We start from the raw sequence: 461373 nt of genomic DNA, 5'->3' as shown, positions 1-461373 counted from the left end.
GAAGGTCCGCGCCTACCTGGACGCGCTGCCCGCGGAGTTCCCCCCGGCCGACCTGGACCGCTCGGCCGCGGCGATGATGACCACCGACACCCGGCCCAAGACCGCCTCGGCGACGGTGGGCGGGGCGACGCTGACCGGCATCGCCAAGGGCGTGGGCATGATCGAGCCGAACATGGCGACCATGCTGGCCTGGTTCTTCACCGACGCCGAGCTGGATCAGCCGGTGCTGGACGAGGTGTTCCGCCGGGTGGTGGACCGCACGTTCAACGCGCTGAGCATCGACACCGACACCTCCACCAGCGACTCGGCGGCGGTATTCGCCAACGGCCTGGCCGGGCCGGTGGACGCGGCGGAGTTCGAGGCGGCGCTGCATGAGGTGGCCCTGAAACTGGTGCGGATGATCGCCTCCGACGGCGAGGGCGCCAGCAAGCTGATCGAGGTGCGCGTGACCGGCGCGCGCGACGACGCCCAGGCCAAGCGGGTGGCCAAGGCAGTGGTGAACTCCCCGCTGGTGAAGACCGCCGTGCACGGCGCGGACCCCAACTGGGGCCGCGTGACGATGGCGGTCGGCAAGTGCGAGGAGGAGACCGACATCCTCCCCGACAACGTGCGGATCTCCTTCGGCGACGTGGAGACCTACCCGGCGGAGGCCACGGACGAGGTGCTGGAGCGCGCCGCCCAGCACATGAAGGGCGACGAGGTGGTGATCGGCGTCGGCCTGGGCATCGCCGACGGCGCCTTCACGGTCTACGGCTGCGACCTGACTGAGGGGTACATCCGGATCAACGCCGACTACACGACCTGAGCCGCCGGTCCGGGCCCGGAGGGGTTTCGGACAGCCAGGTCGGTCGGTCACGGTCCGCGGCTCCGTGCACAGCGGAGGCGGTGCGATCGTGGAAGTGGAGCGGTAGAGGCGGCACGGCAGAGGCGGCACCACCCTTGTCCACAAGGGGTGGTGCCGCCTTCTCGTTTCCCTGCTGGATATCCGAACGGCAAATCTCTAGTAGGAAAGTTGAACTGTCCGACTGTTGGAGTCATTCTGGAACCGTGACCTCCGGTGCGGGAAGCCCGGGAGCACGATCGCCCTGCCCTGGGAAGGGAAGCTCCGGGGCAGGCCCACCAGCCGGAAGGACCCCACCCATGAGCGAGACGAAGGCGAGACGTCGACGTGCGGTGATGCGTCGCAAGAACCAGGTGACCCTGCCCCGTGAGATCGCCGAGGCCCTGCACATCCGTGAGGGCGACGAGGTCGAGTTCGCCATCGCGGAGAACGGTCAGGTCACGCTCAGGGGCATGACCTCGGTGCCCGCCGACCAGACGTGGTTCTGGGACCGCGACTGGCAACAGGGTGAGCGCGAGGCCAGTGAGCAGATCGCCGCGGGCCTGACCGAGGAGTTCGAGGACGCGGAGGCGATGTTCGACGCTCTGGAAGACGAGGAGCGCTGAGGACACTGGCCACGTTCGCCACCACCCCCCGGTTCCGGGCCGACTTCAGGAAACTGACGCGGCAACAGGCGGAGCGTTTCCGGAAGGTGGTCACCACCGAGTTCGCACCCGACGTACAGAAAGGCGAGTTCCGCCCCGGTCTGCGGGTCAAGGGCGTTCAGGGCGCCCCCGGGGTCTACGAGATGACCTGGGCACCCGACGGGCGCGCCACATGGGAGTACGGCGACGAGCGCTTCCCCGGCAAGCCGCACGTGGTCTGGCGCCGGGTGGGCGCACACGCCGTCTTCAACCCCGGTCCGCCCTGACACCGGAGGCCGACGACACAGGCATCCTTGTCATCCCGTACTCCCGCTCCCACGGCGGTGTAGGACCGGAACCTCAGGCGGAGGCGGCACCACCCTTGTCCACAGGGGGTGGTGCCGCCTCGTCTTTCGCGGTTTCCTGGATACAGGGGGCCCACGGCCTCCGGCAGCATGGGCGCGCCCGCGCACCCCACCCGTGCGGCATCGGCGTTCCCGTGATCCGGCCTGACGTCTCCGCGAGCCCACCCCGGCGTGCCCGGGGTCCGAGTCCGCCCCGGCATGGCCGAAGGCCGCAGAGCCAACGGCGTGCCCGCGCACCCGTACGACACCGCCTGCCGGGGTTCGGGACCGACACCGGCACGGCCGCGATCCGGACCGGGTCCGCCCACGCCCGCGTCACGGGTCAGTGCACGCTGAGCCCGCCGTCGGCGGCCAGCATCTGCCCGGTGACGAAGGCGGAGGCGTCCGAGGCGAGGAAGACCGCCAGACCGGCGAAGTCGCGGGGGAGGCCGTTGCGGCCGACCATGGTGCGGGCTGCGAGTTCCTCCTCGCGGCCGGGCACCGCGACCGTGTGCATCGTCATCGGTGTGACCACGAAGCCGGGAATGATGGTGTTGGCGGTGACGCCGTGCGGCGACCACGCCTCGGCCTGGGAGCGTGAGAGCCCGCCGATTCCGGCCTTGCTGACGCCGTACACCCCCGAGTCGCCGAACGCGCTCCACGACTGCTGGGAACCGATGTTGAGGATCCGGCCGCAGCCCCGCTGGGCCATCCGCGGCCCGCACGCCTGGCCCAGCAGGTAAGGCGCGGCGAGGTTGACCGCCAGCGTCTCGGTCCAGACCTCCTCCGTCGTCTCCCCGAGCGGAGGCCGGTGGTTGACCCCCGCCGCGTTCACCAGGATGTCCGCCCCCGTCACCGGCTCGCTCGCGCAGAACTCCCCGAGCGCGTCGCGGTCGGCCAGGTCGATCGGGGTGGTGCCGACCTCGACCCCCTGGGCGGCGAACTCCTCGGCGGTCCGGGCCAGGCGTCCGGCGTCGCGGGCCACCAGGTGGACGCTCGCCCCGGCGCGTCCGAGGGCCTCGGCGATGCCGCGGCCGATGCCCGAGTTCCCTCCCGTCACGAGGGCACGGCGGCCGGTGAGCCCGAACAGCTCGTCCAGGTAGGCCCGGTGCGGGCCGGTGCGGTCGGTCAAGAGACGCCCCCTGTCGGGTCGCATGGATAGCGGTGCGGCGGAAACCGCCGCACCGCAGAGTCTGCCGCCCGGGAACGCGCAGGTCGAAGGCGGCACCGCGGGCCTGGTCCGGCCCGGTGCCCCGGCGGGCCGGGACGGGCCCTCACTCCCGGCTAGACGTGGACGGCCGGGCCGTCGGTCATCCTGCCCGAGCGCATGAACAGCGACAGCACCGCGGCGACCAGCATGACCGCCGCCGCGATGGTGAAGGCGAGCTGCAGGCCCTCCATGAAGGCCAGGTTGCTGGCCCCGGTCACGGCAGCAACGACCTCCGGGGACGCCCCCTCGGGCAGCACCGCGCCGCCCTGGGCCACGACGCTCTGCATGCCCGCCAGCTCCCCGGCGGCGGGTTCGGCCAGCCCCGCGGCGGCGAAGTGGCCGGGCAGGGTGGCGACGATGGCCGCGGACATGACCGCGCCCAGGACCGCCGTGCCCAGCGAGCCGCCCAGCTGCATGGCGGCCTGCTGTACCGCCGAGGCGACACCGGCGTACCGCACGGGGGCGTTGCCGATGATCGCCGCGGTGGCGCCGGTCATGATCAGGCTCAGGCCCATGCCGAGCAGGACGAACGCGGCCGAGGTGTAGAGCACGCCCGTGTCGACCTTCAGCAGCGACAGCATGAACATGCCCGCCGACGCCAGCAGCAGGCCCGCCGTCGTGGGCGGCCGGGCGCCGACCCGGTCCAGGATCCGGCCCGCGATCGGCGAGGTGACCGCCATCAGCGCGGTCATGGAGATGAGCTGGAGGCCGGTCTGGGCGGGGCTCATGCCCCGCACGCCCTGGAGGTAGAAGGTGATGAAGAACAGCGACCCCATCAGGCTCAGCGCCATCGCGACCGTCAGGACGGCACCGATGGAGACCGAGGGGTTGGCGAACAGGCCGAGCGGGAGCAGGGGCTGCTCCGCACGGCGTTCCCACACCAGGAAGGCCGCGGTGAAGACCGCCGTGACGGCCAGCGAGCCCAGTGTGACGGGGTGGCCCCAGCCCACGCTGGGCGCCTCCACCAGGGCCCACACCAGGGCGAAGATGGCGATGCTCAGCAGCACGATGCCGGGCACGTCCATCCGGCTTCCGGCGTCGGTCGGCTTGTTGGCGGCCAGCAGCCACAGGCCGAGTCCGAGGGCGACCGCGCCCACGGGGACGTTGATGTAGAAGACGGCCTCCCAGCCGAGGGAGCCGACCAGGACGCCGCCCAGGATGGGGCCGCCCGCCGTGGCGGCGCCGATGAGGCTGCCGAAGACGCCGAAGGCCCGGCCGAGCTTGCTGGGCGGGAAGCTGGCGCGCAGCAGGCCCATCGCCGAGGGCAGGAGCAGCGCCCCGAAAATCCCTTGCAGCACCCGGAAGGCGACGAGCATGATGACACCGGCCGACAGCGCGATCGCCACCGAGCTGAGCACGAAGCCGACCGCGCCCACGAGGTAGGTGTTGCGGTAGCCGAAGCGGTCGCCGATCTTGCCCGCCGTGATCAGGAAGACCGCCAGCCCGAGCAGGTAGCCGTGGGTCACCCACTGGAGTTCGGCCAGCGAGGCGCCCAGGCTCGTGCCGATCGCGGGGTTGGCGACGGCCACGATGGTGCCGTCCAGCGCCACCATCATCACGCCGAAGGCGATGGCGACCAGGGTCGCCCAGGGGCTCTCCGTCCAGCGCTGCTTCCGCTCCGTCTCCGGAGCCGCCTTCGGGACGGTCTGTGCGGTCATGGTTCCCCCTGCGTGCCGGTGTCGTCGTCCGCATGATTATGTCGGCCGCTGACTCTTTGCAGCAAGTGCTTTTTGTCAGTCGCTGACGTAATCTGTTTCACACGGTATCCTCGTTCGTCAGACCTCGGTCGACAGGGCCGGGACCAGCGGGCAGAGCCAACATGCGGAGGCACGTCCATGAGCACGACGAGTGCCGAACCGGGGGAGCAGCTCGGGCTGCGCGAGCGCAAGAAGGCCCGGATGCGCGAGTCCCTGATGGAGTCGGCACTGCGCCTGTTCCACGAGAACGGTTACCAGGGGACGACGACAGAGGAGATCGCCTCCTGCGTCGGGGTCTCCCAGCGCACGTTCTTCCGCTACTTCGGCTCCAAGGAGGACGTGGTCCTGGAGGCGGTCGAGGACCTCGACGAGCAGTTGTTCGCCGCTCTGCTGGCCCGTCCCGCCGAGGAGTCGCCGTTCGCCGCGCTGCGCAACGCGATGCTCGACCACTGGGCCTACCTCGAACGCGAGATGCTCCACCTCCGGGGCAGCGCCATGGGACTGGTGTCCGAGAGCCCCGAGCTGATCGAGGTCAACATGCGCTACTGCCACCGCAGGCAGGAGCGGTTGGCCCGGGCGCTGGGCGAGCGCACCGGCGTCGATCCGGTCACCGACCCGCGCCCGGGGGTCCTGGCCTCGGTGTTCCTGTCCGTGCTCAACAGCGGCCACCAGGCGTGGTGCGTGTCCGGCTCCAGCGATGTGGAGGACCTGGTCCAGGCCTTCCTCGACCGGTTCGACCTGGTGCCCGAGGTGGTCGGCGGCCACTGGGAGAGCCCCCGGGGCTGAGCGGCTGAGCGGCTGAACGGCTACGCAGCCTCGCGGGCCCTTCCCCTCGGTTCACCTGAGGAACCTCAGTCAGACAGGGCGCACCAGACGCGCACCAGGTCCCGGAGTTCGTCGAACTCACCTGACGGGGAACTGGTCGTGCGGCAGCCCGCTGCCGTGGCGGGAGCTGCGGGCGTGACGGAAGACGGTGCGGCCAGCAGGTCACCGACCGGAACCCGTGGCAGCGGAGGCATGTAGGGACGGACCCGTGAGCCCGCCGTGCGGTCGGGGTTCAGGGTGTGGCGCCGCTTCTCGGGTGCGGGCCTCGGTGCGGAAGCAGGTCGCGGCACGGACGCGGGCCTCGGCGCGAAGGCAGGCCGCGATTCAGGGGCGGGTCGTGGTCGCGGTGCGGGAACGGGCGGAAGCTCGGGGCGCGGCGGTGCGCTCTCGATGGCCCCGACCGGACGTCGCGTGCCGAGCAGGTGTCCCAGCATCCACGCGAGCGCGGCGGCGCACAGCGTCCACATCTGTTCGGCCCATGAGCGGTGACGCCTGCGGTGCCTACCGATAGGGTCTTCCACGGTCTCCTCCTGGTGTTGTCAGGTGGTGATCACGCCCCGGCCCGGTGCTCGTAACACCGGTTCGGGGCACCTTGCTTTCTGCTGCGTTCGCGCGGGTGTCATCGGCCCCGACAGGGCTGCGCTTCCCGCTCCGGCGGCAGTGTTCTCTCAGGCCGCGACGGCGTCGTCGGGCTCGGGGACGGGTGCGTAGGGGTCGACGTGCGCCCACACCGCCAGGGGCATGCCGGGCTCTCCGCTCCAGCCCCACTCCATGGACAGGCGGTCCACGAGGTGCAGGCCGCGTCCGCCGACGCGAAGGTCGTCGTCCTGAGGGGACAGACAGGGGAGGCGCGCGGGCTGGCCGGGGCGCGGCCCGTCGTCGGTGACCGCCAGGTGGATGACGTGGTCCGGCAGGTGCCGCATCTGGATCTTCACCCGCCCGCCGGGGGCACCGGAGGCGGTGTGCGTCCAGGCGTTGGTGACCAGTTCGCTGACCACGAGCACTAGGGGAAAAGCCAGATGCGCCTGCACCCGGGCGCCCCGCTGGCACCAACTGCGTATCTGGGCCACCTGGTTCACCTCAGGCCCGAAGAACGCCGTGCGCACCCCGGTACCGCCCCTCCCCCGGCGCGGCAGGTCGCACCTGCCGCCCTCCGCCGCCCGCCTCGGTCGCGGTACGCCAAAGCTGTTCATCGCAAACCCCCTCGCATCAAGGGGAGCCCAGCTAGGCTTTCCTCTGACAATGAGTAGGCAGACAGTCACATCACAGCGCAATACTGTTCAGGGAAATTTGCGCAGAACATAGTTGCTGGAAGTTGGCTCTCCAGGGAGAGACGCGCCAAACTGGACGCATCCCTGCTCCTGGAGGTCATCAGTGGAGCAGAGCCCAGCAGGCGTCACCCGGCGCACCATCACCCGCGTCATGAAGCGCGCCCGTATCCGGGCGGGGATCAAGAGCGGAACCGCAGCTCGCCACGCCGACATCAGCCCGGGCACGCTGACCAAGTACGAGAAGGCGGAGAATCCCTGGCCCGTGCCGATCGTGTACGTGCTCAGCGAGTTCTACGGGCTGTCGCAGGAGGACCGGGACAAACTCGTCGACCTGGCCAGGCAGAAGGAACTCGGCTGGTGGCACAGGCACCGGGACATTCCCGAGTGGTTCGAGTCCTACGTCGGCCTGGAGTCCGAAGCGCACACAGTGCTGAACTATGAGGACGGCACGATCCCCGGCCTGCTCCAGACAGCCGACTACGCCCGCGCCGTGATCTCGGCAGACGTCGATGCTGGTTCAGATGAACAGATCGAAGCCCACGTCACTGTGCGCCTGCAACGTCAGAAGCGCCTGAGCGAGGACGAACCCCTCCGGTTCAACGCGGTGATGAACGAGAGCGCCCTCCACCGGACGGTCGGCGGCGCGGAGATCATGCGCGAACAGCTCTCCGTCCTGTTGGAACGCGCCGAACTGCCCAATGTGGATGTACGTATTTTGTCCTTCGACGCTGGCGCTCATCCTGCCAACGAGGGCAGCTTCGCCATCATGCAGTTCCCTGACCTTCTGGCCAATGTCAGCTTCGATGATGTTGTCCTTTTCGAGTACCGGGCAGGAGCTGTCTATCTGGAGAAGGAGCATGAGATTGAGCCCTTTTCACGTATTTTCCACCAGCTCCAGACGCAAGCTCTGTCCCCAGAAGAATCAGTGAAGCGCATTCAGCGCATCAGCAGCGAACGATACGAAGGATGAGGAACACAGTGGCTTTTAACAAGGCTGAGCGCACAGCCTGGCACAAGTCCAGTTACTCCGGCGGCAGTGGCGGCAATTGTGTCGAGGTCGCTGAGGGACAGAGCGTGCAGATGCGCGACACCCAGAACCGCGAACACGGCCACCTCGCCTTCACCACCCCCGAGTGGACCAACCTCCTCAACATCCTCAAAGCCCCCAACCGGTAAGCGCCCAAGCCCAGCCCAACCCAGCCCCACGACCGCGACCCGCGGCGGAGTCGGACTACACCGCCATGGGATGATCCCGTCCACCATGCGCACGGATCGGTTGTGGAGGTTGGCGATGTTCGCGTTACCCCTGGATACGGACGGCGCGGAGCTGCGCCCGCTCGAACCACGGCACGCCGAGGAGTTCCTGGCCAACATCGACCGGGGGCGCGAGTTCATCGGACGCTACATCGCGCTCCCGGACGTCATCGTGGACCTTGAGTCGAGCCGGACCTACCTGCGCTCGTACGCGGAGAAGGCCGCCACCGGCACCGGAGCCATCTACGGCATCTGGTCGGGTGAACGGCTGCTCGGCGGGGTCCTCTTCCGCACGATGGACCTCAAGCACGGCACCGCCGAGGCGGGCTGCTGGCTGGAACCGTCGGCCGCCGGGCGCGGGCTGGTGACCAGGGCCGCCCGACAGATCATCGACTGGGCCGTCGAGAAGCGGGGCGTCCACCGCGTGGAGTGGCACGCCTCCTCCGCGAACGGGGCCAGCATCGCCGTCGCCCGGCGGCTCGGCATGACGCGGGACGGTGTGCTGCGGCAGAGCTACGTCTACCGGGGCGAGCGCCACGACATGGAGGTCTGGTCGGTGCTCGCCCCGGAGTGGCGCGCACGGCGCCGGTCCCCCTGACGTCCGTGCCCGGGCACTCCGGCGGCGCAGCGGCCCCTTCCGGTGGGACGATGGGCACACGTACCGCCGACGGTTCCGCCTCGGCCGACCCCGCGAACCAGGAAGAGCGCACCACCATGCCCGAGAAGTTTCTGCCCAGCACCACGACCGAGCAGGAAGCGCGCGACCTGTTCACCCGGCTCGACACCGACCAGGACGGCTCCATCGACATCCACGAGTGGCTGGCGTACGCCGAGCGGGACCTGGGACTCGACCGCATGAGCGCGCTGCACGCCTTCGCCCTCGACGTGGACACCGACCACGACCTGCTCATCAGCCAGGACGAGTTCGTCCGGATCGGCACGCGGGGGGCCTGAGGGGCCCGACGCCCCGTGCCGCCCCCGCCATGGGAGGCCCGGCGGGTCGTCCATTCGGAGGAGGCGCGCACGGAGCGGCCGACATTAGCGTGCGGAGGGTTCGCACCGTTCGACCACGGACGGTGGACCCGTACAGAACCGTGTGATGGGAGAACCCCCGTGCCCCTTGCCCGAAGAGCCGCGCTGGCCGCGACCTCCGGACTGCTGCTCACCGCCGTGGCCACCCCCGTATCGGCAGCGCCCGGACCGGAACCGGAGTGGAGGCCGTGCTCCGACGTCGCCCGGGGGTGGGACGAGAGCGACGACCGCACCCTGTGCGCCACCGTTCCGGTGCCCCTGGACCACGGGGACCCCGACGGGCGCACGATCGACATAGCGGTGACCCGTGTGCCCGCCGCCGGGGAGAACGCCTATCCCATCCTGTTCAACCCCGGCGGCCCGGGGCATCCGGGCGTGACCATGCCCGGGCGCATCCTCGGCAGCGAGGCCGCGGACCTGGCGCTGAACCACGACCTCGTGGGATTCGATCCGCGCGGCGTGGGCTACAGCGAAGCCGTGGACTGCGGCCTGGAGGCGACCGCTCCCGACCCCGGTCTGAGCGAGGAGGAGAGCGCACGGCACGTCGCCGAGGAACAGAGCCGGATCAACCGCGAATGCCACGCCCGGGACCCCGAGTTCGTGGACTCGCTGACCGCGGAGAACGTGGCCCGGGACATGGAGCTGATCCGCGAGGCGCTGGGAGCGGAGACGATCGGCTTCTACGGGGTGTCCTGGGGAACCCTGCTCGGCGCCGCCTACCGGTCGATGTACGACGACCGGGTCGAGGCCATGCTCCTGGACTCGGTGATGTCGCCCGAGGCCAGTGTCACCGTGTTGGACGAGGGGCAGGCCATGGCCGCCCAGGCCGGGTTCCACCGCTTCGCCGACTGGCTGGCCGAGCACGACGACCACTACGGGCTCGGCACGGACGCCGACCGCATCCGGGAGGAGGTGTACGGGCTGCGGGAGGAGCTGACTGAAGAGCCCCGCACCGGCCCCGACGGGGCGGTCGTCGACGGCGAAGCCGTGACCGCGCTGCTGGCCACCCCCGAACGCGAGTGGCCCGCCAACGCCCGCTCCCTCGTCACGCTCCTCGACGGGGGCGTGCCCGAGACGGGGGCCGCCCACGGGCCGGTCTCCGGCGCCGGTTGGGACTCCGAACCCGTCTTCGACTCCTTCGCGCAGGTGTCGCTGCTCTGCAACGACTCCGACAGCCCGCGCGACTTCGACCAGGTGTGGCAGAACCGGTTGGAGCGGGCCGAACGGTACCCCGTCATGGGCACCATGGGCTTCTACGAGCACTCCTGTGTCGGGTGGCCCGAGGAGGGTGCGGCTCCCGACCTGAACCGCGGGGACAGCCCGCTGCAACTGGTGGGCCACGTCAACGAGATGATCACCCCGCACGACTGGGCGCTGGACATGAGGCGGGTCGTCGGCGGAGAGGTCATGAGCGTGGAGGACGACGGGCACGGAACCCTCTCCGGCCTGGACTGCGCCGCGGCGGCCGTCGACTTCTTCGACACCGGGCGGACCACCACGCGGACGTGTCCGGGACCGCCCGCGCCGACCCCCGAGGGCTGAGGACGGCTTCGCCCACGGCCGTGCGCCCTCCCCGTGTCCCGGATGCGAGGAGGGGAGGGCGCACGGCCCGCCCTGACGGGCGTCAGCGGTCGGCGGCCTCCGGGTGGGCGGCGGCCCTGACCGCCTCGCGCGCCTGCTCGGCGCTGGAGGCGGCGACCGCCAGGTCGGCCAGTCTGCGGCATTCGCTGTGGGTGTGCAGGGCCAGCGCGTGGCGCACGGCGGGCAGGGCGGGCGCGGACATCGACAGGCTGGTCGCGCCCAGCCCCACCAGTACCAGGGCCAGCAGCGGGTCGGCGGCGGCCTCGCCGCACACGCCCACCGGGCGTCCCGAGCGCTCCCCCGCGCCGCCGACGGTGCCCACCAGCTGGAGCAGCGCGGGCTGCCAGGGGTCGAGCAGGTCGGGCAGCGCGCCGAGGGTACGGTCGGTGGCCATGGTGTACTGCGCCAGGTCGTTGGTGCCGATCGAGACGAAGTCCACCCGGGACAGCAGCCGGTCGGCGAGCAGCGCCGCGCCGGGCACCTCGATCATCACGCCGACCTGGTCGAGCCCGGCCTCGCGGGCGAGGGAGACGAACTCCTCCGCCTCGTCGGGCGTGGACACCATCGGCGCCATGACCCGGACCTTGGCGGAGGTCTCCCGGGTGGCGGAGGCGATGGCCGTGAGCTGGTCGGTGATCAGGTGGGGGTGCACCCGCGAGGTGCGGAAACCCCGTACACCGAGCGCGGGGTTGTCCTCGTGGCCGGTCGCCGCGAAGGCCAGGGGCTTGTCCGAACCGGCGTCCAGGGTCCGCACCGTGACCGTGCGCCCGGCGAACGCCTCGAACAGGGCCGTGTAGGAGGCGGTCTGCTCCTCGACGGTGGGCGGGTCGGAGCGCTCCAGGAAGAGGAACTCGGTGCGCAGCAGCCCCACGCCCTCGCTGTCGTGGGCACCGGCCTTCTGCGGGTCGCCCTCGCCGACGTTGAGCAGCAGCGAGACCGGGACGTCGTCGGCGGTCCGGCCCGGACCGGTGGCCCTGGCCAGCAGCGCGCGCCGCCGCTCGATGCGCTCGCGCATCCGCTCGGCGAGCTCCTCGTCGGGTTCGACCTCGACCGTTCCGGCGTCGCCGTCCACCGCCACCGGCGTCGCGTCGCGCAGTTCGGCGGCCCCCGTGCAGCCGACCACGGCCGGGATGCCGAGCGACCGGGCCAGGATGACCGTGTGGCTGGTGGGTCCGCCGTAACGCGTGACGATGGCGAGCACGCGCTCGACGTCGAGCTGGACGGTGTCGGCGGGCGCGAGGTCGTCGGCGACCAGCACGTGCGCGACACCGGGGTCGGGCAGCCCGGGCATCGGCAGCCCCAGCAGCACGGCGGTGGCGCGGTCCCGGATGTCGGCGAGGTCGGCGGCGCGTTCGGCGAGGTAGCCGCCCGCCGCCTGGAGCAGCTCCTGGTAGGCCCCGCAGGCCGCGTGGACGGCCCAGGCCGCGGGGTCACCGGCCTCGGTGCGCTCGGCGGCGCGGCGCGCGAGCTCTGGGTCGCGGGCCATGAGCGCCTGGGCGCTCAGCACGGCCGCCGCGTCGCCCTGGAGGTCGGCGGCCCGGCCTTCGAGCAGGACGGCCACCTGTTCCAGGGCCTGTCGCGCCCGCGCGGCCTCCTCCCCCGCGTCCACGACGGTGGGCCGCTGGTCGGGCAGGGACGGCGGTGGGGCCATGCGCGCCACCGGGCCGACTGCGGCCCCCGGGCTGGCGGGGATACCCGTCAGCCGGGTGTCACCGGCTGCGGCGGGGAGGGGTTCGGTCTTCGCCATGGTCGCTCCGTACGTCGGGAAGGGCCGGGATGGTGTGGACGGGGCCCGTCAGGGCCGGTGCCCCGCCGGAGCGCCCTCTCCCCGGGCGCGGGGAGCGCGGGCGCCGCCGTGCCGACGGTGCGCGGACCGCTGGTCGCGGGTCGCGGCGGGAGGTCGGCTGCGCGGGGCGGTGCGGGTGACGGGCGGTTCGCGTGTCCGGCAGAAGTCTTGTGTGTCCAGGAAACCGCAGGGAGGCGGGCGGCGGTAGCCCCTGTGGACAACCCGGGAGGACGGGGGCGCGACCGCGCCCGCACGTCGCGGGAAGCCGCCGGCCCCGGGCGGGCGGTACCGTCGCCGCACCGGGGCGGCGACGGTACCGCCTTCGCGCACGCGTGCTGCGGCCGGGCGCTACGGCTGGATGGTCACCTTGATCGCGGTGCCCGAGGCCACCGTCTCGATGGCCTTGTGCACGTCGGACAGGGACATCCGCTCGGTGATCAGGTCGGCCACCGGCACGGCGCCGGAGGAGATCAGCTCCAGGGCGCGGCGGTTGTGCTCGGGGCTGGAGCCGTTGGCGCCGAAGATCGAGATCTCCCGGTAGTGCACGGCGTTGGAGTCCAGCTGGATGATCGGCGCGTCCTTGGGCAGGCCGCCGAAGAAGCTGATCCGGCCGCTGCGCGAGACCATGCGCAGCGCGTCCTCCTGGGCGCGCCCGGAGGCGGCGGCGGTGATGACGACGTCGGCGCCCCGGCCGTCGGTAAGGCGGAGCACCTCCTCCACGGCGTCGGTCTCGCCGCCGCAGACCGAGGCGTCGGGCTGGACGATGTCGGCGGACATGTCCAGGCGGCCCCGGTTGATGTCAACCAGGTAGACCTTCGCGGCGCCGCGCGCGCGGGCCAGCCGGACGTGCAGGCAGCCGATCGGACCGGCGCCCATGACCACGACCGTGTCGCCCTCGCCGACACCGGCGATCTCCTGGCCGTTGAGCACGCACGCCAGCGGCTCGGCGACGGAGGCCTCGGCCAGGTCGATGTTGTCGGGGACGCGGTTGACCCCGTCCACGGCCAGGACGGACTCGGGGATGATCATGTACTCGGCGAAGCCGCCGTCGTAGTGGTAACCCATGGACTCCTGGCGCGAGCACACGGTGAACCGGCCGTCGGAGCACTCCACGCAGGTGCCGCAGGGGATGGCGGCGATGACCTGGACGCGGTCGCCCTCGGCCCAGCCGGTGACGCCCTCGCCCACCTCGACGATCCGTCCGGCGATCTCGTGGCCGATCACGCGGGGCGGACGGATGTGGTGGTGGCCGTGCCGGGAGATCTTCACGTCCGTGCCGCACGTGGAGCAGTTGACGACGGCGATCTTGAGCTGTCCGGGTCCGGCGGTCGGCTCGGGGGCCTGCTCCAGTCGGATGTCACCGGGGGCGTAGAAGCGGGCGACGAGCATGTTCGGGCCTTTCTGCTGGGCCCGCCGGCCCTGGGTCAGGGGACCGGCGGGTGGTTCGGTTGGGCTCAGCCGTCCTGTAGGGGGCCGAGCAGTTCGAGGACGTCGGACGTGGTGCCGGCGGAGCGCAGGCGCGCCGCCTTCTCCGGGTCGGTGAGGATCCCCGCCAGCGAGGACAGCACACCCAGGTGCTCGTCCCCGGAGGCGGCGATGCCGATGGCCACGTGGACGGTGGGACCGCCCCAGTCGACCCCGCCGGGGAACTGGACCACGGCCAGCGCGGTGCGCTTGACCAGCGCCCGTGAGGCGTCCGTGCCGTGCGGGATGGCCACGCCCTCACCGACGAAGGTGGGGATGGAGGCCTCCCGCTCGTGCATGGCGGGCACGTAGCCGGGTTCGACGGCGCCCAGTTCCACGAGCAGGGCGCCGCACTGGTCGATGGCGTCGGCCCGGTCGGCGGCCTCGCGGCCCAGTCGGACGGCGTCCTCGGTCAGCGCCAGATCACTCGGCAAGGGTGCTCCCGTTCTTCACAGCCTGCTCCAGGCGGGTGAACGCCGGGTCTCCCAGGAACATCTGGAAGCTGATCACGACGGTGCCGGGCACGCGGGTCCGGGCCCGGTCGACCAGTCCGGTGTGGCACAGGACCACGTCGGCGCCCTCGGGGATGCGGTCCACCGGGGAGTGCTCGACGGACACGCCGTACGGGGACAGGGTCTTGCTCAGCTGCGAGGTGAGCAGGACGCTGCTGCCCATGCCCGCGTCGCAGGCGACGACGACCTTCTTGATGTCGGAGCCCTCGATAGTGCTCATCAGCTGTTCTCCTGGTTCTGAGCGGCTTCCTGCTGGGCCTTCTCCTCGCGCTCGGCCTTGCGCTCGGACCGGCCGAAGCCGAGCAGGAGCGAGGCGATGACGAAGGAGACGATGGTGGCGGCGACGACCCCGGCGAGGACCTGCAGGTGGCCTCCCTGCGGGGTGACAGCCATGATCGCGATGATGCTGCCGGGGGAGGCGGCGGAGACGAGGCCGGCGTCCATGATCATGAAGGTCGCGACACCGGACATGCCGCCGCCGATGGCGGCGAGGATCAGCTTGGGCTGGGCGAGGATGTACGGGAAGTAGATCTCGTGGATCCCGCCGAAGAAGTGGATGACGGCGGCGCCGGGCGCGGTGGCGCGGCTGACCTTGGAGCCGAAGAACATCAGGGCGAGCAGGATGCCCAGGCCCGGTCCGGGGTTCGACTCGATGAGGAACTCGATGGCCTTGCCGTCGGCGACCGCGCGGGCCGTGCCCAGCGGGGTGAAGACGCCGTGGTTGATGGCGTTGTTGAGGAACAGCACCTTGGCGGGCTCGACGATGACCGAGACCAGCGGCAGCAGGCTCAGGTCGATGAGGAACTGCACGCCCTTGCCGAGGCCGGTGGCGATGCCCTCGACGATCGGGCCGACCGCGTAGACGCCCACGGCCGCCAGGATCGCGGCGAGGATGCCGGCGCTGAAGTTGTTGACCAGCATCTCGAAGCCGGCCTTGATGCGCGGCTGGACGACCCGGTCGAACTGCTTCATGAGGTAGGCCGCGAACGGACCCATGAACATCGCGCCGAGGAACATGGGGATGTCCGCGGAGACGATTACGCCCATGGTCGCGGCAGCGCCGACGACGCCGCCTCGCCTGTCGTGCACCAGCGCGCCGCCGGTGTAGGCGATCAGCAGCGGCAGCAGGTACTTGATCATCGGGTCGACGAGCCCGGCCATCTGCTCGTTGGGCCACCACCCGTCCGGAATGAACAGGGCGGTGATCAGGCCCCAGGCGATGAACGCGCCGATGTTGGGCATCACCATGCTCGACAGGAACCCTCCGAAGCGCTGTACTCCGGAGCGCACCGCGGTGAGTCTGTCCGTGCTCTGCTGTGTGGTCATGGGGGACCTCCTGGGAGGTGCGACGGGCGGGAATCCCGCCGATGAGGTGGGGAGGGGAAATGGGTGTCGATGTTGATGTGGATGGGAGCGGGGCGATCCGGGGCGGGGCGGTTCCGGACGGTGGAACCGCCCCGCTCGGTGTCCCGCCGTCGTCAGACCACCTGGACTCGGGGTCCGGCGGCCTCCAGTTCGTCGGCGAGACCGCTGGCGAGACCGGTGTCGGTGATGACCAGATCGAGGTCCTCGACCGCGGCGAAACGGGCGAAGTGGTCGTTGCCGACCTTGGTGTGGTCGGCGAGCAGAACGCAGCGGCGGGCCGAGGCGATCATGGTCCGCTTGACCTCCGCCTCCGCGGGATCGGGTGTGGTGAGCCCGCGTTCGGTGGAGATCCCGTTCGCCGCCATGAAGGCGACGTCGACGTAGGACTCGGCGAGGGAGCGCAGCGCCCAGGCGTCGACGGTGGCCTGGGTGCGGGTGCGCAGGCGCCCGCCGAGCAGCATGAGGTTGATGTGTGTACGTGGGGCGAGCGTGAGGGCGATGGACAAGGAGTTGGTGACGACGGTGAGTTCGCGGTCGGCGGGCAGCTGCTCGGCGAGGCGTCCGGTGGTGGACCCGGCGTCGAGCAGGATCGCGCCCTCCTCGGGGAGCTCGGCGAGAGCCGCCTTGGCGATTCGCTCCTTCTCCTGCGTCATGACGGAGTCGCGCACGTTGAGGGCGGGCTCGAAGCCCAGCCGCTCGACGGGGATCGCGCCACCGTGGACCCTGCGCAGGACCCCGTGGCGTTCGAGCGCCGTGAGGTCGCGTCGGATGGTCTCGTACGTGACGTCGAACTCCGCGGCGAGCCCTGTCACGTCGACCCGGCCGTCCCGCCGGGCGCGTTCGAGGATCGCCTTCTGGCGCTCTTCCGCGTACATGTTGGATCACCTGTGTTTCGGTGTGGTTTTCTGTGAGTTTAATGGTGTTGCCTGGGACACACAAGAGGTACCTTGAACCAATATCCCAGCAACACTGCTCGCAGCGAAGCCCCTACGGTCCGCCCGGACCCACCAGGAGTGTTTCATCACGCCCCGGCCGCGTCCGCACACCGGGGCACCCGTGACGCGAGTCCCCGGACCCCGTGACCGACAGTGGCCAAAACCGGAAACAAGGGCACAACAGCATTGACACACGCAAGCAAACACACATAATCAAAGGTAGTCCCACATCCGGACCGGGCCGGGCGCAGCCACCTCGAAAAGAGCACCCATGATCCTGACCCTCACCCCCAACCCGAGCGTGGACCACACCCTGGAGGTCAGTCACCTGACCCGCGGTGAGGTCCTGCGCGTGGGCTCCACCCGCGCGCAGGCGGGCGGCAAGGGCGTCAACGTCTCCCGCGCGCTGCGCCGTGCGGGCGTGCCCACACGTGCGGTACTGCCCGTGGGCGGCGGCGGAGGCGCCGAACTGACCACCCTGCTCGGGGACCTGCCCTGCGTCGCCGTCCCCATCCAGGGCGAGACGCGGGGCAACATCGCCGTCACCGAGGACGACGGCACCACCACGAAGCTCAACGCACCCGGGCCCGTGCTCTCCCCCGAGGAGACCGACGCCCTGCTCTCCGCCCTGGAGAGCGAACTGGACCGGGGCCCCGCGTGGATGGTGGCCAGCGGCAGCCTCCCCTCCGGCTCCCCCGACGACCTGTACGTGCGCGTCGCCGAACTGGCCGCCTCCTACGGGGTCCCGCTGGCACTGGACACCTCCGGCAAGCCGCTGGAGGCCGCGGCCCGCGCGGGGTCGGTGTCCCTGCTCAAGCCCAACCACGAGGAGCTGGCCGAGCTGATCGGCCGGGAACTGACCACCGTGGGCGCGGTCACCGAGGCCGCCCGCGAGGTCCTGGGGTGGGGCAACGGCTCCGCCCTGGTGACACTGGGGGGCCACGGTGCGATACTCGTGGATCCCGAGCACACGTGGTGGGCGCGCGGGCCCCGGGTCCGCACGCGCAGCACGGTGGGCGCGGGCGACTGCGCCCTGGCCGGGTTCCTGGGCGCGGACGGCTCCCCCGAGGACCGGCTGCGGCACGCCGTGGCGTGGGGGACGGCCGCCGTCTCCCTGCCTGGAACCACCGTCCCCTCCCCCGACGACGTGGCCGCCGACGCGATCACCGCGGTGGCCGACCCCGACCCGCAGCTGCCGGTCGACACGCTCTGACCCGGGCCTCCCCGCCCACCCGACGACCTCCCGACGACTTCTCCGAGGACTTCCATGCCCCAGCGCACCGTGGCCATCGCCTCCCAGCTCGGCCTGCACGCCCGCCCCGCCAGCCTGTTCGTCCAGGCCGTCAACGGCACCGGCCTGCCCGTCAAGATCGCCCGTGAGGGCCAGGACCCCGTGGACGCCCGCAGCGTGCTCGCCGTGATGGCGCTGGGCGTCAAGCACGGCGAGACGGTCACCCTGTCCTGCGAGGAGCAGGAGAACGCGGACAAGGTCCTGGACGAGCTGGTCGAGATGCTGTCCCGGGAACTGGACGCCTGACGGACGCCTGACCCGCGGGCTCCGCGCGGCCCCGCCCGGACACGGGCCGTCCCCCTCGGGGCGGCCCCTCCGGGGCGCGGGGCCGGCCGACCCCGGCCCCCGGTGTCGGGCGGGGCTACCTTGCCGCCATGGACACCTCACGCGACGACACCGTCATCGGCCCCTCGGGGATCTGCGGGCGGGGGCAGCACGACTGGAAGCACGATCCCCCCGGGGCGAAGCGGCAGGTCTGCACCCGGTGCCGCTCAATGTCCACGACGAACCACTGCGACTGCGCCGACTGCGCGCCCGGCGGCACGCGGGCCTGAGCCCTACGGAACCCGGGCGGCGCGCGGCCCCGCCCGCCCCGCCGGGACAGGGCCCAGACCCCTCGTGTCACACCGGCTACGGTTCCGGTCGGCCCGTCAGGACTCCCCCCGCTGAACACGGTGGACCTTGTGCTGGGCGGCCTGCGCGCGCGGGCGCACCACCAGCAGGTCGATGTTCACGTGCGGGGGCCGCGTGACCGCCCACACGATGGTGTCGGCGACGTCCTCGGCGCTCAGCGGATCGGGCACACCGGCGTAGACGGCGTCGGCGGCCCCGGAGTCCCCGCGCATGCGGTTGAGGGCGAACTCCTCGGTCCTGACCATGCCCGGCGCGATCTCCAGCACGCGCACCGGTTCGCCGCACAGCTCCAGGCGCAGCGTGGCGGCCAGGCTGTGCGCTCCGTGCTTGGCGGCCACGTACCCGCCGCCGCCCTCGTAGGCCGTGTGGCCCGCCGTGGAGGAGACCACCAGCACGGTGCCGTCCCCGCTGGCGATCAGCTTGGGCAGCAGGGCCTGGGTCATGTTGAGCACGCCGATGACGTTGACCTCGTACATGGCGCGCCAGTCGGCGGGGTCGCCCTCGGCCACGGTCTCCGTGCCGATCGCGCCGCCCGCGTTGTTGACCAGGACCTCGCACGAGGCCAGGGAGTCGGCGAAGGCGTCGGCGGCGGCCCTGTCGGTGACGTCGAGGACGTGGGCGCGGGCGCTGCGGCCCTCCCCGGCCAGTTCCTTCGCCAGCGCTTCGATGCGGTCGGCGCGGCGGGCCACCAGGACCACGTCGTAGCCCTGCTCGGCGAGGCCGCGCGCGGTGGCGGCCCCGATCCCGCTGCTGGCCCCGGTGACGACGGCGGTCGCTGACATGGTGGTTCCTCCCGGAAGTCGCTGTCGCGCCGAGCGTATCCGGTGGCTACGCCCGGCCCGCCGGGAGGAGGCGGCGGTCCGGTCGGCCGGGTTCGGTCGGCGGCCGCGGAGCCCCGCCCCGGGGGGTGTCGCCGTCCGCGCGAGGACCCGCACGGACGGGGCCCGGCGCGGGCCGCCGTCCGCCGCGCCGTCCGCCACGCGAGAGCCGGTCGACCGGGTATTACGCGTTCCGTGCTTCCATGAGGGGTGCTCACCGACCCGACGCGTGTCGGGGGCGGCACGCGCCAGGCGGGCGAGGACGAGGGGGACGGACCGGTTGCGGGGTATCGATATCCGGGAGTTGGAGTGCTTCCTCGTCCTGGCCGAGGAACCGCACCCCGGGCACGCCGCGGTGCGGCTGGGCGTCCCCGTGGAGACCGTGGACCGGCTGCTGCGCGCCCTGGAGGAGCGGATCGGCGCCCCTCTCCTGGACCGCGCGGGCCCGCGCCCGTGCCTCACCCCGTTCGGCGAGGAGTTCCTCGACGCCCTGCGGCCCGCCTACCAGAACCTCGCGGCGGTGGTGGACGGCGCGCGCGACCGCGCCCACGGCGGCCCGTCCACGGTCCGCCTCGGGTTCCGGGGCAAGGTGCACGGCCCGGTGGCCGAGGCGGTGCGCGCCTTCGAGGAGCGCGAGCCCGGCACGCGGGTGCGGATCGTGGAGACGGCGCACTCGGACCCGTTCGGTCCGCTGCGCGAGGGCGAGGTCGACGCCGCCGTCGTCCTGCTGCCGGTGCGCGAACTCGACCTGGTCGTGGGCGCGGTCTTCTCCCCGCAGCCGCAGCGGCTCGCGCTGCCCGCCGACCACCCCCTCGCCGCGCGTGCGGGCGTGGGGGTGGAGGACATGGCCCGGATCTCGCTCATCCCGGTCCGGCGGACCCCCGACCACTGGCTGCGCGTCCACGCCCCCACCGTCACACCCTTGGGCAGGACCATCCGCCACGAGACCGGAGTGGACACCCTGCGGGAGGGGTTCTCCCAGGTCGCGGCCGGGAGGGGGGCCATGCTGCTGAGCGGCGACGTCGCCGACCACGCCGACCGGGACGGGCTCGTCCTCGTCCCGGTCAGCGGTCTGCCGGAGTCGTCCCTCGGCCTGGTGTGGCCGCGCGGGGACCGGCATCCGAGCGTGCCGGTCCTGGCCACCGCCCTCGCCGAAGCCCTGGGCTGAGGAGCGGGCCGCGTTCGTCGCGGGTGCAACCGCACGGGGCGCCCGTGGGCGCGGCCCCGCCCCTCACTCCTGCCGGTGGTGGGCGCGGTGCTTCTTCTTGGGCACGTCGCGCATGTCCACGTAGGGCTCCTCGTCCACCGGCTGGCCGCCGGAGACGGCGCGACCGCGTTCGATCTCGGCGTTGAACTCCTCGCCGAGCAGGATCGCGATGTTGGTGATCCACAGCCACACCAGGAAGACGACCACCGTCGCCATGGTCCCGTAGGTCCTGCCGTAGGACGCGAAGTTGGCCACGTAGAAGGCGAAGGCGGCCGAGGCCAGCAGCCAGATCAGGACCGCCAGCACGCTGCCCGGGCTGACCCAGCGGAACCCGCGCCTGGCGTTGGGCGAGGCCCAGTACAGGAGCGCGATCATGAACACCACGATGAGCAGCAGCACCGGCCACTTCGCGATGTTCCACACCGTCACCACGGTCGAGCCCAGGCCCAGCAGCTGCCCGACCCAGGCCGCGGCGCTGCCGGTGAGGGCGACGCCGACCACCGTCAGGGACAGCAGGACGACCATGAGCAGGGTGACGCCGACGCGGATCGGCAGCGTCTTCCAGATGGGGCGCCCCTCGGGCACGTCGTAGACGACGTTGGAGGCGCGCATGAAGGCCGCGATGTAGCCGGAGGCCGACCACAGGGCGATCGCCAGGCTGACCAGGCCGAACACTCCCGCGGCCGTCTGGTTGCCCTGGAGGTTCCCGATGGCCGTCGTCACCAGCCGCGCGGCGTCGGCGGGCATGGTGGCGGAGATGTCGTCGGTCAGGGTCTGCGTCGCGGACGGCCCGGCGAGGCCGAGCAGCGACACCAGCACGAGCAGCGCCGGGAAGAGCGACAGGATCGCGTAGTAGGTGAGCCCGGCGGCGAGGTCGGCCAGCGCGTCCTCCTTGAACTCGCCGACGGTCCGGCGCAGCGACGCCCACCACGACGACGCCGACATGTCGGTCGGTTTCTCGGCCTCCTCCGGGGAGGGACGTCCGTCGTAGGCGTCCGAGGAGTCGCGTCCCACCATCTTCCCGTTCCTTCCCTCACCGGTCCCGGGCCTGACCCCGGACGAGGCGGGTCGAAGGGCCTCTTCGGACCCTCGCCCGGCACGCGTCGGCGCCTTTTCCGGTCGCCCGCCCACGGTCGTCCGGCCCGGAGGCGTTCTCCCGGGCCGGGGCGGGGCTCAGGAACCGCGCATCTCGTCCTTGGCGGCCCCGGCCTCGGTGCGGGCCTCGCCCGCCGGGGAGCGCGCCCGGTCCCCCGCGGTGGAGGCGACCTCGCCCGCCGCCCCTCGGGCGGTGTCGGTCAGGCGGCCGCCCGTACCCCCGGGCCCGTCTCCTTCCTCGTGTGAGTGCATCGCCAAGCCTCCTCGGAGTCGGCCCGTTGCTCGGTTGGCACCGCGACTACCCCGCCTCCATCCGGTCATGCACACCGGAACGCCGCACTTCAGACGGGCCGTCGGCCCTGGTCGCGCGGGTGCGGGCGGTCATCGCGGAACGCCTGGTGCCTCGCGCGGAGGCCGCGTCACACGGGGTCCGGGAAAAGCCGTGGCCGCCCCGGAAGGCGCGTGCTAGCTTGGGCGGAATTTCCGGCCGGAACGGCGAATGCCACCGCCGTCACGGGGCTCGCCGGTCCGTTGTCCTCCTCGACCAGGAAAACGCCCATGTCCGTGGAGAGAACCACCGAATCGTCATTGTTCCTGCGCTACACCTCGTTCGCGCTCCTCGGCTCTTCGGCCGATTTCCTTTTCGGCGCGGTTTTCGTCACGATCCTCCTGGGGCGCGGGGCGGACCCGTGGCTGCTGGGGCGGATGCTCGGTTCGACGAACCTGGTGGCCCTGCTGGTGGAGGCGCCCAGCGGCGCGCTCGGCGACCGCTACGGCCACCGCAGGCTGCTGGCGGTGGGGCTCGCCGTGTGGGGCGCGGGTTTCGTGCTGATGGGATACGCGGACGGGCTCGCGCTGACACTCGCGTCCATGTACCTGTGGGCGGTCGGCTTCCACCTCCAGTCGGGGACGCTGGTCGCGCTCGTGGTGAACCGGATCGGCGACCGGGACCGTCCCGCGCGGATCGCGCGGACGGTGCGCTTCGTCCAGGTGGCGGGCAACAGCGGCGCGGTGCTGGGCGCGGCCTCGGTGATGGTGGCGGGGACCTGGCTGCCCGCGGACTCCCTGGTGCTGGTGAGCGGCGCGGTGCTGGTGGCGCTGGCGTTGCTGGCCCCGGTGTGCTTCCCCCGCTCCCCCGGCCAGTCGGGACGTCCGCTCACCGCGATCGTCCGGGAGTCGGCCGTACTGGTGGCGAGCAGGCGCTTCGTGCCGCTGGTGGCCCTGTCGGCGGCGTCGGTGTCCGGGCTGGCCGCCCTCGTGCTCGCCTGGCAGCCGATGCTCGCGGCCGAGCACGGCGCGGACGTGCGGCTCAACGGCCTGGTGCTGCTGATGATGATGGCCGCCATGGCGGCGGGGTCGGCGTGTTCGCGGTTCGTGGGGCGCGACCGGCCCCACGTGTGGGGCCCCGTCTTCGCGGCTTCCGCCGGTCTGCCCCTGGTGCTGGCGGCGCACGGGGTCCTGCCGCTGGTGGCGGGGCTGATGGCGGCGGAGTTCCTGTTGGGGCTGGCCGTGGTGCTGTCGCACGTGTGGCAGCAGACGATGTTCTCCGACGCCAACCGCAACACCATGGCCGCGATGTTCGGGATGGTGGACAACACGGTGAGGATGCTGACCGTGCTGGCGTTCGGGTGGCTGTGGGAGCTGTTCGGACTGGAGTGGACGGTGACGGCGGTGGTCGGGTTCGGGGTGGCCGCGGCTCTGGCGACCGTCGCGCTGTACCGGCGGTTCCCGGAGTCGGCGCGGTCCGTCGGGGGCGCGGACGAGGGCGAGGGCAGGAGTGAGGGTGAGGGCTCCCCGGACGAACCGGAACTGGACGGGACGGGCGGATAGCGGACCGACGGGACGGGCAGCGGACGGAAAGCACGGATATCGGAGGCACCGTTCGCGGGCCTTTCCCGGCGGAACGGAAACAGGAGAACCCAACCCCCCTTTCCTCAGCCGTGGATAATCATCGTGCCCCGCGTCACAGAAATCTCCGCACGAACCGCCGTATCGCGTTTCGGGGCGGGTGCGGTCGAACTCCGGAAAACGCGCGCGGGTAGCATCTCCCGGATACGGGAGGCGCGGCCCGGGCGACGGCGCGCTCGCGGGTGCCGCGGGGCGGCCGGGCCCCGCCCGGAGCCGCCGGGGACGGGGACGCCGCCGCGCCTTAGCCGGACCGGCCGAGGACGAGGAGAGGAACCATGAGCCTGGCAGGGCTTCTGCGGGAGCGCCCGATCGTACAGGCGCCCATGGCGGGCGGGGCCGCCACGCCCGCGCTGGTGGCGGCCGTGGCGGGAGCGGGCGGAACGGGTTTCCTCGCCGCCGGGTACCTGGCCCCCGAGGTCCTCGCCGAACAGCTCGGGGCGGTGCGCGACGCCGGGGTCGGCGCGTTCGGGGTGAACGTGTTCGTGCCGGGCCCGCCCTCCGACCCGGACGTCGCGGCGTCCTACCGGTCCGACCTGGAGTCCGAGGCCGAGCGGTACGGGACGCCGGTCGGCGCCCCGGTGCACGACGACGACGCGTGGGCGGCCAAGATCGACCTGCTGGCGGAGGCGGCCGTGCCGGTGGTGAGCTTCACCTTCGGCTGCCCGGAGGCCGCCGTGCTGGAGCGGCTGCGCGCGGCGGGCAGTGCCACGGTGGTCACCGTGACCACGGCCGGGGAGGCGCGCGAGGCCGTGGCGCGCGGGGCCGACGGGGTGTGCGCGCAGGGCACGGAGGCCGGAGGCCACCGCGGCTCGTTCGACCCGGTCGGGGACGGCGGCCTGCCGCTGCGGGAGCTGCTGGCGGACGTGGTCGGCGCGGTGGAGGTGCCGGTGATCGCCGCCGGGGGGATCATGACCGGGGCCGACGTGGCCGGGGCCCTGGACGCCGGTGCCGCGGGCGTGCAGCTGGGCACGGCGTTCCTGCGCTGTCCCGAGAGCGGGGCCGACCCGCTCCACAAGGCCGCGCTGGCCGATCCCGCGTACACCGGGACGGCCGTGACGTGGGCCTTCACCGGGCGTCCGGCGCGGGGCCTGGCCAACAGGTTCATCGCCGAGCACCCGCGCAAGCCCTCCGCCTACCCCGAGATCCACCACATGACGAAACCGCTGCGCGCGGCCGCCGCCCGGACCGGGGACCCCGGCGGGATGGCGCTGTGGGCGGGCGAGGGGTTCCGGGCGGCCGGCGACGATCCGGCGGCGCTGGTCGTGGAGCGGCTGCGCCGCGAGGCAGCGGAGGCGGGCAGGAAGGTCTGAGGGCCGCCGGGAAGGACCCGGATATCGAGCCGGAACGCGGAGCGGCCCCGGGCGTGGTGCCCGGGGCCGCGGAATGGGCCGGTGCGCGGCGCCGCTCAGGCTGGCGCGTAGGTGAGGCAGTCGGCCTGCTGGCGCACGTACCCGACGGAGATGGCCGGGGCCTGGCACTCCAGCTGGACGTTGTGTTCGCAGTTCGACATCTTGCAGGCGCCGACCTGGCCCGTGGCGACGGGGTCGCCGCCCCGGGCGCTGTCACCGAAGAAGGTGTCGCACTGAGCGTGGGAGGAGTTCCCCACGGTGATGGCCAGTGCGTGGCAGGAGTGGTCGGTGTTGTAGGCGCAGGCGTCCACCTGGCACGAGTTCACCACGGGCATGTCCATCGCGTTTCCCCCCAGAGCATCGACGGCGCGTTCGAGGCTGCCAGACGGGACGTCCGGCTTCCAGGACACCGCCTCGTGTCACCGCTAGCAGGACGGAGTGTTGACGAAGGCTTGGCGAGGAGGCGACCCGGAGCGCGGTGCGGAGACGGCTCGGAGCGCGCTGGAGAAGAGCCCCGGAGCGCGGTTCCGCCGTGCCGGACCGGAGTTGTCCACAGGCGGAAGGAGGTGGCGGCGGCGTCGACCCTCCGCGCCCTAATCTGGAAACAGGGGGGTTCCCGGGCCCGTCTGTCCCGTGCTGCCCGCGCCGCGCTCCGTCAGCGCTCCCGGCCAGCGGAGACGGCGGGGGCGCGCTCGCGGCGGACGCGCACCGACTCCGGCCACTCCTCGGGCGGCGGGGGTTCGCCGTGCGCGGGGACCGGGGCGACGGAGCAGGAGGCCCGCCGGTCCCCGCGCGTCCGGTAGGTCAGGTGCCACACGTCAGTGCCGGGGATCCGCTCCGTGCGGTCGGCGTCGTAGGAGGAGGCGTCGGCGGCCTTGTCGGCCGCGTGCAGGAGGTCCCCGAGATCGTCGCCGCGGCGCCACAGGAAGGTGACCGCGCGGGGGCGGGCGACGCCGCCCGTCCGTCCGCTTCCGCCCGGCGGAGGCGGACGGACGGTGTCCGCCACGGGCACCGCCCGGTACCGTGCGGCGGATGCAGCCGATGCCGTGCGGCGGGCTCGGCCTGTGCCATGAAGCAGACCCGACCGGTTGCGGACAGCACGGATCCAACCGGGCGGCTGTCCGCTTCTGACCAGGTGCTTCGTGTCAGCCGCCGTTCGGCTCCACGCCACCTACCAGTTGGTAACAATTGGGTCCGTGTGTCCCTCCGGCCCTGGAGACTGTGACAGCGGACACCCTAGGGTTCCGCCATGGGTGTAATGCGTAAGCGTGTCCTTGTTCGCGTACTTCTGGGCTTCCTCGCCGCGGTCGTGGTGCTGGCCCTGGTCGGCGCGCTCTTGGGGATATGGACCGTCCGGAGGTCGTTCCCGGAGACCTCCGGAGAACTCCCGCTCCCGGGGCTGGAGTCCTCCGTCACCGTGCTGCGCGACGAGCACGGCGTCCCCCACGTCTACGCGGACAACACCCACGACCTGTTCATGGCGCAGGGCTTCACGCACGCCCAGGACCGCTTCTGGGAGATGGACTTCCGCCGCCACGTCACGGCCGGGCGCACCGCGGAGCTGTTCGGCCCCGACCAGGTGGACACCGACGTCTACCTGCGCACCATGGGCTGGCGGCACGTGGCCGAGCAGGAGTACGAGCTGCTCGCCCCCGAGACGCGGGCCCACCTCGACTCCTACGCGGCCGGGGTCAACGCCTGGCTGGCCGGGAACGACGGCACCGGGGCCAGCCTTGAGTACGGGCTGCTCTCCGTGCTCAACGGCGGCCACGAGATCGAGGAGTGGACGCCGGTCGACAGCCTCGCCTGGCTCAAGGCCATGGCCTGGGACCTGGGCGGCAACATGGCGCAGGAGACCGGGCGCGCCCAGCTGCTCGACGCCGGGCTGACCCGCGAGCAGATCGAGGAGCTGTACCCGGCCTACCCCCACGAGGAGCACCTGCCCATCACCGACACCGACGAGCACCTGCGGGAAGGGCCCGACGAGGACGACGCGGGCGACCTGCGTGAGGGTGACACCGGTGACGAGCGGCGCGCGCCCGAACTGCCCGGAGAGGCCGTCTCCGCGCTGACCGGGGTGGCCGAGGCCTCCGCCTCGCTCCCGCAGATGCTCGCTCCGCGCGACGCCTCCGGAGTCGGCTCCAACTCCTGGGTGGTCGGCGGGGAGCACACCGAGAGCGGCCTGCCCCTCCTGGCCAACGACCCCCACCTGGGCGCGTCGATGCCCTCCACCTGGTACCAGATCGGACTGCACTGCACCGAGCTGACCGAGGCGTGCCCCTACGACGTCAGCGGTTTCAGCTTCTCCGGTCTGCCCGGTGTGATCATCGGGCAGAACGAGTCGATCGCGTGGGGGTTCACCAACCTCGACCCCGACGTCATGGACCTGTACGTGGAGCGGATCGAGGGCGAGGACTACGTGGTCGACGGTGAGCCCCGGCCACTGGAGACGCGTGAGGAGACCGTCCGGGTCGCGGGCGGCGAGGACGTGGACATCGTCGTGCGCTCCACCCACCACGGGCCGCTGCTGTCCGACGCCGCCGCAGGCGCGCACCTGGCCGAGCTGGCCGAGGACCCGGAGCTGGAGGGCGCGGACGGCGGCGAGTACGCCGTCGCCCTGCGCTGGACCGCCCTGCAGCCGGGCACGACCGCGGACGCCATCTTCAGCATGAACCGGGCCCGCGGCTGGGACGACTTCCGCGAGGCCGCCAGCCAGTTCGACGTCCCCTCGCAGAACCTCGTCTACGCCGACAACGAGGGCAACATCGGCTACCAGGCCCCCGGGCTGGTGCCGGTGCGCGGCGAGGGCGACGGCCGCTACCCGGCGCCCGGCTGGGACTCCGACTACGACTGGCAGGAGTACGTCCCCTTCGAGGAGCTGCCGAGCGTGTACAACCCCGAGTCGGGCGTCATCGTCACCGCGAACCAGTCGGTCGTGGACGAGGACTACGACCACCACCTGACCGGGGACTGGAACTACGGCTACCGCAGCCAGCGGATCAACGACCTGCTGGAGGAGGCGATCGGGCAGGGGCCGGTCACGGCCGAGGACATGTCGCGGATCCAGAACGACTCGATGGATCTCAGCGCCGTGCGGATCGTCCCCCACCTGCTGGAGGCCGACGTGGACGGGACGGCCGCCCGGGCGCAGGAGCTGCTGCGCGACTGGGACCACCGCAACGAGACCGACTCCGCGGCGGCCGCGTTCTACAACGCGACCTGGCGCCACCTGCTGCCCCTGCTCTTCGACGAACTGGGCGAGCAGGACATGAACGGCGACTCGCGCGGGATGTACGTGGTGGGGCAGCTGTTGGAGGACCCGGAGTCGCCGTGGTGGCAGGGCACCGAGGCCAGCGGGCGCGAGGAGGTGCTGGCCGCGGCGATGGACGCCGCCGCGCGGGAACTGACCGAGCTGCTGGGCGAGGACCCCGCCGACTGGCGCTGGGGCGACCTGCACACCCTGACCGCGACCCACGAGTCGTTCGGAACGTCGGGCATCGGTCCGGTCGAGTGGCTGTTCAACCGCGGCCCAGTGGAGAGCGCGGGCGGCTCCAGCATCGTCAACGCTACCGGCTGGAACCCGGCCGAGGGGTACGGGATCAAGACCGTGCCGTCCATGCGGATGGTGGTGGACCTGGCCGACCGCGACGCGTCGACGTGGATCCACCTGACCGGCAACTCCGGCCACGCCTTCCACCCCAACTACGACGACCAGCTGGAGCCGTGGAGCCGGGGTGAGACCCTGCCGTTCGCGGTCACCGAGGAGGCCGTGCGCGCGGCCGCCACGGACGAGCTGGTCCTGAATCCCTAGGGACGATCGACCGGAACCGGCGCGGGTGTGGACCACGGGTTTCCACCCGCGCCGGTCCCGTACTCACAGTGCTCGTCGGCGGGTACCGGGTCCGGGCTGGACGCACGCCCTGCCGGTGTGACGCGGGCGGGCGAAAGGGGCGGCACGGACGGTGCCAGCGGGACGGTGCCAGCGGTACTGTCGCGCACCGCGGGACGGGTGTGCCGTTCCGGTCCGAGGCCGGATGGTGCCGTCGCGCACCGCGGGACGGGTGTGCCGTTCCGGACCGGGCCCGGCGAGTCCCGTTCCGTCGCGACCCGGTCCGCCCCCCCGGTGCGCCGCCGGTCAGACCGGGTCGGAGGAGCGCAGCGGGAAGGCCACCCCGGTCATCTCCTCCGACAGCGCCCACAGGCGCTTGGCGGCGCGGCCGTCCCAGGCGGCCTCGCTCCGGCTGGACAGGGCGGGGGCGCCGCGCGTGCCTCCCATGGCCTTGGGCCCGGCGAAGGCCGCGCCGGGCACGTCCTGGGTGGCGGCGAAGATCGTGGGGAGGGCGCCGTTGGCGGCGCTCTGGGCGAAGACCTTGTTGCCGAGCATGAGGGCCGCCCTGGAGACCGGGTTGACCCCGTGGCTCTGGAGGTTGGTGGCCGCGTAGCCGGGGTGGGCGGCGGTGGAGAGCACCGGGGAGCCCACCGCCTCCAGGCGGCGCTGGAGCTCCAGCGTGAACAGCAGGTTGGCGAGCTTGGACTGGTTGTAGGCCCGGTAGGGCGTGTAGCCGTGGTCCAGGTTGACGTCGTCGAAGTCGATGCCCCGGGCCATGCGGTGCATTCCGGAGGAGAGGGTGACCACCCGTCCCGTGACGTGTTCCAGGAGCAGGTTGGTCAGGGCGAAGTGGCCGAGGTGGTTGACGCCGAACTGCGTCTCGAACCCGTCCTCGGTCACGCCCTTGGCGACCGCCATGACGCCCGCGTTGTTGATGAGCAGGTGGAGGTCTCCGCTCCAGGCCTCGGCGAAGGCGCGCACGGACGCCAGGTCCGCCAGGTCCAGGTGGCGCACCTCGGTGTCTCCCCGCACTCCGGCGGCCTCGGCGCGCCCCTTGGCCACGTCGCGCACGGCCATCACGACGCGCGCGCCCGCCCGGGCCAGGATGCGCGTGGTCTCGATGCCCAGGCCGCTGTTGGCTCCGGTGACGACCGCCGTACGGCCGCTCAGGTCGGGGATGCTGACCGCTGTGGTGTCCATTGCGCCACGGTAGGCGAGCGCACCCGGGCTGTCCATGGCGGTCACGGAGACCGCGTCCCCGGGATGTCCGCAGTGATCACAGCGGTCACGGAGACCACAGCGATCACCCCAGCCCCGGGCTGCCCCCGGTGCCCCCGGGCCGTCCCCGGTGCCCCGACACCCCCGGACCGTCCCCGGTGCCCGGACGCAACCGGGCCGTCCACGGCGGCCGCGAGAGCCTCCGGGGCGTCCGTCTATCCTGGTTTCCATGGTTGACCGCCCCTACCACCACGGAGACCTGCGCGCCGTCCTGCTCGCCAACGCCGAGCTTGCCCTGGCCGAACGTGGGCAGGCCGCGCTGTCCCTGCGCGAGATCGCCCGCGCGGCGGGGGTCAGCCACGCGGCGCCGGGCCGCCACTTCCGGGACAAGCAGGCGCTGCTGGACGCGCTCGCGCTCAGCGGTTTCGAGCGCCTGACCGAGCGCCTGGAGGCGGCGGCTCCCGAGGAGGGCGACGCGCGGACCCGTGTCCTCGCCCTGGCCAGGGCCTACGTGGGGTTCGCGGTGGAGCACGCCGCGCTGCTCGACCTCATGTACGCGCGCAAGCACGACCCCGACGTCTCCGAGCAGCTGTACGCCGCCGTGGGGCGGCTGCTCGAACGGGTGATGCGCCCCATCCTCGACGCCCAGGCCGCCGGGGAGATCGCGGGCGGCACCCCGGAGGCCGTCACGATGACCGTGTCCGCCGCGATGCACGGCCTGGTCGCGCTCACGGCCACGTCCTCCCCCGAGGAGGTCGACGCCAAGCTCGCGGAGATGGTCGGGGTGCTCTTCGAGGGCCTGGGGCCGCGCACCACAGGCTGAGCCCGCCCCTCACCACCGGTCGAGCCCGGGCCTCCCCACCGGCTGAGCCCCGGCCCCCGCCCCGCCGAGGGCGCGCGGAACACCGCCTCACGGGCTGGGCCCGACCCTCGCCAGCCCGAGCCCGCCGCTCCCCGCGTGGGACACCGCCTCACCGCCGCTCCCCCACCGGGGGAGACACGGGACACCGTCCCTCCCCCGGCCCTTCCGTCCTCCCCCGGCTCGACCGGCGAAGGCGCACCCCCTTCCCCGGCCCCGGACCGGCGCTCAGCGGCGGTTGATGCGCCGGTACTGCGCCAGCGCGACCGGGGCGAAGACCGCGATGATCGCCACCGAGCTGAGCACGGCGTACAGGGCGGCGTTGTCCGCGGGCCAGCCCGCGGGCGGGGCCAGGCCCTCCGGTGCGGGGTTGTCGAACAGCCCGCGCACGGCGGTGGCCACGGCGGTCACCGGGTTCCACTCGGCCACGGTCCTCAGGGGCGCGGGCATGGCGGCGATCGAGACGAACGCGCCCGAGACGAAGGTGACCGGGAAGAGCCAGATCAGCCCCAGGCTCTGGGCCACCTCGACGCTGCGCGCGGTCAGGCCGATCACCGCACCGATCCACGACACCGCGAAGGCGAACAGGAACAGCAGCAGGAACCCCGCCACCGCGTCCGCCAGCCCCCCGTTGATCCGCCAGCCGATCGCCAGGCCGCACGCGACGATGACCGCGACCGACAGCGCGCTGACGGCCAGGTCGGAGGTGGTGCGGCCGAGGATGACGGCCATGCGCGACATGGGCAGCGACCGGTAGCGGTCGATCAGGCCCTTCTGGAGGTCGTTGGCCAGCCCGATCGCGGTGAGCGAGGCGCTGAAGGTCAGGGTCTGCACGAAGATTCCCGCGACGAGGAACTCGCGGTAGGAGTCGCCGCCCAGGCTCCCGCCGAACACGTAGGCGAGCAGCAGCACGAAGATGACCGGTTGCACGATCGCGGTCACCAGGGACCCCGGCGTGCGCCGGACGTTGAGCAGGTTGCGCCAGGCGACGACGCCTCCGTCGCGGACGGTGCTCACGAGAGGGCCTCCTCGGGTCGGGGGGCACCGGCTCCGCGGTCCCCGCCGCCGTCCCCGCCGCCCCCGCCGCTATCCCCGTCCGGGGCTCCCCCGGCGCGGCGTCCGGTCAGTTCGAGGAAGACGTCGTCCAGGGTGGGGCGGCGCAGGGACACGTCGAGCACGCCGACGCCGCGGGCGTCGAGTTCGGCCAGCACGTCGCTGAGGGTCTTGTGGCCGTTGGCCACGGCCACCGAGGCCCGCCGCGCCTGCGGGTCGACGGTGGGTTCGCCCGAGCCCGCGGCGGCCAGCACCCCGCGCGCCTCGGGCAGGTCGGCGCCGTGTTCCAGGACCAGGTCCAGGCGCTCGCCCCCGACCTGGGTCTTGAGCTCGTCCGCGGTGCCCCGGGCGATGACGCCGCCCTGGTCGATGACCACGATGCTGTCGGCGAGCTGGTCGGCCTCCTCCAGGTACTGGGTGGTGAGCAGGACGCTGGTGCCCCGCCCGACCAGTTCCGAGACCACAGCCCAGGTGTCCATGCGCCCGCGCGGGTCGAGCCCGGTCGTGGGCTCGTCGAGCACGACCACCGGCGGGTCGGCCACCAGGGCCCCGGCGAGGTCGAGCCTGCGGCGCATCCCGCCGGAGTACTGGCCCGCGCGGCGGTCGGCGACGTCGTCCAGGCGGAAGCGGCGCAGCAGGGCGTCGGCCCGGCGGTGCGACTCCGCGCGGCCCATGCCGTAGAGCATGGCCACCATGAACAGGTTCTCGTGGCCGGTGAGCTTCTCGTCCACGGCGGCGTACTGGCCGGACAGGCCGATGGAGGCGCGCACCCGGCCCGGGTCGCGCACGGCGTCGTGCCCGGCCACCCGGATGGTGCCGGAGTCGGGCCGGGTCAGAGTGGTGATGGCCCTGACCGTCGTGGTCTTCCCGGCTCCGTTGGGCCCGAGCAGGCCCAGCACGTGGCCGCGCGGCACATCCAGGTCGATGCCGCGGAGCGCCTGGTGCGCCCCGAAGGCCTTCGTCAGTCCCCGGACCTCGATCATGGGGCCCTGCGGCGGCCGATGGCTGCCCATGTCACTCCCTCGTGGTGGGCGGGCCCGCCCCGCGGTTCGGGGACGGGTGCCCGCGTCGATCGGTGTCAGCCCCGGTCCAGGTCGCGTACGCGGCGGGGTCTCATGTCGGTCCAGTTCTCCTCGATGAACTCCAGGCAGGCCTGGCGCTCGTCGGGTCCGTGCAGGACCGCCCAGCCCGCGGGTACCGCGAGGAACTCCGGCCACAGCGAGTGCTGGCCCTCGTCGTTGACGAGCACGAGGAAGCGGCCGTCCTGGGCGTCGAAGGGGTTGGTCATCGGTGCCTCTCTCAGATGGTGGAAGGTGTGGGCCGGTCGGCGCCGGGCAGCCGGAGCGCCCGGTCCAGGCGCTCCCTGAGCGCGGGGCCGATCTCGGCGAGGGCCTCGTCGCGGTTCATGAGGGAGTGCGCGGCGTCGACGGGCCGGTCGTCGATCCCCCCGGTGACGTACGGCGCCCACGACCGCGCCTCGGGCGAGTCGGGGCCGCGCCCCCGGGTGGCGGTGAAGAACAGCACGTCGCCGTCGTGGAGTCCGGGTTCCGCCGCGCGCAGCAGGGCCGCGTGGTGCAGGAAGTCCCCGGCCAGGCGCTTGACGGTGTCCTCGTCCAGGGCGCCCATCGGGTTGTGCTCGCGGCGCAGGACCTCCAGGACGCCCGCCGCGTCCAGCCCGTCCGCCTCACCGGGCTCGGGCGCGTAGCCCAGGGCGTGGAGGTAGGCGGTGAACATCGCCGCGTCGTCGGCGAAGTCGGCGTTGCGCTCCTGTCCGACGGGGAAGGCGTCCATGATCGCCAGGACGGCGACCCGCTCCCCCTGCTCCCGGAGCCGGGAGGAGATCGCGTGGGCGATGTTGCCGCCGAAGGACCACCCGAGCAGGTGGTAGGGGCCGTGCGGCTGGACGGCGCGGATGTGCGCGATGTAGTCGTCGGCCAGCTCGCTGACGGTGGCCGCCCCGGCGGGGTGGTCGGTCTCGACGGCGGGCGACTGGAGCCCGTAGACCGGCTGGTCGGGGTCCAGTCGGCGCAGCAGGCCCGCGTACCCCCAGGCCAGTCCGCCCGCGGGGTGGACGCAGAACAGCGGCGGGCGCGATCCGCCGGGCCGCAGGGCCAGCAGGCGGGCGAGGCTGTCGCGGGGCGAGCCGTCCTCGGTGGCGGCCAGCAGCAGGGACACCGTGGGGAACCGGAACAGCATCGGCACGGTGACCTCGACGCCCAGCGCGGTGCTGAGGCGGTCCACGAGCCCGGGCGCGAGCATGGAGTGCCCGCCCAGCTCGAAGAAGTTGTCGTGGACGCCGACGGTCGGGCGGCCCAGCGCCTCGGCGAACAGGGCGCACGCCTCGGCCTCGTGGGGTCCGCGCGGCACGCCCCGCACCTCGTCGACGCCGAAGTCGGGTTCGGGCAGCGCGGCGCGGTCGAGCTTGCCGTTGGGCGTCAGGGGCAGCGCGGTCATCGGCACGAAGGCGGTGGGGACCATGTAGTCGGGCAGGGACGCGGCGGCGTGCCCGCGCAGCAGTTCCACGGGCGGCGCCGTGCCGTCGCGGCCCACGACGTAGGCGACCAGTTGGCGCCCGGTCGCGGGGTCCTCGCGCACGACGACCGCGCACTCGGCGACGTCGGGGTGCTCTCCCATGACCTGGGCGACCTCCCCGGGTTCGATCCGGAAGCCGCGGATCTTGACCTGGTCGTCGACGCGGCCGAGGAACTCCAGTGCTCCTGCGGCGCCCCAGCGCGCGAGGTCGCCGGTGCGGTACATGCGGTCGCCTCCCCCGGAGAAGGGGTCGGCGATGAAGCGCGCCCCGGTCAGGGCGGGCTGGCTGCGGTAGCCGCGGGCCACGCCGGTGCCGGAGATGTACAGTTCGCCGACGGCCCCGGCCGGGACGGGCTGGAGCCCGCCGTCGAGGACGTAGACCCGGCTGTTGGCCACCGGGCGGCCGATCACCGGGCCGGGCTGCTCGCCGACGGCGGCGATGACGCTGTCCACGGTGCACTCGGTGGGACCGTAGAAGTTGTAGGAGCGCACCGAGGGCCGCGATCCCAGTTCGCGCCACAGGTCGGCGTCGACGGCCTCGCCGCCCAGCGCCACCACCCCGGGGCCGCCGTCGCCGTCGAACAGTCCCTCGGCCATGAGCTGGCGGACGTAGGTGGGCGTGGTCTCGATGGAGTCGATGCCCTCCCCGCGCAGGTGGGCGACCATCGTCCTGGGGTCCTTGCGCAGTTCGTCGTCGACGATGTGGAGTTCGTGCCCGTCGACGAGCCACAGGACGGGGTCCCAGGAGGCGTCGAAGGCCACCCCGGCCGTGTGCGCCACCCTCAGCCTGCCGCCGCGCTGGCGCGCCGCGGGGGCGAAGAGGTCCTCCCGGTGCTGGGCGTAGAGGTTGACCAGCGAGCGGTGTTCGACCTCCACGCCCTTGGGGCGTCCGGTGGAGCCGGAGGTGTAGATGACGTAGGCGACGTCGGAGCCGTCGACCGGGCGGACCGGCCGGGTGCGGCGCTCGCCGACCAGCGGGACCCGGGGCAGCGGCCCGTCGAGCACCAGGGCCGGGTGGCCCTCGGGCACGCGGTCGAGCAGGTCGGAGACGGTGACCACCAGGGTGGGCCGCGCGTCGTCGAGCATGTGCGCGACGCGGGCGTCGGGGTAGCCGGTGTCGATCGGCAGGTAGGCCGCGCCGCTCTTGAGGACGCCGAGCAGGACGGTGACGGTGCGCGCGGACCGGGGCAGCAGTACGGCGACGGTGTCCCCGGCGCCGATGCCCTGCCCGCGCAGGGCCAGGGCCAGCAGGTCGGCCCACTGGCGCAGCGCTCCGAAGCTCACCCGTTCGCCGCCGTGGACGAGCGCGGTGTCGCCGGGTGAGGCGGCGGCCCGGTCGTCGAAGAGGTCGACCAGGGTGGTGGCGGGGAGGGCGCGGCGGCAGCCGCTGCCGCCGCCGAGCAGGCTCTCGCGCTCGGCGGGGGTGAGCACCTCCAGCCGGCCGAGCACGGTCGAGGGGTCCTGGGTGGCCTTCTCCAGGAGCAGGACCAGGCGTTCGACCAGGCTCCGCGCGGTGGCGGGGTCGAACATGGCGGCGCTGTACTCCAGGGTGCCCTCGATGCCGTCGGGCGCGCCGAGGTGGTCGGTGCGCTCGCCCAGCGTGAACAGCAGGTCGAACTTGGCCTCGCCGCCGCCCACGCCCGGCTGCGGCTCGACGCGCAGGCCGGGCAGTTCGACGGTGGCGTCCTGGGTGTTCTGCAGGGCCAGCATGGTCTGGAAGAGGGGGTGGCGGCCCAGGGCGCGCTCGGGGCGCAGGCGTTCCACGACCCTCTCGAAGGGCACCTCCTGGTGGGCGTAGGCGGCCAGGCCGTCGTCGCGCACCCGCCGGAGCAGTTCGTCGAAGGTCGGGTTGCCCGAGGTGTCGGTGCGCAGCACCAGGGTGTTGACGAAGAATCCGACCAGGTCGTCCAGCGCGTCGTCGGTGCGCCCGGCCACCGGGCTGCCGATGACGACGTCCTCGCCCGCGCCCAGCCGGGTGTAGAGCGCCGCCAGTCCGGCGTGCAGCACCATGAACAGGCTGGCCGAGGAGGAGCGGGCCAGCGCGAGCAGCCTGCGGTGCAGGGTCCGGTCGATGCGGACGGGCACCGAGCCCGAGGGCTGGCGCGAGGACAGCGGCCGGGGCCGGTCCGAGGGCAGCCGCAGCTCGCCCGGGGCGTCGGCCAGGCGGTCGGTCCAGTAGTCGAGCTGGCGGCTGACCAGGCTGTCGGGGTCCTCCTCCGAGCCCAGCAGCGCCTCCTGCCACAGGGTGAAGTCGGCGTACTGGACGGGCAGCGGGTTCCAGCGCGGCGGGACGCCCTCGGTGCGGGCCGCGTAGGCGGTGGACAGGTCGCGTGCCAGGGGGACGGTCGACCACGCGTCGCCCGCGATGTGGTGCACGACCACCAGGAGCAGGTGGTCGTTGGCGCCCCGGGACAGCAGGTGCGCGCGCAGCGGGCGGTCCCGCCGCAGGTCGAAGCCCTGGGAGGCCAGGGCGTCGAGGCGCTCGCGCAGGTCCTCCTCCCCGTCCACGGGGACCACGTCCAGCCGCGTCGGGGCCCCCTCGGGGTCCAGGACCAGCTGGTGGGGGACGCCGTCGTCGTCGGGGAAGACGGTGCGCAGGCTCTCGTGGCGCCGGGTGAGGTCGGCGAGCGCGCCGCGCAGCGCGGCGGTGTCGACGTCGCCGGTGAGCCGCAGCGCCATGGTGATGTTGTAGTCGGCGGCGTCGGGGTCCATGCGGTTGAGGAACCACAGCCTGCGCTGGGCGTGCGAGAGCGGGACGCGGACCGGGCGCACGGCGGGGCGCAGCGGCGCCTGCGCGCGGCGGCCCGAGTCCAGGAAGGTGGCCAGCCTGGCCACGGTGGGCGCCTGGAACAGGGCCCGGATCTGGAGTTCCACGCCCAGGACGGAGCGGATGCGCGCCACCAGGCGGGTGGCGAGCAGGGAGTGGCCGCCCAGGGCGAAGAAGTCGTCGTCGATGTCCACCTCGGGCACCCCGAGGGTCTCGGCGAACAGCGAGCACAGGGTGCTCTCGTCGCCGGTGCGCGGGCGGCGGCCCCGGACCGTGGCGGGGCCGGGGTCGGGCAGCGCGCGCCGGTCGAGCTTGCCGTGCGGGGTGAGCGGCAGCGCGGGCAGCTCCGTCACGGTGGCGGGCACCATGTGCTCGGGCAGGCGCGCCGACAGGTGGGCGCGCAGCTCACCGGGGTCGAGGCGGCGGCCCTCGCGGGGCACGGCGTAGGCGAGCAGGCGGGCGTGCTCGGTCCCGGCCCCGGCAGCGACCACGGCGGCCTGTGCGACGTCGGGGTGGGCGGCCAGGACGCCCTCGGTCTCGCCCGGTTCGATCCGGAAGCCCCGGATCTTGACCTGGTCGTCGGCGCGGCCGACGTAGCGCAGCGCCCCGTCGGCGCGGCGGGTGACCAGGTCGCCGGTGCGGTACATGCGCGCTCCGGCGGCGCCCTCGGGGTCGGCCGTGAAGCGCTCGGCCGTGAGCGCGGCCCTGCCCCGGTACCCCTGCGCCAGTCCGGCGCCGTACAGGTACAGCTCGCCGACGACGCCGGGCGGCACGGGCCGCAGGCGCGCGTCGAGCACGCGCGCGCCGGTGTTGGCCACCGGGCGGCCGATGACGGGGTCGGCCTCGGTGGCGGAGCTGGCCATGACGCTGTCGACGGTGCACTCGGTGGGGCCGTAGAGGTTGAGGGCGGTCACGCCCTCGGTGGCGCGCAGCTCCCGCCACAGCGCCGGGGGCACCGCCTCGCCGCCCAGGGCGACGATCCGGGGGCCGCCGCCGTCGGCGAGCAGGCCCGCGTCCATGAGCTGGCGGGCGTGGCTGGGCGTGACCTCGACCGCCTCGATCCCGTCGGCGCGCAGGCGCCGGGCCAGGAGCGCGGAGTCGCGGCGCACGTCCTCGCCGACCACGTGCAGTTCGTGTCCGGCGACCATCCACAGGATCGGGTCCCAGGAGGCGTCGAAGGCCACCCCGGCCGTGTGGGCCACCCGGAGCGGGCGCCCGTCGGCGCGCTCGGCCGGTGCGAACACGCGCTCGGCGTGGGAGTGGAACAGGTTGGCCAGCGCCCGGTGTCCCACGGCGACGCCCTTGGGCAGGCCGGTGGAGCCGGAGGTGTAGATGAGGTAGGCGGTGTCGTCGGGGCGCGGGGGGCGCGGTCGGACCCCGCTGGGCGCGCACAGGGACGGGTCGTCCACGGCCACCCGGGGCAGGTCCCCGGGCAGCGCGACCGGCTCCTGCCGGGTGGTGACCACGCAGGAGGGGCGGGCGTCGGCCAGCAGGGCGGCCACGCGCTCGGGCGGGTAGGAGGTGTCCACGGGCAGGTAGACCGCGCCGCTGGAGAGGACGCCGAGCAGGGCGGCGACCGTGTGCGCGGACCGGGGCAGCGCGACGGCGACGACGTCGCCGGGGCCGGTCCCCCGTCCGGCGAGGACCCCGGCGATGCGCCGGGCCCGGGCGTCGAGTTCGGCGAAGCGGACCCGCTCGTCCCCGGAGACGACCGCGGTCGCCTCCGGTGCGGTGCGGACCCGCTCCTGGAACAGGTCGACGAGGGTGTGGCCGGGGACGGTCCCGCGGGCGCGCTCGTCCTCGGCCCGTTCCACGGCCCGCTCGTCGGCGGTGCGCAGGTCGGGGGCGCTGACGGGGGCGCCGGGGTCGGCGACCAGGGCGGTCAGGAGCCGCACGTAGCGGTCCGCGACCAGTTCCGCCGTGGCGGGGTCGAACAGGTCGGCGCTGTACTCCAGGGTGCCGCCGATCCCGGCGTCGGCCGTCTCGCCCAGGCTGAGCGAGAGGTCGAACTTGGCGCCGCCCGGTGCGGCGCCCGGCTCGGTCCGCACGGTGCAGCCGGGCAGGTCGAGGACGGCCTCGGGGGTGTTCTGGAGGGTGAGCATGGTCTGGAACAGCGGGTGGCGGCCCGTGGCGCGCGCGGGGTTGACCTCCTCGACCACGCGCTCGAAGGGCACGTCCTGGTGGGCGAAGGCGGCCAGGTCGGCGGCGCGCACGCGGTCCACCAGGTCGGTGAAGGTCGGGTCGCCGGAGGTGTCGGCGCGCAGGGCCAGGGTGTTGACGAAGAACCCGACGAGTTCGTCCAGCGCCCCGTCGCCGCGTCCGGCCACGGGGGTGCCCACGACCACGTCCTCCCCCGCGCCGAGCCGGGTGAGCAGCGCGGCGAGTCCGGCGTGCAGGACCATGAAGGGGCTGGCGCCGCGGGCGCGGGCGAGGTCGGCCAGGGCGCGGTGCAGCCCCGGTCCGATCTCCAGCGGGACGGAACCGGCGCCGCGCTCGGGCTCGGCGGGCCGCGGCCGGTCGAAGGGCAGGCGGGCCTCCTCGGGGGCGTCCGCCAGGGCGTCGCGCCAGTAGGCGAGCTGCCGGGCGCCGGTGGAGCCGGGGTCGGACTCGTCGCCGAGCAGTTCGTGCTGCCAGAGCGTGTAGTCGGCGTAGTGCACCGGCAGGGGCGTGAACCGGGGCGTTTCCCCCGCGTGCCGGGCGGCGTAGGCCTCGGCCAGGTCGCGGCCCAGCGGCGCGAGCGACCAGCCGTCGCCCGCGATGTGGTGCACGACCATCAGGAGCACCGCGTCGCCGGAGTCGAGCGTGAACAGGCGGACCCGCAGCGGTGTGTCCAGGGTGAGGTCGAAGCCGCGGGCGGACTCGTTGGCCAGCAGCCGCGGCAGGGACTCCTCGGTGCAGCGGACCGTGGTGAGGTCGGTGCGCGCCTCGTCCGGGGCCAGCACCTGCTGGAGGGGTCCGTCCCCGTCGTCGGGGAAGAGCGTGCGCAGGGTCTCGTGGCGGGCCACGACGTCGCGCACCGCGGACAGGAGCGCGTCCGGGTCGAGGTCGCCGCCCACGCGCAGGGCGACGGGGATGTTGTAGGAGCCCGCGGCCGGGTCCATCCGGTTGACGAACCACAGCCGCCGCTGGGCGGGCGACAGCGGCAGCCGCTCGGGGCGGGGGCGCGGCCGCAGGGCCGGGGCCGCCCCGTCGCCCTCGCGCAGGACGGCGGCCAGGCCGGCGGGGGTCGGGTGCTCGAACAGGTCACGGATGGACAGCGCGCCTGCCTCCAGCTCGGTGCGCACGCGCGCGGCCAGCCGGGAGGCGGTCAGCGAGTGGCCGCCCAGGGCGAAGAAGTCGTCGTCGGCGCCGACCTCGTCCACGCCCAGGACCTCGGCGAACAGCGCGCACAGGACGCGTTCGCGCTCGGTGGCGGGCGGGCGGGAGGCGGTGGCCGCCTGCTCGGGGGCGGGCAGCGCCGCGCGGTCCAGCTTGCCGCTGGGGGTCAGCGGGAGGGTGTCCACGCGCACGAGCGCGGACGGGACCTGGTGGGCGGGCAGCCGCTCGGCGGCGTACTCGCGCACCGGGCCGGTGTCCAGACCGGGTTCGCCCACGACGTAGCCCACCAGCCGCGCCCGGTCGCCCTCGGACACGGCCACGACGGCCGCCCGCGCGACCGCGTGGTGGCTCTCCAGGACCGCGGCCACCTCGCCGGGTTCGATCCGGAAGCCGCGGATCTTGACCTGGTCGTCGCCGCGGCCGACGAACTCCAGTGCGCCGTCGGGTGCGCGCCGCACGAGGTCGCCGGTGCGGTACATGCGGCCGCCGTCGGCAGCGAACGGGTCGGCGACGAACCGCTCGGCGGTGAGTTCGGGGCGGTTGAGGTAGCCGCGCGCCAGGTTGGCGCCCGCGAGGTAGAGCTCGCCCACGGCGCCGTCCGGGGCGGGTGCGAGCCCGCCGTCGAGGACGTAGCCGCGGCCGTTGGCCACCAGCGCGCCCAGGTCGGGGCCGGTGGCGCCGGTGACGGTCGCGGTCATGCTGTCGACCGTGGTCTCGGTGGGCCCGTAGAGGTTGAGGGCCAGGACGGGGGCGTCGGCCAGTGTCCGCCACAGTCCGGTGTCGACGGCCTCGCCGCCCAGGGCCAGGACCGAGGGGCCGCCGTCGAGCAGCCCCTCGGCCAGCAGCGCCCGGGCGAAGGAGGGCGTGGTCTCCACGGCGTCGATCCGCTCCCGGCGCAGGTGCGCGACCAGCGCCTCGGGGTCGCGGCGGACCTCGTCGGCCACCAGGTGCACCTGGTGGCCGTCGAGCATCCACAGGACGGGGTCCCAGGAGGCGTCGAAGGACAGGCCCGCGGTGTGGGCGGCGCGGGCCGGGCGGCCCAGGCGCCGGCGGGTGGGCCCGAACAGGTGCTCGCGGTGGTGCAGGAGCAGGTTGAGCAGGGACCGGTGCTCGACGGCCACGCCCTTGGGGCGGCCGGTGGAGCCGGAGGTGTAGATGACGTAGGCGAGGTCGTCGGGGCCGGGCGGCGCGACGCCGTCCGCGGCGGGCGGACCTGCGGGCTGCCCGTCGATCTCGGCGCGGGTGGCGGGGTCGTCCAGCAGCACGGTGCCCTTGCCCGAGGCGGTCTCGGGGGCGGTGGAGCCGACGGCGACGGTCAGGGCGGGGTCGGCGTCGGCGGCCATGGCAGCCAGGCGTGCGGCCGGGTAGGAGGGGTCCAGGGGCAGGTAGGCAGCGCCCGACTTGAGCACGGCGAGCAGCGCGACCGGCAGGTCGGTCGTGCGCGGCAGCCGCACGGCCACCAGGGTGCCGCGTCCGGCGCCCCGGTCGGCCAGGTGGCGGGCGAGGCGGTCGCTGCGCGCGTCGAGGTCGGCGAAGGTCAGGCGGCCGTCCGGGGCGGTCACCGCGGCGTCGCCGGGCGCCTTGCGCACGCGGTCGCCGAACTCGGTGAGGACCGTGTGCGGGGGCAGGTCGCGGACCTCCCCGGTTCCGGCGGCGAGCAGGGCGGCGCGCTCGCCGTTCTCCAGCAGGTCGACGCGGCCCACGGCCGTGGCGGGGTCCTCGCCGAGGGCGTTGAGCATCCGCAGGAAGCGCCGCTGGTGCTCCTCCAGCCGGGCCGGGGTGTAGAGGTCGGCGCTGCCGTCGAAGTCCACGCGGATGTCGCGTTCGGCCGTGATGCCGTGGACGACGATGGACAGGTCCTCGACCGGGCCGATGGCCAGGTTGTGCGCCGTCGCGGGCAGTCCGGCGAAGGTGAGTTCGCGCCCGACCGGCATGATGTTGACCGAGGGGCCGGTCAGCCGCCCCTCGCCGGGGGCGATGCGGCGCATCTCCTCGTAGCGGGTCCGCTGGTGGCGCAGCACCTGGCGGGCCTCCCGGGCCACGTCGCGGGTCAGGGACTCCAGGGACTGCTCCGGGCGCACCCGTACGCGCAGGGGCACGATGTTGGACAGCATCGAGGGGACCGAACGGGCCAGCGCGTTGCGGCGCGCGGTCACCGGCAGGCCCAGGACGACCTCGTCGGCGCCGGTGGCGCGGTGCACGTAGGCGGCCGTGGCGGCGAGCACGGCGGAGTGCAGGCCGGTGCCCGCGGACCGCGCGGCGGCCACCGCCCCGGCGGCGTCGGCGCGGCGGATGTGGACGGTGGAGCGGTGCAGGGCGCGGGGCATGCGCTCGGGCGCGGCGGCCAGTCCCGCGGGCTCGACGTCCTCGGCCAGCCGCCCGGCCCAGAACTCCCGGTCGGCGCGGGCGGTCTCGGAGTCGCCGTACTCCGCCTCGGCGTCGAGCAGGTCGTGGAGCGAGCCGAACGGGGAGGGTCCCGGGTCGCGGCCCTCGGTCATGGCGTCGTAGTGCTCGGTGATGCGGCCGAGGACCAGCATCGCGCCGTAGCCGTCCAGCAGCAGGTGGTGGACGCGCTGGTAGCAGTAGTTGCGGTCGTCGGAGAGCCGGAACAGCACCTCGGCGAAGAGCTCGCCCCGCGCCATGTGGGGCCTGTCCAGGTCCTCGCGCATCCACGCGAGCGCGACGGCGTCGGGGTCGTCCTCGCCGCGCAGGTCCACCACTTGCAGGCGCCAGTCCTCGGGGTACTCGACCCGCTGCCAGGGGCCCTCCTCGTCCTCACCGAAGGCCAGGTGCAGGGCCTCGGCCTCCAGGACAGCGCCGCGCACGGCGTCCGCGAAGCGGTCGGTGTCCAGCTCCCCGCGCAGTTCGACGTACTCGGCGATGTTGTACAGCGGGTTGTCCGGGTCGAGCTGCTGCGCGTACCACAGCCCCTTCTGGGCGGCGGTCAGGGGGAGTCTGGCGGACGGCTGATGATGCGGCATCGACTACCTTCCGTTCGCGCCGCGAGGGCGGCTTCTGTGCGTGGCACTCACGGGTGCGGGCGTCCGGTCCGCTCTCGGCCCGGTTGCGGCTGTGAACCGGCGGAAGCGGGTCCGGACGCGACCGTGTGCGGGGTGTTGCGTGACGCGGCCGGGTGTGGGGTCCGGCGCGCGAAGCAGCGGGACGGCTACGGAGTGGCACCGGTTTCGGGCGCTGTGCCGCCCGGGATTCCGGCCCGTTGACGTCCTGTGTGCCGGTCACACGTTCTGGGTGTCATTCGTGGCTCATGCGAGGTTTGGACGGGATGACCTGAATCACACCGAGTGGGCTCACACTCTGCGGGTGTGTCCAGGGGCGCCGACCGCGGTGCCGCCCGTGCCGCGGGCGCGGTGCGGTCGGCGCGCTGTGGGCGCGGGTGCGGTCGGTGCCCGTGTGCGCGGATGCGAGTCCGCACGGGTGGGCGGCCGCGTCCCGGAGGGGCGCCGCGAGTGCGGAGCCGCGCTGGTGCGTTTTCGCTGGTGGGAGACCGCACGTACGCGCCCCGAGCGGCCACGGGGACCGCGGGCACCGTCCGTCCCGCGGCCCGGCCGCGGGCTAGTTGTTGATCTGGTAGTTGCCGATGAACAGGGTGATCAGGCTGGTGTCTCCGAGCAGCGAACCGAGGAGGCCCCCGGAGCCGTCGGCAGCGGCGGCGGGGGCGGCCGAGCCCAGGAAGAGGGCGGCTCCGGCGAGGGAGGCGACGGCCAGGGCTGCGGTCCGGCGGGCGAGGGAGAACATGACGGGTTCCTTCCGTTCGGTCGGTGCGTCTACCGATGGCGGGTGCCTCTGGTGATCCGTAGCGGGGGGTGTGTCCGGATTGGTGCAAAAGTTGTCAAAAACCAAGAACCCTCCTGAACTTCGCTTACGCCGCGAAATCATGCGTGCTCCTCCTGGGACCCGAGAGGCGCAGCGGCACCGAACCGGACCGCTGTCCCGCACGTCCCACGGGCGAGGTACCCCCGGGGCGCAAGGCCCCCGAGACAGAAGAAGGCCCCCGATGGAGTTCTCCGGTGACTTCGAGACCCACCTGACCCTGGACGCGACCGCCCCCGGGCGCGTCGCGGAGGCGTCGGAGTGGGCGCGCGAGCACGGGCTCAAGTTCACCCACATCGAGCTGGACCGTGGCGAGTCCCCGTCACAGCCGATGGTCACCTACCACTCCGACGGGAGCACCCTGGCGCGGGAGCTGGCCGTGGCGGAGCGTTGGGCGGCCCTGCTGTCAGGGGCCGGGTTCGCGGTCACCCGCACCAAGCTGGAGGTGTCCCGCCGGGCCGCCGGGGTCCCCTGGGACCGGGAGGAGGCCGAGCTGACGCCGGAGTCGTGCTACTTCGAGACGCACGTCAAACTCCTGCTCCCGGCGTCGGCCGATCTGGCGGCGCTGTCCGCGATCGTGGAACCCCACCGCGCCCGGCTGTCGCGCAACGCGCGCAGGGTCCGCGACGACGGCTTCCAGGAGCGGTTCGTCACCCAGCGGTGCTCACGCGTGGGCCACAGGGAGGCCGCCCGGTTCGAACACGCGCTGTTGAAGGCCCTGGAGAGGGCCGGGGTGACCTTCGAGGACAAGGCGGGGTGGCAGCCCAGGGTCCTGTCGGTGGAGCGGGAGTTCGTCGTCCACGACACCGCCCTGTCCGTGGACGCGGGGTGGCTGGACGCCGCCCCGGTCGAGGACGCCGACGACGTGCCGCCGGGCGAGTACGCGCCGGACAGCTACCGGCAGCGCCCGCCCGGCACCTACGTGCCCAACACCGACGGCCCCGAGGCGAGCCAGGGGAAGGTGTTCGACCCCGCGCTCAAGCACCTGGACGCCGCCTATCGGGCGGGAGAGCCGGTGTTCGCCGACACCGGCCTGGGCTTTCGCTGGTGGGAGGCCAACCGGCGGGCGATGGAGCTGGCCCTGCGCGCGATCGCGGGCACGCCGTGGCGGGACGGCCTGGTGCTGCGCGGCAGCATGCTCATGCCGGTGTGGGCGGGCGACGCCGCCCGGCGCCCCCGGGACCTGGACTTCGTGGTGGTCCCGGCCGAGACCGCCGCGTTCGGCGACCCGGCCGACCGCATGTTCGCGGACGTGGTCGGGGCCGTCACCGGGGCGTCCGCGCAGGGGATCTCCTTCGACGCCGAGGGCGTGCGGCTGGAGAGCATCTGGACCTACGAGCGGGCGCCGGGCCGCCGCGTGGTCGTCCCGTGGCGGGCCGGGGGCCTGCCCCCGGGCACCGTGCAGATCGACGTGGTGTTCAACGAGTCGCTGCCCGAGCCGCCGGTGGCGGTGTCGGTGGCGGGGGCGGACGTGCTGGCGGCCGGGGCGGAGCTGTCCCTGGCCTGGAAGGTGCTGTGGCTGTACACGGACACCTACCCGCAGGGCAAGGACCTCTACGACGCGGTCCTGCTGGCCGAGAGCGCGCGGCCCTCGCGCGAACTGCTGGTGAGTGTGCTGCGCCCCGAGCTGGGAGAGCGGGCCGAGACCGTGGACGAGCGCTTCCTGCGGGAGGAGGTCAGCCTCGACTCCGACGAGTGGGACGACTTCGTCAGCGACTGCCCGTGGGTGGAGGGCGGCGCGGGAGAGTGGGTGGACCGCTTCGAGGCGGCGATGGCCCCCGCGTTCCGGGGGGAGTGAGCGGACCCGTCCCTCCGCGCGGCGGGAAGGTTCGGCGCGGCTCCGGAGACACCGGTCGACGGGCGTGCTGGCAGGGGTGCTGACTTGAGGGCTGACTAGCCTGTGGCCATGCGGGAGATCCGGAGAGAACCGCGCGGGTGGGCACGTCCGGCCTTCGAGGCCGTGCTGTGGGCCCTTCTGGGCGCGCTGATCGTGATCGAGCTCTCCGGGGTCCGCGACCGGCCGCCGGTCCTCGAAACGTGCCTCCTGCTGGCCGCCCTGGCCGTCGCGGCGGCCCTGTCCCGTCCCCTGCCGTTCGTCTCGCTGGGCGTCATGCTCAGCGGGGCGGTCCTGCAGACGTCCGCCTCGGGGTTCCTGGTGGTGGAGACCACCGTGATCGCGCCCTGGCTGGCCGTGGCTGTGCTGGCGCTGCTCACCGGCCTGCGCTCGGAACGGGTGCGCCCGGTGGTGGCGATGGTGGTCGCGGCGTGCTCGTTCACCCTCGTCCTGCACCTGTCGGCGGGGCTGGTGTCCGGCACGGGCGTCCGCGCGTTCCTGTCCGACTCCGTGGACTGGCTGGGCGCCGTCCTCGTCATCGCGCTGAGCACGCTCGCCCCGTGGCTGTTCGGCCGCTACCAGCGCCTGCGCCGCAGGGTGTGGCGGGGCGGCTGGGAGATCGCCGAGCGCATGGAGCGGACCCGCGCGGCCGAGGCCGACCGGGCCCGCCTGCGGGAGCGCGCCCGGATCGCGACCCGGATGCACGACTCCCTCGGCCACGACCTCGCGCTGATCGCGGTGCGCGCGGCGGCCCTGGAGATGACCGCGCCGGAGGGCTCCGAGCAGGGACGGGCAGCCGGTGAGCTGCGCACGGCGGCGCACGAGGCCAACCTGCGGCTGCGGGAGGTCATCGGGGTGCTGCGCGAGGACGACGACGGTGACGGCGGTGGCGACGGCCGCGGCGAAGCCGCTTCCGGACCGGGCGTCGCCGGGCCGAGTCCGGGCGGGTTCGACGCGGGCCCGCTGACCACAGGCGAGCCGAACGCGGGCGAGTCGGTGGCGGCCCTGGTGCAGCGCGCCTCGGACGCCGGTATGCGGGTCCGGCTGCTGCGGGAGGGCCCCGACCCGGACCCGTCCGCACCGGGCGGGGGCGCCGTGCACCGGGTGGTCCAGGAGGCGCTGACCAACGCGGCCAAGTACGCGCCGGGGGCGGAGGTGACCGTGCGGGTGGTCCGCGAGGACGACCGGACCCGGGTGTCGGTCAGCGACACAGGACCGCCGGAGGCCGTGCGGACGGTGCTGCCCGCGCGGAGTGGGGACGGGTCCGGCCTGGCCGGGCTGCGCTCCCTGGTGGAGGGGCTCGGCGGGAGCTTCGCCGCGGGCCGGGAGGAGGGCGCGGGATTCGCCGTACGGGCGACCGTGCCCGACCCCGGCGCCGGGGGCGGGGCGGAGGAGCCCGGGGAATCGGAGACGCGTCGCGCCCACGGCGAGGCCCGCGCCCGCGCGCGGCGCCGGCTGGTGGCCGCCGTGGCCGTTCCGGCAGCGCTGGGCCTGGGGCTGGTGGCGGTCGGCTTAGGCCTGCTGTCCTGGGTGGGTACCAACACCGTCCTGCCCGCGGAGCGGTACGAGCGGTTGTCCGTGGGGGACGACCGGGAGCGGGTGGAGGGGGTGCTCCCCCGGTTCTCCTATCCCGAGGGTTCGGTGTCGGCCCGGGCCTCCGAACCGTCCGCGCCGCCCGGCGCCCGGTGCCTCTTCTACCTGTCCCGGTACGAGAACGGGCTGCCGCCGGTGTACCGGCTGTGCTTCGAGGGCGGTGTCCTGGTCGCCAAGGACGAGATCCAGCGGACCGACTGACCTGGCGGCGCACTGGCCGGACGGCGCAGTAGGGTGTCGGCGTGAACGCGACAGACGGCGCCGGGGCGCTTCGCGTCGTCCTCGCGGACGACGAGGCCATGATGCGCGCCGGACTGCGCGCGATCCTGTCGGCGGCGCCGGGGATCGAGGTGGTGGGCGAGGCCGGGGACGGCGACGCCGCCGTGGCACTGGTCGCCGAGCACCGTCCCGACATCGCGCTGCTGGACGTGCAGATGCCCGGCACGGACGGCCTGGCCGCGACGGAGGCCATCGCCCGGGAGCACCCGGAGACGGCGGTCGTCATCCTCACCACGTTCTCCGAGGACGCCTACATCGCGCGGGCCCTGTCCGGGGGCGCCAGCGGGTTCGTGCTCAAGAGCGGGAACCCCCGGCAGCTGGTGGAGGGGCTGCGCGCGGTCGCGGAGGGCGGGGCGTACCTGTCGCCGGAGGTGGCGCGCCGGGTGATCGACGAACTGGACTCCTCCGGGGGGCGGCTGTCCCGCGCGTCGGCGGCGCGGGAGCGGGTCGGGCGGCTCACCGAACGCGAACGCGGGGTGCTGGCGCTGGTCGGCCAGGGGTGCTCCAACGACGAGATCGCGCGCCGCCTGGCCATCGCCCCGGGCACGGTCAAAGTGCACGTGGGGTCGATCCTCACCAGGCTCGACGTGCGCAACCGGGTGCAGGCCGCCGTGGTGGCCTACGAGGCCGGACTGGTCTGAGCCGGACCGGCCTGAGGCCGCGGTCCAGTCCCGGTCCGGTCCCGGCGCGCTGGGCGAGGGGCCCACCGGTGGAAGCCGTCCGCGGGCGCCGACCGGCCCGGGGATGCGGGTTCATGGACGCGGGTCCACAGGTTTTCCACAGGCGGGGATCGGGGCTGGCGGCGGGAGTAGCCGCTGCGGTTCGATGGAATCGGGGGGTCCCCAGGGCCCTCTCCGTCGGCGTGCCCTCACCCCGTTCCCCACGCCCCGACCCGCCGCTCCCACCGCCCGCCCTACCCCTTTGTGCCTACCCGCCCGCTGCCGTCCAGGCGATGCGCGCCGGGCGTCCCGGCCCCGAGCATGGCTGGCATGAACACCACCAACTCCGTCCGCGCCAGGCGCGCGACCGCCTACGGGTCGGCCGCCCTCGTCCTCGCCGCGGCGTTCTCGATCCCCACCGCCCTCAACGCGGCCACCGACTCCGGGAGCGTGGTCCTCACCGCGCCCGAACCCACCGGCCCGCACGCCGTCGGCCGGACCGAACTGCACCTGGTCGACCCCGACCGCGGCCACCCCTGGGTGGAGGAGGCCACCGAACGGGACGTCATGGTCAGCGTCTGGTACCCGGCCGGAGAAGGCACCGGCGCGGACGGGGAGGGCGGCGCCTCCGCCGGGGCCGGCACGGGCACCGGCGAACCCGCGCCCTACGTCACGCCCTCCGTCTCCGGGGTGCTCAAGAGCGAACTGGAGCAGGGAGGACTCCACCGCGACAGCGTCGACTTCGACGCCTTCCGGGTCAACGCCCTCCAGGACGTCCCGGCCGCCGACACCGGCCCGTTCCCCGTCATCCTCTACTCCCCGGGGCTGGAGCAGTCCCGGTTCCTCAACGCCCTGCACCTGGAGGAACTCGCCTCCCACGGGTACGTGGTGGCCGCCGTGGACCACCCCTACGAGACTCTCGCCGTGGACATGCCCGACGGCCGGGTACTGCGCACGAGCGCCCCCTCCTTCAGCACCGGGGCCCTCAAGGAGGCCGTCGCGGTCCGGCGCGCGGACACCCGCCTGGTCCTGGACGGGCTGACCGCGCTCGCGGAGGGCGACAGCCCCGACGCGGGCGGCCAGGAGCCCCCCGAGGGCCTGGGCGGGGCGCTGGACCTGGACGCGGTGGGCATGTTCGGCCACTCCGCCGGAGGGCTCACCACCGCCGAGGTGATGCTGGAGGACGACCGCGTCGACGCGGGGCTGGACCTGGACGGCACCATCGGCTACCACGTCGGCGACGAGGTGTGGTCGGAGGCCAACCTGCGGGGCGCCGACCGCCCCTTCGCGCTCCTGACCGCGGGGAGGGCCGGGGCCGGGCTCGAACCGCACCACAGCGGATACAGCGCCGGGTTCCGGACCTTCGTGGACGCCTCCTCGGTGGACGTCCTGGAGCTGTACATGGCCGAGGGCGAGCACTTCAGCTACACCGACCACCAGTGGGTTCTGCCCGGCGTCGACGAGGCCCTCCAGCCCGGCAACCGCGCCTGGCCCGACCTGGTGGAGGGGGCGATCGGCACCGTCGACCCCGAGGAGTCCGTCCGGGCGCAGCGCGCCTACGTCACGGCCTTCTTCGACGCCCACCTGCGCGGTGGGCGGGACCCGATCCTGGACGGCCCGTCGCCGGACCTGCCCGCGATGGAGTTCGTCGGCGAGGACTAGTCCCCGGGCGGGCGCCGGGAGGGCTCGGGCCAGGCGCCCGCACCCGGCACCGCGGAGGCCCGGAACGCGCCTTGCGCGTCCCGGGCCTCCGGCCACCGGTAGGGCCCCGTCAGGCTCCTCCGGTCCTTTACACGTCACGCACGCGCAGCTCGGTGTGGGCCACGATCTGCGCGGCCAGGGCCCAGCCCACGACCGCGGCGATGTTCACCGGCCCATCGTGCGGGGCCGTGTAGAAGCCCACGTCACCGCCCGCGTAGAACTCGATTCCGGCCGTTCCCGGCATCAGCGCCGCGAAGTCGCTGATCATCTGCACCTGGGAGAGCTGCATGACCATCGGCAACCCCATGAGCAGCAGGAACCCCACGATGAACGTGCCCGGCATGCTCCGCGTCGCCGTGCCGATCCCGACGAACAGCACCGCGAACAGCGCCATGCACACGCCCGCGCTCAGCGACGTCGCCAGGGTCCCGGCGACGTCGGCGGAGGCGTACCGGCCGACGAACACGCTCAGCACCGCGACCGCCGTCACCGTGGCGAGCACGCCCGCCGCGAAGGCGAGTGCGGAGGACACCAGCGTGCGCGCGACCAGCACGGTCCCCCGGGCGGGCCGCCACAGCAGGGTGCTGGTGACGCTGCGGTTGCCGAACTCCCCGGTCGCGGTCAGCGCGGCCATCACCAGCACGGCGATCTGCACCAGGTAGAAGTGCCCCTGCGAGGTGAGCCGCATGAACGCGGCGCCGTCCGCCTCGTCCGGGTTCTCCATGATCCGGGTCCACTCGGTGTAGCCCATGATCGCGGCGAACACGGCCATGCCCGCCAGCGCGGCGCCGAACGCCCACCACGTGGAGCGCAGGGACGACTGCCGGATCCACTCGGCGGCGACCTCCCGGAACAGGTCCGTCCGGGGGCGGCCCCCGGAGCGGTCGGCCCCCGCCACGGCCGCCTCCACCGTTCCCGCTGCTCGCCGCGGTCCCTCGTCGCTCGCGGGGGTTCCGGACCCCTCCTTCACACCCGTCGCACCCGTCGCACCCGTCGCACCGAACACCCTCGACTCACCCGTCATGCTCTCCTCACCCCTGTCGTCCCGCCCGCTTCGGTTTCCGCCCCGGGCCCTCTCCCCTTCCTCCCACCACCGGTTCACCGGGACCTCCCGCGTCCCAGGCGGCGCAGTGGCCCGGCCGGTCCCGCGGTACTCCCGGGAGACACCGGGTCCCCGGCGGCGGGTCCCGTGTCCCCCGGCGCGTTCCCCGAAGCGTTCTGGCCGGAGGCGGGCCCGGAGCGGACGCCGTACTCGACGGAGTCCCCGGTCAGTTCCAGGTAGGCCTCCTCCAGCGAGGCCTCCTCCAGCCGGAGCCCGTGGACCCGTGCGCCCACGGCGTGCGCGTGGTCGCCGACCTCCGCCACGCCGAGCCCGAACACCCTCAGACCGCTGCTCCGGCCGTCGCCCCGGTCCCAGCCGTCACCCCGGTTCCGGCTGCCGTCTCGGCCCCGTCCATCACCGGCACCCCGTGCTGATCGCTCGGCACCGGAGTCACCGCTGTCCCGGACATCTCCTACGCTTCCGGGTTCCCCGCCGACACGGACACCTCTCGCGCTTCCGGGTTCCCCACCGTCCCGGACACCCCCGCCGTCACGGGCGTCACCGGCTTCCCTGACTCCCCGAACACCCCTGTCGTCCCGGGCGTCCTCCGCCGCCTCGGTCCGCACCGACGGCCCAAGCCGCTCCAGCCCCTCCCGCAGCCTCGCGGCGTCCGGGCTGCGCACCAGCACGTGCGTGCGCGACCAGGCCGCGATGACCTCGGAGATCGGCGCGTCCGCGATCAGCCGCCCCCGGCCCACCACGACCAGGTGGTCGGCGACCATCTCCATCTCGCTCATCAGGTGGCTGGAGACGAACACGGTGCGCCCCTCGTCGGCGAGTCGCCGCGTCAGGTCGCGCATCCACCGCACGCCGTCCAGGTCGAGCCCGTTCACCGGTTCGTCGAACAGCAGCACCCCCGGGTCCCCCAGCAGCGCGTCCGCGACGCCCAACCGCTGGCGCATGCCCAGGGAGTACCCGTGCACCCGCTGGCGGGCGACGCCGGTCAGGCCGACCTCCTCCAGCACCTCGTCCACCCGGCTCCTCGGAATCCCGCCGCCCGCCGCCTTCGCGGTCAGGTGGGCGCGGGCGCTGCGTCCGGGGTGGGCGGCGTCCGGCGACAGCAGGGCGCCGACCTGCCGCGTCGGCCGGTCCAGCCGCGCGTACTCCCGGCCGTTGACCAGGGCCTGCCCCGACGTGGGCCGGGCCAGGCCCAGCATCATCCGCATGGTCGTGGACTTGCCCGCGCCGTTGGGCCCCAGGAAGCCCGTCACCCGCCCGGGTTCGACGGTGAAGGTGAGGCCGTCCACCGCCGTCCTGCCCCCGTAGCGTTTGGTCAGTTCGCGCACCGTGAGCACGGTTTCCCCTCTCTTCCGCTCTCGTGGTGCACCACGCTAGGAAGAGTGGCCCCCGCCCCGCATCTGTGGTTCGTCGGGGACCGGATACGCACTTGTGCCTACCCGGCGCCCGCGCGGGGCCGTTTCGCCGGACCGGCGTTTCGGGTAGGTCCCGTGGGTGACGGCCAACCGGTCGAACGGGGGGAGAGGTCATGCGGGCGTCCATCGGCGACTACGTGCGTACGCACGGGGTCGTGAGCACCGAGGGTCAGCACGTCGGGGAGATCGTGGAGGTACGCGGCGCCGACGACGGGCCGCCGTACGTGGTGCGGTTCCCGGACGGGGAGGAGCGGCTCGTCTATCCGGGGCCGGAGACGGTGGTGGAGCCCCGGCACCCGGTGGACTGAGCGGTGCCGGAGGGGGCCGCCGGGACAGCCGGGACACCCGGTCCCCGGGGGCGGGTCCGGCGGCGGCCCGTGACACGTCGGGCACACGGGACGGCGGCGGGCGTGGCGCCCGCCGCCGTGGTGTCCGGGGCCCGCCCGCGGGTCAGGCCGACAGCCGGTCCAGGAAGCCGCCCAGGTTGGCCGAGGCGCGGGCGATCTGCTCGTCCACGGTGAGGGACTCCTCGAAGCGCCCTCCCTGCTCCGGCTCCTTCTTCCCGCGGATGTACAGCGAGCAGGCGAAGTCGGTGCACATGTACAGGCCCACCGTGCTGCCGTCCTTGCCGGCGCGCTTCGCCTTGGGCGCGGCCAGCAGTGCCACGCCCCGCCCGGGGTGCGTGGTCAGGCACACCGAGCACATGCTCCGGCGCAGCCCGGCGCGGACGTTGGACAGGCGGAAGGCCACGCCGACGAGCCGGTCGCCGCGCTCGGTGACCAGGTAGGCGCGTTCGTGCGCGGTGTGGTCGCGCCAGCCGAGGAAGTCCAGGTCCTCCCACGGGCGCCGGTCCAGGTCGCGCGGCAGCGAGAGCCGCTGCGCCTCCCCCTTCGAGCAGTTCACGAACGACGTCCGGATGTCCCGCTCAGTCAAAGCTCTCATGGGAGGGACGCTAACGCCGCAGGTCGGGCCCGGGCAACGTTTTTACGGCGCGGCGTACCGTCCCCGTGCTGGCCGGAACCCCCGCACCGCCGCATGTCCGCCCCGGCTCAGGGGCGTCTGATGAGGTAGAGCGCGAAGGGCTCTCCGCCGTGGCGGATCTCGCGCGCGTAGCCGAACCCGAGCCGTTCCATGACCGCGCGGGAACGGAGGTTGTGCACCTCGGTGAAGGAGACCACCTCGTCCGCGCCGAGGTCGTGGAAGGCGAACTCCAGCCCCGCGCGGCCGATCTCGCTGGCGTAGCCGAGCCCCCAGAAGCACTCGCGGATCGCCCAGCCGACCTCCAGGCACCACAGGGAGTCCACCACGGCGCGGGACAGGCCGCCGCGCCCCACCAGCTCGCCGGTCCACCGGTCGTGCGCGATCCACTTGTGGACGCCGTCGGTCTCCCAGGCGCGTTCCATGTGCAGGGCGCTCTCCCAGGCCTCCCCCCGCGTCCACCTGCCGCCGTACCAGCGGGCGACGCCGGGATCCCGGTGCAGCCGCCACAGCTCGCGGGCGTGCTCGGGGCCGATGGGGTCCAGGCGCAGCCTCCGCGTGAGGCGGACACCGGACGTGCCCCGAGGTCCGGCCGGGTCGGCCGGGGTCCGCGGTGCGTCGCCGCGGCGGTGTCCGCGGTCGGGGCCGGTCACGGGCGCTCCCGCCGGGTGCGGGCGGCGGCGGGGTTGCGGCCGCCGGGCGGGTGGAGGAGGGCCCCGTGCGCACCGCGCGCTTTCCCGGCCGCGCCGCGTGCTTCCCGGTGCACGTCGCGGGTGCCGTCCGCCGCACCGCGCACGTCCCCGTGCGCCCTCTCCGCTGCCACGTGGGAAAGTCTAGGTTCCGACCCTCCCGTACGGCCGTCACCGCCGTGTACTGGGACTTTCCCGTTATCCGCGGGCACTCGGCGCGTGATGTCCCTTCCTCGCGCCGACCGGGAGTCAGTCCCGCTGGAAGAGGCGGGCCGTGTACAGGACCGCGCCGGAGGCCAGCCCGGCCAGGGCCAGCGAGGCCGCGAACGAGGCGGCTTCGAGTACGAAGCCGGAGAACTCGACCGTCTCGGCCAGGAAGCGGCGCGTGGCCTGGCGCGAGAGGACGAACACGGCCACGAAGGCGGTGAAGGAGACGACCGAGGAGACCTTCACCGGAGTGTTCCGGCGCATTGGAGAGGAGGCATGCGGGCCATCCTAGGGTGGGCCGTCCCCGGTCACTCCCCGGGCCCGGGGGACGGCCCCGAGGCGGCCCGCTCCCCCTCCTCACGTCCGCCCATCTGGAGGAGCGCCGTGCCGACGGCCACCAGCAGCAGACCGCCCGCCCTCGGCCAGGTGAGCGCCTCCCCGAGCAGGACGACGCCTAGGGTCGCCACGGCGGCCACGCCCAGCGCCGTCCACAGGCCGTAGGCGACCCCGACGGGCATCCCGTGCCGCAGCGCGAGGGAGAAGAGGTAGTAGGCCGCTACCACGCTGACGACCGCCAGCGCCGTGGGGACGGGGGCGGTGAAGCCGTCCGAGGCGCGGGTCGCGAACGCCCCGAGTACCTCGGTCCCGATGGTCGCGACCAGGAAGAACCAGGCCATGGCGTACCCCTCCGCATCACGGGACCCCTGCGCCCCGAATTTATATGAACGATCGTTCAACTTATACCCCACGGATTAGAGCTGGAGCAATGATGCCTTGACCAGAAATAGTTGAACTATCGTTCGTTTTGTGTGAGGCTCTGCTCCGACGCGAAACATCTGGGAGCAAGCATGCTGATCGCCTACGCCCTCCTCGCCGGGACCGTGGCCCTGGAGGTGGTCGGAGCCCTCGCCACGCGCTACTCCGACGGGTTCACCCGGCTGCTGCCGACGGCGCTGACGGTCGCCTCGGTCCTGGGCGCCTACTACCTGTTCTCGCTGGCGCTCCTCGAAGGGCTCCAACTCGGGGTCGCCTACGCCGTCTGGGCCGCCGCGGGAGTCGTCGCCGTCACGCTGGCCGGCTCCCTCCTCCTCGGCGACCGGCTGACGCGCGCCCAGTCCGCAGGCATCGGTCTCGCGACCCTCGGGGTGGTGTTGTTGCAGTTCGGGGCGGTCTGAGGGCCGTCGCCCGCCCGCGCGCCGGGAGCGCGCGCTGCTAGACTCCAGCGAGCCGAGCAGCACGCGGCCCTGGAGGCGCAGATGACGCGAACGACCGGCGCGCGAGTCGACGGACGCCGCGCCCGGGGCGAACGCAAGCGGGAGGCGATCATCGCCGCGGCCCTGCGCGTCATCGAACGCGACGGGGTCTCCGGGGCAACCCACCGCACGGTCGCCGGGGAGGCCGGGGTGCCCGCGAGTTCGGTGGCCTACTACTTCGCCACCCTGGACGACCTGCTCGTGGCCGCCCTGACCGTGGCCTCGGACTCCTACATCGCACAGCTGCGCCGGGTCATGGACGCCGACGGCGACGACCTCGCGACCCTGGCCCAGCTCATCGCCGAGGCCGCCGGGCCCGACCGCCGCCGCGCCTTGGCCGAACGGGAGCTGACACTGCTCGCCGCACGCCGCCCCGCACTGCGCCCGATGGCCCTGCGCTGGCGGCAGACCCTCACCGAGATCGCCCGGCGCCACACCGACGACCCGGTCGCGGTGGAGGCCTTCCCCTCGGTTTCGGACGGGTTGTGCGCACGCGTGCTGCTGGGAGGGGACACCCCCACCGTGGGCGAGATCGAGGCCGTCCTGCGCCACACCCTGCGCATGCGGCGCTGACCGCCCACCTCGAACACCACGCGCGCCCGGCTCCCCGCTCCCGCCTCGGACACCACACGCGCCCGGGGCCGCCCGCCCGCATCAGGCACCGCGCCTCGGCGCCGACCGGGCACCCCGCTTCCAGGCCGTGTCGCGCCCTGGCACGCACGGGGCACAGGCAGCAGACTGGGCCCCGTCCGGGACCCTCCGGGCACGCGTCGAGGAGGACACATGGAACTCGGTCTGCACGTCGCCGACTTCACCTGGGACGGCGGAACCCCCGCCATCGGCCCCACACTCGCCGACACCGCCCGCGCCGCCGAGGCCGCGGGCGTCTCACGGCTCACGGTGATGGACCACTTCTGGCAGATGGGCGGGGACATCGGCCCGCAGGAGAACGCCATGCTGGAGGCGTACACCGCTCTGGGCTTCCTGGCCGCGCACACCGAGCGGGTCCTCCTGCACACCCTGGTCACGGGGGCCGTGTACCGCGAACCGGGTGTGCTGGCCAAGCAGATCAGCACCCTGGACACGCTGTCCGGCGGGCGCGCCGGGCTGGGCATCGGAGCCGCCTGGTACGCCGACGAGGCGCACGGCCTGGGTATCCCGTTCCCGTCCACGGCGGAGCGGTTCGAGCGCCTGGAGGAGACGGTCCAGATCTGCCTCCAGATGTGGGGCGGGGACGAGGGCCCCTACCGGGGCAGGCACCACACGCTGGAGCGCACCCTCAACTCGCCGCAGAACATCTCCACACCGCACCCGTACCTGATGATCGGCGGCGGCGGGGAGCGCAAGACGCTGCGCATGGTCGCCCAGTACGCGGACGCGTGCAACATCTTCGGCGGCCCGGACGCGGCGCACAAGCTCGACGTGCTCCGGCGGCACTGCGAGGACCTGGGGCGCGACTACGACCGGATCGAGAGGACCACGACCTTCTCCGTCACCCCCGACACCACGCGGGACGCGCTGGTCCGTCAGCTGCTGGAGCTGGCCGAGACCGGGTTCTCGGTCGCCTACGTGTACGGCCAGGGGTTCTCCGACCCCCGCCGCGTGGTCGAGCTGTTCAGCTCCGTCCTGCCGGAGGTCGCGGAGGCCTGAACCGGGCGGTTCCGGCGCCCGTGCCGCGAATCCGCGTGCCACGCGCCGGGCCCCGAAGGCCGCGACGCGCACCCCCGCGGGCGGTCCGGCCCGCCGCCCGGACGGGCCGGACCGCCTTTCAGGCAGAGTTCAGAGCGTGTCGATCAGCTCGCGGCACGCCCGCTCGCACCGTCGGCACGCCTCGGCGCACACCCGGCAGTGGTCGTGCATGGAGGCGTGCCGCTCGCACTCCTCGGCGCACGTCTTGCAGGCCTGCGCGCAGGCCTCCAGGACCGCGCGGGTCAGGTTGGCGTCGTAACCGGTGTGACGCGAGAGCACCCGGCCGGTGGTCTCGCACTGGTCGGCGCAGTCGAGGTCGGTGCGGACGCACTTGACGAGGTCGGCGACCCCGTCCTCGCTCAGACAGGCGTCCGCGCAGGCGGTACAGGCCTGGGCGCACTCGAAGCACGCCTCGATGCAGGCCCGCAGCCTCTCGCGGTCCGCCCCGCCCAGGTCCTTGGGATAGGTCTCCAGCATCCGGCTCGCCACGCTCATGGCGTTCCCCCTCGGCGTCGTGCGGCGCCGGGGGCGGGTGCCCCCGGCCCTGGTCCGCACTCCCTTAACCGGCGGGTGGCGGGACAAACCCGGGGGAGGGCCGGTGGGGGCGCCGGGTGGCCCCGGCGCCCGCCGCGGGTCGGGCCGGGTCAGTGACCGCCGTGGTCCCCCTCGGCGTCCTGCCCGGAACCGTCGTCCCCGGAGCCGCCGCCTCGGCCGAGCATCGACTCCATCTCCTCGATCTCGGCCTCCTGGGCGTCGACGACCTCCCGGGCCAGTTCACCGGCCTCGGGGGCGACGCCGTTCTCCAGCTGGTCCTCGGCCATCTGGACCGCGCCCCGGTGGTGGGCGATCATCAGCTCCAGGAACAGCGTGTCGAAGGCCTCCCCCTCGGCGCGCTCCAGCTCCGCCATCTGCTCCTCGGTCATCATCCCGGACATGCCGTGGTGCTCCCCGTCGCCCTCGGGCTCGACCCCCCAGGCGTCCAGCATCCCCCGGAGCTGTTCGATCTCGGGCCCCTGGGCAGCCTCGATCTCGGCCGCGAGGGCCGCGACCTCCTCCCCCGCCCGGTCCTCGGCGAGCCGGGACATCTCCACGGCCTGCTCGTGGTGGGGGATCATCATCCGGGCGAACATGACGTCTGCGTCGTTGAACTCGGCCGCCGACTGCTCCGCCGTCGGCTGCTCGGCGGACCCGGGCGCGGGGTCGGGGGCCTCCCCGCCGCCGCAGGAGGCGAGGAACAGGGCGGCGGCCAGTGCCGCCGGAGCCGCCGGGAACGCGCGGGTACGGAACTGCGTGGTCATCGTCGGTCCTTCTTCATGGCTTCTTCGCGCATGGCGCGGCGCGCCGCGGCGAGGTGAACAGGGCTCGGGACCGGGTGTCGGGGCGCGTGGGGCCGCCGCACCACCCGGGAAGGGCATCTACACCCTCAGCACCTGCAACTTCGCCAGACACGGGGGTTCGGGCGGCGCGACGCGCACCGCCCGCCGGAGCAGCGAGGACGGCGGCCTCGGCAGCGGTCCCGGCCAGGGGAGGAAGACCGCGGCGGCCAGCCCGACGAGGGCGGCCACCAGGGCGGCCACCGCCAGGCACATCGTCGTCGGGTCGGTGACGGGGGAGGCGGCGTGGGCGTCCGGGTCGGAGTACCCGCCCGCGGCGTCATGCGTGTTCGGGACGGGGTACCCGCCCGCGGCGGCGTCCGCCTCCGGAACAAAAACGGCGTGCGCACCGGCCGCGGACACAGCGTGGGCCGCAGGGGCGGCCTGCGCCTCCGGAACGGGGTCGGCGTGCGCGACGACCGAGGCGGTGGAGACGGGAGAGGTGTGCTCCGTGTGCGTGGACGCGTGCCCCAGGGTGTGCATTCCCGCCACACCGAGCAGCACGGACACCAGGAGCAGCATCCGCACCCAGGCTGGGCCGGGATGCGCGGAGCGCCCGCGCGCGGCCCTGCCCACGGCTCCCACCGTGGGTGCCGCGCCACGCGGAAGGAGCGACGGGACACGGGCGTAGGTGATCGTCACCAGCGCCTCCTCCCCTCGCCCTCCGCCGCGCACGGCGGGTTCCGTCCGGTGCCCGGAATCCCGTCCGGACCGTCTCCACCAGGGTAGGACCGCCCTTCAAAGGCCCCCGACCGCCCCCGGCCTACCTCCTACCCCTATCGGGTAAAGGCGACCGCGGCCGCCCCCGCGCGGAGCACGGGGACGGCCGCGGTCCCGGCGGGCACCGGTCAGCGGGCGCCGCTCAGGTGGTGGCCTCCTCCATCCGCGCCCGCGCCGCCGCCTCGACGTTCTTCTTGATGTGCTCCATCTCGGTCGGGACGTTCTGGTTGTACTTGACGGTCATCTGCTCGTCGTCGAAGGGCGCGTCGGGCCTCATGGCGAACTGGTAGCTCCAGGTCAGACGCACCCCCTCCGGCACCTGCTCGTAGTTCCAGTGGATCCGCACGTACTCGAAGCCCTCGGTCTGGACGCGGTGGGACCACGCCTCCCCCGCCTCGCGGTCCACGGTGCGCTCGGACACCCAGCTCCACACGCGCCCCTGCTTGTCGGGGTTCTTGGTGACGCGGAAGCGCGTGGTGTCGCCGTCCTGCTCCAGGACCTCCACCGAGGAGTGCCAGGTGAAGATCTGGGGCCAGGAGGCGACGTCGTTGGTCAGGTCCCAGACGAAGTCGTAGGGCGCGTCGATGACGACGCTGTGCTCGATGCTTCCGGGCACGGGATCACATTCCTTTCGCGGGGGCGGCGACGCCCCCGTTGACGAGGGCGGCCAGCGAGTCCGGGGAGGGCGCCGCCTCGGCGTCCGCCCCGAGCTTGCGGCCGACACGGCGCTCGATCTCGGCGACGATGCCCATGACGCCCAGGGAGTCGATCCCCAGTTCGTCGAAGGTGCTCGTGGAGGCGGTGGCGGCGTCGGTCCGGACACCGGCGCAGGCGGACATGAGTTCCACCAGCTCCTCCATCTCGATGTGTCTGTCGGACATGGGTCTCCTCAGGGATCTCGTATGTCGGTTCGGGTCCCGGCGCGCGTGCCGCGTCACATGTCGGTCCGCGTGCCGGGTGCGGGTCTGTTCGTCGGCCCGGATCGGGTCAGGCCGGATCGGGGCGGGTCAGGACGACGGCGGAATTGCCGCCGCCCAGGCCGCGCGACAGGACCAGTGCGGTGCGCAGGCGCGCGGCGCGCGGCACCCGCACGACCAGGTCCAGGCCGCTGGGCGCGTCGGGGACGTTGGGCGTTGGCGGCACGACCTGGTGTTCCAGGCTCAGGACCGCGGCGGCCACGTCCAGTGCGCCCGCCCCGGCGTAGGCGCGTCCGAAGCCGGTCTTGGGCGCGGTGACGGCCACCCCGCCGGGGAACAGCTCGCGCAGCACGGCGGCCTCGTCGGCGTCGGCCTTGGGCGTGCCCACCGCGTCGGCGAAGACCACGTCCACGTCCTCGGGGGCGACGGCGGCCCGGCGCATCGCCTCCCGCGCCGCGTGCAGGAGTCCGGCTCCGCCCGGGTCGAACGATCCGACCCCGCCGAAGGTGCTCGCGTGCCCCGCGACCTCGGCCCGGATCCTGGCGCCGCGCGCCCGCGCGGCGGCCCCGTCCTCCACCACGGCGACGGCCGCGCCCTCGGCCGGGACGTGTCCGGCCGCCCCCTCGGTGAAGGGGAGGTAGGCCGTGCGGGGGTCGTCTCCTCGGCTGAGGACCTCGGCCCCGGCGTGGCAGGCCAGCGCGAACGGGGAGCCGATCGGGGCCTCGCTGCCGCCCACCAGCATCGCGGAGGTCCCGCGCCGCAGGGCCCGTTCGCTCTGGCCCAGGGCGTCGAGCATGCCCGGCTCGTCGGTGACCAGCACCCCGCACATGCCCTTGAGGCCGTTGCTGATGGAGATCTGTCCGGTGCTCGCCGCGTAGAACCAGGCGATGGACTGGTAGGGGCCGACGTGGTCGGGCCCCTTGCTCCACAGGGCCTCGATCTCGCGCTGGCCGAACTCGACGCCGCCCGTGCAGCTGCAGATCAGCACGCCGACCGCGTAGGGGTCGGCGGCGGGGTCCAGCCCCGAGTCGCGCAGGGCCTCGCCGGCCGCGACCATCGCGAACCAGCTGAAGGCGTCGGTCTGGACGACGTAGCGGCCGTCGAGGTGGTCGTAAGGGTCGAAGCCGGGGATCTTCCCGCCCACGCGCACGTGGAAGCCGTCGGTGTCGAAGTCGGGGATCGGCGCGAGGAGCGAGCGGCCCTCCCGGACCGCCTGCCAGTACTCCGGCACGCCCACCCCGGCGGGCGAGACCGTGCCGAGTCCGGTGATGACCGTGCTCATACGCGCACCTCGCTGCCCCGGTCCAGGACGACCGCGGACTGGAAACCGCCGAAGCCGCTGCCCACGGAGAGCACGACGTCGGTGCGCCGCTCGCGGGCGGTCACCGGAACGTAGTCCAGGTCGCACTCGGGGTCGGGCGTGCTCAGGTTGGCCGTCGGCGGCACGACGCCGGTGTCCATGGCCAGCACGCAGGCGGCCAGTTCGATGGAGCCGATCGCGCCCAGCGAGTGCCCCACCATCGACTTGATGGAGGACATGGTCACCCGCCGCGCGTGCTCGCCCAGGGAGCGCTTGACGGCGTCGGTCTCGTGTCGGTCGTTCTGCACGGTGCCCGATCCGTGGGCGTTGACGTAGTCCACGTCGGTGACGGGAAGCCGCGCCTGGTCCAGGGCGGTGGTGATGGCCCTCGCCATCTCCTGCCCCTCGCGGCGCAGGCCGGTCATGTGGAAGGCGTTGCCGTGGTTGGCGAAGCCCGCCACACGGCAGCGGATCCGCGCGCCCCGGCGGCGGGCGATGGAGGCCTCCTCCAGGATGAGGACGGCCGCGCCCTCGCCCATGACGAAGCCGTTGCGCTCGCGGTCGAAGGGCCGGGAGGCCCGGCCGGGGTCGTCGTTGCTGTCCGAGGTCGCCCTGATGGCGTCGAAGCAGGCCATGGCGATGGGAGAGATCGGCGACTCGGCCGCTCCCGCGACGACCACGTCGGCGAGGTCGTCCTCGATGGCCTGGGCGGCGTAGCCGACGGCGTCCAGGCCGGACGTGCAGCCGGTGGAGACCGTGCGCACCGGTCCGCGCGCGCCGACCAGTTCGGCGATCTCGCCGGACAGGGCGCTGGGCGTCACCGCCCGGTACAGGTGGGGTGAGGCGGCCTCGGGGTCGACGACCCAGTCGGCGCCGCCCCGGCTCATCTCGACGTAGTCCCTCTCCAGGCGGGTGGTGCCGCCGACCGCCGTCCCCATGCTCACGCCCACGCGCCAGGGCGAGACCTCGGACAGGGGCGGGGCGCTGTCGGCCAGCGCCTCGGCGGTGGCGACGGCGGCGAACTGCACGTACCTGTCCATGCGTTCGGCCTGGTGCTCGTCCAGTCCGTGCGCGGCGGGGTCGAAGTCGACCTCGGCGGCGATCCTGGAGCGGAAGTCGGACGCGTCGAACAGGGTGACGTGGCGGGTGGCCGTGCGTCCCGCGGTGAGCATCTCCCAGAACGCGGCCGCGCCGATCGCTCCGGGTGCCACCACGCCGATGCCGGTGACGACTGCCTCGCGTCTCACTGAGCCTCCCCGGGAAGGTCGCGGGCCCGGCTCGGGTCCGGGGCGGGGGCCGCTCGCGCGCCCACTGCGGGGTTGTGACAGGGCAGGGTCATGCGGTGTTTCCTCCACATGGTCTGAGGGATGTAGAGAACGCGGCTTTCCTTTTCACGTTCGGTAGCGTGTGTATCACGCTGGGCCAACACCCCCGGCGATGAACGCGCTCCCAGGCGCCACCTGGCCAGCCAGGTTCCGTCTCCCGGGCCCGCCCCGGCCCGGGCGCACTCCGCCGGGTCCCGCGGGGGACGCCCCCGCTCGCGCGGGCCGACCCGCCCCGGGCGGTTCAGGCCGCCTCGGTCTCGACCACGGCGTCGGGGCACTCCGCGGCGAGGGCGACGAGCGCCTCGTGCTCGGCCGGGTCCACCGTCAGGGCCCAGCGGACCTTGACCGTGGTCCACTCGGTGGCGTAGCGGCAGTGCGCCTCCGCCGAGGCGGGCAGCCACTGCGCCGGGTCCTTGTCGGCCTTGGAACGGTTCTGCGCCGCGGTGACCGCCACCAGCGCGACCGGTTCGCCCATGTCGTTGGCGTAGTCGCGGCGGCGGTCGGTGGTCCACTCCGAGGCGCCCGAGTCCCAGGCCTCGGCCAGGGGCACCATGTGGTCGATGTCCAGGGCGCGGGCCTCGGTGTGCGCGCGCCCGTCGTAGTAGGACTCCCACTGCCCGCCGCTCAGGCGGCAGCGCTCACCGACCTCGGGCATGACGACGGCCTCCTCGATCAGCACCTCGGCGCGGGTGTTGCAGCCGTCTCGGTCGGCGTCGGACCAGTGCGGGAACAGGGAGCGGTCGTACCCCTGCCGGTTCTCGTCGGTGACGTGCAGACCGGCGACGGCGACGGCGAGCGGGACCGCCTCGGCGGCGTGCGCGGCGGCGGGCGCCAGTGCGGTGGCGGGCGCCAGCACGGCGGCGGACAGGACGGCGGCGGTGATGCCCACTGTGGCGCGCACGCGAGCCCCCTTCGGATTCGACTACGTATCGCATCTGATCGTTTCCGGAGAGTGAGAACGCATAACCCCCGGGCGGCCCGTCCCGCCGCGGACCGCGGAGCGCACCGGGGCGTTACGGGAGAGTCCGGCACATCGGCGCACCGGAATCGGTTCTGCCGTCCACGGCCTTCTGGTCAGGCACTATCGGCCGAACCCGAGCCGGGGCCCGCCACCGCGCGCCCCCGCCCGCCACCGCGCGCCCCCGCCCGCGACCGGCGGCGGGACGGCCCGGCCCGCCGGAGAGGACCGCCGCCCCGCAGGAGGCGACCACCGCGCACGCCCGGGCCGGTTCCGGACAAAGGGGCCGCGTTGCGCACACATCCGCCTCCGGCCGTTCCGACGGAACCGACTTTGCCCTAATATGAAAACCATTATCGTTTTTGCTGACCCAGCGGGAGGAGAAACAGGTGCGGCACGTGTCCCTCCCGCCCGGCGGTACGCGCCCGGCGCCCGACGGCGCGGCAACCGGCGGCACGGCCTCCGAGAGCGCGGCGCCGGGGGGGACCGGCCCGGCCGGGGTCAGATGGCTGGCCACTCGGGCGGGCACGGCCACCGCCGCGGTCGTCCTCGGCGTCTTCCTCGCGGTCTCCGCGGTGCTGGCCATCGGCCTGGGATCGGCGGTGGTCCCGCCGACCGAGACGGTGCGCTACCTGTGGGCGGCCCTGAGCGGGGGCGTGATCCAGGCCGACGAGGTGGTCCGCTACCAGATCATCTGGCAGATCCGCACCCCCCGGGTCCTGCTCGCCGCCGTCGTCGGCGCCGGTCTGGGGGTCGTGGGCGTGGCCGTCCAGGCCATGGTCCGCAACGCCCTCGCCGACCCCTACATCCTGGGCGTCTCCTCCGGCGCCTCCGTCGGCGCGGTGCTGGTCAGCGTGCTGGGCGCGCTGGGCGCGCTCGGCATCCACGCGGTCTCCGCCGGGGCCTTCCTGGGCGCGCTGGGCGCGACGCTGCTCGTCCACCTCGTCGCCCGCTCCCCCACGGGGGTCACCCCCCTGCGCCTGGTGCTCACCGGGGTGGCGCTCTCCTTCGGCTTCCAGGCCGTGATGAGCGTGATCGTCTACCTGGCGCCGAGCAGCGAGGCCACCGCCACCGTGCTCTTCTGGACCATGGGGAGCTTCGGCGCGGCCACCTGGAGCTCCCTGCCCGTGGTGGCCGTCGTGGTGGTGCTGGGAATCCTCGTGCTGCGCGGCCTCGCGCGCCCGCTCGACGTGCTGGCCCTGGGCGACGAGACCTCGGCGAGCCTGGGCGTGGACGCGGCACGGCAGCGCAAGGTCCTGTTCGCGGTGACCGCGGTCATGACCGGGGCCATGGTCGCCGTCAGCGGCGCGATCGGCTTCGTCGGCCTGGTCATCCCGCACATCGTGCGGATCGCGGTGGGCGCCGACCACCGGCGCGTGCTCACCGTCGCCCCGCTGCTGGGCGCGGTCCTCATGGTCTGGGTGGACCTGTTCTCCCGCGTGGTGGCGGCCCCGCGCGAACTCCCCCTGGGCGTCATCACCGCCCTGATCGGCGTACCGGTCTTCCTCGGCCTCATGCGCCGCCGCGGCTACCTGTTCGGAGGACGATGATGGACCTGCGCCTGGACGGGCTGTCCGTCGAACTCGGCGGCGCCAAGATCGTGCAGGACCTCTCCCTGGACGTGCCCGAAGGTCAGGTCGTGGGGCTGGTGGGCCCCAACGGCTCGGGCAAGTCCACCGCCCTGCGCTGCGTCTACCGGGCGCTGCGCCCCAGCGGCGGAACGGTGTGGGTCGGGGACGAGGACCTGTCCGCACTGAGCCTGCGCCAGAACGCGCAGCGCGTGGCCGCCCTGACCCAGGAGAGCGGCACCGACCTCGACTTCACCGTGGAGGAGGTCGTCGCCCTGGGGCGGGCCCCGCACCTGCGCGGCAACCAGCCGCTGGACGCGCGCGAGCGCGAGCTGTGCCGCCGGGCCATGGAGCGCCTGGAGGTGGACCACCTGGCCCACCGGGGCGTCATGGAGCTGTCCGGGGGCGAGCGCCAGCGGGTGCTGGTGGCCCGCGCCCTGGTCCAGGAGCCCAGCGTGCTGGTCCTGGACGAGCCCACCAACCACCTGGACATCCGCCACCAGATCGCGCTGCTGTCCCTGCTGCGGGACTCGGGGCTGACCGTCCTGGTGGTCCTGCACGACCTCAACCTGGCCGCGGCGGCCTGCGACCGGATCGGCGTGCTCCAGGAGGGCCGTCTGGTGGCCGCGGGCGCTCCCGGCCGGGTCCTGACCCCCGCCCTGCTCCTGGAGGTCTTCGGTATCGAGGCCTCCGTCGTCCCCCATCCCCTGACCGGGGACCCCCAGCTGCTGTACCGGCTGCTCCCCGCCGTCGAGAAAGGCCTCCAGTGACACACCGGACACCCCCCGGGACCCGCGCGTCCCACCGCTCGCTGCTCCCCCTGACCGCCGTGGCCGTCCTGGTCGCCGGGTGCGGAGCCCGGGTCGAGGAAGGGCAGGAGGCCTCGGCCGCGGGCACGGTCACCGTGCGGCGCTGCGGCGAGGAGGTGGAGTACACCACCCCGCAGCGGGCCGTGGCCTACGAGGCCGGGAGCGCGGACAAGCTGTTCGCCCTCGGTCTCACCGACCACGTGCACGGGTACGTGATGCCCCCCGCCAACCCGCCGGTGGAGGAGTCGCCCTGGGCCGAGGAGTACGCACAGGTGGAGTTCCTCAGCGACGACCTGCTCAACCGGGAGCTCGTCGTGGACGCCGGGGCCGACCTCGTCGTCGCCGGGTGGAACTCCGGGTTCAGCGAGGAGCGGGGCATCACCCCCGAGATCCTGGACGGGCTCGGCGTCCAGAGCTTCATGCACACCGAGTCCTGCTTCAACTACCCGGGACACCCCGAGGAGGCCGCCCCCTTCGAGGGCCTGTACACCGACCTGGAGCGGCTGGGGAAGATCTTCGGGGTCGAGGACCGCGCCGAGGAGCTCGTCACCGACTACCGGGCGCGGGTGACCGCCGTGGAGGAGCAGGCCCCCGCCGGCGACCCGGTCCCCGTGTTCCTCTACGACTCGGGCACCGACCAGCCCTTCACCGCGGGCAGCCAGGTCCCGCCCGACGACATCATCAGCCACGCGGGCGGGGAGAACATCTTCGCCGGCCTCGACGAGCGCTGGACCCAGGTCGGCTGGGAGGCGGTGGTGGAGGCCGAGCCGGAGGTCGTCATCATCCTCGACTACGGCGACCAGCCCGCGCAGGAGAAGATCGACTTCCTCAGCTCCTTCCCCGCGATGTCAGAGGTCCCGGCGGTGGTCGAGGAGAACTTCTTCGTCCTGGACTACAACGAGGGCATCTCCGGTCCGCGCAACATCGACGGCCTGGAGAAGTTCGCCGAGTACCTGCGCGAGCTGGAACAGGGCTGATGCGTGCCCGCCCGCGCCGCTCCCCCTGTCCCGGAACGGCGCGGGCGGGCACGGTTCGGTCAGCGCGCGTCGAGGCGGGCCCGGGCCCGGCCGGAGTCCCCGGGCGCGGCGGGTCCGTCCGCGCTCTCGATCCGGCGCGCCGCATCACCGGCGGCGGCCGGGAGGCCGCGCGGGGTGAACGCCGCCTCCCGGGCGCGGGCGGGGGTGACCACCCCGCGGAGCGCGGGGTCGGTGAGCAGGACCACCGGGGCGATCCGGTTCGGCTCCAGCGGGTACCACCCGGGCAGGGCCCCCTCGATGGCGGCCCAGGCCTCGTCGGCGGCGCCTCTGGCGGCCAGCTCGCGGGCCATGTCGAGGGCGCGCTCGAAGGCGGGCGGCTCCGGCAGCCGGCGGGAGGCCAGCCACTCCCGCCGTTCGGCCTCGCCGGAGGGGACGGTGAGGCCGGGTACGGCCCCGGCCAGGGCGCGTTCGGCGTAGGCCGCGCCGCCGGGGGTGTCCAGACCGGCGCTGTGCAGGTAGAGCGGCACCGCCTCGGCCTCGATGCGCCCGGTGCCGACCTCGGCGACCACGTGGGGGCGGTGCAGCAGGCCGCGCAGCCTGTGGTGCGTCCCCCGCGCGTCGAGGAAGGCCGCGAGGACGACTTCGAGGTAGGCGGCGGCGCCCGACCCCTTCTCCTTGGCCCTGCGCAGGGCGCTGAGCGCCTCCTCCACCCGGCCCTCCAGCGCGGCGCGGCGGCCCCGGGCCAGGAGTTCGAGCGCTCCCTCCGGGCGCACCGGGCGCCCCTGCGCACCGAGCAGTTCCTCGAACGAGGCGCGTTCGGCGGCCACGAGGTCGGCGAAGGAGCGGTGGCGCTCGCCCGGGCCGGGGTGCCAGCTCGCCCAGGCGTAGGCGGCCCACTCGCCGTCGGGGGAGGCGTCGCCCGCGTCCAGCACCCAGTCCTGGGCGCCTCCCGGGGCCGAGACCAGCAGCAGCGGTCCGGTGGGCCCGCCCTCCCCCGTCGCGGGGGCGGCGTCCACACCGCACCCGTCCTCCAGGTCGGCCGCCCAGCCGACGGTGGCGGTGGAGCGCAGGCCGTGGACGAACGTGCTCGCGGGCCCCCAGCCGTCGGAGGCCTCCAGGAAGGCGCGGTAGCCGGGCGGGAGCCTCCTGCCGAGCCGCTCCTCCAGCTCCGCGATCCGCTCCTCGGGGGCGCCGTCGCGGCCCAGCCAGGAGGCGGCGCGCTGCTCCGCGGTGGTCCCGGGGAGTTCGTCCCCGGTCAGGACCCGCAGCACGTCCGCGCTGTACCCGGTCAGGTAGTCCCGCCACTGCTCGGCGGTGGCCGGGACGCGGGCCGACAGGTCGCGCACGGTCCCCCCGTACGGGGAGGGCGCGCCGCCCGCCGTGTAGCGGTGTCCGTCGAACGCCTCGTAGGTGCGGCCCTCGGAGAAGAAGCGCACCCGGTTGAGCTGGATCTCGGAGCCGCCGCAGTTGCCGGTGATCTCCAGCCGCAGGTGCCGGTAGGGGGTGTCCGCCGCCGGGTCGGTGACGTGGAAGTCGCGGGCGTGGTGGCGGCCGGGGAAGAACTCGTCGGAGCGGGTGTCGAGCACGACCCAGGTCCGGCCGTCCGCCGAGCCCTTGAGCGTCCAGTTCCGGGGGTCGCGGTCGGCGAAGTCGTTGGCCGAGACCAGGGCGTAGTGCCGGACGCTGACGGGCTCGGCCATGGTGAACTCCAGCCAGTCGGCGTCGCGCCAGCTCAGCCACTTGGAGGAGGTGTCGTCGAGGAGGTTGGCGGCGACCTCGCCCGCCCGCGTGTGCTCGTTGCCCGCCCGCACCTCGCGCACCCCGCCGGTGGCCTCCTGCCCGCTCCCGGCCTCCGCCAGGTCGATGGTGCGCAGGGCGACCGCACCGCCGCCGCCCTCGCGGTCGGCCCAGGTGATCCGCGCGGCCGGGGAGCCGCCGTCCTCGATGAGCAGCCGCAGTTCCTCCTCCCCGTCCGCGCCCTCGACGGCGAACCTGTGGACGGGGCGGTCGGTGAGCCGTTCCACCAGCCGTCCCCGCCAGGCGTGGGACGCGCCGTCCGCGGTGGTCCGCGTGCCGGTGAACGTGGTCATGCCGGGGTCGAACCCGGCCACCGCCTCCGCTCCGTCGAGGTCGCGCCAGCCGAGCTGGGCCAGCGGCACGGCTGCGCCTGGTTCGAAACCGACCACCAGCCGGTGGTCGGACGACCACTCCCCCGTCTCGGCCCGCTGCCGCTCGGTGCGGAAGACCCGGACGGTCGGGTGCTCGTGCATGGAAAGCTCCTGCGGTGAGGGGGTTCGGGGAGGGCGGCCGGGGGCGCCGCCCGCGGATCCGCGAAGAGGCTACGCGTGCGGCCCGACATTTCGGATGTCACTCGGACGCCTCCCGGACACCGCCTCCAGCCGTGCGGCCCTCCCCGTCCGCCGCGGTCCCGCGCCCATGGCGGGGTCCGACCGCCCGGACCCGCTACGAGCACAGGATCGCCGCAGGTCGAAACCCTCGCGTCACACCGGCCGTGCCACACCGGCGGCGCTTCCGGCCGGGCCGGATCCGGCACCTACTGGCGAACGCCCTCAGCGCTCCTCGGTGTCCTGGACCTCGGCGGTGCCCGGCCCGTGGTCGGGGAGCGCGGAGCCCGAGGTCGCCTCCCGGTGCAGCCGCAGGAACTCCAGGTGCCGCTCGTACTCGTCGAGGATGTTGCCGATGAGCTGCTCCTTGGTGTAGCCCATCACGTCGTAGCCCTGGCTGCCCTCGGTGAGGTAGACCTCGAAGCGCACGTAGGTGTCGTGCTCGGCGAGCGAGCGCATGGCGAACGCGGGGGTGGGCACCTCCATCGGCCACACCCGGTAGCTGAACTCCTCCTCCTCGCCCATCGGCGCCCGCAGCTCCAGGTAGGCGATGCCGACGGCCTCGTCCACCCCCTCGGTCACCGACGCCTCCGCGCCCTGTTCACGCAGCTCCTCGGCGACCTCCCGGAACGCCGGGCGGCACACGTCGCGGACGAACCGCTCGGCCGCCCGCCTGCCGGGGAAGCCCACCGCCCGCCTGACCCGCTGGCGCCAGTTACGTTCTGGCCCCCGCCGGTCGGCCGCGGTCCGGTCCGACAGCGACGAGGACAGGGTGGTCCGGAAGGCGTCCTTGCGGAACTTCTCGACCCGCAGCGCCTTGAACAGGCCCCACATGATCACGAACATCACGAACGAGAACGGCAGGCCCATGATGATGGTCGCGCTGGTCAGCGTGTCCACCCCGCCGACCAGGAGCATGGCGAGGGTGAGCAGGCCGGTCGCCGCCGACCAGAAGACGCGCAGCCACGGGGCGGCGTCGGTGAGCGGCGTCGGCAGGTGGGAGCTGAGGTTGCCCATCACCAGCGCGCCGGAGTCGGCGGAGGTGACGTAGAAGAGCAGTCCGACCACCGTGGCCAGCCCGGCGCTGAACAGGACGCCCGGGTACTGCGCGAGCAGCGTGTAGAAGCCCTGTTCGGGCTGGTTCATGGCGGCCTCGCCGAACGCGGCGCCGCCCTCGCGCACCACGCTCAGCGCGCTGTTGCCGAAGAAGGACAGGAAGGTCAGCGTGAACAGGAGCGGGACCACCAGCGTCGCCGCCACGAACTGCCGGATGGTGCGGCCGCGCGAGATCCGGGCCAGGAACATCCCCACGAACGGGGCCCAGGCGATCCACCAGGCCCAGAAGAACAGCGTCCAGGCGTTGAGCCAGTCGGTCGGCGGGTCGTAGGCGAAGGTGTTCAGCGTCATGGAGGGGAAGCGGCTGAGGTAGTCGCCGATGTTGAGGACCAGGGCGTTGAGCAGGTAGAGGGGGTCCTCGAAGACCAGCACGTACAGCATCAGGACGACGGCGAGCACGACGTTGATCTCGGACAGCCGCCGGATGCCCCGGTCCACGCCCGCCACCGCCGACATCGTGGCCACGAGCACGGCGACGATGATCAGGCCCAGCTGGGCCGCGACGCCCTCGGGGACGCCGAAGAGGAAGTTGAGCCCGTAGTTGAGCTGCACGACGCCGATGCCGAGCGACACGGAGATGCCGAAGATCGTGCCGATGACGGCCGCCAGGTCGACCGCGTCGCCGACCGGGCCGTGGATGCGCCTGCCGATCAGCGGGTACAGGGCCGAGCGGATGGCCAGGGGCAGGTGGTAGCGGAAGGAGAAGTAGCCCAGGGCCATGCCCATCAGCGCGTACATCGCCCAGCCGGTCACGCCGTAGTGGAAGAGCGTCCACACCACGGCCTGGCGGGCCGCCTCGATGGTCTGCGCGTCGCCCTCGGGCGGCGCCAGGTAGTGGCTGACCGGCCCGGAGACGGAGAAGAAGAGCAGGTCGATGCCGATGCCCGCCGCGAACAGCATGGCCGCCCACGCGAACACCCCGTAGTCCGGCTTGGAGTGCTGGGGGCCGAGCTTGACCCCGCCGTAGCGGGAGAGGGCGATGACCACCACGAACCCGAGGTAGAGGGTGGTGGCGAGGAAGTAGTACCAGCCGAACACCTCGGAGATCCACGTCACGACGGCGCCGATGGTGTTCCCGGCGTGCGCGGGCGCGGCGATCGCCCAGATCGAGAGCGCGACGATCAGCACGGACGAGCCGTAGAACACGACCGGTTTGAGGCGGCTCGGGCCGTGCTCCGCCTCCTCGGGGGTCTCCGGTCCGGTTTCCGGTTCCGGCTCGGTTCCCGGTTCCGGTCCGGTGCCCGGTTCCGGTTCGCGGTCCGGACGGTGCTGCCCTCCGTCGGTGGCCACCGTTTCACCTCTCGCTCGTGCGGTACCGGAAGCGGCTCCCGGGGGACGGCGCCGACGGGAGACGGATCACCGGGTTACCGGCTTCGGATGATCCACCGCGCCATCTTCACGGATCGCCCGCCTGGGGTCGGGAACCCCATGAACGGCGGCGTGGCGCTGCGGTGTGCCCGGGCGCCGCTGCGTGCGGACGGCCGACCGGGGGCGCCAGTGGCGGCCGGGGCGCAGGCCGGGGGCGGTGGGCGGGCCCGGGACCCGGGCCGAACGCGGTTCCGAAAACCGTGGGTGGACTCGGTTCCGGGAAGGGAAAAGGAAGAAGAGGGAAGGAAACAGTGGCCTCCAGGTGAGGTCTAATGCCGCCTCCCGCCGCGCCGGGATTGGTCCACCTACGGCCGGAGCGGACCACACGCGCGGCGGGGCCGGGTCCTTCCAGCTCCCGTCCGCACGTGTCCGGTGACCCCTCCCGTACCGCCCGGCGAACGGCCCCGACCGGTCCTGCGGCCGGTCCGGTCGGCCCGCGTGCCCCGCCCCGGCCCGGGGACACGACTCCTCGCCACGGCCCGCTTACCGGCCTCCCCGAGCGGGAAACCCCTGTTCCAGAGGGACTCCGGGCGCCGCGTCCTCAGGGACTCGACGCCCGCGGCCCTCCCCCCGCAGTCGCGAGCGCTCACCTTCGCCCCGGGCAGGTACCGGCCCGGGCCTCCCCCGACGGATTCCCGCTACCGTCCCGGCCCTGCGCGCCGGGACGCGATCCATGACGAAGGACCCGCACATGCTGAACCGCAAGTACGACACCCCCCGCCCCCGCAACCGGCACCGGCTCCGCACCGCGGCGGCGCTGGCCGCCGCCACCACCCTCTTCTTCGGCCTCATGCCCGCGGGCACGGCCAGCGCCCACGGCTACATCTCCAACCCGATGAGCCGCCAGGCCCAGTGCGCCGCGGGCATCGTCCAGTGCGGCGGCATCCAGTGGGAGCCGCAGAGCGTCGAGGGCCCCAAGGGGCTCATGCAGTGCAACGGCGGCGTCGGCCGCTTCGCCGAGCTGAACGACGACAGCCGGGGCTGGCGGGTGACCGACGTCGGCCGCGTCCAGACGTTCGAGTGGACCATCACGGCCGCGCACTCGACCTCCACCTGGGAGTACTTCATCGGCAACCACCGGGTGGCCGTGTTCAACGACCACGGCGCCCGTCCGCCGTGGTCGTTCAGCCACACCGTGGACCTGTCGGGGTACAGCGGACGGCACACGCTGCTGGCCAGGTGGAACGTCGCCGACACCGGTAACGCCTTCTACGCCTGCGTGGACGTCAACATCCGCGCTTAGTGGTCCGACGGCCGGTGGGCCCGCTCGGCCCGGCGGAGGCGGCGCGAACGCCGTGCGATCCGTCGGGCCCGGGCGGGCCGCGTTCCTCGGTCCCGGCGGGCGGCCCAGAACCGGTGGTGGCCCCCGTCCCGGGCCCGATGGCGGGCTCTGCACCCCCGGACCGGCGTCCGGGCCGTGTCTCAGTTGGCGGACCGGTCCCGGACGGACAGCTCCTCGGCCAGTTCCATACAGCGCTGCCGGGCCGGGGAGAAGTCGTAGGGCATCTTGCCGAAGGCTTCGAACGCGCTCATGGAACCCGGTTCCCGCTTGCAGGAACCGGGATCGGCCCCGTCATCGGCGGGAGCGGGGTGCAGAGCGTCCCAGGCGTCGAAGAGGGCGTCGTCCTCCTCCCCCGGGCCCGACTCCTCGATGGCAGCGTGCAGGGCGCTTTCGAAGGCGTGCCGTTCGGCGGCCACCCGGGCCACCCGTGGATCGTCGACGGCGACGCTGTCGTCGAGTGCCTCCTCGGCGTCATTGAGGCGGTCGGACTCCTCCCGCAGAGCGGGATGCGTGGCCAGGGCGATGAAGCGGCCGGCCCGGACGGCCGCGCCGAGCGGGCCGAAGACCCGCTCGGTGACCAGCAGGTCGTCCAGGTCCGCCTGGCGCAGGGAACCCCCGGGCAGGTTCTTGAAACGGTCGGTGACGAAGTCGGAGAGCAGGCCCATCCGGCTGCCCTCGGTGCGCATCCTCCGCACGGCGGTCCGCTGCCGCCGCAGTTCCTCCTCCTGCTCGGCGAGGCTCTCCTCCAACCGCTCCAGGACGCCCGCGATACCGTCCGCACCGTCGGCGTCGGCACCGGCGGTAGCCGTGCCGGTGGTGAAGGAGTCGCGGATGTCGTCCAGGGCGACCCCGGCGTCGGCCATCCTGCGGATCCACAGCAGGCGGATCATGTCCCCGTACCCGTAGCGGCGGCGGCCGTCGGCGCCGCGCTCGGGCTCGGGGAGCAGGCCGATCTCGTGGTAGTGGCGGATCGCCCGTGGCGTGCTGCCGACGAAGGCCGCCGCGTCACCGATCTTGACCCGGCGGGGCGGCGTGAAGGACGAGTGCATGATCAGGGTGGCTTTCCTCAGGGGACCGGGACGTGGGTCCACCAGACCACATGCCGCTACGGAAGGTGCAACCCCGCGCACCCCGCCCCGCGCCGACGCCGGGAAACGCGCCCGGATACGGAGCGCACGACACCTGGGGACGTACCCGGTCCCGGGCCCCGTGACCGTTCGCGGTCACCGCGCTAGGACCCGAGCCGCGCCCTGATGCCCGCCAGGATCAGGTCCAGCGTCTGGTCGAAGTAGGTGTTCTCCACGGCCAGGGCGTCCGCCTCCGAGAACGCGGCGGCGACGGCCTCCTCGTGCTCCTGCTCGCGGTCGGACTTCGTCGCGCGCATGGCGACGGCGGAGGTGGCCGCGCCGAGGATCTGGTTCGACACCGCCCGGATGGCGACCGCCTGCGCCTCCCCGTCCCCGCCGTACTCCCCCAGCGCCTCGATGATGCGCCTCGACAGGGCGACGGCGTTCGGGCCGATCAGCGGTCGGGAGCCCGCGAACTCGGCGGCCCAGGTGTGCGCGGTCAGGGCCGCGTAGAACCGCAGGGCGGTCTCCTTGAGCGCCTCGTCCCAGCGGGCGTCCGGGGACGGCCGCACGGAGGCGGCCCCGGCCAGGATCTCGTCCACGGCCAGGTCCACCAGGTCCTCCCGGCGTTCCACGTACCAGTACAGGCTGGTGGCGTGCACCCCGAGTTCGGCGGCGACCTTGCGCATGGTCAGCGCGGACGCCCCCTCGCGGTCGAGCAGGTCGATCGTCGCGGAGACGATGCGTTCGCGGCTGAGGGCGGGCTGGGACCGGCGTCGGCGCTGCGGGCGGTGGAAGACGCTGTCGAACCGCTGGTCGGATCCTGGAGTTGCCATGTCCGACAGCATACTGGGAATCATACGTTGTAGGTTTCTATCCAACAGTGTATGTTTCTCGGCATGGCTACCGACCACTCCCTCACGAGCCCCCAGACCTGCGCCCCCTCCGAGTCCCACGCCGAGACCCCCGACCAGTCCCGCACGACGGTCACCGACCCCCGCGGCCTCACCGCCTTCCTCGTGATCGCCTTCGCCTTCTCCTGGACCGCCTGGTGGCTCGGCACCCGTCTGCTCGGCGGCGCCGACCCGATGCCCGCCGTGATCGTCGGCAGCTTCGGGCCCATGGTGGCCGCGGCCGTCGTCACCGCGGCCACGCAGGGCCGCAAGGGCGTGGGCGCGCTCTTCCGGCGGCACTCGCTCCGGCGCAGGGGCGGCGTCATGCCCTACGTCATCACCGTGCTGATGGTCCTGGCCCTCGCGGGCTCCGCGGCGCTCCAGGTGTACCTGGGCCAGTCGACCCTGGACGAGGCCCAACTGTGGGCGGCACTGCCGACCCTGCCCGTCCAGTTCCTGGTCATCGCGCTGGTCGGCGGCGGCAACGAGGAGCTGGGCTGGCGCGGGTTCGCGCTGCCCCGCCTCCAGGGCGTGCTCTCCCCGCTGGCCGCGAACGTCCTGCTCGGCGCGGTCTGGGCGATGTGGCACGCTCCCCTGTTCGCCATGCCCGGCACGCTCCAGGCGCAGATGTACTTCCCCGCCTACGCCCTGCTCTGCGTCGGGTTCACGGTGGTCCTCGGCCACGTCTTCAACTCGGCCCGCGGCGGCGTGCTCGCCGCGATCATCACCCACGCCGCGATCAACGTCGTCTCGGGCGTCAAGGCCGTGGCCGTGGGCGACCCGGCGAGCGCGCCCGAGGTCGCCATGGTCGCCCTGCTCGCGGTGCTCCTCGCGGTCTGCACCCGCGGCCGCCTGGGACTGCGCCGTTGCGACAGCGCCCGGGGTTAGCGCCGACGGGAGTCCCAGCACACCTCAGGAACCCGGACGAACGCCGCCCGGGGCCGCCGAGAACACGGATCACGTGGTCGGCGGCCCCGGGCGGGCTCGGCGTTCGGGCCGTCGGCGGCCGGGCGGGGCCGTCAGCGCGCGGCGAGCGCCCGGCCGGCCTCTTCGGCGCTGGCCAGGGCCCGGTCGTGCTCCTGCTGGGCGAGGTCCTTGAGGGCCTCCATGCCCGGCGTGGTCGCGGCCAGGGTGAGTTCGCGCTTGATGAGGGTCAGGTCGGCCTGCCAGATGTCGCCGACGACGCGCTCCAGGTAGGGGGTGGAGTGGTCCCAGCCCTCGCGGGGGGTGCCGGGACCGTAGCCGCCGCCCAGGGTGGTGGCCAGCACGGTGGGGGTGCCCTTCAGCAGCGGGTTGGCGGGGCCCGCGCCCGCGATGACCAGGTCGGCCCAGGCCTTGAAGTGCTGGGAGACGCCGAAGTTGTACAGCGGCACGGCCAGGACCACCGCGTCGGCCTCCTGGAGTTCGGCGGCCAGTTCGGCCGCCAGGGCCAGGGCCCGGACCTGTTCGGGGGTGCGGTCGGCCTCGTCCGCGCCGGAGCCGATGGTGGCCAGGGCCCAGGCGTCGGCGGGCAGCGGGTCGGCGCCCAGGTGGCGGCGGTTGACGGCGCCCTGCGGGTGGGCGGCGGTCCATTCGGCCTCGACCCGGTCTGCGATCTCGGCGCTGCTGGAGACGGTCGGCAGGATGCTGGCGTCCAGACGGAACAGGTTCATCGGGCTCTTCCCCCAAGGGTGTTCGGGTTCGCGGTATGCGGAGCACGGCCACACGGCCGGACGGTCCAGCTGTCCGGGTGACCCTCGCACCACTATAAACGGACTTTACCCCGCTTAGTGTTCCCGGGGTAGGTTGTCCGTGTGACTTCGCCCCTGGTGCCCTTCGGGAAGGAGCGCGGCGAACGCGCGGACGCCGCGCGCAACCGCGAGCGCCTGCTGGAAACAGCCCGCGCGATGATCGCCGAACACGGAACACGGCAGGTGACCATGGACGGCCTCGCCGAACGCGCGGGGCTGGGCAAGGGCACCGTCTTCCGCCGCTTCGGCAGCCGCGCGGGCATCTTCGTGGCCCTGCTCGAAGACGCCGAGCGCCGCTTCCAGGAACAGGTGCTGTCCGGACCGCCGCCGCTGGGGCCGGGCGCCGACCCGGCCGAGCGCCTGATCGCCTACGGGTGCGCCCGCATCCCCTTCCTGCTGGAACACCACGCGATCGCCCGGGCCGCCGTGGACCGCTCCCTGCCGGTACCGGCGGGCGCGGCCGGTATGACCCAGCCCCACATCCGCATGCTCCTGGGCCTGGCCGGTCTGCCCGCGGACCGGCGCTACGGCCTCTCCGTACAGCTGACCGCCGCCTTGGAGGGCCCCCTGGTGCTGTACATGTCGACGGACGAGGTCGCAGCCCCTCCCGAGCCGGACGCCCCCAACCCCCTGATCGACGGCTGGCGGTTCCTCGTCGAACGCCTCCTCGGGGACTGACCGGCCGCTCCTCACCTCACGGTCGGGACCCGCCCGGGCCGTGCGTCCGGCTGGACCCGGGCGGACCGCGCGTCCGGGCGGGTTCGGAAGGGCCCGGGAGTCAGGGCCGGTCCCGTCCGACGCGTACGCAGGAACACCACGAGCGCGATCACGACGGCGGTGACGGCGGGCACGAGCATGATGGGCGACCCGGTGCCCGCCGACCGGTCCAGGACGGAGGCGCCGAGGTCGACCTGCAAGACGATGCAGATGAGGAAGGTGAGCGTGTTGAGCAACCCGTGGATGACGATCGCGATCTCGATCCCGCCGGTGCGCCAGGTGATGACGGCCAGGCTGAGGGAGAGCAGGAAGTACCAGATGTTGATCCACGGGTCACCCGCGCCGTGGATGGTCGTGAACAGCAGACTGGAGACGACGACGGCGAGGACCAGTCCCACCCGCGGGCCACGGCTCCAGCTCCCGGCGACCTGGAAGGCCAGCCCGCGCAGGCCGTACTCCTCACCGGCCGCCTGGAGGGGGACAAGCAGCAGGGTGAGGACGAACATGGCGACCAGGTCGGCGAGGGGCCAGTCCTTCTGAACGGGGGGCGTCCAGACGTTCATGACGGTGACGGCGATCAGCCAGAAGGGGCCGATGAACAGCAGAGCCCGGCCGAGCACTCCGAATCGCAAACGCGAGAGCACCGAGTGCAGGGAGGCCCCCCTGACTCCGTAGAGCCACCGCTGGATGAGCATGCTCAACGGGATGAGCATGGCGAGTCCGAGCATGCCCGAGGCGTGGTACACCGGCGTGTAGTCGGTGCCGCCCGCCGCCGGGTTGGTCCTGCCCATCTGCCCGTCCACGAACGCGGAGGCCTCGGCGAAGGCGTAGCTGATGGCGAACAGCCCCACGAGCAGGAGCCCGATCGCGAGGACGCCGCGCAGGACGCGGCGCTTGTCCCCGGCGAGCACCCGGTGGTACTCCACCCCCGGCGGGACGGGACGCGGGCCCCGACGGCGCGAACGGTGCCCGGACGGACCGGCTGACGGGTCCGCGTCCGGAGCGGGAAGGAAGGCGCCGGTCGGCGGATGGGCCGACCAGGCGGGGTGACGGTCGTCGTTGGAGTTCATGCTCCGAACCTAGGCCGGAGCAGAGCCGTGACGGAGTGCCACCGGTCACGGGTTTTCCGCGCACTCCGCACGGGACGGGCATGACGGATGTCATGCGCCGACGGAGTCCGGCGGCACGGGCGGGTGACCAGTTCCGGGTAGAGGGCGGCGATATCGGGGTGTGTGCGCCCAGCCCCGCTGGGTGTGCCGGACTCGGCGCTGATCAGACCTGCCGAGGCCCACTGGACGTAGTACTCGGCCATGAGGCCGCTCGGGAGTCCGCGGGATCGGTGAAGTACTCCCCGACACGCGCTGGAAGCGGTTCCTGTTCCCGCTGCCGATGCCGGGCCCTGCTCCGGCCGGTCAGCGGTGGTCGCGGCTCATCAGCGCGACGACTTCCCCCGCGGCCCGGCGTAGCGGCCTCCTGCGCAGCCACATCAGGTGCACCGGCATCGCCAACCCGTTCTTGAGGTTGACGAACTCCAGCACCCTCACCTTTCCGGCCGCGACCGCGCCCCGCACCTCCCCCAAGGGGAGGTTGGCCCATCCCGCGCCGCGCTCCACGAGCCCCAGCGCGGCCTCCACCGAGTCCACGTGCCACCGGGCGTCGGAGACCAGGAGCCGACGATCGGCGACCGCGTCTTCGGGACCGGCGACCACGATCTGGCGGCTGGCGCCGAGGTCCTCCAGGCGCCGCAGGTCGGCGGGCAGGCCGGGGGTGTCCGCGGTGGCCGAGACCACCGCCACGAAGACCTCGTCGGTCACGTTGGTGAAGACCTCCTCCCGGTCGACGTCCGGGGCCGCGGCCAGCAGCGCCAGGTCGGCCCGCTCCCGGTGCAGCATCTCCCGGACCCCGTCCTGGGGCGCCCGGAGCAGGTTCACGCGCAGCAGGGGGTAGCGGCCGCCGACCCGGGCCAGGGCGTCCAGCAGGTCCCGGTCCGGCACTCCGGCGGCCACGGCGACGGTGAGCGTGCTCTCCAGGTCCCGCGACAGCTCCACGGCGTGGACCTGCAGCAGCCGCAGCCTGCTGGCGACGGACCGCGCGTGGGGCACCAGTGCCAGGGCCCGCGGGGTGGGCACCGCCTCGCGGCGCGACCGGTCGAACAGGGGGTAGCCGAGTTCGGCCTCGATGTTGGCGACGCCCATGCTCACGGCGGAGGGCACCCGGCGCAGCGCGCGGGCCGCGCCGGAGAAGGAGCCGTGGTCGACCACGGCCAGGAACAGCTCGATGCCGTCACTGGAGAGAGCCATACAATTGTCAGCTTTTCTGAAGGGACCTGACTTTTCTGTTCAGTAGCCCTGAATATAACGTCTTCCCCCGTTGACCGACGGAACGGGAGTGTGTGTGCTGTGCAAGGTGTGAAGCGCAAGCTGGTCTACGTGGGCGGATACGAGATTCTGGGGCTCGTGGTGGGCACCGCGGTGATGACGCTGTTGACGGGCGAGTCACCGGCCACCACCGGGCCCCTGGCGCTCATGATCACCTGCGTGGCGACGGTGTGGAACCTGGTCTTCAACTACCTGTTCGAGGCGTGGGAGCGGCGCCAGCGCGACCGCACGCGCACCGTGCGCCGGCGCGTCCTGCACGCGGTGGGCTTCCAGCTGACCCTGGTGTGCTTCCTGATCCCGCTCATCGCGTGGTGGCTGGAGATCACGCTGTTGCAGGCGTTCGTGCTGGACCTGGTGTTCATCGTCTACATCCCGTTCTACACCTTCGCCTACAACTGGGCGTTCGACAGGATCTTCGGCGTTCCCAGCTCGGCGGTGAACGAGGTCGGGCAGGAGGAGCCGGTCGGTTCCGGGCGTTCCGTCTGAGGCGCGCGCCGTCGAACGCGCGCCCTCGGGACCCGTACCGGTGGCCTCCGCCCGGCGGGCCGCCCGGGCCGGTGCGGCCCCCGACCGCGCGGCGCGGTTCGGCGTTTGAGCGACCGGACCGGAGCGGGCGGCTCCTCGGCAGGGCGAGCTGCCGCCCGCACGCTCGACGTCTCCGGCCGCGGCCGTTCGACGTCACGGCCCGACCGCGGACCGCAGAACGCGGCCTAGCCGACCGGCCCCGCGGAACCGGACGCGCCGCCGGTCACGCCGACACCGGTGACCGCGCGGCCGCTGCGCAGGAAGGAGTCGGCCACGGCCGCCGGCTCGTCGAGGTATCCGGCGACCATCGCGCCGTCGCGGAGCAGCATCAGGTCGTCGGCGACGTCGCCCGCCTCCCTGTGGCCCAGCGGCGCGGCGAGCCGTTCGAAGGCCCCCCTGCACCAGCGGCGGTGCGCGTCGACCGTCCGCCGCACGGGGCTGTCCGGGTCGGGGTACTCGGCGGCGGCGTTGATGAACGGGCAGCCGCGGAACCCGGGCGCGCAGGCCATGATCCCGACCTGTTCCGCGATGAGCCCCAACGTCGCGCCCACGTCGCCTTCGCCGCGTGCGATGGCCGCGTCGATCCCCTCGCGTTCGAGCGCGGCGCGGCGTTCGAGGTAGGCGACGATGAGGTCGTCCTTGCTCTTGAAGTGGCGGTAGAAGGTCACCTTCGTCGTGGCGGCGCCGTCGATGACCTTGTCGACGCTCACCGCGCGCAGGCCGTGCGCGTAGAACAGCTCGGTCGCCGCCTCCAGCAGGCGTTCACGCATGGGATTGGCCATGGGCGGAATCATATGAGCTCCTCCGCGGGCTTGTGGACCGGCGCCCCTGCGCCTACACTCGCCACTAAGTAGAGTTACTAGTCATTCTACCTAGGGAGCCGTTCCCGTATCCGACCGCGCGCCCCGCCCGGGACCAGCCGCTCCATGGCCGGACTCCGCGACCGCGCACGGTGGGGACACGAGCGACGCACCCGGACCGGACACCGGCCCCGGACCAGCGGGCCCACTCAGCGAAAGAGCACCCCATGACCACCGCCACCAGCGCCAGCACCGACAGCACCGACAGGATCGGCGTCGCCCGCGGACTGCGGAACCTGTACTACGTCCGCTTCGGGTTCGCCGTCGTCTGGGCGGCACTGCTCGCCCTGACCGCCTCCTCGCTCACGCCCGTCAGCATCGCCCTGCTGGTGCTCTACCCGCTATTCGACCTCGCCGCCGCCGTGGTCGACTTCCGCAGGTCCGCAGCGGCGCGGCCGACCGCGGGACTGTACGCCAACATGGCGCTGAGCCTGCTCACCGCCGTCGGCCTGGGCGTCGCCGTCACCTCCGGCTCCTCGGCCGTGCTGGCCGTGTGGGGCGTGTGGGCGATCACCGCCGGGGCCGTGCAGCTCATCGTCGCCCTCATCCGCTACAGGCTCGGCGGCCAGTGGGCGATGATCCTCAGCGGCGTCATCTCCACGTTCGCCGGAGCGGCGTTCCTCATGCAGAGCGGCGCCCCGGACGCCCCGCTGACCGGCCTCGCCGGTTACGCCACCCTGGGCGGGATCTTCTTCCTGATCTCCGCGATCCGCCTGCACCGCGTCGCCAAGAAGGCCGTCTGACATGACGGCCGCCGCCTCCGGAGCAGTCAGCACCGCTGCGGGGCCGGTCGGGGGAAGGAATCCGCCGACCGGCCCCGCCCGGGAGGACCGGACGGTTCAACGCGAGGGCCCGTAGGCGAGGCGGCGCAGCGCCACCTCGGCGGGCCCGCGCACGCCCCGGCGGCGCATGAGGTCGGCGAGCAGCACCGTGGCCAGCCACACGGCCACCGCGACGCCCGCGCCGACGGCGGGCGACGTCATGTGCAGGTCGAGCGTGTAGGAGGAGAACAGCACGGCCCAGGCCACGGACTGGGCCAGGTAGAAGGTCATGGAGCGCTGTCCGAGCGCGGCCAGGGCGTCGGTCACCGGCCCCTGCCGGCCCGTGAGGCGGACCGCGACCAGGGCGATGAGCGCGGCGTAGCCCAGCGCGCCCGCGTAGCCGCTCACCTGGTGCAGCGCGGTGGCGGCGACGACCTCCCCGGTGGTCGCGCCGGTCCACACCTCCGCCTTGTCCAGGGCCATGGGGAGGCCGCCCAGCGCCGCCAGGGGGATGCCCGCGAACGCGGTCGCGCGCAGCAGCCGCAGGTGCTCGTGGGGCCGCTCCAGGATCCGGTGCCGGGCCGCCAGGACACCGATCAGGAACGGGACGAGCGTGCTGGCGAACATCACCACGGCCAGGACCGAGAACAGGGTCACCCGGAAGAGGAGTTCGTCCGCGAACCCGTCGGGCATCAGCGGCATGCCCTGTCCCGTCACGGTGTCCTCGGCGGCGATCAGGGCGTGCACGGCCGCGGCCACGGGCAGCCAGGCCGCAGCCAGGACCACCAGGGTCCGGTCGCGCAACCTCAGGACGCCCACCAGGGCCAGCGTCACCAGGCCGTAGACGGCCAGGATGTCCGCGGGGAAGAGCAGCACCGTGTGCGCCAGTCCGAAGGCGACCATCCACAGGCCGCGTCGGCGCAGCAGGCCGCGGGTCCGGGGCCAGCCCTGCCCCTGTTCGCCTCGGCGGCGGTGGATCCGGGCCAGGCCGTACCCGAACAGGGCCGCGAACATGGGGTAGCTGCGCAGGTCGACGAACATGACCGTGGCGGCGGTGGTGAGCTGGTCGGCGGGGTTGGGAGCGCCCTGCGGGCCGCCGATGAACACGGTGAACAGGTGCGTGTGGGCGAGCGCGATGAACAGCAGCATGACGCCGCGGGCCAGGTCCGGGGCCAGGGAGCGGCGGTCGAGCGGGAGCGGGTGGTCGGGGGCCGGAGCCGTGCGGGGCTCTGGGGTGGACGTGTGGGACATGGTGGCCTCCGAAAGGGCCGTGGGCTCCGATGGACGGCGTACGCACCGAGGCGCCCACCGGGGCGCACACCGGAGCGACGCGCTGCGCGTACAACGTATACACAGCACACTCCTTGCCGCAAACCCTTGAAGGTGGGACTTCGAGGCCAACAGCACTAGTGCACATGCCTAGTGCGCCAGGAATCGAAAGGAGTTCCCCCGGGCCGCCTCAGCGCCTTCGACGAGGCAGCCCGAGCCCCACCGTGCACTAGTACACTCGGGAACAGCGTGACAGGAGCGGAAGGGGTCCGTGGTGTCCACGACCGGAAAAAGGGAACTGCCGCCCTACGCGCGGGTCGTCACCGACATCCGCGCGCGCATCGGCTCCGGCGAGCTGCGACCGGGCGAACGGGTGCCCTCCACCCGGGAGATCATGCGCGAGTGGGGGGTGGCCATGGCCACCGCCACCAAGGCGCTGGCGGCCCTGCGCCAGGAGGGCCTGGTCGAGGCGGTGCGCGGAGTGGGCACCCTCGTGCGCGGCGCACCCGCCTCCGCACCGGAGCCGCAGAAGCCCCAGCGGCAGCGGGAACACCCGCGTCCGGCGCGGTCGGAAGACCCGGGAAGCCATCGTCCGGCCGCCGAGACCGGCAGCCTCGCCCGGGAAGCCATCGTCCGGGCCGCGATCACCATCGCCGACGCCGAGGGGATCGACGGCCTGTCCATGCGCAGGGTCGCCACCCAACTGGGAGTGAGCACCATGGCCCTGTACCGCCACGTCGCGAACAAGGACGCCCTGGTGACGGCGATGATCGACCAGGTCTACACCGAGCACGCCCTGCCCGATCCGCCGCCCGCCGACTGGCGCGAGGCACTCGAACTGGCGCTGCTGGCGGAGTGGGGCGTCTACCGGGCGCACCCCTGGACCGTCCAGCTGACCCCGCTCGCCGGAGCGGTCCAGTCGCCCGGGCTGGTGCAGAACGCCGAGTGGATGATGCGGGTGATCACCAGCCAGGGGCGCTCACCGGACGAGGCCATGGCGATCCTCACCTTCGTGTCCGCCTACACCTCCGGCATGGCCCTCCAGGGCACGCGCGCGGTGGTGGAGGGGTACGAGGCCGGGATGGACGCCGAGCACTGGTGGAGGTCCAGGGGCGAGGAGTTCCTGCGGATCGCCGAGCAGGGCAGGTTCCCCCTGACGTTCAGCGTCTCGGGGCCGACCGACGTGAACGCGATCTTCGGCCTCGGCATGAAACACCTGCTGGACGGGCTCACGCCGCTGATCGAATCGGGAGGCCGACCCCCGGACGGGGGGCTTGCGGGCCCGACGGGCACAACCCGGTGAGCCCGCGAAGCGGTCCCGACGGGCGTCCCGCGAGCGCCACGGGGTACACCTGAAAACGGGGGGATTCCTACCTGTGCGACACCGTGGACGACCGCTTCCGCCCGGCACGCGGCGGCAACCCGGCCGACGAGGGGAACCGGAGGCGTTCCGAGGCGGCGGCATCACTACAATCACCACCGGTTCCACAACGCGATCGGCGGCCCTCCCGCCTTCCGCGGCACCAACCTCTCAGATCAGCAGACGCACAGCAGCGCCATGACGTCGGTGACGCGGCCGCTGCGCAGCCGTACCCCACCGGCGCCCAGGTCGGCTTTGAGGAGCTACCGAAGATGTCCCAGGGTCTGGTGCGGTACGCACCCTCGGTGAACGACGCGAGGGTGCGCGGGGCGGTCTACCCCCGGCGTTCCCTGGTGGTGGTCACCGGGGTTCCCGGGGCCGGGAAGAGCACCCTGCTGCGGCGGCTGTTCGGTCTGCGCGGGGACGAGGACCGGACCGTGGTCGCCGCCGACGGTGTGCGGGTGATCGACTCGCTCCAGTCGCGCTACCGGCTCGGGGCGCTGCTCGGCCGCGTCCCCTACCCGCTGTGGCGCTGGGTGGTGCACGTACTGCACCTGGCCCGGGTGGCCGTGGCGCTGAGCGGCGGCCCCGTGGTGGTGCACGAGTGCGGCACCCGGCGCTCGGTCCGCGTACTGCTCGCCCTGCTCTGCCGACTGCGCCGGTACGAGGTCCACGTTCTGATGATCGACGCCACCCCGCAGGAGGCCCGGAGCGGGCAGGCCGCCCGGGGACGGCGGGTGACCGCGCGCAGCCACCGGACGCACTCGCGGCGCTGGCGGCGGCTGCTCGCGGCCACCCGGCGCGGGCCGGAGGCGTTCGCGCCGGGCGCGCGCAGCCTGCTCGCACTCGACCGGCGCCGGGCTCGGGAGCTGGCCTGGATACGCTTCGGTTCCGGCCCGGACGCCCTCGGCGCCCTGCGCACCGCGGAGGAACCACCACCCGCCCGGATCGAACGCGTGATGTCCGGTACCCCGTGACCCCGGCCGGTCTGCGCCGCCGACCGGCCCGCCCCCGGGCAGCGGTCCGCTGCCCGGGAGCGGTCCCGAACCCGCTGCGACTCGGGGGACCCTACCGCCGCGTCCTCAGGACGGGACGACGGCCCACTCCGGCATCGGCGGGAGCGGAGCGATGCGGTAGCGCGGGGGCTCGGTGCCGTGCAGGTGGCGCACCAGGTAGTCCCAGGTCCGCCGCGTGACGTAGTGGTAGCGGCCGATGAGGCTGTGGTCGACGCCGGGCACGAGGAGCATGTCGACGTCGGCGTCGGCGTCGATGAGCGCGTCGACCAGGCGCAGGCTCTGGTAGTGCAGCACGTTGTCGTCGAGCTCGCCGTCGATCAGCAGGAGCTTGCCGCGCAGGTTGTCGGCCAGGTGCGTGTTGACCATGGCCCGGCGGTTCTCCGTGCTCGGCTCGCCGCAGAACTGTTCGGTCCAGAACGGCAGGTAGACCGAGAAGTCGTGGGCTCCGGTCCGCGCGACGCCCACGGTGTAGAACTCCGGATGGGTGAGCAGGGCACGGGCCGTGGCGAAACCGCCCCCCGAATCGCCGGTCATGGCCACTCGGCCGGTGTCCAACCAGGGGTGGCGGCGCCCCAGCTCGCGGATGGCGGCGACGTGGTCGGCCAGCGCCGCCGACATGCCCAGGTCCCCCGTGTAGGAGTGGTCCAGGAACGCCTTGCCGCGCAGCGGGGTGCCCCGGCCGTCGATCGCGACCACGGCGAACCCGAGCGCGGCCAGCGCCTCGGGCTCGCCGGTGAACAGGTTCCCGAACGCCGGCGACGCCCGGTGCGTGTTGGGTCCGGGGTAGCAGTGGTCGACGACGGGGTAGCGCCCGGCCGGGTCGAAGCCGTGCGGGCGCCACAGCACGCCGTGGATCGGAGTGCGCCCGTCGGCGGCGAGGACGCGGAACCGCTCGGGCGGGCTCCAGCCCGCCGCTCGGAGCGGAGCGGTGTCCGGGGCTTCGAGTTCGACCAGGGTCAGCCCGTCGCCGTCGAGCACCCGTGCCCGCGGCGGCGTGGCCACGTCCGAGGCCCGGTCGAGGAGGTAGCCGCCCTGCGCAGGGCTGACCGCGTCGTGGTCGAGGTCGTCGTCGGTGAGCCGCTCGAACCCGCTGCCGTCGAGGCCCACGCGGCAGATCTGTCGCACGTAGGGGTCGTCGGCGTGGAGTCCGCAGGCGACGAACCACACCTGGCGGCGGTCCTCGTCGACCCACAGCACCCGGTGGACAAGCCACGGTCCCTCGGTGACCCGCTCGACCCGGCCGCCGTCGGCGGAGTAGAGGTAGAGGTGGCCCCAACCGTCGCGCTGGGACCACCACAGGATCTCCCCGGAGTCCAGCACACGTGTCACCGGAGGGAGGTGGAGGTAGGGCGAGGGGTCGACCCGGGTGCGGTCGGTCTCGGTGACCAGCGTCGTCCGCGCCCCGGTGAGCGGGTCGAGACGGCGCAGTTCCAGGGTGCGCCCGTCCCTCGACTGGTGCAGGACGTGGATCGCGCTGCCCCGCTGCCCCGTCCACCACCGTCGCGTCAGGTTGTGGACCGAGAGGACCTCCGGGGCGCCCTGTTCGCCGACGACCTGCCGGGTACCGACGTCGAGCACGCGCCACGACACCGTCGCCTGGGCCTCGTCGTCGGGCATGGGGTAGCGGATGCGGTGTGCCACCGGCCGCCCGCCCCCGGGCGGGGACGACTCAACCAGCACCTGTTCGGGCAGCCCCCTCTGGTCGATCCGGTGGGTGAGCAGCCGGGTGGAGTCCGGCGACCACTCGGCCACGAGCGGCGCGTCCAAGCCCTGCAGGGGCAGCGACACCTTCGTGGCGGCGTCGGGCAGGCCGCCGTAGTCCCAGTCCGGTTCCGCGTCCTCGGTGAGCGCGAACTCCTGCCCGCCGTCGCGGCTGCGCACCCACACGTCGCCCCCGCGGCGGAACGCCACCCACGCCCCGTCCGGTGAGGCGACCTCGCCCGGCCCCGCGGGGTGGTCGTTCTCGATCCGGGTACAGGACGAGGCGCGGTCCGACCACTCCCACCGGGTGTCGAACGCCGAGAAGCGGATCGCGTCGGCGCCGCCGCCCGGGGGCTCGAAGTCGAGGGACGCCAGCGGCAGGGCATCGGCCTCGACCGCGTGTCCGGAGCCCTGTGACAGCGCCGCCGCCAGACGTTCGTGGTCGAACGCGTCGCGTCTGGTGGCCGCCGCCGGATCGACCACGATGTGCCGTGTCCCCGAGCGGTACCAGAACCGGGTGCCGTCGCTCGACCACTGCGGTGCGACGGCGGCCTGCGGTATGAGGCGGGCTCTGTGCGGCGCGAGCATCTGCTCGGCGCGGGCGTAGTCGGCGGCGTCGAGGCGTGTTCGTTCAGCCGGATCGTTCACGGGGAGGCCTTCCGCTCGTGGTGCTTGGCGCCGCCCACTCAACAGTGTGACGTCGCGTCGGACTCAAGGGACGGGTGCCCGACACCTTGTCGAGGCCCGCTTCTCCCGGAGCCGCTGCGAGGGGCTAGGTGACCCGGGAGTAGCTTCGTAGGCGGTCCGAGGTCACTGACGCCGTCACCGACCCCGCGTTAACGCGCACCAGCCCACCGAGGACGAGTACGAACCGGACCGCCCCTCCTGGACACCGGTCGTCGGCCCGAGCGGGGGTTCCTAGGGGCGGACCGAGTACACCGGTAAAGGACGACGGAGGTCCTCCGGCGCGGTCCGAGGTCGTCCGCCAAGCCTCGGGAGTCGTCCGACATGGCCGGTGACCACCCGGCGGAGGTCGCCGACACGGCGGGACGAGGCATCGACCGGGTCCGCGAGGAGGACCGGCGCTCATGGTCCTTCCTGGCCCGCACCGGTCTGGAGCTTCACTCGCCGCCCCCACACAACCAACGAAAGACTCGGCAGGAAAGAAATGTGGACCGTTCTCCTCCATGTCAATCCGACCACCGTGGCGGTTTCGGTCTTTCTCATCGCGATCTGTTCGTTCCTCATCTCCCTCTCCCTCGCCCGGGGGAAAGGAGAGGCGCGCTCGAAGGTGCGCGCCCTGACCGCAGTGGCGACCTGCTTGTATCTGTTCGTCCTCGCGGCGCCGATCCTGCACTGGACCCAGATAAACACTGCCGACCGCAGCGTCGAATGGAATCCCCTTTCTTCTTTTCATGAGATTCAACAGAAGTCCATTCCGGAGGAGACGTATGCTTCGATCCTGAGCAACGGACAAAGCGCCTTCTACAGTCCGCATGAGCTCACAGAAGAAGAAAGACAAGCAGAACTGCGATTCCAGCCTCACGATTTTTTCCTTCACGAGGAAAGCGACGGAACTATCACCGTGACAGACCAAGCAGGCGGAGAGGTCTCGGGAGTGGATGAAACCCTTGTCCTCCGGGAGATGGCGGACGGCATCGCCACCACTGGCCAGCCCCTGGAATATGCAGGGCTGATCGTCGAGGAAAAGGTCATGAACCTTCTCCTCTTCATTCCCATCGGGGTTCTGGCCTTCCACGCTTTCACGTCCTGGGCGGCTCGGGCGTTCTTCGGCCCCGGGCTTTCCGTGACCATCGAGTGCGCCCAGTGGGCCTTGGCCGCGGGAAGAAGCGCCGACGTCGCGGACGTCCTGGTCAACACCACGGGTGCTTTTGTCGGCGTGCTGCTTGCCACTCTCACAATGGCTGCGGCACGGAAGTGGGCAGGAGCCGGGCCACGCACGCTCACCAGCAGATAGGACAGTGTCGGTACCCTCGCGTCCGGCGCGGGCCGTCCGGGACCAGCCGATGAGATGGTGTCGATCGCGGCGTCCGGGCAGCCGAAGGCCGGGACGGTAGGTGCACCGTATTCGGTCGGCTCCACCGCCAGCCCCCGGTAGACCCTGCCCGTGGTCCGCTCGAAGCCCCCGAGCTCCGAGTCTTCGCCAACGGGACCATGCAGTCAACGTCCAGGCCGCACGCTTCAATGCGGAAACGCTGGACTGTTTCTCCTTTTCCGGATTGTCTTGTCCATCCCCCGCCTTCGGACCTTCAGGCAGGGCACCATAGGGTTTCAGAGCGTGGCAGACCATCATGTCCCCAGCGGAAAGGATCCGCGTGTCCGACGACCAGAGTTCTGCGCCCCTCGCATCAAAGAGAGCGCTGCTCCTCATCAGTGCCGTCGGCCTGACCGCACTCACGGCAGGTAGCGCATTCGGTGTCATCGTTGCTTCCGACTATGCCGTTTTCTCTTCCGTCGAGGAGCGGGGATGACCCAGCAGCCCGTGTAGGCGTCCATCGAATATCCGGCCGTGTGCCAGGGTTGCGGCGGACGACTGGAGTGCCAGGGCGTCCAGGTCCTGGTGGGCGGATCCCTGCGGTGGGACGTCGAATGCGCGTGCCGGGCCTGTGGTTCCTCGTTCACGGCCTGCGGCGGTGCTCTCCCCGACGAACTGCGGGATCGGATTCTCGACGAGCACGGCCCGGTGAAGCTTCTCGTGGACCCGTCAGCTGGAAACGTCGCGATCATGCGTGTGCTGCGGGCCGAGTTCGGCATCGGCCTCACCGATGCCAGAGCCGTGCTCGACCGGGTACTGGCCGGTGACTACTCGGGAACCCTTCCGGAGGTGGAGCTCCTGGTCCGGAGGCTACGTGCGGCGGGGGTCGAGGCCGCGTCCGCCCGGTGTTAGGGACGTCGCGTGCGCGGAGTCCGGAGCGGGCCGGGTGACGGTCAACAGGTGTCCGGTGGGGAACCGGCGCACGGCGTCGGTGTATGACTCCGCCGCCGGTTCCACGCACCCTGTGGACGATCCCCCGGACACGACGAACGGCCCCTTCGCTTCCGGCCCGGACGCCCGCGGTCCCCTACGCACTGCGGAAGAACCACCACCCGCCCAGATCGAACGCGTGATGTCCGGTACCCCGTGACCCCGGCCGGTCGGCTTCGCCTCCGCGTGCCCGGAGCCCGGAGAGGGCCGAATGGCGGTCAACAGGTGTCCGGTGGGGAACCGGCGCACGGCGTCGGTATACGACTCCGCCACCGGTTCCGCGCACCCTGTGGACGATCCCCTGGACACGACGAACGGTGCCGGAACGCGCCAGGGCCGACCTGAGACCGAGCCAGCTCACGCCCCGCCCGGAACCTCCCAACGGGACCACCGCGGCCAGCTCGCCCTTCCGCGCACGCTCGGGGATGGACACCACGCGGTATCCGGCCTGCCCGAACCACTTGCCGCACGCGAAGTGCTCCCCCTCCCACCGCGACCGCGTCCCGAGCGCCTCGGCCAGGCGCACGACCTGGTCCTGCTGGTGACCGTCGCATCCCTCGGGGAAGTAGGTGATCTCCACGCGGGTCATCTCCCCCACCGGCAACTGCGGGTGGGCTTCCAGGTAGGCCACCAGCGCCCGCAGGTCGGTCAGCAACATCTGACGCTCCCGCTGGCCCGCCACCGGCACCACGGGCTCCTTCGTCCGACGGCAGCGGCCCTGGCCATGACCCGCCTTCGCGGAGCACCAGCGCTCGCCGCCCCGGCACCAGCCGTTGTCCTCGTCCCACGCCCACATGGGTACGCCCCTTCCTCGGATGAAGTCCCCTTCACCCTCCAAAGAAGCCACCCGCACCCACCGGGTTGGACACCCGAGCGGTGAGAACCTCTCGCCCCCAGCCCTCCCCCGCCCCGGTGAAGAAGTAGCAAGACGCTATAAGTCGGGGCGTCAGAACGAACACCCTGCACCCACTCTGACCTGCCCTGTCAGTGCCTTCCACCCTGTTCGCACGCTTAGACGAACACCCTGGCGAACAGGCTCGACCAAGAAAGCAGGCGAATTCCGTACCGCCATTTGACCTCCGCATGGCGGTACTCACAACACCTGAAGGTCGCTCCGGCGACTGGACAGCGGTCCATCCCCGCGTGCGCGGGGCTCACGCCACAGGTCGGTGTACAGGATGAAGTGATGCAGGTCCATCCCCGCGTGCGCGGGGCTCACACCGCCTGCGTTCCCTGCTGCCCGCGGGCCACCCGGTCCATCCCCGCGTGCGCGGGGCTCACAACGTGTTCCCCTCGTCCGCCTCGTCCTGGAGCGGTCCATCCCCGCGTGCGCGGGGCTCACATATTTTCGTAGGACCCTTGTGCTACGGAGTTCGGTCCATCCCCGCGTGCGCGGGGCTCACGTCGAGGCCGACGTTGTAGCCGTAGTAGGAGCCGGTCCATCCCCGCGTGCGCGGGGCTCACACGTACAGGCGGGACGGGCACGATCCGACGTGCGGTCCATCCCCGCGTGCGCGGGGCTCACTCCGCCACCAGCGAGTCCGTCTACGTGTGCGCCGGTCCATCCCCGCGTGCGCGGGGCTCACCACCGGGGGCACCTCCGGGAATGGCGCGGACCCCGGTCCATCCCCGCGTGCGCGGGGCTCACCAGGCCGGAGGCGGCGCCGGGGTCCCATCCGTCGGTCCATCCCCGCGTGCGCGGGGCTCACGGGCTCTTACCGCCCCGCCGCCGGATCTCCTCCGGTCCATCCCCGCGTGCGCGGGGCTCACCGGGGACTGCGGGAACTCCACGATCGGGAGCCCGGTCCATCCCCGCGTGCGCGGGGCTCACCACCAGGTCCCCGTCGGTGCGGGCCTGGAGGGCGGTCCATCCCCGCGTGCGCGGGGCTCACGCCTACGAGATCGACACCGGCCGCCTGGTGTACGGTCCATCCCCGCGTGCGCGGGGCTCACCAAAGGAAGGGCGCCGGATCAGATCCGGCGCCCGGTCCATCCCCGCGTGCGCGGGGCTCACGTAACGCCGACGATGAGCGCGGTCTTCGCGATCGGTCCATCCCCGCGTGCGCGGGGCTCACACCCACGCCTGGTTGATCCGGCAGAGGCCAGGCGGTCCATCCCCGCGTGCGCGGGGCTCACCTGGTCTGGCACACCATCGTCAGTGAAGACTGCGGTCCATCCCCGCGTGCGCGGGGCTCACGAGCTGTCCGGCGTGGGGGCCGCCGACGATCTCGGTCCATCCCCGCGTGCGCGGGGCTCACGCGCGCATGGCCGGGTCGGTGATGGCGGTGACCGGTCCATCCCCGCGTGCGCGGGGCTCACTGGGTGTATGGGGACCCCGGCAGCGGCAAGTCCGGTCCATCCCCGCGTGCGCGGGGCTCACCGCGACCGGCTGGCGTCCGGCCTGCGCCGTCCGGGTCCATCCCCGCGTGCGCGGGGCTCACCCCAGGACGCGGACGCCGGTCGGCGCCCTCAGCGGTCCATCCCCGCGTGCGCGGGGCTCACCCCAGGACGCGGACGCCGGTCGGCGCCCTCAGCGGTCCATCCCCGCGTGCGCGGGGCTCACTCATGCACCCTCCTCGGGCCCGTGAGCGGCGACGGTCCATCCCCGCGTGCGCGGGGCTCACCGACACCAGGACGCCCCAACTATTAAGGAATCCGGTCCATCCCCGCGTGCGCGGGGCTCACGAACACGGAGGCGTAGTCGTACATGTCCCCTCCGGTCCATCCCCGCGTGCGCGGGGCTCACTGGTACTCGCGGGCAGCTGGGGCGTCGGTGTGCGGTCCATCCCCGCGTGCGCGGGGCTCACGGGGGTGGTGGGGGTTTCAGCGGTGACGGTCAGGGTCCATCCCCGCGTGCGCGGGGCTCACTTGACGACGCGCCCGTCGAGGCGGTCCGCGGCCGGTCCATCCCCGCGTGCGCGGGGCTCACGCCACCACGTCGGTGCTGATGGTCTTCTTCGTCGGTCCATCCCCGCGTGCGCGGGGCTCACGACCACTCCATCGCCCGCCGGCCTTTCGTCGCCGGTCCATCCCCGCGTGCGCGGGGCTCACGGCAGCGCTCCGACCGCGCCGCCGCGCGCGAACGGTCCATCCCCGCGTGCGCGGGGCTCACGCTTAACGACCTGCGAAAACGCAGGCCGTTATCTCCTCGCAATCTATGCGGAGAGCTTGTTTAAAACCTCTCCGACGCCCGTTCCGCGTCCATACTCACACAGTCGGCGCCCAGCTCCACCAGCATCCCAGCCAACGCAACCTCAACGGCCGAGTAGCTCCTGAAAGAGCTTGCTCGTGGTGACACTGGGGCGAGCACGCATGGCCTTGAGCCGCTCGCTGAGCTCCTGGTAGGCACGCTCGACCGCGTCCAACCGTCCCAAAGCCGCCTGGGTCCGCATGACCTCCTGGTAGACGGCCTCGTTCAGGCCGTCGGACTCCCTCGCCCGCTCCAGCCAGACCAGCCCCTGCTCCGGCCCCTCACTGGCCTTGGCCAGGCTGACGAAGCAGTCGGCAGCGGCCCGACGGTAGGCCTGGCGCTTCTCCTCGATCCAGGGCAACTCCACCTCGGACAGCAGCTCGTGCGTGTACTCCGCCGCCGCGATCCGCAGATATGCCAGACGCTGGTCTGCGTCCCGGGTCGCGCTCGCGGCCTTGAGCGCGGCGTCGAAGCACCACACGTCCACGTCAACGGCTTCGCGGAGAATCCGGTACCGGCCCGAGGTGACCTCCAGGATCTCGGCCTCGCCGTCCCCCAGCGCCTCGCGGATCACGCGGCGCGCGTCGCTGGACGCGGTGTTGCGAAGGCCTCGGGCCTTGCTCTCAGAGGAGTGGGAGAACAGGGCATCGGTGAGCGCCTCGGTGCCCATCCCGTCCGGGTGGAGCGCTAGGAGGGCGAGCATACGGCGTGTGGCACCGCGCATGCGCGCCCCGATATCGGCGTCGTCCAGCACGATCCTGGGTTGAGGTCCGAAGAGGCGCAGCCGCAGCCGCGGCTTCACCGGTTCCTCCCCTTCCTCCCCCTCCTCGGAAAGTTCGGGTTCCTCCACGGCCGGGGAGCAGGAAGCGTCCTCCTCTTCTCCCTCAGTCTCCTCAGCTACCGGCAGCCCTTCTGTGTCAGTGCCGAGACACACCGAGAAAGCAGCCGCGTCCATGTGCAACAGGTGAAGGCCGTCGTACACGGTGGTCCCGGCCCCGTCCGCGTCGGTGACCTCCACCGTGTCGAGGGCGTCGCAGCGGACCGTGGGCGAGGGCCATCCCTCCCCCAGAACCAGGACCACGGTGCCGCTGTCGGTCGAACCCCTGGTCACCATGTCCAGCCGACCACTGGCCCACCCCTCCTCGGAGGGCTCCACCACGAGCAGCGTCCACGAGGGAGCGTCAGCGGCTTCCTCCTCGTCCTCCAGGCGCACGGCGCTGATGTAGGCCAGTTCGGTCTCGGTGATCGCCGACGCGGTGTCCGGACACACCACCAGACCGGGGACGTCCGCGTCTTCCGGCGCTCCCGCCCGCGCAAGGACGTCCTGGGTGGTGATGACCGTGGTGTGCTCGTCCGCCAGGGCGCGGCCGATGACGGAGGCGCACACTTCCGCCCCGTGGGTTCCGGTCACGCTGAGCCCGTCGCGTGCGCTGACAGCCAGGTCGTCGGCGACCCTCAGATATCCCCCTGCCGAGACCAGTTCCGTACCGGCGCTCCGGAGGACCTCGACGCCGGAAACCTCCTCGGGCTCAGGCTCAGGTTCGGCCGACTCCCCGCCCGCCAGCGGATCGGCCTCACCCCGACGTACCCCACGGCGTCGAGGTGCGGTGAGCCGTCCGCCGACCGCTCCGACGACCGCGCCCGCCGCGGCTCCGACGAGCATGCTCGTACCGGAGAACCCCGCGTCCTCCCCTTCGCCGGATGTGAGCGCGCTGTCAGCCAGGTCGTCCGCCGCTTCGCTCTCGCGGCCCCTGCTCTCGGAGTCCCTACTCTCGTGCTCGCTGCTTTCGCGACCCCTCTCCTGTTCCTGTTCCGGGGGCGGGCTCGGCTCCCGTTCGCTCTGTTCCGCCGGGCTGTCAGCAGCCGCGCGGGGCTGGGTGGTCAGCGTGTACGCGATTTCCGCGCGCCGGTCCGCGGCCTGGCCCAGATCGGGATGGTTGCGCGGCTGCTCGGAACCCGCGCCTTCGGTCGTGATGGTCCACCCCTCCCCCAGCCGTTCGGCCAGGAAGGCGGCGACGGACTCGGCCCGGCGTTCGGACAGCGCGCGGTTGTACGCGTCGGGGCCGTTCGTGTCGGTGTGCCCGGTGACGGTGACCGGTTTCCCCGGGTCTCCGAAGAGCTGGAGGAGTTCGACGGTGGGCAGCAGTTCCTCCGTCATGGTGGTTGTGAGCTGGGCGGAGTCGGTCCCGAAGCCCGCCAGCGTCCGGGTGCGTCCCAGCGTGTGCGCCGGTTCCTCGCCGCGCGCGTCCTGTTCGCCGGTTGTCAGCGCGCTGTCAGCGGGTGCTACCGAGGCGACGGCGGGCGCGGACACGGCGACGGAGGTTCCCGCGACCCCGGTCGCCGCCAGGCGCAGCAGTCCGATGCTGGGCATCTGCCCGCGCAGGAGGGCCGCCGTGTCCAGGAGCACCAGCCCGGCGAAGGTGCCCCACAGCGTCCAGAGCAGCACGAGTGTCAGTGCCTGGAGGACCACGGTGGGCGGCGTCGCGCTGATCAGTGTCAGCCACAGGTGGTCCCAGGACATCCCGTCGAGCTGCGTGGGCCACTGCCAGCGCTGGAGCAGGACGGGCGGTGCGATCAGCAGAGTGAGTGTGATCGCGCAGGCCAGAGCCTTGCGAACCGGGTAGTGCATGTCGTCCCCTCTTCCAGCGTTGTCCCTCGGCGTCTCAGGGGGTCGGGGTGTGCGCGGTCGCGGTGGCGCGGGAGGCGATCTCGACCTCTCCGAGCACCGCGAGCACGGTCGGGCGGTAGGTGGTCGTGACGGTGACCGTGACTTCGTCGGCGCTGACAACCACGTCCACGGCCGCGGCCGCGTTCGTGCCAGCCTGCGCGTTCGCCCCCGCACCCGCGCTCGCGAGCCGGGCGTGGTCCCGGGCCGCGCCGCGCGCCTCGTCGCGGTCGAGGGCGAGGGTGCCGGTGCGCAGCAGGTCAGCGTCCAGGTGCTGGGCTCCGGCCCGGGCGGCCTCGTGGGCGAGGGTGGTGGTCCGGGTCTTGGCGCGAAGCATCTGGGCGCCGTCGTGGACCAGGCCGAGGCAGGCCAGGAGGGTCGCGGCGATGGCGACAACGAACGCGCTCGGGCTGCCTCCGCCCATCAGGGCTCCTGCTCTCGGTGGACGTCCAGGACGGAGACGGCGGTCCCGGTGACGGTGCGCCGTTCGCTGACCTCCAGGATCCGCAGGTCGTCGCGGTGCACGGTGCACTCGACCTCGGCCCGCATCGCGCGCAGGTTCCCTTCGGTGGTCGGTCGCAACCGCACGGCGGGTTCCTGGCAGGCGCGTCCCCAGCCGCCCACGCTCGCGGCGACGGCCTGCTCAGCGGCGTTTCGGGCCTCGTTTCGGTCGGTGTGCAGGGAGGCGGAGCGGGCGGCGGCGTGGGCGAGGGCGTCGGCTGCCAGTGCCGCGGTGTAGTTGCGGCCGGTCAGGGCGAGCAGAAGGAGGAAGGCCAGTACGACGGGGACGATGAGGACCAGTTCGACCGACGCACTCCCCCGGTCCCGTTCCCGCTTCAGGTCTCGATCCCGGCCCGGCTGCCGCCCCGAATCCCGGTCCCGAACCCGCTCACGAGGCGCTGTCACCGGGCCGCTCCGTCGACGTGCTCCGTGGGTCCGGACAGGGTCGTGCTGACGGACGGGTTCCAGCCGGGGACCAGGCTGATCGCGGTGCCGTCCACGCTGGTGCTGGTGGTGGCGTCGCCCCGTTCCACCCGGACTTGGACGTCCCGCAGGATGGTGCCGCCCATGTCCTCGGCCATGGCGTGTCCCCGTGCTCGTCCCTCTCCGGCGCTGCTGCCGAAGGCCCGTGCCGCGGCGAGCGCCTCGGTGGCCACGGCCTGGGCGCGGTGGTGGGCGTGCGTCCAGAGGCCGTACTGCAGGATGCCCAGCAGCATCAGGAACATCAGCGGGATGACGAACAGGGTGTCCGCGCCGCCTCTGTCGTCCCGGCCTCCACGGGCACCCCTGGGGTTCCAGAACTCCCGATGGTCCCGACTACCCCAGACAGCCCGGTGCTTCCAGGCGTCCGAGCGGCCCCGACCGCCCCTGCCGTCCCGCCTCGGCCGGTTCCTCACGGTGTGACGCCCAGGTCGACGGACTGGGCGCTCTCGATGATCCTCGGGGTGAGGATGCCGCCGACCGCCGTGGCGATGCCGATGGCGACGACGAGCATGAGCACGTACTCGGTGGTGGTCGAACCCCGGTCCGCTGCGCGACCGTGGCGGCGCGTGCCGAGGACGAGTGCGGGGAGGGCGCGGCGCAGGGCCTGGCGCATGTGGTTGCCCCTTTTCTGGGTGGCCGGTGCCTGCGGGCCGGTGTCTGTGTGCCGGTGGTGGCCGCTGGCAGGTGGCTGGCGTTCGGTGGTCGGTGACTGGACGCCCGCTGAAAGCGGACGACGGACGGCGGACGGCGGACGGCGAATGGTGGACAGCGAACGGCTGGCGCGTCTCGGATATCGGGCCTTTGCTCAGAACCCGCTGGTCACGTGCGTGACGGCGGGGTATCCCATGAGCAGCAGGAAGCCGAGCACCAGCAGCATGACCGGCAGGGTCATCCGTTCGGTGGCCTCGTGTGCCTGCGCTTCCAGAGCGGCGAGGCGGTGGGTGCGCAGGGCGGCGGCCTTGGCGCAGACCGAGGCGCGCACCCGGGCGCCGTCGGTTCCGGCGATGCGGATGGAGGAGGCGAGTTCGTCCAGTTCGCGTACGCCGGTCCGCTCTGCGAGATCGGAGAGGGCGTCCCAGGGTGGTCGGGTGCGCAGGTTGGCCTCGTGCAGGCAGCGCCGGATCAGGTCGAAGGCCGGCCCGTTCCCGCGCCGGGTGGCGGAAGTGAGAGCTCCGGTGACCCCCGATCCTCCGGCCAAGGCGACTCCGACGAGGTCGGCGATGACCGAGGTGACCGCGCCCAGCCGGGCGCGGCTCCGGGCCGCCCTGTGGCGGAGCACGAGTCCGGGCGCGACCAGACTCAACCCCAGGCAGGACGTGCCGAGCCCCAGTGCGGCGGTGAGCGGCATCGGTGACGCGGGCGGCACGGCGGTGGCCAGCAGGGACAGGAACAGGGTGGCTCCGGCGAACGCGGACACGGTCGTCTCGGCTCCGTGGCGGTCGGTGTCGATGCCGCACACGGCCAGGTCGCGCCGGGTTCGGGGGCCGGGCCAGCCGAACCGGGCCAGCACTCCCCCTCCGGCCCGCGCTGCGTTCGCGGCGGCACCCACGATCCCGGTGGCCCCTGTTCCCTTCCTCTGCCCCGCCCGCCCCCACGCGCGTTCCCCTTCCCTCCGCTGAACCCCTTCCTGTTCCAGGTCCGGCGGCGGAAGGAGGTCGGCCAGATCGGGGCGACTCAGCACCCGCGCCGTCCACCACAGTCCGGCTCCCACCGCGGCCCCGCCCAGGGCCGCCGCGAACACGCTCATACGCGTTCCTCCTGATCGTGGACGGACAGCACGCGTTCGGTGCGCGGCGGGGCGGACAGGCGGGTCAGCCACCACAGCGCTGTCGCCCACACGGTTCCGACTAGTGCGAGCACGAGTTGGCCGGTGGTCGAGCCGAGCGGGGCGAAGTAGGGGCCGTTGAGGGCGGCCATGCCGATGACCATGGCGAGGGAGGCGGCGGTGATGATGCGGACGGAGGTGCGGGTGCGTGCCCGGGAGGTGGAGGTGCGCACGAGCATGGACGCGCGGTCGCGCGCCGCTTCGGCCAGGCTGCCCAGGAGGGTGCCCAGGTCGGCGGCGTGCCGGTGGGCGGCCATGGACAGCGCGGCGGCCACCAGGTCGGCGGTCTCGTTGTCGACGCGGTGGGCGAAGGCGGTGAGGGCGTCCTCCAGGTCGTTGCCCGCGGTCAGGTCCGCGGCCAGGCCCTGCACGTCGCCGCGCACGGCCTCGGGTGCGATGGCACAGGAGGTCCAGATGGCCTGGCGGAGCCCGGAGGAGGCGGTGATGAGGTCGCGCAGCTGTTCGGTCCAGCCCGCGACGGCCTCGATGCGGGCGATCTCGGCGGCGGTGGCCCGGTCGGGTCCCAGGACGGCGGGCAGCCACAAGGCGGCAGCGGCGGCCAGGGCCGCGGCAACGGGCCAGCCGGTGACGCCCCAGGCGAGCATGCCCGAGCCGAGGGCGGCGACCGCCCGGAACACAGTGTCGCGGCGCACGCTGACCCGCGAGCGCAGGAACCCGGGGGCGGCGGTGAGCGCGGGCCAGAGCAGCACCAGGCCCAGGCCGACCGCGGCGCCGCCCAGGCTGGCGGCCAGGACGGTGGTCACCGCGCGTCCTCGAACAGGCTGGCCGGGTCGAAGCCGACGCGGGCGAGCTTGCGGGTGTACTGCGGGCTCAGCGGGGTGGTGAACCCGCCGTGTTCGCGGGCGTAGACCTCGTTGGTGACCACCCGGGGCCCGTCGACGCCGACGATCTCGCGGATGCTGCTGACACGGCCGCCGCCGTGCTCGTCGGTGTCGATGTGCACGGCCAAGTGGACGGCGGAGGAGATGAGGACGCCGCTCTCCTCCAGGGTCAGGCGTTCGCTGGCCTGGTTGGCGTAGGTGGCGAGCTTGGTGAGGATCTGCGCCGAGGAGGAGGCGTGCACGGTGGCCATGCAACCGTCGGTGCCCATGGTCATGGCGTGCAGGAGCGCGACAGTCTCCTGCCCGCGGGTCTCGCCGACGATGACCCGGTCCGGGGACATGCGCAGCGCGTGGCGGACCAGGTCGGCCAGGGTGATCTCCCCGGCGCCCTCGGTGTTGGGCGGCCTGCCCTGGAGGGCGAGGCAGTTGAGGTCCTCGTCGGCGTCCAGCCTGAGCTCGAAGGCGTCCTCGACGGTGATGACGCGTTCGACGGGCGGGATGTGGCGGGCCAGGGCGCGCAGCAGTGTGGTCTTTCCCGAGCCGGTGGCGCCGCCGATGACGAGGTTGAGCCGGGCGCGCACGGCCGCGGTGAGCAGGGAGCGCACGGGGCGGGTGAGCATGCCCGAGGCGGTGAGGTCGGACAGGGTGAGTTCGCGTTCGGGGTGGCGGCGGATGGTGACGGCCGGGCGCCGGGAGACGCCCATGACGGCGGACAGGCGCGCGCCGCCGGTGAGTTCCATGCTCAGCAGGGGCGCGGAGGCGTCGAAGCGCCGTTCTCCGCCGGGGGCCTGTCCGGCCAGGCGCCGGACGAGGGCGACGAGTTCCTCGTCGGTGGAGGTGACGGGCGCGCGTTCCTCGCGGCGGCCGTCGCCGAGGTCGACCCAGACGCGGGTGCCGTTGATGTGGATGTCGCGCACGCCGGGTTCGCCGAGCAGGAGTTCGAGGGGACCGAGTCCGCAGACCTGGGCCAGGGCCCGGGCGCGGACCCACTCCTCCTCGGGGCCGGTCAGGGCGCGGGCGGCTCCGGTGAGGGCGCGGCAGGCGTACTCCTCCAGCAGGGCGGCGAGCAGCGCGTCCGCGCGTTCGCGCCGGGCGCGGTGGCCGTCGCGCGCCGGGGCGTCGGCTTCCTGGCGGACCAGGGTGTCGGTGACGCGGTCGGCCAGCCGGGCGGCGGTCTCGGCCAGGTGCGGTGCGACGCGGTGGCCGCTCGGGGCGGCCACGCGGGAGGTGTCGGAGACGCTCACGCGGCGAACGCCTCCTCGAAGCGGCGCAGGGTCGCGGCGGCGTCCACCAGGTCGTCGACCCGGTCGGCCAGGCCGCGGGCTGCGGCCAGGAGCGGCATCCACTCGACGCCGTCGGGGTTGTGGCGGGTGTGCGACCAGGCGGCCACGCGTTCGCGCAGACTCCGCGGGCGGGAGTCCTCTCCGCGCAGGAAAGCCGCGCCGGTCGGGTCGTGCGGCAGTTGGGCCCACACCCGGCAGCCGGTCTGGGCGGTGATCTCACCGGCGGAGAAGCGGGAGCCGTGCACCGCCAGGCCGACCGCGGCGCCTTTGCCGGCCAGGGACTCCAGGACGTCACGGCAGCGCGAGACGCGGTGGATCTGCGCGGCGTCGTCTCCCGCGACGGTCAGCACCACGGCGTCGGACAGGGTGAGCAGATGCGCGCCCGCGCTCCCCGGGGCCACCCGGCCCAGGTCCAGAACGGTCAGCCCGCCCCGCAGGACGCGGGCGCGGTGGGCGAGCGCGGTCACCACGGCGGAGGCCTCGTGCGCCGTGGTCGGCGCAGCCAGGGCCCGCAGCCCTCCGGGGAGTTCGACGGCGTGCGCCAGCAGGGCGCGCCGGGATCCCTGCTCACCGTCCGGGTCGGAGGCGGCCCGGACCGATGCCGCGAGCGAGACCAGCCCGGGTCGGCCGACGAGCCGGTGCCACACGGCCAGGTCACCGCCGCTGGCGTCGGCCTCCACCAGTACCGGAACGGTGAGCGGGCCCGTGGGCCACACCGCCGCCAAGGCGGTCGCCAGGGTTGTGACCCCCGGAGCTCCCGAGAACGAACACACCGCGATGATCATGGTCTCCCCCTTGCGTCTTGCTCTGTCGTCCTACGGCTCGGCCATGAGCACCAGGCGCGTGCCCGGCTCGTCCACGGCCCGGGCCACCCCGGCCGCGTCCTCGTCCACCACCAGCAGCTCCACGACCCGCGCGTCCGCGGGTGCCTCCTCGTCCCCCGACGAGTGCAGGCGGGCGTGGAAGGGGTCGCCCTCCTCGGCGATCACCAGCAGCAGCGCGCCCTTGCCCGCGGACTCCGGCAGCATCCCCGGCCTGGTCTCCACCGCGACCACCGCCTGTCCCGGCGCGGGCCAGGAGGAGGTGTCGGCGATCATCGGGCCGGTGAGCACGGTTCCGGCCGGAATCGGTGCCGCAGCCCGGCCGCGCAGGGCCTCGGGAACCGTGACCAGGTCCAGCTCCTCCACACCGAACGCGGACACGACCCGGAGGTCGGCGATGTCGAGACCGTCACCGGCCTCCACGTCGTTGACGGCGACCAGGACCGTCGCGGGCTCCTCCTCGCGGGTAGCGGCCCAGGCGGCGACGACGCCGCCCAGGACCATGGCGGCGATCCCGGCGAAGGGCCGCTTCCAGCCACGGCGTCGGACGGCGGACAGCCGGGATTTCCCGGTCTTCCGGTCGCCTGAGTGGGGTTTGGTCAACGTCGTCACGCCCTGTGCTCCCGTCCCTGGTGCGTCGAGGTCCCTGCCGTGCTCAGCCGTCGGTGACCAGCGCGTGGACCTCGCGCACGCGGACGCTGTCGGAGGCGCTGGTCGTCAACGGGTCGAGGGTGCCTCCGCCGCCCGCGCTGGTGGTCCACTCCACCGTCCAGGACACCGTGGCGTTGACCGGGAAGCGGCTGTCGGGCTGGTTACGGGATGTGCGGGTGTAGGCGTGGCCGCAGTCGGGCGAGGGCTTCTGGGAGTCGTGGCGCGCGGGGTCGAACACGGTCCCGGGTCCGTCGCAGTAGAGCACCGTTCCGTCGCCCATGTCCCAGCGGAGCTGCTGCGGCACGGCGGTCACGGTGACCGAGCCCGCGGAGACGGAGGCGGTAGCGCTGACCGGTTCCCAGTCGGCGCCGTCCACCCACAGCCATACCGGGAAGTGCACGACCGTGTCCTCGGCAGGCGAGGAGGCCAGGGCGGGCGCGGGCAGACTCATGGAGGCCCGCGCCTGCTCAGCGGCCTCGCGCGGGTTGACGGTTTCCCCGCCGCCGAGGCCGGACCTGGTCGAGGCGACGCAGGTCCAGCCCGGTTCCGCCTGGTCCATCTCCACGCACGGGTCCTCGGCGGAGAGCACGGCGGTTGCGCCGCTGTCGGGTCGAGGTGCACCGCCTGAGGAGCCACCACTGTGCTGCCCGGATCCGGCGAAGGCGGAGCAACTACTTCCGTGGCAGGCGACGTCACCTTCGAAGTCCGGCCCCTTCGGGAGGGGGTCGGTCGGCGCCATGCCCACGAACAAGGGGAGCAGAGCACTGAGAACCAGAGCGTTGGCCGAGGTCAGCATGTCTCGGCCTCCCAGATCTGCATCTCGACGACCCACCAGTCGAAGACGTCGCGGTTCACACGGGCGTCCACCCGCACGTTGTCCGTACGGGGTGCTTCCTCTCCGACGACCTTCCAGTCCCCGGCGCCCTTGCAGTCCCTTAGGACGATGCTGGTCGGTTCTCCCTCGGGTTCGGCAGAGACCACCTCGGGGGCGAGAACCGGTTCGCCCTCCATGCCGTAACCGGCTTCTGCGACTCCCCGGACGCCCCGCTGCGCCAGTTCGAGCGCCTGGTCGACGGCGTACTTCTCCAGGTCCGGATGGTTCGGGTCCTTTTCTGCGGAGGCGAGAACGATCGCGTCCCAGAACCGCAGGTAGGTGTCGACGGCCTCTTCTTCCGGTGACTTCTCCGGAGCTTCCGTTCCAGACGGAATGGCTGAGGATTGAACGACCGGTTCGGCTGCCTCGTCCGCTTCCGCGGTACACCCTGTCAGGAGCAGCACGCCTGACAGGGACAACAGGAATCCACGCACCACAGAGGGCTCCCTGGAGTAATTTTCTTGTCACTCTCCGTGACAGAGATGAAGTTAGCCCCTCATCTGGCCTGCGCACAAGTGGTTACGGACGAACCTTCGGAGAAAAACTGTCGGTAAGCTCACGCCTCTTCGATGTCCAACTCGTCTACCTGCGGAAACACTCTCCAGTCGGCCAGCATCACCAGTAATACGGCTTCCATACATGACGGTGGGCGGCGCCCGTGACAGACGCCGCCCACTGCGACTCAGGTTCAGAGCCTGGTCAGCTGTTCATCACGAACCCCGGAAGCCCGAGGGGGCGTTCGCCGGGTGACACCGGAAAGGTCGCCCAGACTCCGAGGCCCAGACGGGCGCTGCCAGGTCCCACCGGGTAGTGACCCCATGCCTGGGCGAGGGAGTCGACGAGCATCAGGCCGCGCTGCCCATCGGCCCACGACCACTCGTCCTCCGACCGGTCGTGCGGGATTCGGGGAAGGCCGGTGCCGCCTCCTTCGTCCACCACGGCCAGCCACAGCGTGCGTTCGTCCAGGAGGGCGAGGGCCCGCAGGAACTCCCGGCCCTCGGGTGCGTACTTGACGGCGTTGGCGGCCAGTTCCGCCGCACACAGCAGCACGGTGTCCACCAGGTCGGGATCGAACCCCGCCAGATCGGCGCGCAGGTCGGCGCGGACCTGACGGGCCCGGGCCAGGTCCGAGCGGTAGGCGCGGTGCTCCCACCAGGTCGATGCCCGCCGGGGCGGGGACGGCATCGGTTCCGGAGCCGGGGCAGGAGTGAGGGTCGTCGTCATGGTGCTCACCCGACCCTGTCGAGGTAGACGCGGATGACGGCGGCCAGGTCCGCGAAGTCGTCGGGCTGCTCCTTCACGGGTTCGGCCAGCAGGTCACCGACCGGGACTCGTGGCAGCGGCGGCATGTAGGGGCGGACCAGCGTGCCAGCGGAATCGAGCGTGGAGGGAGCAGCCTCGTTTCCGGAACGAGGTCGGGGTGCCTGTGTGTGGCGGTCGCTCTGCCCATGCGGGAAGGTCTGGGTCGTCCTCGTGCGCCGCACCTGGTCGCCGGGGAGGCCTGTCAGCTCCTGAACAGGGCGTCGCTCAGCGGGTACGAGCGCGGGCGGCAGTTCTCGACGGTGGGGCGACGGCGTGATCGCGGTCCGCTCCGGCCCGGGGCGTCGGTGGCTCTGGGGGACGAACACGTAGGCCAGGGCGATGGCCAACACGGCGGCGGTCAGCGACCACACGCGCCCGGCCAGACTCTGGCGAGGCCTGCGGTGCCTGCCGATAGGGTGTTCCACGGTCTTCCTCCTGGTTAGGTCAGGTGGTTGATCGCGCCCCGGTCCGGTGGTCCTACGCACCGGTCGGGGCACCTCGTTTTCTGTTGTGTGCGCGGGTGTCATTGGCCCCGGGTGGGGTTGCGCTTCCCGCTCACGGTCGAAGGGATCGAAGTTCGCGCTCGGTGGCGCGGATGGCCGCGTCCAGCAGCTGCGGTGTGGCCGCGCTCAGCGGCGGAACACGATGCGGGCCGAGGTGGAAGGCGAAGAAGCGGCGCGAAGCCGGTCCCCAAAGCACCCACCAGCGTTCGTGGAGTTGTTCCAGCAGGCGGGCGGCCTCGTACTGGGTGGCGTCCTGGCTTCGGTCCCACGCCATGCCGGGCTACTCAGGCCGCGACGGCTTCGTCGGGGTCAGGGACGGGCGCGTAGGGGTCGATGTGCGCCCACACCGTCAGGGGCGTACCGGGCTCACCGTTCCAGCCCCACTCCACGGACAAACAATCCACGAGACGAAGACCCCGTCCGCACGCCGCCAGAGCGTCGACCTCCGATGACAGGCGCGGCAGGCAGACGGTGTGCCCCGGGCGCGGTCCGTCGTCGGTGACCGCGATACGGACGAGTCGGCCGGGCAGCGACTCCATCTCCACCCGAATGTGCCCGCACGCCTGGCCTGACGCCGAGTGAGTCAGCGCGTTGGTCGCCAGCTCGCTGGCCACCAACTCGATGCGCAGAGCGCGAAGCGGGTCCACGGATACGCCGTTACGACACCAAGCGCGCATCTGCCGCACCTGTGAGGGCAACGGGCCGAAGATCGCCACTCTCACGCCTCGGTTGCCGCTGGACACCCGTCGGGGTAGACCGCTTCCTCCCATAGCTGGGCTGCTGTCCTCGTCTTGCGTCCTCCGCTGCCGCGGTATGTCAAAGCTGCTCATCGTGACCTTCCAAGAGAAGGGATGGACTGGCGCCCGGCGCGGAAGGTACTGATCTCGCTCCGGCGTGAACCTGCATGCCGGGCGGCGTCTTACACACCTGGTTTCCCCAGGCGACGTCCATCACCGGCGGCGAGCTTCCGCCCGGCACCCATCACTGAGGGCGATCAACCAAACGCTCACTGATCTCATAATGCATTCCCGGAACTTTCCTGGCAAGTGCCCGGAAGGATCTGGGCATATCTGAGGGGGCCCAAGACTTATGGTGAGTGGGCGTGCCCACCGGTCATCGGAGCCGCGAGAACGGGATGAGAGGAACGACGTGGAAGCTCAGCGCAGCCCGGCTGCAGCGCGCCGCAAGCTCGGCGCCCACCTGCGCAAACTGCGTTCGGACGGGAAGCTGACCGGCGCTCGCGTCGCCTCGGACATCGGATGCGCGCCTTCTACGATCAGCAAGTTCGAGGGCGGAAGCCTCGTCCCTGACGCCGAACAGCTCGACAAGCTCCTGGACCTGTTCAGGGTGGAAGAGAGCGGTGAGAGGGAGTCACTACACCGACTCTTGGACGACGCTTCCGAAGCCGGTTGGTGGGAGGCCTACGACGAGGTCCTACCTCCCCGGTTCGACACCTATATCGGTCTTGAGCTCGACGCTGTGTCCGTGCACGCCTACGAGACCACGCTCGTCCATGGCCTGCTGGAGACCCGGGCGTACGCCAGCGCGGTTCTTCATGGAGCTACCTTCGGCAAGCCTCCGGAGGACATCGACCTCCTGGTCGACGTCCGGATGCGCCGCAAGGAGCTCTTCGACCGCGAACCGCCTCTACGCCTGTCGGTAGTGATGGAGGAAGCGGCCCTCATGAGGCCGATCGGTGGCACCGAGGTGATGCACGAGCAGATCCAGCACCTGATCGAGGAACAGGCGAAGCCCCACATCAGCATCCAGGTGCTCCCCTTCTCGCTGGGGGCACACGTCGGCTTGAACGGGAACGTCGCCCTCCTGGAGTTCCAGGACCAGCCCCCGGTCGCCCACGCGGAGGGCAGCACGGGCAACAGCTTCCTGCTCAAACCACGCGAAGTACGCCGCTGTAAGCTCCTGCTGAAGCGACTGGAAGAGATCGCGCTGAGTCCCGAAGACACCAGGGACTACCTCGCCAAAACCCTCAAGGAGCTGAAGTGAGTCGCCCCTCCCAGGAAGACCAGGTTCTGCCTACGGCATGGGTGAAGTCGAGTCTCAGCACCAACCCTCAAGGGTGTGTCCAGGTCAGGGTCCCGTATGTGGGCGCGATCGAGGTCGGTGACACCAAGAACCCCGCCGGGCCCACGCTCACCGTTCCTCACGCCGACTGGGAGTACTTCCTCGACCAGGTCGTGAGTGGCAGGACCGTCTTCAGACGCCTGCACGCCACGTTCCTCCCCGACGGCGGCTTCGCCCTCACCGACACCGCCATCCCCAATTCCCCCGCCCTGACCTACACCAAGGCGGAATGGGACGCCTTCCACGCGGGCGCCCTGGCCGGTGAACTGAGGGGCGAGCACCCACGCGGCGTCCTTGTCTCCGCGTAGACAACCCTGCCTTGGCCAACGGGGCGAATACGTGCTTCAGCCCTGTGGCGCCAAGGCTTCACGCTAGGCTCTGGGCCGTGACTGACACCTCGATCCGCACCAGGTTCGCTCCCTCCCCGACCGGCATGTTCCACGTGGGCAACGCCCGGTCCCTGCTGCTGAACTGGGTGGTCGCACGACAATCCGGCGGCACCATGGTGCTGCGGATCGAGGACACCGACGCCGCCCGCTCCCGTCCCGAATGGACCGAGGGCATCCTGGCCGCCATGGCCTGGCTGGGCGTGGACGCCACCCAGTACGAGGGCCCCTACTCCCAGACCGATTACGCCGACCAGCACACCGAAGCCGCCCAGCGCCTGCGCAAAGAAGGGCTGGCCTACTACTGCGACTGCACCCGCGAACAGGTCCAGGCCCGGCGCGACAACCCCAACCTGGGCTACGACGGGTTCTGCCGCGACCGCGGCCTGGAGGCTGGACCCGGGCGTGCTCTACGCTTCCGGATTCCCGAGGGCGGGCCCACGGTTGTGGAGGACCAGATCCGGGGGCGGGTGGAGTTCCCGCACGAGGCCCTGGAGGACTTCGTCATCGCCCGCGCCGACGGCACCGCCCTATTCGTGCTGGCCAACGTGGTCGACGACGTCGAGATGGGCATCACCCACGTCATCCGCGGTGAGGAGCACCTGTCCAACACTCCCAAGCAGCAGCTTTTGTGGGAGGCGCTCGGGCACACGCCGCCGGTGTGGGCGCACGCCCCGGTGCTGGTCAACGAGAAGCGCCAGAAGCTGTCCAAGCGCCGCGACAAGGTCGCCATGGAGTCCTACCAGGCCGAGGGCTTCCTCCCTGAGGCCATGGTCAACTACCTGATGCTGCTGGGGTGGGCGCCGGGTGAGGACCGCGAGATCATGCCGATCGAGGAGATGATTCCGCTCTTCGCGCTGTCGGATGTGAACTCCTCGCCCGCCTTCTTCGATGAGAAGAAGCTGCGCGCCTTCAACGGCGACTACATCCGCGCCCTGGACGTGGACGAGTTCGTCAAGCGCTGCGCCCCATACCTGGAGGGTGAGGACGTGCCGTGGCGGCGTGAGGACTTCGACCCGGGCGTCTTCGCCACGATCGCCCCGTTGGCGCAGAGCCGGGTGGCGGTGCTCAGCGAGATCGTGCCGAACGTGGACTTCCTGTTCCTGGACATGCCCGTCTTCGATGAAAAGAGCTGGGCCAAGGCCATGAAGCCCGGGATCGGCGCGGAGATGCTCACCGCCTCGATCACCGCCTTCTCCGATGAGTCCCTGACTTGGGACGCCGAGTCCTTGAAGGGAGCCCTTGAGCAGGCCAGGGCCGCTCAAGGGCTCAAGCTCGGCAAGGCTCAGGCGCCGGTGCGGGTCGCGGTCACCGGCCGCACGGTTGGCCTGCCGCTGTTCGAGTCGCTGGAACTGCTGGGCCGCGAGCGCACGCTGGAGCGACTGCGCGCGGCGCTGGAGCGGCTCAACGCCTGACGGGCCGAAGCCAGCCGCAGGGGCGCCAGATGCGGAGGGAAGACCTCCAGGAGTTTTGACGCCCGGGGCCAACTCCGCACACGCCGGTACCCCAACGCCGGTTCACCTCCGCGTGCGCGGAGCTCGGTGCGAGTCCCTTCCCTATCGGGGAAACCGTGCGGGTGGGCGCGTGCGCCCACCCGCACGAAGCTCACTTGCCGGGGTCAGCAGGCCAGTTCAGACCGTGGTCCTCCTCGCTCTGGTCCCACAGAGCCAGCAGACGGGTGTGGCGGGTGCGAATCACCCCGTTCGCAGACGGGAAGGCGGGGTGGGCCAGGAACCGAGGGCCGGGCCCGCCGCGGTGGTCGCGGTTCCAGCGACGGACGTGGTCGGCCATGGTGGCGGCCATGTCGGCGGCGTCGGGACCGTGCCCGCAGACCACGAACTCGTATGTGGCGGAGGCATCGGGTACCGCGGGGAGCAGCAGGTAGGCCAGTGAGGACCCGTCCCACATCGCCGGAAGCAGGGCCCGGTTCATAGGTCGGTAGCGGAAATCGTCGGCGGCACCGGTCAGGGTGGCGAAGTTCGGCAGCCCGGTGGCCATCCACATCTGCAGGGTTCCGAAGGGTTCCATGCCAGCGATACGGACCCCGGTGAACTGTTCGTGCGCGGGGAGGGCGAACACTTCGGGCAGGGCTTCGGGTGCAGGCACAGGGACGGCGTCAGTGGTCAGCTCGACCGTGTCGGTGACCGGCACAGTGGTGAGAGCGGGAACTCCCAGACCCTGCATCGGCACGAACCCCGCGTGGTTGCCGGTTTCGCCCAGCAGCAGCGCGCCGTGGCGGGTGAAGGCGTAGACGCGCTGGAAGCCCCGCACCCCCAGGGGGAGCACGAGGCGTCCGCCGTCGACGAGCTGCTCGGTCCAGGCCGGGGGTAGGTCGGTGGCGGCGGCCGTGACGATGATCCGGTCGTAGGGTGCGCCGCTGGGGTGGCCGTGTTCGGCGTCGCCGACGACCAGCTCCACGCGGTCGGCGTATCCGGCCTGGGTCAGGTGGGTGCGGGCGCGGTCGATGACCGCGGGGTCGATATCGATGGAGGTCACCGATCCGGCGGGTCCGACGACCTCAGCGGCCAGTGCGGCGTTGTAGCCGCCCGATCCGACCTCCAGCACCCGCATGCCGGGGCGGAGTCGGGCGCGTTCCAGCATCAGGGTCTGCACCCAGGTCGCTGAGACCGAGCTGGTGGCGGTGCCGTCGTCGGTGAAGCGGGTGCGCAGTACCGTCTCCGGGTCGTAGACCTCCTCCAGAGGAAACTCCGGAGCGAAGGCGTGGCGGGGCACGGTGCGCACCGCTCTGGTGACTGGTTCGGAGTGCAGGGCGTTGATGGCTCGCAGGCGAATGATCATGCGTTCGCGCAGCTCATCAACGCGGTCGGTGTCCGAAGCGGAGGCAGAGGTGTCGGAGGTCGTCACGCTGGCAGGCTAACCAGCCGTGCTCCCGCGCGTGGGGGTTTCCGATGAACCTGCGTGTGCGGCGTCCACCGGCTCTCTCACCGGCCTGTCTCCCAGCTGTGGCCGAATTGACCCGCAACCGCAGGACACCAGATGGTCACCGCCACGGAGAGCGGTGGTCACCGGCTCCAGGTCCAGACAAGACACCCAGTTACCCCCTCTGCACGGAACAACCCAACCGCGTGGCCATCGGCATGAAGTTTCCGCCCGCCCAGGTCCCCGAGTTCTCCCCAAACGTTCGGGAGTCCGGTTAGGTTGGGCTTCGGCAGTCGCCGTAGACCACACCATTTCTGAGGAGAGCGATCGTGGCCCAACGCCCGTCCCCCGTGCGGGGTATGCGCGATGTCCTGCCCGATGCCGCAGAGCGGCGTCAACGGCTGGAGGCCACCATCCATCATGAGTTCTCCCGGTTCGGGTACCGGCCGATCCAGACCCCCGCGCTGGAGGACCTGCGTTTCCTGGAGTCCGGGCAGGGCGGCGACAACGAGAAGCTGATCTTCAAGACCCTGCGCCGGGGCATCTCTCTGAACGAAGCCACCGACGTGGCGTCCCTTGCGGACGCTGGTCTGCGGTTCGACCTGACGGTGCCGCTGGCGCGCTTCTACGCCACCAATGCCCCCGAGCTGCCCTCTCCGTTCCGCGCGGTGCAGATCGGACCGGTGTGGCGCGCTGAGCGCCCCCAACGGGGCAGGTATCGGCAGTTCACCCAGTGCGACATCGACATCCTCGGTGAGGCCTCGCTCCTGGCGGAGATCGAACTGCTCAGCGCGGGTAGCCGCGCTCTGGCCGCGGTGGGGCTGGAGGAGTTCACGATCCGGCTCAACCACCGCCGTCTGCTCACCGGGCTGTTGACCGCGTGCGGGTTCGCGGACGAGACTCACGCGCACACGCTGATCGTGGTGGACAAGCTCGACAAGATCGGCGTGGAGGGGATCGAGCGCGAACTCGCCGAAGCGGGACACTCCCAGTCCGCGATCACCACCCTGGCGAAGGTTCTCGCCCAGGCCGAGGCAGCGACCACACCCGATCAGCTCGCCCAGGTGCTGCCCTCGGGGATGGACGGGGAACCGTTGGAGGAGCTACGTACGATCGCTTCCGCCGTGGTTCTGCCTGAGACAGCGCCCAAGGCGCGGCTGGTGATGGACCTGTCCCTGGTCCGTGGGATGGGCTACTACACCGGGCCGATCTTCGAGGTGGCCGCGCCCGGTCTAGGCTCCTCCATCGCCGGTGGCGGCCGATACGACGAAATGATCGGGCGGATCGGCGGCCAGCCGACCCCCGCCTGCGGGTTCAGTATCGGCTTCGAGCGCCTGGCCGAGGTCCTTACCCCTGCCTCCGAGCAGAGGGAGCAGCGTGTGGCGCTGCTCTGGCGCTCTGACCAGGGCCTGACACAGATCGCCGAACACGCCGACCGGCTACGGGCTCAGGGATATGTGGTGGAAACCGTACACGTCGCTGGCAAGGGCAAGGGCGTGTACAAACGGTTGGCCACCGCCGGATTCGATCTGGTGGCCCAGGCATTGGACGAGGCCGCGCCCCGTCCGCTGTCCCCGTGAGCCCATCCCGGCCCCGGTGGGGCGACCTTCCCGCAGCCGCACGCGAGAAGGTCGCCCGAGCCCTCGGCGAGGAGATCGTCAGCGAGCGCTCCCAGAGCGGGGGATACACCCCGGCCGTGGCGTCTCTGCTGACGACCGCCAGCGACCGTTCCCTGTTCTGTAAGGCGATGCCGGAGGACCACCCTCTGTGCGCGACCCTGACTGCGGAGGCTGCCGTGGCCGCGTCGGCTCCTACGGACTCGGCCCTACCAAACGCACCGACCAATTAGAGACCCAGGTCCAGGACCTGGAGTTCGAGCCTCCCGCCGGGGTAATCCACGGCGACCCGTCCCTGGGCAACCTCATATCCGGTCCTGGCGGCCCTCCCGCCTCCCGTGTATCTAACCTCTCAGGTCAGTACACGTCGACCAGGATCGAGGGTCCATCCCCGCCTGCGCAGGGCTCACTGGCCATGACCACCCAAGGCGACGTGCGCCGCCGGTCCATCCCCACGTGCGCGGGGCTCACTGGCCGACACCGCCCACCGGCTGACCGAGCGCCGGTCCATCCCGCGTGCGCGGGACTCACGCCGCCGCGTTCCAGCTCGTGGGCTCCAGCGCCGGTCCATCCCCGCGTGCGCGGGGCTCACAAGGGCCGTGCGGTCATGGGGACCGCTGACGACTTCGCGCTCCCCACCCCCGAGCACGCACAGTACGTGGAGCGATTCAACCCGGCGGCGATCCTCGCAGACGTGGAAGCGAAAAGGACCGTGCTCGATGAGTACGAGTCCGCTGTCCGGTTCTACGCCGAGAGCAACGGGCCGATGACGCCCGACGTAGAAAACCGCGGGCTGGGGACGGCCATCACCCTGCTCGCCAACGCGTACCGGCGCAGACCCAGGTGGAAGAATGAATGGGAGGCGTGAAGCGCATGTGGCACAGGATCGTCAACGGCGTGTGGAAGCGGACCGGAATGCGGTCATGGCACCGGAAGATGCGCAGCCTAGCCAAGGCCCCGCAAGGAGGAGCGATACGTCCCTCATGCGAGGACTTCGAGCGCGGCAGCGTAGTCATCCCACGCAACCGCAACGAGAAGCGACAGGGCGCCCGACCCGCACGGGCGCCCCGCCAGGCTCAAGCCCCCGGCATCCCCAACGCCTTGAACACCTTCTTGCCCGCCTCCGGCGTCAACTTCCACACGTCTCTGCCGTCAACGACACGGCGTTCGGCAATCACGAACGGAGTCCCCTCCTCAGAGACCAGAGTGTCGACCGCGCGCTTGATCTCTGCGTGCGCTTCTGTTCGGTCGATGAAGCCCGGATGCCACTTGCTCACCTGCTCGGCCAGTGGATAAGGGAAGTCGACATCCTTATCGAGATCCCAGACGAGGACCTCGTGTTCATAGAGCTCCATGCCACCCCTTGATCGGGCGCCTTTCTGGCGCCATGTGAGGGCATCTTCCCGCGCCTCGTGTCCGCTGCGGGTAAGGCAGTCAGCGGTGACCGGAAGTGGCCACTACCCGCCCGCGCCCCTGCTTTGCGACTACCAGACCCTCACTCTCCAAGATCTGGAGTGCCGCCCGCACCGTAGACCTAGACGCCCCTTCCGAGCCTGCTAAGGCGTTCTCAGGCGACAGTGTGGAGCCGGGCGGGTAGGACGATGCCCTCAGCGATGCATGCACGGACCCTATCGGCGATCTCAACGCGCAGAGGCCCGGTGCGCACCGGGCCCGCGCCGACCACACGGCCCCGCACCCGATCCACCCGCACCACGCCGACGTCCTCGGACCGCGAGCGCGCGGCGGATGGTCGTGCGGGACACGTCGAACTCACGGCGGGGGCTCACTTCTTGCCCGGTCCACCCCCGCGTGCGCGGGGCTCACGTCCGGTGTGGCTCCGGCTCGCGCCACCGTATCGGTCCACCCCCGCGTGCGCGGGGCTCGCTCCAGCGAATCGACGGCGAGTTCCGCCGTCAGCGGTCCACCCCTGCGTGCGCGGGGCTCGCGTGTTCGGCGACCCGGCCGCGACCCTGGCCAACGGTCCATCCCCGCGTGCACGGGGCTCACATCCCGGCAGGCTGGAGAACCTCCGCTTCGAGCGGTCCATCCCCGCGTGCGCGGGGCTCACTTAACGACCTGCAACAACGCGGGGCGTTATCTCCACGAGACCTACGAGCCAGGCCAGAAATGACCAACCTCGACCATCCCGCGAAAAGCACCGCCCCAACGCTAACTTCACCTCACAGCATGCTCTCATGACCGCTGGAGCCCACCAGAACAACCGCCGATCCCCTATCTCGCCGAGGACTCAACCCACATCGACATCTGCCTTAGGAGCAAAGAACGCCACCTCCGCAGCCATCGGCACCCGTACGCCCTCCACGCCCACGCGTTGGCAGACCAGTTCGCGTAGGTGGCTTGCATCGCGACCTGGTGGAGACAGCAGAAGGCAGAGGCGATGGCGTTGACCCCCACGTGAGAGGTCAAGCGTCGGGCGGTTATGAGGGTGTGGGCGGCCCGCAGAAAAGACCGGAGTCGACCTGACGATGAGAACGTAGGTGCCTTCTCATGCGGACCTGCATTAGGCAAGCTCACCGTTGAGCCACTGGTGCTTATGGCTGGGGAGGAGCGCAGTGCTGTGCCGGTCGAGCCAACAGCTCAAGTCCTACGCTGCTCGCACTCCCGGATCGCGAGAGCCACCGCACTCAACCGGAGGCTCCACGTGGTAACCAAGGTCCTCGACTGGCGCGGATGAGGCCCAGCGCGTCCCATCACACGGCAGGGCGGATGCGGCGACCGCATCCGCCCTGTTCGCGCTACAGCCGCTGGGGCGCCTCGATACCGAGGAGGTCCAGGCCCCGTTCCAGCACGGCCGCGGTATGCGCGGCCAACACGAGCCGGGACTTACGGACCTGCCCCTCGGATTTGAGCACCGGACAGTTCTCGTAGAACGAACTGAACTGCGTGGCCAGCTCGAACAGGTACGTGGCCAACCGGTGCGGCTGGAGGTGGTTCAGGGCCGCCTGCACCGCGCCGGGGAAGCGCGACAGCGCCAACACCAGGTCGCGCTCGGCCTGCTCGGTCAGGACCACCGCAGCACCCAACGCGGGCACCTGATCGGCACGGCGCATGATGGAGCGGATGCGCGCCAGCGCGTACTGGAGGTAGACGGCGGTGTTGCCGTCCATGGCCAGCATCCGGTCCCAGTCGAACTGGTAGTCCTTGACCCGGTCGGTGGACAGGTCTGCGTACTTGATGGCGCCGATCCCCACCGCGCGGGCGATCTCGCCGCGCTCCGCCTCGGTCAGGTCGGTGCGGTCGGCGACGATAGCGGCGGCCCGCTCCACGCCCTCGTTCAGCAGGTCGGTGAGTTTGAGAGAGGCGCCGGCGCGGGTGCGCAGGATCCGGCCGTCCTCACCCAGGACGCTGCCGAACCCCACGTGGGTGGTGGCGGTCTCCGCGCTGATCCACTCGGCCTTGCGTGCGGCGGCGAAGATGAGCGCGAAGTGCTGGGCCTGCGGAGAGCCGACCACGTAGATGAGGTGGTCGCCCTTGAGGTCCTGGGCGCGGTAGCGGATGGTGGCCAGGTCGGTGGCGTCGTAGCCGAACCCGCCGTCGCGTTTGCGCACGATCAGCGGCAACGGGTTGCCCTCGCGGCCGGTGAAGCCGTCGAGGAACACGCACAGGGCGCCTTCGCTGACTTGGGCCAGACCCCGGCGGGTGAGTTCGTCGGCGACGTCGTTGAGCCAGGGCTGGTAGGAGCTCTCGCCCTTGTAGTCGTCGGGGGTGAGCTTGACGCCGAGCAGGTCGTAGACGGCTTCGATGTGGTGCTTGGACTCGGTGAGCAGCCGCTCCCACAGGGCCAGGGTGTCGGGGTCACCGGCCTGGAGGGCGACCACGCGGGCGCGGGCCCGGTCGGCGAACCCCTCGACGTTGTCGAACTTCTCCCGCGCCTGCTTGTAGAAGACGTTGAGGTCGCTGATGCTGAAGTGCTGCTCGTCCAGGCCCTCGTCGACCAGGTGCTCCACGAGCATGCCGAACGGCGTTCCCCAGTCCCCGAGGTGGTTCTGGCGGATCACCTCGTGTCCGGCGAACTCCATGAAGCGGACCAGCGCGTCACCGATGATGGTGGAGCGCAGGTGGCCGACGTGCATTTCCTTGGCCATGTTCGGCGAGGAGTAGTCGATGATGACGCGTCGCGGGGCTCCGGGCTGGTAACCGAGCCGGGGATCGGCGGCCAGAGCCGCGGCGCGCTCTTGCAGCCAGGTGTCGGAGAGGGTGATGTTGATGAACCCGGGTCCGGCGACCTCCACACTCTGGGCCATGTCGCCCAGGTCGAGGTGGGCGACGATCTCGTCGGCGACCTCGCGGGAGCGTCGTCGCAGGGTCTTGGCCAGCGCCATCGCGGCGTTGACCTGGTAGTCCACACCCTCGCGCTGGGAGGGTCGGACCACCGCCTGCTCGACCGTGCAGGCCACGTTGAACGCGGCGCTGACGGCAGCGACGACACGCTGCCCGAGATCGTCTCCGATGTCCCCTGTCACAACATTCCTTACCTTTCGTCGCTGGTCATCCCTGGTCTGAGTTCCGGGGATGGTTTGAGTCTGTCACGGTGACCGCCCTGTTGACCGGAGGTTTTTACCGGACCGACGTGGATGGCCTATCCGTGGCCGAGACCCACTTCGGCACCCTGGTGGAGACCGGCCTCCAGCGCGTGGACGAACTGTTCCGCCGGGCACAAGTCCTACCCGTCCGCCACGCTGTCGTGGCTACCGTGGTCAAGTAAGAGGAGTACATGAAGAGGGTCCGCGGCAACGGCGGTTCCCGATCCAGCCTGCGATCGGAGGGCATCATCATCCTGGGCCACTACAGAACGCACTGTCAGATTGCCACCGTCCTCTCATCGCCCGAGCCCGGCCCCGGGGGGTTCGTCTCCGCGCGGGTCGTGCGCGCTGGCAGCGCCCCGCAGGACAAGCCCCGGGCCTTCATCGACGGGGCCTGGTGGCGCCCGGCGGAGGAGGGCGGCCCGGTCGAATACGCGCCCCTGCTGCCCGAGGTATGACCGGGAAAGCAGCGGGTGGGTGGGAAGCCCCTGAAGGGTCGTGGGCTTCCTCCCCCGGCAACCGGCGGAGCATGCGCGCCAACCGCAGCCGCGACACCAAGCCCGAGCTCGCCATCCGGCGCCTGGTGCACGCCGCCGGGCTGCGCTACCGGGTCGCGGCCAAACCCCTGCCGAGGATGAGGCGCACAGCCGACCTGCTCTTCCGCCCCGCCAAGGTGGCGGTGTTCGTGGACGGGTGCTTCTGGCACGGCTGCCCCGACCACTTCGTCGCCCCGAAGACCAACCCCGGCTACTGGGAGGACAAGATCGCGGACAACAAGGGCCGCGACCGCGACACCGACGCAAGGCTGGAGGAGGCCGGGTGGCTGGTGCTGCGCTTCTGGGAGCATCAGGACCCGGCCGAGTGCGCCGGGGCCGTGGTCTCGGCCGTCTCAGCCCGTAAGGGTCAGCTGTAGCGGCCCGGTGTGCTCGTTTAGCCTTTCGAACTGCTCGGCAGGCGCTGCCGCGCCCGCGTCGGCGTCCCGCAGAGCGGCGATGACGGACTCCCCCACCGCTTGGCCACCGGCGGCGGGAAGGCGCGCCTTGGTCGATACGGTCTCGGCGCCGCCAGGCGTAGGAGGCCTCGGCAGGAGATATCCGGATCGCGTGCCACGTCCGCGACGCTGCGTCCGGCTCGGACCGAGTCCGGGATCTTGCGGCGGAACTCGGCCGGGTACCCACTACGTCCCGCAATGCCCTCCTTCAAGTGTCACGTGGTCCCAGGGCCCAGAAATCCGACTCCGAAAAACGCAGGGCACACCGGAGCCCCTATCGCACCCGGAACGAGACAGGTCAGCGGGATAGCGCTAGTAAGAGCCGGGGATACGCTGCGATCACTGGGAACAGCCGAAACAGCGGGCACCACCACCCACTGCCCTCACCTCGATCGGCATCCCGTTCTCCGCGGTGTTCACGCTGGCAACCGTGATGTCGATGACTCCGGAACAGCGCTCGACGGATCCATGAGCAGACCTCGTCCATGAGGCTCGGCCCTGCCGAGGGAACACAACCATGACGGTGGATTCCCAGGAATCGTCTACAACCGCCACTTTGCGTGACAGGCCTCCAGAAATCGGGCCGGAGCCAGCGCTGACGAACAGAACCAGGGACAATGAGGATGGTTCCATCTGCGCAAGGGTCGCGATTGTCCATATCCGACGGATAGCATCCGAGCCTTGGCAGACCAGTCGTATCGGCACAGACAGGAGGCTTTAATGCAGGTCCAAGAGGTAGTGCCAGAGCCCGCCGGTCTGGTCGCGTCTCTGGCCGCATTCGGATACACCGTCGAAGCCTCTATCGCGGACCTCGTCGACAACTCGGTCTCTGCTGGTGCGACACAGGTCGACGTAGATCTGACCTGGGAGGGGGTTGACTCGTGGGTCGCGGTCAGCGACAACGGCAAAGGAATGTCCGAGAGCGAGCTGGTCACCGCTATGACCGTCGCTGCCCGCTGGGGCGCGGAGCGCGACAAAGCTGATCTGGGTCGCTTCGGTATGGGACTCAAATCCGCGTCCTTCGCCCACGCCCGCCTACTCACAGTCGCGAGCCGGAGAGCCGGAGAAGATTGGCACGTCCGGACCTGGGACCTCGATCTCATCAGCGAGAAGGGCAGGTGGCTCCTGCTCGAAGGAGTCACGGCGGAAGCCGAAGGACCCCTCAGGCAGGTGCTCGAGGTGATCGATGGCCCGGGCACCGTGGTGCTGTGGCAGCGCTTGTCTGCCTATCAGGGGGTTCCTGAGCAGGACCCGAGGGTGAAACATCAGTTCCTCCTGGAGTCGGGGAATGTGACGAGACATCTGGGTCTCACCTTCCACCGCTTCCTCGACGGGCCGCGGGCGGTCCGCTTGAGGGTCAACAGTGCCCCTGTGCAGCCCTGGGACCCATTCCTCCAGAACCATCTGGCGACCGTGAGAATGCCGACCGAAGAGCTGCTCCTCGGCGAGCACCTGGTGAAGGCCACTCCTTTCGTCTTGCCTGCTCCTCACCGGCTGACGAATGAGGAGCGTGAGGCGGCCGGTCGAGACCGGGGTTGGTTGAAGCTGCAGGGCCTGTACATCTACCGCAGAGACCGGTTGATCGCGGCTGGCGGCTGGTACAGGCTGCGCAAGCGGGAAGAAAAGTTCAATCAGGCGCGGATCGCAGTGGAAGTCCCGGCAGAGACGGACGAGCACTGGAAAGTCGACGTCAAGAAGTCCACGGCCTGGCCTCCCGTGTCTCTGCGGCGTCCCCTGAAGGGCATCGCGGACCGCGCATGCAAGGAGGCGGCTACCAGCATGCGCACCCGGGGGCGGGTCGCGGCGATGCGGCACGACTCCCGGCTCGAGTTCGCATGGAAACTCGATAAGCGAGGCGACGGCACCATCACCTGCAGGATCAACCGCAAGCACAGCGTGATCCAGGCCCTCCTGAGCGAGGCCGAAGAACTCCAGGCCACCCAGATCGGTGCCCTCCTGCGACTGCTGGAAGAAGCGTTGCCTATCGCAGGCCTGCGCGTGCTCCACGAGACCGACGCCGCAGACGACCCCGAGCCGTTCGACGGCGGATCTCCCGACAGCGATATGGAGCAGGTCGCGCGAAACATGGTGGACGTGCTCGTCCGCAAGGGCATCAGCGAGCGGGAAGCCCTCGTGATGATCAGTCGCATGGCTCCGTTCGACGAGCTCAAGGGCTTCTGGGATCAAGACCACGACGAAGACAGGGGACGCGCATGAGTGACGAGACGGATATCTCGGCAGAGGACACCGACGAAGCCATCAAGATGGTCTTGAGCGCGCTCGACAAGCACGACCATCCGACGGTGGAGCAGATCGCGACGGCCGTGGACGCGGTGCTCACCGTGCAGGGCATGCTGGGCAACAACGTCGACAGCGATGTCGTCCGCCGACAGGTGGAGTCGATCGTCACCGTCACTCAGGAGGAGACCGGCGGCCTCGTCGACGACGACCCGACCTCCCATGTGAAGTGGCTCGACGAGCTCCGGGCCGACCCCGGCAAGGAGTGGCCGTTCTGGGACCGTTACGCCGAGTACATGAAGAAGCACCAGAAGCTTCCGCTCCAAGTCGTGCAGGTCTTGGACGACACCACTGCCAAGGTCTTGGGCGAGCTCGAGAGCCCCGACCGCGAAGGCGAGTGGCAGCGCCGAGGACTGGTGATCGGAGACGTCCAGTCCGGCAAGACCGGACAGTTCATCGGGCTCGCTGCGAAGGCCGCCGACGCCGGATACAAGCTCATCGTGATCCTCGCGGGTGTCCTGGACGATCTTCGGGCTCAGACGCAGACCCGCGTCGACAAGGGACTACTCGGGTACGACACCAGCCGCCAGCAGCAGGTTCGGGGTCGGCACAAGATCGGCGTCGGGAGGATGCGCGGTTTCAAACACCCCGACATCAACTCCCTGACCACACAGAAACTGAAGGGTGACTTCAACAAGAACTTCGCTCAGCAGCTCGGCTTCAAGATCGGCGGCACTCCGGTAGTGCTCGTCATCAAAAAGCACCAGTCGATCATCAACCACGTCACCGAATGGATGAGCAGCATGCACGGTGAGGAGGTCGGAGACGGCAAGAGCAAGGTTCGCGACGTCCCCCTTCTCCTGATCGACGACGAGGCGGACAACGCCAGCATCAACACCAACAAGGCCGGTGACGGCCCCACCTCGATCAACAAGTCCATCCGTGCGCTGCTGAACGCTTTCGAGAAGGCCTCGTACGTCGGGTACACGGCGACTCCCTACGCCAACATCTTCATCGACCCCGACGTCGACGACCCTGAACACGGCAAGGACCTCTTCCCGGAGAGCTTCGCCCTGACGCTGCACCCCCCATCGAACTACTTCGGTCCCGAGCGCCTCTTCGGCCTGGTCGGAGACGACGGGGACGACGAGATGGAGCCGCTGCCCCTGACTCGCGACATCAACGATGCCGCTGCGTGGGTGCCCGACGGCCACAAGGCATCGCTCGTGATCGGGAAGACGATGCCCGAGAGCCTGAAAAAGGCCGTTGACGCTTTCGTCCTGGGTTGTGCCGCCCGTCGAGCACGGGGGAAGAAGGACGACATCAAGTCGATGCTCGTCCATGTCACGCGCTTCAAGAAGGTGCAGGAGCAGGTGGCAGAGCAGGTCTTGGGCTATCTGCTCGAGACCCAACAAGATCTCGCCGCCAGGTTCGGCACCAACGCTCAGCGCCGCCTCGACCGGTTGCAGGAGCTCTGGGAGAAGGACTTCGAGACGACGACGAAGCACTTCCCCGCCGAAGACGCCAAGCGCCTCAAGTGGAAGCAGGTGAAGGAGCACCTGCCCGAAGCGGTCGACAGGATCGAGGTGCGCAAGGTCAACGGTGACGCGAAGGACGCCCTCGAGTACGAGCAGCGCAAAGGGACCGGTTGGTCCGTCATCGCAGTCGGCGGGCAGAAGCTCTCCCGGGGCCTCACGCTGGAAGGGCTCACGGTCTCGTACTACCTCAGACTCTCGAGCACCTATGACACGCTGCTGCAGATGGGGCGCTGGTTCGGATACCGCCCCGGTTACGAGGACCTGTGCCGCCTCTACACCACCAAGACACTGGTGAGCCGGTACCGGTGGATCACGCAGGCTACCGCCGAGCTCCGCCGGGACATCGACGAGATGGGAGTGCTCGGAGAGTCTCCCAAGAGCTACGGGATGAAGGTCATGGACGGTCCCCTCGGTCTCGCGATCACCGCACCGAACAAACGGCGGGAAGGCACCTCTGTCCGGTTGTCATTCTCCGAGGAGCTTGCCGAGACCACGGTCTTCGACCTGTCCGGCGAAGTTCCGGAACGAAACAGGAAGACCCTGACAGGATTCGCCCAGCACTTGGACTCCCTGTACATGCGTGATCGCATTGCCGAGAGGAAGGGTGAAGGAATGGTCTGGCGCAATGTCTCGGCCGAGGACGTCGCCGCGATGTTCTTCGACAGGTACGAGACATCTCCCGAGGCCCACCGGGTCAAGCCCGAACTGATCGCCAGGTACATCCGGCAGTGCGCCGAGAAGGACGAGCTGGGGAACTGGACCGTCCGGGTGGTAAACAAACAGGCTAGAGACAAGAACAGGATCGACTCCCACCAGTACAAGATCAAGGTAGGCGAAGACGAGCTCTGGGTCACACACCGCATAGAACTCGAGCGGTCCACTCCTGACCGCAAGGTCATCAAGCGTGTGCTGAGCCCCGTGCACGAGTCCTACGACATGACCGAGGAGCAGAAGGAAGCAGGGCGAAGCGCGGGAAAGAAGACCTCCGGGGTCCCCACCGGGAAGCCCCTGCGCAAGCAGCGGAATCCGCAGCAGGCTCTCCTGCTCATCTATCCGATCGACTACCCCTTGGAGAAACCCGGCCCCGACTCCAACGAGAGCGGGCGCATGGAGCAGGAGCCGGGCGACAACCCGGAGACGAACCCCTACCTCGTCGGGTTCGCCGTGGCATTCCCGGCATCTGCCGGTGCGGTCGGCGTCAACTACACGGTCAACAACAAGTGGTTCGAGGAGCCGGTCGACGATGCGGAGGACGAGGCGTGACCATCACCGAAGCATTGTGGCGGGAACTCGATCAGGAGGACGGAACGGGCGGTGCAGGAGGGTGGCTCGTGCGTCGCCTGTACCCCGACAGCGAGCAGAACATCTGGATCGGCGTCTCGCGTCTCGATGGTCGGCGCCGGCTCACGATCAGGGCTCCCCGCCCGGCCTTCCTCAAGGTGGCCAAGCGCCTGCGCACCCTTGACGATGTCGTCGGCATCGAGCTGGACGTGATCTCGGCATCGACCCTGCACGTGGTCCTGAACAGTCTGGACCTCTCTGAACCTTTCACCGCGTTGGCGTCAGACCTGGCTCAGCGCGCCTCCAGGAGCACTACTGCGAAGGTCGTGGACGACGTACTCGACCAGTACGCCCTCTGGCGCAGGATGCTGAAGGAGGTGGGCCGGAGCGGCTTGGGCGGAGAGGCGCGACGCGGCCTCTTCGGTGAGCTCTACACGCTGCGCCACCACTTGATCCCTGCAGTAGGGGCAGCGGACGCTGTAGAAGCCTGGACCGGCCCGGACGGCACGAACCAGGACTTCCAGCTCCCCGGGTGCGCTGTCGAGGCGAAGTGCACGTCCAACCGCAACCCGGCCGTCCTCACGATCAGCGACGAGAAGCAGCTCGACCGTGCTGGTGCTGGCCGCCTCTTCCTGAGCTCCGTAGTCGTCGACGAACGTCGAGGAGGGGTGGGGACGAGCCTGAGAGCGATAGTGGAGGAGGTGCGCAACCAGCTTCCCGTCGTGCTCCGGGCCGACTTCGAACAGCGTCTGGCGAAGACCGGTTACCTGGGCATTCACGCTGAAAAGTACGATGAGCCGCGCTACACGGTGACCGGTTCCGACGTGTGGGAGGTCAGCGACGGGTTTCCGTGTCTGACAGTCGAGAATATCCCCGCCGGGATCAGCGGGTGCACCTACAGGATCGACACCCGGGTCTTGGCAGAGTATGCGTGCGACGCGGACGAGTTCCGCAGCGCACTGAGGAGCGGCAGTGAGCAGTAAAGAAGATCTCGAGGACTACGCCGCACAACTGACCGGCGAGGTTTTCGAGACTGCTTCTGACAAAAACGAGTCGCAGCGCGACGTCTTCGCACAGCGGATCCTCGACTTGTTGCACGAGGGCGGGTTCGTCAACAACCCCGAGGTCGAGTACCTCGAGAAACCCGGGATCTTGCTGCACGGGTACGGATACACCGATGACGGTCTCGTCCTGGAGCTGTACACGAGTGCGTTCTCATACGACCGCCCCCGCCTGAACAAGGGGCTTCTCGACAGGTACTTCCGGCGTGCGACCGCCTTCCTGAAGAAGGCGGAGAAGATCAAGGCTGCCAGCGATCCCAAGACGGGGATCTACCGCATGTGCGAGGTGGTGATCGCCGCGCTGGAGAGCCCGGCCTTGACACGCATCAGGGTCTTCTTCATGACCTCGAGCAGCAGTGGGACCTCCTCGATGCCGGAGCCGGTCGACTTCAACGGCGTCCCGGTCGAATACCACCTGTACGACCTGCCGCGCATCTACAAGATGGAGAAGGCCGGAATCGCCAGCGAGCAGATAGAGGTCAAGCTCGACCCGCCCCTGCCATGCCTGCCCGCGCAGGCCAACGACGACGACCACTCGGTCTACCTGGCTGTCATCCCCGGTCGAGTGCTCGCCGAGCTGTACGACGAGTACCGCGCCCGCCTCTTGCAGCTGAACGTGCGGGCCTTCCTGCAGGCACGCGGCAAGGTGAACAAGGGGATCCGCGACACTGCGATCGAGCACCCGGCCTGGTTCCTGGCCTACAACAACGGCATCACCGCCACCGCCTCGGACGCGGACTTCGAACGCGACGAGTCGGGTCGCGGGATAGCCATCACGAGCCTGACCGACCTGCAGATCGTCAACGGCGGGCAGACGACCGCGACCCTCCACCACGTCTTCAGCAGAGACAAGAACACGTTGGAAGGGGTGGACGTGCAGATGAAGCTGACTCTGGTACCCCCTGACAAGCGCGACGAGGTGGTGCGCAAGATCTCCGAGTACTCCAACACGCAGAACCGCGTCTCCCAGGTGGACTTCTCCTCCAATGACAAGTTCCACGTCAAGTTCGAGGCCGTCTCCCGGAACGTGTGGGCTCCGCCTGCGCGCAACTCCCTCCTGGACACCCGATGGTTCTACGTGCGGACCAGGGGAGCCTATGAGGTCGAACTCAACAAGAACACGACGACCGCGACCAGGCGGAAGTTCAGGGCTGAGAACCCTCCTGCCCAGAAGTTCGACAAGACGGAGCTGGCCAAGTACGTCAACTGCTGGTCGGGCAAGCCCTACAAGGTCGCTCTGGGCGCCCAGAAGAACTTCGTGGACTTCCAGGGACACGTGACCGAGTACCCGCCGCTGATCGATGCCACCTACGTGCAGCGGACGATCGCCCTGAAGATGCTGTTCACCGCCGTCGACTCGGTCGCTCGAGCGCAGGGCGCGGGCTCCAACAAGTCTGCGGTGACCGCGTACACCATGGCGATGCTCTGCCATGCAACCGGCCACCGAATCGACCTCGACCGCATCTGGCGCGAACAGGCGGACTACGGGGAGAAGGAACCCAGGGTCACTCCTGCCCTGCTGGAGGCCATCCGGAGTCTGTGCGCCCCTGTCATGACGGTCATCCTCAACGGAGGCGGTCACCCGATCGAGTGGGCCAAGAAACCCGAGTGCTGGACCGAAGTACAAGCGATCGATTGGAAGGTCCCGACCGCCCTCGAGGACGAACTGCGCCCCACCATGCTCAAGCTCGAGCGAAGCGAGGCGGAGGCCAGCGAAGACCTGAACCAGCGTTTCGAAGAGGTCGCCGCCGATGACTGGCAGTCCGCCTACGAATGGGGCCAGGAAACCGACCGCCTCGAACCCGCCGAGCTCGCGGCGCTGGACACCGTGGTGAACCTGCTGGAGCGTGGCGAGCCCGTCTCGGATACGCGTGCGTTGCGTGCTCTGGAAGCCTACGACAAGGCTCTGCAAGCGGGGTTCGATCCCGACCCGGAGTAAGGGCACATATGGGCGGGGCGAGGGGTTTTCCGACACCAAGTGGCGTCGGAAAACCCCTCGCCCCTCCCGCTCAGCCCTCAGGGGAGAGCTCGGAGAAAAGGTCCAGTCCCTCCTGATGGCGTGCGGTGCGAGCAGCCCATGCACGCTTCGACCCCGCGGACTTGCTCTTCACCTGTTCGGCCCGCAGATCCTCGATCCTTTGGACCTCGGCAGGGTCCTTCGCGGTGACGCAGAACTTCTGCAGAGGGCAGTTGTCACAGTCCACCTGGTTGGTTTCGCACAGCTGTTGCCCGATGCGGTGCACTGCCGCCACGCGCAAGGAAGCGTTGTCATCGGCCCCGATCAGGCGCGACAGATCCACGCGTCCCTCTGTGCCCTTGTTGAACACGTGGGACTGCGTCCCGGCCACACGAGCCGCGACCCGCTGGGAGGGGGCAGAACTGAGCAGGAGGTCGGGTCCGTTGCGCAGGATCGTGTACATCTTGACCTCGGTCGGCTTCAGCGAGATGCCGACGGCGACCCGCTGGATCTCCTCCGGAGTATCCTTCTCCTCCCGGGAGGCCGCCCACAGAGCTGTTCGAGCCACACCCCTGCGGAGCCGCTCGAGCTTCTTCCGGGCCGACGCGGTGGGAGCCAGAACCAGCAGCTCTTCGAGGGATTCGTTCGAGAGGGCGCTGACGCCGTCCAACACGGCCATCATCGAAACCAGCTGCCCGTGGGTCAGCTTACTGCCGGCCAGTATCGACATCACGGCCGCCTGGACCGGTCCCATCTTCTCACCGGGGAAGTAGAACCACATGTCCCCCTCCCGCTGCTGACGGGCCCAGGCGTTCAGTCCTTCCCTGAGACGCCCGGCCTCCGTGGTCGCACCGTCGATGGGTTGGCAGTTGTCCAAGGGAAGCAGCGCCGTGGCCGCAGCCTTTCCCAGGAGGGGGGGGACGGCGTTACCGATCTGCCGGAAGGCGTCCGACCGGGTGCCTGCGAAACGGAACGAGTCGGGGAAGGACTGCACCCGAGCGGCCTCACGCACAGTGAGGGTGCGGTGCTCGGTCGGGTGAATGTACCAGTACCCGTCCTTGGCCAAGTGCGCGGTGATGGTGCGCGAGAGGTCATCACCGCGCAGCCGATGATATTTGTCCTTGAACTTCGAAGTGTCGTACCGGAGCGCGACGGTGCCGTCCAGATCCGCGTAGGTCAGGTCCGTGGTCAGTTTTTCGAAGACGTAGAAGTCGTCCTCTCGAACGCGCCGTGAGTAGTGGTCGTGCACGAAATCCCTGTCGGCCTCGGGAACGTCCTGACGCATCAACTTCACGAAGCCGGAAGCGTCGTCTCCCTGGTCCTTGTAGGGCATGACGGTCATGCCGACGTCTCCGCGCGGAGCCGTGACCCATGTGAAAGGCCGTCGCTTCGCGGCGTACTGCACGGGCAGGTGCTCCCTGTCCCGGTGCAGCTCGAAAGGCGGGGCGTTCTTGGGGCGGTCGGTGCGGTCCTCCCAGCCGGGCAGGGGGACGACAGTGATTGTGGGCAGGTCCCCGATCGCCTCATTGAGGGTCACCCGCGGCTGCTTCTCGGGCCAGGGGAACGCCTCGACGTCCCGGCGGGCAAGGAGGATCAGACGCTTACGCTGTTGGGGCACGCCGTGCTGCCAGGCGGGCACGATCCGGGTCTCGACCGCATAGCCCCGACGTTCGAGCCTCTCCTCGATAATGCGAATCACAGCGAAGTCGTCATGCAGCCCCATGTCGGGGACGTTCTCCATCAGGACGGCACGAGGGTTGAGTTGCTCGACGATGTCGAGGTAAGCCTGCCACAGCTCCTTGCGCGCGTCCTCCGGGTTGCGCCCGTGCCTACGCACCAAGTCGCGGATCTTGTTGCGTCCGGCGAGGGAGAACGGCTGGCAGGGCGGACCTCCTGCGACTAAGTCGATCTCGGCCTGACCGAGCAGCGCCACGAGCTCGTCACGGACCTCGGGGTCGCCCAGGTCCCGCATGAGACTCAGGCCGGAAAAGTTGTGCGCGTGCGTCTCGACGGCCCGGTCGTCGAAGTCGATGCCAGCGGCGATGGTCCAGCCGGCTTCCTTGATGCCGTAGCTCAGGCCGCCGGCACCGGTGAACAGGTCCACGGCGAGCAGCTTGCCCGCAGCAACCTTCGCTGCCGCCCACCCCTGAAAATCGTCCTCGGTCGCGACGTGGTCGTGATGCGGCTCGAGGTGCACGTACTCCGACCGCTTGAGCGGTACGCCGTACCCAGATGACTTCCTGACCACGTGCTCCTCCGTATGGCTGGGGCTGATACCGCTCCAGGGCCCGCCCAACCACCGACACGATGAGCGCCTGGCGGAGCGGGGACTGGACCAGGTATGGAATCGGACCGCAGCCCTGACCAGGGCTACAGAGCGCTGTGACCAGGCACGACCGCGCAACGTCTTTCCGAAGGTCAAATAATACCGAGTCACGCAACAGAGCAGGTCACAGCGCCTCGTTTTGCTCTTCGACCAGGAACAACTTGTTGACCACCTCCTCAGATTCTGCCACTACCGGGTCTCACCGAGCCCCCGGGGAGGAGGCCCCCAGACCGGTGGGCGGCGCGCATCTCCACGGGTTACCCGGGGACTCTCTATCTGTGCCGTGAACTGCGGTTCTCGGATGTTTCGGGCGTAGCAGGCGGCCCTGCACTCCACCGGTGGGACGTGGTCGATCTCACCGTGGAGCCACGTGTCATTGCACCAAGCCGCCCAATCGGCAGCGGCGATCTCGACCCTGTCCAATGTTTTCCACAGGCAGCGCGGCTTGATCAGCTGCCTCGTGCCGGGTGTGTTGTGTCCTGCGTTTTTCGGAGTCGGTTTTCCGGATCCCGGGTGTTGTGTCCCGCTCTCGGTGGAGTCGGGTTGTCGGACTCGGGGGACACCTGATCGGTCCTACGGATTTGGTCCGTGGCTTGCAAGACGGGGCGATTGCTCGGTGATTGCTCCGGTACTGGGGGCAGGGTGGCCTCCGATGGCGCCGGGTAGTCCTGTGTGGTGTCGGCGCTGTGGGGCGCCAGGGGCGCATATCTCCGCGGCCGGAGTGGGCTTTTAGAGCTCATCTTATTTCGTAAGTCTGCGGAAACAGATGAGGATGCAGGCAATGTCAGTGAAGGCTAGAAAGTGGTCGGCCGGTAACGGCGGTGTAGGCAGCGGCATCCGGCCAGCCACGCCATCGTGCGCTCAACCCTCCAGCAGTGTCGCCCTAACCGTTGCGAGGGCTCCACTCCCTTGTGGGCCAGACGGTGCACGATCCCCCGCTGGCGCAGGTGGGCGCAATCGTACCCCTTACCGCCGTGCAGCTTGGCCGGGCGAGGTCTTCGTGGTCCACGGCGAGACCGGAGCAGGGGAATCCATTGCAGCAGCGGTTGCAAGGCCTAGCTGTCGTCGGTGCTGGCCCCCGAGACCGCTACGGACAAGCACAGACCCGCCCAATCGGTGATCAGATGGGTCTTCGACCCTTTCTTGCCCCGATCGTCAGGATCCGGACCCGTCAGGTCCCCCCTTTGAGGGCTCGCATGTTCACCGAATCGATCGCGCACCGCGACCAGTCCAGCTCACCGGGGGAATCGAGTTCGTCCAAGACCAAGCGGTGGAGCTTGGCCCAGAACCGGGTGCGAGTTCGCTCGGCAAAGCTGCGGTGCGGGGTGGCACCAGGGACCGAACGTCGGTGGGAGTTGGGCCCGAGTGCAAACGAAAGTGGCCACGAAGATGATCGCGGCCAACACTTGGCGGTCGCCGTGACTGCGTCGCCCGCCGTCCTGTGGGCAGGTGGGCGCCTCGGGCACCACCCGGTGAAACAGTTCCCACCGCTCGTTCGGCACCAGCCGCTCCACCATCGGCACAGAAGCAGGCTACCGAAAACCCGAATGAGATGATCTCCTAATCCGCAGGTTCAGGTATTGACCCTCTGGGACTGACTAGCGGATGACGGGACTCGTCCCGACACACAGCAGTGCCTCGATCACGGCCGGCACGAAATAGCACCAGGTGACGGGCCAGATGAGTTCGGACCTTGATGTCGTTAGAGACATTGTTAACATGAAAGATCACATAAAGCCACATACGGACAAAAGCGTCGAAATAGGCACACAAGGCCCAATTCAGGGACTTGGATGGATGTGGCAGGCGAAGCCTTCGCCTAACATGTCTAACACCCTACCGAGGGAGGGAACACTGTGAACCAGCAGAGCAACAGCCACTCCAAGCCCTCAAGCCAGCGCTCGAACCGACAACCCTGCTGGCTGTGACCGTCATCGTCCACGACAAAGACACCAACCGCGCCCTTCTCATGCAACGCAGCGAGGACACCAAGTCCGCCCAAGGCTTGCGAGAAATCCTGACCGACGAAAGCGAACCAGGCGTCCGTATCACCGAGACCACAGCCCCACGTTAAGAGGAAATCGGCCTGACCGAAAAACCCGCAGTCCTCAGATCCACCCATATCACCCACGGGGCTTGGGGTGTCGAGATCCCAGCCGGTCCCATCAGGGCGACCTTCGTGGCCTACAACTATGCCTCTAATTTGAAGAACCGCGAACCCCACAAGCGCTCTTATGTCTGCTGGGTCGACGCCAAAAACACTCGGAAGCCTCCGTCTTTAAATATTCAGATTATTGCTTCATCGTCCAAACCATGGGATAGACGTGAAGACTCAGGGTTGGACAATGTCGCGACGCCTGTTAGTTCCCTATCGCCTTGAGTCCCCCCACACTGCTAGAAGAACGATAAAAATCTACATCGATCATTTAAACCTGACCAGGTTCGCAGTAGTCAGCAAAGACATCGAAGAGAACCATAGAAAAGTTTTATAACTCATGGATATTGAACTCGAAGCTAATCAGAAGAAGGCACTTAGAAGGGCTGTCCGCAACGGAGATTATCATCTGCTGCTGGGCGCCGGCGCAAGTCGTGATGCTGTTTCTGCAAGCGGCTCCACACTGCCAACAGGGCCCGAATTGGCGACACTAATGGCCAGCAAATTTGATGTGCCGATCGAGGAAGGCGATTTGCTATGGCGAATCTACGCTCGTGCAGTCGAAGATGCAGGAGAGGAAGAGGTCTATGATTGGCTTAGAAGTATCTTCTGGGAGGTCACGCCTCCAACCTGGATGGATGTTTATGCCAGGACTCCATGGTCGACGGTTTGGACCCTCAATATTGATGACGTGTTCGAGCGTGCGTATGCGCGCGTGCAATCCGATGAGTCGCGCTCACTAATTACAGTCAACTGGGACGACGAGTTCCGCCAGAGCCGACACCTTTCCGTGGTTCATTTGCATGGATGTGTCGACCGTGACACGATGAGGCGCCGCCTGGTTTTCTCCTTGAGTGAATACTCGGGCAGTTCGATGTCCAGTGCAGCATGGCCGTTAAATTTTCGCGATACTTATGGAATTCTTCCTTTTGTCATCATCGGTGCAAGACTGCGTGACGAGCCAGACATCGAAGCAGTGATCGCCAATCGGACGCCGTCCCATGAAGCGCCAAGCTTTTACGTCAGTCCGAATATATCGCAAGCCGTTGAGAGAGACCTCCGCAAGTGGAATCTCATTCCGGTTCGCATGACTGCTGAAGAGTTTTCCGATGCCTGGCCAGAGCTTACCAGCATGAACCTGAGAGAAGCTCCGAGTAGTTACGAAGAGGTGACATTTCGGGTTGGACGTCAGTTTAGGGAATTAAAGCTTGACGCACCCAATAACCCTCCTCGGGATCACGATTTCATTGGGGGTGACGAACCTCAATGGGCCGACATCAAGAATGGGTTGAATGCAGAACTCGATTGGATTAGGAAAGCCTCGGATGACTGTAAACAGATCGGCCAAAGCATCAGAAAAAACACGGCCATGGTATATGTGGGGAAGCGCTTGACTGGCCGCACAACTGGGCTTTTCGCCATTGGTAAGGCACTGAGATCTCTCTCGTGGCGCACCTACCTTTACGTTGGAGATGAGCGGCCAGATATCGATGCCATTCTTCAATTTGCGGCCAGTGGAAAGTCAATTGCACTTCTTTTTGACTCCGTCGCTGAAATTGCCGACGACGTCGCATCTTTGCTGAGTCTGGCGCGGAGCGCGGATCTCCAGGTTATCTGTATTGCTGTAGACCAGGCGGATCGCACCGCGAATGTGCTCGGACGAATCGATGAAGTTTATCTGTCCCGCAATCGCGTAACTACCATTAATAACCGCCTTACGAGAACCGATGCCGCACGGCTAGTGGACAAGCTTAAATCAATTGGGCGGCTAGGGATCCTTGAGTCCGAAAAGAAGGATTCCCGCCGCCTGGCGCATTTTCGCGGGCGCGAGCTTTTCGATTCGATGGCCGAGCTCGAGAACGCTCCAGCATTTGGCCGGCGGGTGAGTGAACTAGTTGACGCTATCACTGATCCGGACCACGTTACCGTACTTTTGCTTGCTGCCCTCGCGTCGCGGTTCGATCGCAGGTTCCACGCTTCAGACGCATCTCGAATGGTGGGTATGGAGAGCGACTTTCTGGTTCGGCTAATCCGCGATAGTCATCCACTTTCTTGGGTACTGAAGACAGATGGTATTTGGATTAATCCGAGACAGCGTTGGATGGCGCTCGAAGCCTGCGTTGCGCGGCTTGGTAGTCGAGAGGCGCTTGTAACCATAGGAAGAGCAATGCAGCGTGTCGCTCCGCGTCTAGGCAGGACTAGCCATCGGGAGCGGAATGCAACAGCGCTGCTCGTGGGTTCTTTCATGTCATACAAGAACATTTCGAGTGTATTTCCGAATGAAGATCTCGATCAGTGGTACGAAACGCTGTCTCCCACATTTGGCGATTGGAGCGCACGCTATTGGGAGCAGCGGGCGATCCTGAACCGAAATATAGGCAGATCGAAACCAGATGTGCTGGCGAAGGCGGAATCGTTCGTGCTGCGTGCAGTAAGCATTGTTCGAGACTCCTACAGCCTAACAACACTCGGAACAGTTCTCCTAACCAAAGCTGCTTACGGTTCTGCGGGAGATGTGGAGCAGTATTATGACCGTGCGATCGACGCTTTTGAAGGTGCTGGTGAGGAAAACCCAAATAATTTGGTTACCTGGGACGCATTCCTGCGTTATGCTCTCCGAGTTCTCGCTCCGGATGGAACTTCTCTCAGGCCCCTAGACGACGATTTGTTGGAGCGACTTCAGGACGACTGGCTCAGAATTCACGCGCAAATCGTGGTCGCGGCCGGCGCCAGTGAAGAAGTGAAGACAGAGTTGGCAAACCTGAAGCGCCGCTTCCAAAGAATCACGGGGCGCTAAACGGCATGACCTCTCGCGCGAAGGTTTTTTACGAGGATAATCATCCTAGAGAAAGGATAAAATCAAATCGCATATTATAGGATACAGGAATTTTAGATATTCAGGGAGATGGTACTTCTATAGTATGAAAGATGAGATGCGCAATGAGGATAATTCGGAACCCTTTTATGCTGCATAAACGAAACTGATGAGCCATTGCCCTCGAAGGATCGGTGCTGAATGAATACCCAACAGCTGATCATTACGATCGTCTTGATCGGCGCTGGCGTTTTGCTGCAGATTTGGTCCTCGGATCCGGACCGCGCTGGTCGGCAGTATGCCCTGCAGTTGCCATCGATATTTCTCTATTCCCTCGGTGGAGCTCTCCTTTTGTTCTCCTTATTCCCAGAGTCCTTGTCCGAGGGGCGTGCACTTGGTTTTACACTTGGGGGTGCGACAGGTTTCGTTGCTTTTTTCATGATGGCTTCTTTCGGTTGGCTTTCCCGGACCAACCAACGTGATGAAATACTGGCCTCGCTGAGTACAGCACGCAAGGAGCTTGCTGCCGCCAAACGGCAATTGACTGCAAAGCAGGCAATGGATCGCTCTCCTAGCCCCTTGCAGCAGTGCGCCCGATTTCTAGCGCAGATTCGCGGCGATACCAAGCATCACATTGGTTTTGTTACGGGAAATCTGGCAAATGTCAAGGACATTGACGTATGGGTGAACACAGAGAATACCCGCATGGAGATGTCGCGTATCACCGAGCCAACGATCTCGGGTACCGTTCGGTATCTCGGTGGGCGGCGAGATGCAGCAGGAAATCTGATAGAGGACTTAATTGCTGCCGAACTCACTGAGCGGATGGCTGGTATGTCAGGCATCATGGCAGGTCAAGTGGTGACGACCGTATCAGGTGAGTTGCTTGAGAGCCACGGAGTCAGGCGCATTGTACATGTGGCCGCCGTCGAGGGAGAGCCTGGTAGTGGCTACCGCCAAGTCCGCGATGTGGGTCGCTGCGTGCGAAACGTGCTTGCGGAGTTGGATCGCCTCAACAGAGAAGGCGAGGATCTTCAATCCGTAGTGCTTCCGCTCTTCGGTACGGGAGCTAGCAACGGTGACCTCCGGGGGACGGTAGAGACAATGGTGAGTGCGATCGTCGATTACCTTCGTTCGCACCCCTCCTCGCATGTTTCTAAGGTCTTTCTGCTGGCTTATACCGATGCCCACGAGGCGCTGTGCCGTCTTGTGCTTGACCTTGAACCGCAATTGGAAAGCAAGCATCTGTAAATAAGAGTTGGTGGTGTCAATTCGTTGAAGCGACACCCTCGTCTTGGTCCTGGCCCTCGAGCAGGAGCTGCTGCATCTTCTCCTGCGGGGTGTAGAACCCCAGACAAGCCCGCGGCCGGTTGTTGAGCTCCTCAGCGATCGCTGTCAGGTACGGCTGGTGCTGAACGATCTCGGTGCCCTTGGGCAGGTACTCCCGGATCAGCCGGTTGGTGTTCTCGTTCGTGGGCCGCCGCCAGGTGCTGTGCGCATCAGCGAAGAACACCGGCAGGTCGGTGGCCACCGTCAAAGCAGCGTGACGGCCCATCTCCGTCCCCTGATCCCACGTCAGCGACTTGCGCACCAACGCGTCCAGCCCGCTGACGTGCTCGATGAGCACATCCGCGACATATTCGGCCTTCCTGCCCCCGGGCAGAGCCAGGATCACAGCGAACCGGGTCTGACGGTCCACCAGCGTGACGGCGGCCGTCTTACCGTCCTTGCCGAGTACGAGATCGCCTTCCCAGTGTCCGGGGACCCGGCGCCCCAGAGCTTCCTCGGGGCGCTCACGGATCGAGCGCATACCCACGATCCGCCCGCCCGACAGGCCGTTCTTCCTTCGTGGGCGGCGAGCGGTGCGCTGGGAGGGCAGCATGACGCCCAAGCGGGCCAGCTCGCCCTTGGGCAGGGCGTAGATCCAGGTGTATAGCGCTTCGTGGCTGATGCGGGCGCCGCCGGTGGGGATCGAGCCTTCCATGGGCTCCACGCTGGCATCGTCGGCTTCCAGCTTCAACCGGCCCGCTACCTGGCGCGGTGTGCGTCCCCGTCCCAGGTCGGCCAGGACCCGCTGGCGGATCACGGGGTCGGTGTCCATCACGCGTTGTTGAGGGCGGGCCCGACGGTCGCGGGCACGTTGGTGGGCGGTGGTGGCCCGGTAGCCGCGTTTGGAGGTGTTACGGGCCAGCTCGCGGCTGATGACCGACTGGTCCCGGCCGATCAGGCGGGCGATGGCGCGTACACCTTCCCCGCGTGTGTGGGCGAGCGCGATCTCCTCGCGTTCAGCAAGGGTGAGCATCCGTCGTGTTCCCATGAGCAACCCCTGTGACCTGCGGTGTTGCTACGACGATATGACACCACCCTCAGTAGCGCGCTCGGCTACGAGCAGCAGGCTACTAGCCTGAAGCTCGCTCTATGGTCGAACGGTGCCCACACTCTTGGGGAACGCCCATTTCAGGCCGGGCGAACGGCAGCCATGAAGCGAACCGAGTAGTACGGCCCCTCCACCGGCTCCACCTGGATGGTCGTGCCAGTACGAGGAGCGTTGACCATCTGGCCGTCGCCGACGTACATCGTCACGTGCGAGGGCGCGGGCCCGCTCCCGGTGTCGTAGAAGAGCAGGTCCCCCGGTACCAGAGCGTCCAGCGAAACCCGGGTCCCGATGTTCACCTGATCGGTGGTCACCCGCGGGATCGACACCCCAGCGGCTCTCCAGGCCATCATGGTCAGCCCCGAGCAGTCGAAACCGTCAGGCCCCACACCTCCCCACACATACGGCTTGCCGACCTGCCCGAGCGCCCACTCCGCGGCCGCCCTCCCCCGCTCGCTCCCCTCCCCCGGAACCGTGTGCCCGCTGTCGGAGGCGGAGGCGGCGGCTGCCGCGACGATCTCCTCGTACTCGGCGATGTGCTCCATGACTCTCTCGACGTAGTCGTCCCAGGCGTTGTAGCGGAACAGCGCCGCGCGGAGCTGCTCCGGGTCGGTGAAGTCGACCGTGTCCTCGGCGTGGCTGGTGCACAGCTCCACGGCGGTGGCCAGGGCGGCGTCGTAGACGTTGTGCGGGTCCGCCCGGCCATCGCCGTTGCCGTCCACACCGAACTCCGCCCACCAGGCGGGCAGGAGCTGGGTGACGCCGACCGCCGCGTCGAACTTGGTGTCGCCGTCCCAACGTCCACCGTCGGTGTCGGGGTGCGGGGTCCAGTTGTCGCCCGCACCGGTTCCGTCCAGGCGGGGGCCGATGACGGGCGGGTCGGTGTCTCCGTTCTCGACGATGTCGTGCCCGGCCGCGTGGTGGGACTCCTCGTGGCCGATCCCCGCCAGGATCGGCCAGCTCATGCCCGTGCAGCCCGGGTGCAGGTGGGCGAGGCGTTCGGCGGCCCCGCGGTAGGCGTCCAGGAGGATGTCGGAGACCCCCGGTACCCGGAGCGTCCGGGCGTCGGCCTCGCGTTCGCGTTCCTCTCCGCCGATGGCCACGGCCCCGATCAGGGGTACCAGCAGGAGTAAGCCGACGGCCGCCCCGAGGGCCGCTTTGAGCATCGCGCCACCACCGCCGGTTCAGGCGGGTTCGGCGAGCGCGACGAGCGGGCGGACCGCGCAGGTCGCGTCGCCCGCTCGGCGCCAGACGGGGCGGGTGGGGCCGAAGCGGTCGAGCTGTTCCAGGGCGGTGACGTGGACCGGCACCTCCTCCCCGCCCGCACCGAGGGCGTGGCACAGCGAGGTGAGGCGCCCGGACGAGGTGGCCACGAACAGGACCGGGGAGCGCAGGCCGGTCTCCTCGGCCAGGTCGCGGTAGCGGCTGACCTTGGCCGCGACGCGCAGGAGCGGTTCGCTGCCGGTGTCGAACTCCACGAAGGCGTCCAGGGTGGTGCCGTCCTGTTGCCAGCGCAGGTAGCCGTCGGGGCGCACGTGGTGTCCCCAGGTCTCGCGGCACCGGGCCTCGGACCACCAGCGCTGGAGGGTCGCCCCCCGGGTGAGGCGCGCGCCGGCCGCGAAGCACACGTAGGTCTGGGCCAGGCCGGTCACGTGGCCGAGCTGGCGGGAGAGCGCCAGGTTGCGATGGAACTCGGGTCGGTAGCCGATGCCGTCCACGGTGGTGTGCCAGCGGTCGGCGAGCACGCGGGCGCCCTCCCTGCCGAGGGTCCAGTGGTAGGGGACACGGGCGTGGGTGTGCGGCGGCAGGAAGCGGTCGGTGAACCCGTCCGCGGCCAGCTTGAGCAGGCGGCGCTGCACGGCGCGGGGGCTGGTGCCGCGGAAGAACAGCGCGCCGACGTGCGGGGTGGTCAGGACGCGGTGGGCGTGCAGGGCCTGGAGGATGTGGTCGTCGCGGTCGGTCAGGTCGGTGGTGCCCATCAGCGTGTTTCCCCTCGCTGTCGCGGATCGGTCCCCTCGGTACGGGTCGGGGTGGGGCTGAAGCGGCGGGCGGCCCGGCGGACCTGGCGGGCGCGGCCCCGGACCGGGTCGGGCAGCGCCAGCGTGCGCATGGTGGCGGCGGGCAGTTCGGCGGCGCCGTGGAGGGTGCGCACCACGGCCTGGTAGGGGCCCAGGTGGGACAGGTCGTAGGCGTTCAGGTGCGGGAGCGTGTGGCGTTCGAGCTTGGCTGCGTCGTCCGGGGAGGCGTTGAAGAACACCTTCGTGCGGCAGTTCGCCGCGACGGCGGCGCGGGTCTGGGTGGGCAGCTGTCCCAGTTCCTGGTGGGCGATGACCAGCCCGGCCCGGTAGCCGCGGGCCTCGGCGAGCATGTCGGCCAGCGAGCCCGGCAGGCGCAGGAAGTTCGCGGCCTCGTCGAGGTAGACGGTGGTGTCCGGGCGTTCGCGTTCGGGGACGTCGGCGCGGGCGGTGACGGCGTTCCAGGCGGCGGCCAGGGCGATGGTGCCGACGAGGGAGGCGGTGTCCTCGCCCAGGCGTCCCTTGGGCAGGCGCATGAGGACCAGGCCGCCGTGGTCGAGCAGGGCGGGCAGGTCCAGGGTGGAGGCGCCCGAGGCCAGGACGGCCGCCGCCCAGGGGCGCAGCAGGATCGTGCGCAGCTTGTTCAGGACCGGGTCGGTGGCGGCGGCGCGCATCTGCGGGCTCTGGCGTTCGTACCAGCGCCAGAACTCGCCGAGCGCTCCCGTGGCCCGGGCGGAGAGCAGTAGCCGGGCGCGCCAGGCGTCGTCGCCCAGCAGGCGCGGGATGTGTCCGAGGGTCAGGCCGGGGTCCTGGGCGCGGGCGAGGGTGAGCGTGCCGGCACGCAGGATGTCCTCGGTGCGCGGCCCCCAGGAGTCGGCGTAGACCCGGCGGAAGATGCCGGTGACGGTGTCGGCGGCGTGCTCGGGGGTGCCGAGCTGGAGGATGTTGAGCCGGGGCGGCGGCGCGGGGTCGGCCGGGTCGAACACGACCGTGCGCCCGACCGCGCGCTTGGGCAGGCGGTCCAGGACGTCCAGGACCAGGTCGCCGCGCGGTTCGATGACCAGGGCGCTGCGTCCGGCCTCGGCGTCCTGGCAGATCATGCTGGCGAGCAGGGTGGACTTTCCCGATCCGGTCTTGCCCATGACGTGGGTGTGTTGGCGGGCCTCCTCGATCCCGTGGGCGACGGGTCGGCGCGGTCCGGCGTCGGCCTCGCCCAGAACGCGGACGCGGCCCGCGCGGGGCAGGTCGGGGCTGGGCGCGACGCGGCGGGCGCTGGCGCGGGTGAGGCCGGGGACGGCGGCGTCGGTGGGCAGGTGGGCGATCGCGGCGAGTTCGTCGGTGGTGAGCAGGTAGCCGCGGGCGAGGTGGCGGCGGCCCGTCCACAGAACAGGGAAGGGCATCCATCGGCGGCTGAGCGCGTTGAGCCCGGAGGTGTAGGCGGCCAGGGTGGCGGCGATGGCGCGGGTGCGGGCGCGCAGGCGTCGGCGGGCCTGCTCTCCGGCGTGCCCGGTGGTGGTCAGGCAGCTGATCTGACAGGCCAGGCGGGGTGCGGCGGACTTGTTGAGGATGGCGCGGACGTCGTCGGTGACGCCCGGGTAGGCGGGTGTGCGCACGGTCGCCCCCGACAGGGGCGAGGCGTGCAGGCCGCGCAGGCGGGCGGCGGCGGAGCGGGCGCGGGCGGCCCTGGTGGCGGTGGCGGGGCGGGCGCACACGCGCAGGACCGCGTGCTGGCCGGGCGCGAGGTCGGTGAGCTCCCCGAAGAGGCCGCGCAACGGGTCGTCGGCGAACTTGGCGCGCAGCGGGTAGTGATCGCCGCGCGCCATGGCGATCCAGTGGCCGAAGACGTGTTCTCCGCGCGGAACGGAGGCGGTGGCGGGCCGCAGGCTGGTGGTGGCGCCGGGCCAGGCGGCGGTCACGGCACGCTCCAGCGCGCGGGCGTTGACGGTGCCCGGAATCCAGAGCTGGACGCGCACCCCCGCTGCGGAGGCGACGTACTCCCAGGCCAGGTGCGGCGGCAGGAACCGGTGGGTCCAGCGCGGGCGCAGCAGGCCCAGGGTGTGGGACCAGAACGCGCGGGCGTGGTCGACGGTGGCCTCGGGCGGCGCGTGCACCTCCAGGACCTTCGCGCCGCGCGATAGATAAGCGGTGCGGGCCAGGCGCCAGGCCAGCACCCAGGCCGCCCACACGCACAGGGCGGCCGCGGCCGCCGCTGCGGCGGCGGCCAAGAACGCGGGGTCGACGGTGATCATCCGCGGTCCTCCCTCTCCATCCGGGCGAGTTCGGCGGGGTCGGTGGTGATCAGCCGGTGTTCCTCGGGTGAGGCCAGGGCGCGGAACACCGCCCGATGGTGCCCGGAGGTGAGCAGCGCGCTGCCGCGTTCGGCGGTGGCGACGATCTGCCGTTCGCCGTGGGAGAGGTGGAAGGACTCGCACACGGCGTCGAGGTTCTGCGAGGCCTGGTGGAGCAGGATCTGGGTGGCGGCGTTGGCGGCCACCGCGCGTCCGAGGTCGGTGGCGAGCAGGTCGGCCACGTCCTGGGTGACGAGGGTGAGCCCGGCCCAGTGGCGGCGGGCGTTCTTGGCGAGGTTGAACAGGTATTTGGCGCCGACGGGGTCGCGCAGCAGCGACCAGCCCTCGTCGATGGTGATCAGTCGCGGTCGGCGGTGGGCGGAGTCGCGGACCTGGGACCACAGGGCGTCCAGAACCAGCAGGAGGCCGGTGGTGCGCAGTTCGTCGGGCAGGTGGCGCAGCGAGACGACCGTGAGGTGGCCGGTGAGTACGGCGGTGCTGGGGCCGTCGAACAGTCCCCGGTGGGAGCCGTCGGTGAAGGGCGCCAGCTTGTCGGCCAGCAGGTGCGCGACCCGGGCGCGGTCGCTCCCGTGGTCGGCGCCGTCTCCGGTGCCGCGCAGGACGGCGACGAGGTCGGCCAGGATCGGCGGCGTGCGGTTCCAGGTGACGGGGTCGCGCGTGATGCCGCGCTCGGCGTAGGCGGCCAGCACCGCCCGGTCCAGGGCGGCGCTCTCGGCCGCGTCCAGGGCTCCGACCATGACCGAGACCAGAGTGTGCAGGAACAGGACCCTGGTGGTGAAGGCCTCCTCACCGGTCCCGGCCAGGTCGAAGGGGTTGAGGCGCCCGTCCGGCCGCCCCAGCCGCACATGCCGGCCGCCCACCGCGTCGGCCATGGCCGCGTACTCGTCGGTGGGGTCGATGACGCTGGCCCGGACCCCCGCGTACAGGGCGCGCAGGAGTTCGAGCTTGGCGAGGTAGGACTTGCCGCTGCCGCTGCGGGCCAGGATGACCGCGTTGCCGTTGTCCAGGTCGCCGTTGAACCGGTCCCAGGCGACCAGCCCGCCGGAGTGGACGTTCTCGCCGTAGACGACCGCGGTCTCCCCCAGCTCGGCGGCCAGGTCGGGCGAGGACAGCGGCATGAGCGCGGCGACCGCGTCGGTGTCCATGGTCCGCGCCGCGCCCACCGGGTCGGTGCCCAGCGGCAGGGTGGCGATCCACCCGGCCAGGGGCCGGTAGGTGGCCGGGGCCAGGTCGACCAGGATCGAACCGGCCAGCGCGGACAGGCGGCCCACCTCGGCGTCCAGCTCCTCCGGGGTGGCGGCGTGCACCGTCAGGTAGACCGCGAGCCGGAACAGCCGCGCCTCCCCGCCCGCCACGCGTTCGGCCAGCAGGGCGGCGTCCTGCGCCACGGCCGCCCGCTGGGGGTCCTCCAGCCCGCCCCGGGCGGCGTCGGTCCGCCAGGCCGATTCCAGGCGGGCCCGGCGCCGGCGCAACCGGTGCGCGGCGACCTGTCCGGGGACCGGGACGACGTGGACGGCGATGTCGACGTGGCCGGGGTAGGTGAGCAGCGGGTCGGCCCATCCGGCGTGGACGTCGTGCGGGTAACCGGTGACGATCATGGTCTGGGCCAGGCGCCCGTCCAGGTCCAGGCGGCGCGGGTACAGGTGGACGGCGGGTCCGCCCGGGGTTCGTCGGCCGTGCACGGTCATCGCTCCTCCTGCGTGGTGGTCAGCGAGCGGGTTCCCGAGTCCGGGTTCAGGGAGGAGCGCAGCACGCGCTCGGCGGCGGGGCCGTCGCACAGGCGGGCGCGCACGCCGAGGGCTGCGAGCTGGGAGACCGCGTCCTCCGCCCGCCACAGCAGTCCTTCGCCCACCTCGCGGACGGGGCCGTCGGCGGTCAGGACCAGCAGCACCCGGTGGTGGACGAGCTGATGGCGGCGCTGGAGGTCGTCGAGGAAGGTCCCGTGCGCCAGGGCCGCGCGCCTGAGCCTGGGATGCGGGAGCGTCCGGGCCCGCTCTCGGGTACTGCGTACGTGCGCGTCCAGGTCCGTCCGGCGGCGCTGGACGACGAACTGGGCGGGCTCGGCCAGGGAGTCCAGGAAGGCGGCGAAACCGGCCAGGATCTGGTCCTGCTCCTGCCCGGAGGCCAGGTGGAAGGGCACGGTGGAGCAGGTCAGGACCACCGCGCACCGCTGCCCCAGGTCGACGGTGCCGTCGTCGTGCACCGCCGCGGCGGGCAGGTTCAGCGGTGCCAGACGCGGTCCCCGGGCGGTCCTGGGCGCCCACCGGGGCAGGCGGACCCGCGGCGTCGCGGGCGCGCGGTGCTTGGCGTGCAGCAGCCAGAGCACGGACAGCGCGGCGAGGCGGTCCAGGCCGATCCCGTCGCGACGGCCGAGCGCGAGCACCCAGGACAGGGCGAGCACCGCCGCGCTGACACCGATCGAGGCCCACAGCGGCAGGAAGCCCGCCAGCGGCGAGAACAGCGCCCAGGTGGTGAGCGCGGCGGGCGTGAGCAGGAGCAGTTGGCGGGCGGTGAGGTTCCACAGAACGGGTTCGGGCCGGTCGATGTCGGCCGGGATGCGGGCGTGCCAGACGGAGTCCTCGTGGTCCACGGTCGGTTTCCCCTTCTGCTGTGGTGGTCAGGTGCGCCACGGGTTCCAGCGCCATCGCCAGCGCGGCCCGCCCCGGTGGGCCCCGGCTCCGCGACCGCGCGGCGGCCACCGCCGGGGTTCGGGACGTGCGTGTGCGCGCTCGTGCGGGGCGCTGCCGCCTGCCCGGGGCGGTGCCGGACGCGGGTGGTGGCGCGGTGTGTCCGCGTGCGGCGCCGTCCGCGGCGGGGCGTGGCCGACGGGACGGGTGTGGTCGGTCCACGGCGGGCTCGTCCCGGAGCCGGGCGCGGGTGCGCGGTGCGGGTGATGCGGTGGGTTCAGGCCGCGCGGTCCGGGCCGTGGCGGCGTGCGGTTCCGCGACCGGCCCTGGTCGGCCCCCTCGGTCCACGGCGCCTTCACTCCCGTTCGCGGCACCGGCCTTCCGTCCGGGCGGTGGATCGGCGGACGCGGTCCCGAGGTCCGGGGCCCGGGCCCTGCGGGCGGTGTGCGTCCCGGACCGCCCTGCTCCCCCGCGCCCGAAGGCGCGGACGGCGAGACGGCGGGGCCGTGCCGGGCGGGCGGCGTCGAGGCGTTCGGGGTGCCGAACCTCCAGTTCCGCACGCGGCGCGGCATAGCGGCGGTCTGGTGGACGGCCCCGGCCCGGCGGACGGTCCTGGCGTTGTGGGCCGTCCGCAGCAGCGAACCCAGACGCCCCCGCACCGCCCCGGTCGCCGCCGTGCCCGCCGCCGCGGTACCGCCGGTCGCGAACGCCGCGGTGGTGAGCACGGCCGCCCAGGTCAGGGACTTGGCCGCGGACACCACCGGCGACCTGCCCCGGTGCCCCGACAGCACGGCCTTGTAGGTCCAGAACGGGATGCGGATCTGGACGTAGACCAGGACCAGGAGTAGGAACAGGTCGAAGAGGTTCGCGTCCCCGCTCAGGATCTGCGCGGCCCCGAACAGCACCTGGGTGTCCCCCTCGAAGAACACCCGCATCAGCGCCACGAAGGCCAGCGCCTGGGCGATCGGGACCACGCACACGGCCGTCATCGCCCGCCACCACAGTTCGGCGATCCGGTTGGTCTGCGGCAGCGCGTGGAACATCAGCATCAGCGGCGCGCCCACCGTCAGCAGGATCACGATGACGATCCGGACGATCTCGACCAGGGACCACACCACCAGCAGCACCACGAGCACCAGCAGGAGCAGCACGACGAACGCCGTCGCCTCCAGCAGGAAGGGCCCCACCCGCTCGGTCAGGGCCCGCGCCGCCCTCTCCGCGCTGACCCCGTCGGCGGCGAACGCCCGGGCGAACTCCGTCGACCAGTCCGACATCAGCCGCACCACGACCAGTGACAGGTTCGAGGCGACGAACCCCACCACCAGGCGGGGCAGGACCTCCCGCGCCCCGTACTGGGCCTGGAGGCTGTGGTGGGCCATGATGACCAGCCCCGCCGCCAGGATCAGCAGCGCGTAGGCCGTGTTGACCGCCGCCGACACCCCTTCCCACACACCGGTCACCCCGGGCGTGGGTTCGGGGGTGTGGAACGCCTTGTCCGCCATCCACCCGAAGAGCGGGTTGACCACGTCCGAGACCAGGCCGTGGAACCACGAGGTGATGTGGCAGGAGACCTCCAGGACCCCGCAGTCGAAGACCTCGGCGGGGTCCTGCTCGCCCTCCTCCGGTTCGGCCGGGGACATCAGACGCCCTGCTCGTACTTGACGACGTAGTCCAGGGCCAGCAGCAGCACCTCGCCCACCAGGGCGACGAGGTAGCCGATGCAGGCCCCGTAGATGCCGCGTTTGGCCTTGTCGATCTCCCCGGGCTCGCCGCCCGCGACCATCCAGCGCACCCCGGAGACCGCGATGAAGAGCGTGGCCAGGGAGACGGCGAGCAGCTGCACCAGCCGGGTGATCCTCCTGACCACCTCCACCGCGTGCACCGCGTACAGGTAGGGGCCCTCGCCCTGGGCGGCGTGCAGCCCAGGCAGGACCAGTTCCGTCGGCGAGGCGGACAGCAGGAGCGGACCCGCCCCGGCCAGAACACACCACGACATGCTCATCCCGCACCTTCCGAGAGCGCTCCCCCACGACGCGTGCGCGGGGAAGGAAACGAGTCGATTGGATACGTGGCGGCCCGCCCGTGACGCGGGCGGAGCCGCCGCAACGCTCAGACCACGACGGGTCAGGCCCACGAGTCGTGCCACGGGTCAGGCCGCGGCTCAGGCCAATAGGTCAGGCCACGAGCAGCAGGTCATCCCGGTCGGCGAGCTGGCGGGCGCGGATCGCCTCGGCCAGGCGCTCCTCGGCGCGGGCGCGGCGCTTGGCCAGGCGCCAGTACGGCACGCCCCGCTCCCGGGCGACCGTGGCCAGGGAGACGCCCTCCAAGCGGGTGCGGCCGATGATCTCGGCCTCGTCCGGGGTGATCACGTCGTGGCGGGCGGCCCGGCAGAGGACCATGTCCGGCGTTCCGGTGGGGACGACGGCGGTGACGGGCGGCTCGGCCATGAGGAGCGGCTGGCGCAGCGCGGCGGTCCGGGCCCGAAGGCCCGCCCGCTGGGCGCGGCAGCGCAGGGCCCAGTGCAGGCGGTGCCAGGCGGTGTCGGCCTCCCGGACGGCGTGGACGAAGCCCGCGAGGAGCTCCTCCTCCACCTCCTCGACGGTGCGCGGGTCCAGGCCCCGGCACAGGCCGCGGGCGCAGGTGCGCAGCGCGGGCATGGCGAAGCCGATCGCGGCGACCATCCACTCCTCGCGGTCCTGTGCACGCACGACCAGGCTCCGCCAGACGTCGTCGCGCGAGCGGCGGTCGGTGGTGCGGTTCAGGAGTGCGGCGCGCAGCTCGACCAGGGTGGTGGGAGGGGTTTCGGTGGCCGGAACGAGCTGCGCCGCGAGGCCGGCGACATCGAGGTCGAGGAGCTGGAACTCCCTCTCGGCGCGGTTGAGCGGTTCGGTCGTCATGGGTCTGTTCCCTTCGCGGGCCGTGTCAGTGATGACGCGGACCACGAAAGGGAGCCGGGCTGACGGCGGGCGCACGGAGGGCTCACGGTCGGCGAGCGGAATGCGGGCGGGGTGCTGGCAGGGAGCTGACACGAGGCGCCCGGACGCGGGAGGTGGGGCGGGCGGACTCTTCTCAGCGGCTGTCCGCTGACAGCACCGAAAACAGGCCCTGAACAGGGATGACAGCGCTGGCGGGAGTGCTGTCAGCGGGAGCGGTAGGCGCTGTCAGCGTCCGCCTTGGCCGAACCTTGACCGATTTTCTGAGAGCGGCGCATGAGCGATGCGCTGACACGAATGGCCCACGCCCTGGCTGGTTTCGTGTAGTCCGCTCTCCTGGGCCCCGGACCGGCTCGCCTCCGCGTGCGTGGAACTCAGGACGACGTCGCCTTGCTCGGGATCCACCGCTCCTCCCGGCCGGAAGGCGATGCCCGACTCCCGGACCGCAGCGGCGTGGAACCGGCAGTTCTGCTCTCGCGTCCTATTCCTTCACGAGAACTGAAGAAGGACGGTGCCTTCCCTATGCCCCACACGCACAGCGACCTCGTACTCAAGACCGATAAGGGCAAGTCCTGGGGCTTGATCTGCCTTGTGGTGGTGTCCGCCGTGACAGGGACCGTTTCTATGGCGGTGCAATCCGCAGCCGGACTGGCGTGGGGCATGGGCATCCTGTTCGCCATAATGCTTCTGGTCATGGTCGTTCAGCTGTTCATGGCCAGGACCACCGTGACGGCGCACGAGCTCGTCTGGCGGGGGCTGTTCTGGCACCGGCGGGTACCACGCGCGCACATCGTGCGCGTGGTCAGAGTGACCATCAAAGAGCCCAGAATGAGAGCGATCGACAGCCTGTACGTGCTCGACCGGTACGGCAGGACACTGATCCGGTGGGGTGATGCCACCACCACGACCGAGGACGTGGACCGCCTCGTGGATGCGCTCGGTCTGCCCTGCGAGCGCCTGGTAGAGCCCCGCACCTACGCTCAGCTGGCCCAGACCCACGCCCACATGATGTCGTGGATCGAGCGCAACCAGAAGTTGATGGTGTTCATCATCATCGTTGCCCTGGTCTTGCTCGGTGTGGTCTTCTTCCTGTTCATGACCGTGCTGGACATGCTGGGTTTCGTTTAGGGCCGTAGGAACCAGGACTTGTCGGCCTCGGACGCGAAGCCCTCGGGGATATCGAGGATTCGGCGACCCCGCTCGGTGCGTGTGTTTCCAGAAGTGGTTTCGGGGGCTGTTCTCAGCAAGGGGTTGTTTTTCCGGAAGTCACCCCGAAGTCAGCTTCTGGCAATGCCTGTTTCCAGAAGTGAGACATCCAGCCACAGGGCGGGCGGGTCCTGAGCGCGGGTCCTCGCCCCCGAACCCCCACCGGTCAGCCGCTGAAAAGCCGGTCCAGGCGGGCGTCGAGGACCGCCATGGCCCGGTCCCTGGTGATGTGTCCGAGGAGGACCTGCACCCTCAGTCCGTCAGCCAGCGCGAAGACCTCGGTGGCCACCCACTGCGGGTCGGCCCCCTCGGCGACCGTCCCCTCGTCGATCCCCTGGCCCACCGCCTGCTCCAAAAGCTCCTGGAGGTCCGTGTAGCCACGGAGCAGGAACGCTGCCAGGGACGGCTCGACCACGGCCCGCGCCGTGAAGGCGACGTTGACGCGCTGCGCCTGCACGGGGCGGGGGCCCTCTTCGAGCAGGCCACCCAGAACCGTGCGGACGATGGCTCGCGGAGAGGGCGGCTCCGGCGCTTGTTCCAGGCGTTCGAGCGTCTTGGCGACCTCGCGTTTGGCCACGTGTTCCAGCGCGAACAGCAGCATCTCGTCCTTGGTCCGGAAGTAGTGCTGCACCCGGCCCATCGAGATCCCGGCCTCGGCCGCCACGTCGCGCAGGCTGACGGCCTCCAGTCCCCGCGCTGAGACCAGCGAACAGACCGCGTCCGCGATCTGGGCGCGTCGCTGCTGGTGGTCCACCTGTTTGGGCATCGCTTCCCCCGTCTTCCCTCTGAAGCATCGCATTGCACCACACTCCTCGCACCATGGTTACAATGCACTTGCATTGAAAAGAGAGGAGTTGGGCATGTCGAAAACACTCCGCCTCATGTTCGTGGAGGCTCGGATCTACGGACTCACCCTGGTCACCGGGATCCTGCTCATGATCCAGGGGTACGGGGCAGCATTCACCGAACTTGCCTGGGGCGCCACCTGGGGACCCCTGGCGTGGATCAGTGAACGTGTCGCACTTCCGGACGACTCACCGTTCCTGCTCGGCGCACTGGGATTCGTCTTCGTGCTCGTCGTGTGCTTCGCCGTCCAGCACGACTGACCAGCACCCCTGACGACCCCCGGCGACCCGAAGCATCACAGCGCCAGTCCTCGCGCCAATTTGCAATGCAAGTGCATTGCAATGCGGACGCATTGCCACTACTTTGGATGCGGCGCGTCACCGGGAGACCTCGGTGCGCACACACCCGCCTCCTCTGAACTGGAGACCCCCTTGCGTATGAAGACCCTCCTCTCCCCCGTCCTGGTCGCCCTTATGGCGGTCGGCCTGTTCGCGAGCGCCGCTCCCGCCTCCGCCGCCACCGCACCCTCCGCGGCCCCGGCCAGCGAGGTGTCGGCCCAGGCCTACCGCGTCACCGCCTGGAACTACGGGCAGACCCCGGTGCGCTCCGAGCCCCGCAACACCAGCACCCAGATCAGCCACGTCGTGGCCCCCCACTCCTACAACGCCGTGTGCTGGGGCCGCTACCAGAAGATCACCTACCTCGGCTACACCAACGATGTGTGGATCAAGCTGCGCCTGAACTCCGGCGGCACCGGCTGGGTCACCGCGATCGCCTTCAACGGCGACTACAAGGCCAACCTGCCCGTGGGTGCGCGGTGCTGAGGCGCGTAGCGAGGCGTCCTGCCTCCCAGATGAGGAGCTTCCTGGTCGCGACCCTGGTCGCCTTCGTGGCAGCCGGCCCGCTCACGATGCCCGGCCCGGCCTCAGCGGAGGTGGCGCACACGGCCACGTACACCGTGGTCCCGCCGGTGGGCGGGAAGGCCCCCGTGCGCGGCCAGCCCCGTACCCGCCCCGACCCTCCCCAGAGCAACTACCTCGTCTGGCCGAATACCGCTCAGGCCGTGTGCTGGGGGCACTACCAGCAGATCACCTACGGCGGTTACACCAGCGACGTGTGGGTCCGGATCCATCTGGCCAACGGTTTGGTCGGCTGGATCCCGGCCGTCGCCCTCCAGGGCGACTACAAGGCCGACCTGCCTGCGGATGCGCGGTGCTGATCCCCTGACCGTTGCCCAGGACGTCTCCGTGCGGCTCGCCGCGCGGAGACGTCCGTGCTTCAGGACGAGGACCACCAGCCCGCAAGTCCACCTCCGCGTGCGGGAAGCTCAGCCCCAGGGGGTGACACTCACTCGACGGTCCATTTCGGGGCCCTGCTGCAAGCAACGGTCCGCTCTAAGGAGGCCGAAGAGCAGAGGCAGCAGGCCCGTGTTGGGGAGGATGCTGGGTGAGCACTGCCATGTCGTCAGGGCACGCTCGGCTGCTGCTGGTTTCCTCTCGGCTCTTGGAGCTCGATAAGAAAAACTTATAAAGTGTGCCCCCTTGTCTTAACACCGACCTGGTCACAAAAAAGCCCCCATGCGGTGCTCCGTTGCACGAGGGCTGCCGTGGTCTCGCTGTGACTTCCGGCGGAGTCTGGCGCTAAATCCTGTACTTTTCCTCCTCGCCCCTGAACCCGGCCGCCCACACCGCCTCAGTCAGCGCGGGGGCAGGCCTGTGTCCGCGGGACGGAGGGCCTCCTGGAGGAGGCCCGCACCTGGGCCCGCCAACCAGTGGTCGAAGCGCAGCAGGAAGGGGAACTCCGTGCGCAGCGCGTCGAGGTCCGCGTGTCCCGCGAGTCTGCCGCCGTCGGCGAGCACAGCCAACCTTCCGAGCACCTCGTTCTGTGCCAGGAGCGTGTCCGGCAGGCGGCTGTAGGTGATCGGTCGACCGGCGGCCCGGGTCAGATGCCCAGCCAGGGCGTTGCCTGTAAGAGCGTCACCGGCGATATCCATGCTGCGGTCGGCGTACCGGTCGGGTGAGGCGAAGACCGCGGCGGTGATCCGGCCGATATCGCGTACCGCGATGAACTGGTGGACCCGGTCGGGGTGCGTCAAGAAGGACAGGTGTCCCCGGTCCAGGCCCGTGTCGGGGGTCAGGAGGAGTTCCATGAAGGTGGACGGTCGAATGATGGTGCTGGCGATGTCCAGGTTCCGGACGTGGGCTTCGATACGGCTTTTGGTGTCGAGGTGGGCGACGCCCGTGGGTGTCGGTCCCGCGGCGACCGTCGAACTGTAGACGAGGTGGGCGACGCCGCTCTGCTCGGCGGTGTCGGCGACCGCGGTGCCGAAGCGGATCTCGTCCTCGTCGGTCACGTCGGCGCCGGCCTGGCCCGAGTTCGGCTGGACGCTGAAGACGCCGTGGGCGTCGGTGAAGGCCGCGCGGAGCGACTCCGAATCGCCGAGGTCACCGCGAACGGTCTCGACTCCGGCGGCGGAGAGGGATCGGGCCCGCGGGCCGAACGGATCGCGTACGACTGCGCGAACCGCCCAGCCGTCGGCCCGCAGCGCCGCGGCGACCGATCCTCCCTGCTGCCCCGTGGCGCCCAGGACGACGACGGTTCCGCGGATGTCGGTCATGTCGACCGCGCTGCGCTCTCGGTGTTCTGCCGCTGTGGGCGACGTCGTGCGCCGTGTGGACGATCCGGTGGCGGTCGGACACGGAGGAGTGCTGTTCACAGGCGTGCTCCAGGAATCGCGAGGATGGATCGGACAGAGGGCTCCGACCGGTGTCCGTTACGCTAGAACCTGACGTCAACGTCAGGTGCAAACCGGACGTGGAATCGGTGCGGGAGGCCGGGTGCGGATCGGAGAGGTCGCCGCGCAGGCGGGTGTCAGCGTCAGGGCGCTGCGCTACTACGAGCAGCAGGGCCTGCTGCACTCCACCCGCGATGCGGGTGGTCGGCGCCAGTACGCGGCCGGTGCCGTCGAGCGGGTCGGGCTGATCCAGCAGCTCTACGCCGAGGGTCTGCCCAGCAGGGTCATCCGCGAGGTGCTGCCCTTCGCCGACTCCGGTGGGGCCTCCCCGGGACTGCTGAAGCTGCTCGCCGCCGAACGCGACCGCCTCGACCGGCAGATGGGGGAGTTGTGGGAGGCGCGCAACCGGCTGGACGAGTGCATCACCGCGGCGCGCAGGCCCTGATTCGCGGCCCTGCGGCCTGCCACCCGGCCCCCAACTCCTCCGCGCGCAGGCCGGTGTGGCACAGCAGCTCCACTGCCGCATCCAGGCCGGTGGCATCCACACTCCGGTCACCGTGCATGCTCCGCTCGCCCCGCCAGCCTCACCAGCCTCACCAGCGCCGGGGTGGGTGAAGGTGGCCCTGCCTGCCAACCAAGCCGATGGGCACGAGTTGGGCGCCCACGACGCTCTACCCGGCAGTGCTGCTCTCGCGCCCTGTTCTTCCCGAGAGCCGGTGAAGGACGGTGCATTCCAAAGACCGGCCCGGCCGCGCACGAGGACGGCCGGAGATCACCGGGCGAGGAGACAGCACACGTGCGCCGTCAGCAGGAACGGCGGCGGTGAAGCGCCTAACCGGACATGGCTGGGAAGAGCCGTCGAATCCAGCGCTTCACCAGCGGCCTGCCGACCGGACGACCAGAACGCCGAGCAGGGGCCCGCCGACGCCATGTTCAACCTCGGGAACCTGCTAGTGCTGTGGCCGGGAAGGTTCGCCCGGGTCAGTGATCGATGCCAGGGTTGACCGCAACACCAGCAGTCAACCCTGGGAGCCGCGGTGTCCGCACCCCTCAAAGCCCGCAGACTCACCAACCCCGAGGGCCAAAAACTCCAACGCATCGTCCGCCGGGGCAGCACCAACACCGTCCGCTACCGGCGAGCGATGATCATCCTGGCCTCGGCCAGCGGCAACACCGCCCCCGTCATCGCCCGCCTGGTCGCCGCTGATGAGAAGACCGTGCGCGAGGTCATCCACGCCTTCAACACCCAAGGGCTGAGCTGCCTGGACCCTAAATGGGCGGGAGGCCGTCCCCGCCTACTCACCCCCGACGAGGAAGACCTCGTCCTGAAGACGGCCACCACCCGCCCGACCAAGCTCGGCCAGCCCTTCACCCGCTGGTCGCTGCGCAAACTCGCCGCCCACCTGGCCCACCGGCCCGGACCGGGCCTGCGCATGGGCCGCGAGACCCTGCGAACGCTCCTGCACCGGCATGGCATCACCTTCCAACGCACCACGACCTGGAAGGACTCGCCCGACCCCGAGGCCGATGCCAAACTCGACCGCATCGAGCACGTCATGGAGCACTTCGCCGACCGGGTCTTCGCCTTCGACGAGTTCGGACCGCTGGGCATCCGGCCCACCGCCGGGACGGGCTGGGCCCGCAAGAGCCGCCCGCACCGCCTTCCGGCCACCTACCGGCGCACCCATGGCGTCACCTACTTCCACGGCTGCTACTCGGTGGGAGACGACACCCTGTGGGGCATCAACCACCGGCGCAAGGGCGCAGCCAACACACTCACCGCGCTCAAGACGATCCGGGCCGCCCGCCCGGACGGCGCCCCCATCTACGTGATCATGGACAACCTGTCCGCACACAAGGGCCCCACGATCCGCTCCTGGGCCCAGCGCAACAAGGTCGAGTTGTGCTTCACCCCCACCTACGCCTCCTGGGCCAACCCGATCGAGGCGCACTTCGGGCCGCTGCGCCAGTTCACCATCGCCAACTCCCACCACCCCAACCACACGGTGCAAACGCGGGCGCTGCACGCCTATCTACGGTGGCGCAACGCCAACGCCCGCGACCCGGACGTGCTCGCGGCCCAGCGCCGTGAACGCGCCCGGGTACGCAGCGAGAAGGGTGTTCGTTGGGGAGGCCGACCGCTACCCGTAGCGGCGTGAGGGCACCCGGGCGAACCTTCCCGGCCACGGCACTAGTCGAGGCGGGCCGGGGGGAAGAGGCCGAGTCTTGGAGGCGGCGGGCCCGGGAGGTAGAGGGTGCCCAGTGAGTCCGTCTGTGGTGTCAGGGCGCGTTCATCCGCTGCTGGTTTGGTCAATTTCTGGCCTCTGATGATGAACCTTATCAGGAGCGAGACGCACTGTATCGCCGGGCGAGTACGGAAAAGGCCCCGTGCAACGGAGTGCTGCGCGGGGGTCGTCGTGATCTCGCTGTGACTTTCGGCGGGGTCTGACGCCAAATCCAGTAGCGATCCTCCTCGACCCGGGTCACGATTGCATCGGATGCAAGCCAGTCGCGCGCGAGGAACATCGTGGCCCCACCTAAGTTACTCGCGGGGTATTTGGCACTTGCTGGCACGCTTCTTACCCCTACTTGGTCCGCTCCCCTACCTTGCAACTCGCCGTAGCTTCGGGAGAAGCGGACCTACATACCGAATCCCGCAAGATCACAGGCCCGTGAAGTGTGAGCATCCGTCACACTCTCCAACTGGAGAAACGTGACGCAGTAAGGGAAACCCAGGAGAGTCTCTCCCAGAGAGCAAGCCCGCCGCTTTTGCTCGTTGATGGTGTAGCCCCACGACATCAGGTAGGCCAAACAGTCGCCCCTATCGGCTACGGCAGGTGTCGCAATGGAGGCGGATAGGGTAACGGCTGCGGCCAGCGTTACTAGGCCGGCCGTGATCCTCTGGTGCAGTCGAGTCGTCTTCACCATGTTCCCTTCGAAAGGCGGGGGCTTCCTCTCACACTCTGTCGGGTAGACACAGTGATCGCCACTGCATGGCCGGGAGCGGACGGCGGCCCATGTTCCCACCTGCCCCGAGAGCACGACAGGGCACTCCACGGCGTCGTCGAGTGCTCATCTCCCCTGGCCAGAAACCTCCGGATACGGGATGAGTGATATCCCTCACATGTCCATAGCATCCTGCAGTAATCCTCCTCGACCCCCACCACCACGATGGAAGGCGAGGGTTTTCCGGACCGCCTCCGGACCCCACCCGCCAGGGAAGCCCTTCAGCCGAATACGGTTGACCGAAAGCGGCCAAGGGCGCCTTTCCATTGATACCGCATTGCATCCTGCCATAGAGTTGATTTCCAACACGCTGACACTGCGGCACCGAAGGAATCAGATGGCGAAGCGCAAACGCAAAAAACCTTCCCCCCGTCGGCCTGTTCCAACAAAAAGGAAAAGAGCCTCGCAGGACACAGGACAGATGATGGCAATTGCCAGCGTAGCCAGTGCTCTACTCGCTGCGCTTGCAGGTTGGGCCATTGTCAAGCCGACACTAGATGCGTCCCAAGCCACACAGGATTCGGCGGCGGCTGATCAGAGCGCCGAGGAGCGTGAACAGCAGCAAGATAAAGAGAGGATGGATAACGCAGCTGGCCCGCCAGTGGAAATAGTGCCGGGCGACCCCAACCCCGACCTGATACCTAAATACCAGGCACTCCCAGAGCCAACCCATGAAAACGAATGGACGGCGAAGGAGGACGGATTATACCATTTCATGAACAACTGGCTACCGAGCCAGGGGTCACTCGACGTGTCGATCGTCGGCTCACGCTTCACCATCGGGGCAGCCCACGATACTACCGTCATTGTCCAGAACATGCGGCTGTCCGACGTGCTATGCGGCCCGGCCACCAACGGCACCTTGGTTGACCTCCCTCCAACCCAGGGAGGAGGTGAGATCATCGACGATATCTTCCTTGCTTTTGACCTCACTGAAGCCAATCCCAAGGCCCGGGAGGTCATGCCCCATCATTATTCTCAGTTCCACAGGGAATTGGGGGAAGATTTCTTCGACAAATCTCTGTACTTGGAGGGCGGCGAGGTTGCGGACCGGCGCACCTTCGAGGTGGAGTTCATCACCGGGAACCGGGATTGCGAGTTCGGCTTGGAAGTTTTGGTGACCGGATCCAAGGAAGAGGCGTGGGTTCCTGTGGAGCTAAGAGATGGGGTCTACCGTCTGGCGGTGGCGGGAGTGGCGGATTCCTATGAGTCTGTCATCGGTTGGGCTACCCAGGACTTCTCCATGCCTCCTGAGATAATGCCCGCAGAAATCCTTCCTGAACCTTTCACGGTTACGAGGCCAGGGCGCGAGAGCGAGGAGACGGCGGAGTAGATCGGCGCCTATGCGCCCCCTGCAATATTGATAAGAGCAGTTACCGGTGGCCAGAAAATATCGAAACGGGCATAAACCACGCGGCACAGGTAGACCATTCCGATCAGCCGGATTGGTCTACCTTCTGAACTGCGCCAACGTCACCACGAAGGCATGTCGCGGCCCGGACGCCCCTTTCGCAACCGACCGGGTACGCGGCCACGGTGTGTGCCTACGTCTCCGAGTGGGCGGAACCCTCCGACACACCATGCTCTGGACAGCCGCTGGAAAACCCGTCGTCCCCAAGGGTCCTCCCTAGATGTACTGACCACGGAGGTAGCTCCGCGTTGCCCGTCGAATGCCTGACCCGTTTGCAGGCAGTAGAACAGCTGTCTCAGCATCCAGTTGAGCAAATGCTGCTGAGCCCAGACGTGCAGTCTCCTTGGTCCCGACGCCTCCGTCATACCGGTCTACCTCCGCGTGCGAGGATCCCAGAGCACCTCGCTCCTCAAGAGCTTCAAAGAGCACTGCCGAAAACGCTGGCAGCAGCACCAGCCACGACCGGAGGCGCTCGCGCAGTCCGTTCCCAGCCGCGTACGGGCTCGGAGCGCGGCATGTCGACGCTCTTGTCAGCATCGGTGTACGACGCGGGGGCGCCGTCGCGCCCGTCCTCGGGCGTGCGGAGGTCGGCGCAGGCGGTTGCTCTCGGGGCGGGCAGGCCGCCCCGGCGACGCGACTGACCGGGCGTCTTCCCAGGTCAGACCATGTGAGAGCCAGCGAGGGGACTTGAACCCCTAACCTATCGCTTACAAGGCGATTGCTCTGCCAATTGAGCTACGCTGGCGGGCTGCCGCGACCGTGGTCCCGGCCGCGTCCCTCGGAAATGGTACCGGTTCACACGCCGCCCGGCCTACTCGGATACGCCGGTGCGTACGAATCGCCGCCCCGGCCTCCGTTCCGCCCACTGACGGCCCCTCCCCCGCGCTGACAGCGCGCCCCGATCCGGCAAAGAAGTCCGGGAGCGGTTCCGGTGTCGGATTACCGCCCGCCCCGACCGGAAACCACAGGGGAAAGTGCCCCCTCCCGGGGGCGGAGAGGTGGGAAGGACATGTCTGGCAACAGAGGTGTGGTGTACAGGGGCGCGGGCCGGGTCGAGGTCGAGGACGTCGACTACCCCGAGTTCGTCATCAAGGACGGCCCCGGGGTCAACCCGGCCAACGTCGGACGCAAGGTGCCGCACGGGGCGATCCTGAAGGTCGTCGCCACCAACATCTGCGGCAGCGACCAGCACATGGTCCGGGGGCGCACCACCGCGCCGGAGGGGCTGGTCCTAGGCCACGAGATCACCGGCGAGGTGGTCGAGACCGGACCCGACGTGGAGTTCGTCAAGGTCGGCGACCTCGTCTCGGTCCCGTTCAACATCTCCTGCGGACGCTGCCGCAACTGCAAGGCCCGGCGCACGGAGATCTGTCTGAACGTGAACCCGGATCGGCCGGGCTCGGCCTACGGCTACGTCGACATGGGCGGCTGGGTCGGCGGACAGGCCAGGTACGCGCTCGTGCCCTACGCGGACTGGAACCTCCTCGCGTTCCCCGACCGCGACCAGGCGATGGAGAAGATCCTGGACCTGACGATGCTCTCGGACATCTTCCCGACCGGCTACCACGGCTGCGTCACCGCGGGCGTGGGCGTGGGGTCGAGCGTCTACGTCGCGGGGGCCGGGCCCGTCGGGCTGGCCGCAGCCGCGTCGGCCCGGCTGCTCGGCGCGGGGGTGGTGATCGTCGCGGACATGAAGGAGGAGCGGCTGGCGCAGGCCCGCAGCTTCGGGTGCGAGACGGTGAACGTGGCCGAGGGGGACCTCGCCGGGCAGATCGAGCGGATCCTGGGCGTCCCCGAGGTGGACTGCGCGGTGGACGCGGTCGGCTTCGAGGCGCACGGGACGGGTGAGGGCGCCTCGAAGGAGGCTCCCGCCAGCGTGCTCAACACCGCGATGGACGTGACCAGGGCCGGGGGTTCCATCGGGATCCCGGGCCTGTACGTGACCGGCGACCCCGGCGCGTCCGACGAGGCCGCCAAGGAGGGCTCCCTGTCGGTCCGGATCGGGTTGGGCTGGTCGAAGTCGCACGCCTTCTTCACCGGCCAGTGCCCGGTCATGAAGTACCACCGCGAGCTGATGGAGGCGATCCTCCACGACCGGGTGCGCATCGCCGAGGCCGTCAACGCCGTGGCGATCCCGCTGGAGGAGGCGCCCGAGGGGTACCGGGCCTTCGACGAGGGCGCGGCCAGCAAGTACGTGCTCGACCCGAACGGTTACCTCGGCACGGGCTGAGGCACGGGGAGGCTCAGGGCGCGCGGGCGACGAGCGGAACATGTGTGGGGCAGCCTCGGCGGCGGGCTCGCGGTTCAGAGCGCGCGGGCGGCGAGCGGGGCACGTGCGGCTCGCGGTTCAGGGCGCGCGGGCGGCAAGCAGGGTGAGGGCGGGTTCGGACGTGGCCACCCGCCGCACGTCCCGGTAGCCCGCGGCGGTCAGTTCGCGCGCCGCCTCCCGCGGCCCCCAGGGGGTGATCCGGCTGCGGGACATCCGCCAGCGCACCACCGCGTCGCGCATCCCGCCGTCCGGGGCGTCGCCGGGGTCGTCGCGCAGCACGGTCGCGGTGAGCAGCCAGGCGCGGGGACGCAGGGCCTCGCGCACGCGCGGCAGCGCCCGCGCGACGGCGTCGGGCGGGAGTGCCGCGAGGGGGAGCCAGGCCAGGTCGTAGGCCCCGGGTTCGGACAGCTCGGCCACGTCGAGCAGGCGCAGCTCGGCCCGGTCGCGCAGCCCGCGTTCGGACAGGTGGCGATCGGCCAGGCGCAGCGCCCGGGACTGGACGTCGAGCCCGACCGCTCGGGATCCGGGGACGCGCTCCAGGACGGCGGCCGCGATCGCGCCGATCCCGGTTCCCGCGTCGAGGAAGCGCAGACCGTCCCGGCCGAGGAGGTCACCGAACCCCGGGACACGCTCCTCCAGCAGGTCCAGGAAGTCCGCCATCCGCCGTCCCGAGGCGGCGCCCTCGGCCAGGAGGGCCGCGTCGTCCTCCTCCGCGCGGTCCTGCTCGCCCAGGGCGGCGTCGGCGGCCTGGGACAGCTGCCGCGCGACCCTGCGCGGGAAGGCGGACGGCCCGGCCGAGCCCGCGAGGACGTCGCGGTAGGCCGGGAGCAGCCGCCACCCGTCGCCGTCGGGCTCCGCGCACCCCGCGGCGGCCAGCAGCCCGCCCTGTTCCCGCGACAGCGGCGCGCCCTCCACGGCTGCGGCGAGCGCCGCGATGACCCAGGCTCCGTTGAGCCAGGCGTCGACACGGGCGGCTGGGTCGGGGAATCCGGGTGGGGCGTCGGCCATGGCGTGAGTGTGCCATCCGCCGCTTCCGGACGCACCCCCGGGCCGCGACACGCTCGACCGTTCAGGCAACCGCCTCAGGCGCGGTCGGCTTCCGCACCGCTCCCTCCGGCTTCCGTACCGCCCCCTCCGGCTCCAGCACCGTCCCGGTCGATCCGCGCGTCCGCCACCCGGCGCGGGCGGGCCGCCGGGCTGAGGAACCCGGCGAACGCGACGAAGAGCAGGGGCACGACCAGGGCCGTGCGCAGCCCGTAGGCCTCTCCCAGCAGACCGAGCACGGGCGGCCCGACCAGGAACGCGACGTAGCCGAGTGTCGCCACCAGGGAGACCCGGGCAGCGGAGTCGGGCCCGGAGTCCCCGGCCGCCGACAGCGCCACGGGGAAGCCCAGCGAGGCGCCCAGCCCCCACAGGACCACGGCCGCCGCCGCAAGGACCGGGCTGTCCGCACCGGCCACCAGCCCCATACCCGCCACCCCGGCCAGCGCGCTCGCGCCGAGCACTCGGGCCCTGCCGAAGCGCGCCAGGAAGTAGCCCCCGGCAAAGCGCCCGACCGTCATCGACGCGGCGAAGACGGCGTAGACCATCGACCCCAGGGCCGGGTCGAAGCCGTGGCCGTCGACCATGATCAGCGGGAGCCAGTCGTTGGCGGTGCCCTCGGCCAGGGCCATCGCGAGCACGATGAGGCCGATCAGCACCAGGCGGGTGTCCTTCCACAGCGCGCGTCCGCCGCCCGCGTTCTCCTGGCCGGAGGCGCGCGGGAGCGCCCTGCCGGTGCCGGGGGGCAGGGAGCCGAAGAGCGTCGCCGCGACCGCCAGGGTCAGGACGCCCATCGCCGCCAGGTGCCACGCCACGGGGAACCCGACCGCGGTGAGCGCCATGCCGACGAGGGCGCCGATGACGGTTCCCAGGCTGAAGAAGCCGTGCATGCGCGGCAGCAGCGGCTCGGCCATGACCCGCTCGACGTCGGCTCCCTCGATGTTCATGGCGATCTCCCCGGCGCCCATGCCCAGCCCGAAGAGGAACAGGCCGAACGCGACGAGGAGGGCGGTCGACAGGCCCGCGCCCAGACCGATGACGGGCAGGCTCCCCAGCATCGAGACGGTCCCGACCACGACGACCGGACGTGCGCCCAGGCGGGCGACGACCGCGCCCGAGCCGAGGACGCCGATCATCGAACCGATCGAGAGGCCGAACAGGACGAACCCCATCTCGGCGGTGGAGGCGCCCAGCGCGTCGCGGATGGCGGGGGTGCGCGTGACCCAGGACGAGATCCCCAGCCCGGGCAGGAGGAACAGGACGCACAGCGCGAGGCGCCGACGGCCCACGGCGGTTCCCATGGAGGGCTCCCAGTGGAGTGGCGGTCAGTAGTGTGTACAAAAGTACACACTTGTGGGCGCGGGCACCACGGGCACGGATGGGGCGGGCGCGCACCAGAATGGTCGTGGACGGAGCGGACCGCGGGCGGAAGGGGAACATGGCCGGAACCAGGCGGGTGGCCAACGACCCGCGACGCAAGGAGCGCATCCTCGCCGCGGCCCTGGAGGTGATCGCCGAGCGCGGTGTGCACAGGACCACGCACCGGGCGATCGCCGAGCGCGCCTCGGTGCCCCTGGGCTCGCTCACCTACCACTTCGACGGCCTGCCCGCGATCCTGGAGCAGGCGTTCACACACCTGGCGGGGACCATGTCGGAGTACTACGCGCACCGGCTCGCGGCGGCGCGCGACCGCGACGAGGCGTGCGAGGCCGTGGTCGACCTCATCTGCGGTCCCGAGTACGCCACGCCCCACCAGTTCGTCCTGCTCTTCGAGATGTACTCCTACGCCAGCCACGACGAGGCGGTCCACCGGGCCGCGCGCGCGTGGATGGCCACCAGCCGCGCCTCCCTGTCGGCGCACTTTCCACCCGAGGCGTGCCGCGCGCTGGACGCCCTGGTCGAGGGGTGGTCGATGCACCGCCACTTCGAGCGCGACGAGGGCGCACCGGACCGCGCGGTGGTCCTGGCGGCGGTGACCGCCGTCGCCGACCGGCTCTCCTGAGGGGCGCCGCGCCCGCCCCGGGCGAAACGGACGGGTGAGCGGACCCGAGGCGCCGCGCCTGTCCCGGACACACCGGGCTGGTGAGCGGACCCGGTACTCCGGTCGCTCGTTCCGCGGGTTTCGGGAGAGCCGCACGAACTCACGGGAAAAGGGCGCTTTCGAGTGACAGGCGTCACTTCGCGGGGTAGGCAGGACGGGGGCGCGGACAACCCCGTGCGCGTCCCGTGTGTCTATCGCCGAGGAGCCGCACCATGGCCTGCGCAGGATACGAGTGGACCGCCCCGCTGGACAGCGCGGACGAGATCGCCCCGGCCGTCGAGGAACTGGACGAGGAGACCGCGGAGTAGCGCGGTGACGCGATCCGCGTGGATCCCCGCGTCCGGGGAGCGGACCTCCCCGCTCCCCGGGCCGGGTTCCGGAAGCTGGTCCGGAACCCGCGAGCGCGAACTCACCCTGGAGGAGGCGGAGCGGCGGGTCCGCGCCGAGGTGCGAGCCCTCGGCTGGAGCGCCCGCTACCGAACGCTCGACGACCGCGAACCGACCGCCGTCCAGTGCGGCCTGTGGGACGCCGACGGCTCCGAGGTCCCCTACGGACTCGGCGCTGGCAAGGGCCCCGGCCTTCCCGCGCGCGTAGGCGCGCAGTTCGAGGCCCTGGAACACGCGTTCACCGGCCCCACCGTCCTGGAGGCGCTGCCGGTGCGCCTGGTGGAGGCCGCGGAACTGGCCGAGGGCCCCTTCGCCGCCGACCGGGCGGTCCGCGACGTGGCCGCGCAGCGGGAAGCACGGGTGGCATGCGTGCGCCACGAGGCGCTCGACGGCGGCCCGCCGGTCGACGTCCCCGTGTTCCTGTGGGCGCCGTGGTACCCGGTCCCCGGCGGAAAGGCGGCGCGGGTGCGCCGCGCCCTCGGCGACACCGCCGAGTACCGCTCGGCGATGTCCTACAGCGTCAACTCCGGCTGCGCGATCGGGGCCACCCGCGACGAGGCGCTCCTGCACGCCCTGAACGAGTGGGTGGAGCGCGACGCGTTCTCGCTGTTCCTGCTGCGCTCGGTCTACGACGGCGGCCCCATGCCCGCGCGCGTGGCCCGCGATGCGCTGCCCGGTCGCCTGCGCGCCCACCTGGACCGCGCCCGCGACCTCGTCGGCGGCCCGGTGGTCCTGCTGGACCTGACCACCGACCTCGGCGTGCCCGTGGTCATGGCCTACGCCCCCGAACTCCGGGGCGGCGCACCGGACCACCGCTACGGGCTCGGCGCCTCCCTGTCGGGCGGACTCGCCGCGGAACGCGCCGTCACCGAGTTCGTCCAGGGCGAGCTGCTCGCCCGGGTCGTGGCCGAGCAGGCGGCGGCGACGGACGCGTCGGGGCCGTTCGCGCGGCTGGTCGCCGACCACGACGTCGCGGCCGGGGTCGGCGCCAGGCTCGCCGGGCACCCACGTCTCCTGGCCTGCGCCATGCTGGACTTCGCCGACCGGATCGGCGAGGCGCCGCCGGGCGCGGTGCCGCCCGAAACAGTGCCGCCCGGCACCGGTGTGCCCCTCCAGCGGGCCGCCGTCGTGGAACGGCTGACGGCGGCCGGGCACCGCGTCGCGGCCCACCCGCTGAGGGAGCTGGAGCACGGCACCGTCGTGGTGCAGGTGCAGTGCCCCGGCCTGGAGCGGTTCCACCTCGTCACCAAGGGGCACGTGGCCCTGCCCGGAACGCGGGGCCGGGCACGCCGCGCCCGCTGAGACGACCCGGGCGTCTCCTCTCCTCCACACGTCGGAACGCCCTGCGCATACCGGGTTTGCCGTGTGCTCCAGGGCACGCGTTCCGCGCACGCTGAGGCCGCCCGGGCCCGGGGCCGTCCGCCCCCGGACCGTCCGCCGCACACCGGGGCGCCTCCCCGGCGCCAAGGTCACGGACGCCGGGGCGGCCCCGCGTGCTGAGCCGCCCCGGGCGCCGCCGGTCGGCGGCGCCCGGCTCCCGCGTCACATCTGTTCCAGCAGCACGTCCTCCACCGCCTCGGCGTAGGCGCGCACCGTCTGGTGGTCGAACAGCAGCCGGGTGGGCACCGTGACGTCCAGCAGGCGTTCGACCTCGCGCACCACCTGGAGGCTGCGCACCGAGTCCCCGCCGATGTCGAAGAAGTTGTCGTCGCGGCCGATGCGCTCCAACCCAAGGGTGCGCCCCCACACCTCGGCCACGGCCTCCTCCGTGGGGGTGCTCGGCTCGACGTGCACGGGCGCGGCGGCGCGCGCCCAGGCGGGTTCGGGCAGTCGGGCCCGGTCCACCTTGCCGTTGGCGTTGAGCGGCAGCGCCTCCAGCACGGTGACGGCCGCGGGCACCATGTAGGCGGGCAGCTCGCGGGACAGGCTTTCGCGCACCAGCTCCGCGTCCGCCTCCCCTCCGGTGACGTAGGCGACGAGCTGGCGTCCGCCGGTGGGGGCCTCGGCCACCAGCACCACGGCCTGGGCGACTCCGGGTACGCGCAGCAGGGCGGCCTCCACCTCGCCCGTCTCGATGCGGAACCCGCGCAGCTTCACCTGGCCGTCCGCGCGGCCCACGAAGACCAGGCGCCCCTCGGCGGACCAGCGCACCAGGTCGCCGGTGCGGTAGAGCCGCCCGCCGTCGCCGAAGGGGTCGGCCACGAAGCGCTCGGCGGTCAGCCCGGGCTGGCCGTCGTAGCCGCGCGCCGTCCCCGGCCCGGAAAGGTACAGTTCGCCCACCGCGCCGGGCGGGACCGGGCGCAGGGCGCCGTCCAGGACGTGGGCGCCGGTGGCGTCCATGGGGCGGCCGATCGGGCAGTGCCCGGCGTCGGCCTCCTCCGCGCTCAGCGGGGTGCACGTGGCGAAGGTGGTGGCCTCGGTGGGTCCGTACACGTGCACCAGCTCGGTGTCGGGGCACGTCCGGCGCACGCGGGCGAGGGAGGCCGGGTCGGCGGCCTCCCCGCCGGTCCACAGCTCGCGCAGCCCCGCGAAGCACTCCGGGTCCTGCTGGGCGAAGAGGTTGAACAGGGCGGTGGTGAGGAAGACCGCGCTCACCCCGTGCCGGGCGGTGTGCTCGCGCAGGGCGTCGGCGGAGACCGGCCCGTCCGCGACCACCGCGGTCCCTCCGTTGAGCAGCGGCACCCAGACCTCGTAGGTGGCGGCGTCGAAGGCGTGCGGGGAGTGGAACAGCACCCTGTCGTGGCCCTCGCGCCAGCGGGAGTCGGCACTGAGGGCGACCACGGCGCGGTGGTCGACCACCACGCCCTTGGGCGTGCCCGTGGAGCCCGAGGTGAACATGACGTAGGCGGCGGTGTGCCCGTGCACCGGGTCCCGTCGGACCGTGGCCTCCGCGCCCTCGCCCGCCCCGGACAGCGCGCCGTCGGCGGCGTAGCCCACCACCGCCTCCACGTCCGCGCAGCGTTCGGCCGTGCCGGGGTCGGCCACCGCCACGCGCGCGCCCAGCGCGCGGGCCAGGGAGGCGACCCGCTCCGCCGGAACGGTCTCGTGCAGCGGCGCGTAGGCGGCCCCCGTGCGCAGGACGCCGAGCATGGCGGCCACCACCCGCGGCGAACGCGGCATGAGCAGCAGCACCCGGGACTCCGCGCCCACGCCCAGCGCGGCCAGGCGGTCGGCGATCCGGTCGGCCTCGGCGTCCAGTTCGGCGTAGGTCCACTCGCCGTCCGCGCCGACCAGGGCGGTCGCCTCGGGGTGGCGGGCGGCCCGCTCTGCGAACAGCGCGGTGACGGTGGCGGCGGGCGGCTCCTCTCCCCCGCCGTCGGCCAAGGCCAGGGACCGGGCCGGGTCGGCCCCGGCCACCCTGCCCAGGGGGCGTTCGGGGTCCTCGGTGAGCGAGACCAGGATGCGCTCCAGGTCGCCCAGCAGGCGGTCCGCGGTCGCGGCGTCGAAGCACTCCGGGTCGTGCCCTAAGACCAGGCGCAGCCCGTCGGAGGCGTAGGCGCTCAGCGCGAGCGGGTAGTTGGTGGCCTCCACCGCGTTGACGAACCGGACCCGCAGCCCGTGTTCGGCGGCCGCGGCCTCGTCCACGGGGTAGTTCTCGAACACCACGACGCTGTCGAAGAGCGGGGTGTCCCCGGGCAGGCCCGCCTCGGCCTGCACGCGCGCCAGCGACAGGTGGTCCTGGGCCCGCGAGCGCGCCTGGTCCTCCTGGAGACGGCGCAGCCACCGCGTCACGGGCTCGGCGGGGTCCACGGCCACGCGCACCGGCAGGGTGTTGATGAACAGGCCCACGGCGGCCTCCACCCCGGGCATGTCGTCGGGGCGGCCGGAGGTGGTGGCGCCGAAGACCACGTCGGCCCGCCCCGAGTACGCGGACAGGAGCAGGGCCCACGCGCCCTGGACCACGGCGTTGACGGTCAGGCCGTGGGCGCGGGCGAAGGCGTGCACGGCACCGGCCCGCTCCGGTGCGAGGACGGCCTCGCTGCGGGCGCTGGAGCGGGCTGCCCGCAGGGCGGCGGGCGGCCGGTCGTAGGGCAGCGGCGTGGGCTCGGTGACGCCCTCCAGCACGCCCCGCCAGAAGGCGTGCCCCTCCTCCGCGTCGCGTCCGGCCAGGCGGCGCAGGTACTCCCGGTAGTCGGGGCGCGCCGCCGGGACACCGCCCCGGTAGGCGGCAAGGACGTCCTCCATGACCAGGGGCAGGCTCCACCCGTCCAGGACCAGGTGGTGGAAGGTCCACACCAGGCGCACGGAGGCGTCGCCGGTGCGCAGCAGGGCCACTCGCAGGAGAGGGTCGCGGACGGGGTCCACGCCGCGGGCTGCGTCCTCGGCCAGGTGGTCGGCCAGGGCCCGCTCGCGCTCGTCCTCCGTCGCGCCGCGCAGGTCGAGGTGTGCCACCTCGACGGGGACGGCGCGGTGCACGAGCAGGACCGGTTCGGACAGCCCCTCCCAGGCCACGCGGGCGCGTAGAACGGGGGTGGCCGCGACCACCCGCCGCCAGGCGCGGCCCAGGGCCCCGGGGTCGTCCACGCCGTCCAGGTCCACGACGACCTGCTCCAGGTAGGAGCCGGAGTCGGGTTCCAGGGCGGAGTGGAAGAACATGCCCTGCTGCATGGGGGTGAGCGGCCACACGTCCTGGACGTCGCGGCCGTCGCCGACGAGGCGGTCGACCTCGGCCTGCTCCAGGCGCACGAGCGGGAAGTCGGAGGGGGTGGCCCCGCCGTGGGCGGGGTCCAGGCAGTGCTCGACCAGCGCGGCGAGTTCGGCGGCCATGGCCTCGGCGAGGCGGCGCACGGTGGCCGTGCCGTGGACGGTGGTGGCGTGGTACCAGTCGAAGACCAGGCGTTCGCCCTCGAAGCGGCCCACCACCTCGACCAGGTGGGCGCGCTCCTCGTCCGGGGAGTGCTCGCCGCCGGGGTTGAGCCGCATCGCGGTGTGCAGGGCGCCCCGGCCGGGGTCGGTGTCGAAGCGGCCCAGGTAGTTGAAGCTCACGCCGGGCGCGGGGTCGCGCTCCAGGCGGGCCCGCTGTTCGGGCGTGCCCAGGTGGCGCAGGGCGCCGTAGCCCAGGCCGTTGCCGGGGACCGCGCGCAGCATCTCCTTGGTGGCGCGGATCTGCTCGGTCCGGTCGGGCCGGCCGGTGAGCACGACGGGGAACACGGTGGTGAACCAGCCCACGGTGCGCGAGGTGTCCAGGTCCTCGAACAGGTCCTCGCGGCCGTGGCCCTCCAGGTCCACGGGCACGTGCGCGGAGCCGGTCCACTCGCACAGCACGCGGCCCAGGGCGGACAGCAGCAGGTCGTTGACGCGGGTACGGAAGGCCGCGGGCGCCTCGGCCAGCAGGCGGCGGGTGTCCTCCTCGGACAGCCCGGCGGTGACCACCTCCTGGTCGCGCACCAGGCCGTTGCCCCGGCCGGGGTGGTCGCGGGGCGGTTCGGCGCGGGTGGCGGCGACCTCTGCCCAGGTGTCGAGTTCGGCGTCGAAGGCCCCCTCGGCGGTGTGCCGGGCCAGGCGGTCGGCCCAGACGGAGAAGGGGGTGGTGCGCGGCCCCGGGTCCACGGGCGCGCCCTCGGCGGCCTGGCGGTAGGCGGTGGCCAGGTCCTCCAGCAGCACCCGCCAGGACACCCCGTCCACGACGAGGTGGTGGGCGGTCAGCAGCAGCCGGGAGCCCTCGGGGCCGGAGTCGAGCAGGACGGCGGCGAAGACGGGGCCGCGGGCCAGGTCGAGGCCGCTGTGGGCGGCTCGGATGCTCTCCTCGGCCAGGTCGCGGGCCCGTCCGGGTTCGTGTCCGGACAGGTCGACCACGCTCAGCGGCGGGGCGGCCGTGCCGGGTCCGGCAACGCGCGGGCCGTCGCCGTCGCGGCGCAGCCGCAGCATGTCGTGGTGGTCGGCGAGGGCGGCCAAGGCGGTGCGCAGGGCGCGCGGCTCCAGGGGCCCGGCGAGGTCGAGCAGCACCGACATGGCGAAGTGGTCGGGGGCCACCGGGTGGGTGCGGTCGAACCAGCCCATGACGGGCGTGGCGGTGAGCGGGCCGCTCACCGGACCGGCGCCGGACGCGCCGGGCCGCCGCACCCGCGCCACCTCGGCCAGGGCGGCGACGCTGGGGTGGGAGAAGACGTCGCGGCTGCTCAGCTCCACACCGGCCCGGCGGGCCCGGGAGACCATCTGGATGCTGAGGATGGAGTCGCCGCCCAGGGCGAAGAAGTCGTCGTGGACACCAACGCGCTCCACGGCCAGGACGGAGGCGAACACCTCGGCCAGGACGTGTTCGGTGTCGGTGCGGGGGGCGGTGTGCTCCCCGCCGTGCCCGGGGTCGGGCAGGGCGCGGCGGTCGACCTTGCCGTTGGCGGTCAGGGGCAGCGCGTCCAGGGCCACGACGACGGCGGGGACCATGTAGCCGGGCAGGACGCGGGCCAGGGCGCGGCGCCACTCCTCGGCGGTCTCCTCGTCAGCCTCCCCGTTCGAGGGCACGGCGTAGGCGAGGAGCCCGCGCCCGCCTCCGGGTGCGGCGCGCACGAGGGCGACGGCCTCGGCGACGCCGTCCAGGGCGAGCAGGGCGGCCTCGACCTCGCCGGGTTCGATCCGAAAGCCCCGGATCTTGACCTGGGAGTCGGCGCGACCGACGTACTCCAGCTCCCCGGAGCCGTTCCACAGCACGAGGTCGCCGGTGCGGTAGAGCCGTTCGCCGTCGCCGAAGGGGTCGGCCACGAAGCGTTCGGCGGTCAGCCCCGGGCGGCCCAGGTAGCCGCGGGCCACCCCGGCCCCGCCCGCGTACAGCTCCCCGACCGCGCCCGGGGGCACCGGGCGCAGGAGGGTGTCGAGCACCCGCACGCGCATGCCGTCCAGGGGCGTGCCGATCGGCACGGTGCGCACCGGTTCGCCGGTGCGCGCGGCGGGGTGGTGGGCGGCGAAGGTGGTGGTCTCGGTGGGCCCGTAGCCGTTGGCGACCGCCGTGCCGGGGCAGGCCCGCAGCACCCGGTGCACGCTCGCGGGGCTGGCGGCCTCGCCCCCCGTGATGACCTCGCGCAGCGGGGCGAAGCAGGCGGGGTCCTGGGCGGCGTAGAGGTTGAACAGGGCGGCGGTGACGAAGGTCGAGGTGATCCGGTGGCGGCGGGCCAGCGCGCCGAACTCCTCGGCGCTCATGCGCCCGGGCGGCGCGACGACCACGGACCCGCCTCGCAGCAGCGGTACCCAGATCTCGTAGGTGGCTGCGTCGAAGGCGTGCGAGGAGTGGAACAGCACGCGCTCGTCGCGGCCCCCGCCCCATCGGGAGTCGCGAGCCAGGGCCACCACGTCGGCGTGGGTCACCGCCACGCCCTTGGGCTCTCCGGTGGAGCCGGAGGTGTGCATGACGTAGGCCAGCGCGCGCGGGTCGGCCCCGGGCAGGGGGGCCTCGGTCCGCACGGTCGGGTAGGGGCCGTGCCCGTCCAGGACCAGCACGCGCGCGTCGGTGCCCTCGGGCATGCGGGAGCGCGAGGCGGTGTCGGTGACGATGACGCGCGCGCCGGTGCGGGCGAGTGTCCAGGCCACGCGTTCGGCCGGGTCGTCCGGATGGACGGGGACGTAGGCGCCTCCGGCGCGCAGCACCGCGAGCATCGCGGTTACCACGTGCGGCCCCCGCTCCAGCAGCAGCGGCACGGCGTCCTCCGTGCCCACCCCCCAGGCCCTCAGCAGGCGGGCCAGGTCGGCGGAGCGGGCGTCGAGTTCGGCGTAGGTCAGCGCAGGGAAGTCTCCGACCAGGGCCGGGGCGCGGGGGGTGAGGGCGGCCTGCTCGGCGAACGCGGCGGTCACGGACGCGGGCTCGTCCTGCGCCGGGGCGTGCTCCCAGGAGTCCAGGAGGGCGCGTTCGGCCCCGGACCGCAGGTCCAGGGCGGCCAGGTCCAGGCCGGGGTCGGCGACGACGGCGTCGGCCAGCCGGGACAGGGCGTCGGCCAGGGCCGCCACGCGTCCGGCGTCGTACAGGTCGGTGTTGTACTCCACCGACAGGCGCAGGGCGCCGTCGCGTTCGGCGTACTCGAAGACCAGGTCGGCCAGGGCGGCGGTGCGCGGCAGGTCGACCTCCTCCGCGCGCAGGCCCTCCAGCTCCAGTCCGCCGGTGTGGGCGTTCTGGAGGACCATCAGCGCCTGGAACAGGGGGCCGCGGGAGGGGTCGCGCTCGGTGACCAGGGCGTCGACGACGCGGTCGAAGGGCATCTCGTGGGCGAGGGCGGCGTCGGCCTCGGCGCGCACCTGCCCGACGAACTCGGCCGCGGTGGTGCCCGGGCGCAGGCGCGAGCGGAGCACGACCGGGTTGACGAAGAAGCCGACCACGTCCTCGAGCTGGGGGTGGTCGCGTCCGGCGGAGGCCGCGCCCAGGGCGACGTCGGCCGAACCCGACGCGGCCGAGAGCACGGCCTGGGTCAGGGCGGCCAGGGTCGCGAAGAGTGTGGCGCCGCTCGCCCCGCCCAACGCGCGCAGCCCCCGGAGCTGGTCGGGGGTCAGGCGGGTTCGATGGACGGCCCCGGCGGTGGTGCGCCGGGCGGGGCGAGGGCGGTCGGTGGGCACTGCCAGCGGGGGCAAGTCCTCCAGTGCGCGCGCCCAGTACTCCAGGCGGCGCCGGGCCTCGGGCCCCTCCCAGCGGCCCTGCTCCCAGACGGCGAAGTCGGCGTAGTCGGTCTCCGCGCGGGTGTCGGGCTCCGCGCCGCGCACGGCGGCCCGGTAGTAGGCGGCGAGGTCGCGGTGGATCAGGTCGACCGACCAGCCGTCGCAGGCGATGTGGTGGGTGCTCAGGACCAGGACGTGGTCCCGCTCCTCCAGGCGCAGCAGCAGGGCGCGGGTGGGCGGCCCCGCCACGAGGTCGAAGGGGGTGTCCACCTCGCGCCGCAGGTGCCGGTGCAGCTCCCGCTCCCGGTCGGCCGGGTCGGCGGAGGGGATCTCCCGCACGGTGAGGAGGTCGGCGCGGGGTTCGCGCACGTACTGGACGGGTTCGCCGTCGACGGTGTCGTAGGTGGTGCGCAGGGCCTCGTGGCGCCGCTGGAGCAGTTCCAGGGCGCGGCGGAGCGCGGGCACGTCGAGCGGTCCGCGCAGGCGGAAGGCGCTTCCGGTGTGGTACTCGGCGCTGTCGCCGTCGAGCTGGTGCAGGAACCACAGGCGGCGCTGGGCGGCCGACAGCGGCAGCGGTCGGCCGCGCCCGGCCGGGACGATGGGTTCCTCGCGGCGCCCGGCGTCCCCGGCCGCGGCCACGCCCTCGGGCGTGGGGTGGCGGAAAAGCGCGCGCGGGTCTAGGCCGGTGCCCAGGCGCTCCCCCAGGCGCCAGGCCACGCGGGCGGCGAGGATGGAGTCGCCGCCCAGGGCGAAGAAGTCGTCGCGGGCGCCGACCCGCTCCAGGCCCAGGGCCGCGGCGAACTCCTCGGCGGCGGCGCGCTCGGCTTCCCCGCGCGGCTCGACGTGTTCGGCGGAGGAGCGGACGGCGGGCGCGGGCAGGGCGCGGTGGTCGACCTTGCCGTTGGCGGTCAGGGGCAGCGCGTCCAGGGCCACGACGGCGGTGGGAACCATGTAGCCGGGCAGGCGGTCGGCCAGGCGCTCGCGCAGGACACCGGTGTCGGCGGTGCCGACGACGTAGCCGACCAGGACGCGCGCGCCCGGGGCGTCCTCGCGGACGGTGACCAGGGCCTGGGAGACGCCGTCCTGGTCGAGCAGGGCGGCCTCGACCTCGCCGGGTTCGATCCGAAAGCCCCGGATCTTGACCTGGGAGTCGGCGCGGCCGACGTACTCCAGCGGGCCGTCGGAGTTGCGGCGCACCAGGTCGCCGGTGCGGTAGAGGCGCTCGCCGCCGCCGAGGGGGTCGGCCACGAAGCGCTCGGCGGTCAGCCCCGGCCTCCCCAGGTAGCCGCGGGCCACCCCGGCCCCGCCCACGTACAGCTCGCCCACCTGGCCCGGATCGACCGGGGCCAGCCGGTCGTCGAGCACCCGGGCGAACACGCCGTCCAGGGGCGTTCCGACGGGCACCGACAGCAGCGGGGGCCGCTCGCGGTCCACGGCGAAGTGCGTGGCGAAGGTGGTGGTCTCGGTGGGCCCGTAGCCGTTGGCGACCGCCGTGCCGGGGCAAGCGTCCAGCACGGCGCGGACCGCGCCGGGCGGGACGGCCTCTCCCCCGGCGATGACCTCGCGCAGCGGTGCGAAGCAGGCGGGGTCCTGGGCGGCGAACAGGTCGAACAGGGCGGCGGTGACGAAGGTCGAGGTCACCCGGTGGCGGCGGGCCAGCGCGCCGAAATCCTGCGCCGAGAGCCGCTGCGGCGGCGCGACGACCACCGCCCCGCCGCGCAGCAGCGGTACCCAGATCTCGTAGGTGGCGGCGTCGAAGGCGTGCGAGGAGTGGAACAGCACGCGCTCGTCGCGGCCCCCGCCCCAACGCGAGTCCCGAGCCAGGGCCACCACGTCGGCGTGCGTGACAGCCACGCCCTTGGGCTCTCCGGTGGAGCCGGAGGTGTGCATGACGTAGGCCAGCGCGCGCGGGTGGGGGGCGGGCGGCTCCGGGTCGGAGGGGACGCCTTCGGCCTCCGGGCCGCCCTCCGCGTCCAGGTCCAGGATCCGGGCCAGGTCGCCCAGGCGCGCGGGCAGGCGGGGGCCGAGCACGCGGTCGGTGAGCACCAGGCGCGCGCCGGTGCGTTCGGCGGCGGCGAGCACCCGGTCGGCGGGCTCGTCGGGGTGGACGGGGACGTAGGCGCCTCCGGCTCGCAGCACCGCGAGCATCGCGGTGACCACGTGCGGCCCCCGCTCCAGGGCGAGCAGGACGGCGCCCTCGGGTGCGAGCCCGCGGGCCAGCAGCAGGCGGGCCAGGTCGGCGGAGCGGGCGTCGAGCTCGGCGTAGGTCACCGCCGGGAAGCCGCCGAGCAGGGCCGGGGCGTCGGGGGTGCGGGCCGCCTGCCGGGCGAAGGCCCCCGGGACCGAGGAGGGCGAGGCCGTGTCCGCGGGGTCGGGGGCGAAGCGGGTGGACTCCTGGGAGGACAGCACGTGACGGCTCCTGGCGCGTGTTCGAAGGCAAGGGCGGAAGGGCGTGTGTGGGGGACGGCGTGGGGGTCGGGAACTCCGTCGCCGCGGCGGCGCGGCCGCCCGGCGGCGAGGGGCGCGGAGGCGAATCGGACCGCCATTCCCGGCGGACCGTCGCACGAGGACAGAGCTTGCCACATCGCCTTATCCAACCGGGCACTTTACCAAAAAGCCCGTCATTCAGATATTCCCTCGGGCGACAGACAACCCCAGATCGAACACCTTGCGCCACACGGAATACTCAGGCCTCAAAGCAGACAAAATAGAGCAAAAGTGTTATTCGACAGATCACGCCAGTACAAATACGTGCAAAGCGAACAAAAGCCATGTGAGAGCAGAAGGTTTAGATACCGTACGGAGTGGTTAAATTACTCAAAGTAAAGGATTGGGCAATACCTGTCCACATGCGGCCACCAGGGAAATTCTTCCCCCGTCCACAGGTCAGCCGGTACGCACGACCCCGACGTACGCCACCGCCGAAACCGCACCCCCGACACGGACCCCGGCGACCGCGCCCCGACGCCTCCCCGTCGGGGCGGCCCCGCCCGGACGGGCGCATCACCGCTGCTCAGGACCCGGAAAGGGCCCATACCACACTCCGGAGCCCAGTACACGGGTTACTCCGCAAAAGACCGAACAGCGTTCATCCGACGATCCCTTCGGCCCCGCCCCCGCAGATAAACCGCCGTTTCATCTACCAAAACAGCGCGCAAGCGAACAAGAGCACTATTGACCGCAATCACCCCTCCACCAGCACGAACGGGTGACAAGGAACACAATCACGCGGGTAAACCCGGGCCGTTGTCGACCGACGTCCACAACGCGACACGACCCTTCCGTCCAAGCCTTCACCGTCCCGACCGGAAGGCGAACCCCCTGCTAACGGCGGGGATACACCGGGAAAAACCCGAAGGCCTCAGTACGCGGCTAATGTCTTCACACCCCGGAAATCTCCTGGAAGGCCCGGACCGTATTCCCCGTCACCTGGTTCCCGACATATCCGAAACCCTTGCCAAGATTCGAAGCGATATGTGAGTATCCGTGACACGTGCGGTCTACCGCCCCGTCCCCGCCGAAGCGACCGGCCGCTCCCGTCCCGAGCGCCGGCCTTTCGGGTGCCCTCCGACTCCCACGAGGAGAACGTCGTGCGCGACGCCCTGTCCGACCTGCTCCGCCGGACCTGTCACCAGGCCGGCGTCCCCGGAGCCCAACTGGCGGTCTACCACCGCGGTGAGCTGCACACCTGCGCCACCGGGGTGGAGGACACCCAGACGGAGCGCCCCGTGGCGCCCGACTCGCTCTTCCCGATGGGCTCGGTGACCAAGACCGTCACCGCCGCCCTGGTCATGCAACTGGTGGAGGACGGCGACGTCGACCTCGACTCCCCGGTCCTGGACCACCTGGGCGGGGCCGCCCCCGACCACCCGCTGCGGGGCGCCACCGCCCGCCACCTGCTCAGCCACACCTCCGGTCTGGTCTCGGAGCGCTCCGAGACCGCGCCCGCGACCTCCCTTCGCCGCTACGTCTCCTCGCTCGCGCCCGAGGACCGCGTCGCCGAGCCGGGCACGCTGTTCTCCTACTCCAACACCGGCTACGCCGTGGCGGGCCGACTCGTGGAGGCCGTCACCGGACAGAGCTGGTGGGAGACCGTGGAGTCGCACCTGTGCGGCTCCACCGGCATGGAGCTGGCGCCGGTCCTGGCGCCGCGGCCCTTCCCCACCGCAGACCTGGTCACCGGGCACGCCGTCGACGGCGCGGGCCGGGCCCACCCGGTGGGCTTCCACATCGAACCGGCGCTGGCCCCGGCCGGGGGCCTGGCCGCCAGCGCCACCGCCCTGGCCGCCTTCGGCCGCGCCTTCCTCGACCCCGAGCACGCCGCCCTGGACGGCGAGGTCGCCGCCCCGGACGTGCTGCGCGAGATGGGCCGCTCGGTGAGCGTGGCCGACCCCTTCGGCCTGGCCGACGGCTGGGGCGCCGGGTGGTCGCTGCACCTGGCCGGGGACCGCCTGTGGTACGGCCACGACGGCACCCTGGACGGCGCCACCTGCAACCTGCGCGTGGACCCCGAGGGCGGCTCCGTGGTCGCGCTGACCACCAACGCCACCACCGGCGTGACCGCCTGGGAGCACGTGGTCCGCGGCCTGCGCGAGCTGGGGGTGGACGTGGGCCACTACCGCCAGCCCGACGCCGCGGCCGAGGGCGGCGCCGCCGGGCCCGGCCCGGACCTGGTCACGGGGCGCTACGGCAACGGCGGCCTGGCCGCCGAGGTCGTCCCCGGCAGGGACGGGTACCGGCTGATCATGTCCAACGGCTTCGAGGGCCCGCTGTCCACCGGGCCGGGCGGCGCCTTCCGCGTCGTCTCCGAACGCCACGGCGGGGTCGCGCTCAGCGGTCGCTTCCTGGCCGACCCCGCCGAGCCCCGGCGCGCCACGGCGCTCCAGTACAACGGGCGCACCCTGCGCCTGAGCGGGCTCGCCGTGGGCCCCAACGCCTGATCCACTCCCTGCGCAGACGAGGACCGGCACAGCCACCATGAGCAGCGAAGCCACCGCCGACCCCACCACCGACGCCGCCCGGGCCAGGGCGCGCGATGAGGTCCTGCGCCGCCTGCGCTCGCGCGGCGGGAGCGGCCGGGACATCCCGCGCGTGCCCCGCGACCGCCCGGCCGCGCTGTCCTTCGCCCAGCAGCGGCTGTGGGTCCTGGAGCAGATGGCTCCCGGCCGCACCGACTACAACTCCGCCCTGGTGCTGCGGCTGACCGGGGACCTGGACGCCGGGGCGCTGCGGCGCTCCCTGACCGCGCTCGTGCACCGGCACGAGTCCCTGCGCACGACCTTCACCGAGGTGGACGGCGAGGGGCGCCAAGTCATCGGCGCCCCCCGCGAGGTGGAGCTGCCGGTGACCGCCGCCGGGAGCCGCGAGGAGGCAGCCGAACTCGCGGCCCGCGAGTACGCCCTGCCCTTCGACCTGGAGCGCGGCCCCCTGATGCGGGCCCGGCTGCTGGCCGAGGGGCCCGGAGTCCACGTACTGGTGCTGTGCCTGCACCACATCGTCACCGACGGCTGGTCCCTGGACCTGCTGCGCACCGAACTGGACACCCTCTACCGCGCCGCCACCGCCGACCCCGGCCGCGCACCGGACTCCCTGGCCGGGGAGCTGGGCGCGCCGCCCCTCCAGTACGCCGACTACGCCGCGTGGCAGCGCACCCGCCTGGACGGCCCGGCCCTGGACCGCTCCCTGGAGCACTGGCGCCGCAGGCTCGCCGACCCGCCCGTGCTCGAACTGCCCACCGACCGCCCGCGCCCGGCCGTACGCGAGGGGGCGGGCGACACCCTGCCCTTCACGCTGCCCGCACCGCTGACGGAGCGCCTCGAACGCCTGGCCGCCGACCACGGCACCCACCTGTCCACGGTGCTGCTGGCCGCGGCCCAGGTGACCGCGGCCCGCTGGAGCCGCAACCCCGACGTGGTGCTGGGCACCGTCGCCTCCGGCCGCGAGGACCGGCGGCTGCACGCGACGGCGGGCTTCTTCGTCAACACCCTGGCCGTGCGCCAGCACGTGGACGAGGAGCTGTCCTTCGGCGCGCTGCTCGACCGGACGCGCGCCGGGTTCCTCGCCGACCTCGACCACGGTGAGGTCCCCTTCGACACGGTCGTGGACGCCGTCCTGACCGAACGCGACCCCGCCGTGCCGCCGCTGGTGCAGGCCGCCGTGGTCTTCCAGAGCGCCCAGGGGCCCGAGGCGGGGCTGGGCGGACTGGAGGCCGAGCCCGTGCCGGTGCGGCGCGGCCAGTCGGTCTTCGATCTGACCCTGGAGTTCCGCCCCGGGCCCGGCGGCGTCGCCGGTTCGGCCGAGTTCGACACCGCGCTGTTCGACCGCGCCACCGTGGAGCGCCTGGTCCGGGACCTGGTGCGGGTGCTGGAGAACGCCGAGGACCCCCGGCCGCTGCGCGCCGTGGCGCTGGTCGGCCCCGAGCGGGCCCGGGAGCTGGAGCGCTCCTGGACCGGGAGGCCCGGACCCCGGCCGCGCAGCCTGCCCGAGCTGTTCGCCGAGCGGGCGCGCCTGCGCCCCGACGACCCCGCCCTGGTCGGCGCGGACCGCACCGTCTCCTTCGCCGAGGCCGACGACCGGGCCGCGCGCCTGGCGCGGCGGCTGCGCGGACTCGGCGTGGCGCGGGGCGACCGCGTCGGCGTGTGCGTGGAGCGCGGCCCGGCCCAGGCCGAGGCCCTGCTGGGCGTGGTGTACGCGGGGGCGGTCTACGTCCCCCTGGACCCGGAGTACCCCAAGGAGCGGCTGGCCGCGATCCTCGACGACGCCGAACCGCGCGCGGTCGTCGCCGACGCCGCGGGCGCCCGCCGCCTGCCCGGAAGCGGCCCGCTGGTGGACGCGGCCGACCCCGAAGTGGACCGCGCGGAACCGCTGCGCGAGCACGTCCTCCCCGAGGACCCCGCCTACCTCATCTACACCTCCGGTTCCACCGGAAGGCCCAAGGGCGTCCTGGTGGCGCACCGCGGCCTGGCCGCCCTGGCCGCCTTCCAGGGCGAGCGCATGAGCGTGGGCCCCGGCTCGCGGATGCTCCAGTTCGCCTCACCCAGCTTCGACGCGGCCATCGCCGAGCTGGTGGTGGCGCTGCTCAACGGCGCGGCCTCCGTGCTGCTGCCGCGCCCCTCATTGGCGGGCGAGGGGCTGCCCCGGGCCCTGCGCGAGCACCGCGTCACCCACGTGACCCTGCCGCCCGCGCTGCTGCCCGGTCTGTCCCCCGACGAGCTGGGCCCGGTGGAGCACCTGCTCCTGGCGGGCGAGGCCTGCCCGGGCGAGCAGATCGCCCGCTTCCTCGACGGCCGGGCCGTGTACAACGGCTACGGCCCCACCGAGTCCACCGTGTGCACCACCCTGAGCACGCCGCTGTCGGACGGCGGCGGCCCTCCCCTGGGCGACCCCGCGGCGGGCACCCGCGTACGGGTCCTGGACCGCTGGCTGCGCCCGGTTCCCGACGGCGTCCCCGGCGAGCTCTACATCAGCGGCGACGGGCTGGCGCACGGCTACCTCAACCTGCCCGGCACCACCGCCGCGCGCTTCGTCGCCGACCCGGACGGCGGGGGAGGGCGCATGTACCGCTCCGGCGACCTGGTCCGCCGCGTCGGCGGGCGGCTGGAGTTCCTCGGCCGCACCGACGACCAGGTCAAGATCCGCGGCCACCGCGTGGAGCCGGGCGAGGTCGAGCACGCCCTCACCCGCCTGCCCGGGGTCGGGCGGGCCGTGGTCGTGGTCGACGGCACCGGCGCCTCGCGCCGCCTGGTCGCCTACGCCGTCCCCTCCCCCGGGCACGCCCCGACCCCCGCCGACCTGGAGCGGGCCGCCCGCGTGCTCCCCGCCTACATGGTCCCGGCGGCCTTCGTCGTGCTGGACAGCGTCCCGGTCACCGCCAACGGCAAGACCGACCGGCGCGCCCTGCCCGCCGTGGACTGGGCCGCGCGATCCGGCGCCGGGCACACGGCCCCGCGCAACCGAGCGGAGCGCGAGCTGGCCCGGGTCTGGTGCTCCCTGCTGGGCCTGGAGCGCGTCGGCGTGCACGACGACTTCTTCCGCGTGGGCGGCGACTCCGTCACCGGCGTGCGCGTGCTCGCCCGCGCCGCCGAGCGGCTGGGCTCCCGGCCCCCGCTGCGCGCGCTGTTCGAGCGGCCGACCATCGCGGCGCTGGCCGAGCTCTACGACGGCTCCGGCGACCGCCGCGACGCGCCCGCGCGGACGGAGCACGAGGGCCCGGCGCCCCTGTCCTCCGCCCAGCGCCGCATGTGGTTCCTGGACCAGTACTCGCCCGGCGGGTCCGGGTACAACTCCGGCGGCGCGCTGCGCCTGTCCGGCGGACTGGACACCGCGGCGCTGGAACGGGCCCTGCACGCCCTGTCCGCGCGCCACGAGGCGCTGCGCACGGTCTTCCCCTCCCGGGACGGCACGCCGCACCAGGTCGTGCTCCCCGATTCCGGTCTGCCCGTGGAGACGGTCGAGCTTGACGGCCCGCCCGTGGAGGGGGCCGGGCTCGACGGCCCGCCCGGCGCCGGACGCGGGGAGCGGCTGGACACGCTGCTGGAGGAGTTCGCCGCGCGCCCCTTCGACCTGGCCCGGGGACCCCTGACCCGGGTCCTGCTGGTGCGCGTGGACGAGGGCGACCACGTCCTCTCCATCGCCATGCACCACATCGTCACCGACGCCTGGTCGATGTCGGTGCTCGTCGGGGAGCTGGGCGCGCTCTACGAGGCCGCCCGCGAACGGCCCGGCGCGTCCGCCGACGCGCTGCCCGGCGCCGCGGGCCTGGAGCCGGTGGGCCTGCGCGCCACCGACGTGGCCGTGTGGCAGGAGGAGCGGGCCCGCTCGGGCGCCTTCGAGGAGCACCTGAGCTACTGGCGCGACCAGCTCGCCGGGGTGGAGCCCCTGGCGCTGCCGACCGACCGGCCCCGGCCCGCCCGGCGGCGCGGCCTCGGCGCCGCGCGCGCCTTCGAGGTCCCCGCGCGGGTGCGCGAGGGCGTCCGCGCGCTGGAGTCCGAACACGGCCTGACCCTGTTCATGGTGCTGGCCGCCGCCACCGCCGTGACGCTGTCGCGCCACAGCGGCCAGCGGGACCTCGTGCTGGGCACGGTGACCTCCGGGCGCGACGACGCGGCCCTGGAGAACACGGTCGGGTTCTTCGTCGACACCGTGGCACTGCGGCTGCGGGTGGACCCCGACGCGAGCGCGGCCTCGCTGCTCGCCGACGTGCGCGAGACCGTCCTGGCCGCGTTCGAGCACGGCGAGGTGCCCTTCGACAGCGTCGTGGACGCGACCGGGCAGGAACGCGACCCCTCCCGCCCCACCCTGGTCCAGGCGCTGGTCACCCTGCGCAACACGCCGGGCGCCCCCTGGCGGGTCAGCGGGCTCGACGCGCGCCCGCACGACGTCGCCCACCGGCACACCCAGTTCGACCTGACGGTGGAGTTCGCGGAGGAGGACGGGCGGCTGCTGGGCGCGGTGGAGTACGACACCGACCTGTTCGACGCCCGCACCGCCGACCGGATCGCCCACCACCTGACCGCCGTCCTCGACCTGCTCTCGCGCGCGCCCGGGGCGCCGGTGCGATCCCTGGCCCCCGCGCCCGCCCCGGAGGAGGCGGAGGCCCTGCGGTCCTGGGGCACGGGCGCGCCCGGCCACCCCCCGGCCTCGGTGCCCGGCCTGTTCGGCGCGCGGGCCCGCGAGACCCCCGACCACCCTGCCCTGGCCGGACCCGGCGTCGCGGTGACCTACGCCGGACTGGACCGCGCCTCGGCCGCCCTGGCGGCGCGGCTGCGCTCGCTGGGGGTGGGGCCCGAGACGCCCGTGCCGCTGCTGCTGGAGCGGGGGCCGCACGTGGTCACCGCGATGCTCGCGGTGCTGCGCGCCGGGGGCGCCTACGTCCCCGTGCACGCCGACGACCCGGCCGAACGCGTCCGCCTGCTGGTCGCCGAGACCGGGGCGCCCTGCGTGCTCACCGACGCCGCCTCCGCCGACCGGGTGCCGCCGACCTGCACGGCGGTGCTGGTCGACGCCGCCGACGCCGCACCGGCCGCGGAGGCCGGGGCGCGGGGGCTGGACGGCGCCCACCCCGACCAGCTCGCCTACGTCATGTACACCTCCGGTTCCAGCGGCACGCCCAAGGGCGTGGCGGTGACCCACGCCGACGTGGTGCGCTTGGCCGCGGACCGCCGCTGGTCCGGCGGGCACGCCCGGCGCACGCTCTTCCACTCCTCGCACGCCTTCGACGCCGCCACCTACGAGATCTGGGCGGCGCTGCTGACCGGCGGCACCGTCGTGGTGGCCCCGCCCGGGCGGCTGGACGCCGACGGCTTCGCCGCCCTGGTGTCGGAGCACCGGGTCAGCGCCACCTTCGTCACCGCGGCGCTGTTCAACCTCTACGCCGCGCAGGACCCCTCCTGCTTCACCGGGATGGAACAGGTCATCACCGGGGGCGAGGCGGCCAGCCCGCACGCGGTGGAGCGGGTGCGCCGCGCCTGCCCGGACACGACCGTGGCCAACGGCTACGGGCCCACCGAGACCACGACCTTCGCCGCCCACCACGCGCTCCCCCGGGAGGGCGCCACCCCCGAACCGGTGCCGATCGGCCGCCCCCTGGACGGCACCCGGCTGCACGTGCTGGACGAGCGGCTGCGGCCGGTGCCGGTGGGCGCGGTCGGCGAGCTGTACGTGGGCGGCCGGGCCACCCGCGGCTACCACGGCCGCCCCGGGCCGACCGCCGAGCGCTACGTGGCCGACCCCTTCGGCGACGGCGGACGGCTCTACCGCACCGGCGACCTCGTGCGCTGGAACAACTCCGGCGAGCTGGAGTACACCGGCCGCGCCGACTCCCAGGTCAAACTGCGGGGCTTTCGCATCGAACCCGGGGAGGTGGAGGCGGCCCTGCTGCGCCTGCCCGACGTGGCGCAGGCCACCGTCCAGGTGCACCGCTCCGCCTCGGGCGCGCGCGGCCTGGTCGCCTACGCGGTCCGCGCTGCGGGAGCGGACCCGGACCTGCCGGACGTGCGCGAGCGGCTGCGCCGGACCCTGCCCGACTACATGGTCCCGGGCGCCGTGGTGTTCCTGGACGCCATCCCCCTCAACGCCAACGGCAAGGTGGACCGGGCCGCTCTTCCCGAGCCCGCCGAGCCCGGGGAGCGCACCGCCCCGGACGCGGCCCCGCGCGGCGACGCCGAGCGGGCGCTCGCGGGCATCTGGTCGGAGCTGCTGCGGGTCGCGGAGGTGGGCCGCCACGACAACTTCTTCTCCCTGGGCGGCGACTCGATCCTGAGCATCCAGATGGTCTCGCGGGTGCGCGAGGCCGGATGGAACGTCACCACGCGCGACGCCTTCCTGCACCAGACGGTCGCCGACCTGGCCGCCGCGGCCGAGCGGGGCGGGGCGGCGGGCGGCCCCGCCGCGCGGGTCCCGGTCACCGGGACCGTCCCGCCCACCCCGGTGGAGCGCTGGTTCCTGCGCACCCGCACGCGCCGCCCCGAGCACTTCGACATGTCGCTGCTGTTCGAGGCGGCCGAGGGCACCGACCCGCGGCTGTGGGCGCGGGCCGCCGACAGCCTGCCCGCGCACCACGACATGCTGCGGCTGCGGGTCACCGACAGCGCGGACGGCCCGCGCGGGCACCTGGACGCCGACGCGGCGCCCGGTGCCCGGGTGGTGCGCGTGGACGGCGGCGAGGACGAGATGGAGCGGGCGGTGGAGCGCGAGGCCCTGCGCGAGCGCCCCGCCAAGCGGCTCGCGGAGGGGCCCCTGTTCGAGGCGGTGGCCTTCGACCGGGGCGGGCGCCGGGCGCCGCGGGTGCTGCTGTCGGCGCACCACCTGGTGGTCGACGCCGTGTCCTGGCGGGTGCTGCTGGAGGACCTGGCCACCGCCTACGGGCAGCTGGAGCGCGGGGAGGCGGTGGACCTGGGCGCGTCCACCACCCCCTTCCCCGAGTGGGCGCGCCGCCTCGGAGAGCACACCGCCCGGGGGGCCTTCGACGGGGACGCCGGGTACTGGGCCGACCTCGCGTCCCGGGCCGGGGACGCCCGCCTGCCCGTGGAGCTGGAATCGGGCCCCAACGACGTGGCCTCCCAGCGGATCGTCACGGCCGCCCTGTCGGCGGAGGAGACCGAGTCGCTGCTGCGCCGGGTGCCCGGCACGCTGCGCAGCAGCATCGACGACGTGCTGCTCGGCGCGCTGGGCCGGGTCCTGACCGACTGGAGCGGCGACCCCCGCCTGCTGGTGGCCAAGGAGGGCCACGGCCGCGAGGACCTGTTCGACGACGTGGACCTGTCCCGCACGGTGGGCTGGTTCACCGCCATCCACCCGGTGCTGCTGGAGGTCCCCCCGGGCACCGGCACGGCCGAGGCGGTGGCCGCCGCCCGGGCCCAGCGGCGGGCGGCGCCGGAGGCGATCGGGTTCGGGGCGCTGCGCGAGCTGGGCGGCGACCGGGTTCCGGCCCCGCTGGCCGCGATGCCCGAACCCCAGGTGGCCTTCAACTACCTGGGGCGGTTCGGCGACCAGGACGGCGGGCCGGTGGGGCGCCTGCTGCCCCTGCCGCCGTGCGACCACGCCCCGCAGGAGGAGCGCACCGGCCTGTTCGACGTGACCGGCGGCGTCACCGGCGGACGGCTGGAGTTCTCCTGGACCTACTCGGCCAACCGGCACCGCACCGAGACGGTGCGGGCCCTGGCCGACGAGTACGCCGAACGGCTGCGCGGCCTCGTGGGCGAGGCCGGGCGCGGGCGCGCGCGGAACCGCCGGGCGCGCTGACCGTGCCGCGCGAACGGCGCGCGGCACCCGCGACGACAAGGAGACGGAACGACGTGAGCAACCCCTTCGACGACGAGGACGCACGCTTCCTCGTGCTGGTCAACGACGAGGGCCAGCACTCCCTGTGGCCCGCCTTCGCCGAGGTGCCCCGGGGCTGGCGGGTGGCCCAGGGCGAGACCTCCCGGGCCGAGGCCCTGGAGTACGTGGAGCGCGAGTGGACCGACCTGCGCCCGGCGAGCCTGATCGCCGCGCAGGAGGGCTGAACGCGTCGGGGCGCGCGGGTCCGGCGCGCCCCGGCGCCCTCACCCGCCCTCAGGCGTCGCCGTTGTCGCGCAGCATGCGCAGCACCGCCTCCTCCACCCCGCCCTGGGTGGCGAGTTCGCCCGCGGGCGCCTCGCCGCCCAGTTCGGGCAGGGAGGCGGCGATGGTCACGCCCCGCTCGTGCAGCCGGAAGACGCGCGGGTCGATGTAGGAGTCCCGGGCCACCGCCTCGGTGTTGCCCAGGTAGTCGGCCACCTCGCGGACCACGTGCGTCCGCAACCGGGCCAGGCCCCTGTCGTCCTCGGGCGGCACGGCCACCGCGACCCCGACCGCGGCCAGGACCGTCGCGTGCCAGGTGCGGAACTCCTTGACCGTGTGCTCCTCCCCGGCGACCTCGCGCAGGTAGGAGTTGAGGTCGTCGGTGTTCACGTCGTGCCAGCCGTCGCCGGCGCGGTAGGCGAACAGGTCCTGCCCCGGCGAGCGGACGCGCTGGAGGCCGGAGACCACCCGGCGGATCTCGGGTTCGGCGCACTCGACGCGCTGGTCCTGACCTGACTTGCCGGGGAACTCGAACACCACCGTGCCGCGGCTGCGGCGGACGTGCTCGCGCAGCAGGCTCGCGACCCCGTAGGAATCGTTGCGGGCGGCGTAGGCGTCGCCCCCGGCCCGCAGGAAGCCGAGGTCGATCAGGCGGACGGCCGCGGCCAGGACGCGCTCGCGCCGCAGCCCGCGGCGGCCCAGGTGCTCGGTCAGCGTGCCGCGGATCTTCGGGAGCAGCTCGGCGAAGTCGAGCATCCGGTCGTACTTGGCCTCCTCGCTCCGGCGCCGCCACTCGGCGTGGTAGAGGTACTGGCGGCGGCCCGCGTCATCGGTGCCGCACGCCTGGATGTGCCCCTCGGGCGAGGGGCAGATCCACACGTCGTGCCAGCCCGGGGGCACGACGAGTTCCCTGACGCGCCGGACCTGCTCGGGGTCGGTGACCGTTCTGCCGTCCGGGCCGTGGTAGCTGTAGCCGCGACCGCGACGGCGCCTGGTGATCCCCGGCTCGGCCGGATCGCTGCGCCGAAGGCTCATACCGAGGCCTCCTCACGGACGACCGTGCGCGTTCCCCGGACCGCTCGCCCGCTCAGGACGGGTCCCGGCCGGGCGGGCGCTCCGGGCTCTCGGGCACCGACCGCGCGTCGGCCGCGTCGGCGGCGTCCCCACCGCCCTCGGGCCCGGGCTCCCGATGCGCCTCGTCGCCTCCCTCGGCCGCGTGCAGGCGGTCCTTCAGCAGCTCCAGCACCCGCATCCGGCCGGAGTGGCTCTCCTCGTAGGCGATCAGCTCGCGCACCCGCTCCGCGGGGAGGGAGCGGACGCGTTCGTCCAGGTCCCGGAGCGAGAGGTCCTCGTAGTCGGGTACAGGAGGAGTCGCCATGCCGCCCACCCGCTTCCTCTGCGATGGCCACGTGCAGCAGCACAGCTACCCGCGGGGCCGGAGCGGAAAACGAAGGCGCGGACCCGCCCGGCTCCGTGTGCGCGGAGCCGGACGGGTCCGAAGCGGGGTGCCGCTGCTACCCCTTCGCGGCGGAGCGGCGGCGGGCCACCTCGTAGAGGGACACCCCGGCGGCCACGGAGGCGTTCAGCGACTCCGCGTTGCCGATCGGGATGCTCGCGACCACGTCGCAGGCCTCGCGCACCAGGCGGGACAGGCCCTTGCCCTCGGAGCCGATCACGACGACCAGCGGGCCGGTGGCCAGCTCCAGGTCCGGGATGGGGGTGTCGCCGCCGGCGTCGAGGCCGACCACGAACACGCCCTCCTTCTTGTAGCCCTCCAGCGCGCGGGTCAGGTTGGTGGCCTGGGCCACGGGCAGCCGGGCGAGGGTGCCCGCGGAGGTCTTCCAGGCGGTGAGGTTGACCCCGGCCGAGCGGCGCTCGGGGATGAGCAGGCCGTGCGCGTTGAACGCGGCGGCCGAACGCGCGATGGCGCCGAGGTTGTGCGGGTCGGTCACCCCGTCCAGGGCCACGATCAGCGCCGGGGTGTCGGACTCCATGGCCGTGTCCAGCAGGGCCTCGGGCGCGCGGTACTGGTAGGGGCGCACCTGGAGCGCGAGCCCCTGGTGGGCCGCGCCGGGCTGGCCGTTGCTCTCGCAGCGGCGGTCGAGCTCGGTCTTGGTGACCTCCAGCACGTCCAGGCCGCGCTCACCGGCGATCCGGGCCGCCTCGTTGACGCGCTCGTCCGGGTCGAGGCTGTTGGCCAGGAACAGGCGGGTGGCGGGCATACCGGCGCGCAGCGCCTCCACCACCGGGTTGCGCCCCACCAGCAGGTCGGAGGCGTCCGCACGGCGGCGCTCCCCCTGCTGGCCCCGGGCCTGGCCCGCGGAGTCGGGGCGGCGGGCGGCCTTGGCCCGCTGCTTGCCCTCGTACCAGTGCCGCTGCTCGGCGGGCAGGGTGCCGCTCTTGCCCTCCAGCGAGCGGCGGCCCTTGCCTCCGCTGCCCTTGGTCGGACCCTTCTTGCTCTTCTTCGCCGGCATGGTCGCCGCCTCCCCGTCAGTGTCGCGGGCATGCCGGAGGCGCGTGGCATCCGGCTGGTGGAATGTGGCCTGCCAACGTGAACGCGGCGGCGAACTCCCAGACTAACGCCGCCGCGCCACCGCCCGGGCCGCCTCAGTCGCGGCGCAGGTCCCAGCGCGGACCCTCGGGGGTGTCCTCGACCACGACGCCCGCCCCGGCGAGCTGGTCGCGGATCGCGTCGGCCGCCGCGTAGTCCTTGCGGCCGCGCGCGGCCTGGCGCTGCTCCAGGGCCACCGCCACCAGGGCGTCCACGACCTCGCGCAGCCCCTGGTCCCCGCCGGTGGCCCACTGCTCCCCGAGCGGGTCCAGGCCCAGGACGCCGAGCATGGTGCGCAGCTCACCGGCGATCTCGGCGGCCTGCTCCTTGCCGCCCGCCGCCAGCGCCGTGTTGCCCTCGCGGACGTGGCCGTGCACGACGGCGAGGGCCTGGGAGACCCCGAGGTCGTCGTTGAGCGCGGACGCGAACTCCGCGGGGACGTCCGCGGCCAGGACGACCTCGCCCAGCACCTCGGCGGCGCGGGTGAGGAAGCCCTCGATGCGCTGGTAGGCGGTGGCCGCCTCCTGGAGGGCGGCGTCGGAGTAGTCGATGACCGAGCGGTAGTGCACCTGGCCCAGGTAGTACCGCAGCTCGACCGGGCGCACCTTGCGCACCATCTGCGGGATGAGCAGGGAGTTGCCCAGGGACTTGCTCATCTTCTCGCCGCCGACGACGAGGAGCCCGTTGTGCAGCCAGTACTGGGCGAAGCCGTCCCCGGCCGCGCGGGACTGGGCGAGCTCGTTCTCGTGGTGCGGGAAGACCAAGTCCAGGCCGCCGCCGTGGATGTCGAAGCTGGGGCCCAGGTACTTGGTGGCCATGGCCGAGCACTCCAGGTGCCAGCCGGGGCGTCCGCGCCCCCACGGGGTGTGCCAGCTGGGCTCTCCCGGCTTGGCGCCCTTCCACAGGGCGAAGTCGCGGGGGTCGCGCTTGTCGCGGTCCGCGTCGCAGTCGGCCGACTCCACGACCTGGTCCAGGCGCTGGTTGGACAGGCCCCCGTAGGGCGGGTAGGAGCGCACGTCGAAGTAGACGTCGCCGGAGCCGTCGGAGGCGGCGTAGGCGTGGCCCGCGTCGATGAGGCGGTGCATGAGGTCGATCATCTCGGGCACGTGCCCGGTGGCCCGCGGCTCCACGGTGGGCGGCAGGCAGCCCAGGATCTCGTACGCGTGCGTGAACGCGCGCTGGTTGCGCTCGCTGACCTGCCACCACGGCACGCCCTCGTCCGACGCGACCCGGATGATCTTGTCGTCGATGTCGGTGACGTTGCGGCAGAAGGTGACGTCGTACCCCAGGTGCGTCAGCCAGCGGCGCAGGATGTCGAAGTTCACCCCGGAGCGGATGTGCCCGATGTGCGGGGGTGCCTGCACCGTGGCACCACACAGGTACAGGGAGGCGGCCCCCTCGCGCAGCGGGACGAACTCGCGGACCTGTCGGGCACTGGTGTCGTAGAAGCGCAGACTCACGTTGTCAAGCGTATCCCCTTTCCCCTCGCAGCGGCGTCACAAACCAGGGACTCCCAGGTGGAGGAGCTCTCCCGGACATCCCCAAGTGCGTATATGTGATTGGCCGTATTCGGACACACGGGGTGTGAGATAACCCTGGCCGGAAGTCCGTTCCGCGGGTTCTCCCGAGCGCTGCTCCCTGCATATTCCGACAGAACGACACAGAACGCCTGGGGACGGCTCGTCTGGTAGCAACCATAATCAGACGGAATCTCGTGTTCGCGGCACCGCCTGGACTACGCTGCGAAGGCGATGGCCCCTTACAACAACGCCCCCGAGTCAGGGACACGGAACGGTAGGCCCGCAGCAGGTCGCGGCGCGGGAGCCGGTGCTCTCGTCGGTGGCGGCCTGTTCGTCGGCCTCATCGCTCTGTGCGCCCTCGTCATCTCCTACAACGGCATCTTCCAGTTCGCCGAGTACGGCGGCCACGAGGGCAGTCCCCTCGCCCACGTGTTCCCGGTGACCTACACCCTGCTGCTGATGATGGCCTGCTGGGTGAGCTACCTGCTGCGCGGAGCGCCCCCGCGCGAGCGGCTCTGGGTCGACCTGGTGCTGATCCCGGTGCTGGTCCTGTTCGCCGCGGCGGCGATGCTGATGAGCAGCCTGGAACTCGTCGAGCGGTTGCACCAGGGCGTCGCCAACGTGATCGTGGCGGTGGCGCCGCTCGCGGCGCTGCTGGTGGCCTTCCTGCTGTGGATGACCCTGCGCGCGCACATGCGCAGGCGCCGCCGCGCACGGATGGCGAGGCCGCGTCCGGCGGACGACCCCACGACGGTGCTGCACGCCCGCACCGCGGTCCCCCCGCGCGGGGACACCGCTCCCCTGTCCGCCTCGGAGGGCGGCACCCTCCAGGCGCGGCTGCTGCGCCTGGGCGCCGACGACCGGGACGAGGACGGCCGGGACGAGGAGGAGACCGAGGCGTTCGCACCGGTCGGCCGTCCCGACCGGGACGGGGACGACTGGGACGGGAACGGCCGAAACGGCGGGGACCCGAGGACCGCCGGAGCCTCGGAGGCCCCGGGAGGGTCGGAGGCGTTCGCCGGGCCCAACCCGCCCGGGGAGCGGCGGGAACGCGGGCAGGACCCGGAACCCGGCACCGCCCGGGACCGGGACGAGCCCGACCGGGACGGGGACGGCTGGGACGACGAGGAGTTCGCCGCCGAGCCGCTGCCCGTGGCCGGGAGCGAAGCACCGCGTTCCGACGCCGGGGACGACCGGGACGGCGGGGACGGGATCGAGGCGTCCGTGCCGACGGTGCGCCTGCCCCGGCGCTCACGGGACGGGCACAACCCGATCAAGCGGGCCGCCGAGGAGGCCCCTGTGGTGCCCGGCGCGGCCGCGCCCGCCGACGTCGAACCGGAGCCGGAAGTGGGACCGGAGCCGGTCGCGGTGGTCCCCGACCACCTGGCCGACGAGGGTTTCGAGCACGAACCGCCCTTCGGCGACCCGGTGTCGGACGAGGCCGACGCCCCGCCGGTGGCCGCAGAGCCCGCGGCGGAGCCCGAGCCACACGTGGAGCCCGAGCACCACGTACGACCGGAGCCGGGGACCGGGGCCGTCACGGCCTTCGAACCGCGGTCCGAACCGGTGGAGGAGCCCGCGGAACCCCAGCCGGAAGCCGTTCCCGTCGTGGTGCCCGAACCGGTCACGGACTCGCGGAGCGCGCCGTCCGAGCCGGAGCCCACGGCGAAGGCGGAGGACGCGCGGGCCGGTTCCGTGCCGCGGTCCGCTCCCGTTTCGGCGTCGCGGAGCACGCCAGTGGAGCCCGAGCCCGAGCCCGCAACAGAAGTCGGGCCCTCGGTGGAGCGCGCCCCGGACACCGCGCACTGGGAGCCGCCCGCGGACGACTCGGGCGCCCGCGTCCTCGCGGACTACGTGCCGCCGGTGTGGACGCCGCCGGAGGACGACACCCCGCCGTTCGCGGAGGAGTCCCGGGAGCCGGAGCCGACGCCCGTGCTGGACCACGACACCGGTCCCACGGTGCGGGCGGCGTTCCGGATCGGTGGGGCCTCCCCGGAGGCGGCGGCTCCCTCGGACGAACCCGCGCAGCCCGCGCCGGGGCTGGAGGAGGCCTGGGCCTGGTACGAGACCGACGAGGACCGGTTCCCGGAGGAGGACCCGCTCCAGGAGCCGGAACCGCTCGGGGGGTCCGAGCCCTCCGCGACCGACGCCGACCTCCCGCCCGAGGCGGAGGAGCTTCCGCAGACGGTCCGGGAGGAGGACGAGGACGAACCGGCCCCCTCCTCCCCGGAGTCCCCGGCCGGGCCCGCGACCGGTGCCGGGCGTCCCGCCCAGGAGCGGCGCGGACCCCTCACACCGGTGGAGAAGCGCCCCATGGTGCTCAAGCCGCCGCGTCCGCCGCTGCCGGACTTCTCTTCGGGTCCGCCCTCGCGGCGCGTGCGCAGCGAGCCCCTCCGCCCGGACGAGTAGGAACGGCGGGCGGACGCGCCGAGCGCACACGCCCGACGGGCGTACGACGGGGCTGTGCACAGGTTGTGCACGGCCCCGAAGTCGTTCTGGTGCCCCTGGCCGCCGCGGCCCAGCCCGAAGGCAAGGGGCCTCCGGAGAGGAGGCGACGGTGCGCCCCGTCCCGATCGACCTGCTCGCCCTCCTCGACTCCCGGCAGGAGGCCGGGGCGATCGTGCTGGGCCCCGTGCTCGACGTCATCGCCGTGAACCACCGGGCGCGGGACCCGTTCCGCGGGTTCACCGACACCGCGAACCTGCTGGAGATGGCCATGCTCGATCCCGAGGGGCCGCGGTTCTTCGTCGGGTGGGAGGCGGCGGCGGAGGCCACCGTGGCGAACCTGCGCGCCAGCGCCGACTCCAGCCGCACACCGGCGAGGCCCACCGAACTCCTGGAGACGCTCCGCAGCGGCAGCCCCGCGTTCCCCGAGCTCTGGGCCGGGCACGACGTCCAGCCGAAGACCCACGAGACCAAACTGCTCCGCCGCCCGGAGCGGGGCCCGCCGAAGGTGGACTTCCACGCCTTCAACGTCGCCAGCGCCCCCGGTTACCGGCTGCTCGTCTACCAGGAGCGCGGACGCGCGTCGTGACGGGGCCGCCCGGGCCTCAGCCCGCGGCCGCGCACAGGGCCGTGGCCACGGCCGCGATGCCCTCTCCGCGGCCGGTCAGGCCCAGGCCGTCGGTCGTGGTCGCCGAGATGCTCACGGGCGCTCCCACGACCTCGGAGAGCGTCTTCTCGGCCTCCGCGCGGCGCGGCGCGAACTTGGGGCGGTTGCTGATGATCTGGACGGCCACGTTGCCGATCTCGAAACCGGCCGCGCGCACGCGCGCCGCGGTCTCGGTGAGCAGGGCCGCTCCGGAGGCGCCTTTCCAGCGCGGTTCCGAAGTGCCGAAGTTGGAACCCAGATCGCCGAGTCCGCAGGCGGACAACAGCGCGTCGCACGCGGCGTGTGCGGCGACATCGCCGTCGGAATGGCCGCTGACGCCGTCCTCTCCCGGCCATTCCAAACCGGCCAGGAAAAGGGTGCGCCCAGGAGAAAACGGGTGGACGTCCGTTCCGACGCCCACCCGAGGCATATTCGTCATCAATTACGTGATTTCAGAACCGGTTCAGGTAGTGAGAACCTCGTCGAGGAGGGCCTCGGCCTTGTCCTCGTTGGTCTTTTCCGCGAGGGCGAGTTCGCTGACGAGGATCTGCCGCGCCTTGGCGAGCATCCGCTTCTCACCGGCGGACAGGCCGCGCTCCTTGTCCCGGCGCCAGAGGTCCCGAACCACCTCGGCGACCTTGTTCACGTCACCCGAGGCCAGCTTCTCCAGGTTGGCCTTGTAGCGCCTGGACCAGTTGGTGGGCTCCTCGGTGTGCGGCGCGCGAAGCACCTCGAAGACCTTGTCCAGGCCCTCCTGCCCCACCACGTCGCGAACGCCGACGTCCTCGGCATTCGCGGCGGGCACGCGCACCGTCAGATCGCCCTTGTCGACCCTCAGAACGAGGTAGATTCTGTCCTCGCCCTTAATGTTGCGCGTCTCGATCGCTTCAATACGAGCAGCCCCATGATGGGGGTAGACAACAGTGTCGCCGACCTTGAAAGCCATGTGACAGGTACCCCTTCCGCTACCACAAGGATACCACGAATCTGTGACTTAACGTACCTATTAGGTTTGCGAACACGCAGGTCAAGCCCTACTTTTCAGGGCTTGACAAAGTGTACCCGAGGCCTGCTGCGCACCTGGTCAGGCCCTGTGCGGAAGGGCTTGCGGACGCCGTGTCCGCCCCTTCACCGGGGCTTGGTGAAGGCGTTACGGACACGCCCGCGGAGCCTTCCGGGAGGAGCCGGAGCGACGGATCTCACCGTGCCGGGTCGCCTGGCGCACGTCGCCCGCGAGGGCTCCCGAAAACCCGCCGGAACGACCCCCGCACGGCCCGTCTCCGGCCGCCGTGCGACCCGTCCGGACCGGTCGGCCGCGCCCCGGCCCCGCGTTCCGGCCCCGGCCCGGCACCGCGCGCTCCGGCGCGGCACCGGGGGGCACCCGCGGTTCGGACGTCCGAGGGGGACGCGTCCGGACGGCGAGGAGGCACGCCCGCACCCGCGTGCGGCGCCCGGCCCGGCCGGACCGGGCTCGCGGGACCGGCGGGGGCCGCCGTGGAGAGGCCCCTCGCCGGCTCAGCTCTCGGGGTCGTAGTCCTCGCGCTTCTCGCCCGTCACCATGTAGACGAGGTTGTCGGCCACGTGCACCGCGTGGTCACCGAAGCGTTCGTAGAACCGGCCGACCAGGGTGACGTCCATGGTGGCCTCCACCCCGTACTCCCACCCGGGGGCGAGGATGCGCTGCAGCAGCTTGCGCCGCAGCCGGTCCATCGTGTCGTCGTCCTTGTCCAGCTCCAGGGCGGTGTCGGGGTCGCGGTCCATGATGACCTCGCCCGCCTTGGTGACCAGCAGTTCCGCCTGGTGGCCCATCTCCAGCACGATCGAGCGCACCGGCTTGGGGATCGCCGAGTCGGGGTGGCGCCGCCGCGCGATCTTGGCCAGGTGGACGGCGTGGTCGCCCATCCGCTCCAGGTCGCCGCGCATGTACAGGGAGGTGATGATGGTGCGCAGGTCGGAGGCGACCGGCTGCTGCCGGGCCATCAGGCTGAACGCGGTGTCCTCGATCTCCTGGTCGAGCCGGTTGATCTGCTCGTCACCGGAGATGACCTCCTGTGCCGCGTTGATGTCACTGTCCAGCAGCGCCGTGGTCGCACGAGCGACGGCGTGCCGCGCGAGCCGCGTCATCTCGACGAGGCGTTCACTCAGGCTGTCAAGGTCGTCGTGGTAGGTATCGCGCATGGCGTCAATGCTCCCAGTGGTTGTTTGAAGAGTCGGCCAAGAATTGGTGAACGATGCAAGAACCTCGGTTGTGTCGCATGCCCTGACCGGGTAAAGCTCCAGTCCGCACGTTTACGATCGAACCGTGCAAGGGGAACTTCTCGCCGCGGTGACCGGCATCATCGGACTCGTCACGGGCGTCGTCATCGGCGTCCTGGCCGGTCCTTTCTTCCGTACGGGTACCGCCGCACGGCAGCGGCAGGCTCCGGAACCCGCGAACCGCGACGGCGGCGTACTGCCCTCCGGCATAGCCGAGGTGCTCTCCGCGATCCCCTCCTCCGCCGTCGTGCTGGACTCCGCCGACAGGGTCCTGCGCGCCTCGTCGGCCGCACGCGCCTTCGGCATCGTGCGGGGCGAGGAACTGGTCATCGGCGAACTCCTCACCCTGGCCCGGCAGGTACGGCGGGACGGCGTCATCCGGGAGACGGACATCGAGGTGGCCGTGCGCAAGTTCGGCCCCGACGCCACGTCCTTCGCCGTGCGGGTGGCCCCCCTGGGAGGGACCGGGCTGGTGCTGGTGCTGGCCGAGGACCAGACCGAGCACCGGCGCCTGGAGGCGGTCCGCCGCGACTTCGTCGCGAACATCTCGCACGAGCTGAAGACCCCGGTGGGTGCTTTGTCCCTGTTGGCGGAAACCGTACAGGACGCCAGTGACGACCCGGAAGCGGTGCGTCGCTTCACCGAGCGCATGCAGATCGAGGCCTCGCGGCTGACCGCGGTGATCCAGGACCTCATCACGCTCTCGCGCATCCAGGGCGCCGAGCCGATGGCCGAACCCGCGCGGGTCGACCTCGGCCCCGTCGTGGAGGAGGCGCTGGACTCGGTGCGCATGCCCGCGGACGCCAAGGGGATCGAACTGGTCGGCAGCGGCGCCGAGGGCGTCGTGATCATGGGCGACGGGGGGCTGCTGGGCACCGCCCTGCGCAACCTGGTCGCCAACGCCGTGTCCTACAGCCCCAAGAACACCCGGGTCGCCGTGTCCGTGGTGTTGTCCAGGTCCAGCGTGGACATCAGCGTCGCCGACCAGGGCATCGGGATCCCGCAGCAGGACCTGGAAAGGATCTTCGAGCGGTTCTACCGTGTGGACGCCGCTCGGAGCCGGGCCACCGGAGGTACCGGTCTGGGCCTGGCGATCGTCAAGCACATCATGACCCACCACCGTGGAGAAGTGACCGTGTGGAGCAAGGAGGGGTCGGGGTCGACGTTCACTCTGCGTCTGCCCCGTTCCGAGAGCCGGGGGCCCGAGGCCGCCCGGAACACCGACCGTCAGGAGGCGGCACAGTGACGCGCGTACTCGTTGTCGAGGACGAGGAATCCTACAGCGACGCCCTGTCGTACATGCTGCGCAAGGAGGGCTTCGAGGTCGCCGTGGCGCCCACCGGGACCGTGGCGCTGGAGACCTTCGACCGTACCGGGGCCGACCTGGTGCTGCTGGACCTGATGCTGCCGGGGCTGTCGGGCACCGAGGTGTGCCGGACGCTGCGGCAGAAGTCCAACGTCCCCGTGATCATGCTCACCGCCAAGGACTCCGAGATCGACAAGGTCGTCGGTCTGGAACTGGGTGCCGACGACTACGTGACCAAGCCCTTCTCCTCGCGCGAGCTCGTGGCCCGCATCCGGGCGGTGCTGCGCCGCCGGGGCGAGGACGAGGTCGTGCTGCCCGCCGCCCTGGAGGCCGGCCCCGTCCGGATGGACGTGGAGCGGCACGTGGTGACGGTGCGCGGCGACAACGTGCAGCTCCCCCTCAAGGAGTTCGAGCTGCTGGAGGTGCTCCTGCGCAACGCCGGGCGGGTGCTCACCAGGATGCAGCTCATCGACCGCGTGTGGGGCGCCGACTACGTCGGTGACACCAAGACCCTCGACGTGCACGTCAAGAGGCTGCGCGCCAAGATCGAGGAGGACCCGGGCAGCCCGCGCTACATCGTGACCGTCCGCGGTCTGGGCTACAAGTTCGAGCCGGTCACCGTCGACGTCTAGAGGGGCACGGGATCTCTCCGGGGATTCCCTGCGCCGCCTCCCGTGTCCCGGGCCGTGGCCGCGTCCACAGCCCGGGCCTTCTCATGCCTCCAGGACGACCGTGAACGGGCCCTCGTTGGTGAGGGAGACCGACATCTTCGCGCCGAACACCCCCGTGGCCACCACGGCGCCGAGCGATCGCAGCTCCTCGACGACCGCGTCCACGAGGGGTTCGGCGACCGGGCCGGGCGCCGCGGCCTGCCAGGTGGGGCGGCGGCCCTTGCGCGCGTCGCCGTAGAGCGTGAACTGGCTGACCACGAGCAGCGGAGCTCCGGTGTCGGAGCACGACCGCTCGTCCTCCAGGATCCGCAGCGTCCACAGCTTCCTGGCGGTCTTGACCGCCTCGGCGGCGGTGTCGGTGTGGGTGACCCCCACCAGCGCCATCAGGCCGGGTTCGGTGATCTGCCCGACCACCTCGCCGTCCACCGTCACCGACGCGTGCGACACGCGCTGCACGACCGCGCGCATGGTGCCTCCCCCTCGTGGTCTGCGGCGTCCTAGCGCCGCTGGAACTGGTTGAGCGCCCGCAGCCGCCGGGCGTTGGTGATGATGCCGGTCAGCGTCACCACGAACGTGGTGATGGAGTCCGCGAAGTCCTCGATCCGCCATTCCCTGGGCCCCGTGTACCAGGCCAGGCCGTCACCGGTCAGCTCCTCGGGGGTCAGGTCGGTGAGCGCGGCCGAGGCCAGGATGTTGGCCCAGTGGTCGACGTCGTCGAAGATCACCGCGTAGGGCAGGTAGCGCGAGTACAGCTCCACCCGCTGCCCCGGGGGCGCGGTCGCCGAGCGCGGGCTCAGCAGGTAGTCGCGGAAGCCCACCGTGTGCGCGTACACCGAGCTGCCCAGGGCGGTCTTGGCGGGCATGTACTGCGCGCCCGCCGTGACGGCGGCGCCGGCGATGATGACGGCGAGCCCGGTGAACGCCGCGCTGGTGAAGACCGCCAGGGCCCCGGTCAGGAGTACGCCCGCGGCCGTCACCGCCATGCCGACGGCGCTCCAGCGGCTGCGCACCTGGCTGGGCGAGCGGGCGAACCACTTCAGCCGCACCATGTCGCGGTACAGCTCCTCGCGCACGCGGTCGATGCGCGCCGGGAAGTCGGCGGAGGTGCGGGGCGAGCCCACCTGGGACAGGCGCACGGTCGGACGCCCGCCGAAGAGCGCGTCCAGCAGCAGCCACTCGTAGGAGCGGAGGGTGTCCTCCGGGGGGCCGTCCAGCCGCACCAGCCGCCAGTCCACGGACGTGAAGTGCTCGTGCGGCAGCTCCTCCAGACGCACGTAGCCGCGCACGGCCAGGTCGACCACGGCGCCGGTGAGGTCGGTGATGTCCACGGTCTCGTTGACGAGCGTGCCGATCTGGCCGGGGTGCACGTCGTCGGGCGGGGCGAACCGCAGGCGCCCGTGCTCGCCCTCGGCCACCGGGGCGTGGTCCCCGGCCGAGGCCTCGTCGCGCAGGGCGCGCTCGTCGCGGCCCCGGACGCGGATCAGCACCACGAGGCCGCCCAGGAGCACCGCCAGCAGCAGCCCGAACACGCTGGCGGTGGCCGGGGTGACCGCGAACGCCGAGGCCAGCGACCAGCGGCGGGTGAGGATGGGCTCTCCCCCGGCGGTTCCGGGCGGGTAGTTGACGACGATGTCGAGCCGGTCGCTGGGCTCCATGTCGGCCTGGAGGAAGTGGGCCACGCCCGCGTCGGCGCCCATGTCGGAGGCCGTGCAGTACATGGCGCTGCGCGGCTCCCCGGCCAGGCAGGACAGCGCCTCGGGCGGCAGGGGCGCGGTGACGGTCACGTCGGTGGCCTCCACGGTGTGGCTGTAGGCGCCGACGGCGCGCCACTCCAGCTGGACGCCCTGGGAGACCTCGCTCACGGTTCCGCTCACCCGGTAGGAGAGCACGACCCCGGAGGTGGCCTCGGTGGGGATCTCCACGGACAGGGAGCCGTCGCCCCTGCTCACCCGGGCGTCCAGGGCGTCGCCGTCCAGGTCGGTGGCCCGCACACCGGTGACCTCGAACTTCCGGTCGTGCTCGGTGTCGTAGAGCATCGTCTCGGTCAGGGAGCGGGTGAAGGTGGCCGGGGCGCCGCCGGAGAAGGAGATGGTCTCCTCGCCGTGGAGGACGCCCGCGCTGTCGAGTTCGAGGCGGACGTCGTTGGTGATGACCGGGGCGGACCGGTCGCTGGCGGGCGTCACGGAGCCCCCCGGTACTGTGGGAGCCGGTGCCGCTGGCGTCGCGGCGTGGGCCTCCCCACCCGGCCACGCGACGACAAGCGCCGTGAGCAGTGAGGACAACACGAAGACGGCCGTCGCGACCGCGACGGCCGGGCGCCAGGAGCCAACCCACCACATGTCGCGAGAGCCTATCCGGTCCCCCGGTGCACCGTTCCCCCCGGGCACGGCGGCCGACGTCGTGCCCCGGTGCCGCGGGGAGCTGCCGTGGTGAGCCGAAGACCGGTTCGGGGACCGGACTTCTGGCCCGAGGACCCCGGACTCCTCCAGCGGATGGGCCTGGGGGTCTCGCTCACGCTGGGCACCGGGGTGGCCGCGGTGGGGTTCACCGGTTTCCTGGCGATCTCGGCCGCCCTGCACTCCTCCGAGCCCGCGTGGTCGCACCCGGTGGCGTCGGCGGACCCGGCGGCGGGCGGGTCGGGCGGGGCGTCGGCGGCGGAGCCGCTGACGGCCTCGGGCCAGGGCGACCCGCTCACCGACAACCCGCTGTACCGGATCGGCGAGCTGGGCGAGATCACCTGTGAGGTGCCCGAGCTGGACGAGAAGGACGCGGAGTCGGTGGAGGCGTTCGTCCACGAGATCGCCGACTGCCTGGACACGGCGTGGGGCTCCTACTTCGCCGAGGCGGGGCTGGAGTTCAGCTCTCCGAACCGCGTGTACTGGCACACCGCCGGGAACAGCCCGTGCGGCGCCTTCCCCAGCGAGGGCACGGCGGCCTTCTACTGCCAGGCCAACCAGGGCCTGTACCTGGGGGTGGAGGACATCGTGGCGGCCTCCGGTGGCAGCGACAAGCCCGAGGCGTACACGTTCCTGCTCAGCCACGAGTACGGGCACCACGTGCAGGGGCAGTCGCGCATCCTGGCGCGGTTCCACAGCGAGCGGGCGGGCGCCGACGAGGCGGAGGCGGACGAGCTGACCCGGCGCAACGAGCTCCAGGCCAACTGCCTGGGCGGGGTCTTCCTGGGCGCCTCGCGCGAGGACCTGGGCCTCGGCGGGTCCGAGCGGGAGAATATCCTCGACGACGTCGGTCTGCGCTCCGACTGGGGCGACGAGCACACCCACGGGTCGGCCGCCAACGGCCGCCTGTGGACCGCGCACGGCATGGACCGCAGGGATCCGGCCGCGTGCAACACGTGGAACGCTCCCGAGGATCTGGTGCGGTGAAGCGCTCCGGGGGGCACGGTCAGGTGTCGGGCGCGTCCGGCCCGGCCACGGTGACGACAGGGCGGGCGGACAGGGGTGTACGCAGGGTTCGGTAGGTCGCCGGCGTCCGCGGCTCGCCGCGCCGACCGCCGGGTGTTCGGTCTGGTGACCGCCCTCATGGTGGTGCTGCTGGCGCTGGCCCTGTTGTCGTGGACCACCGCCGACGGGGACGGCCCCCCGCCCGGGGCCGCGCAGGACTCGACCGTCCCGGAGGCGGGCGCCGACTCCGACGACAAGCCCGGTCAGGACCCCTCAGGCATGGCGGGCGGGCGGGGGCTGTCGGAAGGCTTCGGCGCCCAGGAGCGCCCGTCGGGGTACCAGGCGCTGGTCGCCAACCCGCTGTACGGGACAGGGCGGCTGAGCCCGCGCCCGTGCCCGGTGCCGGAGCTGGACGTGGAGGACCCCGAGTCGATGGAGGGATTCCTGCACACGGTCGCGGACTGCCTGGACGACGCATGGCAGACCCAGTTCCTGCGCGCGGGCATCCCCTTCACCCCTCCGGAGAGGGTGTTCTGGGACGAGCCCGGGATCAGCCCGTGCCGCGCCTACCCCTCCAGCGCGGGCGCGTTCTACTGCCGGGCGAGCACGAGCATCTACATCGGCACCGCGGACGTGGTGGACAAGTGGAACGGAGCCGCGGACAGCGTGGTGTACGCGTCCCTGCTGGCCCACGAATACGGCCACCACGTGCAGGGGGAGTCGGGGCTGCTGGAGTACTACCACGGGCAGCGCCAGATGGAGGACGGCGTGCTGGAGCGCAACGCGTGGACGCGCCGCGGCGAACTCCAGGCGAACTGCCTGGCGGGCGTGTTCATGGGATCGGTCCGGGTGAGCTACCCCCTGGACGAGGGGGACGTGGAGACGCTGCTGGACGACGCCGCCGCCACCGCCGACCGCGAGGACGGCGAGGAGGAGGAGCGCACGCACGGGTCGGTGGACAACAGCGTGGCGTGGACCCGGACCGGCCTGGAGGAGCAGCGGCCGGGGGCGTGCAACACCTGGGACGTGGCGGACGAGTCGCTGGTGCACTGAGGAGGGCCCGCCCCGACGGCCGCGCGAGGACGTACGCGCCGCACGGCGGCCGGGCCGTGGACGGCGCCCTCCCGGGCCCCTGGAGCCCCGGCAAGCGTGTTCCGCGCCCGGACGGCCGACCGCGCGTGCGCGTCCGGCACCGCCGCGGCGCCCGTGAACGCGGCGGCGGGCCCCGGAACGCGCCCCGGCCGGATCTATCGGGACTCGACCCTTCCCAGCGGGTCGGGGCCGCCCGTCAGCGCGTCGCACGCCGCGGGCCAGGCGGGGTCCCCGGGGTGGAACCGGTCGCGGAGGTAGGCCCAGGTGAGGCGCTGGACCGCGGACACCCGCCCGGGGCTCTCGTCCGTGGTCTCGGCGACGTCGTACCCGGAGATCCCGCCGAGCCCGTGCTCCGCGCCGAACAGCGTGAGCAGGGTCTTGGGGCCGGGGGCGAGGAGGTAGGGGTCGACGTGCCACTGCGGGCCGCGGACGGTCAGGTGGGCGGAGTCGTCCGCGTCCCCGGCGACCACGAGCGCGGGCGTGGTCATCGTGGAGAAGTCCGTGGTCGAGAGGAAGGGGTAGTCCCGGGTCGTGGACTCGGTGAGGGAGTCACCGCCCGCGCCGGGCGCGGCGAGCAGCACGCCCGCCGTGATCCGGGGCTCGGACAGGTCCACCACCTTCCCGTCGCGCGGGTCGGTGAGCCGGGCGCCGAGCAGCAGGCTCGCGGTGTGCCCGCCCATCGAGTGCCCGGCCACGGCGACCCTGCTCCGGTCCAGGCGTCCGGAGAGCCCGGGCACGGCGGCCTCGATCTCGTCGAGCCGGTCCAGGACGCGCGTCATGTCCTCGGCCCGAGACCGCCAGTACAGCGGCGCCCCGGGGGTGTCTGGGTCCAGGTCCAGCGTCCTCGAACTCAGGTGGGTCGGCTGGATCACGGCGAACCCGTGGGTCGCCCAGAAGTCGGCCAGGGGCGCGTAGCCGTTCAGCGAGGACAGGTGGTGGGAGGGGCCGTGGCCGTGCGAGAGGAGGACGATCGGCAGTTCGCCCCCGGTCCTGGGCACGGAGACCCGCACCTCCAGGTCCACGGCGCGGTCGGGTGCGGGCAGCACGACCGGGCTGACCGAGAGGACTGCGGCGGCGGGGCCGACGGAGTCGGGCGTGCGCGTCGGTGCGCTCATGGTGCGTTTTCCCTTCGGTGGCCTGCGCCGGGGTCCCCTCGGACCGGCGGCGAGCAGGGCGGACGGAAGTGCCCCGTCGCAGCTAGACTGCAAGCGGAGCGCTGTTCCTTTTAATATACGGAGCGGTGTTCCGTTTTGCAACGGCCACCGGAAGGAGAACGTGTATGCCCAGCACAGGGGGGTCGGAGGAGGTACCGGCCCGCGGCAGGCGGGCCGACGCGGTGCGCAACCAGCAGAAGCTGCTCACCGCCGCCGCCGCGGTGTTCGTCACCTCCGGAGTCGACGCGCCGATCCGGGAGATCGCGGCCCGGGCGGGCGTCGGGATGGGGACGATCTACCGCCACTTCCCCACCCGGGCGGACCTGGTCGTCGCCGTCTACCGCCACCAGGTCGAGGCCTGCGCCGAGGCCGGTCCGCGGCTGCTGGCAGAGGCCGGGTCCCCGTTCGCCGCGCTCCGCGCGTGGGTGGACCTCTTCGTCGACTTCCTGGTCACCAAGCACGGGCTGGCCGCTGCGATGCGGTCGGACAGCGGCGGCTTCGAGGCCCTGCACGCCTACTTCCTCGACCGCCTGGTGCCCGTCTGCACGACCCTGCTCGACGCCGCGGTCGAGGCCGGGGAGATCGAACCCGGCACGCGGGCATACGAGCTGATGCGCGGCATCGGCAACCTCTGCGTCGGCGGCGACGACCCCCGCTACGACCCGCGCCGGCTGGTCGAACCGCTCCTGCTGGGGCTGCGGCCGCCGCGGCCCTCCTGAGGTCGGCGCCCGGGCACGTGCCCGGGCGCGCCCGTGGGCCCCGCCGCCGTACGCGGCGCCTCCCCGGGCGGCGCTCCCCCGTGTCCCGAAGGGGCCGCGGGCGGGGTTCCCCCGGCGTTGTCCACAGGTTCGAAGTACCGCTGTCGCCCGGATACGGAGCGTGGCAGGATGCTTCGTATGTCGGACCTCGCCGAACCCCTCAGCCCCTACGAGCCCGAACCGACCTCCCCCGCTCCCCGCTCCTCCGAGCCCTCCCCCGACGACGCCTCTCCGCCGCCCCTCCCTACCGGCCCGGGCTCCCCCGCGTGCGAGCGGGTCGAGCTGCGCGTACACGGCGTCAGCGGCGGCCAGGCCGAGGAACTGCTGGACGTCGAACCCGCCATGCGCGTGGGCGGCGACCGCCTGGCGGGGTTCTTCCGCTGGCGCCGCGAGTCCGACACCGAGACCCTGCCGAACGTGCGCCGGGAGATCTTCGCCTGGGGCAACCTCACCTCCGGACGCTCCTCCCGGGCGTTCTGGCTGCTGCTGCTGCCGTTCATGCTCGTCAACGTGGCTTACTGGATGCGGCCCGGGCGGATGGACCGCGCCCCCACGGGGGCGCGGCTGCTGGCCAACAACGCCTACGGCGGGAGCGTGCGGCTGCTGGCGCTGTCCCTGACGGTGCTCATCACCCTGGCGGCGGCGGGGATCGGCATGGACCTGGTGGCCTGGCAGTGCGCCTCCGGCCAGGGCGAGGAGTGCGTGCGGGCACGCCCCTGGCTGGCCTTCCTGGGCTCGCCCTCCTCGGTGCTGTCCGCGCCGGGCCCGGCCCTGCTGGTGGGCACGGTGCTGCCGGTGGCGCTGATCGTGGTGCTGTGGCTGCTGTCGCGGCGCACGGCCGCCGACTACGAGGTCGTGGAGAGCCCGATACCGCCCCGCCCCAGCGAGGCCGCCCCGCTGAGCCAGGAGGGCTTCTGGCGCAACAGCGAGACCATGGCCCGGCTGCGCTCGGCGCACATCTCGGCGGCCCTGGGCACGGTGACCGCCCTGCTGGTCGTACCGGCGCTGCGGCACGACCTGGACCCGGCGACGGCGGGGCCGCCGGACGGAGCGGGGCCGTGGATCGTCGGCGCCCTCCTGGCGGCCCTGCTGGCGGCGGTGGTCACCCTGAGCACCCTGAGCGTGCTGGTCCCGGGCACCGACCCGCGCTGGAACGCCCGCGCCGACCGGATCTGCCGCCTGCTGCGCGACGCCACCCTACTCCTGGGGCTCGCGGTGGCCGCGTACGCGCTCTGGCCCCGCCCGGAGTGGACTGCGTCGGGGCGGCTGCCCGGCAACGGGGCGATCCTCAACACGCTGTTCGCGGTCCAGGCGGCCCTGGCGCTGGTGATGCTGGCGGCGGCGCTTTTCCTGTTCACCTCCGACCGCTCCCACGGCGGCGCGGCTATGCGCGGCCTCGCGGGCCCGGCCACGGCGGCCCTGGGCGCCCTGCTCGGCGGCGGCTTCTCGGCCGCGCTCGTCTACCAGGGGTCGCTGGCGCTGAGCGGGTGCGGCACCCTGGCCACCCCCGAGGTGGACTGTCTGCCGCTGTCGGTACCGGCCGCCTACTCCTGGCTCCAGCTGGCGTTCGCGCTGGAGGCGGCCATCGCGCTGGCCGTGGTGGGGGTGCTCGCGCTGCGGCTGCGCCGCGACACACGGTCGCACCTGGCCGGGGTCACCGAGGACTACGCGCGCAGCGTGCGCGACCGCCGCACCTGGGACATCGCCCACGCGCGGGCGGCGGGCCGGATGACGGAGGTGCTGCCGTGGGTGCTGGCGGCCTTCCTGCTCCCGGTGGTGGCGCTGGGCGTGCTCGTGCTGTCCTCCACGCTCTCGGGGCACCTGGCGGCGGGTCCGGCCTCGGTGACGACGGCCGTGTCGGACGCGGCCGCGGTGCCCGGCGAGGTGCGGGGGTTCGCCCAGGGGACGGTGTCGGGGCTGATCGGCGTCGGCTCCCTGCTGGGCGGCGCCGCCCTGGTGGCCCTGGCGTGGATCGGGCGCAGCGCCTACCGCGACCGGCCCACGCGGCAGGCGGTCGGCTCGGTGTGGGACGTGGGCACGTTCTGGCCCCGGGCGGCCCATCCTCTGGCGCCGCCCTCCTACGCCGAACGGGCCGTGCCCCAGCTGTGCGCCAGGGTGGCCCTGCTGTGCCGGGAGGGCACGGACGTGGTGCTCTCGGGGCACTCGCAGGGCTCGGTGCTGGCGGCGGCCACGGTCTGGCAGCTGCCCACCGACTGCCTGGGCCGGATCGCGCTCATCACGCACGGCTCACCGCTGGACCGCCTGTACGCCCGATACTTCCCGGCCTACTTCGGGCCGGGGCCGTTCGCGGACCTGCGGGAGCGGGTGACGGACTGGCGCAACCTGTGGCGGGTCACCGACGGGATCGCCGGGCCGGTGCGCACGCTCGACTCCTCCGGCGGGTTCGGGACCGTACGCGTTGTGGAGCGGGCCGAGCCCCTGCCGGACCCGCGTTCCTACGACGCGCTGCCCGGCGAGGCCAGGCGCCCGGAGATCCTGGGCCACTCCTACTACACGGGCGATCCCGCCTACTCCGCGGAGCTGAGGCGCGTGCTGGACGCCATGGAGGCGCAGGCCCGGCGTGAGGCCTCAGCCGGAAGCACGGGGCGCGAGGCACCGGCCGGGAGCGCGGAATGAGACCGGGAAGGCCTACCAGGGACCGTAGGGGCCGTTGTTGCTGTTGCCGCCCACGCCCTTGACGGCCGGACGCACGTCCAGCAGGAAGACGAGGGTGGCGACCAGGCCGAGGATGACGAACATGCCGCGGCCGGAGAACACGGCCAGCAGCGAGAGTGCCGTGGCGACACCGGTGAGGATGACCCACAGCTTCTTGGTCTGCTTGTCCATCAGTTCGAAGGCCGCGGCCGGCGTGCGGATCGCCTCGATCAGCGCGTACAGACTCGCCACGAAGGTGACCAGGTAGATGGCCTGCCAGATCAGTCCGAACAAAACGCACACTCCCGACGACGTTCCGAGCGGGGAGTCCGCCCGCTCTCCACCGTAAACGGATGGGACGCGTTGATCGTGCCCGCGGAGGCGGGTGTCACACACGCGCGGGGACCGCGGTCGGCGGCGGCAGCGGGCCGCGCGCGGGCGCGACCGGCGGCCGGGGCGGTCACAGCGGGATGTGCCAGAGGCAGGTGACCGCGGCCAGCAGGAAGGCGGAACCGCCCATGATGAAGGCGCCCGCGTGGTAGGGCAGCTCGTTGTCGGGGTGCAGGAGGCGGTTGACCCGCCGCATCACCCCGGGCTCGGCGTCGGGCACGGCCGCCATCGCCCCGGCGGGCACCGGGGCCGGTCCGGCGGCGCCGAAGCGCAGCAGCGCCATGGCCAGCTCGCGCGAGGAGCTCTTGCGCCGGGCCTGGTCGTCGGCGCACATCTCGATGAGCAGCGCCACGCTCTCGTAGTAGGTGCGGACCAGGCGGAACCGCGGGAAGGCGCGCTTGAGAGAGGAGAAGGGCAGCAGCACGAGGTCGTGGCGCTGGCGCAGGTGGGCGTGCTCGTGGGCCAGGACGGCCGCCAGCTCGCGGTTGTCCAGGACCGCCAGGGCCCCGGCGCTGATGACCACCTGCGAGCGCAGCACGCCCGGAAGGCAGTACGCGGCGGCGGCCGGGTGGTCGAGCACGCGGGCGCCGGGCACGTCGGGGTGCTCGCTGGCGATGAGTTCGAGGAGGTCGTGGTGGCGTCGGCGGACGCGGACCACGTGCAGGAAGGAGGAGACCAGGCCGTAGAAGAGCACCAGGGTCAGCACGACTGCAAGGACCACGGCCACGATGTGGCTGATGCCCTCAAGACCCTGGGAGAGTTCGGCGAGCAGCAGCTCGCCGGTCACGATGTCCGTGGCCAGGGCCATGGAGCCCCCGGCCGCGCCGAGCCGGTAGGAGGAGAGCCCGAAGGCCAGGAGCGCGCCGATGGTGGACACGCCCCAGGCGAGCCCGAGTGCCTGCCAGGTGATCACGGCCGTGTAGGGCCCCCGCGAGGGCCACTTGGCCCGGTGGAGGCCTTCCATCGCGATGAGACAGCAGACCGCGACGATAGTGAGGAGGGCGGCACTGACCATACGGACTAGTTCCTTGGCTGCTCGGTTTCCGCGAGTGCGCGCCGAAGCGCTTCAGCCTGCTCGCCGTCCATGGACTGGACGAAGGCGGCCAGGGCGGCGTCGCGGTCCCCGGTCTGTCCGAGAGCGTCGAACATCAACTCGGAGACGTATGCCTCACGGCTGGCTGCCGGGCGGTAACGCCACGCACGACCCTCACGTGCCCGGGTGACGACCTTCTTCTTGGCGAGCCGGTCGAGCACGGTCATGACGGTCGTGTGCGCCAGGTCTCGCTCGGCCAGGGCCTTGCCGACCTCACGAACCGTCATTGGTTCGTTCCGTGACCACAGTACATCCATCACCGCGCGCTCAAGTTCGCCAAGCCGATTCATACCTGTGATTCTACTTGGGGTCGTACTACTGCTTGTCGTACCCCCAGGTTAAATCCTCATCGCCTACGGGACAAGGGATACCGGTCCCGGAACGGGGTGGGATCGGCCTCCCCCGGGCCCGCTCTCAGGACCCCCCGGCAACGGCCTCGGAGGGCGGTCACCGAGACCGGCGCGGCCTCGGCCACGCACCCGCGCGGCCGGATCCCGGCGGACCGGCGGCCGATCCGGCGGGACGCGCGTGCGTGGCTCGCCGCCAACCACGGGGCGCGGACGCCCGTCCCACAACGCGACCCCCGTCACAACGGCGCGCGGACACCGCCGCCCGCCCACGGCACTGGAAGGGAAGGACATGACCTCTCCGAACCACTCCCGGATCCACGTCCTCCGGGGCGATGTCACCGAGCAGAGCGTGGACGCCGTCGTCAACGCCGCCAACAGCTCGCTCCTGGGCGGCGGCGGAGTGGACGGCGCCATCCACCGCAAGGGAGGCGAGTCCATCCTGGAGGAGTGCCGCCAGCTGCGCGCGGGCCGCTACGGGGGCGGCCTGCCCGTCGGCGACGCGGTGGCCACCACGGCCGGACGGCTGCCCGCTCGGTGGGTGGTGCACACCGTGGGCCCGGTCTACAGCCCCACCGAGGACCGCAGCGCCCTCCTGGCCTCCTGCTACGGCGAGTCCCTGCGGGTCGCGCACGAGCTGGGCGCGGAGTCCATCGCCTTCCCCGCGATCTCCGCCGGCACCTACCGGTGGCCGATCGAGGACGCGGCTCGCATCGCCGCCTGGGCCCTGCACTCGGCGCACCTGCGCGTGCCGGAGATCCGCCTGGTGCTGTTCAACGACGTCGCGCACCAGGCCTTCCTCCGGGCCTTCGACCCCAGCTGACGCGCGACCGCGCGGGCTGCGGCGCGTCGGCGGGAGGGCCCACCGCACGCGGGCGGCGGCACGCCGCTGGGCGGTCCCGCGAACACGCGCCCCCGACCCGCGGCCGGACCCGGCCGGGTCCGGCCGCGGGTCGGCCTCAGTGGCCGGGGTCGGCGATCGGCGCCGGGTAGTCCGGGGGCGGGTGCTCCTCCCGCCAGGGCGTGTGCGCGCGCCTGCCCGGCAGCTCGGCCAGTTCGGGCAGGTAGCGGCGGACGTACACGCCTTCGGGGTCGAATCTGCGCGCCTGGCGCAGCGGGTTGAACGCCCTGTTGGGCCGGGTGTCGTTGCCCGTGCCCGCGACCCACTGCCAGTTGCCGTAGTTGTTGGCCACGTCCCCGTCCACGAGGTGGGCGTGGAAGTGGTCGGCGCCCTCTCGCCAGTGCACGCGCAGGGCCCGGGTGAGGAACGCCGCGGTGATCATGCGCGCCCGGTTGTGCATGAACCCCTCGCGCAGCAGCTGGCGCATTCCTGCGTCCACGACCGGAACGCCGGTCCGCCCCCGCTTCCAGGCCTCGAGGCCGTCGGGGTCCTCGCGCCATCTCTTGTCCCGGGGCCGGTAGTCGCGGACGTTCACCGCTGGGAAGGCCGCGGTGACCTGGTGGTGGAAGTCGCGCCAGGCGAGCTGGCGGACGAACGCCTCTCCCCCGGCCAGGGGTGAGGCGGCCAGGGCGGCCTCCAGCGGTGACAGGCAGCCCAGGCGCAGGTCGGCGGACAGGTGCGAGGTGGCCGCGCCCGGCAGGTCGTCGTGCCGGTCGGGGTAGGCCTCCAACCCGGACGACAGCCAGGCGTCCAGGCGCTCGCGGGCCGCGCGCTCCCCTCCCCTCGGCAGGTCCTCGGCGAGCGCGCCCAGACCGTCCGACCCGCGTCCGGGCAGCTCGCCGGACCGGATGCCGTCGGGCAGGACCACGCGGTCCGGCGGCGCGACCGTGTCGCGCCACGCGGCGGCCTCCCATGCCTTCCAGTAGGGCGTGAACACCTTGTAGTGGTCGCCGCCCGCCGGGGTCACCTCCCCCGGCGGGACCACTGTGAGCCCCGGGAAGGCGCGCACGGTCAGGCCGGCCGCGCGCAGGCGTCGCGCGCGCCGCGCGGCCAGGGAGCTGACGCCGTCGGTGACGTGGACGGTGTCGGCCCCGCTGACCCGGGCCAGGGCGGCGACCTCCCGGACGGTGTCGCCCCGCAGGAGGACCAGGTCGGCGCCGCGCTCGCGCAGCGCGGCCCGCAGGTCGGCGAGGGCGTCGGCGAGCAGGGCGGCGCGGTTGCGGGCGGACCGGCCGACCACTGCGGGATCCAGCACGAAGACCGGCAGGGTCGGGCCTGGGCGCTCGACCGCGGCGGCCAGGGCGGGGTGGTCGTGGACGCGGAGGTCCTGTGTGAACAGGACGATGGTGGCGGGCGCCAAGCGGCACTCCTTCACTGGACGTGTTCGCGTGGACACTCTAGATCCTTCGGGGAAAAGACGGTGCTCAGAGCGCTTACAGGGTAGGAAGGTCGCATGACCACACGGCTTCCTCCCCTGCCCGACACGCCGGTCCGCCCCAGGGTCGGGGTGTCCAGCTGCCTGCTCGGCGCTCCGGTCCGCTACAACGGCGGGCATTCCCGTTCGCGTTTCCTCACCGACGAGCTCGACCGGCACGTGGACTGGCTGCCGGTCTGCCCGGAGGCGGAGATCGGCCTGGGCGTCCCGCGCCCCACCCTGCGCCTGCAGCGCCGGGAGGGGCTGGACCGGGTGGTCTCCAGCGCGGACGGCGCCGACCGCACCGACGAGCTGGCCGAGGTCGCCGACCACCACCTGGCCCAGCTGCGCAACCTGGACGGGTACGTGCTCAAGAACAAGTCGCCCAGTTGCGGCCTGTTCGCTCTGCCCGTGTTCGACCAGGGCGGCGGCCGGGTGGACGGCAAGGGCCGCGGCGCCTTCGCCCAGCGGCTCACCGAGCTGTTGCCCTCCCTTCCGGTGGAGGAGCAGGGCCGCCTGATGGACCCCGTACTGCGCGAGCTGTTCGCCCAGCGCGTCTTCGCGCACGCGCGGCTGCGCCACCTGTGGGAGTCGGACTGGCGTCCGCGCGATCTGGTGGCGTTCCACAGCCGCCAGAAGCTCCAGCTGATGTCGCACTCCCCGGAGGGCTACCGGGAGACGGGCAGGATCGTGGCCCGTGCCGGCGCCGACGACTCCGAGGAGGTCCGGGCGGCCTACACCGACGCCTTCCACCGGGCGATGGCCGTGCGGCCGAGCCGGGGCAAGCACGTCAACGCCCTCCAGCACGCCTTCGGGATGCTGAGCGCGCTGCTGGACGACACCCGCAGGCACGACCTGCTGGGGGCGATCGAGGACTACCGGCGGGAGCAGGTGCCGCTGAGCGTCCCGGTGGCGCTGCTGCGCCACCACTGCGCGGCGGAGGACGTCGAGTGGGCCCGCGACCAGACCTACCTGCGCCCGTACCCGGACGACCTCCGGTTGCGGCACGCCGTCACGGTCTGATCACGGGGAGAGGGGCGATTTCCCCCCGAGTTGCGACCGAAGACACATGAGAAGTTACACTCAGTGATATTCCTCCGGTCCCCCGACAGGGTGCCGCTGACCCGACCCTGAGGCTTCGGTGTGTTCGCGTCCTTCTTCCGGCGGGTCTTCGTGCTCGTCTCCTCCTGCGTGGTCGCCACGGCAGCGGCCACGCTGGCCACGGTCCCGCCCGAGGAGCTGACGGAGCGGCTCGAACCCGACCCCGGCCCCGAGCCCCGGCTGGCCCACAGCCGGACGCTGCTCTCCCCGATCCAGGCGCCCTCCGCTCCCCTGCCGCGCCCCGGGCAGGTCTCGGCCTGCGCCGCGCCCGGCAGGGACGAGGTGGTCACCCTGCCCGACACCGGCGCCCCCGAGGGCGGCCGCCCCCTGTGGATCCGGCGCCCCTCGGGCCCCGACAGTGCGGACCTGCCCGTGCTCTACCTGCTGCACGGATCGGCCTCCACCCACGAGACGCTCATGGACGAGGATGTCGGCGCGCTCCTGGACCGGCAGATGTGCCGCTCGGGGATCGAGTTCGTCATCGCCGCCCCCTACGGCCAGGAGAGCGGGGGCGCCACCACCGAGTGGGGCGACGCGGCCGACGGGGGGTTCGCGCTGGAGGGCTTCGTCACCGGCGCGGCCGTGGAGGCCGTCGAGGGCGAGCACACGCGCCCCCGCGCGCTGCGCGCCGTCGGCGGGTTCTCCATGGGCGGGTACGGGGCGGCGGCACTGGCGCTGCGCAACCCCGACCTCTACACCCAGGTGGTGTCCTGGGCCGGCTACTTCCGGGTGGACGACCCCTACGGCGTCTTCGGCGGCGACACCGAGCCGCACTCCCCCGACCGGCTGCTCGGTTCGCAGGGGGTGCGCGACCTCAGGTTCATGCTGGTGGAGGGCACCGAGGACCACACGCCGCTCCAGCGGGGCAGTATCCACGGGGAGGCCGAGCGCTTCGCCGACCTGCTCACCGACCGCGGTATGACGGTCGCCACGCTCCACCCGCACGGGGGCCACGACTTCACGACCTGGAAGAGCTCCTTCGCCGACGCCGTCGACTTCCTGGTCTCGGGCTGGAGCTCCGCGCCTTAGGTCACGCGGTGTGCACACCCGACCCCTCGGACGGACCGGCCGGGAACAGTGTGTACCTTCGTCGCTGTTGACGACAGCGGCTGCGCACACGACCTGAAGGGACCTCCGGTGTCTGGAATCGTTCCCGCGGGAGAGCAGACGGCGGTCCCGTCCCGGGTCGCGACCGTCAGTCTGCACACCTCCCCGCTCGATCAGCCCGGCACCGGAGACGCCGGAGGCATGAACGTGTACGTGGTCGAGGTGGCCCGGCGCATGGCCGAACGCGGCGTGGCCGTGGACGTTTTCACCCGCGCGGCCCGGGCCGACCTCCCGCCGGTGGTGGAACTCGCCCCGGGCGTGAACGTGCGGCACGTGCCCGCCGGGCCCTACGGCCGACTGGACAAGAACACCCTCGCCGAGCACCTGTGTCCGTTCATCTTCGGGATGCTGCGGGCCGAGGCGCAGAACGAGCCCGACCACTACGACCTCGTGCACGGGCACTACTGGCTGTCCGGCCAGGCCGGTGTGGTGGCCGCCCGCCGCTGGGGCGTGCCCCTGGTGCAGTCCATGCACACCATGGCCAGGGTGAAGAACGCCTCCCTGGCCGACGGCGACTCGCCAGAGCCCGAGGCCCGGCTGCGCGGGGAGGACCAGCTGGTCCGCCAGGCCGACCGGCTCATCGCCAACACCGACGACGAGGCCCGCCAGCTCCGGGAGCACTACGGCGCCCGCGACGGCCAGATCAGCGTCATCCCCCCGGGTGTGGACCTGGAGGTGTTCAGCCCCGGTTCGCGCCGGGACGCGCTGGCGCGGATCGGGCTGCCCGCGGGCACCGAACTCCTGCTGTTCGTGGGGCGCGTGCAGCGGTTGAAGGCCCCCGACGTGCTCATCCGGGCCGCCGCCGCGCTGTTGGAGCGCGACCCCTCACTGCGTTCGCGCCTGGTGGTGGGCGTGGTCGGCGGCCTTTCGGGCGGCGGGATGCGCGAGCCCGGGCTGCTCACCGACCTGGCCCGCTCCCTGGGCGTGGCGGACGTGGTGCGGATCGAGCCGCCGCAGACCCGCGAGCGGCTGGCCGACTACTACCGCGCGGCCGCGGTGACCGTGGTGCCGTCCTACTCGGAGTCGTTCGGCCTGGTGGCGGTGGAGTCGCAGGCGTGCGGCACCCCGGTCCTGGCCGCACGGGTGGGCGGCCTGACCACGGCCGTGGCCGACGGGGTGTCCGGTGTCCTGGTGCGGGGGCACAACCCGGACGACTACGCGGCCGAGCTGCACCGGATGATCGCCGAACCGGCGTGGCGTGCCAAGCTGGCGACGGCGGCACCCGCGCACGCGGCCACTCTGGGCTGGTCGCGGACCGTCGACGAACTGCTGGACGTGTACCGGGCGAGCACCGCCCCCCGGGCGCTGCCCCTGGCGGCGTGCCGGTGACCGAGGAGGAGGGGAAGTACCAGGTGGACAGGGACGCTGCCCGCGACGCCGCGGCCAAGGCGATCTCCTCGGCCGTGGCGGAGGCCGAACTGGAGGTGGAGCGCCCCCGTGAGGGGTCGTTCCTGGTCACCCTGCCGGGGAAGGCCAAGCTCAAGACCCTGGTGTGGCTGGAGGTGGGGCCGCACAGCCTCACCCTGACGTCGTTCTTCTGCCGTCAGCCCGACGAGAACCACGCCGACTTCTACCTGTGGCTGATGCGCCGCAGCGCCGACATGTACGGGATGGCCTTCGTCGCGGACGAGGTCGGCGACGTCTACATCCGCGGCCGCCTGCCGCTGGAGGGCGTCACCTCCGACGAGGTCGACCGGCTGCTGGGGTGCGTGCTCACCTACTCGGACGAGAACTTCAACGGCGCGCTGGAGCGCGGGTTCGCGTCGGCCATCCGCAAGGAGTGGCGCTGGCGCGCCGAGCGCGGCCACGACATGCGCAATCTGAGGGCGTTCGCGCACCTGGTCGAGGCCCGGGACGAGGGGTAGGGCGCCGAGACCGCGTCCGCTTCCCCGCTACCGGGCGGGCGGACGCCAGAGCGCGGTACCCGGGTGGCTAGGCTTGTCCCCATGGGAACTCTGGTACTGCTGCGACACGGTGAGAGCGTCTGGAACGCGAAGGGTCTGTTCACCGGCTGGGTGGACGTGGACCTGTCCGCGACTGGCGAGGAGGAGGCCCGCAGGGGCGGCGAGCTGCTCAAGGACGCCGGCGTACGGCCGGACGTGGTCTACACCTCCCTGCTCAAGCGCGCGATCCGCACCGCGAACCTCGCCCTGGACGCCGCCGACCTGCACTGGCTGCCGGTCGAGCGCACCTGGCGCCTCAACGAGCGCCACTACGGCGCCCTGCAGGGCAAGGACAAGGCGCAGACGCGCGAGGAGTACGGCGAAGAGCAGTTCATGATCTGGCGCCGCTCCTACGACACCCCGCCGCCGCCCATCGCGGACGACGACACCTACTCGCAGGCCGGTGACGCCCGCTACGGCGAGCTGCCGCCGGAGCTGCTGCCGCGCACCGAGTGCCTCAAGGACGTGCTGGAGCGCGCCCTGCCGTACTGGTACGACTCGATCGTGCCGGACCTGGCCGCGGGCAAGACCGTGCTGGTCGTCGCGCACGGCAACTCGCTGCGCGCGCTGGTCAAGCACCTGGACGGCGTCAGCGACGCCGACATCGCCGGGCTGAACATCCCGACGGGCATCCCGCTGCGCTACGACCTGGACGACCAGTTCAAGCCGACCAACCCCGGGGGCACCTACCTCGACCCGGAGGCGGCCAAGTCCGCCATCGAGGCCGTCGCCAACCAGGGCAAGAAGTAACGCCCGCCCGATCCGTCGCCGTGCCCGTGCCGCCTTCGGCGGTGCGGGCACTGTGCTGTGGGGGGCAGAGCGGGTCGTGGGCGAGGGCCGGGCGGGGTGCCGCCGGAAGCCGGGCGGGTCGTGGGCGGTGTGAGGGCATGGCGGTGCGGGCGGAGGCGCGGCCTCCCCCTTTACAACGCTAAGTCCGCTGGGAGGGGCCGCGCCAGAGCCGTTCGCGGCCTGTGGACAACGCCCGCCTCAGTAGACGAGGGCCTGCGCGCCGTCCTGGACGGCCTCCTCGACGAAGGACGGCGCACCGGCGATGCGCACGCCCCGGATCAGGTCGTCCCCGGTCAGGTCGCGTCGGGCGGCGCACTGGGTGCACACCGTCACCCGGCCCGCGGCGAGCACCGCGTCGAGCAGGTCCTTGAGGGGGGCGGCGTGCGGGAGGGAGAACCGCTCGGCACGGCCGGGAACCGCGAACCACGCCGACTCACCGGTCAGCCAGAGGGAGACCCCGACGCCGCTGGCCAGGGCGGCGGCGGCCACCGTGAACGCCTGGTTGCACCGCTCGGGGTCGTCCTCACCGGCGGTGACCTTGATCACCAAGGAACGAGACATGCCCGCCAGCCTACTCAGAGCGCGGCGGCGGTCAGCACGGCGCCCGCGATCGAGCAGACCGCGAAGGCGATGGTGAGCGCCAGGGCCTCGGTGCGGCGCGGGGAGACCCGCACCGGCTGGTCGTCCACACCGTGCTCGATGCCGAGCGTCCCGTCCTCGGGAGCGGCCAGGACCACGCGGCCCTCGCGCACCTGGACCAGGCCCGTGACGCGGATGCGGGCGCCCGGCCGGATCACCCACTCGCGGTACTCGAACTCGATGGTCTCGCCCCGGAAGACGCCCGAGATGCGGCCGCGCACACGGGGCAGCAGGTCGTCGGCGGGCGAGGCCACACCCGGCTGCGGGCGCCCCACCACGCGCTTGAGGCACAGCTCCGCGCCGCGCGGCTCGGTGTCGCCCGGGTCGACGAAGATCCGGTCGCCGTCGCCGGGGCGGCCCTCGGCGACGATGCCGAACAGGTCCTCGGAACCGTAGTCGGCGATGGAGTCGCAGGCCCGTTCGCGGACCGCGCCCTCGGAAGGGTCGCGGTTGAGCGGCCAGTAGTGGCGCAGCACCTCGTGGCCGTGCCAGACGCATTCGGCGCCGGCCAGGCCGGAGGAGATGGGGCCGCCGGGACCGGGAGCGGCGACACCGGTGAGCGTGACGCGCTGCCCCTCCCTGGCCGCCAGCACACCCGGGCGCAGCTGGGCCAGCCCCCGCTGACGCAGCCAGCGCCGCAGGGCGATCACGGTCAGGGGGAGGAGGACCACCGCGGCCACGAGCAGCGCCGAACCGATCACCAGTAACACAGGCCGCCCCTTTGGAGAACACGTCGGAGGTCTTGGACGCGGTCGGCAGAACACGCCCCGTGGCCGCACCGCGCTGCTGACAATCTTTACCAGTTCTCCGGGAAAGCGGGGCCAATTGGGCATGTCCAGACCGGGGCCGGGGAGTGGCGCGGGCCACGGTGCGCCGTCGGCGGTCACCGCCGCTTCCAGCCGCCGCTACGCTCTGGTGATATGGACGCTGAGGTACACCCCGATCTGGCGAAACTGTCCTTCCTGCTCGGCCGTTGGGAGGGCGTGGGCGTCGCCGGCTACGCCGACGTGGAGGAGTTCCAGTTCGGCCAGGAGATCGAGTTCGCGCACAGCGCGGGCCTGCCCTACCTGACCTTCACGAGCAGGGCCTGGCGGATGAACCCGGAGGGCACCCGAGGTGAGCTGGTCACCGAGGAGTCGGGCTACTGGCGGGTGCGGCCCGAGACGGGCGCCGAGCCGGAGGAGGGTGAGCCCGTCGTGCACCTGGAGGTGCTGATCGCGCACCCCGAGGGCTTCAACGAGGTGTACCTGGGCAACGTGTTCGCGAACCGGGTGGAGATGTCCACCGACGCGGTGGTGCACACCGAGACCGGGATCGACGCGACCGCCTCGCACCGGCTGTACGGCCTGTTCGGGGACAACCGGGAGACGCTGGGGTACGCCTGGGACCTGGCCGCGCGCGGCCACGGCCTGCGCTCGTACATGTCGGCGCAGCTCAAGAGGGTCGGCTCGAAGTAGTCGGGGCCGAGTGGCCGGGTCCGGTCCGGGCATGGGCAGACCCCGGGCTGCTCCCGCCGCTGGGGCGGGGCCGGTCGGACGAGTTCCGGCGGCCCGGGGTCCGGGTGTCCGTCTGGGATTCGCTGCGAACGACGTCGCGCGAACGCGAGCGTCGTCCTAGCGGACGGCCACCTCGCCAGTCCTAAGATCAACCATCTCTTGGACCACCTCCTTTCTTGCGTGCCTCCGACACTACGTCCCGCCCCAAGGGCGGGGCAAATGTTTTTCCTGTGCGCGAAACCGCAGGTGGGGACGGCGTTTCCGCTCCCTTGGCGGGCCGACTAGTCTCGCTGGTATGACTTCGCCGCTGCTGAGCACACCGGGCGCCGTGAGCGCCGAGTCCCCCGACGCCGGAGTCGCCGCGCACTACGGCGACCCCGCGCACGAGGGGCGCGCCGTCGAACGTTCGAGCGCGTGGGTCGACCGGAGCAACCGGGGCGTGGTGCGGGTCACCGGTCCCGACCGCCTGGGCTGGCTCAACGACCTCACCAGCCAGCTGACCCGGGGCCTGGCCCCGGGCACAGCCACCGAGGCGCTGGTCCTGGACACCAAGGGGCACCTGCGGCACCACCTGTCGCTGGTGGACGACGGCGAGGCCACCTGGATCCACACCGAGCCGGAGGGCGGCGCGGAGCTGGCGGGGTTCCTCGACTCGATGCGGTTCATGCTGCGCGTCGAGGTGGAGGACCTGAGCGGTTCCCGCGCGGTGCTGAGCGTGCTCGGTCCGGACCGCGCCAAGGCCGTGGAGGCCGCTTCGCTCGGTGACGTGCCCGTGCGCGCGGCCGAGGGCGAGACCGACCTGTTCCTGCCCGCCGAACGGCTCGTGGAGGCCGCCGAGGCGCTCACGGCGGCCGGGGCGCGCCCGGCGGGCATGTGGGCCTACGAGGCGAACCGGATCGCGGAGCACCGGGTGCGCGCGGGGCTGGACACCGACGACCGCACCATCCCGCACGAGGTGGACTGGGTGGGCCGCGCGGTACACCTGGAGAAGGGCTGCTACCCGGGCCAGGAGACGGTGGCGCGGGTGCACAACCTGGGCCGTCCGCCGCGCCGCCTGGTCATGCTGCACCTGGACGGCACCGCCGAGCGCCTGCCGCAGGCGGGGGCCCCCATCGAGCTGGACGGGCGCCCCGTGGGCCGGGTGGGCACGTCGGCGCGCCACCACGAGCTGGGTCCGATCGCCCTGGGCGTGGTCAAGCGCGCGGCCCCCACCGACGCCGACCTGGTGGTGGACGGCATCGCCGCCGGCCAGGAGGTCGTGGTGGACCCGGACACGGGCGCCAACGCCAAGATCGAGCTGCGCCGCCGTCCGCGTTAATCCGGTTCGAGGAGGCTACGTCCGCCGATGTGGACCTCGGCGAACTCGGTCCCGGTCGGCGCCAGGAACAGGATGTGGGTGGTGACGCTCTCCCCGGGGTTGATCTCGTCCCAGAAGTAGTCCCACGCCACGACGATCTCGGCGTCTACGTCGTTGGCGTACTCCAGGCCCTCGGTGGTCACGCCGATGGTCCCGTAGGTGTCGAAGACCGCGGGCGAGGAGCCCTGGTTGGTGACTTCGAGCCGGTAGACGTGGTACTCGGAGTCCGGGGGCGCGACTGCGGACGACCCCATCCCGTCGGTGACGCTGGTGTCGGTGTAGGCCGTCTCCACCTCCACCAGGAAGGTGTCGAAGACGGCGGAGGCCCCGTTGTAGGACTCCGGCGGCACCGGCTGCGGATCGGGCTCCGCCCCGCCCCCGGGCGGCTCCTGCTGCTCGGGGCTCGGCTCCGGCGCGGTGGGATCCGGCGGGGCCGGTTCGGGCACGGTGGGATCCGCTGGACCGGGGTCCGGCGCGGAGGGGCCCGGTGTGGCGGGCTCCTGTGCGGTGCCGGGCTCCGGTTCCGACCGTTCCAGGACCAGCCGGGCCTCGGGGAGCGGGGCGCGCTCCAGCGAGACCACGGTGGCCACGCACCCGGCTCCGGCCAGGAGGACGGCGACGGGTGCGGCCAAGGCCCGTACGACGGCGCCGGGCCCTCTGGACGGTGGCGGGTGACGGCCTCTGTTGCCCATGCTGGTGTGACGCACGGCACCCGCGGTTCATTCCGCCCCGAGACGCCTTCGCCCTGGTCATGCTGGATCTGATTGACGGCCGGTCCCTGTCATCGGCCGATCCAGTTCCGACCCCCCGTACCGCTTGTGGTGAGTCCCGTACTCTCTGGAATGGAACACCTGATACTGGAGGTGATCGAAAGGTGACGCCTCAGATCAGTCGGCAGCTCCACTCCGGTGTGATGCCGTTCGATGCCCTGCCGTGGTGAGAGGACATACGGGAATGAAAGGGCGGAGCTGGCGGGAGATCCAGGCAGAGGCTGAAAAGCTCAACCCCTGGCTTACCTCCGCGGAGGCACAGGAGATCGCCGATGCGGAAACCGCCCGGATCGAAGCCGAGCGTCAGGGTTACGCGCTCTCCTCCCCGCGCAAGGAGAGCGGGAGGACCCGGAAGGAGGTCGCCCAGGTCATGGGGGTGAGCCAGGCGCGGATCTCCCAGATCGAACACGGGCGGATCGACAGCCTGGAACTCCTGCGGTCCTACATCAGCGCCATCGGCGGCGAACTGCACCTGAGGGTCGACCAGGGTCCGCTGAGCGTCACGCTCGACATCCCCGGAAGCGACGCCGCTGCCGCGACTGCAACCGGGGAGGGGGCCGACGCCTCCGCGGATGAGCGCGACGCCGTGTGAGAACGACGGGCCCGGCCGCACCGGCCGGGCCCGTCGGACGGGTCGGGGCCGGTCAGACGGTGAGGACGATCTTTCCCCGGGTGCGTCCGGCCTGGCTCAGGCGCCAGGCCTCGGCCGCCTCGGCCAGCGGGAACTCGCGGTCCACGTGCACGCTCAGCTTGCCGTCGTCGGCCAGGCGCGCCAGCTCGGCGAGGTCCTCGGAGTCGGGTCGCACCCACAGCCAGTGTCCGCCCAGCTCCTGGACGTCCGGGTCCGCGATGGACACGATCCGCGTGGGGCCGCCCGTCAGCTGCACCGGCTCCTCGGCCACTCCCCCGCCGACGAAGTCGAGCACCGCGTCGACGCCGTTCGGGGCCAGCGCCCGGACGCGGTCGACCAGGCCGTCCCCGTAGACCACGGGCTCGGCGCCCAGGGAGCGCAGGAAGTCGTGGTTGCGCTCGCTGGCGGTACCGATGACGCGTGCGCCGCGGGCGACGGCGATCTGGACGCCGAACGCTCCGACGCCGCCCGCCGCGGCGTGTATGAGCACCGTGTCACCGGAGCCGATCCCCGCCCTTTCGACGGACTGCAGGGCGGTGAGGCCCGCCAGCGGGACACCGGCGCTCTCCTGCCAGCTCAGCGACCGCGGCTTGGGCGCGAGCATGCGCACGCTGGCCGACACCAGCTCGGCGTAGGTGCCGTTCTTGGCCCAGTCCTTGCGGGCGTAGCCGTAGACCTCGTCACCGACCTGGTACTCGTGGGCGTCGGGTCCGACCGCCTCGACGACACCGGCGACGTCCCAGCCGGGGATGAGCGGGAAGTCCGTCTCGAAGAGGGCGTCCAGGCCGCCCGCCGCGAGCTTCCAGTCCACGGGGTTGACCCCTGCGGCCCGTACCCGGATGAGGACCTCGCTCGGGGCGACCTTCGGGTCGGGAAGGTCCACCAGGGCGAGGTCGTCGGCCGATCCGTACTGCTGTAGTGCGATTGCCTTCATGCACACAACAGCGGTCGCGTCCCGGAGTTCATTCCGTGCGTGGGAACGCTCAGGGCCCGACGGGACGCAAGACGCACCCGTCGGGCCCCGGGGGCGCGGTCTCAGCGCATCGCGGCGGCGAGGCGCTCGTCGTGCAGGCGCTCCCCCCAGGAGGGGGCGAGCGGGGCCACCTGGCCCACGCGCCAGCGCAGCAGGAGGTCGGCCAGCTGCGGGTTGCGCGGCAAGGCTGGGCCGTGCAGGTAGGTGCCCAGCACCTGGCCCTGGTAGGCGCCCTCGGTGCGGTCGTCGTTGCCGATGCCGCGCACCGTGGTGGACAGCGGCCGGGCCGAGGGGCCGATGGCCGTGCGGCCCTGGTGGTTCTCGAAGCCGGTGATCCGGCCCACGCCCAGGGCCGGGTCCACGTCCGCGACGATCTCGCCGACGGCGCGGGTCTGGCCGCGGCCGCTGCGGATGTCGAGGATGCCCACGCCGGGGAGCGGGTTGGCCTCGTCGTCGCCGTAGGTCTCACCGATGATCTGGTACCCGGCGCACACCGCGAAGACGCAGGCGCCGCGGGCGGCGGCGCGGGCCAGGCCGCCGTCGGCGCGCAGGCGCTCGGCGGCCAGGATCTGGGGCCGGTCCTCGCCGCCGCCGAGCAGGTAGATGTCGCCCTGCTCGGGTACGGAGTCGCTGGAGTGGACGTGCACGATCTCGGTGGGGATGCCGCGCAGTTCGGCGCGGCGCTTGAGGATCAGGACGTTGCCCTGGTCCCCGTAGGTGCTCAGCAGGTCGGGGTAGATCCACACGATCCGCAGGGCGCTGGTGTTCGTCATGGGTTTCTCCCTACTGGACGCGGCCGTACGCCGTGCGGATCTGCTGGAAGGCGGTGTAGTTGGCGATGAGGTCGACCTTGGTGATGTCCGGCTGGTCGGCCTTGATGCGGCCCAGGACCTCGTCGACCCGGTCGGCCACCTCGAACCGCACGCCGTCGGTCTCCAGGCGCAGCGCGAGGTCGGTGCGGCGCTCGCCCATGACGAACACGCGGCGCCCGCGCAGGACGGTGTAGTCCACGTCCCACAGCCAGGAGGTGTCCTTGCCGTCGGGGACCTGCGCGTTGACCGAGAGGATCACCGGGGTGTGGGGCGGGTCGAGGACCGCGAAGGACTCCAGCCACCCGGCGGGGTTCTTGGAGAGCAGCAGCCGCACCTCGACGCCCATGGTCACCACGGAGGTGTAGCGGCCCGCGACGGAGGTGATCTCGCGCAGCCGCTCCACGGTGCGCTCGGGGTGGATGCCGTACCCGGCGGCGGTGGCCGCGGCGATCGCGGCGTTGGAGCGGTTGGCGTCACCGGGCAGGTTCAGCCGAAGCCTGATGCTCTGGCCCTCCGGGGTGAGGAGGGAATCGGTGGCGTTGTCCACCGCCCAGGTGGTCGCGGGGCGGGCCAGTCCGCACTCGGGGCAGGCCCAGTGCGGGTCCACGTCGCGTTTGAGGTGGCCGCCGCACTCGGGGCAGCACCAGGAGTCCTCCTTCCAGCGCTGTCCCGCGGACACCCAGGTGGCGTTGGGCGCGCCCAGACCCGCCCAGGCCACGAGCGGGTCGTCGGCGTTGGCGATGACGTGGGCGTTGCTCTTGCCCAGCGCGATGCGCCACTTCTTGGCGAGCAGGTTGATCTCGGAGGCGCGGTCCATCTGGTCGCGGCTGAGGTTCATCAGCACCACGAACGCGGGCTGCGTGGCGAGCAGCACCTGCGGGAGGTACTTCTCGTCCACCTCCAGCACGCCGTTGACGGCGGACTGGTTGTTCGACAGCGCCGTGATGTGCCCGGTGGGCATGTTCGCGCCGTGCTCGTTGGTGGCCACGTCGCCGAACTCGCGCAGGGCGTGCGAGATGAGCCTGGTGGTGGTGGTCTTGCCGTTGGTGGCGCTGACCAGGGCGAGCCTGCGGCCCCGGGCGAGCTTGGCGAGCAGGTCGGGTTCGACCTTGAGCGCCACCCGGCCGCCGATGACGGAGCCGTCTCCGCGTCCGGTGGCACGGGACAGGCTGGCCGCGCTCCTTCCCAGAACCGATGCCAGTTGGGCGCGCAGGGGAAGCTCGCTCATCTACTCTCCAGTAAGTGCTGGACCGCCCGCGCCGTTCGCTCCTGGGAGGCGGCGGGCGGTGTGTCGGGCCAAGCCTAGTGTCCACCCGGGGTCAGACCCGCCAGTCCAACCTCTCGGGCGGCGGCCCGAGGTTGGGCGGCACCCCGTCGTCCACGGTCCCCGTCGCTGCGGGGGAGCCGTCCGAGGCGGCGGTGCCGTCGGGTGTGTCGGTCGGGGCGTGGGGATCCGAGGTCGGGCCCCGGGGGCGGCCGCCTCCGGTACCGCGCCCCCTCGCGGCCACGGCGCCACCGCCTCCAACGCCCGGTGCGTCGCCGGTGTTCCGGGAGTCGTCCACCGTGGCGAGTGTGGCCGTGGACAGGGTGAGGATACCCGGGTTGGTGTCGGCCAGCACGGGACCGTCGGCGGTCAGGACCACGGCGGCCGTGGCGGGGAGCCCGCGCAGTGAATCGGCGTCCAGGCCGCAGGGGCGTCCGGGGGCCGCACCGTCGTCCCCGGTGGCGGCGGTCCCGCCGGTTCCGGCCTCCTGGAGGGTGGCCCGCCCCCACGCGGTGGCGGATCTCACATGGCGGACGAGGTCCAGGGGGGCGATCGCCGCCGCGGCGTTGCGGATCACCGCGCCGGACTCGGTGTGCGGGGAGGGGAAGAACCGGTCGTCGGCCTCCACCTCGGCGTCGGGGTCCTCCGGCTCGCCCGTGGCCGCGCCTCCCACGGCCCCGCCCACCGCCTCGGTGAGGCGGTGCACCCGCAGCCCGCCGGGGTCGTGCCCGGCGACACCGGGCGCCGAGGCCGCGGCGCGTTCGACGGCCTCCGCCGAATCCCCGTTCTGACGCATCACCACCGGCAGGCAGGCGGGGTCGGTGAACCGGGCGAGCGCGGCGGGGGCGGCCGTGCGGAACATCAGGACGACCTCCACCCCGCTCTCGGCCGCCGCGGCGAGGACCTGGTCGACCTCCCCTTCGGGGAGGGCCTCGGCGCCGCAGACCACGACGGTGCGGGTGCGGTCCGGTCGCACGCGTGGGCGTCTGCCGTCGGCGTTCCTGGGTTCGGGCGCCTCCAGCAGCTCGCTGAGCGCGGACACGGCGTAGGTGCCGTAGACGCGCGCGGCGGTCTCACCGGAGGCCCGGTCGGTGGAGATGATCTTGACCTGTGCGTAGTCGTTGTCGTCCGCCCGGGTACCGACGGCCTCGAAGGGGCTCAGGCGGCGCTCCAGCTCCCAGGCCCGCTCCCCGATGTGCGGTCCGTCGGCGCAGCGCTCCCGTACCCGGGCCCGCTGCCCCGGTGTGAGCAGGGCGAGCGCGGGGTCGTCCTCGGCGGCGTCCTCCTCTGGGGTGAGCAGGGCGCGCAGGCCGCCGATGAGCTCGGCGATCCCCGCGTGCGGCCCCAGGACCTCCAGGAGACGGAGCAGCAGCGTCTCGTCGGCGTCGGCCTCCGCGGTGCCGCCGGAGGCCGACGCGACCGCGGAGAGGATGCGCGCGCGCTGTCCCGCGTCCAGATTGGTGCCCAGCGTCATCCGGGGCAGGTCGGCGGGGAGCACCCACCGGCGCGGGGCCACGGCGCAGCGGCGGGCCAGCCGGACGAGTTCGCGGGCCACGGAGTGCCCGGTGAGGTCGACCACGGTCAGGTCGCCGCCCTCGCGCAGGCGGGAGACCCCGACGGTGGCCAGCAGCGCCGACCATCCGGCGTCGTCCCCGCCCACCACGACCACGGCGCCCCTGTCGGCGGGGACGGTCACCCCGTACCAGAGCGGCTGCGCCTCGTAGGCCCGCGAGGCCGCCTGCCACTCGGTGTACCTGCGGGCGTGCTCGTGCTGTTGTTCGCGCAGGACCCGGTCGCGCTCGTCGCGTTCGGCGGCCAGGCGCTCCCTGGCCCTGCGCAGCCGGTCGGCGACGACCTGGCGGCTCTGCACGAGGGCGAAGGCGATGGGCGCGGCGATGGCGGCGCAGGCGAACACGCCGCCGAGGGCGAAGCTGCCGGGGAGGATGCGCAGGGTCCACAGCAGCGGCAGCAGCAGGGTGAGGAGGAGGAGTCCGGCCAGGGCGAAGTAGAGGGGCCGGTTGGTCTGGGCCTCGCTGTCGCGCTGGGCGGCGATCCACTCCTCGCTGACGGTTTCGGCGTCGGCCGGGGTCGGCCGCCGCGGGGCCGGTCCGGGAGGCGGCAGGAGCACGGCGTGCCGCCAGCCGACATAGGTACGTCCGGCCTCTCCTCGGGACGCTCCTCCCGAACGGGGGTTGGGCACCGTCCGAACACCTCCTGACCGGCCGTCGCGGGGGGCGGCCGGGGACTCGGTCACGCGGGGCTCCGGCCCGGGCCGGAGTGTGGGCGGAATGCCGTCACCCGCCCGCCGCGCTCGTCACGGCCCCGCCGGAACCGGTCACGGGCACGGGAGGGTGCCGGTGGGCGCGGGTGGAAGGCCGTCGATCTCAGTCAAGCAGCAGCGCGCACCGCTTTCCAGCCCCGCCCCGGACCTGTGGAAAACGCGTCGCGGACCCCGTGGAGGCCGAGGGGCCGCGCGCCCCGGTTCCCGCTCCCAGGGACCGCGCCCGTTCCGAAGCCGGTGGCGAGGCACCGCCGTGTCAGCGCCTCCCCCGGGGGCAGGGGAAGGGGGACAGAAGAAGAGAGGACGCCCCCTTTCCGAGGAGTGACCCCCCATTCCCGAGGTCTACCTGTACGCCGCGCTTCTCGCCCTCATGGTCGTCGGCCTGGGGATGTTGATCGCCTCCGCGGTCATGAGCCGCCGGTGGCGCCGCCGCAACGGACACCAGCTCTGGCCGCCCTCCGCCTGGTCCGCGGAGGATGAGATGTGGTCCAGGGCGGACCGGGAGCAGCGGCGCAGGGTCAAAAGAGCGGTGCGGCGGGGCCACGCGGTGGACGACCCGCGCACGGCCCGGCTCGTGTGCCACCGGGCGCGCGCCGAACACCGGCGCTGGGAGAACCCGTGGGAGACGGTCACCCTGTGCCTGGTCATGGCGATCCAGCTTCCGAACATGCTCAGATGGGCGTCGGACGAAGGCACCCCGGTGGCCATGCGCGTGCTGTTCGCCCTGTTTGCGGGGATGTTCGTCCCCTACCTGCTGGGCGTGGTGCCCTACCGCCTCCTGCGCCTGCGGCGCACCGCCACCGCCGTCGAGCTCAACCTCCCCCTCGCGGAGGAGGCCCGGGAGGAGACCCCGGACTGAGGGGTCCGGAGAACGGATCCCCGAGATGGACGGGGTCCGCAACGGCGCGGGGCGCCGGTGCCGGACGGTCTCCCGTCGGCACCGGCGCCCCGCGTACGCCTGAGGTCGCTCGGCCGTCTAGGCCTGCACCTGGAGGTCGATGACCTTGCCCACCTCGGCCCGCACCGCGTACTCGCCGGTGAAGCCCTTCGAGGCGAGGACGCGGACCTTCCAGGAGCCGTCGGCGGCGAAGAAGCGGAACGTGCCCTCCTCGCCGGTGGCCACCTCTCCGACGAAGTCGTCGGAGTCGTTCAGCAGGCGGGCGTAGGCCCCGCTCAGCGGCTGTCCGTCACGGGTGACCGTGCCCTGGATGACCGCCTGGTTCCCGGCGTCGACGTCGGCGAGGGCGACCCCGCCGACCGGCGCTCCGCAGCTGTCGCTCACTTGGCCTCGGCCTCCCCCAGCTCGACCGGGACGCCCACGAGGGAGCCGTACTCGGTCCACGAACCGTCGTAGTTCTTGACGTTCTCCAGGCCCAGGATCTCGTGCAGGGCGAACCACGTGTGCGAGGAGCGCTCGCCGATCCGGCAGTAGGCGATGATGTCCTTGTCCAGGTCCACGCCCGCGCCGGTGTAGAGCTCGCGCAGCTCGTCGGCGGTCTTGAAGGTGCCGTCCTCGTTGGCGGTCTTGGCCCACGGGATGTTGCGCGCGGTCGGGATGTGGCCCGGGCGCTGCGAGGTCTCCTGCGGCAGGTGCGCGGGAGCGAGCAGCTTGCCGGTGAACTCGTCGGGCGAGCGCACGTCGACCAGGTCCTTGGTGCCGATGGCCTGCACGACCTCGTCGCGGAAGGCGCGGATGGAGGCGTCCTGCTCCTGGGCGGTGTACTGGGTGGCGGCCCGCTCGGGGACGTCCTTGACGAGCTCGCGGGAGTCGAGCTCCCACTTCTTGCGGCCGCCGTCCAGCAGGCGGACGTTGGTGTGGCCGTAGAGCTTGAAGTACCAGTACGCGTAGGCCGCGAACCAGTTGTTGTTGCCGCCGTACAGGATGACCTGGTCGTCGTTGCCGATGCCCTTGGCGGACAGCAGCTTCTCGAAACCGGTGCGGTCCACGAAGTCGCGGCGGACGGGGTCCTGGAGGTCCGTCTTCCAGTCGATCTTGACGGCGCCGGGGATGTGGCCCTTGTCGTACGCGGACGTGTCCTCGTCGACCTCGACCAGGACCACGTCGGCGTCGTCCAGGTGAGCCTCCACCCAGTCGGCGTCCACGAGGACGTCGGAGCGGCTCATGGGGAACCTCCTGTGTTTCTTGTGCGGTGTCGCGTGTGCGGATCGGTGCTGCCGGGGGCTGCCGTCCCGGGAGCGGGGGATGCGGAAAGTCTGCGAAGCGGTGCGGGGTTCCCGGTTCCGGCATGGGCCGGGGCCGCCGGACGCGCTCCGGGAAGTCGGGGCACGCCGGATTCCGGGCGTACGGGGAACGCGGACAGCGGGCTGCGGAGCGGTCGCCGGACCCTCCCGGCCACCTCGTCCGCGCAGGACGGAGCGCGGCGGCCGGGGACGCGAAGGTCGGCGGCTGCCGGGGCTCCGGCTGGTACGGAAGTGGTCAGGGCAGGCGCGAGGCACTGCCCGTGAGGGTCGACCCGCATGTGTGTTGTCCCCAGATGCGTACACGGAAGACGAGAACCAGTCGCACGGAGGGGGCGTGGGCTCCGGGGCCCGTCCGCCCTAGGGACACAGACAGAGCGCGGCGGCGACGCGGCAGAAGTCCACTGCCCGTCGCTTCGTCAGATACGCGCTCGTCAAAGAGGTCACACCGAAGACGCTACAGGCCGTGTTACGCGTTTGTCACTGGTGTGCTGGATCACAAAGAGGTCGCTCGCCCGGGTGGGGCGTCCGGGGGGGGGAACGGTTCAGAGGACGGCGGCGCCGATCGCGGCGATCACGTCCGCCTTGCGGGGCTGGCCCGCCGCCCGGCGGACCACGCGGCCGGAGGCGTCCAGGACCAGGACGGTGGGGGTGCCCGTGACGTCCAGGCGGCGGACGAGGTCGAGGCGGGACTCGGCGTCCACCTCCACGTGCGCGACGCCGTCGACCATGCCCGCGACCTCGTCGAGGACGCGCCGGGTCGCCCGGCAGGGCTGGCAGAAGGCGGTGGAGAACTGAACGAGGGTGGCCCTCTCCCCCAGCGGGGCGCCGACCTCCTCCGCGGTGAGCGCGTCGCCCGCCGCGTCCGCGTCCTGTCGCGCCATGGCGCTTCCCCTTCCCCCGCGTGTCCTCTTCTTCTCCGGTTCTGCGGCTGTCGCTCCCGGTGCGCGGGCCGCCCGTCGGCCCGGTGCGGTCCGCGCGCCCCGGTGCGGATCGGCGCGAACCGCGCGTCCGGCGACGGGCGTGCGGTCCGGCCCCCGCGACCGTACCGTCCGGAAAGGACCGTGACGGCGCCGCCGCGGGGCGGCCGGGACCGGCGTCAGACCGCGTCGGCGCCCATGAGCGGGATGTCCGAGCCGGTGCCGGTGACCCGCAGGCCGCTGGAGGTGGCCTCCATGTCGGTGACGGTCATGCCGAACGGCAGCTGCGGGGCCTGGGCGCTGAAGGTGAGCATGGTCGCGGCCATGCCGCTGAGGTCTACGGGGGCGTCGCCCACCTGGACGTCGACGGGGGTGACGGTCACGGTGTCGCCCTCGACGGAGAACTCACCGCCGGCGTTGACGGAGGTGCTGATGCCGAACTCGGGGAACGCCAGCTCACCGGTGATACGGGGCTCGCCGCCCTCGGTCGTGATGGTGATGCCCTCGGGGAGGTAGGCGTTGAAGAAGGAGTAGGGGACGGTGAAGGAGCCGTCCAGCTGCCCCGCCACCACGGTCGGCTGGTCGAGCAGGTCGGCGGGGGGAGCGTCGACCTCGGTGGCGGTGACGTCGATCTGCTCGACGGTGATGCTGTCCATGGTCGCCGAGGCGGCGGTGATGTTGACCTCGGAGTAGGTGCCGCTGACGGCCTGCGGCAGGAAGGCCCAGCCCTCGATGGCCACATCCGGTTCCTCGGCCATCTGGAGCCGTTGGGCCAACTGGCTCGCGACCATGTTCTGCGCGAAGCTGCGCGCCCCGATGTCGGCCGCAACCACGGCGACCGCCAGGAGGATCAGGAGAACGACGAGGAACTTACGCATCGGAGATCCCAGCACACTTTCTTTCGTTCCGGCGCGCTCTCGGCTGGTTCGTCCCGCCGGTCGTGGTCACACGCCATCGGCGCCCGACGGGCGCCGGTCATGGAAACCTGTCGGAAAGGCTACTTCACCACAGGTTGGACGCCCGGAGCCTTCCACCGGTTTGTCCCGGATGGACAACTAGACCGGTTCGAGACGTCTCGCGGGGCGGAAACAGGGCGTTGCGGCCCCGTTGACGGGTCCTGCGGGCCCTGGCTCAGCGGGGCATCAGCATGGCGGCGAGGCCGTCGCTGGCCGCCGCGCCCGCGAGGGAGAGTTCGATCACGTTGGTGGCGACCACGTGCTGGGGGCTGAGGCGGGCGAACTCCAGGACGTGCGGCTGCTGCTCGTGCTCCTCCTGCGCCAGCTCGTCGCGGTACATCGCGTAGACGATGCGCTGGAGCGGCGCGCTGGGCACCGTGTGGCAGGCGAACAGCAGGGTGTCCGGCTCGCTGTGGGAGACCTGGGCGACGAGGGCGTCGGCGATGCGGTCGAAACCCGGGCCCTGCTGGTCGGCGAGGGTGTAGATGGTGATGACGCCGCGCAGCTTGCCGGGCGGCGCCTGGCGGACCGGCGGGCCGTCGTAGTAGTCGTCGTAGGGGTCGGCTTGGCGACGCTTGCGGCGCACGGGCTCCTCCGGGAGTTCGTCGTCGGGGTCCGCTCCCCCGTCGTCGTAGTCGTCGTAGTAGTCGTCATCGTCGTCGTAGGGGTCGCGGCGCGGGCGCGCGGCCATGGCGACGGCCCCCCACAGCGCGGCGACGGCGCCGAGCATCAGCAGCGGCCCCCCGAAGCCGAGGCCGAAGCGGCCGACCACGACGGAGAGCAGCGCGGCCAGGCCGACCAGCCCCAGCACCGTCAGGTCGGTGCGGCGGTGCTCGGAGGTGCGTCGAGCGACCGCGACGAGCGCGGAGACGAGGAAGACCGCGACGAGGACCTGCGTGAGGTTGACGAGCGAGCGCGGGATGAGGTCGTAGTGGTCGCCCATGGCGGGGTAGGAGGCGTCGAAGCGGGTGCCCACCCGGTCGACGGACAGCACCACCAGGGGGACGATGGTGAACGCGCTGAGGAACAGCCGCGAGGTGAACCGGCCGCGGGGCGAGCGGACGCCGTACTCCAGCGCGCCCCAGGCCGTGTAGAGCGGGCCCAGGAGGCTGATGCCGATATGCAGCAGCCGGAAGGTGAGCCCGCCGAAGTCGAACATCGCGCCGATCACGCCCGCGCTGAGGCCGACCGTCGTACCCAGTGCGGCGACGAGCCATCCGACCGCGGCCACACTGGGACGGCGTTGGGCGTACGCGGCGAGCGCGGCGGTGGCGCTCCAGCCCACCAACGCGCTTATGAATGCCAGTCCTACCGTCACCATCCCGACAATGATGCTGCACGTTAGCGGGTGGATGTGCACTCGATGCAGATTCGCGGGGCCAGTGTGGGCGACGATCCCGCAGAGTGGAGGCCACAACGGGGATTTACACTGTGATCTTCATCACCAGGTTTGCCACCGCATCCCAGTGGCTCCACCCTGCCCGCGGGTGGCCGTAGGCTCGCACTACGCGGGGAGCGCCGCCCCGACACCGGAAGGGCCGCTTCCCCCACCCAAGCCAGGAGAGAACCGTGTCACACGACGCCGTGTCCCCGAACGCGCGCGGGGCCGCCTTCTTCGACGTGGACAACACCCTGATGCGGGGTGCGTCGATCTACCACTTCGCCCGGGGCCTGGCCTCCCGGGACCTGTTCACCACCCGCGACCTGATGCGGTTCGCGTGGGGGCAGACGGTGTTCCGGGTGACCGGCAGCGAGCAGCCCGAGCACATCAACGCCGCGCGCGAGGCCGCGCTGGCGTTCGTGGCCGGACACGACGTGAAAGACCTCGTCGCGCTCTGCGAGGAGATCTACGACGACACCATGGCCGACCGGATCTGGGAGGGCACCCGGGCACTCGTCCAGGGGCACCTGGACGCGGGGCGGCCGGTGTGGCTGGTGACCGCGACACCGGTGGAGCTGGCCCAGATCATCCGGCGGAGGCTGGGCCTGACCGGCGCGCTGGGCACCGAGGCCGAGTGCGTCGACGGGGTGTACACGGGACGCTTGAACGGGGACCTGCTGCACGGTCCGGCCAAGGCCGTGGCCGTGCGCGCCCTCGCCCGCAGGGAGGGCTGGGACCTGGCCTCCTGCTCCGCCTACAGCGACTCCTCCAACGACCTGCCGCTGCTGTCCCTGGTGGGGCGCCCGCACGCGGTCAACCCGGACACCGACCTGCGCAGGTACGCCCGCTCGCACGGGTGGCCGGTGCACGACTTCCGGCGGCACCGGAACGCGCTGCGGGTGGCCGTCCCGGCCGCGGTGGGCGCCGTCGCCGGTGCCGTGGCGCTGCGCGCGGTCAGACAGAGACGGACCGGCTGAGCCGGGCGGACCGAAGGCCGGGAGCCGGGAGGCCGGAAGAGCCAGGGGCGGGCGGGGTACCCGCGCCGTCGAGGGGACCGCCGCACGGGAAAGGGACCGGGACCGGAGTCGTCCACAGGTCACGCGTGGGCGTGGCGCCGGCGGGTGACCGGCTGGTGGAGTGGATCAAGGGGGTCCAGATGCCCGAAACACGCCATGCCGCCCACAAAGCCCTCAGGTGCGTTTTCCGGGCATTTCACACCGTGGGCCGCACCAGGGGCCGCCCGGAGATCCCTCAGCGCCCCAGCGTGGCCCTGGCGAGGGCGAGCACGTGGACGGGCCGCAGACCGCCTCCGCGCGGGGACGTGCCGCGACGGCTGCCCGCGTAGGCCTCGAAGGCCTCCACCGAGCTGTATGCGGGCGACCAGTCCAGCACCCGCTCCAGGGAGTCGGTGTGCATTCCCGAGGTGTCCAGGCCCGCGCGCACGGCGCGGGAGGTGCTGGAACTCGCGTAGTCGATCCGGCCGTGCTTGGCCAGGCCGCGCAGTACCCGCAGGCCGCGCGCCGGGACGGGGAGCCGCTGGCCGCCGACGCGGCGCAGGCAGTGCGAGAGGCGGACCGAGTTTTCGCCCGCCACGTCGAAGAACCCGGTGCCGTCGCTGAGCGCCATGCGCACCAGCGCCTCGGCGCCGTCGTCCTCGTGCAGGAACTGCACGTCGGGGTCGCTGCCGAGCACGGTGGGCACGAACCGCGAGTCCAGGTAACGCGTGAGCGGGGTGCTCACCGAGGGGCCGATGAGGTTGGCGAAGCGCAGGACGGCCACCGACAGGTCGGGGCGGCGGCGCTGGAGGCCGCGGGTGTGCCGCTCGACCTCGGCCGCGTCGTCGGCGTCCAGGGTGGCGCTGGACCGCACCACCAGGCGCCGGACGGTGGTGGAGCGCTGGGCCGCGCCGAGCACCCGCATGGTGCCCAGGACGTTGTCCTCGCGGTTGGGACGGCCAGCGGTGTCCAGGCCCAGGTGCAGGACGAGCTCGGCGCCGGAGTCGGCGACGATCCTGTCCAGGCTCCCGTCGTGCAGGTCGACATGGGCGTACTCGACGCCCGGCGCGTCCGTGGGCGGTGGCGAGGAGTCGGCACCGATCACCCGGCGGACCCCGGGCTCCTCGCTCAGGGTCTGCGCGACCCTGGCGGCCAGGGGTGTGGAAACCCCGGTGACGAGTACGACACGAACCATGGCGACACGTTCCTTGGGAGGAGACGGGAGCTGTTCCGGCAGGCCCGCGGACCGTTCACCCGGGGGGTGAACCGGCGACCGCGACCCGTGAGACACAACAGCGCCTCACCCAGAAAATTCCATAGCTCCGGCAAAGGCCGGGCAAGGACGGCGGTGTCTCCGCGTCCGGGGCGTGCCTGGAGCGCGCCCGCGCCCGCGGAGAGACGACGTTCGCCGCTACCGGTCCTACTTCTTGTTGCGACGCGCGACACGCGTGCGCTTGAGCAGCTTGCGGTGCTTCTTCTTCGCCATCCGCTTGCGGCGCTTCTTGATGACGGAACCCATGGGATCACCTTCTCGCTGACGGAGGTTACGGACATGCCGCACCGCTGGGCGGTGGAAACCGGCAAGGGGCTCGGATGCGGTCACCGGAGCCGTTCGGACACCTGCGTGCCCGGGGACCGGATCGGCCGGTGCGACCGGGGTGGTGTCCCCCGGGTCCGGCGCTGGAGAGCGCGCACCTACCGCACCCGAAGCTCCAGCCTACCGTTACGGGTGCGCGCTCCGGGTCACGCCCCGGGAAGTGCGGGCTCGTCCTTGTACAGGACGGCGGCGGGCTCCGCGTAGCTGACGCTGGTCAGCCGCTGGTCGCTGAAGGTCAGCGACGTCACGCTCGCCAGATTGCACTCGCGCAGGTCGGGACGGTGCCAGAGGCGTTTGCCCTCGGCTGCGCGGCGGGTCATCCAGATCGGCAGCTGGTGGCTGACGCACACCGCCTCGCGGCCCCACGCCGCCCGGCGGGCGACCTTGACGGCCTCCACCATGCGGGTGACGATCTCGGAGTAGGGCTCGCCCCAGGACGGCAGGAACGGGTTGTACACCCGGCTGAACACCCGGGGATCGCGTACCGACCGCCGCGACAGGCTCATTCCCTCGAACTTGTTGGCCGCCTCGATGAGCCGGTCGTCCAGGGTGACGGGCAGGTCCGTCGCCTTCTGGAGTGGCACGGCGGTCTCCTGGGTGCGGTCCAGCGGCGAGGAGAACAGAGCCGCGATGTCGTGGCCCTCGAACCACTCCGCGGTCATCTCCGCCATCTGCTGGCCCCGGTCGCTGAGGTGGAAGCCGGGGAGCCTTCCGTAGAGCACCTTGCCGGGGTTGTACACCTCTCCGTGTCGCAGCAGGTGCACGACGGTGGTCGTCGTCATCGTGTGTGTCTTTCCTTCGGGGTCGTGGGCGTCGGGGCTGTACCGGCCCTGGGCGTCAGCCCTGGGCCTCGGCCGCGGCGCGGGCCGCCCCGGGCAGCGCCGCGACCACCCGGTCCACGGCGGCGTCGTCGTGCGCGGCGGAGAAGAACCAGGCCTCGAAGGCGGCGGGCGGCAGGTACACGCCCTGGTCGAGCATGGCGTGGAAGAACGCGGAGAAGACCGCGGTGTCGGTGGTGCGCGCGGTGTCGAAGTCGACGGCCTCCTGGTCGGTGAAGAACACCGTGAAGAGGTTGCCGCCGTTCTGGAGCCGGTGGGCGACCCCGGCCTCGCCGAGCGCCTTGGAGACCTCTGCCGCCACCCGCGCGGAGACCTCGTCGATGCGGGCGTAGACCTCGGGGGTGGCCCCCCGCAGGGTGGCCAGGCCGGCGGCGGTGGCCAGCGGGTTCCCGGACAGGGTGCCCGCCTGGTAGACGGGCCCGTTCGGCGCGAGGCGGTCCATGATCTCGGCGCGCCCGCCGAACGCGGCGGCGGGCAGGCCGCCGCCCATGACCTTGCCGAAGGTCATGAGGTCGGGGGCGACGCCCTCCAGACCGAACCAGCCCGAGGCGCTGACGCGGAAGCCGGTGAGGACCTCGTCGAGGATGAGGAGGGCGCCGTTGGCGTGCGCGATCTCCTTGATCCGGGCGTTGAACCCGTCCCGGGGGGCGACGACGCCCATGTTGGCGGGGCAGGCCTCGGCGATGACGCAGGCGATCTCGTCGCCGTGCTCGGCGAAGGCGCGCTCGACGGCCCCGGGGTCGTTGTAGGGCAGCACGAGGGTGTCGGCGGCGCTGGCCCCGGTCACGCCCGGGGAGTCGGGCAGGGCGAAGGTGGCCAGACCCGAACCGGCCGAGGCCAGGAGGGCGTCGACGTGGCCGTGGTAGTTGCCCGCGAACTTGACGATCTTGCTGCGCCCGGTGAAGCCCCGCGCGAGGCGGATCGCGGACATGGTGGCCTCGGTGCCGGAGTTGACGAGGCGGACCTTCTCCACGGGGGTGCGTTCGACGATGAGCTCGGCCAGCTCGACCTCGCCGGGGGTCGGCGCGCCGTAGGAGGTCCCGGCGTCGACCGCGCCGTGGAGGGCCTCGACGACGGCGGGGGCCGCGTGGCCGAGGATCAGCGGCCCCCACGAGCACACGAGGTCGACGTACTGGCGGCCGTCGGCGTCGGTGAGGTAGGGGCCCTCGCCCTTGACGAAGAAGGGCGGGGTGCCGCCGACGGCGCCGAAGGCGCGGACGGGGGAGTTCACGCCGCCGGGCACGACGGCGGAGGCACGCTGGAAAAGCTCTGCGGAAGTCTGTTGAGTACCCACCTCACCAGTGTGTCAGCTGTGTCCGGTACCGGGACCATGACCCGCCCGCGTCGGCCGAGGACCCGGCGTCGGGCGCGTACACGTGCGTCTCTCGGCGACCCGGATCCGGGCCGGTCGGGCACACGTGTGCCCTGTTCCGGCGCCCGAGCGGCAGGTAGCGATGGGGGGAGGTGCGGCCGTGCCCCGCACACGCTTGTGCCCCGCCCCCGGGGATAGGGACGGGGCACACGGAAGCCGGTTCAGTACCGGGCGGCGTGGCCGTCCCGGGCGGGGGCGTCGGGCGGGGGCGGCGCGCCCGTGTCCGGGGCGGCCGGGGTGTCCGGCCGCTCGGCGCGCACCAGCGGGCGCAGGCGGTCGTCGCGGGCGAGCAGCTCCACGAGGGCGGTCATCGGACGGGAGGCGGCCAGGGAGACCAGGGCCGCGACGGTGGCGCCGACCAGGAGGCCGACGGTGACGTCGTGCGGGTAGTGGGCGCCGACGAAGACCCGGGAGAAGGCCTCCAGGACGGCGAGCAGCACGGCGAGGACGGCGATGCGGCGCCAGGCCAGGATGAGCGCCGCGGCGGCGGCGCCCGCGATCGCGGCGTGGTTGCTCGGGAAGGACCAGTCGCCGAGCGGGTCGCAGGTGGCGATCGTGGTCAGGTCGGTCATGGCCTGGCAGGGGCGCATCTGCTCGAAGAACGTCTTCACCGTGCGGCTGACCGCGTAGGCGACGACGGTGGCGACGGGGGCGAACAGGGCAAGGCCGACCAGACGGGAGTCCAGGGAGCGGGCGCGCCACCAGGCGGCGAGGAAGAGGACCGCGAACACTCCGAGGAAGAGGTCGGTGCCCACGTAGGCGACGCTCTGCACCCAGGGGTCCAGGTCCGCCGTGAACTCGATCAGGGCCCGGGACCAGGCGGCGCTGACGGCGAGGATCTCAGAGACCATCTCTCTCCATTGGGTCGCTCAGGGGGAGGATCGCGCGCAGGGGGGATGATCTGGGCGACGTCCCGTCCGGGGGTGACGGGAATCCCATGATTCGGTGACATGAAAGCCTTCATCCTGTCATCAACCGGGGCCTCCCGGACCCGCGAAACGGCCGTACCGACGAAAGAGACGGAGGGCACCGCCGAAGGAGGGGCCGTGCCGCACCGGAGGCCCGGCGTACCGATGAGTAGCTTGGGGGTGTCCACCCTCCCGGCGGTGCCCATCCGCCCTCCAGAGACGGAGCCCCGATGACCTCGAACTTCACCACCGCGGACCTCATCGACGACCACGGCGACACCCTGCGAAGCTGCTCCACGCAGTTCCGCCGGTTCGGGGGGCGCGCGGTGTTCTCCGGGCGGATCCGCACCGTCCGGTGCCACGAGGACAACGGCCTGGTCAAGCAGGTCCTCAACACCCCGGGCGACGGCGCGGTCCTGGTGGTGGACGGCGGCGGCTCGCTGCGGTCCGCCCTGATGGGCGACATGATCGCCGAGGCGGCCGTGGCCAACGGCTGGGCCGGAACCGTGATCTTCGGCGCGGTCCGCGACACCCGCGCCCTGGCGGGGCTGGACCTGGGCGTGAAGGCGCTGGGCTCCAACCCCCGCAAGTCCCTCAAGGACGCCGCCGGCCGCCTGGACGTGCCCGTGGCCTTCGGCGACGTCACGTTCACGCCGGGCGAGTGGCTCTACAGCGACGAGGACGGTGTCGTGGTGAACGCCGAGGAGATCCGGATCTGACGCCGGGCCAAGCGGAGGCGAACGGAGGAGGTCTCCGAGATGACCTCCTCCGCGCGTCCCCGACGCCTCCCCGGTGCTTCCCGCCGGACCCTCAGCGGCCCCCGGCGGGCTCCGGGGCCTTGCCTACGCCTTCCCGCCCGCCCCGCCTCCGCGCGCTCAGGCCCGGCCGCGCAGGAGCGGGAGCACCACGGCCGCGCACATCGCCGGGAGCAGCAGCAGCGGGACGAGGAGCCACACCAGGGTGTTGTCGACGAGCAGTACGACCGCCGCCTGCGCCAGGCCGACCAGCACGAACCCGCTCCTCATGAGGCGGTGCGCGGCCGACCACCAGCGGACCACGGGCCGGTCGCGGTCCGCTCCGGGATCCGGCGCGGGCAGGGCGGCGCCGACACCGACCAGGAACAGCCCGGTCGCCGTGCCCAGCACCCGGCTGATCGGGAGGTCCCACCCGGCCTGGCCCAGGACGAGCACGCCGTGCGTGACGAGCAGGAACAGGGACAGCAGGCACAGGAGGGCGTTCATGCCCCGCGCGGCGCTCCGCGCCGTCGACGCCGACGGCAGCCCCAGCGCGTCTTGGAGGCCGTTCTGGAGACGGGTTCCGTAAACCACGGCGGCCGACAGCACGACCGCCAGGAGCCCGGTCGTCAGGGGCAGGGCCAGCGCGAGCACCACCCGGGGGACCGTGTCGGGGGTGCCGTCCAGGTTGGTGCGTCCGCTGAGCACCGTCCCCGGCAGCTCGGGCCAGGCCGTCCAGGAGACGAGGGCCATGAGGGCGACCGAGGCCGCCGTGACGAGAATTCCCGAAAGGGGAACGCGGGGCCTTTCCCTCTTCGCCTCCGCCGGATTCTCCGTGCCGTTCATTCCTTTTCTTCCTCTCCCTCGCCGTTCTCGTGGCACAACACTAGGAAAAGGGTTTCCGGGACCGCATCGACCGCGGGGCACGGTGCGGTCACGCGTTTCCCGGGAACCGGACGTGCCGGAGGTCATGGTGCTGACATGCCCCCGACCATGACCTCCCGCGACGGTCCGCACCGGGTCGTCCCGACTAGGCTCGGAGGAATGCGCACCCCCGGCTCCGCGACCGACCCGTCCTCCTGGGTCACGCTGCACGAGAACCGTCCGCCCCGCGTTCTCAAACTGCTGTTCTGGGGCGCGGTGGCGCTCACGCTCGGCCTTTACGCCCTGCTGTTCCTGAGCGGGCAGATGCGTTTCCACGGCGGCGATCCGGTCGCCAACACCGCTGTGCTCATCAGCGTCGGCGTCCTGCTGCTCTGCTGCGCGCTGTGGCCGTTCCTGGCCTGGTCCCCGGCGTCCCCGTGGCCGCGCAGGGCGGTCAGCGCCGCCTTCCTCGTCCTCACGGTGCTCTGCATGCTCAGCAGCAACCACACGACCTTCCTGCTGCTGTGCGTGGGCACGATGAACGCGGTGGCCGTGTTCGGGCTGCCGGGCGGCATCGGCTACGGCTCCGCCGTGCTCGTGTTCAGCGTCGGCCTGACCCTGGTGGTCCCCGGACTGCCGTTCGCGGTGGGGCTGTTCGCCGGGGTGATCCTGCTGTTCATCGTGGCGGCGTCGGGAACGGTGTTCCTCGGGCTGACCGTGGCCGCGCGGCGGGCCGAGCGCACGCGGGAGCTCCTGGTCGCGCTGGAGGAGGCCCACGGGGAGCTGCGCCGCCGCTCCGAGCGCATCCGCGAGCTCACCGTGGCCGAGGAGCGCGCCCGCATGTCCCGGGAGATGCACGACAGCACCGGCCACTACCTGACCGCGCTCACCATGTCGCTGACGAACGCGCTGCGCTTTCGCACCGCTCGGCCCGACGCGGCGTGGGAGGAGGTGGAGCAGGCCCGTGCGTTGGCCCGGGAGGCGCTCACCGACACCCGGCGCTGGGTGCGCGCGCTGCGGCCCCTGCGTTTGGAGGGACGTGCGGGGCTGGCCGCGATGCGGGCGCTGGCGTCCTCCTTCGACGGCGGGGGCATCCGGATCGGGTTCGCGGTCACCGGCACCGGGGTCTGGCCCGACCTGTCGGAGGAGGCCGAGCTGGTCTGCTACCGGGCGCTCCAGGAGGGCCTGACGAACGCGCTGCGCCACTCGGGCGCCGACATGGTCGAGGTGGAGGTGCTGACCCGCGCCGACGGGGTCGCGGTCACGGTGACCGACAACGGCGGCGGCGCGGCGGAGGCGGCGGTGCACGCGGGGTTCGGGCTGCGGGGCCTGTCCGAAAGGGTCGCGGCCGTCGGCGGGACGATGCTCAGCGGGAACGTGTGCGCGGCCGACCGGGCACGGGAGGGCACCGCAGTGGAGGGCCCGGCCCGCGAGGACACGGCGCCGGAGGGCCGGACGCGTGAGGACGGAGCGGACGGGAGCCCGGCCCGTCGGGAGCGCACGCGGGAGGGCGCGGCGCCGGGGAGCCCGTCCCCGGCGGGTTCCCCGGGCTTCCGGCTCCGCGCGGAGGTTCCCGCGGACGCCGGTACGCGGGAGACTGTTCACGGCACGGCTGGGGGCACCACTTGACCACTGTTTCGGTCCTGATCGTCGACGACCAGATCCTGATGCGGCAGGGCCTGCGCAAACTGCTGGAGATCGAGGAGGGCGTCGACGTCGTCGGCGACGCCGCGGACGGCGTCGAGGCCCTGGAGTTCCTGTCGGCCGCCGACCCGCTCCCGGACGTGGCCCTGGTGGACGCACGCATGCCGCGCATGGACGGGGTGGCCCTCGTCGGGCGGATGCGCGCGGAGTACCCGGACGTGCCCGCCCTGGTCCTGACCACGTTCGACGACGACGAACTGGTCTTCGGCGGCCTGCGGGCCGGAGCGCGCGGCTACCTGCTCAAGGACGTGCCGCCGGAGGAACTGGTGTCGGCGATCCGCCGCGTCGCCCGGGGGGAGACCGTCCTCGGCGGTCCGGCGGCCGAACTCCTGGTCGCCGCGCTGGGCGAGGGCCCCTCCACCGCCCCCGCGGCGGACCCGTCCCGCCGTTCGGGGCACGGGGAGGCGCCCCGGCTGTCGGAGCGCGAGGAGGAGGTGGCCCGCCTCGTCGGCACGGGCGCCACCAACCGGGAGGTCGCGCGGGCCCTGTTCATCACCGAGGGCACCGCCAAGAACCACGTCACGAGCATCCTGCGCAAGCTCGGGCTGCGCGACCGCACCCGGCTCGCCCTGTGGGTACGGGAGCGCCGGGACGGCTAGGTCGCGTTCCGAGGCCGGACGGGCCCGGTCCCGCGAGGGCCCTCCGACGCGTGCGTCGGGCCCGGCCCGGGACGTTGGGCGCGCTTGGGGGTGCGGCGGGGCGCCGGAGCGCCGTCCGCGTCCGCCCTCCGGTGGGACGACCGGTGTTCCGGCCGTGGCCCCACCCCCGGAACCGGTATAGTATGGCCGGTATAGTTATTGGTTGCGTGAGAGGCCGCCGCATGATCGAGATCCTGAAACCCGCCGAACTGGCCCGAGCCAAGGACGCGGGAGCACTGGTCGCCCGCATCCTCCGGACGGCACGGAGCCGTACCGCGGTCGGCACCAACCTCCTGGACATCGACCGGTGGGCACAGGAGATGATCGCCGAGGCCGGGGCGCAGTCCTGCTACGTCGACTACGCGCCCTCCTTCGGGCGCGGGCCGTTCGGCCACTACATCTGCACGGCCGTCAACGACGCCGTGCTCCACGGGCTGCCCCACGACTACGCGCTCGCCGACGGCGACCTGCTCACACTCGACCTCGCCGTCTCCCTGGGCGGGGTCGCCGCGGACTCCGCCATCAGCTTCGTCGTGGGAGATTCCAGGCCCGCGGAGAGCGTCGCGATGATCCGCGCGACCGAGCGCGCGCTGGAGGCGGGGATCGCCGCCGCCCGGCCCGGGGCCCGCGTCGGCGACATCTCCCACGCCATCGGCTCGGTCCTCAGCGCGGCGGGGTACCCGATCAACACCGAGTTCGGCGGTCACGGCATCGGGTCGACGATGCACCAGGACCCGCACGTGGCCAACACCGGGCAGCCCGGCCGCGGCTACAAGCTGCGCCCCGGACTGCTGCTCGCCCTGGAGCCGTGGGTCATGGCCGACACCGACGAACTGGTCACCGACGCCGACGGGTGGACGCTGCGCAGCGCGACGGGCTGCCGGACGGCGCACAGCGAGCACACGATCGCCGTCACCGACAAGGGAGCCGAGATCCTCACCCTGCCCGGGTGACCGCCGGACCGCCGCTCGCGCGCCCGGCCGCTACCGCCACCGGTGGGCCCGGCCCGCCCCGGGGTCAGGCGGAGAACTCCTCGCTCGCGTCGGCGAGGATGTCGAGCACCACGATCGGGTCGGGCAGCACCACGGCCCCGTCCGCGGCGCGCGGCGGGCGGATCCAGGTGACCCGGCCGCCGGAGGGCAGCAGCGAGGGGGCGCCGAGCACGAAGCTGTCCCGGCAGTGCCAGCGCAGCCCCGGCATCTCCTCCACGGCCTCGGGCACGCAGTCCAGGTGGCAGGACCACCACTCGTCCTCGTCCACCGGCGAACGGGTGGCCACGAAGAACAAATAGCGCGAGGACTCCACCGCCGCGACCGGACCCGCGGGGACGCCCGAGCGGCCCATGCGCGCCAGCGCCATCACGCCCGCCTCACGGGGGACGTCGAACACGTCGAAGACCCGCCCCGTGGGCAGGATGATGTTCGCGTCGGGGGTGCCCGTCCACCACCGCCGGATGGTGTCGGTGTCGGTGCTGGCCTCCACGCCCCAGGCCATCGTCACCGGGTGCGCCGCCGGGTCCGGACAGCCCATCCGGTCGCAGCTGCACGCACGGTCCTGCCCCGGCGAGGTGCCGCGCGCCACCGGCCAGCCCAGCTCGGCGTAGCCCAGAGCCGCGTCCAGCATGCTGGCCGCCGCATGGCGGCGCTTACGTCGGTACAGAACCTCGGCCATGGAGCCTCCCCGGTGTTCGCTCGTGTTCCAGGCGCGGCCTCGCCTTCGAAGGCCCGGCGCCCGGAGACCGCGACCGGGGCGAGGGGCCTGGTCGCGCTACCGCAGCAGGCGGGCGGCCTCGGTCGCCCAGTAGGTGAGGATCTGCTCGGCCCCTGCCCTGCGGTAGGAGGTCAGTGTCTCCACGATGGCCCGCTCGCGGTCGATCCAGCCCCGCTCCGCAGCCGCCTCGATCATCGCGTACTCGCCGCTGACCTGGTAGGCCGACACGGGTACCGGGGAGGCCTCGGCCACCTTGGCCACGATGTCGAGGTAGGCCAGGCCGGGTTTGACCATCACCATGTCCGCGCCCTCGGCGACGTCCAGGGCCACCTCGCGCAGCGCCTCGCGCGCGTTGGCCGGGTCCTGCTGGTAGCCGGAGCGGTCGCCGAACTGCGGCGCGCCCTCCGCGGCCTCGCGGAAGGGGCCGTAGAACGCCGACGCGTACTTGGCGGCGTAGGCCAGGATGGGCACCTGCTGGTGACCGGTGCGGTCCAGCCCCGCGCGGATCGCCGCGACCTGGCCGTCCATCATGCCGCTGGGCGCCACCACGGCGGCGCCCGCCTCGGCCTGGGCCGCGGCCACGGACGCGTACCGCTCCAGGGTCAGGTCGTTGTCGACGTGCCCGTCCACCTCCAGCGGGCCGCAGTGGCCGTGGTCGGTGTACTCGCACAGGCAGAGGTCGGCCATCACCACGACGTCGTCCCCGACCTCGGCGGACAGGTCGCGCAGGGCGGCCTGGACGATCCCCTCGGGGTCGTCGGCGGCCGAGCCGTGCGCGTCCTTGTGCGCGGGGATGCCGAACAGCATCAGCCCGCCGACCCCGGCGGCGGCCGCCTCGTGGGCCGCCTTGCGCAGGCTCTCACGCGTGTGCTGCACCTGGCCGGGCATCGAGGAGACGGCCACCGGCTCGGTGATGCCCTCCTTGACGAACATCGGCAGGACGAGGTTCTCGGGGCGGACCCGGGTCTCGGCGACCAGGCGGCGCAGCGCCGGACCGCGGCGCAGACGGCGCGGCCGGACCGCGGGGAAGGCGGCGTCGTTGCTGGAGGCGTTCATCACGGGGCTCCCGGGAAAGGTTCGTGCGTCGGCGGCGGTGTGGTCTCTCAGAGCTTGCGGCGGCGACCGCGCCTCTTCTGACTGGGCTTGAGGACGGGCTTGCCCGCCTCGACCGCCTCGCGCCTCTTCTCGGCACCGTACTCCGAAAGGGCCTGCGCCAGGGCGGAAACCGAGGCTTTGGGCGCCACGACGTCGACGCGCAGGCCGAACTCGATCGCGGTCTTCTCCGTCTCGGGGCCGATGACGGCGATGGCGGTGGTGTTGTGCGGCTTGCCCGCGATCCCCACCAGGTTGCGCACCGTGGAGGAGGACGTGAACAGCACCGCGTCGAAGCCGCCGCCCTTGATCGCCTCGCGGACGGGCGCGGGCGGGGGCGCGGCGCGCACGGTGCGGTAGGCGGTGACGTCGTCGACCTCCCAGCCGAGCTTGTCCAGTCCGGCGGACAGGGTCTCGGTGGCGATGTCGGCCCGCGGCAGCAGGACCCGCTCGATCGGGTCGATCTCGGCGTCGTAGGGCGGCCACACCGAGACCAGGCCCGAGCTGGACTGCTCCTCCTCGGGCGGGGCCAGGTCGGGCTGGATGCCGAACTCGCGCACGGCGCGCGCGGTGGCCTCGCCGACGACGGCGACCTTGACCCCGGCGAACGCGCGCGCGTCCAGGCCGTAGGACTCCAGGCGCTCCCGGATGGCGCGGACCGCGTTGACTGAGGTGAAGGCCACCCACTGGTAGCGGCCGGTGACCAGGCCGCGGACGGCGCGCTCCATCTGCTGCGGGGTGCGCGGCGGCTCCACGGAGATGGTGGGCACCTCCTCGGGCACCGCACCGTAGCCGCGCAGCTGGTCGGACAGGGCGGCGGCCTGCTCCTTGGTGCGGGGCACCAGGACGCGCCAGCCGAACAGCGGGCGGCTCTCGTACCAGGACAGCTCGGAGTGGCGTCCGGCGGCGGGGCCGACGACCATCAGCGCGGGCGCGGTGACGTGGTGGCCCTTGGCGTCCTTGGCCTTTAGATCGGCGACGAGCCGCCCCAGGGTCGAGGAGACCGTGGTCTGGCGGGTGGTGCCGCCCGCGCGCACGACCGCGGCGGGGGTCGTGGCGGGCCGCCCCCCGGCGATGAGGGTCTTGCACAGCACGTCGAAGCCGGGGCCCTGGTGCTCCACCGGCTCGCCGGCGGGCGCGTCGCCGCCCATGACGACCAGGGTGGCGCCGCTGGCGGCGGCCTCGTGCCAGTCGACGCCTCCCCCGCCGTGCGCGCGGGCGTTGAGCACGCGCACCTCGGGGCTGTCCGCGTCCAGCAGCGGCACGCCCGCGAAGGTCGGCACGGAGGTGATCGCGGAGACGCCGGGGGCGACCTCGACCTCGATCCCGGCCTCGTGGCAGGCCGAGACCAGTTCGGCGCCGCGGCAGCCGAAGAACGGGTCGCCGGAGTAGAGGCGGACCACCCGCTGCCCGTCGCGGGCGCGTGCCACCGCCAGGGCGTCGACGTCACCGCCGCACTCGCCCGCCTCGATCACGGAGACGTCATCGGAACAGTGGGAGAGGAGTTCGGCGCGAAAGCCCGAGAGCTCCTCCGCGGCGGGCTCGCGCAGGGTGATGACCACGTCGGCGTGGCTCAGCAGCTCGGCGCCGCGCAGGGTGAGCAGGTCGGCGCCGCCCGGACCGGAACCGACCAGGGCGACGTGCCCGGCCCGCGCTGCGGCGCGCGGCTCCTCCGGCTGGGGGTTGGCGTTGGCGTTCACGTACTGGCTCCTCTGTGTGGGTCGCCGCGCCCCGGTGTGCGGCGCCGGGGGCGGCGGTACGGCGGGCCCAGGCCGAGGAGGCCCGCCGGCTGCTCCTGCTTAGGGCGTGTCCCTCTCGGCGAATGCCTCGGCCACGATGCGGTCCGCGCCCTCGGCGATCATCTGGCGGGCCAGGTCCCGGCCGAGCGCGGTGGCGGCGGCCAGGTCCCCGGGCGAGGCGAGGTCGGCGGCGCGCTCGCGGCGCACGGCCTCGGCCCCGTCGGTGGCGACCACGGCGGCGCGCAGGCGCAGGCGGCCCGACCCGGCGTCGTACTGGGCGTAGGCGCCGACCGGGGCGGCGCAACCGGCCTCCAGCTCGGCGAGCACGGTGCGTTCGGCGACGACCTCGGCGCGGGTGGCCGGGTGGTCGACCGAGGCCAGGTAGGCGAGGTCGCCGTCGAGGCGCTCGGCGGGGCACTCGACGGCGAGGGCCCCCTGGCCGGGCGCGGGCAGCATCTGCTCGGGCTCGAAGACCTCGGTGACGTCGTCGGTGCGGCCCACGCGGCCGAGCCCGGCGTAGGCCAGGACGACGGCGTCCAGCTCTCCGGAGGCGACCTTGCCCAGGCGGGTCTCGGCGTTGCCGCGGATGGGGACGTAGACCAGGTCCGGGCGCAGCGCGGCGAGCTGGGCGACCCGGCGCGGGGAGCCGGTGCCGACCCTGGCCCCCGCGGGCAGGTCGGCGAACTTGAGCCCGTCGCGCGCGCACAGGGCGTCGCGCGGGTCGTCGCGCTCGGGGATGGCGGCCAGCACGAGCCCCTCGGCGGGTGTGGTGGGCAGGTCCTTGAGGGAGTGGACGGCGAAGTCCACGGTGCCCGCGTGGAGCTCGTCGCGCAGCGCGTTGACGAACACGCCGGTGCCGCCGAGCTGGGTCAGGTGCGCCTTGGTGACGTCGCCGAAGCTGGTGATCAGCTCCAGCTCGATCACCCTGCCGGTGCGTGCGGTGATGGCGTCGGCGACCATGCGCGACTGGCTGGTGGCCATGGTGCTGCGGCGGGTGCCGAGCCTGGCCGGGGCGCCGTGGTCGGGTGCTCCGTCGGCGGTCGTGCCGTGGGAGGGCGTGCCGGTCATGACTTCTCCTGTGCGGTCCGTGCCGCGGTGGCGGTGCCCTCGGGGGCGGTGAGCGCCTCGGGGCTTCCGGGGTCGAGTGCGAAGAGTTCTCTCAGGGCCGCCTCGTAGGACTCCCCGTCCGGTGCGGCGGCCAGTTCCTTGACGCGCACGGTCGGTCTGTGCAGGAGTTTGTCGGCGACACGGCGCATGGCGCGGCTGATCTCCTCGCGCGTGCGGTCGTCGAGCTCGGCGGGCAGGCGGCCGTGCAGGCGCGACAGCTCGGCGTCCACCACGTCCCTGGCCTGGGCGCGCAGGGCGACGACGGTGGGGGTCACCTGGTGGGCGCGGCGGACCGCGCGGAACTCGGTGACCTCCTCGTCGACGATGCCGCGCACGAGGGTGAGGGCGCTGTCGCGGCCTGTGTCGGCGCCGGGAGCGGTGGCGGCGGCCTGGCGCAGGTCCTCGATGTCGACCAGGCGCACGCCGGGCAGCCCGCGCACGGCAGGGTCGATGTCGCGGGGCAGCGCGAGGTCGAGGAAGACCAGGGGCCGCGTGCGCCCGGCGGTGGCGGCGGCCACGTCCTCGGCGGTCAGGACCAGGCCCTGGGCCCCGGTGCAGGAGATGACGAGGTCCACCTCGGCCAAGGCCGTGGCGGCGTCGGAGAAGGGGACGGCGCGGGCGTCGACGGTGTCGTAGGCCTCGGTGAGGCACTCGGCCAGGCGCGCGGCCCGCTCGAAGGTGCGGTTGGCCACGACGACCGCCTCGGCGCCCTGGCGGGAGACGGTGTTGGCGGACAGGGCGCTCATGGACCCGGCACCGAGGATGAGGACGCGCACGCCCGTGAGGGGGCCGTGCGCGGGCCGGGCGAGCCCGGGCGCGTCGGCGGTGTCGCCCGGGACCGCGGACATGGGGCAGCCCGCGGGGGGCAGCGATTCCACGGTCTGGGCGGTCTGGAGGGCGGTGGTCCGGGGCGCGCCGGTCGGACCGAGCCCGAGGCCGCCGGAGGCGACGGTGAGGCCGAAGCTGACCATGTCGGCGCCCGCGTGGTCGAGGTGGGTCTCGGTGTGGGCGCGCTTGCCCACGCGCAGGGCGCGCTGGCCGAGGTCGTTGAGGACGCGGCCGACGGAACCGGTCTCCTGGCCCTCCTTGAGGGCGTCGCGCACCTGGCCGAGGATCTGGCCCTCGCCCAGGACCATGGAGTCGAGCCCGCAGGTGACGGAGAACAGGTGCTGGACCGCGCGGTCCTCGTAGTGGACGTAGAGGTGCTCGGAGAGCTCGCCGAGGGGGACCCCGGTGTGCCAGGAGAGGAGTTCGGTGATGGCCGAGACGCCGCCGTGGAAGGCCGAGACGTCGGCGTAGACCTCGGTGCGGTTGCAGGTGGAGACCACCATGACCTCGTTGACGGGCTCGGAGCCGACCATCTCGGCGACCGCGTTGGCGCGGGTCTCCCCGTTCAGCGCGACACGTTCGAGGAGCGCCACCGGCGAACTCCGATGGCTCAGCCCCACGGCCAGGACACTCATCCGCACTACTCCTATGCAGGCACCACACAGCGTCTTCGTATGCCCCGGCGGCGGCCAGACCGCCGGAGGCGCGGCGCACGCTCGCTCATCGCCCACCGCCCATGCGGGCCTCACGGCCCGGATCGTCCATCCCTCAGGTCACGTCAGCTCCAGTCCCGCGCGTTCCGCGCCGTAGCCGTCGCCGTCGGCCCTGCGCTGCGCGTGGAAGGCGAGGATCTGGAGTTCGATGGACAAGTCGACCTTACGCACATCGACTCCGTCCGGCACATTGAGTACGACCGGAGCGAAGTTGAGGATGCTGGCCACCCCCGCCTCGACGAAGCGCGTCGCCACGCCCTGCGCGGAGACCGCCGGCGTCGTGATGACGCCGATGGAAACCCTCTCCGAACGGACAACCTCCTCCAGGTTGTCAATATGCCTCACGTCCAGGGAGGCGACACTCTGCCCCACCATCGCCGGGTCAGCGTCGAGCAGCGCCGCGATGCGGAACCCGCGGGTCCCGAACCCCCCGTAGTTGGCCAGTGCGCGTCCCAGGTTGCCTATCCCGACGATGGCCACGGCCCAGTCCTGGGTGAGACCAAGCTCACGCGAGATCTGGTAGACGAGGTACTCCACCTCGTAACCAACGCCACGCGTCCCGTAGGACCCGAGGTGGGACAGGTCCTTGCGCAGCTTGGCGGAGTTCACCCCGGCGGCGGAGGCGAGGTCCTCGGAGGAGACGGTGAGGGTGCCGCGGTCCTGGAGGGTCTGGAGGGCCCGCAGGTAGACGGGGAGCCGGGCCACGGTGGCCTCCGGGATGCCCCTCTCCCGGGGCCGTGGTGGACGACTGGTCACAGGCGGGCGCTCCTGGTCGGCGGGCGGGCGCGGAGGCGGCCCGGACGGGAGGCGGGCCGCCGGGGTCGGCGTGCGGAGCGGACGGGCTGCCGCCGCACTCCTCAGGCGTGTCTTGGAGTACCCAGATTACGCGCTTGTGAAAGCACGCACAAAGTGGGGCCCGCTGTGACGGCGGGCTCATAAGTTCCCACCGGCAAGGGACTCGGCGCCCCCGCGGAAACCTCCGGCGCGCACGTCCGCAATTCGGGACAACCAAAGAACGTCATATGTGCATATTTGTGGGCACAGCTGTAGTTTTCGGGCTTACTCGGCTCTCCTGCGGAGCCGCTCCCCGAGAGCAATCGGAAACGTTCTCTCCCAATCGCCCGGCCCGTCGGCGGCGCGGCCCCCGGAGAACCGCCCGGAACCCTTCAGCCGCCCAGGGCGGAGCGCAGCCGCTCCTCCCCCACCCTCCAGAAGTCGTGGCGCCGCCCGTCCACGAACGTCACCGGGATCTTGTCCCAGTACTCCTCGCGCTCGTCCGCGCCGACCTCGTCGAGCTGGCGCACCGCCCGACTCGCGCCGAGTTCGTCCGCGACCCGCTCGATGACCCCCCAGGCCTCCTCGCACAGGTGGCATCCCGGCTTGCCGAGCATCACCACGCGAGCCTGGCCCGCCCACCGGGGTGTTTCCGCCATGTTCCCCTCCTGTTTCCGGAGCCTTGCGGCCCCTCAGCCGCCCGCGAAGGGCGGTAGGACCTCGATCACAGTGCCGTCCGCGACCGGCACGTCACTGTGCGTTCTGCGCCCGACCGGGCGCTCGTCGACCAGAAGCGAGGAGGATCCGAGTACGCGCTGGAAGCGGTCGTCCGGGTGCAGCCGACACGCCGCCTCCAGGGCCTCCGCGAGCGTGGCGGCCCCGACCGTTTCCTCGGCGGTTCCGGCGGCCTCCTTGGCCGCTGCCCAGTACCTGATAGTGCACTTCGCCATCCGTTGATTATCCTTGGTGTTGCTCGGAGGCGACGAATTGGACATCTTCACCGGGGGCAATGGCGCCTTCGATCGCCCGCATAGAGCGGGGTGACGAGAAGAGACGCATGAGCCATCTGCTGCTGTTGACGAACTCGAACGAACCGTCCGACCACGTACTTCCCGCCCTCGGTCTGCTTCTGCACTCGGTGCGGGTGGCGCCGGCGGAGGCGGGTGCCCTGCTGGCGTCGAACGCGGGCGGCGGCTCCGGTGCGCCGGTCGACGCCATCCTGGTGGACGCGCGGACCGACCTCGCCGCGGCCCGCAACTTCTGCCGCCTGCTCGACACCACGGGCCTGGACTGCCCGCTGATGGTGATCCTGACCGAGGGCGGCGTCGCGGCGCTGACCCCCGACTGGCAGGTGAACGACTTCATCCTGTCCACCGCCGGCCCCGCGGAGGTCGAGGCGCGCCTGCGGCTGGCCGTGGGATCGGCCGAGGCCGGGACGGACGACCCCGACGAGATCCGCAGGGGCGACCTCGTCATCGACGAGGCCACCTACATCGCGCGGCTGCGCGGCCGCATCCTCGACCTGACCTTCAAGGAGTTCGAACTTCTCAAGTTCCTGGCGCAGCACCCCGGCCGGGTGTTCACCCGGGCGCAGCTGCTCCAGGAGGTGTGGGGCTACGACTACTTCGGCGGTACCCGCACCATCGACGTCCACGTGCGGCGCCTGCGCGCCAAGCTGGGCTCGGAGTACGAGTCGCTGATCGGCACGGTGCGCAACGTGGGCTACCGCTTCGTGCCCGACCCGGTCGCCAAGGCGCCCTCGGCCGTGCCGGAGGGGGTCGACGCACCTCCCGCCGCGCGCTCCGCGGAGCCCAGCGCGACCTGACGGACCGGGCGAGCCGCCTCCCTCCGCCCGAGGATCACCCCGGGGCGCCCGCACGGGCGCCCCGGAGTCGTTTTCGGACACCCCGGGACCCGGCCGTCCCGCGGGCGAACGGTGTGGGAACGGGCCTCCGGACACTCGTGTTCGACGGCCCCAGGTCCTAAGATCGTGTGGGCACCCCCACGCCGGGACGTCAGGCGCGGCGAAACTCCCCGCGAGCGGGTGCGCAGAAGCTGCCTTGGCGCGCCATCCGCGAGGAGGAGAACGCCCCGATGCCCACGAACGCCGCGAGACCCCCGCTGCCCCCCGGGCGCCGCCGCACGGCGGTCGCCCTGGGCGCCGTCTTCGTCGGCTCCAGCCTGGTCGCCGTCATGCCCCCGGCCCACGCCGAGCCGAGCCCCTCCGCGTCCGCCTCCCCGTCGCCCTCCACGCCGCCGTCCCCCTCTCCGCAGCCCGTCCCGTCGGCCGTGGTCGCCTTCGAACGGGACTCCGACGAGGCGGAGCTGGGCAGCTCCGTCCCGGCCAACCCCCTCACCGCGACCAACACCGGCGACGTCACCGTCTGCCTGCTCGCGATGGACGTCGACACCGGGGGGTTCGACGTCGAGGGGTTCGAACCCCGGGAGGTCGCTCCGGGCGAGGCCGCGGCCGCCGGAGAGGTCGCCGGCTCGACCCGCGTGCCCGCCGAGGTCGTGGCCACCCTCACCTACGCGCTCGCCCAGGAGGGCGTCGCGTGCGCGGGGCTGGACGCCTCGGAGACGCACAGCGTCGCCACCGGCACGTGGACGGTCTCGATCGCCAAGCCCGAGCCCACCACTCCGCCGGAGCCCACAACGCCCCCGGAGACCGAGGAGCCCGACGAGGAGCCGAGCGAGGACCCGGACGAGACCACGAGCCCCTCCGACACGCCCCGTCCCACCCCCACCGGTGACGACGACCGCGAGGGGAGCTCCGGCGGCGGCTCGGGCGGTTCGGGCGGCGGCCGGTCCGGCGGCTCCGGTGACTCGCCCCGCTCCCCCGGCCGTGTGGACGACGTGCCCACCAGCGACGTGCCCACCACACGCGACAGCTTCCCGGACCTGTCCAGGGACGAGGCCGCCCTGCCCGGGGTCGTGCCCGGCGCGGAGAACCTCGCCGAGCTGCCGACGGTGACCCCCGGCGCGCAGGACGACGAACTCGACGAGACCGAGGTGGCCGCCGACCACAGCGACCTGGGGCCGAACATGGCCCCGGCCGTGCTGCTCGCCGCGTTCCTCCTCGCGCTGCTGCTCGCGGCCCCGCTCGCACCGGTGCGGCGCGTCCGCGTCGGCGGCGGCTACCAGGGCAGGCGCCGCAGGAAGTAGGACGTCCCGGCGCCGTTCCCCGGTGGCGCGGCCGTCGGGGAACATGTCCGCCGCGACGCGCGGAACGGGGCGGCTACCAGGACAAACACCCCACCGGCCGTGGCTGACAGAAGTCTTGCGCTCGCCCCGTCGTAGGCTTTCGGTCCATGGACACCCCGCTAGTCACCGATGATCTGGACCGGACCCTGGCCGAACAGGTACTGACGCTCGCCGAGGCCGCGCGCGCGGCCGACGGCGTCGCGCCCCTGTCGGAGCACACTCTGCTCCGCGTCAGACACGGCGCCCCCTCGGGGAGCAGCCGCTTCCACCTGTCCCTGGAGGACGGGCGCGCGGTCGGCTTCGCGTTCGTGGAGCGCGTCGCGGGCGAGCCCGACTCCGGAGAGGTCGTCGTCCACCCCGACCACCGCGGCCGCGGTCACGGAACCGCCCTGCTGCACTCGGTGGACCGGGACGCAGGACCGGACGGGGTCCGGGTGTGGGCGCACGGGCGCACCCCGCAGGCGGTGTCGGTGGCCCGGGAGGACGGCTGGACCGCCGTCCGCGAACTCCACAAGATGCGGATGCCGCTGCGCGACATCGCCGGGGACGAGCCGGGCGGCCCCTGGGAGGCTCCCGAACTGCCCGAGCCCGAGCTGCGGCCCGAGGTGGCCGAACGGGTCCGGCTGCGCCCCTTCGTCGTGGGCCAGGACGAGCAGGCGTGGCTGGCCGCCAACGCGCGGGCGTTCGCCGACCACCCCGAGCAGGGCCAGCTCACCCTGGACGACCTGCTCCAGCGCGAGGTGGAGGACTGGTTCGACCCGGACGGCTTCTTCCTGGCCACCGCCAAGGACGGCGGGGTGGCCGCGTTCCACTGGACCAAGACCCACGCCGACGGCGCCGGACTCACCGACGGCGAGCCGGTGGGCGAGGTCTACGTGGTGGGCGTGGACCCCGAGTGGCAGGGCAGCGGCCTCGGCCGGGCCCTGACCCTGGCGGGTCTGCGCCACCTGCGCGACGCCGGTCTGCCGTGGGTCCACCTGTACGTGGACGGCGACAACGAGGCGGCGGTGCGGCTGTACGAGTCGCTCGGATTCGCCATGTGGGACACCGACGTGATGTACGCGCCGCCGAGGGACGACGCCCCCCGCCCGAACGTGTGACCTGTCACATTCACCGGGCAATCCCCGTACCGCCACGGGAGTGCGACACCCCGTTCATCTTCCGTTCATCTTGTTTGGGACAACTCGTCACCTGTTGCACCTACCTTCACATTCGGCGCAGCACGGCCACACTCCACCACGGACCGTGGCACGGTGACCGGCGATCGCCCCAGCACGGGACGCGGAGCGGCCCTCGGCGGGGAGGCATCCCCGACCGGCGGGAGAACCACGCGCCGCAGGGAACAGACCAGGCACGCAGAAGGTGCACGGAACGCACCGCACCATCCGGGCGAACCGCCCCGAAACCTTCCGAACCGGAGCCAATCCATGACGACCACGGACGCCCCCGAGGCGGCACCGCCGCCCACGGGCAAGCGCCGGATCGGCGACGTCGCCTTCGCCGGGCTCGCCCGAGGCTCGGGCATCCTGATCCTGCTGATCCTCGCCGGTGTCGCCGCCTTCCTGCTCGTGCAGGCCTGGCCGTCCCTTACCGCGAACACGGCGAACTTCCTCACCAGCACGGAGTGGGACTCCAACGTCCGCGAGGAACCCGCCTTCGGTGTCGCCGCCCTGGCGTTCGGCACCGTCCTGGCCGCGGCCATCGCGCTGCTGCTGGCCACGCCGGTGGCGATCGGGATCGCGCTGTTCATCGTCTTCTACGCGCCGCGCAAGCTCGCCTCGGTACTCGGCTACCTGGTGGACCTGCTGGCCGCCATCCCCAGCGTCGTCTACGGCCTGTGGGGCATCGGCTTCCTCGCCCCGGAGCTGGTCCCCGTGTACCAGGCGCTGACGCGCTACCTGGGCTGGATCCCGCTGTTCCAGGGCCCCGCCTCCACCTCGGCCCGCACCATCCTCACCGCGGGCGTGGTGCTGGCCGTCATGATCCTGCCGATCATCACCGCGATGGCGCGCGACGTGTTCCGCCAGACCCCGCAGGGCCACCGTGAGGCCGCCCTGGCCATGGGCGCCACCCGCTGGGAGATGATCCGCCTGGCCGTGCTGCCCTTCGGCAGGTCCGGCGTGGTGGGCGGCGCCATGCTCGGCCTGGGCCGCGCCCTGGGCGAGACGATGGCCGTCGCTATGATCCTGTCCCCCTCCCTCATCGTCTCCTGGAACCTGTTGCAGAGCGGCAACCAGACCATCGCCGCGCACATCGCCCTCCAGTACCCCGAGGCCACCGGGTACGGCGTCTCCGCGCTGATCGCCGCCGGGCTGGTCCTGTTCGCGATCACCCTCGTCGTCAACATGGGCGCGCGCTACGTCGTGACCCGGGGGAGCAAGGAGTCTTGATGGACACGACGACCACCCAGCCTCCCGGCCCCGAGGCGGGCTCCACCGCGACCGACCTGCGCCGCGGCTCCCTGCCGCAGCACTTCCCCGCCGCTCTGCTGGCGTCCTCCGCCGCCGTGGTGGCCGGGATCCTGCTGGCCTTCTCGTCCTTCGGGTTCCTGCTGTGGGGCCTGCTCACCGCCGCCGCGTACGTGGTGATCGTCGTGACGGCCTCCGCCCGCGTCGAGGGCGGCCGCAAGGCCAAGGACCGCCTGGTCACCTCGCTGGTCTACCTGTGCTTCCTGCTGGCGATGCTGCCGCTGGTGTCGGTGCTCTGGACGGTGCTGCGCAACGGCGTCGTCCGGTTCGACGCCTACTTCCTCACGGTGTCCATGAACGGCGTCCTGCCGAGCATGGACGCGGGCGGCGTCTACCACGCGATCGTGGGCACCCTGGCGATCACCGGCATGGCCACGCTCATCTCGGTGCCCGTCGGCGTGATGACCGCCGTGTACCTCGTGGAGTACGCCGAGGGCCGCATGAAGCGGATCATCGTGTTCTTCGTCGACGTCATGACGGGCATCCCGTCGATCGTCGCCGGACTGTTCGTGGTGGCGCTGTGGATGATCCTGTTCGGCCCGGGCCGGACCAACGGCGCGGCGGGTGCGATCGCGCTGGCGGTGCTGATGATCCCGGTCGTGGTGCGCTCCAGCGAGGAGATGCTGCGGCTGGTGCCGCAGGACCTGCGCGAGGCCTCCTACGCCCTGGGGGTGCCCAAGTGGCGCACGATCACCAAGGTGGTGCTGCCCACCTCCGCGGCCGGTCTGACGACAGGAATCATGCTCGCCATCGCCCGCGTTATCGGGGAGACGGCACCCCTGATCCTCACCACGGGGTCGTCCTCGGTGTCGATCAACTGGAACCTGTTCGACGGACAGATGATGAACCTCCCGGTGTTCATCTACTCGCAGGTCCGCATGGGCGGTGCCGTCAACTACGAGAGGGCCTGGGCGGCGGCGCTGACCCTGATCCTGGTGGTGATGCTGCTGTTCTTCCTGGCCCGCATGATCGGCCGCCTGTTCGCGCCGAAGGCCCGTTGACCCCTACACCCACCGCCCACGCCCCGCGCGCGGAGCAGATTCACGAGGAACTTCCAGTGGCGAAACGTATCGACGTCTCCGGTCTCCACGTCTACTACGGCGACTTCAAGGCCGTGGAGGACGTGTCGATGACCATCGAGCCGCGGTCGGTGACGGCGTTCATCGGATCGTCGGGCTGCGGCAAGTCCACCTTCCTGCGGACCCTCAACCGGATGCACGAGGTGACCCCGGGAGCCCGCGTCCAGGGCAAGGTGCTCCTGGACGACCTGGACATCTACGGGCCGGACGTGGACCCGGTCATGGTGCGCAGCGAGGTCGGGATGGTCTTCCAGAAGGCCAACCCGTTCCCGACGATGTCGATCTACGACAACGTCATCGCCGGCGCCCGCCTCAACAACCGGCGGATGAGCAAGTCCGAGGCGGACGAGCTGGTGGAGGGTTCGCTGCGCGGCGCGAACCTGTGGGAGGAGGTCAAGGACCGGCTGAACAAGCCCGGTTCGGGCCTCTCCGGCGGCCAGCAGCAGCGGCTGTGCATCGCCCGCGCCACGGCGGTCAAGCCGTCGGTGCTGCTGATGGACGAGCCGTGCTCGGCGCTGGACCCGATCTCGACCCTGGCGATCGAGGACCTCATCCACCAGCTCAAGGAGAACTACACGATCGTCATCGTGACGCACAACATGCAGCAGGCCGCGCGCGTGTCCGATCGGACGGCGTTCTTCAACCTGTCGGCTCCGGGCAAGCCGGGCAAGCTCATCGAGATGGGCGAGACGAACCAGATGTTCACCCGGCCGGAGAAGAAGGAGACCGAGAACTACATCACCGGTCGGTTCGGCTGATCCGTCTCCTGTCCTTTCCGACCAGGGACGACCGGTGATGGGGTGGCCGGTTCGGCTAAGCCGTCTCCCGCCCTTCCCGACCAGGGACGACCGGTGATGGGGTGGCCGGTTCGGCTAAGCCGTCTCCTGTCCTTTCCGACCAGGGACGACCGGTGATGGGGTGGCCGGTTCGGCTAAGCCGTCTCCCGCCCTTCCCGACCAGGGACGACCGGTGATGGGGTGGCCGGTTCGGCTAAGCCGTCTCCTGTCCTTTCCGACCAGGGACGACCGGTGATGGGGTGGCCGGTTCGGCTAAGCCGTCTCCTGTCCTTTCCGACCAGGGACGACCGGTGATGGGGTGGCCGGTTCGGCTAAGCCGTTCCCTTCACCCCTCCCGAGCAGGAACAAGAGCCGAGCGAGCGACCGCGGGAGACCCGCGCGGACGAGAGAACACGAGGACAGGCGTGACCACACCGCTGGTGATCGACACCGACACCGCGCAGGACGACTGCGTGGCCCTCCTCATCGGGCTGCTGGACCCCGGGGCGGACCTGCGGGCCATCACCATGGTCGCGGGGAACGTCGGCTTCGACCAGCAGGTGCGCAACGCGTTCCTGACCCTCAGCGTGGCCGGTCGCCTGGGCGAGGTGCCCGTGTACCTGGGCTGCCGCCGTCCGCTCGTGCGCCCGTGGGTGAGCGCGGAGAACGTGCACGGCGACGGGACGGGCGGCCTGTCCATGGACGTCTCCGGGTTGGAGACCGAGCGCGAGCACGCGGCGGACGCCCTCGTCCGGCTGGCCGCGGAGAACCCCGGCGAGTTGTCGATCGTGGCGATCGGACCGCTGACCAACATCGCGATGGCGGCCGCCAAGGACCCCGACTTCGCCCGCAACGTCGGCGCCCTCTACGTCATGGGCGGGTCCAACAACGGCCGCGGCAACATCACCGCCGCAGCGGAGTTCAACTTCTACGTCGACCCGGAGTCGGCCAAGGCCGTGTTCGCGGCGGGCTTCGAGATCACCGTGGTCCCCTGGGACCCGTTGACGCTGCGCCAGGCGGTGTTCGGCCAGGAGCGGCTGGACGCCCTCGCCGCCCTCGGCACCCCGCTGTCGGACTTCTTCGGGCGCGTGTGCGCCGCGACGCTGGAGTTCGACCGCAGCGTGGGCATCGACGGCACCACCCACCCCGACTCCCTGACCGCCGCGGTGCTGCTCCACCCGGAGCTGGTGCGCCGCTCCGCGCGCTACCACGTGGACGTGGAGACCGCCGGGGAGCTGACCCGCGGCTACTCGGCCATGTCCTGGGGCGTGCACGGGCTGGAGGCGAACGCGACGGTGATCGAGGAGATCGACGCCGACGGGTTCTTCGACCACCTCGCCGGGCTGCTGTCCCGGCGCACCGTCCCGAACCGGACCGTCACCGGCCTGTGAACCCGGCCCCCGGCCCCCGGCCGGGACGAGGGGCGCGGGCGGCGGCCGAGCGGGGCGACGGGACGCTCCAGCGGCCCCTGACGGCCCCTGGCGGCTCCGGTGTGCGAGGGGGCCCTCCCGCGCCCGCGGCCGGTCGCCGAGGGAGGGCAGGGGAAGCCTCAGCCGTTCTTGACGACGATGGTCTCCACCGTGTTCGCGACGTGCTCGAACGCGTCCGCGGCGGTCTCCAGCTCCTCGATGACGTCCTTGAGCTTGAGTACCGTCAGGGCGTCGTACTCCCCGCTGAACAGGCGGGCCAGGAGCTTGCGGTAGATGCGGTCGGCCTGGTTCTCCAGCTGGTTGATCTCGATCCAGTACCGGGTCAGGTCCTCCAGCGTGCGCAGGCGGGGCATCGCCTCGGCGGTCAGCTCGGCGGCGCGCTCCAGCACCTCGATCTGGTCGATGATGCCCTTGGGTAGGCGCTCCAGGCCGTACAGGCCGATGAGGTCGACGGCGGCCTCCATGGAATCCATCACATCGTCCAGGTTGGAGGCCAGACGGTAGATGTCCTCCCGGTGGATGGGTGTCCCCGAGCTCTTGTTGAGGCGTCGCATGATCGCGTGGGTGGCGTCGTCGCCCGCGTGCTCGCAGGCGCGCATCTTCTCGGTGATGGCCTCGCGGTCGGCTCCGTCACTCATCAGCTCCACCAGCAGGCGAGCCGCGATGACCAGGTTGTTCGCCGAGTCGGTGAACATCTCGTAGTAACTGTCATCACGCGGGCGCAAGCGCAGGCGCACGTCGTTCTCCCGATGGTGCGGTGGTGTTCCTTGGTGGATGTTAAGCGCGTCGGCCAGTTGGTCCGGCGCGGCCGGGCTGGGCGGCGCCGGTCCGGCGCCGAGGGGTTGGGCTGGCACGGACTTAGTCACCGCTTATTCATCCGGCGGTGCCGCATCATGGAACACCCTGGGGGCGCGGGGTCCATCGCAATCCTCCCAATCTCGACAACACCGGGACGGTTCGGGACGCTACCGTGTCCCGCTCCCGCTGGCCAGCGTCGCGCTGAGACAGGAATCACCCAATCGAGCGGAGACCGGTGGACAGCTCCACCGGAGTTCTTCGATGTCCACCTTCGGTCTATTTGGCCGTAATGACAAGTACCCCATCCGTTCATCGGGCCGATCACCCGGCCACACCGCGGATCGGGGCCCGTAGGCTCACCTCCATGCCTTCCGCCCTGAGCGCGAGCGCCGTGCGGCGCCTCCGCGAGTCCCTGGACCAGCAGCTCTCCGAACTGGGGGAGGCCCCTTTCGAGGGGGACGACGAGGCCGCCGTCGCCGCCTGCGCCGAGGCAGTGCTGCGCGCCGGGGAGCCCGTGCGGGCGGCCCTCAAGGCAGCGGTGCGGGGCACCCTGGCGGTGCTCGCGGACCGTGCTCCCGGTCACAGCCTGGAGGTGCGCGTGCCGCCCTACGGCGCCGTGCAGGCCCTCGAGGGACCCCGCCACACCCGAGGCACCCCGCCCGGCGTCGTCGAGACCGACCCTCTCACCTGGCTGCGCGTGGCCACCGGACGCACTCCCTGGGAACGGGCGGTGTCGGAGCACCTGGTGCGGGCCAGCGGCGTGCGCTCCGACCTGTCCGGACACCTGCCCCTGTGGCCGGTACCTCCCCCGGGTGGTGCCCGGCCGACGGCCAGGCACTAAGCTGTGGGTGTGTCGTACTCCGACGGCCGGCTCACCATGGATCTCGATCCGCTCGAACGCGGCCCGCAGGACGCCTGCGGTGTCTTCGGGGTCTGGGCGCCCGGCGAAGAAGTCAGCAAGCTCACCTACTTCGGCCTCTACGCTCTGCAACACCGCGGTCAGGAGTCCGCGGGCATAGCGTTGAGCGACGGGGAACGGATCGTCGTCTACAAGGACATGGGACTCGTCTCCCAGGTCTTCAACGAGGCGACCCTGGACTCCCTGCGCGGCCACCTCGCGATCGGCCACTGCCGCTACTCCACCACCGGGTCGCCGGTGTGGGAGAACGCGCAGCCGACCTTCTACACGGCGCGCGAGGGGGGTCTGGCGCTCGGCCACAACGGCAACCTGATCAACACCCCGGAACTGGCGGCGATGCTGCCCGACACGCGCCGGGGGGCCACCACCGACACCGAGGTCCTCACCAACCTGCTGGCCGAGCGGGCCAGGAACGGCAGTTCCGTGGAGGACGCCGCCCTCGAACTGCTCCCGCAGGTCAGGGGCGCCTTCTCCTTGGTGTTCATGGACGAGGACACGCTGTACGCGGCGCGCGACCCCCAGGGCATCCGCCCGTTCGTGCTGGGCCGCCTGGGCGAGACCTCCGGCGCGGGCGGCTGGGTGGTCGCCAGCGAGACCGCCGCCCTGGACATCGTGGGCGCCAAGGTCGTGCGCGAGATCGAACCGGGCGAGCTCCTCACCATCGACGAGCGAGGAGTCCGCTCGCGGCGCTTCGCGCCCGCCCGCCGCAAGGGCTGCCTGTTCGAGTACGTCTACCTGGCCCGCCCCGACACCACCATCGCGGGCCGCAACGTCAACTCCACCCGCGTGGAGGTGGGCCGCCGCCTGGCCAAGGAGCACCCGGTGGAGGCCGACCTGGTCATCCCGGTGCCCGAGTCCGGCACGCCCGCCGCGGTCGGCTACGCCGAGGCCAGCGGCATCCCCTTCGCCCAGGGCCTGGTGAAGAACTCCTACGTGGGGCGCACCTTCATCCAGCCCAGCCAGACCCTGCGCCAGCTGGGCATCCGGCTCAAGCTCAACCCGCTGCGCGAGGTCATCGAGGGCCGCCGCCTGGTGGTCGTGGACGACTCCATCGTGCGCGGCAACACCCAGCGGGCCCTGGTGCGGATGCTGCGCGACGCGGGCGCCGCCGAGGTGCACGTGCGCATCTCCAGCCCGCCCGTGCTGTGGCCCTGCTACTACGGCATCGACTTCGCCACGCGCGCCGAGCTCATCGCGGCCAACATGTCCGTGGACGAGATCGCCGCATCGGTCAACGCCGACTCCCTGGCCTACGTGGACCTCGACGAGCTCATCGCCGCGTCGGAGGTGCCCAAGGACGACCTGTGCCGGGCCTGCTTCGACGGCGTGTACCCGATCGAGGTGCGCGACGACGCCCGGGGCAAGTACCTGCTGGAGAAGTCCTGCGGCACGCCCGAGGGATCGACGCTGGCCACCAGCGACAAGTAGTCCGCCGCCGGGTCCGCACGGGCCCGCGCGGCGGCTCCGCCGTGCCCTGGGAGGGGAGGCGGGGACCGCACCACCAAGCGACACAGCACGAGGAGAACTGGCGTGGCAGCCGAAAGCACGGGGACGTCGGGCGCGTACGCGGCCGCTGGGGTGGACATCGCCGCCGGTGAGCGCGCCGTCGACCTGATGAAGCGCCACGTGGCGCGCACCCGCAGGCCCGAGCAGGTGACCGACGCCAGCGGCTTCGCGGGCCTGTTCCGGCTCGACACGAACAAGTACAAGGACCCGGTCCTGGCGACCTCCACCGACGGCGTGGGCACCAAGGTGATGCTCGCCCAGCAGATGGACCGGCACGACACGATCGGCATCGACCTGGTGGCGATGGTCGTCGACGACCTCGTGGTCAGCGGCGCCGAGCCCCTGTTCATGACCGACTACGTCGCCTGCGGCGCGGTGGTGCCCGAGCGCATCGCCGAGATCGTCGGCGGCATCGCCGAGGGCTGCCACCAGGCGGGCTGCGCGCTGGTCGGCGGGGAGACCGCCGAGCACCCGGGCGCCATGGAGCCGGACGAGTACGACCTGGCCGGTGCGGGCACCGGCGTGGTGGAGGGCGACGCGATCCTGGGCCAGGACAGGGTCCGCGAGGGCGACGCCGTCATCGCGATGGGCTCCTCGGGCCCGCACTCCAACGGCTACTCGCTCGTCCGCAGCATCGTGGACCGGGCGGACCTGGACCTGTTCGCGCACGTGCCGGAGCTGGACGGGGTGCTGGGCGAGGTGCTGCTCACCCCGACCCGGGTGTACGCCAAGGACTGCGTGGCGCTGACCGCGGCCGTGGAGGTGCACGCCTACGCGCACATCACCGGCGGCGGGCTGGCGGCCAACCTGTCGCGCTCCCTGCCCGGCCACCTGGACGCGGAGCTGGACCGCTCCACCTGGGCGCCCGCCCCCGTGTTCGGCTACCTGGCCGGCAAGGGCGGCGTGAGCCGGGAGGACATGGAGGCCACGTTCAACATGGGTGTGGGCATGGCGGCGATCGTCGCGGCGGACGACGCCGAACGCGCGCTGGGCGTGCTGTCCGACCGAGGCGTTCCGGCCTGGCGGCTGGGCACGGTGACGGCCGGTTCGGGACGGGCCCTCCTGACCGGCGAGTACCGCGGCGCGTGAGGAGCGGACGCGAACATAGCCGGTGCGAACCACCGCAGTGGTTCGCACCGGCTATATCCACCTGTCCGCTACGGCTCCCTGGTGCGGGAGCCGCGACCGCCACAGGTCAGCGGTTGTCGTCCGAGCGACCTGGAAATCTCGGTCTGCCGGGTACCAGCCCCACCGGACACCGGTCCTGCCGGCTACCAGCACTGCTGGGTACTACAGCGTTACCGGGTACTACTTGTCCGAGTCCGAGTACTTGTCGGCAAGATCCGCGTAGCGGTCGACCAGGTCGTCGTGAGAATCCGCGTAGGAATCATCCGGACCCGACGGCCCGGAGGGAGACCCCTCGTCCTCAGCGACACCCAGCTCCGACCGCAGCCGCTCAAGGTCGGTCCCGCCGGAGCTGTACTTGAGCTTCCGGGCGACCTTCTGCTGCTTGGCCTTGGCTCGGCCGCGCCCCATTGGCTCGACCCCCTCAACGATTGGGTTCCGACGAACCCCAGATCACTTACAAACCCGCACTATCGGGCTGACGGCCGTCAAACGCGACTGACGACAGGCGCCAGCTTACGTACACATACAACCGTACCTGGTCGGCCCCCGTCGTGCCTACGCCACCCGGGTGTGACGGATGTGGTGAGCGCACGCGACGGCGGCCGCACAGGCTACCCGTGGTGAGTGCCACAGACAACGATATGTGCCACGATGCGATCGTGCTGCCCTACACCGCCTATCTCCGCGTCTACCAGCCGATCAACGCGTTCTCTCCGTACGACCGCGGTTACTGGGAGGAGTACGCGGCCTCCCCCGACCGGCCCCGGCGGATCAACGCGCTGGCGGCGGAGCACGCCGAGAGCCTGGGCCGCCTAGTGGCCACGCCCCCGGTGGTGGCTCCGGCGGAGGAGAGCCGCAACGCCTACCTGCGCCGGGTGAACGAGCGGCTGTACGTCTGCCCCTGGCAGACCCGGCTGCGCTCGTGGCGGGCCTTCACCGAGTTCACCGGCACGATGCCTGTGGGGGTGAGCACGGCGTTCGTGCCCGTGGACGAGGCGGAGCGGGCGGAGGAGGAGTACCGCGAGTGGCGGGACTCGGGCGCGCTGGTGCGGCCGGGGATCCTGTCGAGCAACTGGACCGTGCCGATCCCCTGGTTCGTGCCCTTCGAGGCCCAGGAGCGGTGCCTGGTGCTGTCGGCGAACTCCACCCGGACCCTGCTGTACCTGACGCGGACCTCGCTCGCCCTGAGACGGCTGGAGCAGACCGCGGCGGTGCTGCGGGAGCACATCGGCGAGCACGCGGTGTCGGCAGCCACCGAGCAGCTGACGGACTGGCTGACGCTGACCGCGCACCCCGACTCCCTGCTGGAGCTGGACTACGGCGGGCTGCCGCACCTCCTCAGCGACGACCACCTCGGCGAGGACCACTCGGTGGCGGAGGTGGCGGGGGCGATCGAGGCCCTGGCGACGGGGGACGGCCGACGCGTGGTGGAGCTGCGCGAGAGGCTCACTCGGCGCTGGAGGTCGGTACGCGCACTGGAGCACGCCAACTGAGGGTTACGGTGTCACCACGTTTTCGTGGACACCCGCCGTCGTCTGTCGTCATCTGAGAGGACGGACGCCCGCGCGCCACGCCGGTTACCAACCTGGTACACCAGGTTTCTCTCTCCTCCTCCGCGGCCTTTTCGCACGTGACAAGGGTGCGAGCCCGGACGTCGTCCGCGCACGACATCAAGAGTCGTGAAACTGGGCATAACGCCCGATAGGGATCGACGTAGACTGTAGCCAAACGATCACAGAGCGCACCCTCAGTAGTCAGGAAACCCTTGCCACGCGGGGAATCCGCGCGGCCCGACCGCCAGCCGAAGCACACGGCGCCCCTTCCCCGCCGGTCCGCCTCCTCCCCCGCACGCGAACCGCCCACCGAGGGCCCGGGACTCCACCACGCTCCACGGAGCCGGGTTTCGGTCAGGCAGCCGTAGCACTTCGGGCACTCCGCATCGAGAAAAACGAGGCCGGAGAACGAAGTTTTGACCGAATACGCCACATGCCACTAAACGTGTCGCTAGAATCACTTAGCGTGACGCGGCCACGGGCGGCTTTCTTTGGCCTCCCACGTGCAAAGTTGCTTGGAGTGGTCGTACAATCACCTCGGGTGATGCCAATATAGACCTAGAGGGAATATTGGACATCCGGGCCAAGTGCCAGGATTAAGGCTCAAGGATCGGCACACAGATCCAGGAGGAGAGGCCGTACACATGTCAACTCGCACGCCCGAGGCGGAGCCCCTGTTGACCCCCGCCGAGGTTGCCACCATGTTCCGTGTGGACCCCAAGACCGTGACACGCTGGGCGAAGGCGGGCAAGCTGACCTCGATCCGCACCTTGGGCGGACACCGCCGCTACCGCGAGACCGAAGTCCGCGCCCTGCTGGCCGGAATCCCCAGCCAGCGTACGGAGTGATCTCCCCGGTCTGCGCCGATTCCGGGGGGAACGGTCGGACGGGCTCCGGCCGCTGAGAGCGGCTGACAAGGTCGAGGGCGGGTCTTCCCACAGGAGGCCCGCCTTCCGCGTGTCCGGACACCGAGGAGCGCCGCACCCGTGCGCTCCCCCTGCACGGGACCTCCGTCCGGGGCCGTATCCGAGCGCCCGGCGAAGCCGGGCACGCGGACAACCGGACACGCGCCGCATCCGGGCGGCGGGTCCCGGAGGGCGTCCGGCTAGAAGTCCTCGATCCGGTCGTCCATGGCGGTGGTGCGGTCGCGGGCCAGGAAGGTGGCGGCCGCGCCGCCGCCGACCGCCACCACCGCGGCGGTGATCAGCGCGGCGAGCGAGCTGCCCGTGGTCGCCAGGCGGTTGTCGTCCCCGGCGACCTCCTCCGGCCGCGGCGACTCCTCCTCCGGGTCGCCCTTGTCGCCCGGGGAGGGCGGGGTGGTCGCGGCGTAGGTGGACCCGAGCGCCCACGCGTCGGCGAAGTCCACCGCGAAGCCCCTCTCCTGGCCGACCTCGCCGACCTGCACCCACACGGTCATCCAGCTCCGGCCGCCGCGTCCGTCCCAGTCCTCGTCCTGGTCCCGGAAGGTGGTCTCGTTGGCCTCGAAGCGGATGCGGACGGGCACCTCCAGGGCCACGTCACCGTCCTCGTCGAAGACCTCCAGGACCTCCTCCACCACGGTCCCGTCGGCGTTCTTGCCCAGCGGCCCGGCGGAGACGCCGAACGCGGTCAGGTCGCCGTGGGCGAAGGTCGTCTCGGTCACGCCGTCGTACCCGGCGGTCGCCGTGGCGGTCACGTCGGCGAGGGTGAACTCCACGGCGTTGCCGTCGGCGGACACCGTCTCGGCGACGGCTCCGTCGAGGAGGAGCACGTCCCCGGCCGCGCTCGGGGAGGGGCTGGAGGAGCCGGAGGGGCTGGAAAGACTGGAGGGACTGGGGGAGGCGCTCTCCTGCGGTTCGTTCCGGGGGGCGTCGGAGGGCTCCTCGCTCGCCTGGGCCGCCTCCTGGTCCCCCGTGTCCGCCGGGGTGTCCCCGCCGTCCCCGGAGCCCTCGTTCGCGGCCCCTCCGTCGGCGGGGTCCCCGCCCGAGGGGGTCCTGTCGTCCGCGCCGCCGGTGTCGCCGGTGCCGCCGGTGCCGCCGCCCGTGCCGTCCGCGCCGTCGCCGTCCGGCGAGGGCTCGTCCCGGAAGGGGGTGCCCTCCGAGGGCGGTTCGGCCTCCGGTGAGGGGGAGGCCGACACGGAGGGCTCGGGCAGGTCCACCTCCGGCGGCACGTCGATCAGCCCCCGGGCGGCGAGGTCGGCGACCTCCATCCGGAAGGAGGCGGTCCGCACGGTGGAGGCGGCGCGCGCGCTGTCGGCGTCGACCACGGTGTGGCTCTCGCCGTCTATCTCCAGGTAGGGGGCCATCGGCCCGAAGAGGTCCTCGGCCGTGGCGCTGCCCTCGGTCTCCCCGCCGAAGCCGGTGGCGGTGGAGTAGCCGGTGACCACGTCGCCGTCGGCCACCCAGGCCTGTGCGTTGCCCCAGACGAGCTGGTCGGCGGAGGCGGGGAGCGCGGGCACGGCGCCCAGCACTCCGAGAGCGGCGAACAGGACGCCGCCGCGGACGAGGCGGCGCGCGGTCAGCTTGGCGGGAGACACCACAACACTCCTGTTGTATGCGGGGGATGTCCGACCCTGGGGTCGGCCCGTGCCCGCCGCGGACGGCGGGCAGGGTTGCCCGGCCAGCCGGAGACGGCCGGTCGCGGTGTACGGGGCGGATCGTGTCGGGGCCTTCCCGCCCCGGGAAGGTGACTCTGTGTCGGGCGGTGTGTGCGGGCGCCCTACGGCGAGCCTAACCTCTGGATCACGAAACGGAAACCGTTCGCCGTGGGCCGGTCGGCCGGTGCGCGGGCACCGACCACCGGTCAACGGAGGCCGCCGCCGCGAAGTTCCGAGCACCCCGGAAGGGGGCGGGAGCGGTCCCGGGCGGGAGGGGCCCGGACAAGGGAACGGCCCCGGGGGACGTGTCCCCCGGGGCCGGGCCGGCTCAGCCGACGCCGAGCTCGTGCTTAGCCCTCGCTGGTCTCCGCGGCGGAGTCAGCGGTGTTCTTCCTGCGGCGCGCGAAGTACGCGGCCAGACCGCCACCGGCGGCGATCGCGGCACCGGCCGCGATCAGACCTGCGATCGGGCTGCCGGTCTGGGCCAGGGACTCGGCGTTCTCCAGCTTCTCCGGCTGCGGCTTCTTCTCGGTCCTGTCCTCCGGGTGGGTCGGCGCGGGCTTGTCGTCGCCGTCGTCACCGCCGTTGTCGCCACCGCCGTCGCCGATCTCGGCGGCACCGACGCTGGCGAGGCTCTCGGCCAGGTTCACGTAGTGGAAGGGGGCCTCGGCACCGTCGACGGTGAAGGACACCGCGAAGCCGGTGTAGGCGTCGTTCCAGGCGACGCCGTTCTCCTCGTCGCTGTACTCCTCGACGTGCTCGTACGACTGGATGTCGATCAGGACGGTGATCCGCTCACCACTGTCGAGGGTGACGACCTCGGGGTAGGAGATGTCGGCGACGTCGGCGCTGTGGGAGACCTCGCCGCGATCACACCGCGCGGATGCTCCAGACCAGGGGTTGGAGTACTTCGATGTCGTTGACGTTGGCCGCGGAGACCGCGTAGGTCAGCGGGAGGCCCTGGTTGTCGCACAACATGTGGAGTTTGGAGCCGGGTTTGCCGCGATCAGTGGGGTTTGGCCCCCTGTTCTCCCTCTCTCTTAGCGCGGATCGACTAGGAGTCGACGGTGACGCGGACCAGTCCAGTAGGGCGCGTCTACCCAGCTCATCCAGGATCGTGCGGTGGATCGTGGGCCACAGGCCCATCTCGGTCCAGGTCTGAAACCAGCGGTGGGCGGTGGCACGGGTGACGCCGAACAGGCCGTCGGCCTTCTCCCAGGAGCATCCTGATGCCTGGACGAACAGCACTGTGGTCAACACGGCTCTTTGGTCCACACGGGGTCGGCCGGTCCGCGGCGCGGGAGGCAGTAGCGGCTGGATGATCTCCCAGAGCCCATCGAGCAACGCATAACTCACAGCACGTGATCATGCCAGGCTCAGGAGCATCTCGCAGGGCTTTTGAGATGAGCTCTCAAGGGCCGTCCATGTTGAAGGGCTCCAGAGGGTCCGAACGACGACAAGCTGGTCGCCGTCTTAACGGCTTCTTGGGAGCCGTCCGCGTTGAGGACGGAAATCGTCAATAACGGCGAACTCGAGATCTTTCTACCTCAATGTCCTACTACGATCCGTCAACGTTGAAGGGCACCTACAATGCGAATGTGGCTGCGCCGACCCAGGCCTCAACAGCTCCTCAGGAGCTGTCCACATTGAAGGGACAACATCAGTGAGTGGGGCCAGGCGGACCAACCTTCTCCACGGTTCCCCAGGGCACGCTCATGTTGAAGCTCCAAAGTGCCCTACGTGAGTCTGATGTCGACCTGGTCTCAACAGCTTTTGGTGAGCAGTCCACGTTGAAGCGCATCGTGCTTCCAGGTGGTCTCCCATACCAGGTCGTCTCAACGACTCCTCGAGAATTGTCCATATTGAAGGCCGAAGCCTTCGTCGCCGGTGAACACCAGCCGGTCGTCCCAACAGATCTTCAGGAGTCGCTCACGTTGCAAGACACCAGAGTGTGGGCGCAGACCCGATCGGGGCCGCTCCCCAGGAGCCGTTACGTCCTTGAGCAGGGCGTCCCTGTTGAAGCTCCACAATCGTCGCAGCTATGCCGCGGCGATGAGGTTTCAACGGCTACTCGAGGACCGTCCACGTTGAGGAGAGGCGAAGGGAGTGCGCATCGAATGCTAATTTTTCGAAACCATATTAATTCCGCCCATTGCAAGCGAGAACATTCGCACAAGAGCCTTCCTAACATCAGGATCTCGGTCAATCCTCTCTAGCGAAAAGAACCTTTTTGGATCAAGGTCGACCGTAGCAATACCTCCACCGCCTTCCCTTTCAGAGCTCGAAAAAAGAAGGAGGCATCGGTAAGCCCGAACAACCCCTTGCCGATCCTCGCGCATAAAGGATTGTAGAAATACGGACTCTTCCCTGACCTGGCCACGGAGTGCATCTATCGAACTCCATCGAGTTGACCAACCAAACTCCTCTGCATCCAATTGAATGTCAAGCAGAGTTCTGAAATCAATCTGACAAATTCGAAAGTCAGGGTCAGTTGAACGAATCATCACCAGCAGAGCACTACTCCCCCAGGTACACATCAACACGAATCAGCGTATTCGGGTCAATGCGACCACGATTAATCCTTAGTCCAAGTTCATCCCAACGGTGGTGTCCGCCAACAAGCGTCCCACCAGGAGTGACAGCGATCGCGTCCCCCAAATTAGCATTATTGGTCCCGCTTATTAGCTCATCATTAGTCAGATACTCATGATACCACTGAGAAGACGGATCTCGAGTCTTTTGACCCTCAGTATAATTTTCAACGACATCACCGATCCTCTCGTAACGTGATGCCCATTGTGAACATGGACCAGAATTGTGAACGAGTACTGGAGAATCGCCTGCCAGTACATAGTACGTGTGGATGCCTTGGATAGCCAGGTTGTAGACTGCAGTAGACTGAGTTCTTCTCTCAAGGGCCTTAATCTGAACCCAAGCGCCGGCCGAAGTTTGCAGCCACATACCTGGAGCCAGGTCGATCGCATCCACCCATGTACTCAAACCCGGCACCCAGAAAGGGTGACCATCGGTCGCAGTAATTACATCGCCAACCGTGACTGGACCTGGAACTCCCGTTTCCTCTACGTCAACTTGGAAAGAATTTCCACCTAGGACCTCTCCTCCGGGGCTATCACGCTCAGTAGACGAATCGATGGCAATATCGAACAGGGTTTTGTTGCCTTGGCCGATGATCGTGGCCACAACAGGCCTAGGGCCCTCTTCACCAGTCTCCGGGTCAGTCGCAAGGACTTCGTCGCCGATGGTGAGGTCCTCGATGGGCTTGTAGGTACCATCAGCCAGAAGGACGAGGGTTCCCTCGATGAAGCTGTTGCGGCAGGACGTGGTTCGCACCAGACTGCGCGCCCCAACGCCCGCAGCGCCACTTCCCGCGCTCATTCCTCCGAACGCGACGTATCCCAGTTCAGCGGCCTCTTGGATGTTGAAGAAGGCGTCATAGCCGGATTTGAACTCAGCGGAGTTAATGTCGATCCCGGATGCGAACATGACGAGCTCAGCGGCGATGATGGCGTCGATCCTGTCCTGAGGATCCATCATCCCGGTATCCGTGTCATGCATGATAGCGAGGAGGTTGCCCGCCTGAAACGCGCTCATATCAGATAGGTTTGTATCTGCGGACAACACATACCCTGAGTCAGTTTCAACGAGGTGCGCAAAGAACTCGTTGTACTGGTTCGTCGTCATGGGGTAAGCGCTGACGCTGCTGATGCTACCGACGATGGGTCCGCCCATGTTGCCGGGAATCCAGACGGGTGCACCACCGCCACCGCCACCGCCACCGCCACCGCCGGAACTTCCGCTTCCACCACCGGAGTTCGATGATGTGCCGCCGCCGGAGGGAACCGTTCCCGAGGAGCAGTGGCACCCCGCCAGCATGAGGCCGCTCGGGTCCGAAGCGGCCACAGGGGTGTTGTTGGCGTAGGCGTAGCCGTTGATCTGCTGGGAGTCCTCGAAATCCATGATCGGGTCATCGGAAAGGAATCTGCCCGTGAGTGGATCGTATTCTCGGGCTCCGACATGGATGATGCCCAAGGACTCGTCCACGGTTTTCCCGAGGAATCCCTTGTCATCGGGCCACTGCTGCTCCTCGCCACGCTCGGAACCGAACGGGGTGAATCGGCGAATCCAGTTCTGGTTATCGGCCGCGTTGATGGCCGCGTTCGCTGTTCCGTGGTGGTCTGCCCCGAAGAAGGTGACACCGCTGGTATCACGCATGGCGACCATGGTCCCGCCGTGGGAGTAGTAGCGGGCTGCCTGGACCTCGTCGGTGAGGACGTTCTGGCTCACCTCCATACCCGGCAGGTACAGCGTGTTCTCCTCCGGGGTCTCCTTGATCAGCGTCTCGTTCTGCGACGAGTAGACGAACGAGGTCGTGCCCGTGGGGCTCTGCGCGCTCGACAGGCGCCCTTGGGCATCCCAAGCGAAGGTGTACTCGTCCGCGGCTTCGACGCGCTGGGTGGTGTTACCAGCCTCGTCATAGTCGTAGGTGAAGAGGGTGTCCCCCTCGGGTGCGGACTCCGTAACGCTGGCAAGGGTGTGCGGGCGCCCCTGCTCCACCGTCGGGTAGGTGTAGTCCCGGACCGTGTCGGTGGCCGCACCCTGGCCGACCGCGTGCTCCACCTCTTCGAGACGGTTGCCTGAGGCGTCGTAGGTGTAGGAGGTCCAGTACGGTACGGGGCCGCCAACCTGGGCTGTCGAGGGCTCCGTGGCACAGGAGTCATGGCTGGTGCCGGCTGTGCTCCAGGCGTCGACCAGTCGGCTCAGTGCGTCATAGTCGTAGCACTGGACCTCGGGTGCGGAGTTCGTCGGGACGTTGGCCAGGCTCACGATGTTGCCGGCGTCGTTGTAGGTGTAGCGGTGGTCGGCGAGAGCGTCTTGGCCCTGGCGGTCGATCCTTGCGTTGAGAAGGCGCTGTGTGCCCTTCTCGTGCTCATAGGTGATCCAGGAAGTAGGCCCCTGCCCCGTGGTGAGTTCGACCTGGAGCAGCTCACCGGTCTGCGCGTAGTCGGTCCGGGTGACGTAGGTGTCCTGTCCGGTCAGCGTGGTGGGGCGCTGGAGTTCGTCGTAGCCGACCGTCACCGATTCGGCGGGCAGGCCTCCCACGGCGGGGTAGCCGTGTTCACGTACGGTGCCGTCCTGGTTGTAGGAGGTGGTGAACGTGTAGTTACCCGTGAGTTCGCCGTGTCCGTCGGGGATGCCAATGACGGTCTTGGTCGGCCGGTACATCGTGTCCCGTTCGGTGACCGCCGTGCGGTAGTCGCGCCCTTGGTGGTGGCGCGTCTCCATGAACAGGTGCCCCTTGAGGCGGGTGTCGTACTCCAAGGTCACCAGGGGAGTGCCTGTTGCGGCGTCGCCTTCGATGAGGGAGGTCTGGCGTTGCAGGTCGTCGTAGGCCCGGGTCAAACGCACGTCCCTGGCGTCCACGGTGGCGGTGAGCAGGCCGCGTTCGTCGTACTCCATGCTGACCTGACCAGAATCCGGGTCGGTTTGGGAGACGATGTTGCCGCGGTAGTCGTACTCGTTGCTCCAGCGGGCCCCGGTGGGTGAGACGACGGAGGTCAGCTCGTTGCGCAGGGTGTAGGTGTAGCGGGTGGTGAGGTCCTCGTCGGCGGAGCCGGTGTGCTGGGTCCTTGCCACGACGTTGTCGCGCACGTCGGAGACCGTGGTCACGGGTGTCCCGCCCTCGGGGGGCGTGGTCAGCACCCGGTCTCCGCCGTAGGAGTAGGTGGTGCGCCACACCTCTTGGCCCGCGACCCTGCGGATCTCGTCGCTGACCCGGCCAGCGCCGTCGTAGACGTAGAGGTTTTGGCCGTTGACGTCACCGTTGGTGACGGTGAGCACCTCAGGTGCCGGTGAACCGAGCGCGTAGTAGCTGTCGTTCTCCAGGCGTTTTTCGCCGATGCCGTTGTAGAAGGCGTCCGTGACCAGGCGGCCGCCATCGGTGCCTGGTTTTTGGATCTGGCGTTGTCTGAGGAACCCGTCGTAGAGGGTGTAGGAGGTGTCGTAGCTCCCGTCGTTTGTGAGTTCCTCGCCCTTGACGGCCACCGGAGCGTCATCGGCGAACTGGTATTCGAAACGCAGACTCGGGGACTGATCCCGTGAGCGGTCACGGTCGGGGTGCCAGATCTGGGTGCGTCGGCCCAAAGGGTCGTAGGCGGTCTCGATCTTTCGGCCGTTGGCGTCCTGCTCCCACAGGTGGCTCCCGCGGTGAGGGTCATAGTGCACGTCGATGGTGTGGCCCAGGGCGTTCTCGACCTGGTAGTGCAGCGATAGCCCGTTTTCGTCGGTGCGGGTCATGCGTCGTGCCACGACGCCACCGGGGTGGGTCACCTTGGTGACACGGCCGTAGGTGTCGTGCTCGGAGGCCTCGATCAGGGAGTAGACGGCAGCGCCGTCAACGAAGTCGGTCACCTGCTCAGTGCGGGTGACGTTGGCCTGCGTGGGCGCCTCACCGAAGCCTTGTCCGTCGTAGAAGGTGCGCATGTCGGTGAGGACGGTGTCGGCTGACACGGTCGTGGACCCGCACGGTCCCGCGAGCAGAAGGTCGCGGGCCGGGAAGTTCAGCAGGTGCTGTGAGGTGTTGTCGGCGTAGGTGTACTTCCTGCACCGTTCGTCTCCGTCGACCGCGATGTCTCCGGCCTCGTCGACCTGGAGAGGGCGACCCGTGGTGGTGTCGTAGGTCGTGGTGGTGCGGCTTTCGCGTGTGCCGCCGGAGGAGAGTTCGGCCAGGTTGCGTTGGGTGCCTGCTTCGACGATGGTCGCGTGCCGGGTGCCCCAGTCCTCGGTCTGGGTGGCGGTGCGGTGGCGCCAGGGCTCGCTGATCGTGCGGCTCACCAACTGGTCGCCGTCGTAGGTGGCGGTCTCCAGCGTGGTTCCGGCGAACTCGTCGCGGTCGGTGTGCTCTTCTCCGGTGGAGTCGGTGACCGAAACGCTGCGGGTTCCGCCGTCGGGGCTCTCGTCGCCGTGCATACCGCGCAGGAGGGTGTGCTCGGTCATGGCCGGCATCTCCTGGCCGTCGCCACGGGTGACGCGGACGGTTTCATAGCCGCGCCATTGGCTCCAGGTGAGGTACTCCTCGGGGGTGATGCCGTCCTCCTCGGCATGGCGCCAGGCGGCGTCGCCGAGGTAGTCATAGCGTGTGACCTGCTCTTCTGAGCCTCCGGTGCGGTCGGTGAGGATTAGTTCGGTGACGACGTACTTGTGGAACCAGTCCGTGACCGGGTCCTCGAAGCCCGGGGGGTGCCAGATCACCGGGTAGCACCGGTCTGTGCTTTCACCTTCCTCGGGCAGGTCTGCTGGAGTGCAGTCGCTCCCGGAGTAGTTGACGGTGATCTGTCCGCCGGTCTCGGTGTAGATGTTCGACAGCCGGAATCGGACCAGGGCGGAGATCTGGTCCCCGGTCTCACGGATGCGGTTGGGCAGTTGGATGCCGTTGAAGCGCACCGGGGGCAGTGACTGGGTACCACCCACGTGGCCGGTGCGTGTGAGCTCGGACAGCCACAGGGTGCTGGAGCCGTCACCGTTGTCGGTGAACAGGTGCTGCAGTTCCCAGGAGTCCACCTTGGAGTAGCCGTCGTCGGTGAGGATCTGGGTGTGGATGGAGCTCAGGCGTTTTTGTGTCCAGAAGGAGGGCGAGGTCTGGGTACGGGAGCACTCCTCTCCTTCGGCGCAGTGCAGGTCGTAGGGGATGTCCGGCCAGTGCTTGGCGGTGTCCTCGTCCAAGTCGTCGGGGTCGCAGGCGAAGTCGTCGGTCTCCAAGCAGCGTTCCGCTGTGGTGAAGACGACCTGTGCCGGAGCTTGGCGGTCGTAGGCCTCGCCTTCGCGCAGGCCGTAGTCGATGCGCTTGAGGTAACCGCCGCGTACGTACTCGGTTCCGGCAGTGTCCAGATCGCCGTTCAGGGCGTAGCGGTTGGTCTCCTTGGCGTAGTGGAAGGTCGCGATGTTGCCGCGTGTGTCCTCGATGTGGTCGAGGTTCCATCGCCATGCCTGCTGGCACCAGGCCTCGGAGAAGTCCGCCTCGTGGCAGGGTTCTCCGCTGTCGTTGCCAAAGACCGGTACGGTCCACACCGCGTTGGTGGTCGGGTCGCCTGAGGCCCAACCGGGGAGGCGGTTGAGACCGAAGGTGTACTGGATGCCCTCGACCGTGGTGACTCGCCAGTACTCGCCGTCATCATCACCGTTGTTCGCACCTGTCAGGCGTTCGATACGCGACCCGTCGTCGTTGCGCGGCCGCCATTCCCCCGTTTCGTCATCGCGGATCAGCTCGGTGGACTGACCGTTGAGCATCAGCGTGGCGTTGTCCGTGGCCCAGCACTGGTCGTATTTCTGCGTCTCCTCACCGTCGTCCTCACAGGAGGCGTAGCTGCGCTCGATGTAGCCGCCCTCGTAGGAGAAGCCCTCGCCGATCCAGGAACCCTGGTTGTTCGTGGCCGAGGTACGCCCGTCCACGGTCTGCGAGGAGTAGCCCAGGGAGATCTTCGGCTCCAGGCCCCCGGGGACCGGAGGAACGGTCAGCCCGTAGTCCCAGGTGAAGGCGCCAGAGGAGAGGGCGACGTTCCATTCGGCGGAGGGGGAGAGTTCCGTGGCCGTGTAGTCGCCTTCCCAGGAGAAGGGGTCGGCTTCCAATGCCAGCATGGTGGCCGCGGGTTCGACGGGTTCCTGGGGCAGGCTCACTGATGGGGCCCTGCGATCATCAGCAGCACCCGCACCGGGTGTGATGGTGGCCGTCACCGTCCGAGCGGGAGCATTGTTGATCGACGACACGTCTTGGGCATTGTCACCGAGGTCCACCAAACGCAGTCGGGAACCGTAGTTGCCGCCGTAGGCGTTCTGGATCCCGCTGTAGTCAACACTCAGCTCGACCTGGTCTGGGTCAGCTTGTCCCTCGGCCGCGGAGACCCGCAACACGAGCCCGTGCACACTGTTGTCCTGGGCGGCCTGCTGGTCCAACAGGTCGACCTGGATTTGCTCAACCTCATCTGAGGAAGAGGTGGCCCAGACTTCAAGGCCGCCCACCTCGACCCGTTGGGGCTCACTGCCCTGCCCGGTGACGGGGACGGTTTGGGTGGCAGCGGACGGCCAGTCGACCTGCCCGGGTTCGGTGACGGCCGCGTCCTCCTCCGCACCCGGTTCGGTGGGGAGCACCTCTTGGGCGGCTCCCTCGACCGGGTCTCCCATGTCCTGTAGTTCAGGGGCATCGTCTCGCCACCATGAGGGCAGTCCGGGGATGACTCCCATCAGGGAGGCCACCAGGGCGAAGACCAGGACGGTGGCGGTGACGGACAGAGACGCCCACTTGAACTTGCGCCAGGACCGTTGGCGGGTGGACATGGGGGATGCTCCTCTGCGGAGGGTGATGCGGGGTGGTGGCATGGGAGCGGGGGCGGGCATGAGGGAACCCGCCCCCGCAGGTTTAGAGGTCGGGTTGTTCGGTCAACGAGGCCAACCGGGAGATGAGCGTGGCGTCCGCGGCACCGCGGTAGACGCGGACATCGTCGACCGCTCCGGAGAATGAGGAGCCCCATGCGCCGTCGTGAAGGGCTCTGCCGATGCTGAGAGGTCCTGTGGAGACCCAGGGAGAGGAGTGTTGGACCGTGGAGGTCTGCGACAACTGGCCGTTGACGTAGAAGCGCACCTCTCGACTGAACGCGTCGTAGACGACGGCCAGGTGATCACCGCTTTGTTCCGAGCTGGGTACGAAGAGGTCGTTGATCACGTTGGTTGTGGCGCTGCCCGACGTGTCCTCGTGTGCCAGGAGTAGCTCCCACCGATCGGCTTCAGCCGAGTAACGAACGTCGAAAGGGCTTTGTGTCTGTCCCGCTTGGGAGAGGACGGACATGCTCTGCTCTGGCTGCGCGGAGGCTAGACGTGCCCGCAGGCTCAGAGTGAAGCTTCCGTTGGTTGCCACCACGGCCTCGCCCGTATTCGCGTATCCGCCACTACCGAGCTCAAGATGGCCCTCACCCACCAGAGCTGGTTCCAGGAAAGGATCCCCGGTGAAAATCCCAGCTCCGTCGTGCAAAGCCATCGACTGCTCGCCACTGGCTTCCGGACTGGCACCATCCACTACATCAGTGAAGTTCCAGTACGCATCTCGAGCAGTCGGAAGTTCGACAAGGTTTTCCACTTCGCTCGGGGCGAGGAGGCGGTCGAAAAGCCTGACGTCATGCAAAGCCCCTTTGAGGTGAGAAGTGTAAGCCCTACCTGAGTCCGTCCTGTTGAACTGCCGACCGAACCGCACATCACCGGTTATGGCGGGGATAGGGGATATAGAGTTCCTTGACACCTCTACTTCGTCGACAACCTCACCGTTGACGTAGAGTCTCGCCCCATGGAAACCAGCCACTGGAGAAAAACGGTTCAGACTGTCCAGGTTAGCGACGTAAGCGACATGGGCCCATTGCCCAGGACCGGCAGAACCTCCGGATACAGAAATGGACTTTTCTACCAGGTGCCAGGGGTCGGGGCACCGTCGGCAGATCTCTCTATTGACGTAGGAGTATTCGAGCACCCACTCCTGGTTTTCCGCTGAGTAGTAGAGGCGGAACTCCCTCGGGAGGATGTTTCCATCTTCGTCCTTTTCGTCACCGAAACGGGACACTAGGACCTGGTCGCTACTTACGTCATCCAGGCGAACCCAACCGGAAAAGGAATGCATTCTCTCGAAGCTGGAGTTCGTACTTGCAGGAGGGTCGATGTAGGACTGATCGTCTCCAGCAAGGAGGACTGAACCCGAACTGGCACCACTTGGGCCTTCGCCAATGAAACTTACGGAACTTCCCGCTTGAGCGTCACGGTTTCCCGAAACATCCTCAATCAATCCCGAGGAGTCGGCCCCGTCCATAACCCATCGGGATATTTCTGGTCTACCCGAAGACACTAGGAAAAGATGAGAAGCTCGCGAGGACACGTTCCCCGCAGCATCCACAGCCTCCACATAGAGACTGTGAGGTCCTTCCCTTTCAGGGACCCATGAGAGGTCAGCGTAGTAAGAGGGACCGTCCGGATTCAAGAGCGAGGTGGAGGCTGGCACCTCGTTTCCTGCAGAGGGGTGCTCGTTGACCCCCCAGCGGAAGAACTCCACATCTTCAGACGTCGTCTGCAGACGGAAAGTACCCGTATCCCCGACTCCCGTGTGCCACTGATCATCGTTAGGATATCGGGTGGATGTGATCGTTGGTTCCTCCGGAACCGTCGAATCGTAGACGAACTCACATCGCGTCTGCTCCCCGTCCCAGCTCCACGGGCTCCAGGCATGTCCATCATGGGCACGCACGACCCATCCCAGCACGGCGCCCTCCGGGATGTCGTCGGGAACCTGGTAGTAGAAGCGAGAGTTCGCGGCCTTGTAGGACGTCGTGAACGTACGTTCTTGCTCCTGGCCAGCCTCGTCGGTCCAGAAGACACGGAACTGGGCACGTACCTGCTCAGTGGCACCAGTGCTGTGGTCCGGGTCACGCAGGTAGGCCGACACCCGCGGCGGCTCGTCGACGTAGGGCCGCTGGTTTCCGTAGACGCACGCACCGCCCGGTTCCAGTTGCAGGTCAGTCTGACGTGGCTGGTTCGGGACAGTGTTGTAGTTGACCTCCAGCTGGGCATTGTCGCAGAAGCGCTTCCAGTGGGAGTAGCTGTCCTCATTCACTGAGCGAAGCCCGAAGGTCGTGGTCGAACGCCGCCCTGAGGCAGCCCACTCGACTGCGCTCTTGGCGTCAAAACGCACGTTCTGGTTGGTACGTGTGCAACTGCCAGCAGGCGTGGTCGGGCTTTTGGTGTCCAAAGACTCCGTCCACGAGGGCTGGTTGGCCCACGTTGTGGAGGAGGTGATGCCACCTGTGCGGTACAACCGTGTCGCCCTGCCTGTGGAGTCATAGGTGTGACGCAATGTTACGGCGAACTCGGCCGACAGAATCTGCTTGTCGGCATACGCGCTCGTGGAAATCCGGTAGAAGAGACGTTTGATGCCCACGCTATTGCAGTAGTAAGGATCACCCGCGAGCTGAGGACACCGGCCCACGCCTTCGTCGTCTGAGCCAGAGAACTTCCAGTACGAGTCGGCCCGGTAACCACTGGAGACCATGGCCCAGGCGGAAGTGGTGGAGGTCTTCCAGATCGGGTCGATGTAGACGGGATAGTTCGTCGCCGAATCCTGGAGCAGTTGTTCATTCGGCGTGAGGACGAGGGTGTCGTCGCTGGCTTCAACGCCGATCTGAGCGATCGTCGACGACTCCAGAGGTCCCTCGACCGGATCCAACTCAGTATCAGCGGCGTCCGCTGACATGGTGCTGAGCTCGTCGTCTCCTGAACTGCCCGAATCCCACATCAGCGGTGTAGGGGCTTCGAAGACCGCACCTCCGACGGATGTGTCGACGGCTTCAATGCCCCCATGGTCAGTAGTCGCCATCTGCAGGCCGTCCACGCTGACGGACATCCGCAGTTGCGCGATCTCTGGTTGCGCCGCGGCTTCGGCGTCCTCCACCACCAGTACTTGGGAGAGGCCGTCAACGCTGGCTCGGAGGACCAAATCCACACCAGGAAGGACCTGGGGATAAGTTGCGGTCTCACCATCGACCGTCGGTTCGGGCAGAGAAGTCGGCCACCCCAGTTCGAGCTCCTTGCCAGCACGAGTCAGGACCGCGAGCGGTCCTTCACCACCGTTGGATAGGGAGAGCCCGAGGGTGGAGGCGCGCGGAGCAAGACGGCCGTCTTCCCTCTCCACCAGTGTGGGGTCTGTGTCCACCCACATGTCGTCCTGCCTGGTGCGAACGGGCTGGACGTACTCGGTCGCGGTGAAAGTGCCGTCAGGGTTGGCCACGACATCGCGGCGCTCTCCCAGAAGCTCTTCGACCGGTACGGACTCTCCTGTTTCGGCTGCCTGTTCGAGGGCGGCCTGTTCAGCTCGGGCCTCTTCTGTGAGAACGGGATCGTTTTCTTCAGCGAGTGCCGTTGAGGAAGTGAGCAACGACAGAGCCAGTGCCGCAGCGGTGGTCACCGCTGTCGCACGGGTCAGGGAGCGACGCATGGGGGATGCCAGTCTGGTGTTGTGCGGCCGGTCCCGAGAGACCGTGGACGAGTCAAATCGGACAGGAAGGTACTCGAGGTCTCATCAAGTTCACAACCCCCAAGAATCTCCGTCGGAACCAGGAAGGGCCCAGGCCTCTTGCTCACTTGGGGACTGACATGGCACTAAACCACCACGAAACGGGAAGATTCATAACAAAAGCGTTATAAACTGGACCCTTGCTTCCCCATAGAACGGTCCGCGCCGAAGATACGTAAGGCGGCGCAAGCGCCCACGACCGCTGGGCAGACCCCAGAGCCCTCACAGTTCAGGTCTATACGGTCTGTTTGCGAGTGGTACCGACCTTGGAAAGAATCTTGTCCATGTTCGTGCGGGCTCTGCGGCCTGAGACAAGGTTCTTCCACCCGCAGCAGTCAGCGCTTGGCGGACGCTGCTTCGAAGGGAGTGGCACTCGGTCAGCTTCGCGGGAGACACCACAACACTCCTGTTGTGTGCGGGGGATGTCCTGCCCTGGGGTCGGTCCGTATCCGCCGCAGACGGCGGACAGGATGGCCGACCGGCACGGAACGGGAACCGGCGAGGGTTCTAGCCCGCTGCCGGACGTCCGAAGGTGACGCCCGGGTCCCCGGAGCGGCTAGGTTGTGGGCATGCCCGTCTCCGCACCGTCAGGGCCCCGGAGCCGCGCCACCCGCGCCCTGTCACTCGCCTCCGTCCTCCTCCTCACCGCCGTCGCCTGCTCGGCGTCGCCCGGTGCGCCCCCCGGCAGCGACCCCACCGCCGCCCTCCCCCTCCCCGGACCGCAGGACGGCGACGACCGCGAGGCCCCCGAGAGCGGGGAACAGGAGGGCCCGCTCCCGGGCCGGGGCCCCCTCGGCGACAGCGTCGTGGTCATCGACCCCGGCCACAACGGCGGTAACGCGGCCGCCCCCGACGAGATCAACGCGATGGTCCCCGCCGGGCCGAACGAGAAGGCCTGCGACACCGTCGGCGCGGAGACCGCGAGCGGCTACGCCGAGCACGAGTTCAACTGGCAGCTGTCCGTGCTGGTCAAGGAGAGGCTGGAGGCCGACGGCGCCACGGTCGTCCTCACCCGCGAGGACAACGGCGGGGTCGGGCCGTGCATCGACGAGCGCGCGGGCATCGGCAACGAGGAGGGGGCCGACGCGGCCGTGTCCCTGCACGCGGACGGCGGCCCAGAGACCGGTCGCGGTTTCCACGTGATCATGCCGGGCGAGGTCGAGGGCTTCACCGACGACATCACCGAGCCCTCCCGGCTGCTCGGTGAGGACATCCACCGCGCGTACCTGGAGGGCAGCGGTGTCCCCACCGCCGACTACCTCGCCGACGAGGGCCTGGACGTGCGCACCGACCTGGGCGGGCTGAACATGTCCGACGTGCCCAAGGTGTTCCTGGAGACGGGCAACATGCGCAACCCCGAGGACGCGGCGCTCATGGAGGACCCCGCGTGGCGGGAGCGGGCCGCCGACTCCATCGCGCAGGGCCTGGCCCTCTACCTCATGCGGGGCTGAGGGAGGACGGACGGCGCGACCGCCCGCGGCCCCCGTGTCCGCCGGTCCCTAGTGCCGTGGCCGGGAAGGTTCGCCCGGGTGCCCTCACGCCGCTACGGGTAGCGGTCGGCCTCCCCAACGAACACCCTTCTCGCTGCGTACCCGGGCGCGTTCACGGCGCTGGGCCGCGAGCACGTCCGGGTCGCGGGCGTTGGCGTTGCGCCACCGTAGATAGGCGTGCAGCGCCCGCGTTTGCACCGTGTGGTTGGGGTGGTGGGAGTTGGCGATGGTGAACTGGCGCAGCGGCCCGAAGTGCGCCTCGATCGGGTTGGCCCAGGAGGCGTAGGTGGGGGTGAAGCACAACTCGACCTTGTTGCGCTGGGCCCAGGAGCGGATCGTGGGGCCCTTGTGTGCGGACAGGTTGTCCATGATCACGTAGATGGGGGCGCCGTCCGGGCGGGCGGCCCGGATCGTCTTGAGCGCGGTGAGTGTGTTGGCTGCGCCCTTGCGCCGGTGGTTGATGCCCCACAGGGTGTCGTCTCCCACCGAGTAGCAGCCGTGGAAGTAGGTGACGCCATGGGTGCGCCGGTAGGTGGCCGGAAGGCGGTGCGGGCGGCTCTTGCGGGCCCAGCCCGTCCCGGCGGTGGGCCGGATGCCCAGCGGTCCGAACTCGTCGAAGGCGAAGACCCGGTCGGCGAAGTGCTCCATGACGTGCTCGATGCGGTCGAGTTTGGCATCGGCCTCGGGGTCGGGCGAGTCCTTCCAGGTCGTGGTGCGTTGGAAGGTGATGCCATGCCGGTGCAGGAGCGTTCGCAGGGTCTCGCGGCCCATGCGCAGGCCCGGTCCGGGCCGGTGGGCCAGGTGGGCGGCGAGTTTGCGCAGCGACCAGCGGGTGAAGGGCTGGCCGAGCTTGGTCGGGCGGGTGGTGGCCGTCTTCAGGACGAGGTCTTCCTCGTCGGGGGTGAGTAGGCGGGGACGGCCTCCCGCCCATTTAGGGTCCAGGCAGCTCAGCCCTTGGGTGTTGAAGGCGTGGATGACCTCGCGCACGGTCTTCTCATCAGCGGCGACCAGGCGGGCGATGACGGGGGCGGTGTTGCCGCTGGCCGAGGCCAGGATGATCATCGCTCGCCGGTAGCGGACGGTGTTGGTGCTGCCCCGGCGGACGATGCGTTGGAGTTTTTGGCCCTCGGGGTTGGTGAGTCTGCGGGCTTTGAGGGGTGCGGACACCGCGGCTCCCAGGGTTGACTGCTGGTGTTGCGGTCAACCCTGGCATCGATCACTGACCCGGGCGAACCTTCCCGGCCACAGCACTAGCGTCCCCGTGCCCCGTGCCGGACCGCCCGCCCCGGGCGTCCGCACTCGGCCACGGCCCCCGCCGCTGTGGCGCGCGCCGCTCCCCCGTGGGCATAATGCGTCCATGACAGCCCCCGCACCGCGCCCCCTCCCCTTCCCCGGCTTCGACGTCGTCCTGCGCGGCTTCGACCGACACCAGGTGGACGACCTGGTCCACCGAGCCTCCTCCACGCTGACCGCCCTCACCGGCGGGCCCGTCCTCACCGACGAGGACGGGCGGGCCCTCGACCGGCCCTCCGCGCCGGCGCCCGACCCCATCACCTCCGCGGAACTGGCCGAAGCCCCGGTGGACCTGGTCCTGCGCGGGTACGACCGCCACCAGGTGAAGGACCTCCTGTCCCGCCTCGTGGAGCTGCTGGCCGAGGCCGAATCACACACGACCCGGGGATAAGACAGCCCTGCGAACCTCGTCAACTGCACAATGGGGACCATGCCTCTGACACCGGCGGACATCCGCGAAAAGAAGTTCCACACGGTGCGTCTGCGCCCGGGGTACAACGAGGAGGACGTCGACGCGCTCCTCGACCGGATCGAGGCGACGCTCGTCGCCCTGGAGGGCGGCCCGAGCACGGGCGCGCTCATCACGGCCGACGAGGTGCGCAACTCGCGTTTCCGCACCACGAGGTTCAGCCCGGGCTACCGGGAGGACGAGGTCGACGACTTCCTCGACGTCGTGGTCGCCGACCTGGCCGGGCGCGGCCTCGGCCGCGCCCGGGACCAGTCGCCGCCGCTGCCGCCCCGCCCCGGTGCGGCGGGCGCCTCCGCGCGGCCCCGGCACCAGCGGCCCGGCCCGGACGCGCAGCAGGGCCCGGACGCGCCGCGGGGGCAGGAGGCCCCGTCCCGGCCGCCGCGGCGTTCCGGGATGACCCCGAGGGACGTCCGGGAGAAGCAGTTCGCCACCACCCGGCTGACCACGGGCTACAACGAGCAGGAGGTCGACGACTTCCTGGACCGGGCCGAGTTCACGCTGGACGTCCTCCAGCAGGGGCGGCCGGACCGGGCCACGCTCACCGCCGCCGAGGTGGAGCGGATCCAGTTCAGCACCACGCGCGCGCGGCCGGGGTACGACCCGGCGCAGGTGGACCACTTCCTGGACGTGCTCGCCGAGGAGCTGCGCCGGTACGAGCAGCCGCACTGACGGTGACTCCGGGTGAGGACCCCGGGTGGGACGGCGGACCGCGGGCCGCGTGCGGAACGGACCGGGGCGACGGCCCCGGACGCGTGCGCGCCCGTCGGGCCGGGTGAGTAGGCCACTGGCCGCGGACACGCCGTAGCGCACACTCCCCATCTTCAGGACAGCGGAAAGTAATATTTGGACACAGGAAGTAGTCGTCCCCCGCTGTCCCGCAGACCGCGCCCCGAGGGGAGGCAGGATGTCCCACGCGATGCCGCCGGAGGGGCGCGCCACCGCATGTCCGGTGCACGGCGCGCCCGGCTGCCGCTCCGCCGCCGACGGCGGTCCGAGAACCCGTTCCAGGGAGGGGCTGCGGGTGCTCGGCGACGACGAGGAGGTCGTCCCGGCCTCGGCCCACCCGTGGGAGGCCCCGCTCCTGGCCGCGTGCGTGGGCGCCACTCTGCTGGCGGCGGCGGGACTGGCCCACGTGGTGTGGTCTCTGTCGGGGTCGTGGCTGTGGGCGGCCGCCGCCCTGGCGGTGGTGCCCGCCGCGCACTGGCAGGCGCGGGGGCTGATGTACGCCCGGCGCAGGGCGGAGTCGGTGAAGATCTCGCCCACGCAGTTCCCCGAGGCCCACCGGATGGTGGTGGCGCTTTCCGCCGAGACGGGGCTTCCCCGGACGCCGGAGGCCTACGTGCGGGTGGGGCCGCGCCGCTGGGGTACCGACGCCGCCGGGCACGGGCTGCGCCGGTACCTGGTGCTGTCGGACGACCTGTTCGACCCGTGCGGCCGGGTCCGCGACCCCGAGGCGCTGGCCTTCCTGGTGGCGCACCAGCTGGGGCACGTGGCGGCCGGGCACACCGGTTTCTGGCGGCGGGCGGCGGCGCTGGGCGGGGAACTGGTCCCGGGGCTGGGCGCAGCGCTGTCGCGGGCCATGGAGTACACGGCCGACAACCACGCCTACGCGCACGTGCCCGAGGGCGCCCACTCGGTGCGGGTCCTCGCCGGGGGCGGCAACCTGTACACGCGGGTCAACATGGGTGAGATGGCGGACCGCGCGCGCACCGACCGGGGATGCTCGCTGCTGCTCTACCACCTGCTGACCCGCCGACCGGGCAACACCCGCCGCATGGCCGCCCTGCGCGACCGCACCCGCCGCGGCCGGGTCTTCCTCTAGACCCTTCCTCCTGGCCCCGCTCCCGCCCGCCCGGCGGGGTCCGCCCGACGGCGCCGGGCGGGCTCGGGATCAGTTCCAGTGGCGGCGCATGGTCCAGCGGTCGGAGGCGAGGTCGCGGGTCATGTCGATGATGCTCGGCTCCCCCGTGTCGGACTCGGCCGAGACGCGGAGCAGGTGGATCTGCGTGGCCGGAACGCCGGGCGTGCCCGGGCGGGCGGGCCAGTCCCCGATGACCCTGCGCACCCGGTAGGCGCGGCCGCGCCAGGTGAACCGGGCGGGGGTCCCGCCCTCGGTGGAACGGACGTCGATCTGCTCGTTCAGAAGACTCACCCCGCCAGTTTATCGAACACCAGTTCGAACAAGTCAAGCGCTGGCGGCCCGTGTCCGGGACCGCGCCGGCGACCGGCGGGTCAGCCCTCCCAGGACCGGTCGTACTCCGGGTGGGCCCGGTACACACCGGCGAGGTACTTGACCGCCAGCCGCCAGGCCAGCAGCTCCGACCAGGGGTCGCCGCCGCCGCTCCGGGCCCCGGGAAGGGCGCCCGCGGCTCCCGCGGCCACGAGGGGCTCCAGGCCGCGCATGCCCGCCCGGTGGGCCTCGGCGTACCCGCGGACGATCTTGCGCTTTGCCGCGACCTCCGCCAGCGCCCGGTCACGGCCGCGGGTTCCCTCGGGGACGGCCTTCGACGCGCGCTCGTCCTCGTCCAGGCGCGCGTTGAGGAACTCGACGATGGTCAAGGGACGACTCCCATCCTGTCCGCCACTGCCACGGGGCCCGGTGTCGGACCCGTACCGCCTACCCACGGCTCACGTGGGGTCGCAGCCCTCGAACTGGGGCACGCTCGTCACGACCTGGAGGCCGGTCTCGCCGAACCAGGTCTCCAGGTACTCCGCGGCGGTGCCGTCCTGGTACATCTCGCTGATGGCCTTGTTGACGGCCTCGCAGGCGCGCACGTCGCCGTGGGGCAGGCCGACGCCGTACTTCTCGTCGGTGAAGGGGTTGTTGACGAACCGGAAGGCGTCGGGCTCCTCGGCCAGGAACCCGGCCAGGATCAGGTTGTCGGTGGACACGGCGTCCACCTCGCCCTCGCGCAGTGCGTCGATGCAGGCGCTGTAGCTGGGCGCTTCCCTCTGCTCGATGCCGATGCCCAGACCCTCCCTGATGCGGACGGCGGAGTAGGAGCCCTCCCCCTGGCAGACGCTGCGGCCCTCCAGGTCGCGCACCCCCTGGATGCCGGTGTCCTCGGCGCGCACCAGCACGTCCTGCTTGGCGACGTAGTAGGGGCCGCCGAAGGTGACCTGGGTCTTGCGGGCCGGGGTGATGGAGTAGGTGGCCACGACCATGTCCACCTCACCGCTGATCAGCTGTTCCTCGCGGTCGGCGGAGGTGACCCCGGTCACCTCCACGTCCTCGGCGGCGAAGCCGAGCTTGGCGGCGATGTAGAACGCCACGTCCACGTCGAAGCCCGTGATGCCGCCGCCCTCCTCCAAGCCCAGGCCGGGCTGGTCGGTCTTGACTCCGACGGTCAGCGTGTCGGCGTCCAGGAGCGACTCCTCCTGGCCCAGCACCGCCGAGCAGGCGGGCAGTGCGAGCACCGCCGCGGCGGCCAGGGCGGCCGCGGCGGGGGTGCGCCGGTGTCGAAACCTCATCGGCCTGTTCCTCGTCTCTCGGGGGTGCGGATCCGGGCGGGGGTGGACTCGGCGCGGGAGGCCGGGCTCAGCGGTACTCGGCCAGTCGGGGGCGGACGCCGAGGACGAGCAGGACCAGCAGCAGGGCCGTCGCGGCGGGCAGCAGCCACGTCCAGGGGGTGAGCGCCGCGTCAGCGCGTTCGATGCCCGCGTCGAACGCCTTCTCGTGCAGGTCGGTCAGCTCGGCCAACGCGACCTCGTAGGCCTGGAAGGCGCCGTCCTCGGAGTGCGCGACGCCCATGCGGACGTCGACGGCCCCCGCCAGGTCGCCCTCCTCGGCTGCCGAGCGCAGCGCCCGGTCCTCGGTCTGGAGGGCGTTGTAGGACTCCAGCACCTCGGCGAGCGCGTCCTCCTGGCCGGACAGCAGCGTGTCCTGGGCCCGCTGGCCCAGGTAGCCGAGCGTGCCCGGGTCCTCGGGGTCGGAGCCGTCCGCCCCCGGCAGCTCCGGGTAGGCGGCGGCCACGCCCTCGATCTGCCCGTAGTACGCCTCCAGGTTGCTGGCCGGGCGGTACAGCACCTGCTGCGCCCGCTCCAGGTACACCAGTTCGTAGTTCTCGGCCGTGTCCCGGTCGAGCAGGTAGCGGCTCTGGTCCGCCTGCATGTCGGTGGAGATGGCCCCGGCCCGGGACAGCGCCATGGCCGCGTCCAGTCCCGCCTCCTTCGCGTCGCGCTGGTGCCCGCCGCTGGCGGTGAGGACGAGGACCACCCCGCCGGTGAGCAGGACGGAGACCGCCGTGGCGGCCAGCAGGGGCGCGTTGAACCGTCGCCGGAACCGCACGCGCAGGTACAGCTGGAGGCAGATCAGCGCGGCGGCGGTGACCGTGCCGGCCGCGCCCACCCAGAACATGCCGAGCGCCACGGAGGACTGCCCCTCCTCGTGGTTGGCGCGCACGATCGCCGACGAGTCCAGCCCCAGGTTGAACGCCTTGGGCAGCAGTTCGGCGTGCATCAGCCGCGTGGCCTCGCGGTAGGCCTCCAGGGCCGCTCCGTCCACCCGGCCGGGTGGGGCCTGCGCCTCGTCGTTGAGCAGCCGCGCCTCGCCGGCGAGCTGTTCGTAGGCGCCCATCCCGTCCAGGACCGCCTCGACGTTGCGCTCCTCAACGCTGTCGCCCTCGGTCAGCGAGGCCGCCTGGAGCAGGGCCTCGTTGGCCCGGGCCCGGCTGGCCTCGTACCCCTCCAGGGCGTCCTCGCGGCCCGAGCCCAGGTCGTGGTCGGTGCCCATGAGCAGCACGTCCGCCACACGGGCGTCCATGTCCGCGAGCGCCAGGTACAGGTCGGTGGTCGCCAGGGCCCGGGGGCCGGCGTCGTCCCCGAGCACGCGCAGGCCGTCGCGGGCCTGGCCGAGGGTGGCGGCCGCCGAGCCGAACAGCCCGAGGACGGCCAGCACGCACACCGAGGACAGCAGCCACACCCGGGCCGGGGTGGTCGCGGCCCAGCGGCGGAGCCCGGAGGCCCGTTCACGGGCACCGGCCCCGCCCCGCCCGCTCCGGGGCGGGCGGGAGCCCTCGCGCTCGGGTGCCGGGGCCCGCGGGGGCCGGCCGCCCGGCACTGCGGGGAGCGCGCCGTGCGGGGGCTCCGGCGGACTGGTCGCGGTCCCGTGCGGGGCCCGGCCGGGGGTGGGGGGCGTCAACGGGGTTCACCCCTTCTGGAGGATGATGACGGTCCATGCGCCGACGTAGATCCGGTCGCTGTCATTCAGGGGAACCTCCACGTTGGGGGCGATGGGGTTGGCGGTCCCGTTGACCGTGGTGCCGTTGGTCGAGCCCGGGTCGAGGATGGCCCAGGTGCCGCCGGGCTTGGCGACCAGGATCGCGTGGACGTGGGAGATGGCCGGGTCGCCGCCCGGACCGCCCAGGTCGATCTCGGGGGTGAAGCCGCGGGTGGCGCTGCGCCGTCCGATGTGCACCCTGTCCCCGGTGAGCGGTACCCGGCGCTGCGTGCTGCCCTTGGGGAAGGAGATCTGGTCGGGGTCGAGAATGCCCTGGTGGACCATGTACTGGTAGTAGGCGGGGTCGGCGACGACGACCGCGCGCCAGCGCGCGCCCGTCCGCCCGTCGTCCGCGTGCGTGTGCCGGTGGTCGTCGGAGCGCGAGGCGAAGTCGTACCCGCACTCCTCGCAGAACCGGCCCGCGCGGTAGGTGCCGCACTCGGGGCAGGGGCCTCCCCTGGGCAGGGTCGCCGGGCGCGGCGGCGCGGGGGGTCGCGACGAGGCCACGGGGGGTGCGGGCGGTGTCGGATGGCGGTGCGACGGGGGCCGCGACGCGGGTGAGTAGGCCTGGAGGCGCAGCCCGCAGACGTCGCAGAAGTCGGTCGCCGTGGAGCGGTGCCCGGAAGGGCAACTCGGCATGGGTCCCTCCTACCCGGGTGTGGGGGCACCGCCGGTGTCCGGCCCGCTCTGCCGCGGCCGGGTCCGTACGGTCCGGGTCGAGTTGGTGTCCAGGGTCATCTCGTCGACCTTGCTGACACCGGGTTTGAGCCGGACGGTTCCGGTGACGGGGTCGGCCACGTCGACGACCCTGCCGAGGAGCCTCGCGGTCTCCTCGTTGCCCGACTGGTGGGCGAGTGCGACGGCGCGGCCCAGCCGCGTGGTGGCGGTGTCGTCGTCGCCGTCGCGACGGGCCGCGAGCCCGTCCTGGATGGCCCGGGCCAGTTCGACCTGGCCGGTGTAGTGGGCCACGCGGGGGTTGATCCCGGTGGCTCGGTCCTCCTCCGCGGTCCACTCCGCGAGGATGTTGCCCGAGGCCAGGATCTGCTCCTCGGCACCGGCGGTCGCGGGGAGCACCACGCGCACCCATCCGGCGCGCAGCTGGCGGCCGGGGGCGCCGGGCGGCACCTGGACGCAGACGTGGTAGTCGCGGCTCTCGGTGCCCCAGGACCCCGTGGGGTAGTCGCCCGACTGGGGCACGCGCCCCACGCCGCGGCCGGTGAGGTCGCTGACGGTGGGAGCGACCTGCTTGACGTGGCGCACGACGGCGTTCTGGGGCGTCCACAGCCGCAGCACCACGTCGGCGACGGTCTTGCCCATGGAGGCCTGCGCCATCGCCCGGAAGTCGGCCACCATGTCGGCCGGGTCGGCGATGATGCCGGGACCTCCGCCGAGCAGGGCGGAGTCGATCCGGCGCAGCTCCTCGACCTTCCAGTCGGTGCCCACGCCCCGGCAGTCGCAGACGAAGGAGCCCGTGACGCGGTCGAGCGCCTGAGCGAAGACCGCGGCGGGCTCGTTGTTCTGGCCGTCGGTGAGCAGGATGGCGTGCTTGATTCCGCCGTCGACGGTGGCGAACAGCTCGGCGGCCCGGGTGAGCCAGGAGCCCATGCGGGTGCCGCCGTCGGCGCGCAGTCCGTCGATCGCCTCCGCGGCCTCGGCGCGGGTGACGGCGTCGGCCCGCACCATCCGCCCGCCGCCCTCGGGGAAGAGCACGGAGGCGTCGCTGTTCCCGGCGACCACCGCGAAGTGGACGCCCTCGCGCAGGGCGCCCACGGCGGCGCGGGCGGCCCGCTTGGCGGCGTCGATCTTGGCGCCGTACATCGAGCCGGAGGTGTCCACGATGATCACCTCGGCGGCGCGCACCGCGTCTCCCACCACCACCGAGGCGGTGGAGGTGACGCTGACGATCGCGTGCACCTCGCGTCCGCCCACCGGAAGGAGGACGTTCTGGTCGACCTCGATCCGAAAGCCCGGTTCGGCGGCGCGCTCAGCCGTGTTGGGCACGGGGACCCCCAGCGGACACGGGAACGATCACGACGGTGATGTTGTCCTTGCCGCCCGCGTCCAGGGCGAGGCCGACGTAGGCGCGCGCGGCCTCGTGCGGTCTGGTCCCCGCCCCGGGGACGGCGTCGGTCAGCGCCTGCGCCTCGGGGAAGTAGTTCCACAGGCCGTCGCTGCACAGCACGACCGCGCCGGGGCCGGTGGGGGTCACGGTGGAGATGTGGGCGTCGATCTCGCCGGAGTCGGCGCCCATCCACGCGACGAGGGCGTGCGCGTTGGACGAGCGCATCGCCTCCTCGCGTGAGAGCGCGCCCATCTGCACCATCGCCTCGCTCCAGGAGTCGTCCCTGGTCAGCAGGGCCGAAGCGCTGGAGGTGGGGCCTCCGGAGAGCCAGTAGGCGCGGCTGTCGCCGACCCAGCCGACGGTGACGGTGCCCGCGGCGGGGTCGTACACCGCCGACACGAAGGTGCACGCGGGCGCGGAGCGGGGCGAGTCGGCGATCCCGGCGACCGCCTCGGCGGCCCGGATCATCGCCGCGCCGGTGGCCTCGCGGGGGTCGGCGCCCTGGCCGACGCGTTCGGCGAGGACGGCCACTCCGGTCTCGGCGGTGACGCGGGAGGCCTCGTCCGAGCGCGGCGAGCTGGACACCCCGTCGCAGACCACGGCGCAGACCACGCCGGGCGCCCGGGGGTGGTCGGCGTCGATCACGCGGATCGCCATGGCGTCCTCGTTGCGCCTGTGCCGCAGCCCGCGGTCGCTGACGCCGACGGCGGAGCGTGTGCGGACCTCGACGTGGTCGCGCCCGGTTGGCTGGAGGAGGCCGCACCGCTCGCAGTAGCCGTCGCTGACCGTTCCGGGGCACCAGGCGCACAGGCCGGGGTTGGCGGGCCGCACCGGGTTGCTCCCGGTGGCGGGCGGCGGCCAGTCGGGGACGGCCTCCGGATCGGCGGCCCGGGGCGGGGAGGACGCGAACGAGGGCAGATCGTCGCGGCGTATCGGCTGGGTGACCATGGAGTCGGCCGCGTGCGGGGCGGAGTCGGGCAGCGCCTGCGGCGGCGGCGCGTCCCGCCCGCCCGTGTCGAGGGAGCGCAGGCTCACCTGCGGAGCCGTGGGGGCTCCTTCGTCGGGCACCAGTCCGGGCCGCGCGTCGGCCCCGGACCGGCCCGGGGCCTCCCCGGTCCGCGCGCCGCCGTCGGCCCCCTCCCGGGACCATTCGCCGGGCGGCACGGCTCCGGCCAGGCTCGCCTGCGGGGCGGTGGGCATGCTGTCGGGGTGCCCCGCGTTCCGGGCTCCCTCGGGGAGGGGGCGTCCGCACCCCTCGCAGAAGGCGTCCTCCGTGGACACCCTGTCCGAGCAGGCGGGGCAGGTCCGCACCTTGGTCATCGCCGTTCCCTCGTTCCTCACAGCAGCGTCACGGGGCGTAGGGAGTTGGCCCTGTCGACGAGCTCATACCGTTCCGACGGCGCGACGGCGCGCTGGGCCAGCGCGCGGTAGCGGCGCTCCAGGTTGGCCCGTACACCGTTCTCGGTGAACGGGGCGCCGAGGAGCCCCTCCCCCGCCGGTGCCCCCGCACCCGCGCCGAGCCAGCCCAGGGCCGACTCCAGGACCCGGACCGCCAGGCGGTCGGCGGACTCGCCGTCCAGGCCGATCCGCTCCAGGCGCCGTCCGGCCTGCACGAAGTCGGCGGCCGCGGTGCCCTGGTGGTGCGCCGCGAGCACGGCGATCAGCGCGGTCTGGGCGTGCACGTGCAGCCGCGACAGCTCCGGGACCGTGTCCAGGACGGCGGTGGCCGCGGCCCGGTCCCCTTGGGCCAGACGGATGCGGGCCAGGCCGAACGCGGCGCTGACGAAGGAGTGGTCGGTGTTCCAGACCGCCCGGAACAGGCGGGCGGCGGTCTGGTGCTCTCCGGTCCGCTCGCAGGCCAGGGCCAGGGCGAGCTTGGGCGCGAGCTCCCCGGGCAGGTGGTCGTACAGCTCGTCGAAGTGGTCGCGGGCGTCGCGGAACCGGCCGGTGCTCAGCTCGGCGACGGCCAGGTACCACATGGTGCGCCAGTCGCCCGGGACCACTTCGCTGAACCGCTGGAGGACGTCCATGGCCTCGCCCTGGCGGCCGACGGTGACGAGCGCGCGGACCAGCATCAGCAGGGTCTCGGGGGTGGGCGAGGGCATGGCGCGCAGCGCGGGGACGAGTTCCTCGGGCGGCAGGGTCTGGAAGCCGCGCAGGTGCTGGGCGGCCGGGTCGGACTGGTCGACGAGGGGTGCGGGCAGCAGCGCCGCCGTGTCGGTGGGCGGGGGCGCGAGGAGCATGCGGTCGGCGTTGTGCGTGCCGGGGTCGGGGCCGGCGGCGGGGTTCTCCGCGCCGAACAGGGCCGAGGGGGCGGGGTGCGGCGTGCCCTCCAGGTCGGAGAGCACCTCGCGCAGGACGCCGGTGAGCTGGTCGGCCATGTCCTCGGCGTCGTGGAAGCGCAGTTCGGGCTCACTGTGCGTGGCGCGGCGCAGCAGCCGGTCGAAGGACTCGTGGCGCTGGAGCAGCGGCACCGTCTCCCGGGGCGGGATGCTGTGCGGGTGGTCGCGCATGAAGCTGAAGCGGAAGCTGAGCACGGCCAGGGCGCGGCCGACCGAGTACAGGTCGGCGCTGACCGTGGGGCCGGGACCGCGCAGCTCCTCCTCGGGCACCCGGTACCCGGGCGTGGTGTAGACGGGGCTGACGGTGTCGTCCATGCGCCGCACGCCGCCCAGGTCGATCAGCTTGATCTGCTCCTCGCTCTGGATGACGTTGTCGGGTTTGAAGTCGCAGTAGAGCAGGCCCCTGGAGTGCAGGTAGCCCAGGGCCCGCAGGACCTCCAGGCCGTAGGCGATGACCTGGTCCGGGGGCAGGACGGCGTCGGGGTCGTCCTCGCGGCGCTCGATGAGCAGTTCGCGCAGGGACTTGCCGCCCACGTACTCCATGACGATGTGGCCGCCGGGGATGCCGGTGCGCGGGTCGGGGTGCTGGGAGAAGTTGATGATCTTGACGATGTTGGGGTGCTCGACCTCGGAGAGGAACGCGCGCTCGGCGGCGGCCGCCTTGTGCGCCTCGGCGTCACCGGCGTTGAGCAGGCCCTTGAGGACCACCCAGCGGTCGTTGACGTTGCGGTCGCGGGCCAGGTAGATCCAGCCGAGGCCGCCGTGGGCCAGGCAGCCGAGCACCTCGTACTGGCCGCCGACCAGGTCCCCGGGGGAGAGCTTGGGCGTGAAGGAGAACTGGGTCCCGCACTTGCGGCAGAAGCCCTCGGTGCGCCCCGGCTGGTCGCCCTGGGCGCGGCCGACCCGCTCCCCGCAGTTGCCGCAGAAGCGGTTCTTCTCCGAGACGACGGGGTTGTCCATGACGGCTTCGGAGGGGTCCCGGTAGGGGACGATGGGCACCTGGACCATGCCCATGCCGAGCATGCCGCGGGAGGAGCGGCGGCTGCCGCGCCCGGTGCCGCTGCCGCCCGTGCCCGAGGTCGCGGAGACGCTGCCGGGGCCGGAGCGCCCCGAGAGCCTGACGTTGCCGGAGAGGGGGTGGGAGTGGACGGGGTCGCCGCTGAGGGGGTCGGCGGCGGAGTTCGCGCGCAGGGAGGGCTGCGGGCCGGAGGCCGGCGGTACGGGCCGCCGCAGGGGGGCGGGGCCGCCCGGGTGAGGGGCGTCCGCGGGGGCCATGCCGCACACGCCGCAGAAACCGTCCTCGACCCGGCCGGGGCAGCCGGGGACCGTGCACTTCGTCATCTGTTCGCACCACCATCGCTCTGGCCCTCTGACGCGTCCGGGCCCGGCGTGGTTCTGTTCGCGGCGGAATCGTTTCCGCCGAGTTCGTGGAGCGCGCGCTGGTAAACGGAGAGGGCGACCGCGGCCGCGCGCAGGTCGCAGGGCGCGGTCCACAGCGCCCAGTGCGCCGTGCTGTGCAGACTGGCCAGCCGCGGGTCCTCGGCGACGCCGAGCCGGACCGAGCGGGAGTGGTAGGCGTCCAGGCGTCCGCGCAGTTCGGCGCGGCGCTCCAGGAGGCCGGTGAGGTTGGCCTCGCGTTCCCGGGCGTCGTCGGCCGCCTCGCGGACGGCGCGCTGGACCTCGCCCAGGCGGGCGCCGAGTTCGCGCCACCGGCCCCGGGCCCGCAGCGCGTCCATGGCGTCGATGCGGGCCCGCAGCCCGGGGACGGGGTCGGGCACGCCGACCGGGGCGGGTGAGGAGACCTTGGCGACCACCTGTTCGCGCAGCGCGCGGGTGCGCTCCACGTCCTTGGCGACGTCGTCGATGGCGAAGCCGAGCCGCTCGACGCTCTCGTCGTAGGAGTCGCGCATGCGCAGGGCGTCGCGGAGCTCGCCGCGCACGCGTTCCAGCCGCAGGCGCAGCCGTTCGAGGGAGGACGTGTCCACGCGGCCGTCCTCGACGAGCGCGAGGGGGTCGCTTCGGACGGTGGCGCCGACCGCGGCCAGGTCCACGCGCAGGGATTCGTGCTCGTCCTCGGCGAGCTCCACCATGTCGGAGAGGGTGCCGATCTCTTGCCACATGGCGTCGAGTTCGCCCAGGCGCGGGTGGAGGGCGTCCCAGGCCGTCTCGGCGGCCGAGATGACCTCGGTGGCCTCCTCGTAGTCGGCGGACATGCGGGCGACGGCGGCGGCGATGCTGACCGACTCGCTTCCGGTGTGGAGCAGTCCGCGCTCGCGCAGCGGGACCTCGTCGGCGGGCAGGGGCACGGAGTCGCCGTTGAGCAGGGAGGTCAGGGCGGCCTGGTCCTCGGGCCCCTCCGCGCGGTCCCGGATCCGGCCCGCCCTGTCCACGACGCCGCGGAAGGCCTCGTAGACCGCCCACAGGCTGCGGATGTGCCCGCTGGCCTGCTCCCAGCGCCGCCGGGTGCGACCGACGAGGTCGGCCCCCTGGAGCATCCGGTGGCTGACGTGGCCGTCCAGGTCAGCGAGGTCGAGGGAGATCCGGTCGGCCTCACCGCGCACACGGTTGAGCGCGTGGTCGATGCCCTCCCAGCTCATGGGCGGCATGCTCGCCCCGGACGCCCTGGCCACCCGCCGCCTTCCTCCCCGGCGTCCACGCACACTCCCCGAAGCCGTCGGGGGCGTGGACGGTCGATGGTCCTTTACCTAGACACGAGTCTGGCCCCCGCTTTCCCGAACTACAAGAGAAAGCCCGGTTTACGGCCATGAACGGCCACTGGCACCCCGTTTGCGGTCCAGAGGACGCATCGCGTGACAGAGGCTTCCTTTCGTCACTCCCGTCACTGCCGTCGCTACGTGCTCTCCCGTCACGGTTTCGGCGGTCAAGCCCCGCCCAGGGCCTCCAGGACGAAGCGGGCCCGCTCGGCGACCGGCACGCGCGGCAGCTCCACCAGCTCGTAGCCGCACGCCGGGTAGGCCTCGGTCATCGCCCGGTGGGTGCGCTCGGCCTCCTCCGGGGACTGGTGGCGCTCGGCGTCGCCGGTGAAGATCTCCGGCCACGGCGGGGCCACGAAGACGCGGCGGTGGTAGCGGAACCGGCGGGCCGCCTCGGTGACGTGCCCGGGGACCGGCAGGCCGCGCAGGCGGAGGTAGCCCACCAGGTCGGGGACGCCCCGGTCGCAGAAGACGGGGCCGGGCAGGGAGGAGGCCTCGCGGTGCGAGCGCATCTCCCACGAGAGCATGAGTTCGGCGAACAGGGCGTCGTCGCGCCAGGCCAGGCCCCGGCCGCCGATCTCGCGCTGGTCGCGGATGACGGCGCGCCCGGCCTCCGGGGTGCGCGCGTACCCGAGCGAGGCCAGGTGGTCGATCAGGGTGGTCTTGCCCGATCCCGGGCCTCCGGTGACGACGACGAGGTGCTCCATGGTGCTCCGTTCGTGGACTGGGCCGGGCGGGGCCCGCCGTGTCGGCCCCGCCCGGCCCGGTGGTCGCGGGGTGTCGTCGCGGTACGGGGGCGCCGGGACGCCTCAGGTCCGTCTGCGGGGCGCCCGGCCCGGGTGTCGCGGGCCGGGCGCCCTCCGGGGGCCGGCGTCGGCCGGGCCAGGCTCAGGCGGGCAGTTCCGCCTCGACCAGGTCGGCCGCGTAGGAGGTGCCGGCGGCCTGGAGACGGGCGCTGATCTCCGCGAGGCGGCGGGCGACCTCGGGGTCGGCGGTCAGCTCCAGCAGGGCCGAGCGCAGCCGTTCCGCGCTGGCGTCCTCGGTGTCGATCCTGCGGGCGACGCCGAGTTCCACCAGCCGGTCGGCGTTGTCGAACTGGTCGACGGCCTGCGGGACGGCGATCATCGGCACGCCGGTGTGGAGGCCCTCGCTGGAGCCGCCCATTCCGGCGTGGGTGACGAAGGCGTCGGCTTGGCGCAGGACGGCGAGCTGCGGCACCCACGTGTGCACCTCGACGTTGTCCGGCACCTCCCCCAGTTCGGCGGGGTCCACGTGCTTGCCGACCTGGAGCACCACGTGCCAGCCGGGCAGACCCCCGAAGGCCTCCAGGCAGGCGCGGTAGAACCCCGGCTGGTTGGTGAAGGCCGACCCCAGGGAGACCAGCAGGACGTTGTCGGCGTCCGCCGGGCGGACCCACTCGCCCTGGTCGGCGCGGTCGCCCAGGCACGGCCCCACGAAGGTCACCGTGTCGGCCACGGTGTCGGCGAAGGGCTGCATCTCGCGCGGGATCAGCGCCAGCGCCCGCTCCGGCACCCCGGCGAAGGAGGAGTGGTCGAGGCCGGTGACGCCGTTGTCGGCGAGCCAGGCGTCGAGCTTGGCGTAGTGCTCCTCGGCACCGGGCTGGGCGCGCAGCCACTTCAGGACGGTGTCCTCGTAGTCGGCCCAGGCCACGTAGGTGGGCGAGAGCTGCACCGAGGGGATGCCCCAGTTGACGGAGAGGACCCGTGCGGCGAACCCCGAGATGTCGTACAGGAACAGGTCGGGGCGGTCTCCTTCGTAGGCGGCGCGCAGGGCGGGCAGCTGGTTGATCGCCTCGTCCAGGAAGATGTCCATGCCCTCGATCGGGTCGTCCGGCCAGGTGCCGTCGCCGTTGGGCAGGACGGTGGCGTAGGGGACGAGTTCGGCCCCGGCGCCGGTGATGGTGTCGGCCAGCAGGGGGTCGTTGGCGTAGGTGACGCGGTGGCCCCGGTCCACCAGCTCGCGGATGACCTCCAGGCTGGGCAGGACGTGGCTCACGGTGGGGGTGCCGACCATGGCGATGTGGGCACGGCGGTTCATGGTGCTTCTCCAGAAGGGGGTGTTCACGGGTAGGGCGAGGGGGCACCGGGCCCCGTGGCGGGGCGGGTGCGCCGCGGCGTCGGTGCCGCCTGTCGCTAGCCGTAGATCTGGAGTTGCATGCGCGCCATGGTAGTCAGGCGTCGGGGGATCGCGCACCCGCTTTTCGGCGCGGCACCCATGGGTCCGGAAGCCGTCCGCGCCCGCACGGAGCGCGTTGCCGCCTCCGTCAGCGCCGTCCGCCTCGCGGTCCCGGCACGGGACCGCCCCGGCCCTCTGGGAGCCGTCGCCCGTCCGCGTCCGCACGGGGTCCGGGCACCCGTCCGGCGGGCCGGGGGCTCAGCGGGGCTCGTCGGGGCGGCCCTCGTCGCCCGGAGCCCGGTGTCTGCCGCCCGGCTGGTCGTCCCGGCCGCCGCGCCCCTCCCTGTCGTCCCACCGGCCCTGGTCGTCCCACCCGTCACCGGAGTCCCCGGGGTCGTTCCCACCCCAGCGGTCCAGGTCGTCGTCGTGGGAGGCGCGATCGGCCCGGTCGGCGCGGTCCTCCAGGAGGTCGCTGGGGCGGTTCCCGCGGTCGTACGGGTCCGCGGGTTCCTCGGGCTCGCCGAGACCGGCGAAGGCGGGTGAGTCCTCCGGGGGCAGGAAGGCCTCGGCAGCGCCCCGGAGACGGAACCCGGCCACGGCCATGACCACGCCGAAGATGACCGCGTACATCGCGATCACGAACATGATGGCCTGCGCGCCCTCCAGCGGCCAGAACCACAGCAGGAGCCCGAAGACGACCGAGAGCGCCCCGACGAAGACCAGCAGCCACTCGGAGCTGATGTGCGCGCGCAGGCGGATGGCGGTGACGATCTCGGCCACGCCCGTGACCACGGCCCAGACGCCGACGACGAAAACGAGCGCGACGATCGCCGCGACCGGCCAGAAGAGGGCGATCACCCCCATGACGGCGCTGAGGACCGCCTGGACGACCAGCGTGACCCGTGCACCGGGCGACGAGCGGTAGGCCGCGTACCCGAGGGCAGCGGCGTCGACCAGCGCGTAGACGCCGAAGACGATCGCCAGGACCACCAGGGTCTTGCCCGGCCAGACCAGCGCGACCAGACCGAAGAGGACCGCGGCGACACCCCGTAGGACCACCAGCCACCAGTTCCGGCTCAGCTCACCGAGCAGGTCACCGGTCCACGCGTACCTGACCATCGTCGCCCCCTCCTTCGCACGGCCCCGTCCGGTGACCGCACCCTGCCCCTTCCCACGGCGTCGCACAATGACGACAGCGGTCCGCAAAATGCGGGAAAAGGCAGCCCGTACCGGTCATACCCGGACGCACGGGGGGCCGAACAGCGCGAATGCGCCCGTGGACGACGCACGGGAGCGCCCGCCCCGTCTGACGCGGGCGGGCGCTCCCGTGCGCTCCGGGGTGTGCCTACCCCTGGCCGGGCAGCCGGCGCTCGGCGGAGCCGACGTAGTGCTGGCGCGGGCGCGCGATCCGGAAGGCCGGGTCGCGCAGCTGCTCGCGGTAGTGGGCGATCCAGCCGGGCAGGCGGCCGATGGCGAACAACACGGTGAACATGTTGGTCGGGAAGCCCATGGTGCGGTAGATGACGCCGGTGTAGAAGTCGACGTTCGGGTAGAGCTTGCGCTCGGTGAAGTAGGAGTCGGCGAGCGCGGCGGCCTCGAGCTTGAGGGCGAGCGCGAACAGCTCGTCCGGGTTCTCGTCGCGGTCGAGGATCTGGCTGGCCAGAACCTTGATCTCCTTGCTGCGCGGGTCGAAGTTCTTGTAGACCCGGTGCCCGAAGCCCATGAGGCGCATCTCGCGGGCCTTGACCTTCTCCAGGAAGTCCTCGATGGAGATGCCCGAGTCGCGGATCTCCTCCAGCATCTCCAGGACGGCCTGGTTGGCGCCGCCGTGGGACGGGCCGGAGAGGGCGTTGATGCCCGAGGCCACGCTGGCGTAGATGTCGGCCTTGGAGGAGCCGACGACGCGCACGGTGGCGGTGGAGCAGTTGAGCTCGTGGTCGGCGTGCAGCACCAGCAGCATGCCGACGGCCTGGTTGAACAGGTCGCCCAGCTCGCTGTCGGCGTGGACGTCGCCGAAGGTCATCCGGATGAAGTTGTCGACGTAGTCGAGCGAGCTGTCCGGGCCGATCGGCTTCTCGCCGATCGAGTTGCGGTAGATGCGGGCCGCGATCGTCGGCAGCTTGGCCAACAGCCGGATCGTGGCGAGCTCCACCTGGTCGTCGTCGCCGGGGTCGACGCTGTCCTCGTAGTAGGCGGCGAGGGTGTTCACGGCGCTGGCCATGAGGGCCATGGGGTGGCCGTTACGGGGCATCGCGTCGATGAGCGCGCCCATGTCGGCCGGGATGTCGGCGTTGTCGCGCAGCTTGTCGGCGAACTCCTCGAGCTGGTCCGCGTCGGGCAGCTCGCCGTAGATCACCAGGTAGGCGACCTCGATGAAGGTCGCGCCCACGGCGAGGTCCTCGATCGGGTACCCGCGATAGCGCAGGATCCCGGCGGCCCCGTCGATGTAGGTGATCTCCGAGCTACACGAAGCGGTGTTGCCGAACCCCGGGTCCAGGGTGGTCATCCCCGTCGACCCCAGGAGGGTCTTCAGCTCGATGGTGCGCTCACCCTCGGTACCGGTGAACACCGGCAGCTTCAGCACGCCGCCCTCGTAGTGGAGCTCCACCGTGCGCTCTTTGTCGTCTTCGCTCATGCCCGAGGTCAACCTTTCCAGGCGGGGGATACGTGAGGTGCGTCATACGCGGGGCGGTCCGCCGCCACGTTCCTGCTTCACTCGTTATTGTTCTGTTTTGTTAAACGACAGTTAAGCAAAAGCATATAAGTTTCACCGATTCACGGACAGGTGACATGCAACACATACCCACACGTGCACCGAATTACCGTCAGGTGAAGATTTACAAACTTTGCCAGCCGTCGATTACTTCGTGATCGCCCTGAGACGTCGCAGACGGAACCGGGAGGTCCTCCCGGCGTCCCGCTGCCTCCTGTACCGGTCCCCTGGGCGGTCCGGTATCCGCCCGAACCCTCCCCCTTCGGCCTGTCCTTCACAGAAGTGGACAGAGCCGAACGAAGCTCGGTGCGGCCGGGTGTCCGAACACGCCCTAGTGGCCTACCCTCAGGGTACCTTCGCGCTGTTCACGGGGCCTGAGGCGGGGTGCCCGCCAGCTGGTGATCTTGGCCTCTGCCTGGGCCCAGGGGATCAGGGCGGCCCCGCCGGTCGCCGCGAACCGGGCCCGTCGTGGCAACGGACTGTGCGTGCGCCACGGGAGTTCACACCCCGGCGGGCACACCGCCGCGCCACACCTCCGGGACGCCCCCGGGAGGCGTTCCGCGGAGCGCCCAATTTCCCGGGACCCGGCCCCCGGTATCAACAGCGGGTAACCGGCATTCACCCCGGGTAAACGGCTCGGGCGTGCTTTGCCTAAAGGGCGGCGGCCCGGACGGAGGGAACCGGTCCGGGCCGCGATAGGGCCGGGCGCCCGCCCCCGGGGGGCCTCACTCGCCCTCGTCGACGCCTCCGGCCAGCAGCGGCTCCATGAACAGCGCCGGGTGGTCGCGTTCGATCACCCTCAGACGCCACTTGTTGTGCACCAGCACCAAAAGCTCACCGTCGCCACGCCGCCGCAGCACCTCGGCGCCCGACAGCGCGTGCAGGGCGGGCGCCGACTCGGCGTCGGTGCGCCGCGCCACGGAGTAGTCCAGCGGCGAGGCCTCGATCGGGGCCCGGAACTCGTGCTCCATGCGGTGCCTGACCACGTCGAACTGCAGGGGGCCCACCGCCGCCAGCACCGGCGCCTGCTCACCGCGCACGTCCGAGGACAGCACCTGCACCACGCCCTCGGCGTCCATCTGGGCGATGCCGCGCTGGAACTGCTTGTACTTGCTCGCGTCCTTGGCCCGCGCCACCACGAAGTGCTCGGGGGCGAAGCTGGGGATCGGCGGGTAGGAGACCTTGGGGCCGTCGTAGAGGGTGTCCCCCACCGCCAGCGCCTGGGCGTTGACCAGCGCGATCACGTCACCGGGGTAGGCCGTCTCGATGGTGGTGCGGTCGGAGCCGAACACCGCCTGGGTGTACTTGGTGGCGAACGGGCGGCCCGTGGGCGCGTGGGTGAGCACCATGCCGCGGTCGAAGCGGCCCGAGCTGATGCGCACGAAGGCCATCCGGTCCCGGTGGTTCTTGTCCATGTTGGCCTGCATCTTGAACACCTGGCCCGAGAACGGGTCGGCCACGGCGCGCGGGCGCTCGCGGTCGTCCTCCTTGGGCCCGGGGGCCGGGGCCAGGCCCACCACGGCCTCCAGCAGCTGGCCGACCCCGAAGTTGGGCAGCGCGGCGCCGAAGAGCACCGGGGAGGACTCCCCCGCCAGGAAGGACTCGGCGTCGAAGTCGGCGCCCAGCGCCTCCAGCAGCTCGATCTCCTCCTGGGCCTGGGTCCAGGCGTCGGCCTCCACCTCGGCGGCGCGCTCGGGGTCCAGGACCTCCTCGATGGCCTTGTGGGCCCCGCCCGGGGTGCGCGACATCTTGGTGTAGACGCCCTCGCGGCGGTCGATGAGGCCGCGGAAGTCCCCGGCGATGCCCACCGGCCAGTTCATCGGGGTGGGGCGCAGCCCGATGCGCTGCTCGATCTCGTCCAGCAGCTCCAGGGGCTCGCGACCGGGGCGGTCCCACTTGTTGACGAAGGTGATGACCGGCATCTTGCGCGCCCGGCACACGTCGAAGAGCTTGAGCGTCTGCGGCTCCAGGCCCTTGGCCGAGTCCAGCAGCATGATCGCGCAGTCCACCGCGGACAGCACCCGGTAGGTGTCCTCGGAGAAGTCGGCGTGGCCGGGGGTGTCCACCAGGTTGAGCACCCGGCCGTCGTAGTCGATGCGCAGCGCGGCGGAGGTGATGGAGATGCCGCGGTCCTGCTCCATCTCCATCCAGTCCGAGGTCACGCCCTTGCGGTCGCCCTTGCCGTGCACGGCTCCGGCCGAGGAGATCGCGGCCGCGTGCAGCGCCAGGGCCTCGGTCAGGGTGGACTTGCCGGCGTCGGGGTGGGAGATCACCGCGAACGTGCGCCGCCGGGAGGCCTCGCGTACTACCTCAGACTCCTGCTTGGTGGCGCCCGCCGTGTCCACGCTCATCTCCGCTGTCCGATCCGCCTCGTGTGACTACCCGTTTCCCGGCCCACCAGCCTACGCTCGTCGGAGCGCCGCCCCGACCGCGCGGGGTCCGGCCGGGGCGAGGGTTCCGGGCAGGGGAGGCGGCGGTCGGGCGCGCGGGCCCGGGCCCCTTCCGTCCCCGCCGGTCCCCCGTGCCCCCGGTTTCCCCTGCCTCCTGGGGATTCCGGCCTCTCGGGCCCCTCGATCCCCTACGTCCTCCCGGGCCCCCCGGTTCCCTCCGCCCCCTCCGGTTCCTCGGACCCCTCGGACTGCCGGACGGCCTCGGCGACGCGGCGGAGCAGTTCCTCGCGGCCGGTGCCGCCGGGGTAGACCGCCACGAGAACCCGGTCGCGCCGCGGCTCCGGCGCGGTGCGCAGCATCGGCTCGGCGGCCAGGCGGACGAACTCCATGGCCTCGTCGAAGCGCGCCCACACCTCGCGGACGTCCTGTTCCGGGCCGCGCAGCCACCCGCGCAGGACGTGGTTGTGCGCCGCGATCAGCGACGCCGCCACCACCCCGGCGGCCAGAGAGCGGTCCCCGCCTCCCCCGCGCCGCGCCAGGTAGCGGCTGAAGGCGGCCTGGTAGCGGGCGGTCATCGCCACCTCGCGGTCGCGCAGGCGGGCGTGGGCGCGGACCAGGCGGTAGCGGGGCACGGTGATCTCCGGATCGCCCAGGTAGCCCTGGAGCACCAGCCGGGTGGCGGAGAGGACCGACGTCAGCGGGTCGTCCGGGGAGGCCTCCAGGAAGCCCTCGACCGTGGTGAACAGCTCGTCGTGCTCGGCGAAAAGGATGTCCTCCTTCGAGCCGAAGCGGCGGAACAGGCTGCGCCGACTCACGCCCGTGGCCGCGGCGATCTGGTCCATCGTCGTGGCCTCGAAGCCGTCCTCGGTGAACAGCCGCACCGCGGCCAGCACCACGGCACGGGTGTCCGCGCGCGTCTGACCGCCCCGGCCGACCTGGTTCTCCATGGGCCGCGCCCCCTTCGTCCGGTGTCTGGAAGGCTGTGCGCCCCCATCTGTGTACTTCATCCCTTCCGCCCCCTATCCTGGCACTGAATGCCAAGGGATGGCACGCGGTGCCATCACCCGGGACCGCCGCCAGGGGAGGAATGCAGATGAGCGACTTCGACCTGTTCAGGACCACCGAGGAGCACGAGGAGCTGCGCGAGGCCGTACGCTCCGTCGCCGAGGACAAGATCGCCCCGCACGCGGCGGAGGTCGACGAGAGGAGCGCCTTCCCCCAGGACGCCCTCGACGCGCTGGTGGCCACGGACTTCCACGCCCCGCACATCGCCGAGGAGTACGACGGCGTGGGCGCCGACGCCCTGGCCACCTGCATCGTCATCGAGGAGGTCGCCCGCGTGTGCGCCTCCTCCTCCCTGATCCCCGCCGTCAACAAGCTCGGCACCATGCCGCTGATCCTGGGCGCCTCCGATGAGGTCAAGCGGCGCTACCTGCCCGAGGTGGCCAGCGGCGAGGCGATGTTCTCCTACGGCCTGTCCGAGCGCGAGGCCGGTTCCGACACCGCGAGCATGCGCACCCAGGCCGTCGCCGACGGGGACGGCTGGGTCCTCAACGGCCAGAAGTCCTGGATCACCAACGCCGGGGTCAGCAAGTACTACACGGTGCTGGCGGTGACAGACCCCGAGGGCGCGCGCGGCCGCAACGTCTCCGCCTTCGTGCTGCACGCCGACGACGAGGGCTTCACCCTGGGAGAGCCCGAGCGCAAGCTCGGCATCAAGGGCTCCCCCACCCGCGAGCTGTTCTTCGACAACGTGCGCGTCCCCGGCGACCGCATCGTCGGCGCCCCGGGCGAGGGCCTCAAGATCGCGCTGCGGACCCTGGACCACACGCGCGTCACCATCGGCGCGCAGGCCGTCGGCATCGCGCAGGGCGCGCTGGACCAGGCGGTGGCCTACGTGAAGGAGCGCAAGCAGTTCGGCAAGCACATCGCCGACTTCCAGGGCGTGCAGTTCATGCTCGCCGACATGGCGATGAAGCTGGAGACAGCGCGGCAGATGGTCTACGTGGCCGCCGCCAAGTCCGAGCGCGGCGACGACGACCTGCCGTTCTACGGCGCCGCCGCCAAGTGCTTCGCCTCCGACGCCGCCATGGAGATCACCACCGACGCCGTGCAGCTGCTGGGCGGCGCGGGCTACGTGAAGGACTTCCCCCTGGAGCGCATGATGCGCGACGCCAAGATCACCCAGATCTACGAGGGCACCAACCAGATCCAGCGCATGGTGATGGCCCGCCAGCTGCTCAAGTAGAGCCCCGGAGGCACGAGAGGACCCCGCCCACGGCCGGTCTCCACCGAGACGCGAGCCGTGGAGCGGGGTCTTTTCATGTGGTGCGCCGCGCCCTCGCGGAAGCCCTCCGGAGGCGGGCCGTCCCGCCCGTGTTCCGCCGGGAGTCCGCGAACCCCCGTCCGGCCGTGCGCCGGTCGACCGGCGCACGGCCGGGGGCCGCGTGAGGGGCCCGCTCCCGGAGGCGACGGGTCAGAGCGTGGCCTCGCGGACGAAGCGGCCCAACGGGATGGGGTCGCGGCCGAGCGCCGCGCGCACGTCCTCGGTGACATCGGCCGCCCTGCCGCGGACCGCGGCGGCGAAGCGCTCGTTGAGGGTGTCGATGAAGCGGTCGTTCCACCCCCGGTCCGCGGCGCGGAAGTAGAAGCCCGCCTCGTCGACGGCCTTGAACCGCCACACCGGGCTCTCGGTGCCCCGGGTCTGCTTGACCACCTCGCGGAAGGTGAGCGGCTGCGGGCCCGTGAGCGTGTACTCCCTGCCGCTGTGGTCGTCCAGCAGGGCCGCGACGGCGGCGTCGGCCACGTCGCGGGCGTCCACGAAGCTGACCTCGGTCCTCTTCTTGACCGGCAGTTCGAGGCGGCCGTTGCGCGAGCGCGCCAGACCGGCGAACATCCCCTCGGTGAAGTCCTGGAAGAGCCAGTTGGACCGCAGTACGGTCCACCGGCCGAACAGGTCCCTGGCCCGCAGCTCGGCGGCGCGCTGGTCGGAGTCCGACGGCGCGTACTCGCTGCCCATGGCGCTCAGGATCACGGCGTTGGCGGCCCCGGCCGCGGCGGCCCTCTCCAGGAACCCGGCGACCCGGTTGCCCAGCGCGCTCCCGACCGGCGTCACCACGAAGACGTTCTTGACGCCGTCGAGGACCTCGTCCCAGTTCGAGGTGTCGGTCCAGTCCAGGCGGGTCTTCGAGGTGCGGGACGCGCCAGTCGCGGGCAGGCCGCGGCTCCTCAGCTGGGTGAGGACGCGGCGGCCCACCATTCCGGTGGCTCCGGTGACCAGAGTGCTCATCGTTTACAAGGTACCGACGCGCGGACCGGACGCGAACCGTCCTCGCCGCGACGGGTCCGCCGCGCCGGGCCCGCCCCGACCGCTCCCGCCCTCCGGGTGCGGCCCCGAACGTAGACTGCACGGCGATGAACGCTATGGCCGGGCGGTGCGGCGCCCGCGACTGGATCGTGGACTCCTCCATCTTCCTGATCGCCCTCCTCTCCGTGCTGATGAACGCCGCCGAGTTCCCCCACCTGCCCGTCCGGGAACCGGTCCTGCCCGTGTGGATCGAGGCCGCCGACGCGGCCCTCTCCCTGCTGGCCTGCCTGGCGCTGTGGTGGCGGCGGCGCTGGCCGGTACAGATCGCCGTCGTGCTCGTCCTGTACTCCGCCGTCTCCGGACTGGCCTCGGGCGCGATGCTCATCGCCCTGTTCTCCCTGGCCGTGCGCCGTCCGCCCCGCACCAGCCTGGCGGTGTACGGGCTGAGCGTGGGCGCCTCGCTGGTGCACGCCGCGCTGCGGCCCGACCCGCACGCCCCGTTCCTGGTGATCCTCCTGCTGGGCGCCGCCCTCCAGGGCGCCGTGACCGGCTGGGGGCTCACCGTCCAGCACCGGCGCGAGCTTGTGGAGTCGCTGCGCGACCGGGCCGTGCACGCCGAGACGGAGGCGCAGCTGCGCGCCGAGCACGCCCAGCACCAGGTCCGCGAGGCCATGGCCCGCGAGATCCACGACGTGCTCGGGCACCGGCTGTCCCTGCTGAGCGTGCACGCGGGCGCCCTGGAGTACCGGCCCGACGCCCCCGCCGAGGAGGTGGCCCGGTCGGCGAAGGTGATCCGCGAGAGCGCCCACCAGGCCCTCCAGGACCTGCGGGAGGTGATCGGCGTGCTGCGCGCGCCCGTCGGCGCGCTGCCGCAGCCGACCATGGCCGACCTGCGGCAGCTGGTGGAGGAGGCCGACGAGGCCGGGACCCGGGTGGAGTTCGTGCAGGAGTGCGCCGGGACGGTCCCAGAACGCACCGGGCGCACCGCCTACCGGATCGTCCAGGAGGGGCTCACGAACGTGCGCAAGCACGCGCCGGGCGCCACCACGCGCGTGCTGGTCCGGGGAGCCCCGGGCGACGGCCTGCTGGTGGAGGTGGGCAACGGCCCCTCCCCCGGCGCCCCCCGCGCGGCGTCGGGCGGGGACGGCGACGGCCAGGGCCTGGTCGGGCTCGCCGAGCGGGTGTCCCTGGCCTCGGGGCGGCTGGAACACGGCCCGGACGGCCGGGGTGGCTGGCGGCTGGCGGCATGGCTACCGTGGCCGACATGAGCGAGACGGAGCGGGAGATCGGGGTCGTGCTCGTCGATGACGACGCGCTGGTCCGGGTCGGCCTGGTGATGATGATGGGCGGCGCGCCCGACATCCGGGTACTGGCCGAGGCCGAGGACGGGAGCGCGGTGGTCGACCTGGTGGCGCGCCACTCCCCCGACGTGGTCCTGATGGACATCCGGATGCCGACGGTGGACGGGCTGACCGCCACCGAACGGCTGCGGGCCCTGGAGAACCCGCCGGAGGTGCTGGTACTGACCACCTTCGACGCCGACGAGCACGTGCTGCGCGCGCTGCGGGCGGGCGCGGCGGGGTTCCTGCTCAAGGACACCCCTCCGGCGGAGATCGTGGAGTCGGTGCGCCAGGTGTCCCGGGGCATGTCGGTGCTCTCCCCGGCGGTGACGCGGCGGCTGGTCGAGCGGGTGGGCGCCGACGACCGCGGTGAGCGGGCCCTGCGTGCGCGCGAGCGGCTCTCGGCGCTCAACGGCCGGGAGCTGGAGGTGGCCGTGGCGGTCGGCGGGGGCCGGTCCAACGCCGACATCGCCGCGGCCCTGTTCCTGAGCGTGCCGACGGTCAAGACCCACGTGTCGAGCATCCTCACCAAGCTCGGGCTCAACAACCGCGTCCAGGTGGCGCTGCTGGTGCACGACGCACAGCTCCTGGACGGGAGGGGCTGACCCGCCCCCGCCGCCTCCCCGGCCGTCCGGCGCGCCCTCCCCGCCCCTTCCGCCCATCCGGGGCCGTCCCGAGCCATGCCGGAGCCCGTCCTGGGTAGCCGGGGGTGGAGAGGGACACCGACACGGAAGGGGGCGGAGGCCCAGGTGAGCGACCGCGACGACTACGGAGAAGTGCTCGACGCCGTCATGGAGAGGGTGCGGTCGCACATCGGCGAGGGCCGGGTCGCCGACTACATCCCCGAACTGGCCAACGTGGACCCGGACGAGTTCGGGTTCGCCGTGGCCACGGTGGACGGCGACCTGTACAGCGTCGGCGAGCACTCCCGGACGCGCTTCTCCATGCAGAGCATCACCAAGGTGTTCACCCTGGCGCTGGTAATGAGCAGGTCCGGGGACAGCGTTTGGAAGCGGGTCCACCGGGAGCCCTCGGGCAACTCCTTCAACTCCCTGTACCAGCTGGAGTTCGAGAGCGGCGTGCCCCGCAACCCCATGATCAACCCCGGCGCGCTCATCGTCACCGACCAGCTGCTGACCGACACCGGGGACGCCGTCGGAGCGCTGGGGGAGCTGCTGTGCGCGGAGACCGGCGACCCCGAACTGCACACGGACAACCTGGTGGCGCGCTCGGAGGACGAGCACGGCGACCGCAACCGGGCGCTGGCCTACCTCATGTCGAGCTTCGGCAACATGCGCAACCCGGTGCCGGAGGTGCTGGACCACTACTTCCGGCAGTGCGCGATCACCGTCAGCTGCGAGGAACTGGCCCGGGTGGGGCTGCTGCTGGCCCGCCACGGCAGGCGTGCGGACGGCTCCCAGCTGCTCAGCCGCTCCGACGCGCGCCGCGTCATGGCGGTGATGCTCACCTGCGGCACCTACGACGCCGCGGGGGAGTTCGCCTACCGCGTCGGCCTGCCCTGCAAGAGCGGGGTGGGCGGCGGCATCCTCGCGATCGTGCCGGGGCGCTGCTCGGTGGCGGCGTGGGGGCCCGGTCTGGACGCCAAGGGCAACTCGGTGACGGCGGCGCTGGCCCTGGAGGCCTTCACCGACATCACCAACTGCTCCGTGTTCTGACCGCTCAGTCGTCCCCGTCGGCCGGTTCGAAGCCGCGGGACATGTGGTCCAGCAGCGCCCGGTTCTGCTCGGGGTGGTCGTTGTCGGCCACCAGGAACAGGGCGTAGCCGATGTCCTCGGTGTGGAAGCCGCGGTTGATGGCGTGCATGTCGCCGTTGCCGAAGGTGAACTCCCAGTCGGCGGCGCTGACGTAGTCCTCGGCCCAGTCGTCCTCGACGTCCTCGATGCCGATCAGTTCGTAGCCGCTGAAGTTGCCGCTGCCGACGGGCTCGAACTCGCGCCAGTCGTCCCCGGCGTCGGGGTTGGGGTCGTCGGTCTGGTCCACCAGCAGGTAGCCGCCGTCGGGGTTGCGGAAGTAGACCATGTGGCCCTCGCGCTCGACGTTCCAGCCCTCGGGGACGTCCACGGAGAAGCCGCTGGAGTCCTCGTGGCGGGTGAGGGGCCCCCAGGCCTCCTCCACGCCTTCCTCGTCACGCTCCTCCTCCGACTCCTCGTCCGAGGCCTGCGCGGATTCCTGCGGCGTCTCCTCGCCCGCGGACGCGCTCTCCTCGGCGGGGGACGGCGACTCCTCCGTGCCGGGGTCGGCGGCGGCCTCCTGGCCCGAGCCGTCGACCAGCCCGGTGTCGGCCCCGCCCGAGCGGTTCATGCTCACCAGGAGGCTGGTGGTGGCGCCGACGACGAGGAGCACGAACACGGCCGCCGCGACCAGCAGCGTCCGCCGGACGGAACCGGGGCGCCCCGCACGGCGGGGGGCGACCGGACCCGGGGCCGGGGCCGGGGCCGGGGCCGGGCCCGGCGGTTCGGCGCGGACGGCCGCCTCGGCGGCCCCCTCCGGCTCCGGCGCGGGCACGGTGGCGACCATCGTGGGGGCGACCGTCTCGGGGGTGTCGTCCGCGTCCCGGATCTCGCGCAGCAGGGCGCGCACCTCGCCGACCGACGGCCGGTCCTCCGGGCGCTTCTCGCACAGGGCCTCCAGGACGGGGCGCAGCGGACCGGCGTTGACCGGCTCGGGCAGGTCCTGGGTGACGATGGCGGTCAGCGTCGCCATCGGGGTCGGCCGCTCGAAGGGCAGGGTGCCCTCGACCGCCTGGTAGAGGGTGACGCCCAGGGCCCACATGTCCGAGGCCGGGGTGGCCGAGTGCCCGTGCGCGACCTCCGGGGCCAGGTAGCTCGGGGAGCCGATCAGCAGCCCGGTGCTGGTCAGGTGGGTGGAGCCGTCCAGGTGGGCGATGCCGAAGTCGGTCAGGACCGCGCGGTCGTTGCCCGCGATGAGCACGTTGCCCGGCTTGATGTCGCGGTGCACGATGCCGCGGGCGTGCGCCTCGGCCAGCCCCGCCGCCATCTGCTCGCCGATCCCGGCGGCCCGTCGGACCGGCAGCGCGCCCTCGTCGCGGACGAGGTCGCCCAGGGAGGGGCCGCGGACCAGCTCCATGACGATCCACGGACGGCCGTCCTCCTCGGCCACGTCGAACACCGTGATGATGGCCGGGTGGCTGAGCTGCGCCGCGCTGCGCGCCTCGCGCAGCATGCGGGTGCGCAGCACCTCGACCTCGTGCGGGGGCAGGTTCGGCGGCGTGGTCAGCTCCTTGACGGCGACCGGCCGGTCCAGGAGGGTGTCGGTGCCCTGCCAGACCCGCCCCATGCCGCCGGAGCCGATGACCTCGTCCAGACGGTACCGGTTGACCAGGAGGCGACGGGGGTCGGCTTCGGAACTGTTCATGAAGGCGCTGTTCCTCTGTGGGGAGGGGCGGTGCGGGGAGTACGGGGCACGGCGGAGGAGGAGCCCCTGGGCGTTAGCGAGTCTAGGATCCCCCGGCCACTGTTGGCGCTCCCCGCCACGGTGCCATGTGCCTTCCCCAAACGGGGGGAGTCCGGACGCACGCCCCTGACATGGGCGGATTCCGCCGGAGGCGCCGCGCGGCGCCGGACCGGCGGGACGGGGATCACCGGGCGTGTCCGCCCGGGCCGCGCCGCACGGGGGTCCCGGCCCCTGTAACCCGGCCGTCGTCGAGGGGCGCGTCCACCCGCGGCTGACATCCTCTCCCGTTCGAAAGCGGGAGAACCCAGCCGACAGAAACCGTCCGCCGCTGGTGGTCTACGCTTCACAGCCCGCCTGACGGCGAGGGCTCCACGTCCTGGCGCCCGCAATGTCCCGGAGCGCTTGCTGCCTGGTCGGATACTCCACGTTGCACGCGGCGTTGCTGTCGGCATGCGCGACATGCCCGCAGCCGGGTGCCCCGCACACGAACCGCTCCCGCGACTTCCGGCTGCCCCCGGTGATGACCCGGCGCCGCGAGCGGCGCCGCGAGGCGTACGGGGCGGGCACCCGCACCAGGCACCCGCCCCGGTCGGCGAGCTTGTACTCCAACAACGTGACCGTACGTCCCCACGCCTGACCGGTGATGGCACGGTTCAACCCGGGCTTCTGTGCCACGTTGGCGCCCGGGGCCTCCGCCGTTCCCCGAGCCGTGCGGACCATCCCGGCGATGCGCAGGTCCTCGCCCCCCGCCCCGGGCCGGCATGAGGCGCGGGCTCCTTGACCTCGGTGCGCACCCGTAGCACCACGTACCAGCCGTGGGCCTCCCACACCAACCTTGGGGATCTGCACGATTCCCCGCTCATGGGCCACACGTTCAATGTTCAAGCCCCGACCTTGGGGGACGTCCACGCACATCCGTGAACGCAGCCGGGCCTCGAAGACGGGCGGGCCTGACGAACGGCCGCATCAGCGTCAGCCAGGGACACCCGCCCGTTTCCGGAGGACATGGTCCACCAGGAGTGGAGCAGTTTCCACAGGGCGCGGGCGGCGTGGCCCCGGGTGTTTCCGACCCCGGGAGTTGGTCCTTGTGGGGTAGAGGCGGGTCTTGTGGCCGCGTTCGCGCTTGATCTGTCACCTCCTGCCTGGTCCAGGCCGACCTTAGCGCGAGGGCGTGACGTTTCGTGACGGGAGTTTCACCCAACGACCGCAACCGGTAGCACTCTCGCGAAAGAGAGGTAGAGGACGGGTAAGTCGGTGATCGGCGGGTCCCGCCGCAGCACGCCGTTGAGGACCTCGGCCAGGGAGGCGTCAGAGGGCGGGACCGCGCCGACCCGGAGGGGCCGGTCAGGAGGCCCGGTCGGCGGCCCCGTCCCGCGCCAGCGGGCGGAACCGGCGCAGCCGCTGGCTGTTGCTGACGACGAAGACGCTGGAGAAGGCCATGGCCGCTCCGGCGATCATGGGGTTGAGCAGCCCCGCCGCCGCAAGCGGGATCGCGGCGGCGTTGTAGGCGAAGGCCCAGAACAGGTTGCCCTTGATGGTGCCGAGGGTCCTGCGGGAGAGGCGGATGGCGTCGGCGGCGGCGCGCAGGTCGCCGCGCACCAGGGTCAGGTCGCTGGCCTCGATGGCCACATCCGTCCCCGTTCCCATCGCCAGCCCCAGGTCCGCCTGGGCCAGGGCGGCGGCGTCGTTGACCCCGTCGCCGACCATCGCCACCGTGCGCCCCTCGCCCTGCAACCGCTGCACGACCTCGACCTTGTCGCGGGGCAGGACCTCGGCGATCACCTCGTCGATGCCGACCTGGTCGGCCACCGAACGGGCCACCGCCCGGTTGTCCCCGGTGAGCAGGATCGGGGTGAGCCCCAGCTCGCGGAACCTGCGGACGGCCTCGGCGCTGGTGGGCTTGACCGTGTCGGCCACCACCAGCACGCCCCGGACGCGGCCCTCCCAGCCCACCGCCACGGCGGTGCGGCCCTGCGCCTCGGCGTCGGCGAGGGCGGCGGCCAGCCGCTCGGGCAGGACGGCGCCGTCCTCCTCCAGCAGCGCGACCCGGCCGACGGCCACGGCACGGCCCCCGACGGTCCCACGGACGCCCAGGCCCTCGGCGTTGGCGAAGTCCCCGGGGGACGGGAGCGCGCCCAAGCGGTCGGCGGCCCCGGCGGCGATCGCCCGCGCGACTGGGTGCTCGGAGGCGTTCTCCAGGGCCCCGGCCAGGCGCAGGACCTCATCCTCGTCCTCGCCCTCGGCGGTGGACACGCCGGTCAGGGTCATCCGGCCGGTGGTGACGGTGCCGGTCTTGTCCAGCACGACCGTGTCCACGCGCCGGGTGTCCTCCAGCACCTCCGGGCCCTTGATGAGGATGCCCAGCTGGGCGCCGCGCCCGGTGCCCACCATCAGGGCCATGGGCGTGGCCAGGCCCAGGGCGCACGGGCAGGCGATGATGAGCACCGCGACCGCGGCGGTGAAGGCGGCCGGGGCGGACGCCCCCAGCACGAGCCAGACGACGAGCGTGGCGAGCGCGACGAGGATGGCGATCGGGACGAAGACCCCGGAGACGCGGTCGGCCAGGCGCTGGACCTCGGCCTTGCCGTTCTGGGCCTCCTCCACCAGGCGCGCCATCTGGGCGAGCTGGGTGTCCGAGCCGACCCGGGTGGCGCGCACGACGAGGCGCCCGCCCGCGTTGACGGTCGCGCCGGCCACGGAGTCGCCGGGCGCGACCTCCACCGGAACCGACTCGCCGGTGAGCATGCTCATGTCCACGGCGGAGGTGCCCTCCTCCACCACGCCGTCGGTGGCCACCTTCTCCCCCGGCCTCACGAGGAAGCGGTCGCCGACGGCGAGCCGGTCCACGGGCACCGACTCCTGGCGGGAGTCCGCGCCGCGCAGGACGGTGGCCTCCCTGACCCCGAGTTCGAGCAGGGCGCGCAGGGCGGCGCCCGCGCGCCTCTTGGAGCGGGCCTCGAAGTACTTGCCGAGGAGGATGAAGGTGGTGACCCCGGCGGCCACCTCCAGGTAGATGTTGGCCGACCCGTCGCCGCGGGCGACGGTGAACTCGAAGGGGTGGGTCATCCCCGCCATGCCCGCGCTCCCGAGGAAGAGCGCGTACAGCGACCACAGGAACGCCGCCGACACCCCGAGGGAGACCAGCGTGTCCATGGTGGCGCTGCCCAGCCTGATGTTCTTCCAGGCGGCGACGTGGAAGGGCAGCGCGCCCCAGACGACGACGGGCGCCGCCAGGGTCAGCGAGGCCCACTGCCAGTAGGTGAACTGCAGGGCGGGGATCATCGCCATCGCGATGACCGGCACCGACAGGACCGCGCTGACGACCACCCGGTCGCGCAGCGCGCGGGCGGGGTCGGCGGGTTCCGCGTCGCCCCCGGCCGCCTCGGGTTCGGTCCGGGGGACGGTGGCGGTGTAGCCCGCCTTCTCGACCTGGGCGACGAGTTCCTCGACCGGGGTGGGCGTGCCGTCGAAGGAGACGCGGGCCCTCTCGGTGGCGAAGTTGACGGTGGCGGTGACCCCGTCGAGCTTGTTGAGCCGTTTCTCGACCCGGTTGGCGCAGGCGGCACAGGTCATGCCGCCGATGTCCAGTTCGACCGGTGCGGTGTCGGCCCGGCCCGCCGCGGCTGCGCTGCTGCTCATACCCTTCCTCGGTCCTCCGTGACGTCCCCGTGCTCTCGTGGACGGTCCTGTGCCCCGGTGCCGGACGGCCCCGGAGCCCGGCGCGGGCGGTCGTCCCGCCCGTGCGCCGGAACTCCCCCGCGGGCCGGGGTCGGCGGTGCGCCGTTCCCGCCCGGACCGCGGGGCCCGGTGTGCGCGTCAGCCGCGCACCTCGTACCCGGCCTCGTCGATGGCGGCGCGGACCGACGCGTCGTCGACCGGGCCGTCGCTGGTGACGGTCACCTTCTTGGCGTCGAGGTCGACCTTGACGTCGGTGACCCCCGCGACCCCGCCGACCTCCTCGGTGACGGAGTTGACGCAGTGTCCGCAGCTCATGCCGTCAACGGTGTAAACAGCGGTGCTGGTGGCAGCCATTTCGCCTCCTGGGGCATGTGTGCTGTACCGGTCCTCCTGGGACCGGCCTCCGATGCACTCAACATACCCCTTGGGGGTATGGTGCTGTCAAATGTCCGCCGAGCGCGCCGCCCGGGAAACGACGAAGGCCCCCGCACGTGACGTGCGAGGACCTCGGGCGGCGGCCACGGGGACCGGGTAGGAGTCCGCCGCCCCGGCGGGCGGTCCGGATACCCTCCCCCCGTTCTCCGGGGGCGGCCCGTGTTCGGACCGGAGAGCGGGGCGGCGGGTGCACCGGACTTCGCGCGGCGGGGCTGCCGGAAGCTGGAAGGGGGACGGAGTCGGGAAACGGGCGGGACGGACCGGGAAAAGAGGGAAAGAGGAGGCGGGGACTACTCGGTTTTGAGTTCCAGGCGGGCGACCACGCGTTCGCTCGCGTGGTGGTTGTTCAGCGTGAACCCGGCCCGCCGGAACATCTCCACCGTTCCCGTGTAGACCTCGGCGCTGGGCGCACGCCCTCCGGCGGTGTCAACCGGGTAGGCCTCCAGGACGCGGGCGCCGTTGGCCCGGGCGTACTCGATCGCCCCGTCCAGCAGGCGGCTGCCCAGTCCGCGTCTGCGCCGACGGGGCGGGAGCCAGAAGCAGACCAGTGACCACACGCCGGGCTCGCGGGGATCGGCCGGGCGCAGGGACCGCGACCGCGACAACCGGATGAAGTCCTCCCGGGGGGCCACGGACACCCACCCGCAGGGGCCGTCCTCGTCGTAGGCGAGCAGGCCGGGCACCCGCCCGTCCAGGGTCAGGCGCCGCAGTTCCTCCTTGTTGTCCACACCGCGCTGGGAGCGGTCGCAGGAGGTGCTCGCCGTGTGGTCCTTGGCCCGCCTACGGAAGAAGGTGCACCAGCAGTGCCCGTAGGCTCCGGTCGGTCCGAACAGGTTCTCCAGGTCTTCCCACCGCTCGGCGGTGGCGGGCTCGATTGAGACGATGGACATCGGACTCCCTCGACGAGACACACGGGCCGCCACAACTGTGATCCAGCACACTAGCGATTATTCGCCGTGACCGAAAGAACACAGATGCACTGAAAAGCCTTACCTGGTGGGTTCTGTCATCGAATGACCCCTTGAAGACGCCGGTGGGGCGGGGGATGCGTACTCCCCCGCCCCACCCGCGGACGGATCAGGACCCATGCCGGAGCGCGGGACGGCCCGGGGCCCCGGTGCGGCCCGGGGCCCGTCCCGCGGCACTCAGACCCGGTCGGACTCGGCCGCCGTCTCCCTCTCCCTGGGCTCCCAGCACTCCACGCCGCGCAGGTCGGGCAGCCGGTCCCGCGTGAACACGGGGTCGATGCCCTGGCGCCGCTGGTCGTTGTAGTCCTTGAGCACCCGTGCCGCGATCGCGGCCAGCGGTGTGATGGCCACGAGGTTGATCAGCGCCATCATGCCCATGGTCGTGTCCGCCAGCGTCCAGACCAGGTCGATCGAGCCCAGCGAGCCGAGGAAGCTGGCCACGAGGAAGACGATCTTGTAGCCGAGCATGACGCGCCGGTCGGCGGTCAGGTACTCCAGGTTCGACTCGCCGTAGTAGTAGTTGCCCAGCACCGACGTGAACGCGACCAGGAGGATGATCAGCGTCATCAGGTGCAGCGCCCAGGGGCCCAGCGCCTCGGTGACCGCGATCTGGGTGAGGTCGCCCTCCAGCTCGCTCTCGGAGCCGCCCTCGTAGCCGATGAGGATGATGAAGGCCGTGATGGAGCAGACCACGAGGGTGTCGAAGTAGACGCCGAGGGTCTGCACCAGGCCCTGTTTGGCGGGGTGGGTGACGGAGGCGCTGGCCGCGGCGTTGGGAGCGGATCCCAGGCCCGCCTCGTTGGAGAACATGCCCCGTCGCACGCCCTGGATGATCACCGTGCCCAGACCCGCGGCGGCGAACTCGCGGATGCCGAAGGCGTGCTCGAAGATGAGCGTGAACATCCCGGGGATGCGTTCGAAGTTCATCCCCACGATGATGATGCCCATGATCAGGTAGATCAGCGCGAAGGCCGGGATCAGCGCCTGGGCGGTCTGCGCGATCCTGCGCACGCCGCCGAAGATCACCATCGCGGTGACCGCGACGAGCACGACCCCGACCGCTGCCGACAGCCCCAGGCCCGCGTCCACGTTCATGTTCTCGGCGGAGTTGGTGACGGCCCCGGCGATGGTGTTGCTCTGCACGGCGTTGAAGACCATCGGGAAGGTCAGGATGAGGACGATGGCGAAGAGCACGCCCATCCAGCGCTGGCCCAGGCCCTTCTCCATGTAGTAGGCCGGTCCGCCCCGGTAGCCGGTGGAGTCCCTGACCTTGTAGAGCTGGGCCAGGGTGGACTCGACGAAGCTGGCCGCGCACACCACGAGCGCCATCGTCCACATCCAGAAGACGGCGCCCGGGCCGCCCAGGGAGATGGCGACGGCCACGCCGACGATGTTGCCCGTGCCGATGCGGGCCGCGGCCGAGATCATGAACGCCTGGAGCGAGGAGACCGCCTTGCCCCCGTCGGGGGCGGTCTCGGGCTTGCTCTTGAGCACCCGGAACATCTCCGGGAGCATCCGGAACTGGACGGCGCCCGTCCGGACGGTGAGGTAGAGGCTCACCACCACGAGCAGCGGGATCAGGACCCAGGCCCAGAAGAAGTCGTTGTTGAACGTCGCGATGGCGTCGGTGAGGCGCGCGTCGAGGGTGGGTGCCGCGTCTGCGACTAACACGGGCGGGGCTCCTTTTGCTCCGGAGAAGGACAACCGCTCCCACATACCCGTGAAGTACGCGTAATCACCATCCGGGACACGCCGTGCCCGGATGGTGATGTCTCCGTTATCCGGGACCCCGGTCGGCGGAGCCGCCCGTAGGCCCCGCGCGCAGCCGCCGGCTCAGCCCTCGTGGACCAGGTCCGCGTAGGACGGGTTCTTCTTGAGGTAGGCCTGCGCGAACGGGCAGATCGGCACGATCTTGAGCCCCCGCGACCGGATGTGGTCCAGGGAGTCGCGCATGAGGCGGCTCGCCACGCCCTTGCCCTCGAAGGAGGGGTCGACCTCCACGTGCGGCAGGGCGTACACGCCCTTGTCGATCAGGTGGTAGGCGGAGAACCCCACCACCGCCCCGTCGGCGCTCACCTCGTAGCGCGAGCGTTCCGGAACGTCGACGACCGTCAGGTCCATGGCACTCTCTCCCACTCCCCGTGTTCGCGCACGCGGTGTGCGCGGGCCAATGACCACGTTCCCACACATAACCGCCGCGCACACCCCGGTCGAGCGGCCACCGTCCGTGACCGGGGCGGGCCGCGGACCTCCCGGACCGCCCCGGCCGCACGGACGGCACGGACGGCCCGGGAGGCCGGGCCACGCGGAGGACCGGACCGCGCGGGCGGCCGGGTCACCAGCCCCGGCGGGCGGGCCGCTCCGCCTGTCCCGCGGCGGTCGGGTACCGGTCCCGCGTGCGGTAGACGACGTAGGGACGGAAGAGGTAGCCGATCGGCGCGCTGAACGCGTGCACCAGGCGGGTGAAGGGCAGCAGGGTGAACAGCCCCAGGCCGACGAGGGCGTGCAGCTTGTACGGGGCCTCCGCTGCGGACATCGCCGCGACGTCGGGCTGGAGCACCCAGATGGAGCGGAACCACGGCGACACCGTCCGCCGGTAGTCCTGGGTGTGCCCGCCCGCCACCTCCACCCCGGCGAAGTAGGCGGTCATGCCCAGCCCGGTGACGATGGCCAGGACCAGCACCAGGTACATGAGCTTGTCGTTGCGCGTGGTGGCGCTGAACACCGGCCCCGTCGTGCGGCGGCGCCAGATCAGCAGGGCGATCCCGCCGAGCGTGCACACCCCCGCCACGAGCCCGAGCGACAGCGCGGTGACGTGGTAGACGGTGTCGGACACCCCGACCGCCCGGGTCCAGCCCTCGGGCACGAGCAGCCCGACCGCGTGGCCGCCGATCACCAGGAGCAGGCCGATGTGGAACAGCGGGCTGCCGATGCGCAGCAGCCTGGACTCGTACAGCTCGGACGAGCGGGTCGTCCAGCCGAACCGGTCGTACCGGTACCGCCAGACGAGGCCGCCCACCACGAGGACGAGGACCGCGTAGGGCAGGACGCCCCACAGCAGCAGGTCGAGCGCACCGTACCCGTTCACCGCTCCTCCAGGTCGTACCCGGGGGCCTCGGTCCGCGGCAGCGGCGCCCGCACCCCGTACGGTTCCAGGCCCACGTCCTCGGCGGGCGGCCCCTGGGCGGCGAGCCTGCGCACGGCCTCCAGGTCCCCGTGCTCCTGGGCGGGCAGGGTCATGCGGACCGCGTCCACGATCCGCGCGTATGGCGTGCCGTGGTCGTGCAGGGTCCGGGCCATCAGGTCCAGGCCCGGCCGGAAGCGCAGCAGCAGGGCCCCGCCCGCGCGCGCGTCCCCCCGGGCCGCGAACTCCAGGACCACCGCCAGGTGGTCGGGCAGCTCGCGGTTCTCCACCCGCCAACCGGCCTCGGCGTAGACGCGCTTGACCTCGGCCAGGGCGTGTCCCCTGCGGCGGGTGTCGCCGTCGGTGTAGTAGGTCATGTGCAGGGTCCGGCGCCTGCGCAGGTCGAACACGTCCACGTAGTGCTCGCACAGCTCCAGCTCGGAGACGGTGGAGGCGTGGTCGCAGAACTCCTGGAGCGCCGCGCGCACCCCTCCCCTCGGCAGCTCCGCGACCGCGCGGGCCACCAGCGGCAGGCGTTCGAAGAAGGCCTGGTCGGGATAGCCGAGCAGGACCGAGGCGGCCTGGTGGGTGACCGCCACGCGGTGCGCCCGGCGGATGGCGCGCGCCTCCCCCAGCCACCCGGTGCCGCTCCGTACCGTCCCGCCCGCTCCCTCGGCGTCAGCGGTGGTGCTCATCCTCTCCCCCTCCTCGGCGGCGCGGCCTCGCCGCCGCTGCCGTCGTCGTCACCACCCCGTCGGGGTGGGAAGAGCCCTGCGGGGCGGCCGTTGCCGTCCCAGTTGAGGAGGTTGACCCTGCCGCTCGTGTCCGCCTGGGAGTCGCTGGTCTGGCGGGTGCGCAGGGCGTGGAAGTTCTCCACGGTCGCCGACTGGGGCTGCCCGGAGGCCTCGCCGAAGGGCACGCCCCCGCCCATGCCGCCCATGCCCGGCCCGCCCTCGAAGTCGAGGCTGCACCCGATCTCGTCGATGACCCCGCGGTCGGCCTCGTCCACCCCGTAGGCGGTGGGGATGACGTAGCGCTCGTCGTACTTGGCCAGGGCCAGGAGCCGGTACATGTCCTCGATCTCGGTGCCGGTCATCCCGACGGAGGCGGCGATGGAGTCGTCGCGCTCCCGGCCCAGGTTGATCCGGCGCATGTGGGAGCGCATGGCCGCGAGCCGCCGCAGGACCAGGTCCACGGGGCCGGTGTCGCCCGCGGTGAACAGCTCGGCCAGGTACTCCACCGGGATGCGCAGGGTGTCGATGGCGGCGAAGAGGTTGTCGGCTTCCTCGCCGTCGTGCCCGGTGGAGGAGAGCGCGTCCACCACCGGCGACAGCGGCGGGATGTACCAGACCATCGGCATCGTGCGGTACTCCGGGTGCAGCGGCAGCGCCACCCGGAAGCGCTTGGCCAGCGCGTAGACCGGTGAACGGGCGGCCGACTCCACCCAGCGGTCGGGGATGCCGTCGCGTCGGGCCGCGGCGCGCACGGCCGGGTCGGAGGGGTCGAGGAACACGTCGAGCTGGGCGCGGTACAGGTCCCTCTCGTCCGGCACCGACGCCGCCTCGCGGACCCGGTCCGCGTCGTAGAGGACCACTCCCAGGTAGCGCAGCCGCCCCACGCACGTCTCGGAGCAGACGGTGGGCATGCCCACCTCCACCCGCGGGTAGCAGAACGTGCACTTCTCGGCCTTGCCCGTCTTGTGGTTGAAGTAGACCTTCTTGTACGGGCAGCCGGTGACGCACATGCGCCAGCCCCGGCAGCGGTCCTGGTCGACCAGGACGATGCCGTCCTCCACCCGCTTGTACAGGGCGCCGCTGGGGCAGGCGGCCACGCACGACGGGTTGAGGCAGTGCTCGCAGATGCGCGGCAGGTAGAACATGAAGGTCTCCTCGAAGGAGAACCGCACCTTGTCGCCGAGCCTGCGCACGATCGGGTCCCGCCGGGTCAGCTCGGGTCCGCCGCCGAGGTCGTCGTCCCAGTTGGCGCTCCAGCTGACCTTCATGGGTTCGCCGGTGAGCGCCGACCGGGGCTCGGCCACCGGGAAGTCGTCGCCCAGGGGCGCGTTGGTCAGCGTCTCGTAGTCGTAGGTCCAGGGCTCGTAGTAGTCCTGGAGGGAGGGCATGACCGGGTTGGCGAAGATGGTGGCCAGCCGCTTGAGCCGCCCGCCCGCGCGGGGCTTGAGCCGCCCCCCGGCGTCGAGGACCCAGCCCCCCTTCCAGCGCTCCTGGTCCTGGTAGGTGCGCGGATAGCCCTGGCCGGGCCGCGTCTCGACGTTGTTGAACCACACGTACTCGACGCCGCTGCGGTTGGTCCAGGCCTGTTTGCAGGTGACCGAGCACGTGTGGCAGCCGATGCACTTGTCCAGGTTCATCACCATGGCGACCTGCGCCATGACCCTGCCGACCGGCCGCTCCCCTCCGGAGCCGCCGGTCCCGCCCCCGCCGCCGTGGGCCTGTGCCATCAGTAACGCACCTCCGTGGTCCGCTTGCGCACGACGGTGACCTCGTCGCGCTGGTTGCCGGTCGGGCCGAGGTAGTTGAAGGCGTAGGAGAGCTGCGCGTAGCCGCCGATGAGGTGGGTGGGCTTGACCAGCAGGCGCGTGAGCGAGTTGTGGATGCCGCCCCGCCTGCCGGTGGTCTCGGACTTGGGCACGTCGATGGTGCGCTCCTGGACGTGGTACATGTACACGGTTCCGGAGGGCATCCGGTGCGAGACCACCAGACGCGCCACCACCACGCCGTTGCGGTTGACCGCCTCCACCCAGTCGTTGTCGGCGGCGCCGATCGCCTCGGCGTCGGCGGGGCTCATCCAGATCGTGGGACCGCCGCGGGAGAGGGTCTGGAGCAGCAGGTTGTCCTGGTACTCGGAGTGGATCGACCACTTGGAGTGCGGGGTCAGGTAGCGCACGACCACCTCGCGCTGGCCGGTCGGGCCGAGGCGGGGCTCGCCGAACAGGCGGCTGATGTCGAGCGGCGGCCGGTAGACGGGCAGGGCCTCGCCGAACTCGTGCATCCAGTCGTGGTCGAGGTAGAAGTGCTGGCGGCCGGTGAGGGTGTGCCAGGGCTTGTCGTGCTCGACGTTGATGGTGAACGGCGAGTACCGGCGGTCGGGGGCCTCCTTACCCGACCACTCCGGGCTGGAGCCCACCGTCGTGGGACCCCGGCTCGCGTCGGAGAAGACCACGCGGCGCTCGGCGGCCTGGTGGATCAGCTCGTCCATGTCGGTGCCGGTGCGCTCGGCCAGGAGTCGGAAGCCCTGCGCGGCCAGGCGCCCGTTGCTGGTGCCGGACAGCGCCAGGATCATCTCGCAGGCCTTGACGTCGGTGTCCAGGGAGGGGCGGCCGTCGGCGACCCCGCCCCGGACGGCGCCGTTGCGCCGGCGCAGCCACTCCACCTCCCGGTCCGGGGTGAAGGACACGCCCTTGACCGGCAGCCCGCGGGACTCGGCCAGCGGCCCCAGCGCGGCCAGCTTCTGCGCGACCTCGGAGTAGTTGCGGCGCACGGGCACGACGGCGGGCATGGTCCGGCCGGGGACGGGCCGCACGCCGTCCGCCTTCCAGTCCGGCGGGACGCCGTGCGGCTGGGCCAGCTCGCCGGGGGTGTCGTGCTGGTGGGGTACGGCCACCAGGTCGGTGACCTCGTCCAGGTGGTCCGCGGCCAGCGCGCTGAACGCCTTCGCCAGGGCGTGGAAGGCGTCGAAGTCGGTGCGGGTCTCCCAGGGCGGGTCGATGGCCGGGTTGAACGAGTGCACGTAGGGGTGCATGTCCGTGGTGGACAGGTCGTGCTTCTCGTACCAGGTCGCGGCGGGCAGCACGATGTCGGACAGCAGGGTCGTGCTGGTCATCCGGAAGTCGATGGACAGCAGCAGGTCGAGCTTGCCCTCGGGGACCTCCTCGCGCCAGGTGACGTCGGCGGGCCGGTCCGCGGGGCCGGCGGGCTCGGCCATCAGGTTGGAACGGGTGCCGAGCAGGTGCTTGAGGAAGTACTCGTTGCCCTTGGCCGAGGAGCCGAACAGGTTGGAACGCCACACGGTGAGGACCCGGGGCCAGTTGGCGGGGGCGTCGGGGTCCTCGGCGGCGAAGCGCAGGTCACCGCTGTGGAGCTGGTCGGCGACGTACTCCGCGGGGTCCTGCCCGCGCTCGCGCGCCTCGCGTCCCAGGTCGATCGGGTTGCGGTCGAAGGTCGGATAGGAGGGCATCCACCCCATGCGTGCCGAGGCGGCGACCAGGTCGGCGGTGTGCTGGCCGCGCACCCGTCCCGGGCCGAGCGGCGAGGCGAGGGCGTCGGCGCGGTAGGTGTCGTAGCGCCACTGGTCGGTGTGCAGGTACCAGTAGGAGGTCCCGGCCATGAAGCGCTGGGGCCGGGTCCAGTCCGCGGCGGAGGCGAACGCGGCCCACCCGGAGGAGGTGCGGCACTTCTCCTGGCCGACGTAGTGGGCCCAGCCGCCGCCGTTGACGCCCTGGCAGCCGGTGAGCAGCAGCAGGGACAGGAAGGCCCGGTAGGCGTTCTCGCCGTGGAACCACTGGTTGGTGCCCGCGCCGAGGATGATCATGGCCCGGCCGCCGGACTCCTCGGCGGTGGCGGCGAACTCGCGGGCGATGCGGGCCGCCCGGTCGGCGGGGACCCCGGTGAGTTCGGCCTGCCAGGCGGGCGTGCAGGGCTCGGCGGCGTCGTCGTAGCCGGCGGGCCAGGTGCCGGGCAGGCCGTGCCGGTGCACCCCGTAGTGGGCCAGGACCAGGTCGAAGACGGTGGTGACGAGGCGTCCGCCGACCCTGCGGACCGGAACGCCGCGGGTGAGGACCCCGGCCGTGCCGCCGGGGGTGTCGAAGCGGTTCAGGGCGACCTCGGCGGCCTGCCCTCCCTCCGCGTGGAGGGTGAGGGCGGGGACGCGGCCCTCCAGGTCCAGGTTCCACCGCCCGGCCCCGGCCTCGCCCCAGCGGTGGCCGACGGTGCCGTTGGGCGCGACGGGGGCGCCCTCGCCCTCGGGCCAGAACACCGGCTTCCACTCGGCGTTCTCCCCCGTGTCCCCCAGGTCGGCGGCGGTGAGGAACTTACCGGGGACGAGGCGGCCGTCGCGGCTGTCCAGGGCCACCAGGAACGGCAGGTCGGTGTAGCGGCGCACGTAGTCGTCGAAGCGCGGCGTGGTGCGGTCGACGAACCGCTCCTTGAGGATCACGTGCCCCATGGCCATAGCCAGGGCCCCGTCCGTGCCCGGGTGGGGCGCCAGCCACTCGTCGGCGAACTTGGTGGCGTCGCTGTAGTCCGGGGAGACGACCACCACCTTCTGGCCCCGGTAGCGGGCCTCGGCCATCCAGTGGGCGTCGGGGGTGCGGGTGACGGGGACGTTGGAGCCCCACAGCACCAGGTAGGCGGCGTCCCACCAGTCACCGGACTCCGGGACGTCGGTCTGGTCGCCGAACACCTGCGGCGAGGCCACGGGCAGGTCGGCGTACCAGTCGTAGAAGGACAGCATGGAGCCGCCGAGCAGGTTCACGAAGCGCGCGCCCACGCCGTGGGAGACCATCGACATCGCGGGGATCGGCGAGAACCCGGCGACGCGGTCCGGTCCGTACCTCCGGATGGTGAGCACGTGCGCGGCGGCGGCGATCTCCAGGGCCTCGTCCCAGGTGATCCGGACCAGCCCTCCCTTGCCCCGGGCCCGCTGGTAGCGGGCGCGCCTGTCGGGGTCGGTGGTGATCTCCTCCCAGGCCGCCACCGGGTCTCCCAGACGGGCGCGCGCCTCGCGGTACATCCGCACGAGGACGCCGCGCGCGTAGGGGTAGCGGACGCGGGTAGGCGAATAGGTGTACCAGGAGAAAGCGGCGCCGCGCGGACATCCGCGCGGTTCGTATTCGGGGCGGTCCGGGCCGACCGAGGGGTAGTCGGTGGCCTGCGTTTCCCAGGTGATGATTCCGTCCTTGACGTAGACGTCCCAGGAACACGAACCCGTGCAGTTCACGCCGTGCGTGGAACGGACCACGCGGTCGTGGCTCCACCGGTCCCGGTAGAAGGAGTCGCCCTGGCGGCCGCCCTTCCTGACCTGGGCGCGGTCGCCGTCCAGCGGCTCGGAGCGGGTGAGGTGGCTGCCCAGCGCAAGAAGGGCGTTCCCCGCACCGCCTTTTTTGCTTTCCGCCGCCATACGGACAACACCCCATTTACCGTTCCTTGGCCCCCAGCGGGGACGCCGGGCCAGAACCCACTGCATTCCGCCAACAAATATGCCTTCTCCGGCGTGAAAAAGGCGCATCCCACACCGGATCGGGCGACAATCGCCTGGAACGGCGGAGGAAGGAATGCGCATATGCGTACGGAATCGGGAAAAAGGGTGTCGCACCGCGGCACGGCGGGCGGCAACCTCGCTCTGGCCACGGCGGCGTTCACGCTCACCTTCTGGGCGTGGAACCTCATCGGTCCCCTGTCGCGCACCTACACCGAGAACCTGGGGCTGACACCCACGCAGACCTCGATCCTGGTGGCCTTCCCGGTGCTGGTGGGGGCGTTGGGGCGCATCCCCGTGGGCGCGCTGACCGACCGCTACGGCGGGCGGCTGATGTTCACGGTCCTGTGCTTCGCGAGCATCGTGCCGACGTTCCTCGTGGGCGTCTCGGGCGACTCCTACGGGATGCTGCTGCTGTGGGGCTTCGTCCTCGGCGTAGCGGGCACGTCGTTCGCGGTCGGCATCCCGTTCGTGAACGCCTGGTACCCGGCGAACCGGCGCGGGTTCGCGACGGGCGTCTTCGGCGCGGGGATGGGCGGCACCGCCCTGTCGTCCTTCCTCACCCCCTGGCTGGTGGACACGGTGGGGCTGTTCACCACCCACCTGCTGCTGTGCGCGGCGCTGGCGGCCATGGGCGTGGTGATGTGGATGATGTGCCGGGACTCGCCGGAGTGGCGGCCGCGCACGGAGCCCGCGCTGCCGCGCATGGGAGAGGCCGTGCGGCTGCGGGCGACCTGGCAGGCGTCGCTGCTGTACGCGGTCGCCTTCGGCGGTTTCGTGGCCTTCTCGACCTACCTGCCGACGCTGCTGACGCTGGCCTACGACTACGCGCAGACCGCCGCGGGTCTGCGCACCGCCGGGTTCGCGGTGGCGGCCGTGGCCGCCCGTCCGGTCGGCGGCGTCCTGTCGGACCGGATCGGCCCGGTCCGGGTGTGCCTGATCTCGTTCCTAGGCACCTGCGTGTTCGCGGTCGTGCTGGCCCTGCACCCGCCCGCGGAGTTCCCCGCCGGTGCGGCGTTCGTGCTGATCGCGCTGTCGCTGGGGCTGGGCACCGGGGCCGTGTTCGCCCTGGTGGCCAAGCTGGTGGAACCGTCGAGGGTGGGCACGGTCACGGGCCTGGTGGGCGCGGCCGGCGGGTTGGGCGGCTACTTCCCGCCGCTGCTCATGGGGGCGGTGTACCAGGCGACCGGGGCCTACACGCTGGGCTTCGTTCTGCTGGCGGCGGTCGCCCTGGCGGTGGCCCTGTACACCTGGCGGGCCTTCGCCCACGTGCGGGGTTGAGGCGGCCGGGAGCGGACCGGCCACCGGGACGCGCCGCGCCTGGGAGACGTCCACGGGACCGGGAGGCGGAGGCCGGGCGCGGAACCGGGCGGACTCCGCGCGGCCGTCCACAGCCTGTGGACGGACGCCGCGGCCGGAGAGGACGGGTGTCCGGGTGGCCTCGGAGGCTCACCGGCACCGCCCGGCCGCCACCGCGGGTCAGGAACCCCGCGTCACACCAGCGACGGTTCCGGCAGCCCGGTTCAGGGCGCGACGTCCCGGGCGCGCACCAGCACCGCGGCCCGGTTGCCCACCTTCACCCGCTCCAGCGCGCGCACGCCCTCGGGCAGGGCGACCCGCCGGGTGCGGGCGGTCACCACCACGACGGCGTGGCCGGACAGCACCCGGCCCAGTGAGGCCAGCAGCCCCCGCATCGGCTCCCCGGCGCCGCCGGGGACGTCCCCCTCCCACCGGGTCATCTCGCCGTAGGGCACGTCCGTCACCACCAGGTCGGCCTCCACGCCCTCCTCCAGGGAGAACACGTCGGCCACGGCCGCCTCGTGGGGCAGGTCGCCGCCCTGCGCGGCCAGCCCCGCGGCCAGGTCGCGGGCGGCCTCGGCGCGCTCCACGAAGGCCACGCGGCCGAAGTCGCGGGCGGAGCGGCGCAGCTCCTCCTCGCGTTCGGCGAGCCCCTCGGCGGTCAGCAGCCGCAGGTTGCGCGCGGCCAGGGCGACCGCGTCGGCGTCCACGTCGGTGGCGCGGACGCCGGTGAGCAGGTCGCGGTGCAGCAGGCCCAGCACCGTCGCCAGGTACCCGCTGCCGCAGCACGGGTCCCACAGGCGGACGGGCCCCCCTCCGGTGTGCACCATCGCGCGCTGGAACAGCTCGCTGGCCAGCCGCACCGGAAAACCCGGAAAGCCCGGCGCGGACCGCAGCACGTGCCCGCTCGCCAGGGCCGAGTGGTCGGTCCGCTCGACGGCGTACCGGTAACCCAAGGTCCCTCATGCCCTTCTGTGTCCGTGTCGGCCGCAGAACGCCGAAGGCCCGGTGTCTGTTCGACACCGGGCCTCCATCATGCGGTCCTGACGGGATTTGAACCCGCGGCCTCCACCTTGACAGGGTGGCGAGCACTCCTAACTGCTCCACAGGACCTCGCTGCATGAACAACTCTAGCGCGACTTCGGAGTACTTCGTACCGGCGGCCGCCTAGAGTGGCGGGAAACGCCCAGGAGAGTGGAAGGAACCGGCGTGAACGAGTTCTCGGCGCCCCTGCCGTCGGGCCCGGAGAGCACCCGGGTCGACCGCTGGCTGTGGGCCGTACGCCTCACCAAAACGCGCTCCGACGCGGCACAGGCCTGCCGGGGCGGGCACGTGCGCGTCAACGACCGCCCGGCCAAGCCCGCCACCACGGTCAAGGTCGGCGACGAGGTGCGCGTCCGGCTGCACGGGACCACGCGCACGGTCGATGTGGGCCATGTCATCGAGAAGCGCGTGAGCGCGCCGATCGCCGCCCGCTGCTACACCGACAGGACGCCGACGCCTCCGCCGCAGGCGACCGCTCCCGTCATCCGGCGCGACCGGGGAGCCGGGAGGCCGACCAAGCGCGACCGCCGCATGCTGGACAGGCTGCGCAGCGACTTCCCGCCGGGCCCGCCCGCTCAGTAGCGCACGGCCGGCGGATGCGGGCAGCGGAGACGGGCGCGGTCGGCGGGAACGGCCGCGCCCGGGGCTCGGCCCCGCCGACCGATACCGCCGGTCGGTCCCGCCGGTGGATCTTGCCGGTCAGTCCCGGGCGGAAAGCGGGTGCTCCGCCAGGAAGTCCAGCACCTCGCGCGTGGCCTTGGCCGCGTCCTCGTGCAGGTAGCCGTGGCGCATGCCTGGCAGGACCAGAAGCCGGGCGTCGGGGACGCGTTCCGCCAGCAGGGCGGCGTTGCCGACCGGGGTGAGGACGTCGTCCTCACCGTGCACGACCAGGGTCGGCGCCTGGACGGAGGGAAGCAGGTCCCACCCGTCGTAGCCCGAGCTGGCGCCGAAGTGCAGGCGCTGGGCGCGCAGCGGCCCGCGCGGCAGGATGCGGGTGACCGTGTCGGGGTGGGCGGCGGCCCACTCGGGACCGTAGAAGAGTTCGGCGATCAGGTCGCGCCCCTCGGCCGTACTGGCCCGGCGCAGCGCGAGGGTGGCCGACCTCGGGCGTTCGACCTCGTTGCTCCCGCCCGGCGCCGTGGAGCCCAGCACGAGCGCGCCGAGGCGTCCGGGCCGGGCGGCCGCGAAGGTCTGGGCGACCTTCCCGCCCATGGAGAACCCGTAGACGTGCGTACGGGAGATGTCCAGGGCGTCCAGGACGGTGAGGGCGTCGTCCACGAACAGGCCGAAGGTGTAGGGCTCGTCCAGGGGCGCGTCGCTGCCGCCGGTCCCCCGGAAGTCCATCCGCACGACCCGGTGGCGCCGGGCCAGGTCGGCGTGCACCCCGTCCCACATCTCGTGGTCGAGGGACTGCCCGTTGAGGAGCAGGAGCGGGTCGCCCTGCCCGAGGACGTCGTACCAGATCCGGGTTCCGTCAGCTGCGGTCACGTGGCTCACGGGTCCGGACACTACCCGAGGAGCCCCGCCCGCGCCGTGGTCGGCGTCACCCCGCCGCGCGGAGCGTCCCGGAAACACGAAAGCCCCGTAATCCGGAAGTCCCGGAGCACCGGGCTTCGCGGAAGCGCGTGAGCGTCCAGCGGGCATCCGCCGGAGGCCGCCACCGAGCAACGCAAAGGCCCCGCCGCCTGCTTCCGCAGGTGGCGGGGCCTTTTTGCATGTCTGCTGGGAGTGGCTAGGGGCGGGGTCGAACCGCCGACCTTCCGCTTTTCAGGCGGGGTAGGTGGTGGGTCGCGGTGCTGGCCTGCGGGATGGATGTCCGCTCGGGTCCGGGTGAGTCCATCCCCGGTTGCTGTCGTTGCTGTCACCACTGCTGTCACTTCGAGGCGTCTCCGGCCTGCCTCGACGTAGGGGAAGGTGGCCCACCACAGCGGTGCCGCGCGTGCGCTCCTCCGCCTGCCACCGCTCCCCCGACCACGGGACTTCGGCAACCACGGTTCCGGGCCGAGGTGCCCGATAGCGACGCGGCGGCAACCCAAGACAGTCGCACTCCGCTATCGGGCGCCTCGGGATCTGAGCACGTCAGAAGTCTTTTTTTGCGAAAGCGCAACCATTCGTCGGCGGGCCGCGTCAAGATGCCGACCAGGAAGGTCCTCGGCCGCGCTCGGGACCGGGCGTCAGCCCGCAGCCCGAGCGGCGGCCGTAGGCTGCTGCGACGGCGCTCGCGCCGTCGCCTTGATCCCATACAGCCCAACTCAGCAATCATTTTGAAAGGCCGAAGGAATGAAAAAAGATAGAAAGATATTTCTATTTTTGGGAACTTTTTCTCATGAAATATTGCGCAGCAAACTAAATGTCACAGACATTTGGTATGTCACCAAGATAATGGAGTCATCTCCTGGCAACTGGGAAAAGATAGCAAACATACTCGAAAACCCGAACCTCGTTGGCGTAGTTGGTAAATTTGGCCGGGGCGTCTACGCCAGAATGGGATCAGAGGAGTATTCAAGCGCATCCAGTAGGATGATCGAGAATTTGAGCAAAGTTCCCCACATGATCTTCATTCACGAAGAAGTTATAAATGGGGGCGGGACAAAAAATTACGATGTCCTTCTCCCCAAAATGCACGCGAGGGGGAAACCTTTTAAAACGAAACTTGACAACTATTTGTCGCAGCTTCCAGAAGAAACAACTGCCACTGCGAACAATTTGCTCAATAAGCACGGAATTCAGGTTTCATCCTACACAAAAAACTCTGAACTCTACGTACTAGCAGACTCCTTCATCGAAGACCTCGAGAACAACCTTCTCTTCAGGATTTATGTCCCAAAGGGCAAGCTCTACTCCAATGAGATGTCCCGCTTGCTGGACCTTTTCCGCGAGTGGCTCACGACAGTCAAGAAGGAAAAGATTCGCCAAGACGGGTACAAAACAAGCCGCGGGCAAGTCTTCGAGTTCTTCAGCGAAAGAGACCTTAGAAAAGAGGATATGGCGGGGGAAATCCAAGAGTTCAGCCGCTTCCTTGACCTTTGCAGCTACCCGGATCAGGCAACTCTCGCACTACAAGGAATAGGAATCGAAAGAACAAGTGCGAACGAGCTGGTCGGAAGATACGCAAAGGAAGTCCGGCGACTCCGGATAGACATAAAGCAAGAGAGAGAAAAAAGGATTCTTCAGATCAGACACCAGATGGAATCAGAGGTTACAGAAGGAACACTATTGCCAGGAGTTCATTGGGCGGCAGTAGGGGACCTAGTGGCGAGCATGGTTCCAGAGAGCCCTGGAGACCTCACTGGTTTGATGACACGCCACGAGGTAAGCAAAGAAAATGGGAACCATCCGATCCAAATTAACCAACAGTTCATCGAGCGGGCGTACGGCGAGGTGAGTCAAAACATTGCTGGTACACAGCACTTCGGTCCAGACGCTCAAGCCCTAATTGAGCTAATTCGAGATCATGGAGGCGAAGAAGAGGCAGATCTCGTAGCTTCCGTACATGAGGCTTCGGATGAAGAGGCAAGGACGCCAGACCGCCTAGCAGCGAAGAATAAAATTAAGAGCTTCCTGATTCGCTCCAGGGATAATATCGAAGCCACGGCATTCAGCCTAGCCCAATCATACATTGAATCTCAAATGGGGCTATAGAATTAACAATTATGAGATCCTAATGTCGAACCAAGTCTTGCGGCCAGAGAGGGTGGCGTGGCTACCCCAAGAGGTGGCCAACGCGTCAACGAGGAACAGCCCTCGGCCGTGTTCGGCGTCGGGTTCGGGCTGCGCCACATACGGGGCGTCGAAATACGAACCGCCGTCGTGCACGGTGACGCGCACGTTGCGACCGTGTTCGTACTCAATGAGGACGCCGAACCCCGCCCCCGGGAGGTTGGACGGCGTGTGCTGGACGGCGTTGGTCGCCAACTCGCTCGTGAGTAGTACCGCGTCGTCCACCACCGAGCAGTCCGCCAGACGCTCAGCGACGAACGCACGCACGGCGGCTATCTGGTCGGGGCGGCCGTAGAACCATCCGTGGTGGACGCTCACCGTTCGGTTGGGCCTGTCTGCGTGGAGGGACATGGGGTTTCACCTCGTGCTCTGGGTGCAGGGGGCAGACACTGAGCTGCATGACTAGTACTATTAGTACGGCTACCGTACATTGAATGCGTGTGTAGCGCACTGGTTTGCGCGCACAATAAGTACGGGTCTTGTAGTCGAAGTGAGGGAGAGTGCCCCATGTTCGGACTGTCTGTGCGGTTCACGCTCAAGGACGAGGCCGCCGCCGACGGCTTCGACGCCCTGGTGGCGGAGACGCTTCCGCACATCCGCCGGAGCGAGCCGGGCACGCTCGTGTACGCGGTCCACACGGTGGAGGGCAAGCCGCTGGAGCGGATCTTCTACGAGCTGTACGCCGACCGCGCCGCCTTCGAGGCGCACGAGGAGCAGCCGCACGTAAAGCGCTTCCTCGACGCTCGCGGCGCGTTCCTGGCCTCGGTGGACGTGGACTTCCTGGACCTGGTGGACGCCAAGGGCGTGCAGGAGTGAGCACCGACTACCAGAAGGCGCTGGGCCGCAAGGTGGCCAAGCACCGCAGACAGCGCGGACTCTCCCAACGGGAGTTCGCCGGACTCGTGGGACGCTCCGAGACCTGGGTGTCCCAGGTCGAACGCGGGGTGCGCAAGGTCGACCGGATGGTGGTCCTCGAAAAGCTGGCCGAGGTCCTGGAGATCCCCGTCTCCGAGCTGGCCGCTGAAGCGCCCATCGTCGCCGCCTCCAACGAGGAACCGCCGGGCAGTAGCCGCCTGCGCCTCATCCTCAGCGGGTCGCACGCCCTGGCCGCGCTGCTGCGGCGCAACCCCGCGTCGGTCGACATGGACGGCCTTCGGCAGCGGGTGGACCGCGCCTGGGAGCTGACGCACGCCAGTGCCTACATGGAGCTGACCGAGGTCCTGGAGTCGCTGATCCCCGACCTGGAGTCGGCCGCGCGCTCGGTCCCCAACGGTGAGCGCCTGGAGCTGTTCCGGCTCCTCAACGCCGCCTACCGGGCCTGCTCCTCCACGCTGTCCCGCCTGGGCGAGTACGAAGCGGCGTGGATAGCCGCCGACCGCGCCATCACGGCGGCCGAACGGGCGGAGGACCCGCTCCTCATGGCGGCGGGTGAGTTCCGCCTGTGCCTGACCTTCCAGGGGGCACGCCACTACGACCAGGTGGAGGCCACCGCGCAGACCGCGTGTGAGGCTCTGGGCGGCCTGGTGGAGGAGGGCAACCCCGAAGCGATGTCCGTCTACGGCGCGCTGACCCTGCAACGGGCGGTCGCCGCCGCACGGCGCAACAACGCCACGGTCGCCTACCGGCACGTGGCCGAGGCCAAGCGGATCGCGGACGCCATCGGCGCAGAGCGCAACGACTTCAACACCGAGTTCGGCCCGGCGAACGTGGGCCTGCACGAGGTGTCCGTTGCGGTGGACCTGGGCGACGCTGGCGTGGCCCTGCGGGCTGCGGACGGCGTGGACGTGTCCATCCTGTCCCCGGAGCGCCGGGGCCGCTTTCTCATCGACGTGGCACGCGCCCAACTCCAACGACGCAACGCCGACGCCGCCGTGTCCACCCTGGAGGAGGCGGAGCGGATCACGCCCGAACAGGTCCACTCGCACCCGATCGTGCGGCAGGTCGTGGGTGACCTCCTGGCGATCCAGGACCCCGCCGGAACAGCGCTGACCGGCCTAGCGAGGAGGGTGGGCGCACTCTGAGTTCTAGCTAGTACTTCACGTACTAGACAAAACAAAAAGTGCGGATTAGTGTGTGGTGGGTCGCACAGTCCTTCCTGCTGTGGGAGGCGCGACCGACCACACACTTTCGTTTGCGCCGACAGGCGCGGTGAGGAGTCCGCATGGCTATCCAGGGTGCGTTGCCGGTCGAGTTCGGCACGGTGTTCCCGCACGGTGCCTTCGCCCTCGGGGTGGAGGCGATCACCGACTTCGAGACCAAGCGGCCCCAGCTCGACAAGGACAGCGGGTTGCCGCTGTGGGCGGTGGACGTGATCGACGCCGACCCCGAGGCGCGGGGCAAGGCCAAGTCGGTCAAGGTCAAGGTCGCCGCCGAGGTGTGCCCAACCCTGCCGGACGAGGTCCCGGGGCTGCCGTTCCGGCCGATCGAGTTCGAGGCGATGGCGGTCATGCCCTACGTGGACGACTCCGGCCGTCGCCCCCGGGTGGCGTACTCGCTGCGCGCCCGTGGCGTGAAAGCTCCCGGCGGTGCCGCTGGCGGTCGTCGCGCTCCGGCGGCCAAGGAAGCCGCCTGACCCGCCACAAGACATGAGACGGGGCGGCCTGGTGCGCCAACACCTAGCCGCCCCTGTGAACCCCTCCTGCAAGCCCTTGCTCAAGCTTCGTGAAGAGGTGTCCTCAGTATGTCCGAAAACCGACCCGACCTGTCCACGTTGACCGGACCGCAGTTGGTCCGGGCCTTCCTCGCCGAGTTCGACAAGCCGCGTACGACCCTGGCCGAGCGGGCGGCGTTCTTCGACTTCAAGGCACGGGTGTTCGCCGCCATCGCTGAGCGGGACGCCAACCCGGACGCGGCTCGCGCCGCTGCTCGCGCCCGTGTGGCCCGTGACCGGCTCCTGGCCCAGACCGACACCGCGAACGGCGGTGAGGCGTGATGCTGCGTCAGCCCAAGGTGGGGGCCGCTCAGTCCTCCCCGACCCTGCCCACGCCCGCGCAGGGGGTGCGGTGGACGACACCGATCGTGGAAACCCCCGGCATCGTCGTGCTGGCCTCGTGGATCTGGCGGTTGGTGCGCTTCCTGGTCACGCTGCCGTTCCGGTTCCCGGTCATGGTCGCCTGTCTGGCTGCGTCGGGCGGGGCCTGGTGGTGGCTGGACTGGCCCGGTCTCGCCTGCCTGTGGGGCGTGGCTGCGGTGGTGTCCCTCATCTGGTGGCGGACCTGGCCCGACTCCTACCGCGTCTGCGTCACCCTGCGTCTGCTGGCGTGGTGGCGGCACCTGTTCGTGTACAAGAAGCACTGGCAGCCGGTGTTGGTGATCTCCGGGCTGGCCGAGTCCTACCAGGAACGCCGCTACCTGCCCCGCATCCGGCGCGTCCGGTGCAACTCCTGGGCCGACTACGTCCGCGTCTCCCTCGTCGCTGGAACCTCCCCGGCCGACTTCGAACACCGCGTCACCGAGCTGGCGCACGGCTTCGCCGCCCCCTCCTGCCGGGTCGTGGTCAACGGGCCTCGGGACATCACGTTGGAGTTCCCCCGCCACGACACGTTGGCCGAACCCCTCGACGCCTTCCCGATGACCCACCACGTAGACCTCGACGCCCTTCCCGTGGGACGGCGCGAGGACGGTTCCCCGTGGCTACTGCGGCTGCACGGAACCCACGTGCTCGTGGTCGGGGTGACCGGGGCCGGCAAAGGCTCGGTGATCTGGTCCACCATCCGCGCCATGCTCCCCGCCCTGACGGACGGCACGGCACAGGTGTGGGCGATCGACCCCAAGCGCATGGAGCTGGCCTACGGGCGTGACCTGTTCACCCGCTACGCGGACACGGGCGAATCCGCGGTGGCCCTGCTCGAAAAGGCCGTGGCCTCGATGCAGGAGCGGGCCGAACGCTACGCGGGCAAACAGCGCTCCCACGTGGCCACGGTCGATGACCCGTTCGTGGTGGTGCTGCTCGATGAGGTGGCGTTCCTGACCGCCTATCACCCTGATCGGGACGTGCGCCGTCGTGCGGAGAACGCGATAGCCACGTTGACCTCACAGGGGCGTTCGGTCGGCTTCGCGGTCCTGGCGGCGTTGCAGGACCCGCGCAAGGAGGTCATGAACCTGCGCAACCTCTTCCCGGACAAGGTCGCGCTGCGCCTGGACGAGGCGTCCCAGGTGGACATGGTCCTCGGTGAGGGAGCACGCGAACGGGGCGCGGAAGCCCACCTGATCGACCCGACCTTGCCGGGGGTGGCCTACGTCCGTCTGGAGGGCTCACCGGCCCCGGTGCGGGTCCGGGCCGCCTACGTCTCGGACGAGGACATCACCGCCATGGCCGAGGGCTACGCGTCGGGCTCCTCTGCTTCTTCACCTGAGGAGGCGGCTTGAGAGCGCTCCTGTCGATGCTGACGGAAGCAAACGACCCCGATGGCCGAGAAGCCCAGGGCAGGAATCGGATAGAACCACAGGTGAGTGGTCTGCCCCGCGAACCACAGTTGTGTGATGCCTCCACCGGCCCAGAGCAGACCGAAGGACAGGTACAGCCAGCCCAGATAGAGCGGCTTCATCGTTTCACCTCGCGGTTGCTGTCGGGGGTGGTCTGATGCCGACTCCCACGGGCAAGAGCACTCGGGCTGAGCGTCTGGCTCAACCCTTGGCGAGGGAGGTCGCCGAACAGATCGCTGCCGACAAGGGGGTGTGCATACGGCCGGTCTCCCTCAGACGTACCGACATAGCCACGGGCCAAACCGAGATCATCGACGTTCCGTGCGGGTCCACGCTGGAATCCCGGTGCCCCGCCTGCGCCAAGCGCAAGAGGTCGCTGCGGCGCACCCAGTGCGAAGAGGGCTGGCACCTGGCCGAAGAACCCGTGGTGGAACCCGACCCGTCCACCGACCAGCAACGCTCCTGGGTGGAACAGCGCGCGATGGTCACCGCCGAACGGGACCGCCTCGCCGCCACCGGAGCCGCTGACCCCCAACAGCTCTCGGTGTTGGATGCGGCGATCGCGGACCTGGACGAGGAGATCACCGCCTCCGGCCTACGCGGCTCCGTCACCCGCTCCGGCGACTCCCCGCCCTCGGGCTCGTCGGGGACGCGTCGGGTGCGCTCGACCAAACGCCGTCAGGACGTGCCCGACCTGCCCAAGCGACCCATGACGAGGAAGACGGTCGGGCGGGCCTTCACCGACCCGGCCTCGGGCAAGGTGTTTCGGCCCTCGCTGTTCATCACCCTGACCCTGGGCTCCTACGGTCGGGTGCGCTCGGACGGAACCCCGGTCGACCCCTCGACGTACGACTACCGCCGTGCGGCCCGGGACACGCTCCACTTCTCCAAGCTGGTGGATCGCTTCGTACAGAACCTGCGTCGCGTGGCCGGGTTCGATGTCCAGTACTTCGCGGCTGTGGAACCCCAACGACGCCTGGCCCCGCACCTGCACATGGCCACACGCGGCACCATCCCCCGGGCCGAACTCCGCCAGATCGCCGCCGCGACCTACCACCAGGTCTGGTGGCCCAACGCCGACACGGTCCGCTTCGAGGGCGACCACCTACCGGTCTGGGACGAGGACGCGGGGACCTACCTCGACCCCACCACCGGGGAAGTGCTGCCCACGTGGGATGAGGCGCTGGACGCCCTTGATGACGACCCAGACGCGGAACCCTTCCACGTGGTGCGGTTCGGCCGTCAGGTGGACGCCAAAGGCGTCGTGGCGGGCTCGGAGGACGCGGACCGGTGTGTGCGCTACCTGGCCAAGTACCTGACCAAGGACATCGCCGACTGCCACCAGGTGGAGACCACCCGGCAGGAACAGCACGTGGACCGGCTCCTGGACGCGCTGCGTTTCGAGCCGTGCTCGCCCCGGTGCTCCAACTGGCTGCGCTACGGCATCCAGCCGGACGACGCCAAGGCCGGACAGCGCCCCGGGTTCTGCCGTTCCAAGGCCCACCGTCGCGAACACCTGGGCTACGCGGGCCGCCGCGTCCTGGTCTCGCGCAAGTGGTCCGGCAAGACCCTGGCCGACCACAAGGCGGACCGGCTCGCCTGGGTCCTGGGCGCCCTCGGCGTCGATCCGACCAACGAGGGCCAGGGAGACGAGGACAACCCGCGTCCCCCGGTGCTGGCCTCGGTCTCCTCGGGCTCCTTCGAGTGGGAGTTGGCCCGACCCACCGACCCCGACGTGGCCCCTCGGGAGCAACGCCTCCTGCGCGCGGTGGGCGAAGCACTCAAACGCCGCGCCCAACTCGACGCCGCTCGCACTCCCGAACTCTCGGCAACTCCTGAGCAGGAAGCAGCGTGATCATGACCGAACTCCTCCTGACCGTCGAAGAGGCCGCTGAGCGCCTGCGTGTGAGCCGCTGGATGGTCTACAACCTCATCCGCTCCCGCACGCTCCGCACCGTCAAGATCGGGCGTCGCCGCCTGGTCCCCGTCGCCGCGCTCCCCGAGTGCCTGGAAGCCCTGGAGGACGCCGCGTGAGCGCTTCTGAGAGCAACACCAGCCGTCGCAGGGGTCGCAGGCGTGCCAACGGCGAGGGAAGCGTCTGGCAGCGCAAGGACGGCCGCTGGGCCTTCGCGGGATACGCGCTGACCACCGGGGGCACGTACAAGCGCGTACAGGGCTACGGTCGCGACCAGGCGGACGCCCGGGCCAAGCTGAACAGGCTTCTGGCCGACTCCGACCGGGGCATCCCGGTCGCCTCCGAGAACTGGACGGTGGCCGAGTACCTGGACTACTGGCTGGAACACGTCGTGCGGGCCGAACGCCGCCCGAAGACCGTGCAGGGCTATGAGGGCGTCATCCGCCGCTACCTCGTCCCCGGCCTGGGGAAGAAGCGGCTGGCCAAGCTCACCGCGCGGGACGTGCGGACCTTCGTCACGAACATTCGGCAACTGTGCCAGTGCTGCCGCAACGGCACCGACGCCGCCCGGGAGCGTCCCCGGTGCTGCGCGCTCCCCCGGCCCGAATGCTGTGGGCACCGGCTCTCGGCGCGCATGGTGCAGTCCGTCCACGCCGTCCTGCGCAACGCGCTCCAAACGGCGGTCCGCGAGGAGGTGATCCCGCGCAACGTGGCCTCCCTGGTCAAGGTCTCGCCTCCCCGTTACGCCGTGAACCGGGGCCTGGACGTGGCACAGGCCCGGCGTCTGCTCAAGGCGTCGGAGAACGACCGGTTCCACGCCCTGTACGTCCTGGCGCTGTGCCTGGGGCTGCGGCGGGGCGAACTGCTCGGGCTGCGCTGGTGTGACGTGGACCTGGAGGCCGGACGCCTGGAGGTGGTCCACACTCTTCAACGGGTCGGCGGGAAGCTGACCCTGGTGCCGCCCAAGACCGAGGACTCGGCGCGGACCGTGCCCCTCCCCGGTGTCTGCCTGGACGCGCTGAGGGCACACCGCCGACGCCAGTTCGCCGAGCGCTCGGACGCCTTCCCCGACTGGGAGGAACACGGGCTGGTCTTCCCCTCCCGCAGGGGGACTCCCCTGGAGCCGGACAACCTGCGCCGGAGCTGGGAGCCGCTGCGGCGCGCGGTGGGCCTGGAGGGGATGCGCTTCCACGACTTGCGGCACACCTGCGTGACGCTGCTGCTGAACCTGGAGGTGCCGCCGCAGGTGGTCCGGGAGATCGTCGGCCACAGCGACATCGGGGTGACGATGACCATCTACGCGCACGCCTCGTTGGAGGACAAGCGTCGGGCGCTGGGCAGGCTCGGTGACGCGCTCGGCTGAGCCGGTTGCTGTCACACTGCTGTCAACGGCGCACGAGAAACGCCCGGGACCTGATGGCCTCCGGGCGTTCGTGCTGCTCAGTGTGAGTGGCTAGGGGCGGGGTCGAACCGCCGACCTTCCGCTTTTCAGGCGGACGCTCGTACCAACTGAGCTACCTAGCCGCACTCGCCGATCTCTCGGCGACGGCGGTCCTGACGGGATTTGAACCCGCGGCCTCCACCTTGACAGGGTGGCGAGCACTCCTAACTGCTCCACAGGACCTTGTTCAGTTGTCGCACCGGGCCTCGGGCCCCGTGCTCTCGCTGCGGTTCTTATTCTGCCAGATGTCCGGGAGTGCTCGAACCGCCTCGTACCCCCAACGGGATTCGAACCCGCGCTACCGCCTTGAAAGGGCGGCGTCCTAGGCCGCTAGACGATGGGGGCCCGTGTGACACGTCAAGCATAGGGGAGATTCGCAACCAACACCAAAGTGATAAGCGCGGCCAGTCGCCGCCTCCTCCACCTGCGGCGACGCGCGGGTCAGGGAGTCCGCTGCCCGCCGTCGGCCTCCTCCTCGGGTTCCTCCTCGGGTTCCTCCTCCGGTTCCTCGGAGGGCTCGCCCACCGGGCGCTGCGGGTCGGTCTCGATGTGCCGCTCGACCTGTGCCGACGTCAGCCCGATGCCGCCCAGGTCGATGTCGTCGCGGGCCTGGAGGCGCCCGGTCTCGGCGTCGAAGTACAGCACCGACGCCTGGTAGGGGGTCGGGCGGCCGGGACCGTGGTCCAGCCCGCGCAGACCGGCTCCTCCGGTGGACCCCTGCACGAGGAACCTGGTGCCCTGGTCGGTCAGTTCGGTGGACCTGAGGTGGTCGGCGCCCGTCAGCACCAGCGGCACCGCCCCGTCGAAGGCCTCCGCCTGCGTGCGCGTGTGCATGACGACCACGTCCACGTCCTCGCGGGAGTCCACCACCTTCTCGGCCTCCTCCTCGCCCCGGGCGGCCACCTCGGAGGCGTCGGGGTTGAGCCGGGTCGCGTCCGGGACGAAGCGGGGGTCCCCCGACCCGTAGAAGGTCAGCCCGCCCACCTCCTGGACCTCACCGTCCAGCACGACGGCGTTCTCCTGCGCCGCGACCGCGCGCTGCGTCCCCGTGGAGTCGTGTCGGCCGCGCACCCACACGTACGGCACGTCCAGCTCGCCGATCTCGTCGGCGAACGCGTCCTCGGCAGCGCTCCCCCGGTCGGTGAGGTCGCCCGAGTCCACGACCATGTCCGCCCCGTACTGCTCCCGGAGCGTGCGGACGATGCTCCACGAGGCCGGGTTCAGCTGGATGTCGGACACGTGCAGCACCGTGATGACCGACTCGTCCTTCTCGTACACGGGGAGGGTGGAGGTCGCCTCGTAGATCATCGCGACGTTGCCGACCAGCCCCGCCAGCTGCTCCTGGTACTGGCTGAACCGGCCCACCACCTCCTCCGCGCTGCCCACCACCTGCGGGGCGCCCGCGATCAGCCCGGTGTAGCGGGGCTCGGCGATGGCGCTGGGGTTGAAGGTGTTGGCGGCCACGGCCCCGGAGGCCACGAGCACGCCCAGCGACACCAGGGCGCTGGCCAGGGCCCGCCACACGTCGCGGAAGAGCAGCAGCCCCACCAGGGCGGCCCCCAGGGCCGCGGCGATCACCGCGCGCACCAGCAGGCCGATCACACCGGCGCGCAGGTCGGCGCCGATCCCCGCGGCCATGCGGTTGATCGCCTCGGGGTCGGCGAACACCTCCTCGGCCGCGGACAGCCGGATGTTGGAGATCCTCGCCTCCAGCTTGATCGGGGCGCTGTGGGTGTCGAAGGCCAACTGCCCCAGCGGTGCCACGTCGACGACCGTCTCACCCCGCCACTGGGGGCTCAGGCTCATCGTGACGTCCGCGGGGCCGATGGGGGTGACCACCTGGCCGCCCAGTGCCAGGCCCAGCCAGCCGCCGACCAGGCCCGCGACGACGACGCACCCCCACCGCCACGCGCGGCCGGAGCGCAGCCGGTCGAAGGTGCCGCGGAGCCGTCGGAGGGCTCCGCGAAGGTCGTATCCGCGGATCGCTTCCCAAGACAACACACCCCCATCATGCCCCTCCGGGGGAGGTGTTCCCGTGTTTCCTCCCCTTCGAGAGTGTTATGTCGCTTCCGGCGCGTCGCGGGGAGGCAGCACAATGGCAGGTGTGGTGGAACTGACGCGCAGGGACTTCGAGGAACTGGTCGCCGACGCCCTCGACCAGATACCGCCCGAGCTGGCACAGCTCATGGACAACGTGGTGATCACCGTCGAGGACGAGTCGCCGGAGGGGCTGCTCGGCCTGTACGAGGGCATCCCGCTGACCGAGCGGGGCGACTCCTACTTCGGTGTGCTCCCGGACCAGATCTTCATCTACCGGCGCAACATCTGCGCCTTCTGCGAGACCCCCGAGCAGGTGGTGGAGGAGGTGCTCGTGACAGTGGTGCACGAGATCGCCCACCACTTCGGGATCGACGACTCCCGTCTGACCGAGCTCGGCTGGGGCTGAGCCCGGGACTCCCCCGGCCCCTCGCCCCAGGGCCGCGGCCTCCTTCGAATCACGCTTTTCGTCACTCTTCGCACATGTGGATCCACATTATGCTCATCAACAACATTCCGGGGCGGTGGCGCGACTCCGCGCGCACGCGCCGCGAGCAGTGGAAACAATACGTCCAAGGCGACCTGACAGCACGGACGAATCCACCTGGCATTCCTTACCCACAGCAACGAATCAGACACGAATTTCCCCAAACGGCTTGCGACGAAGCTCACCATCCGGAACTGTTGGTTATTGGGACACGACACAGCGTGATTACAACCCTGTAACAGTAAGGGAGTGCCGGGTGGCCAATCCGCGCCTCGACAACACACCTGACAACGGAGACCACGAGTCTTCGAGCGCCCCCAACAACGACGACTGGCGGAGCAGCTACCGCGACGTCATGGCGATCGCCGAGTTCCGGTCCGTCTGGCTCGCCCACGCGCTCTCGGTGATCGGCACGAACCTGCTGAACATCGCCACCAGCGTGCTCGTCTTCCAGATCACCGGCTCGGCGCTGGCCGCGGGCGTCACCCTGGCCCTGACCTTCCTGCCCCCGGTCATCAGCCCGCTCATCTCCGGACTCGCCGACCTCCTGCCGCGCCGCCGCGTCATGATCGCCTGCGACCTCGCGCGCGCGGCCGTGATCGTGCTCATCGGCATCCCCGGCATGCCGATCTGGGCCGTCTGGATACTGCTCTTCTGCTCGGTGGTGCCGTCGGTCCCCTTCGCCGCGGCCCGCGCCGCGATGATGGCCGAGATCGTCCAGGGCGAGCGCTACGTCGCCAGCACGGCCATCATCCAGCTCACCTCACAGCTGGGCATGCTCGCCGGACTTGTCGCCGGCGGCCTGATCGTCGCCGTCATCGGCCCCAACATCGCCGTGATGTCGACCGGCGTCCTCTTCGTGCTGTCCGCGCTCGTCGTGCTGCTGGGTGTGGCCGCGCGTCCGGCTCCCCGCGGGGAGCGGTCGGACCGCCCGGGGTTCGTCGCGATGACCCGCGACGGGGCCAAGCTGGTCTTCGCCGACCGCAGGCTGCGCACCCTGGCCCTGCTCGCCTGGCTCGCCGGCCTGTACGGCATCCCCTACGGGCTCGCCAACCCGATGGCCGAGGAGATCGGCGCCGGAGCGGCGGCGGCCGGGTTCATCATGGCGGGCTCGGCGATCGGCGGGTTCGTCGGCGGGTTCGTCCTGACCCGGTTCGTCCCGCCGCCCGTCCGCATGCGCCTGCTCGGCCCGCTGGCCGTACTGGCCTCGGCGCCGCTGCTGCTGTGGCTGACCGAACCGCCGCTGTGGCTGATGGTGTCCGCCCTCGCGCTCTGCGGCGTCGCGGGCTCCTACCAGTTCGTGGCCAACGCGGCGTTCGTGCTGTGCGTGCCCAAGGAGGGCCGCGGTCTGGCCTTCGGTCTGGTCGCGGCCGGGCTCCAGGCCGCGCAGGGCGTGGGCATCCTGGTCGCCGGGTTCTTCGCCGAGAAGTTCGGCACCGGTGTCGTCATCGCCGCGGCCGGTGCCCTCGGCGTGGTCTGCGCGCTGCTCCTGGCCCTGCCGTGGTCGCGGATGGCCGGTGAGACCATCGACCGGATGAACGCGACCGGGGACGGGGCCTAGGACCCCCAGCGCACCGTGTCCCTAACGCTCCTCGCCGCACTCCGCGGGGGCTTCGCGGGTCTGCTCGACCTCGCGCTCCTCCCGCGGGGTGCGCAGCTCGCGTCGTTTCCAGCCCGGTTGTGCTCTGAGGGTCCACATCAGCTCTGGCTCGGCTTTCCCTGGAAGTTGCGGATGATCTGCTCCAGCAAGGAGCGCTTCTCGTTCTCGGCCGGCATGATCAGCCAGGCCAGGATGTAGACGAAGACGCCGCTGAACCCGAGGACCGTCAGGATCACGAAGACCAGGCGGACCAGCGTGGAGTCGACGTTGAGGAACTCGGCGATCCCCCCGCAGACGCCGGCGAGGTAGCGGTCGCTCCCACTGCGTCGGAAGCGCTTGCTCTGGAAGTTCTGGTTCATGTCTCCACCCTGCCCGTTCCTGACGACGATTCCCATCCGGGACAGCCCTGGGCGGCCCCTGACATCCCCCCGAGCCCCCGGAGGGGCCGGGCACGGGGTGCCGACGCGCCCCGCAGGGGGTTGGACGCGGGCCGGAGCGCACGGCGTTCCGGCCGTGCCCTGAGGCGTGGAGCACACCGGCACGCGCGGACCGTGCCGCCGGAGGCGACGGGACCGGCGGCCGGGCAGGGGTCCGGCCCCGGGATTCGGGCGCGGGGTTCGGGCGAGGTCTTGGAGACCCCGATCAGTCGGCGGGTCCGGGGCTCCCGTAGACCTCGCCAAGGAAGCGGAAGTCGGTGCGGAGGCTGGCGCGGACGTCCGACGCCTCCTCGTTCTCCGAGAAGCGCAGACGCCTCATGGTGTGGCGCATCACCGCCATGGCCGCCGCCGCGACCACGACCGAGCGGTCGTCCTCGGCGGGGACGCCGGTCCGCTCGGCGATGGTGGCGGCGAGTTCCGTCTCCACGGTGTGGAAGCGGGCGAGCATCCTGGGGACGAGCTGGGGTTCGCGGTCCATGAGCTGTTTGCGCAGGCGCATGTCGTCGCGCTGGGTGTCGAGGTCGTCGGTGCTGACCAGGAACGCGATCAGCATGGTGACGAGGTCCTCGACGAAGTCACCGGTGGGACCGCCCTCCGCGAACTGCCTGCGCATGTCCTCGTCGGGGCACCGCGGGACCTCGCCCAGGAGGGCGTCCTCCTTGGTGGCGAAGTAGTTGAAGAACGTCCGGGTGGAGACGTCGGCCTCGGCCGCGATCTCCTCGACGGTCACGTTCTCCAGGCCGCGCTCCAGCGTGAGGCGGACGGCCGCGTCCTGGAGGGCACGGCGCGTGGCCTGCTTCTTGCGTTCGCGAAGCCCCAATGGTCCTCTCCCGTACAAGGTCGATCCTTGCAGTCCATGCAAAGTTTCCCACAAGTATCCCCCGGAACGGCGACCACGCGCGCCGGAGGGCGCGGCCCCCGCGGGAGGCGGGGCCGCGCCCGTGTCCCAGGGAGTGTTCCGCGGAGGCTTTCGGATCGGCGAGCGGTCGTCCGGGCGAGCTCCCGCGAGACGGTTCGCGCAGGTCGGCCTGATCGGCTTCCCGAGCGGAACCGGCGCGGCGAGAGGCGGCCCGGTGCTCGCGGAAGCACCGGAGCCCAAGGCCCTCCGTTGAGGGTGGCGGAGGGCGACGGGCGGGACCGAAATGCTCCGAGGAACACGACCTAGCGACCGACGAAGCGCTCGGGCCGTACGCAGACGATGACACGCTCCTCGTCGGGGTTGTCCCACGGGTAGGGGGTTCCGAGGTACTTCTGCGCCATCTCGTTGATGAAGGCCTTGTCCGGGTCCTCCTCCACCCGGTCGACCACGCCGCGGACCTCCACGTACATGTAGGGGTCGTCGGGGTCGGTGGCCGAGACCGAGATCCGGCCGTCGCGCTTGAGGTTCTGGAGCTTCTGCCGCGTCGTGGTCTGGCTGAACCTGAGGAACTCCCCGTCCCAGTCGATCCACACGGGGCTGGACTGGGGGGAGCCGTCCGGGCCGAGCGTGGCCACGTGCCCGAAGGCCGGTTTGCGCAGGACCGCCTGCTGCTTCTCCGAGAACGCCATGTCACTCCTTCTCGTCGGTTGACGCCGATGGCCTCGAGTACACCAACACGTCCCGCGGCGGACGCGGCGACGCGCCCGAGACGGACGGACCGTATCGGAGAACGGCCGGGAAGCCGAGGACCGGCCTGTGCCCCGACGGCCCGGGACAGCCGGGGAGGCCCCGGCCCCTGCCGCTCACGCGCTCCCCCGAGGGCCGCGGCCGCGGCGGTCGTGTGCCCTCTCCGCGACATCCTCTTATTGCAGTAATTACTGCAACGACTGTAATCTCGTCGCATGAGCGAATCCCCGAGCGAACCCCCCGAGGACGAACTGGCCTTCGTCGACGAGATCGCCGTGTTCTTCGAGCGCGAGGGCCTTCCCCTGATCGCCGGGAGGGTCGTCGGCTGGCTGCTGATCTGCGATCCACCGGAACAGAGCGCCGCCCAGCTCGCGCGGACCCTCCAGGTCAGCCGCAGCTCCATCAGCAGCGCCACGCGCCTGCTCACCCCCAGCGGCCTGGTCGAGGGGGTGCGCAAGCGCGGACAGCGCCAGGAGTACTTCCGCGTCGCCGCGGACGGCTGGAGCCGGATGCTGGAGCGCCGGTACGCCCGGACGGCCGCTTTCCGCGAGGTCACCGAGCGCGGGCTCAGCATGCTCCGGGAGGCCCCGGAGGAGCGCCGCGAGCGCCTGGCCAGCGTCCACGAGCTCTACGGATTCCTGGAGACCGAGCTGCCCTCGCTCTTCTCGCGCTGGCGGAGCGAACACGACAGGGGCGGTCGGCGCCCATGAGCTCTCCGCCGTCGGACCCCTTCCCCCGCGTCCGCGTCGAGCGGCCCGAGGGCGCCCTCAGCGTCATCACGGCGGGACGGGGCACGAGCACGGTCCTGCTGCTGAGCGGGGCGGGCCTGGACAACGCCCTGCTGAGCTGGCGCCACATGATCCCCGCGCTGGCCACCGACCACAGGGTCCTCGCCCTGGACTGGCCCAAGCAGGGGCAAAGCAGGCCCTGGAACGGCACGGCCGACCACACCCGGATGCTGGAGTGCGTCACCGCGGTCCTGGACCGCTTCGAGGCCGAACGGGCCTCACTGGTGGGCCTGTCACAGGGCGGGGCGATCGCCCTGGCCTACGCCATCGAACACCCCGACCGGATGGACCGGCTCGTCGCCATGGCCCCGGCCGGGATCATCTCGTTCCCTCCCCTGGTGCACCAGCTGCTGTGGCTGACGGCCAGGAGCCGCCTGCTCAACCGCACGCTGCCCACACGGCTGTTCCGCAGCCGCGAGGGGGTGGCCCGGTTCGCGCGCACCAGCCTGTTCGCGGGCCCGGTCGACGACTTCGACGACATCGTGGAGGAGATCATGCCCGAGGTACGGGCCAACGGCGCGGGCTCCTCCGACTGGCAGAACGCCTCCATCGGCCCGTGGCGGATGAACGTGGACCTGCGCCCCCGCCTGGGCGAGATCCGCTGCCCGACCCTGTTCGTCCAGGGGGGCGAGGACGTCGGCGTGCGCCCCCGGCACACCGTGGCCGCCGCGCGGCGGGTCCCCCGGTCCCGTCTGGAGGTGCTGGAGGGCCACGGCCACTGGGTCAACCGGCAGTCCCCCGATCGGGTCAACGCGCTGGTGCGCGACTTCCTCACCGGGGCGGGAGCCTGACCGGACCGGCCGCGCGCCGGGCCCCGTCAGGAGGCCGTGTCCGGCTACGGGACCTCCGGGGCCCCGACGGACGACACGGTGGCGGGGGCGCGGCCGGGGGGACCCGCCCCCCGGGACGTCACCCGCGGAGGGCGGCCGCGACGATGTCCTCCACCTGGCCGACGATCGCCGCGCGGTCGCGCTCGAACTCGGGGTCGCTGACGCCGTCGCCGGGACCGAAGTCCAGCACCGGGGTGTGCACGTGGCCGGCGGGGATGTCCAGGCCGGTCGCGTCGCGCAGCAGGGTGTTGCGGTAGGCGATCTCGTTGGAGAGGTAGTCGCCCCCGCCCCCGGCCCGCGCCTCGGAGCCCGGGGTGGGCCCGTCCTCGCTCACCACCGGCTCGGTCCCGCCCTCGGGGATCTCGGTCACCGCGGTGTTGTCGACCACGGGGAACGGCGCGCCGGTGGTCCGCTCGACGATCGCGGAGTGGTCCAGGGAGGAGTCCGACCACTGCGGCTGCGGTGTGACGGTGGGGACGCCGTCCGGAACGGGCACCATCTCCGCGGTGCCGACCGACTCGTTGTCCGCGGCGCCGCCGCGCCAGGCGCCGTTGTGGGCCTCCAGGTCGAACCGGCCCGGCCGGCCCTGGCTGACGGTGATGACCGCGTCGGCCGGCCGGTCGCCGGTGTAGTGCGGCAGGAGGGCCTCCTCGACCATGCCGTCGGTGAAGTCGCGCCAGCGCACCGGGAAGAGCATGGTCTCGACGACCGCGACGCCGGCGTCGGTCTCGATCACCGCCCCGTCCAGGGCGAGGGCGGCCGCGCCGGAGGGGTTGGCCTGGCGGATGTCGTTGTCGAGGCGGAACGGGTCGAACCCGGTCACGACGACGTGGAGGGCCTCGGGTTCCCCGGGGGCCTCGTCGAAGCCGGTGTCGTCGTGGCCGCGGGAGCGGCGGTCCATGTCGGCCACGAGCCCGGCGCGGTCGGCGTCGCTCAGCTCGAAGTCCGGCTGCCAGCGGTTGAGGGCCGAGGTCATGGCGAGCCGGGCCCAGTAGACCGGCCGGTCGTCCCCGGCGCTCAGGCTCCCCCCGACCTTCCCGTTCCCCTGGACCCGGTCCACCGCGTCGCGCCAGAGCGCGTCGCCGTGGCGTTCGACGACCGCGCTCGCCTCGTCCGTTCCGGACGCGGCGCACAGCTCCCGCGTGAAGCGGTCGACGTTCATGACGAACCCGGACCTGCGCAGGATCTCCCGCGGAACGTCCTCGGTGACCCGCGCCTCCTCGACGGTGGCGCCGTCCCGGCCGAGGCAGTCGGTCGCCTGTTCGGCCTGGGCCGGGGCGCCCAGGGCGAGGACGGGGGCGGCGATGAGCGCCGACGCCGCGATGCGGGGGATGGTCTGGTGGATGCGCACGCTGGCTTCACTCCGTTGTTCGATGTGTTCGACATAAGAGGGGGTGAAGGTAGGAGGTTCCCCGTTTGCCATGAGTCACACTTTTCCCAGAAGTCACACCGTTCCCATGCCTCGTACAGGAGCGGTCGGCCTCGCCCGCTGCGTTCGTGCGCGGGTCGGGGCACGTGCGGGGCACCGGACCGGGCGGCCGGAACAGCCCCGTGTCCACGCCTCCGGCCAGCGGGGCGGGCCCGGCCGCGGGGGCGTGTCGGCGGTCCGCAGCCCACCGCGCCCGCGACGGAGGCGGGCTACTCCAGGAGCGGGTCCGTCGCCTTCTTCCGACGGGAGTAGGACAGGGCGGTGGCCATCTCGTCCATGGCCAGCCGGACCCGCTCCAGCACCGCCGGATCGCGGAACTCGCCACGGGAGTCCACCCGGGCGGGAGCCCCGGAGACCGTGACCGAGTCGACCAGGACGCTGCCCATCAGGGTCAGCGTGGGAATCAGCGCGAGGTGGCCGCGCATACCGCCCGCCTGCCCCGGCGACGCGCTCATGAGGAGGGTCGGCTTGCCGGTGAGCCCCCCGGAGCCGACCAGCCAGTCCACGGCGTTCTTGGTGGCTCCGGAGGGGCCGTGCGCGTACTCGGGGGTCGCGATGATCACGCCTTCGGCCCGGTCGGCGCAGGACCGGAACCTCGCGACGACCTCCGGCAGGTCCTCTTCGCTGTCCAGGTCGGGGTTGAACAGGGGCAGGCGTCCGGCCAGGTCACCGCCGACCACGGAGACGCCGGGGCCGCTGCGGCCCGCCAGGCGCAGCAGTGCGGCGTTGTGTGAGTTCCTGCGCAGGCTGCCGCAGATACCCAGTACCGTCCACATGGCCGCTCCCCCGGTCCGAAGTCGTCAGCACAGTACCTCCCGAGGCCCCGGCGTGTTCGTGGAAGCCACCGGGAACGGCGGATCGGGGACCCGGCCCTCCCCGCCGCCCCGGGTCGCGGCACGGGACGGGAGGGAACCGCTGTCAGCCGAGGCCGTCGGGGACGATGCCGAGTTTTTCCGCGACGCGGGCGAGGGCCTTCAGGTCGGTCGTGTTGAGCGGGTCGAGGACGGTGCGGCGCACGGAGCGCAGGTGCGTGGGCGCCGCCGAGCGCACGAGGTCGAAACCGACGTCGGTGAGTTCGGCGAGGGTGTAGCGGCCGTCGTCCGGGTCGGGCGTCCGCACGGCCCAGCCGCGCTGTTCACAGCGTTTGACGACGTTGGACAGCCGGGAGAGCGAACCGCTGGCGAGGAAGGCCAGCTCCCCCATCCGCAGCCTGCGCCCCGGGGCCTCGGAGAGGTGGCTGAGCACGAGGTACTCGAACAGGCTGAGGCCGTTCTCCTGCCGCAGCGGTGACTCCAGCTTGCCGGGCAGCAGCAGGACGAGGGAGACCAGGCCCGTCCACGCCGCCTTCTCCTGCTCGTCGAGCCATCGCGGCTCCTCGTCGTCACCGTGCTCGTGTGTGCCGCTCATGGGCCCTTCCGTGCCGCTCATGGAGCATCCCGCCCTTCCGGCGAATCCCGCCATCACTTGACGCTTGAAGTCATTGCTTGCTACTTTCACTTTACGCTTGAAGTCATCAAGGGGGAAACCCACCCCTGCGAAACGGAAGAGGGAACATCATGAGCGCCGTCACCTTCGGCATCGCTCCGGGCTACGGCGAGAAGCTGCACGCGGCCCTCGGCTACAGCGGGGCCGTCCGCGTCGGCGACCGGGTCGAGATCTCCGGCCAGGCCGGAGTGGACGACGACCTGGCCGTCCCCGACTCACTGGAGGAGGAGATCGTCCGGGCCTTCGACAACGTGGAGCGCACCCTCGCCACGGTCGGCGCGACCTGGAAGGACGTCATCCACGTCAACTCGTACCACAAGGTCGCGCCGGGAGACGACGTCATCGGCGACGACCACAACAGGGTCATGGCCGAGCAGTTCCGCAGCCGCCTCGGCGGCCGTGCGCCGATCTGGACCGAGACCGGCGTCACCGTCCTGGGCCTCGCCGCGATGCGCGTGGAGATCCGCGTCACCGCCATCGTCGGCTCCGGGAGCTGAACCACCACTGTTCCGCGGCGGTTTCATCGCAGGCTGGCGAGGCACGGACCAGGTCCGGGATGTACCGGCTTCGGTGGCGACAGCCAGGTGGATGGTCTGGGTGGTATCCCGGCCGCTCGGGAAGCAGGACCGCGAATCGGTTCCAGAGCGGCTCGGCCGGCCGTGACGGAGGCGCGGGCGCAGGCCTCGTCGGTGGTCACGGAGTGCCAGCGGCTCCATGGTCGAGGGGACCTGTGCCGACTCGGCTGCCCGCCTTCCCGACCGCGCCGGTTCGCGCGGCCGACAGCGGTGCCGAACCTACGGCTGCTCGCGCCGTCCACTCCCCTGCCCGACGCCTCCGGCGCTCCAGCCGGTCGTGTGACAGTGCCCGGCGAACCGGGGCGGTCGGTCCCGACCACCCGAGAACACGCGCGCCGGAAACGGCTGAAGAGCTCCTTTCACGGAGCCTCTGCGCACGGATGGCGAGAGCTTGGGCCCTCAGATGCCGTTGGCGATGCGCTCGTGGTCCCGGCCGCCCTCGCGGATCTGGATACCAGCGGCGAGCAGCTTGCGGGCGGGCCCGGGGACCCCATCGCCGAACGCGGCGACCAGGCCCTCGTCCTCAACGGCGTGGGCCGCGCGCGAAGCCCGCGAGCTTGCCGATAGTGACCTGCGGCAGCGAGCGGACCTCCCCGCTCATCGCCCGGAGGACGTCCAGGCCTCCCGGGACGGTGGAGCCCGGTGCGGCGGCGATCACGGCGCGGGTGGCCGCAGGCAGCGCGTCAGGCTCGGTGAGGTGGGCCATGTCACCTTGCGCAACGAAGAACTCCGGGCCGGCGCTCCCGAAGACGATGACGCGGACGTCGGCGTCATCCCGCGCACGCGCGACGAACGCCCGGAGTGACGGCCGGAGGGCCGTGTCCATCAGATCGAGGGGCGGGTGATCGATTCTCACCGTCGCGCCCCCGTCCAAGACGTCCTTCTGGACGTGGGCGGGCATCCGCGACTCGGAGGGCCAGCCCGGCGGGGCCCCGGAGCATCCTGCTCCGGGGCCCCGTCGTGGTCGGGTCAGCGGCGCGGTCGGCGTGCCGCGGCACCACGGTGCCGCCGCTCCCGCGGGCCCCCGGCAGGCACGGCGACCGGTACGCCCGAGGGCTCACGCGCTCCGGTCACCCTGGTCAGCTCCACGTCCTGGGCGTCCACCCGCGCGGTGTGCGCGTCGATCCGGGCCCGGCTCATCAGCCGGGTCATGTCGCGCCGCTGGCTGGGCAGCACGAGCGTGACCACGCTGCCCGTCTCGCCCGCGCGCGCGGTGCGTCCGCCCCGGTGCAGGTAGTCCTTGTGGTCCGTGGGCGGGTCGATGTTGACCACCAGGTCCAGCCCGTCCACGTGGATGCCGCGCGCGGCGACGTTGGTGGCGACCAGCGCGGTCACGGCGCCCCTCTTGAACTGGTCGAGGGTGCGGGTGCGCTGGGGCTGGGACCGGCCGCCGTGCAGCGGCGCCGCCCGGACGCCGCTGTTGAGCAGGTGCTCGGCCATCCGGTCCACGGCGCGTTTGGTGTCCAGGAACATGATCACCCGACCGTCGCGGGCCGCGATCCGGGTCACGACGTCCTGCTTGTCGGCGTGCGACACGTGCATGACGTGGTGCTCCATGGTGGAGACCGCGCCCTCGGACAGGTCGACCGAGTGGACCACCGGGTCGTTCAGGAACCGGCGGACCAGGGTGTCGACGTTGCGGTCCAGGGTGGCGGAGAACAGCATGCGCCGACCGTCAGCCGGAACCTGCTGGAGGATCGCGGTGACCTGCGGCATGAAGCCCATGTCGGTCATCTGGTCGGCCTCGTCCAGGACGGTGGCGTCCACCTGGTCCAGGACGCAGTCGCCGCGCTCCATCAGGTCGCGCAGACGGCCCGGGGTGGCCACGACCAGCTCCACGCCCTGACGCAGGGCGCGGGCCTGGCGGCTGATGGGCATGCCGCCCACCACGGTCGTCGTGCGCGTCCCCACCGACCGCGCGTAGGGCGCCAGCGCGTCGGCCACCTGCTGGGCCAGCTCACGGGTGGGTGCGAGCACCACGGCCAGGGGGCGGCGGGGCTCGGCCTTGCGCCCGTCCAGCTGGGCGAGCAGCGCCAGGCCGAAGGCCAGGGTCTTGCCCGAACCGGTCCGGCTGCGGCCCAGGACGTCGCGTCCGGCCAGGGAGTTCGGCAGGGTGGCCGCCTGGATCTCGGACGGGACCGTCAGCCCCTGCCGGGTCAGGGTCCGCTTCAGCGGTGCGGGCATGTCCAGCGCCTCGAAGGACTCCACCGGCGGGAGCGCTGGGGTGACGGTGACCGGGAGGGCGAACTCCCCGGAAGGGCCGCCGGACCGGGGGCGCCCGGGCGTGCGGGGGCGCTGTCGGCCGTATCCCCGGGAGGGACGGCCGCGGCTGGTGTCGGTACGGTGCGGATAACTCATGTGAGGCCTTTCGCCAGCGGCGTTCGCCGGGCGGGAGGCCTTTCGGCCCCGCAGGGGGAAACCGGAGTACGCCGGATAAGTAATGCGGGTGTCCGCGCCCGCCCGGAGGAATCCGGGGCGCGGTGGACGCCGGTGCCGTTCGGGGTGCGACGGCTGGAGAACCCGGCGGAGGAAAAGGAAAAGCGGTAGGGGCCCAGCGCCCTGAGGGCGGGCCCCTACCGCAGGAGGAGCGTCAGCTCCCCTAGACCAGGGTGATGTTCTCAGCCTGGGGACCCTTGGCCCCCGCGACGGCGTCGAACTGCACGGACTGGCCCTCGGCCAGTTCGCGGTAGCCCGTGGCCTGGATGTTCGAGTAGTGGGCGAAGACGTCGGGGCCGCCGCCGTCCTGCTCGATGAAGCCGAAGCCCTTTTCGCCGTTGAACCACTTGACCGTACCGGTCGCCATAGGGATACCTCTCGTTCGGAGCATGAAGAAAACCGCAGATGACGATTTTCCCGTCACCGCGGTGATCGCCCGAAGAGATGGAGTCCATCGGGGTTCACGACTGCAACTTCTTAGAACCTACCACACAGGAATCCCCTTGTCCCGAAAAAGCAGTGTGCCGCAGGACACCGGAATTCACAGTGCAGGGGTTAGAGGAAATGTGTTGTGACCGAAGTATTTTTTCTTGACCGGGAGAACTCAGATCCGGTTTTCCGGGAACCCCCGGACCACCCCGCTCGCCCCGGCGACGGGCGGCCGCCCGTCGGGGACGGGCGTTGGACCCGTGCCACGGAGTCCCCGCCCGTCCCGGCGTTTTCGCGCACGCCTCCCCCGTCCGCCGACCGTCCTCCGGCCGCTTTGCCGTCGCGCGGGGGCCGTGTGGTGCCGCGGCCGTTGGATCACCGCGCGGACATGGAGCCCTCAGCGCCGAAGACGATGTCGCCGAACCACGCCCGTCCCCGCGCGGAGCGGGCTCCTGGCCGCGCAGACGTTCGGGCAGCCGGTGCCGGGCCGCCGCCCGGTGCCGCGTGTCCTCCTCCCCGCCACCACAACCCTCGACTGGGGCCCGGACCACCACCGGTTCACGGGCGGCCGCCTCCCGTGTGCCGGACCAGGGCCGACACGAAGAGGAACCGATGTCATGAGACGGCGCATCGGTGTGTCCCGCGTTCGCCAGGACCGGATTCGTGGACTCTGAGACCACATGACCGCAAAAGGGCATCGTGGGACATAACCCGTAGCGGGCCGCGGCCGGGGCCGCCCGCTTCTCCGCGATCACCACCGGGTCCCTCTTCGCCCCCAGCGTCCGCCGCGACGCCGGTTCGGTCGGAGCGACGTCGCCGGCCCGCCGATCGTCCTCGACGCGCCGCTCACGGCTGCTTCAGTCGGCGGTGTCCGCCGCGCCGTATCTGGCCTCCATCATCAGTACGGCCTCGTCCACGACGCGTGCCGTCGATGCGTCGTCGGGTGACCAGTCGACGAGCAGCATCCGGGGCCAGAGGACGTAGTTGGAGATCATCCCGAGGAACTGGGTCGCCGCCAGTTCCGTGTCGTCCAGCCTGGCCGTTCCCAGGGCGTTCTCGGCATCGAGATAGCGGCGCACCGAGTCGAAGTAGGGCATCTTGCCGCGCTCGAAGTGGGCCTCGCCCAGCTCGGGGAAGCGCGGCAGTTCGGCGATGACGATGCGGAAGAGTGCCGCCATTCCGGGCCGGGTGAGGAGGGTGACGTACCGGCGGCCGAGTGCCGTCAGGCCCGCCCGCAGATCGCCCGTCGGCGGGCGGAGGTCTGCGTCGTCCTCAATCGTCCAGGACTCCGCCACCATCGCGTCGAACAGCGCCGCCTTGGTCGGGAACTGCTTGAACAGAGTCGCCTTCGACACCCCGGCCGCCTCGGCGACCTTGGCCAGTGAGGTGCCGGCGTACCCGGCGTCGAGGAACAGTCGGGTGGCGGCCTTGGTGATGGCCGCCCGCTTCTGCTCGGCGACGCGCCGGTGGTAGGGCGAGGGCTCCGTCGTCATGGGCACCACTCTACGCGAGGCGAGCCACTTGACTCACCACCTGCCATGTGCGTAGTTTTGGCGAGACGAGTCACTCGACTCACCACCATTTCGCAGGGAGGACCCCCTCATGGGACGCTTCGACAAGCAGACCGTTCTCGTCACCGGTGGCACCGGCGGACAGGGAGCCAGCCACGTTCGGGCCTACCACGAGGAGGGGGCGAACGTCGTCGTCGCCGCGCTCTCCGAAGGGCTCGGCCAGGAGCTCGCCGCCGAACTCGGCGAGCGGGCACTGTTCGTCCGCCTGGACGTCACCGACGAGGACGCCTGGTCGGCGGCGGTCGCCGAGACCGAACGGCGGTTCGGTCCGATCGCGGTCCTGGTCAACAACGCCGGCGTCCAGAACCCCGCGGCGCCGATCGAGGCCACCGAACGGCGGGTCTGGGACCGCGTACTCGACGTCAACCTCACCGGTGCGTTTCTCGGCGTCAAGACCGTGGCCCCGTCACTGCGCCGCAACGGCGGCGGAGCGATCGTCAACATCGCCTCCACGATGGCCCACGCCGGGACCCCGCTCTACGCGCCGTACGTCGCCAGCAAGTGGGCGTTGCGCGGGCTCACCAGGACCGCCGCGCTGGAGCTGGGTCGGGACGGCGTCCGGGTCAACTCCATCCACCCCGGCGTCATCTCCACCCCGTTGATCAACGAATCGATCGCCGGGCAGCCGCCCATCGCCGACTTCTACTCACCCGAGCCGTACGCCGTCCCCCGGATGGGCACCCCGGCCGACATCACCACACTCCTCCTCCACCTCACCTCGGCCGACGCCTCGTTCGTCACGGGCTCGGAGTTCGTCGCGGACGGCGGGCTCCTGCTCGGCCCCGCCCTGCAATCCGACACGGCGGCGGCCTGACCGGATCACCAGCCGCCCCGAACGCCCCCGCCGCCCCACCGACACCACTCGGCTGTCCGGCACCCGTGGAGTTCCAGAAGAGACGGCCGAGCACCCGTGGCCTGGGAATCCGGGAACACGGCTCCACAAGACCCAGTACACGTCAGCCAGTGGGTCGAGGCCACCCCCCGGAAACCGCACAAACGCCCTTGAGCGACCCGTTCTCGCCCCCCGGGCCCCGGCTGGTTGAGGGCGGTCAGCACCTGCCGCCACAGGCCCGTCACCGGAATTCGCGCGCGATGTCGGCGTCGCAGCCAGTGTGGCGGGACAGAACAGCGGCGGTACTCGGTCCCACAGCGTGGTCGCTCGCGCGACGCGGTCCTCGGCGTTGAGCGGGGCCCCTTCACCACAGCCCGTTTCGTCGTCACCAGACAAGGAAAGGAGCGTTGGACAGCGGGGGCGGGGGCGGGGGCGGGGGCGTGTGTGGCCCCCTCCCACCGATGACGACGGAACGGAGACCCGTCCATGGCGGAGAACGCCGGGGGGAACGAGCGCCAGCAGGGTGACGGCCTGTCACACCAGACAAGGATGTACCTGCGCTTCGCGGCCATGATCTTGACCGCCATGGTCGTCATGTACTGGACCATGTTCGTCGGCACGTGGGAGTGGAGCCACGTGCGGTGGAGCGAGAGCCGCCTGTTCATGACACTCACCATGGGCGGCACCATGGGGCTGATCATGCTCGCGTGGATGCTCAACATGTACAAGAACATGAAGGGCAACATCGCCATCGTGGCCGCGAGCCTCCTGCTACTGGGCGGCGGCGTGTTCCTCGACCGCAGCCAGACCACCGTGCAGGACACCGCCTGGATGAGTTCGATGATCCCGCACCACTCGCTGGCCATCACCCGGTCCGAGCGCGCCGAGATCACCGACGTCCGGGTGTGCCGACTGGCCGTCGAGATCATCGCGGCCCAGGAGCGGGAGATCAGCGAGATGGAGTGGCTGATCAAGGACATCCAGGAGAACGGAGAGGCCGAGACGCCCGAGGAGGCGCAGGCCCGGCCCGTCCCCGATTTCGAGGGGTCCCCTCTGCGTGGGTGCCCGCCGGACTGACCTGGGAGATACCGCTGCGCGTCCGGTTCCGTGCGGAGGTGGAGAGCGGACCGCAGCTCCGCGACGGTGGTGACCGGTCGTCGTGGGGGGCCGAGCCGGGGTGTGCATGAGCTGCCCGTGGGCTTCTCGGAGTTCCCGGGAGTCCCCGCGCGGTACCGGCTCGCCGCAGCCGTGCCCCTGCCCGTCTTCCTGGCCGTCATGCGGACGGGGAGACGCGCGGCCCGGAAGGATCGCACGGTGCGCCTGGTCCGAGCGCTACGTGACTGCGGCCGGACGGCCACGCTTCCCGAGGCGGAGAACGCCGTCCACGCGGTGCGGCGGTTCGGCCTGTTCTCGCCCGTGCGGGTCGCCTGCTTGGAAGAATCGGTGGCCGCGGCACTGGCCCCGGCCCTCCTCGGACGCGGGGTGCGCTGGTGCCACGGCGTGATCGCCGACCCCATTCGTCTGCACGCCTGGATCGAGGCGGAGGGGCGCCCGGTGGCCGAGCCCGACAGCACGCGGCGGTGCACGGCGCTGCTGACCATCCCAACAGTGGAGGAGACCACGTGAGCGACCCTCTGATCTGGCTGCGCGGCGACAAAGCCGGAATCGGCCCGCTGCGCGCCGACCTGGTGGAGGAGTACTGGAAGTGGGAGCAGTCGATCCCCACCATCGTCGGTTACAACCGGCAGACTCCGCAGCCGTTGGAGTCTACGCGGGAGATCCTCGTGGAGGGCTACGGTCGTGCCTCGGATAGGGAGCTGCGGTTCACCGTCTACGACCTGACCGGGGAGAGCCCGGGCCCGGTTGGCCTGGCCCAGGTGTACATCGACCAGATGCGGCGCAACGGCGAGTACGTGGTGGCCCTGGGCGAGTCCCGGGGCAGGGGCGTGGGCACCGAGGCCACTCGGCTGGTGCTGGACTACGCCTTCCACGTGACCAACCTGAGGTGCGTGTACCTGACCGTCATCGAGCCCAACGCCGGGGCGATCCGCGCCTAGGAGAAGGCGGGGTTCAAGCGGCAGGGGATGCGGCGCAACTCCAACCAGTGGCTGGGCGAGACCGTCAACGAGGTGCTGATGGACGCCATCCCCGAGGAGTTCGGGGGTCCCTCACTCGTTAAGGCCCAGTTCCGGATATGAACCTCCGATGCCCACTGTGCTCGGTGAGCGTATGCGTCCGTGGGGCGTGGGCCGTGGCCAGCGGACTTCGGACCGACCGAGGCGATAGGGACCGGTCTGAGTGGGTTCGGGCGCGCTGTTGCTCCGGTGTGCTCCGTCGAGGTGGAGGCGCGGCCGAGGCTGAAGAGCACACATGGAGCAGAATCGAGGCAAGCCAGGCGCCCGAAATGCGCCTCACATAGCCTCTGGCCTGGGGTTTTGCGGGTAGGCCCCCAGGGGCTCGAACCCTGAACCCACGGATTAAAAGTCCGTTGCTCTGCCAATTGAGCTAGAGGCCCGCGACACGGCCAGGAGCACGATCCCAGCCATCGCCGGAGCCAACTCTACCGCAGCCATACGGGCTCTGGACGGCCGGTACACCCGGCGGGGCAAGGGCTTACCCGCCGGTCGGGCGGACCCGGGCCGACGGGTCCCCGCGATGGAACCGCGGAGTGACGTGGAGCACAGCCGCTTCCCCGATAGCGCCGTGCCCGCCGTGGGGGAGTCCGCCCGGCGGTGAGAACGCCGAGGGCGCCTTCTAGCACACGGCTCCGTCCTCGGCGGCGGACGCGGTTTCCAGCCCGGCCAGCGCGTCCGCGTCCGCGTCCGCGCCACCCTCCTCGGCGGAGGGGGAACCGGAGTCGTCGAACCCGTCCCAGTCCTGCGGCACCATCACCAGTTGGAGTTCCCCGCCCAGAGCGGCGTCCTCCTCCAGCCGGGCGTTGGCGAGTGCCGAGGCCAGCTCCTCGGCGTGCGCCCGCTGGCCGGGCCCGTGGTAGACCGTGGTGGCGGAGGGAACGCTCCCGACGGGGTCGCCGACGCCGGTGACCTCGAAACCGCGTTCTCCGAGGAGCGATCCGACCTGGCCCGCCAGCCCGGTCACGCCCGTGCCGTTGACCACCCGCACGGACACGTCCGCGGGCTCCACGGACACCTCATCCGCCCCGGCGGCCCCTTCCGTCTCCGTGGGCCCCTCTCCCCCGGTCCCGCCCTCCTCCCCGGGCAGCACCTCGCCCGCGGCCACAGCGGCGAAGAGCTCACCGGCCTCGGGCTCCTTGGGTTCCACCTTGTACTCGTGGGTGCGGGAGTTCACGACCGGCACCATGACCATGGCGACCCGGCCCAGGTCGACCTCGCGCATGGCGATGGCCAGTTCCGCCATCTTGTCCACCGTGAACCCGTCGTCGGTCACCATGCTGTCGGTGACCGAACCCAGGAAGTCGTAGAGGGTGGTGGGGCTGGCCAGGGTTCCGCCGCTGGTGACCTCGCGCAGGATGGCGCCGATCAACCGCTGCTGGCTCTCGATGCGCCCCATGTCGTCCTTGAACTCGGTGCTGTCGCGGGAACGGGCCAGCCCGAGCGCCTCCCGGCCGCGGAGGGTCTGCACTCCCGCTTCCAGTTCCAGGTGGGCCTTGGGGTCGTCGATCGGCTCGGGAATGCACAGCTCGACGCCGCCGAGGGTGTCCACGATGTTCTCGAACCCGGCGAAGTCCACCATCACCATGTGGTCCAGGCGGATGTCCGTGGTCCTCTCCACGGTGTTGCCCAGACAGTCCAGGCCGCCGTAGGAAGCGGCGTGGTTGAGCTGCTGTGGTCCGCCGGACCACCCGGAGGAGCCGTCCACCGGTTCGCACGGGGGGATGTCCACGATCAGGTCGCGCGGGAGGTTGACCATGGTCACGGCACCCCTGTCCACGTTGACGTCGACCACGACCAGCACGTCGGGACGTCTGCTCCGCGACTCGTTGTCCCCGCCGAGCAGCAGGATGTTGTGGACCCCCTCCACCCGGTGGGGGCGATCGCCCCAGGCGTCGGTGTCCACCTGCTCGGTCTCGATGGCCAGGGCGTCGCGGTAGCCCGCGTAGGCGGTGAGGCTGCCCGCGATGAGCAGGCCGGTCGCTCCGCACGCCACCCATTGGCCGAGTGACATCCTGTTGTCACCGGACCGGGCCGGAAACGCTTTTCTGGAAACCACGAGGAAACCGGGATTCGTTGTGGGCGGGGTCGGTCCGGCCAGCGGGGTGGGGGCGCTGTGGGAGCGACGGCGCGAACTCGACGACCGGACCATACCGGAGAGCGGGACAACGCGCCATAAGACGTGGTCAGGGGAAATTCTTCTGGTGGATTCCCCGGGAAGCCGCCGCCGGAGGAGGAGCGCCCAAGGCCCGGATCCCTTGTGTGGAGGGGCATGAGCGAGGCCGCAGAGACCGTGCTCCGCGGCACGGGACACCTTTCCAGAGACGGGCCAGGCGTATTCTCCCGCCTCCGCTTCCCGTTTTCGACGGGTTTCCCGTTCGGATATCCGGAACCGCCCCCGGACTTCGATTCCCGAAAGGGAAGACCTGTTCATAGCTGCCCCACCCCCATCACGTGGATTCCCGAAGCGGCTACACGGGGTTTCGCGCGGACGCGACCCGGCCCGCTCCGACGCGGAGTCACCGTCGCACCCGACGGGGCGGTGCGGTCCTCCGGCGGGTCCGCCGTGCGCGTCGAGGCCACCGTCCCGGGCTGCCGGAGAGGCACACGGGGTTTGCCGCTGCCCATTTGGGGATGAACGTTCAGTCTTGAGGGCATCGGGGACACGGCGAAGAACGTCAGCCCACAAGGGCCGGGGCGGTACACGCCTGCGGCAGGTCACACTACGGCGGAAGGCGAGACATGACGGGCGACGGCTGGGACGTCATCGTGGTGGGTGCGGGATCGGCGGGCGCGGCGCTCGCGGTCCGCACCGCCGAGAAGGGCGGGCGGGTCCTCCTGCTGGAGGCCGGCCCCGACTACCGTTCGGCGCAGATGCACGAGGCGTGGCGCTCACCGAGCCCGGCCGTCGCCCTGATGGACCCCGCGGCCCTGGACGGGATGCTCTGGACGGGCCTGGACTCCTCGCGCACCGACAGCCAGGAGCGGGCGCCGTACTGGCGGGGCCGGGGTGTCGGCGGCAGTTCCTCGGTCAACGGCCAGATCGCGATCCGGCCCCCGATGGCGGACTTCGAGGACTGGGCCGCCCTCGGCTGCCAGGGCTGGTCTCCGGAGGACGTCCTGCCCTACTTCGCCCGGCTGGAGGACGACGAGGAGTTCGGCGACGAGCCCCACCACGGCCGCGGCGGCCCGACCCCGATCCACCGGGCGCCGCGGGAGCGGTGGGGGGCGGTCGACGCCGCGCTGTGCGACTCCGCCCTGGCCGCCGGGTTCGCGTGGGCCCCCGACGTCAACGCACCGGACGCGACGGGGGTCTCCCCCTATCCGATCAACTCGCGCGACGGGCGCCGGGTGTCGGTCAACGACGCCTACCTGGAGGGGGCCCGGAAGCTGGACAACCTCACCGTCCGCGGGGACGCGCTGGTGGACCGGGTCGTCTTCGACGATGACCGGGCCGTGGGGGTCCGTTACGTCACCGGGGGCGGCGCGGTGACCGAGCACGCCGACACGGTGGTGCTCAGCGCCGGCGTCATCCACTCCCCCGCGATCCTGATGCGCTCGGGTGTGGGGCCGGCCGACCACCTGCGCTCCCTCGGCGTCGGCGTGCGCCGGGACCTTCCCGTGGGGCTGGGCATGCAGGACCACCCGATGGCGATGCTGGCGCTCCCGCTGACCGGGGAGGCTTCCGTGAAGTCCCCGCACGACCGGCACACCAACGTCTGCGTCCGCTGGACCAGCGGCGCCGACGCCCCGGCCAACGACATGATGTTCATCGCCATGAACCAGAACGTGCTGGCCATGGCGTCCGCCTCCACCGACACCGTCGCGGGCGCCTACGGCGTGTGGCTCAACCGGAACCACTCCCGCGGGGTGCTGACGCTGGCCTCGGCCGACCCCTCGGAGCAGCCGCTGGTGCGGCAGCGGATGCTGTCCGACGAGCGCGACCTCTCCCGCCTGCGCCGGGGCGTACGGGAGCTGGTGGACCTGGCCGGCCGCCCCGAGACGGCCGCCGTCACGAGGGGGCCGCTGGAGGAGGCGAACCGGGAGCTGTTCGCCGCGCTCGACGACGACCGCGCGCTCGACGCCCACCTGCTGGCGACCGTGGGCGACGCGCAGCACGGCACCAGTACGTGTCGCATGGGCTCCCCGGGGGACCCCGACACGGTGGTCGACTCCGAGTGCCGTGTGCTGGGGGTGGAGGGCCTGCGCGTGGTCGACGCGTCGGTCTTCCCCTCCGTGCCCCGCGCCAACACCAATCTCGCCGCGATCATGGTCGGCGAGCTCATGGCCGACCGCCTCGGCTGAGGGGTCGCACGGCCGCCCGTCCCGCCGCGTCCGAAGCGCCTCCCGCGGGAGGCGGTGACGCCCTCTTCCCGGCGTGCCGCTCCGCGCCGCCGGGGTCAGGCGGGCGGGCGGCCCGGAGCGTCGGCGCGGGGGACCCCGCCGGACCCGGCGCCCTCCTCCGGGCGCCGCCGCTCCAGCAGGACGGTGTCGCGCCAGACCCCGTGGTGGCGGGCAATGCGTTCGCGCAGGCCCACGGTGCGGTAGCCCGCCTGGTGGTGCAGGGCCAGGCTGGCGCGGTTCTCGGGAAAGACCGAGGTCTGCAGCGTCCACAGTCCGGCGGCGTCGGCCTCGGTGACCTGCCGGTACAGCAGCGCCTTGCCCACGCCCCGGCCGCGCGCGTCCTCGGCGACGCAGACCGAGGTCTCGGCCACCCCCGCGTACACCGCCCGGTCGGAGACGGGCGAGGCGGCGGCCCAGCCCACCACGTCCCCGGCGCGTTCGGCGACCCACCGGTGCCCGGAAATCCACCGGTCCCTCAGCGCGTCCGCTCCGGGCACCTGGGTCTCGAAGGTGGCGTGGCCGGTGGCGACGCCCTGGGCGTAGATCTCCCGGACCGCGTCCAGGTCGGCGTCGGCCATGGCGCGGGTGGTGACGTCGGCGGGCAGGTCGGTGGGGCAGCACGGGCGGGCGTTGAGCATTCCCATCACCGCGTCGGCGGCGTGCGGCAGGCCCGTGCAGCAGGCCGGGTTGACCGCCACCCGGGTCGAGGTGCCCGCCTTGGTGAGGGTCACGAACCCGACGTCGGCGAGTTTGCGCAGGTGGTGGGAGACCGTGGGCTGGCGGACCTCCACCATCTCGGCGAGCTGGCCCACGCTGACCGAGCCGGGAGTGGTGGCGATGGCGTGCAGCAGCCGGACGCGCATGGGTTCGGCCAGGCAGGCGAACCAGGCGGCGTAGGTCTCGGCGTCGGCGGCGGGGAGGAGGCCGCCTCGGTGCTCGGGCGTCGTCACAGTCATGGCATCCATTATCGATGAAGCTCTATGGTTGCGTCCATCGGTGGGCATCGATAGAGTTCCATTTCATAGACGCTAGTCGATGAAAGAGGTGTGTCATGACCGATGAGCGTCCCGTCGTGGTGATCGGAGCCGGACCAACAGGACTCGCGGCGGCCGCGGAGCTGGTCGCGCGCGACCTGCCGGTCCTGGTCCTGGAGAAGGGCGATCGAGCCGGTGCCGCCGTGTCCGCATGGGGTCACGTACGCCTGTTCTCGATGTGGCGCGACCTGGTGGACCCTGCGGCGGAGAAGCTGCTCACCACCACCGGTTGGCGGCGCCCGGACGACGCGGACCACCCGACCGGCCGCGAGTGGGTCCAGGCCTACCTCGCTCCCCTGGCCGAAGCCCTGGGCGAGCGCGTGCGCTTCGGCGCCGAGGTGACCGGCGTGAGCCGCCTGGGCCGGGACCGGCTCGTGCACGCCGGGCGCGGGGAGCAGCCCTTCACCGTGCGCCTTCGTACCGACCGGGGCGAGGAGCGGATCCTGGCCCGCGCGGTGGTGGACGCCTCGGGCACCTGGGGCACGCCCAACCCGGTGGGCGGCGACGGACTGCCCGCGCTGGGCGAGACCGCCGCGGCCGCGCACCTGGCCTACCGGCTCCCCGACCTGGCCGACCCCGCCACGCGGGCGCGCCACGCGGGCCGCACCACGGCCGTGGTCGGTAGCGGGCACTCGGCGCTGACCGCCCTGGTCGCCCTGGCCTCACTGGCCAAGGAGAGCCCGGACACCAAGGCGGTATGGGTGCTGCGCCGCGGGGAGGTCGGCGACGCCTTCGGCGGCGGCGCCGCCGACCAGCTGGCCGCGCGCGGCGCGCTCGGACAGCGCGCCGCGGCCGCGGTGAAGGCCGGACACGTCGAGGTGGTGACCGGATTCCGCACCGCCCAGGTCCGCACGGAGCAGGACGAGAGCCTCGTGCTGGCCGACGAGCAGGGCCGGGAGCTGGAGCCCGTGGACGAGGTGGTCGCCCTCACCGGGTTCCGCCCCGACCTGTCCTTGCTGTCCGAGATCCGCCTCGGTCTGGACAGCGCCCTGCAGGCGCCGGTGGAGCTCGCCCCGCTCATCGACCCCAACCAGCATTCGTGCGGCACCGTCTACCCCCACGGCGCGGCCGAGCTCTCCCACCCCGAGGAGGGGTTCTTCCTGGCCGGGATGAAGTCCTACGGGCGTGCGCCGACCTTCCTGGCGCTGACCGGTTTCGAGCAGGTGCGCAGCATCGCCGCGCACCTGGCCGGGGACCGCGAGGCCGCCGCACGGGTGGAACTGTCGCTGCCCGAGACGGGGGTCTGTAGCGGCGGAGGTCTGTCCGAGGAGCCGGAGGCCGCGGCCGACGGCGGCTGCTGCGGTCCCGCCCCCGAGACCGCGCGGGAGCCCGCGGCGCGATAGGCCCCTACCTCCGTTCCGGGGCGAACCGCCTGCGCCAGGCCAGGGACACGTACACCAGGCCCACCAGCACCGGCACCTCGATCAGCGGGCCCACCACCCCGGCCAGGGCCTGCCCCGAGGTCACCCCGAACGTGGCGATGGCCACCGCGATGGCCAGCTCGAAGTTGTTGCCCGCCGCCGTGAAGGCCAGCGTGGTGGTGCGGTCGTAGTCCATCCCGACCGCCTTGCCGAAGGCGAAGGTGCCGAACCACATGAGGGCGAAGTAGGCCAGCAGCGGCACCGCGATACGCGCCACGTCCAGCGGTTGGCTGGTGATCCGGTCCCCCTGGAGGGCGAACAGCAGCACGATCGTGAACAGCAGGCCGTACAGCGCCCACGGGCCGATCCGGGGCAGGAAGGCCGACTCGTAGCGCTCGCGGCCCATCCTCCGCTCGCCGATCCGGCGGGTGAGGAACCCCGCCGCCAGCGGGATTCCGAGGAAGATCACCACGTTGAGCGCGATGAGCCAGGGTGAGGCGTCCAGGCCGCCGGTGTCCAGGCCCAGCCACCCGGGCAGCAGGTCCAGGTAGAACCAGCCCAGCAGGCCGAAGACCAGCACCTGGAAGACCGAGTTCAGCGCGACCAGCACCGCGGCGGCCTCGCGGTTACCGCAGGCCAGGTCGTTCCAGATGATGACCATCGCGATGCAGCGCGCCAGGCCGACGATGATCAGGCCGGTGCGGTACTCGGGCAGGTCGGCCAGGAAGATCCAGGCCAGCGCGAACATCACCGCGGGGCCGATGAGCCAGTTGATCACCAGGGAGGAGACCAGCAGCCGGGTGTCGCGGGTGACGGTGTCCAGCCGGTCGTAGCGGACCTTGGCCAGCACCGGGTACATCATGACCAGCAGGCCGAGCGCGATGGGCAGGGAGATCCCGCCGACCTCCATGGCGGCCAGGAGTTCGTTCAGCCCCGGGACCAGGCGCCCCAGGCCCAGGCCGACGGCCATGGCGAGCAGGATCCACACCGCGAGGAACCGGTCGAGGAACGACAGTTTCGCGACGACGGACCCGTCCGTACCACTGGTGTTCCTGTCGGTCGGGGCCATCAGCAGGGCCTCCTGTTCGCGGCGGCGCCGCTGGTACGGGCGGTGGCGGCCAGCCCGGCCAGGGCCCCGGAGAGGTCCTCGATCCGGTCCGGGCACAGCCGGTAGTAGGTGAACCGGCCGCAGGGCTCGGTCTCCACCACCCCCGCCTCGCGCAGGATCCGCAGGTGGTTGGACAGGTTGGTCTGGCGCGCCCCGGTCTCCTCGACCAGGTGCGTCGTACACAGGGTCTCCCGGGCGAGCAGGGTCACGATCCGCAGCCGGAGCGGGTCTCCCAGCGCCCTCATGAGGTCAGTGTCGACTGATATCAGCATGTGCTGATACTATCCCCTCAGTCGTCGCCGGAGATCAGTCGGACGCCCTCCCCTTTCCCGGGAGTCCGGTCCTCCCGGCAAACCCGGCCCGCGCCCGGTCCGGCGCCTTCCCGTCCGGCACGGGACCGCCCACGGCCGAGCGCGCTCCCGTGCCCCGGCGACGGCCGCCCGCCACCGAGACGAAGCAGAGACGAGTGACCGTGACCAGTCCCGACAAGCCGTCCGTCCTGTTCGTGTGCGTCCACAACGCGGGCCGCTCCCAGATGGCCGCCGCCTGGCTGTCCCACCTGGCCGGGGACCGCGTGGAGGTCCGCTCCGCCGGGTCCGCGCCCGCCGACGCGCTCAACCCCGCCGTGGTCGAGGCCATGGCCGAGGTCGGCGTCGACATCACCGGCCAGCGCCCCAAGATCCTCACCACCGAGGCCGTCGAGGCCTCCGACGTGTGCGTGACCATGGGCTGCGGCGACACCTGCCCCATCTTCCCGGGCAAGCGCTACCTGGACTGGACCCTGCCCGACCCCGCAGGGCGGGGCGTGGCCGCCGTCCGCCCCATCCGCGACGAGATCAGGGAGCGCGTCGAGGAGTTGATCGGTGAGCTCCTGCCGGATGCGCGGCCGTAGGGGCGTTCCGACCCCCTCGACCGCCGAGGTCCGCGCCCCTCTCCCCCGGGTGCGCTGCCGTAGGACGTGCTCACTCCGGGCGGCCCCGACGCCCTCCCCGGCATCCCCGCCGGGTGGTCCGCGGCACGCCGACGCCGCGCGCCGAGGCGCGCACGTGAACGGCACCCAACGGCGATCCGTCCGCAGGGCAAAGGATTGACCGTATCAACCGGCCCTGTCCGGAGATGTCGCCGCCTCCGCCAGCCGTGGTCTCCCCGGAGGGAGCGGGTTTCACCGAACACCCTCCCGGACAGCCCGCGGACCGGACAACCTCGTGGGCGGTCCCCCTCCGGTGCGCAAGGCGGTCCCCGACCGGGCGGCCCCGGGCTCCCTGCGCACGCGTGTTCGCACCCGCCCGGAAGCGGAGGCGCAACGGCGCCGTTTCCGAACCCGGTGATGCCACGCCGACCCGAAGACCTCAGTAAGCTTCGTGGGCCACCCCCTTTTCCCCGAGCGCGCCCCCGCCGTGCCCTGTCCACCGTCGCCGCGTCCCGCCGAGGAAGGCGACCGAAGCAGCTGGAGCAGACTCTGCCGTGTCCCTCTTCGAAGCAGTCGTCCTTGGCCTGGTCCAGGGACTGACCGAGTTCCTCCCGATCTCCTCCAGCGGACACCTGCGCGTGGTGTCGGCTCTCTTCGGCTGGCCCGACCCCGGTGCCGCCTTCACCGCCGTCAGCCAGATCGGCACCGAGCTGGCCGTGGTGATCTACTTCCGCCAGAGGGTCTGGGCGATCCTGTCCACGTGGACCAGGTCGCTGTTCAACCGCGAACTGCGCAGCGACATCAACGCGCGCATGGGCTGGTACGTCATCCTGGGCTCCATCCCCATCGGGGTCCTGGGCCTGCTTCTGGAGGACCAGATCGACAGCGTCTTCCGCGACCTGCGCCTGATCGCGCTGAACCTGATCATCTTCGGCGTCATCCTCGGCATCGTCGACCGGTACTCGCGCAAGCACCGCACCCTGGAGGACCTCAACGTCTCCCGTGGCGTGACCTTCGGCCTGTTCCAGGCGCTCGCCCTCGTCCCGGGCGTCTCCCGGTCGGGCGGCACCGTCACCGGCGGGATGCTGCTCGGCTTCAAGCGCGCGGACGCGGCCGAGTACGCCTTCCTGCTGGCGCTGCCCGCCGTCTTCGCTTCGGGCCTGTACAAGCTGACCGACATCGGTGAGAACGAGTACGCCGGGTGGGGCGCCACCATCGTGGGCACGCTCATCGCGGGCGTCGTCGGCTTCGTGGTCATCGCCTGGTTGATGCGCTTCATCTCCACGCACAGCTTCATGCCCTTCGTCTACTACCGCGTCGGCCTGGGCATCCTCGTCCTGGCCCTGGTGAGCTGGGGTGTGCTCGACCCGCAGGGCGGCGCGGGCGCGCAGCCCGCCCGGAGCGAGATCGTCAGCGAGCAGGAGACTCCGAGGGAGGAGTCCGAGCCCGAACCGGAGACCGGCACCGAGGCCGACGCCGGGACCGGCCAGTCCTCCGAGGCGTCCGCGGAGCCGTCCGAGGCGCCCTCCGAGGAGGCCGTGCCGACCGTGGACCCGGTCACCGGCTGGGAGATCGACCCCGAGGTGGGCCTGCCCCGCAACCCCGAGACCGGGCTGTACCACGACTCGGACCTGGGCATGGACGTGGACTACGACCCGGTCAGCGGCCTGGCCACCAACCCGGTGACCGGTGAGACCTACGACCCCAAGGCGGCCGGTTAGGGGGCTTCGCCCCACCAGGCACGGGCACAGGACGAAAGCGGGGCTCCGCGACGGGGCCGTCGCACGGGCGCGCGGCGGTCCGCCGCCCGGGGCACGACGGGGGACCGGCGGATGTCCGCCGGTCCCCCGCGTCAGCCTCCGAGGCCCCGCACGGCGGTGTCCAACCGCCGTGCGAGGGCCTCGGTCCCCTCCGGACCCGGCCGCGCGCCGCCGCGCTCCGACAGCAGGTCGGCGCGGCCTATCACGCGCAGCGCCCCCGCGTAGCGCGGATCTTCGAGGTCGGCCTCCTCGACGACGTCGGCCCGGCCCTCGTGGACGACCAGCACCGGGTCGCCGTCCTCCGTACTCAGCAGCCGAGCCACGTGCTCGGCACGGACGATCTCCACAGCCGCCTCCTCGTGCTCCTCGTGCTCCTCGTACGACGCCTGTCATCCCGCCTGCCCCGGGACGGCCGCGGTGAACACGGCCGTCGCCCGCGGACCCCGGCCGACCACAGGACCGGTCCGGAACTCTGCGCACCGCGCAAATCGCGGCCCCGCGCATATCATCATCGGGTGAACAACGGCCGACATCGGTCCGCTGTGCGGACCCGCGCACTGCGAACTGGAGTTGTCGAACCGCGTTCTCCCGCGCAATTACCGGGACATTTCTCTCCGGAACCCGCTTCGACCAGGGGGTACGTTCAACTCCACCCTCCCGGGGGGCGGCGCGCGGACGCCGGGCGCGCCGGGAGGTCCTACCGAAACGGGACTTCGGTCACGAGTTCGATCCGGGAAGGACCGATGTGAAGCACGACACGGAAGCTTCCCACAAAACCGCAGGTCAAGGAGTCGATACTCACTCCGACCTGCGGCGCACCGAGACAGGCGCGATGCCGCTGGGGCCCATGTGCACTAAAGTTTCCTTGCTATGGGGCATTCAGCGAGAAGTCCGTCATCGGGGGACATAATCCGATCGACCAGGGAGGGCAATCCCGAGCTCACCAGGGCGCTCTCCGCGCATCTGGGGGTCGAGCTCGCCCCCCGGGAGTTCACCCTCGCGGACGGGACCCGGGTCGGGGTCGACTGCGCCGACGGCGGTCAGCCGACCGTCCTCGCCCAGTTCTCCCCCCTGCACGGGCCGATGAAGTCGGCCCAGCGCAACAAGGTCATCGCCGACGCCTTCAAGCTGGCCTGGCTGCGGGACCAGCACTTCCCGGACGCACGTCCGCTCGTGGTGCTGGGCGAGCCCCTCGCCAAGCTCTTCGGGCGCGGCGCGTGGCTGCCCGTGGCCTTCGCCTCGCACCGGATCGCGGTCGCCCTCGTTGACGACCGTCTCAGGATTCGGGCACTCGATATCAGTATGTGATCAACACTTCATAACGCGTTAATCAGCAATCCCTAACGTTTGACACGTCAAGACTCCCGCGGGCCGTCGCCATGCTTGCTTCCACCCGCTCTCCATCGAAGGTCCTCGGGCACCCATGCCCGAAGCCAGCCATCTGGAGGGTGTCCCATGGGCCTTCCCCATGCGGTCGTCATCACAAGCACTGCAGTCACGGCAAGCACTTACGGCCCGCACACCGCCGCCTCCCCCAGCGGCTCCGCCACGCGCTCCGCGGCACTCACACCGCGCTTCGCGCCCCGCTCCGGCTCCGTGCCGCCCGGTCCCCTCCTCGGTCGATGACGCCACACCCCCGTGACCTGCGCGCCCGTTTTCACCCCTCCAGCACCTATTCACCGCCGGGACACGTCGTGCAATCATCCGATCACACAATCCGAGGAGAAGGTATGGCACGTCCAGCACGGCCGGAGACGGGCCCCGGGCCCGCGGTCCGGCGCACCGAACAAACGCACCGAGGGCGGGACGCCGCGTGAGCGACGACCGTATCGAGGTACGCGGGCTCAGCAAGACCTACGAGGGCGGTGACCCGCACCGGCCCGCGCTCGACCGCATCGACCTGGACGTCCCCCGCGGCGAGTTCGTCAGCCTCATCGGCCCCAGCGGCTGCGGCAAGTCCACCCTGCTGCGGGTGGTCGCCGGGCTGGAGGGCCACGACAGCGGCGACGTCACCGTCTTCGGCTCCACGCCCAAGCGCATGTGCGAGGCCAAGGCCGTGGGCCTGGTCCCGCAGACCCCCGCCCTGCTGCCGTGGCTGAACGTGCGGCGCAACATCTCCCTGCCCTCGCGGGTCAACCGCCGGGCGGGCAGGGGCAGCGAGGACCCGGACCAGCTGCTGCGCATGGTCGGCCTGGACGACTCCGCCCGCAAGTACCCCCACGAGCTGTCCGGCGGCATGCAGCAGCGCGTGGCGATCGCCCGCGCCTTCGGTCTGCGGCCCGACCTGCTCCTGATGGACGAGCCGTTCTCCGCGCTGGACGAGTTCACGCGCGAGGCGCTCCAGCTCCAGCTCCTGAACCTGTGGGAGCGCATGTCCACGACGGTCGTGTTCGTCACCCACTCGGTGCGCGAGGCGGTCACGCTCTCCGACCGCATCGTCGTGATGTCGGCCCGGCCCGGGCGGGTGCACGAGGTGCTGCCCGTCGACCTGCCCCGCCCCCGCGACAAGGCAGTGGTGACCGGACCGCACATGCACGCCCTGGAGGACCGGGTCCGCGCGTCCCTCCAGTCCGCCTGGGAGGCTGGAGCAGCCCCCGACGACCTCGTTCGGCTGTGAGAGGAGGAGAGACCATGGCCACCAGCGCACCCGTCCGGCCCCGTCCCGAGGGCGAGGCCTCCCCGAAGCGCGGTGCCGCGCGCCGGCGCCGCCTCAACCTCAGGCTCAGCGTGTGGCTGCCCACCGCCGTGGCGGTGGTGATCGTCGGCTTCGCCTGGTCGGCGACCGCCGAGGACCAGCCCTACCTCCTGCCTCCGCTGGCGGAGGTCGGGGGGATCCTGGTCGAGGACCCGCTGCTGTTCGTGAACAACGCCTGGGCCACCCTCAGCATCGCCCTGACGGGCGTGGCCTTCGGCGCGGGCACCGCGTTCGTCCTGGCCCTGCTGATGTCGGAGATCCCGCTGCTGCGGCGCGCGGTCATGCCGCTCGCCGTCGTCCTGAACGTGACCCCGGTCATCGCGATCGCCCCCGCCCTGGTGGTGGCGTTCGGCTTCGGCATGACCCCCAAGGTCATCGTCACCGCGATCATCACGTTCTTCCCGGTCCTCATCAACGTGACCACGGGGCTGCGGTCGGTCTCCCGACCCGTCCTGCACGTCTTCTCCACCCTGCACGCCTCCCGCCTGGAGGTGCTGCTCCGGCTGCGCATCCCCAGCAGCCTCCCCTACACCCTCGCCGCGCTGCGGGTGGTGTTCCCCCTGTCCATCGTGGGCGCCGTGGTCGCGGAGTTCGTCGCCGCCGGATCCTCAAGCGGGCTCGGCACGATGATCCGCAACTCGGCCGCGACCGCCCGGTTGGAGTACGTCTACGCGGCCGTCGCCTGTCTGGCCGTCATGGGCGTGCTGATGCTCGCACTCATCACCGTCCTCGAACGCAGACTGCTGTTCTGGCACGAGTCCCAGCAGCGCACCACCTCATAAGGAACCCCCATGACCAATCCGCCCCACCGCCCCAGTCCCCGGCGCCGACGCTCCCTCGCGGCGGCCGCCGCGGCATCGGTCCTCCTCCTCACCGCCGCGTGCAGCGGAGGGGAGGCGGCCGAGGAGGACCAGCAGGTAGCCACCGTCATCGACGAGGAGCGCTGCCAGACCAACCGCGACGCCGGCACGGTCACCTACATCACCGGTTACCAGTACCAGGCCTCGGTGAGCATCCTGGAGGCCGTCGCCGCGGACGCCCTCGGCTACTTCGAGGCCGTCTGCCTGGACGTGGAGATCCAGCCCGGCAGCGGCGACACCATCGGCAACTCCCAGCTCGTGTCGGCCGGCACCGCCCACTTCACCTCCCTGGGCAACGAGGCCGAGGTCCTGCAGGCCAACGACGCCGGACACGAGGTCATCGGCGTCTCGACCTACGGGCACGTCCCGATCGCCAGCCTGCTCACCGGCACCGGCATCGAGGAGCTCAAGGACCTGGAGGGCACCACCCTCGGCCACAAGGGCATGCTCCCCGCGCCGCTGGAGGCGATGCTCGTCGCCGACGGCGTGGACATGGACTCCGTCGAGATCGTCGAGGTCGGCTACGACCCCAGCGTGCTGCCGCGCGACCAGGTGCAGGCGCTCACCGCGTTCCGCTCCAACGAGCCCTTCCTCCTGTCCGACATGGGCGAGGAGTACAACGAGTGGCTCCCCGAGAACTACGGGGTCGTGGGCTCGTTCGGCGTGATGGCCACCAACCCCACGTGGGCCGAGGAGAACCCGACGGTCGTCGAGGACTACCTGCGCGCGGTCGCGAAGGCCTTCGACTACTGCCAGGAGAACGGCGAGGAGTGCGTCGGCTACGCCGCCGAGCTGGCCGAGGCCGGATACGACACCGAGCACAACCTGCGGATCTGGAACTCCGAGCAGGAGCTGGTGACGGCCTCCACGCCCGACGACTCCACCCCGGGCTACATCGACCTGAGCCTGACCGAGGCCGAGGGCCAGACCCTCATCGACAACGGCCAGCTGGACGAACTGCCCGACGTGGAGCCCCTGTTCGACCCCCGCTACCTGGAGGCCGTGCACGTGGCGACCGAGGTGTCCTGGCCGTCCGAGTAGGACCGGGCACAGCCCACACAGCAGGACAGCGCGGACCGGCGCCGCGCACCGAGCGCCCGGAGCGCCCGGGCGCGGCGCACAGACCGTGCTGCGCACGGGCGACCGCAGTGAGCGGCGCCCGAGAGTGAATGAGGAGCCAAGGATGGCAGCAGAAGGCGGGCCGCAGGCCGCCGAAACCGAGTACGGCATCTTCCTGCCCATCGGCAACGGGGGGTGGATCGTCTCGGAGACCGCACCGCACCCCGAGGCGACGTACGAGTACAACAAGAAGGCCGCGGTCCTCGCCGACGCCTACGGACTCGACTTCGTCATGTCCATGGGCAAGTGGCGCGGCTACGACGGCGCGACCGACCACTGGGGGCGCACCCTGGAGTCGATCACGATGATGTCGGGGCTCGCGGAGGCCACCGAGCACGTCAAGGTGTGGGCGACCGTCCACACGAACCTGTTCCACCCGGCCCTCGCCGCCAAGATGTACACCACCCTCCAGGACATCAGCGGCGGACGCGCCGGGATGAACATCGTGGTGGGCTCCTACGTGGACGAGTTCGCCCAGATGGGCCTGTGGCGCGAGGACATCGGCCACGGTGACCGCTACCGGTACACCGAGGAGTGGACCAGCGTCCTCAAGCGGCTGTGGACCGAGGACTCGGTCACCCACGACGGCGAGTTCTTCAAGCTCGACGACTGCCGCTCGCGGCCGCACCCCACCCCGGCGCCGACCCTGATCAGCGCGGGCCGCTCGGACACGGGCCTGAACTTCCAGGCGCGCAACTGCGACGGCTCGTTCCTGACCGCGGAGGACCTGCCCGGCCTGCGCGACGCCAGCCGCGACGTCAAGGAGCGCGCCCAGAAGGAGGGGCGCAGCATCAAGACGTACTCGATGCTGACCGTCGTCATGGACGACACCGACGCCGCGGCCGAGGAGCGGCGGCTGGAGTACGGGCGCGGCGCGGACATCGACGCGCTGGTCAACATGAAGCGGTCCTGGGGCCTGCCCCTGGACAAGGCCCTGTCGCTGACCTCCGAGCGGCCCGAGGACGAGGCGTTCCAGACGCCGTTCGTGACCGGGTCCCCGGAGACGGTGGCCGGACGCATCCGCGAGATCGTGGAGTACGCCGAGCTCGACGGCCTGATGCTGATCTTCCCGGACTACCACGCCGACCTCGCGGCGTTCGGTGAGAAGGTCATGCCGCTGCTGCGCCCCGCCGGGGGGACGGCCGCGGACCAGGGCTGAGGCCCTCCGCCGCGGACGTCCCCGACCGCCCGCGGCGGTCGACGCGCGGTCGCTGCGGTGCGAGACGCCCCCGCTCGGGGTTTCGCACCGTGGTGACCTGGGGCCGCGGCGCCCCGCCGGACGCCGCGCGGGGCCCGGCCGCGCCGCCCCGCGACGATTGCCCTCCCCTCCGACCGGGTAGGCGCCCCCAGTGTCCTCGCAGGTCGGGCGGTACGCCCCCGGTGACCGGGGCGGAGGCGCCCGGCCCTCGCACGAGTCGGAGGGACTGACGATGAGCGTCAAGCGTGGCATCGAGGGGTTGAAGGACGTCCTGGGGGAAGTGGACTTCCCCGCGGACAAGGACCGGATCGTGACGCACGCCCTGGACGCGGGCGCCGACGAGGAGCTGCTCAGCGCCCTGCGGGCGATGCCGCCCGCCCAGTACAACGAGCCGAACGAGGTGCTGCGCTCGGTACCGCTGCCCCGCTCCGAGACGGACTCGCACACCGAGTCCGCCCGCGCGCAGCTGCGCAGGGAGCACACGAAGCCCGGCATGGCCGAGTCGATGAAGGAGAGCCGCCCGGTCAACCCCATCGAGGAGGAGCTGGGCGAGAACCGCAAGTCCTGAAGGCCCCGCACCGTGGTCCCGGCGCCCTGACGGGCCCGGGACCTCTTCCGTTCGCGTGCGGAGGGGGGCACGGGTCCACGGCGTTCAGTACTCCGGAGGAAGGCGCACAATGGTTCTACCCGTGCGAGAAGACCCCCGGAGTGCGACCGTGAGCGAGACCGGCCTGACCGTCAAGGCCCTGCTGAAGGCACTGGACAAGGCCGTCCACGGGCTCGCCGCCGCGCCCCGGGGCCTCGGGGGCGTGGTCCGCTCGGTGGTCGTGGCCGGGGACGGGGCGCCCGTCCCCGCCGGCGCGCTGGTCGTCGTCCCGCCGGGTGGGGCCGCCGCCCTGGCCGCGCGCGCCGGGCAGCTGGCCGCCAGCGCCGTGGCGGCCGGGGACGGGGACGCCGACGGGCTGCGCGGTCTGGGCCTGCCCGTGCTCTCCGTGGACCCCGCGGTGGGCACCGACGAGTTCGCCGCCCTGGCCCGTTCGGTCCTGGACGCGGCCGCCACCGAGACCGGGCACGGCGACCTGTTCTCCCTGGCCCAGACCGTGGCGACCCTGACCGGCGGCATCGTCAGCATCGAGGACGCCGCCGGGCAGGTCCTGGCCTACTCCGCCTCCGATGAGGGCGCCGACGAGCTGCGCAGGCAGACCATCCTCGGGCGCGGCTGCCCGGAGTCGTTCCTGGCGCACCTGCGCGAGTGGGGCGTCAACGAGCGGATACGGGACGGCGAGGTGGTCGAGGTCGCCGAACGCCCCGACCTGGGCGCCGCACGCCGCCTGGTGGTGGGGATACAGGCGGGCGAGCGCGCGCTCGGCACCATCTGGGTGCAGGTGGGCGGCAGGCCCCTCGCGGAGACCAGTCCGCAGGTGCTGCGCGGCGCCGCGCGCCTGGCCGCGCTGCACGTCATGCGCGCCCACAGCGAGGCGCGCAGCACCGGGCGCGACACCGAGGGGCTGGCCGTGGGCCTGCTCACCGGCGCCTTCGACACCGACGCCCTCGCCCGCCACCTGGGCGCCGACCCCACGACGCCGGTGGCGGTGGTCGCGCTCGCCCTGCGGGAGGGTGAGGTCGACCCGCCCTGGCGGCTGGACCAGGCCGCGGAGATCACGTCGGTGTACGCGGCGGCCTACCGCCGCGAGGCCCTGGTCATCCCGGCCTGCGGCCTGCTGTACGTGCTGGTCCCCGCGCCCTCCGGGCGGGCGCCCACCGCGTGGACGCGGGAGCTGGTGTCGGTGCTGCGCGAGAACCTGGGCACGCCCGTCCAGGCGGCGGTGGCGGGCGTGGCTCCCAGGATGCGCGCGGTCCCGTCGCTGAAGAAGGTCGCCAGCCGCGCCCTGGAGGTGGTCGCGGACCGTCCCGAGCGGCTGGTGACCGCGTTCGAGGAGGTCCGTTCCTCGGTGGTGCTGCGCGAGCTGTTCGACGCCCTGGCCGACCGCCCCGGCCTGCGCGACGACCGGCTCGACGCCCTCGACGACGAGCAGCGCCGCTCCCTGTCCGCCTACCTGGACGCCTTCGGCGACGTGTCCGGGGCGGCGGAGCGGCTGCACGTGCACCCCAACACCCTGCGGCACCGGATCCGGCGGATCCGCGAGCTCACCGGACTCGACTTGGACGACGCCGACCAGAGGCTCCTGGCCACGCTCACGCTGCGGGCGTGAGCCGCGGGAGGCGTGCGCCGCCGCGGCGTCCCCGGGCGGCGGCGCTCCGCCCCGGCGCGGTCACCGTGCGCCCCCCCGGCGTCGCGCCGGCCCCCTCCCAGGACACCGGCCGTCCCCTCCATGGTCGCGGTACGGCCCCCGCCAGGTCTCCGACCGGTCACGGCCACCCGGCCGACGCGCCCCGGAGGGGCCGGATTGTCCGAAGCGACACCGCGCCGCCGCCCATGTCGTCCGTTCGCACAACGGTGGCGCACGCCACCCGCGTCTAGGCTCCCGGCAATGTCCGCAGGCCACGCCCCTCGGCCCGCGCGATCCCCGACACCCCACCAGGAGCCCTGCACATGAGTGTGGACACCCCACAGGCTCGGCCGCCGAGGGCCAAGGTCCTCATCGCGAGCCTGACCGGAAGCACGATCGAGTGGTTCGACTTCTTCCTCTACGGCACCGCCGCCGCCCTCGTCTTCGACGAGCTGTTCTTCCCCTCGGACGACCCGTTCGTCTCGCTGATGCTGTCGTACCTGACCTTCTCGCTGACGTTCTTCATCCGTCCGCTGGGCGGTGTGGTCTTCTCCCACATCGGTGACCGGATCGGCCGCAAGAAGACCCTGATCATCACGCTGACCCTCATGGGCGGCGCGACCATGCTCATCGGCCTGCTGCCGACCTACGACAGCGTCGGGATCCTCGCCCCGATCCTGCTCATCGTGTTGCGGATCATCCAGGGGCTGGGCATCGGCGGCGAGTGGGGCGGCGCCCTGCTGCTCGCCTACGAGTACGCGCCCGAGAACCGGCGCGGCCTCTTCGGCAGCGTGCCGCAGATGGGCATCACCTCGGGCATGCTCCTGGCCAGCCTGGTGCTGACCCTGATGTCGCTGCTGCCCGACGACCAGTTCGCGACGTGGGGCTGGCGCGTGCCGTTCGTCGGCAGCGTCCTGCTGGTGCTGCTGGGGCTGTGGATCCGCTCGGGGATCGACGAGACCCCCTCGTTCAGGAAGGCCAAGCAGGAGGGCGAGGTCGCCAAACTGCCGGTGGTGGAGACCTTCCGGTTCCACTGGCGGGCCGTGCTGGTCGCCGTCGGCGCCAAGGTCGTGGAGACCGCCCCCTTCTACATCTTCGGCACCTTCGTGGTGAGCTACGCGACGGGCACGCTGTCCTTCGACAACACCTCCGCGCTCAACGCCGTGACCGTCGGGGCGATCGTGGCCACCGTGTGCATCCCGATCGCCGGACGCCTGTCGGACACCTTCGGCAGGCGGCGGGTGTACCTGGTCGGCGCGGTGCTGCTGGCCCTGTTCATCGCGCCCTACTTCCTCATGCTGGGTTCCGGCAGCACGCTGATGCTGGTCCTGGCGACCGTGATCGGGCTGGGCATCCTGTGGGCGCCGGTCACCGCCACCATCGGCACCCTGTGCTCGGAGATCTTCTCCACCCGGGTGCGCTACACGGGAGTCACCCTGGGCTACCAGATCGGCGCGGCGGCGGCGGGCGGCACCGCCCCGCTGATCGCCACCTGGCTGCTGTCGCGGTTCGACGACTCGTGGGTCCCGATCGCGGTCTACCTGGTCCTCACCGCGGTGGTGTCCATCGTCGCCGTGGCACTGGCCGGGCGGGCCTCCAACGCCGAGGAGAGGCACCTGGCCGCCGCCGGGAAGGGCTGACGCACGCCCCCTGCGGGCGCACGGTGTGAGGGGGGCGGCGTCGGCCGCCCCCCTCACCTGCCTCCTCCACCCCGGAACGGACACATGGCCCCTGGGCTGGACATTCATCCCATCTTCCGCGAGCATGGGCGAGGCGCGCGCCCGCGCCTAGGTGTGCCGGGAAGACTGGTCGGCGAGTCCCTGTCAGCCATACGCCCGGAAAGTTGCACATGAGCATCGACCCGATTCTGCGCTCCGAGCGCCACGGCCCGCTCTCACGGTTGGCCGACACCCTGCGCAGCGACAGCGTCGGCGGCTTCCTGCTGATCGGCGCCGCGGTCCTCGCTCTCGTCTGGATCAACTCGCCCTTCGGCGAGGTCTACGAGAACCTGCGGGCGATCACCTTCGGGCCCGAGTCGCTGCACCTGAACCTGTCCCTGGAGACCTGGGCCGCCGACGGCCTCCTGGCGGTCTTCTTCTTCGTCGTCGGCAACGAGCTCAAGCAGGAGTTCGTCCACGGGGAGCTGCGCAACCCCCGGCGGGCCATGCTGCCGATCGTAGCGGCGATCTGCGGCATGATCGTGCCCGCCGCCATCTACGCCGCGATCAACTTCACCTCGCCCGAGACCCTCCACGGGTGGGGCATCCCGATGGCGACCGACATCGCGTTCGCCCTCGCGATCCTCGCGGTGATCGGCCGCGGGCTGCCGACCGCGCTGCGGACCTTCCTGCTGACGCTGGCGATCGTGGACGACCTCGGCGCGATCATCGTCATCGCGGTCTTCTACACCGCGGACATCAGCTTCCTGCCACTGGCGGTGGCCGTGGTGGGGCTGGCGCTCTTCTGGTACCTCCAGCGCGGCAGGGGGCTGGCCGCATGGCTCAACGCGTCGGTGGTGCCCAACTGGCTGGTCTACGTGCCCCTGGCCCTGGTGATCTGGGTCCTGGTCCACGAGAGCGGCGTGCACGCGACCATCGCGGGCGTGGCCATGGGTCTGCTGATGCGCACCAACAAGCTGCCCGGCGAGCACCACGACCCGAGCCACGGCGTGGAGCAGCTGCTGCGCCCCTGGTCCGCGGGCCTGGCCCTGCCGATCTTCGCCTTCTTCTCCGCGGGCGTGGTCTTCGACGGCTTCGGCGAGGTCCTCACCGACACGGCGGCGCTGGGCATCATCGCCGGGCTCATCCTCGGCAAGGTGATCGGCATCGCGGGCGGCGCGTGGGTGACCACCAAGGTGACCAGGGCCGAGCTCAACCCCAGTCTGAAGTGGATCGACATCATCGGCATGTCGCAGCTGGCCGGTATCGGGTTCACCGTGTCGCTGCTGATCAGCGAGCTGACGTTCGCCGACGACCCGGGACACCTGGCCCACGCCAAGACGGGCGTGCTGGTGGCCTCCGCCATCGCGACCCTGCTGGCCGCGGTCATCCTGGGCGCGAGGTCGAGGCACTACCGGAAGCTGGAACGCCAGAGCACGGCGGGCGCGGACTCCGAGTAGGAACACGGCGGCGGCCCGTCTCCCCCGAGCGGGGAGGCGGGCCGCCGCCGTGTGGCACGGGTGCGCGGGGCCCGCCTCCCCGGCCGCCCGGCGACGCAGAAACGGGCGGCCCCCGGAACCACAGGGGCCGCCCGCGACGCGTGGTGGTCCTACACGCTGACTCCCAGGAACCAGGTCACCACGGTGTACATCGCGGCCAGGATCAGGAACAGCGCGATGAGGTTGAGCCACACGCCGCCGCGCATCATCTGGCCGATCCGCACGTGGCCGGAACCGAAGACGATCGCGTTCGGCGGTGTGGCCACCGGGAGCATGAAGGCCATCGTCGCGGCCAGGGCCACCGGGATCACCAGGGACAGGATGTCGATCTGCATGCCCACCGCGACGCCGCCGAGGATGGGCAGGAAGGTGGCCGCGGTGGCGGTGTTGCTGGTGAGCTCGGTCAGGAAGAGGACCAGCCCGGCCGCGACCAGGATCAGCACCCAGGTGGGCACGCCCTCCAGGACGGCGACCTGGCCGCCGATCCAGGTGCTGAGGCCGGAGGCGGTGAACTGCCCCGAGATGGCCAGGCCGCCGCCGAAGAGGAGCAGGACGCCCCACGGCAGCTGCACGGCGGTCTCCCAGTCCAGCAGGCGGGCGCCCCGCCCGACCGGGATCAGGAACAGCAGGACCGCCACGGTCATCGCGATCCCGGCGTCGCTGACGCTGGACAGCCACGGCAGGAAGTTGTCGGCCAGGACCGGGACGAAGATCCAGGAGAGCGCCGCGAAGGCGAAGACCGCGAGCACGAGCTTCTCGCCGCGCGCCATCGGACCCATCTCGGCGAGCTCGGAGCGGATGAGGCCCTGGGCGCCCTCCACCTTCTTGACCTGCGGCGGGAAGATCTTGATCAGTACGAACCAGGCGATGAGCAGGAATACGGCGGCCAGGGGCAGGCCGACCATCATCCACTCGCCGAAGCCGATGTGGATGTCGTGGGCGTCGGCGAGGTAGCCGACCATCAGCACGTTGGGCGGCGTGCCGATGATGGTGGCCACCGAGCCGATCGAGGACGAGTAGGCGATGCCGAGCATGAGCGCGGTGGCGAAGTTCGCGTCGGTCCTGCCGTCGCGGAACTGGGTGATCAGCGCGACCACCGACAGGCCCACGGGCAGCATCATCACGGCGGTGGCGGTGTTGGACACCCACATCGTGATGAACCCGGTGGCGATCATGAAGCCGCCGATCAGCCCCGCGGTGTTGGAGCCGACCTTGGAGACGATGACCAGGGCGATCCGCTTGTGCAGGTTCCACTTCTGCATCGCCAGGGCGAGCATGAAGCCGCCCATGAACAGGAAGATGGTGTCCGACCCGTAGGAGGAGGCGACGTCCCCGATGGGGGTGCCCTCCAGCAGGAGGGGGAAGAGCACCAGCGGCAGCAGCGAGGCGACCGGGATCGGGATCGCCTCGGTGGCCCACCAGATGGCGATGAACGCTGTCACCGCGGCCACCGCGCGGCCGTTGGCCGACAGGACCGTCTCGCCGTCCCCGCCGTCGACGACGGGCATCGGCATGTCCGGCATGAGGAAGTAGACCAGGAGCCCGACCAGCGGGCCCGCGATCAGGCCGATCACGCGCGAGGGCGAGCTGCCCCTGGCGGCTCTGCCGTCCTGCGTGGGGGATGCGGTGTCGGGCGCGTCGACACCCTTCTCGGACGCCATGGAATCCTCCTGTTGTGGGTCGCCGGGAAGTGACGCTGGCCTTACCGTCGGGTTTCTCCCCGATTACCCCGAATTGATACAGCGATGGTGTGGGTCTCCTTCTCGCGTGCCCAAGGTCTCAACGAAGATTTGAGGTTCCTCTGACATTGCGGAACCGTGGGTCGACGCCCTGGCACACACGGTGACCATGCGCGGGGTGTGCACGGGGCCCGATCCGCCGTCCTTCCTCGCCTAAGCTGCGGGTATGCATGGACCGAACCGGCGCGCCGCCCTGAGGGGAACCGCCGGCGTGTTCGCCGCGGTCGCGCTGGGCGGCTGCGCGTGGCGCGAGCCCTCCCCCGCCCCGGCGTCGCTCGTCGTGGCCACGGGCCCGGCCGGGGCCGTCTACCGGGAGATCGGCTCGGAGATCGCGGGCCTGCTGGACGCCCGGCTCCCCGACATCCGGGTGGAGACCGTCGAGACCGGCGCCTCGCACGACAACCTGCTGCTCATCGACTCGGGCGAGGCCCACCTGGGCCTGACCAGCCTCGACGCGGTCCTGGCCTACGAGGTGACCGACGCCGGCCCCTTCCGCGCGATCGGGCGCCTCTACGACAGCTTCCTGCACCTCATGGTCCTGGACGCCTCCCCCGTGCGCTCCCTGTCCGACCTGGAGGGCCGCCGCGTCTCGGTGGGCGCGGTCAACTCCGGCACCGAGTTCACCGTGGCGCAGGCCGTCGAGGAGACCGGTCTGGCCATGGAGGCGGTGCGCCTGGACCAGGCGGCCTCCGCCGACGCCCTGTCCCGGGGGGAGATCGACGCGATGTTCTCCCTGACCGGGCTGCCCACGCCCGCGGTCGCCGACCTGGCCCGCGAGCACGTGACGCGCCTGGTCGACCTCGGGGACGTCGCGTCCGCCATGGCCGAGGCCCACCCCGAGAGGTACTTCCCGGCCACCATCCCGGCGACCACCTACGAGGGCGTGCCCGCCTGCCCCACCATGTCCACCCCCAACCTGCTGCTGTGCGCGGCCGACCTGCCGGACGACCTGGCCTACTCCGTCGCCGACACCGTCTACACCGGCGCCGCGCGGATCGCCGAATCCCGCCCCGAGGCGGCGCAGATCAACGTGCGCACCGGCATCTCGACCGGCGTGGTCCCCCTCCACCCCGGTGCCGCGCGCTGGTACCGGGACAACAAGCCCTCCTGAGGTCCGCCCCGCCGAGGGCTCACTCCGCGGACGGCAGCGTGATGGTCACGCCGAAGCCCGGCCGCTCGCCGGGCAGGCCCCCGCCCAGCGCCAGTTCCCCTCCGGCCTCGCGGACCAGGTCGGAGACGATCGCCAGCCCCATACCGGTCCCCTCGGTGTTCTGGTGGCGGGGAGAGCGCCAGAAGCGGTCCAGGGCCGCGCCGCGCTCCTCCTCCGGGAGCCCCTCCCCGTCGTCGAGCACGCTGATCCGCGCGGGGTCGCCCGCCGAACCCCGCACCTGCACCCGGGTCCCCCCGGACAGGCGCAGGGCGTTGCTCACCAGTTCGTCGAGGATGCTGCCCAGCCCGCCGGCCGGGGCGCAGACCCGCAGCCCGGCGGGGACGTGCACGGTCACGGTGATCCCCCGGGCCCGGCCCAGGGCGCGCCAGCGCTCCACCCGGGTCTCCAGCAGCTCGGGGACGTCCACGGCCTCGGTGCCGGTGACGCTCTCCAGGCGCGTCGCGGCCAGGAGGGAGTTGAGCATCCGGTGCATGGCCGTGGTCTCGTCCACGGCCACCGCGTGCGCCTCCCGGGCCTCCTCCGAGCCGAGGTAGGGCGCGAGGTTCTCCACCGCCAGGCGCAGGCTCGCCAGGGGATTGCGCAGCTGGTGGGAGGCGTCGGAGACGAAGGAGCGCTGACGCTCCAGGGCCCTGCGCACCACGTCGACCATCGTGTTGAAGGACTCGGTGAGGCGGCGCAGCTCCGGAGGCCCCTGCTCGGCGTCCACCCGCACGTCCAGGTCCCCCGAGGCGACGGCGGTGGTCGCGGCGTCGAGTCGGCCGATGGGGCGCAGGACCCAGCGCGACAGCGGCAGCGAGACCGCCACCAGGAGCGCCAGGGGTACCAGGCTGAGCAGGGCGAGCCACCCCCAGGAGCCGAGGATGTCGGCGCCGAGCCGGTCGGTGGGGGCGGCGACGATGACCGCCCCGGTCACCTCGCTGTCGCGGCCGATGGGCTCGGCGACCACGAGGGGGTCGGACTCCCAGGGCCAGACGGTGGTCGGAGGGGCCGGGCGCTCCCCGGCCAGGGCGACGGTGAGCGCCTCCGGCGCGCCCAGTTCCGCGAGCACGTCGCGCTGGTGCGCCATGCTGCCGGACCCGGCGATGGCCTCCCCGTCGGGGGCGATCACGACCACCGGGATGCCGTAGAGCGCCTCGTAACGGGCCATCTCCTGGAGGAGCGCCTCGGGGCGGTCGGCCTCCAGCGCGGTGCGTGCCAGGGCGGCGAAGCGGCCCGCGTCCCCGAGGCGGTCGACGTAGACCTGCTGGGTCAGCTGCTGGGCGATGACCGTCCCCAGGGGGATGACCGCCGAGGCGACCAGGACGAACGCGGCGGGCAACAGGATGGTGAGCAGCCTGCGGAGCACGGGCTCAGGCCCGGTCGAGGAGGTAGCCGACACCGCGCACGGTGCGGATCCGCACGACCCCGCCGAGCTTGGCCCGCAGCGAGCCGATGTGGGTGTCCAGGGTCCGGGAGGAGGTCTCCCAGGCCGTGCCCCACACCTGGTCGAGGATCTGGTCCCGGGCGACCACCGACGGGGAGCGGGAGGCCAGGAGGGCGAGCAGGTCGAACTCCTTGCGGGTCAGCTGGAGTTCGGCGCCGCCGACGCTGGCCGCGCGGGAGCCCGGGTCCAAGGTGAGCTCGCCGACCCTGACCGCGGGCTCCTCCTCCGCGACCTCGGCCCGCGCGGCGCGGGTGCGGCGCAGGACCGCGTCGATGCGGGCGAGGAGTTCGGCGACGCCGAAGGGCTTGACCACGTAGTCGTCGGCGCCGGCCCGCAGGCCGCGCACGCGGTCGCGCTCCTCGCCGCGGGCCGTGACGGCGATGATGGCGGTCTGCGGGCGGTCGCGGAGCTTGCGGAGCAGGTCGATGCCGTCGGCGTCGGGAAGGCCGAGGTCGAGGAGGACGACGTCGGCGGGCGGGGCGGTCAGGGCCCGTTCGGCGGTGGCGACCCTCTGGACGTCGAAGGACGCCGCCCGCAGGGCGGTCACCAGTCCGCGGGCGACCCGGTCGTCGTCCTCGACCACGAGAATGCGCATGTCCAGCATGTTAGGCAGTGTTCGCGCCGGTCACGGCACACCGCGGGGGCGCTCCCCGCCTCGCGGACGCCGCTCCCGGCCCCGCGGGAGCGGCGTCCGCCGCCCGCCGACGGCGCGGCACGGGGTGCCGCGGGGGCGGGCCCCGGCGCCATTTCCGCGACCATAACACCGGGGGCGGAATTGCGTCCGCACCGAGGCACCCGCTTCCCCCGAAGCGCACGGGGCGACCTCGAAGCGGACCGCCCCGGGCGCAACATCCTGATCCCGAGCCGCAATGGAAACGAAAAGGGATCAGAGCCGCGGACCGCCGAAACCCACCCTTTTCCCGCACTTGCTTTTCCGTGTACCGGGGAGCACGGTAATCGCCTCTCCGCCCCGCGACCCCTCTCCGGCCGCCGTCCCCGCCCCTTCCCAGGAGGCGACCGCTCCGGCCCTCCGGACGGAGCAGAGCCAGCAAAGCCCACGGGCACGGGCTTTGCGCGCATCAGCACGAGGGGGACCCACGGCGGCGCCCCGGCGGACGCCGCGCGGGCACGGCACCCGCGAAACCGAAGCAGAACCGCTTCCCGGCATATCATCCGCGTCTTTTTCCGGACCATCCGGAGAACGGCCTGGCCCGGACAACATGAACACCACTCCAGTGGGCATGTACAAGTCGGCCCCTGTCACCAACCGAATACATAACTGAACCGGAGTCGGACCCGATCGCACTTTCAGAACTGCTCGGGAAACAGGAGCGACCAATGGTGGAACTGAGAGAATCGAGGCCGCCGAGTGCGTAGCGACAACCAGCGGGGACAGAGCGGACGGGAGTGCCCGTGAGAGGGCTGGGACACGAACCCGGTCGGTGGCGGAAGTCGAGCTACAGCGGTGGCGGCAACGGCGACTGCGTCGAGGCCGTCCTGGGCACGCCGGGGACGGTCGGCCTGCGCGACTCCACGCACCCCGACCGCGCGGCGCTCGCCCTGCCCGCGCACCAGTGGGTCGCGCTGCTCCGGCTCGCCGGACACCGCTGAAGGGACCGAACGGCCCGGGGGACGCGCCCCGGACCGCGACCGGTCACATCTGGGCGAGGTAGATGTCGGCGTCTCCCCGCACGGTCCTGCGGAGGCTGAGCGTGGCGGGGTGGTCGGACCCCATCACCCGGCGGTAGCCGTCCTCCACGGCGACGAACTCGGCCTCGACGTCCTCGCCCTGGGCCCGGCGGTCCACGAGCAGGTTGCGGCGGGCCAGCAGGGCCAGCGGATGCGAGGCGCCCAGCGCCTCCTCGCAGCCGCGCAGCGCCTCCTCGTCCCGTTCCCTGGCACCGGCCGCGTCGCCCATGAGGAAGTGGTCGTTGGCCAGGTTCACCAGGCAGGCAAGGGTGCTGGGGTGGTGGGCGCCGAGCCGGTCCAGGAACAGCTCCAGGGAGCGCTCGTCCAGCTGGCGGGCCTCGGCCGCCCTGCCCAGACGGCGCAGGATGATCGCCCGGTTGACGTCGGCCGCGCCCACGTAGGGGTGGCGTTCGCCCAGGAGCTTGACGTAGCGCTCCCCCGTGGTCTGGGCCAGCTCCAGCGCCTCGTCGTGCTGGTTGACCGCGCTCAGGGACATGGAGTGCACCAGGGCGGCGTACATGGTCTCGTTGTCGTCCACGCCGTGCTTGACCCGGAAACGCTGCCAGGCGCGCTCCGACAGGGCGAGCGCCTCCCGGTGGTGGCCGACGCGCCGGCGCATGACGGCCAGCGTCCGCTGGTTGCGCAGGACGCGGTTGTCGTCCTCCCCGATCAGGCCGATGGCACGCTCGACCTGGTGGGCCTGGATCTCCTCGGCCTCCCGGTAGCGGCCCTTCTCCATCAGGGCCTCGGCGTAGCCGTTGTTGGTGCCCAGGGTGCGCGGGTGGTCCGGGCCGAAGACGGCCTCCAGCCGGGCCAGCGTGTCGCGGTACTGGTCGGCGGCCGAATCCGGGTCGCCGCTGAGCAGGAGGTTGAAGGCGCGGAAGTGGGCGGTGACCAGGGTGTGCGGGTCGTCCTCGCCGAAGAGGCGCACCCGGCGGTGGTAGGCGTCGGCCGCCGCCGTCAGGGAGTCGCGGAACCGGCCCAGGAAGCGCAGGGTGCGGATGTACTCGATCTCCGCCTCCAGGGTCTCGGGGTCCCCGGGGTTCTGCGTCTCGCGCAGGGTGTCCAGGGTGGCCTCGCACAGCGCGAGGGCCTGCTCCAGGTATCCCTGCCCGCGCATCGCCGTGGAGATCTGGATCGCCATGCCCAGGGTGGAGGGGTGGTTCTCGCCCAGTTGCAGGCGCCACCACTCGTGGGCGGTCTCGCCCAGGCTGCGGGCCTCGTCGAACTCCTGGCGCAGCGCGGCGACACGGCACATCTGCACCACCAGGTTGCGTGCCCAGGGGTCGGTGCAGTTCCACAGTTCGGAGGCCCACACGTGCGGCAGCAGCTCGGTGTAGCGCTCGGAGGCGTCCACGGCCACCACCTGGAGGTCGTTGCGGCCCAGCAGCTGGTGGGCGCAGTGGCGCATCTCCTCGCGCTCCTGGTCGCTCATCGGCGCCTGGACGGCGCGCTGCACCAGCCGGTGCAGGGAGACCGTGTTGCGCTGGTGGTCGATGTGGGCGAGGCTGTTGCGCCCGATGTCGCGGATCGCCATGCCGAGCCTGGCCGGGTCCTCCAGGGCGCCGCGCAGCTCCGCGGGGCCCTCGATGCCACGGGCGAAGTTGAACAGCGTCCTGGGGATGGGCGCCGTCGACATGAAGGAGCAGAGCTGGAGCAGCTGGAGCGCCGCCGGGTTGGTGGTGGCCAGCCGGTCCAGGGACACGTTCCAGGCGGCGGCGACGGCCACCGGGTAGGCGCTGTCCACCGGGCGCAGGAGGTCGAGCATCTCCTGGCTCTTCTCGGAGAACTGGCGCAGGTACTCCTCGGTGGCCATCCCGCTCTCGTGCAGCCACACGGCGGCCTGGTTGAGGGCCAGCGGCAGGTCGCCCAGCTCGTGCGCCAGCTGGTCGGCCTCCTCGGTGGTCAGCGACGCGGGTCCGCGCCGTTTCAGCAGCTCGATGCTCTCGGCCCGGTCGAACTCGCGGACGGAGAGGTAGGCGTCGCCGCCCCGCACCGTCCAGCTGGAGTCCCGAGAAGTGATGATCACGTGGCCCTCGCCCCCGACAGGAAGATACTGATCCAGTTCGGACCGGGCCTGCGCGTTGTCGAAGACGAGAAGCCAACGCGGGTAGTCCAAGCCCTGGCGGAGTGCCTCCAGGACGTTCTCCAGGACGTGTCCGCTGCCCGCGCCCGCGCTGTCCAGCCTGAGTCTGGACGCGAGGACGGAGAAGCTCTCCCGCAGCTGGTTGCTGTGGGCCGCGGGGATCCAGCAGATGAGGTCGTAGTCGGACGCGTACCGGTACAGGTACTCCTTGGCGAGCTCTGTCTTGCCGACCCCCGACATCCCGTTGAGGGCGGTGATGACCTGTCGCCGCCCCTTCAGGAGCTGCCCCCTCAGCGCGGAGAGGAGTTCCTCCCGGCCGGTGAAGGCGCTGTTGCGGCGCGGAACCTGGACCCAGACCGCGTTGAGCGGTCGGCCACTCGTGGACGATCGGGACGTACGACCGCTGGACTGGTCGCCAGATTCTTGCATCATATCCTCATTTGACAGTTTTGTGGCCATATGAGTTTCTTTCCCCGACCGTTCAGAAAAGGGTGCTCTGTTCCGCGCCTTCCAGCCGTTGTTCCCGCCCACACGCGCAGATCCGGAAACCTTAGGTAATACTAGACCAGCGGGCGACGGCGTACCCGCCTCATGCGTTTCCCGCGTACCGCGGGTCGCACCCGCCCCGGAGATATCGGCGTATTCCCTGATGGGTACGGCATAACGCCGGGTGAGGGCGGCGCTCTCCACCGCGGGAAGCATGGAATTCGCCCAGTGGTGGGACACCCGCGTCCTTTTCGGGAAATCCTCGTGCACGCCCCGAAGCATCAGGCGCAGGGCGTCGAACCAGGGGTCCACCCAGCGCAGGCGCTCCGCCGCCAGGCCCAGCACCCGGCGGATGTCGGAGACCCGGCCGCCCAGCGACAGCAGGGCCCGCCGCACCCCCGGGCGGAAGTCCCACCCGACCGGCCCGTCCTCCTCCCCCCGCTCACCGCCCCCGCGCACCAGCCCGCTGAAGAAGACCTCCGTCAGCTCCGAGGGGGTGGCGCGGCCGAGCACGTCCTCGCAGACCGCCTCCACCAGGCGCGGGTCCAGCGGCACGGCGGCAAGGGCCACCGCCAGGTCGAACGCCTCGGGGCTGGCCAGTTGCCGGAAGCGCCGCGCCTCCCGTTCGGCGTCGAAGACGGGCTCCCGGGCGTCCGGCGCCTCGGCGGGGTCCGGTCCCCCTCCCGCGGGGAAGCGAGCGGTGTGCGCCCACAGGCGCCCGGGGCCCCTCCCCATCGCGAAGACGGCCCAGTCGCGTATCGTCCCGGGATCCAGTGTCAGCACGGGAACGAGCGCGCCCGGCTCGCGCTTCTCCTCCTCCGGGTCGGTGAGCGTGCGTTCCCGCGCGTACCCGGTGTTCGCGGCGCAGGGACCGGCGGCCCGGGGCGCGGCCAGCTCCGTAGGGGCCGTGGCGATGGCCCCGCGCCGCCACAGGCGGGGCTGGAGCAGGTGGAGGATCGCGACCGCGCCGCGGTCCGCGGCCTCGGCGACCCAGTCCTGGAACCCGCGGTCGCGCCAGGCGCCGCCGAGTCCGTCGGTGAGGAACAGGACCACGTGCGCGCGACCGCCGCCGAGGCGGCCGGGGCGGCCGTGGACGTCGCGCAGCCCGGGGCTGCCGGTGCGACCGGAGTCGAAGTACAGGGAGACGACCTCGCGGAAGATCCCGCCGGAGCGCGCGAGCCGGACGAACTCGGCGGCCAGGCCGCGCTGGAAGGCCATGGTGACGCCGTCGTCGACGAGGAGGGTCAGGCTCACCACCCGTTCCCGTCGCGCGCACGGACGCGGCACCACCGGGACTCCGGCGCCCTCGCGCTCGTCCTCGGTCCAGTGGAGGCTGTCCAGGAGCGAACGCGCGTAGTTGCGCGCGGTGCCCTCCGGGTCGATACCGTCCGGCCGCCCCCGGGGCTCGGTGAGGTGGAAGGGCCCCAGCGCGGCGACCAGTTCCTGGCGCCGTTCCAGGACCGGCTGGACGAACCCGTGGGGCTCCGTCGGCGGCCCGTCGTCCCCCGGGGCGCGGCGCGGCCACGGGGGCGTCCCCCCGTGGCCGGACGGCCGGGCCGGGGCCGGACCGCGGGGCGCGGCGGCGGAGGCGTCCCCGCCGGTCCTCGTCCCGTCGCCGGGGAGCCCCGGGGACCGTGCGGTCCCGGTGTCCGCGCCGGTGCCGGTCTCCCCCGGGAGCGGACCGGAGCCGGCGGCCTCCCCCGGCGTCGGACCGTCGGCGGGCGGCTCCGGGAACACCGGGCGGTCGCGGCGGGCGGCCTCGGCACGCGCCTGGAGGGCCGCCAGGTGGAGCGCGTCCGCCCACTCCGTGGGGGTGAGGCCGCCCGGGGGGCCGCCCGACCGGTCGCCGGAGCCCCGGGGGCGGTCGTCCCCCGGCTGGTGCGCGGGGCTCATCCCGGGGTTTCCGTGAGGCGGTGCCAGAGCAGGTCGGAGAGGTGGCGGACCTGCTCGGGCCCCGGCTCGCCCTGTCCCATGGCGCCGACCAGGTGCACGGCGTTGAGCAGCTGGTCCACGGCCAGCGCGTGGCCGTCGGCGCTCCTGCGCAGGAACTCGGTGACCAGGGTCCGCGTGCCGGTGGGCGGGTCGCCGTCGAAGTGCCCTGCCACGGCGGCCACCAGCTCGTCCTCGTCCGGCAGCCCCATCCGGACCGGGATGCAGCGGCGCAGGAAGGCGGGCGGCAGATCCCGGTCGTCGTTGCAGGTCACCACCGTGACGGGGAAGGCCGAGCAGAGGACCTCGCCGCGTTCGACCACCGCCGTGCGGCCGGGGTCGTCGGTGGCCACCCGGATCCTCCCGGCGACGTTGGCCAGTCGGCCCAGTTCGGGGACGGTGTAGCCGCCGTTCTCGAAGAGGTCGAGCAGATCGCCGGGCAGGTCGAAGTCGCCCAGGTCGAAGTCGTCGACCAGGAGCACGCGGGGCAGCCGGGTGGGCAGGAAGGCGGTGCCCAGGGGCCCCAGGGTGAGGTAGCGGCCGATCGACTCGGCGCTGCTGCGCAGGTGTGCGTCGGCCTCCGTTCCGTCGGCGCTCGCGTAACGGCGGTCCCGGGAGCCCCGGGCCCGGTTGCGGGCGTTCTCCAGGTTGAGGTCGTGGATCTGGGTGAGGGGGTCGTAGGCGTACAAGCCGTCTCGCACGGTGCTTCGGCTGGTGACGGCCCAGCGCAGGACACGGCCCAGGCCCAGCTCGCGGGAGACCTGGTGGGCGAGGCTGGACTTGCCGATCCCGGGCGGGCCCACCAGCAGCAGGGGGCGGCGCAGGCAGATGGCCGCGTTGACCTTGTCCAGCAGCTGGCGGCGGTGCGGCCCCAGGGGAACGGGGAAGTTCCGGGGCCGGACGGGGCCCAGGTGGCGCTCGCTCTCGGCGGCGGGGTCCGCGGCCCGCGGCCCCGGGTCGTAGAACGGGGGGTCCACGCCGGTCTCGGCGGGGTCCGGCCCGCCGCCGTAGGTGCGCCACCGGGGAGGCGGGGGGAGCTGGGCGGCGAGGTCCAGGTGCGGGCGGGGCTGACCTGTGCCGTGGAAGATCCACCACCCCGGCGCGGAGCTGGTCGATCCGGGTTCGGCTGATGTGGTCATGGCAGGCCCTTCGAGCCGCGCCCAAGGGGGGCTGTCGGATGCTGTGGGGGTGTCATCGGTCTGGGGGCGGGCAGAACCGGAAGGGTGTCGTGGTAGAAGACGGCGACCTCGAAGCTTTCTTCGATGTACCCGGTATCGTCCGGGGAAACGCATCCGGAACGCGATTGGTGGAGCGCCTTGGGAAGCGCTCGTATTCTTTCGGGCGGCACCATTACCTCCCGTCCCACCTTCCCCAGATTGAGCCACGGACTTGCCCCCGGCCCATTGTCGGCGGAACGCCAGACAACGACCGGAACCCCGATCATGAGCGCCGACCAGACCGACATGTGGCACTCGTCCAGATGGGAGGGAACTGAGAGGGCGACGATCCTGTCGTCCTGGAGTCTTTCGACCAGGGGTTCGCGGTAGGTCCGCCCTCCCCTGCGCCTCCTCTGCCCTGCCTCGTGCGCGGTGTCCAGGTGCAGGACCTCGCGCGCGCTCGCGAGCCCCTCCCACCGGCGGGCGCAGGTACTCCGGGCCTGCGCGGTGTCGCCGCGCGCGGGGTCCACCAGCTCCTCCGCCCGGTAGACCACCTGGGCCCGCGAGCCGAGCCTGCGGTCCCCCTCCCCGGCCTCCTGCCAGCGCTCGGCCTCCAGGCGGCGGAGCAGGTCCAGCCGCGCGACCAGCTCGACCCGTACGCCCTCGTGGTACCCCGTGCGGTGGTCCACCTCCAGCAGGGTGAGCAGGCCGCCGACGTGGGCGCCGATGCGCTCGGCCTCCATGTGCGGGGTGTGGCCGTGGCCGCAGAAGTCCGGGGGCCTGCCCCGCCTCTCGCTGAGCACCGTCCAGTACTCGACGTCGTACCGGTCCCTGCTCCGGCCCTGGGTGACGTGCACGACGAGCCGGGCGGGCGCGCGCGGGCCGGGCGGCGCGGCCGTGCCCTCGCGCCGCCCCCCGCCCCAGAGCAGGAGCAGGTCGGCGCAGTCGCGCAGCGGAACGGCGCAGGGCAGCAGGGAGCAGAAGATCCGCAGCGGGAGTTCGTCGCCCTCGGGCACGGTCATCTCGGTCAGGTCCACGAGCCGGTCCCAGGCCGTGTGGGGCGGCGCCTCGGCCGGGGCGAGCCGGTCGGTCCGGGCGGTCTCGAAGGCCTCCGCGACCAGGTCCGGGGAGTGCTCCGCCAGCTCCCGGCGGACGAGGTCGACGTCGGCGTCGGTGGTCCCCTCGGGCAGGAGGCGGTACAGCTGCTCCCACTCCTCGGCGTGGACCAGCGGCTCCGCGGCCCGGGCCGCCGCCAGCGAGCTGCGGCCGCGCTCCTCCAGGTAGAGGATCCAGCGCAGGAGGCAGCCCAGGCGCACCTGTTCCCGGCACAGGCGTACCAGGTGGCGGGCGAACTCGACCGGAGAGCCCTCCAGGCGCAGGTTGCGGCGGACCCGGGTCGGCAGCTGGTAGGCCAGCTGCTCGCGCGCGTCCGGGAGGAGGACGCACCGTAGCGCGCACAGGGCGTCGACCAGGTCCTCGAACCCGCCGTCGGCCGGGAGCGGCCGCCCTGCGCCCTCCGGGAGGAGCCGCCCTCCGATCGGGGCCTGGCCCCCCGCCGTGGCCGTCGTCTCGCTCACCCGGACGGGCTCCCCAGGAGGGGGGCCGCGGCCTCGCGGACCCGGAGCATCCCCGCGCTCCCGTCCTCCCTCGCGTCGAGGAGGGCGAGCACCTCGTCGAGGAGCCCGTACTCGCCGTGGGCGAGGGCGACCAGCTGCGCGGCGAAGGAGAGCAGGTCCTGGTCGGCGCGGAGCCTGCGGCGCAACCGGGGGTCGAGTGCGACGTACAGGTCCAGGCGCAGGTCGGGCAGGAGCAGCGTGCGCAGGTCGGTCATCGCCCTGGCGGTACGCGTGAGCGCCTCCCGTTCGCCGTTCTCCGCCGCTGCCGCGGCGGTCCGCTCGGTCGGCCACACCCGGGGGATCGCCTCCATCGGAACCATCCAGCCCGCCCTGCCGCTGCCGGTCGCCTCGCAGAGCAGACCGAGGAGGGCGTTCCCCTTCTCCTCTCGGACGCCGCTGCCGCTGAAGCCGGGCAGGACGGTGAACCCCGCGCGGGAGTCGACGTCGATCTGGACGTAGCCGAAGCGGCTGCCCCCGGTACCGGTGGCCCGGCCGGTCACCCAGAGGCCGGTCTCGGCGCGGGGGAAGCCGAGGACGCGGACCCGGTCGCCGACGCGGTAACGGGCTGGGACGGCGGGGGGGATCGGGGCGGACCGGTCCAGGCGCAGTACCGCCGCGTCCCAGGGCGCGGCCTCCTCCCACCACCAGCCGTCGGCGACGACCGTGGCGGCGGCCTCCCAGTCCGGGAGGCCGCGCGGGGCGTCCAGGCGTACGGTGACGCCGGGTCCGGCGGGGGCGCCGGACCCGGCGACGGCCTCGCGGACGACGTGCGCGCAGGTGATCGCGTATCCGGATGCGACCAGTACCGCGGCTCCGTGCAGGGCCGTGCCGCCGCGGTCGGTGACGCGCAACTGCCAGTCGGGGGCGAGGGGGCTGGGGGCCAGGTGGGACACGGTGCTCCCGTTCGGCGGGCGGGGCACACGGGACGGGCCCGAACGCGCGGTCCCGCTCAGTGTTTCGGGTGCACCGAATTCTACCTGTCGTTCATGAAAATGTGTTGTCCTGAAGGAGAGCGAAAGATTTGAGTGTTTTTCGTGAGGTATAGGTGAATTTGGATAAACAAGTTAAGAAAAAGGTTTTATGTGCGGTACCCGGGCCGTCCGCCTCCGGCGACGGACGGCCCGGACGCGCTGGTCAGGAGGCCGGTACCGGTTCAGGGGTCCGACGGCGGGGGCGGCCCCACGGCATGAGGCGGTCCACGCAGAGGCGGCCGCCCGTGAACCCGAGGGCCAGGGCGACGACGCCGAGGACCAGCACGAGCTCGAAGCCGCCGACCAGCGGGTCGCCGACGTGGGCGAAGAAGTAGGCGCCGGCCATCATGAAGGCCAGGAGGAGCCCGGCCAGGGGCAGGGCGAACCCGATGATGAGGGCCAGTCCGGCACCCACCTCGATGCTCGCTCCCAGGAGCGCGGCGAACTGCGGGAAGGGGATCCCCATGGACTCGAAGCCCTGGGCCGTGCCTTCGAGGCTGGACATCTTCGGCCAACCGTGCGCGATGAAGACGACGCCGACCACGACTCTGGCGAGCAGCGCGACGACGTCCCCCACGCGGGACATGAGCGGATTCTCGGTCATAGCGGTTCCTGTTCCTGTGAGCGGGTAACCCAGGAGGGGGCCGTGGCCTCGCAACGTTGCTTGAGACTACAACCTTTTCCTGGGAAAGCAGATGATAGTACGCATCCGCCCGGACACATAGAGTGCCAATGGGGGATATTTCTCCCCCTCGGCGTCCGCCCTGGTGGGAGCCGACAACAGAACGCGACTCAGTCCCGGCGCACCGTACCGGTCGGCCCCGTGTACCGCGGCTCCTCGCCCCCGGGGTCGAGCACGCCGAGCATGGACTCCGCGATCCCCCGCAACTGCTTGACCTGGTCGTCGGTGAGCGCGTCGAAGAGCACGCGCCTGACCTCGTGCACGTGGCCCGGAGCCGCCTCGCTCAGCACGGCCGCGCCCTCGGGGGTGAGCTCGGCCAGGGTGGTGCGCCGGTCGCCCGGGCGCTTGAACCTGCGGACCAGGCCGTCCCCCTCCAGACGGGCGACCGCGTGCGAGAGGCGGCTGGGCGAGGAGCGCAGCCTCCTGGCCAGGCCGGTCATCGTCATCACGCGCTCGGGCGCCTCGGACAGCTTCACCAGGATCTGGTAGTAGGCGTGGGACATGCCGGAGTCCTGCCTGAGCTGCCGGTCCAGCGCACCGTCCAGCAGGTGGACGGCGGCCAGGAAGGCCCGCCACGTCTGCTGTTCGCCCTCGTCGAGCCACCGCGTCTCGGCCATCGGGCCCGTGCCCCCAGGGATAACTTGAGAGTTCAACTGTGTTCTGGTCAAATATCTATCTTCCAGGCATCGGAGAGCGGCCGCGGCACGGCGGCCCCGCCCGCCCGAGCGGGGTCCGCCGGCGTCGGCGCACTGGAAGGACGCCCCGTCCACCGTCGGCGCCACGGCGGACGGAATCCCTCTGACCTACGGACTTCCGGGGTTTTCCGCAACGCTACTACGGAGTCACATACGCCGCCCCGGTTGCGCCCCGCCCCGTTCGCGGCCTCCGCGGCGGCCGCCGCACGCCCTCACGGCACCGCGCGTGCCGGTACCGCTTGGGACACTCTCCCCCATGACGGACACAAGCGATCCCGCGGACGCGCGCACGGTCGGGCAACTGGTGGCCTCGACGGGCAGAGCCAAGTACCTGTGCTTCTGGGGCCACCAGCCGCCCGCCTCCGGAGGCGTGTCGGCGAGCTGCCTGTCGCAGTGGTGGCCCGCCGACTTCACGGTGGAGGGGGTCGGCTACCGCACCGCGGAGCACTACATGATGGCCGCCAAGGCCCGACTGTTCGGTGACGCCGAGGCGGAGGAGCGGATCCTCGCGGCGGGCCACCCCCGGGACGCCAAGGTGATCGGCCGCCAGGTGCGCGGCTTCGACGAGCGCGGGTGGGAGTCGGCCCGCTTCGGGATCGTGGTCGAGGGCGGCCTCGCCGAGTTCGGTCAGAACCCGGAGCCGCGCGAGTTCCTGCTGGGCACCGGCAGGCGGGTGCTGGTGGAGGCCAGCCCCCGCGACAGGGTGTGGGGCGTCGGACTGGGCGCCGAGAACGACGACGCGCGGGTCCCCGAACGCTGGCGGGGGCTCAACCTGCTGGGGTTCGCCCTGATGGAGACCCGGGCCCGCCTGGCCGCGGCTCCGTGACGCCGGGTCCGTTTCCCGCCGGACCCGCGCCCGGACCGGAAGGGTACGGAGTGCCGACCGGCGGCCGGACCCGAAGCCCTGCTGGTGCGGCGCGGGGGTTTCGACCCGCGTCCCAGCGGGGTCGGACGGTCGGGACGCGCCGCGAGCACGGGACCGCGGCGCGGGGCGTGGACCTGGCGCGCCCGTTCGGCCAGGGCACTAGCAGACCGGGACCCGGGGGTTGTCGCGCGTGCGCGCCCCCGGAAGCCAGCCGGTGGCGGCGCCGACGGTCACCCGGTACATGGTGCTGGTGCTCGTCCCGCTCTCGTCCGTGACGGTGACGCCGTTCGGGACGAGGCACGAGGTCTGGAGGACGTCGCCGTGCCATACCTGGCCCGCGCGGTTGCCGGGGTCGGAGTAGGGGGCGTGGGGGTCGTGGACCAGCCGCAGGGCGCACTCCGGCGCGCGTGAGCCCTGGCAAGGGCCCTCTGCGTTGAACACGGTCAGCGGCACCGCCGACGGCGGCGCGGGCGCCTCCGGCTCGGGCTCCTCCGACGGTTCGTCCGTCTCCTCGGCGGGTTCCCCGCCGGGCTCCTCCGACGGTTCCCGGCTCGGTGCCTCGGACGGCTCCTCCGAGGGCTCCTCACTGGGCTCCTCCCGGGAGACCGGCCCGGGGACGCGCTGCTCCTCGGTGGGCTCCTGCACGACAGGTTCCGGCTCCTCCTCGCCCGCGAACCACGCGGCCACGGGCAGGTTCTCCCACTTGCCGCCCAGGGCCGCCCCGCCCGCGACGAGCCCCGCCAGCAGGACCAGGACGCCGAGGGCCGCCCCGGCCAGGGCCAGGGTCCGCCTCCCGCCCCGGCCCCCACCGGTCGCGGGGATCTCGTACTCGCGCTCGCCCCCCGTCCGCACACCGTGCCAGCAGCGGTCCAACACCCCGGCGGTGGCCGCGGCCGCGGTCCCCACGTCGCGGATCGGCGCGATGGCACGGCCCGGAGAGGCCGTCTGGACCACGCCGTGCACCAGTTCCAACGCGGTGGGGCGCTCCGGAGCCCGCTTGCTCAGCGCGCGCAGCGCCAGGTCGGCCAGGGGACCGGAGAAGCCGTCGGTGTCGGGCGGTGAGTCGAGCACCCGGTGGGCCACCGCGGCCGCGTTGCCCGCCCCGAAGGGCGGGCGTCCCGTGGCCGCGTACACCACCAGCGCGCCCCAGGCGAACACGTCGTCGGAGGTGGAGACCGGTTCGCCGCGGTAGTGCTCCGGGCTGATCCACCCGGGCGAGCCGCTGAGCGTCCCGGTACAGGTGATGGCCGTCTGGTCGATCGCCCGCGCCACGCCGAAGTCCAGGACGCGCGGGCCCTCCGGCGAGAGCACGATGTTGGAGGGCTTGAGGTCGCGGTGCGCGATCCCCGCCTCGTGGATCTGGGCCAGCGCCTCGGCCACTCCCGTTGCCAGGCCGCGCAGCAGCTCCTCGCCCAGCGGACCGTGCTTGCGCAGGTAGTCGCTCAGGGTCATGCCGCGCACGAGCGGTGTCGCCAACCAGGGCCTTGCCGCCTCGGTGTCGGCGTCGAGCAGCGGTACGGCGCAGGCACCGCCCACGCGGCCCAGCAGGTTGACCTCGCGGGCGAAGCGGGCCCGGAAGTCGGCGTCCGACGCGTACTCGGGGTGGATCAGTTTGACGGCGACGAGCCCGCCGTTCTCGTCCTGTGCCGCGTACACGAGTCCCATCCCGCCCGTGCCCAGCCGTTTGAGCACCCGGTAGCGCCCGATGCGGACCTGGTCGTCCGAGGTCAGGTCGGTGACGGTCGTGGGCAGGAGCACGGTGAGGGGACCTGTGGACACGGAGGAGAACCTCGCTCATTCGGGGCGGGGTGGTGTGAAGGGGAAGGCACACGGAGCAAAGGTGCCCTACGAGGGTAGTGGAGTCCCACCCGTAGCGCCCTCCCCGGTCACCGGGATGCGGCCCGGACCTCTCCCTCCGCGGGCCCCTTGCCGCCACCGGGTTCCGATCCCGGAGCCAATCAGACGTATCGCGTTCGATGTGTGTTTATCGTGCGATTTTTCCGAATCGCATCCCGCGATCACCGTCGGATCACCCGGATTTCATCCGCAGTATCCGTGGTTACGGCTCCGGTGCGCCCACGACAGGAGTAGAGTCCAGACCGCGGACAGCATGGTGCTTCCGGCACCCGCACCCGTTCCCCGGAGCACTCCGGGTCTCGGCGTTCCCGCCGCCACCCGTCAGACGCTCGCGCGGCCCGACCACGTACGCCCGCCGCACGCTCCGGGAGACCGGTTCACCCACGCGCACCCGCCGGTGCCGCACGCGGTCCGGGAACGCACCGTCCTTCTTCCATCCAGGACGAACCACACTCCAGGGACTTCCCATGGCCTATTACCGCATCCAGTTGCGCGACGGCTCCAACCACACGCTCCAGGCGGTGCGCATGCGCACCGACGCACGCAGCCTCTACCTGGAGGAGCGCACCGCCGGGGCGTGGACCGAGGTGTTCTCGAACCCGATCACGGAGGTGGAGCGCGTCCAGCGCCGCTTCACCGAGAACGACGGCACGTGGACCTGGCTGAGCGAGCGCCTGCCCGCTCCCGTCGGCGGCGTCCGCGCCTGGTGATGCCACGGCCGGGCGGAGGGGATCCGCCCGGCCCCGGCACCACCGTCACCAGGGCAGGACCCCGTAGCTCTCCGGGTCCTCAGCCGAAGCCAGGTGGCCTCAGAGCACCCCGTTGGGCCCGTCCCCGGGCAGGGTGGCCAGGTGCAGGTTCACCCTCGCGCCCTGCTCCGCCGTGCGCGTGCCCGTGTTGCCGTTGAGGTCGGTCGCGCAGTACCCGGGGTTGGCCGCGTTGACCTTGGCTCCCAGGGGCGCGAGGGTCTTGGCGTACAGCGCCGTCACCATGTTCACCGCCGCCTTGGAGGCGGGGTAGCCCGTATCGCCCTCCATCGCGAAGAACGGGCCGTACGGATCGGTCATCGTTCCGATCGAGCCGACCTCGCTGGACACGTTGACCACCCGCGCGGCCTCCGAGCGGCGCAGCAGGTCCAGGAACGCATCGGTGACCGTCACCGTGCCCACCACGTTCACCTCCAGCGTCCGCCGGAGCGCGACGGGATCGACCTCGCCGGTTCCGCCCCGGCCCAGGGCCACGCCCGCGTTGTTGACCAGCACGTCCAGCCGTCCGAACTCCTCCTCCACCCGAGCGGCGGCGGTCCGGACGCTCCCGGCGTCGGTGACGTCCAGAGCCAGCGCGCGGACGTCCACGCCCTCCTCCCGAAGGGCCTTCTGCGCCTCGGCACCGCGTCGCGCGTCCCGGAAACCGGCCAGCACCGTCATTCCCTCCAGACCGAGCAGTCGCGCGGTCTGGAATCCGATTCCCTTGTTCGCCCCCGTCACGAGGGCGATTCTGCGTGTCTTCGCCATGGGATCGATCGTGGAAGGGTCGGCGGACTCGCGGAAGGAACCGTCGAGGCTGGTATCGGCGGTACCACTGTGCGGAAGGCGTTCCTCGGGCACTCTGGACGGAGGACCACGATGAGGAGGCGTGCGATGGCGGACCGCGGGGAACTCGCGGCGTTCCTGCGCGACCGGCGCGGCAGGATCGGCCAAGGCGACGTCGGTCTGCCCGACACCGGGCGCCGCCGCACTCCGGGCCTGCGCCGCCAGGAGGTGGCACAGCTCGCAGGGATGTCGGTGGAGTACTACGTACGGCTGGAGCAGGCCCGCGGCCCCAACCCGTCCGGGCAGGTGCTGTCGGCGCTATCGCGTGCCCTGATGCTGAACGTCGACGAGCGCGCCTACCTCTTCCACACGGCCGGAGCAGAGCCCCCCGTCACCAGCGGTCCCAGCCGCGAGATCTCCACGGCGGTGCGGTACCTGCTGGACGGCCTGGCCACCACCCCCGCCTACGTGCTGGACGCCAAGTACGAGGTGCTCGCGTGGAACCGGATGGCCGTTCACTTCATCGGGGACATGGCGGAGTTGCCCGAGGGGGAGCGCAACCTCATAGTGTGGATGTTCTCCCGGCCGGAGGACGAACCGCACTGGGACGACCCGCACAGCGTCTGCTTCACCCAGCACTCGGTGGCGGACCTGCGTGCGGCCTACGCCCGTTACCCGGGCGATCCGGAGATCGCCCGCCTGGTCACCACTCTGCTGGGTACCTCACCGAGGTTCGCCCGGATGTGGGAGTCGCGCGAGGTGCGTAAACGGCGCGGGTTCAGCAAGAGGGTGGACCACCCGACCATGGGCGCCCTGGTATTCGAGTGCCAACTGCTCCACGTGCCCGACACCGACCAGCGGATCATGATGTACTGCCCCGAACCCGGGTCCGCCACGGAGCGGTCGATGGCGCGCCTGGCCGCCGGGGCCCCGGCGCCCGCGTTCGACGGGCTCACCCCGCTGTCCGCACCGTTCGGTTCGGCACCCTGCGGGCCGGGCGGGCTGGTCGAGGAGCCGCCGCCCGCAGCGGGGCACGAGGTCCACCCGGCCCGGCGTCGGTGAGGGAGGCGTCGGGGCGGGTCAACGGCAGCCGGACGTGTTCCTGTTTCGCTGGCCGGTGCCCGTCTCCGTGGGGCGGTCTCGCCCGCCCTCCGCAGACGTTGCGGCTCTCCGCTGTGACACGGGCGTGAAGGTCGGGAGTCACGGCTGCCTGGCCCTGTGTCCTACTCCTCCCGAACCGGAACCCCGCTTACTTAACATTCATTGAGCAAGGGGGGCGGGGAAAGCTGGATACCGTGGACGGCGGGTCCGCGACCCCCCGCAAGGGCCCGGAGTACCCGACGGGGTGCAGGAAGTGGAGAAGACCAGGATGAGCGAGACGACCCCGGCGCCGGACACCCGCGCCCCCTCCGGCTCCGAGGCGCCGACACCGCGGAGGCGGGTGAACCGGCGCGAGCAGATCCTGCGCACGGCGGCCGACGTCTTCGCCTCGCGGGGCTTCCACAACACCTCGCTGGCCGACATCGCGGCGACGCTCAGCATCACCCCGGCGGGGGTCCTGCACCACTTCGGCTCCAAGACCGACCTGCTCACCGCCGTCCTGGAGCTGCGCGACGACACCGACCCGGCACCGGAGGGCAGCCGGATGCTGGACCACCTGGTGGCGACCGCCGAGCGCAACGCCGAGCGGCCGGGGACCACACAGCTCTACGCGGTGCTGTCGGCGGAGAGCGCCACCGACGAGCACCCGGCGCAGGACTGGTTCCGGGACCGCTACACGGTGCTGCGCAGGGAGATCGGGGACGCCGTGCTGGACCGGCTGGAACCGGGGCACCGGGAGGCCGCTGACACGCCGGGGCCGGACGGGCACACCCCGGCGGAGGCCGCGGCTTCGGCGGTCATCGCCGCGATGGACGGGCTCCAGGTGCAGTGGCTGCTGGACCCGGGCGCCGTGGACATGGCCGCCGTCACCGAGCTGGTGATCGACTCCCTGGTGGCCCGGCTGTCCCGACGGGACTGACCGGGCGGGGGCCCGGGGCGGGGCGCCCGCCTCCCGCGGGGACGCGGAAGGCCGGAGGGGGCGCCCGGAACCGTGCGGTTCCCGGCGCCCCCTCCGGCGTTGGGCGGGCGGTTACTGCTCGCCGTGGACGGAGCCGGGGGTGCCCGAACCGTCGGTCACCTGCGGCTCGCCGGTCGCGCTCTCGGCCAGCCACTCGTCCCAGGACATCTGCCAGAAGCCCCAGCCGTTGTTCCACTCCAGCTCGCGGTCGGTGCCGGTGGTCTCCATGACGTCGCCCATGAGGGTGTTCTCGAAGATCCAGCGGGCGTCGTCCATGCGCAGGTTGGTGCAGCCGTTGGAGGTGTTGGCGCTGCCGATGCTGCCGTTGTAGGAGGCCTCGTGCAGGAACTCGCCGCTGTCGCTGGTGCGGACCGCGTACTGCACGTCCACGTTGTAGGCGCCGGGGGTGCCCTCGGGGATGCCCACGGTGGAGGAGTCCATGGTCATCTGCTCGTAGCGCTGCATGAGCACGTGCGTGCCGGAGGTCGTGGTGTCGAAGCGGCGGCTGGCCTTGCCGTTGCTCACCTCGATGGTGCGGTCGTGCTCACCGTCGATGTTGACGACCAGCTCGTGGTCGGGCACGTGCATGGTCATGATCAGCTCGCGGCCGATCTCGAAGTCGATGCGGTGGTTCTCCACGCCGTAGACGCCCTCGGAGGCCTCGACGCCCGCGAGGTGCAGGTCGACGCTCACGGACTGGTGGGGCTCCCAGTACTCCTCCGGCCGGAACACGGCCATCGTGTCGGTCTCCCAGTTCCAGGCGCCCTGGACGCCCTGCTCGGAGATGACCTCCATGGAGTTCTCGACCTGCGCCTTGTTGGTCACCGGCAGGTCGAAGTTGATGACGATCGGCATGCCCACGCCGACGGTGTCACCGGAGACGGGCCAGTTGGAGGCCAGTTCCAGGCGCTGCCCGGCGACCGCCTCCAGGGTGGTGAACTCCTGGACGACCTCGGTCTCCTCACCGGCGTCGTTCTCGGCGGTCGCGGTGACCACGACCTCCGCGCCGGGGCGCAGGTTCCAGTCGCTGACCCACTCGGTCGCGTCGCCGTTGAGGGTGCCGGTCATGGCGTAGAGGTCGGAGTCCTGCGACTCGCCCTCGCCCTCCGCCGCGGCCTCGGTGGCGACGACCTGCTCCACCTGGACGTCCGTGATGACACCGCTCTCGGCGGTGACCTTGACGGGGGAGTCGGGCGCGACCTCCTCGGCACCGCTCTCGGGAGTGATCACCAGTTCAGCGGGGTCGGCGCTGGCCTCGTCGGCACCGCCGCCCTGGGTCTCGGCCTCACCCGACGTGCAGGCCGTCGCGGCCAGCGCCAGCGCTGCCAGTGCGATACCGAAACGACGCGCCACCGCCGGAGCTGTCTTGCCCGTCACGTCTGGTTACCTCCATGTCATGCCTGAAACGCCATCCACGCAAGTAAGACGCACACCCACCGAAAAGGTTCTGAAATCTCATGCATCGGTATAGAGCGGTTATCTGGGGCGTGGGACGTGGGGGACGCCGGAACCGAAGACGATACACCCCGGGGGTACACCTCGATTCCCTACGGGTATGAGGTTACGGCCATCCATAACCGGCCTTGGACACCGGGTCGACCCTCCGCCTAGAATCTTGTCCGAACGCTCAGGTTTCTTCTCCGGAGGAACCTGGTCAAACGCCCAGTTCTCCGTCGGAGGGAACTCCGTGCCCTGGCTCTGGCTGGCCGGAGCGATCATCGCCGAGGTGATCGCCACCACCTCACTCAAGCTCTCCGAGGGCTTCAGCCGCCCGCTGCCCTCGGTCGTCGTCGTGGTCGGTTACGTCGGGGCCTTCCTCATGCTCAGCCAGTCCCTCACCCGGGGCATCAACCTCGGCGTGGCCTACGGCGTGTGGGCGGCCGTGGGCATCGCGCTGGTCGCGGTGATCGGCACGCTGCTCTTCGGCGAGTCGCTCACCTGGGTCCAGATCGGCGGGATCGCGCTGATCATCGCGGGGGTCATGGCCCTGGAACTGGGCGGGCGGCACTGAACGTCCACGACAGGGCGTCCGTCGGCGGGGACATCGCCGACGGGCGCAGACGCAAGGGCCAGCGGCGCCGCCGACAGCTCCTGGACGCCACCATGCGCGTCATCGAACGCGACGGCGTGGCGGCGGTCAGCCAGCGGCGCGTGGCCGCCGAGGCCGGGGTGCCGCCCAGCACCGTCACCTACTACCACGCGACCGTCGACGACCTGCTCGTGGACACCCTGACCCGGGTCAACGACACCTACGTGGCCGCGCTGGCCGCCCTGCCCGAGGACGCGGACGCGGCCCTGCGCGCCCTGGCCGGGATGATCGCGGTGGGTTCGGGCCCCGAACGGGCCCAGGTGATGGCCGAGTGCGAACTGTTCCTGCTCGCCGCGCGCCGCCCGGCCCTGCGCCCGCAGATCGAGCGCTGGAACCGGGCCGTGGACGCCTTCCTCACGCCCTACCTCCCCCACCCGGAGGACCGCGCGGGCGTGGGCGCCGCCGTCGACGGCATGTTCATGCGGTGCTGCGCCGACCCGGGCCCGACGGCCGAGGACGTGTACCGCACGCTCAGCCGCCTGGTGTCGCGCGCGCCGCGTAGCGCGCGGGAGGGGTCCCCAGAACGGCGGTGAACTCCCTGGTCAGGTGGGACTGGTCGCTGAACCCGAGTTCGGCGGCCAGGCTCCCCCAGTCCGGCGGCGCGCCCTTCCTGGCCCGCTCGGCGGCCTCGTAGAGCCGGTACCTGCGGATGACCGCCTTGGGTCCGAGGCCGACGTGGTCGGCGAAGCGGCGCTGGAGCAGGCGTACGCCCATCCCCTCGCGCCGGGCGAGCCCGGACACGTTGACCACCGAGGGGTCGGCGGCCACCCGCTCCACGGCGTCGCGGGTGTCCTCGGCCGGGTGACGGTCCGCGGGGAGCAGTTCGGCCAGGGCGCGGTCGACCCGGGCCATGAGGGCGAGGGGACCGGACGGCGCCGCACCGTCGAAGACCCCGCTCCCGCCGGGGGCTCCGCCGGCCCCGGGAACACCTCCCCTGCTGAGGACCGCGTTCGCACCGGGAGCCCCTCCCCTGCCGAGGGCCGCGTTCGCACCGGGAACCGCGGCGGCGTCGAGAAGCCCGTCCGGGCCGCAGCCCCCGTCCCGATCGGAGCACCCGTGGGCACCGGGGTCCCCGCCCCCGCCCTCACTCGCACAGAGGGCGCCGAAGACCTCCGACGCGGGGAGGGCGGCGTCCACGATCGTGTTCATGGGCCTGCCGAGGAACGGGCGGAACCCCGCGGGCCGGAACATCACCCCGAGCGCCCAGCCCTCGCCCTCCAGGGGGCGCTCGGTCACCCCGGTGGTCGGGCCGTGCACCGTCGCGGTCCCACCGGTGAACACCAGGTTCACGACGGGGTGGGCCAGGACCCGCTGGTTGTACGGCCCGCGGCCGGTCAGGTTCCAGGAGGCGAGCCAGTAGCGGTCCACGAAGCGGGCCACCCGCTCCGAGGGCGCGTGTCGGTCCAGGCGGAACCGGGTCAGCCCGGCGGCCGGGTCGAGGATGCCGCGCGCGTCCCCCTCCACCCCCACGGAGTACGGTCTCACGGTTCCAGGATAGCCCTCCGGCTCCGAACACACGTGCGGTTCGTCGTGTTTGTTCAAGACGGGGACCGGCCGAGGCGACGAGGATGGCGGGCACCGAGACGGAACCGAGGGGAACACGATCATGAGCGACACCTCCGAGCGCTACGCCCGCCTGTCCGAGGACTTCGCCGGGACGGTGGCGGCCGTCCCCGCCGACCGCTGGTCGTCGGCGTCCCCCTGCGAGGGGTGGGACGCCCGCGACGTGGTCCGCCACGTCGTGGACACCCAGGGCATGTTCCTCGGCCTGGTCGGCCGCGGGCTGGGCGACGTCCCCTCCGTGGACGAGGACCCCAGTGCCGCCTGGGACGCCGCCCGCGCGGTGGTACAGGCCGACCTGGACGACCCGCGGCGCGCGGATACAGGGTTCGACGGGTTCTTCGGCCGCACCACCTTCGCCGAGGCGGTGGACCGGTTCCTCTGCTTCGACCTCGTGGTGCACCGCTGGGACCTGGCCCGGGCCACCGGCCAGGACGAGCGCCTGGACCCCGGCGACGTCCGGTGGGCGCACGAGGCCACCGCCCCCTTCGGGGAGCACCTGCGCGGGAACGATGTCTGCGGTCCCGAGCTCACCCCGCCCGAGGGCGCCGACGCCCAGACCCGGTTCCTGGCCTTCGTCGGCCGCCGCGCCTGGTAGCGGCCCCGGGCTCCCCCGCCCGGGGAACCGGCGCGGCCCCGTCCGGGGAGGGCGGCCGGGCCGGGCCGCTCCGGGCGCCCCTCCCCGGAGACGGCACACGAGCGGGGGCGGGAGGCGGGCGATTCTCCCGCCGGGGCCGGACACGGCGCTGGGGTAGGACGCGACGGCGGGTCCGGACACGGTGCTGAGGTGGAACACGACGCTGAGGTGGGACACGATCGGAACGCTCCCTTCCCGGGACTCCGCGCGGGCGGAGGAGGCGGACAGGTGGTGCGACGCGGATCGTGTGACGCGAGGAGGAGGCGCCGTCCACTCCGAGAATGCCACCTTCGGAGCCGAAGCGGCGGAGCCCGTCCACACCTGTGGAAAACCCGGAGGGCCACGGGGGGACTCCCCGTGGCCCTCCGGCCGAGTCACCGCGCCTCAGGCGCGGACGCCCTCGAACGCGATCGCGCCGCCCGCGTGTCCCGCGCCTGCCGCGCCTCACGCGCGGGCGGCGCGCGGACCGGGTGGCGCGGCCGCCGCCCGGTCGTGCGCGCTCAGCGGGTCAGCGGATCAGCAGGTCAGCTCCCAGGAGCACTCCAGCTCACCGCCGGGCCGGGTCGGCGCGCTCTGGGACCGGACGCTCACGGGCGTCTGGTGGCCCAGGTACTCGGCCAGCCGGACGGCGATCGCGTCCTGCACCGGCGTGGGAGCCGGGCCGCTGTAGCCGTTGTTGACGACGCTGAACACCAGCCCGTCGCCGCCGTCCTGCCCGGCCGCGTATCCGGACAGCGCGCTGATGCCCGTCATGGTGCCGGTCTTGGCGGAGACGACGCCCGCGGCGGCGGTGCCGCCCATGCGGAACCGCAGGGTTCCACCGGTGAACGGGTCGCTCTCGCCCGCCACCGGCAGCGAGTCCGCCCAGATCCCGTGCCAGGACGCGTCGCGCGCGCTCACGAGCAGGTCCACGACCGCGTCGGAGGTGACCAGGTTGCCCCGGGACAGGCCCGAGCCGTCGTTGAGGACGAGGTCGGAGGTGTCCACCCCCAGCCCGGACAGGGACCGCTCGACACCGGTCAGCCCGGCGTCCCAGCTGCCCTCTCCCGCGACCTCCCGGCCGATGCCCTTGACGAGCATCTCGGCGTGGCCGTTGTTGCTGAACTTCATGAAGGGGACGAGGATCTCCGCCAGCTCGGGGGACTCGTGGTCGGCCACCAGCCGGGCCCCGTGGCGCCCCCTCTCGGGCGCCTCGCCGAACTCCACGCCGCCCTCGACGGTGACGCCGTGCCGCTCCAGCGCCCGCGCGAAGAGGTGCCCGGCCAGACCCGCGGGCTCGTCCACCGTGCGCAGGGCGGTCACGGGGGCGGCGTCGGCCGGGATCGTGCCGGTCACCGTGATGGTGTTGGTCCCCACGGGGCGGTCGACGACCACACTGCTGGTACCGCCCGCGGGACCGGTCACGGCCCGGTTGTCGAGCTCGGCGTAGCCCTCGGCGGCGCCCAGGTCCACGGTGGCGGGCGCGCCCGCCGCGCCGGGGGTGACCACGACCTCGGTGACGCCGGTGTCGTAGCGCTCCCCGTGGGCGACGGTGAGGGCCGAGATCTGCGCGGAGTAGGCGTAGGGCTCGTCCTCGGGCCACCAGTCGTCCACGAGGCGCTGGGAGTCGAACCAGGTGTCGTCGGCGAGGACGTCGCCCCGCACGGTCCTGACCCCGGAGGCGGCCACGTCGGCGGCCAGCGCGTCCAGGTCCCGCTCGGACAGGGTGGGGTCGCCGCCGCCCACCAGGTACAGGTCCTCGACGGAGCGCCGCTGCCGGTGGCCGTCGGTCACGACCTCGGTGGAGAAGGTGTGGTCGGCGCCCAGGACGTCCAGGGCGGCCGCGGCGGTGAACAGCTTCATGTTGGACGCGGGCACCAGCTGCTCCCCGCCGTCGCGCGAGTACAGCACCGCGCCGGTGGCGGGGTCGGCGACGGTCACCCCGGACACCCCGCCCTCAAGGGACGGGTCCGCCAGGAGGGCGTCGATGTCCGCACGAAGGTCGGTCAGGCGCTCCTCCGCGGCCGCCGGGTCGGCGTGGGCCGGGAGCGCGCCCAGGGGCGCCGCGACGAGCACCGGGACGGCCGCGAGGGCCGCGGTCCAGGCGGCGCGTCGCCGGACCGGGGCACGGCGCCTCCCGACCGGGGGTTCACTGGAAGCGTTGGGGGCTGTCAACGGTGTGTCTCCTAGCGGTCACGGACACAAGGGGCACCGCACCCTAACCCGCTCCGGTTCCCCGGCACCAGCACCCGGGGCGCGGGTCGGACACGGGAGGGGCCCATGGGGACGCCTAGGCGCAGGTGACGCGTGCGCACCCAAATCCGCCACCGACAGAACCGCCCGGTTCCGGTGTTCCCCATGGACGCGGCGAGGGGCCCGGCGCACGGAAGCGGTACCGGGTGCTCCCTCCGCGATCTCCCCTGCCCGGCGGGGGGTGTGTGCCCGGCCCCTTCCGCCGCCGTGCGCGGCGTGAACGGCGAACGGGCCGGTGCCGGGGACGCGCTCCCCGGCACCGGCCCGTCACGACCGCGGCGCCCGGATCACCCGGGCGGCGCCCCGGTCAGAACAGCTCCACGGCCCGCGAGTAGTGGCAGGCGTCCAGGTGGCCCGCCCCCCGGTCCATCAGCTCCGGCGGCTCCTCCACGCACTTGGCGCGCTCGCCCTCCGACAGCTCGTTCGCGAACTTCGGGCACCTGGTCCGGAACCGGCAGCCCGAGGGCGGGTCGGCGGGACTGGGCACGTCGCCGGTGACCACGATCCGCTCCCGGGTCCGCTCCTTGACCGGGTCCGGCAGGGGGATCGCCGAGATCAGCGCCTGCGTGTACGGGTGCGAGGGCGCCCCGAACAGCTCCGCCGTCGTCCCCGTCTCCACGATCTTGCCGAGGTACATCACGGCCACCCGGTCGGCGATGTGCTTGACCACCGACAGGTCGTGCGAGACGAACAGGTACGACAGGCCCAGATCGTCCTGGAGGTCCTCCAGCAGGTTGATCACGCCCGCCTGGATGGACACGTCCAGCGCCGAGACCGGCTCGTCCAGGATGAGCACCTTGGGGTTGAGCGCCAGCGCGCGGGCGATGCCGATGCGCTGGCGCTGGCCGCCCGAGAACTCGTGCGGGTAGCGCGATCCGTGCTCGGCGTTGAGCCCCACCAGGTCCAGCAGCTCCTTGACCCGCCTCTTGGCGGTGCCGTTGCCCTGGCCGTGGATCCGCAGCGGCTCGGCGATGATGTCCGAGACCGTCATGCGCGGGTCCAGGGAGGCGAACGGGTCCTGGAAGACCAGCTGGAGGTCGCGGCGCAGCGGGCGCATCTGCCTCGGGGACAGCGTGTGCAGCGGCTGCCCCATGTAGCTGACCTCGCCCGAGGTCTGCTTGATCAGCTGGAGCATGAGGCGGGCGGTGGTGGACTTGCCGCACCCGGACTCGCCGACCAGGGCGAGTGTCTCGTGCTCGCGCAGCTCCAGGGAGACCCCGGAGACCGCCTGCACCTCGCCGATTTTGCGCCGCAGGAGGCCCTTGGAGCGGATGGGGAAGTTCTTGACCAGCTCCCTGACGGTCAGGATGGCCTCACGGGGCTCTCCGTCCGCGGGCGCGGCGGTCTCCGCGCCGATCCGGGCGCGCGCCTCCTGCGCCTGCCCCTCGGCCTCCTCGACCTCCGTGACGGTTTCGGCCTCCACCGCCGTCCCCCGGAACAGGTCGGCGGGCGCGGCTCCCCCCAGCTCCTCGCTGAAGTGGCAGGCCGCCGTGTGCGCGGAGGTGTCCGTCGCCGACACGCGCATCCGCTCCCCGTCCCCGCCGACCGCGAGCAGGAGGGGCTCCTGTTCACGGCACAGGTCCCGGGCCATCGGGCAGCGCGGCGAGAACGCGCACCCGGTGGGCAGGGAGAGCAGGGAGGGCGGGGTGCCCACGATGGGGGTGAGCCGCTCGTGGCGGTCCTCGTCCAGGCGGGGCAGCGAACCCAGCAGGCCGAGGGCGTAGGGCATCCGCGGGCGGTAGAAGACCTCCTCCACGGGGCCCATCTCCACGAGGCGGCCGCCGTACATCACGCCGATCCTGTCGACGTGCCCGGCCACCACGCCGAGGTCGTGGGTGATCAGCACCAGGGCGGCGCCGGTCTCCTTGCGGGCCGCCTCCAGCGCCTCCAGGACCTGCGCCTGGACGGTCACGTCCAGGGCCGTGGTCGGCTCGTCGGCGATGATGACGTCGGGCTCGTTGGCCATCGCGATGGCGATCACCACGCGCTGGCGCATGCCGCCCGACAGCTCGTGCGGGTACTGCTTGATCCGCTGCTCCGGGCTGGGGATGCCCACCAGCTCCAGCAGCTCCAGCGCCCGGGCCATCGCCGCCTTCCTGCCCACCTTGCGGTGGGCCAGGACGGCCTCGGCGATCTGGTAGCCGACGGTGTAGACGGGGTTCAGCGAGGTCAGCGGGTCCTGGAAGATCATCGCGATCTTGTTGCCGCGGACCCTGCTGATCTGCGCGTCCTTGAGGCCGATGACCTCCTGGCCCAGCACCTTGGCCGAGCCCTCGACGCGGGCGTTCTTGGGCAGCAGCCCCATGATCGCCATCGAGGTCACGGACTTGCCCGATCCGGACTCGCCCACGATCCCCAGCGCCTCGCCCCGGCGCAGGACGTAGGACACCTCGCGCACGGCGGGCAGCGGCCCGTCGTCGGAGGGGAAGGTGACGCTGAGGTCGCCGACCTCCAGGACCACGTCGCCGGCCGCGGCCGGGGCGGTCCCCTCGTTGCTCATCTGGTCAGTCGTGGTCATCGCCGCACCATGGTCTGTCGTGGGTCGAGGGCGTCGCGCAGCCCGTCGCCGATGAAGTTGATCGTCAGGCAGATCACCAGCAGCAGCAGGCCCGGCGGGTAGAACAGCCAGGGCCTGGTGGAGACGGCCGTGCGCGCGTCGCTGATCATCTGGCCGAGCGAGATGTCGGGGGGCTGGATGCCGAACTGGAGGAAGGACATGCCCGCCTCCAGCAGGATCGCCACCGCGATCAGCAGGGTGGCCGCGACGATGATCGGCCCGGCCGCGTTGGGCAGCAGGTGGCGGACGATGATCCACCCGGGCGAGGCCCCCGCGGCCTTGGCCGCCTCCACGAACTCCTGCTCGCGCAGGGACAGGACCACGCTGCGCACCACGCGGGCGATCTGCGCCCACGAGAAGAATCCGATGATGAGGGCCACCGCGTACCAGGTGGTCCCCGCGCGGGCGTTGCCCGCGATCGCGGCGACCATCACCAGCAGGGGCACGATCATGAACACGTCGGCCACGCGCATCATGAGCGCGTCGATCCGGCCGCCGTAGTAACCGGCCGTCGCCCCCCACAGGGAGCCGATGACGGTGCCCATGACCGACACCGTGAACGCCACCTTGAGCGTCTGCTGGGCGCCGCGCATGAGCTGGCCCAGGACGTCGTGCCCGGCGGTGGTGGTGCCCAGCGGGTGGTCCGCGTTGGGCGGCACGCTCGGCGGGATCTCCAGGTGCACGGTGTGGTCCCACCGCCAGAGGAGCGGGCCCACGAAGGCGGCCAGGACGACGACCGCCAGGACGACCAGGCTGATCATGGCGGCCCGGTGGCGCAGGAACCGGGACAGGATCATCTGGAACTGGGTGCGTTCGGCACCTCCGACGCTCTCGGCGTCGGCGCTCCGCGGCGCCCGGGGCGCCCTCTTCTCACTCATAGCGAATCCTCGGGTCGAGCACGCCGTACAGGAGGTCGGCGATGAGGTTGGCCACGATGACCATGACACCGCTGAGCAGCAGCCACGCCATCAGCGCGTACGAGTCGTTCTTCTCGACCGCGGTGATGAAGAACTCGCCCAGGCCGCGCCACTGGAAGACGCGTTCGGTCAGGACCGCGCCGTCGATGATCCCGGCGATGCCGACGGCGACCACCGTGGTCAGCGGGATGAGGGCCGTGCGCAGCGCGTGGCGCCGGATGACGACGCGGTTGGGCAGGCCCTTGGCGCGGGCCAGCCGGACGTAGTCGCTGTTGAGCACCTCGAGCATGGAGGTCCGCTGGTACCGGCTCCACGAGGCGAAGCTGGTCAGCATCAGCACGATCGTGGGCAGGGTCATGTAGGCGAAGGCGTTGGTGACGCGCCCCCAGAAGTCCTCGCCCTGTGCCTGGTAGACGCCGTCGCCGATCGTGGCGAGGACCTGGTCGCCCACCAGGTCGTTGAAGCCGACACCGGCCTGCTGCATGATGCCCGCGAACCAGAAGACGGGCATGGACAGGGCCAGGAAGCCGACGAACGTGAGCGTGTAGTCGAGCTTGGAGTACTGGCGCATGGCGCTGACGACGCCGGCCAGGACGGCCAGGCCAAGCGCGAAGACCATGGACGCGCCCACCAGCCGCAGGGTGGTGCCCAGGCGCTCGGCGATGTTGGCGCCGATGTCGTAGCTGTTGCTCTGCGTGGAGGGGCCGAACTCGCCTTGGAGCAGTCCGATGTCCCCGTTGCCGCCGATGCCGGTGACCCAGAGCCAGTAGCGCTCGGGCATGGACCGGTCGAGGTAGAGCCGCTCCTCCTGGAGCTGGATGACCGAGGGGTCCGGGGGCGGCTGCTGCATCCTGAGCTCCGTCAGGGGATCGCCGGAGACGTCGATCAGGACGAAGGTGAGCACGGACGCGAGGATCAGGATGGGTATCGCGCCCAGGACGCGCCGCACCGTGTAAACGAGCATGAGTGTGATCCTTCAGGGGTGGACGAGGACCGGCCCGGGCCCGGGAGGATGCCCCGGGCCCGGGCCACGGGCCTTGTGCCGCGAACTACTCGGCGAGGTCCCACTCACCGATGTTGTAGGTGGCGCGGTAGCTGGACTGGAGGTTGTCCTCGACGTTGGCGAGCCTGTCGTTCACGAAGAAGTAGTTGGGCTCGGCCACGATCGGCAGGACGTAGGCGTCCGGGACCACGGCGGCCACGGCGGCGTTGGCGTGCTCTGCCGCCTCGTCCAGGTTGGCGGCCGTCGCGGTGGCCTCGGCGTGCTCGTCCACCTCGTCGTTGGCGTAGCCGCCGAAGTTGCTGGTGCTCTCGGAGTGCCAGAACTGCTCGGGGCTGGAGGCGAAGTACGGGCTGCCGCTCCAGCCGAACTGGACGATGTCGTAGTCCTGCTCGGCCAGCATCGTGCCCAGGTCGTCGGTCATCTCGATGGTGGTCTCGATGCCGATCTCGGCGAGCTGGGCCTGGATCAGCTGCACGGAGTTGTTGCGGATGACGGTGTCGGTGCTGCGCAGGCGGAACGGGCCGACCTGCTCGCCGTCGAGCATGAGGGTGTCCCCGTCGAGCTCGTAACCGGCCTCCTCCAGGATCTCGGTGGCGGCCTCGGCGTCGCCGCTGCCCTGCCCGGACTCGGAGACGAGGTCCTCGAAGTACTCGCTGTCGCTGCCGAAGATGTGGTTGTTCTTCAGCTCGTACTCGGGGTATCCGGCCTCGAAGTTGCGGCTGGCGATCTGGTCGCGGTTGATCGCGGTGAAGACGGCCCTGCGGAGCTCGACGTCCGAGAGCCACTCGTTCTCGGTGTTGATGTCGATGTGCTCCCAGATGTTGCCCTCGCCGATGGTGAGCGTGGCGGTCTCCATCCCCTGGAGCTGGGTGATGATGTCCTCGCTGTACTGCGCGGGGTTGGCGCCGTCGATCTCGCCGTTCTGGAAGGCGGGGATGAAGGTGCCCTCGTCGGTGTTGTACGGCATGATGATGCGGTCGAGCGCGGGCTGCGTCTCGCCGAACCACTCGGGGTTGGGCTCCTTGACGACCTGGTTCTCCAGGTCGCCGTCCACGATCTGGTACGGGCCGCCGGACCACTCGGGGCGCGTCTCGTGCAGCCAGGCGTAGTACTCGCCGAGCTGCGCGGGGTCGTCGACGTCCCAGCCGTTCTCCTGGGCCAGGTGCGCCGGGTAGAAGCCGCCCGCCACGCTGTGCGCGTCGAACATGCCCATCCACTCGGGGTTGGACAGGCCCTCCTTGAGGGTGAAGGTCGCGGTCTTGCCGTCGACCTCGACCTCCTCGACCATGTCGGCGCCGGTGGTGCCGCGGGAGTCGCAGGTGTCGCAGTAACCCTCGGTGGGGGACGCGGACATCATGTTGGTGACCCGCAGGTCCTCACCGGTCATCGGCGTGCCGTCGTTCCACACGGCGTCCTCGGCGAGGGTGAAGCTGAACTGGAACGGACCCTCGTCGGGGTCGTCGTTGATGAGGACGGGCTCCTCGGCGAGGACGTCCATGTCGTACTCGTACGTCGCGTCGGGCTGGTACTGCCCGGTGAAGGGCACGACGCCGGAGAGCGCCTGGATGACGTAGACGCTGCCTCCGGCGCTACTGATGGCTCCCCAGGCTGCGGGAAGGCTGTTGATCACCCATGTGACCTCCTTCTCCTGCTCGCCTTCGCCGCCACCGCCGCCGCAGGCGGTCAGCACCATCAAAGCGGAGGTGCCCGCCGCGGCGAGCGCGAGCGTCTTCCTTCGTTTGTGCATCAGTTACACCCTTGATCACTAATACGAGCCGAACCTCGGGGTTGTGTGGTTCGCACACGCCCCGCAGAACTAGGCGATTAGTCGATCAGAAGACCATTGAGCGAAATGTCTGTATAGCCCTACTGCTGGATTCGTGACCCATCCGCAACCGGTTCGCGCCCATCGCACCGAGCCGCGGACGCATAGTTCATACCCCGCCCAGACATAGGGGTCACCGCAGGTCAGAGCCCGAAGCCAGGCGAACAGAGCCTCCCTTCGGATTCGGACAAGCCAGAAATACATTGCGGGCTAGTTACGCCATCCGACAACGGTTCAGGTAAAGTAAACGTCGTTTAACTACCAGGACGGCTTGAATGACTACACAGAGGAAAACGGACAAAAGTCCCCAAAGTACACATATAATCCCTAACGCCCTCTCCAGTCCTCCGGTCGTCTTCGGGGCGACTCCCACGGGAAACAGAATGCGGCAGACATGGGATGACGTGATGTCAACCAGACACGAGAGCAGCAACCTCTCACCGGAGGGCAGAGCACGCCAAGGAGGTACGGAAATCCACAGCTCCGGTTGTCCGAAACCACCGTCCACGCGTCGCCGGAGCCGATAGGGTTTCGAGCGGCGATTGCCGTCATCCCGCCCGCGGTGCCCACTGAGAGAGGCTTCTGCCGTGTCCGAAACAGTTCGCCTGGTCTGCCCGGTAGGCCGCAAGCACCTGGAGCTGTGGGGCGGCTACGGTCTGGTGGTTCTCGGCGCCCTGGCGATCGCGGTCGACGTCTCGCACTGGGCCAACATCGCCCTCGGCGTCCTCCTGGCCCTCACCGGCGCCGCACTGGCCGCGCACGGCCACATGATCAAGGCGCCCGTCCTGGAGGTCTCCGACGGCGAGTTCCGCTACCAGCGGGGCCGCTACATCGTGCGCGTGCCCTTCCACGACATCGGCTCCTACTACGTGCTGCCGGGCCGCATCCGCTCCCTGGGGCTGTACGACAACGCCGGGCGCCCCAAGCGCTTCCCCTCGCTCCAGAGCCGCCGCACCTCGCGCGCCTACCTGCCACTGACCGGGATGACCAGTCCGGCCCGGGTGGAGTCGTTCATGGCGGTGGCGGGCATCCCGCCGCGCGGGCGCTCGCTGACCTCCTGAGCGCGGCGGCCGCTCCCGCGCGCCCGCCCCCGGGCCGGGGACCGAACCCCCCTCCTCCCGCAGAGCGGCGCCGCTCGCGCCGACTGCCGCGACATATCCCGACACTTCGGGCAATTACCCACCACGCCCCGTACGGACATACCGCCGCAAGACCATGTCCTCTACTCTCGATGGGGTGAAGCAGTCCAGAATCACCGCCATCCTGACCGTAGCGGGGATGCTCGCGGCCATGTGGGTCTTCGAGATCCTCGACAGCTTCGTGCTCCTCGGACGGCTCGACCAGCAGTACGGTCTGCGCGCCTGGGACCTCCAGGGGCCCTGGACCGTGTTCACCGCGCCGTTCATGCACGGGAACCTGGAGCACCTCATCGGCAACTCGCTGCCGTTCCTCGTGCTGGGCTCGCTCGTCGCGTTCAGCGGCCTGGGACGGTTCCTGCTCACCACGCTGATCATCATCCTGGTCAGCGGTGTGGGCGTGTGGCTGTTCAGCTCACCGTTCTCCCTCACCGTGGGCGCCAGCGGCCTGGTCTTCGGTTACTTCGGCTACACGGTCCTGCGCGGGATCGTCGAACGCAAGACCATCGACATCGTCATCATGATCTGCGTGATCCTCTTCTACGGGACGATGATCTGGGGGGTCCTGCCCCAGTACCCCGGCGTCTCGTGGCAGGCGCACCTCTTCGGGTTCATCGGCGGCATGCTCGCGGCCTACCTGCTGCCGAGGCGGGAGCGCCGCAGGCAGCTCGACCAGGGCTACGGAGGCGCCCAGGGCGGCTACTACGCCCCCTGACCGCGCCCCCGGGGCCGCGCACGGCCCCGGGGGCGCGGACGAACGCGGACGGGCCGCCCCCCGAGCTTGGGTTCTAGTGGTGGTTGCAACACCCCAGTTCAAGGGGTGCCATGCACTTTCAGATCCGCGAGAACCGAACACAACGGGGCCCGAGGAAGCTCTCCGCTGAGCGAGCGGCATACTTGCAGCTCATGCAGCAGGGCTACAGCAACGCCGAAGCCTGCCGGATCGTCGGTATCGATAAACGCACCGGCAGGAAGCGGCGCAACGGGCGTCCACGCAAGACGCTCGGCTGGGATACCCCAGCCGAGCGTCTGACTAAGCTGCTTCAAGCAAGCAGCCGACCTTCGGTGTTGCAACGACCCCTAGAATTCGCCGAGGGGGACGGCCCGTTCTCGTGTGTGCGGTACCGGAGGGCCCTCCGGTACCGGTGCGCGCGGGGACGCGGCCCCGCGCGGCCTAGAACTCCAGGCCCTCGGCGTCCTCGCCCAGGGTGCGCTCCAGGAACTCGGGGTTCTCCGACAGCCAGACGCGGGCGCCCGCCTCCGGGTCGTCCTTGTACCCGCCGTCCTCGGAGACGGTCAGGACCTCCAGGCTGGCCAGCTCGTCGTCGCTGAGCTCGAAGCCCTCCAGCCAGCCGGTGAGCTCGGGGTACTCCTCCCCGAAGCCGTCACGGCCGACGGCGTGGACGGTCTCCGCGTCGCCCATCAGGCCCTCGGGGTCCTCCAGGTCCTTCAGGTCGTACTGGGCGTAGGCCGGGTGGGGCCGCCACAGGGTCACCACGATGGGCTCCTCCTCGGCGATCGCCGAGTCCAGCTCGGCGAGCATCGCGGCGGTGGAGGAGGTGACCAGTTCGAAGTCCTCGTCCAGGCCGTAGCCCGGCATCGCCTCCTCCTGGGTGACGCGGGTCAGCCCGGCGCCCGGGTCGATGCCCACGATGCGGCCGCCCAGGTCATCGGCGTGGTCGGCCAGGTCGGGGATGCTGTTGACGTCCTCCATGTAGGAGGGCACCGTGATGGTCAGCTTGGCGTTGTCGTACCAGGCGCCGAGGTCCTCCAGCTGGTCCCCGTACTCCTCCCAGTAGTCGGCGTGCGTCACCGGCAGCCAGGTGTCGAGGAACAGGTCGACGTCGCCGTTGGCCGCGCCCTGGTACATCGGGGCGACGTCCACGTCGGTGATCGTGACGTCGTAGCCCTTCTCCTCCAGGATGGCCTGCCACATGTGCGTGACGGCGATGCCCTCCTCCCAGGCGATCAGCGCGATGTTGATCTCCTTGGTGTCCTCGCCGCCGCCCTCCTCCGGGCCGGTCAGGCTCTCACCACCACCGCCGCCGCAGGCGGTCAGGAGGAGCGCGGCGCTCATGCCGGCGGCTGAGAGGGCCGTCATGCGCTTACGGCTGTACATCGTGGGGTTCCTTCCCTCGGGGAATTCGGTGTGCGGGGCTTGACGGGGTGGGGCGGGCACGCCGCTCAGGCGGCCGACGCGGCCGCGCGGGGGCTGTTGCGGGTGACGGCCGCGGTCAGGCGGTCGAGGAAGATCGCCAGGATGACCACGGCGATACCGGCCTCGAAGCCGAGGGCGCCGTCGTTGCGGGTGATGCCCTGGTAGACCTCGCTGCCCAGGCCGCCCGCGCCGACCATGCCCGCGATGACGACCATCGACAGGCCGAGCATGATGACCTGGTTGACCCCGGCCATGATGGTGGGCAGGGCCAGCGGCAACTGGATGCCGGTGAGGACCTTGGTCGGGGAGGCGCCGAAGGACTCGCCCGCCTCCACCAGCTCCTTGTCGATCTGGCGGATGCCCAGCTCGGTCAGGCGGACGCCGGGCGGCATCGCGAACACGATGGTGGCGACCACGCCGGGGACGGCGCCGATGGAGAAGAAGAAGATCGCCGGGATCAGGTACACGAACGCGGGCAGCGTCTGCATCAGGTCCAGGACCGGCTTGACGATCTTGCTGACCAGGTCGTTGTAGGCGGCCAGGACGCCGATCGGGATCGCGATGACCACGGCGATCGCGCTGGCCACGAGGACGAGGCCGAGCGTGTCCATGGCGTTGGTCCACTGGCCGACCGAGGCCACCAGGGTGAGCGCGACCAGGCCGAACAGGCCCATGCGCCACCCGGCCACCGAGAGCGCCAGAAGGCTCAGCAGCAGGATCATCAGCAGTGCCCCGGGCCGGGTCACCAGCATCGGGAGCACGAGCCAGCCGAGCAGGACCAGCACGAGCCAGCCGCCCGCGACGACGCCGGTGCGCACGCGGGTGTCCCGGTCGAGCACGCCGAGGACGGTGACGGCGACCAGGAAGAGCAGCGAGATGCAGAAGTAGGCGTCCACGTACTGCTGGTCGAACAGGTTGATCGCCCACAGGAAGAGCTGCGGCGGCAGGCTGTTGACGATGGTGTTGCCGAACGCGAACTGCGCGTGCAGGACGTAGAGCAGCGAGACCGCGGCGACGATCACCACCAGCGGCAGCCGCCGGCGGCGCAGCAGCGGAACGGCGATGATCACGGCGGCCACGAAGGCGAGCTGACCGGCGGCCGGTTCGGTGAAGAAGCCGGACAGGGCGCTCACGGCCCAGCGGATGAACTCGCCGACGACGTCGAAGAAGACGCCGAAGGTGCTCTTGAGCCAGGCGTTGAGGGCCTCGAAGCCGTCGCCGATGGGCAGGGACGGCGGGAAGTCGACGGGTGTCACGGGGTCTCCTTCCCGCCCGCGAGCGCGGCCAGTACGGAGTTGCGGGTCACCGTGCCGAGCACGGTGCCGTCCTCGTCGACCACGCGGAGGCGGTCGGAGGCGGCCGCGCTGGCGTACAGGTCGGCGACCAGGGTGTCGGCGCCGACCTCGGGCGCGGAGGAGTCGGCCGCGGGGGCGCCCGGGTCGAGCACCGACGCGGCGGTGAGCACGCGGGTGCGGTCGACGTCCTCGATGAAGCGCTCGACGTAGTCGTTGGCGGGCTCGCTGAGGATCTCCTGCGCGCTGCCGATCTGGGCGACGCGGCCGTCGCGAAGCACGCAGATCCGGTCGCCGAGGCGCATGGCCTCGTTGAGGTCGTGCGTGATGAAGACGATGGTCTTGCCCAGGCTCTTCTGGAGTTCCAGGAGCTGGGTCTGCATGTCCCGCCGGATGAGCGGGTCGAGGGCGCTGAACGCCTCGTCCATGAGGATGATGTCGGTGTCGGCGGCCAGTGCCCTGGCCAGGCCCACACGCTGCTGCATGCCTCCGGAGAGCTGGTGCGGAAGCTTGTCCTCCCAGCCGCCGAGCCCCACGAGTTCGAGGGTCTCCCCCGCCCTGCGGCTCCGCTCGGCGCGGGACAGGCCGCGCAGCTCCAGGCCGTAGGCGGCGTTCTCCAGGACCGTGCGGTGCGGCAGGAGCGCGAAGTGCTGGAAGACCATGCTGATCTTCTCGCCCCGCAGCTTCAGGAGGCTCTTCCTGCTGAGCGCGGTGATGTCCACGCCGTCGACCTCGACCGTCCCCGCGGTGGGTTCCAGGAGGCCGTTGAGCATCCGGATCAGGGTGGACTTCCCCGATCCGGACAGGCCCATGACGACGAAGATCTCGCCCGGTTCGACCTCGAAGGACACGTCGATGACGGCGGCCGTCACGTCGAGGTCGGCGATGGTGTCACGGTGGCTGCCGTCCGAGAGCCGCCCGACGGCGGCTCTGGACTGTCTGCCGAACACCTTGTACAAGTGGTCTGCGCGTACTGCTGGCACGGTCTCCTCTAGGGGGCTGTCCCGGCCGCGAGGCGCGTCGGGGCAATAGTTCCGCCCCATCGCCGACCCGCGGTTCTCACAGGTAGTCGGCCTGCGCGGAGCCCCCTTGCGCGCCCCTCATCAGGGCGGAACCGCTACCTGGTTCACGTCGGGGCGCAACCTTACCGAGGTGTGTACGTACAGTTCAGGCGCTAAGTAACCACCAAATAACATGTTTAAACGTCATAAAAACGGTCCGCCGACCTGTGGCAGCGGATGCCGGGGCCCCAGAAGGCCCCTTTGTGATTTACACCACACGCAAAAGAATAGTGACCTTAGTCACATACTAGTGACAGGTGAATCAAACGACGGTCCGTGTCCGTTCATGACCGTACCGTAAACGAATCGCCCCGTCCGCCCCGGCCCCGGCTAGACGCTCTCCGGGCTGATCGGGGTGCGGATGAAGTTCTGGTGGGACCTGGACGGCGTCGGTCCCCGCTGCCCCTGGTAGCGCGATCCGTAGCCCGCGGAGCCGTAGGGGTGCTCGGCCGGGGAGGACAGGCGGAACATGCACAGCTGGCCGATCTTCATGCCCGGGTAGAGCTTGATCGGCAGGGTGGCCACGTTGGACAGCTCCAGCGTGACGTGCCCGGAGAAGCCGGGGTCGATGAACCCGGCCGTGGAGTGGGTGAGCAGCCCAAGGCGCCCCAGCGAACTCTTGCCCTCCAGGCGGCTCGCGATGTCGTCCGGGAGGCTGACGACCTCGTACGTGGACGCCAGCACGAACTCGCCCGGGTGCAGGACGAACGCGTCCTCGCCGTCGGTCTCGACCAGCCGGGTGAGGTCCGGTTGCTCGGCCGAGGGGTCGATGTGCGGGTACTTGTGGTTCTCGAACACCCGGAAGAAGCGGTCCAGCCGGACGTCGATGCTGGAGGGTTGGACGAGGCCGGGGTCGAAGGGGTCGATCCTGACCCGCCCGGCGTCGATTTCGGACCTGATATCGCGATCGGAGAGCAGCACGGTCCGAACCTACCGCCTGGGGCAACGCAGCGTAGCGGCGATCCCCGGCCGGGTGGCGGCCCGCGCCGAGTTGCCCACCCGGGCCGGAGTTGGGCTAGGATGGCATCCGTTGCCAGCCGGGTTCTTCCGGTGGTGCCGCGCGGATGTAGTTCAATGGTAGAACTTCAGCTTCCCAAGCTGATAACGCGGGTTCGATTCCCGTCATCCGCTCCACGCAGCAGAAGGCCAGGTAGATCGGCGAGAACCGAACACCTGGCCCGACGCGTTTCTGGGGGTCCGTACGGGCCGCGTGCCCGTTACGTGCCACACGCCCGAACGCTCAACGCCGCAGTGGGTACGGTGCCCTCCCAGCGTAGGGAGCGACGCGTATGGCACTGGTCCGCAGGGGCTCTCGCAGTATCACCGTGGACGGCACCGGCGACCGGTGGCATGTACGGCACCGGCCGACCTACGCACAGGCCCTCTGCGAGTCCTCCATGACCTTCGCCGTGAAACTGGCGGAAGCACCAGGGCAGACCCTCGTGGTCGCCACCTACCATCCCCGCCCGGGGGCCTCGGCATCGGTAGCTCCTCCCGTCGAAACCCCGTGTCCGTCGCGTATCCGTCCAGGCAACGGTCCCCGGCGCGCGAAGCTGCTTCGCGCACCGGTGACCGGCTAGGTCGTGCTCCGTGCCCGCCGCACCAGGTTGAGGATGTTGAGGGTGCCGAAGGCGAGCTCCAGGACGGCTCAGGGGACCGCGACCACGCCGGGCGACCCCCGACAGCGCGACGCGGCGCATCAAGGGGCCGTCCCCCGCCCCCGCCCCGTTCCCGGTCACCACCGCGCGGCGCCCCGGGAGCGCGAACGGGTCGGCGCCCCGGCGCGCGGCCTGCCCCGACCGCGCCCGAGGCGCCGACCCCGACGACCCCCGAGGGGGACGCGCCCCGCGGCCGTCAGTCCTCGGCGCGCACGTCCACGACCTCACCCGCGGCGTCGAGGAGGACCTCGTACTCCTGGCCGTCGGCGCCGCGCACCTCGGCGTCCCAGCCGTCCCAGCCGTCCTCGTCCTGGCGCTCGACGTCCTCGGTGGTCGCGCCCTCGCCGACCGCGTCGGCGGCGTTGGCGGAGACCGTCTCGCGGTCGGCCGCGGCCTGCTCACCGGTGTTCTGCCAGGGGGCGGGGCCGCCGTCGGTGTCGCGGAAGGCCGTGCCGTTGACGGTGAACACGTCGGCGTCGTCGCGGTCCTCGCCCTCGTCGTCATCGTCGTCCTCGTAGCGCACGCCCAGGGTGACCTCGGTGCCCTCCAGGCCGCGCAGCTCGTCCAGGAGCGGCTCGACGGTGCCGTTGCCGTCGAAGTCCTCCAGCTCGGGGTCGGTCAGCAGCCACTCCTCCGGACCGAAGTCGACCTCGACCCCGGACACGGACCAGTCGTCGACGTCGTCCCCGGCGCGCAGCTCGCCCACGAGCTGCTCCAGCCCGTCGACCGTCCGGGTCGAGGGCTCGCTCTGCTGCGACTGCCCGTTCCCGCCCGTCTCGGAGTCGGTCCCGGCGGTGACGCCGGTGAGCGCGATCGGGGCCACCTCCTGCTCGGGGTCGCCGGCGACCAGGTAGCCGACCGTGCCCACGGTCAGCAGTCCGGCGGCGGCAGCGGAGGAGAGGATGATGATGGTCTTGGTCTGCATCGCGGATCCCTTGCTCACGTGCTCGAAGGTCTGTGTACCACCCAGCATGCGGCGGCGCGATGATGGCGGCATGAGGTCGACATGAGGGCCTTCTTCATGTTGCGCTCAGGAACGGTTCAGCGGCCTCCGCCACGGTGGGAGGCGACACGGGGAAACGGGGAGGGGCACGGCCTTGGCGATTCTGGTGGTGGAGGACGAGGAGGGGATCGTCTCCTTCGTGCGGCGCGGGCTGGAGACGGCCGGTTACCAGGTGCTCACCGCCGCCGACGGGATCGACGGGTTGACGATGGCGCTGTCGTCGGACGTCGACCTCGTCGTGCTGGACCTGGGGCTGCCGGGGATCCCGGGTGAGGAGGTGTTGCGGCGGCTGCGCGCGCGCCGCCCCTCGGTGCCGGTGATCGTGCTCACCGCCAAGGACGCCGTGAGCGACCGGGTCGCCAACCTCGACGCCGGGGCCGACGACTACATGGTCAAGCCGTTCAGCGTGAGCGAGCTGCTGGCCCGCGTGCGGGCCCGGCTGCGCGGCGGCGGCCAGGAACGCGGCGACGTGCTGGCCGCGGGCGGTGTGGTGCTCGACCTCGGGGCGCGCACCGCCTCGGTGGAGGGGCGCACCGTCAACCTCTCGGCGCGTGAGTTCGCGCTGCTGGAGGTGCTCATCCGCCACCCGACGCAGGTCTTCTCCCGGCCCCAGCTGCTGGACCGGGTCTGGGGCTACGACTTCGAAGGCGCCTCCAACGTGGTGGAGGTCTACGTCAGCCAGCTGCGCCGCAAGCTCGGCAGCGAGCGCATCCAGACGGTCCGCGGCGCCGGGTACCGGCTCGGGGACGGCGCGCGGTGAGCCTCACCGGCCGGGTGGTCCTGCGGTCGCTGCTGGTCATGGCCCTGGTCATCGGCGGCGTCGCCCTGCTCACCTACGAACTGGTGCGCGTGTCGGGCCTGGCCGACATCGACCGCCTGCTGCGCGAGGAGTCGGCGCTGGTCGGCGACGCCCTCGACGGGCGGCTGCCCGCCGCCGCCGGGCTCGACGGCGTGGTCTCGGGCCCGGAGGCCGAGCGCGCCGCCCGCCAGGCGCTCGCCGTACGCCCCAGCGGAGCCCGCCACGTGACGCTGGTGACCGTCAACGACGTGCGGCTGCAGAGCACCGGGGGCCCCTCGCGCGTCGCGGGCCTCATGCGCGGCGGCGACGCCCCCGAGGCCGAACCCGGGACCCTCCGCACGCTCGACACCGACGCGGGGCCGCTCCGGGTGCTCGACACCCGGGTGGTGGACGACGCCGGTGACACCCTGGCCGTCGTCACCGTCGCCGCCCCGCTCGACTCCACCCGCGACACGGCGGCCACCGTCCTGCTGTGGGCCGGGCTCGCCGGGGCGATCGGCGTGGTCGGCGGAGGGGTCGTGCTGTGGCTGGTCGTGCGGCGCACCCTGGGCCCCGTGCGGGAGGTCTCCGACGCGGCCAAGGCCATCTCGCCGGCCGACCTGGCCACCCGCGTCCCGGTGCCCGCCACCCGCGACGAGATCGCCGAACTGGCCACCGAGATCAACCAGATGCTGACCCGCATCGAGCAGGCCGACAGCAACCGGCGCCGGTACCTGGCCGCGATCTCCCACGAGGTGCGCACCCCCCTCTCGGTCGCCGAGGGGCACCTGGAGCTGCTGGGCACCGCGGAGGCGGCGGTCGTGCGCGCCGAACTCGACCGCCTGCGCCGCGTGCTGGAGGACCTCATGGCGGTGGCCCGCGGCGGCGACGAGATCGACGTCCGCGTCGATGCCGTGTTCCTGCCCGACCTGTTCCACGACGTGCGGGCCCGGCTCGACGCCCTGCCGCACGCCGACGCCGTCACCCTGGAGGAGCCGCCGCCGGACGTCCTGCTCGGCGACCAGTCGCGCCTGGAGCAGTGCCTGGCCAACCTCACCGCCAACGCCGTCGACCACAACCCGCCCGGCACCCGGGCCACCGTGACCGCACGCGGCGGCGGGGACACGATCTCCCTCACCGTGGCCGACGACGGTCCGGGGATCAGCGCCGAGGTGCTCCCCCACGTGTTCGAACCGTTCGTCACCACGCGCACCACCGGATCGGGACGCACCTCGGGGCTCGGCCTGTCGGTCGTGCGATCCCTGGTCGAGGCCCAGGGTGGTGAGGTGGGCATCGACAGCGGCCCCTCCGGCACCGTCGTCACGATCACCCTCCCGCGCCCTACGCCCTGACCGGCTCCGCGCGGGGCCGGGGCCGCGTGCGCGGCGGCTCGGGGCGTGTTCACCGTCCACACGGGCCTCCCCCGGTGGAATTCCCCTTCACCGGGAACCCTTCGCCGCGAAGGGCGGGAACGGGAATTCCACCGGAAGGGGAGAGCGCGTTCCGGCGTGTGCGCACGTCCGGTCCGGTGAGTGGCGCACGCCGGTGCACACTACGCGGGGAGGCCGCAATCCCCACCCTCCGTGACAGTCCCGTGATATCGCCGCAACCTCCCTCACCTGCGCGTACGCCCCCCACGGTCGTCTGACCGAACCGTGACCGAGTTTTGGGCGGGCCTTGGGGGGCAGTGCGATATGGCAGGAGGTGCTCCGATGGAGACCGGAATAATTGTCATCATCGCCTTAGTAGTGGTGGTCGTCATCGCCGGAGGAATCGCGATCGCCGCGCGGTCCTCGATCCTTCCGGCCCGGCGCACCGCCCGGCTGAAGAAGCGCTTCGGCGCCGAGTACGACCGAGCCGTGGAGGTCCACGGCAACAGGGCGGCCGCCGAGAACGACCTGTCCGAGAGGCTCCGCCGCCGCGACAACATGACGCTCCGCGAGCTGAGCGACCAGCAGCGCGCGGCGCACACCCAGACGTGGGCCGCGGTGCAGCAGGAGTTCGTCGACGATCCCGTCCGCGCCGTCCGCGACGCCCGCGGACTGGTGGAGGCGATCATGGCCGACCGCGGCTACCCCGGCCCCGCGTCCGCGGCCGACGGTGAGTCCGCCTTCGACCAGCGCCTCGACGACCTGTCGGTGGACCACTCCGCCGCGGTCACCGGGTTCCGCCGCGCGCACGCCACCGGGCGCTCCGCGGAGGCGGGCCAGAGCGGCACCGAGCACCTGCGCGAGGAGCTGGTGTCCTACCGCGGCCTGGTGGAGTCCCTGCTGGGCGGCCTGCCGACGGCCGACGGCACGACGGACCGGAACCCCGGCGCGGGGCGGACCGCTGTCGACCACACCGCTCCGGCCGCGGGCACGGAGCGCGCCGCCGTGGAGCGGCCGCACCGGGAGAGGGGACCGGAGGCGGGTCTGTGACCGGCCCCGGCAGCTTCTCTCCCAGGAACCGACGACACGAGGAGGCGGACATGGTGGAACGCGTACCCGGTCCCGGCACGAACCGGGAGACCGAATCGGACCAGTACCGGGCGCGGACGCCCGGAACCGCGACCGGCCCCCGTACCGCGGAGCCGGTGACCGTCGACGCCGAGGTGAACGACCCCGGACGCGGGACCGGCCCCGGGCCCGTCGGCGCTCCCGGTCCCGACCGCACGGGTTCCGTCGGCGGTGACCAGACCGGCCCCGGGCCCTCCGGACACGCCAGGCCGGGTGGACGCGGAACCGCGCCGGGCAGGGTGCCGGAGCAGCCGGGCACCGGAGCGGACCGCCCCGACGCGGCGGACGGGCCCCGGTCGCGGGGCGCGAAGCTCGAACGCGTCCGGGAGCGCTGGAACGCGACGCAGGGCAAGTTCGTCGACGACCCCCACGGTGCCGTGCGCGAGGCCGACGCGCTGGCGGCGGAGGTCGCCGACGCCGTGGTCGCGGAGATCGAGGAGCGCCGCTCCGCGCTGCGCTCCGCGTGGAACGAGGGAGAGGGCACGGACACCGAGTCGCTCCGGGTGGCCCTGCGCGACTACCGCTCCTTCGTGGAGCACCTGGTCAACACCAACACCTGACGGCGCGCGGCCGCCGTGAGCCGTTCCGGTCCGGGAGGGGCCGCCCACCGCCGAGCGCGGGGGCGGCCCCTCCCGGTGCGCGGCCGCGGGCCGCCCCCTCGGCGGGGACCCGTGGGCGGGTCCGCGTCCCCCGGACGGGGCCCGGGCGGCCCCATGGGAAGCGGTCGGCCCCACCGGTCGGCTCATCCGGCGAGGAGCTTGTCGACCACCGCGTCGGCCTCGGCGAACAGCTCCCGGTAGTGGCGTTCCCGGGCCGCACCTGACAGGTCCTGGGCCTCGCTGTCGAACAGCGCGGCCGTGTGGACGTCGAAGATCCCGCAGTACTCCGAGATCCCCCGGCGCAGGGGTCCGTCGAGCAGGCCGAACACCAGGTCCGCGTTCTGTTCCCCATCGGTGAGCCCGGCCAGGGCCAGCCACAGCATCCGCTTGCCCGCCATGGGGGACTTGCTGCGGCCGTACGCGAGGCCGTAGTTCCACACGCGGTCGATCCAGCCCTTGAGCAGGGCCGGCAGCCCGTACCACCACACGGGGAAGACGGGGACGATGAGTTCGGCGGCGTGGACGCGGCGGATGTGCGCGTGCACCTCGTCGGAGTAGACCTTGTCCCGGTTGCCGTAGTCGGGTTCGTCGGCCTCGCTGTTGCGGGGGTCGAACCCCTCGGCGTGCAGGTCGAGCAGGTCGACGCGGTACCCGGCCTCCTCCAGGCGCGCAGCGGCCCGTGCGGCCACGGCGGCGGTCAGGGAGTCCGGGCGGTGGTGGGCGAACACGACCAGGGCGGTGCGTCCGGTCGGTGTGACGGGCCCGGAGGGCTCGTAGGAGTCGGAGGCTGTGAAGGGCTCTTGGTTCATGAACCCAGTACAGACCAGCGGACGTGGACGTTCCATAGCCGAAAAGCTCTGTTTCTTTGGCGTGCGTCTACACTCGCTCCCATGGACCCTTTGAGCGACATGCTCAGCGGCATCCGCTCCGCCGGAGCCTCCGTGAGCCAGGCCTCGCTGGACCCGCCGTGGACGATCCGCTTCACCGGCGGCGCGCCGCTGACCATGCTGACGGTGATCAGCGGCGGCGGGTCGGTGGCCATGCCCGACGGGAGCGCCCTCACGCTCGGCGCGGGCGACACCGTGCTCGTGCGCGGCCCCGACCCCTTCGACCTCGCGGACAGCCCCGCCTCGCTCCGCCGACCCCACCGGGACCACGAGATCGACTGCCTCGACCCGGTGCCCGGGGGCGGGCCGGTCAGCGCTCCCCCGGACGGGCTCCCCCAGCGGGGCGGCCTCCGGGACGGCCGCCTGGGCGGCGGCCCCCCGGCCGGGCCCTCGAACGACGGCGCCGCGAACGGCGGCCTCGCCGACGAGGCCTCCGCCGGCGCCACCACCCTCATCGTCACCGCCTACCGGGCCACCCGGAGCCGCCACGAGCGGCTGCTGCGCACCCTGCCGCCCACGCTGGTCCTCAACGAGGAGACCGAGGACGTCTTCTGGCTCGACGCGGCGAGGGACGCCCTGTCCCGGCGGCACCTCCCGGGCGGCCAGGCCCTGGTGGACCGCGTCGTGGACATGGGGCTGGTGTGCAGCCTGGCCTGCTGGTTCGAGCAGGAGGGCGCCGACGCCCCCGCCTGGTACCGGGGGGCCGTCGACCCGGTGACCGGACCCGCGCTGGAGGCCGTCCACCGGCGTCCGCACGAGGCCTGGACGGTGGGCGCCCTGGCCGCCCGGGCGGGGGTGTCGCGCGCGCTCTTCGCCAAGCGCTTCACCGAGGTCGTGGGCCAGTCGCCCCTGGGATACCTGACGGAGTGGCGGATGTACACCGCCGAGGAGCTGCTGGCGGACCCCGAACTGAGCGTGGCGAAGGTGGCCGGGGCCGTGGGCTACGCCGACCCCTCCTCGTTCAGCACGGCCTTCAAGCGGCTGCGGGGGCTGAGCCCGCGGGAGTTCCGTCTGCGGAACCTGTCGTCCGGGACCGGCGCCGCCCCCGCCCCCGGCGCCGGAGCGGGTTCCTGATCCGGGTCGGGTCCGGGCCGGGGCCCGTCCCGGTCCGCCCGGGGACCGGAACCGGCCCGGGGCCGCGAACGGTCCCCGGGCCGGACGGCCTCAGCCCCAGACGACGGGGAGCGCGGCCCGACCGCTCGCCACGATGGACGGGGCCTGCTCCACCCGCGCCCCCTCGGCCAGGCGCAGGTCGGGGAAGCGCGTGAAGAGCGCCTCCAGCGCGGTCACGCCCTCCAGCCGGGCCAGCCCCGCGCCCAGGCAGAAGTGCGGACCGTGCGAGAAGGCCAGGTGCCCCCGCTGCTCCCTCCGCAGGTCGAAGGCGTGCGCGTCGTCGCCGTGGCGCCCGGGGTCGCGCCCCGCCGCGCCGAAGCCCATGAGCAGCGCCTCCCCCGCGGGCACGCGCGTACCCGCCAGGGTGACGTCCTCGGCCGTGTAGCGCAGCGGCAGGTACTGGATGCTGGCGTCCCAGCGCAGGGTCTCCTCGACCGCGTCGGCCCAGGAGGCGCCGCCGGACCGAACCAGCTCCAGCTGGTCCCGGTGGGTGAGCAGCGCGTGCACGGTGTTGGTGATGAGGTTCATCGTGGTCTCGTAGCCCGCGCCGATCATCAGGATCAGCGTCCACACCAGTTCGGTGTGGGAGAGCCGCTCGTCGCCCTCGGCCCGCGCCTGGAGCAGCGCGCTGGTGAGGTCGTCGCCCGGCTCGCGGGACTTGCGCTCGGCCAGCTCCGCCAGGAAGGACTGCATGTCGGCGTTGGTCTGCGCCGCCACCTCCGGGGTGGTGGTCGCGTCGAAGACCCGGTGCATCAGGGTGTGCAGGGTGCCGCGGTGCTCCGCCCCGACACCGAAGAGCTCGGAGATGACCGTCATGGGCAGCGGCAGCGACAGCGCCGCCTTGAGGTCCACCGGCCCCGGTCCTGCGGCGGCGAGGCCGTCGAGCAGTTCGGCGGTGATCTCGGTGATCCTCGGGCGCAGCTCCTCCACCCGGCGCGGGGTGAACGCCTGCGAGACCAGGGTCCGCAGGCGCCGGTGGCGGTCGCCGTCCGCGGTGAGCATGTTGTCCGGGGCCACCCAGGAGATCAGCGGCCAGTCCATGGGGATCTCGCCCTGCGCCCACGCCCGCCAGTGCCGCGCCTCCTTGCGCACGCCGGGGTGGGCGAGGGCCTCCATGACGACGTCGTGTCCGGTCAGCGCCCGAACAACCACGCCACCAGTGATCTCAACCTCGACGACGGGGCCGCGGTCTCGGAGTCCGGCTGTCTGTCGGTGGAGGTCGTAGGGGTGGAGGACGGGGATGTCTGCTGCCATGGCGGTGTTCCCTTCGGGGAGTCGGGCGGAAATTCCACGGGGAGTTCGGCCAGGGCCCGCGCGAACGGGGAGATCCGCCAGTGCGGGGCCGGGTCGGCCACGCGCAGGCCGCGCAGGCGCTTGGTGAGGACCTCGACGCCGACCTGGGCCATGGCCTGGGCGAACCCGTGGGCCGGGCAGCGGTGCGGGCCGACCCCGAAGGCCAGGTGGGCGCGGGTGACGTGCTCGATGTCGGGGCCGTTCTCGGCCATCGCGGTGTGGGCCGCGGCGTAGCCGAGGAGGATGGGCTCCCCCTTGCGGATGACCCGTCCGCCGCTGATCTCGACGTCGCGCACCGGGTAGAGGACCGGGTAGTTGGTGATGGGCGGCTCGCGCCACAGGACCTGCTCGACCACCTCGTCGATCCCGACGAGGGCGCCGTTGAGGGCCCGGCTCACCTCGGGGTCGGTGAGGATCGTGTGCGTGGCGGACGTGATGAGGTTGGCGGTCGGCTCGGCGCCGGCGCCGATGGTCACCACGAGCTGGTGCAGCATCTCCTCGTCGGTGAGCCCCGCCCGGTGCTGGAGCAGCCAGGTGGTGACGTCCTCCCCCGGCGACGCGTGCTTGTGCGAGATGGCGTCGGACAGGGCGCGCTCGTACTCGGCGTTGGCGCGCACGACGTCGTTGCCGTCCCACAGGTCCGCGAGCGAGGTCAGGACGCGCTCGCCGACCTCGCGCGAGAAGCCGAACAGGTCGCAGATGACCAGCAGGGGCAGCAGGCGGGCGTACTCCGGCACCAGGTCCGCGCTGCCGCGTTCGACGAAGGCGTCGATGAGGCTGTCGGCGTGGCGGCGGGTGCTCTCGCCGACGCGGCTCTCCGGCACCCGGCCCAGGGAGTCGACCACCGACCGCTTGAGGCGGGCGTGGGCGTCGTCGTCAGCGAAGAGCAGGTTGGGGCGGTAGGCCATCATCGCGGCCACGGGGGCGTCGTCGGGGACGCGCCCCTCGGACCAGTCGCGCCAGAGCCGGGAGTCGCGCCGGAAGGTGCGGGTGTCCCTGCACCAGGCCGTGATGAGCGCGTAGTCGGCGACCACCCAGGCGCTGATCCCGGGGGAGATCTCGGCGGGGAAGACGGAGCCGTGTTCCTTGGCCATCCGCGCGTAGACGTCGTGCGGGTCGGCGTGGAACTCGGGGGCGTGGAGTTCGGCGTAGGGGCAGCGGGAAGCCAACGTTTTCCTGTTCTACAGGGGGGTTCGAGAGCCGCGCCAGTCTAGTACCGCAACATGTCCGTTGTTCCTTCCGTCCCATCTGTTCCGCCCTTCACCGAACAGAGGGGCGGCCGTCCTCCTCCGGAGTCCCTGAGGTGCCCGGTCAGCGGCGTGAGTTGTAGCATCGTGGCCGGATTCCTCCCCCCTGCAACCCGCTCCTCCGGTCCCGGCGAAGGCCGTACGGCGGGGCTCCTCGACACACACGGGAACGGACGTTCATGGACGCTGAAGACACCCAGGTCATGACCAGGACGGGTGAGTTCACCAGCACCACCCTGAGCTGGGAGACCTCGGTCCGGGGCCGGGTCGCGGCGGCGGTCGACCGCCTCTCCGGGCCGCTGTCCGACCTGCTGGAGCGCGACGCCAACGACGGCGACACCCGCTTGCTCGTCGCCGACTTCTTCAGCGTCGGCCTGAACTTCAGCAAGTACCAGGACATGACCACCGAGTACCGGACCAGCGGGGACTCGATCGACTACGCGATCGTGCTGGACGGCAAGCTGTTCGCGCCGGTGGAGGTGCGCCGGGTCGGCCAGGAGCTCGACCAGCGCAACATCCAGGTGTCCCGGCGCCTGGCCGTCGAGGAGGGCGCCGAGTGGGTGATCCTCACCAACGGCCGCCTCTGGAAGGTCTACCACCTGCGCCCCGACGGCGACGGCGGCAACCGGCCGGTGGAGGTCATCCACGTCGACCTGACCGACGCCGACGCCTACCAGCACAACATCGACGCCCTGTTCCACATCACCCGCGAGGCCGTCGACCGCGGACGGCTGAACACCCTGCGCAAGTGGAACGAGGCCGTCGAGGCGGCCCCCGTAGCCGATGTGCTGCGCAGCGACGCCGTGGTGGAGGCGGTCCGCGCGCAGCTGCGCGCCGCCACGGGCCACCTGGGGCACACGGGCGACGCCGACGAGGTGCGCCGCGCCCTGGTCGGAGAGGTCATCGCTCCGGGGCTGCTCAAGGACTGACGCCGGTGGCGGGCCCGGCTCCCCGGGGCAGGGCCCGCCCGCGTCCGCCCGGTCCCGCTGGTCACCGGCTCCGCTCCGGGTGCCTCCCGCCTCCTCCGCCGCCCGCTGGTTCGTGCGTTTGCCCCCATTGACAGCTGTGATACACGACACAACAATGGTCATACTATTGGGAGCGCTCCCAGTGCTTCCGGCCGCTTACCCCCCAGCGGAAGGACCCCCGTTGAGTCCGGCACGAAGAAACCGCGCGGCGGCGCTCGGAGCCGCAGCCGCACTGGGCACGAGCCTGCTCGTCGCCTCCCCCGCCCAGGCCGACGACGAACCGGTCGAGCAGATCACCAACGGCGACTTCGCCGACGGCACCACCGGCTGGTGGGCGACCGAGGGGATCGACCTCGCCGTCAGCGAGGACGGAGCCCTGTGCGTCGCGGTCCCCGGCGGCACCAGCGACCCGTGGGACCAGATCGTCGGCCAGAACGACATCCCCCTCGTGGCGGGGGAGTCCTACTCCCTCACGTTCACCGCCTCCGGCGCCGAGGGCCTGCCCGTCCGCGCGCTGATCCAGGAGCCCGTCGACCCCTGGCGCACCGAACTGGACGAGCGCCCCGTGCTCACCGCGACGGCGACCGGCTACGAGTACGTCTTCACCGCGTCGGCCGAGATGGCCGACGCCCAGGTCGCCTTCCAGATCGGCGGGGCCGAGGAGGACTGGACCTTCTGCCTGGACGACGTGTCGCTGCTCGGCGGCGCCGAGCCCCCGGTGTACGAACCCGACACCGGCCCGCGCGTGCGCGTGAACCAGGTCGGCTACCTCCCGCAGGGCCCCAAGAACGCCACCGTGGTCACCGACGCCGAGGAGGCCCTGCCCTGGCGGCTGGCCGACGCCGGGGGCGCGGTCGTGGCCGAGGGCGACACCGTGCCCCGCGGCCTGGACGAGTCCTCCGGGCAGAACGTGCACACCGTCGACTTCAGCGGCTTCACCGGGACGGGCGAGGGCTACACCCTGACCGCCGACGGCGAGACCAGCCACCCCTTCGGCATCACCGCCGACCCCTACGCCGCCCTGGCCACGGACGCCCTGGACTTCTACTACACCCAGCGCAGCGGCATCGAGATCCTCGACGAACTCGCCCCCGGGTACGGGCGCGAGGCCGGGCACGCGGGCGTGGAGCCCAACCGGGGCGACACCGACGTCACCTGCCACCCCTCAGCCCCGTGCGACTACTCGCTCGACGTGTCCGGCGGCTGGTACGACGCGGGCGACCACGGCAAGTACGTGGTGAACGGCGGCATCTCCGTCCACCAGCTGATGAGCGTCTACGAGCGGGCGCACACCGCGCCCACCGGCGACCCCGCCCGGGTCGCCGACTCCACCCTGTCCGTCCCCGAGCGGGACAACGGCGTGCCCGACGTCCTGGACGAGGCCCGCTGGGAGATGGAGTTCCTGCTGTCCATGCAGGTCCCCGAGGGCGGGGAACTCGCGGGGATGGCCCACCACAAGGTCCACGACGAGCGCTGGACCGGCCTGCCCCTGCTGCCCTCCGAGGACCCCCAGCCCCGCTACCTGCACCCTCCGTCGACGGCGGCCACGCTGAACCTGGCCGCGACCGCCGCCCAGTGCTCCCGCGTGTTCGCCCCCCACGACGCCGACTTCGCCGCGACCTGCCTGGAAGCGGCCGAGACCGCCTGGGACGCCGCGGTGGCCGAGCCCGAGCGCTACGCGACCGTCGGCGGCGAGGGCGGCGGCGCCTACGACGACGACAACGTGGCCGACGAGTTCTACTGGGCCGCCGCGGAGCTGTACCTGGCCACCGGGCACGGCGACTACGAGGACGCGGTGGTCTCGTCGGAGCTGCACACCGCCGACGTGTTCTCCGAGTACGGCTTCGGCTGGCGGGACACCGCCGCGCTCGGCCGCCTGCAGCTGGCCGCCCTCCCCAGCGAACTGCCCGACCGCGAGAGCGTCCGCGACTCCGTGATCGAGGGAGCCGACCAGTACGCCAGCGTCCTGGAGGCGCACCCCTACGGCATCGCCTACGCCCCGGAGAACGGCGCGTTCGTCTGGGGCTCCAACAGCCAGGTCCTCAACAACCTGGTGGTCGTGGCGACCGCCTACGACATCGGCGGCGACACGCGCTTCCGCGACGCGGTGCTGGAGGGCATGGACTACGTCCTGGGACGCAACGCCCTCAACCAGTCGTACGTGACCGGGTACGGCGAGAACGACGCGGTCAACCAGCACAGCCGCTGGTACGCCCACCAGCTCGACCCGCGCCTGCCCAACCCGCCCGAGGGCACCCTGTCCGGCGGGCCCAACTCCGACACCGGCACCTGGGACCCGGTGGCCCAGTCCAACCTGGACGGGTGCGCCCCCCAGCTCTGCTACATCGACCACATCGACTCGTGGGCGACCAACGAGCTGACCATCAACTGGAACTCCACGCTGGCCTGGGTGTCCGGGTTCGTCGCCGACCAGGGCGACGCCTCCCCGCCCGCCGGGTCCTCCTGCGAGGTGGACTACGTGGTCCACGGCGAGTGGCACGAACGCTTCACCACCCAGGTGACCGTCCGCAACACGGGTGACGAGCCCGTGACCGGCTGGGAGCTGGTGTGGTCCTTCCCCGGCGGCCAGACCGTGGAGCGCCACTGGAGCAGCGCGCTGGAGCAGGCCGGGCACGCGGTGACCGCCGTGAACGCGGACTGGAACGGGACCATCCGACCCGGCGACGAGGTGACGTTCGGCTTCATCGGCGCCCTGAAGTCCGGGGCGAACGCCGTGCCCGCGAGGTTCGCCCTCAACGGCTCGGTCTGCAGCTGACCCGTGGGCGGGGCGACGACGGCGCGCCCGCCCACGCCGTAAGACCCCCTTGGAGGACGGGGCCCCTCAGGAGAGCGTGGGGCCCCGTCCGTATGTCCGCGGGTTTCAGCGCTGCCAGCGCGCCTGGCAGAAGCAGTAGGCGCCGTAGAGGGCGACGCCCAGGGCGACGGCCACCAGCGCCCAGGGCCCGGCCGGGGTCTGGGAGAAGGCCCGCAGCGCGCCGTCCAGCCCGACCGCCTGGTCCTTGTCGAAGGCGATCGCGGCCTGGAGGAAGAAGACGCCGACGGCGGCCAGGACAAGGCCCTGGGTGCCGATGCCGAGCACGCCGACGGTGACGACGGCCCTGCGCCGCCGCGGTGCGAGCGCGCCGAGCGCCAGCTCCTGTGTGAAGCGGCGGGTCACCGCCTTCCAGATCTGGTACAGGCCCACGGCGATCACTCCGCAGCCCACCGCGCCGACGGCGAACCGGCCGAAGGGCAGCGCCATGATCTGGGCCGTCAGCGCCTCCGACCGGCTGTCCTGGGACCGGGGCGAACCCTGCCCCAGCAGGAAGCCCGCGATGCTGGAGGCCAGCACGGCGTAGACCACCGCGCGGGCGCCGGAGGCGATGCGTCTGGTGGCCCTCTCCAGGCCCACGACGGCGTAGACCGCCTGCCACACGGTGAGTCCCACCAGTCCCGCCGCCGCGACCCAGAGCAGCAGCATGCCGCCGGTGTTCTGGGCGACCAGTTGGAGGGCGCCGCTGTTGTCCGCCTCCTGGCCGCCGCTGTCGCCGAAGGCGATGCGCAGGGCGAGGTAGCCGATGATGAGGTAGAGGAGCCCCGTGGCGGCGAAGCCCACGCCCGCGAGCCTGCGCAGCCAGGTGCTGTGGGCCGCCTGGCGTCCCGCGCGCCGTCCCGCCGCCCGGGCGTCCTTGGCGGAGCGCCGCGCCTTACCTGGTAAGTCTGAGGAGGACATGTCCGGCCAGTGCCCGCGAGGAGGGCACGAAAACGGATGTTTACCGTTAATACTCTCTTTTGTGCTGTTCAGCGACGTGGAATCCCTCCGGGGCGTCCGTGCGGGACGACGGGTTGACCCGCGGCGGGTCGGGTAGGCCGGGCGGGCCGACGGGAACGCGGGACGCCGCGTGCCGGCGGAAACGGCGCGGGACAGCGCCGGCCGACCGGGGACGGCACGGGACGCCCGGCCCCGCGCGGAACACCGGACCCCGCCCGGGCGCGCGCACCGGCGGGCGGGGCGGCCGGGCGCCTACTCCAGCGGCACCCGCAGGATCCTGTCGCCCCCCTCGACCGGCTCCCCGACCCCGTCGAGGTTGCTGGTGGCCAGCCACAGCGCGTCGCCGCCGGGGGCGGTCACCACCGTGCGCAGGCGGCCGTACTCCCCCCGGTGGTGGTCCACCGGCTCTCCCACGCCGCCGTCACCGGTGAGCGGCACCTCCCACAGGCTTTCGCCGCGCAGCGCCGCGACCCACAGGGAGCCGCCCGCGACCGCCGCGCCGCTGGGCGAGGCCTCCGCGGGCCTCCACGTCAGCAGGGGGTCGACGTACTCGTCGCCCCCACCGGTGCCCTCCACCTCCGGCCAGCCGTAGTTGCCGCCCGGTTCGATCAGGTTGACCTCGTCGAACTCGTTCTGCCCGAACTCGGTGGCGTACAGGTTGCCCTCGTCGTCCCACGCCAGGCCCTGGACGTTGCGGTGGCCGTAGCTGTAGACCGGGTTGCCGAAGGGGTTGTCCGGGGCCGGGTCCCCGTCGGGGGTGATCCGCAGGATCTTGCCGCCCAGCGAACCGGTGTCCTGGGACAGGCCCTGCCGGCCCGCGTCCCCGGTGCCGACGTACAGCAGGCCGTCGGGTCCGAACCCGATCCGGCCGCCGTTGTGGTACGAGGCGGAGGGGATGCCGTCGAGGACGACCTCGGCGTCCCCGAAGCCCCCGTCGCCGTTCTCGGGGTCGTACTCCAGTCGGCTGATCCGGTTGTCGGAGGCCGCGGTGTGGTAGGCGTACACGTACGGTTCCGCGGGGAAGTCCGGGTGCGCGGCCAGCCCCAGCAGACCGCCCTCGCCGTTCGGCGCGGCCCCCTCGACGGCGCCGACGCCGGCGACCGAGCCGTCGGGGGACACGCGGACGACCTCCGCCGAGTCGCGCTGGGCGACCAGGGCCGAGCCGTCGGGGAGGAAGGCCAGTCCCCACGGCACCTCCAGGCCCGCGGTGACCTCCTCCGGTCGGCCGGGATCGGCACCGGCGGAGCCGTCCTGTCCGCCCGGCTCCGGTCGGCCGTCCGTTCCGCCCGCCCCGTCCCCCTGGGCGCCGCACCCGGCGAGGAGGACGAGGGCGCCCAGGACGGCGGCGGCACGGAGCGCCGCGATCGCGCGCGCTGAAGGTTCCATGCCGGTTCCCTTCCCCCCTGTCGGGACCGTTACCCCGCCGTACTGCCCGACGCCCCCTCCTCGCTGTTCTCGTGACCCTCCCGCAACTCCTCGAACAGGCGCTCCAGGTCGGTGAGGAGCGCGCTGTGCACGGGCCAGCGTTCGGAGTCCCAGTCCTCGCTCATGTGCTCCCGCACCCGGTCGATGCGCCGGAGTCCCCCCTCCAGACGGGAGTCCAGGTCGGCGGAGACGGTGTCGCGCTCGGGTTCCCCCGCCTGGTGGACGGCGTCGAACGCGTCCGCCGCCGCGTCCAGGAGCGGGGCGAACTCGCGGAGGAAGGCGTCGCTCGGCTGGGGGAAGCGCGACCGGCCTCCGCTGGCGGCACGGAGGGTGCGGATGAGGGACTGGATGTGGCGCGCGGACCGGCTCAGGGCGAGGATCCAGCCGTAGTAGGCCTTCGGCGCCCTCTTCGGTGAGGGACCGGCCAGGAGCCGCCGCGGGTTCAGGCGCGCTCGGTACTCCTGCTGGGAGGCCGACTCACGGGCGTTGCGCTCGGTGTTGTCGAACCCCTGCGCGACCCGGGCCCAGTAGGCGGCGTCGTCCAGTCCGTCACTGCCCCCGCGGAGCGCCCCGGCCATCTCCCGGGTGAGGTCGCGCAGGCCGTCCGTGAAGTCGAGCACGGCGTTCTCGGCGTCGCGGAAGCGGACGGCGGGCGCGAAGACCGTGTTCGTCACGACCGCGGCCCCGGCCCCCACCAGCACCATGAGCAGCAGCGTTCCGAGGTCCACGGGGCTGCCCGCGGTACCTCCCGCGAGCGCGAAAGACGCCACCACGGGTATCTGCTTGCCCTGGTCTCCGAAGACCGTGAACTGCCCCACCGTCACCGCGAGGAGCACGGCCAGGGCGAAGAACCACACGTTGAGCCCGACGGTGAGTCCGGTCAGACCCGCGATCAGGGCGCCGAGGAAGACCGCGGGGACGTAGCGCAGGGACTTGAGCACCGACCCGTACACGCTGGGGCGCACCACCAGGAGGGCGGAGAAGGGGGCGAAGCCGACCTGGGCGGAGTCCACCATGAGCGCGCCCAGGACCCAGGCTCCGGTGGAGGCGATGACGCACTTGGCGATGATGACCGCGGTCTCGCGCTCGTAGCCGCGCCGCTCGACGGCCCGACGCAGCCACGCGCGCGCGTTGGCCGCGGTGCGCCTCAGCCGTTCGGCGACCATCCGGCCTCCGCCCTCCGGTCTCGTGCGGTCTCCCGCGCGAAATCCTCGACCAGGTCGGCGACCTGCCCGGGGGCGGCGGCGGTGAGCGCGTGGGGCTGTCCGGGCAGGGTCACCAGCCGCCCCTGGGGCAGCAGCCGGGCGGCCTGCCGCGCCCACGGCCCCGGGCAGAGCGGGTCCTCGCCTCCGCGCAGGACCAGGGTCGGCTGCACCACCCTCGGCAGGACCGTCTCGATCCGGTGCTCGCGGCTGGCCAGAAGACTGCGGACGTCCCTGCGCGGCCCCGCGTCCCAGTAGTCGGCCACGACGGAGCGGATCACGGAGAGGTCCTCTCGCATGCCGTCGCGCAACAGGCGCGCGGCCAGCTCGGGCAGCGAGCGCGCCCCGGGGTCCGTCGTGGGCCCGGCCAGCACGAGCGACCCGACCTCGTCGGGCGCGCGCACCGCGGCCTCGGCGACCACCTGCGTTCCGAGGGAGAGCCCGAGCAGGCAGGGCCGCTCGATCCCGCGGACGCGGAGCCACGCCAGGAGGGAGTCCGCCAGTCCGGTGACCGTGGGCGCGTGGTCGGGTGCGGTGCTCGCGCCGAACCCCGGCAGGTCGACGGCCCAGGCGGGCGTCCTTCCCTCCAGGGCCCTGACCACGGGCAGCGTCTGGCGGGAGGAGATCCCCGCGCCGTGCACGCAGACCACCGGCGGCCCCTGCCCGGGCACGTGCCACCAGGCCATCGACGCGCTTCCGACCACGTCCGTGCCCCTGCGGGCCTCCATGCCTACCCCCGAACGGCCTCCTCGGCACCGGTCATGTGGTCGCCACAACTACCCAGGGCCCCCGCCTTCAACCCACTCGCCCGCCGAGGCGTGTGGAGACGCCGCGGGGCGGTCAGGGAGGTACACGCAAGGGTGTGCGCGCGAAGGGAGCCGGGAGATGGGCAGGAAGTCGGATTCGCCTCCGAAGCACCCGTGGTTGCGGGGGGCCGTACGGGGTGTCGCGGGTGCGATGGCCATGAGCGGTATGCGGCAGGTGGAGGTCGGAACGGGGTTCGTGCGGCGCACACCGCCCGAGGCCGTTCTGGCGGAGGGCGTGCCCGCCCTGCTGGAGAGCGTCGCCCCGGAGCGGAGGAAGGCCGCGATCGAACTGGCCCACTGGGGGTACGGGGCGGCGGCGGGCACCGCCTTCACGCTGCTGCCGCGCCGGGTGAGGCGGTGGCGGCTGGCCGGGCCGGTCTTCGGTGTGGCGGTCTGGGGCGCGTACGAACTGGCCGTGTCGCCCGCGCTCGGCCTCGCCCACGCGCGCAGGCGTCGGCCCCGGGAGCGGTGGGCGTTCCTGGTCGACCACGTGGTCTTCGGACTCATGGTCGGGGAGTCGCCCGAGAGCGTGGTGGCCGGAACCGGGGGTTCCGGGGACGACGCGGAGGAGAGGTGCTGCCACGGAGGCCACGGGAGCACCGGAGGCCGTGGAGGTCACCGAGGCCGTCGGGACCGCCGGAAGCACGAGGGACACGGAAGCCACTGCGGTCACGGCAGCCACGAGCACCACGCGGACGACGACGGCCCTGGGGTTCACAGTGGTCACGGGAAGCACAGTGACCACGGGAAGCACGGGAAGCACGGGAGACGGGGAAAGCGCCACCGGTCCTGACAGCGTGGAGGCGGGGGCGGGCGACCGGCCGGTCGCCCGCCCCCGCCTCCACGACGTGCCCGCTTCCGCGGCGTGCCCCCGGGCCGTGGTCCGAGCCGGTGGCCGGGACCGGCACTGCGCCGGTGCCCACCGGTCACCGGGGCGTGGCGGCACCGGCTCCAGGGGACGGCGGCGCTACTCCTGGGCCTTCTGGAGGCGCACGTACGCCAACTGGAGCCAGTCGGACACCGCCACGGCGCTGAACACCGCCCCGGTCCCCCGGGTCACCCCGGGGGCGAACACCAGGCCGAAGGCGTAGGCCGTGGCGATCCACTGCGCGGTGCAGAACGGGCAGGTGATCAGCTCGCCGACCGCCCGGCGGGCGCCCCGGCCGCGCACCTCCTCGGCCAGCTCCGCCGGGGCCGAGACACCCTGGAAGCGGGTGAAGAACGCCCGGAGCGGGCTGGTGACCGCGTCCTTGGCCAGCATCCGGGACAGCTTGTGCGTGGTCAGCCCCATCAGGGCCAAGTCCCACGGGCCCACGCTCTCGGCCCTGCGCCTGCCCCGGAACCGGCGCGCGGCGAGCAGTCCGACCCCCACCAGTGCCAGGTAGCCCGAGGCCACGGCCGTGTACCCGAAGAGGGGCTGGTCGCTGTCGCCCCGGTAGGCCTCCGCCTCCTCCTGGATCGTCTCCTTGATGTCCCCGGTGGTGTTCTGGTCAGCCATCTGCTCCGGTCCTCCTTCGTCGTGTCGCGCCGCCCGACCTGTCGCGCACCCACGAGTGCAGCGCCTCCCCGTCCCCGGCCTGGTCGAGGTTGACCGCCGCCTCGATCAGCGCGAGGTGGGTGAAGGCCTGGGGGAAGTTGCCCAGCATGGTGCCGTCGGCGGCCATCTCCTCCGCGTGCAGTCCGAGCTCTCCAGAGCTCCCGCACAGTCCCTCGAACCTCCGCCGTGCCTCATCGGTCCGCCCGGCGAGCACCAGGGCGGAGACCATGTCGAAGGAGCAGAGGAGGAAGGCGCCCTCCGGGGTGCCCAGTCCGTCGTCGGTCGTCCCGGGGTCGTACCTGCGGACGAGTCCGCCCTCTCCGCCCAGCTCCGCGTCCACCCGCTCCATGGTCGCGAGCACGCGCGGATCGGTCCCCTCCAGGAAACCCAGGAGCGGGATACGCAGCAGCGACCCGTCCACGTGGGACGAGCAGTAGGACTGCGTGAAGGTCCCGGCCTCCGCGTCGTAGCCCCGGTCGAGGACCTCCCGGCGCACGGCGTCCAGCTCCTTGCGCCACTCGTCGAGCGGGACGTCGTCGCCCGCCTTGCCGGACTCGGTGGCCAGCTGGACCCCGCGGTCCAGGCAGACCCAGGCGTAGACCTTGGAACTCGTCCAGTGCCGCGGCCGCGACCGCACCTCCCACATGCCGTCGTCCGGTTCACGCCAGATCCGGCACGCCGCGTCGACCATCGAGGAGAGCTGTTCGACGTCCCCGGGCCCGAGCCCGCCGGTGGCCTCCTCGTAGGACAGCGCGGCGTCGAGCACGTGCCCGTACACGTCCAGCTGGTGCTGCGAGTAGGCGTCGTTGCCGACCCGGACCGGTCTGGACCCGGCGTGTCCGGCTAGGTGGTCCAGGGTCTCCTCCCCGGGCGGCGGCTGTTCGTCGACCGCCTGCACCGGCGGGATCCAGTCGATCGGCTGGCCGCACATCCGCAGCAGGAAGCGCAGGTAGTGCCCGGCCTCATCGGCGTGCCCGAGCCGCAGGAAGGCCAGGACGACGAGCGCGGCGTCGCGGTGCCAGACGTACCGGTAGTCCCAGTTGCGCGGGCCTCCCGGCCACTCGGGCAGGGACGTGGTGGGCGCGGCGATCAGGGCGCCGCTCTCCTCGTGGAGCAGACCGCGCAGGGTGAGGGCGCTGCGGCGCACGTGCGTGGCGCCGACCCCGTCGTAGTCGGTCCGCCCGGACCACTCACGCCAGGCGTCCAGGGTCTCCCGCAGCAGCGCCCGCCCCTCACCCAGGCCGACGCGGCGCCCGCCCTCCAGGTAGTCCAGGGCGAACACGGCGGTGTCGCCCTCGGCCAGCTCCACGCGGTACTCCGGCACGCCATCCCGCGCGGGCGCGGGCGCGGACGAACCCGACAGCATCGGCCCCGAGGCCTCCCGCAGACCGCCGTCCACCCGTTCCCATACGGGTTCGGCACGAGCGAAGTCGGGCCCGGCGTCGAACCGCGAGCGCACGGACGTGCTCCCGGAGCGGCACTCGACGACCCGCAGGAGGAAACCCTCCCGGTACAGGCCCGTCCCGCCCTCCCGCGGCCTTACCGCGAGCAGGTCGCGGACGGCCACCTCCGTGTCCGTGCCCCGCCAGAGCGTCTCCAGGACGAGCGTGTCGTCGACGTAGGCGCGTCCGGCCGGGCTAGCCCCCTCGACCTCCAGGGTCCACCCGCCTCCGCGCGGGTCCAAGACGCCCGAGACGAGGGCGGGTCCGTCGAACCGGGGAACGCACAGCCAGTCGACCGTGCCGTCGGGTGTGGTGAGCGCGGCGGTGTGGCAGTCCGAGAGGAAGCCGTGGTCGCCGATGCTCGCGGCGCCCTGTGCCATCCGCACCTCCGAGTCGTGTCGTGTTCCCGGGATCCCCTCATGTGCGACTGCCCCGGGGCGCCCCCGGCGAAACGACAGCTCAGACGCTTGCCGCGGCATGTACATACCGGGTGGCGCTAGCGGGTAGCGGAGGGGGCGAAGGGCCGGAAGCGGCCGTGTCGACCCGTGTGGGGGTGGCCGAGGTGGCCGGGAGACCGAACGGCCGGATCGCGGTGGTCAGCGGAGCCAGCGCGGGCGTCGGAAGGGCGACCGCGCGCGAGTTCGCCCGGCGGGGGTACACCGTCGCGCTGCTCGCGCGGGGGCGGACGGGGCTGGAGGCCGCCGCGGAGGAGGCCCGCGCCGAGGGCGTGACCGCGCTGCCGCTACGGGTCGACGTGAGCGACGCCGAGGCGGTGCGCGGGGCCCTGGCCCAGGTCGAGTCGGAGCTGGGGCCGGTGGACGTGTGGGTGAACTGCGTGCTCGCCACGGTCATCTCCCCGTTCATGGAGGTGGAGCCGGAGGAGTACCGCCGGGTCACCGACGTCTGCTACCACGGCTACGTGTACGGCACCCGGGCCGCCCTGGAGCGCATGCTGCCCCGGGACCGGGGGGTGATCGTGCAGGTCGGGTCGGCCCTGGCCTACCGCGGCATCCCCCTGCAGGCGGCGTACTGCGGAGCCAAGCACGCGATGCGCGGGTTCACCGACTCGGTACGGGCCGAGCTGATCCACCGCGGATCGGGCGTGCGGGTGACGGAGGTGCACCTGCCCGCGGTGAACACCCCGCAGTTCACCTGGACGCGCGCGCACCTGGACGGCCGCCGCCCGCGCCCCGTGGCCCCCGTGTACCAACCCGAGGTCGCGGCCCGGGCGATCGTCTGGGGTGCCGAGCACCCGGGGCGGCGCCGGTACTGGGTGGGGATCTCGACGGTGGCCACCGTCCTGGGCCAGCGGTTCGCGCCGAGGGTGCTCGACTGGCAGCTGGGGCTCACCGGACGAAAGAGCCAGGTGCGCGACGCACATCCGCCCGCGCGCGACAACCTGTTCCGTCCCCTGGACGACGAGTACGACTTCGGCGCGCACGGTGAGTTCGACGACGAGTCGCGCGAGTCGAGCCTGCTCCAGGAACTGAGCCAGCGGCGGGGCACCGTGGCACTGCTGGGCGCCGCGGGGTTCGCGGTGGGAGCCGCGGGCTACGCGGTCGCGCGGGGAGCGCACCGACGGCCCTGAACAGCGATGAAACCGAAACCTAGGGGGAAGAGCATGGCCGAGCACGATCCCGCCGTCGACGAGGCGTGGGAGGAGTTCCACGCGGTGGTGAACATGAGCGGGGAGCAGCTGCGCGAGTGGCTGCTCACGAGCGCCTCGGGCGAGGACGCCTTCCGCACCGAACCGGGGCACACGGTGTCCCGGAGGGGCGAGGCGGTCGTGAACCTGCTGAACAAGCGCCGTGTGGACGTGACGGAGGCCGACGTCGAGCTGATGCGCGAGGTGACCGAGTACGTCCGCGGCCAGCTGGCGGACCCGCACCGCGAGGACGCGGCGTGGCGGCACCGGCTGATGTCGGTGGGACACGACCCGCTCAGCCCCGACTCGGTGCGCCCCGACGAGGAGGACCTCACCGGGTAGCGGTCACCGCGGGACCGGGGCGGGCGCGGACGCCCGCCCCGACGCGTGTCGGCGACGGCCCGCGGAGCTGCCCCCGCGGGGCGGGGCGTCTCTTCGCCGGGAAGACCACCTGTCGCAAGGTCGACAGCCACCGCTGGGTTCGGGCGGGTTCTCTCTGCTGGAGTACATGCGCGGAGAAGGCCAGCGCCGCAGTGAGGCCGCTGACGACCATGGCCGCACCGGGCCCCTCGTACCGGTGCGGCCTCCATGGTGGTCGGTTGCCCCGCTTGGCGGATCAGGCCAGTAAGCCGGTGAGGTGGTGGGCGAGGGCCCCGGCGGCGGTGGCCAGGGCGTAGCCCGCGACCGTCCAGCCCAGGCGGCGGCGGGGTTTGCGGTGGCTCGCTGTGCGGCGGGGGCGGTCCGACCTGCGCGGCAGCGGCGGCGGAGGCGTGCGCTCGCGCCGTGGGCGGGGAACCGGCAGGGGTTCGGGCCCGGGGCCGTCGCCGGGGGCGGGCCGGGGAGCGGGCCCGCGCTCGGGTCCGGGCCTGGGCCTCGGGCGGGTTCGGGGCTCCGGATCAGGGGCCGAGGCCCCGTGCGGGCGGGACTTCCGGGACTCGGACTCGATCATCCAGGCGGGCACATCCCCGTGGGTGAGCCGGTAGCGCAGCCGGGGCGTGTCCGGCATCCGGGCGAGCAGTTCGCGCTCGCGCGGGGTCCGGCCCAGAGAGACGAGCGGAGGCGGCGGGGCTGGCGCCGGACGCTTGGCCGTGCGGTCCGCTGCCCGGGCCCCCGGGCGGCCGAAGCGCTGGCCCCGGGGCGCGTCCAGGACGCGTCGCATGTCCGAGGAGAGCGCGGGTGCGGCGGGTGTGAGGACGGGCGCGGTCATCGGACGTCCTCCGGGGCAGACGCGGCGGAGGCGCTGGCAGCGGAGGCGGAAGCGGTGGAAGTGGCGGAGAGGGTGTCGGGGTCGGAGGGCAGGTCGAAGTCCGCCCACAGCACGGTGCCGAGCCCTTCGCAGAACGGGAAGCCGATCACCTGTCGGGTGCCCCAGCACGCGGCGAGGTGGTGGATGAGCAGCAGGCCCCGGCCGCGTTCGGCCTCGTGCCAGTCCCGTTCGGTGCGCTGGCGAGGGATGCGCGGGCGGGTGTCGGTGTCGCGGTAGCCGTCGTCGATGACCGAGAGTCGGAGCGTGCGCTGCTCGGGCAGGGTCAGGGTGCGGATGACCCGGCCGTCCTGTTCGCCGGAACGGGTGTGCTCGCAGGAGTTCGCAAACATCTCGCTGGCGCACAGCACGATCGAGTCGACCAGGTCCGGGTCCAGGACGGGCAGCCCGAGCAGGGTGGGCGTGTTGGCCAGGTCGTGTCGCAGGTCGGCGCGCACTCGCGCGGTGGTGTCCAGGGTCCCGGGATAGAGGCGCGGTTTCCACAGGCTGTGGATAACGGGGGAGGTGTACTCGGGTTCGGGGTTACGCGGCAGAATGAACATGCCAGAGGCTCCGTTCGGGAGATTCGGTACTGACTGGCCGCGCCCTGGGGGTGTTGAAGCACCCGCCAGGGCTTTGCCGTGCCCGCATACGATCACCGTGCCCACGAGGACAACCGGCCCTAACATCGGTTCGCGTGATCGCGCCACTCCGGCAGCGGACACCGGCCATAGTCAGAGTATGACTCTGTGTAATAGTCTTGGCAAGACTAACTGGCAACTCTAATTAATGGGGTCCTCTCTCGTGCCCTCCACTACACCCACCGTCGCCCAGTGGCAGCTTGGTCGGGAGCTTCAACAGCTGCGAGAACGACACAGCCTCACGATCACCGAAGTCGCCAGGCTTCTCGAAGTCACCGTCTCGACCGTGAGCCGCTGGGAGGCCGCGTTGCGTGTGCCTCGTGAGAAGGAGCTGCGCCAGCTGACCCGGCACTACGAACTTCCGTCCCAGGAAGCCGAAGCGCTGATTGAGCTACGCCGTCAGGCGGGCAAGCGGGGCTGGTGGCAGTCCTATGCGCTTGAGCAGCGCTACGGCACGTTCATCGGTCTGGAGTCGAGCGCATCAGAGATCGAGGCGTACACGAGCACCGTTGTCACCGGCCTGTTCCAGACCGAGGCCTACGCACGCGCAGTCATCACCGGCGTCAGCAGCTCTATCGCCCCGGACGACCTCGAACGGCAGATCGAGGTCCGCCGACAGCGTGTCAGCCAGGTGTTGTCCGAGGACGGCCCCGACATGTGGGTGATCCTCGGCGAGAGCGCGGTCCGCCAGCAGGTTGGAGGCGGGCAGGTCATGTACGAGCAGCTCACCCATCTGTTGGAGCTGTCCGCACATCCCAAGATCACTCTCCAGGTCATCCCGCATGTAGCAGGCGCGCACGTCGGAATGGTCGTGCCCACCTTCATGATCCTGAAGCTGTCTGTCTCCGGACTCTCGACCGTCTATCTGGAGGGGTACCGAAGTAACCTCTTCCTGGAAAGCGCCGAAGACCTCGGTAACCACGAAGCGGTCTTCAACCGACTCCGCCTCGCCGGAGTTGGCGGCAACATGCTGCGGGACCTGCTGCTGGGGATTCGCAGAGAACTGTAGAAGGACGAGCCATGATGCTTGAGAGTCAGTCCGCCATCCTGAGCAGGGCGGCCTGGAGGAAGGCGAGCTACAGCGCCGATCAGACCGCCTGTGTGGAAGTGGCCGACACCCCCGCCTTCTCCGCCGTCCGCGACACTCAGAACCGAGACCTGAGCACCCTCGCCTTTGGCCCTACCGAGTGGCAGGCCTTCCTAGACACCGCAAAGGGCGGCAACCGCTGAACGCACGTGTCCGGCCTGGAGCTGCAATCTTCCAGTCCTGGACCGGACACGGTGATCAGCGCGGCTTTCTCAGAGACGCCTCGAACGCCGTCATGATGTCGCCCGCGTGCCCGAGCGATCCAGGTGACTCCTCGTAGAGCTTAGAGACCTCTCGCTCCCACAGGCATAGCGCGTCGTCCACCTCGCGCCCGAGCGCTTCGAGTCTGCGCATCTCCTCTTCGGCCCCGACACGGTCGAAAGCCCACAGGGCGTCCAGCACAGCGCACTGCACGTCCTCGAAATACCGGCCCAGGAACCGGATGTGGTCGGCGCAGTCACCGACCCGCTCCCTCAGGGAGTCCTCCTGCGGGCAGGGGTAGACCTTGAGAGACTTCCCGTTGCCAAGGTCCTCGAACTCCTCTTCCTCGACCTTCGGCAGACCGGCCTCGGTCAGTCGGGGCACGTCGGGGCTGGGCTTGTACTCGGCCCCGGAAAGCCGATCGCTCCAATCGAACGCTGCCCTCTCAAGCAGCTCAGGACCGCACACGTCCGCCAGACGGAAGTAAGACATGACCAGATCGCGAGGTGGACGGCCCAGCGCGACGATCGTCGCTCCCAGGGACTCCCTGACCTCGGTGAAGTTGAAGTCCGCGAGGTCCACATCCACTTCGAGTTGTTCCTCGACCGAGCCGAAGTAGTCGCTGAACTCCTGGACAAGCGACTGGAGCTCTTCCCCCAAACGGTCGAGAAGCCCGTCCATCTCGCTACCGTGCTCGCTGTGACCTTCCGACACCTGGCCGCTCCTTCCGAACGTACGACGGACAGGGGCAGCGTAGCGGGGCTCCCGGACTCGGGACCGGAACCTTCGTCTCTGCTCGGCGTCGGTTCCCGCATCCAGGCTGGGCAGGTCGTACGGCGGCGTTACGCTGATCCGCGTGATTACCGGCGAGCTGAAGAGCAAGATCGATCGCCTCTGGGACGCGTTCTGGTCCGGAGGCATCTCCAACCCCCTCGAAGTGATCGAGCAGATCACCTACCTGATGTTCCTCCGCAGGCTGGAGGACATCCAAGCAGCCAAGGACAGACAGCACCAGCGCACAGGCAGGCCCATCAAGGATCCTGTCTACACACCCGATGACGAGGCCCTGCGCTGGACCAAGCTCCAGGAGCTCGCACCGGACACACTGTTCGACACGATGGGCAGGGTGGTCTTTCCCTGGTTGCAGCGGCTCGGCGGTGACGACTCCACGTACGCGCACCATATGCGCGATGCCCGTTTCACCATCCCCAACGCCAACCTGCTGACCAAGGCCGTCGACATGATCGACAAACTGCCTCTCGGTGACGGCGACGTGCAGGGTGACCTGTACGAGTACATGCTCGGCAAGATCGCCACTGCGGGCCACAACGGGCAGTTCCGTACGCCCCGGCACATCATCCAGCTCATCGTGGCGATGATGAACCCCGGCCCCCAGGACGAGATCTGCGACCCTGCGTGTGGCACAGCGGGCTTCCTGGTCGCCTCCTCCGAGCACCTGCGCGCCGAGCACAGCGATGCCCTGTTGGAAGCTGCCAACCAAAGGCACTTCCACCACAGCATGTTCCACGGCTTCGACTTCGACAGCACCATGCTGCGGATCGCCAGCATGAATATGCTCATGCACGGTGTGGAGCAGCCCGACATCCGTTACCGCGACTCCCTTGCCGAAAGCGTCGCGGACGAGGCGGAACGCTACTCGCTCATCCTCGCCAACCCACCGTTCGCCGGAAGTCTGGACTACGAGAGCACGGCCAAGGACCTCCAGCAGATCATCAAGACGAAGAAGACGGAGTTGCTCTTCCTCCCACTCTTCCTGCGTCTGCTCAAGCCTGGTGGTCGTGCCGCCGTCATCGTGCCTGAGGGTGTGCTGTTCGGTAGCAGCAAGGCGCACAAGGCCATCCGTCAGATCCTTGTGGAAGACCAGAAGCTGGACGCCGTGGTGAAGCTCCCGAGCGGTGTCTTCAAACCGTACGCGGGTGTGTCCACCGCGATTCTGTTCTTCACCAAGACGAACGCTGGTGGCACCGACAACGTCTGGTTCTACGACGTCACAGCTGACGGTTACAGCCTCGATGACAAGCGGTCTCCTCTGCTTCCCGAGGACAAGATCGGTGCTCTCGCCGAAGACCTAGACGAAATCGAACACGAGAGGAACAACCTCCCCGACGTACTCGCTCGATGGTCACGCCGAGACGGCAACGAACAGGACCGTGCCCGTACAGACCAGAGCTTCTGCGTACCCAAAGCTGACATCGCCTCACAGGACTACGACCTGAGCCTCAGCCGCTACAAGGAAACCATCTATGAGGGGACCGAGTACCGGCCCCCTCTGGAGATCATCGAGGAGCTCGAAACCCTACAATCAGAAAACCAAAAAAGCCTCTCCCAACTGAAAGAAATTTTCAACCCATGAAATACCGAAAGATCGGCGAAGTAACCAATAAAGTATCCACATGGAACCCAAAGACCCTCAGCCAGGAAATTAAGTTCACCTATATTGACCTCGGCTCCGTCGACCAAAAAAATAAGGAGATTGGGAGAACTGAGGAAATTCAATCCTCCCAAGCACCTAGCCGAGCACGCCAAGTTGTCAGGGACGGTGATGTCCTAATCTCCACTGTCCGACCAAATCTTAACGGTGTAGCGATTGTCCCCGCCGACTTGGATGGAGCAACGGCATCCACTGGATTCTGTGTACTCCGCCCAGGAGAAGAAGTCGACAGTTCGTACCTGCTCCACTGGGTTCAAACAAGTAGCTTTGTCAACGACATGTGCCTGAAGGCAACCGGCCAGAGCTATCCCGCCGTCTCAGACAAAATTATAAAGTCTTCCCTTATCCCCCTTCCAAATATCACCATCCAACGGAACATATCCTCCCTCTTGAATGAGGTGAGCACTCTCCGATCACGGATGCGCAGGTCGATCGAACTCCTCGACGAGCTCACACAGTCCATCTTCCTCGACATGTTCGGCGATCCGGTAGCCAACACCCGATCATGGCCGAGGAAAAAACTCGGTGATCTCGTCGAAAGCATCGACAGCGGCAAGAGTCCTAAGTGTCACAGCACTCCGGCGGGGGAGGGAGAGTGGGGAGTCCTCAAGCTGGGCGCCGTGACCAGCTGCGAATACCTACCGGGGGAAAACAAAGCGCTTCCGTCGACTGAAGACTTCAACCCCGCACATGAGGTCCGCCCGGGCGACTTGCTCTTCACCCGGAAGAACACGCCCGAACTCGTTGCTGCATGTGCATTGGTCAATGACACACCCCCACAGCTCCTCATGCCCGATCTCATATTCCGCATCAACCTTAAATCCGGTTCCCCACTAACCAAAAACTACCTACACCGACTGCTGATACACCCGACAAAACGACGAAAGGTCCAAGAACTCGCGGGCGGAAGTGCTGCCTCTATGGTAAATATTTCCAAGTCACGACTCTTGGGGCTGTCCATCGAAATTCCTCCGTCCCACCTTCAAGAAGAGTTCGATTCGCGTATCCGCGCCATCCAGGAACTCAAGCTGGAGCAGACCGCCCACCTCTCCCACCTGGACGAGCTCTTCGCCTCCGTCCAGCAGCGCGCGTTTGACGGCACCCTGTGGGACGATCGGGACATAACCGTGTAGCCCCCACAGCCGCACGGCCCCACAACTCCATCACCCCGCTGCCCGCATCCCGTCCTGTCCCCTCCTCCGGGAAAGGTGCCTGGTGAGCAACTTCGCCTTCCTCCAGACCGAATGGCCCGAACTCCACAACGAGGCGATCCGCGCCGAGCGCCTCGCCGTGGCCGACCCCCGCGTGTCCTGCTTCTACGCGCGCCGGACGCTGGAACTGGCCGTCAACTGGCTCTACGAGGCCGACGACACCCTGCGCACCCCCTACCAGAGCGACCTCGCCGCGCGGATCGCCGAACCGACCATGGTCAACCTGGCCGGTCCGGCGGTCCGCACCAAGATGGACGTCATCCGCCGCCAGGGCAACGCCGCCGTGCACCGCCCCGGGCCGGTCTCGCCCCAGGACGCGGTGCGGGCCACCATCGAGTTGTTCCACGTCATGTACTGGCTGGCCCGCAACTACACCCGCGCGAAGGACGGCGCACCGGCCTCCGGCCTGTCCTTCGACCGCAAGCTGATCCCGACCCCGGTCCCCGCCGAGGTACGGAAGAAGAAGCAGGCCGAGATCCAGAAGATGGCGGAGGACTTCGCCCGCCAGCAGGAGGAACTCGCCAGGGCCCAGCGGCGCACCAAGGACCTGGACGCCGAGATCCTCCGGCTGCGCGCGGAGATCAAGGAGGCCAAGGCCGCCAACGCCGAGCTTCCCGACCAGCACGACTACGACGAGGCGAAGACCCGAACCCACATCATCGACCTCCTCCTACGGGAGGCCGGGTGGGCGCTCTCCGACCCCGAGGACCGCGAGTACCCCCTCAAGGGCCTGCCCACGCCCTCGGGTGAGGGCTGGGCCGACTACGTGCTGTGGGACGACAACGGCAAGCCCCTGGCCGTGGTGGAGGCCAAGCGCACCACCCGCGACGCCCGCGACGGCAAGCAGCAGGCCAGGGCCTACGCCGACGCGCTGGAGGCGAAGTTCGGGCAGCGGCCCGTCATCTTCTACACCAGCGGCTACGAGACCTTCGTCTGGGACGACCACTTCGGCTACCCGCCGCGCCAGGTCCAGGGCTTCTACACCAAGGACGAGCTGCGCACGCTCGTCATGCGCCGAGCCGGACGCCAGGCCCTGGCCGGGGTGGCGATCAACAGCGACATCGTCAACCGCCACTACCAGTCCCGCGCCGTCCGCCGCGTCTGCGAGGCCTTCGAGGAGGACAAACAGCGCGACGCCCTGCTGGTGATGGCCACCGGCTCGGGCAAGACCCGCACCGTCATCTCCCTGGTGGACCTGCTCAACCGGGCGGGCTGGATCAAGCGCGTGCTGTTCCTCGCCGACCGCCAGGCCCTGGTCAACCAGGCCCACGGCGCCTTCAAGCAGCACCTGCCCAGCACCCCGGTGGTCAACCTGCTGGAGGAGAAGGGCGCGGACGCGCGCGTGTACGTGTCCACGTACCAGACCATGATGGGCCTGATCAACGACACCTCCGACGAGGTGCGCCGGTTCGGTCCCGGCTACTTCGACCTCGTGGTCGTGGACGAGGCGCACCGGTCCGTCTACCACAAGTACGGCGCGATCTTCTCCTACTTCGACTCGCTCCTGGTCGGCCTGACCGCCACCCCCAAGGACGAGATCGACCGCAACACCTACCGCCTCTTCCACCTGGAGGACGGAGTCCCCACCGACGTCTACGGCCTGGAGGAGGCGGTCAAGGAGGACTACCTGGTCAGCCCCACCACCATCGACGTGCCGCTGAAGTTCCCCCGCGAGGGGATCAGGTACGACGAGCTGTCCGAGGAGGACAAGGAGGCCTGGGAGCTCACCGAGTGGGACGACGACGACGGAATCCCCGACGCGATCGCCGCCGACGAGGTCAACAAGCACCTGTTCAACAAGGACACCATCGACAAGGCCCTCCAGACCCTCATGCGCCACGGCGCCAAGGTGGAGGGCGGCGAACGGCTCGGCAAGACCATCGTCTTCGCCCGCAACGTCAAGCACGCGCACTTCATCGTGGACCGCTTCCAGGAGCTCTACCCCGACCTCGGCGGCGACTTCGCGCAGGTGATCACGCACTCGACCACCTACGCCCAGTCCATCCTCGACAAGTTCTCCCGGCGCGACTCCGCCCCGCACATCGCCGTCTCGGTGGACATGCTCGACACCGGCGTGGACATCCCCGAGGTGCTCAACCTGGTCTTCGCCAAGCTCGTGCGCTCCCGGACCAAGTTCTGGCAGATGATCGGGCGCGGCACGCGCAAGTGCCCGGACCTGTTCGGGCCCGAGGACCACAAGACGGGCTTCCTCGTCTTCGACCTGGGCCGCAACGTGGAGTTCTTCAACCAGAACCTCCCCGCCGCCGAGGCCAGGGTGCAGCCGTCCACGCGCGAGAAGGTCTTCCGCAGGCGCGCGGAGCTGCTGTACGGCCTGGACCGGCACTCCCCGGCCCGGGAGTCGGCCGCCGCGCCCGAGGAGGGCACCGCCCCCGCCCCGGACGGCTCCGCGGCCGCCTCCGACGGCCCCGCCGACGAGGCGGGGCTGCGCCGGTCGCTGGCCGAGCGCCTCCAGCTGGAGGTGGCGGGGATGAACTCCCGCAACGTCGAGGTCCGGCCGCACCTGGAGACGGTGGAGGCCTACCAGGACCCCGCGGCGTGGCGGCGGATCACCGAGGACAAGCGCGACCAGCTCACCGAGACCCTCGCCCCGCTGCCGACCGCGTACAAGGAGGACGAGAACAGCCAGGAGGCCAAGCGCTTCGACCTGCTGGCCCTGCGCCTCCAGCTGGGCGTCCTGGAGCCCGAGCCCGGCTTCGACAAGCTGCGCCGCCAGGTCCAGGACATCGCCGAGGCCCTGCTCGACCCCACCACCCTGAACAACCCGGTGGTGGCCAGGCAGCGCGAGCTCCTCTCCGACCTGGTCTCGGACGCCTGGTGGCAGGACGTCACCCTGCCGATGCTGGAGGTCATGCGCCGCCGCGTGCGCGGCCTGGTGCGGCTCATCCCCAAGACCCGGCGGGGCATCGTCTACTCCGACTTCGAGGACGAGCTCGGCGAGCTCACGCGGACCGAGCTCAGCGGCCTGGACGTGGGCGGCGGCTGGACCCGGTTCGAGGTCAAGGTCCGTACCTACGTGCGCAACCACGAGAGCGACCTGTCCGTGCAGAAGCTGATGCGCAACCGGCAGCTGACCAGCGCGGACATCGACCACTTCGTGCGGGTGTTCCTCGACGGCGGCTTCGGCACCGAGAAGGACATCGAGCGCGCCGAGGAGGAGCACGGCGGGCTGGGGCTGTTCCTGCGCTCCTTCAGCGGGATGGAGCGCGACGCCGTCTCCGCCGCCTTCGACGGCTTCCAGGCGGGCAGGAAGCTCTCCGCCAACCAGCTGCGCCTGTTCAAGCTCATCGTCGACTACGTGGCCAAGAACGGCTTCCTGGACGTCGGCGACCTCTACGAGCCGCCGTTCACCAGTGTCTCTCCGGGCGGCCCCGAGAGCGTGTTCTCCGACGCCGAGGTCGACACGATCCAGGAGGTCCTCGAAGGCTTCCGGGCTACCGCGCTCCCCCCGGAGCGCGCCGCCGGCTGAGGGTGGACGGTGCGGGCGCGGTGCGATCCGTGCCCGCACCGCTCACAACCGCTCCAGCCCCGAGCGGGTCACACTCCAGACGCCGGAAACGCGTTCGACGGACCGCGTGCGGATGTTCCGCAGCTTGCCGTGCAACAGGGCGATCAGCACATCGCGCCTGACCTTGTCGGGCAGCGGGAACATGTGGACCCCAACTCGTTGAGTAGGACATGGAGTCCGACGGCGTTGCGGTGGGACAAGTGCTCCCGTCGACTTCCGCCACAACGAGAAGAGCCAAACAGGTATGCAATCTAGGCCGCGTATCTACGCTCAGATGATCCTGTCGGTGAGGTCGGGGCCCGCCGGTCCACGAGCTCGTGGGGTTCGGGTGCCTGGATGCCATAGCCGCCCCCAGCACCGAAAGAGGTGGACTCCCCCGGATTCGTGTCGGACTGGAGCGTGGATGTGACCTCCTTCAACACCGCCGCGATCCGCGAAACGCGCCCCAGTCGTACCGATTTTGGCGCCCTGCACTCATTGCTCTGCACCCTTTCCAGACAGGAGCAAATAACAGGAAACGCCAGCTCGACAAGCAAGGTCTGAAAATTCCTATTTCGAGCAGTCAGCGCGGAGGGCTTTGCATTTCTCGATCTCAGTTTCATATTGATCCCGACCCCCCGGGGTCAATTCCCGCATTCGCAAGAAGAATTCCTCTCCCTTGTCGATCAGAATTTGATAAAATTGATTCTCCTGCACCTGAGTTGAATTGTCGAACTTCCCCGACCTGGAGCTAATGGAGACCTGAATCCAGCCAGGAGCGAGCCTCTTCATCTCCAGCTTGATCGGCTGGTCCGGGAAATATGTGTGCGTTGATTTCTCGGAAGTGAGCTCCTCAAGAGAATTGAGGATGTATGCCCACAGTTCGTCAATATAGTCCCACATGGAAGGCGTGATCAAGGGGACTTCGTTAACAGTTAGCTCCAGGGCACCCTCCAGGTATTCAGGATCCCTGATCGGCCCCTCCCATGATTGAATAGAGACAAGGGTTCCGTCCTCTTTCCTTAGAAACGAATTGATGTAAACAGACATAACCCTCAACCTCCCTGAAGCGACTTCACTAGTATACTGGATAGAACTGACCGACTCGCCCATTTTTGAGACCGAGGCGGTAAATCTCCCCGTTTACCTCCCCAGAAATTTGGTATCTCCCGCTCGACCCCCTTCGGATTAGTTCACCCCTATTCTGGTTCATTACCTCTTCAGCCGCATCAGCAATATCGTTGATGCTCATCTTCTTGTCGAAGTAGCTTTGCTCTTCTTTCTTTGTCCCGTTCCAATAATCGGGGTGATGGCGCTCTAGTATATGCTTCATCCCGGATCGATCGAGTGCAAAGCTAGAATTTCCGTATGTCATTCTTATCGAATCAAAACCTCTCAAGTCATTAATGACTCTTTCTGGTGGGGCAGGTCTACTGGGTTCGCGTGGGTCTACTGACTCGGAGTCATTAGTGCCATCGCCCCCTCTTTCTCCCTGCTGACCATCACCATGACCGTTGTTGGGGTCGTCTCCCCCGTCATCTTCGCCTCCGGTGCCGGTTCGGTCCCGAGGAGGCTCGTCGCCACCCCCGCCACCGCCTCCGGCAGCGGGCTCGGGGCGCTCGGCCTCCGGCTCCTCGCGCGGACCGCCCGTGCCCTCTCGCTCGTCGTCGCGGCGCGGGGGCCGGTGTTCGGGGTCGTCCTCAGGGCGAGGCGCGTCAGTGTCGCCGCGCTGGGACTCGCTCTCCGGACGCGGAGTGTCTTCGTCGCCCGGTCGGTTCTGCGGTGTGCCGCTGTCCTGGGGCTGCGGCGCGGGCGGGCTCTGCGAGGGCCGGTCCCCGCCGCCGTCGGGCACGGGGGTGGTCGGGGTGGAGGCGGGCGGGCGGTACCGGTCGGGGTCCAGCAGTGAGTTGTTCAGCATGGTGAGCGGGTTCTCGAAGCGCTCACCCGTGGGACGCTGGCCCTCCCCGGCGCCCGGCAGCGTGCTGCTGGGCCAGCCCCGCGTTCCCGGTCCGCCCCTCGACGTGAAGTTGTCCGAGCCCGTGTCCGAACCCCCGCCGGAACCCGAGCCGGAGCCGTCGAACTCCGCGTCACCCGAACCCCCGGGGGCGTCCATGGAGCTGACCACCCCCGCTCCGGCGACGATCTTGAGAGCTTTGAGCGGCAGCCCGCCGGTCAGCATCACCGCGTTGGCGGCCATAGTGGTGTTGGAGTAGGCGACACCGTCATCGCGTGTGGACCAGGCGGTGTGCCCCTCCCAGACCTCGGTGAGGCTGTCCCGGGCGTTGCCGGTCCACCGGTCCCATCCGGCGCTCCAGCCCTCCCGGCCGCCCTCGCCCGGCTCCCACAACCACCCGTGCTCGTCGTGGATGCCGACCAGCGCGGCCGCGTCCATGCCCGCGTCGCGCCAGGCCGCCCCGAAGTTCTCCAAGCGCCCCCGCGGGTCGAACCGCCACCCGTTGTCGGGGTGCCAGAGACCGAGCTTGGACGTCAGCCCCACCGCCGACCCCCACAGCACGTCGGTGACCACCGTGTCCCAGGCCGCCTGACCGGTGGGGTTGCCCCAGTCCGCGAGGGAGGGGTGGAACTCGCTCCCCGCCCATGCCGTGACGTCGTTGATGTTGCTGTTGACGCCCTCGAAACTCAGGTGGTGTTCCAGGGACAGGTCGCGCTCACCGGCGTCGGTGGGCAGCCCGTAGACCAGCGCTCCGTCCCCGCCCGCCTGGTCCGGGGACACGTAGGCGGGGCCGCCGAAGGTCGCCGAGATCCGACTGGCGCACGCGTTCTCGGCCTCGTTGAACGTCGACCAGGCCGCGTTGACCGCGTCCTTGATGCGGATGTTCTCGCCCAGCGCCCACTCGTCGGTCTCGTCGTCCTTGTTCAGCCACCACACCTTCTTGTCGTGGTTGGCGTTCCACAGGCTCTGGGCGTCGATGCGCAGGGTGTTGAGCGAGCGGCGCGCGGTCGCGGCCGCCTCGGCCAGGTCCTCCAACGCACCGGCGACAGTGGCCAGGTCGCCCTGGATGCCCTCTCCCCGGGTGAGGACGGGGTCCATCGCGGCGAAGAGCGTCTCGCTCTCCGGTGCGCTGTAGTGGGCTTGGAGCCCGCCCCAGGTGGAGGACATGTCCTCGGCCCCGCCGAAGAGGTCCTCCCCGCCGGTGCGCAGGGTCTGGGCCGCGTAGTTGAGGGACCAGACGTCGGTGAGGGGGTAGGGGATGGTGTCGGGGACGATGAGCGTGAACGGGTTGGGGTCCACGCCGTTCTGGGGCTCGGTGGGCTCGAAACTCACCAGGGGGCCTTCCGTGGGGGCGGGGCGGGGGTGCGGGGGCGCGGGGGCGCGTCGGGTCAGAGGTCGAGGTTCTCGCCGGTGCCCGCCTGGCTCTGGGCCTGGGCGGCCATCTCCTCTTGGCCTTGGTTGTAGGCCAGCGTGGCGTCGTTGGCGCCCTGCAAGCACGACAGGGTGCGGGTGAACATGGCGTCGGTCTGGCCGGTGAAGTGCTCGAAGAACCCGGACAGGGCGGCCTCCACGGGCGGGCTCTTGGCGTTGGTCAGCGCCATCTCGATCCCGTCGGCGGTGGAGTCGACGGTGTCGGAGAACCCGCCTCCTTCGAGGCCGAGTTGTCCGCTGAGGTCGCCCAGGACCAGCGAGACCCCGTAGACGTCGATGTTCCACTGGCTCATCGGTCCTCTCCTCTCGCCGGGGAAGCCGCGAACCGGTGCGCGTGGAACAGGGCTCCGGCCTCGGCCCCCGGGACATCGGCGGCGTGGGCGCGGACCCCGGCCGTGCTCTGCTCGGCGACGTGGGCCCGCAGCAGTTCCAGCGAGGCGCGCACGCCCTCGACCGCCCTGGCCCTGCGTTCCCTCACGGGCCCGGGAAAGGCCGCGTCCGCTTCCTTGAGGACCGCGATCCCGTCGGCGGGCGCCGGGTTTCGCGGTTCGGTGACGGCGGTGTTCCCGTCCGACTCCTCCGACTCGTCCGGCGGCTCCACCAGTTCGAACTTCATCCGATGCCTGCCCTCACTCGTGGATTCCGTGGCCCGCTTCGCAAGACTCCCATAGCAGTATGCGCATATGGAGTGACGTTCCACGATCGGTCCCGGTTCCGGAGGAACCGCCCCGGCGGTGGTCAGGCGCGGGGTCTTCCGGACGAGCCGAGGAGAACACGCAGTTGAGCACTATGAAGGTGACGTGCGTCACTCCCGCTCCGGGAAAGGGCGACGGGACTCCCTCAGGAAAGGCTCAGCCCCTCGTCGCGGACGCCTTGGACAGGTACTCCGTCTGCCTCCGCATGAGGTCCAGGGCGCGCAGGGGCGCCACCGCGTCCTCCACCACCGGGTACCAGACCGCCTGGCCGTCACCCTCACCGAGAAGCGTGCCCGGGATCGGCCCCGCCTGGGCCCGGCCGGCCCCGATCCGGCGCAGCCGGTCCGGCCCGACCGCGAGTCCGACCGGGACCACGGGCCCCGCCCACACCGGCGCGTAGGTGACATCGGCGCGCCCGGGGACGCGGCGCACGCGCAACCCGTCCAGCAGCCCTTCAGCCGCCAACGCCTCCACCAGGGCCGGAAACGCGTCGAAGGGTACGGCGCCCTCGTCCTCGAACCCGGCCACCACCGACACCCGCTCCAGGACCCCGGTCCCGCGCCGGGCCAGGTGGAGCTGTCCGGAGAAGGGGCGCCCCTCGCCCAGCGGACCCGACAGGTACAGGATCGAGGGCTTGGGCCCGCGCTCACGCACGAAACCGGCCACCCGTTCGCGGTCCCACGCCAGAAGCGCGGGCTCGTGCGGACCCCACGCCGACGGCGCGGTCCCGGCGAGGTGCTCGGCGACGACCTCCGCCACGCGGCCCAGGTCCGGGGTGAACGGATCGCGGTGGAGCACGGACACGTCCACCACGATCTGTGTTCCGGCGCTCTCGGCGAAGTCCGCGAGGAACCCCGGAACCGGCTCGGCGTCCGGCTTCCCAGTCCCCCACGCCAGTCCGACCGGTTCCCTGTCCGCGCGGAACCCCTGCTCGTCGTCCCAGCGCACGGGCAGGCCGGTGATGCCGTCGTGGTGGCCGCCGTCGGAGCCCCGCACCACCCAGCGCCCCAGCGACCCGGCCGCGAAGGTGCGCACCGCGTAGGTCAGGCGCGCGGTGGGCGGGGTGAGCACCTGGAGCGTCCTCTCCCCGCCGTGCGTGGCCACCGCGTCGCTGAGCCAGGACGAGAACGGCACCACCGCCCGGTCCTGGGCGACCAGGAGCGCCCTGGTCGCGGTGCGCTCGACCGCCGGGTGCTCCGGCTCCTCCCACAGGCCGAAGTCGGCCGACCCCGAGGTCCACACCGCCCCGCCGAGCCGCAGCGCGAGCCCGTCGGCGAACCGGTGCGCCGCCTCCCGCCCCCGTTCGTCGGGACGGGCGCGCGCCTCCACCCACCAGAACGTCTCCGGCAGCCCCGCCACGACCTCCGGCCCCAGCAGGCGCACGACCGCGTCCGAACGCTCCACCGGCCGCCCGGGTTCGAGGGTGGCCAGCAGTTGGGCGTCCCCGTCGCGGATCTGCATGACAGGGGTGTCGCCGTGCCAGTGCAGCCGCAGCTCGGGGTCCACGCCTCCCAGGGCGTGGACGACCGCCTTCTCGTCGGGCTCGTGGGCGACCAGGGCCACCACGTCGTAGCTCAACGGCTCTCCTGAGGGGGGTCAGGGGGCGGGCGGGGACCGCCACGGCCCCGCCCGCCCGGATCAGGCGTCCTGGTACTTCTCGACCCAGGACGTGAGGGGCTGCCCCTGGATGGCCGCCGCCATCAGCTCGGGGAACGCGTCGGGGGTGCAGGCGAACGCGGGCACCCCCATCTCGGCGAGCGCGGACGCGTTCTGTCGATCGTAGAACGGCGCGCCCTCGTCCGACAGCGCCAGCAGCACCACCACCTGGACCCCGGCCGCCTGCATCGCGGCCACCCTCCTCAGCATCTCCGCTCGGACACCGCCCTCGTACAGGTCGCTGATCAGCACGAAGACCGAGTCGTTCGGCTTGGTGATGAGCCCCTGGCAGTAGGCGATGGCCTTGTTGATGTGCGTGCCGCCGCCCAACTGCGTGCCGAACAGCACCTCGACCGGGTCGGTCAGCTGCTCGGTCAGGTCCACCACCGCGGTGTCGAACACGACCAGCGACGTGCGCAGGGTCTTCATCGAGGCCAGCACCGCGCCGAAAACGCTCGCGTAGACCACCGAGGAGGCCATCGAACCGCTCTGGTCGATCGCCAGCACCACGTCCTTCTGCACGCCACGGCTGCGGCGGCCGTACCCCACCAGGGTCTGCGGCACGATCGTGTTGTGCTCGGGCAGGTAGTGGGCCAGGTTGCGGCGGATGGTGGCGTTCCAGTCGATGTCGGCCACCCGGCGCGGCCGGTGGGTGCGGGACGACCGGTCGATCGCCCCCTGCACCAGGGACCGCGTCTTCTGCGCCACGCGCCGCTCCAGGTCGTCCACCACGCGGCGCACCACCGCGCGGGCGGACTCGCGGGCCTGGTCGGGCATCACCCGGTTGAGGGACAGCAGGGTCCCCACCAGGTGCACGTCCGGCTCGACGGCCTCCATCATCTCCGGCTCCAGGAGGAGCTGGTGCAGCCCCAGCCGGTCCATGGCGTCCTTCTGCATCACCTGCACCACGGAGGACGGGAAGTACTCGCGGATGTCGCCCAGCCAGCGCGCCACCCGGGGCGCCGAACCGCCGAGCCCGGCGGAGCGCTCGGGTGTGAGTGCCCCGAGCCCCCTGCCACGACCGCGTCCGCTCTGGTTGTACAGCGCTTCCAGCGCAGCGTCCATCCCCTGGTCGGCGGCGCTGAGGCCGGAGGCGCCGACCCCGCCGGAGCACTGCGCCTCCCGGCCCAGCACGAGCCTCCAGCGGCGCTCCCGCTCGTCCACGGCGTTCATGTGCGCACCTTTCCGTCGGTGAGGATGGCCAGCGCGGTGGCCAGGGCCGGGGCCGCGCGCCGGGCGTCCACGTCCACGCGGGTCAAGCGGACCGGTCGGCGGCGGGCGCCGTCCCGAGCCGTAGGGCGGCCGAGCCGATCTCCTGGCGCTCGGGGCCGTTGAAGGCCCCGAAGGTGCGCCGCAGCAGCGGCAGCACCGCGGTGAAGCGCTCCTCGGGCAGGGAGAGCAGCCAGGTGTCGATCAGCCCGAGCAGCCGGTCGTCGTGCACCAGGATCAGCCCGCTGCCCTGGAGGAACCCCTCCAGCCAGGCGGCGGCCGAGGCCGGCTCGGTGCCCGGGGACATCGCCAGGCCGAGGCGGCGGCGCAGCTCGTCGGCGTCCACGAGCCCGGAGTCGGACAGGATCCGGTTGACCCGACCGGCGATGCGGCCGGGCAGGGTGTCGCGCACGGCCAGGGCGACCAGGGCGGCCGTCCAGGCCTGGGCGCCCTCCCCGCCCAGGAGGGTGGCGGCGCCCTGCGTGGCGTCGATGTGCCGGACGAACCGCTCCGCCGCGTCGTCGTCCAGGCCGTGCACGGCCGGTGCCAGCCCGACGCACACGCGCCGCAGGATCTGCTCGGCGACCGTGCTCAAGTAGGCGCTGTCGGTGCCGCGCACGTCCCCGTAGCGGGCGGAGCGGGCCAGCGGCGGCAGCGCCTCCATCAGGTGGGTGACGTCGCTGTCGGTGGCCGCGCGGTCGGTGAGCAGGGACAGCACGCGGGGCAGGGCCCCGCCCAGGTCCGCGAACAGGCACTGCTCGGTGAGCGAGGTCAGCGCGGGCAGGGCGGCGTCCTCGGCGAGGTCGGCCACCCGGGCCGCGGCCGCCGAGGCGACGGTGGTGCCCCACCGGCTGGCCTCGATCAGCGCCACGTCCATGTCCGGGTCCCAGCGCAGCCGCCACGACTCCCGGAAGGTGCCCTTCTGCCCGCCGTCGGGGGTGCGCGGAACACCCCACTCGACACCGAGCAGCCGCAGCCGGTGCAGCAGCACGCTGCGTTCGCGCTGGCTGTCCTTGCGCAGGTCCAGGTCGAGGTCGCTGTCGAAGGGCTCGGCCTTGAGCCGCAGGCGCCTGCGGATCGCGATGAGGTCGCGCTGGAGCGGGACCATGGGCGTGGACGGGGGCACCGAACCCATCCGTTCGCCGACGGACATCCGGCGGTGGACGAGGGCGGCCCGGGTGGGCTCGCCCTCGCACAGGACGGCCGTGAGCGCCTCGGCCACCTCGTCGAGACCGGCGAGCGGACGCCCGCGCAGCACGGCGAGGCTCTCGGCCAGCCGCACGCCCTCGATGACGTGGGACGAGGACACCGCCAGCCCCTCCTCGCGGAGCATCCGGGCGGCGTCGGTCAGCCACCGGTGCACCGGGAGGTCGGGCGCGGTGAACAGGTGGTGGTACCAGCCGGGGGCGGCGACCCCAGCGCCGTAACCGCTGGAGGCGGCCAGGCGCCCGTGGGTCCAGGGCACCCAGGTGGCGGTGACCTTGGCCTTGGGCAGGCCCTTGAGCAGGGCGGTGTCCTCCTTGACCGGGTAGTCGGCCAGGTCGCGCAGGGCGGGGGCGTGCCAGGCGCCGCAGACCACGGCGATCCGCTCGTGGCCCTCCTTGAGGGTGGCGCGCAGGGTCTGGCGCATGTACGCCTCCCGGCGCGCGTCGCGCTCCGTCTCGGGGCCGGACTCCGCGCGGACGGCGGCCATGGCGTCGGCGATCGCCGGGAACGGGGAGGGCTCCCCGTCCCGGCGCTGCTCGATGACGTCGTCCCACCAGCGCTCGGCGTCGTCGTAGCCCGCGGCCTCGGCGAGCACCCCCAGGGGGTCCAGCCGGATCCGCTCCGGCTCGCCGACCTCACCGCCGTCCGTACCGTCGGCGGCCCCGGGGTCCTCGTCGCCGCCTCCTGTCCCGGTGCTCCCACCGGCTTCAAGCGCCTCGGTGCTCCCGGGAACCCCGTCGGACTCCGGTTCCCCGGAATCCGCCTCGGCGCGGGCGCTCTCCTCCGCGGCCCGGCGCCGCTCCTCGGCCCCGGCGACGCGCTCGGCCAGGGTGTTGGCGGCGGGCAGGTCGCAAAAGCGCACCCGCACGCCGTTCTCCACCGCGTAGCGCAGCGCCTCCCACTCCGGGGAGAAGCTGGCGAAGGGCCAGAACGCCCAGCCCTCGCCGGCCCTCGGCTCGTCCCCCTTGGGGGTGTCGGCGAGGTAGGCCAGCAGCGCCACCGGCGGCTCCAGTTCGCCCACCAGCGAGGTGAGGGCGTCCGCCTCCGGCGGTCCCTCGATCAGCACGGCGTCGGGTTCGATCTCCTCCAGCGCCGCCCGGACGGCCCGGGCCGACCCCGGGCCGTGGTGCCGCACGCCCAGGACGTGCAGCCCGCTCGTGTCCAGTCGGGGCCGACCCATCAGGCGCCCACCTCACGGCAGGCGCGGTAGAACTCGCCCCAGCCGTCGCGCCCGCGCGCGACGGTCTCCAGGTACTCGCGCCACACCACGCCGTCGGACACCCGGTCCTGGACGACGGCGCCCTGGATGCCCGCGGCCACGTCGGCCGGGCGCAGCTGCCCGTCGCCGAAGTGCGCGGCCAGCGCGATGCCGTTGGTGATCACCGAGATCGCCTCGGCGGTGCTCAGCGTGCCGCTGGGCGACTTGACCTTGGTGCCGTTGTCCTCGGTCACCCCCGAGCGCAGCTCGCGGAAGACGGTGACCACCCGCCGGATCTCGGTGAGGCTGGTGGGCACCTCGGGCAGGTCCAGGGCTCGGCCGAGCTGCTCCACCCGCTGGGTGACGATGCGGACCTCGTCCTCGGCGCTGTCGGGGACGGGCAGCACCACGGTGTTGAACCGGCGGCGCAGCGCGCTGGACAGGTCGTTGACGCCGCGGTCGCGGTCGTTGGCGGTGGCGATGATGTTGAAGCCGCGCTGGGCCTGCACCTCGACACCCAGCTCGGCCACCGGCAGGGCCTTCTCCGACAGCACGGTGATGAGGCCGTCCTGCACGTCGGAGGGCATGCGGGTGAGCTCCTCGATGCGGCCGATGGAGCCGCGCGACATGGCGGTCATCACCGGGCTGGGCACGAGGGCCGCCTCGGAGGGGCCCTCGGCGAGGAGCCGGGCGTAGTTCCAGCCGTAGCGGACGGCCTCCTCGGAGGTTCCGGCGGTGCCCTGGACGAGCAGGGTGGAGTCGCCGGAGACCGCTGCGGCCAGGTGTTCGGACAGCCAGGTCTTGGCGGTGCCGGGAACGCCGATGAGCAGCAGGGCGCGGTCGGTGGCCAGGGTGGCCACGGCGACCTCGACGACGCGTCGGGCGCCGATGTACTTGGCGCTGATCTCGGTGCCGTCGGACAGGGTCGTGCCCAGCAGGTACTGGGTGACCGCCCACGGGGAGAGCTTCCAGCCCGGGGGCCGCTGCCGGTCGTCGGCCTTGGCCAGCGCCTCCAGCTCCGCGGAGTAGGTCTGCTCCGCGTGCGGGCGCAGGGCCTGGGCGGCGTCGGTGCGGATGGAGGGGGTGGAGGTGGTCAACTGAGCTCCCTGTGCATGTCGAGTCGGAACCGGAGGGTGTCCCGGAGCCGGAGGTAGGCGTCGCCGGAGGCGTCGTTGTACGGAGGGGTCTGGTGGAGGTCGGTGAGGTGACCGGGGGGCATGTGCACGGCCGCCGCCTCGCAGAGCAGCCGGTAGCCGTGGTAGTCCTTCTTGCGGTCCTTGGCGTGCAGGCGCGCGATGACCCGCGCGCTCAGCCCGGGGGTCCAGGGGCCGGGCGTGTCGCTGAGCTGGTCGCCCCAGCGGCTGAGGGAGGACTTGTCGGTCAGGACGCCGTCGGCGTACGCGCAGCGCTCCTCGACCGGCAGCAGTCCCAGCAGCCTGCCCGTCTGGAACCCCGGCCCCGTGCCACGCGAACCGAGGAACTCCAGGACGGCCCTGGCCCACTCGACGTTCCGCTGGACGACGACGGCGTTGACGAGGGCGCCCACCAGGCGGGCGCTCTGCACGGCCTCCCGGTTCGCCGCCTCGAGGATCCCGGCGGGTTCGGCGCCCAGCAGCCCGGGCCAGACGT

At 71.6% G+C, this 461373-nt stretch carries 388 protein-coding genes, 7 tRNA genes, 2 pseudogenes and 2 CRISPR repeat arrays (2 of these 399 running past the window's edge); of the genes and pseudogenes, 168 read left to right on the top strand and 229 right to left on the bottom strand.

From position 1 onward, the window contains the following. The 3 genes from argJ to KGD83_RS04185 form a co-directional block, all read left to right on the top strand. On the top strand, nucleotides 1-805 hold the 3' portion of the coding sequence (gene argJ / locus KGD83_RS04195; RefSeq protein ID WP_212642606.1) for a bifunctional glutamate N-acetyltransferase/amino-acid acetyltransferase ArgJ. The gene continues 356 nt to the left of window position 1, outside the view; only the last 805 of its 1161 coding nucleotides appear in the window; its start codon lies off the left edge, out of view; it ends in the stop codon at nucleotides 803-805. A gap of 335 nt (nucleotides 806-1140) precedes the next feature. Continuing rightward, nucleotides 1141-1446 (top strand): AbrB/MazE/SpoVT family DNA-binding domain-containing protein, encoded by a 306-nt coding sequence (locus KGD83_RS04190; RefSeq protein WP_249352139.1) that lies wholly within the window; start codon nucleotides 1141-1143, stop codon nucleotides 1444-1446. A gap of 86 nt (nucleotides 1447-1532) precedes the next feature. Then, nucleotides 1533-1751, top strand: coding sequence for a hypothetical protein (locus tag KGD83_RS04185; protein WP_212642605.1), 219 nt, complete (start codon nucleotides 1533-1535; stop codon nucleotides 1749-1751). A 400-nt stretch (nucleotides 1752-2151) separates the two neighbouring features. Here KGD83_RS04185 and KGD83_RS04180 read toward each other — a convergent pair whose 3' ends face one another. Both KGD83_RS04180 and KGD83_RS04175 read right to left on the bottom strand, forming a co-directional pair. Next, the gene (locus KGD83_RS04180; RefSeq protein WP_212642604.1) at nucleotides 2152-2940 is read right to left on the bottom strand and encodes an SDR family NAD(P)-dependent oxidoreductase; all 789 of its coding nucleotides are present in this window, start codon (nucleotides 2938-2940) and stop codon (nucleotides 2152-2154) included. 152 nt (nucleotides 2941-3092) lie between these two features. Beyond that, complete coding sequence (locus KGD83_RS04175; protein ID WP_212642603.1) at nucleotides 3093-4676, bottom strand: DHA2 family efflux MFS transporter permease subunit; 1584 nt, start codon at nucleotides 4674-4676, stop codon at nucleotides 3093-3095. Nucleotides 4677-4853: 177 nt separating this feature from the next. Here KGD83_RS04175 and KGD83_RS04170 point away from each other — a divergent pair, with 177 nt between their 5' ends. After that, nucleotides 4854-5501, top strand: a complete 648-nt coding sequence (locus tag KGD83_RS04170; protein ID WP_212642602.1) for a TetR/AcrR family transcriptional regulator — start codon at nucleotides 4854-4856, stop codon at nucleotides 5499-5501. A 707-nt stretch (nucleotides 5502-6208) separates the two neighbouring features. Here KGD83_RS04170 and KGD83_RS04165 read toward each other — a convergent pair. After that, nucleotides 6209-6733, bottom strand: a complete 525-nt coding sequence (locus KGD83_RS04165; RefSeq protein ID WP_338036950.1) for an ATP-binding protein — start codon at nucleotides 6731-6733, stop codon at nucleotides 6209-6211. Nucleotides 6734-6914: 181 nt separating this feature from the next. Here KGD83_RS04165 and KGD83_RS04160 point away from each other — a divergent pair, with 181 nt between their 5' ends. The 5 genes from KGD83_RS04160 (at nucleotide 6915) to KGD83_RS04140 (ending at nucleotide 10639) form a co-directional block, all read left to right on the top strand. Further along, nucleotides 6915-7781: a helix-turn-helix domain-containing protein gene (locus tag KGD83_RS04160; protein WP_249352137.1), complete on the top strand. Its 867-nt coding sequence runs from the start codon at nucleotides 6915-6917 to the stop codon at nucleotides 7779-7781. Continuing rightward, entirely contained in the window at nucleotides 7778-7987 is a 210-nt protein-coding gene (locus KGD83_RS04155; RefSeq protein WP_212642601.1) for a DUF397 domain-containing protein, read from the top strand. The genes KGD83_RS04160 and KGD83_RS04155 overlap by 4 nt, the downstream gene beginning before the upstream one ends. A gap of 115 nt (nucleotides 7988-8102) precedes the next feature. Beyond that, the gene (locus tag KGD83_RS04150; RefSeq protein WP_212642600.1) at nucleotides 8103-8663 is read left to right on the top strand and encodes a GNAT family N-acetyltransferase; all 561 of its coding nucleotides are present in this window, start codon (nucleotides 8103-8105) and stop codon (nucleotides 8661-8663) included. Nucleotides 8664-8713: 50 nt separating this feature from the next. Next, nucleotides 8714-9019: an EF-hand domain-containing protein gene (locus KGD83_RS04145; protein WP_212642599.1), complete on the top strand. Its 306-nt coding sequence runs from the start codon at nucleotides 8714-8716 to the stop codon at nucleotides 9017-9019. Nucleotides 9020-9178: 159 nt separating this feature from the next. Further along, nucleotides 9179-10639, top strand: a complete 1461-nt coding sequence (locus tag KGD83_RS04140) for an alpha/beta fold hydrolase (protein WP_212642598.1) — start codon at nucleotides 9179-9181, stop codon at nucleotides 10637-10639. A gap of 82 nt (nucleotides 10640-10721) precedes the next feature. Here the strand turns inward: KGD83_RS04140 and ptsP are convergent, their stop codons facing one another. From ptsP to KGD83_RS04110, 6 genes are all read right to left on the bottom strand, one after another. Next, nucleotides 10722-12425, bottom strand: a complete 1704-nt coding sequence (gene ptsP / locus KGD83_RS04135; RefSeq protein WP_212642597.1) for a phosphoenolpyruvate--protein phosphotransferase — start codon at nucleotides 12423-12425, stop codon at nucleotides 10722-10724. A gap of 387 nt (nucleotides 12426-12812) precedes the next feature. Further along, nucleotides 12813-13853, bottom strand: a complete 1041-nt coding sequence (locus tag KGD83_RS04130) for a zinc-dependent dehydrogenase (protein ID WP_212642596.1) — start codon at nucleotides 13851-13853, stop codon at nucleotides 12813-12815. 65 nt (nucleotides 13854-13918) lie between these two features. After that, the gene (locus KGD83_RS04125) at nucleotides 13919-14362 is read right to left on the bottom strand and encodes a PTS sugar transporter subunit IIA (protein ID WP_212642595.1); all 444 of its coding nucleotides are present in this window, start codon (nucleotides 14360-14362) and stop codon (nucleotides 13919-13921) included. Next, nucleotides 14352-14660, bottom strand: a complete 309-nt coding sequence (locus KGD83_RS04120) for a PTS sugar transporter subunit IIB (RefSeq protein ID WP_013155222.1) — start codon at nucleotides 14658-14660, stop codon at nucleotides 14352-14354. The genes KGD83_RS04125 and KGD83_RS04120 overlap by 11 nt, the downstream gene beginning before the upstream one ends. Further along, entirely contained in the window at nucleotides 14660-15766 is a 1107-nt protein-coding gene (gene mtlA / locus KGD83_RS04115) for a PTS mannitol transporter subunit IICB (protein WP_212642594.1), read from the bottom strand. Before mtlA ends, KGD83_RS04120 begins: the two co-directional genes overlap by 1 nt. A gap of 152 nt (nucleotides 15767-15918) precedes the next feature. Then, nucleotides 15919-16680, bottom strand: a complete 762-nt coding sequence (locus KGD83_RS04110) for a DeoR/GlpR family DNA-binding transcription regulator (RefSeq protein WP_017563623.1) — start codon at nucleotides 16678-16680, stop codon at nucleotides 15919-15921. Nucleotides 16681-17011: 331 nt separating this feature from the next. Between KGD83_RS04110 and pfkB the strand changes: the two genes are divergently transcribed. The 3 genes from pfkB to KGD83_RS04095 all read left to right on the top strand — a co-directional run bounded on the left by pfkB (nucleotide 17012) and on the right by KGD83_RS04095 (nucleotide 18585). Beyond that, nucleotides 17012-17953, top strand: coding sequence for a 1-phosphofructokinase (gene pfkB / locus KGD83_RS04105; protein ID WP_212642593.1), 942 nt, complete (start codon nucleotides 17012-17014; stop codon nucleotides 17951-17953). Between the two features lie 54 nt (nucleotides 17954-18007). Continuing rightward, entirely contained in the window at nucleotides 18008-18277 is a 270-nt protein-coding gene (locus KGD83_RS04100) for an HPr family phosphocarrier protein (RefSeq protein WP_013155226.1), read from the top strand. 128 nt (nucleotides 18278-18405) lie between these two features. Further along, nucleotides 18406-18585: a hypothetical protein gene (locus tag KGD83_RS04095; RefSeq protein ID WP_212642592.1), complete on the top strand. Its 180-nt coding sequence runs from the start codon at nucleotides 18406-18408 to the stop codon at nucleotides 18583-18585. A gap of 96 nt (nucleotides 18586-18681) precedes the next feature. On the opposite strand, the gene KGD83_RS04090 is transcribed toward KGD83_RS04095, so the two are convergent. Then, nucleotides 18682-19446, bottom strand: a complete 765-nt coding sequence (locus tag KGD83_RS04090) for an SDR family NAD(P)-dependent oxidoreductase (protein WP_212642591.1) — start codon at nucleotides 19444-19446, stop codon at nucleotides 18682-18684. A gap of 316 nt (nucleotides 19447-19762) precedes the next feature. Here KGD83_RS04090 and KGD83_RS04085 point away from each other — a divergent pair, with 316 nt between their 5' ends. After that, entirely contained in the window at nucleotides 19763-20650 is an 888-nt protein-coding gene (locus tag KGD83_RS04085; RefSeq protein WP_212642590.1) for a LysR family transcriptional regulator, read from the top strand. A 63-nt stretch (nucleotides 20651-20713) separates the two neighbouring features. Here KGD83_RS04085 and KGD83_RS04080 read toward each other — a convergent pair whose 3' ends face one another. Both KGD83_RS04080 and KGD83_RS04075 read right to left on the bottom strand, forming a co-directional pair. Then, nucleotides 20714-21706: a YihY/virulence factor BrkB family protein gene (locus KGD83_RS04080; RefSeq protein ID WP_212642589.1), complete on the bottom strand. Its 993-nt coding sequence runs from the start codon at nucleotides 21704-21706 to the stop codon at nucleotides 20714-20716. Nucleotides 21707-21862: 156 nt separating this feature from the next. Next, a complete protein-coding gene (locus KGD83_RS04075; protein ID WP_212644648.1) occupies nucleotides 21863-22036 on the bottom strand; it encodes a hypothetical protein in 174 nt (57 codons plus the stop codon). Between the two features lie 306 nt (nucleotides 22037-22342). Between KGD83_RS04075 and KGD83_RS04070 the strand changes: the two genes are divergently transcribed. After that, nucleotides 22343-23614, top strand: coding sequence for an MFS transporter (locus KGD83_RS04070; protein ID WP_212642588.1), 1272 nt, complete (start codon nucleotides 22343-22345; stop codon nucleotides 23612-23614). A 353-nt stretch (nucleotides 23615-23967) separates the two neighbouring features. Next, a complete protein-coding gene (locus tag KGD83_RS04065; RefSeq protein ID WP_212642587.1) occupies nucleotides 23968-25002 on the top strand; it encodes a nitronate monooxygenase in 1035 nt (344 codons plus the stop codon). A gap of 95 nt (nucleotides 25003-25097) precedes the next feature. Here KGD83_RS04065 and KGD83_RS04060 read toward each other — a convergent pair whose 3' ends face one another. Both KGD83_RS04060 and KGD83_RS04055 read right to left on the bottom strand, forming a co-directional pair. Then, nucleotides 25098-25382 carry a DUF1540 domain-containing protein gene (locus tag KGD83_RS04060; protein ID WP_212642586.1) on the bottom strand — a complete coding sequence of 95 codons (285 nt, stop codon included), beginning with the start codon at nucleotides 25380-25382 and terminating at the stop codon, nucleotides 25098-25100. A gap of 314 nt (nucleotides 25383-25696) precedes the next feature. After that, nucleotides 25697-26047, bottom strand: coding sequence for an enterochelin esterase domain-containing protein (locus KGD83_RS04055; RefSeq protein ID WP_249352135.1), 351 nt, complete (start codon nucleotides 26045-26047; stop codon nucleotides 25697-25699). Between the two features lie 252 nt (nucleotides 26048-26299). Here KGD83_RS04055 and KGD83_RS04050 point away from each other — a divergent pair, with 252 nt between their 5' ends. Beyond that, the gene (locus KGD83_RS04050) at nucleotides 26300-28852 is read left to right on the top strand and encodes a penicillin acylase family protein (RefSeq protein ID WP_212642585.1); all 2553 of its coding nucleotides are present in this window, start codon (nucleotides 26300-26302) and stop codon (nucleotides 28850-28852) included. Nucleotides 28853-29176: 324 nt separating this feature from the next. Here KGD83_RS04050 and KGD83_RS04045 read toward each other — a convergent pair whose 3' ends face one another. Then, nucleotides 29177-30070 carry an oxidoreductase gene (locus KGD83_RS04045; RefSeq protein ID WP_212642584.1) on the bottom strand — a complete coding sequence of 298 codons (894 nt, stop codon included), beginning with the start codon at nucleotides 30068-30070 and terminating at the stop codon, nucleotides 29177-29179. 247 nt (nucleotides 30071-30317) lie between these two features. Between KGD83_RS04045 and KGD83_RS04040 the strand changes: the two genes are divergently transcribed. Continuing rightward, a complete protein-coding gene (locus KGD83_RS04040) occupies nucleotides 30318-30911 on the top strand; it encodes a TetR/AcrR family transcriptional regulator (RefSeq protein WP_212642583.1) in 594 nt (197 codons plus the stop codon). Between the two features lie 264 nt (nucleotides 30912-31175). Here the strand turns inward: KGD83_RS04040 and KGD83_RS04035 are convergent, their stop codons facing one another. From KGD83_RS04035 to KGD83_RS04015, 5 genes are all read right to left on the bottom strand, one after another. Next, on the bottom strand, nucleotides 31176-31964 hold the full coding sequence (locus tag KGD83_RS04035) for an ABC transporter permease (protein WP_212642582.1): 789 nt from the start codon (nucleotides 31962-31964) through the stop codon (nucleotides 31176-31178). Continuing rightward, nucleotides 31961-33013, bottom strand: a complete 1053-nt coding sequence (locus tag KGD83_RS04030; protein WP_249352133.1) for an ATP-binding cassette domain-containing protein — start codon at nucleotides 33011-33013, stop codon at nucleotides 31961-31963. Before KGD83_RS04030 ends, KGD83_RS04035 begins: the two co-directional genes overlap by 4 nt. Before the next feature lie 65 nt (nucleotides 33014-33078). After that, nucleotides 33079-33288: an MbtH family protein gene (locus KGD83_RS04025; RefSeq protein WP_017563644.1), complete on the bottom strand. Its 210-nt coding sequence runs from the start codon at nucleotides 33286-33288 to the stop codon at nucleotides 33079-33081. A gap of 11 nt (nucleotides 33289-33299) precedes the next feature. Continuing rightward, nucleotides 33300-43598: a non-ribosomal peptide synthetase gene (locus KGD83_RS04020; protein ID WP_212642581.1), complete on the bottom strand. Its 10299-nt coding sequence runs from the start codon at nucleotides 43596-43598 to the stop codon at nucleotides 33300-33302. Between the two features lie 592 nt (nucleotides 43599-44190). Further along, nucleotides 44191-44373 carry a hypothetical protein gene (locus KGD83_RS04015; RefSeq protein ID WP_212642580.1) on the bottom strand — a complete coding sequence of 61 codons (183 nt, stop codon included), beginning with the start codon at nucleotides 44371-44373 and terminating at the stop codon, nucleotides 44191-44193. A 259-nt stretch (nucleotides 44374-44632) separates the two neighbouring features. Between KGD83_RS04015 and KGD83_RS04010 the strand changes: the two genes are divergently transcribed. The 4 genes from KGD83_RS04010 to KGD83_RS03995 all read left to right on the top strand — a co-directional run bounded on the left by KGD83_RS04010 (nucleotide 44633) and on the right by KGD83_RS03995 (nucleotide 50475). Next, entirely contained in the window at nucleotides 44633-46246 is a 1614-nt protein-coding gene (locus KGD83_RS04010; protein WP_212642579.1) for a nucleotidyl transferase AbiEii/AbiGii toxin family protein, read from the top strand. Between the two features lie 108 nt (nucleotides 46247-46354). After that, nucleotides 46355-48076, top strand: a complete 1722-nt coding sequence (locus tag KGD83_RS04005) for a sensor histidine kinase (protein WP_212642578.1) — start codon at nucleotides 46355-46357, stop codon at nucleotides 48074-48076. A 41-nt stretch (nucleotides 48077-48117) separates the two neighbouring features. Continuing rightward, complete coding sequence (locus KGD83_RS04000; RefSeq protein WP_212642577.1) at nucleotides 48118-48795, top strand: response regulator; 678 nt, start codon at nucleotides 48118-48120, stop codon at nucleotides 48793-48795. A gap of 348 nt (nucleotides 48796-49143) precedes the next feature. Beyond that, nucleotides 49144-50475 (top strand): alpha/beta hydrolase family protein, encoded by a 1332-nt coding sequence (locus tag KGD83_RS03995; protein WP_212642576.1) that lies wholly within the window; start codon nucleotides 49144-49146, stop codon nucleotides 50473-50475. Nucleotides 50476-50602: 127 nt separating this feature from the next. Here KGD83_RS03995 and KGD83_RS03990 read toward each other — a convergent pair whose 3' ends face one another. Both KGD83_RS03990 and KGD83_RS29280 read right to left on the bottom strand, forming a co-directional pair. After that, nucleotides 50603-51538: an ABC transporter permease gene (locus tag KGD83_RS03990; protein WP_212642575.1), complete on the bottom strand. Its 936-nt coding sequence runs from the start codon at nucleotides 51536-51538 to the stop codon at nucleotides 50603-50605. A 74-nt stretch (nucleotides 51539-51612) separates the two neighbouring features. Continuing rightward, nucleotides 51613-52911: an ABC transporter ATP-binding protein gene (locus KGD83_RS29280; protein WP_212642574.1), complete on the bottom strand. Its 1299-nt coding sequence runs from the start codon at nucleotides 52909-52911 to the stop codon at nucleotides 51613-51615. 191 nt (nucleotides 52912-53102) lie between these two features. Here KGD83_RS29280 and KGD83_RS03980 point away from each other — a divergent pair, with 191 nt between their 5' ends. After that, nucleotides 53103-53297: a DUF1918 domain-containing protein gene (locus KGD83_RS03980; RefSeq protein WP_013155254.1), complete on the top strand. Its 195-nt coding sequence runs from the start codon at nucleotides 53103-53105 to the stop codon at nucleotides 53295-53297. 142 nt (nucleotides 53298-53439) lie between these two features. Here KGD83_RS03980 and KGD83_RS03975 read toward each other — a convergent pair whose 3' ends face one another. The 5 genes from KGD83_RS03975 to KGD83_RS03955 all read right to left on the bottom strand — a co-directional run bounded on the left by KGD83_RS03975 (nucleotide 53440) and on the right by KGD83_RS03955 (nucleotide 55540). After that, nucleotides 53440-53931, bottom strand: a complete 492-nt coding sequence (locus KGD83_RS03975; protein ID WP_212642573.1) for an FBP domain-containing protein — start codon at nucleotides 53929-53931, stop codon at nucleotides 53440-53442. 107 nt (nucleotides 53932-54038) lie between these two features. Further along, nucleotides 54039-54620 (bottom strand): GNAT family N-acetyltransferase, encoded by a 582-nt coding sequence (locus tag KGD83_RS03970; protein ID WP_212642572.1) that lies wholly within the window; start codon nucleotides 54618-54620, stop codon nucleotides 54039-54041. Beyond that, nucleotides 54617-54790 (bottom strand): hypothetical protein, encoded by a 174-nt coding sequence (locus tag KGD83_RS03965; RefSeq protein WP_212642571.1) that lies wholly within the window; start codon nucleotides 54788-54790, stop codon nucleotides 54617-54619. Before KGD83_RS03965 ends, KGD83_RS03970 begins: the two co-directional genes overlap by 4 nt. Before the next feature lie 115 nt (nucleotides 54791-54905). Further along, complete coding sequence (locus KGD83_RS03960) at nucleotides 54906-55109, bottom strand: hypothetical protein (RefSeq protein WP_212642570.1); 204 nt, start codon at nucleotides 55107-55109, stop codon at nucleotides 54906-54908. A 62-nt stretch (nucleotides 55110-55171) separates the two neighbouring features. Further along, the gene (locus KGD83_RS03955; protein ID WP_212642569.1) at nucleotides 55172-55540 is read right to left on the bottom strand and encodes a DMT family transporter; all 369 of its coding nucleotides are present in this window, start codon (nucleotides 55538-55540) and stop codon (nucleotides 55172-55174) included. 171 nt (nucleotides 55541-55711) lie between these two features. Here KGD83_RS03955 and KGD83_RS03950 point away from each other — a divergent pair, with 171 nt between their 5' ends. The 3 genes from KGD83_RS03950 to KGD83_RS03940 all read left to right on the top strand — a co-directional run bounded on the left by KGD83_RS03950 (nucleotide 55712) and on the right by KGD83_RS03940 (nucleotide 57766). Then, a complete protein-coding gene (locus KGD83_RS03950) occupies nucleotides 55712-56038 on the top strand; it encodes a DMT family transporter (RefSeq protein WP_212642568.1) in 327 nt (108 codons plus the stop codon). Between the two features lie 81 nt (nucleotides 56039-56119). Then, entirely contained in the window at nucleotides 56120-56689 is a 570-nt protein-coding gene (locus KGD83_RS03945; RefSeq protein ID WP_212642567.1) for a TetR/AcrR family transcriptional regulator, read from the top strand. A 210-nt stretch (nucleotides 56690-56899) separates the two neighbouring features. Then, a complete protein-coding gene (locus tag KGD83_RS03940) occupies nucleotides 56900-57766 on the top strand; it encodes an LLM class F420-dependent oxidoreductase (RefSeq protein ID WP_212642566.1) in 867 nt (288 codons plus the stop codon). Nucleotides 57767-57895: 129 nt separating this feature from the next. On the opposite strand, the gene KGD83_RS03935 is transcribed toward KGD83_RS03940, so the two are convergent. The 8 genes from KGD83_RS03935 to KGD83_RS03900 all read right to left on the bottom strand — a co-directional run bounded on the left by KGD83_RS03935 (nucleotide 57896) and on the right by KGD83_RS03900 (nucleotide 64341). Continuing rightward, nucleotides 57896-58300 (bottom strand): four-helix bundle copper-binding protein, encoded by a 405-nt coding sequence (locus KGD83_RS03935; protein WP_212642565.1) that lies wholly within the window; start codon nucleotides 58298-58300, stop codon nucleotides 57896-57898. A gap of 149 nt (nucleotides 58301-58449) precedes the next feature. After that, complete coding sequence (locus tag KGD83_RS03930; protein ID WP_212642564.1) at nucleotides 58450-59103, bottom strand: DUF305 domain-containing protein; 654 nt, start codon at nucleotides 59101-59103, stop codon at nucleotides 58450-58452. A 117-nt stretch (nucleotides 59104-59220) separates the two neighbouring features. Beyond that, a complete protein-coding gene (locus tag KGD83_RS03925) occupies nucleotides 59221-59820 on the bottom strand; it encodes a hypothetical protein (protein ID WP_249352131.1) in 600 nt (199 codons plus the stop codon). Between the two features lie 220 nt (nucleotides 59821-60040). Beyond that, nucleotides 60041-60514, bottom strand: a complete 474-nt coding sequence (locus tag KGD83_RS03920; RefSeq protein ID WP_047868041.1) for an SRPBCC family protein — start codon at nucleotides 60512-60514, stop codon at nucleotides 60041-60043. Between the two features lie 4 nt (nucleotides 60515-60518). After that, a complete protein-coding gene (locus tag KGD83_RS03915) occupies nucleotides 60519-60779 on the bottom strand; it encodes an acyl carrier protein (protein WP_212642563.1) in 261 nt (86 codons plus the stop codon). A 106-nt stretch (nucleotides 60780-60885) separates the two neighbouring features. Beyond that, a complete protein-coding gene (locus KGD83_RS03910; protein ID WP_212642562.1) occupies nucleotides 60886-62097 on the bottom strand; it encodes a beta-ketoacyl synthase N-terminal-like domain-containing protein in 1212 nt (403 codons plus the stop codon). Further along, nucleotides 62094-63362, bottom strand: coding sequence for a beta-ketoacyl-[acyl-carrier-protein] synthase family protein (locus KGD83_RS03905; protein WP_212642561.1), 1269 nt, complete (start codon nucleotides 63360-63362; stop codon nucleotides 62094-62096). Before KGD83_RS03905 ends, KGD83_RS03910 begins: the two co-directional genes overlap by 4 nt. 319 nt (nucleotides 63363-63681) lie before the next feature. Further along, nucleotides 63682-64341 (bottom strand): HNH endonuclease family protein, encoded by a 660-nt coding sequence (locus tag KGD83_RS03900; RefSeq protein ID WP_212642560.1) that lies wholly within the window; start codon nucleotides 64339-64341, stop codon nucleotides 63682-63684. 455 nt (nucleotides 64342-64796) lie between these two features. Here KGD83_RS03900 and KGD83_RS03895 point away from each other — a divergent pair, with 455 nt between their 5' ends. The 3 genes from KGD83_RS03895 to KGD83_RS03885 are packed head-to-tail and all read left to right on the top strand — an operon-like array spanning nucleotide 64797 to nucleotide 67752. Beyond that, nucleotides 64797-65948 (top strand): FecCD family ABC transporter permease, encoded by a 1152-nt coding sequence (locus KGD83_RS03895; protein WP_212644257.1) that lies wholly within the window; start codon nucleotides 64797-64799, stop codon nucleotides 65946-65948. Then, nucleotides 65948-66736, top strand: a complete 789-nt coding sequence (locus KGD83_RS03890; RefSeq protein ID WP_212642559.1) for an ABC transporter ATP-binding protein — start codon at nucleotides 65948-65950, stop codon at nucleotides 66734-66736. Before KGD83_RS03895 ends, KGD83_RS03890 begins: the two co-directional genes overlap by 1 nt. Continuing rightward, complete coding sequence (locus tag KGD83_RS03885) at nucleotides 66733-67752, top strand: ABC transporter substrate-binding protein (RefSeq protein WP_212642558.1); 1020 nt, start codon at nucleotides 66733-66735, stop codon at nucleotides 67750-67752. The genes KGD83_RS03890 and KGD83_RS03885 overlap by 4 nt, the downstream gene beginning before the upstream one ends. A 59-nt stretch (nucleotides 67753-67811) precedes the next feature. On the opposite strand, the gene KGD83_RS03880 is transcribed toward KGD83_RS03885, so the two are convergent. After that, nucleotides 67812-70022: a discoidin domain-containing protein gene (locus KGD83_RS03880; protein ID WP_212642557.1), complete on the bottom strand. Its 2211-nt coding sequence runs from the start codon at nucleotides 70020-70022 to the stop codon at nucleotides 67812-67814. A 300-nt stretch (nucleotides 70023-70322) separates the two neighbouring features. Then, nucleotides 70323-72503, bottom strand: coding sequence for a choline BCCT transporter BetT (gene betT, locus KGD83_RS03875; RefSeq protein ID WP_212642556.1), 2181 nt, complete (start codon nucleotides 72501-72503; stop codon nucleotides 70323-70325). Nucleotides 72504-73272: 769 nt separating this feature from the next. Between betT and KGD83_RS03870 the strand changes: the two genes are divergently transcribed. Beyond that, nucleotides 73273-73824 carry a lytic polysaccharide monooxygenase auxiliary activity family 9 protein gene (locus tag KGD83_RS03870; RefSeq protein ID WP_212642555.1) on the top strand — a complete coding sequence of 184 codons (552 nt, stop codon included), beginning with the start codon at nucleotides 73273-73275 and terminating at the stop codon, nucleotides 73822-73824. A 179-nt stretch (nucleotides 73825-74003) separates the two neighbouring features. Here KGD83_RS03870 and KGD83_RS03865 read toward each other — a convergent pair whose 3' ends face one another. Together KGD83_RS03865 and KGD83_RS03860 are read right to left on the bottom strand one after the other, a co-directional pair. Beyond that, complete coding sequence (locus KGD83_RS03865) at nucleotides 74004-74912, bottom strand: MerR family transcriptional regulator (RefSeq protein ID WP_212642554.1); 909 nt, start codon at nucleotides 74910-74912, stop codon at nucleotides 74004-74006. Nucleotides 74913-75094: 182 nt separating this feature from the next. Then, nucleotides 75095-75778 carry a TetR/AcrR family transcriptional regulator C-terminal domain-containing protein gene (locus KGD83_RS03860; RefSeq protein ID WP_212642553.1) on the bottom strand — a complete coding sequence of 228 codons (684 nt, stop codon included), beginning with the start codon at nucleotides 75776-75778 and terminating at the stop codon, nucleotides 75095-75097. A gap of 39 nt (nucleotides 75779-75817) precedes the next feature. On the opposite strand from KGD83_RS03860, the gene KGD83_RS03855 reads away from it, so the two are divergent. Then, nucleotides 75818-76711 (top strand): CPBP family intramembrane glutamic endopeptidase, encoded by an 894-nt coding sequence (locus KGD83_RS03855; RefSeq protein WP_212642552.1) that lies wholly within the window; start codon nucleotides 75818-75820, stop codon nucleotides 76709-76711. Between the two features lie 131 nt (nucleotides 76712-76842). Here the strand turns inward: KGD83_RS03855 and KGD83_RS03850 are convergent, their stop codons facing one another. Next, the gene (locus tag KGD83_RS03850) at nucleotides 76843-77475 is read right to left on the bottom strand and encodes an FMN-dependent NADH-azoreductase (RefSeq protein WP_212642551.1); all 633 of its coding nucleotides are present in this window, start codon (nucleotides 77473-77475) and stop codon (nucleotides 76843-76845) included. Nucleotides 77476-77616: 141 nt separating this feature from the next. On the opposite strand from KGD83_RS03850, the gene KGD83_RS03845 reads away from it, so the two are divergent. After that, nucleotides 77617-78231, top strand: coding sequence for a TetR/AcrR family transcriptional regulator (locus KGD83_RS03845; RefSeq protein ID WP_212642550.1), 615 nt, complete (start codon nucleotides 77617-77619; stop codon nucleotides 78229-78231). Nucleotides 78232-78242: 11 nt separating this feature from the next. On the opposite strand, the gene KGD83_RS03840 is transcribed toward KGD83_RS03845, so the two are convergent. Next, entirely contained in the window at nucleotides 78243-79340 is a 1098-nt protein-coding gene (locus tag KGD83_RS03840; RefSeq protein ID WP_249352129.1) for a CPBP family intramembrane glutamic endopeptidase, read from the bottom strand. 342 nt (nucleotides 79341-79682) lie between these two features. Beyond that, nucleotides 79683-80570 (bottom strand): LysR family transcriptional regulator, encoded by an 888-nt coding sequence (locus tag KGD83_RS03835; RefSeq protein WP_212642549.1) that lies wholly within the window; start codon nucleotides 80568-80570, stop codon nucleotides 79683-79685. Nucleotides 80571-80678: 108 nt separating this feature from the next. On the opposite strand from KGD83_RS03835, the gene KGD83_RS03830 reads away from it, so the two are divergent. After that, nucleotides 80679-81134, top strand: a complete 456-nt coding sequence (locus KGD83_RS03830) for a PACE efflux transporter (RefSeq protein WP_249352127.1) — start codon at nucleotides 80679-80681, stop codon at nucleotides 81132-81134. 224 nt (nucleotides 81135-81358) lie between these two features. On the opposite strand, the gene KGD83_RS03825 is transcribed toward KGD83_RS03830, so the two are convergent. Then, nucleotides 81359-81955, bottom strand: a complete 597-nt coding sequence (locus KGD83_RS03825) for a TetR/AcrR family transcriptional regulator (RefSeq protein WP_249352125.1) — start codon at nucleotides 81953-81955, stop codon at nucleotides 81359-81361. A gap of 245 nt (nucleotides 81956-82200) precedes the next feature. Here KGD83_RS03825 and KGD83_RS03820 point away from each other — a divergent pair, with 245 nt between their 5' ends. Continuing rightward, nucleotides 82201-82776: a hypothetical protein gene (locus KGD83_RS03820; protein ID WP_212642546.1), complete on the top strand. Its 576-nt coding sequence runs from the start codon at nucleotides 82201-82203 to the stop codon at nucleotides 82774-82776. 96 nt (nucleotides 82777-82872) lie between these two features. On the opposite strand, the gene KGD83_RS03815 is transcribed toward KGD83_RS03820, so the two are convergent. Next, the gene (locus tag KGD83_RS03815; RefSeq protein WP_212642545.1) at nucleotides 82873-84045 is read right to left on the bottom strand and encodes a DUF418 domain-containing protein; all 1173 of its coding nucleotides are present in this window, start codon (nucleotides 84043-84045) and stop codon (nucleotides 82873-82875) included. A 289-nt stretch (nucleotides 84046-84334) separates the two neighbouring features. Between KGD83_RS03815 and KGD83_RS03810 the strand changes: the two genes are divergently transcribed. Both KGD83_RS03810 and KGD83_RS03805 read left to right on the top strand, forming a co-directional pair. Beyond that, nucleotides 84335-85366, top strand: a complete 1032-nt coding sequence (locus KGD83_RS03810) for a GntR family transcriptional regulator (protein ID WP_212642544.1) — start codon at nucleotides 84335-84337, stop codon at nucleotides 85364-85366. Nucleotides 85367-85695: 329 nt separating this feature from the next. After that, the gene (locus KGD83_RS03805) at nucleotides 85696-86400 is read left to right on the top strand and encodes an AAA family ATPase (RefSeq protein WP_212642543.1); all 705 of its coding nucleotides are present in this window, start codon (nucleotides 85696-85698) and stop codon (nucleotides 86398-86400) included. A 105-nt stretch (nucleotides 86401-86505) separates the two neighbouring features. On the opposite strand, the gene KGD83_RS03800 is transcribed toward KGD83_RS03805, so the two are convergent. Next, nucleotides 86506-88788, bottom strand: coding sequence for a S9 family peptidase (locus tag KGD83_RS03800; RefSeq protein WP_212642542.1), 2283 nt, complete (start codon nucleotides 88786-88788; stop codon nucleotides 86506-86508). Between the two features lie 520 nt (nucleotides 88789-89308). Between KGD83_RS03800 and KGD83_RS03795 the strand changes: the two genes are divergently transcribed. The 3 genes from KGD83_RS03795 (at nucleotide 89309) to KGD83_RS03785 (ending at nucleotide 91048) form a co-directional block, all read left to right on the top strand. Then, entirely contained in the window at nucleotides 89309-90118 is an 810-nt protein-coding gene (locus tag KGD83_RS03795) for a VanZ family protein (protein ID WP_212642541.1), read from the top strand. Between the two features lie 358 nt (nucleotides 90119-90476). Next, nucleotides 90477-90632 (top strand): hypothetical protein, encoded by a 156-nt coding sequence (locus tag KGD83_RS03790; RefSeq protein WP_212642540.1) that lies wholly within the window; start codon nucleotides 90477-90479, stop codon nucleotides 90630-90632. Between the two features lie 38 nt (nucleotides 90633-90670). Further along, the gene (locus KGD83_RS03785; RefSeq protein WP_212642539.1) at nucleotides 90671-91048 is read left to right on the top strand and encodes a hypothetical protein; all 378 of its coding nucleotides are present in this window, start codon (nucleotides 90671-90673) and stop codon (nucleotides 91046-91048) included. Between the two features lie 175 nt (nucleotides 91049-91223). Here KGD83_RS03785 and KGD83_RS28435 read toward each other — a convergent pair whose 3' ends face one another. The 17 genes from KGD83_RS28435 to KGD83_RS03700 all read right to left on the bottom strand — a co-directional run bounded on the left by KGD83_RS28435 (nucleotide 91224) and on the right by KGD83_RS03700 (nucleotide 106743). Next, on the bottom strand, nucleotides 91224-91922 hold the full coding sequence (locus KGD83_RS28435) for a hypothetical protein (protein ID WP_249352123.1): 699 nt from the start codon (nucleotides 91920-91922) through the stop codon (nucleotides 91224-91226). Between the two features lie 333 nt (nucleotides 91923-92255). Then, a CRISPR array of direct repeats spans nucleotides 92256-94238; the repeat unit is 29 nt; unit sequence CGGTCCATCCCCGCGTGCGCGGGGCTCAC. Nucleotides 94239-94380: 142 nt separating this feature from the next. After that, on the bottom strand, nucleotides 94381-96945 hold the full coding sequence (locus tag KGD83_RS03775; protein ID WP_212642538.1) for an OmpA family protein: 2565 nt from the start codon (nucleotides 96943-96945) through the stop codon (nucleotides 94381-94383). 34 nt (nucleotides 96946-96979) lie between these two features. Next, entirely contained in the window at nucleotides 96980-97405 is a 426-nt protein-coding gene (locus KGD83_RS03770) for a pilus assembly protein TadG-related protein (RefSeq protein WP_212642537.1), read from the bottom strand. Continuing rightward, nucleotides 97405-97887, bottom strand: coding sequence for a TadE/TadG family type IV pilus assembly protein (locus KGD83_RS03765; RefSeq protein WP_249352121.1), 483 nt, complete (start codon nucleotides 97885-97887; stop codon nucleotides 97405-97407). The genes KGD83_RS03770 and KGD83_RS03765 overlap by 1 nt, the downstream gene beginning before the upstream one ends. Then, nucleotides 97884-98225 carry a TadE family protein gene (locus KGD83_RS03760; protein ID WP_256448860.1) on the bottom strand — a complete coding sequence of 114 codons (342 nt, stop codon included), beginning with the start codon at nucleotides 98223-98225 and terminating at the stop codon, nucleotides 97884-97886. The genes KGD83_RS03765 and KGD83_RS03760 overlap by 4 nt, the downstream gene beginning before the upstream one ends. Before the next feature lie 149 nt (nucleotides 98226-98374). Continuing rightward, nucleotides 98375-98578: a hypothetical protein gene (locus KGD83_RS03755; RefSeq protein WP_212642535.1), complete on the bottom strand. Its 204-nt coding sequence runs from the start codon at nucleotides 98576-98578 to the stop codon at nucleotides 98375-98377. A gap of 192 nt (nucleotides 98579-98770) precedes the next feature. Continuing rightward, nucleotides 98771-99712: a type II secretion system F family protein gene (locus KGD83_RS03750; protein ID WP_212642534.1), complete on the bottom strand. Its 942-nt coding sequence runs from the start codon at nucleotides 99710-99712 to the stop codon at nucleotides 98771-98773. Beyond that, entirely contained in the window at nucleotides 99709-100554 is an 846-nt protein-coding gene (locus tag KGD83_RS03745; protein ID WP_212642533.1) for a type II secretion system F family protein, read from the bottom strand. The genes KGD83_RS03750 and KGD83_RS03745 overlap by 4 nt, the downstream gene beginning before the upstream one ends. Continuing rightward, complete coding sequence (locus tag KGD83_RS03740) at nucleotides 100551-101876, bottom strand: CpaF family protein (protein ID WP_212642532.1); 1326 nt, start codon at nucleotides 101874-101876, stop codon at nucleotides 100551-100553. The genes KGD83_RS03745 and KGD83_RS03740 overlap by 4 nt, the downstream gene beginning before the upstream one ends. Beyond that, nucleotides 101873-102700, bottom strand: coding sequence for a hypothetical protein (locus KGD83_RS03735; protein ID WP_212642531.1), 828 nt, complete (start codon nucleotides 102698-102700; stop codon nucleotides 101873-101875). The genes KGD83_RS03740 and KGD83_RS03735 overlap by 4 nt, the downstream gene beginning before the upstream one ends. A gap of 30 nt (nucleotides 102701-102730) precedes the next feature. Next, nucleotides 102731-103348, bottom strand: a complete 618-nt coding sequence (locus tag KGD83_RS03730) for an SAF domain-containing protein (protein WP_212642530.1) — start codon at nucleotides 103346-103348, stop codon at nucleotides 102731-102733. Nucleotides 103349-103391: 43 nt separating this feature from the next. Continuing rightward, entirely contained in the window at nucleotides 103392-103946 is a 555-nt protein-coding gene (locus KGD83_RS03725; protein WP_249352388.1) for a hypothetical protein, read from the bottom strand. A gap of 230 nt (nucleotides 103947-104176) precedes the next feature. Continuing rightward, entirely contained in the window at nucleotides 104177-104665 is a 489-nt protein-coding gene (locus KGD83_RS03720; RefSeq protein WP_249352119.1) for a hypothetical protein, read from the bottom strand. Between the two features lie 295 nt (nucleotides 104666-104960). Beyond that, nucleotides 104961-105485 carry an ATP-binding protein gene (locus KGD83_RS03715; protein ID WP_249352117.1) on the bottom strand — a complete coding sequence of 175 codons (525 nt, stop codon included), beginning with the start codon at nucleotides 105483-105485 and terminating at the stop codon, nucleotides 104961-104963. 5 nt (nucleotides 105486-105490) lie between these two features. Beyond that, on the bottom strand, nucleotides 105491-105988 hold the full coding sequence (locus KGD83_RS03710; protein ID WP_212642527.1) for a hypothetical protein: 498 nt from the start codon (nucleotides 105986-105988) through the stop codon (nucleotides 105491-105493). 130 nt (nucleotides 105989-106118) lie between these two features. After that, the gene (locus KGD83_RS03705) at nucleotides 106119-106340 is read right to left on the bottom strand and encodes a hypothetical protein (protein WP_212642526.1); all 222 of its coding nucleotides are present in this window, start codon (nucleotides 106338-106340) and stop codon (nucleotides 106119-106121) included. Between the two features lie 10 nt (nucleotides 106341-106350). After that, nucleotides 106351-106743: an ATP-binding protein gene (locus KGD83_RS03700; protein ID WP_378667362.1), complete on the bottom strand. Its 393-nt coding sequence runs from the start codon at nucleotides 106741-106743 to the stop codon at nucleotides 106351-106353. A 472-nt stretch (nucleotides 106744-107215) separates the two neighbouring features. On the opposite strand from KGD83_RS03700, the gene KGD83_RS03695 reads away from it, so the two are divergent. From KGD83_RS03695 to gltX, 3 genes are all read left to right on the top strand, one after another. Further along, complete coding sequence (locus tag KGD83_RS03695; RefSeq protein ID WP_212642524.1) at nucleotides 107216-108070, top strand: helix-turn-helix domain-containing protein; 855 nt, start codon at nucleotides 107216-107218, stop codon at nucleotides 108068-108070. Further along, complete coding sequence (locus KGD83_RS03690) at nucleotides 108067-108456, top strand: DUF397 domain-containing protein (RefSeq protein WP_249352115.1); 390 nt, start codon at nucleotides 108067-108069, stop codon at nucleotides 108454-108456. Before KGD83_RS03695 ends, KGD83_RS03690 begins: the two co-directional genes overlap by 4 nt. A gap of 77 nt (nucleotides 108457-108533) precedes the next feature. Beyond that, nucleotides 108534-109949 (top strand): glutamate--tRNA ligase, encoded by a 1416-nt coding sequence (gene gltX, locus KGD83_RS03685; RefSeq protein WP_212642523.1) that lies wholly within the window; start codon nucleotides 108534-108536, stop codon nucleotides 109947-109949. A 190-nt stretch (nucleotides 109950-110139) separates the two neighbouring features. Here the strand turns inward: gltX and fxlM are convergent, their stop codons facing one another. After that, a complete protein-coding gene (fxlM, locus tag KGD83_RS03680; RefSeq protein WP_212642522.1) occupies nucleotides 110140-111399 on the bottom strand; it encodes a methyltransferase, FxLD system in 1260 nt (419 codons plus the stop codon). Nucleotides 111400-111743: 344 nt separating this feature from the next. Here fxlM and hisS point away from each other — a divergent pair, with 344 nt between their 5' ends. Together hisS and KGD83_RS28930 are read left to right on the top strand one after the other, a co-directional pair. Next, complete coding sequence (hisS, locus tag KGD83_RS03675) at nucleotides 111744-112994, top strand: histidine--tRNA ligase (RefSeq protein WP_212642521.1); 1251 nt, start codon at nucleotides 111744-111746, stop codon at nucleotides 112992-112994. A 451-nt stretch (nucleotides 112995-113445) separates the two neighbouring features. Continuing rightward, on the top strand, nucleotides 113446-113898 hold the full coding sequence (locus KGD83_RS28930) for a DUF6221 family protein (RefSeq protein WP_256448845.1): 453 nt from the start codon (nucleotides 113446-113448) through the stop codon (nucleotides 113896-113898). 208 nt (nucleotides 113899-114106) lie between these two features. On the opposite strand, the gene KGD83_RS03665 is transcribed toward KGD83_RS28930, so the two are convergent. The 3 genes from KGD83_RS03665 to argS all read right to left on the bottom strand — a co-directional run bounded on the left by KGD83_RS03665 (nucleotide 114107) and on the right by argS (nucleotide 117514). Beyond that, entirely contained in the window at nucleotides 114107-114385 is a 279-nt protein-coding gene (locus KGD83_RS03665) for a hypothetical protein (protein ID WP_212642519.1), read from the bottom strand. A gap of 79 nt (nucleotides 114386-114464) precedes the next feature. Further along, a complete protein-coding gene (locus KGD83_RS29205) occupies nucleotides 114465-114653 on the bottom strand; it encodes a winged helix-turn-helix domain-containing protein (RefSeq protein WP_212642518.1) in 189 nt (62 codons plus the stop codon). Nucleotides 114654-114825: 172 nt separating this feature from the next. Beyond that, nucleotides 114826-115096: a CRISPR direct-repeat array (repeat unit 27 nt; unit sequence CGGTCCACCCCCGCGTGCGCGGGGCTC). A 690-nt stretch (nucleotides 115097-115786) separates the two neighbouring features. Next, a complete protein-coding gene (gene argS, locus KGD83_RS03655; RefSeq protein WP_212642517.1) occupies nucleotides 115787-117514 on the bottom strand; it encodes an arginine--tRNA ligase in 1728 nt (575 codons plus the stop codon). A 251-nt stretch (nucleotides 117515-117765) separates the two neighbouring features. Between argS and KGD83_RS03650 the strand changes: the two genes are divergently transcribed. From KGD83_RS03650 to KGD83_RS03625, 6 genes are all read left to right on the top strand, one after another. Further along, on the top strand, nucleotides 117766-118032 hold the full coding sequence (locus KGD83_RS03650; protein WP_212642516.1) for a NaeI family type II restriction endonuclease: 267 nt from the start codon (nucleotides 117766-117768) through the stop codon (nucleotides 118030-118032). Continuing rightward, nucleotides 118029-118487: a very short patch repair endonuclease gene (locus tag KGD83_RS03645; protein ID WP_256448844.1), complete on the top strand. Its 459-nt coding sequence runs from the start codon at nucleotides 118029-118031 to the stop codon at nucleotides 118485-118487. The genes KGD83_RS03650 and KGD83_RS03645 overlap by 4 nt, the downstream gene beginning before the upstream one ends. 759 nt (nucleotides 118488-119246) lie before the next feature. Continuing rightward, on the top strand, nucleotides 119247-120782 hold the full coding sequence (locus KGD83_RS03640) for an ATP-binding protein (protein ID WP_212642514.1): 1536 nt from the start codon (nucleotides 119247-119249) through the stop codon (nucleotides 120780-120782). Further along, a complete protein-coding gene (locus tag KGD83_RS03635; protein WP_212642513.1) occupies nucleotides 120779-123604 on the top strand; it encodes a Z1 domain-containing protein in 2826 nt (941 codons plus the stop codon). The genes KGD83_RS03640 and KGD83_RS03635 overlap by 4 nt, the downstream gene beginning before the upstream one ends. Then, on the top strand, nucleotides 123601-124605 hold the full coding sequence (locus KGD83_RS03630; RefSeq protein ID WP_212642512.1) for a PD-(D/E)XK motif protein: 1005 nt from the start codon (nucleotides 123601-123603) through the stop codon (nucleotides 124603-124605). Before KGD83_RS03635 ends, KGD83_RS03630 begins: the two co-directional genes overlap by 4 nt. Next, nucleotides 124595-126622: an AIPR family protein gene (locus KGD83_RS03625; RefSeq protein ID WP_212642511.1), complete on the top strand. Its 2028-nt coding sequence runs from the start codon at nucleotides 124595-124597 to the stop codon at nucleotides 126620-126622. Before KGD83_RS03630 ends, KGD83_RS03625 begins: the two co-directional genes overlap by 11 nt. Before the next feature lie 70 nt (nucleotides 126623-126692). Here the strand turns inward: KGD83_RS03625 and KGD83_RS03620 are convergent, their stop codons facing one another. Then, complete coding sequence (locus KGD83_RS03620) at nucleotides 126693-128888, bottom strand: DNA cytosine methyltransferase (protein ID WP_212642510.1); 2196 nt, start codon at nucleotides 128886-128888, stop codon at nucleotides 126693-126695. Nucleotides 128889-129707: 819 nt separating this feature from the next. Further along, nucleotides 129708-130489 (bottom strand): annotated as a pseudogene (locus tag KGD83_RS03615) (IS5 family transposase). A gap of 401 nt (nucleotides 130490-130890) precedes the next feature. Here KGD83_RS03615 and KGD83_RS03610 point away from each other — a divergent pair. The 3 genes from KGD83_RS03610 to KGD83_RS03600 all read left to right on the top strand — a co-directional run bounded on the left by KGD83_RS03610 (nucleotide 130891) and on the right by KGD83_RS03600 (nucleotide 135187). After that, entirely contained in the window at nucleotides 130891-131040 is a 150-nt protein-coding gene (locus KGD83_RS03610) for a hypothetical protein (protein ID WP_212642509.1), read from the top strand. 421 nt (nucleotides 131041-131461) lie between these two features. Further along, nucleotides 131462-133918: a P-loop NTPase gene (locus tag KGD83_RS03605; protein ID WP_212642508.1), complete on the top strand. Its 2457-nt coding sequence runs from the start codon at nucleotides 131462-131464 to the stop codon at nucleotides 133916-133918. A 219-nt stretch (nucleotides 133919-134137) separates the two neighbouring features. Beyond that, nucleotides 134138-135187 carry a macro domain-containing protein gene (locus KGD83_RS03600; RefSeq protein WP_212642507.1) on the top strand — a complete coding sequence of 350 codons (1050 nt, stop codon included), beginning with the start codon at nucleotides 134138-134140 and terminating at the stop codon, nucleotides 135185-135187. A gap of 16 nt (nucleotides 135188-135203) precedes the next feature. On the opposite strand, the gene KGD83_RS03595 is transcribed toward KGD83_RS03600, so the two are convergent. The 9 genes from KGD83_RS03595 to KGD83_RS03555 form a co-directional block, all read right to left on the bottom strand. Then, nucleotides 135204-136253, bottom strand: a complete 1050-nt coding sequence (locus tag KGD83_RS03595) for an IS30 family transposase (RefSeq protein ID WP_274975060.1) — start codon at nucleotides 136251-136253, stop codon at nucleotides 135204-135206. Between the two features lie 140 nt (nucleotides 136254-136393). Beyond that, nucleotides 136394-137476: a C40 family peptidase gene (locus KGD83_RS03590; RefSeq protein ID WP_212642505.1), complete on the bottom strand. Its 1083-nt coding sequence runs from the start codon at nucleotides 137474-137476 to the stop codon at nucleotides 136394-136396. 18 nt (nucleotides 137477-137494) lie between these two features. After that, complete coding sequence (locus tag KGD83_RS03585) at nucleotides 137495-138289, bottom strand: replication-relaxation family protein (RefSeq protein ID WP_212642504.1); 795 nt, start codon at nucleotides 138287-138289, stop codon at nucleotides 137495-137497. Beyond that, entirely contained in the window at nucleotides 138289-140574 is a 2286-nt protein-coding gene (locus KGD83_RS03580; protein WP_212642503.1) for a type IV secretory system conjugative DNA transfer family protein, read from the bottom strand. Before KGD83_RS03580 ends, KGD83_RS03585 begins: the two co-directional genes overlap by 1 nt. After that, nucleotides 140571-142322, bottom strand: a complete 1752-nt coding sequence (locus KGD83_RS03575) for a VirB4 family type IV secretion system protein (protein WP_212642502.1) — start codon at nucleotides 142320-142322, stop codon at nucleotides 140571-140573. The genes KGD83_RS03580 and KGD83_RS03575 overlap by 4 nt, the downstream gene beginning before the upstream one ends. Then, nucleotides 142319-143224, bottom strand: coding sequence for a PrgI family protein (locus KGD83_RS03570; RefSeq protein WP_212642501.1), 906 nt, complete (start codon nucleotides 143222-143224; stop codon nucleotides 142319-142321). The genes KGD83_RS03575 and KGD83_RS03570 overlap by 4 nt, the downstream gene beginning before the upstream one ends. A gap of 27 nt (nucleotides 143225-143251) precedes the next feature. Beyond that, complete coding sequence (locus KGD83_RS03565; protein ID WP_212642500.1) at nucleotides 143252-144901, bottom strand: hypothetical protein; 1650 nt, start codon at nucleotides 144899-144901, stop codon at nucleotides 143252-143254. Continuing rightward, the gene (locus KGD83_RS03560) at nucleotides 144901-145263 is read right to left on the bottom strand and encodes a hypothetical protein (protein WP_212642499.1); all 363 of its coding nucleotides are present in this window, start codon (nucleotides 145261-145263) and stop codon (nucleotides 144901-144903) included. The genes KGD83_RS03565 and KGD83_RS03560 overlap by 1 nt, the downstream gene beginning before the upstream one ends. Nucleotides 145264-145435: 172 nt before the next feature. Next, the gene (locus KGD83_RS03555) at nucleotides 145436-146158 is read right to left on the bottom strand and encodes a hypothetical protein (protein WP_212642498.1); all 723 of its coding nucleotides are present in this window, start codon (nucleotides 146156-146158) and stop codon (nucleotides 145436-145438) included. Between the two features lie 426 nt (nucleotides 146159-146584). Here KGD83_RS03555 and KGD83_RS03550 point away from each other — a divergent pair, with 426 nt between their 5' ends. Further along, nucleotides 146585-147322, top strand: a complete 738-nt coding sequence (locus KGD83_RS03550) for a hypothetical protein (RefSeq protein ID WP_212642497.1) — start codon at nucleotides 146585-146587, stop codon at nucleotides 147320-147322. 244 nt (nucleotides 147323-147566) lie between these two features. Here the strand turns inward: KGD83_RS03550 and KGD83_RS03545 are convergent, their stop codons facing one another. Then, nucleotides 147567-148166, bottom strand: a complete 600-nt coding sequence (locus KGD83_RS03545; protein WP_212642496.1) for a TetR/AcrR family transcriptional regulator — start codon at nucleotides 148164-148166, stop codon at nucleotides 147567-147569. A gap of 94 nt (nucleotides 148167-148260) precedes the next feature. Between KGD83_RS03545 and KGD83_RS03540 the strand changes: the two genes are divergently transcribed. The 3 genes from KGD83_RS03540 to KGD83_RS03530 all read left to right on the top strand — a co-directional run bounded on the left by KGD83_RS03540 (nucleotide 148261) and on the right by KGD83_RS03530 (nucleotide 149465). Continuing rightward, nucleotides 148261-148506, top strand: coding sequence for a hypothetical protein (locus tag KGD83_RS03540; RefSeq protein ID WP_212642495.1), 246 nt, complete (start codon nucleotides 148261-148263; stop codon nucleotides 148504-148506). A 171-nt stretch (nucleotides 148507-148677) separates the two neighbouring features. Continuing rightward, complete coding sequence (locus tag KGD83_RS28925; protein WP_212642494.1) at nucleotides 148678-149070, top strand: SH3 domain-containing protein; 393 nt, start codon at nucleotides 148678-148680, stop codon at nucleotides 149068-149070. Between the two features lie 29 nt (nucleotides 149071-149099). Beyond that, nucleotides 149100-149465, top strand: coding sequence for an SH3 domain-containing protein (locus KGD83_RS03530; RefSeq protein ID WP_212642493.1), 366 nt, complete (start codon nucleotides 149100-149102; stop codon nucleotides 149463-149465). Between the two features lie 477 nt (nucleotides 149466-149942). On the opposite strand, the gene KGD83_RS03525 is transcribed toward KGD83_RS03530, so the two are convergent. Continuing rightward, nucleotides 149943-150863 (bottom strand): NmrA/HSCARG family protein, encoded by a 921-nt coding sequence (locus tag KGD83_RS03525; RefSeq protein ID WP_212642492.1) that lies wholly within the window; start codon nucleotides 150861-150863, stop codon nucleotides 149943-149945. A gap of 220 nt (nucleotides 150864-151083) precedes the next feature. Between KGD83_RS03525 and KGD83_RS03520 the strand changes: the two genes are divergently transcribed. The 3 genes from KGD83_RS03520 (at nucleotide 151084) to KGD83_RS03510 (ending at nucleotide 155319) form a co-directional block, all read left to right on the top strand. Continuing rightward, the gene (locus tag KGD83_RS03520) at nucleotides 151084-151425 is read left to right on the top strand and encodes a MerR family transcriptional regulator (protein ID WP_212642491.1); all 342 of its coding nucleotides are present in this window, start codon (nucleotides 151084-151086) and stop codon (nucleotides 151423-151425) included. A 592-nt stretch (nucleotides 151426-152017) separates the two neighbouring features. Further along, nucleotides 152018-153139, top strand: a complete 1122-nt coding sequence (locus KGD83_RS03515) for an IS630 family transposase (RefSeq protein WP_212642420.1) — start codon at nucleotides 152018-152020, stop codon at nucleotides 153137-153139. 1271 nt (nucleotides 153140-154410) lie between these two features. After that, nucleotides 154411-155319: a hypothetical protein gene (locus KGD83_RS03510; protein WP_212642490.1), complete on the top strand. Its 909-nt coding sequence runs from the start codon at nucleotides 154411-154413 to the stop codon at nucleotides 155317-155319. Between the two features lie 750 nt (nucleotides 155320-156069). On the opposite strand, the gene KGD83_RS03505 is transcribed toward KGD83_RS03510, so the two are convergent. Further along, nucleotides 156070-156142 (bottom strand) — tRNA-Thr (locus KGD83_RS03505). A 264-nt stretch (nucleotides 156143-156406) separates the two neighbouring features. On the opposite strand from KGD83_RS03505, the gene fdhA reads away from it, so the two are divergent. Further along, nucleotides 156407-157627, top strand: a complete 1221-nt coding sequence (gene fdhA, locus KGD83_RS03500; RefSeq protein WP_212642489.1) for a formaldehyde dehydrogenase, glutathione-independent — start codon at nucleotides 156407-156409, stop codon at nucleotides 157625-157627. A gap of 117 nt (nucleotides 157628-157744) precedes the next feature. Here the strand turns inward: fdhA and KGD83_RS03495 are convergent, their stop codons facing one another. Both KGD83_RS03495 and KGD83_RS03490 read right to left on the bottom strand, forming a co-directional pair. Continuing rightward, a complete protein-coding gene (locus KGD83_RS03495) occupies nucleotides 157745-158674 on the bottom strand; it encodes an SAM-dependent methyltransferase (RefSeq protein WP_212642488.1) in 930 nt (309 codons plus the stop codon). 74 nt (nucleotides 158675-158748) lie between these two features. Beyond that, on the bottom strand, nucleotides 158749-160008 hold the full coding sequence (locus KGD83_RS03490; protein WP_212642487.1) for an MFS transporter: 1260 nt from the start codon (nucleotides 160006-160008) through the stop codon (nucleotides 158749-158751). A 137-nt stretch (nucleotides 160009-160145) separates the two neighbouring features. Between KGD83_RS03490 and KGD83_RS03485 the strand changes: the two genes are divergently transcribed. Further along, complete coding sequence (locus KGD83_RS03485) at nucleotides 160146-160709, top strand: TetR/AcrR family transcriptional regulator (RefSeq protein WP_212642486.1); 564 nt, start codon at nucleotides 160146-160148, stop codon at nucleotides 160707-160709. Nucleotides 160710-161060: 351 nt separating this feature from the next. Further along, nucleotides 161061-162437 carry a YcaO-like family protein gene (locus KGD83_RS03480; RefSeq protein WP_212642485.1) on the top strand — a complete coding sequence of 459 codons (1377 nt, stop codon included), beginning with the start codon at nucleotides 161061-161063 and terminating at the stop codon, nucleotides 162435-162437. Nucleotides 162438-162677: 240 nt separating this feature from the next. Here KGD83_RS03480 and KGD83_RS03475 read toward each other — a convergent pair whose 3' ends face one another. Further along, complete coding sequence (locus KGD83_RS03475; protein WP_212642484.1) at nucleotides 162678-172118, bottom strand: non-ribosomal peptide synthetase; 9441 nt, start codon at nucleotides 172116-172118, stop codon at nucleotides 162678-162680. A 1151-nt stretch (nucleotides 172119-173269) separates the two neighbouring features. Between KGD83_RS03475 and KGD83_RS03470 the strand changes: the two genes are divergently transcribed. From KGD83_RS03470 to KGD83_RS03460, 3 genes are read left to right on the top strand one after another with little or no spacing between them, the layout of a single operon-like run. After that, on the top strand, nucleotides 173270-174649 hold the full coding sequence (locus tag KGD83_RS03470) for a serine hydrolase domain-containing protein (RefSeq protein ID WP_212642483.1): 1380 nt from the start codon (nucleotides 173270-173272) through the stop codon (nucleotides 174647-174649). A 37-nt stretch (nucleotides 174650-174686) separates the two neighbouring features. Further along, nucleotides 174687-182450 carry a non-ribosomal peptide synthetase gene (locus KGD83_RS03465; protein ID WP_212642482.1) on the top strand — a complete coding sequence of 2588 codons (7764 nt, stop codon included), beginning with the start codon at nucleotides 174687-174689 and terminating at the stop codon, nucleotides 182448-182450. A gap of 53 nt (nucleotides 182451-182503) precedes the next feature. Further along, nucleotides 182504-182713: an MbtH family protein gene (locus KGD83_RS03460; RefSeq protein WP_013155306.1), complete on the top strand. Its 210-nt coding sequence runs from the start codon at nucleotides 182504-182506 to the stop codon at nucleotides 182711-182713. A 49-nt stretch (nucleotides 182714-182762) separates the two neighbouring features. Here KGD83_RS03460 and KGD83_RS03455 read toward each other — a convergent pair whose 3' ends face one another. From KGD83_RS03455 to cysS, 4 genes are all read right to left on the bottom strand, one after another. Then, entirely contained in the window at nucleotides 182763-183785 is a 1023-nt protein-coding gene (locus tag KGD83_RS03455) for a DNA topoisomerase IB (RefSeq protein ID WP_212642481.1), read from the bottom strand. A 52-nt stretch (nucleotides 183786-183837) separates the two neighbouring features. Then, the gene (locus KGD83_RS03450; protein ID WP_249352113.1) at nucleotides 183838-184128 is read right to left on the bottom strand and encodes a hypothetical protein; all 291 of its coding nucleotides are present in this window, start codon (nucleotides 184126-184128) and stop codon (nucleotides 183838-183840) included. A 136-nt stretch (nucleotides 184129-184264) separates the two neighbouring features. Further along, complete coding sequence (gene rlmB / locus KGD83_RS03445; RefSeq protein ID WP_212642479.1) at nucleotides 184265-185224, bottom strand: 23S rRNA (guanosine(2251)-2'-O)-methyltransferase RlmB; 960 nt, start codon at nucleotides 185222-185224, stop codon at nucleotides 184265-184267. Between the two features lie 133 nt (nucleotides 185225-185357). Then, nucleotides 185358-186761 carry a cysteine--tRNA ligase gene (cysS, locus tag KGD83_RS03440; protein WP_212642478.1) on the bottom strand — a complete coding sequence of 468 codons (1404 nt, stop codon included), beginning with the start codon at nucleotides 186759-186761 and terminating at the stop codon, nucleotides 185358-185360. A 291-nt stretch (nucleotides 186762-187052) separates the two neighbouring features. Here cysS and KGD83_RS03435 point away from each other — a divergent pair, with 291 nt between their 5' ends. Continuing rightward, on the top strand, nucleotides 187053-189230 hold the full coding sequence (locus KGD83_RS03435; protein ID WP_212642477.1) for a DUF2637 domain-containing protein: 2178 nt from the start codon (nucleotides 187053-187055) through the stop codon (nucleotides 189228-189230). 148 nt (nucleotides 189231-189378) lie between these two features. Further along, on the top strand, nucleotides 189379-189855 hold the full coding sequence (locus KGD83_RS03430) for an MmyB family transcriptional regulator (protein WP_249352111.1): 477 nt from the start codon (nucleotides 189379-189381) through the stop codon (nucleotides 189853-189855). A gap of 16 nt (nucleotides 189856-189871) precedes the next feature. On the opposite strand, the gene ispF is transcribed toward KGD83_RS03430, so the two are convergent. The 3 genes from ispF to phoU all read right to left on the bottom strand — a co-directional run bounded on the left by ispF (nucleotide 189872) and on the right by phoU (nucleotide 192090). Continuing rightward, nucleotides 189872-190342, bottom strand: coding sequence for a 2-C-methyl-D-erythritol 2,4-cyclodiphosphate synthase (gene ispF / locus KGD83_RS03425; protein ID WP_212644252.1), 471 nt, complete (start codon nucleotides 190340-190342; stop codon nucleotides 189872-189874). A 33-nt stretch (nucleotides 190343-190375) separates the two neighbouring features. Next, nucleotides 190376-190858, bottom strand: a complete 483-nt coding sequence (locus KGD83_RS03420) for a CarD family transcriptional regulator (protein ID WP_013155315.1) — start codon at nucleotides 190856-190858, stop codon at nucleotides 190376-190378. Between the two features lie 569 nt (nucleotides 190859-191427). Then, the gene (phoU, locus tag KGD83_RS03415; RefSeq protein ID WP_047868396.1) at nucleotides 191428-192090 is read right to left on the bottom strand and encodes a phosphate signaling complex protein PhoU; all 663 of its coding nucleotides are present in this window, start codon (nucleotides 192088-192090) and stop codon (nucleotides 191428-191430) included. A gap of 124 nt (nucleotides 192091-192214) precedes the next feature. Here phoU and KGD83_RS03410 point away from each other — a divergent pair, with 124 nt between their 5' ends. Beyond that, a complete protein-coding gene (locus KGD83_RS03410; RefSeq protein ID WP_212642476.1) occupies nucleotides 192215-193414 on the top strand; it encodes a sensor histidine kinase in 1200 nt (399 codons plus the stop codon). Further along, the gene (locus KGD83_RS03405; protein ID WP_013155318.1) at nucleotides 193411-194106 is read left to right on the top strand and encodes a response regulator transcription factor; all 696 of its coding nucleotides are present in this window, start codon (nucleotides 193411-193413) and stop codon (nucleotides 194104-194106) included. The genes KGD83_RS03410 and KGD83_RS03405 overlap by 4 nt, the downstream gene beginning before the upstream one ends. Before the next feature lie 81 nt (nucleotides 194107-194187). Here the strand turns inward: KGD83_RS03405 and dtd are convergent, their stop codons facing one another. Next, the gene (gene dtd / locus KGD83_RS03400) at nucleotides 194188-194613 is read right to left on the bottom strand and encodes a D-aminoacyl-tRNA deacylase (RefSeq protein WP_212642475.1); all 426 of its coding nucleotides are present in this window, start codon (nucleotides 194611-194613) and stop codon (nucleotides 194188-194190) included. A gap of 29 nt (nucleotides 194614-194642) precedes the next feature. Continuing rightward, nucleotides 194643-196484 (bottom strand): DUF2207 domain-containing protein, encoded by a 1842-nt coding sequence (locus KGD83_RS03395; RefSeq protein WP_212642474.1) that lies wholly within the window; start codon nucleotides 196482-196484, stop codon nucleotides 194643-194645. An 87-nt stretch (nucleotides 196485-196571) separates the two neighbouring features. Here KGD83_RS03395 and KGD83_RS03390 point away from each other — a divergent pair, with 87 nt between their 5' ends. Together KGD83_RS03390 and KGD83_RS03385 are read left to right on the top strand one after the other, a co-directional pair. Further along, complete coding sequence (locus KGD83_RS03390; protein WP_394358088.1) at nucleotides 196572-197528, top strand: neutral zinc metallopeptidase; 957 nt, start codon at nucleotides 196572-196574, stop codon at nucleotides 197526-197528. Between the two features lie 75 nt (nucleotides 197529-197603). Beyond that, on the top strand, nucleotides 197604-198599 hold the full coding sequence (locus tag KGD83_RS03385) for a neutral zinc metallopeptidase (protein WP_249352109.1): 996 nt from the start codon (nucleotides 197604-197606) through the stop codon (nucleotides 198597-198599). Nucleotides 198600-198793: 194 nt separating this feature from the next. Here the strand turns inward: KGD83_RS03385 and KGD83_RS03380 are convergent, their stop codons facing one another. Next, entirely contained in the window at nucleotides 198794-199753 is a 960-nt protein-coding gene (locus KGD83_RS03380) for an alpha/beta hydrolase family protein (protein WP_212642472.1), read from the bottom strand. A gap of 164 nt (nucleotides 199754-199917) precedes the next feature. Between KGD83_RS03380 and KGD83_RS03375 the strand changes: the two genes are divergently transcribed. Together KGD83_RS03375 and KGD83_RS03370 are read left to right on the top strand one after the other, a co-directional pair. Further along, complete coding sequence (locus tag KGD83_RS03375) at nucleotides 199918-200511, top strand: TetR/AcrR family transcriptional regulator (protein ID WP_212642471.1); 594 nt, start codon at nucleotides 199918-199920, stop codon at nucleotides 200509-200511. A 177-nt stretch (nucleotides 200512-200688) separates the two neighbouring features. Continuing rightward, entirely contained in the window at nucleotides 200689-203187 is a 2499-nt protein-coding gene (locus KGD83_RS03370; protein WP_212642470.1) for a hypothetical protein, read from the top strand. A gap of 12 nt (nucleotides 203188-203199) precedes the next feature. Here KGD83_RS03370 and KGD83_RS03365 read toward each other — a convergent pair whose 3' ends face one another. The 3 genes from KGD83_RS03365 to KGD83_RS03355 form a co-directional block, all read right to left on the bottom strand. Then, nucleotides 203200-203499, bottom strand: coding sequence for a DUF2516 family protein (locus KGD83_RS03365; RefSeq protein WP_212642469.1), 300 nt, complete (start codon nucleotides 203497-203499; stop codon nucleotides 203200-203202). Between the two features lie 166 nt (nucleotides 203500-203665). Then, the gene (locus KGD83_RS03360; protein WP_212642468.1) at nucleotides 203666-204610 is read right to left on the bottom strand and encodes a M56 family metallopeptidase; all 945 of its coding nucleotides are present in this window, start codon (nucleotides 204608-204610) and stop codon (nucleotides 203666-203668) included. Nucleotides 204611-204615: 5 nt separating this feature from the next. Further along, a complete protein-coding gene (locus KGD83_RS03355; protein WP_013155328.1) occupies nucleotides 204616-204978 on the bottom strand; it encodes a BlaI/MecI/CopY family transcriptional regulator in 363 nt (120 codons plus the stop codon). A gap of 349 nt (nucleotides 204979-205327) precedes the next feature. Between KGD83_RS03355 and KGD83_RS03350 the strand changes: the two genes are divergently transcribed. Next, nucleotides 205328-205858 (top strand): O-acetyl-ADP-ribose deacetylase, encoded by a 531-nt coding sequence (locus tag KGD83_RS03350; protein ID WP_212642467.1) that lies wholly within the window; start codon nucleotides 205328-205330, stop codon nucleotides 205856-205858. Between the two features lie 136 nt (nucleotides 205859-205994). Here KGD83_RS03350 and KGD83_RS03345 read toward each other — a convergent pair whose 3' ends face one another. Further along, on the bottom strand, nucleotides 205995-207296 hold the full coding sequence (locus KGD83_RS03345; RefSeq protein WP_212642466.1) for a cryptochrome/photolyase family protein: 1302 nt from the start codon (nucleotides 207294-207296) through the stop codon (nucleotides 205995-205997). Nucleotides 207297-207389: 93 nt separating this feature from the next. Here KGD83_RS03345 and KGD83_RS03340 point away from each other — a divergent pair, with 93 nt between their 5' ends. The 5 genes from KGD83_RS03340 (at nucleotide 207390) to KGD83_RS03320 (ending at nucleotide 212251) form a co-directional block, all read left to right on the top strand. Further along, nucleotides 207390-208373, top strand: coding sequence for a YbgA family protein (locus KGD83_RS03340; RefSeq protein ID WP_212642465.1), 984 nt, complete (start codon nucleotides 207390-207392; stop codon nucleotides 208371-208373). A gap of 120 nt (nucleotides 208374-208493) precedes the next feature. Continuing rightward, nucleotides 208494-209480, top strand: a complete 987-nt coding sequence (locus tag KGD83_RS03335) for an alpha/beta hydrolase (protein ID WP_212642464.1) — start codon at nucleotides 208494-208496, stop codon at nucleotides 209478-209480. Nucleotides 209481-209588: 108 nt separating this feature from the next. Further along, a complete protein-coding gene (gene mshA, locus KGD83_RS03330; protein WP_212642463.1) occupies nucleotides 209589-210887 on the top strand; it encodes a D-inositol-3-phosphate glycosyltransferase in 1299 nt (432 codons plus the stop codon). After that, nucleotides 210878-211423, top strand: coding sequence for a type III secretion system chaperone family protein (locus KGD83_RS03325; RefSeq protein WP_249352107.1), 546 nt, complete (start codon nucleotides 210878-210880; stop codon nucleotides 211421-211423). Before mshA ends, KGD83_RS03325 begins: the two co-directional genes overlap by 10 nt. 81 nt (nucleotides 211424-211504) lie before the next feature. Next, the gene (locus KGD83_RS03320; RefSeq protein WP_212642462.1) at nucleotides 211505-212251 is read left to right on the top strand and encodes a phosphoglyceromutase; all 747 of its coding nucleotides are present in this window, start codon (nucleotides 211505-211507) and stop codon (nucleotides 212249-212251) included. Between the two features lie 237 nt (nucleotides 212252-212488). Here KGD83_RS03320 and KGD83_RS03315 read toward each other — a convergent pair whose 3' ends face one another. Both KGD83_RS03315 and KGD83_RS03310 read right to left on the bottom strand, forming a co-directional pair. Further along, nucleotides 212489-212851: a DsrE family protein gene (locus KGD83_RS03315; RefSeq protein ID WP_026338071.1), complete on the bottom strand. Its 363-nt coding sequence runs from the start codon at nucleotides 212849-212851 to the stop codon at nucleotides 212489-212491. 14 nt (nucleotides 212852-212865) lie between these two features. Further along, the gene (locus KGD83_RS03310) at nucleotides 212866-213639 is read right to left on the bottom strand and encodes a GIDE domain-containing protein (protein ID WP_212642461.1); all 774 of its coding nucleotides are present in this window, start codon (nucleotides 213637-213639) and stop codon (nucleotides 212866-212868) included. A gap of 210 nt (nucleotides 213640-213849) precedes the next feature. On the opposite strand from KGD83_RS03310, the gene KGD83_RS03305 reads away from it, so the two are divergent. Next, nucleotides 213850-214386 (top strand): nitrobindin family protein, encoded by a 537-nt coding sequence (locus KGD83_RS03305; protein ID WP_212642460.1) that lies wholly within the window; start codon nucleotides 213850-213852, stop codon nucleotides 214384-214386. A 334-nt stretch (nucleotides 214387-214720) separates the two neighbouring features. After that, complete coding sequence (gene ygfZ, locus KGD83_RS03300; protein ID WP_212642459.1) at nucleotides 214721-215743, top strand: CAF17-like 4Fe-4S cluster assembly/insertion protein YgfZ; 1023 nt, start codon at nucleotides 214721-214723, stop codon at nucleotides 215741-215743. Here ygfZ and KGD83_RS03295 read toward each other — a convergent pair. Next, nucleotides 215740-216414, bottom strand: coding sequence for a DUF4352 domain-containing protein (locus tag KGD83_RS03295; protein ID WP_212642458.1), 675 nt, complete (start codon nucleotides 216412-216414; stop codon nucleotides 215740-215742). The genes ygfZ and KGD83_RS03295 overlap by 4 nt on opposite strands. A 322-nt stretch (nucleotides 216415-216736) precedes the next feature. On the opposite strand from KGD83_RS03295, the gene KGD83_RS03290 reads away from it, so the two are divergent. Next, nucleotides 216737-217144 carry a helix-turn-helix domain-containing protein gene (locus KGD83_RS03290; protein WP_212642457.1) on the top strand — a complete coding sequence of 136 codons (408 nt, stop codon included), beginning with the start codon at nucleotides 216737-216739 and terminating at the stop codon, nucleotides 217142-217144. A gap of 52 nt (nucleotides 217145-217196) precedes the next feature. Here KGD83_RS03290 and KGD83_RS03285 read toward each other — a convergent pair whose 3' ends face one another. From KGD83_RS03285 to KGD83_RS03270, 4 genes are all read right to left on the bottom strand, one after another. After that, entirely contained in the window at nucleotides 217197-218117 is a 921-nt protein-coding gene (locus tag KGD83_RS03285) for an NADP-dependent oxidoreductase (protein ID WP_212642456.1), read from the bottom strand. 101 nt (nucleotides 218118-218218) lie between these two features. Then, nucleotides 218219-218929, bottom strand: a complete 711-nt coding sequence (locus KGD83_RS03280) for a type 1 glutamine amidotransferase (protein WP_013155343.1) — start codon at nucleotides 218927-218929, stop codon at nucleotides 218219-218221. A gap of 10 nt (nucleotides 218930-218939) precedes the next feature. Beyond that, nucleotides 218940-220196 carry a MurT ligase domain-containing protein gene (locus tag KGD83_RS03275; RefSeq protein ID WP_212642455.1) on the bottom strand — a complete coding sequence of 419 codons (1257 nt, stop codon included), beginning with the start codon at nucleotides 220194-220196 and terminating at the stop codon, nucleotides 218940-218942. Nucleotides 220197-220287: 91 nt separating this feature from the next. Beyond that, the gene (locus KGD83_RS03270) at nucleotides 220288-222432 is read right to left on the bottom strand and encodes a hypothetical protein (RefSeq protein ID WP_394358087.1); all 2145 of its coding nucleotides are present in this window, start codon (nucleotides 222430-222432) and stop codon (nucleotides 220288-220290) included. 451 nt (nucleotides 222433-222883) lie between these two features. On the opposite strand from KGD83_RS03270, the gene KGD83_RS03265 reads away from it, so the two are divergent. Next, complete coding sequence (locus KGD83_RS03265) at nucleotides 222884-223372, top strand: hypothetical protein (protein ID WP_212642454.1); 489 nt, start codon at nucleotides 222884-222886, stop codon at nucleotides 223370-223372. A gap of 117 nt (nucleotides 223373-223489) precedes the next feature. Here the strand turns inward: KGD83_RS03265 and KGD83_RS03260 are convergent, their stop codons facing one another. The 6 genes from KGD83_RS03260 to KGD83_RS03240 form a co-directional block, all read right to left on the bottom strand. Beyond that, nucleotides 223490-223795, bottom strand: coding sequence for a DUF1416 domain-containing protein (locus tag KGD83_RS03260; protein ID WP_212642453.1), 306 nt, complete (start codon nucleotides 223793-223795; stop codon nucleotides 223490-223492). Next, on the bottom strand, nucleotides 223792-224637 hold the full coding sequence (locus tag KGD83_RS03255; RefSeq protein WP_047868423.1) for a sulfurtransferase: 846 nt from the start codon (nucleotides 224635-224637) through the stop codon (nucleotides 223792-223794). Before KGD83_RS03255 ends, KGD83_RS03260 begins: the two co-directional genes overlap by 4 nt. Before the next feature lie 435 nt (nucleotides 224638-225072). Further along, complete coding sequence (locus tag KGD83_RS29200) at nucleotides 225073-225159, bottom strand: putative leader peptide (protein ID WP_352983320.1); 87 nt, start codon at nucleotides 225157-225159, stop codon at nucleotides 225073-225075. A gap of 98 nt (nucleotides 225160-225257) precedes the next feature. Beyond that, nucleotides 225258-225596: a TlpA family protein disulfide reductase gene (locus KGD83_RS03250; protein WP_212642452.1), complete on the bottom strand. Its 339-nt coding sequence runs from the start codon at nucleotides 225594-225596 to the stop codon at nucleotides 225258-225260. Nucleotides 225597-225811: 215 nt separating this feature from the next. After that, nucleotides 225812-226510, bottom strand: coding sequence for an LmeA family phospholipid-binding protein (locus KGD83_RS03245; RefSeq protein WP_212642451.1), 699 nt, complete (start codon nucleotides 226508-226510; stop codon nucleotides 225812-225814). A 253-nt stretch (nucleotides 226511-226763) separates the two neighbouring features. After that, the gene (locus tag KGD83_RS03240; RefSeq protein WP_212642450.1) at nucleotides 226764-227909 is read right to left on the bottom strand and encodes a putative quinol monooxygenase; all 1146 of its coding nucleotides are present in this window, start codon (nucleotides 227907-227909) and stop codon (nucleotides 226764-226766) included. A gap of 248 nt (nucleotides 227910-228157) precedes the next feature. Between KGD83_RS03240 and KGD83_RS03235 the strand changes: the two genes are divergently transcribed. Beyond that, nucleotides 228158-228946 (top strand): HAD family hydrolase, encoded by a 789-nt coding sequence (locus tag KGD83_RS03235; RefSeq protein ID WP_212642449.1) that lies wholly within the window; start codon nucleotides 228158-228160, stop codon nucleotides 228944-228946. Nucleotides 228947-229220: 274 nt separating this feature from the next. On the opposite strand, the gene KGD83_RS03230 is transcribed toward KGD83_RS03235, so the two are convergent. The 5 genes from KGD83_RS03230 to KGD83_RS03210 form a co-directional block, all read right to left on the bottom strand. Beyond that, nucleotides 229221-230159 carry an NAD-dependent epimerase/dehydratase family protein gene (locus KGD83_RS03230; protein WP_212642448.1) on the bottom strand — a complete coding sequence of 313 codons (939 nt, stop codon included), beginning with the start codon at nucleotides 230157-230159 and terminating at the stop codon, nucleotides 229221-229223. Between the two features lie 225 nt (nucleotides 230160-230384). Further along, the gene (locus tag KGD83_RS03225; protein ID WP_013155353.1) at nucleotides 230385-230483 is read right to left on the bottom strand and encodes a 30S ribosomal protein bS22; all 99 of its coding nucleotides are present in this window, start codon (nucleotides 230481-230483) and stop codon (nucleotides 230385-230387) included. Nucleotides 230484-230707: 224 nt separating this feature from the next. Further along, nucleotides 230708-231343: a histidine phosphatase family protein gene (locus KGD83_RS03220; RefSeq protein ID WP_130395470.1), complete on the bottom strand. Its 636-nt coding sequence runs from the start codon at nucleotides 231341-231343 to the stop codon at nucleotides 230708-230710. A gap of 55 nt (nucleotides 231344-231398) precedes the next feature. Further along, complete coding sequence (hemL, locus tag KGD83_RS03215; RefSeq protein WP_212642447.1) at nucleotides 231399-232694, bottom strand: glutamate-1-semialdehyde 2,1-aminomutase; 1296 nt, start codon at nucleotides 232692-232694, stop codon at nucleotides 231399-231401. 239 nt (nucleotides 232695-232933) lie between these two features. Then, nucleotides 232934-233623 (bottom strand): phosphatase PAP2 family protein, encoded by a 690-nt coding sequence (locus KGD83_RS03210; RefSeq protein ID WP_212642446.1) that lies wholly within the window; start codon nucleotides 233621-233623, stop codon nucleotides 232934-232936. A gap of 287 nt (nucleotides 233624-233910) precedes the next feature. Here KGD83_RS03210 and rraA point away from each other — a divergent pair, with 287 nt between their 5' ends. Continuing rightward, nucleotides 233911-234399, top strand: coding sequence for a ribonuclease E activity regulator RraA (gene rraA / locus KGD83_RS03205; protein ID WP_212642445.1), 489 nt, complete (start codon nucleotides 233911-233913; stop codon nucleotides 234397-234399). 156 nt (nucleotides 234400-234555) lie between these two features. Here rraA and KGD83_RS03200 read toward each other — a convergent pair whose 3' ends face one another. Next, nucleotides 234556-235167: a hypothetical protein gene (locus tag KGD83_RS03200; protein WP_249352105.1), complete on the bottom strand. Its 612-nt coding sequence runs from the start codon at nucleotides 235165-235167 to the stop codon at nucleotides 234556-234558. A 291-nt stretch (nucleotides 235168-235458) separates the two neighbouring features. Here KGD83_RS03200 and KGD83_RS03195 point away from each other — a divergent pair, with 291 nt between their 5' ends. From KGD83_RS03195 to map, 3 genes are all read left to right on the top strand, one after another. Next, a complete protein-coding gene (locus KGD83_RS03195; RefSeq protein WP_212642443.1) occupies nucleotides 235459-236907 on the top strand; it encodes a sensor histidine kinase in 1449 nt (482 codons plus the stop codon). Beyond that, nucleotides 236904-237581: a response regulator gene (locus KGD83_RS03190; protein ID WP_212642442.1), complete on the top strand. Its 678-nt coding sequence runs from the start codon at nucleotides 236904-236906 to the stop codon at nucleotides 237579-237581. Before KGD83_RS03195 ends, KGD83_RS03190 begins: the two co-directional genes overlap by 4 nt. A gap of 221 nt (nucleotides 237582-237802) precedes the next feature. Further along, the gene (gene map, locus KGD83_RS03185; protein WP_212642441.1) at nucleotides 237803-238573 is read left to right on the top strand and encodes a type I methionyl aminopeptidase; all 771 of its coding nucleotides are present in this window, start codon (nucleotides 237803-237805) and stop codon (nucleotides 238571-238573) included. Between the two features lie 64 nt (nucleotides 238574-238637). Here the strand turns inward: map and KGD83_RS03180 are convergent, their stop codons facing one another. The 8 genes from KGD83_RS03180 to KGD83_RS03145 all read right to left on the bottom strand — a co-directional run bounded on the left by KGD83_RS03180 (nucleotide 238638) and on the right by KGD83_RS03145 (nucleotide 246533). After that, the gene (locus KGD83_RS03180; RefSeq protein WP_249352104.1) at nucleotides 238638-239291 is read right to left on the bottom strand and encodes a bifunctional DNA primase/polymerase; all 654 of its coding nucleotides are present in this window, start codon (nucleotides 239289-239291) and stop codon (nucleotides 238638-238640) included. Nucleotides 239292-239387: 96 nt separating this feature from the next. Next, a complete protein-coding gene (gene hemB, locus KGD83_RS03175; RefSeq protein WP_212642440.1) occupies nucleotides 239388-240386 on the bottom strand; it encodes a porphobilinogen synthase in 999 nt (332 codons plus the stop codon). A 47-nt stretch (nucleotides 240387-240433) separates the two neighbouring features. Then, nucleotides 240434-242122 carry a bifunctional uroporphyrinogen-III C-methyltransferase/uroporphyrinogen-III synthase gene (locus KGD83_RS03170; protein ID WP_212642439.1) on the bottom strand — a complete coding sequence of 563 codons (1689 nt, stop codon included), beginning with the start codon at nucleotides 242120-242122 and terminating at the stop codon, nucleotides 240434-240436. Between the two features lie 99 nt (nucleotides 242123-242221). Then, nucleotides 242222-243229 carry a hydroxymethylbilane synthase gene (gene hemC / locus KGD83_RS03165; protein ID WP_212642438.1) on the bottom strand — a complete coding sequence of 336 codons (1008 nt, stop codon included), beginning with the start codon at nucleotides 243227-243229 and terminating at the stop codon, nucleotides 242222-242224. Continuing rightward, entirely contained in the window at nucleotides 243226-244731 is a 1506-nt protein-coding gene (locus tag KGD83_RS03160; protein ID WP_212642437.1) for a glutamyl-tRNA reductase, read from the bottom strand. The genes hemC and KGD83_RS03160 overlap by 4 nt, the downstream gene beginning before the upstream one ends. Before the next feature lie 138 nt (nucleotides 244732-244869). After that, entirely contained in the window at nucleotides 244870-245565 is a 696-nt protein-coding gene (locus KGD83_RS03155; RefSeq protein WP_212642436.1) for a redox-sensing transcriptional repressor Rex, read from the bottom strand. A gap of 410 nt (nucleotides 245566-245975) precedes the next feature. Then, entirely contained in the window at nucleotides 245976-246242 is a 267-nt protein-coding gene (locus KGD83_RS03150; RefSeq protein WP_212642435.1) for a glutaredoxin family protein, read from the bottom strand. Between the two features lie 33 nt (nucleotides 246243-246275). Further along, nucleotides 246276-246533, bottom strand: a complete 258-nt coding sequence (locus KGD83_RS03145) for a MoaD/ThiS family protein (RefSeq protein WP_212642434.1) — start codon at nucleotides 246531-246533, stop codon at nucleotides 246276-246278. 107 nt (nucleotides 246534-246640) lie between these two features. Between KGD83_RS03145 and KGD83_RS03140 the strand changes: the two genes are divergently transcribed. The 7 genes from KGD83_RS03140 (at nucleotide 246641) to KGD83_RS03110 (ending at nucleotide 254501) form a co-directional block, all read left to right on the top strand. Next, nucleotides 246641-247408 (top strand): winged helix-turn-helix transcriptional regulator, encoded by a 768-nt coding sequence (locus KGD83_RS03140; RefSeq protein ID WP_013155372.1) that lies wholly within the window; start codon nucleotides 246641-246643, stop codon nucleotides 247406-247408. Nucleotides 247409-247677: 269 nt separating this feature from the next. Then, entirely contained in the window at nucleotides 247678-248748 is a 1071-nt protein-coding gene (locus KGD83_RS03135) for a hypothetical protein (RefSeq protein WP_212642433.1), read from the top strand. Nucleotides 248749-248894: 146 nt separating this feature from the next. After that, entirely contained in the window at nucleotides 248895-249887 is a 993-nt protein-coding gene (gene mshD / locus KGD83_RS03130) for a mycothiol synthase (RefSeq protein WP_212642432.1), read from the top strand. A 327-nt stretch (nucleotides 249888-250214) separates the two neighbouring features. Then, entirely contained in the window at nucleotides 250215-251177 is a 963-nt protein-coding gene (pstC, locus tag KGD83_RS03125; protein WP_212642431.1) for a phosphate ABC transporter permease subunit PstC, read from the top strand. Continuing rightward, nucleotides 251177-252256, top strand: a complete 1080-nt coding sequence (gene pstA / locus KGD83_RS03120; protein WP_212642430.1) for a phosphate ABC transporter permease PstA — start codon at nucleotides 251177-251179, stop codon at nucleotides 252254-252256. Before pstC ends, pstA begins: the two co-directional genes overlap by 1 nt. A 56-nt stretch (nucleotides 252257-252312) precedes the next feature. Then, complete coding sequence (gene pstB, locus KGD83_RS03115) at nucleotides 252313-253092, top strand: phosphate ABC transporter ATP-binding protein PstB (protein ID WP_013155377.1); 780 nt, start codon at nucleotides 252313-252315, stop codon at nucleotides 253090-253092. A 443-nt stretch (nucleotides 253093-253535) separates the two neighbouring features. Continuing rightward, entirely contained in the window at nucleotides 253536-254501 is a 966-nt protein-coding gene (locus KGD83_RS03110; protein WP_212642429.1) for a nucleoside hydrolase, read from the top strand. Between the two features lie 158 nt (nucleotides 254502-254659). Here KGD83_RS03110 and KGD83_RS03105 read toward each other — a convergent pair whose 3' ends face one another. Continuing rightward, on the bottom strand, nucleotides 254660-255277 hold the full coding sequence (locus tag KGD83_RS03105; protein ID WP_013155381.1) for a DUF47 domain-containing protein: 618 nt from the start codon (nucleotides 255275-255277) through the stop codon (nucleotides 254660-254662). Nucleotides 255278-255702: 425 nt separating this feature from the next. Here KGD83_RS03105 and KGD83_RS03100 point away from each other — a divergent pair, with 425 nt between their 5' ends. The 3 genes from KGD83_RS03100 to purM all read left to right on the top strand — a co-directional run bounded on the left by KGD83_RS03100 (nucleotide 255703) and on the right by purM (nucleotide 258852). Further along, nucleotides 255703-256179, top strand: coding sequence for a sterol carrier family protein (locus KGD83_RS03100; protein ID WP_212642428.1), 477 nt, complete (start codon nucleotides 255703-255705; stop codon nucleotides 256177-256179). A 9-nt stretch (nucleotides 256180-256188) separates the two neighbouring features. Next, entirely contained in the window at nucleotides 256189-257685 is a 1497-nt protein-coding gene (gene purF / locus KGD83_RS03095) for an amidophosphoribosyltransferase (RefSeq protein ID WP_212642427.1), read from the top strand. A gap of 102 nt (nucleotides 257686-257787) precedes the next feature. Then, nucleotides 257788-258852: a phosphoribosylformylglycinamidine cyclo-ligase gene (gene purM, locus KGD83_RS03090; RefSeq protein ID WP_212642426.1), complete on the top strand. Its 1065-nt coding sequence runs from the start codon at nucleotides 257788-257790 to the stop codon at nucleotides 258850-258852. A gap of 219 nt (nucleotides 258853-259071) precedes the next feature. Here the strand turns inward: purM and KGD83_RS03085 are convergent, their stop codons facing one another. Beyond that, on the bottom strand, nucleotides 259072-259299 hold the full coding sequence (locus KGD83_RS03085; RefSeq protein ID WP_013155385.1) for a DUF3073 domain-containing protein: 228 nt from the start codon (nucleotides 259297-259299) through the stop codon (nucleotides 259072-259074). 233 nt (nucleotides 259300-259532) lie between these two features. Here KGD83_RS03085 and KGD83_RS03080 point away from each other — a divergent pair, with 233 nt between their 5' ends. Further along, entirely contained in the window at nucleotides 259533-260384 is an 852-nt protein-coding gene (locus KGD83_RS03080; protein WP_212644247.1) for a hypothetical protein, read from the top strand. A gap of 704 nt (nucleotides 260385-261088) precedes the next feature. Beyond that, the gene (gene bldC / locus KGD83_RS03075; RefSeq protein ID WP_013155387.1) at nucleotides 261089-261292 is read left to right on the top strand and encodes a developmental transcriptional regulator BldC; all 204 of its coding nucleotides are present in this window, start codon (nucleotides 261089-261091) and stop codon (nucleotides 261290-261292) included. Nucleotides 261293-261549: 257 nt separating this feature from the next. Here the strand turns inward: bldC and KGD83_RS03070 are convergent, their stop codons facing one another. From KGD83_RS03070 to KGD83_RS03050, 5 genes are all read right to left on the bottom strand, one after another. Then, nucleotides 261550-262959, bottom strand: a complete 1410-nt coding sequence (locus tag KGD83_RS03070; protein ID WP_249352102.1) for a hypothetical protein — start codon at nucleotides 262957-262959, stop codon at nucleotides 261550-261552. A 410-nt stretch (nucleotides 262960-263369) separates the two neighbouring features. Then, complete coding sequence (locus KGD83_RS03065; RefSeq protein ID WP_249352100.1) at nucleotides 263370-263711, bottom strand: LPXTG cell wall anchor domain-containing protein; 342 nt, start codon at nucleotides 263709-263711, stop codon at nucleotides 263370-263372. A 178-nt stretch (nucleotides 263712-263889) separates the two neighbouring features. After that, a complete protein-coding gene (locus KGD83_RS03060; RefSeq protein ID WP_212642424.1) occupies nucleotides 263890-264375 on the bottom strand; it encodes an IS5 family transposase in 486 nt (161 codons plus the stop codon). Nucleotides 264376-265536: 1161 nt separating this feature from the next. Further along, nucleotides 265537-272367 carry an RHS repeat-associated core domain-containing protein gene (locus KGD83_RS03055; RefSeq protein ID WP_212642423.1) on the bottom strand — a complete coding sequence of 2277 codons (6831 nt, stop codon included), beginning with the start codon at nucleotides 272365-272367 and terminating at the stop codon, nucleotides 265537-265539. 82 nt (nucleotides 272368-272449) lie between these two features. Next, entirely contained in the window at nucleotides 272450-276055 is a 3606-nt protein-coding gene (locus KGD83_RS03050; protein ID WP_212642422.1) for a LamG domain-containing protein, read from the bottom strand. Nucleotides 276056-276702: 647 nt separating this feature from the next. Here KGD83_RS03050 and KGD83_RS03045 point away from each other — a divergent pair. Next, the gene (locus KGD83_RS03045) at nucleotides 276703-277584 is read left to right on the top strand and encodes an N-acetylmuramoyl-L-alanine amidase (protein WP_212642421.1); all 882 of its coding nucleotides are present in this window, start codon (nucleotides 276703-276705) and stop codon (nucleotides 277582-277584) included. An 84-nt stretch (nucleotides 277585-277668) separates the two neighbouring features. Here KGD83_RS03045 and KGD83_RS03040 read toward each other — a convergent pair whose 3' ends face one another. Next, the gene (locus KGD83_RS03040) at nucleotides 277669-278790 is read right to left on the bottom strand and encodes an IS630 family transposase (protein WP_212642420.1); all 1122 of its coding nucleotides are present in this window, start codon (nucleotides 278788-278790) and stop codon (nucleotides 277669-277671) included. A 190-nt stretch (nucleotides 278791-278980) separates the two neighbouring features. On the opposite strand from KGD83_RS03040, the gene KGD83_RS03035 reads away from it, so the two are divergent. The 3 genes from KGD83_RS03035 to KGD83_RS03025 all read left to right on the top strand — a co-directional run bounded on the left by KGD83_RS03035 (nucleotide 278981) and on the right by KGD83_RS03025 (nucleotide 281207). Further along, nucleotides 278981-279307 (top strand): hypothetical protein, encoded by a 327-nt coding sequence (locus tag KGD83_RS03035; protein WP_212642419.1) that lies wholly within the window; start codon nucleotides 278981-278983, stop codon nucleotides 279305-279307. A gap of 30 nt (nucleotides 279308-279337) precedes the next feature. Further along, nucleotides 279338-280054, top strand: a complete 717-nt coding sequence (locus tag KGD83_RS03030) for a DivIVA domain-containing protein (RefSeq protein WP_212642418.1) — start codon at nucleotides 279338-279340, stop codon at nucleotides 280052-280054. A gap of 235 nt (nucleotides 280055-280289) precedes the next feature. Next, on the top strand, nucleotides 280290-281207 hold the full coding sequence (locus KGD83_RS03025; protein WP_212642417.1) for a M48 family metallopeptidase: 918 nt from the start codon (nucleotides 280290-280292) through the stop codon (nucleotides 281205-281207). A gap of 69 nt (nucleotides 281208-281276) precedes the next feature. Here the strand turns inward: KGD83_RS03025 and KGD83_RS03020 are convergent, their stop codons facing one another. The 15 genes from KGD83_RS03020 to KGD83_RS02950 form a co-directional block, all read right to left on the bottom strand. After that, nucleotides 281277-281537 (bottom strand): DUF6504 family protein, encoded by a 261-nt coding sequence (locus KGD83_RS03020; protein WP_212642416.1) that lies wholly within the window; start codon nucleotides 281535-281537, stop codon nucleotides 281277-281279. A gap of 80 nt (nucleotides 281538-281617) precedes the next feature. Further along, the gene (locus KGD83_RS03015; protein ID WP_212642415.1) at nucleotides 281618-281944 is read right to left on the bottom strand and encodes a DUF6221 family protein; all 327 of its coding nucleotides are present in this window, start codon (nucleotides 281942-281944) and stop codon (nucleotides 281618-281620) included. Nucleotides 281945-282013: 69 nt separating this feature from the next. Next, nucleotides 282014-282856, bottom strand: a complete 843-nt coding sequence (locus KGD83_RS03010; protein ID WP_212642414.1) for a glutamate ABC transporter substrate-binding protein — start codon at nucleotides 282854-282856, stop codon at nucleotides 282014-282016. A gap of 67 nt (nucleotides 282857-282923) precedes the next feature. Continuing rightward, the gene (locus tag KGD83_RS03005) at nucleotides 282924-284525 is read right to left on the bottom strand and encodes a hypothetical protein (protein ID WP_212642413.1); all 1602 of its coding nucleotides are present in this window, start codon (nucleotides 284523-284525) and stop codon (nucleotides 282924-282926) included. A 6-nt stretch (nucleotides 284526-284531) separates the two neighbouring features. Continuing rightward, nucleotides 284532-285242: an FHA domain-containing protein gene (locus KGD83_RS03000; RefSeq protein ID WP_212642412.1), complete on the bottom strand. Its 711-nt coding sequence runs from the start codon at nucleotides 285240-285242 to the stop codon at nucleotides 284532-284534. A 9-nt stretch (nucleotides 285243-285251) separates the two neighbouring features. Then, on the bottom strand, nucleotides 285252-286604 hold the full coding sequence (locus KGD83_RS02995; protein WP_212642411.1) for a vWA domain-containing protein: 1353 nt from the start codon (nucleotides 286602-286604) through the stop codon (nucleotides 285252-285254). Beyond that, nucleotides 286588-287985: a PP2C family protein-serine/threonine phosphatase gene (locus tag KGD83_RS02990; protein ID WP_212642410.1), complete on the bottom strand. Its 1398-nt coding sequence runs from the start codon at nucleotides 287983-287985 to the stop codon at nucleotides 286588-286590. Before KGD83_RS02990 ends, KGD83_RS02995 begins: the two co-directional genes overlap by 17 nt. 17 nt (nucleotides 287986-288002) lie before the next feature. Next, on the bottom strand, nucleotides 288003-290348 hold the full coding sequence (locus tag KGD83_RS02985) for a serine/threonine-protein kinase (protein WP_212642409.1): 2346 nt from the start codon (nucleotides 290346-290348) through the stop codon (nucleotides 288003-288005). Further along, a complete protein-coding gene (locus KGD83_RS02980) occupies nucleotides 290345-291613 on the bottom strand; it encodes a type III PLP-dependent enzyme domain-containing protein (RefSeq protein ID WP_212644246.1) in 1269 nt (422 codons plus the stop codon). Before KGD83_RS02980 ends, KGD83_RS02985 begins: the two co-directional genes overlap by 4 nt. 275 nt (nucleotides 291614-291888) lie before the next feature. Next, on the bottom strand, nucleotides 291889-292428 hold the full coding sequence (locus tag KGD83_RS02975) for an AAA family ATPase (protein ID WP_212642408.1): 540 nt from the start codon (nucleotides 292426-292428) through the stop codon (nucleotides 291889-291891). Between the two features lie 181 nt (nucleotides 292429-292609). Further along, entirely contained in the window at nucleotides 292610-293779 is a 1170-nt protein-coding gene (locus KGD83_RS02970; RefSeq protein WP_212642407.1) for a macrolide family glycosyltransferase, read from the bottom strand. Nucleotides 293780-294115: 336 nt separating this feature from the next. Beyond that, on the bottom strand, nucleotides 294116-294976 hold the full coding sequence (locus KGD83_RS02965; RefSeq protein ID WP_212642406.1) for an HdeD family acid-resistance protein: 861 nt from the start codon (nucleotides 294974-294976) through the stop codon (nucleotides 294116-294118). A 226-nt stretch (nucleotides 294977-295202) separates the two neighbouring features. Next, the gene (locus tag KGD83_RS02960) at nucleotides 295203-296492 is read right to left on the bottom strand and encodes a citrate synthase (protein ID WP_212642405.1); all 1290 of its coding nucleotides are present in this window, start codon (nucleotides 296490-296492) and stop codon (nucleotides 295203-295205) included. 803 nt (nucleotides 296493-297295) lie between these two features. After that, nucleotides 297296-298921, bottom strand: coding sequence for a peptide chain release factor 3 (locus KGD83_RS02955; RefSeq protein ID WP_212642404.1), 1626 nt, complete (start codon nucleotides 298919-298921; stop codon nucleotides 297296-297298). Between the two features lie 227 nt (nucleotides 298922-299148). Continuing rightward, nucleotides 299149-299907 (bottom strand): TetR/AcrR family transcriptional regulator, encoded by a 759-nt coding sequence (locus tag KGD83_RS02950; RefSeq protein ID WP_212642403.1) that lies wholly within the window; start codon nucleotides 299905-299907, stop codon nucleotides 299149-299151. A gap of 146 nt (nucleotides 299908-300053) precedes the next feature. Between KGD83_RS02950 and KGD83_RS02945 the strand changes: the two genes are divergently transcribed. Further along, on the top strand, nucleotides 300054-301208 hold the full coding sequence (locus tag KGD83_RS02945; protein WP_212642402.1) for an acyl-CoA dehydrogenase family protein: 1155 nt from the start codon (nucleotides 300054-300056) through the stop codon (nucleotides 301206-301208). Between the two features lie 228 nt (nucleotides 301209-301436). On the opposite strand, the gene KGD83_RS02940 is transcribed toward KGD83_RS02945, so the two are convergent. Then, a complete protein-coding gene (locus KGD83_RS02940; protein ID WP_212642401.1) occupies nucleotides 301437-302249 on the bottom strand; it encodes an NAD-dependent epimerase/dehydratase family protein in 813 nt (270 codons plus the stop codon). Between the two features lie 134 nt (nucleotides 302250-302383). Here KGD83_RS02940 and KGD83_RS02935 point away from each other — a divergent pair, with 134 nt between their 5' ends. The 3 genes from KGD83_RS02935 to KGD83_RS02925 all read left to right on the top strand — a co-directional run bounded on the left by KGD83_RS02935 (nucleotide 302384) and on the right by KGD83_RS02925 (nucleotide 305283). Then, complete coding sequence (locus tag KGD83_RS02935; RefSeq protein WP_212644245.1) at nucleotides 302384-303535, top strand: sensor histidine kinase; 1152 nt, start codon at nucleotides 302384-302386, stop codon at nucleotides 303533-303535. Beyond that, nucleotides 303514-304212, top strand: a complete 699-nt coding sequence (locus tag KGD83_RS02930; RefSeq protein ID WP_212642400.1) for a response regulator transcription factor — start codon at nucleotides 303514-303516, stop codon at nucleotides 304210-304212. The genes KGD83_RS02935 and KGD83_RS02930 overlap by 22 nt, the downstream gene beginning before the upstream one ends. 144 nt (nucleotides 304213-304356) lie before the next feature. Then, nucleotides 304357-305283 (top strand): glutaminase, encoded by a 927-nt coding sequence (locus tag KGD83_RS02925; RefSeq protein ID WP_212642399.1) that lies wholly within the window; start codon nucleotides 304357-304359, stop codon nucleotides 305281-305283. Between the two features lie 4 nt (nucleotides 305284-305287). Here KGD83_RS02925 and KGD83_RS02920 read toward each other — a convergent pair whose 3' ends face one another. From KGD83_RS02920 to KGD83_RS02870, 11 genes are all read right to left on the bottom strand, one after another. Beyond that, nucleotides 305288-307003: a serine/threonine-protein kinase gene (locus KGD83_RS02920; RefSeq protein WP_212642398.1), complete on the bottom strand. Its 1716-nt coding sequence runs from the start codon at nucleotides 307001-307003 to the stop codon at nucleotides 305288-305290. Nucleotides 307004-307378: 375 nt separating this feature from the next. Further along, on the bottom strand, nucleotides 307379-307762 hold the full coding sequence (locus tag KGD83_RS02915) for a zinc ribbon domain-containing protein (RefSeq protein WP_249352099.1): 384 nt from the start codon (nucleotides 307760-307762) through the stop codon (nucleotides 307379-307381). Nucleotides 307763-308386: 624 nt separating this feature from the next. Then, nucleotides 308387-310681 carry a heavy metal translocating P-type ATPase gene (locus tag KGD83_RS02910; protein WP_212642397.1) on the bottom strand — a complete coding sequence of 765 codons (2295 nt, stop codon included), beginning with the start codon at nucleotides 310679-310681 and terminating at the stop codon, nucleotides 308387-308389. A 177-nt stretch (nucleotides 310682-310858) separates the two neighbouring features. Continuing rightward, entirely contained in the window at nucleotides 310859-311074 is a 216-nt protein-coding gene (locus KGD83_RS02905) for a heavy-metal-associated domain-containing protein (protein WP_212642396.1), read from the bottom strand. A 371-nt stretch (nucleotides 311075-311445) separates the two neighbouring features. After that, complete coding sequence (locus tag KGD83_RS02900; RefSeq protein ID WP_212642395.1) at nucleotides 311446-312045, bottom strand: GNAT family N-acetyltransferase; 600 nt, start codon at nucleotides 312043-312045, stop codon at nucleotides 311446-311448. A gap of 255 nt (nucleotides 312046-312300) precedes the next feature. Then, on the bottom strand, nucleotides 312301-313794 hold the full coding sequence (locus KGD83_RS02895; RefSeq protein ID WP_212642394.1) for an alanine/glycine:cation symporter family protein: 1494 nt from the start codon (nucleotides 313792-313794) through the stop codon (nucleotides 312301-312303). Between the two features lie 162 nt (nucleotides 313795-313956). Further along, nucleotides 313957-314244 carry a GNAT family N-acetyltransferase gene (locus KGD83_RS02890; protein WP_017563820.1) on the bottom strand — a complete coding sequence of 96 codons (288 nt, stop codon included), beginning with the start codon at nucleotides 314242-314244 and terminating at the stop codon, nucleotides 313957-313959. A gap of 214 nt (nucleotides 314245-314458) precedes the next feature. Beyond that, nucleotides 314459-315211, bottom strand: a complete 753-nt coding sequence (gene narI, locus KGD83_RS02885) for a respiratory nitrate reductase subunit gamma (protein ID WP_212642393.1) — start codon at nucleotides 315209-315211, stop codon at nucleotides 314459-314461. Further along, nucleotides 315208-315942 (bottom strand): nitrate reductase molybdenum cofactor assembly chaperone, encoded by a 735-nt coding sequence (narJ, locus tag KGD83_RS02880; RefSeq protein WP_212642392.1) that lies wholly within the window; start codon nucleotides 315940-315942, stop codon nucleotides 315208-315210. The genes narI and narJ overlap by 4 nt, the downstream gene beginning before the upstream one ends. Further along, nucleotides 315939-317708 (bottom strand): nitrate reductase subunit beta, encoded by a 1770-nt coding sequence (gene narH / locus KGD83_RS02875; RefSeq protein WP_212642391.1) that lies wholly within the window; start codon nucleotides 317706-317708, stop codon nucleotides 315939-315941. Before narH ends, narJ begins: the two co-directional genes overlap by 4 nt. Next, nucleotides 317708-321385 (bottom strand): nitrate reductase subunit alpha, encoded by a 3678-nt coding sequence (locus tag KGD83_RS02870; RefSeq protein WP_212642390.1) that lies wholly within the window; start codon nucleotides 321383-321385, stop codon nucleotides 317708-317710. Before KGD83_RS02870 ends, narH begins: the two co-directional genes overlap by 1 nt. A 162-nt stretch (nucleotides 321386-321547) precedes the next feature. On the opposite strand from KGD83_RS02870, the gene KGD83_RS02865 reads away from it, so the two are divergent. After that, entirely contained in the window at nucleotides 321548-322744 is a 1197-nt protein-coding gene (locus tag KGD83_RS02865) for an MFS transporter (protein WP_212642389.1), read from the top strand. A gap of 242 nt (nucleotides 322745-322986) precedes the next feature. Here the strand turns inward: KGD83_RS02865 and KGD83_RS02860 are convergent, their stop codons facing one another. Continuing rightward, nucleotides 322987-323718, bottom strand: coding sequence for an rRNA methyltransferase (locus KGD83_RS02860; protein ID WP_212642388.1), 732 nt, complete (start codon nucleotides 323716-323718; stop codon nucleotides 322987-322989). A gap of 82 nt (nucleotides 323719-323800) precedes the next feature. After that, a tRNA-Asp gene (locus KGD83_RS02855) sits at nucleotides 323801-323875 on the bottom strand. A 96-nt stretch (nucleotides 323876-323971) separates the two neighbouring features. Here KGD83_RS02855 and KGD83_RS02850 point away from each other — a divergent pair. Then, nucleotides 323972-324388: an RNA-binding S4 domain-containing protein gene (locus tag KGD83_RS02850; protein WP_212642387.1), complete on the top strand. Its 417-nt coding sequence runs from the start codon at nucleotides 323972-323974 to the stop codon at nucleotides 324386-324388. A gap of 117 nt (nucleotides 324389-324505) precedes the next feature. On the opposite strand, the gene KGD83_RS02845 is transcribed toward KGD83_RS02850, so the two are convergent. After that, a complete protein-coding gene (locus KGD83_RS02845; RefSeq protein ID WP_249352098.1) occupies nucleotides 324506-325303 on the bottom strand; it encodes an alpha/beta fold hydrolase in 798 nt (265 codons plus the stop codon). 837 nt (nucleotides 325304-326140) lie between these two features. Here KGD83_RS02845 and KGD83_RS02840 point away from each other — a divergent pair. Continuing rightward, the gene (locus KGD83_RS02840) at nucleotides 326141-327448 is read left to right on the top strand and encodes a hypothetical protein (protein WP_212642385.1); all 1308 of its coding nucleotides are present in this window, start codon (nucleotides 326141-326143) and stop codon (nucleotides 327446-327448) included. A 9-nt stretch (nucleotides 327449-327457) separates the two neighbouring features. Here the strand turns inward: KGD83_RS02840 and KGD83_RS02835 are convergent, their stop codons facing one another. Continuing rightward, nucleotides 327458-327877, bottom strand: a complete 420-nt coding sequence (locus tag KGD83_RS02835) for an ATP-binding protein (RefSeq protein ID WP_212642384.1) — start codon at nucleotides 327875-327877, stop codon at nucleotides 327458-327460. Between the two features lie 156 nt (nucleotides 327878-328033). Here KGD83_RS02835 and KGD83_RS02830 point away from each other — a divergent pair, with 156 nt between their 5' ends. The 5 genes from KGD83_RS02830 (at nucleotide 328034) to KGD83_RS02810 (ending at nucleotide 331894) form a co-directional block, all read left to right on the top strand. Further along, nucleotides 328034-328342 (top strand): putative quinol monooxygenase, encoded by a 309-nt coding sequence (locus tag KGD83_RS02830; RefSeq protein WP_094805021.1) that lies wholly within the window; start codon nucleotides 328034-328036, stop codon nucleotides 328340-328342. Then, nucleotides 328339-329547, top strand: coding sequence for a helix-turn-helix domain-containing protein (locus tag KGD83_RS02825; protein ID WP_130395538.1), 1209 nt, complete (start codon nucleotides 328339-328341; stop codon nucleotides 329545-329547). Before KGD83_RS02830 ends, KGD83_RS02825 begins: the two co-directional genes overlap by 4 nt. Before the next feature lie 140 nt (nucleotides 329548-329687). After that, a complete protein-coding gene (locus tag KGD83_RS02820) occupies nucleotides 329688-330098 on the top strand; it encodes a plasmid replication, integration and excision activator (protein WP_212642383.1) in 411 nt (136 codons plus the stop codon). A 108-nt stretch (nucleotides 330099-330206) separates the two neighbouring features. After that, nucleotides 330207-330458, top strand: a complete 252-nt coding sequence (locus KGD83_RS02815; protein WP_212642382.1) for a hypothetical protein — start codon at nucleotides 330207-330209, stop codon at nucleotides 330456-330458. Then, the gene (locus tag KGD83_RS02810) at nucleotides 330458-331894 is read left to right on the top strand and encodes an FtsK/SpoIIIE domain-containing protein (protein ID WP_212642381.1); all 1437 of its coding nucleotides are present in this window, start codon (nucleotides 330458-330460) and stop codon (nucleotides 331892-331894) included. The genes KGD83_RS02815 and KGD83_RS02810 overlap by 1 nt, the downstream gene beginning before the upstream one ends. Here KGD83_RS02810 and KGD83_RS02805 read toward each other — a convergent pair. Further along, nucleotides 331849-332073 carry a hypothetical protein gene (locus tag KGD83_RS02805; RefSeq protein WP_212642380.1) on the bottom strand — a complete coding sequence of 75 codons (225 nt, stop codon included), beginning with the start codon at nucleotides 332071-332073 and terminating at the stop codon, nucleotides 331849-331851. The genes KGD83_RS02810 and KGD83_RS02805 overlap by 46 nt on opposite strands. Before the next feature lie 35 nt (nucleotides 332074-332108). Here KGD83_RS02805 and KGD83_RS02800 point away from each other — a divergent pair, with 35 nt between their 5' ends. From KGD83_RS02800 to KGD83_RS02790, 3 genes are read left to right on the top strand one after another with little or no spacing between them, the layout of a single operon-like run. Next, nucleotides 332109-333806 (top strand): replication initiator, encoded by a 1698-nt coding sequence (locus KGD83_RS02800; RefSeq protein ID WP_212642379.1) that lies wholly within the window; start codon nucleotides 332109-332111, stop codon nucleotides 333804-333806. Nucleotides 333807-333808: 2 nt separating this feature from the next. Further along, nucleotides 333809-333985, top strand: a complete 177-nt coding sequence (locus tag KGD83_RS02795; RefSeq protein WP_083926642.1) for a helix-turn-helix domain-containing protein — start codon at nucleotides 333809-333811, stop codon at nucleotides 333983-333985. Next, the gene (locus KGD83_RS02790; protein ID WP_212642378.1) at nucleotides 333982-335229 is read left to right on the top strand and encodes a tyrosine-type recombinase/integrase; all 1248 of its coding nucleotides are present in this window, start codon (nucleotides 333982-333984) and stop codon (nucleotides 335227-335229) included. The genes KGD83_RS02795 and KGD83_RS02790 overlap by 4 nt, the downstream gene beginning before the upstream one ends. 87 nt (nucleotides 335230-335316) lie before the next feature. On the opposite strand, the gene KGD83_RS02785 is transcribed toward KGD83_RS02790, so the two are convergent. From KGD83_RS02785 to KGD83_RS02770, 4 genes are all read right to left on the bottom strand, one after another. Then, a tRNA-Phe gene (locus KGD83_RS02785) sits at nucleotides 335317-335390 on the bottom strand. 25 nt (nucleotides 335391-335415) lie between these two features. Further along, a tRNA-Asp gene (locus tag KGD83_RS02780) sits at nucleotides 335416-335490 on the bottom strand. A gap of 89 nt (nucleotides 335491-335579) precedes the next feature. Beyond that, a tRNA-Glu gene (locus KGD83_RS02775) sits at nucleotides 335580-335652 on the bottom strand. A gap of 96 nt (nucleotides 335653-335748) precedes the next feature. Further along, entirely contained in the window at nucleotides 335749-337305 is a 1557-nt protein-coding gene (locus tag KGD83_RS02770; RefSeq protein WP_212644244.1) for a metallophosphoesterase family protein, read from the bottom strand. A gap of 97 nt (nucleotides 337306-337402) precedes the next feature. Between KGD83_RS02770 and KGD83_RS02765 the strand changes: the two genes are divergently transcribed. Both KGD83_RS02765 and KGD83_RS02760 read left to right on the top strand, forming a co-directional pair. Beyond that, nucleotides 337403-337753 (top strand): metallopeptidase family protein, encoded by a 351-nt coding sequence (locus tag KGD83_RS02765; protein ID WP_013155455.1) that lies wholly within the window; start codon nucleotides 337403-337405, stop codon nucleotides 337751-337753. Nucleotides 337754-338087: 334 nt separating this feature from the next. Next, nucleotides 338088-339392: an MFS transporter gene (locus KGD83_RS02760; RefSeq protein WP_212642377.1), complete on the top strand. Its 1305-nt coding sequence runs from the start codon at nucleotides 338088-338090 to the stop codon at nucleotides 339390-339392. A gap of 137 nt (nucleotides 339393-339529) precedes the next feature. On the opposite strand, the gene KGD83_RS02755 is transcribed toward KGD83_RS02760, so the two are convergent. The 3 genes from KGD83_RS02755 to KGD83_RS02745 all read right to left on the bottom strand — a co-directional run bounded on the left by KGD83_RS02755 (nucleotide 339530) and on the right by KGD83_RS02745 (nucleotide 341416). Next, nucleotides 339530-339790, bottom strand: coding sequence for a PspC domain-containing protein (locus KGD83_RS02755; protein ID WP_212642376.1), 261 nt, complete (start codon nucleotides 339788-339790; stop codon nucleotides 339530-339532). Between the two features lie 283 nt (nucleotides 339791-340073). Further along, a complete protein-coding gene (locus KGD83_RS02750) occupies nucleotides 340074-340688 on the bottom strand; it encodes a TetR/AcrR family transcriptional regulator (RefSeq protein ID WP_212642375.1) in 615 nt (204 codons plus the stop codon). 341 nt (nucleotides 340689-341029) lie between these two features. Continuing rightward, a complete protein-coding gene (locus KGD83_RS02745) occupies nucleotides 341030-341416 on the bottom strand; it encodes a PPOX class F420-dependent oxidoreductase (protein ID WP_212642374.1) in 387 nt (128 codons plus the stop codon). Nucleotides 341417-341689: 273 nt separating this feature from the next. Here KGD83_RS02745 and KGD83_RS02740 point away from each other — a divergent pair, with 273 nt between their 5' ends. Further along, nucleotides 341690-342184, top strand: a complete 495-nt coding sequence (locus tag KGD83_RS02740; protein WP_212642373.1) for a GbsR/MarR family transcriptional regulator — start codon at nucleotides 341690-341692, stop codon at nucleotides 342182-342184. Then, on the top strand, nucleotides 342181-343053 hold the full coding sequence (locus KGD83_RS02735) for an alpha/beta fold hydrolase (RefSeq protein ID WP_212642372.1): 873 nt from the start codon (nucleotides 342181-342183) through the stop codon (nucleotides 343051-343053). The genes KGD83_RS02740 and KGD83_RS02735 overlap by 4 nt, the downstream gene beginning before the upstream one ends. 118 nt (nucleotides 343054-343171) lie before the next feature. Here KGD83_RS02735 and KGD83_RS02730 read toward each other — a convergent pair whose 3' ends face one another. The 3 genes from KGD83_RS02730 to KGD83_RS02720 form a co-directional block, all read right to left on the bottom strand. Further along, nucleotides 343172-344443, bottom strand: a complete 1272-nt coding sequence (locus tag KGD83_RS02730) for a pyroglutamyl peptidase (RefSeq protein ID WP_212642371.1) — start codon at nucleotides 344441-344443, stop codon at nucleotides 343172-343174. Nucleotides 344444-344730: 287 nt separating this feature from the next. Beyond that, nucleotides 344731-345297 carry an NADPH-dependent FMN reductase gene (locus tag KGD83_RS02725; protein ID WP_212642370.1) on the bottom strand — a complete coding sequence of 189 codons (567 nt, stop codon included), beginning with the start codon at nucleotides 345295-345297 and terminating at the stop codon, nucleotides 344731-344733. Nucleotides 345298-345439: 142 nt separating this feature from the next. Further along, complete coding sequence (locus KGD83_RS02720; RefSeq protein ID WP_249352096.1) at nucleotides 345440-345928, bottom strand: MarR family winged helix-turn-helix transcriptional regulator; 489 nt, start codon at nucleotides 345926-345928, stop codon at nucleotides 345440-345442. Nucleotides 345929-346077: 149 nt separating this feature from the next. Here KGD83_RS02720 and KGD83_RS02715 point away from each other — a divergent pair, with 149 nt between their 5' ends. Continuing rightward, the gene (locus tag KGD83_RS02715; RefSeq protein WP_212642368.1) at nucleotides 346078-346503 is read left to right on the top strand and encodes a Rid family hydrolase; all 426 of its coding nucleotides are present in this window, start codon (nucleotides 346078-346080) and stop codon (nucleotides 346501-346503) included. Between the two features lie 601 nt (nucleotides 346504-347104). Here the strand turns inward: KGD83_RS02715 and KGD83_RS02710 are convergent. The 4 genes from KGD83_RS02710 to KGD83_RS02695 all read right to left on the bottom strand — a co-directional run bounded on the left by KGD83_RS02710 (nucleotide 347105) and on the right by KGD83_RS02695 (nucleotide 350939). After that, complete coding sequence (locus tag KGD83_RS02710; protein WP_249352094.1) at nucleotides 347105-347482, bottom strand: Clp protease/crotonase-like domain-containing protein; 378 nt, start codon at nucleotides 347480-347482, stop codon at nucleotides 347105-347107. Between the two features lie 68 nt (nucleotides 347483-347550). Next, nucleotides 347551-348939 carry a DEAD/DEAH box helicase gene (locus KGD83_RS02705; protein WP_212642367.1) on the bottom strand — a complete coding sequence of 463 codons (1389 nt, stop codon included), beginning with the start codon at nucleotides 348937-348939 and terminating at the stop codon, nucleotides 347551-347553. Between the two features lie 241 nt (nucleotides 348940-349180). Beyond that, nucleotides 349181-349384 carry a cold-shock protein gene (locus KGD83_RS02700; protein ID WP_047868081.1) on the bottom strand — a complete coding sequence of 68 codons (204 nt, stop codon included), beginning with the start codon at nucleotides 349382-349384 and terminating at the stop codon, nucleotides 349181-349183. A 919-nt stretch (nucleotides 349385-350303) separates the two neighbouring features. Next, on the bottom strand, nucleotides 350304-350939 hold the full coding sequence (locus KGD83_RS02695; protein ID WP_212642366.1) for a TetR/AcrR family transcriptional regulator: 636 nt from the start codon (nucleotides 350937-350939) through the stop codon (nucleotides 350304-350306). Between the two features lie 109 nt (nucleotides 350940-351048). Here KGD83_RS02695 and KGD83_RS02690 point away from each other — a divergent pair, with 109 nt between their 5' ends. The 4 genes from KGD83_RS02690 (at nucleotide 351049) to KGD83_RS02675 (ending at nucleotide 353906) form a co-directional block, all read left to right on the top strand. Continuing rightward, entirely contained in the window at nucleotides 351049-351831 is a 783-nt protein-coding gene (locus KGD83_RS02690; protein ID WP_212642365.1) for an SDR family NAD(P)-dependent oxidoreductase, read from the top strand. 504 nt (nucleotides 351832-352335) lie between these two features. Further along, entirely contained in the window at nucleotides 352336-352926 is a 591-nt protein-coding gene (locus KGD83_RS02685) for a DUF305 domain-containing protein (RefSeq protein WP_212642364.1), read from the top strand. A gap of 102 nt (nucleotides 352927-353028) precedes the next feature. Further along, nucleotides 353029-353475 (top strand): lasso peptide biosynthesis B2 protein, encoded by a 447-nt coding sequence (locus tag KGD83_RS02680; protein ID WP_212642363.1) that lies wholly within the window; start codon nucleotides 353029-353031, stop codon nucleotides 353473-353475. Beyond that, nucleotides 353472-353906 (top strand): GNAT family N-acetyltransferase, encoded by a 435-nt coding sequence (locus tag KGD83_RS02675; protein ID WP_249352092.1) that lies wholly within the window; start codon nucleotides 353472-353474, stop codon nucleotides 353904-353906. The genes KGD83_RS02680 and KGD83_RS02675 overlap by 4 nt, the downstream gene beginning before the upstream one ends. 385 nt (nucleotides 353907-354291) lie before the next feature. Here the strand turns inward: KGD83_RS02675 and KGD83_RS02670 are convergent. After that, nucleotides 354292-354364 (bottom strand) — tRNA-Lys (locus KGD83_RS02670). 239 nt (nucleotides 354365-354603) lie between these two features. Then, the gene (locus KGD83_RS02665; protein WP_212642362.1) at nucleotides 354604-355995 is read right to left on the bottom strand and encodes an LCP family protein; all 1392 of its coding nucleotides are present in this window, start codon (nucleotides 355993-355995) and stop codon (nucleotides 354604-354606) included. A gap of 728 nt (nucleotides 355996-356723) precedes the next feature. On the opposite strand from KGD83_RS02665, the gene KGD83_RS02660 reads away from it, so the two are divergent. Beyond that, on the top strand, nucleotides 356724-358286 hold the full coding sequence (locus tag KGD83_RS02660) for a GMC family oxidoreductase (RefSeq protein ID WP_212642361.1): 1563 nt from the start codon (nucleotides 356724-356726) through the stop codon (nucleotides 358284-358286). A gap of 95 nt (nucleotides 358287-358381) precedes the next feature. Here KGD83_RS02660 and KGD83_RS02655 read toward each other — a convergent pair whose 3' ends face one another. Beyond that, a complete protein-coding gene (locus tag KGD83_RS02655) occupies nucleotides 358382-359281 on the bottom strand; it encodes a helix-turn-helix domain-containing GNAT family N-acetyltransferase (RefSeq protein ID WP_212642360.1) in 900 nt (299 codons plus the stop codon). 95 nt (nucleotides 359282-359376) lie between these two features. Here KGD83_RS02655 and KGD83_RS02650 point away from each other — a divergent pair, with 95 nt between their 5' ends. Beyond that, a complete protein-coding gene (locus tag KGD83_RS02650; RefSeq protein ID WP_212642359.1) occupies nucleotides 359377-360702 on the top strand; it encodes an FAD-dependent oxidoreductase in 1326 nt (441 codons plus the stop codon). A 4-nt stretch (nucleotides 360703-360706) separates the two neighbouring features. Here KGD83_RS02650 and arsB read toward each other — a convergent pair whose 3' ends face one another. Together arsB and KGD83_RS02640 are read right to left on the bottom strand one after the other, a co-directional pair. Beyond that, the gene (arsB, locus tag KGD83_RS02645) at nucleotides 360707-361789 is read right to left on the bottom strand and encodes an ACR3 family arsenite efflux transporter (RefSeq protein ID WP_212642358.1); all 1083 of its coding nucleotides are present in this window, start codon (nucleotides 361787-361789) and stop codon (nucleotides 360707-360709) included. Continuing rightward, the gene (locus KGD83_RS02640; protein ID WP_019607642.1) at nucleotides 361789-362073 is read right to left on the bottom strand and encodes an ArsR/SmtB family transcription factor; all 285 of its coding nucleotides are present in this window, start codon (nucleotides 362071-362073) and stop codon (nucleotides 361789-361791) included. The genes arsB and KGD83_RS02640 overlap by 1 nt, the downstream gene beginning before the upstream one ends. 227 nt (nucleotides 362074-362300) lie before the next feature. Between KGD83_RS02640 and KGD83_RS02635 the strand changes: the two genes are divergently transcribed. Beyond that, entirely contained in the window at nucleotides 362301-362720 is a 420-nt protein-coding gene (locus KGD83_RS02635; RefSeq protein WP_212642357.1) for an arsenate reductase ArsC, read from the top strand. A 572-nt stretch (nucleotides 362721-363292) separates the two neighbouring features. Continuing rightward, on the top strand, nucleotides 363293-364459 hold the full coding sequence (locus tag KGD83_RS02630) for an undecaprenyl-diphosphate phosphatase (RefSeq protein ID WP_212642356.1): 1167 nt from the start codon (nucleotides 363293-363295) through the stop codon (nucleotides 364457-364459). Nucleotides 364460-364590: 131 nt separating this feature from the next. Here KGD83_RS02630 and KGD83_RS02625 read toward each other — a convergent pair whose 3' ends face one another. Beyond that, nucleotides 364591-364845 (bottom strand): hypothetical protein, encoded by a 255-nt coding sequence (locus tag KGD83_RS02625; RefSeq protein WP_212642355.1) that lies wholly within the window; start codon nucleotides 364843-364845, stop codon nucleotides 364591-364593. Between the two features lie 523 nt (nucleotides 364846-365368). Here KGD83_RS02625 and KGD83_RS02620 point away from each other — a divergent pair. From KGD83_RS02620 to nhaA, 9 genes are all read left to right on the top strand, one after another. Next, nucleotides 365369-365806 carry a hypothetical protein gene (locus tag KGD83_RS02620; RefSeq protein ID WP_212642354.1) on the top strand — a complete coding sequence of 146 codons (438 nt, stop codon included), beginning with the start codon at nucleotides 365369-365371 and terminating at the stop codon, nucleotides 365804-365806. Between the two features lie 505 nt (nucleotides 365807-366311). Continuing rightward, nucleotides 366312-367115 (top strand): ABC transporter ATP-binding protein, encoded by an 804-nt coding sequence (locus tag KGD83_RS02615; protein ID WP_212642353.1) that lies wholly within the window; start codon nucleotides 366312-366314, stop codon nucleotides 367113-367115. 14 nt (nucleotides 367116-367129) lie between these two features. Then, nucleotides 367130-367975: an ABC transporter permease gene (locus tag KGD83_RS02610; RefSeq protein WP_212642352.1), complete on the top strand. Its 846-nt coding sequence runs from the start codon at nucleotides 367130-367132 to the stop codon at nucleotides 367973-367975. A gap of 9 nt (nucleotides 367976-367984) precedes the next feature. Further along, nucleotides 367985-369094: an ABC transporter substrate-binding protein gene (locus tag KGD83_RS02605; protein WP_212642351.1), complete on the top strand. Its 1110-nt coding sequence runs from the start codon at nucleotides 367985-367987 to the stop codon at nucleotides 369092-369094. Between the two features lie 142 nt (nucleotides 369095-369236). Continuing rightward, the gene (locus KGD83_RS02600) at nucleotides 369237-370331 is read left to right on the top strand and encodes an LLM class flavin-dependent oxidoreductase (protein ID WP_212642350.1); all 1095 of its coding nucleotides are present in this window, start codon (nucleotides 369237-369239) and stop codon (nucleotides 370329-370331) included. A 271-nt stretch (nucleotides 370332-370602) separates the two neighbouring features. Next, complete coding sequence (locus tag KGD83_RS02595; RefSeq protein ID WP_212642349.1) at nucleotides 370603-370938, top strand: DUF2795 domain-containing protein; 336 nt, start codon at nucleotides 370603-370605, stop codon at nucleotides 370936-370938. 148 nt (nucleotides 370939-371086) lie between these two features. Further along, nucleotides 371087-372583: a PucR family transcriptional regulator gene (locus KGD83_RS02590; protein ID WP_212642348.1), complete on the top strand. Its 1497-nt coding sequence runs from the start codon at nucleotides 371087-371089 to the stop codon at nucleotides 372581-372583. Nucleotides 372584-372924: 341 nt separating this feature from the next. Next, nucleotides 372925-374241 (top strand): MFS transporter, encoded by a 1317-nt coding sequence (locus KGD83_RS02585; protein WP_212642347.1) that lies wholly within the window; start codon nucleotides 372925-372927, stop codon nucleotides 374239-374241. 209 nt (nucleotides 374242-374450) lie between these two features. After that, nucleotides 374451-375719: a Na+/H+ antiporter NhaA gene (nhaA, locus tag KGD83_RS02580; protein WP_212642346.1), complete on the top strand. Its 1269-nt coding sequence runs from the start codon at nucleotides 374451-374453 to the stop codon at nucleotides 375717-375719. A 149-nt stretch (nucleotides 375720-375868) separates the two neighbouring features. Here nhaA and KGD83_RS02575 read toward each other — a convergent pair whose 3' ends face one another. Beyond that, nucleotides 375869-377419, bottom strand: a complete 1551-nt coding sequence (locus KGD83_RS02575; RefSeq protein WP_212642345.1) for an SLC13 family permease — start codon at nucleotides 377417-377419, stop codon at nucleotides 375869-375871. 244 nt (nucleotides 377420-377663) lie between these two features. On the opposite strand from KGD83_RS02575, the gene KGD83_RS02570 reads away from it, so the two are divergent. Continuing rightward, a complete protein-coding gene (locus KGD83_RS02570; RefSeq protein WP_212642344.1) occupies nucleotides 377664-378608 on the top strand; it encodes a TAXI family TRAP transporter solute-binding subunit in 945 nt (314 codons plus the stop codon). Nucleotides 378609-378627: 19 nt separating this feature from the next. On the opposite strand, the gene KGD83_RS02565 is transcribed toward KGD83_RS02570, so the two are convergent. Further along, nucleotides 378628-380013 (bottom strand): sensor histidine kinase, encoded by a 1386-nt coding sequence (locus tag KGD83_RS02565; protein WP_212642343.1) that lies wholly within the window; start codon nucleotides 380011-380013, stop codon nucleotides 378628-378630. A gap of 4 nt (nucleotides 380014-380017) precedes the next feature. Next, entirely contained in the window at nucleotides 380018-380695 is a 678-nt protein-coding gene (locus KGD83_RS02560; RefSeq protein WP_212642342.1) for a response regulator transcription factor, read from the bottom strand. Between the two features lie 809 nt (nucleotides 380696-381504). Between KGD83_RS02560 and KGD83_RS02555 the strand changes: the two genes are divergently transcribed. Beyond that, nucleotides 381505-381702, top strand: a complete 198-nt coding sequence (locus KGD83_RS02555) for a DUF397 domain-containing protein (protein WP_212642341.1) — start codon at nucleotides 381505-381507, stop codon at nucleotides 381700-381702. 43 nt (nucleotides 381703-381745) lie between these two features. Here KGD83_RS02555 and fxsT read toward each other — a convergent pair whose 3' ends face one another. From fxsT to KGD83_RS02525, 6 genes are all read right to left on the bottom strand, one after another. Beyond that, nucleotides 381746-386245 carry an FxSxx-COOH system tetratricopeptide repeat protein gene (fxsT, locus tag KGD83_RS02550; RefSeq protein ID WP_212642340.1) on the bottom strand — a complete coding sequence of 1500 codons (4500 nt, stop codon included), beginning with the start codon at nucleotides 386243-386245 and terminating at the stop codon, nucleotides 381746-381748. Beyond that, nucleotides 386242-387420: an AAA family ATPase gene (locus KGD83_RS02545; protein ID WP_212642339.1), complete on the bottom strand. Its 1179-nt coding sequence runs from the start codon at nucleotides 387418-387420 to the stop codon at nucleotides 386242-386244. Before KGD83_RS02545 ends, fxsT begins: the two co-directional genes overlap by 4 nt. After that, entirely contained in the window at nucleotides 387417-389015 is a 1599-nt protein-coding gene (locus KGD83_RS02540; RefSeq protein ID WP_249352091.1) for a hypothetical protein, read from the bottom strand. Before KGD83_RS02540 ends, KGD83_RS02545 begins: the two co-directional genes overlap by 4 nt. Beyond that, nucleotides 389012-389947, bottom strand: a complete 936-nt coding sequence (locus KGD83_RS02535; protein WP_212642338.1) for a S1 family peptidase — start codon at nucleotides 389945-389947, stop codon at nucleotides 389012-389014. Before KGD83_RS02535 ends, KGD83_RS02540 begins: the two co-directional genes overlap by 4 nt. Before the next feature lie 241 nt (nucleotides 389948-390188). After that, a complete protein-coding gene (locus KGD83_RS02530; RefSeq protein ID WP_212642337.1) occupies nucleotides 390189-390629 on the bottom strand; it encodes a DoxX family protein in 441 nt (146 codons plus the stop codon). 188 nt (nucleotides 390630-390817) lie between these two features. After that, nucleotides 390818-391324 (bottom strand): MarR family winged helix-turn-helix transcriptional regulator, encoded by a 507-nt coding sequence (locus KGD83_RS02525; protein WP_212642336.1) that lies wholly within the window; start codon nucleotides 391322-391324, stop codon nucleotides 390818-390820. 334 nt (nucleotides 391325-391658) lie between these two features. Between KGD83_RS02525 and KGD83_RS02520 the strand changes: the two genes are divergently transcribed. Beyond that, nucleotides 391659-392228, top strand: a complete 570-nt coding sequence (locus KGD83_RS02520) for an NADAR family protein (protein WP_212642335.1) — start codon at nucleotides 391659-391661, stop codon at nucleotides 392226-392228. A gap of 198 nt (nucleotides 392229-392426) precedes the next feature. On the opposite strand, the gene KGD83_RS02515 is transcribed toward KGD83_RS02520, so the two are convergent. Next, nucleotides 392427-394046 (bottom strand): serine/threonine-protein kinase, encoded by a 1620-nt coding sequence (locus KGD83_RS02515; protein ID WP_212642334.1) that lies wholly within the window; start codon nucleotides 394044-394046, stop codon nucleotides 392427-392429. A 545-nt stretch (nucleotides 394047-394591) separates the two neighbouring features. On the opposite strand from KGD83_RS02515, the gene KGD83_RS02510 reads away from it, so the two are divergent. Next, a complete protein-coding gene (locus KGD83_RS02510) occupies nucleotides 394592-394834 on the top strand; it encodes a hypothetical protein (protein ID WP_013155518.1) in 243 nt (80 codons plus the stop codon). Nucleotides 394835-394933: 99 nt separating this feature from the next. Here KGD83_RS02510 and KGD83_RS02505 read toward each other — a convergent pair whose 3' ends face one another. Beyond that, nucleotides 394934-395638: an SDR family NAD(P)-dependent oxidoreductase gene (locus KGD83_RS02505; protein WP_212642333.1), complete on the bottom strand. Its 705-nt coding sequence runs from the start codon at nucleotides 395636-395638 to the stop codon at nucleotides 394934-394936. Between the two features lie 126 nt (nucleotides 395639-395764). On the opposite strand from KGD83_RS02505, the gene KGD83_RS02500 reads away from it, so the two are divergent. Beyond that, complete coding sequence (locus KGD83_RS02500) at nucleotides 395765-396718, top strand: helix-turn-helix transcriptional regulator (protein ID WP_212642332.1); 954 nt, start codon at nucleotides 395765-395767, stop codon at nucleotides 396716-396718. 307 nt (nucleotides 396719-397025) lie between these two features. Then, nucleotides 397026-397676: a TetR/AcrR family transcriptional regulator gene (locus KGD83_RS02495; protein WP_212642331.1), complete on the top strand. Its 651-nt coding sequence runs from the start codon at nucleotides 397026-397028 to the stop codon at nucleotides 397674-397676. A gap of 111 nt (nucleotides 397677-397787) precedes the next feature. On the opposite strand, the gene KGD83_RS02490 is transcribed toward KGD83_RS02495, so the two are convergent. Continuing rightward, nucleotides 397788-399092: a L,D-transpeptidase gene (locus tag KGD83_RS02490; RefSeq protein ID WP_212642330.1), complete on the bottom strand. Its 1305-nt coding sequence runs from the start codon at nucleotides 399090-399092 to the stop codon at nucleotides 397788-397790. Between the two features lie 310 nt (nucleotides 399093-399402). Between KGD83_RS02490 and KGD83_RS02485 the strand changes: the two genes are divergently transcribed. Together KGD83_RS02485 and KGD83_RS02480 are read left to right on the top strand one after the other, a co-directional pair. Then, nucleotides 399403-399726 (top strand): DMT family transporter, encoded by a 324-nt coding sequence (locus tag KGD83_RS02485; protein ID WP_013155521.1) that lies wholly within the window; start codon nucleotides 399403-399405, stop codon nucleotides 399724-399726. Nucleotides 399727-399758: 32 nt separating this feature from the next. Further along, nucleotides 399759-400337, top strand: a complete 579-nt coding sequence (locus KGD83_RS02480; RefSeq protein WP_256448859.1) for a TetR/AcrR family transcriptional regulator — start codon at nucleotides 399759-399761, stop codon at nucleotides 400335-400337. Here the strand turns inward: KGD83_RS02480 and KGD83_RS02475 are convergent. Then, nucleotides 400276-401289: a helix-turn-helix transcriptional regulator gene (locus tag KGD83_RS02475; protein ID WP_338036949.1), complete on the bottom strand. Its 1014-nt coding sequence runs from the start codon at nucleotides 401287-401289 to the stop codon at nucleotides 400276-400278. The two genes, KGD83_RS02480 and KGD83_RS02475, sit on opposite strands and share 62 nt — an antisense overlap. Before the next feature lie 121 nt (nucleotides 401290-401410). On the opposite strand from KGD83_RS02475, the gene KGD83_RS02470 reads away from it, so the two are divergent. Then, nucleotides 401411-401962 carry a TIGR03086 family metal-binding protein gene (locus KGD83_RS02470; protein WP_212642328.1) on the top strand — a complete coding sequence of 184 codons (552 nt, stop codon included), beginning with the start codon at nucleotides 401411-401413 and terminating at the stop codon, nucleotides 401960-401962. A 555-nt stretch (nucleotides 401963-402517) separates the two neighbouring features. Here the strand turns inward: KGD83_RS02470 and dacB are convergent. From dacB to KGD83_RS02445, 5 genes are all read right to left on the bottom strand, one after another. After that, the gene (gene dacB / locus KGD83_RS02465) at nucleotides 402518-404155 is read right to left on the bottom strand and encodes a D-alanyl-D-alanine carboxypeptidase/D-alanyl-D-alanine endopeptidase (RefSeq protein WP_449411497.1); all 1638 of its coding nucleotides are present in this window, start codon (nucleotides 404153-404155) and stop codon (nucleotides 402518-402520) included. A gap of 385 nt (nucleotides 404156-404540) precedes the next feature. After that, on the bottom strand, nucleotides 404541-406751 hold the full coding sequence (locus KGD83_RS02460) for an ABC transporter ATP-binding protein (RefSeq protein WP_212642327.1): 2211 nt from the start codon (nucleotides 406749-406751) through the stop codon (nucleotides 404541-404543). Further along, a complete protein-coding gene (locus tag KGD83_RS02455; RefSeq protein ID WP_130395606.1) occupies nucleotides 406748-407668 on the bottom strand; it encodes an ABC transporter permease in 921 nt (306 codons plus the stop codon). Before KGD83_RS02455 ends, KGD83_RS02460 begins: the two co-directional genes overlap by 4 nt. Further along, nucleotides 407661-408671, bottom strand: a complete 1011-nt coding sequence (locus tag KGD83_RS02450; protein ID WP_212642326.1) for an ABC transporter permease — start codon at nucleotides 408669-408671, stop codon at nucleotides 407661-407663. Before KGD83_RS02450 ends, KGD83_RS02455 begins: the two co-directional genes overlap by 8 nt. Before the next feature lie 85 nt (nucleotides 408672-408756). Continuing rightward, nucleotides 408757-410457 carry an ABC transporter family substrate-binding protein gene (locus KGD83_RS02445; RefSeq protein ID WP_212642325.1) on the bottom strand — a complete coding sequence of 567 codons (1701 nt, stop codon included), beginning with the start codon at nucleotides 410455-410457 and terminating at the stop codon, nucleotides 408757-408759. A 665-nt stretch (nucleotides 410458-411122) separates the two neighbouring features. Here KGD83_RS02445 and KGD83_RS02440 point away from each other — a divergent pair. After that, the gene (locus KGD83_RS02440) at nucleotides 411123-411596 is read left to right on the top strand and encodes a hypothetical protein (protein WP_212642324.1); all 474 of its coding nucleotides are present in this window, start codon (nucleotides 411123-411125) and stop codon (nucleotides 411594-411596) included. Nucleotides 411597-411771: 175 nt separating this feature from the next. After that, entirely contained in the window at nucleotides 411772-412386 is a 615-nt protein-coding gene (locus tag KGD83_RS02435; protein WP_047868609.1) for a rhomboid family intramembrane serine protease, read from the top strand. A 459-nt stretch (nucleotides 412387-412845) separates the two neighbouring features. On the opposite strand, the gene KGD83_RS02430 is transcribed toward KGD83_RS02435, so the two are convergent. The 4 genes from KGD83_RS02430 to dcd form a co-directional block, all read right to left on the bottom strand. Continuing rightward, the gene (locus KGD83_RS02430) at nucleotides 412846-413790 is read right to left on the bottom strand and encodes a glycine betaine ABC transporter substrate-binding protein (protein WP_212642323.1); all 945 of its coding nucleotides are present in this window, start codon (nucleotides 413788-413790) and stop codon (nucleotides 412846-412848) included. A gap of 65 nt (nucleotides 413791-413855) precedes the next feature. After that, complete coding sequence (locus KGD83_RS02425) at nucleotides 413856-415085, bottom strand: ABC transporter permease (protein WP_212642322.1); 1230 nt, start codon at nucleotides 415083-415085, stop codon at nucleotides 413856-413858. Continuing rightward, on the bottom strand, nucleotides 415082-416080 hold the full coding sequence (locus tag KGD83_RS02420; protein WP_249352384.1) for a quaternary amine ABC transporter ATP-binding protein: 999 nt from the start codon (nucleotides 416078-416080) through the stop codon (nucleotides 415082-415084). Before KGD83_RS02420 ends, KGD83_RS02425 begins: the two co-directional genes overlap by 4 nt. A 432-nt stretch (nucleotides 416081-416512) precedes the next feature. Next, a complete protein-coding gene (gene dcd / locus KGD83_RS02415) occupies nucleotides 416513-417103 on the bottom strand; it encodes a dCTP deaminase (RefSeq protein WP_013155535.1) in 591 nt (196 codons plus the stop codon). Between the two features lie 139 nt (nucleotides 417104-417242). Here dcd and KGD83_RS02410 point away from each other — a divergent pair. Further along, nucleotides 417243-417316: transfer RNA gene (locus KGD83_RS02410), tRNA-Gly, on the top strand. A gap of 720 nt (nucleotides 417317-418036) precedes the next feature. Here the strand turns inward: KGD83_RS02410 and KGD83_RS02405 are convergent. Beyond that, nucleotides 418037-418765, bottom strand: coding sequence for a PepSY domain-containing protein (locus KGD83_RS02405; protein ID WP_212644240.1), 729 nt, complete (start codon nucleotides 418763-418765; stop codon nucleotides 418037-418039). Between the two features lie 172 nt (nucleotides 418766-418937). On the opposite strand from KGD83_RS02405, the gene KGD83_RS02400 reads away from it, so the two are divergent. From KGD83_RS02400 to KGD83_RS02385, 4 genes are all read left to right on the top strand, one after another. After that, nucleotides 418938-419603 carry a response regulator transcription factor gene (locus KGD83_RS02400; protein WP_212642320.1) on the top strand — a complete coding sequence of 222 codons (666 nt, stop codon included), beginning with the start codon at nucleotides 418938-418940 and terminating at the stop codon, nucleotides 419601-419603. After that, nucleotides 419600-420973, top strand: a complete 1374-nt coding sequence (locus KGD83_RS02395) for a sensor histidine kinase (RefSeq protein WP_212642319.1) — start codon at nucleotides 419600-419602, stop codon at nucleotides 420971-420973. The genes KGD83_RS02400 and KGD83_RS02395 overlap by 4 nt, the downstream gene beginning before the upstream one ends. A gap of 360 nt (nucleotides 420974-421333) precedes the next feature. Then, nucleotides 421334-422041 (top strand): hypothetical protein, encoded by a 708-nt coding sequence (locus KGD83_RS02390; protein ID WP_212642318.1) that lies wholly within the window; start codon nucleotides 421334-421336, stop codon nucleotides 422039-422041. Nucleotides 422042-422091: 50 nt separating this feature from the next. Beyond that, nucleotides 422092-422679, top strand: a complete 588-nt coding sequence (locus tag KGD83_RS02385) for a hypothetical protein (protein ID WP_212642317.1) — start codon at nucleotides 422092-422094, stop codon at nucleotides 422677-422679. Nucleotides 422680-422861: 182 nt separating this feature from the next. Here KGD83_RS02385 and KGD83_RS02380 read toward each other — a convergent pair whose 3' ends face one another. After that, nucleotides 422862-423527 (bottom strand): NAD(P)H oxidoreductase, encoded by a 666-nt coding sequence (locus KGD83_RS02380; protein ID WP_212642316.1) that lies wholly within the window; start codon nucleotides 423525-423527, stop codon nucleotides 422862-422864. A gap of 81 nt (nucleotides 423528-423608) precedes the next feature. On the opposite strand from KGD83_RS02380, the gene KGD83_RS02375 reads away from it, so the two are divergent. Next, entirely contained in the window at nucleotides 423609-424679 is a 1071-nt protein-coding gene (locus KGD83_RS02375; RefSeq protein WP_249352090.1) for an AraC family transcriptional regulator, read from the top strand. A gap of 90 nt (nucleotides 424680-424769) precedes the next feature. On the opposite strand, the gene KGD83_RS02370 is transcribed toward KGD83_RS02375, so the two are convergent. Then, nucleotides 424770-425870, bottom strand: coding sequence for a cytochrome P450 family protein (locus KGD83_RS02370; protein WP_212642315.1), 1101 nt, complete (start codon nucleotides 425868-425870; stop codon nucleotides 424770-424772). Then, complete coding sequence (locus KGD83_RS02365) at nucleotides 425852-427180, bottom strand: cytochrome P450 family protein (RefSeq protein WP_212642314.1); 1329 nt, start codon at nucleotides 427178-427180, stop codon at nucleotides 425852-425854. The genes KGD83_RS02370 and KGD83_RS02365 overlap by 19 nt, the downstream gene beginning before the upstream one ends. Nucleotides 427181-427437: 257 nt before the next feature. Between KGD83_RS02365 and KGD83_RS02360 the strand changes: the two genes are divergently transcribed. Next, nucleotides 427438-428187, top strand: coding sequence for a hypothetical protein (locus tag KGD83_RS02360; RefSeq protein ID WP_212642313.1), 750 nt, complete (start codon nucleotides 427438-427440; stop codon nucleotides 428185-428187). Nucleotides 428188-428407: 220 nt separating this feature from the next. Continuing rightward, a complete protein-coding gene (locus KGD83_RS02355; RefSeq protein WP_212642312.1) occupies nucleotides 428408-431002 on the top strand; it encodes a glycoside hydrolase family 9 protein in 2595 nt (864 codons plus the stop codon). A gap of 105 nt (nucleotides 431003-431107) precedes the next feature. Here KGD83_RS02355 and KGD83_RS02350 read toward each other — a convergent pair whose 3' ends face one another. The 4 genes from KGD83_RS02350 to KGD83_RS02335 form a co-directional block, all read right to left on the bottom strand. After that, entirely contained in the window at nucleotides 431108-431959 is an 852-nt protein-coding gene (locus KGD83_RS02350; RefSeq protein ID WP_249352089.1) for a DUF1206 domain-containing protein, read from the bottom strand. A 291-nt stretch (nucleotides 431960-432250) separates the two neighbouring features. After that, nucleotides 432251-433384, bottom strand: a complete 1134-nt coding sequence (locus KGD83_RS02345) for a PQQ-dependent sugar dehydrogenase (protein WP_212642311.1) — start codon at nucleotides 433382-433384, stop codon at nucleotides 432251-432253. 29 nt (nucleotides 433385-433413) lie between these two features. Continuing rightward, complete coding sequence (locus KGD83_RS02340; RefSeq protein WP_212642310.1) at nucleotides 433414-434589, bottom strand: FUSC family protein; 1176 nt, start codon at nucleotides 434587-434589, stop codon at nucleotides 433414-433416. Further along, nucleotides 434571-435353, bottom strand: coding sequence for an alpha/beta fold hydrolase (locus KGD83_RS02335; RefSeq protein WP_212642309.1), 783 nt, complete (start codon nucleotides 435351-435353; stop codon nucleotides 434571-434573). Before KGD83_RS02335 ends, KGD83_RS02340 begins: the two co-directional genes overlap by 19 nt. Nucleotides 435354-435588: 235 nt before the next feature. Between KGD83_RS02335 and KGD83_RS29075 the strand changes: the two genes are divergently transcribed. After that, entirely contained in the window at nucleotides 435589-436224 is a 636-nt protein-coding gene (locus KGD83_RS29075) for a hypothetical protein (RefSeq protein ID WP_338036948.1), read from the top strand. Between the two features lie 174 nt (nucleotides 436225-436398). Here KGD83_RS29075 and KGD83_RS02325 read toward each other — a convergent pair whose 3' ends face one another. Together KGD83_RS02325 and KGD83_RS02320 are read right to left on the bottom strand one after the other, a co-directional pair. Beyond that, nucleotides 436399-436929 carry a DUF1360 domain-containing protein gene (locus tag KGD83_RS02325; protein ID WP_212642308.1) on the bottom strand — a complete coding sequence of 177 codons (531 nt, stop codon included), beginning with the start codon at nucleotides 436927-436929 and terminating at the stop codon, nucleotides 436399-436401. Continuing rightward, entirely contained in the window at nucleotides 436922-438790 is a 1869-nt protein-coding gene (locus tag KGD83_RS02320) for a glycoside hydrolase family 15 protein (RefSeq protein WP_212642307.1), read from the bottom strand. Before KGD83_RS02320 ends, KGD83_RS02325 begins: the two co-directional genes overlap by 8 nt. A 155-nt stretch (nucleotides 438791-438945) precedes the next feature. On the opposite strand from KGD83_RS02320, the gene KGD83_RS02315 reads away from it, so the two are divergent. Next, on the top strand, nucleotides 438946-439998 hold the full coding sequence (locus KGD83_RS02315) for an SDR family oxidoreductase (protein WP_212642306.1): 1053 nt from the start codon (nucleotides 438946-438948) through the stop codon (nucleotides 439996-439998). Nucleotides 439999-440031: 33 nt separating this feature from the next. Continuing rightward, complete coding sequence (locus KGD83_RS02310) at nucleotides 440032-440397, top strand: DUF3140 domain-containing protein (protein ID WP_212642305.1); 366 nt, start codon at nucleotides 440032-440034, stop codon at nucleotides 440395-440397. A 274-nt stretch (nucleotides 440398-440671) separates the two neighbouring features. On the opposite strand, the gene KGD83_RS02305 is transcribed toward KGD83_RS02310, so the two are convergent. Further along, on the bottom strand, nucleotides 440672-441262 hold the full coding sequence (locus KGD83_RS02305) for a hypothetical protein (protein ID WP_212642304.1): 591 nt from the start codon (nucleotides 441260-441262) through the stop codon (nucleotides 440672-440674). Beyond that, nucleotides 441259-441861, bottom strand: a complete 603-nt coding sequence (locus KGD83_RS02300) for an ATP-binding protein (RefSeq protein WP_212642303.1) — start codon at nucleotides 441859-441861, stop codon at nucleotides 441259-441261. Before KGD83_RS02300 ends, KGD83_RS02305 begins: the two co-directional genes overlap by 4 nt. A gap of 226 nt (nucleotides 441862-442087) precedes the next feature. On the opposite strand from KGD83_RS02300, the gene KGD83_RS02295 reads away from it, so the two are divergent. Then, entirely contained in the window at nucleotides 442088-442948 is an 861-nt protein-coding gene (locus KGD83_RS02295) for a helix-turn-helix domain-containing protein (protein ID WP_249352088.1), read from the top strand. An 11-nt stretch (nucleotides 442949-442959) separates the two neighbouring features. Further along, nucleotides 442960-443169, top strand: coding sequence for a DUF397 domain-containing protein (locus KGD83_RS02290; protein ID WP_249352087.1), 210 nt, complete (start codon nucleotides 442960-442962; stop codon nucleotides 443167-443169). 55 nt (nucleotides 443170-443224) lie between these two features. Here KGD83_RS02290 and KGD83_RS02285 read toward each other — a convergent pair whose 3' ends face one another. Then, nucleotides 443225-443941 carry a hypothetical protein gene (locus tag KGD83_RS02285; protein WP_212642301.1) on the bottom strand — a complete coding sequence of 239 codons (717 nt, stop codon included), beginning with the start codon at nucleotides 443939-443941 and terminating at the stop codon, nucleotides 443225-443227. Nucleotides 443942-444083: 142 nt separating this feature from the next. Here KGD83_RS02285 and KGD83_RS02280 point away from each other — a divergent pair, with 142 nt between their 5' ends. The 3 genes from KGD83_RS02280 to KGD83_RS02270 all read left to right on the top strand — a co-directional run bounded on the left by KGD83_RS02280 (nucleotide 444084) and on the right by KGD83_RS02270 (nucleotide 450377). Beyond that, nucleotides 444084-445601, top strand: a complete 1518-nt coding sequence (locus tag KGD83_RS02280) for a type I restriction-modification system subunit M (protein ID WP_212642300.1) — start codon at nucleotides 444084-444086, stop codon at nucleotides 445599-445601. Next, complete coding sequence (locus KGD83_RS02275; RefSeq protein ID WP_212642299.1) at nucleotides 445598-446812, top strand: restriction endonuclease subunit S; 1215 nt, start codon at nucleotides 445598-445600, stop codon at nucleotides 446810-446812. Before KGD83_RS02280 ends, KGD83_RS02275 begins: the two co-directional genes overlap by 4 nt. 82 nt (nucleotides 446813-446894) lie before the next feature. Then, complete coding sequence (locus KGD83_RS02270; protein ID WP_212642298.1) at nucleotides 446895-450377, top strand: DEAD/DEAH box helicase family protein; 3483 nt, start codon at nucleotides 446895-446897, stop codon at nucleotides 450375-450377. A gap of 42 nt (nucleotides 450378-450419) precedes the next feature. Here the strand turns inward: KGD83_RS02270 and KGD83_RS02265 are convergent, their stop codons facing one another. The 10 genes and pseudogenes from KGD83_RS02265 to KGD83_RS02220 all read right to left on the bottom strand — a co-directional run. After that, complete coding sequence (locus KGD83_RS02265; protein WP_212642297.1) at nucleotides 450420-450560, bottom strand: hypothetical protein; 141 nt, start codon at nucleotides 450558-450560, stop codon at nucleotides 450420-450422. Nucleotides 450561-450965: 405 nt separating this feature from the next. Further along, a complete protein-coding gene (locus KGD83_RS02260) occupies nucleotides 450966-451445 on the bottom strand; it encodes a hypothetical protein (RefSeq protein ID WP_212642296.1) in 480 nt (159 codons plus the stop codon). Between the two features lie 28 nt (nucleotides 451446-451473). Continuing rightward, nucleotides 451474-453681: an EndoU domain-containing protein gene (locus KGD83_RS02255; RefSeq protein WP_249352086.1), complete on the bottom strand. Its 2208-nt coding sequence runs from the start codon at nucleotides 453679-453681 to the stop codon at nucleotides 451474-451476. A gap of 56 nt (nucleotides 453682-453737) precedes the next feature. Continuing rightward, nucleotides 453738-454073, bottom strand: coding sequence for a DUF6507 family protein (locus tag KGD83_RS02250; protein WP_212642295.1), 336 nt, complete (start codon nucleotides 454071-454073; stop codon nucleotides 453738-453740). Further along, on the bottom strand, nucleotides 454070-454396 hold the full coding sequence (locus KGD83_RS02245; protein WP_249352085.1) for a cell envelope biogenesis protein TolA: 327 nt from the start codon (nucleotides 454394-454396) through the stop codon (nucleotides 454070-454072). The genes KGD83_RS02250 and KGD83_RS02245 overlap by 4 nt, the downstream gene beginning before the upstream one ends. Nucleotides 454397-454631: 235 nt before the next feature. Beyond that, on the bottom strand, nucleotides 454632-456053 hold the full coding sequence (locus KGD83_RS02240; RefSeq protein WP_212642294.1) for a DUF6177 family protein: 1422 nt from the start codon (nucleotides 456051-456053) through the stop codon (nucleotides 454632-454634). A 60-nt stretch (nucleotides 456054-456113) separates the two neighbouring features. Then, nucleotides 456114-457304 carry a VWA domain-containing protein gene (locus KGD83_RS02235; protein ID WP_212642293.1) on the bottom strand — a complete coding sequence of 397 codons (1191 nt, stop codon included), beginning with the start codon at nucleotides 457302-457304 and terminating at the stop codon, nucleotides 456114-456116. After that, nucleotides 457301-459726 (bottom strand): annotated as a pseudogene (locus KGD83_RS02230) (DUF5682 family protein). The gene KGD83_RS02235 and the pseudogene KGD83_RS02230 overlap by 4 nt, the downstream one beginning before the upstream one ends. Next, a complete protein-coding gene (locus KGD83_RS02225) occupies nucleotides 459726-460841 on the bottom strand; it encodes an ATP-binding protein (protein ID WP_212642292.1) in 1116 nt (371 codons plus the stop codon). The pseudogene KGD83_RS02230 and the gene KGD83_RS02225 overlap by 1 nt, the downstream one beginning before the upstream one ends. Beyond that, nucleotides 460838-461373, bottom strand: the 3' end of a protein-coding gene (locus KGD83_RS02220; RefSeq protein ID WP_212642291.1) for a DUF5691 domain-containing protein. The gene runs 967 nt beyond the window's last position; the window shows 536 of its 1503 coding nt (coding positions 968-1503); the start codon falls outside the window, past its right edge; its stop codon occupies nucleotides 460838-460840. Before KGD83_RS02220 ends, KGD83_RS02225 begins: the two co-directional genes overlap by 4 nt.

Origin of the sequence: Nocardiopsis akebiae (genome assembly GCF_018316795.1) — a bacterium.
In the GTDB taxonomy this organism is placed as follows: domain Bacteria; phylum Actinomycetota; class Actinomycetes; order Streptosporangiales; family Streptosporangiaceae; genus Nocardiopsis; species Nocardiopsis dassonvillei.
The sequence above is the reverse complement of the archived record's forward strand: the minus strand, read 5'-3'. Positions and strand labels throughout refer to the sequence as shown.

Excerpts from the sequence above, each read along its gene's own strand:
- KGD83_RS02700 (WP_047868081.1), bottom strand. The coding sequence starts at position 349,384 with ATGGCGACCGGTACGGTCAAGTGGTTCAACGGCGAAAAGGGCTTCGGC.
- KGD83_RS02890 (WP_017563820.1), bottom strand. The coding sequence starts at position 314,244 with ATGGACCTGACGGTCGTCGACGTTCCGGAACGCTCGCGCTACGAGGTG.
- KGD83_RS04005 (WP_212642578.1), top strand. The coding sequence starts at position 46,355 with ATGCGGGAGATCCGGAGAGAACCGCGCGGGTGGGCACGTCCGGCCTTC.
- KGD83_RS02250 (WP_212642295.1), bottom strand. The coding sequence starts at position 454,073 with ATGAGCCAGTGGAACATCGACGTCTACGGGGTCTCGCTGGTCCTGGGC.
- KGD83_RS03050 (WP_212642422.1), bottom strand. The coding sequence starts at position 276,055 with ATGCGTCGCTCCCTGACCCGTGCGACAGCGGTGACCACCGCTGCGGCA.
- KGD83_RS04150 (WP_212642600.1), top strand. The coding sequence starts at position 8,103 with ATGTTCGCGTTACCCCTGGATACGGACGGCGCGGAGCTGCGCCCGCTC.
- KGD83_RS02650 (WP_212642359.1), top strand. The coding sequence starts at position 359,377 with ATGACCGATGAGCGTCCCGTCGTGGTGATCGGAGCCGGACCAACAGGA.
- KGD83_RS02720 (WP_249352096.1), bottom strand. The coding sequence starts at position 345,928 with ATGAGCGGCACACACGAGCACGGTGACGACGAGGAGCCGCGATGGCTC.
- KGD83_RS03955 (WP_212642569.1), bottom strand. The coding sequence starts at position 55,540 with ATGGCCTGGTTCTTCCTGGTCGCGACCATCGGGACCGAGGTACTCGGG.
- KGD83_RS02295 (WP_249352088.1), top strand. The coding sequence starts at position 442,088 with ATGGGGTCCTCTCTCGTGCCCTCCACTACACCCACCGTCGCCCAGTGG.
- rraA (WP_212642445.1), top strand. The coding sequence starts at position 233,911 with ATGACCTCGAACTTCACCACCGCGGACCTCATCGACGACCACGGCGAC.
- KGD83_RS02640 (WP_019607642.1), bottom strand. The coding sequence starts at position 362,073 with ATGAGGGCGCTGGGAGACCCGCTCCGGCTGCGGATCGTGACCCTGCTC.
- KGD83_RS02795 (WP_083926642.1), top strand. The coding sequence starts at position 333,809 with ATGACCGAACTCCTCCTGACCGTCGAAGAGGCCGCTGAGCGCCTGCGT.
- KGD83_RS04065 (WP_212642587.1), top strand. The coding sequence starts at position 23,968 with ATGAGCCTGGCAGGGCTTCTGCGGGAGCGCCCGATCGTACAGGCGCCC.
- KGD83_RS03840 (WP_249352129.1), bottom strand. The coding sequence starts at position 79,340 with ATGAACTCCAACGACGACCGTCACCCCGCCTGGTCGGCCCATCCGCCG.
- KGD83_RS03980 (WP_013155254.1), top strand. The coding sequence starts at position 53,103 with ATGCGGGCGTCCATCGGCGACTACGTGCGTACGCACGGGGTCGTGAGC.
- KGD83_RS03605 (WP_212642508.1), top strand. The coding sequence starts at position 131,462 with ATGGATATTGAACTCGAAGCTAATCAGAAGAAGGCACTTAGAAGGGCT.
- KGD83_RS02805 (WP_212642380.1), bottom strand. The coding sequence starts at position 332,073 with ATGAAGCCGCTCTATCTGGGCTGGCTGTACCTGTCCTTCGGTCTGCTC.
- KGD83_RS02665 (WP_212642362.1), bottom strand. The coding sequence starts at position 355,995 with ATGTCACTCGGCCAATGGGTGGCGTGCGGAGCGACCGGCCTGCTCATC.
- KGD83_RS02545 (WP_212642339.1), bottom strand. The coding sequence starts at position 387,420 with ATGACCACATCAGCCGAACCCGGATCGACCAGCTCCGCGCCGGGGTGG.
- KGD83_RS03150 (WP_212642435.1), bottom strand. The coding sequence starts at position 246,242 with ATGGCGGAAACACCCCGGTGGGCGGGCCAGGCTCGCGTGGTGATGCTC.
- KGD83_RS02950 (WP_212642403.1), bottom strand. The coding sequence starts at position 299,907 with ATGGAGAACCAGGTCGGCCGGGGCGGTCAGACGCGCGCGGACACCCGT.
- KGD83_RS03930 (WP_212642564.1), bottom strand. The coding sequence starts at position 59,103 with ATGACCACGCAGTTCCGTACCCGCGCGTTCCCGGCGGCTCCGGCGGCA.
- KGD83_RS03135 (WP_212642433.1), top strand. The coding sequence starts at position 247,678 with ATGCCCACGAACGCCGCGAGACCCCCGCTGCCCCCCGGGCGCCGCCGC.
- KGD83_RS03080 (WP_212644247.1), top strand. The coding sequence starts at position 259,533 with ATGTGCCACGATGCGATCGTGCTGCCCTACACCGCCTATCTCCGCGTC.
- KGD83_RS02865 (WP_212642389.1), top strand. The coding sequence starts at position 321,548 with ATGCGTACGGAATCGGGAAAAAGGGTGTCGCACCGCGGCACGGCGGGC.
- KGD83_RS02575 (WP_212642345.1), bottom strand. The coding sequence starts at position 377,419 with ATGGCGTCCGAGAAGGGTGTCGACGCGCCCGACACCGCATCCCCCACG.
- KGD83_RS04075 (WP_212644648.1), bottom strand. The coding sequence starts at position 22,036 with ATGCACTCACACGAGGAAGGAGACGGGCCCGGGGGTACGGGCGGCCGC.
- KGD83_RS02905 (WP_212642396.1), bottom strand. The coding sequence starts at position 311,074 with ATGGCTGCCACCAGCACCGCTGTTTACACCGTTGACGGCATGAGCTGC.
- KGD83_RS02470 (WP_212642328.1), top strand. The coding sequence starts at position 401,411 with ATGAGCGACACCTCCGAGCGCTACGCCCGCCTGTCCGAGGACTTCGCC.
- bldC (WP_013155387.1), top strand. The coding sequence starts at position 261,089 with ATGTCAACTCGCACGCCCGAGGCGGAGCCCCTGTTGACCCCCGCCGAG.
- KGD83_RS03820 (WP_212642546.1), top strand. The coding sequence starts at position 82,201 with ATGACCACCGCCACCAGCGCCAGCACCGACAGCACCGACAGGATCGGC.
- mtlA (WP_212642594.1), bottom strand. The coding sequence starts at position 15,766 with ATGACCACACAGCAGAGCACGGACAGACTCACCGCGGTGCGCTCCGGA.
- phoU (WP_047868396.1), bottom strand. The coding sequence starts at position 192,090 with ATGCGCGATACCTACCACGACGACCTTGACAGCCTGAGTGAACGCCTC.
- KGD83_RS03100 (WP_212642428.1), top strand. The coding sequence starts at position 255,703 with ATGCCTTCCGCCCTGAGCGCGAGCGCCGTGCGGCGCCTCCGCGAGTCC.
- KGD83_RS03890 (WP_212642559.1), top strand. The coding sequence starts at position 65,948 with ATGGACCTGCGCCTGGACGGGCTGTCCGTCGAACTCGGCGGCGCCAAG.
- KGD83_RS02970 (WP_212642407.1), bottom strand. The coding sequence starts at position 293,779 with ATGAACCGCCGTGCCCACATCGCCATGGTCGGCACCCCCACCGTGAGC.
- KGD83_RS02835 (WP_212642384.1), bottom strand. The coding sequence starts at position 327,877 with ATGTCCCTCCACGCAGACAGGCCCAACCGAACGGTGAGCGTCCACCAC.
- KGD83_RS02800 (WP_212642379.1), top strand. The coding sequence starts at position 332,109 with ATGCCGACTCCCACGGGCAAGAGCACTCGGGCTGAGCGTCTGGCTCAA.
- KGD83_RS04120 (WP_013155222.1), bottom strand. The coding sequence starts at position 14,660 with ATGAGCACTATCGAGGGCTCCGACATCAAGAAGGTCGTCGTCGCCTGC.
- KGD83_RS03255 (WP_047868423.1), bottom strand. The coding sequence starts at position 224,637 with ATGAGCCGCTCCGACGTCCTCGTGGACGCCGACTGGGTGGAGGCTCAC.
- KGD83_RS03990 (WP_212642575.1), bottom strand. The coding sequence starts at position 51,538 with ATGACGGGTGAGTCGAGGGTGTTCGGTGCGACGGGTGCGACGGGTGCG.
- KGD83_RS03375 (WP_212642471.1), top strand. The coding sequence starts at position 199,918 with ATGCCCAGCACAGGGGGGTCGGAGGAGGTACCGGCCCGCGGCAGGCGG.
- KGD83_RS03585 (WP_212642504.1), bottom strand. The coding sequence starts at position 138,289 with ATGGGCACCACCGACCTGACCGACCGCGACGACCACATCCTCCAGGCC.
- KGD83_RS03770 (WP_212642537.1), bottom strand. The coding sequence starts at position 97,405 with ATGGGCGGAGGCAGCCCGAGCGCGTTCGTTGTCGCCATCGCCGCGACC.
- ptsP (WP_212642597.1), bottom strand. The coding sequence starts at position 12,425 with ATGGCGAAGACCGAACCCCTCCCCGCCGCAGCCGGTGACACCCGGCTG.
- KGD83_RS03700 (WP_378667362.1), bottom strand. The coding sequence starts at position 106,743 with ATGCGCGCTTGGTGTCGTAACGGCGTATCCGTGGACCCGCTTCGCGCT.
- KGD83_RS03180 (WP_249352104.1), bottom strand. The coding sequence starts at position 239,291 with ATGGCCGAGGTTCTGTACCGACGTAAGCGCCGCCATGCGGCGGCCAGC.
- KGD83_RS03455 (WP_212642481.1), bottom strand. The coding sequence starts at position 183,785 with ATGAGCCTTCGGCGCAGCGATCCGGCCGAGCCGGGGATCACCAGGCGC.
- KGD83_RS02375 (WP_249352090.1), top strand. The coding sequence starts at position 423,609 with ATGGACCCTTTGAGCGACATGCTCAGCGGCATCCGCTCCGCCGGAGCC.
- KGD83_RS02815 (WP_212642382.1), top strand. The coding sequence starts at position 330,207 with ATGTCCGAAAACCGACCCGACCTGTCCACGTTGACCGGACCGCAGTTG.
- KGD83_RS03850 (WP_212642551.1), bottom strand. The coding sequence starts at position 77,475 with ATGAACCTGTTCCGTCTGGACGCCAGCATCCTGCCGACCGTCTCCAGC.
- KGD83_RS02290 (WP_249352087.1), top strand. The coding sequence starts at position 442,960 with ATGATGCTTGAGAGTCAGTCCGCCATCCTGAGCAGGGCGGCCTGGAGG.
- KGD83_RS02595 (WP_212642349.1), top strand. The coding sequence starts at position 370,603 with ATGAGCGTCAAGCGTGGCATCGAGGGGTTGAAGGACGTCCTGGGGGAA.
- KGD83_RS03750 (WP_212642534.1), bottom strand. The coding sequence starts at position 99,712 with ATGAGCGTGTTCGCGGCGGCCCTGGGCGGGGCCGCGGTGGGAGCCGGA.
- KGD83_RS03435 (WP_212642477.1), top strand. The coding sequence starts at position 187,053 with ATGGCCCCTTACAACAACGCCCCCGAGTCAGGGACACGGAACGGTAGG.
- KGD83_RS03855 (WP_212642552.1), top strand. The coding sequence starts at position 75,818 with ATGTTTCTCGGCATGGCTACCGACCACTCCCTCACGAGCCCCCAGACC.
- fxsT (WP_212642340.1), bottom strand. The coding sequence starts at position 386,245 with ATGAGCCCCGCGCACCAGCCGGGGGACGACCGCCCCCGGGGCTCCGGC.
- KGD83_RS04070 (WP_212642588.1), top strand. The coding sequence starts at position 22,343 with ATGTCCGTGGAGAGAACCACCGAATCGTCATTGTTCCTGCGCTACACC.
- KGD83_RS02350 (WP_249352089.1), bottom strand. The coding sequence starts at position 431,959 with ATGTCCTCCTCAGACTTACCAGGTAAGGCGCGGCGCTCCGCCAAGGAC.
- KGD83_RS03860 (WP_212642553.1), bottom strand. The coding sequence starts at position 75,778 with ATGCTGTCGGACATGGCAACTCCAGGATCCGACCAGCGGTTCGACAGC.
- narH (WP_212642391.1), bottom strand. The coding sequence starts at position 317,708 with ATGGCACAGGCCCACGGCGGCGGGGGCGGGACCGGCGGCTCCGGAGGG.
- KGD83_RS28435 (WP_249352123.1), bottom strand. The coding sequence starts at position 91,922 with ATGTGGGCGTGGGACGAGGACAACGGCTGGTGCCGGGGCGGCGAGCGC.
- KGD83_RS29075 (WP_338036948.1), top strand. The coding sequence starts at position 435,589 with ATGAGCGGTATGCGGCAGGTGGAGGTCGGAACGGGGTTCGTGCGGCGC.
- KGD83_RS03530 (WP_212642493.1), top strand. The coding sequence starts at position 149,100 with ATGAGGAGCTTCCTGGTCGCGACCCTGGTCGCCTTCGTGGCAGCCGGC.
- KGD83_RS03280 (WP_013155343.1), bottom strand. The coding sequence starts at position 218,929 with ATGACGAACACCAGCGCCCTGCGGATCGTGTGGATCTACCCCGACCTG.
- KGD83_RS03555 (WP_212642498.1), bottom strand. The coding sequence starts at position 146,158 with ATGACGACCGAACCGCTCAACCGCGCCGAGAGGGAGTTCCAGCTCCTC.
- KGD83_RS02745 (WP_212642374.1), bottom strand. The coding sequence starts at position 341,416 with ATGGCGTTCTCGGAGAAGCAGCAGGCGGTCCTGCGCAAACCGGCCTTC.
- KGD83_RS03370 (WP_212642470.1), top strand. The coding sequence starts at position 200,689 with ATGTCGGACCTCGCCGAACCCCTCAGCCCCTACGAGCCCGAACCGACC.
- KGD83_RS03635 (WP_212642513.1), top strand. The coding sequence starts at position 120,779 with ATGAGTGACGAGACGGATATCTCGGCAGAGGACACCGACGAAGCCATC.
- KGD83_RS02930 (WP_212642400.1), top strand. The coding sequence starts at position 303,514 with ATGGCTACCGTGGCCGACATGAGCGAGACGGAGCGGGAGATCGGGGTC.
- KGD83_RS03485 (WP_212642486.1), top strand. The coding sequence starts at position 160,146 with ATGGCCGGAACCAGGCGGGTGGCCAACGACCCGCGACGCAAGGAGCGC.
- KGD83_RS02300 (WP_212642303.1), bottom strand. The coding sequence starts at position 441,861 with ATGTTCATTCTGCCGCGTAACCCCGAACCCGAGTACACCTCCCCCGTT.
- KGD83_RS04015 (WP_212642580.1), bottom strand. The coding sequence starts at position 44,373 with ATGTTCTCCCTCGCCCGCCGGACCGCAGCCCTGGCCGTCGCCTCCCTC.
- KGD83_RS02525 (WP_212642336.1), bottom strand. The coding sequence starts at position 391,324 with ATGGCCGAGACGCGGTGGCTCGACGAGGGCGAACAGCAGACGTGGCGG.
- KGD83_RS02320 (WP_212642307.1), bottom strand. The coding sequence starts at position 438,790 with ATGGCACAGGGCGCCGCGAGCATCGGCGACCACGGCTTCCTCTCGGAC.
- KGD83_RS02385 (WP_212642317.1), top strand. The coding sequence starts at position 422,092 with ATGGTGGAACGCGTACCCGGTCCCGGCACGAACCGGGAGACCGAATCG.
- KGD83_RS04030 (WP_249352133.1), bottom strand. The coding sequence starts at position 33,013 with ATGGGCAGCCATCGGCCGCCGCAGGGCCCCATGATCGAGGTCCGGGGA.
- KGD83_RS03735 (WP_212642531.1), bottom strand. The coding sequence starts at position 102,700 with ATGATCATCGCGGTGTGTTCGTTCTCGGGAGCTCCGGGGGTCACAACC.
- KGD83_RS02495 (WP_212642331.1), top strand. The coding sequence starts at position 397,026 with ATGAGCGAGACGACCCCGGCGCCGGACACCCGCGCCCCCTCCGGCTCC.
- KGD83_RS02335 (WP_212642309.1), bottom strand. The coding sequence starts at position 435,353 with ATGGAGGCCCGCAGGGGCACGGACGTGGTCGGAAGCGCGTCGATGGCC.
- KGD83_RS03590 (WP_212642505.1), bottom strand. The coding sequence starts at position 137,476 with ATGCTCAAAGCGGCCCTCGGGGCGGCCGTCGGCTTACTCCTGCTGGTA.
- KGD83_RS03035 (WP_212642419.1), top strand. The coding sequence starts at position 278,981 with ATGACAGCCCCCGCACCGCGCCCCCTCCCCTTCCCCGGCTTCGACGTC.
- KGD83_RS03545 (WP_212642496.1), bottom strand. The coding sequence starts at position 148,166 with ATGCCCAAACAGGTGGACCACCAGCAGCGACGCGCCCAGATCGCGGAC.
- map (WP_212642441.1), top strand. The coding sequence starts at position 237,803 with ATGATCGAGATCCTGAAACCCGCCGAACTGGCCCGAGCCAAGGACGCG.
- KGD83_RS03395 (WP_212642474.1), bottom strand. The coding sequence starts at position 196,484 with ATGTGGTGGGTTGGCTCCTGGCGCCCGGCCGTCGCGGTCGCGACGGCC.
- KGD83_RS02560 (WP_212642342.1), bottom strand. The coding sequence starts at position 380,695 with ATGCTGGACATGCGCATTCTCGTGGTCGAGGACGACGACCGGGTCGCC.
- KGD83_RS04110 (WP_017563623.1), bottom strand. The coding sequence starts at position 16,680 with ATGTACGCGGAAGAGCGCCAGAAGGCGATCCTCGAACGCGCCCGGCGG.
- KGD83_RS03910 (WP_212642562.1), bottom strand. The coding sequence starts at position 62,097 with ATGAGCACGGTCATCACCGGACTCGGCACGGTCTCGCCCGCCGGGGTG.
- KGD83_RS03465 (WP_212642482.1), top strand. The coding sequence starts at position 174,687 with ATGAGCAGCGAAGCCACCGCCGACCCCACCACCGACGCCGCCCGGGCC.
- KGD83_RS03160 (WP_212642437.1), bottom strand. The coding sequence starts at position 244,731 with ATGAGTGTCCTGGCCGTGGGGCTGAGCCATCGGAGTTCGCCGGTGGCG.
- KGD83_RS03600 (WP_212642507.1), top strand. The coding sequence starts at position 134,138 with ATGAATACCCAACAGCTGATCATTACGATCGTCTTGATCGGCGCTGGC.
- KGD83_RS03865 (WP_212642554.1), bottom strand. The coding sequence starts at position 74,912 with ATGCACTCGTCCTTCACGCCGCCCCGCCGGGTCAAGATCGGTGACGCG.
- KGD83_RS03245 (WP_212642451.1), bottom strand. The coding sequence starts at position 226,510 with ATGCGTAAGTTCCTCGTCGTTCTCCTGATCCTCCTGGCGGTCGCCGTG.
- KGD83_RS03275 (WP_212642455.1), bottom strand. The coding sequence starts at position 220,196 with ATGAGCGAGCTTCCCCTGCGCGCCCAACTGGCATCGGTTCTGGGAAGG.
- KGD83_RS02945 (WP_212642402.1), top strand. The coding sequence starts at position 300,054 with ATGAGCGACTTCGACCTGTTCAGGACCACCGAGGAGCACGAGGAGCTG.
- KGD83_RS02585 (WP_212642347.1), top strand. The coding sequence starts at position 372,925 with ATGAGTGTGGACACCCCACAGGCTCGGCCGCCGAGGGCCAAGGTCCTC.
- KGD83_RS03340 (WP_212642465.1), top strand. The coding sequence starts at position 207,390 with ATGACCACACGGCTTCCTCCCCTGCCCGACACGCCGGTCCGCCCCAGG.
- KGD83_RS02960 (WP_212642405.1), bottom strand. The coding sequence starts at position 296,492 with ATGAGCGAAGACGACAAAGAGCGCACGGTGGAGCTCCACTACGAGGGC.
- KGD83_RS03805 (WP_212642543.1), top strand. The coding sequence starts at position 85,696 with ATGTCCCAGGGTCTGGTGCGGTACGCACCCTCGGTGAACGACGCGAGG.
- KGD83_RS03915 (WP_212642563.1), bottom strand. The coding sequence starts at position 60,779 with ATGTCCGACAGACACATCGAGATGGAGGAGCTGGTGGAACTCATGTCC.
- KGD83_RS02655 (WP_212642360.1), bottom strand. The coding sequence starts at position 359,281 with ATGACTGTGACGACGCCCGAGCACCGAGGCGGCCTCCTCCCCGCCGCC.
- KGD83_RS02605 (WP_212642351.1), top strand. The coding sequence starts at position 367,985 with ATGACCAATCCGCCCCACCGCCCCAGTCCCCGGCGCCGACGCTCCCTC.
- KGD83_RS03575 (WP_212642502.1), bottom strand. The coding sequence starts at position 142,322 with ATGACCGTGCACGGCCGACGAACCCCGGGCGGACCCGCCGTCCACCTG.
- KGD83_RS02965 (WP_212642406.1), bottom strand. The coding sequence starts at position 294,976 with ATGGTCAGGTACGCGTGGACCGGTGACCTGCTCGGTGAGCTGAGCCGG.
- KGD83_RS02685 (WP_212642364.1), top strand. The coding sequence starts at position 352,336 with ATGGCGGAGAACGCCGGGGGGAACGAGCGCCAGCAGGGTGACGGCCTG.
- KGD83_RS02500 (WP_212642332.1), top strand. The coding sequence starts at position 395,765 with ATGGCGGACCGCGGGGAACTCGCGGCGTTCCTGCGCGACCGGCGCGGC.
- KGD83_RS03230 (WP_212642448.1), bottom strand. The coding sequence starts at position 230,159 with ATGGTTCGTGTCGTACTCGTCACCGGGGTTTCCACACCCCTGGCCGCC.
- KGD83_RS02380 (WP_212642316.1), bottom strand. The coding sequence starts at position 423,527 with ATGAACCAAGAGCCCTTCACAGCCTCCGACTCCTACGAGCCCTCCGGG.
- KGD83_RS03935 (WP_212642565.1), bottom strand. The coding sequence starts at position 58,300 with ATGAGCGTGGCGAGCCGGATGCTGGAGACCTATCCCAAGGACCTGGGC.
- nhaA (WP_212642346.1), top strand. The coding sequence starts at position 374,451 with ATGAGCATCGACCCGATTCTGCGCTCCGAGCGCCACGGCCCGCTCTCA.
- KGD83_RS04040 (WP_212642583.1), top strand. The coding sequence starts at position 30,318 with ATGGTTGACCGCCCCTACCACCACGGAGACCTGCGCGCCGTCCTGCTC.
- KGD83_RS04020 (WP_212642581.1), bottom strand. The coding sequence starts at position 43,598 with ATGCCGCATCATCAGCCGTCCGCCAGACTCCCCCTGACCGCCGCCCAG.
- KGD83_RS04060 (WP_212642586.1), bottom strand. The coding sequence starts at position 25,382 with ATGGACATGCCCGTGGTGAACTCGTGCCAGGTGGACGCCTGCGCCTAC.
- KGD83_RS04145 (WP_212642599.1), top strand. The coding sequence starts at position 8,714 with ATGGGCACACGTACCGCCGACGGTTCCGCCTCGGCCGACCCCGCGAAC.
- KGD83_RS03195 (WP_212642443.1), top strand. The coding sequence starts at position 235,459 with ATGCGCACCCCCGGCTCCGCGACCGACCCGTCCTCCTGGGTCACGCTG.
- KGD83_RS02755 (WP_212642376.1), bottom strand. The coding sequence starts at position 339,790 with ATGAACCAGAACTTCCAGAGCAAGCGCTTCCGACGCAGTGGGAGCGAC.
- ispF (WP_212644252.1), bottom strand. The coding sequence starts at position 190,342 with ATGCCTCGGGTGGGCGTCGGAACGGACGTCCACCCGTTTTCTCCTGGG.
- KGD83_RS03945 (WP_212642567.1), top strand. The coding sequence starts at position 56,120 with ATGACGCGAACGACCGGCGCGCGAGTCGACGGACGCCGCGCCCGGGGC.
- KGD83_RS03650 (WP_212642516.1), top strand. The coding sequence starts at position 117,766 with ATGAAGAGGGTCCGCGGCAACGGCGGTTCCCGATCCAGCCTGCGATCG.
- KGD83_RS02610 (WP_212642352.1), top strand. The coding sequence starts at position 367,130 with ATGGCCACCAGCGCACCCGTCCGGCCCCGTCCCGAGGGCGAGGCCTCC.
- KGD83_RS02460 (WP_212642327.1), bottom strand. The coding sequence starts at position 406,751 with ATGACCACGACTGACCAGATGAGCAACGAGGGGACCGCCCCGGCCGCG.
- KGD83_RS02980 (WP_212644246.1), bottom strand. The coding sequence starts at position 291,613 with ATGCCGCCCATGAGCTGGGAGGGCATCGACCACGCGCTCAACCGTGTG.
- KGD83_RS03880 (WP_212642557.1), bottom strand. The coding sequence starts at position 70,022 with ATGCACGAGCACCCGACCGTCCGGGTCTTCCGCACCGAGCGGCAGCGG.
- KGD83_RS02955 (WP_212642404.1), bottom strand. The coding sequence starts at position 298,921 with ATGAGCGTGGACACGGCGGGCGCCACCAAGCAGGAGTCTGAGGTAGTA.
- KGD83_RS03305 (WP_212642460.1), top strand. The coding sequence starts at position 213,850 with ATGGACGCTGAGGTACACCCCGATCTGGCGAAACTGTCCTTCCTGCTC.
- KGD83_RS04100 (WP_013155226.1), top strand. The coding sequence starts at position 18,008 with ATGCCCCAGCGCACCGTGGCCATCGCCTCCCAGCTCGGCCTGCACGCC.
- KGD83_RS03030 (WP_212642418.1), top strand. The coding sequence starts at position 279,338 with ATGGGGACCATGCCTCTGACACCGGCGGACATCCGCGAAAAGAAGTTC.
- KGD83_RS02325 (WP_212642308.1), bottom strand. The coding sequence starts at position 436,929 with ATGGCTGACCAGAACACCACCGGGGACATCAAGGAGACGATCCAGGAG.
- KGD83_RS02360 (WP_212642313.1), top strand. The coding sequence starts at position 427,438 with ATGGACGCTGAAGACACCCAGGTCATGACCAGGACGGGTGAGTTCACC.
- KGD83_RS03250 (WP_212642452.1), bottom strand. The coding sequence starts at position 225,596 with ATGGCGCGACAGGACGCGGACGCGGCGGGCGACGCGCTCACCGCGGAG.
- KGD83_RS03795 (WP_212642541.1), top strand. The coding sequence starts at position 89,309 with ATGTGGACCGTTCTCCTCCATGTCAATCCGACCACCGTGGCGGTTTCG.
- KGD83_RS02305 (WP_212642304.1), bottom strand. The coding sequence starts at position 441,262 with ATGACCGCGCCCGTCCTCACACCCGCCGCACCCGCGCTCTCCTCGGAC.
- KGD83_RS02870 (WP_212642390.1), bottom strand. The coding sequence starts at position 321,385 with ATGGCGGCGGAAAGCAAAAAAGGCGGTGCGGGGAACGCCCTTCTTGCG.
- KGD83_RS02245 (WP_249352085.1), bottom strand. The coding sequence starts at position 454,396 with ATGAAGTTCGAACTGGTGGAGCCGCCGGACGAGTCGGAGGAGTCGGAC.
- KGD83_RS03725 (WP_249352388.1), bottom strand. The coding sequence starts at position 103,946 with ATGGACCAGGCGGAACCGGGCTGGACCTGCGTCGCCTCGACCAGGTCC.
- KGD83_RS03595 (WP_274975060.1), bottom strand. The coding sequence starts at position 136,253 with ATGGGAACACGACGGATGCTCACCCTTGCTGAACGCGAGGAGATCGCG.
- KGD83_RS02530 (WP_212642337.1), bottom strand. The coding sequence starts at position 390,629 with ATGACCGAGAATCCGCTCATGTCCCGCGTGGGGGACGTCGTCGCGCTG.
- KGD83_RS02810 (WP_212642381.1), top strand. The coding sequence starts at position 330,458 with ATGCTGCGTCAGCCCAAGGTGGGGGCCGCTCAGTCCTCCCCGACCCTG.
- KGD83_RS03285 (WP_212642456.1), bottom strand. The coding sequence starts at position 218,117 with ATGAAGGCAATCGCACTACAGCAGTACGGATCGGCCGACGACCTCGCC.
- KGD83_RS04050 (WP_212642585.1), top strand. The coding sequence starts at position 26,300 with ATGCGTAAGCGTGTCCTTGTTCGCGTACTTCTGGGCTTCCTCGCCGCG.
- hemB (WP_212642440.1), bottom strand. The coding sequence starts at position 240,386 with ATGAACGCCTCCAGCAACGACGCCGCCTTCCCCGCGGTCCGGCCGCGC.
- KGD83_RS03085 (WP_013155385.1), bottom strand. The coding sequence starts at position 259,299 with ATGGGGCGCGGCCGAGCCAAGGCCAAGCAGCAGAAGGTCGCCCGGAAG.
- KGD83_RS28930 (WP_256448845.1), top strand. The coding sequence starts at position 113,446 with ATGACCACCCAAGGCGACGTGCGCCGCCGGTCCATCCCCACGTGCGCG.
- rlmB (WP_212642479.1), bottom strand. The coding sequence starts at position 185,224 with ATGCCGGCGAAGAAGAGCAAGAAGGGTCCGACCAAGGGCAGCGGAGGC.
- KGD83_RS03450 (WP_249352113.1), bottom strand. The coding sequence starts at position 184,128 with ATGGCGACTCCTCCTGTACCCGACTACGAGGACCTCTCGCTCCGGGAC.
- KGD83_RS02900 (WP_212642395.1), bottom strand. The coding sequence starts at position 312,045 with ATGTCCATCGTCTCAATCGAGCCCGCCACCGCCGAGCGGTGGGAAGAC.
- KGD83_RS02690 (WP_212642365.1), top strand. The coding sequence starts at position 351,049 with ATGGGACGCTTCGACAAGCAGACCGTTCTCGTCACCGGTGGCACCGGC.
- KGD83_RS04175 (WP_212642603.1), bottom strand. The coding sequence starts at position 4,676 with ATGACCGCACAGACCGTCCCGAAGGCGGCTCCGGAGACGGAGCGGAAG.
- KGD83_RS02990 (WP_212642410.1), bottom strand. The coding sequence starts at position 287,985 with ATGACCAAGGTGCGGACCTGCCCCGCCTGCTCGGACAGGGTGTCCACG.
- KGD83_RS03825 (WP_249352125.1), bottom strand. The coding sequence starts at position 81,955 with ATGGCCAATCCCATGCGTGAACGCCTGCTGGAGGCGGCGACCGAGCTG.
- KGD83_RS03320 (WP_212642462.1), top strand. The coding sequence starts at position 211,505 with ATGGGAACTCTGGTACTGCTGCGACACGGTGAGAGCGTCTGGAACGCG.
- KGD83_RS02450 (WP_212642326.1), bottom strand. The coding sequence starts at position 408,671 with ATGCTCGTTTACACGGTGCGGCGCGTCCTGGGCGCGATACCCATCCTG.
- KGD83_RS03025 (WP_212642417.1), top strand. The coding sequence starts at position 280,290 with ATGTCCCACGCGATGCCGCCGGAGGGGCGCGCCACCGCATGTCCGGTG.
- KGD83_RS02705 (WP_212642367.1), bottom strand. The coding sequence starts at position 348,939 with ATGAGTTATCCGCACCGTACCGACACCAGCCGCGGCCGTCCCTCCCGG.
- KGD83_RS03715 (WP_249352117.1), bottom strand. The coding sequence starts at position 105,485 with ATGACGACGACCCTCACTCCTGCCCCGGCTCCGGAACCGATGCCGTCC.
- KGD83_RS03210 (WP_212642446.1), bottom strand. The coding sequence starts at position 233,623 with ATGGTCTCTGAGATCCTCGCCGTCAGCGCCGCCTGGTCCCGGGCCCTG.
- KGD83_RS04165 (WP_338036950.1), bottom strand. The coding sequence starts at position 6,733 with ATGAACAGCTTTGGCGTACCGCGACCGAGGCGGGCGGCGGAGGGCGGC.
- dtd (WP_212642475.1), bottom strand. The coding sequence starts at position 194,613 with ATGCGCGCGGTCGTGCAGCGCGTGTCGCACGCGTCGGTGACGGTGGAC.
- KGD83_RS02505 (WP_212642333.1), bottom strand. The coding sequence starts at position 395,638 with ATGGCGAAGACACGCAGAATCGCCCTCGTGACGGGGGCGAACAAGGGA.
- KGD83_RS02695 (WP_212642366.1), bottom strand. The coding sequence starts at position 350,939 with ATGACGACGGAGCCCTCGCCCTACCACCGGCGCGTCGCCGAGCAGAAG.
- pstC (WP_212642431.1), top strand. The coding sequence starts at position 250,215 with ATGACGACCACGGACGCCCCCGAGGCGGCACCGCCGCCCACGGGCAAG.
- KGD83_RS03525 (WP_212642492.1), bottom strand. The coding sequence starts at position 150,863 with ATGACCGACATCCGCGGAACCGTCGTCGTCCTGGGCGCCACGGGGCAG.
- KGD83_RS02920 (WP_212642398.1), bottom strand. The coding sequence starts at position 307,003 with ATGAACAGTTCCGAAGCCGACCCCCGTCGCCTCCTGGTCAACCGGTAC.
- KGD83_RS03540 (WP_212642495.1), top strand. The coding sequence starts at position 148,261 with ATGTCGAAAACACTCCGCCTCATGTTCGTGGAGGCTCGGATCTACGGA.
- KGD83_RS02235 (WP_212642293.1), bottom strand. The coding sequence starts at position 457,304 with ATGAACGCCGTGGACGAGCGGGAGCGCCGCTGGAGGCTCGTGCTGGGC.
- hemC (WP_212642438.1), bottom strand. The coding sequence starts at position 243,229 with ATGACCGGCACGCCCTCCCACGGCACGACCGCCGACGGAGCACCCGAC.
- KGD83_RS03490 (WP_212642487.1), bottom strand. The coding sequence starts at position 160,008 with ATGGGAACCGCCGTGGGCCGTCGGCGCCTCGCGCTGTGCGTCCTGTTC.
- KGD83_RS02910 (WP_212642397.1), bottom strand. The coding sequence starts at position 310,681 with ATGAGCAGCAGCGCAGCCGCGGCGGGCCGGGCCGACACCGCACCGGTC.
- KGD83_RS02660 (WP_212642361.1), top strand. The coding sequence starts at position 356,724 with ATGACGGGCGACGGCTGGGACGTCATCGTGGTGGGTGCGGGATCGGCG.
- pstA (WP_212642430.1), top strand. The coding sequence starts at position 251,177 with ATGGACACGACGACCACCCAGCCTCCCGGCCCCGAGGCGGGCTCCACC.
- KGD83_RS02600 (WP_212642350.1), top strand. The coding sequence starts at position 369,237 with ATGGCAGCAGAAGGCGGGCCGCAGGCCGCCGAAACCGAGTACGGCATC.
- KGD83_RS02390 (WP_212642318.1), top strand. The coding sequence starts at position 421,334 with ATGGAGACCGGAATAATTGTCATCATCGCCTTAGTAGTGGTGGTCGTC.
- KGD83_RS03350 (WP_212642467.1), top strand. The coding sequence starts at position 205,328 with ATGACCTCTCCGAACCACTCCCGGATCCACGTCCTCCGGGGCGATGTC.
- KGD83_RS03565 (WP_212642500.1), bottom strand. The coding sequence starts at position 144,901 with ATGTCCCCGGCCGAACCGGAGGAGGGCGAGCAGGACCCCGCCGAGGTC.
- KGD83_RS03580 (WP_212642503.1), bottom strand. The coding sequence starts at position 140,574 with ATGATCACCGTCGACCCCGCGTTCTTGGCCGCCGCCGCAGCGGCGGCC.
- KGD83_RS03560 (WP_212642499.1), bottom strand. The coding sequence starts at position 145,263 with ATGAGCATGTCGTGGTGTGTTCTGGCCGGGGCGGGTCCGCTCCTGCTG.
- KGD83_RS03145 (WP_212642434.1), bottom strand. The coding sequence starts at position 246,533 with ATGGCGAAGTGCACTATCAGGTACTGGGCAGCGGCCAAGGAGGCCGCC.
- ygfZ (WP_212642459.1), top strand. The coding sequence starts at position 214,721 with ATGACTTCGCCGCTGCTGAGCACACCGGGCGCCGTGAGCGCCGAGTCC.
- KGD83_RS02620 (WP_212642354.1), top strand. The coding sequence starts at position 365,369 with ATGGGGCATTCAGCGAGAAGTCCGTCATCGGGGGACATAATCCGATCG.
- KGD83_RS03140 (WP_013155372.1), top strand. The coding sequence starts at position 246,641 with ATGAGCCATCTGCTGCTGTTGACGAACTCGAACGAACCGTCCGACCAC.
- KGD83_RS02455 (WP_130395606.1), bottom strand. The coding sequence starts at position 407,668 with ATGAGTGAGAAGAGGGCGCCCCGGGCGCCGCGGAGCGCCGACGCCGAG.
- KGD83_RS03510 (WP_212642490.1), top strand. The coding sequence starts at position 154,411 with ATGGCAATTGCCAGCGTAGCCAGTGCTCTACTCGCTGCGCTTGCAGGT.
- KGD83_RS02975 (WP_212642408.1), bottom strand. The coding sequence starts at position 292,428 with ATGGAGCACCTCGTCGTCGTCACCGGAGGCCCGGGATCGGGCAAGACC.
- KGD83_RS03420 (WP_013155315.1), bottom strand. The coding sequence starts at position 190,858 with ATGGCTTTCAAGGTCGGCGACACTGTTGTCTACCCCCATCATGGGGCT.
- KGD83_RS03200 (WP_249352105.1), bottom strand. The coding sequence starts at position 235,167 with ATGGCCCTCGTCTCCTGGACGGCCTGGCCCGAGCTGCCGGGGACGGTG.
- KGD83_RS04090 (WP_212642591.1), bottom strand. The coding sequence starts at position 19,446 with ATGTCAGCGACCGCCGTCGTCACCGGGGCCAGCAGCGGGATCGGGGCC.
- KGD83_RS02345 (WP_212642311.1), bottom strand. The coding sequence starts at position 433,384 with ATGGAACCTTCAGCGCGCGCGATCGCGGCGCTCCGTGCCGCCGCCGTC.
- KGD83_RS02915 (WP_249352099.1), bottom strand. The coding sequence starts at position 307,762 with ATGGTCCGCACGGCTCGGGGAACGGCGGAGGCCCCGGGCGCCAACGTG.
- KGD83_RS02570 (WP_212642344.1), top strand. The coding sequence starts at position 377,664 with ATGCATGGACCGAACCGGCGCGCCGCCCTGAGGGGAACCGCCGGCGTG.
- KGD83_RS03225 (WP_013155353.1), bottom strand. The coding sequence starts at position 230,483 with ATGGGTTCCGTCATCAAGAAGCGCCGCAAGCGGATGGCGAAGAAGAAG.
- KGD83_RS03950 (WP_212642568.1), top strand. The coding sequence starts at position 55,712 with ATGCTGATCGCCTACGCCCTCCTCGCCGGGACCGTGGCCCTGGAGGTG.
- KGD83_RS04170 (WP_212642602.1), top strand. The coding sequence starts at position 4,854 with ATGAGCACGACGAGTGCCGAACCGGGGGAGCAGCTCGGGCTGCGCGAG.
- KGD83_RS03775 (WP_212642538.1), bottom strand. The coding sequence starts at position 96,945 with ATGCACTACCCGGTTCGCAAGGCTCTGGCCTGCGCGATCACACTCACT.
- KGD83_RS03870 (WP_212642555.1), top strand. The coding sequence starts at position 73,273 with ATGCTGAACCGCAAGTACGACACCCCCCGCCCCCGCAACCGGCACCGG.
- KGD83_RS03010 (WP_212642414.1), bottom strand. The coding sequence starts at position 282,856 with ATGAGGTTTCGACACCGGCGCACCCCCGCCGCGGCCGCCCTGGCCGCC.
- KGD83_RS02275 (WP_212642299.1), top strand. The coding sequence starts at position 445,598 with ATGAAATACCGAAAGATCGGCGAAGTAACCAATAAAGTATCCACATGG.
- KGD83_RS02265 (WP_212642297.1), bottom strand. The coding sequence starts at position 450,560 with ATGTTCCCGCTGCCCGACAAGGTCAGGCGCGATGTGCTGATCGCCCTG.
- KGD83_RS02260 (WP_212642296.1), bottom strand. The coding sequence starts at position 451,445 with ATGTCTGTTTACATCAATTCGTTTCTAAGGAAAGAGGACGGAACCCTT.
- KGD83_RS02310 (WP_212642305.1), top strand. The coding sequence starts at position 440,032 with ATGGCCGAGCACGATCCCGCCGTCGACGAGGCGTGGGAGGAGTTCCAC.
- KGD83_RS03355 (WP_013155328.1), bottom strand. The coding sequence starts at position 204,978 with ATGAATCGGCTTGGCGAACTTGAGCGCGCGGTGATGGATGTACTGTGG.
- KGD83_RS03055 (WP_212642423.1), bottom strand. The coding sequence starts at position 272,367 with ATGTCCACCCGCCAACGGTCCTGGCGCAAGTTCAAGTGGGCGTCTCTG.
- narJ (WP_212642392.1), bottom strand. The coding sequence starts at position 315,942 with ATGAGCACCACCGCTGACGCCGAGGGAGCGGGCGGGACGGTACGGAGC.
- KGD83_RS02510 (WP_013155518.1), top strand. The coding sequence starts at position 394,592 with ATGGCCTATTACCGCATCCAGTTGCGCGACGGCTCCAACCACACGCTC.
- KGD83_RS02735 (WP_212642372.1), top strand. The coding sequence starts at position 342,181 with ATGAGCTCTCCGCCGTCGGACCCCTTCCCCCGCGTCCGCGTCGAGCGG.
- KGD83_RS03000 (WP_212642412.1), bottom strand. The coding sequence starts at position 285,242 with ATGCCGAGTTGCCCTTCCGGGCACCGCTCCACGGCGACCGACTTCTGC.
- KGD83_RS02710 (WP_249352094.1), bottom strand. The coding sequence starts at position 347,482 with ATGCCCGCCCACGTCCAGAAGGACGTCTTGGACGGGGGCGCGACGGTG.
- KGD83_RS03290 (WP_212642457.1), top strand. The coding sequence starts at position 216,737 with ATGAAAGGGCGGAGCTGGCGGGAGATCCAGGCAGAGGCTGAAAAGCTC.
- KGD83_RS04130 (WP_212642596.1), bottom strand. The coding sequence starts at position 13,853 with ATGCTCGTCGCCCGCTTCTACGCCCCCGGTGACATCCGACTGGAGCAG.
- KGD83_RS02985 (WP_212642409.1), bottom strand. The coding sequence starts at position 290,348 with ATGACGAAGTGCACGGTCCCCGGCTGCCCCGGCCGGGTCGAGGACGGT.
- KGD83_RS04080 (WP_212642589.1), bottom strand. The coding sequence starts at position 21,706 with ATGGTGGGACGCGACTCCTCGGACGCCTACGACGGACGTCCCTCCCCG.
- KGD83_RS04190 (WP_249352139.1), top strand. The coding sequence starts at position 1,141 with ATGAGCGAGACGAAGGCGAGACGTCGACGTGCGGTGATGCGTCGCAAG.
- KGD83_RS04025 (WP_017563644.1), bottom strand. The coding sequence starts at position 33,288 with ATGACCAACCCCTTCGACGCCCAGGACGGCCGCTTCCTCGTGCTCGTC.
- KGD83_RS02830 (WP_094805021.1), top strand. The coding sequence starts at position 328,034 with ATGTTCGGACTGTCTGTGCGGTTCACGCTCAAGGACGAGGCCGCCGCC.
- KGD83_RS03265 (WP_212642454.1), top strand. The coding sequence starts at position 222,884 with ATGGTCGTCGGCCTGGGGATGTTGATCGCCTCCGCGGTCATGAGCCGC.
- KGD83_RS03940 (WP_212642566.1), top strand. The coding sequence starts at position 56,900 with ATGGAACTCGGTCTGCACGTCGCCGACTTCACCTGGGACGGCGGAACC.
- KGD83_RS02405 (WP_212644240.1), bottom strand. The coding sequence starts at position 418,765 with ATGCAGACCAAGACCATCATCATCCTCTCCTCCGCTGCCGCCGCCGGA.
- KGD83_RS02445 (WP_212642325.1), bottom strand. The coding sequence starts at position 410,457 with ATGCACAAACGAAGGAAGACGCTCGCGCTCGCCGCGGCGGGCACCTCC.
- KGD83_RS02520 (WP_212642335.1), top strand. The coding sequence starts at position 391,659 with ATGACGGACACAAGCGATCCCGCGGACGCGCGCACGGTCGGGCAACTG.
- KGD83_RS02820 (WP_212642383.1), top strand. The coding sequence starts at position 329,688 with ATGGCTATCCAGGGTGCGTTGCCGGTCGAGTTCGGCACGGTGTTCCCG.
- KGD83_RS03220 (WP_130395470.1), bottom strand. The coding sequence starts at position 231,343 with ATGACGACGACCACCGTCGTGCACCTGCTGCGACACGGAGAGGTGTAC.
- KGD83_RS04045 (WP_212642584.1), bottom strand. The coding sequence starts at position 30,070 with ATGGACACCACAGCGGTCAGCATCCCCGACCTGAGCGGCCGTACGGCG.
- KGD83_RS03360 (WP_212642468.1), bottom strand. The coding sequence starts at position 204,610 with ATGGTCAGTGCCGCCCTCCTCACTATCGTCGCGGTCTGCTGTCTCATC.
- KGD83_RS03995 (WP_212642576.1), top strand. The coding sequence starts at position 49,144 with ATGAACACCACCAACTCCGTCCGCGCCAGGCGCGCGACCGCCTACGGG.
- mshD (WP_212642432.1), top strand. The coding sequence starts at position 248,895 with ATGGACACCCCGCTAGTCACCGATGATCTGGACCGGACCCTGGCCGAA.
- KGD83_RS03665 (WP_212642519.1), bottom strand. The coding sequence starts at position 114,385 with ATGGAGCTCTATGAACACGAGGTCCTCGTCTGGGATCTCGATAAGGAT.
- KGD83_RS02715 (WP_212642368.1), top strand. The coding sequence starts at position 346,078 with ATGAGCGCCGTCACCTTCGGCATCGCTCCGGGCTACGGCGAGAAGCTG.
- KGD83_RS03045 (WP_212642421.1), top strand. The coding sequence starts at position 276,703 with ATGCCCGTCTCCGCACCGTCAGGGCCCCGGAGCCGCGCCACCCGCGCC.
- pfkB (WP_212642593.1), top strand. The coding sequence starts at position 17,012 with ATGATCCTGACCCTCACCCCCAACCCGAGCGTGGACCACACCCTGGAG.
- KGD83_RS03495 (WP_212642488.1), bottom strand. The coding sequence starts at position 158,674 with ATGGCCGACGCCCCACCCGGATTCCCCGACCCAGCCGCCCGTGTCGAC.
- KGD83_RS04155 (WP_212642601.1), top strand. The coding sequence starts at position 7,778 with ATGAGGAACACAGTGGCTTTTAACAAGGCTGAGCGCACAGCCTGGCAC.
- KGD83_RS03645 (WP_256448844.1), top strand. The coding sequence starts at position 118,029 with ATGACCGGGAAAGCAGCGGGTGGGTGGGAAGCCCCTGAAGGGTCGTGG.
- KGD83_RS03835 (WP_212642549.1), bottom strand. The coding sequence starts at position 80,570 with ATGGCTCTCTCCAGTGACGGCATCGAGCTGTTCCTGGCCGTGGTCGAC.
- KGD83_RS02740 (WP_212642373.1), top strand. The coding sequence starts at position 341,690 with ATGAGCGAATCCCCGAGCGAACCCCCCGAGGACGAACTGGCCTTCGTC.
- KGD83_RS03315 (WP_026338071.1), bottom strand. The coding sequence starts at position 212,851 with ATGTCTCGTTCCTTGGTGATCAAGGTCACCGCCGGTGAGGACGACCCC.
- fdhA (WP_212642489.1), top strand. The coding sequence starts at position 156,407 with ATGTCTGGCAACAGAGGTGTGGTGTACAGGGGCGCGGGCCGGGTCGAG.
- arsB (WP_212642358.1), bottom strand. The coding sequence starts at position 361,789 with ATGGCCCCGACCGACAGGAACACCAGTGGTACGGACGGGTCCGTCGTC.
- KGD83_RS02430 (WP_212642323.1), bottom strand. The coding sequence starts at position 413,790 with ATGTACAGCCGTAAGCGCATGACGGCCCTCTCAGCCGCCGGCATGAGC.
- KGD83_RS03815 (WP_212642545.1), bottom strand. The coding sequence starts at position 84,045 with ATGTCCCACACGTCCACCCCAGAGCCCCGCACGGCTCCGGCCCCCGAC.
- KGD83_RS03755 (WP_212642535.1), bottom strand. The coding sequence starts at position 98,578 with ATGCGCCAGGCCCTGCGCCGCGCCCTCCCCGCACTCGTCCTCGGCACG.
- KGD83_RS04095 (WP_212642592.1), top strand. The coding sequence starts at position 18,406 with ATGGACACCTCACGCGACGACACCGTCATCGGCCCCTCGGGGATCTGC.
- KGD83_RS03975 (WP_212642573.1), bottom strand. The coding sequence starts at position 53,931 with ATGAGAGCTTTGACTGAGCGGGACATCCGGACGTCGTTCGTGAACTGC.
- KGD83_RS03240 (WP_212642450.1), bottom strand. The coding sequence starts at position 227,909 with ATGGTGACGGTAGGACTGGCATTCATAAGCGCGTTGGTGGGCTGGAGC.
- KGD83_RS03380 (WP_212642472.1), bottom strand. The coding sequence starts at position 199,753 with ATGAGCGCACCGACGCGCACGCCCGACTCCGTCGGCCCCGCCGCCGCA.
- KGD83_RS02725 (WP_212642370.1), bottom strand. The coding sequence starts at position 345,297 with ATGTGGACGGTACTGGGTATCTGCGGCAGCCTGCGCAGGAACTCACAC.
- KGD83_RS02935 (WP_212644245.1), top strand. The coding sequence starts at position 302,384 with ATGGCCGGGCGGTGCGGCGCCCGCGACTGGATCGTGGACTCCTCCATC.
- KGD83_RS02940 (WP_212642401.1), bottom strand. The coding sequence starts at position 302,249 with ATGAGCACTCTGGTCACCGGAGCCACCGGAATGGTGGGCCGCCGCGTC.
- KGD83_RS04010 (WP_212642579.1), top strand. The coding sequence starts at position 44,633 with ATGGAGTTCTCCGGTGACTTCGAGACCCACCTGACCCTGGACGCGACC.
- KGD83_RS03705 (WP_212642526.1), bottom strand. The coding sequence starts at position 106,340 with ATGGCGTGGGACCGAAGCCAGGACGCCACCCAGTACGAGGCCGCCCGC.
- KGD83_RS02765 (WP_013155455.1), top strand. The coding sequence starts at position 337,403 with ATGGCAGGTGTGGTGGAACTGACGCGCAGGGACTTCGAGGAACTGGTC.
- KGD83_RS02340 (WP_212642310.1), bottom strand. The coding sequence starts at position 434,589 with ATGGTCGCCGAACGGCTGAGGCGCACCGCGGCCAACGCGCGCGCGTGG.